Annotated in this window: 426 protein-coding genes, 1 other RNA gene, 1 pseudogene and 1 riboswitch (1 of these 429 only partly in view); of the genes and pseudogenes, 203 read left to right on the plus strand and 225 right to left on the minus strand. The window is 36.4% G+C overall.

Annotated elements, in window-relative coordinates:
• Nucleotides 1-427: 427 nt before the first annotated feature.
• Nucleotides 428-1,975, minus strand: coding sequence for a hypothetical protein (locus tag MP477_RS00005; RefSeq protein ID WP_257188656.1), 1,548 nt, complete (start codon nt 1,973-1,975; stop codon nt 428-430).
• Nucleotides 1,976-2,123: 148 nt separating this feature from the next.
• Here MP477_RS00005 and MP477_RS00010 point away from each other — a divergent pair, with 148 nt between their 5' ends.
• From MP477_RS00010 to leuB, 4 genes are read left to right on the plus strand one after another with little or no spacing between them, the layout of a single operon-like run.
• The gene (locus tag MP477_RS00010) at nt 2,124-3,287 is read left to right on the plus strand and encodes a 2-isopropylmalate synthase (RefSeq protein ID WP_257188657.1); all 1,164 of its coding nucleotides are present in this window, start codon (nt 2,124-2,126) and stop codon (nt 3,285-3,287) included.
• Nucleotides 3,288-3,316: 29 nt separating this feature from the next.
• Nucleotides 3,317-4,705, plus strand: a complete 1,389-nt coding sequence (gene leuC / locus MP477_RS00015) for a 3-isopropylmalate dehydratase large subunit (protein ID WP_257188658.1) — start codon at nt 3,317-3,319, stop codon at nt 4,703-4,705.
• Between the two features lie 16 nt (nt 4,706-4,721).
• On the plus strand, nt 4,722-5,330 hold the full coding sequence (leuD, locus tag MP477_RS00020) for a 3-isopropylmalate dehydratase small subunit (protein ID WP_230036457.1): 609 nt from the start codon (nt 4,722-4,724) through the stop codon (nt 5,328-5,330).
• Entirely contained in the window at nt 5,311-6,435 is a 1,125-nt protein-coding gene (leuB, locus tag MP477_RS00025; protein ID WP_257188659.1) for a 3-isopropylmalate dehydrogenase, read from the plus strand. The genes leuD and leuB overlap by 20 nt, the downstream gene beginning before the upstream one ends.
• Before the next feature lie 108 nt (nt 6,436-6,543).
• Here leuB and MP477_RS00030 read toward each other — a convergent pair whose 3' ends face one another.
• The 10 genes from MP477_RS00030 to MP477_RS00075 all read right to left on the minus strand — a co-directional run bounded on the left by MP477_RS00030 (nt 6,544) and on the right by MP477_RS00075 (nt 17,446).
• Complete coding sequence (locus tag MP477_RS00030; protein ID WP_257188660.1) at nt 6,544-6,729, minus strand: hypothetical protein; 186 nt, start codon at nt 6,727-6,729, stop codon at nt 6,544-6,546.
• An 11-nt stretch (nt 6,730-6,740) separates the two neighbouring features.
• Complete coding sequence (locus MP477_RS00035) at nt 6,741-7,346, minus strand: DUF4230 domain-containing protein (protein WP_230036451.1); 606 nt, start codon at nt 7,344-7,346, stop codon at nt 6,741-6,743.
• A 2-nt stretch (nt 7,347-7,348) separates the two neighbouring features.
• Nucleotides 7,349-7,912 (minus strand): thioredoxin family protein, encoded by a 564-nt coding sequence (locus MP477_RS00040; RefSeq protein ID WP_257188661.1) that lies wholly within the window; start codon nt 7,910-7,912, stop codon nt 7,349-7,351.
• Between the two features lie 3 nt (nt 7,913-7,915).
• Nucleotides 7,916-8,383 carry a nucleoside triphosphate pyrophosphohydrolase family protein gene (locus tag MP477_RS00045; RefSeq protein WP_230036447.1) on the minus strand — a complete coding sequence of 156 codons (468 nt, stop codon included), beginning with the start codon at nt 8,381-8,383 and terminating at the stop codon, nt 7,916-7,918.
• Between the two features lie 199 nt (nt 8,384-8,582).
• Nucleotides 8,583-9,002, minus strand: a complete 420-nt coding sequence (locus MP477_RS00050; RefSeq protein WP_257188662.1) for a hypothetical protein — start codon at nt 9,000-9,002, stop codon at nt 8,583-8,585.
• Nucleotides 9,003-9,015: 13 nt separating this feature from the next.
• Entirely contained in the window at nt 9,016-9,723 is a 708-nt protein-coding gene (locus tag MP477_RS00055; RefSeq protein WP_257188663.1) for a TNT domain-containing protein, read from the minus strand.
• A gap of 487 nt (nt 9,724-10,210) precedes the next feature.
• Nucleotides 10,211-12,451: a reprolysin-like metallopeptidase gene (locus tag MP477_RS00060; protein WP_257188664.1), complete on the minus strand. Its 2,241-nt coding sequence runs from the start codon at nt 12,449-12,451 to the stop codon at nt 10,211-10,213.
• 192 nt (nt 12,452-12,643) lie between these two features.
• Entirely contained in the window at nt 12,644-15,574 is a 2,931-nt protein-coding gene (locus MP477_RS00065; protein WP_257188665.1) for a reprolysin-like metallopeptidase, read from the minus strand.
• A 215-nt stretch (nt 15,575-15,789) separates the two neighbouring features.
• Nucleotides 15,790-16,287 (minus strand): DinB family protein, encoded by a 498-nt coding sequence (locus MP477_RS00070; RefSeq protein WP_230036438.1) that lies wholly within the window; start codon nt 16,285-16,287, stop codon nt 15,790-15,792.
• A 19-nt stretch (nt 16,288-16,306) separates the two neighbouring features.
• Nucleotides 16,307-17,446: an acyl-CoA dehydrogenase family protein gene (locus MP477_RS00075; protein WP_047492802.1), complete on the minus strand. Its 1,140-nt coding sequence runs from the start codon at nt 17,444-17,446 to the stop codon at nt 16,307-16,309.
• Nucleotides 17,447-17,636: 190 nt separating this feature from the next.
• Between MP477_RS00075 and MP477_RS00080 the strand changes: the two genes are divergently transcribed.
• From MP477_RS00080 to MP477_RS00105, 6 genes are all read left to right on the plus strand, one after another.
• Nucleotides 17,637-19,517 (plus strand): endonuclease, encoded by a 1,881-nt coding sequence (locus MP477_RS00080; RefSeq protein ID WP_257188666.1) that lies wholly within the window; start codon nt 17,637-17,639, stop codon nt 19,515-19,517.
• A 184-nt stretch (nt 19,518-19,701) separates the two neighbouring features.
• Nucleotides 19,702-20,307 carry a SatD family protein gene (locus MP477_RS00085; protein WP_257188667.1) on the plus strand — a complete coding sequence of 202 codons (606 nt, stop codon included), beginning with the start codon at nt 19,702-19,704 and terminating at the stop codon, nt 20,305-20,307.
• A 1-nt stretch (nt 20,308) separates the two neighbouring features.
• Nucleotides 20,309-21,004, plus strand: coding sequence for a DUF3307 domain-containing protein (locus MP477_RS00090; protein WP_257189046.1), 696 nt, complete (start codon nt 20,309-20,311; stop codon nt 21,002-21,004).
• Nucleotides 21,005-21,040: 36 nt separating this feature from the next.
• A complete protein-coding gene (purC, locus tag MP477_RS00095) occupies nt 21,041-21,763 on the plus strand; it encodes a phosphoribosylaminoimidazolesuccinocarboxamide synthase (RefSeq protein ID WP_230036430.1) in 723 nt (240 codons plus the stop codon).
• A gap of 345 nt (nt 21,764-22,108) precedes the next feature.
• Entirely contained in the window at nt 22,109-23,608 is a 1,500-nt protein-coding gene (gene purF, locus MP477_RS00100; RefSeq protein WP_257188668.1) for an amidophosphoribosyltransferase, read from the plus strand.
• Nucleotides 23,609-23,749: 141 nt separating this feature from the next.
• The gene (locus MP477_RS00105) at nt 23,750-24,697 is read left to right on the plus strand and encodes a glycerophosphodiester phosphodiesterase family protein (protein WP_257188669.1); all 948 of its coding nucleotides are present in this window, start codon (nt 23,750-23,752) and stop codon (nt 24,695-24,697) included.
• 106 nt (nt 24,698-24,803) lie between these two features.
• Here MP477_RS00105 and MP477_RS00110 read toward each other — a convergent pair whose 3' ends face one another.
• The 4 genes from MP477_RS00110 to aroB all read right to left on the minus strand — a co-directional run bounded on the left by MP477_RS00110 (nt 24,804) and on the right by aroB (nt 29,396).
• Complete coding sequence (locus MP477_RS00110) at nt 24,804-25,517, minus strand: porin family protein (protein ID WP_257188670.1); 714 nt, start codon at nt 25,515-25,517, stop codon at nt 24,804-24,806.
• Nucleotides 25,518-26,573: 1,056 nt separating this feature from the next.
• A complete protein-coding gene (locus MP477_RS00115) occupies nt 26,574-27,164 on the minus strand; it encodes a porin family protein (protein WP_257188671.1) in 591 nt (196 codons plus the stop codon).
• Nucleotides 27,165-27,423: 259 nt separating this feature from the next.
• Nucleotides 27,424-28,071, minus strand: coding sequence for a porin family protein (locus MP477_RS00120; protein ID WP_230036420.1), 648 nt, complete (start codon nt 28,069-28,071; stop codon nt 27,424-27,426).
• A 278-nt stretch (nt 28,072-28,349) separates the two neighbouring features.
• Complete coding sequence (gene aroB, locus MP477_RS00125) at nt 28,350-29,396, minus strand: 3-dehydroquinate synthase (protein ID WP_257188672.1); 1,047 nt, start codon at nt 29,394-29,396, stop codon at nt 28,350-28,352.
• A 101-nt stretch (nt 29,397-29,497) separates the two neighbouring features.
• Between aroB and MP477_RS00130 the strand changes: the two genes are divergently transcribed.
• Nucleotides 29,498-30,685 (plus strand): pseudouridine synthase, encoded by a 1,188-nt coding sequence (locus tag MP477_RS00130; RefSeq protein WP_257188673.1) that lies wholly within the window; start codon nt 29,498-29,500, stop codon nt 30,683-30,685.
• Nucleotides 30,686-30,862: 177 nt separating this feature from the next.
• Here the strand turns inward: MP477_RS00130 and pncA are convergent, their stop codons facing one another.
• On the minus strand, nt 30,863-31,468 hold the full coding sequence (pncA, locus tag MP477_RS00135; protein ID WP_230036414.1) for a bifunctional nicotinamidase/pyrazinamidase: 606 nt from the start codon (nt 31,466-31,468) through the stop codon (nt 30,863-30,865).
• A 214-nt stretch (nt 31,469-31,682) separates the two neighbouring features.
• Here pncA and MP477_RS00140 point away from each other — a divergent pair, with 214 nt between their 5' ends.
• The 5 genes from MP477_RS00140 (at nt 31,683) to MP477_RS00160 (ending at nt 34,952) form a co-directional block, all read left to right on the plus strand.
• Nucleotides 31,683-32,825: a DEAD/DEAH box helicase gene (locus tag MP477_RS00140; protein ID WP_257188674.1), complete on the plus strand. Its 1,143-nt coding sequence runs from the start codon at nt 31,683-31,685 to the stop codon at nt 32,823-32,825.
• Nucleotides 32,826-32,990: 165 nt separating this feature from the next.
• Complete coding sequence (locus MP477_RS00145) at nt 32,991-33,527, plus strand: YfiT family bacillithiol transferase (RefSeq protein WP_257188675.1); 537 nt, start codon at nt 32,991-32,993, stop codon at nt 33,525-33,527.
• A complete protein-coding gene (locus tag MP477_RS00150) occupies nt 33,524-33,982 on the plus strand; it encodes a DUF1569 domain-containing protein (RefSeq protein WP_257188676.1) in 459 nt (152 codons plus the stop codon). The genes MP477_RS00145 and MP477_RS00150 overlap by 4 nt, the downstream gene beginning before the upstream one ends.
• Nucleotides 33,979-34,356: a bacillithiol system redox-active protein YtxJ gene (ytxJ, locus tag MP477_RS00155; protein WP_230036406.1), complete on the plus strand. Its 378-nt coding sequence runs from the start codon at nt 33,979-33,981 to the stop codon at nt 34,354-34,356. Before MP477_RS00150 ends, ytxJ begins: the two co-directional genes overlap by 4 nt.
• Nucleotides 34,356-34,952 carry a Crp/Fnr family transcriptional regulator gene (locus MP477_RS00160; RefSeq protein WP_230036404.1) on the plus strand — a complete coding sequence of 199 codons (597 nt, stop codon included), beginning with the start codon at nt 34,356-34,358 and terminating at the stop codon, nt 34,950-34,952. The genes ytxJ and MP477_RS00160 overlap by 1 nt, the downstream gene beginning before the upstream one ends.
• A gap of 6 nt (nt 34,953-34,958) precedes the next feature.
• On the opposite strand, the gene MP477_RS00165 is transcribed toward MP477_RS00160, so the two are convergent.
• On the minus strand, nt 34,959-36,371 hold the full coding sequence (locus MP477_RS00165) for a PLP-dependent aminotransferase family protein (protein ID WP_257188677.1): 1,413 nt from the start codon (nt 36,369-36,371) through the stop codon (nt 34,959-34,961).
• 95 nt (nt 36,372-36,466) lie between these two features.
• Between MP477_RS00165 and MP477_RS00170 the strand changes: the two genes are divergently transcribed.
• The 12 genes from MP477_RS00170 (at nt 36,467) to MP477_RS00225 (ending at nt 46,958) form a co-directional block, all read left to right on the plus strand.
• Nucleotides 36,467-37,351, plus strand: a complete 885-nt coding sequence (locus MP477_RS00170) for a DMT family transporter (protein ID WP_257188678.1) — start codon at nt 36,467-36,469, stop codon at nt 37,349-37,351.
• Nucleotides 37,352-37,448: 97 nt separating this feature from the next.
• Complete coding sequence (locus tag MP477_RS00175; protein ID WP_257188679.1) at nt 37,449-37,652, plus strand: hypothetical protein; 204 nt, start codon at nt 37,449-37,451, stop codon at nt 37,650-37,652.
• A gap of 276 nt (nt 37,653-37,928) precedes the next feature.
• The gene (locus MP477_RS00180) at nt 37,929-38,525 is read left to right on the plus strand and encodes a Crp/Fnr family transcriptional regulator (RefSeq protein WP_230036396.1); all 597 of its coding nucleotides are present in this window, start codon (nt 37,929-37,931) and stop codon (nt 38,523-38,525) included.
• Between the two features lie 412 nt (nt 38,526-38,937).
• Complete coding sequence (locus MP477_RS00185; RefSeq protein WP_257188680.1) at nt 38,938-39,525, plus strand: ferritin-like domain-containing protein; 588 nt, start codon at nt 38,938-38,940, stop codon at nt 39,523-39,525.
• A 63-nt stretch (nt 39,526-39,588) separates the two neighbouring features.
• Complete coding sequence (locus MP477_RS00190; RefSeq protein ID WP_230036392.1) at nt 39,589-39,891, plus strand: hypothetical protein; 303 nt, start codon at nt 39,589-39,591, stop codon at nt 39,889-39,891.
• Nucleotides 39,892-39,904: 13 nt separating this feature from the next.
• Complete coding sequence (locus tag MP477_RS00195; RefSeq protein WP_257188681.1) at nt 39,905-40,285, plus strand: hypothetical protein; 381 nt, start codon at nt 39,905-39,907, stop codon at nt 40,283-40,285.
• Between the two features lie 55 nt (nt 40,286-40,340).
• On the plus strand, nt 40,341-42,482 hold the full coding sequence (locus MP477_RS00200) for a catalase (protein WP_257188682.1): 2,142 nt from the start codon (nt 40,341-40,343) through the stop codon (nt 42,480-42,482).
• A 96-nt stretch (nt 42,483-42,578) separates the two neighbouring features.
• On the plus strand, nt 42,579-43,079 hold the full coding sequence (locus MP477_RS00205) for a CinA family protein (RefSeq protein WP_230036386.1): 501 nt from the start codon (nt 42,579-42,581) through the stop codon (nt 43,077-43,079).
• A gap of 5 nt (nt 43,080-43,084) precedes the next feature.
• Nucleotides 43,085-43,882, plus strand: a complete 798-nt coding sequence (locus tag MP477_RS00210) for an SDR family oxidoreductase (protein ID WP_257188683.1) — start codon at nt 43,085-43,087, stop codon at nt 43,880-43,882.
• A gap of 10 nt (nt 43,883-43,892) precedes the next feature.
• Complete coding sequence (locus MP477_RS00215; RefSeq protein WP_257188684.1) at nt 43,893-44,639, plus strand: SDR family oxidoreductase; 747 nt, start codon at nt 43,893-43,895, stop codon at nt 44,637-44,639.
• Between the two features lie 101 nt (nt 44,640-44,740).
• On the plus strand, nt 44,741-46,264 hold the full coding sequence (locus MP477_RS00220) for an FAD-dependent oxidoreductase (protein ID WP_257188685.1): 1,524 nt from the start codon (nt 44,741-44,743) through the stop codon (nt 46,262-46,264).
• A gap of 37 nt (nt 46,265-46,301) precedes the next feature.
• A complete protein-coding gene (locus MP477_RS00225) occupies nt 46,302-46,958 on the plus strand; it encodes a DUF6766 family protein (protein WP_230036378.1) in 657 nt (218 codons plus the stop codon).
• Here the strand turns inward: MP477_RS00225 and MP477_RS00230 are convergent.
• Nucleotides 46,940-47,743 (minus strand): AraC family transcriptional regulator, encoded by an 804-nt coding sequence (locus MP477_RS00230; protein ID WP_257188686.1) that lies wholly within the window; start codon nt 47,741-47,743, stop codon nt 46,940-46,942. The genes MP477_RS00225 and MP477_RS00230 overlap by 19 nt on opposite strands.
• 84 nt (nt 47,744-47,827) lie before the next feature.
• Here MP477_RS00230 and MP477_RS00235 point away from each other — a divergent pair, with 84 nt between their 5' ends.
• A complete protein-coding gene (locus MP477_RS00235; protein ID WP_257188687.1) occupies nt 47,828-48,964 on the plus strand; it encodes an Atu1372/SO_1960 family protein in 1,137 nt (378 codons plus the stop codon).
• 211 nt (nt 48,965-49,175) lie between these two features.
• Nucleotides 49,176-49,949 carry a T9SS type A sorting domain-containing protein gene (locus MP477_RS00240; protein WP_257188688.1) on the plus strand — a complete coding sequence of 258 codons (774 nt, stop codon included), beginning with the start codon at nt 49,176-49,178 and terminating at the stop codon, nt 49,947-49,949.
• A 51-nt stretch (nt 49,950-50,000) separates the two neighbouring features.
• Here the strand turns inward: MP477_RS00240 and MP477_RS00245 are convergent, their stop codons facing one another.
• On the minus strand, nt 50,001-51,440 hold the full coding sequence (locus tag MP477_RS00245) for a PLP-dependent aminotransferase family protein (RefSeq protein WP_257188689.1): 1,440 nt from the start codon (nt 51,438-51,440) through the stop codon (nt 50,001-50,003).
• A gap of 101 nt (nt 51,441-51,541) precedes the next feature.
• On the opposite strand from MP477_RS00245, the gene MP477_RS00250 reads away from it, so the two are divergent.
• Nucleotides 51,542-51,997, plus strand: a complete 456-nt coding sequence (locus MP477_RS00250) for a cupin domain-containing protein (protein ID WP_257188690.1) — start codon at nt 51,542-51,544, stop codon at nt 51,995-51,997.
• Between the two features lie 39 nt (nt 51,998-52,036).
• On the plus strand, nt 52,037-52,927 hold the full coding sequence (locus MP477_RS00255) for a dihydrodipicolinate synthase family protein (protein WP_230036368.1): 891 nt from the start codon (nt 52,037-52,039) through the stop codon (nt 52,925-52,927).
• A gap of 170 nt (nt 52,928-53,097) precedes the next feature.
• On the opposite strand, the gene MP477_RS00260 is transcribed toward MP477_RS00255, so the two are convergent.
• Nucleotides 53,098-53,604, minus strand: a complete 507-nt coding sequence (locus MP477_RS00260) for a pyridoxamine 5'-phosphate oxidase family protein (protein ID WP_257188691.1) — start codon at nt 53,602-53,604, stop codon at nt 53,098-53,100.
• A 289-nt stretch (nt 53,605-53,893) separates the two neighbouring features.
• Here MP477_RS00260 and MP477_RS00265 point away from each other — a divergent pair, with 289 nt between their 5' ends.
• Both MP477_RS00265 and MP477_RS00270 read left to right on the plus strand, forming a co-directional pair.
• Nucleotides 53,894-54,691, plus strand: a complete 798-nt coding sequence (locus MP477_RS00265; protein WP_257188692.1) for an AraC family transcriptional regulator — start codon at nt 53,894-53,896, stop codon at nt 54,689-54,691.
• A gap of 64 nt (nt 54,692-54,755) precedes the next feature.
• Nucleotides 54,756-55,706: a nitrilase family protein gene (locus MP477_RS00270; RefSeq protein WP_257188693.1), complete on the plus strand. Its 951-nt coding sequence runs from the start codon at nt 54,756-54,758 to the stop codon at nt 55,704-55,706.
• Nucleotides 55,707-55,764: 58 nt separating this feature from the next.
• Here the strand turns inward: MP477_RS00270 and MP477_RS00275 are convergent, their stop codons facing one another.
• The 9 genes from MP477_RS00275 to MP477_RS00315 all read right to left on the minus strand — a co-directional run bounded on the left by MP477_RS00275 (nt 55,765) and on the right by MP477_RS00315 (nt 64,178).
• Nucleotides 55,765-56,121, minus strand: a complete 357-nt coding sequence (locus MP477_RS00275; protein WP_257188694.1) for a rhodanese-like domain-containing protein — start codon at nt 56,119-56,121, stop codon at nt 55,765-55,767.
• The gene (locus tag MP477_RS00280) at nt 56,118-56,420 is read right to left on the minus strand and encodes a DUF3817 domain-containing protein (RefSeq protein ID WP_230036343.1); all 303 of its coding nucleotides are present in this window, start codon (nt 56,418-56,420) and stop codon (nt 56,118-56,120) included. Before MP477_RS00280 ends, MP477_RS00275 begins: the two co-directional genes overlap by 4 nt.
• 2 nt (nt 56,421-56,422) lie before the next feature.
• Nucleotides 56,423-56,881 carry a hypothetical protein gene (locus MP477_RS00285; protein WP_230036341.1) on the minus strand — a complete coding sequence of 153 codons (459 nt, stop codon included), beginning with the start codon at nt 56,879-56,881 and terminating at the stop codon, nt 56,423-56,425.
• Nucleotides 56,882-56,952: 71 nt separating this feature from the next.
• Nucleotides 56,953-57,543, minus strand: coding sequence for a TetR/AcrR family transcriptional regulator (locus MP477_RS00290; RefSeq protein WP_257188695.1), 591 nt, complete (start codon nt 57,541-57,543; stop codon nt 56,953-56,955).
• Between the two features lie 90 nt (nt 57,544-57,633).
• The gene (gene pdeM, locus MP477_RS00295; RefSeq protein WP_257188696.1) at nt 57,634-58,278 is read right to left on the minus strand and encodes a ligase-associated DNA damage response endonuclease PdeM; all 645 of its coding nucleotides are present in this window, start codon (nt 58,276-58,278) and stop codon (nt 57,634-57,636) included.
• A 121-nt stretch (nt 58,279-58,399) separates the two neighbouring features.
• Nucleotides 58,400-59,002 carry a 2,3-diphosphoglycerate-dependent phosphoglycerate mutase gene (locus MP477_RS00300; protein WP_257188697.1) on the minus strand — a complete coding sequence of 201 codons (603 nt, stop codon included), beginning with the start codon at nt 59,000-59,002 and terminating at the stop codon, nt 58,400-58,402.
• A 142-nt stretch (nt 59,003-59,144) separates the two neighbouring features.
• Nucleotides 59,145-61,577: a ligase-associated DNA damage response DEXH box helicase gene (locus MP477_RS00305; RefSeq protein ID WP_257188698.1), complete on the minus strand. Its 2,433-nt coding sequence runs from the start codon at nt 61,575-61,577 to the stop codon at nt 59,145-59,147.
• Between the two features lies 1 nt (nt 61,578).
• Nucleotides 61,579-63,159, minus strand: coding sequence for an ATP-dependent DNA ligase (locus MP477_RS00310; RefSeq protein WP_257188699.1), 1,581 nt, complete (start codon nt 63,157-63,159; stop codon nt 61,579-61,581).
• A complete protein-coding gene (locus MP477_RS00315; RefSeq protein ID WP_257188700.1) occupies nt 63,156-64,178 on the minus strand; it encodes a ligase-associated DNA damage response exonuclease in 1,023 nt (340 codons plus the stop codon). The genes MP477_RS00310 and MP477_RS00315 overlap by 4 nt, the downstream gene beginning before the upstream one ends.
• A 201-nt stretch (nt 64,179-64,379) precedes the next feature.
• On the opposite strand from MP477_RS00315, the gene MP477_RS00320 reads away from it, so the two are divergent.
• Genes MP477_RS00320 through MP477_RS00330 form a run of 3 tightly spaced genes read left to right on the plus strand, consistent with a single transcriptional unit; the run spans nt 64,380 to nt 66,398 of the window.
• Nucleotides 64,380-65,171, plus strand: coding sequence for an SDR family oxidoreductase (locus MP477_RS00320; protein ID WP_257188701.1), 792 nt, complete (start codon nt 64,380-64,382; stop codon nt 65,169-65,171).
• A 4-nt stretch (nt 65,172-65,175) separates the two neighbouring features.
• Nucleotides 65,176-65,577, plus strand: a complete 402-nt coding sequence (locus MP477_RS00325; protein WP_257188702.1) for a heme-binding protein — start codon at nt 65,176-65,178, stop codon at nt 65,575-65,577.
• A gap of 17 nt (nt 65,578-65,594) precedes the next feature.
• Nucleotides 65,595-66,398 carry an AraC family transcriptional regulator gene (locus MP477_RS00330; protein WP_257188703.1) on the plus strand — a complete coding sequence of 268 codons (804 nt, stop codon included), beginning with the start codon at nt 65,595-65,597 and terminating at the stop codon, nt 66,396-66,398.
• Nucleotides 66,399-66,627: 229 nt separating this feature from the next.
• Here the strand turns inward: MP477_RS00330 and MP477_RS00335 are convergent, their stop codons facing one another.
• Nucleotides 66,628-67,083, minus strand: coding sequence for a PPC domain-containing DNA-binding protein (locus MP477_RS00335; protein ID WP_257188704.1), 456 nt, complete (start codon nt 67,081-67,083; stop codon nt 66,628-66,630).
• Between the two features lie 135 nt (nt 67,084-67,218).
• Here MP477_RS00335 and MP477_RS00340 point away from each other — a divergent pair, with 135 nt between their 5' ends.
• On the plus strand, nt 67,219-67,845 hold the full coding sequence (locus MP477_RS00340; RefSeq protein WP_230036319.1) for a chloramphenicol acetyltransferase: 627 nt from the start codon (nt 67,219-67,221) through the stop codon (nt 67,843-67,845).
• 70 nt (nt 67,846-67,915) lie between these two features.
• On the opposite strand, the gene MP477_RS00345 is transcribed toward MP477_RS00340, so the two are convergent.
• Complete coding sequence (locus tag MP477_RS00345) at nt 67,916-68,509, minus strand: Crp/Fnr family transcriptional regulator (protein WP_230036317.1); 594 nt, start codon at nt 68,507-68,509, stop codon at nt 67,916-67,918.
• A gap of 598 nt (nt 68,510-69,107) precedes the next feature.
• On the opposite strand from MP477_RS00345, the gene MP477_RS00350 reads away from it, so the two are divergent.
• Nucleotides 69,108-69,449, plus strand: a complete 342-nt coding sequence (locus MP477_RS00350) for a hypothetical protein (RefSeq protein WP_230036315.1) — start codon at nt 69,108-69,110, stop codon at nt 69,447-69,449.
• A gap of 16 nt (nt 69,450-69,465) precedes the next feature.
• Here the strand turns inward: MP477_RS00350 and MP477_RS00355 are convergent, their stop codons facing one another.
• Together MP477_RS00355 and MP477_RS00360 are read right to left on the minus strand one after the other, a co-directional pair.
• Entirely contained in the window at nt 69,466-70,197 is a 732-nt protein-coding gene (locus MP477_RS00355; protein ID WP_257188705.1) for an MBL fold metallo-hydrolase, read from the minus strand.
• An 83-nt stretch (nt 70,198-70,280) separates the two neighbouring features.
• A complete protein-coding gene (locus tag MP477_RS00360) occupies nt 70,281-71,039 on the minus strand; it encodes an NUDIX hydrolase (protein WP_257188706.1) in 759 nt (252 codons plus the stop codon).
• Between the two features lie 128 nt (nt 71,040-71,167).
• Between MP477_RS00360 and MP477_RS00365 the strand changes: the two genes are divergently transcribed.
• Nucleotides 71,168-72,454: an MFS transporter gene (locus tag MP477_RS00365; RefSeq protein ID WP_257188707.1), complete on the plus strand. Its 1,287-nt coding sequence runs from the start codon at nt 71,168-71,170 to the stop codon at nt 72,452-72,454.
• A gap of 102 nt (nt 72,455-72,556) precedes the next feature.
• Here MP477_RS00365 and MP477_RS00370 read toward each other — a convergent pair whose 3' ends face one another.
• The gene (locus tag MP477_RS00370) at nt 72,557-72,928 is read right to left on the minus strand and encodes a helix-turn-helix domain-containing protein (RefSeq protein ID WP_230036307.1); all 372 of its coding nucleotides are present in this window, start codon (nt 72,926-72,928) and stop codon (nt 72,557-72,559) included.
• A gap of 158 nt (nt 72,929-73,086) precedes the next feature.
• On the opposite strand from MP477_RS00370, the gene MP477_RS00375 reads away from it, so the two are divergent.
• The 11 genes from MP477_RS00375 (at nt 73,087) to MP477_RS00425 (ending at nt 81,633) form a co-directional block, all read left to right on the plus strand.
• A complete protein-coding gene (locus tag MP477_RS00375) occupies nt 73,087-74,028 on the plus strand; it encodes an alpha/beta hydrolase (RefSeq protein ID WP_257188708.1) in 942 nt (313 codons plus the stop codon).
• Nucleotides 74,025-75,191: an MFS transporter gene (locus MP477_RS00380; protein WP_257188709.1), complete on the plus strand. Its 1,167-nt coding sequence runs from the start codon at nt 74,025-74,027 to the stop codon at nt 75,189-75,191. Before MP477_RS00375 ends, MP477_RS00380 begins: the two co-directional genes overlap by 4 nt.
• A 71-nt stretch (nt 75,192-75,262) precedes the next feature.
• Nucleotides 75,263-75,964 carry a DsbA family oxidoreductase gene (locus tag MP477_RS00385; RefSeq protein ID WP_257188710.1) on the plus strand — a complete coding sequence of 234 codons (702 nt, stop codon included), beginning with the start codon at nt 75,263-75,265 and terminating at the stop codon, nt 75,962-75,964.
• Nucleotides 75,965-76,106: 142 nt separating this feature from the next.
• Nucleotides 76,107-76,571 (plus strand): hypothetical protein, encoded by a 465-nt coding sequence (locus tag MP477_RS00390; protein ID WP_257188711.1) that lies wholly within the window; start codon nt 76,107-76,109, stop codon nt 76,569-76,571.
• 10 nt (nt 76,572-76,581) lie between these two features.
• Entirely contained in the window at nt 76,582-76,956 is a 375-nt protein-coding gene (locus tag MP477_RS00395) for a hypothetical protein (RefSeq protein ID WP_257188712.1), read from the plus strand.
• 71 nt (nt 76,957-77,027) lie between these two features.
• Entirely contained in the window at nt 77,028-77,609 is a 582-nt protein-coding gene (locus tag MP477_RS00400) for a nucleosidase (protein WP_257188713.1), read from the plus strand.
• A 52-nt stretch (nt 77,610-77,661) separates the two neighbouring features.
• The gene (locus MP477_RS00405) at nt 77,662-78,456 is read left to right on the plus strand and encodes an AraC family transcriptional regulator (protein WP_257188714.1); all 795 of its coding nucleotides are present in this window, start codon (nt 77,662-77,664) and stop codon (nt 78,454-78,456) included.
• Nucleotides 78,457-78,524: 68 nt separating this feature from the next.
• Complete coding sequence (locus tag MP477_RS00410; RefSeq protein ID WP_257188715.1) at nt 78,525-79,535, plus strand: S41 family peptidase; 1,011 nt, start codon at nt 78,525-78,527, stop codon at nt 79,533-79,535.
• Between the two features lie 9 nt (nt 79,536-79,544).
• Nucleotides 79,545-80,066 carry a GNAT family N-acetyltransferase gene (locus MP477_RS00415; protein ID WP_257188716.1) on the plus strand — a complete coding sequence of 174 codons (522 nt, stop codon included), beginning with the start codon at nt 79,545-79,547 and terminating at the stop codon, nt 80,064-80,066.
• Between the two features lie 6 nt (nt 80,067-80,072).
• Nucleotides 80,073-80,648: a Crp/Fnr family transcriptional regulator gene (locus MP477_RS00420; protein WP_257188717.1), complete on the plus strand. Its 576-nt coding sequence runs from the start codon at nt 80,073-80,075 to the stop codon at nt 80,646-80,648.
• A 175-nt stretch (nt 80,649-80,823) separates the two neighbouring features.
• Complete coding sequence (locus tag MP477_RS00425; protein ID WP_257188718.1) at nt 80,824-81,633, plus strand: alpha/beta hydrolase family protein; 810 nt, start codon at nt 80,824-80,826, stop codon at nt 81,631-81,633.
• Between the two features lie 140 nt (nt 81,634-81,773).
• Here MP477_RS00425 and MP477_RS00430 read toward each other — a convergent pair whose 3' ends face one another.
• Nucleotides 81,774-82,871, minus strand: a complete 1,098-nt coding sequence (locus MP477_RS00430) for a TauD/TfdA family dioxygenase (protein ID WP_230036287.1) — start codon at nt 82,869-82,871, stop codon at nt 81,774-81,776.
• A 217-nt stretch (nt 82,872-83,088) separates the two neighbouring features.
• On the opposite strand from MP477_RS00430, the gene MP477_RS00435 reads away from it, so the two are divergent.
• Genes MP477_RS00435 through MP477_RS00475 form a run of 9 tightly spaced genes read left to right on the plus strand, consistent with a single transcriptional unit; the run spans nt 83,089 to nt 96,783 of the window.
• Nucleotides 83,089-84,615, plus strand: coding sequence for an aspartate aminotransferase family protein (locus MP477_RS00435; RefSeq protein ID WP_257188719.1), 1,527 nt, complete (start codon nt 83,089-83,091; stop codon nt 84,613-84,615).
• Nucleotides 84,587-86,995, plus strand: a complete 2,409-nt coding sequence (locus tag MP477_RS00440; RefSeq protein ID WP_257188720.1) for a GNAT family N-acetyltransferase — start codon at nt 84,587-84,589, stop codon at nt 86,993-86,995. Before MP477_RS00435 ends, MP477_RS00440 begins: the two co-directional genes overlap by 29 nt.
• Nucleotides 86,988-88,304 (plus strand): lysine N(6)-hydroxylase/L-ornithine N(5)-oxygenase family protein, encoded by a 1,317-nt coding sequence (locus MP477_RS00445; protein ID WP_257188721.1) that lies wholly within the window; start codon nt 86,988-86,990, stop codon nt 88,302-88,304. The genes MP477_RS00440 and MP477_RS00445 overlap by 8 nt, the downstream gene beginning before the upstream one ends.
• A 9-nt stretch (nt 88,305-88,313) precedes the next feature.
• Nucleotides 88,314-90,119: an IucA/IucC family siderophore biosynthesis protein gene (locus tag MP477_RS00450; protein ID WP_257188722.1), complete on the plus strand. Its 1,806-nt coding sequence runs from the start codon at nt 88,314-88,316 to the stop codon at nt 90,117-90,119.
• Nucleotides 90,116-91,522, plus strand: coding sequence for an MATE family efflux transporter (locus tag MP477_RS00455; RefSeq protein WP_257188723.1), 1,407 nt, complete (start codon nt 90,116-90,118; stop codon nt 91,520-91,522). Before MP477_RS00450 ends, MP477_RS00455 begins: the two co-directional genes overlap by 4 nt.
• Nucleotide 91,523: 1 nt before the next feature.
• A complete protein-coding gene (locus MP477_RS00460; RefSeq protein ID WP_084084248.1) occupies nt 91,524-91,769 on the plus strand; it encodes an acyl carrier protein in 246 nt (81 codons plus the stop codon).
• Nucleotides 91,770-91,773: 4 nt separating this feature from the next.
• A complete protein-coding gene (locus MP477_RS00465) occupies nt 91,774-93,162 on the plus strand; it encodes an AMP-binding protein (RefSeq protein ID WP_257188724.1) in 1,389 nt (462 codons plus the stop codon).
• Nucleotides 93,149-95,593 carry a TonB-dependent receptor gene (locus MP477_RS00470; protein ID WP_257188725.1) on the plus strand — a complete coding sequence of 815 codons (2,445 nt, stop codon included), beginning with the start codon at nt 93,149-93,151 and terminating at the stop codon, nt 95,591-95,593. Before MP477_RS00465 ends, MP477_RS00470 begins: the two co-directional genes overlap by 14 nt.
• Nucleotides 95,594-95,595: 2 nt before the next feature.
• Nucleotides 95,596-96,783: a PepSY domain-containing protein gene (locus MP477_RS00475; RefSeq protein ID WP_257188726.1), complete on the plus strand. Its 1,188-nt coding sequence runs from the start codon at nt 95,596-95,598 to the stop codon at nt 96,781-96,783.
• Nucleotides 96,784-97,042: 259 nt separating this feature from the next.
• On the opposite strand, the gene MP477_RS00480 is transcribed toward MP477_RS00475, so the two are convergent.
• A complete protein-coding gene (locus MP477_RS00480; RefSeq protein ID WP_257188727.1) occupies nt 97,043-98,530 on the minus strand; it encodes a PLP-dependent aminotransferase family protein in 1,488 nt (495 codons plus the stop codon).
• Between the two features lie 66 nt (nt 98,531-98,596).
• Here MP477_RS00480 and MP477_RS00485 point away from each other — a divergent pair, with 66 nt between their 5' ends.
• The 5 genes from MP477_RS00485 (at nt 98,597) to bioA (ending at nt 103,574) form a co-directional block, all read left to right on the plus strand.
• Nucleotides 98,597-99,220, plus strand: coding sequence for a hypothetical protein (locus tag MP477_RS00485; RefSeq protein ID WP_257188728.1), 624 nt, complete (start codon nt 98,597-98,599; stop codon nt 99,218-99,220).
• Nucleotides 99,213-100,322 (plus strand): aminotransferase class I/II-fold pyridoxal phosphate-dependent enzyme, encoded by a 1,110-nt coding sequence (locus tag MP477_RS00490; RefSeq protein WP_257188729.1) that lies wholly within the window; start codon nt 99,213-99,215, stop codon nt 100,320-100,322. Before MP477_RS00485 ends, MP477_RS00490 begins: the two co-directional genes overlap by 8 nt.
• A 113-nt stretch (nt 100,323-100,435) precedes the next feature.
• Complete coding sequence (gene bioD / locus MP477_RS00495; RefSeq protein WP_257188730.1) at nt 100,436-101,047, plus strand: dethiobiotin synthase; 612 nt, start codon at nt 100,436-100,438, stop codon at nt 101,045-101,047.
• Nucleotides 101,048-101,049: 2 nt separating this feature from the next.
• The gene (gene bioB / locus MP477_RS00500) at nt 101,050-102,033 is read left to right on the plus strand and encodes a biotin synthase BioB (RefSeq protein WP_257188731.1); all 984 of its coding nucleotides are present in this window, start codon (nt 101,050-101,052) and stop codon (nt 102,031-102,033) included.
• Nucleotides 102,034-102,284: 251 nt separating this feature from the next.
• Complete coding sequence (gene bioA / locus MP477_RS00505) at nt 102,285-103,574, plus strand: adenosylmethionine--8-amino-7-oxononanoate transaminase (RefSeq protein WP_257188732.1); 1,290 nt, start codon at nt 102,285-102,287, stop codon at nt 103,572-103,574.
• Between the two features lie 116 nt (nt 103,575-103,690).
• Here bioA and MP477_RS00510 read toward each other — a convergent pair whose 3' ends face one another.
• Both MP477_RS00510 and MP477_RS00515 read right to left on the minus strand, forming a co-directional pair.
• Nucleotides 103,691-105,142: a T9SS type A sorting domain-containing protein gene (locus tag MP477_RS00510; RefSeq protein ID WP_257188733.1), complete on the minus strand. Its 1,452-nt coding sequence runs from the start codon at nt 105,140-105,142 to the stop codon at nt 103,691-103,693.
• A gap of 391 nt (nt 105,143-105,533) precedes the next feature.
• Nucleotides 105,534-105,851 (minus strand): helix-turn-helix domain-containing protein, encoded by a 318-nt coding sequence (locus MP477_RS00515; protein ID WP_257188734.1) that lies wholly within the window; start codon nt 105,849-105,851, stop codon nt 105,534-105,536.
• Between the two features lie 93 nt (nt 105,852-105,944).
• Here MP477_RS00515 and MP477_RS00520 point away from each other — a divergent pair, with 93 nt between their 5' ends.
• Together MP477_RS00520 and MP477_RS00525 are read left to right on the plus strand one after the other, a co-directional pair.
• Entirely contained in the window at nt 105,945-106,721 is a 777-nt protein-coding gene (locus MP477_RS00520) for an MBL fold metallo-hydrolase (RefSeq protein WP_257188735.1), read from the plus strand.
• 48 nt (nt 106,722-106,769) lie between these two features.
• Nucleotides 106,770-107,477: a DUF421 domain-containing protein gene (locus MP477_RS00525; RefSeq protein ID WP_257188736.1), complete on the plus strand. Its 708-nt coding sequence runs from the start codon at nt 106,770-106,772 to the stop codon at nt 107,475-107,477.
• 23 nt (nt 107,478-107,500) lie between these two features.
• Here the strand turns inward: MP477_RS00525 and MP477_RS00530 are convergent, their stop codons facing one another.
• Complete coding sequence (locus MP477_RS00530; RefSeq protein ID WP_230041336.1) at nt 107,501-108,706, minus strand: MFS transporter; 1,206 nt, start codon at nt 108,704-108,706, stop codon at nt 107,501-107,503.
• A 70-nt stretch (nt 108,707-108,776) separates the two neighbouring features.
• Between MP477_RS00530 and MP477_RS00535 the strand changes: the two genes are divergently transcribed.
• From MP477_RS00535 to MP477_RS00560, 6 genes are all read left to right on the plus strand, one after another.
• On the plus strand, nt 108,777-109,559 hold the full coding sequence (locus tag MP477_RS00535) for an AraC family transcriptional regulator (protein ID WP_257188737.1): 783 nt from the start codon (nt 108,777-108,779) through the stop codon (nt 109,557-109,559).
• A gap of 599 nt (nt 109,560-110,158) precedes the next feature.
• Nucleotides 110,159-110,767: a hypothetical protein gene (locus tag MP477_RS00540; protein WP_257188738.1), complete on the plus strand. Its 609-nt coding sequence runs from the start codon at nt 110,159-110,161 to the stop codon at nt 110,765-110,767.
• 476 nt (nt 110,768-111,243) lie between these two features.
• Nucleotides 111,244-111,606, plus strand: coding sequence for a hypothetical protein (locus tag MP477_RS00545; protein WP_257188739.1), 363 nt, complete (start codon nt 111,244-111,246; stop codon nt 111,604-111,606).
• A gap of 224 nt (nt 111,607-111,830) precedes the next feature.
• Nucleotides 111,831-116,168, plus strand: a complete 4,338-nt coding sequence (locus tag MP477_RS00550) for a CusA/CzcA family heavy metal efflux RND transporter (RefSeq protein WP_257188740.1) — start codon at nt 111,831-111,833, stop codon at nt 116,166-116,168.
• Nucleotides 116,169-116,175: 7 nt separating this feature from the next.
• Entirely contained in the window at nt 116,176-117,327 is a 1,152-nt protein-coding gene (locus tag MP477_RS00555; protein ID WP_257188741.1) for an efflux RND transporter periplasmic adaptor subunit, read from the plus strand.
• 392 nt (nt 117,328-117,719) lie between these two features.
• Nucleotides 117,720-119,528, plus strand: a complete 1,809-nt coding sequence (locus MP477_RS00560) for a hypothetical protein (RefSeq protein WP_257188742.1) — start codon at nt 117,720-117,722, stop codon at nt 119,526-119,528.
• Between the two features lie 84 nt (nt 119,529-119,612).
• Here MP477_RS00560 and MP477_RS00565 read toward each other — a convergent pair whose 3' ends face one another.
• The 7 genes from MP477_RS00565 to MP477_RS00595 all read right to left on the minus strand — a co-directional run bounded on the left by MP477_RS00565 (nt 119,613) and on the right by MP477_RS00595 (nt 130,237).
• The gene (locus tag MP477_RS00565) at nt 119,613-121,799 is read right to left on the minus strand and encodes a T9SS type A sorting domain-containing protein (RefSeq protein WP_257188743.1); all 2,187 of its coding nucleotides are present in this window, start codon (nt 121,797-121,799) and stop codon (nt 119,613-119,615) included.
• A gap of 53 nt (nt 121,800-121,852) precedes the next feature.
• Nucleotides 121,853-122,989: a glycerophosphodiester phosphodiesterase family protein gene (locus tag MP477_RS00570; protein WP_257188744.1), complete on the minus strand. Its 1,137-nt coding sequence runs from the start codon at nt 122,987-122,989 to the stop codon at nt 121,853-121,855.
• A gap of 205 nt (nt 122,990-123,194) precedes the next feature.
• Nucleotides 123,195-124,091: a glycerophosphodiester phosphodiesterase family protein gene (locus MP477_RS00575; protein ID WP_257188745.1), complete on the minus strand. Its 897-nt coding sequence runs from the start codon at nt 124,089-124,091 to the stop codon at nt 123,195-123,197.
• An 11-nt stretch (nt 124,092-124,102) separates the two neighbouring features.
• Nucleotides 124,103-125,503 (minus strand): RagB/SusD family nutrient uptake outer membrane protein, encoded by a 1,401-nt coding sequence (locus MP477_RS00580; RefSeq protein WP_257188746.1) that lies wholly within the window; start codon nt 125,501-125,503, stop codon nt 124,103-124,105.
• A gap of 26 nt (nt 125,504-125,529) precedes the next feature.
• Nucleotides 125,530-128,742 (minus strand): TonB-dependent receptor, encoded by a 3,213-nt coding sequence (locus MP477_RS00585; RefSeq protein ID WP_257188747.1) that lies wholly within the window; start codon nt 128,740-128,742, stop codon nt 125,530-125,532.
• Nucleotides 128,743-128,827: 85 nt separating this feature from the next.
• Entirely contained in the window at nt 128,828-129,646 is an 819-nt protein-coding gene (locus MP477_RS00590) for a FecR family protein (RefSeq protein ID WP_257188748.1), read from the minus strand.
• Between the two features lie 117 nt (nt 129,647-129,763).
• The gene (locus MP477_RS00595; protein ID WP_257188749.1) at nt 129,764-130,237 is read right to left on the minus strand and encodes an RNA polymerase sigma factor; all 474 of its coding nucleotides are present in this window, start codon (nt 130,235-130,237) and stop codon (nt 129,764-129,766) included.
• A gap of 338 nt (nt 130,238-130,575) precedes the next feature.
• On the opposite strand from MP477_RS00595, the gene MP477_RS00600 reads away from it, so the two are divergent.
• The gene (locus tag MP477_RS00600; RefSeq protein ID WP_257188750.1) at nt 130,576-131,520 is read left to right on the plus strand and encodes an aldo/keto reductase; all 945 of its coding nucleotides are present in this window, start codon (nt 130,576-130,578) and stop codon (nt 131,518-131,520) included.
• A gap of 202 nt (nt 131,521-131,722) precedes the next feature.
• Here MP477_RS00600 and MP477_RS00605 read toward each other — a convergent pair whose 3' ends face one another.
• A complete protein-coding gene (locus MP477_RS00605) occupies nt 131,723-133,570 on the minus strand; it encodes a chloride channel protein (protein WP_230039227.1) in 1,848 nt (615 codons plus the stop codon).
• Between the two features lie 322 nt (nt 133,571-133,892).
• A complete protein-coding gene (locus MP477_RS00610; protein WP_257188751.1) occupies nt 133,893-135,260 on the minus strand; it encodes an endonuclease/exonuclease/phosphatase family protein in 1,368 nt (455 codons plus the stop codon).
• Nucleotides 135,261-135,448: 188 nt separating this feature from the next.
• Between MP477_RS00610 and MP477_RS00615 the strand changes: the two genes are divergently transcribed.
• Nucleotides 135,449-135,574: a hypothetical protein gene (locus MP477_RS00615; protein WP_373567392.1), complete on the plus strand. Its 126-nt coding sequence runs from the start codon at nt 135,449-135,451 to the stop codon at nt 135,572-135,574.
• Nucleotides 135,575-135,625: 51 nt separating this feature from the next.
• Here MP477_RS00615 and MP477_RS00620 read toward each other — a convergent pair whose 3' ends face one another.
• Together MP477_RS00620 and MP477_RS00625 are read right to left on the minus strand one after the other, a co-directional pair.
• On the minus strand, nt 135,626-136,615 hold the full coding sequence (locus MP477_RS00620) for an SDR family oxidoreductase (protein WP_257188752.1): 990 nt from the start codon (nt 136,613-136,615) through the stop codon (nt 135,626-135,628).
• Between the two features lie 48 nt (nt 136,616-136,663).
• The gene (locus MP477_RS00625) at nt 136,664-137,932 is read right to left on the minus strand and encodes an NAD(P)/FAD-dependent oxidoreductase (protein WP_230039221.1); all 1,269 of its coding nucleotides are present in this window, start codon (nt 137,930-137,932) and stop codon (nt 136,664-136,666) included.
• 173 nt (nt 137,933-138,105) lie between these two features.
• Here MP477_RS00625 and MP477_RS00630 point away from each other — a divergent pair, with 173 nt between their 5' ends.
• Nucleotides 138,106-139,101: an aldo/keto reductase gene (locus MP477_RS00630; protein ID WP_257188753.1), complete on the plus strand. Its 996-nt coding sequence runs from the start codon at nt 138,106-138,108 to the stop codon at nt 139,099-139,101.
• A gap of 187 nt (nt 139,102-139,288) precedes the next feature.
• Here the strand turns inward: MP477_RS00630 and MP477_RS00635 are convergent, their stop codons facing one another.
• On the minus strand, nt 139,289-140,092 hold the full coding sequence (locus MP477_RS00635; RefSeq protein ID WP_257189047.1) for an SDR family oxidoreductase: 804 nt from the start codon (nt 140,090-140,092) through the stop codon (nt 139,289-139,291).
• A 24-nt stretch (nt 140,093-140,116) separates the two neighbouring features.
• Nucleotides 140,117-141,778 (minus strand): FAD-binding dehydrogenase, encoded by a 1,662-nt coding sequence (locus tag MP477_RS00640; protein WP_257188754.1) that lies wholly within the window; start codon nt 141,776-141,778, stop codon nt 140,117-140,119.
• Nucleotides 141,779-142,042: 264 nt separating this feature from the next.
• Between MP477_RS00640 and MP477_RS00645 the strand changes: the two genes are divergently transcribed.
• From MP477_RS00645 to MP477_RS00665, 5 genes are all read left to right on the plus strand, one after another.
• Nucleotides 142,043-142,798, plus strand: a complete 756-nt coding sequence (locus MP477_RS00645) for a type 1 glutamine amidotransferase domain-containing protein (RefSeq protein WP_257188755.1) — start codon at nt 142,043-142,045, stop codon at nt 142,796-142,798.
• Between the two features lie 33 nt (nt 142,799-142,831).
• The gene (locus MP477_RS00650) at nt 142,832-144,205 is read left to right on the plus strand and encodes an aldehyde dehydrogenase family protein (protein ID WP_257188756.1); all 1,374 of its coding nucleotides are present in this window, start codon (nt 142,832-142,834) and stop codon (nt 144,203-144,205) included.
• Between the two features lie 564 nt (nt 144,206-144,769).
• On the plus strand, nt 144,770-144,919 hold the full coding sequence (locus MP477_RS00655) for a hypothetical protein (RefSeq protein ID WP_257188757.1): 150 nt from the start codon (nt 144,770-144,772) through the stop codon (nt 144,917-144,919).
• 171 nt (nt 144,920-145,090) lie between these two features.
• Nucleotides 145,091-145,495: a hypothetical protein gene (locus tag MP477_RS00660; protein WP_257188758.1), complete on the plus strand. Its 405-nt coding sequence runs from the start codon at nt 145,091-145,093 to the stop codon at nt 145,493-145,495.
• A gap of 666 nt (nt 145,496-146,161) precedes the next feature.
• Nucleotides 146,162-146,302: a hypothetical protein gene (locus MP477_RS00665; protein WP_257188759.1), complete on the plus strand. Its 141-nt coding sequence runs from the start codon at nt 146,162-146,164 to the stop codon at nt 146,300-146,302.
• A gap of 242 nt (nt 146,303-146,544) precedes the next feature.
• Here the strand turns inward: MP477_RS00665 and MP477_RS00670 are convergent, their stop codons facing one another.
• Nucleotides 146,545-146,733: a hypothetical protein gene (locus MP477_RS00670; protein ID WP_257188760.1), complete on the minus strand. Its 189-nt coding sequence runs from the start codon at nt 146,731-146,733 to the stop codon at nt 146,545-146,547.
• Between the two features lie 40 nt (nt 146,734-146,773).
• Between MP477_RS00670 and MP477_RS00675 the strand changes: the two genes are divergently transcribed.
• The 7 genes from MP477_RS00675 (at nt 146,774) to MP477_RS00705 (ending at nt 154,696) form a co-directional block, all read left to right on the plus strand.
• On the plus strand, nt 146,774-147,202 hold the full coding sequence (locus MP477_RS00675) for a rhodanese-like domain-containing protein (RefSeq protein WP_257188761.1): 429 nt from the start codon (nt 146,774-146,776) through the stop codon (nt 147,200-147,202).
• A 1-nt stretch (nt 147,203) separates the two neighbouring features.
• Nucleotides 147,204-147,704, plus strand: a complete 501-nt coding sequence (locus tag MP477_RS00680; protein ID WP_257188762.1) for a TlpA disulfide reductase family protein — start codon at nt 147,204-147,206, stop codon at nt 147,702-147,704.
• 136 nt (nt 147,705-147,840) lie between these two features.
• Complete coding sequence (locus MP477_RS00685; RefSeq protein ID WP_257188763.1) at nt 147,841-148,224, plus strand: DoxX family protein; 384 nt, start codon at nt 147,841-147,843, stop codon at nt 148,222-148,224.
• A 128-nt stretch (nt 148,225-148,352) separates the two neighbouring features.
• Nucleotides 148,353-149,426, plus strand: a complete 1,074-nt coding sequence (locus tag MP477_RS00690) for a sensor histidine kinase (RefSeq protein WP_257188764.1) — start codon at nt 148,353-148,355, stop codon at nt 149,424-149,426.
• Nucleotides 149,407-150,108, plus strand: a complete 702-nt coding sequence (locus tag MP477_RS00695; protein ID WP_230039177.1) for a LytTR family DNA-binding domain-containing protein — start codon at nt 149,407-149,409, stop codon at nt 150,106-150,108. The genes MP477_RS00690 and MP477_RS00695 overlap by 20 nt, the downstream gene beginning before the upstream one ends.
• 113 nt (nt 150,109-150,221) lie before the next feature.
• Entirely contained in the window at nt 150,222-153,245 is a 3,024-nt protein-coding gene (locus MP477_RS00700) for a SusC/RagA family TonB-linked outer membrane protein (protein ID WP_257188765.1), read from the plus strand.
• Nucleotides 153,246-153,256: 11 nt separating this feature from the next.
• Nucleotides 153,257-154,696 carry a SusD/RagB family nutrient-binding outer membrane lipoprotein gene (locus tag MP477_RS00705; RefSeq protein WP_257188766.1) on the plus strand — a complete coding sequence of 480 codons (1,440 nt, stop codon included), beginning with the start codon at nt 153,257-153,259 and terminating at the stop codon, nt 154,694-154,696.
• Nucleotides 154,697-155,238: 542 nt separating this feature from the next.
• On the opposite strand, the gene MP477_RS00710 is transcribed toward MP477_RS00705, so the two are convergent.
• A complete protein-coding gene (locus MP477_RS00710; protein ID WP_257188767.1) occupies nt 155,239-155,556 on the minus strand; it encodes a multidrug efflux SMR transporter in 318 nt (105 codons plus the stop codon).
• Nucleotides 155,557-155,862: 306 nt separating this feature from the next.
• On the opposite strand from MP477_RS00710, the gene mug reads away from it, so the two are divergent.
• Nucleotides 155,863-156,363 (plus strand): G/U mismatch-specific DNA glycosylase, encoded by a 501-nt coding sequence (gene mug / locus MP477_RS00715; protein WP_257188768.1) that lies wholly within the window; start codon nt 155,863-155,865, stop codon nt 156,361-156,363.
• 16 nt (nt 156,364-156,379) lie between these two features.
• Here mug and MP477_RS00720 read toward each other — a convergent pair whose 3' ends face one another.
• Nucleotides 156,380-156,985: a DNA-3-methyladenine glycosylase gene (locus MP477_RS00720; RefSeq protein WP_230039161.1), complete on the minus strand. Its 606-nt coding sequence runs from the start codon at nt 156,983-156,985 to the stop codon at nt 156,380-156,382.
• A gap of 122 nt (nt 156,986-157,107) precedes the next feature.
• Here MP477_RS00720 and MP477_RS00725 point away from each other — a divergent pair, with 122 nt between their 5' ends.
• A complete protein-coding gene (locus MP477_RS00725; RefSeq protein WP_230039159.1) occupies nt 157,108-157,533 on the plus strand; it encodes a hypothetical protein in 426 nt (141 codons plus the stop codon).
• A 23-nt stretch (nt 157,534-157,556) separates the two neighbouring features.
• Here MP477_RS00725 and MP477_RS00730 read toward each other — a convergent pair whose 3' ends face one another.
• Both MP477_RS00730 and MP477_RS00735 read right to left on the minus strand, forming a co-directional pair.
• The gene (locus MP477_RS00730; RefSeq protein WP_230039157.1) at nt 157,557-157,826 is read right to left on the minus strand and encodes a hypothetical protein; all 270 of its coding nucleotides are present in this window, start codon (nt 157,824-157,826) and stop codon (nt 157,557-157,559) included.
• An 86-nt stretch (nt 157,827-157,912) separates the two neighbouring features.
• Nucleotides 157,913-158,179 (minus strand): hypothetical protein, encoded by a 267-nt coding sequence (locus MP477_RS00735; RefSeq protein ID WP_257188769.1) that lies wholly within the window; start codon nt 158,177-158,179, stop codon nt 157,913-157,915.
• Between the two features lie 150 nt (nt 158,180-158,329).
• Between MP477_RS00735 and MP477_RS00740 the strand changes: the two genes are divergently transcribed.
• The gene (locus MP477_RS00740; protein WP_257188770.1) at nt 158,330-158,890 is read left to right on the plus strand and encodes a hypothetical protein; all 561 of its coding nucleotides are present in this window, start codon (nt 158,330-158,332) and stop codon (nt 158,888-158,890) included.
• 74 nt (nt 158,891-158,964) lie between these two features.
• Here the strand turns inward: MP477_RS00740 and MP477_RS00745 are convergent, their stop codons facing one another.
• Nucleotides 158,965-161,136, minus strand: coding sequence for a S9 family peptidase (locus MP477_RS00745; protein WP_257188771.1), 2,172 nt, complete (start codon nt 161,134-161,136; stop codon nt 158,965-158,967).
• 12 nt (nt 161,137-161,148) lie between these two features.
• Complete coding sequence (locus tag MP477_RS00750) at nt 161,149-162,543, minus strand: aminopeptidase P family protein (RefSeq protein ID WP_257188772.1); 1,395 nt, start codon at nt 162,541-162,543, stop codon at nt 161,149-161,151.
• A 187-nt stretch (nt 162,544-162,730) separates the two neighbouring features.
• Here MP477_RS00750 and MP477_RS00755 point away from each other — a divergent pair, with 187 nt between their 5' ends.
• The 19 genes from MP477_RS00755 to MP477_RS00845 all read left to right on the plus strand — a co-directional run bounded on the left by MP477_RS00755 (nt 162,731) and on the right by MP477_RS00845 (nt 187,482).
• The gene (locus MP477_RS00755; RefSeq protein WP_257188773.1) at nt 162,731-163,615 is read left to right on the plus strand and encodes an AraC family transcriptional regulator; all 885 of its coding nucleotides are present in this window, start codon (nt 162,731-162,733) and stop codon (nt 163,613-163,615) included.
• Between the two features lie 88 nt (nt 163,616-163,703).
• A complete protein-coding gene (locus MP477_RS00760; RefSeq protein WP_257188774.1) occupies nt 163,704-164,609 on the plus strand; it encodes a dihydrodipicolinate synthase family protein in 906 nt (301 codons plus the stop codon).
• 16 nt (nt 164,610-164,625) lie between these two features.
• Nucleotides 164,626-166,116 carry an aldehyde dehydrogenase (NADP(+)) gene (locus MP477_RS00765; protein ID WP_257188775.1) on the plus strand — a complete coding sequence of 497 codons (1,491 nt, stop codon included), beginning with the start codon at nt 164,626-164,628 and terminating at the stop codon, nt 166,114-166,116.
• On the plus strand, nt 166,113-167,111 hold the full coding sequence (locus MP477_RS00770; protein WP_257188776.1) for a 4-hydroxyproline epimerase: 999 nt from the start codon (nt 166,113-166,115) through the stop codon (nt 167,109-167,111). Before MP477_RS00765 ends, MP477_RS00770 begins: the two co-directional genes overlap by 4 nt.
• Nucleotides 167,112-167,119: 8 nt before the next feature.
• On the plus strand, nt 167,120-168,385 hold the full coding sequence (locus MP477_RS00775) for an FAD-binding oxidoreductase (protein WP_257188777.1): 1,266 nt from the start codon (nt 167,120-167,122) through the stop codon (nt 168,383-168,385).
• A gap of 174 nt (nt 168,386-168,559) precedes the next feature.
• Entirely contained in the window at nt 168,560-170,614 is a 2,055-nt protein-coding gene (locus MP477_RS00780) for a zinc-dependent metalloprotease (RefSeq protein ID WP_257188778.1), read from the plus strand.
• A gap of 320 nt (nt 170,615-170,934) precedes the next feature.
• A complete protein-coding gene (locus MP477_RS00785) occupies nt 170,935-171,429 on the plus strand; it encodes a GNAT family N-acetyltransferase (protein ID WP_230039130.1) in 495 nt (164 codons plus the stop codon).
• Nucleotides 171,430-171,820: 391 nt separating this feature from the next.
• Nucleotides 171,821-172,237, plus strand: coding sequence for an Rrf2 family transcriptional regulator (locus MP477_RS00790; RefSeq protein WP_257188779.1), 417 nt, complete (start codon nt 171,821-171,823; stop codon nt 172,235-172,237).
• An 82-nt stretch (nt 172,238-172,319) separates the two neighbouring features.
• Nucleotides 172,320-173,033 (plus strand): phosphoadenylyl-sulfate reductase, encoded by a 714-nt coding sequence (locus tag MP477_RS00795; RefSeq protein ID WP_257188780.1) that lies wholly within the window; start codon nt 172,320-172,322, stop codon nt 173,031-173,033.
• Nucleotides 173,034-173,043: 10 nt separating this feature from the next.
• On the plus strand, nt 173,044-173,952 hold the full coding sequence (gene cysD / locus MP477_RS00800) for a sulfate adenylyltransferase subunit CysD (protein ID WP_230039124.1): 909 nt from the start codon (nt 173,044-173,046) through the stop codon (nt 173,950-173,952).
• A 92-nt stretch (nt 173,953-174,044) separates the two neighbouring features.
• Complete coding sequence (locus MP477_RS00805; RefSeq protein WP_257188781.1) at nt 174,045-175,283, plus strand: sulfate adenylyltransferase subunit 1; 1,239 nt, start codon at nt 174,045-174,047, stop codon at nt 175,281-175,283.
• Between the two features lie 5 nt (nt 175,284-175,288).
• A complete protein-coding gene (epsC, locus tag MP477_RS00810) occupies nt 175,289-176,119 on the plus strand; it encodes a serine O-acetyltransferase EpsC (RefSeq protein ID WP_230039120.1) in 831 nt (276 codons plus the stop codon).
• A 27-nt stretch (nt 176,120-176,146) separates the two neighbouring features.
• Nucleotides 176,147-177,058, plus strand: a complete 912-nt coding sequence (cysK, locus tag MP477_RS00815) for a cysteine synthase A (protein ID WP_257188782.1) — start codon at nt 176,147-176,149, stop codon at nt 177,056-177,058.
• 24 nt (nt 177,059-177,082) lie between these two features.
• Nucleotides 177,083-177,928 carry a uroporphyrinogen-III C-methyltransferase gene (cobA, locus tag MP477_RS00820; protein WP_257188783.1) on the plus strand — a complete coding sequence of 282 codons (846 nt, stop codon included), beginning with the start codon at nt 177,083-177,085 and terminating at the stop codon, nt 177,926-177,928.
• Nucleotides 177,918-179,630, plus strand: coding sequence for a sulfite reductase flavoprotein subunit alpha (locus MP477_RS00825; RefSeq protein ID WP_257188784.1), 1,713 nt, complete (start codon nt 177,918-177,920; stop codon nt 179,628-179,630). Before cobA ends, MP477_RS00825 begins: the two co-directional genes overlap by 11 nt.
• Nucleotides 179,631-179,663: 33 nt before the next feature.
• On the plus strand, nt 179,664-181,337 hold the full coding sequence (cysI, locus tag MP477_RS00830; RefSeq protein WP_257188785.1) for an assimilatory sulfite reductase (NADPH) hemoprotein subunit: 1,674 nt from the start codon (nt 179,664-179,666) through the stop codon (nt 181,335-181,337).
• Between the two features lie 597 nt (nt 181,338-181,934).
• A complete protein-coding gene (locus tag MP477_RS00835) occupies nt 181,935-184,811 on the plus strand; it encodes a TonB-dependent receptor domain-containing protein (protein ID WP_257188786.1) in 2,877 nt (958 codons plus the stop codon).
• Between the two features lie 5 nt (nt 184,812-184,816).
• A complete protein-coding gene (locus MP477_RS00840; RefSeq protein ID WP_257188787.1) occupies nt 184,817-186,334 on the plus strand; it encodes a TSUP family transporter in 1,518 nt (505 codons plus the stop codon).
• Nucleotides 186,335-186,690: 356 nt separating this feature from the next.
• Entirely contained in the window at nt 186,691-187,482 is a 792-nt protein-coding gene (locus tag MP477_RS00845) for a hypothetical protein (protein ID WP_257188788.1), read from the plus strand.
• A 179-nt stretch (nt 187,483-187,661) separates the two neighbouring features.
• Here the strand turns inward: MP477_RS00845 and MP477_RS00850 are convergent, their stop codons facing one another.
• From MP477_RS00850 to MP477_RS00865, 4 genes are all read right to left on the minus strand, one after another.
• The gene (locus tag MP477_RS00850) at nt 187,662-188,570 is read right to left on the minus strand and encodes an AraC family transcriptional regulator (RefSeq protein WP_257188789.1); all 909 of its coding nucleotides are present in this window, start codon (nt 188,568-188,570) and stop codon (nt 187,662-187,664) included.
• A 168-nt stretch (nt 188,571-188,738) separates the two neighbouring features.
• Nucleotides 188,739-189,674 (minus strand): NAD-dependent epimerase/dehydratase family protein, encoded by a 936-nt coding sequence (locus tag MP477_RS00855; RefSeq protein ID WP_257188790.1) that lies wholly within the window; start codon nt 189,672-189,674, stop codon nt 188,739-188,741.
• 189 nt (nt 189,675-189,863) lie between these two features.
• Nucleotides 189,864-190,250, minus strand: coding sequence for a DoxX family protein (locus tag MP477_RS00860; protein ID WP_230039083.1), 387 nt, complete (start codon nt 190,248-190,250; stop codon nt 189,864-189,866).
• 56 nt (nt 190,251-190,306) lie between these two features.
• Nucleotides 190,307-191,290, minus strand: coding sequence for a polysaccharide deacetylase family protein (locus tag MP477_RS00865; RefSeq protein WP_257188791.1), 984 nt, complete (start codon nt 191,288-191,290; stop codon nt 190,307-190,309).
• A gap of 89 nt (nt 191,291-191,379) precedes the next feature.
• On the opposite strand from MP477_RS00865, the gene MP477_RS00870 reads away from it, so the two are divergent.
• Entirely contained in the window at nt 191,380-192,228 is an 849-nt protein-coding gene (locus MP477_RS00870; protein ID WP_257188792.1) for an AraC family transcriptional regulator, read from the plus strand.
• 65 nt (nt 192,229-192,293) lie between these two features.
• Here MP477_RS00870 and MP477_RS00875 read toward each other — a convergent pair whose 3' ends face one another.
• Entirely contained in the window at nt 192,294-192,791 is a 498-nt protein-coding gene (locus tag MP477_RS00875; RefSeq protein ID WP_230039070.1) for a hypothetical protein, read from the minus strand.
• 157 nt (nt 192,792-192,948) lie between these two features.
• Here MP477_RS00875 and MP477_RS00880 point away from each other — a divergent pair, with 157 nt between their 5' ends.
• Both MP477_RS00880 and MP477_RS00885 read left to right on the plus strand, forming a co-directional pair.
• Nucleotides 192,949-193,452 (plus strand): GNAT family N-acetyltransferase, encoded by a 504-nt coding sequence (locus MP477_RS00880; RefSeq protein WP_257188793.1) that lies wholly within the window; start codon nt 192,949-192,951, stop codon nt 193,450-193,452.
• A 297-nt stretch (nt 193,453-193,749) separates the two neighbouring features.
• A complete protein-coding gene (locus MP477_RS00885) occupies nt 193,750-194,238 on the plus strand; it encodes a hypothetical protein (protein WP_230039066.1) in 489 nt (162 codons plus the stop codon).
• A gap of 157 nt (nt 194,239-194,395) precedes the next feature.
• On the opposite strand, the gene MP477_RS00890 is transcribed toward MP477_RS00885, so the two are convergent.
• Nucleotides 194,396-194,857, minus strand: coding sequence for an Lrp/AsnC family transcriptional regulator (locus tag MP477_RS00890; protein ID WP_257188794.1), 462 nt, complete (start codon nt 194,855-194,857; stop codon nt 194,396-194,398).
• A 199-nt stretch (nt 194,858-195,056) separates the two neighbouring features.
• A riboswitch (cobalamin riboswitch) is annotated at nt 195,057-195,241 on the plus strand.
• A gap of 175 nt (nt 195,242-195,416) precedes the next feature.
• Between MP477_RS00890 and metE the strand changes: the two genes are divergently transcribed.
• Complete coding sequence (metE, locus tag MP477_RS00895) at nt 195,417-197,717, plus strand: 5-methyltetrahydropteroyltriglutamate--homocysteine S-methyltransferase (RefSeq protein WP_257188795.1); 2,301 nt, start codon at nt 195,417-195,419, stop codon at nt 197,715-197,717.
• Between the two features lie 58 nt (nt 197,718-197,775).
• On the opposite strand, the gene MP477_RS00900 is transcribed toward metE, so the two are convergent.
• Complete coding sequence (locus MP477_RS00900; protein ID WP_257188796.1) at nt 197,776-198,165, minus strand: Fur family transcriptional regulator; 390 nt, start codon at nt 198,163-198,165, stop codon at nt 197,776-197,778.
• Between the two features lie 88 nt (nt 198,166-198,253).
• On the opposite strand from MP477_RS00900, the gene MP477_RS00905 reads away from it, so the two are divergent.
• From MP477_RS00905 to MP477_RS00915, 3 genes are all read left to right on the plus strand, one after another.
• Complete coding sequence (locus MP477_RS00905) at nt 198,254-198,592, plus strand: MerC domain-containing protein (RefSeq protein WP_230039058.1); 339 nt, start codon at nt 198,254-198,256, stop codon at nt 198,590-198,592.
• Between the two features lie 3 nt (nt 198,593-198,595).
• The gene (locus tag MP477_RS00910) at nt 198,596-199,798 is read left to right on the plus strand and encodes a GTP-binding protein (protein ID WP_257188797.1); all 1,203 of its coding nucleotides are present in this window, start codon (nt 198,596-198,598) and stop codon (nt 199,796-199,798) included.
• Nucleotides 199,799-199,875: 77 nt separating this feature from the next.
• Entirely contained in the window at nt 199,876-201,270 is a 1,395-nt protein-coding gene (locus MP477_RS00915) for an alkaline phosphatase (RefSeq protein WP_257188798.1), read from the plus strand.
• A 292-nt stretch (nt 201,271-201,562) separates the two neighbouring features.
• Here MP477_RS00915 and MP477_RS00920 read toward each other — a convergent pair whose 3' ends face one another.
• A complete protein-coding gene (locus tag MP477_RS00920) occupies nt 201,563-202,387 on the minus strand; it encodes an anti-sigma factor (RefSeq protein ID WP_257188799.1) in 825 nt (274 codons plus the stop codon).
• Nucleotide 202,388: 1 nt separating this feature from the next.
• Nucleotides 202,389-202,958, minus strand: a complete 570-nt coding sequence (locus MP477_RS00925) for an RNA polymerase sigma factor (RefSeq protein WP_230039050.1) — start codon at nt 202,956-202,958, stop codon at nt 202,389-202,391.
• 314 nt (nt 202,959-203,272) lie between these two features.
• Between MP477_RS00925 and MP477_RS00930 the strand changes: the two genes are divergently transcribed.
• The 4 genes from MP477_RS00930 (at nt 203,273) to xth (ending at nt 206,520) form a co-directional block, all read left to right on the plus strand.
• Complete coding sequence (locus tag MP477_RS00930) at nt 203,273-203,842, plus strand: fasciclin domain-containing protein (protein ID WP_257188800.1); 570 nt, start codon at nt 203,273-203,275, stop codon at nt 203,840-203,842.
• Nucleotides 203,843-203,922: 80 nt separating this feature from the next.
• Complete coding sequence (locus MP477_RS00935) at nt 203,923-204,636, plus strand: ferritin-like domain-containing protein (RefSeq protein ID WP_257188801.1); 714 nt, start codon at nt 203,923-203,925, stop codon at nt 204,634-204,636.
• Between the two features lie 24 nt (nt 204,637-204,660).
• The gene (locus MP477_RS00940) at nt 204,661-205,476 is read left to right on the plus strand and encodes a ferritin-like domain-containing protein (protein ID WP_257188802.1); all 816 of its coding nucleotides are present in this window, start codon (nt 204,661-204,663) and stop codon (nt 205,474-205,476) included.
• Between the two features lie 267 nt (nt 205,477-205,743).
• A complete protein-coding gene (gene xth / locus MP477_RS00945; RefSeq protein ID WP_257188803.1) occupies nt 205,744-206,520 on the plus strand; it encodes an exodeoxyribonuclease III in 777 nt (258 codons plus the stop codon).
• Nucleotides 206,521-206,632: 112 nt separating this feature from the next.
• Here the strand turns inward: xth and MP477_RS00950 are convergent, their stop codons facing one another.
• Nucleotides 206,633-207,424 carry a LexA family transcriptional regulator gene (locus MP477_RS00950; protein ID WP_230039040.1) on the minus strand — a complete coding sequence of 264 codons (792 nt, stop codon included), beginning with the start codon at nt 207,422-207,424 and terminating at the stop codon, nt 206,633-206,635.
• A 442-nt stretch (nt 207,425-207,866) separates the two neighbouring features.
• Here MP477_RS00950 and MP477_RS00955 point away from each other — a divergent pair, with 442 nt between their 5' ends.
• Nucleotides 207,867-208,151 (plus strand): hypothetical protein, encoded by a 285-nt coding sequence (locus tag MP477_RS00955; RefSeq protein ID WP_179140018.1) that lies wholly within the window; start codon nt 207,867-207,869, stop codon nt 208,149-208,151.
• A gap of 205 nt (nt 208,152-208,356) precedes the next feature.
• Nucleotides 208,357-210,741: a TonB-dependent receptor gene (locus tag MP477_RS00960; protein ID WP_257188804.1), complete on the plus strand. Its 2,385-nt coding sequence runs from the start codon at nt 208,357-208,359 to the stop codon at nt 210,739-210,741.
• Between the two features lie 59 nt (nt 210,742-210,800).
• Here MP477_RS00960 and MP477_RS00965 read toward each other — a convergent pair whose 3' ends face one another.
• The gene (locus tag MP477_RS00965; RefSeq protein WP_257188805.1) at nt 210,801-211,406 is read right to left on the minus strand and encodes an alpha-ketoglutarate-dependent dioxygenase AlkB; all 606 of its coding nucleotides are present in this window, start codon (nt 211,404-211,406) and stop codon (nt 210,801-210,803) included.
• 295 nt (nt 211,407-211,701) lie between these two features.
• Between MP477_RS00965 and MP477_RS00970 the strand changes: the two genes are divergently transcribed.
• Together MP477_RS00970 and MP477_RS00975 are read left to right on the plus strand one after the other, a co-directional pair.
• Nucleotides 211,702-211,833 carry a hypothetical protein gene (locus MP477_RS00970; RefSeq protein WP_257188806.1) on the plus strand — a complete coding sequence of 44 codons (132 nt, stop codon included), beginning with the start codon at nt 211,702-211,704 and terminating at the stop codon, nt 211,831-211,833.
• Nucleotides 211,834-211,977: 144 nt separating this feature from the next.
• Complete coding sequence (locus MP477_RS00975) at nt 211,978-212,976, plus strand: phosphotransferase (RefSeq protein ID WP_257188807.1); 999 nt, start codon at nt 211,978-211,980, stop codon at nt 212,974-212,976.
• 415 nt (nt 212,977-213,391) lie between these two features.
• Here MP477_RS00975 and MP477_RS00980 read toward each other — a convergent pair whose 3' ends face one another.
• A complete protein-coding gene (locus tag MP477_RS00980) occupies nt 213,392-213,985 on the minus strand; it encodes a hypothetical protein (RefSeq protein WP_257188808.1) in 594 nt (197 codons plus the stop codon).
• Between the two features lie 207 nt (nt 213,986-214,192).
• Here MP477_RS00980 and MP477_RS00985 point away from each other — a divergent pair, with 207 nt between their 5' ends.
• Complete coding sequence (locus MP477_RS00985; RefSeq protein WP_257188809.1) at nt 214,193-214,588, plus strand: VOC family protein; 396 nt, start codon at nt 214,193-214,195, stop codon at nt 214,586-214,588.
• A gap of 355 nt (nt 214,589-214,943) precedes the next feature.
• Here MP477_RS00985 and MP477_RS00990 read toward each other — a convergent pair whose 3' ends face one another.
• Nucleotides 214,944-215,726 carry a YdcF family protein gene (locus MP477_RS00990; RefSeq protein WP_257188810.1) on the minus strand — a complete coding sequence of 261 codons (783 nt, stop codon included), beginning with the start codon at nt 215,724-215,726 and terminating at the stop codon, nt 214,944-214,946.
• A gap of 153 nt (nt 215,727-215,879) precedes the next feature.
• On the opposite strand from MP477_RS00990, the gene MP477_RS00995 reads away from it, so the two are divergent.
• A complete protein-coding gene (locus MP477_RS00995; RefSeq protein ID WP_257188811.1) occupies nt 215,880-216,692 on the plus strand; it encodes a helix-turn-helix domain-containing protein in 813 nt (270 codons plus the stop codon).
• A 65-nt stretch (nt 216,693-216,757) separates the two neighbouring features.
• Nucleotides 216,758-217,228 carry a DUF6265 family protein gene (locus MP477_RS01000; RefSeq protein WP_257188812.1) on the plus strand — a complete coding sequence of 157 codons (471 nt, stop codon included), beginning with the start codon at nt 216,758-216,760 and terminating at the stop codon, nt 217,226-217,228.
• A gap of 322 nt (nt 217,229-217,550) precedes the next feature.
• On the opposite strand, the gene MP477_RS01005 is transcribed toward MP477_RS01000, so the two are convergent.
• The gene (locus tag MP477_RS01005) at nt 217,551-217,745 is read right to left on the minus strand and encodes a type I toxin-antitoxin system SymE family toxin (protein ID WP_257188813.1); all 195 of its coding nucleotides are present in this window, start codon (nt 217,743-217,745) and stop codon (nt 217,551-217,553) included.
• A 185-nt stretch (nt 217,746-217,930) separates the two neighbouring features.
• Between MP477_RS01005 and MP477_RS01010 the strand changes: the two genes are divergently transcribed.
• The 7 genes from MP477_RS01010 (at nt 217,931) to MP477_RS01040 (ending at nt 223,347) form a co-directional block, all read left to right on the plus strand.
• Complete coding sequence (locus tag MP477_RS01010; RefSeq protein WP_257188814.1) at nt 217,931-218,350, plus strand: helix-turn-helix transcriptional regulator; 420 nt, start codon at nt 217,931-217,933, stop codon at nt 218,348-218,350.
• 32 nt (nt 218,351-218,382) lie between these two features.
• Nucleotides 218,383-219,678 carry a bacteriophage abortive infection AbiH family protein gene (locus tag MP477_RS01015; protein WP_257188815.1) on the plus strand — a complete coding sequence of 432 codons (1,296 nt, stop codon included), beginning with the start codon at nt 218,383-218,385 and terminating at the stop codon, nt 219,676-219,678.
• Between the two features lie 131 nt (nt 219,679-219,809).
• On the plus strand, nt 219,810-220,151 hold the full coding sequence (locus tag MP477_RS01020) for a helix-turn-helix transcriptional regulator (RefSeq protein WP_257188816.1): 342 nt from the start codon (nt 219,810-219,812) through the stop codon (nt 220,149-220,151).
• Nucleotides 220,152-220,343: 192 nt separating this feature from the next.
• Nucleotides 220,344-220,814, plus strand: a complete 471-nt coding sequence (locus tag MP477_RS01025; RefSeq protein WP_257188817.1) for an SRPBCC domain-containing protein — start codon at nt 220,344-220,346, stop codon at nt 220,812-220,814.
• Nucleotides 220,815-220,998: 184 nt separating this feature from the next.
• Complete coding sequence (locus MP477_RS01030; protein WP_257188818.1) at nt 220,999-221,577, plus strand: YdeI family protein; 579 nt, start codon at nt 220,999-221,001, stop codon at nt 221,575-221,577.
• An 18-nt stretch (nt 221,578-221,595) separates the two neighbouring features.
• On the plus strand, nt 221,596-221,997 hold the full coding sequence (locus MP477_RS01035; RefSeq protein ID WP_257188819.1) for a DoxX family protein: 402 nt from the start codon (nt 221,596-221,598) through the stop codon (nt 221,995-221,997).
• A gap of 792 nt (nt 221,998-222,789) precedes the next feature.
• Nucleotides 222,790-223,347, plus strand: a complete 558-nt coding sequence (locus MP477_RS01040) for a DUF4256 domain-containing protein (protein WP_257188820.1) — start codon at nt 222,790-222,792, stop codon at nt 223,345-223,347.
• Nucleotides 223,348-223,847: 500 nt separating this feature from the next.
• On the opposite strand, the gene MP477_RS01045 is transcribed toward MP477_RS01040, so the two are convergent.
• On the minus strand, nt 223,848-224,801 hold the full coding sequence (locus tag MP477_RS01045) for a hypothetical protein (RefSeq protein WP_257188821.1): 954 nt from the start codon (nt 224,799-224,801) through the stop codon (nt 223,848-223,850).
• A 168-nt stretch (nt 224,802-224,969) separates the two neighbouring features.
• On the opposite strand from MP477_RS01045, the gene MP477_RS01050 reads away from it, so the two are divergent.
• On the plus strand, nt 224,970-225,470 hold the full coding sequence (locus MP477_RS01050) for a hypothetical protein (RefSeq protein ID WP_257188822.1): 501 nt from the start codon (nt 224,970-224,972) through the stop codon (nt 225,468-225,470).
• A 54-nt stretch (nt 225,471-225,524) separates the two neighbouring features.
• On the opposite strand, the gene MP477_RS01055 is transcribed toward MP477_RS01050, so the two are convergent.
• The 3 genes from MP477_RS01055 to MP477_RS01065 all read right to left on the minus strand — a co-directional run bounded on the left by MP477_RS01055 (nt 225,525) and on the right by MP477_RS01065 (nt 230,184).
• Entirely contained in the window at nt 225,525-226,556 is a 1,032-nt protein-coding gene (locus MP477_RS01055; RefSeq protein ID WP_257188823.1) for a low specificity L-threonine aldolase, read from the minus strand.
• Nucleotides 226,557-226,653: 97 nt separating this feature from the next.
• Entirely contained in the window at nt 226,654-227,076 is a 423-nt protein-coding gene (locus MP477_RS01060) for a hypothetical protein (protein WP_257188824.1), read from the minus strand.
• A 96-nt stretch (nt 227,077-227,172) separates the two neighbouring features.
• The gene (locus MP477_RS01065; RefSeq protein WP_257188825.1) at nt 227,173-230,184 is read right to left on the minus strand and encodes a reprolysin-like metallopeptidase; all 3,012 of its coding nucleotides are present in this window, start codon (nt 230,182-230,184) and stop codon (nt 227,173-227,175) included.
• A gap of 240 nt (nt 230,185-230,424) precedes the next feature.
• Between MP477_RS01065 and MP477_RS01070 the strand changes: the two genes are divergently transcribed.
• The gene (locus MP477_RS01070; RefSeq protein WP_257188826.1) at nt 230,425-231,078 is read left to right on the plus strand and encodes a metal-dependent transcriptional regulator; all 654 of its coding nucleotides are present in this window, start codon (nt 230,425-230,427) and stop codon (nt 231,076-231,078) included.
• Nucleotides 231,079-231,267: 189 nt separating this feature from the next.
• Complete coding sequence (blaIND, locus tag MP477_RS01075) at nt 231,268-231,987, plus strand: IND family subclass B1 metallo-beta-lactamase (protein ID WP_230038960.1); 720 nt, start codon at nt 231,268-231,270, stop codon at nt 231,985-231,987.
• A 56-nt stretch (nt 231,988-232,043) separates the two neighbouring features.
• Here the strand turns inward: blaIND and MP477_RS01080 are convergent, their stop codons facing one another.
• From MP477_RS01080 to MP477_RS01095, 4 genes are all read right to left on the minus strand, one after another.
• On the minus strand, nt 232,044-233,210 hold the full coding sequence (locus MP477_RS01080; protein WP_257188827.1) for an aminotransferase class V-fold PLP-dependent enzyme: 1,167 nt from the start codon (nt 233,208-233,210) through the stop codon (nt 232,044-232,046).
• A gap of 118 nt (nt 233,211-233,328) precedes the next feature.
• Entirely contained in the window at nt 233,329-234,468 is a 1,140-nt protein-coding gene (locus MP477_RS01085) for a hypothetical protein (RefSeq protein ID WP_257188828.1), read from the minus strand.
• A 25-nt stretch (nt 234,469-234,493) separates the two neighbouring features.
• A complete protein-coding gene (locus tag MP477_RS01090) occupies nt 234,494-235,330 on the minus strand; it encodes a TssN family type VI secretion system protein (RefSeq protein WP_373567393.1) in 837 nt (278 codons plus the stop codon).
• A gap of 119 nt (nt 235,331-235,449) precedes the next feature.
• Nucleotides 235,450-236,367 (minus strand): type VI secretion system baseplate subunit TssG, encoded by a 918-nt coding sequence (locus MP477_RS01095; protein ID WP_257188830.1) that lies wholly within the window; start codon nt 236,365-236,367, stop codon nt 235,450-235,452.
• A gap of 412 nt (nt 236,368-236,779) precedes the next feature.
• Between MP477_RS01095 and MP477_RS01100 the strand changes: the two genes are divergently transcribed.
• The 5 genes from MP477_RS01100 to MP477_RS01120 all read left to right on the plus strand — a co-directional run bounded on the left by MP477_RS01100 (nt 236,780) and on the right by MP477_RS01120 (nt 241,529).
• Complete coding sequence (locus MP477_RS01100; protein ID WP_257188831.1) at nt 236,780-237,571, plus strand: S1/P1 nuclease; 792 nt, start codon at nt 236,780-236,782, stop codon at nt 237,569-237,571.
• A gap of 276 nt (nt 237,572-237,847) precedes the next feature.
• A complete protein-coding gene (locus MP477_RS01105; protein WP_002979276.1) occupies nt 237,848-238,714 on the plus strand; it encodes an RNA polymerase sigma factor RpoD/SigA in 867 nt (288 codons plus the stop codon).
• 506 nt (nt 238,715-239,220) lie between these two features.
• Entirely contained in the window at nt 239,221-239,817 is a 597-nt protein-coding gene (locus MP477_RS01110) for a hypothetical protein (protein WP_230038948.1), read from the plus strand.
• A gap of 11 nt (nt 239,818-239,828) precedes the next feature.
• The gene (locus tag MP477_RS01115) at nt 239,829-240,329 is read left to right on the plus strand and encodes a GNAT family N-acetyltransferase (protein ID WP_257188832.1); all 501 of its coding nucleotides are present in this window, start codon (nt 239,829-239,831) and stop codon (nt 240,327-240,329) included.
• 81 nt (nt 240,330-240,410) lie between these two features.
• The gene (locus MP477_RS01120; RefSeq protein ID WP_257188833.1) at nt 240,411-241,529 is read left to right on the plus strand and encodes an FAD-dependent monooxygenase; all 1,119 of its coding nucleotides are present in this window, start codon (nt 240,411-240,413) and stop codon (nt 241,527-241,529) included.
• 117 nt (nt 241,530-241,646) lie between these two features.
• Here the strand turns inward: MP477_RS01120 and MP477_RS01125 are convergent, their stop codons facing one another.
• The 9 genes from MP477_RS01125 to MP477_RS01165 all read right to left on the minus strand — a co-directional run bounded on the left by MP477_RS01125 (nt 241,647) and on the right by MP477_RS01165 (nt 251,571).
• Nucleotides 241,647-244,415 (minus strand): multicopper oxidase domain-containing protein, encoded by a 2,769-nt coding sequence (locus MP477_RS01125; RefSeq protein ID WP_257188834.1) that lies wholly within the window; start codon nt 244,413-244,415, stop codon nt 241,647-241,649.
• Between the two features lie 89 nt (nt 244,416-244,504).
• A complete protein-coding gene (locus MP477_RS01130; protein ID WP_257188835.1) occupies nt 244,505-244,978 on the minus strand; it encodes a DUF3347 domain-containing protein in 474 nt (157 codons plus the stop codon).
• 117 nt (nt 244,979-245,095) lie between these two features.
• Nucleotides 245,096-245,476 (minus strand): hypothetical protein, encoded by a 381-nt coding sequence (locus tag MP477_RS01135; RefSeq protein ID WP_257188836.1) that lies wholly within the window; start codon nt 245,474-245,476, stop codon nt 245,096-245,098.
• 171 nt (nt 245,477-245,647) lie between these two features.
• On the minus strand, nt 245,648-247,849 hold the full coding sequence (locus tag MP477_RS01140; protein WP_230038935.1) for a TonB-dependent siderophore receptor: 2,202 nt from the start codon (nt 247,847-247,849) through the stop codon (nt 245,648-245,650).
• Between the two features lie 44 nt (nt 247,850-247,893).
• Entirely contained in the window at nt 247,894-248,703 is an 810-nt protein-coding gene (gene kdsA / locus MP477_RS01145; protein ID WP_047495421.1) for a 3-deoxy-8-phosphooctulonate synthase, read from the minus strand.
• A gap of 105 nt (nt 248,704-248,808) precedes the next feature.
• Nucleotides 248,809-249,570, minus strand: a complete 762-nt coding sequence (locus MP477_RS01150) for a hypothetical protein (RefSeq protein WP_257188837.1) — start codon at nt 249,568-249,570, stop codon at nt 248,809-248,811.
• Complete coding sequence (locus tag MP477_RS01155; protein WP_257188838.1) at nt 249,567-249,995, minus strand: MarR family winged helix-turn-helix transcriptional regulator; 429 nt, start codon at nt 249,993-249,995, stop codon at nt 249,567-249,569. Before MP477_RS01155 ends, MP477_RS01150 begins: the two co-directional genes overlap by 4 nt.
• Nucleotides 249,996-250,706: 711 nt before the next feature.
• Nucleotides 250,707-251,027 carry a hypothetical protein gene (locus MP477_RS01160; RefSeq protein WP_257188839.1) on the minus strand — a complete coding sequence of 107 codons (321 nt, stop codon included), beginning with the start codon at nt 251,025-251,027 and terminating at the stop codon, nt 250,707-250,709.
• Nucleotides 251,017-251,571: a DNA-3-methyladenine glycosylase I gene (locus MP477_RS01165; RefSeq protein ID WP_257188840.1), complete on the minus strand. Its 555-nt coding sequence runs from the start codon at nt 251,569-251,571 to the stop codon at nt 251,017-251,019. The genes MP477_RS01160 and MP477_RS01165 overlap by 11 nt, the downstream gene beginning before the upstream one ends.
• 145 nt (nt 251,572-251,716) lie before the next feature.
• Between MP477_RS01165 and MP477_RS01170 the strand changes: the two genes are divergently transcribed.
• Complete coding sequence (locus tag MP477_RS01170; RefSeq protein WP_230038923.1) at nt 251,717-252,016, plus strand: hypothetical protein; 300 nt, start codon at nt 251,717-251,719, stop codon at nt 252,014-252,016.
• A 121-nt stretch (nt 252,017-252,137) separates the two neighbouring features.
• A complete protein-coding gene (locus MP477_RS01175; protein ID WP_047495453.1) occupies nt 252,138-252,947 on the plus strand; it encodes an enoyl-ACP reductase in 810 nt (269 codons plus the stop codon).
• Between the two features lie 85 nt (nt 252,948-253,032).
• Here the strand turns inward: MP477_RS01175 and MP477_RS01180 are convergent, their stop codons facing one another.
• The 6 genes from MP477_RS01180 to MP477_RS01205 form a co-directional block, all read right to left on the minus strand.
• Nucleotides 253,033-254,472, minus strand: coding sequence for a glycoside hydrolase family 30 beta sandwich domain-containing protein (locus tag MP477_RS01180; RefSeq protein WP_257188841.1), 1,440 nt, complete (start codon nt 254,470-254,472; stop codon nt 253,033-253,035).
• A gap of 38 nt (nt 254,473-254,510) precedes the next feature.
• Nucleotides 254,511-255,299: a glycoside hydrolase family 16 protein gene (locus MP477_RS01185; protein WP_257188842.1), complete on the minus strand. Its 789-nt coding sequence runs from the start codon at nt 255,297-255,299 to the stop codon at nt 254,511-254,513.
• Nucleotides 255,300-255,377: 78 nt separating this feature from the next.
• Entirely contained in the window at nt 255,378-257,600 is a 2,223-nt protein-coding gene (locus tag MP477_RS01190; protein ID WP_257188843.1) for a glycoside hydrolase family 3 N-terminal domain-containing protein, read from the minus strand.
• 11 nt (nt 257,601-257,611) lie between these two features.
• Nucleotides 257,612-259,036: a glycoside hydrolase family 30 beta sandwich domain-containing protein gene (locus MP477_RS01195; RefSeq protein ID WP_257188844.1), complete on the minus strand. Its 1,425-nt coding sequence runs from the start codon at nt 259,034-259,036 to the stop codon at nt 257,612-257,614.
• Between the two features lie 2 nt (nt 259,037-259,038).
• Nucleotides 259,039-260,568 (minus strand): RagB/SusD family nutrient uptake outer membrane protein, encoded by a 1,530-nt coding sequence (locus tag MP477_RS01200; protein WP_257188845.1) that lies wholly within the window; start codon nt 260,566-260,568, stop codon nt 259,039-259,041.
• A gap of 10 nt (nt 260,569-260,578) precedes the next feature.
• Complete coding sequence (locus tag MP477_RS01205; RefSeq protein WP_257188846.1) at nt 260,579-263,494, minus strand: TonB-dependent receptor; 2,916 nt, start codon at nt 263,492-263,494, stop codon at nt 260,579-260,581.
• 177 nt (nt 263,495-263,671) lie between these two features.
• Between MP477_RS01205 and MP477_RS01210 the strand changes: the two genes are divergently transcribed.
• The 4 genes from MP477_RS01210 (at nt 263,672) to MP477_RS01225 (ending at nt 269,095) form a co-directional block, all read left to right on the plus strand.
• Nucleotides 263,672-264,859 carry a sugar MFS transporter gene (locus tag MP477_RS01210; protein WP_257188847.1) on the plus strand — a complete coding sequence of 396 codons (1,188 nt, stop codon included), beginning with the start codon at nt 263,672-263,674 and terminating at the stop codon, nt 264,857-264,859.
• Nucleotides 264,860-264,882: 23 nt separating this feature from the next.
• Nucleotides 264,883-265,671: an NUDIX domain-containing protein gene (locus tag MP477_RS01215; protein WP_230035637.1), complete on the plus strand. Its 789-nt coding sequence runs from the start codon at nt 264,883-264,885 to the stop codon at nt 265,669-265,671.
• 129 nt (nt 265,672-265,800) lie between these two features.
• Nucleotides 265,801-266,979: an acyl-CoA dehydrogenase family protein gene (locus MP477_RS01220; RefSeq protein ID WP_230035635.1), complete on the plus strand. Its 1,179-nt coding sequence runs from the start codon at nt 265,801-265,803 to the stop codon at nt 266,977-266,979.
• Between the two features lie 160 nt (nt 266,980-267,139).
• Nucleotides 267,140-269,095: a T9SS type A sorting domain-containing protein gene (locus MP477_RS01225; RefSeq protein ID WP_257188848.1), complete on the plus strand. Its 1,956-nt coding sequence runs from the start codon at nt 267,140-267,142 to the stop codon at nt 269,093-269,095.
• Between the two features lie 85 nt (nt 269,096-269,180).
• On the opposite strand, the gene MP477_RS01230 is transcribed toward MP477_RS01225, so the two are convergent.
• From MP477_RS01230 to rsmG, 5 genes are all read right to left on the minus strand, one after another.
• A complete protein-coding gene (locus MP477_RS01230; protein WP_257188849.1) occupies nt 269,181-271,547 on the minus strand; it encodes a patatin-like phospholipase family protein in 2,367 nt (788 codons plus the stop codon).
• Nucleotides 271,548-271,719: 172 nt separating this feature from the next.
• Entirely contained in the window at nt 271,720-274,407 is a 2,688-nt protein-coding gene (locus MP477_RS01235; protein ID WP_257188850.1) for a PD-(D/E)XK nuclease family protein, read from the minus strand.
• Nucleotides 274,404-274,940 (minus strand): DUF922 domain-containing protein, encoded by a 537-nt coding sequence (locus MP477_RS01240; RefSeq protein WP_257188851.1) that lies wholly within the window; start codon nt 274,938-274,940, stop codon nt 274,404-274,406. Before MP477_RS01240 ends, MP477_RS01235 begins: the two co-directional genes overlap by 4 nt.
• A 2-nt stretch (nt 274,941-274,942) precedes the next feature.
• Complete coding sequence (locus tag MP477_RS01245; RefSeq protein WP_230035625.1) at nt 274,943-275,347, minus strand: hypothetical protein; 405 nt, start codon at nt 275,345-275,347, stop codon at nt 274,943-274,945.
• 62 nt (nt 275,348-275,409) lie between these two features.
• Nucleotides 275,410-276,045, minus strand: a complete 636-nt coding sequence (rsmG, locus tag MP477_RS01250) for a 16S rRNA (guanine(527)-N(7))-methyltransferase RsmG (protein ID WP_257188852.1) — start codon at nt 276,043-276,045, stop codon at nt 275,410-275,412.
• Nucleotides 276,046-276,277: 232 nt separating this feature from the next.
• Here rsmG and MP477_RS01255 point away from each other — a divergent pair, with 232 nt between their 5' ends.
• The 5 genes from MP477_RS01255 to MP477_RS01275 all read left to right on the plus strand — a co-directional run bounded on the left by MP477_RS01255 (nt 276,278) and on the right by MP477_RS01275 (nt 281,893).
• Complete coding sequence (locus tag MP477_RS01255) at nt 276,278-277,471, plus strand: pyridoxal phosphate-dependent aminotransferase (RefSeq protein ID WP_257188853.1); 1,194 nt, start codon at nt 276,278-276,280, stop codon at nt 277,469-277,471.
• Between the two features lie 22 nt (nt 277,472-277,493).
• A complete protein-coding gene (locus MP477_RS01260; protein WP_257188854.1) occupies nt 277,494-280,433 on the plus strand; it encodes a pitrilysin family protein in 2,940 nt (979 codons plus the stop codon).
• Nucleotides 280,434-280,576: 143 nt separating this feature from the next.
• Complete coding sequence (locus MP477_RS01265) at nt 280,577-281,209, plus strand: peroxiredoxin (RefSeq protein WP_047098363.1); 633 nt, start codon at nt 280,577-280,579, stop codon at nt 281,207-281,209.
• Between the two features lie 127 nt (nt 281,210-281,336).
• A complete protein-coding gene (locus tag MP477_RS01270; protein ID WP_257188855.1) occupies nt 281,337-281,645 on the plus strand; it encodes a thioredoxin family protein in 309 nt (102 codons plus the stop codon).
• Nucleotides 281,645-281,893, plus strand: coding sequence for a hypothetical protein (locus MP477_RS01275; RefSeq protein WP_047495508.1), 249 nt, complete (start codon nt 281,645-281,647; stop codon nt 281,891-281,893). The genes MP477_RS01270 and MP477_RS01275 overlap by 1 nt, the downstream gene beginning before the upstream one ends.
• A 714-nt stretch (nt 281,894-282,607) precedes the next feature.
• On the opposite strand, the gene MP477_RS01280 is transcribed toward MP477_RS01275, so the two are convergent.
• The 3 genes from MP477_RS01280 to MP477_RS01290 are packed head-to-tail and all read right to left on the minus strand — an operon-like array spanning nt 282,608 to nt 284,863.
• Entirely contained in the window at nt 282,608-283,297 is a 690-nt protein-coding gene (locus MP477_RS01280) for a Bax inhibitor-1 family protein (protein ID WP_257188856.1), read from the minus strand.
• 35 nt (nt 283,298-283,332) lie between these two features.
• A complete protein-coding gene (locus MP477_RS01285; RefSeq protein WP_257188857.1) occupies nt 283,333-283,779 on the minus strand; it encodes a peptidylprolyl isomerase in 447 nt (148 codons plus the stop codon).
• A 49-nt stretch (nt 283,780-283,828) separates the two neighbouring features.
• A complete protein-coding gene (locus tag MP477_RS01290; protein WP_257188858.1) occupies nt 283,829-284,863 on the minus strand; it encodes an acyl-CoA reductase in 1,035 nt (344 codons plus the stop codon).
• Between the two features lie 59 nt (nt 284,864-284,922).
• Between MP477_RS01290 and MP477_RS01295 the strand changes: the two genes are divergently transcribed.
• The 8 genes from MP477_RS01295 (at nt 284,923) to MP477_RS01330 (ending at nt 293,949) form a co-directional block, all read left to right on the plus strand.
• On the plus strand, nt 284,923-285,273 hold the full coding sequence (locus MP477_RS01295; protein WP_257188859.1) for a 4Fe-4S binding protein: 351 nt from the start codon (nt 284,923-284,925) through the stop codon (nt 285,271-285,273).
• A gap of 122 nt (nt 285,274-285,395) precedes the next feature.
• Complete coding sequence (serC, locus tag MP477_RS01300) at nt 285,396-286,460, plus strand: 3-phosphoserine/phosphohydroxythreonine transaminase (RefSeq protein WP_257188860.1); 1,065 nt, start codon at nt 285,396-285,398, stop codon at nt 286,458-286,460.
• Between the two features lie 112 nt (nt 286,461-286,572).
• Nucleotides 286,573-287,538 (plus strand): D-2-hydroxyacid dehydrogenase, encoded by a 966-nt coding sequence (locus MP477_RS01305; RefSeq protein ID WP_257188861.1) that lies wholly within the window; start codon nt 286,573-286,575, stop codon nt 287,536-287,538.
• A 2-nt stretch (nt 287,539-287,540) separates the two neighbouring features.
• On the plus strand, nt 287,541-288,785 hold the full coding sequence (locus tag MP477_RS01310; RefSeq protein WP_257188862.1) for a DUF1015 domain-containing protein: 1,245 nt from the start codon (nt 287,541-287,543) through the stop codon (nt 288,783-288,785).
• Nucleotides 288,786-288,840: 55 nt separating this feature from the next.
• Nucleotides 288,841-290,244: a M28 family peptidase gene (locus tag MP477_RS01315; RefSeq protein WP_257188863.1), complete on the plus strand. Its 1,404-nt coding sequence runs from the start codon at nt 288,841-288,843 to the stop codon at nt 290,242-290,244.
• 1 nt (nt 290,245) lies between these two features.
• On the plus strand, nt 290,246-291,607 hold the full coding sequence (locus MP477_RS01320) for a M28 family peptidase (protein WP_257188864.1): 1,362 nt from the start codon (nt 290,246-290,248) through the stop codon (nt 291,605-291,607).
• Between the two features lie 2 nt (nt 291,608-291,609).
• Nucleotides 291,610-292,968, plus strand: a complete 1,359-nt coding sequence (locus tag MP477_RS01325; RefSeq protein WP_257188865.1) for a M20/M25/M40 family metallo-hydrolase — start codon at nt 291,610-291,612, stop codon at nt 292,966-292,968.
• A gap of 735 nt (nt 292,969-293,703) precedes the next feature.
• Nucleotides 293,704-293,949: a hypothetical protein gene (locus tag MP477_RS01330; RefSeq protein WP_209799765.1), complete on the plus strand. Its 246-nt coding sequence runs from the start codon at nt 293,704-293,706 to the stop codon at nt 293,947-293,949.
• A gap of 68 nt (nt 293,950-294,017) precedes the next feature.
• Here the strand turns inward: MP477_RS01330 and MP477_RS01335 are convergent, their stop codons facing one another.
• The 4 genes from MP477_RS01335 to MP477_RS01350 form a co-directional block, all read right to left on the minus strand.
• Nucleotides 294,018-294,233 (minus strand): hypothetical protein, encoded by a 216-nt coding sequence (locus MP477_RS01335; RefSeq protein WP_257188866.1) that lies wholly within the window; start codon nt 294,231-294,233, stop codon nt 294,018-294,020.
• Nucleotides 294,234-294,442: 209 nt separating this feature from the next.
• Nucleotides 294,443-295,480, minus strand: coding sequence for a peptidylprolyl isomerase (locus MP477_RS01340; protein ID WP_257188867.1), 1,038 nt, complete (start codon nt 295,478-295,480; stop codon nt 294,443-294,445).
• Nucleotides 295,481-295,561: 81 nt separating this feature from the next.
• Nucleotides 295,562-296,074, minus strand: coding sequence for an FKBP-type peptidyl-prolyl cis-trans isomerase (locus tag MP477_RS01345; RefSeq protein ID WP_257188868.1), 513 nt, complete (start codon nt 296,072-296,074; stop codon nt 295,562-295,564).
• A gap of 275 nt (nt 296,075-296,349) precedes the next feature.
• Complete coding sequence (locus MP477_RS01350; protein WP_230035586.1) at nt 296,350-297,420, minus strand: branched-chain amino acid aminotransferase; 1,071 nt, start codon at nt 297,418-297,420, stop codon at nt 296,350-296,352.
• Nucleotides 297,421-297,505: 85 nt separating this feature from the next.
• Between MP477_RS01350 and mnmD the strand changes: the two genes are divergently transcribed.
• Nucleotides 297,506-298,180, plus strand: coding sequence for a tRNA (5-methylaminomethyl-2-thiouridine)(34)-methyltransferase MnmD (gene mnmD / locus MP477_RS01355; RefSeq protein ID WP_230035584.1), 675 nt, complete (start codon nt 297,506-297,508; stop codon nt 298,178-298,180).
• Nucleotides 298,181-298,279: 99 nt separating this feature from the next.
• The gene (locus MP477_RS01360; protein ID WP_257188869.1) at nt 298,280-298,696 is read left to right on the plus strand and encodes an NUDIX domain-containing protein; all 417 of its coding nucleotides are present in this window, start codon (nt 298,280-298,282) and stop codon (nt 298,694-298,696) included.
• 28 nt (nt 298,697-298,724) lie between these two features.
• Here the strand turns inward: MP477_RS01360 and MP477_RS01365 are convergent, their stop codons facing one another.
• Entirely contained in the window at nt 298,725-299,429 is a 705-nt protein-coding gene (locus tag MP477_RS01365) for a DUF4294 domain-containing protein (protein WP_230035580.1), read from the minus strand.
• A gap of 51 nt (nt 299,430-299,480) precedes the next feature.
• Here MP477_RS01365 and MP477_RS01370 point away from each other — a divergent pair, with 51 nt between their 5' ends.
• Nucleotides 299,481-300,554 (plus strand): M42 family peptidase, encoded by a 1,074-nt coding sequence (locus MP477_RS01370; RefSeq protein ID WP_230035578.1) that lies wholly within the window; start codon nt 299,481-299,483, stop codon nt 300,552-300,554.
• Between the two features lie 130 nt (nt 300,555-300,684).
• Complete coding sequence (rpe, locus tag MP477_RS01375) at nt 300,685-301,335, plus strand: ribulose-phosphate 3-epimerase (protein WP_047495569.1); 651 nt, start codon at nt 300,685-300,687, stop codon at nt 301,333-301,335.
• 212 nt (nt 301,336-301,547) lie between these two features.
• Here the strand turns inward: rpe and MP477_RS01380 are convergent, their stop codons facing one another.
• The 3 genes from MP477_RS01380 to MP477_RS01390 are packed head-to-tail and all read right to left on the minus strand — an operon-like array spanning nt 301,548 to nt 303,392.
• Nucleotides 301,548-302,033 carry a DUF1772 domain-containing protein gene (locus MP477_RS01380; RefSeq protein ID WP_257188870.1) on the minus strand — a complete coding sequence of 162 codons (486 nt, stop codon included), beginning with the start codon at nt 302,031-302,033 and terminating at the stop codon, nt 301,548-301,550.
• A gap of 39 nt (nt 302,034-302,072) precedes the next feature.
• The gene (locus MP477_RS01385) at nt 302,073-303,167 is read right to left on the minus strand and encodes a DUF692 domain-containing protein (RefSeq protein WP_257188871.1); all 1,095 of its coding nucleotides are present in this window, start codon (nt 303,165-303,167) and stop codon (nt 302,073-302,075) included.
• A gap of 3 nt (nt 303,168-303,170) precedes the next feature.
• The gene (locus MP477_RS01390; RefSeq protein ID WP_230035572.1) at nt 303,171-303,392 is read right to left on the minus strand and encodes a hypothetical protein; all 222 of its coding nucleotides are present in this window, start codon (nt 303,390-303,392) and stop codon (nt 303,171-303,173) included.
• Between the two features lie 180 nt (nt 303,393-303,572).
• On the opposite strand from MP477_RS01390, the gene MP477_RS01395 reads away from it, so the two are divergent.
• A complete protein-coding gene (locus MP477_RS01395; RefSeq protein ID WP_257188872.1) occupies nt 303,573-305,420 on the plus strand; it encodes an alpha-L-fucosidase in 1,848 nt (615 codons plus the stop codon).
• A gap of 86 nt (nt 305,421-305,506) precedes the next feature.
• On the opposite strand, the gene MP477_RS01400 is transcribed toward MP477_RS01395, so the two are convergent.
• The 9 genes from MP477_RS01400 to MP477_RS01440 all read right to left on the minus strand — a co-directional run bounded on the left by MP477_RS01400 (nt 305,507) and on the right by MP477_RS01440 (nt 314,426).
• Nucleotides 305,507-305,923: a nucleoside-diphosphate kinase gene (locus tag MP477_RS01400; protein WP_034687444.1), complete on the minus strand. Its 417-nt coding sequence runs from the start codon at nt 305,921-305,923 to the stop codon at nt 305,507-305,509.
• Nucleotides 305,924-306,527: 604 nt separating this feature from the next.
• Nucleotides 306,528-307,454, minus strand: a complete 927-nt coding sequence (gene rsgA, locus MP477_RS01405; RefSeq protein WP_257188873.1) for a ribosome small subunit-dependent GTPase A — start codon at nt 307,452-307,454, stop codon at nt 306,528-306,530.
• Between the two features lie 191 nt (nt 307,455-307,645).
• Nucleotides 307,646-308,728 carry a chorismate mutase gene (locus MP477_RS01410; RefSeq protein WP_047495586.1) on the minus strand — a complete coding sequence of 361 codons (1,083 nt, stop codon included), beginning with the start codon at nt 308,726-308,728 and terminating at the stop codon, nt 307,646-307,648.
• A 393-nt stretch (nt 308,729-309,121) separates the two neighbouring features.
• Nucleotides 309,122-309,508 carry a hypothetical protein gene (locus MP477_RS01415; RefSeq protein ID WP_230035566.1) on the minus strand — a complete coding sequence of 129 codons (387 nt, stop codon included), beginning with the start codon at nt 309,506-309,508 and terminating at the stop codon, nt 309,122-309,124.
• Nucleotides 309,509-309,735: 227 nt separating this feature from the next.
• On the minus strand, nt 309,736-310,821 hold the full coding sequence (dnaX, locus tag MP477_RS01420) for a DNA polymerase III subunit gamma/tau (RefSeq protein ID WP_230035564.1): 1,086 nt from the start codon (nt 310,819-310,821) through the stop codon (nt 309,736-309,738).
• A gap of 98 nt (nt 310,822-310,919) precedes the next feature.
• Nucleotides 310,920-311,552 carry a TetR/AcrR family transcriptional regulator gene (locus MP477_RS01425; RefSeq protein WP_257188874.1) on the minus strand — a complete coding sequence of 211 codons (633 nt, stop codon included), beginning with the start codon at nt 311,550-311,552 and terminating at the stop codon, nt 310,920-310,922.
• Nucleotides 311,553-311,558: 6 nt separating this feature from the next.
• The gene (locus MP477_RS01430) at nt 311,559-312,815 is read right to left on the minus strand and encodes an aminotransferase class I/II-fold pyridoxal phosphate-dependent enzyme (RefSeq protein ID WP_257188875.1); all 1,257 of its coding nucleotides are present in this window, start codon (nt 312,813-312,815) and stop codon (nt 311,559-311,561) included.
• Nucleotides 312,816-313,241: 426 nt separating this feature from the next.
• The gene (locus tag MP477_RS01435) at nt 313,242-313,601 is read right to left on the minus strand and encodes an AraC family transcriptional regulator (RefSeq protein WP_230035559.1); all 360 of its coding nucleotides are present in this window, start codon (nt 313,599-313,601) and stop codon (nt 313,242-313,244) included.
• An 87-nt stretch (nt 313,602-313,688) separates the two neighbouring features.
• A complete protein-coding gene (locus MP477_RS01440; protein WP_257188876.1) occupies nt 313,689-314,426 on the minus strand; it encodes a response regulator transcription factor in 738 nt (245 codons plus the stop codon).
• An 88-nt stretch (nt 314,427-314,514) separates the two neighbouring features.
• Between MP477_RS01440 and MP477_RS01445 the strand changes: the two genes are divergently transcribed.
• On the plus strand, nt 314,515-315,162 hold the full coding sequence (locus tag MP477_RS01445; RefSeq protein ID WP_230035555.1) for a DUF1349 domain-containing protein: 648 nt from the start codon (nt 314,515-314,517) through the stop codon (nt 315,160-315,162).
• Nucleotides 315,163-315,344: 182 nt separating this feature from the next.
• Here the strand turns inward: MP477_RS01445 and MP477_RS01450 are convergent, their stop codons facing one another.
• The 8 genes from MP477_RS01450 to pdhA all read right to left on the minus strand — a co-directional run bounded on the left by MP477_RS01450 (nt 315,345) and on the right by pdhA (nt 322,421).
• Nucleotides 315,345-315,956, minus strand: a complete 612-nt coding sequence (locus tag MP477_RS01450; protein WP_230035553.1) for an inorganic pyrophosphatase — start codon at nt 315,954-315,956, stop codon at nt 315,345-315,347.
• Between the two features lie 17 nt (nt 315,957-315,973).
• Nucleotides 315,974-316,486 (minus strand): hypothetical protein, encoded by a 513-nt coding sequence (locus tag MP477_RS01455; RefSeq protein WP_257188877.1) that lies wholly within the window; start codon nt 316,484-316,486, stop codon nt 315,974-315,976.
• 223 nt (nt 316,487-316,709) lie between these two features.
• The gene (locus MP477_RS01460) at nt 316,710-317,621 is read right to left on the minus strand and encodes a hypothetical protein (RefSeq protein ID WP_257188878.1); all 912 of its coding nucleotides are present in this window, start codon (nt 317,619-317,621) and stop codon (nt 316,710-316,712) included.
• A complete protein-coding gene (gene radC / locus MP477_RS01465; protein ID WP_230035547.1) occupies nt 317,618-318,295 on the minus strand; it encodes a DNA repair protein RadC in 678 nt (225 codons plus the stop codon). Before radC ends, MP477_RS01460 begins: the two co-directional genes overlap by 4 nt.
• A 40-nt stretch (nt 318,296-318,335) precedes the next feature.
• Nucleotides 318,336-318,911 (minus strand): murein L,D-transpeptidase catalytic domain family protein, encoded by a 576-nt coding sequence (locus MP477_RS01470; RefSeq protein WP_257188879.1) that lies wholly within the window; start codon nt 318,909-318,911, stop codon nt 318,336-318,338.
• Nucleotides 318,912-318,928: 17 nt separating this feature from the next.
• On the minus strand, nt 318,929-319,597 hold the full coding sequence (locus MP477_RS01475) for an ABC transporter ATP-binding protein (RefSeq protein ID WP_047495625.1): 669 nt from the start codon (nt 319,595-319,597) through the stop codon (nt 318,929-318,931).
• A 113-nt stretch (nt 319,598-319,710) separates the two neighbouring features.
• Nucleotides 319,711-321,321, minus strand: coding sequence for a 2-oxo acid dehydrogenase subunit E2 (locus tag MP477_RS01480; RefSeq protein ID WP_257188880.1), 1,611 nt, complete (start codon nt 321,319-321,321; stop codon nt 319,711-319,713).
• 98 nt (nt 321,322-321,419) lie between these two features.
• Nucleotides 321,420-322,421 (minus strand): pyruvate dehydrogenase (acetyl-transferring) E1 component subunit alpha, encoded by a 1,002-nt coding sequence (gene pdhA, locus MP477_RS01485; RefSeq protein ID WP_230035542.1) that lies wholly within the window; start codon nt 322,419-322,421, stop codon nt 321,420-321,422.
• Nucleotides 322,422-322,546: 125 nt separating this feature from the next.
• Here pdhA and MP477_RS01490 point away from each other — a divergent pair, with 125 nt between their 5' ends.
• From MP477_RS01490 to MP477_RS01500, 3 genes are read left to right on the plus strand one after another with little or no spacing between them, the layout of a single operon-like run.
• Nucleotides 322,547-323,149: a phosphatase PAP2 family protein gene (locus MP477_RS01490; protein WP_257188881.1), complete on the plus strand. Its 603-nt coding sequence runs from the start codon at nt 322,547-322,549 to the stop codon at nt 323,147-323,149.
• Nucleotides 323,150-323,157: 8 nt separating this feature from the next.
• Nucleotides 323,158-323,649 carry a BlaI/MecI/CopY family transcriptional regulator gene (locus tag MP477_RS01495; protein ID WP_230035538.1) on the plus strand — a complete coding sequence of 164 codons (492 nt, stop codon included), beginning with the start codon at nt 323,158-323,160 and terminating at the stop codon, nt 323,647-323,649.
• Nucleotides 323,650-323,661: 12 nt separating this feature from the next.
• A complete protein-coding gene (locus MP477_RS01500; protein ID WP_257188882.1) occupies nt 323,662-325,425 on the plus strand; it encodes a DUF4153 domain-containing protein in 1,764 nt (587 codons plus the stop codon).
• A gap of 39 nt (nt 325,426-325,464) precedes the next feature.
• On the opposite strand, the gene MP477_RS01505 is transcribed toward MP477_RS01500, so the two are convergent.
• Nucleotides 325,465-325,839 (minus strand): RNA-binding protein, encoded by a 375-nt coding sequence (locus MP477_RS01505; RefSeq protein ID WP_209799804.1) that lies wholly within the window; start codon nt 325,837-325,839, stop codon nt 325,465-325,467.
• A gap of 577 nt (nt 325,840-326,416) precedes the next feature.
• Here MP477_RS01505 and MP477_RS01510 point away from each other — a divergent pair.
• The 10 genes from MP477_RS01510 to MP477_RS01555 all read left to right on the plus strand — a co-directional run bounded on the left by MP477_RS01510 (nt 326,417) and on the right by MP477_RS01555 (nt 337,702).
• Nucleotides 326,417-326,812 carry an acyl-CoA thioesterase gene (locus tag MP477_RS01510; protein ID WP_230035534.1) on the plus strand — a complete coding sequence of 132 codons (396 nt, stop codon included), beginning with the start codon at nt 326,417-326,419 and terminating at the stop codon, nt 326,810-326,812.
• Complete coding sequence (locus tag MP477_RS01515; protein ID WP_257188883.1) at nt 326,809-327,369, plus strand: AraC family transcriptional regulator; 561 nt, start codon at nt 326,809-326,811, stop codon at nt 327,367-327,369. Before MP477_RS01510 ends, MP477_RS01515 begins: the two co-directional genes overlap by 4 nt.
• 269 nt (nt 327,370-327,638) lie before the next feature.
• On the plus strand, nt 327,639-330,491 hold the full coding sequence (locus tag MP477_RS01520; RefSeq protein WP_257188884.1) for a heavy metal translocating P-type ATPase: 2,853 nt from the start codon (nt 327,639-327,641) through the stop codon (nt 330,489-330,491).
• A gap of 4 nt (nt 330,492-330,495) precedes the next feature.
• A complete protein-coding gene (locus tag MP477_RS01525; RefSeq protein ID WP_257188885.1) occupies nt 330,496-331,221 on the plus strand; it encodes a DUF72 domain-containing protein in 726 nt (241 codons plus the stop codon).
• A 310-nt stretch (nt 331,222-331,531) separates the two neighbouring features.
• Nucleotides 331,532-332,392, plus strand: a complete 861-nt coding sequence (locus MP477_RS01530) for a polysaccharide deacetylase family protein (protein ID WP_257188886.1) — start codon at nt 331,532-331,534, stop codon at nt 332,390-332,392.
• Nucleotides 332,393-332,468: 76 nt separating this feature from the next.
• Complete coding sequence (locus MP477_RS01535; RefSeq protein ID WP_257188887.1) at nt 332,469-333,128, plus strand: YggS family pyridoxal phosphate-dependent enzyme; 660 nt, start codon at nt 332,469-332,471, stop codon at nt 333,126-333,128.
• 56 nt (nt 333,129-333,184) lie between these two features.
• Nucleotides 333,185-334,369: a sigma-54 dependent transcriptional regulator gene (locus MP477_RS01540; RefSeq protein ID WP_257188888.1), complete on the plus strand. Its 1,185-nt coding sequence runs from the start codon at nt 333,185-333,187 to the stop codon at nt 334,367-334,369.
• A 99-nt stretch (nt 334,370-334,468) separates the two neighbouring features.
• Nucleotides 334,469-335,830 carry an MATE family efflux transporter gene (locus MP477_RS01545; protein WP_230035521.1) on the plus strand — a complete coding sequence of 454 codons (1,362 nt, stop codon included), beginning with the start codon at nt 334,469-334,471 and terminating at the stop codon, nt 335,828-335,830.
• An 85-nt stretch (nt 335,831-335,915) separates the two neighbouring features.
• Nucleotides 335,916-336,743, plus strand: a complete 828-nt coding sequence (locus MP477_RS01550; RefSeq protein ID WP_230035519.1) for a GLPGLI family protein — start codon at nt 335,916-335,918, stop codon at nt 336,741-336,743.
• A gap of 140 nt (nt 336,744-336,883) precedes the next feature.
• Entirely contained in the window at nt 336,884-337,702 is an 819-nt protein-coding gene (locus MP477_RS01555; protein WP_257188889.1) for a DUF4393 domain-containing protein, read from the plus strand.
• 184 nt (nt 337,703-337,886) lie between these two features.
• On the opposite strand, the gene MP477_RS01560 is transcribed toward MP477_RS01555, so the two are convergent.
• Both MP477_RS01560 and MP477_RS01565 read right to left on the minus strand, forming a co-directional pair.
• Entirely contained in the window at nt 337,887-338,390 is a 504-nt protein-coding gene (locus tag MP477_RS01560; RefSeq protein ID WP_257188890.1) for a GNAT family N-acetyltransferase, read from the minus strand.
• 467 nt (nt 338,391-338,857) lie between these two features.
• Nucleotides 338,858-339,421, minus strand: coding sequence for a Crp/Fnr family transcriptional regulator (locus tag MP477_RS01565; RefSeq protein WP_257188891.1), 564 nt, complete (start codon nt 339,419-339,421; stop codon nt 338,858-338,860).
• 76 nt (nt 339,422-339,497) lie between these two features.
• Between MP477_RS01565 and MP477_RS01570 the strand changes: the two genes are divergently transcribed.
• Entirely contained in the window at nt 339,498-340,187 is a 690-nt protein-coding gene (locus MP477_RS01570) for an HAD family hydrolase (RefSeq protein ID WP_257188892.1), read from the plus strand.
• Between the two features lie 76 nt (nt 340,188-340,263).
• On the opposite strand, the gene MP477_RS01575 is transcribed toward MP477_RS01570, so the two are convergent.
• The 3 genes from MP477_RS01575 to era form a co-directional block, all read right to left on the minus strand.
• Nucleotides 340,264-342,666 carry a prolyl oligopeptidase family serine peptidase gene (locus MP477_RS01575; RefSeq protein ID WP_257188893.1) on the minus strand — a complete coding sequence of 801 codons (2,403 nt, stop codon included), beginning with the start codon at nt 342,664-342,666 and terminating at the stop codon, nt 340,264-340,266.
• Nucleotides 342,667-342,810: 144 nt separating this feature from the next.
• The gene (locus MP477_RS01580; protein ID WP_257188894.1) at nt 342,811-343,239 is read right to left on the minus strand and encodes a DoxX family protein; all 429 of its coding nucleotides are present in this window, start codon (nt 343,237-343,239) and stop codon (nt 342,811-342,813) included.
• 67 nt (nt 343,240-343,306) lie between these two features.
• Nucleotides 343,307-344,182 (minus strand): GTPase Era, encoded by an 876-nt coding sequence (era, locus tag MP477_RS01585; RefSeq protein WP_230035508.1) that lies wholly within the window; start codon nt 344,180-344,182, stop codon nt 343,307-343,309.
• 327 nt (nt 344,183-344,509) lie between these two features.
• Between era and MP477_RS01590 the strand changes: the two genes are divergently transcribed.
• Both MP477_RS01590 and MP477_RS01595 read left to right on the plus strand, forming a co-directional pair.
• On the plus strand, nt 344,510-345,073 hold the full coding sequence (locus MP477_RS01590) for a Crp/Fnr family transcriptional regulator (RefSeq protein ID WP_257188895.1): 564 nt from the start codon (nt 344,510-344,512) through the stop codon (nt 345,071-345,073).
• Nucleotides 345,074-345,181: 108 nt separating this feature from the next.
• Nucleotides 345,182-345,514, plus strand: a complete 333-nt coding sequence (locus MP477_RS01595; protein ID WP_027375222.1) for a multidrug efflux SMR transporter — start codon at nt 345,182-345,184, stop codon at nt 345,512-345,514.
• 166 nt (nt 345,515-345,680) lie between these two features.
• Here the strand turns inward: MP477_RS01595 and MP477_RS01600 are convergent, their stop codons facing one another.
• The 5 genes from MP477_RS01600 to gpmI form a co-directional block, all read right to left on the minus strand.
• Entirely contained in the window at nt 345,681-346,448 is a 768-nt protein-coding gene (locus tag MP477_RS01600) for a class I SAM-dependent methyltransferase (RefSeq protein ID WP_257188896.1), read from the minus strand.
• Nucleotides 346,448-347,257 (minus strand): type I methionyl aminopeptidase, encoded by an 810-nt coding sequence (map, locus tag MP477_RS01605; RefSeq protein ID WP_230035502.1) that lies wholly within the window; start codon nt 347,255-347,257, stop codon nt 346,448-346,450. The genes MP477_RS01600 and map overlap by 1 nt, the downstream gene beginning before the upstream one ends.
• 83 nt (nt 347,258-347,340) lie before the next feature.
• The gene (locus MP477_RS01610) at nt 347,341-347,772 is read right to left on the minus strand and encodes a BT0820 family HAD-type phosphatase (RefSeq protein ID WP_209799831.1); all 432 of its coding nucleotides are present in this window, start codon (nt 347,770-347,772) and stop codon (nt 347,341-347,343) included.
• 97 nt (nt 347,773-347,869) lie between these two features.
• Nucleotides 347,870-348,847, minus strand: coding sequence for an acyl-ACP desaturase (locus tag MP477_RS01615; protein ID WP_257188897.1), 978 nt, complete (start codon nt 348,845-348,847; stop codon nt 347,870-347,872).
• A gap of 149 nt (nt 348,848-348,996) precedes the next feature.
• A complete protein-coding gene (gene gpmI, locus MP477_RS01620; protein ID WP_257188898.1) occupies nt 348,997-350,538 on the minus strand; it encodes a 2,3-bisphosphoglycerate-independent phosphoglycerate mutase in 1,542 nt (513 codons plus the stop codon).
• Nucleotides 350,539-350,753: 215 nt separating this feature from the next.
• On the opposite strand from gpmI, the gene MP477_RS01625 reads away from it, so the two are divergent.
• Nucleotides 350,754-351,077, plus strand: a complete 324-nt coding sequence (locus tag MP477_RS01625) for a translation initiation factor (RefSeq protein ID WP_047495705.1) — start codon at nt 350,754-350,756, stop codon at nt 351,075-351,077.
• A 2-nt stretch (nt 351,078-351,079) separates the two neighbouring features.
• Here the strand turns inward: MP477_RS01625 and MP477_RS01630 are convergent, their stop codons facing one another.
• Both MP477_RS01630 and MP477_RS01635 read right to left on the minus strand, forming a co-directional pair.
• Nucleotides 351,080-351,979 (minus strand): leucine-rich repeat domain-containing protein, encoded by a 900-nt coding sequence (locus MP477_RS01630; RefSeq protein WP_257188899.1) that lies wholly within the window; start codon nt 351,977-351,979, stop codon nt 351,080-351,082.
• Between the two features lie 50 nt (nt 351,980-352,029).
• Nucleotides 352,030-354,183: an alkaline phosphatase PhoX gene (locus MP477_RS01635; protein ID WP_257188900.1), complete on the minus strand. Its 2,154-nt coding sequence runs from the start codon at nt 354,181-354,183 to the stop codon at nt 352,030-352,032.
• A gap of 382 nt (nt 354,184-354,565) precedes the next feature.
• Here MP477_RS01635 and MP477_RS01640 point away from each other — a divergent pair, with 382 nt between their 5' ends.
• The gene (locus MP477_RS01640; protein ID WP_257188901.1) at nt 354,566-356,917 is read left to right on the plus strand and encodes a PDZ domain-containing protein; all 2,352 of its coding nucleotides are present in this window, start codon (nt 354,566-354,568) and stop codon (nt 356,915-356,917) included.
• Between the two features lie 159 nt (nt 356,918-357,076).
• Here MP477_RS01640 and MP477_RS01645 read toward each other — a convergent pair whose 3' ends face one another.
• Complete coding sequence (locus MP477_RS01645) at nt 357,077-358,906, minus strand: cytochrome-c peroxidase (protein ID WP_257188902.1); 1,830 nt, start codon at nt 358,904-358,906, stop codon at nt 357,077-357,079.
• A gap of 232 nt (nt 358,907-359,138) precedes the next feature.
• On the opposite strand from MP477_RS01645, the gene MP477_RS01650 reads away from it, so the two are divergent.
• Complete coding sequence (locus tag MP477_RS01650; protein ID WP_257188903.1) at nt 359,139-359,600, plus strand: hypothetical protein; 462 nt, start codon at nt 359,139-359,141, stop codon at nt 359,598-359,600.
• A gap of 18 nt (nt 359,601-359,618) precedes the next feature.
• Entirely contained in the window at nt 359,619-360,473 is an 855-nt protein-coding gene (locus MP477_RS01655) for a nucleoside phosphorylase (RefSeq protein WP_257188904.1), read from the plus strand.
• 243 nt (nt 360,474-360,716) lie between these two features.
• Here MP477_RS01655 and MP477_RS01660 read toward each other — a convergent pair whose 3' ends face one another.
• The 3 genes from MP477_RS01660 to MP477_RS01670 all read right to left on the minus strand — a co-directional run bounded on the left by MP477_RS01660 (nt 360,717) and on the right by MP477_RS01670 (nt 366,411).
• On the minus strand, nt 360,717-361,244 hold the full coding sequence (locus MP477_RS01660; RefSeq protein ID WP_257188905.1) for a DUF1697 domain-containing protein: 528 nt from the start codon (nt 361,242-361,244) through the stop codon (nt 360,717-360,719).
• 98 nt (nt 361,245-361,342) lie between these two features.
• Nucleotides 361,343-362,836 carry a hypothetical protein gene (locus MP477_RS01665; protein WP_257188906.1) on the minus strand — a complete coding sequence of 498 codons (1,494 nt, stop codon included), beginning with the start codon at nt 362,834-362,836 and terminating at the stop codon, nt 361,343-361,345.
• A gap of 89 nt (nt 362,837-362,925) precedes the next feature.
• Nucleotides 362,926-366,411 carry a DUF2723 domain-containing protein gene (locus MP477_RS01670; RefSeq protein ID WP_257188907.1) on the minus strand — a complete coding sequence of 1,162 codons (3,486 nt, stop codon included), beginning with the start codon at nt 366,409-366,411 and terminating at the stop codon, nt 362,926-362,928.
• A gap of 221 nt (nt 366,412-366,632) precedes the next feature.
• Here MP477_RS01670 and MP477_RS01675 point away from each other — a divergent pair, with 221 nt between their 5' ends.
• From MP477_RS01675 to MP477_RS01695, 5 genes are all read left to right on the plus strand, one after another.
• Nucleotides 366,633-367,670, plus strand: coding sequence for a PLP-dependent cysteine synthase family protein (locus MP477_RS01675; RefSeq protein ID WP_257188908.1), 1,038 nt, complete (start codon nt 366,633-366,635; stop codon nt 367,668-367,670).
• An 81-nt stretch (nt 367,671-367,751) separates the two neighbouring features.
• Nucleotides 367,752-369,023, plus strand: a complete 1,272-nt coding sequence (locus tag MP477_RS01680; protein ID WP_257189048.1) for a pyridoxal phosphate-dependent aminotransferase family protein — start codon at nt 367,752-367,754, stop codon at nt 369,021-369,023.
• 73 nt (nt 369,024-369,096) lie between these two features.
• A complete protein-coding gene (locus tag MP477_RS01685) occupies nt 369,097-369,987 on the plus strand; it encodes a DMT family transporter (RefSeq protein WP_257188909.1) in 891 nt (296 codons plus the stop codon).
• A gap of 219 nt (nt 369,988-370,206) precedes the next feature.
• Nucleotides 370,207-370,899, plus strand: coding sequence for a hypothetical protein (locus MP477_RS01690; RefSeq protein ID WP_257188910.1), 693 nt, complete (start codon nt 370,207-370,209; stop codon nt 370,897-370,899).
• A gap of 96 nt (nt 370,900-370,995) precedes the next feature.
• Complete coding sequence (locus MP477_RS01695; RefSeq protein WP_257188911.1) at nt 370,996-373,185, plus strand: radical SAM protein; 2,190 nt, start codon at nt 370,996-370,998, stop codon at nt 373,183-373,185.
• A 1,640-nt stretch (nt 373,186-374,825) separates the two neighbouring features.
• Here MP477_RS01695 and MP477_RS01700 read toward each other — a convergent pair.
• The 3 genes from MP477_RS01700 to atpD all read right to left on the minus strand — a co-directional run bounded on the left by MP477_RS01700 (nt 374,826) and on the right by atpD (nt 377,614).
• A complete protein-coding gene (locus tag MP477_RS01700; RefSeq protein ID WP_230035471.1) occupies nt 374,826-375,644 on the minus strand; it encodes a hypothetical protein in 819 nt (272 codons plus the stop codon).
• Nucleotides 375,645-375,725: 81 nt separating this feature from the next.
• Entirely contained in the window at nt 375,726-376,007 is a 282-nt protein-coding gene (locus MP477_RS01705; protein ID WP_230035469.1) for a F0F1 ATP synthase subunit epsilon, read from the minus strand.
• 98 nt (nt 376,008-376,105) lie between these two features.
• The gene (gene atpD, locus MP477_RS01710; protein WP_230035467.1) at nt 376,106-377,614 is read right to left on the minus strand and encodes a F0F1 ATP synthase subunit beta; all 1,509 of its coding nucleotides are present in this window, start codon (nt 377,612-377,614) and stop codon (nt 376,106-376,108) included.
• 205 nt (nt 377,615-377,819) lie between these two features.
• Here atpD and MP477_RS01715 point away from each other — a divergent pair, with 205 nt between their 5' ends.
• Nucleotides 377,820-378,740: a bifunctional riboflavin kinase/FAD synthetase gene (locus MP477_RS01715; protein ID WP_257188912.1), complete on the plus strand. Its 921-nt coding sequence runs from the start codon at nt 377,820-377,822 to the stop codon at nt 378,738-378,740.
• Nucleotides 378,741-378,788: 48 nt separating this feature from the next.
• Here the strand turns inward: MP477_RS01715 and MP477_RS01720 are convergent, their stop codons facing one another.
• The gene (locus MP477_RS01720) at nt 378,789-379,292 is read right to left on the minus strand and encodes a YbaY family lipoprotein (protein WP_230035463.1); all 504 of its coding nucleotides are present in this window, start codon (nt 379,290-379,292) and stop codon (nt 378,789-378,791) included.
• 90 nt (nt 379,293-379,382) lie between these two features.
• The gene (locus tag MP477_RS01725) at nt 379,383-379,739 is read right to left on the minus strand and encodes an MmcQ/YjbR family DNA-binding protein (protein WP_230035461.1); all 357 of its coding nucleotides are present in this window, start codon (nt 379,737-379,739) and stop codon (nt 379,383-379,385) included.
• Nucleotides 379,740-379,894: 155 nt separating this feature from the next.
• On the opposite strand from MP477_RS01725, the gene MP477_RS01730 reads away from it, so the two are divergent.
• Nucleotides 379,895-380,554, plus strand: a complete 660-nt coding sequence (locus tag MP477_RS01730; RefSeq protein ID WP_230035459.1) for an NAD(P)H-binding protein — start codon at nt 379,895-379,897, stop codon at nt 380,552-380,554.
• Between the two features lie 155 nt (nt 380,555-380,709).
• On the opposite strand, the gene MP477_RS01735 is transcribed toward MP477_RS01730, so the two are convergent.
• The 18 genes and pseudogenes from MP477_RS01735 to MP477_RS01820 form a co-directional block, all read right to left on the minus strand.
• Nucleotides 380,710-381,285, minus strand: a complete 576-nt coding sequence (locus MP477_RS01735; RefSeq protein ID WP_230035457.1) for a glutathione peroxidase — start codon at nt 381,283-381,285, stop codon at nt 380,710-380,712.
• Between the two features lie 36 nt (nt 381,286-381,321).
• A complete protein-coding gene (locus MP477_RS01740; protein WP_257188913.1) occupies nt 381,322-381,984 on the minus strand; it encodes a histidine kinase in 663 nt (220 codons plus the stop codon).
• Nucleotides 381,985-382,130: 146 nt separating this feature from the next.
• Nucleotides 382,131-382,853: a 3-deoxy-manno-octulosonate cytidylyltransferase gene (gene kdsB, locus MP477_RS01745; RefSeq protein WP_257188914.1), complete on the minus strand. Its 723-nt coding sequence runs from the start codon at nt 382,851-382,853 to the stop codon at nt 382,131-382,133.
• A gap of 137 nt (nt 382,854-382,990) precedes the next feature.
• The gene (locus tag MP477_RS01750; RefSeq protein WP_257188915.1) at nt 382,991-384,055 is read right to left on the minus strand and encodes a phosphatase PAP2 family protein; all 1,065 of its coding nucleotides are present in this window, start codon (nt 384,053-384,055) and stop codon (nt 382,991-382,993) included.
• Between the two features lie 150 nt (nt 384,056-384,205).
• Entirely contained in the window at nt 384,206-384,562 is a 357-nt protein-coding gene (locus tag MP477_RS01755; protein ID WP_257188916.1) for a four helix bundle protein, read from the minus strand.
• A 25-nt stretch (nt 384,563-384,587) separates the two neighbouring features.
• The gene (locus tag MP477_RS01760) at nt 384,588-385,841 is read right to left on the minus strand and encodes an aminotransferase class I/II-fold pyridoxal phosphate-dependent enzyme (protein WP_257188917.1); all 1,254 of its coding nucleotides are present in this window, start codon (nt 385,839-385,841) and stop codon (nt 384,588-384,590) included.
• Nucleotides 385,842-385,868: 27 nt separating this feature from the next.
• Nucleotides 385,869-386,348, minus strand: coding sequence for a hypothetical protein (locus MP477_RS01765; protein WP_257188918.1), 480 nt, complete (start codon nt 386,346-386,348; stop codon nt 385,869-385,871).
• Complete coding sequence (locus tag MP477_RS01770; protein WP_257188919.1) at nt 386,287-386,736, minus strand: hypothetical protein; 450 nt, start codon at nt 386,734-386,736, stop codon at nt 386,287-386,289. Before MP477_RS01770 ends, MP477_RS01765 begins: the two co-directional genes overlap by 62 nt.
• 47 nt (nt 386,737-386,783) lie before the next feature.
• On the minus strand, nt 386,784-388,499 hold the full coding sequence (locus tag MP477_RS01775) for a phospho-sugar mutase (RefSeq protein ID WP_230035442.1): 1,716 nt from the start codon (nt 388,497-388,499) through the stop codon (nt 386,784-386,786).
• 182 nt (nt 388,500-388,681) lie between these two features.
• A complete protein-coding gene (locus MP477_RS01780) occupies nt 388,682-389,383 on the minus strand; it encodes a GIN domain-containing protein (RefSeq protein ID WP_230035438.1) in 702 nt (233 codons plus the stop codon).
• Nucleotides 389,384-390,047: 664 nt separating this feature from the next.
• Nucleotides 390,048-391,013, minus strand: a pseudogene (locus MP477_RS01785) (DUF2931 family protein); the annotation flags it as partial.
• A 75-nt stretch (nt 391,014-391,088) separates the two neighbouring features.
• Nucleotides 391,089-392,069 (minus strand): DUF2931 family protein, encoded by a 981-nt coding sequence (locus MP477_RS01790; protein WP_257188920.1) that lies wholly within the window; start codon nt 392,067-392,069, stop codon nt 391,089-391,091.
• A 145-nt stretch (nt 392,070-392,214) separates the two neighbouring features.
• Nucleotides 392,215-394,530 carry a DUF2235 domain-containing protein gene (locus MP477_RS01795; RefSeq protein ID WP_257188921.1) on the minus strand — a complete coding sequence of 772 codons (2,316 nt, stop codon included), beginning with the start codon at nt 394,528-394,530 and terminating at the stop codon, nt 392,215-392,217.
• Nucleotides 394,531-394,633: 103 nt separating this feature from the next.
• Entirely contained in the window at nt 394,634-395,329 is a 696-nt protein-coding gene (locus tag MP477_RS01800; RefSeq protein WP_230035430.1) for a hypothetical protein, read from the minus strand.
• Nucleotides 395,313-396,506 (minus strand): DUF4280 domain-containing protein, encoded by a 1,194-nt coding sequence (locus MP477_RS22720; protein ID WP_306552693.1) that lies wholly within the window; start codon nt 396,504-396,506, stop codon nt 395,313-395,315. The genes MP477_RS01800 and MP477_RS22720 overlap by 17 nt, the downstream gene beginning before the upstream one ends.
• A gap of 252 nt (nt 396,507-396,758) precedes the next feature.
• Nucleotides 396,759-397,730 (minus strand): hypothetical protein, encoded by a 972-nt coding sequence (locus MP477_RS01810; protein WP_257188922.1) that lies wholly within the window; start codon nt 397,728-397,730, stop codon nt 396,759-396,761.
• A gap of 126 nt (nt 397,731-397,856) precedes the next feature.
• Nucleotides 397,857-398,807, minus strand: a complete 951-nt coding sequence (locus tag MP477_RS01815) for a glycosyltransferase family 2 protein (protein WP_257188923.1) — start codon at nt 398,805-398,807, stop codon at nt 397,857-397,859.
• A 16-nt stretch (nt 398,808-398,823) separates the two neighbouring features.
• On the minus strand, nt 398,824-399,420 hold the full coding sequence (locus tag MP477_RS01820) for a DUF4199 domain-containing protein (protein WP_230035424.1): 597 nt from the start codon (nt 399,418-399,420) through the stop codon (nt 398,824-398,826).
• A 132-nt stretch (nt 399,421-399,552) separates the two neighbouring features.
• Here MP477_RS01820 and ffs point away from each other — a divergent pair.
• Nucleotides 399,553-399,650, plus strand: an RNA gene (gene ffs / locus MP477_RS01825) — signal recognition particle sRNA small type.
• Nucleotides 399,651-399,747: 97 nt separating this feature from the next.
• Here the strand turns inward: ffs and MP477_RS01830 are convergent.
• The 6 genes from MP477_RS01830 to gyrA form a co-directional block, all read right to left on the minus strand.
• The gene (locus MP477_RS01830; protein WP_084083939.1) at nt 399,748-400,434 is read right to left on the minus strand and encodes a metal-dependent hydrolase; all 687 of its coding nucleotides are present in this window, start codon (nt 400,432-400,434) and stop codon (nt 399,748-399,750) included.
• 154 nt (nt 400,435-400,588) lie between these two features.
• On the minus strand, nt 400,589-401,029 hold the full coding sequence (locus MP477_RS01835) for an SRPBCC family protein (protein WP_257188924.1): 441 nt from the start codon (nt 401,027-401,029) through the stop codon (nt 400,589-400,591).
• Nucleotides 401,030-401,047: 18 nt separating this feature from the next.
• Entirely contained in the window at nt 401,048-401,977 is a 930-nt protein-coding gene (menA, locus tag MP477_RS01840; protein WP_230035418.1) for a 1,4-dihydroxy-2-naphthoate octaprenyltransferase, read from the minus strand.
• Nucleotides 401,978-402,065: 88 nt separating this feature from the next.
• Complete coding sequence (locus MP477_RS01845; protein ID WP_047495817.1) at nt 402,066-402,902, minus strand: 1,4-dihydroxy-2-naphthoyl-CoA synthase; 837 nt, start codon at nt 402,900-402,902, stop codon at nt 402,066-402,068.
• 154 nt (nt 402,903-403,056) lie between these two features.
• Nucleotides 403,057-404,082, minus strand: coding sequence for a hypothetical protein (locus MP477_RS01850; protein ID WP_257188925.1), 1,026 nt, complete (start codon nt 404,080-404,082; stop codon nt 403,057-403,059).
• 28 nt (nt 404,083-404,110) lie between these two features.
• Nucleotides 404,111-406,696 (minus strand): DNA gyrase subunit A, encoded by a 2,586-nt coding sequence (gene gyrA, locus MP477_RS01855; RefSeq protein ID WP_257188926.1) that lies wholly within the window; start codon nt 406,694-406,696, stop codon nt 404,111-404,113.
• A gap of 148 nt (nt 406,697-406,844) precedes the next feature.
• Here gyrA and MP477_RS01860 point away from each other — a divergent pair, with 148 nt between their 5' ends.
• On the plus strand, nt 406,845-407,159 hold the full coding sequence (locus MP477_RS01860) for a DUF4286 family protein (RefSeq protein ID WP_230035412.1): 315 nt from the start codon (nt 406,845-406,847) through the stop codon (nt 407,157-407,159).
• 84 nt (nt 407,160-407,243) lie between these two features.
• On the opposite strand, the gene MP477_RS01865 is transcribed toward MP477_RS01860, so the two are convergent.
• The 4 genes from MP477_RS01865 to MP477_RS01880 all read right to left on the minus strand — a co-directional run bounded on the left by MP477_RS01865 (nt 407,244) and on the right by MP477_RS01880 (nt 409,105).
• The gene (locus MP477_RS01865) at nt 407,244-407,471 is read right to left on the minus strand and encodes a hypothetical protein (protein WP_257188927.1); all 228 of its coding nucleotides are present in this window, start codon (nt 407,469-407,471) and stop codon (nt 407,244-407,246) included.
• A 132-nt stretch (nt 407,472-407,603) separates the two neighbouring features.
• On the minus strand, nt 407,604-408,095 hold the full coding sequence (locus tag MP477_RS01870; protein WP_230035408.1) for a GNAT family N-acetyltransferase: 492 nt from the start codon (nt 408,093-408,095) through the stop codon (nt 407,604-407,606).
• Between the two features lie 5 nt (nt 408,096-408,100).
• The gene (locus tag MP477_RS01875) at nt 408,101-408,613 is read right to left on the minus strand and encodes a YetF domain-containing protein (RefSeq protein ID WP_257188928.1); all 513 of its coding nucleotides are present in this window, start codon (nt 408,611-408,613) and stop codon (nt 408,101-408,103) included.
• A 114-nt stretch (nt 408,614-408,727) separates the two neighbouring features.
• Nucleotides 408,728-409,105: a hypothetical protein gene (locus tag MP477_RS01880; RefSeq protein WP_257188929.1), complete on the minus strand. Its 378-nt coding sequence runs from the start codon at nt 409,103-409,105 to the stop codon at nt 408,728-408,730.
• On the opposite strand from MP477_RS01880, the gene MP477_RS22790 reads away from it, so the two are divergent.
• Both MP477_RS22790 and MP477_RS22795 read left to right on the plus strand, forming a co-directional pair.
• Entirely contained in the window at nt 409,054-409,170 is a 117-nt protein-coding gene (locus MP477_RS22790) for a winged helix-turn-helix transcriptional regulator (RefSeq protein WP_373567396.1), read from the plus strand. The genes MP477_RS01880 and MP477_RS22790 overlap by 52 nt on opposite strands.
• Before the next feature lie 37 nt (nt 409,171-409,207).
• Nucleotides 409,208-409,366 (plus strand): winged helix-turn-helix transcriptional regulator, encoded by a 159-nt coding sequence (locus MP477_RS22795; RefSeq protein ID WP_373567397.1) that lies wholly within the window; start codon nt 409,208-409,210, stop codon nt 409,364-409,366.
• An 82-nt stretch (nt 409,367-409,448) separates the two neighbouring features.
• Here the strand turns inward: MP477_RS22795 and MP477_RS01885 are convergent, their stop codons facing one another.
• The 7 genes from MP477_RS01885 to MP477_RS01915 form a co-directional block, all read right to left on the minus strand.
• Entirely contained in the window at nt 409,449-409,583 is a 135-nt protein-coding gene (locus MP477_RS01885) for a protein with bacteriocin-type signal sequence (protein ID WP_230035401.1), read from the minus strand.
• Nucleotides 409,584-409,733: 150 nt separating this feature from the next.
• Complete coding sequence (locus MP477_RS01890; protein WP_257188930.1) at nt 409,734-410,138, minus strand: hypothetical protein; 405 nt, start codon at nt 410,136-410,138, stop codon at nt 409,734-409,736.
• A gap of 314 nt (nt 410,139-410,452) precedes the next feature.
• The gene (gene uvrA, locus MP477_RS01895; RefSeq protein ID WP_257188931.1) at nt 410,453-413,284 is read right to left on the minus strand and encodes an excinuclease ABC subunit UvrA; all 2,832 of its coding nucleotides are present in this window, start codon (nt 413,282-413,284) and stop codon (nt 410,453-410,455) included.
• A 216-nt stretch (nt 413,285-413,500) separates the two neighbouring features.
• A complete protein-coding gene (locus MP477_RS01900; RefSeq protein WP_257188932.1) occupies nt 413,501-414,427 on the minus strand; it encodes a YiiG family protein in 927 nt (308 codons plus the stop codon).
• Nucleotides 414,428-414,448: 21 nt separating this feature from the next.
• Nucleotides 414,449-416,332 (minus strand): type VI secretion system baseplate subunit TssF, encoded by a 1,884-nt coding sequence (locus MP477_RS01905; protein ID WP_230035375.1) that lies wholly within the window; start codon nt 416,330-416,332, stop codon nt 414,449-414,451.
• A gap of 25 nt (nt 416,333-416,357) precedes the next feature.
• The gene (locus MP477_RS01910) at nt 416,358-416,798 is read right to left on the minus strand and encodes a GPW/gp25 family protein (protein WP_257188933.1); all 441 of its coding nucleotides are present in this window, start codon (nt 416,796-416,798) and stop codon (nt 416,358-416,360) included.
• Between the two features lie 163 nt (nt 416,799-416,961).
• Nucleotides 416,962-418,371, minus strand: a complete 1,410-nt coding sequence (locus MP477_RS01915; RefSeq protein ID WP_257188934.1) for an APC family permease — start codon at nt 418,369-418,371, stop codon at nt 416,962-416,964.
• A gap of 142 nt (nt 418,372-418,513) precedes the next feature.
• Between MP477_RS01915 and MP477_RS01920 the strand changes: the two genes are divergently transcribed.
• Nucleotides 418,514-419,014, plus strand: coding sequence for a DUF4920 domain-containing protein (locus MP477_RS01920; protein WP_257188935.1), 501 nt, complete (start codon nt 418,514-418,516; stop codon nt 419,012-419,014).
• A gap of 56 nt (nt 419,015-419,070) precedes the next feature.
• Here MP477_RS01920 and MP477_RS01925 read toward each other — a convergent pair whose 3' ends face one another.
• Nucleotides 419,071-420,180, minus strand: a complete 1,110-nt coding sequence (locus tag MP477_RS01925; RefSeq protein WP_257188936.1) for a M14 family zinc carboxypeptidase — start codon at nt 420,178-420,180, stop codon at nt 419,071-419,073.
• A gap of 970 nt (nt 420,181-421,150) precedes the next feature.
• Between MP477_RS01925 and MP477_RS01930 the strand changes: the two genes are divergently transcribed.
• The gene (locus MP477_RS01930; protein WP_257188937.1) at nt 421,151-421,696 is read left to right on the plus strand and encodes a helix-turn-helix domain-containing protein; all 546 of its coding nucleotides are present in this window, start codon (nt 421,151-421,153) and stop codon (nt 421,694-421,696) included.
• 442 nt (nt 421,697-422,138) lie between these two features.
• Here MP477_RS01930 and MP477_RS01935 read toward each other — a convergent pair whose 3' ends face one another.
• The 33 genes from MP477_RS01935 to atpB all read right to left on the minus strand — a co-directional run bounded on the left by MP477_RS01935 (nt 422,139) and on the right by atpB (nt 454,535).
• Nucleotides 422,139-423,305, minus strand: coding sequence for a proline dehydrogenase family protein (locus tag MP477_RS01935; protein WP_257188938.1), 1,167 nt, complete (start codon nt 423,303-423,305; stop codon nt 422,139-422,141).
• Nucleotides 423,306-423,369: 64 nt separating this feature from the next.
• A complete protein-coding gene (locus MP477_RS01940) occupies nt 423,370-424,299 on the minus strand; it encodes a UbiA family prenyltransferase (RefSeq protein WP_257188939.1) in 930 nt (309 codons plus the stop codon).
• Between the two features lie 10 nt (nt 424,300-424,309).
• Nucleotides 424,310-425,236 carry a mevalonate kinase gene (locus tag MP477_RS01945; protein WP_230035360.1) on the minus strand — a complete coding sequence of 309 codons (927 nt, stop codon included), beginning with the start codon at nt 425,234-425,236 and terminating at the stop codon, nt 424,310-424,312.
• Nucleotides 425,237-425,426: 190 nt separating this feature from the next.
• Nucleotides 425,427-427,607 carry a T9SS type A sorting domain-containing protein gene (locus MP477_RS01950; RefSeq protein WP_257188940.1) on the minus strand — a complete coding sequence of 727 codons (2,181 nt, stop codon included), beginning with the start codon at nt 427,605-427,607 and terminating at the stop codon, nt 425,427-425,429.
• A 152-nt stretch (nt 427,608-427,759) separates the two neighbouring features.
• Nucleotides 427,760-429,250, minus strand: a complete 1,491-nt coding sequence (locus tag MP477_RS01955) for an MFS transporter (RefSeq protein ID WP_230035338.1) — start codon at nt 429,248-429,250, stop codon at nt 427,760-427,762.
• Nucleotides 429,251-429,356: 106 nt separating this feature from the next.
• Nucleotides 429,357-430,535 carry a thiolase family protein gene (locus MP477_RS01960; RefSeq protein ID WP_257188941.1) on the minus strand — a complete coding sequence of 393 codons (1,179 nt, stop codon included), beginning with the start codon at nt 430,533-430,535 and terminating at the stop codon, nt 429,357-429,359.
• Nucleotides 430,536-430,545: 10 nt separating this feature from the next.
• The gene (locus MP477_RS01965; RefSeq protein WP_257188942.1) at nt 430,546-430,962 is read right to left on the minus strand and encodes a hypothetical protein; all 417 of its coding nucleotides are present in this window, start codon (nt 430,960-430,962) and stop codon (nt 430,546-430,548) included.
• The gene (locus MP477_RS01970; RefSeq protein WP_230035333.1) at nt 430,959-431,363 is read right to left on the minus strand and encodes a hypothetical protein; all 405 of its coding nucleotides are present in this window, start codon (nt 431,361-431,363) and stop codon (nt 430,959-430,961) included. The genes MP477_RS01965 and MP477_RS01970 overlap by 4 nt, the downstream gene beginning before the upstream one ends.
• Before the next feature lie 297 nt (nt 431,364-431,660).
• Nucleotides 431,661-433,043, minus strand: coding sequence for a nucleoside permease (locus tag MP477_RS01975; protein WP_230035331.1), 1,383 nt, complete (start codon nt 433,041-433,043; stop codon nt 431,661-431,663).
• 21 nt (nt 433,044-433,064) lie between these two features.
• Complete coding sequence (locus MP477_RS01980; protein WP_230035329.1) at nt 433,065-433,664, minus strand: bifunctional nuclease family protein; 600 nt, start codon at nt 433,662-433,664, stop codon at nt 433,065-433,067.
• A 180-nt stretch (nt 433,665-433,844) separates the two neighbouring features.
• Nucleotides 433,845-434,792 (minus strand): electron transfer flavoprotein subunit alpha/FixB family protein, encoded by a 948-nt coding sequence (locus MP477_RS01985; protein WP_230035327.1) that lies wholly within the window; start codon nt 434,790-434,792, stop codon nt 433,845-433,847.
• Between the two features lie 99 nt (nt 434,793-434,891).
• Entirely contained in the window at nt 434,892-435,638 is a 747-nt protein-coding gene (locus MP477_RS01990) for an electron transfer flavoprotein subunit beta/FixA family protein (RefSeq protein ID WP_047494853.1), read from the minus strand.
• A gap of 150 nt (nt 435,639-435,788) precedes the next feature.
• Nucleotides 435,789-436,496 (minus strand): SDR family oxidoreductase, encoded by a 708-nt coding sequence (locus MP477_RS01995; RefSeq protein ID WP_257188943.1) that lies wholly within the window; start codon nt 436,494-436,496, stop codon nt 435,789-435,791.
• Nucleotides 436,497-436,574: 78 nt separating this feature from the next.
• Nucleotides 436,575-437,387 (minus strand): T9SS-dependent choice-of-anchor J family protein, encoded by an 813-nt coding sequence (locus MP477_RS02000; protein ID WP_257188944.1) that lies wholly within the window; start codon nt 437,385-437,387, stop codon nt 436,575-436,577.
• Between the two features lie 266 nt (nt 437,388-437,653).
• Complete coding sequence (locus tag MP477_RS02005; protein WP_257188945.1) at nt 437,654-439,387, minus strand: T9SS type A sorting domain-containing protein; 1,734 nt, start codon at nt 439,385-439,387, stop codon at nt 437,654-437,656.
• Nucleotides 439,388-439,412: 25 nt separating this feature from the next.
• Nucleotides 439,413-440,174: a hypothetical protein gene (locus MP477_RS02010; RefSeq protein WP_230035320.1), complete on the minus strand. Its 762-nt coding sequence runs from the start codon at nt 440,172-440,174 to the stop codon at nt 439,413-439,415.
• A gap of 262 nt (nt 440,175-440,436) precedes the next feature.
• A complete protein-coding gene (locus MP477_RS02015) occupies nt 440,437-441,354 on the minus strand; it encodes a T9SS type A sorting domain-containing protein (protein ID WP_257188946.1) in 918 nt (305 codons plus the stop codon).
• Nucleotides 441,355-441,694: 340 nt separating this feature from the next.
• On the minus strand, nt 441,695-443,074 hold the full coding sequence (locus MP477_RS02020; RefSeq protein ID WP_230035316.1) for a dipeptidase: 1,380 nt from the start codon (nt 443,072-443,074) through the stop codon (nt 441,695-441,697).
• A 168-nt stretch (nt 443,075-443,242) separates the two neighbouring features.
• Entirely contained in the window at nt 443,243-443,524 is a 282-nt protein-coding gene (locus MP477_RS02025) for a hypothetical protein (protein ID WP_257188947.1), read from the minus strand.
• A 55-nt stretch (nt 443,525-443,579) separates the two neighbouring features.
• Nucleotides 443,580-444,728 (minus strand): class I SAM-dependent methyltransferase, encoded by a 1,149-nt coding sequence (locus tag MP477_RS02030; protein WP_257188948.1) that lies wholly within the window; start codon nt 444,726-444,728, stop codon nt 443,580-443,582.
• A gap of 27 nt (nt 444,729-444,755) precedes the next feature.
• Complete coding sequence (locus tag MP477_RS22725) at nt 444,756-444,866, minus strand: GxxExxY protein (RefSeq protein WP_306552694.1); 111 nt, start codon at nt 444,864-444,866, stop codon at nt 444,756-444,758.
• A 43-nt stretch (nt 444,867-444,909) separates the two neighbouring features.
• Nucleotides 444,910-445,065 carry a GxxExxY protein gene (locus MP477_RS22730; protein ID WP_306552695.1) on the minus strand — a complete coding sequence of 52 codons (156 nt, stop codon included), beginning with the start codon at nt 445,063-445,065 and terminating at the stop codon, nt 444,910-444,912.
• Between the two features lie 142 nt (nt 445,066-445,207).
• Nucleotides 445,208-446,368 carry a methylmalonyl-CoA mutase family protein gene (locus tag MP477_RS02040; protein WP_257188949.1) on the minus strand — a complete coding sequence of 387 codons (1,161 nt, stop codon included), beginning with the start codon at nt 446,366-446,368 and terminating at the stop codon, nt 445,208-445,210.
• Between the two features lie 118 nt (nt 446,369-446,486).
• The gene (locus MP477_RS02045) at nt 446,487-446,843 is read right to left on the minus strand and encodes a septum formation initiator family protein (protein ID WP_230035303.1); all 357 of its coding nucleotides are present in this window, start codon (nt 446,841-446,843) and stop codon (nt 446,487-446,489) included.
• 4 nt (nt 446,844-446,847) lie between these two features.
• On the minus strand, nt 446,848-447,462 hold the full coding sequence (gene udk / locus MP477_RS02050; RefSeq protein WP_047494887.1) for a uridine kinase: 615 nt from the start codon (nt 447,460-447,462) through the stop codon (nt 446,848-446,850).
• Between the two features lie 208 nt (nt 447,463-447,670).
• Nucleotides 447,671-447,976: an ATP-dependent Clp protease adaptor ClpS gene (locus MP477_RS02055; protein WP_084083893.1), complete on the minus strand. Its 306-nt coding sequence runs from the start codon at nt 447,974-447,976 to the stop codon at nt 447,671-447,673.
• A 14-nt stretch (nt 447,977-447,990) separates the two neighbouring features.
• The gene (locus MP477_RS02060) at nt 447,991-449,349 is read right to left on the minus strand and encodes a hemolysin family protein (protein ID WP_230035301.1); all 1,359 of its coding nucleotides are present in this window, start codon (nt 449,347-449,349) and stop codon (nt 447,991-447,993) included.
• 104 nt (nt 449,350-449,453) lie between these two features.
• On the minus strand, nt 449,454-450,317 hold the full coding sequence (atpG, locus tag MP477_RS02065; protein ID WP_257188950.1) for an ATP synthase F1 subunit gamma: 864 nt from the start codon (nt 450,315-450,317) through the stop codon (nt 449,454-449,456).
• 87 nt (nt 450,318-450,404) lie between these two features.
• Nucleotides 450,405-451,982, minus strand: coding sequence for a F0F1 ATP synthase subunit alpha (atpA, locus tag MP477_RS02070; protein WP_230035297.1), 1,578 nt, complete (start codon nt 451,980-451,982; stop codon nt 450,405-450,407).
• A 16-nt stretch (nt 451,983-451,998) separates the two neighbouring features.
• Nucleotides 451,999-452,538, minus strand: a complete 540-nt coding sequence (gene atpH, locus MP477_RS02075; RefSeq protein ID WP_230035295.1) for an ATP synthase F1 subunit delta — start codon at nt 452,536-452,538, stop codon at nt 451,999-452,001.
• 2 nt (nt 452,539-452,540) lie between these two features.
• Entirely contained in the window at nt 452,541-453,035 is a 495-nt protein-coding gene (locus MP477_RS02080; protein WP_257188951.1) for a F0F1 ATP synthase subunit B, read from the minus strand.
• 102 nt (nt 453,036-453,137) lie between these two features.
• On the minus strand, nt 453,138-453,356 hold the full coding sequence (locus tag MP477_RS02085; protein WP_007844726.1) for an ATP synthase F0 subunit C: 219 nt from the start codon (nt 453,354-453,356) through the stop codon (nt 453,138-453,140).
• Nucleotides 453,357-453,407: 51 nt separating this feature from the next.
• Entirely contained in the window at nt 453,408-454,535 is a 1,128-nt protein-coding gene (gene atpB, locus MP477_RS02090; RefSeq protein WP_306552696.1) for a F0F1 ATP synthase subunit A, read from the minus strand.
• Between the two features lie 647 nt (nt 454,536-455,182).
• Between atpB and ffh the strand changes: the two genes are divergently transcribed.
• Entirely contained in the window at nt 455,183-456,544 is a 1,362-nt protein-coding gene (gene ffh, locus MP477_RS02095) for a signal recognition particle protein (RefSeq protein WP_230035293.1), read from the plus strand.
• A 72-nt stretch (nt 456,545-456,616) separates the two neighbouring features.
• Here ffh and MP477_RS02100 read toward each other — a convergent pair whose 3' ends face one another.
• The 5 genes from MP477_RS02100 to MP477_RS02120 all read right to left on the minus strand — a co-directional run bounded on the left by MP477_RS02100 (nt 456,617) and on the right by MP477_RS02120 (nt 461,230).
• A complete protein-coding gene (locus MP477_RS02100; protein WP_257188953.1) occupies nt 456,617-457,270 on the minus strand; it encodes a porin family protein in 654 nt (217 codons plus the stop codon).
• Nucleotides 457,271-457,671: 401 nt separating this feature from the next.
• Entirely contained in the window at nt 457,672-458,322 is a 651-nt protein-coding gene (locus MP477_RS02105; RefSeq protein WP_230035287.1) for an outer membrane beta-barrel protein, read from the minus strand.
• Between the two features lie 517 nt (nt 458,323-458,839).
• The gene (locus MP477_RS02110; RefSeq protein ID WP_257188954.1) at nt 458,840-459,337 is read right to left on the minus strand and encodes a hypothetical protein; all 498 of its coding nucleotides are present in this window, start codon (nt 459,335-459,337) and stop codon (nt 458,840-458,842) included.
• A gap of 145 nt (nt 459,338-459,482) precedes the next feature.
• Nucleotides 459,483-460,154, minus strand: coding sequence for a porin family protein (locus MP477_RS02115; RefSeq protein WP_230035283.1), 672 nt, complete (start codon nt 460,152-460,154; stop codon nt 459,483-459,485).
• 116 nt (nt 460,155-460,270) lie between these two features.
• Nucleotides 460,271-461,230: a PhoH family protein gene (locus MP477_RS02120; protein ID WP_230035281.1), complete on the minus strand. Its 960-nt coding sequence runs from the start codon at nt 461,228-461,230 to the stop codon at nt 460,271-460,273.
• 131 nt (nt 461,231-461,361) lie between these two features.
• Between MP477_RS02120 and MP477_RS02125 the strand changes: the two genes are divergently transcribed.
• Nucleotides 461,362-461,373, plus strand: partial view of an S-adenosyl-l-methionine hydroxide adenosyltransferase family protein gene (locus tag MP477_RS02125; RefSeq protein ID WP_230035279.1) — the beginning only. Its footprint extends 816 nt past the window's final position; 12 of the gene's 828 nt are visible here — the first part of the coding sequence; its start codon is at nt 461,362-461,364; its stop codon lies off the right edge, out of view.

Consider the following 461,373-nt stretch of genomic DNA (forward strand, 5'->3'; position numbering starts at 1 on the left):
TTAGAAGAAAATCAAAGATTTTCATAAAACTCATGTGTACTTCTCAGCAGTTTGATATTAACTAAAAAAATCTTAGGTGTCTAAATCTTTTGTGACTTTGTGGTTATATTTCTTTCGCAGATTGGGCAGATTTTTATTATGCCTGGATTCCTGCGGAATGACAAGTATGTTGTTCTAAAGACTGCATATTTTTTAAGCACTTTAGCCCACTTAAGTAAGTACAAAAACTACTGAATACAAGTAAGTTCACTTTAGAATAAAATCAGAGATTTTCATAAAACTCATGTGTATTTCTCAGCAGTCTGATATTAACTAAAAAAAACTCTTAAGTGTCTAAATCTTTTGTGACTTTGTGGTTATATTTTTTCGCAGATTGGAATCCAAACTCTCAAAGATTGTCTTCATAAAGCTGTCTATACCATTTATTCTACTGGTTTTTCCTTTTGTATTTCACTTTTTGCTTAATAATCTCAATGACATCTACATGCTGAACTTTAGATTTTATCCATCCGTGGATATCGATATAAAATAATGACCTTCTGTAATATTCATTGTTGGAAAACTCTTCCAGTTTTTTATCAAAAGCTTTAAAAGCTTTTTGCTGTTGATCTAAAACCTGATTATTCAGATTCTTAAAAAATTCAATGCTTTCAAAATGGAAAACTTCAGGTTTCTTCATTTTTCTCGCAAATTTAGATGTAGAAGCAATAAATTCATCATAGTCTTCATCATTTCCTGATTCATGTTTGGCCATCAGTATTAGAATCCGGGTGTGGAATAATAAATCTTCCTGCACATTTCCTTTTGATTCTATTACCCTCATAGCGTAATCAATGGATTTTTTAAACATTTTACTTCCAAAAAACATCGCTGCCATCTTAAGATAAAGAATCATAAAGTGATGTTCATCAATTCTTTCTCTAAGTTTATCCATTTTTAATTCAATCTCAGGAATAAGTTTGGTCCCGGTGAAAAACTCGCCCTTTACAAAGTGAATATTCATCAGCGTATTATAGTGAGTCAGGAAAATAAGGGACTGAAGATTTTCGTTTTGGGCGAAGTTTTCAGCATTGACCATTCTGTTAAAGCTTTTAAAATGTTCTTCCAGGATGTCTATATTTCCATAGAGAAACAGAATTTTAAGCAGATACGTATTTCCTTTAATATACCAGACTGGATGGCTATAGATCATTTCAGGGGTTTTATGAAATAAATCTACCCATTGATAGGCATACTTCAAGGTGTATTTATAATCCTGTAAAAGCTGATTTTTCCAGACATGCGCTTTAAAGTACCAGAGTTTTTCAGTGAAATTCAGTTTTTCAAGGCTGATGTTTTTGATCTGGGAATTGAAAAATTCAAGAACCTCCTTCCTGTCCGTATCATTTTTTACATAGCCATGAGTAAGCATTTCACTGTACAGTTTCAGTGAAAGATTGGATAATTTTGTTGTATAACGATTCTGCCTGCTTATTTCTTGAGACTGCCGGATGAGCTCGTCGGCACGTCCTTCAATACTCCTTGTAATAAATTGAGATTCAATCACTTTTTCAAGGTCTATGATTTCTGAAGCTATGCTTTTTTCATCCAGTTCCAGGGCAGTTTGCTTCGTTTTGTCCAGTATTTTCAAGGCTTGTTTATAAAGCCCTTTCTGATAGAGAATATTGGCAAAATCAAGCTGTTCCCTGAGCTGAATTCTATAGTTCTGGTGACTGGGGTTCATGCGGAGACTCACGAGGATCTGTTTGTAAAGGTGAGCCTTCAGATTGGAAAGCTGCTGTTTCGTTGAAATTTTTTTCTCGATGATAATGCTTTCATCGTACTCTTTCATCTTATCCATTTCTGAAAATAAAAGAAGAAATTTGGCATCTACATTAATACCGAGACGGTTGACATACAACTTAAACTGACGTTTTTCGGAGGTGGTCAATGACTTTACCAAAACAAACAAGAAATCTTTCTGCAATTCTGCCATTGTAAATTTTTATAATTTAAAACTTTAATTATCAAATGCATACACTTGTTTATTTCATTATTGAGTATTGTAGTTTTTACAAAATATAAACGTCTGAAAATATTTCAAGCTGTAGTTTTGAACCAAAATTAAGTAAAAAACTTCATTTATGAATTCCGAAAAAATTGAAATTTTTGATACCACACTGAGAGATGGGGAGCAGGTTCCGGGGTGTAAACTGAATACGGAACAGAAACTGATTATTGCTGAAAGGCTTGATAAGCTAGGGATTGATATCATTGAAGCGGGGTTTCCAATTTCCAGTCCCGGAGATTTTGAATCTGTTTCAGAAATTTCAAAACTCGTAAAAAATGCTAAAGTATGTGGACTCACTAGAGCCAATAAAAAAGACATAGACGTAGCAGCTGAAGCACTGAAATTTGCTAAAAGACCGAGAATCCATACGGGAATCGGAACTTCCGAATCTCATATCAGATATAAATTCAACTCCACAAAAGATGATATTCTGGAACGTGCTGCTGAAGCGGTAAGATATGCTAAAACTTATGTGGAAGATGTTGAATTTTATGCAGAAGACGCCGGAAGAACTGATAACGAATATCTGGCGCAGGTATGTGAAGCCGTGATTAAGGCCGGGGCTACAGTTTTAAATATTCCTGATACAACAGGGTATTGTCTGCCTGAAGAATATGGTCAGAAAATAAAATATTTGCGTGAAAATGTAAAAGGAATCGAAAAGGCAGTATTGTCATGCCATTGTCACAATGACCTAGGATTGGCAACCGCTAATTCTATTGCCGGAGTAATGAACGGAGCACGTCAGATAGAATGTACAATCAACGGATTGGGAGAAAGAGCAGGAAATACGGCTTTGGAAGAAGTGGTGATGATTTTAAAACAGCATAAAGATCTGAATCTTCATACCGATGTCAACTCCAGAATGCTGAATGAGATGAGCCTGATGGTTTCGGACCTTATGGGCATGTCTGTACAGCCCAACAAAGCCATTGTGGGAGCTAATGCATTTGCCCACAGCTCAGGAATTCACCAGGACGGCGTGATCAAAAACAGAGAAACTTACGAAATCATTGATCCTGAGGAAGTAGGAGTGAGTACATCTTCTATTATTCTTACAGCAAGAAGCGGACGTTCGGCATTGGCTTACCGTTTTAAGCATATTGGCTTTGATGTCACTAAAAATGAACTCGATTATCTGTATCAGGAGTTTTTAAAAGTGGCAGATCTTAAAAAAGAGATTGGTAATGACGATTTAAGCCGGATTATAGAGACTTTCAACCGAAAAATAGGATAGGTTTGATGTAAAATCAAGATAAAATAAAAATGAAGAACGATAAAAAGACACTTTTTGATAAAGTTTGGGATGCCCACGTGGTGGAAACCATTCCGAACGGACCTCAGATTATTTATATTGACAAACACCTTATTCATGAAGTAACCAGCCCTCAGGCTTTTGCAGAACTGGAATCCAGAAATCTTGAAGTTTTCCGGCCGGAACAGATTGTAGCAACCGCGGACCACAACGTACCCACTCTTCATCAGGAAGAGCCGATACGGGATGAATTGTCCAGAAACCAGGTTCAGCAGCTTACCGAAAATTGTGAGAAAAATAATATAAAACTGTTCGGTCTTGGACATGAATACCAGGGAATTGTTCACATCATTGCCCCCGAATTGGGAATTACCCAGCCGGGGATGAGTATTGTTTGCGGAGACAGTCATACTTCCACGCATGGTGCTTTTGGCGCTATTGCTTTTGGAATAGGAACAAGCCAGGTTGCCCAGGTTTTTGCAAGTCAATGTCTGCTGCTTAACAAGCCCAAATCGATGAGAATTACCGTAAACGGCAGATTGAATGAAAATGTTCAGCCTAAAGATGTGATTCTTTATATTATTTCAAAAATAGGAACAGATGGGGGAACAGGATATTTCTGTGAATATGCCGGAAACGTATTTGAAGAAATGTCTATGGAGGGAAGAATGACTGTTTGCAATATGAGCATTGAAATGGGGGCCAGAGGAGGAATGATTGCCCCTGATGAAACTACCTTTGAGTATATAAAGGGAAAGGTTTTTGCTCCGGAAGGTGAAGAATGGCAAGAAAAAGTAGCGTATTGGAGAGGTTTAAAAACAGATGAAGAAGCTGTTTTTGATAAAGAACTGACATTTGAAGCTTCAGAAATCTATCCAATGATCACGTATGGAACGAATCCCGGAATGGGGATCTCAATCCGTGAGCTTATTCCTGTTCCTCAGAATGAGTCGGAAGAAAAAGCGTTACGCTATATGGGATTAAAGGCAGGGCAGGCTCCTTCCCATATTAAGGTCAGTTATGTATTCATCGGAAGCTGTACCAATGCAAGGATAGAGGATTTCCGTTCTGCAGCTCAATATATCAAAGGAAAAAGCAAATCTGAAACAGTACAGGCATTAATTGTTCCGGGTTCTCAGCAGGTGGTAAAACAGATCTATGAAGAAGGATTGGATAAAATTTTCAATGAGGCCGGATTTCAGATTCGTCAACCCGGATGTTCAGCTTGTCTGGCCATGAATGATGATAAGATTCCGGAAGGAGAATATTGTGTATCCACTTCAAACAGAAACTTTGAAGGCAGGCAGGGACAAGGTTCCAGAACCATTCTTGCAAGCCCGCTTACAGCAGCTAAAGCTGCCATAGAAGGCAGGATCTCTGCTTTTGAAAGTTTAAATTAAACAGATTAAAAAGTACATGCAAAAATTAGTTGTTTTAAAATCCCGCGCAGTACCATTGCCGGCAGAAAATATAGATACCGATCAGATTATTCCGGCCAGATTCCTAAAAAGTATAGACAGAAAAGGTTTTGGTGAAAATCTGTTCAGAGATTGGAGGTACAATATGCATTCAGGAGAACCTAATCCTGATTTTGTACTGAATAATCCAAAATTCGAAGGGGAAATTTTAGTGGCAGGAAATAATTTCGGATGCGGAAGCAGCAGGGAACACGCAGCCTGGTCTTTAACGGATTATGGTTTTAAAGTCATTGTTTCCAGCTATTTTGCTGATATTTTTAAAGGAAATGCTTTAAATAATGGACTTCTTCCGGTAAAAGTTTCCGAAGACTTTTTAAAAGAAATTTTAGAAGGAATCACTGAAAATCCAAATAATGAAATTGCTATTGATGTAGAACTGCAGTCCATCAGTTTCAAAGATACAACCGAAACTTTTGAGATTGATTCTTACAAAAAAATATGCCTGTTGAACGGCTATGATGATATTGATTTTTTAATCAGCAGAAAACAGGTGATACAAGAGTTTGAACTAAAAACACAAAAGAAAAATGAGCGACAAGTATTTTAAAATTGCGGTTCTTCCCGGAGACGGAATAGGACCTGAGATCATCAAAGAAAGTATAAAAATACTGGATGTCATAGCTGAAGTCTTTCAGTATGAATTTCAGTTCGAACACGGATTGATTGGTGCTGAAGCTATTTTTAAGACCGGAGACCCTTTACCCGAAGAAACGTTGAGGATTTGCAAAAATTCTGATGCCGTTCTTTTTGGAGCAATCGGTGATCCTGTTTTCGATAATAATCCTGAAGCAAAAGTAAGACCTGAACAGGGGCTTCTAAAACTTCGTAAGGAGCTGGGTTTATTTGCCAATATCAGGCCTTTGAAAACCTATTCTTCACTGATTGACAAAAGCCCGCTTAAAAGAGAAATCATTGAAGGGGCAGATATTCAGATCTTCAGAGAATTGGTAAGCGGAATCTATTTTGGTGAAAAGTTTACAGATCCTGAAGGAGCGTATGCCTATGACATATGCAAATATAGCCGTGAAGATATTCTTCCTATTGCCCATATGGCGTTTCAGGAAGCTCAGAAGAGAAATAAAAAACTGACGCTTATTGACAAAGCCAATGTATTGGATACGTCAAGATTATGGAGGAAGATCTGTCAGGAGATTTCTTCAGAATATCCGGACGTGCAGCTGGATTATATGTTTGTAGATAATGCAGCAATGCAGCTGATTCTTAACCCTAAACAGTTTGATGTTATTGTAACTGAAAATATGTTCGGGGATATTATTTCTGATGAAGCCAGTGTGATCGGAGGATCTATCGGATTGCTTCCGTCAGCTTCCATTGGTGAGAAAAATGCATTGTTCGAACCTATCCACGGTTCTTATCCGCAGGCAAAAGGTAAGGGTATTGCCAATCCTATTGCTTCTATTCTTAGCGTTGCCATGATGTTGGATCACCTTAATTTACAGACGGCTGCAGATAAACTGAGGCAATCTGTAGAGCATGCTATTGAAAATAAGTATGTTACCATCGATCTTAATACCAAACAGTATTATTCCACAAGTGAAGTAGGAAGCTTTATTGCAGATCATATAAAATATTCCGAAAAATCTTATTACAATTTTGAAAATGTAAAGATCGGAAAGTCCACCATCGTATAGGTACAAAAAGTTCATTTAGATAGTTAGAAGAAAGGTCCTGCCTCATTAGAGACGGGACCTTTCAATTGTATTCTGTAAAAGAAGTGATAAGACCTTAATGGTTTTACTTTACTCCTTTGTATTATCCGTTTTTCCTGATTTACCTTTAGACGATTTTTGAATATCCTCTTTATCAATCTCAGGTGGATTGCTCTTTTTCGATGATGCAGGAATGTTTTGGAAATCTTCATTCTGCTTTTTGGTTTCTGCGGTATTGGCAGGTTCTTTCTTATTGCTTTTTCCTTTTGAGTCCATAGCTTGAATTTTTAGAGTCCTAGAAGACCGATCTTTCCGGTTTTATCTTCTATGGTATAATTCAAAGCCTTTGCCAAAACAAAAACATTATTAAGATTTTCCATTAATTGTTTGCGTCCCTCACTTCTCAATTGATTTTCATCAATAGATTTCATCGCAGTTTGCTTAGCTTTTTCCGTTACATTCTTAATGTCTTTTTCCGTAATCCTATTAAAAAAGGAATCGTCCAAAGATTGGATTTCAACACTGGGAGTAATTCTTATGTCTGCATCCGGAAGTTCGGTGATCACCAGCTTTTTGTTGATGGAATCTACCTCAATCTTCATCTTATTAAGATCATAAGAAACCTGTGCCGTGGTTTTGGTATAGGTAATGATGCTGTTATTTGAAACCTCTTTTCCGAATACTTCATAACCCATTTTGGTCTTCTGCATACTGGACGTATTCTGCTCCATTACCACCATCTTATTCATCTTGGAAATCTGGTTGGTCAGAATATAATAATCCGACTTCTCAGTTTTATTAGTGAGAGTAAGACAGGACTTAAGCCCGAAAAACAGAAGCACCATGACCCCTGCGCCTGCTACAAATGATAAAATTGTTTTATAATTTCTCAAATCTATTTAAAAATTTCTTTAATTACAGATGTATCATTCTTTTTCAAAATCTCGGCTAAATCTCTTTCAATATATCCTGAAGTAGGCATTTCTACAATTCTTCCAATTTCTTTTCCATATTTTTTCAAAATAATGGTAGGCACTTTCTGGATATTGTAAAGACTTTCGTCTCCCGTAGGAGATTCTTTTTTACGGTTTACCGCAATAATGGTAAGCTTAGAGTCCGGATAACCTACTTCTTCCAATATTTTCATCAGCCTTGGGATATCTCTGTGGCTGTCTTCACACCATGTTCCCATGAAAACAATAATGTCACAAGAACCCAGTCTTTCTTTTTTAAGCTCACTGATGGCTTTTGCGTCAAGAGCATATTCATCATATTCCTTTACATACCAGTCGGCATAAGGAGCTTTCAGAAACTGTTCTTTCAGCTGATGTCCCAAAAGCATTTTACCGTCATTCTGAGTTTCAACCTCCCGGTTAACCACTACTTTTTGAGCGCTAAATTGCTGGACAGCTAAAAAGATGCTTGAAAAGGCAACAATATTCGTAATAAATTTTTTCATATGTTATTTCTCAATGATTGATTTTAAATCAGCAGGAGAGTAGTATTTGTTTTTTAATACTTTATGATCAGCCTGTCTGTAAACATTGAATTTTTCTCCAGATTTTTCATAAAAAGAGGCTACTTCCTTTTCTTTATAAAACTCAACCGTTTCCTTTGCCTGTTCTTCATTATCGCAAGCTTTAGACATATTGGAACGCTGAACTTCGTTGAATAGCTCTACAAATTTGTTGCCAAGTCCGAATTCAAGCACGGCACCACTTAAAACATACTGAAGATCACAAAGTGCATCTGCAATTTCTACAATGTCATTATCTGCAATCGCTTGTTTCAGCTCATTTAACTCTTCCTGAAGAAGCTCTACTCTAAGGTTGCATCTTTCCGGAGAAGGAATTTGTGGGGTATCTAAAATAGGGGCTTTGAAAGTAGTATGGAATTCTGCTACTTGGTTCAGACTATCAATTTTATCCATGAATTTTTTTATTTATGGCAAAGATAGAAAACGATTTGGAGATTGTAAAATGTACAGCGTAAAATGTATTAATGAAGGGGTAGGAAGAACAATATTCCTGATCATCCTTTTAAAAATATAATTTCCCAAACAAAACAGAAAAACCCACAATTTTAGTTGTGGATTTTGTTTTAAATTCATGGTCTGTATTCAGATGTGGTTATTTTAATTCTTCATATTTCCAGATTCCTGAGATACTTAAGATCGTTAATCCCGGCTGTTTTTCACCATAGCCAAATACACAGAGGTATTTTGAATAACATGTCTGGCAGCTGGTTCCAAAATATAGGGTTGGCAGATTGTTTACCGTTAAAGGACCGAAATGTGACATTCCGGGTAAAGTTTCCTGTACCATCCCGTTTTTTAATAATTCATTTCCGGATAGTATCTGCTCATCGTGATAAAGCTGAAGGATAGGGAATCCTGACTGGTAAGGAATAATTTCCACTGTATTTTCATGATTGCAGTTACAGCATATGAATTTTACAACAGCAGAAGGAACGGTTTCATTATTAGTGAAAACATCCTTTTGAATAAGAGCTTTTTTACCAATGTTTATTTTTTTTGATATTGAATACATCTGAATTTATTTATTACTGAATAACAGTACCTGCCAGGTTATTGTATTTCCCGCTTGGACTTTTTTTAATAGTTACTTTTATATATCCCTCTTCAGCTAATTTATTCCATGTTTTTGGATATCCTGTGGCAATATCAATGGGAATTTTCCACATGGTTTGTTTTCCATTGCCAGCCTGATTAAACCAGGGAATAATATCTGCCGTTTGGGATTTGAAAGATAGTAAATTATTCAAAACATCTATCTCATAATAGAAATCATATTTATTTTCAGGCTGGTTTAATGCTCTTTGCGTGAAAGTATATACATATCCATTGATAATAGGGCTTGTAAAGCTGCCTCCTAAAGTAGGAACTCCCGTTCCGTCATAATTGCCAACAGCTCCGCTGTATCGGTCGAATTTTTGTCCTGCCACAATAGGAACATCATCAACGATATTATAACCACCATTGGCAGGAGGCCATCCTCCGTTCAGACTATTAGCTTTAAACAGCGCTTCCAGTTCATTCCATTTACCCTGTTTGTACAGGTCAAATGCCTGGTTTCTTATCGTTTGGTTTACAGCTCCCGGAGCATCATAAGTTAATGCAAAATCATCAGCGTTTTTGTAGAATACAATTTTAACGGGATTAGTGTCTATTACTTCATCATTGTCTGAGCTACAGGCAACCGAAAAGAAAGTAAATGATAAAAGAAAGATGTACTTCAATAAATGTTTCATATAAATAATTTTAATTATGTAAAAATTTAATAAAGTATTATTGGGATTGTATCAATGCTTCTCTGGTAAAAAATGCCTGCTTGAATGTGTCGGTAAGATCAGTGTTTTTCTAAAGGATATTTTCATGAAAAGCATTTGCTGTTAGGCTGGCTTTTAAAGATATGACAATCAGTTCCCATCAAAGAAGTGGCATTAAAGAAGCAGTATGATGAATCGTTGAAACGATTTCTCAGCTCCCTCAAATACTGGCTGGACAAACGGTACAATAATAAACAGTATTGAGTGATAAATTTAAATTAAAAAACCTGAATATTAATTATTTTATTTAATAAAAATTAATTATATGTAAATTAAATACATTGATAAATGGATTATTGAAGGATGTTTTTATTCGAATAAGATTATGGATATGTACTTAAAGAATAAAAAAAAGGCTACTCCTGTGTAGAGTAGCCTTTTCCATCGCGTTATTTTAAAATTAAGGTGATTAATCCTTAATGAATCGTTTTGTTGTTTCTCCTATCTGAATCATATAGGCTCCTTTTATAAGGTTGCTTATATTGGCAGAACCTCTTTGAAGTTTTCCTGTATGTACTAATTTTCCAGACATATCGAAGATTTTATATTCTTCTGTATCCGTATTGGAAACCGCCAGAACATCTTTCACCGGATTAGGGTATAGTCTCATATCGGCTGATGTTTCTTTTGGTGCTTCAGTCACGGATTTTGCTGCCGTAGCAGTTACCGAAATATTGGCATTATTCACATCAAAGAAAATATGATTGGTTCCTTTTACCATAATTCTTCCTGAAGTAGTAGAAGCATTGGGAATCGTAACGGCCTGAGAACCGTCATTTGGAGTTCCTGCCAATAGGGTAGTCCAGGTATTTCCGCTGTTGGTTGACCAAAGGATATCTACATTAGCAGTGTTTACACCATTTGCGGTAGTTCCTGCCACATTCCAGGTGATGGTTTGTGTACTTCCTCCGGCATAAGAGGCTGCAGTATTCTGTGAAGTAATATTGAAAGGACCTGCAGTAGCATTAACGGTGATTTTTGCATCATCTGAATTATTCCCTGAACCTCCAGCTCTGTTATCACGAACGGTAAATCTGAAATTCAGGGTTCTTGCTACTGAAGAAAGTGCTTCGACAGTAATTTCCGAACTTGCGGTAGTGGTTGCTCCTGCTAATACGGAAGCCATTCTTGGAAAGTATCTTACCGGGGAGGCTGTAGGTGTCCATGATCTGAAATTAGGACCTGATGTTTTAGTAGCTTTGGCTGCAGAACTGGCTCCTGTCTGACTAGATGTAGCGCTATCCATCTGCTCCCAAATATAGGTAAGGATATCTCCGTTAGCATCAGTTCCTGTTCCTGTCAGCATAAACGGTGTGCTTTTAGGAATGGTATAATCTAATCCCGCGTTAGCTGTAGGAATTGTGTTTCCTGTAAGGGTATTTACAGAGCAGGTTTTAGTTTTAATATTATTGGTGATCTGTTGAATGCTTATGGCATGGAAAAAAGCATCAGAGTTCATTTGGACATCCTGGTCGGTAATTCCTGCGTATCCCATAATAGTCGAACCTGAGCCCGGTTCCATATTATTACCCGTTCTTTCACTATCATGAGACCAGGTATGGTTTCCACCAAACTGATGTCCCATTTCATGAGCTACATAATCGATATCAAAAGTATCACCTGATGGTACGCCATTCGAAGGGGAAGTATAACCGCTTCCTTTATACGCACTAGGATAGGTTGTTCCCAGGTACACATAAGTAGACATATCATTACTGCATATACAGCCGATGCAGCCTGCATTACCACCTCCGCCATCTCTTCCGAACAAATGGCCTACGTCAAAATTAGCATTACCAATAGTGGAACTTAAAGTATTCATTAATTGCAGATTCCAGTTATTCATTGCTGAAGAGGGAGAATAAGGATCTGTAGAAGCATTGGTATAAATAACTGCATCAGTATTGGCAATAAGGACCATTCTTGCTGCAAAATCTTTCTCGAAAACACCATTTACACGGGTCATGGTATTGTTCATTGCTGCTAAAGCCTGTGCTTTTGTTCCTCCAAAATAGGAAGTGTATTCTCCTGTGGTAGACAGCGCCAGTCTAAATGTTCGCAGTGTGGAGTCATTAGCATTTCTGGCAGCAATAGTTGAAGAAGTGCCTTTTTGAGCTGCATCTAATACAGTACATTCAAATTTATTTAAGTTGTCTTTTCTGTCAGACTTCTTATAGATCACATAGGAAGATAAATCTTTAGTATAGGGCTCTATAAAAGTAGCCGATTTATCCCCATAAATTTCCATAAAAGAAAGTCCTAAGGAAGAGATGCTAAAGTAAACTGTTGAAGCAGAATCATCTATGCCTTCTCCAATATAAGACTTGATGTCCGGATACTTTGCTGCCAGTTCAGGCTCAAAGTTTGGATTTTCTGTTACCTTAAACTTTTCCATCTTTCCTTCCGCATTGGGAAAAGAAATAATAATTTGAGATTTTTCACCGGCTGCCAATCTTTTAGGAGCGCTTGCCAGTGCATTTTTCAAACCATTGATATTTAATTGGTAAATTTTCGGACCATCTATATTCGTCATGTTTTCGAAAACTGGTGAGGCGTTTTTTTGAGATCCCTGAGTCCATAGACGATCTGTCTGTGCGAAGGAAAAACCTGATAATACAAGCATTCCCATCATCAATAATTGTTTTTTCATATAAAAGTGTAATTTTTTACGTTATGTCAAATCTAACGAAAAAACCTTTGTTAAAAATTTAATGTTATCATAGAATATCTCGATTATTGTTAATAGAAATTATAATTAAATGAAAATTATTAAATAAAATACTAAAAAAACTGAAGACTGTCCTATACAGAACAGTCTTCATATTAATTTAATTTTAAATTACTAATTCTTAACGAATTTTTTCGTGATCTCTCCGATCTGGATCATATAAGTACCCTTGATAAGGCCGCTTACATTTACAGCACCTCTTTGAAGTTTTCCGGAATCAACTATTTTTCCTCCCAGATCAAAGATCTTATAATCTTCAGATGCTGTATTTGAAACATACAGCATGTCTCTTACGGGGTTAGGATAAAGCTTGATATCGGTGATCAGGTCTTTTGTATTGGATAAGTCTCCTTTTCCGGAAGAAACAATATTCAATGTATAATCTTCAACCTGTCCATACGTGTAAGTTTCACAAGATGAAGTAGGAATAGAGCTGTATTTCATCATGACCCTCATTCTTGTTGATCCAAGACTGGCTGTAGCCGGAATAGTAATAGATCCGGTAACAGGAGTTGTTGTAGAGCCTGCTTTAGACCATGCTAATTCTCCGCTGTCTGTAAAGTCTCCATCACCGTTATAATCTATGTATACTGCATAGGCTTCGCTGTATTTCGTAGAAGTCCAAACCGGAGTTACAGAAATGGTATATGCACTTCCTCTTGTAACATTGGTAGAAACAGAAGTGAAGTTTTCATAACCGGCAGTTCCTGTTGATGTGTTGTTGATAGTTCCGAATTTCACATTTCCGATTCTCTCATCAGCAGTATTGGATGCAGAAGAGGAACAATAAGTAACCGTTCCGCCGCCTAATGTTGTAACACTTACCGTATTACTAGAAACAGAAGCATTTCCTGCTGCGTCTTTAGCTTTAACAGAGAAAGAATATGTTGTGGATGGTGTTAATCCTGTTACGGTGTAGGTAGTAGAAGCAGAAGAACCAATTAATGAAGCACCCTGATATACGTCATAACCTGTAACAGCTACATTGTCTGTAGCTCCGGACCATGAAAGGTTTGTAGTGGTAGAAGTAGTTCCAGAAGCCGCAAGGGTAGGTGCAGTAGGCGCTACAGTATCAGGAGTACCCGAACCTGCATTTACAGTGATGTTTGCATTATTTACATCAAAGAAAATATGATTGGAACCTTTTACCATAATTCTTCCTGTACTGGTAGAAGCATTAGGAATTGTTACAGCCCGAGAACCGTCATTAGGAGTTCCTGCCAGCAGAGTAGTCCAGGTACTTCCGCTGTTGGTTGACCAAAGGATATCTACATTGGCAGTGTTTACACCGTTTGCGGTAGTTCCTGCAACATCCCATGTTATTGTCTGGGAGCTGCCTCCTGTATAGGTAGTGGCTGAGTTTTGTGAAGTCACAGCAAATGGCCCTGCAGTACTGTTCACAGTAATTACAGCGTCGTCTGAATTGTTTCCTGAACCTCCGGCTCTGTTGTCACGGGCTGTAAATCTGAAGTTTAATGTTCTGGCGACTGATGAAAGGGCCTCAACCGTAATCTCTGAACCGGCTGTAGTCGTTGCTCCTGTTAAGACAGAGGCCATTCTAGGAAAATATCTCACAGGTGCCGTTGTAGGTGCCCATGATCTGAAATTAGGACCTGATGCCTTTGTGGCACTGGCTGCAGAGCTTGCTCCGGTTTGAGAAGAGGAAGCATTATCCATCTGTTCCCAGATATAAGTTAAAGCGTCTCCATCAGCATCAGTACTGGTACCTGTAAGTACAAAAGGTGTTCCTTTTGGAATGGTATAATCCAGTCCTGCATTGGCGGTAGGAATTGAATTTCCAGTACTTGTGTTTACAGAGCAGGTTTTAGCTTTAATATTATTGGTGATCTGCTGAATGCTTATGGCATGGAAGAAAGCATCGGAATGTGGCTGGATATCCTGGCTCGTAATTCCTGCATACCCCATAATGGTTGATCCCGATCCGGGTTCCATATTGGCTCCTGTTCCTTCATTGCTCATAGAGAAAGTGTGGTTTCCTCCGAACTGATGTCCCATTTCATGAGCTACATAATCAATATCGAAATTATCACCTGAGGGAATAGCATCTGCCGGAGAAGTATAACCGCTTCCTTTAGAACCGTTAACACAGATACAGCCGATACAGCCTGCATTTCCTCCACCTCCGGAAGCTCCGAACAAGTGTCCGATATCATAATTGGCTTCACCAATTACAGATGTTAAGGTGCTTTGTAGTTGAGAATTCCAGCTGCTCATTCCTGAGGCTGCAGAATATGGATCTGTAGAAGCGTTGGTGTATACTACGGCATCATTGTTGGCTATTAAAACCATTCTTGCAGCGAAATCTTTTTCAAAGACTCCGTTTACACGGGTCATTGTGTTGTTCATAGCTGCTATAGCCTGAGCTTTTGTTCCTCCGAAATAAGTGGTGTATTCACCCGTACACGATAATGCCAGCCTGAATGTTCTTAATTTGGCATCATCGGCATTAGGTCTTGCCGCAAGACCTGCACTGGCAGCGCCTTTTTGTGCAACATCAATTACTGAGCATTCGAACTTGCTGAGATCATCCTTTTTGTCAGATTTTCTATACACTACATAAGTGGAAAGATCTTTGGAGTACGGCTCAATGAATACCGCAGACTTGTCACCGTAAACTTCCATTGAGGATAATCCGAGTGGAGAGATGCTGAAGTATACTGTGGATGCAGAATCGCCAAGCCCTTCTCCCACATAAGATTTAATGTCCGGATATTTTGCAGCAAGCTCAGGTGCAAAATTGGAATTTTCCCTCACTTTAAAATTTTCCATTTTCCCTTCAGAATTTGGAAAAGAAATAATGAGTTCTGATTTTTCGCCGACAGCCAGCCTTTTGGGTGCTTTTGCAAGCGCGTTCTTTAATCCGTTAATATCCAGGCTGTATACCTTTGGGTTGCTGATGCTGGATTTGTTTTCAAAAATCTCAGATGGATTTTTTCTTGAATTTTCGGACCAAAGACGATCTGTCTGTGCGAAAGAAACACCCGTAATCAGGAGCATTCCAATCAGTGTTAATTGTTTTTTCATATTAAATATTAATTTTAATTGTGGAATATCAAAGCTAATAAAAATTATATTACGAAAAATAAAAATTTTTAAGAAAAATTTAGAATATCTGTTCAAAATATTATGCAATACATTAAATATGATTTAAAATTATTTGCCAATAGTGTATGAATAAAGAAAAATGACATGTACGATCGTACATGTCATTTTATTTATAAAGGTAAATTAAGTTTTACTTACATTTTATCATCAGCAGTAGGTCCGTACAGTCCGGGAACCTTATTACCGGTTGATCTTAAATAAACAACCAGTTCACCTCTGTGATGGTACAAATGATTATACAAAAAGCCTCTCACTACCTGGATTTTCGGTGAAGGAGGAAAGAGAACATTGCCGTTCATTTCCATTTTCCATTCGTTGAAATAGGTATTTTCATCAGAACCTTCCAATACTTTTTGCGCGTTAGCAACATTTTCTTCAAATTTAGCGAGAATATTTTCAGCTTTGGAAATATCCCCTTTATCATACTTATACTTGCCCATATCAAACGTATCCTGATTGAAAGTAGGGTGGTACCAGTTATAGACTTCCGCAATATGAGAGGCCAACTGACCGGTTGTCCAGTTTTTTTCAGACGGTTTCCAGTCTAAAGCGCTGTCAGGAATTGCTTTTAAAATTTTTCTAGTGTTTTCAGCTTCATGTAGAAACTCACCTAAAAGAGCCTGTTTAATCATTTGTATTGAGAGTTTAGGGTTATCTTGTAATATCTCTTCCGATAACCAGTCTCTGGATCTCAGAAGTACCTTCACCTATAGTACAAAGCTTTGAATCTCTGTAGAATTTTTCAACAGGGAAATCCTTGGTATATCCATATCCTCCAAAGATCTGCACAGCATTATTAGAAATTCTTACACAAGCTTCAGAAGCATAGAGTTTTGCCATAGCCCCTTCTTTAGTCATTTTTTGCTTGGCATTTTTAAGAGTAGATGCTCTCTGGATAAGAAGTTCAGCAGCATCAATTTCTGTAGCCATATCAGCAAGCATAAAGTTGACAGCCTGGAAATCTGAAATAGGTTTTCCGAACTGATGTCTTTCTTTAGCATATTTTAAAGCCGCCTTATAAGCTCCTCTTGCCGTACCTAAACTTAGCGCGGCAATAGAAATTCTACCACCATCCAAAATTTTCATAGCCTGTTTGAAACCTTCACCCACTTCGCCTAAACGGTGAGAATCCGGTACACGTACGTTATCAAAAATGAGCTCTGCCGTTTCAGAGGCACGCATTCCTAATTTATTTTCTTTTTTTCCGGAACTAAAGCCAGGCATGCCTTTTTCTAAAACAAAAGCTGTAGAATTGTTTTTAGCCCCTTTTTCACCTGTTCTTGTCATTACCACAGCAATATCTCCTGAAATAGCATGGGTAATAAAGTTTTTTGCTCCACTGATAATCCACTCATCGCCGTCTTTCACAGCAGTAGTAGACATACCTCCTGAGTCTGAACCTGTATTATGTTCTGTTAATCCCCAAGCTCCGATTACTTTTCCGGAAGCCAGCTGAGGAAGCCATTTGTGTCTTTGCTCTTCATTTCCAAATTCGTAAATATGGTTGGTACAAAGAGAGTTGTGCGCCGCTACAGAAAGACCAATCGATGGATCTACCTGGGAAATTTCGTCCAGAATAGTAACATACTCATGATAACCTAAACCGGAACCGCCATACTGCTCAGGAACTACAACCCCCATAAATCCCATTTCTCCAAGTTGGTGGAATAAGTCTTTAGGGAATGTCTGGCTTTCATCCCACTCCATAATATTCGGTCGGATATTCTTCTCTGCAAATTCTCTAGCTGTCTCCGCTATCATTTTGATGTTGTCAATAGTCTCTGTATTCATATAGATAATAGTTAGTTCCCAAAGATAAATAAATTGACGGAAAGCCAAAGAAATTATTTTAACCGTGCTGCTTTAACTTCAACCTTTTAATTTTCAAATTTTTATGAATTGAAAATTAATGTTTTCGTAATAAAATATCCCCTCTTTTACGTATTTTATTTTACTATTTTAGCTTCCCAATTTTTATGGTATGAAAAAACTTCTACTTCCTATTATTTTAATTTCCTCTTATATTTCGGCACAGGCTCCCGCCGGATATTACAATGGAACAACCGGATTAACGGGCTATGCTCTGAAATCTAAGCTTCATGATATAATTTCTGAAAAGAATATCAACTGGCATTATGGTGATCTTCCAGGATATTATAACCAGACTGATCTTGATACATATTATGACCATGATGCTACGAATACTACTTATTTATTGGATATTTACTCGGAAATTCCATCCGGTCCGGATGTCTATGAATATACATCTGGTCAGCTGATCGCATCGTCCAGCGCAGAAGGAATGGGGTATAATAGAGAACATATGATGCCTCAGAGTACATTTAACAGTAATTATCCAATGTATTCCGATTTGTTTTATGTAATTCCAACCGATGCGAAAATTAATCAGTTAAGAAGTAATTATCCTTATGGTATTTCTACCACAGTACCGGCTAATATACTTTATACATTCACGAATACTTCTAAAATCGGACGAAGTGCTATACCCAACCTACCTTATACAGGCTATGTATATGAACCTATTGACGAATTTAAAGGAGATGTGGCCAGATCTTTATTGTATTTTGCAGTAAGGTATGAAGGCAAGCTGGGAACTTTTAAATATAATACCAATGCTAATCCTGCTTCGGACGCTAATGCACTTGACGGTACGGAAGAGAGGGCATTCGAACCGGCTTATATGGCTATGCTTCTTCAATGGAATCAGCAGGATCCTGTATCGCCAAGAGAAATTGACAGGAATAATGCGGTATATGCTATTCAGAAAAACAGAAACCCGTTTATAGATAATCCTGGTTGGGCGAATGTAATCTGGAACCAAACGCCGGACACTGTAGTGCCTCAGGCTCCATCCAATTTAACAACTACACAAACGAGTGCCTATTTTGTAAATTTAAGCTGGTCACCTAGTCCTGATGCTGATGTACTCGGCTATAAAGTATATCAAAACGGTACTTTGGTGGCTGCCACAAAAGGAACATCGGTCATCATTGATCATCTTACACCTTCTACTGTTTATAACTATACGGTAAAAGCATATGATAGTGGTTATCTTATTTCTCCAGATACTAATGTTGTTTCTGTAACAACATTGGCTTCAGATTCTTATGCTAAAGATCTTTTTGTTTCAAAATATATTGAAGGATCAACGAATAGTAATAAAGCTCTTGAAATCACCAATAAAACCGGACATCCCGTGAATTTGAGTGATTACAGATTATCCATTCAGCTTCAGGGGAACAATAATAGCCTGTATTTTCCAGCTCCTTTTGAAATGGAAGGAACCGTTCAGGATAACGAAACATTTGTTGTTTTAAACCCTTCAGCTACTTTTTCCTGCTATACAAAAGAGCAGGCAAAACTTGTAACTGCTGCTCCCCAGCTGACTTTTTATGGATATAACTATATTGAGCTGAGATATAAGTTTTCCACAGTAGATGCATTGGGAGTTGTTGGACAGAATAACTCTTCAGTATTAAAAGATGTTTCTTTATATAGAAAAGCTCCCATCAATCAGCCAACAAATACATTTAATACCACTGAGTGGGATTCTTACCCAATTGATTACTGCCAGAATTTAGGTGGAACATTATCTGCCACAGAACTTATCACTGCAAATAAAGAATTTAAAATATATCCCAACCCGGTATATGATAATCTTTTTGTAAGCGGTGAAGCTGAGAAGGTGAAAACAGCTCAGATTATAGATCGTTCAGGAAAAGTGATTTACACTGAGAAAGATCCGTTCAGAAATAAGAAGAATATTTCCGTACAGACTCTTCCAACGGGTTCTTATTTCCTGAGACTTGATGATCAGGTGCATCAATTTATTAAAAAATAAAGTGCAAGAAAATTTTTATGTAAAAGGTTTTTTTCGTTTTTGTAATTTTTTAATAGGACTTAAAACGTTTAAAAGTCTTATGTTTACTATATAATTGATATAAGCAGATTCACTAATAATCAATATCTATAAGTGTTTCTGCTTATATTTTTTATTTATAAGTAATTATGCTTATATTTGCAGTATGATAGCGGTCATTACCGGAGATATTATAAATTCACAGCATGCGGATACCGAAGTTTGGATTACCAAGCTTAAGAATCTTCTCGACAATTGGGGAAGCGCTCCTCAAGTATGGGAAATCTACAGAGGTGATGAATTTCAATTCAAATGCAATATCGATGACGTTTTCTGGCATTTTCTAGCCATAAAATCTATTATTAAAAGTCAGGAAAATTTAGATGTAAGAATGGCCATAGGGATTGGTGAAGAGAGTTTCTCATCTGACAAAATCACCGAATCTAATGGCTCAGCTTATGTGAATTCCGGAAGACTGCTTAACGATCTGAAGAGTGACGGCCACACCGTTGCTATTAAAACTTCCAATGATTCTGTAGACAGAGACCTGAATATTCTGTTAAAATGGTCGTCAAAAGATTTTGATAACTGGACTATGGCTACCTCAGAGATCATCCACGAAATGATCATGAACCAGGATATTACCCAGGAAGATCTTGCCAGGAAGTTTGCTATTTCACAGTCTTCGGTGAGCCAGAGACTGAAACGAGCCAATTATGAGCTTATTGTTGAAACGAACCAGTATTTCAGAAAGAAAATCTCAGAACTATAGCATGATCTTTATAAAACTCATATTGGCACATCTACTCGGAGATTTTGTTCTTCAGCCAGATTCATGGGTTGCAGATAAGGAAAACTATAAACTGAAAAGTAAATTTTTATACTTCCATGTTCTGATTCACACTGTTATAAGCTTTGTTTTTCTTTGGGATTTACAACTTTGGTGGGTAGCCCTTCTAATTGGGGGATCTCATTTCGTAATTGATGCTGCAAAACTTAGCTTTCAAACAATTAAAACAAAGAAAACCTGGTTTTTCATAGACCAGCTGCTGCATATGATAGTGATTGCAGGAGCTTCTTTTTATTTCCGGGAATTTGATTTCAGCTTTTTAGGAAACCATGAGTTTTTAAAAATCATTATGGCGGCTCTGTTCTTAACAACCCCTGCTTCTATTTTTATCAAAATATTATTGTCATCATGGACTCCCGTTCCTGATGCACAGAATGCTATACAAACCGAATCTTTATCAAGTGCCGGAAAATATATCGGAATTTTAGAACGCCTGCTGGTTTTCACTTTTATTATGGTGAATCACTGGGAAGGTGTAGGTTTCATGGTTGCTGCCAAGTCTGTTTTCAGATTCAGTGACCTTGCACAGGCAAAACAGAGAAAACTTACAGAATATGTGCTTATAGGTACACTCCTAAGTTTTGGACTGGCTGTCTTAACAGGAATAATAATTAAATAAATCAATAAATCTAACTACAATTTAGAAAGTAAAATTATGAGTCAAAAGAAAGAAATGTTGTACGAGGGTAAAGCGAAACAAGTATTTGCTACTGATAATCCTGAAGAAGTAGTAGTACGTTTTAAAGACGATGCTACAGCATTTAACGCTCAAAAGAAAGGCCAGGTTGACCTGAAAGGGGAGATGAACAATGCTATCACAACCCTTATCTTTGAATATTTAAATGAAAAAGGGATTAAAACTCATTTCATCAAACAATTAGACGAAAGAGAGCAATTAGTAAGAAAAGTGTCTATTATTCCTTTGGAAATGGTGGTAAGAAACTACTCTGCAGGAAGTATGGCACAGAGATTAGGAGTGGAAGAAGGAATCAAGTCTCCGGTAACAATTTTTGATATCTGCTACAAAAAAGACGAATTGGGAGATCCGCTTATCAATGATCACCACGCAGTTTTCTTAGGTGCAGCTACTTACGAGGAACTTGACGAAATGTATGAACTTACTTCAGATATTAACGAAATCCTGATTGACCTGTTTGACAAAATAAATATCATCCTTGTTGATTTCAAAATCGAATTAGGTAAAACTTCAGACGGTGAAATTATCTTAGCTGACGAAATTTCTCCTGATACATGCAGACTTTGGGATAAAGACACGATGAAGAAACTGGATAAAGACAGATTCAGAAGAGACTTGGGAGAAGTTACTGAAGCTTATGTTGAGATCTACAACAGATTGAAAAATTTACTTAGTAAATAAGAGATGTTAGAAGTTAGATATTAGAAATTAGTATGAAATCACACAGGATAGAGGATCTAAAAGTTTGGAGTCTATGGCTCTGGTAAAAGAAGTTTATTTAATTTCTGCTGAATTACCCATAGAAGAAAAATTTGGATCTACTTATGACTATAAACTCAGCTCCAGTTATTAATTGATTTGAACTTTATTTCTGAAACAGGAATAGTTCCTTTAAAAGAACTTTTAGCAGAAATTCAAAAAATGATATATTCATTAAAGTCAAGTTTAAAATTATAATTTGAAGTTAACTTAGACTAGATTCTAACATCTAATATCTAACTTCTAAAATAATTAGAAAAAATAGAAATGAAAAGTTTAGACATTCATAAAAGTGAATATTTAAAACAGTTTAAAGACCAAACCTACGGTAGAAATCTTTTCAGAACACAGGAAGAAGAAAGACTGGATGCTCCAAATGAGGAGTGCGGTATCTTTGGAATGTATTCAGATACTGATCTGGATACGTTTTCTCTTTCACAGTTCGGGCTTTTTGCATTACAGCACAGAGGCCAGGAAGCTTGCGGTATTTCCGTTCTTAAAGATGGAAAAATTACCAATATGAAAGATGAAGGCTTGGTTTTGGACGTTTATAAAGACATTCAGGAACCAGAGACTTTTATGGGAAATTCTGCAATCGGGCATACCCGTTATACAACAGCAGGAGATAAAAAGAAATATAATTTTCAGCCATTTTTCGCAAAAAACGAATATGACCAGATTATACTTTCTATAGCACACAACGGGAACCTTACCAATGCCAGGGAATTGAAAAATGAACTGGAGGCTGAAGGGGTGGTTTTCAGAGCCACTTCAGATTCTGAGGTAATTTTAAGACTGATTCAGAAAAACCTTGATTTAGGACTTCGTGGAGCGATAAAAGCTACGATGGAAAAAATTAAAGGAGCCTATTCTGTGGTAGGGATGACCAGAAATAAATTCTTTGCCTTCAGAGATTTTAACGGTATCCGTCCATTGGTTTTAGGAGCTATTGACGAGAGATCCTATGTGGTGGCTTCAGAATCTGTAGCATTAGATGCAGTGGGAGCTCAATACGTACGTGATATTCTTCCGGGAGAAATTATCTATACTAATGAAAATGAACCTGGAAAACTTCATTCTTATATGATGGATGAGGCTAAAGGAAAACAAAGGATATGTTCTTTCGAATATATTTATTTTGCAAGACCCGATTCTACGTTAGAAAATATCAATGTTTACGAAATCAGAGAGAAATCCGGTGAGAAAATCTGGGGACAGGCTCCTGTAGATGCTGATATTGTAATTGGAGTTCCGGATTCCGGAGTTCCGGCTGCTATTGGATTCTCAAAAGCTTCAGGGATACCTTTCCGTCCTGTATTGATTAAAAACAGATACATTGGAAGAAGTTTTATCGTTCCTACCCAGGAAATGAGAGAAAGAGTAGTTAATCTGAAGCTAAACCCGATTATTTCTGAAATTAAGGATAAAAGGGTTGTTATTATTGATGACTCTATCGTTCGTGGAACAACCTCTAAAAGGTTGGTTAAAATTTTGAAAGATGCAGGCGTAAAAGAGATTCATTTCAGAAGTGTTTCTCCACCTATTATTGCCCCATGTTATTTAGGAATTGATACGCCTTCAAAGGATGATTTAATTTCAGCTAATATGACTACGGAAGAACTTAAAAATTATTTAGGAGTAGATTCTTTAGAATTTTTAAGTACCGAAAACCTGAAAGAAATTTTAGGATCTTCTAACCACTGCTTTGGATGTTTTACAGAAGAATATCCGGTAGGAAAAGGAGAGGAGGTAGAATTATTCAATTAATTTATTGACAATAAAAATAAAGGGTCAGGTATCACAATTACCTGGCCCTTTTTATTGATATAAATGTAGCAAAAGCTTAATATTCCCGTACCATATACTCTGTAAGCAAGTTTTAATTTTGTTGGATTAAAATTTGAAGATATGAAAAGCACCTTGTGTACGGTTTTTTTTCTTGTAATGGCCCAGCTGTCTTGCGCCCAGTCTTTTGATAAGCAGGCACACCGGGGAGGAAAATCACTGTTTCCGGAAAATACAATTCCGGCTATGAAAAATGCTTTACAAATGAATGTTACCACGCTGGAAATGGATTTGGCTATCACAAAGGATAAAAAAGTAATTCTTTCCCATGATGCTTTTCTTTCCCCAGAATTGGTAACAAAGCCTGATGGAACCTATATACCCAAAGACTCCGGCTTTTATTATAAAATCTATGAAATGCCTTATGCAAAGATTCAGACATTTGATGTAGGCCTGAAAACACTGAGCAATTATCCTGACCAGAAGAAAATGGCGGCTCAGAAACCTCTTTTCTCAGAGGTTATAGAGGCATGTGAAAGCTATGCCCGGGAATTGAAGAGACCTTTGCCTTTTTACAATATAGAAACTAAAACACGCCCTTTCTCAGATCATATCTTTCATCCGGAACCAAAAGAATTTGTAGCATTAATGATGAAAATTATTACAGAGAAAAAGATCGGGGACCGGGTTATTATTCAGTCTTTTGATCCCAGAACTCTGGAGATTATTCATAAAGAATATCCTAAAATAATGACTGCCTTACTGGTAGAAAGAGTAGATGACAAAAAGCTGGAACAACAAAGATATTATTTCAAAAATATACCTGTAGAAAAATTTAGACTCTATCCCGATCATTTGAGTGGTGTAGCTGGAGATATGAAGTTTTTAAGCTTTACCCCTACCATTTACAGCCCGGATCAGAGTCTTGTTACCGCTGAGTTGGTGAAAGAATGTCATGCACTCGGCATGAAGGTAATCCCATGGACTGTTAATACCAAAGAAAGACTGCAGGAACTAAAAAATATGGGAATAGATGGAGTGATCAGCGATGATCCCCGGATATTTGAATAAATACTTTTACTTTTAATTTTTCAATAGAAATGGCCGGAAAAATTCCGGCCATTTTTACAATGCAGAAAACTGCATCTGGGAGTTAAAAAATTGGTTTTTTTTAAAATTAAAATTTATAGTTCACACCTAACTGGAAAACTCTGTTGTTGTTTTCAGCTGCCGGTCTGCTTTTATCAATCTTAGTTAAGCTGTTTACGTATCTTGCATTGATACCGATATTAGAAGTAATATCATATCCCAGACCAAGACCTAACCCAAAGTTGAATTTGTTGATATAATCTTTATTTACATCTTCAGAGTGAGTTTCTGTTTTAGTGGTAGTAACACCTCCTGTAGTACTTGAAACTGTAGACTCTCCTTTGTTTTTTCCATTGATGAAATAACTGAATTCCGGTCCTGCTTCAATATAAAACTTATCAGTGGGTCTCATTTGAACCATTAATGGAACTGAAATATAATTCATTGTTAATTTATCCTGCCCCTTTGTCTTAATAGTAGTTGATCCTATAGTACTTTCTGTTGAATAAGCTACATCTCTTGCACCCATTTGGTTGTACAATACCTCCGGTTGGAAGCTGAATTGCTTAGAGATTGGAATATTAGCAAATACACCTGCATGAAAACCGATTTTTTGGCTATTGGCACCAAAACTTTGTTGGCTATAATACGCTGAGTTTCCACCTGCTTTAATACCAAACCTAATAGGTTGAACATCTGTTTTAAGTGGAGAGGTTGTGCTTGCAGTAGTTACAGGTTGTGTCTCTTGAGCAAAAGCCAATGTCCCGGCTGTTAACGCCAGTCCTAAAAATAACTTCTTCATAATTTTATTTTTTAATTTTACTATTTGCTTCATTATTTTGCAAAATGCTTGCCAAACTTATGAAACCCTGATTAACAAGCAGATGCATGATGTTTTCATACTTTAAAAATACCATTTATATCCTCTTTTATGTGAAATATTTTCATGTATATTTAATATTTGTGATAAATTTTAAGTTAAAATTCATACATACGTAAAATGATCCTTTACTATGAATAATATGTATGATTTGAAACAGGAAGCTGGATGTATGTCTATTTAATAAAGCTTTATGTGAATATACAAGTTTTTAGGCCGGAAGGTCAAAGTATGACGTTACAGGATGTTTATGCTGAATTTATGTGGATCGGGTTATAAACTTGGGGACCATTAAATCTAAAACCTCTAGTTTGGACATTCAGAAATCTATGCTGCATTAAATAAAGTATGTGATTTTATATTTGACTTAAAAATAGGATGGAAATAGCCTTATTTCAAAGGAATGATAATTCGGATGTTCTATGGTAAGAAAACAAAGAAAGACGGCTTTTGTCACTGAATACGCGATATAAAAAGTTAGTTTCATCAAAATAGATTTCTAATCGTTCATTCTTGACTCACTTAAAATTAAATAAAAATAGAACTTTGTGTCAATGAGAAACTGTATGACGTAAGTTTATAGTATCCCAACTTTTGCACCAGATCCTGTGATGTGCTGCTATGCGTGGTAAGGAGAAGAATTATAAAAGTGAAAAGGTCAGACTTAAAATAAAGTCCGACCTTTTCTATTGAAATCAAAATGTATTACTAATTATTGTATAGAAATGTATTTCCGAATATTCCTGACAATATTTGTTCAATATTGTTTTTTTTAAAGTTGATACTTAAATAATATTGGGATTTTTAGTTATCAGGTTGAAAATGTGTTTTCAAATGAAATAATTATAATTCAGAAATAGTATAATGGTACAAGTGTTAAGTCTATTTGCAAATTCCTTGCCAAAATAAAAAGTCAGGTTAAATAAATAACCTGACTTTTTATTGAATATAAAAATTTGTTAGCTATGCTGGTGCTTATTAGAATTTATAAGCTAATCCTACCTGGAATACTCCATTTTTAGAAGAGTCAGCACCGCTAGGTTTGTCTTTAAAGATATCAGATAAACCTGCAACATATCTTACATTAACTCCGATGTTAGGAGTGAAGTAATATCCTGCTCCAAGTCCAAGTCCAAAATCAAAAGTTTTAAAAGCGTCTTTAGCATCTACAGACTCAGACTTATATTTCAGCTTTGAATTAATAAGGAAACTGAACTGAGGACCTGCTTCTAAATATAGGTTAGGAAGTGCATTGTACTGGAACATTACCGGTACAGCAATATAATCTAAATTAATTTTCAAATCACTATTTCCGTCAGCTTTTGCACCCATTCCACTATATAATACTTCCGGCTGTACAGAAAAATCCTTAGCTACCGGAATATTTGCAAAAACACCACCATAAAATCCTGCTTTTGACTTCGTATCGTCGCCAGAAACACTAGAAATATTAAGACCTGCTTTCAAACCAAATCTAACTGGTGAAGAAGCTGAAGTATTAGTAGATGTTTTTTGTGCGAAAGTGAAAGTACCTGCTACAAGGGCTAGGCCTAAAAGAATCTTTTTCATAAGTATTTATTTAATAGTTTTTAAGTTTTGTTTAACATTTTGTTTATTATCAAATAGCGTGCCAAAGAATTCGAAATATTATCAGATTATTAATAATCGTTGATATAGAACCGATATTTCCCCTATTTTTTTCTCTTTGAAAAAGGAACAAATTATTTTTTTTAACAAAATTTTAGAATTTCAGATAAAAAAAGATCAGATTATAAGTAATCTGACCTTTTTTATTGATACAAAATTTGTTGAATGTGAAACTACCAGGTTATCTAAATTTATAAGCTAACCCTACCTGGAATACATTGTTTTTAACAGCATCACCAGAGTTATTTTTATAAATATCTGTAAGACCTGCTGTATACCTTGCTGTAAGTCCTAAGTTAGGTGTAAAATAATAACCTGCACCGATACCAATTCCAAAATTAAATGTCTGGAAGTCGTCTTTATCAAGCGTAGCTACCTGAGTGTTGGTATTATTATTTGTTGAATTTTTAAATTTATCCTTAGCACTTACTAAGAACCCGAATTCAGGACCTGCTTCAAGGAAAAATTCCGGAGTCGCATTATACTGGAACATTACAGGTACTGCAATATATCCTAAATTTCTTGAATACTCATTTTTGAAAGTATTTCCTCCTGCGGAAATTTCTCTTGTTACTTTTGAGCCCAAATCATTATATATAACCTCCGGCTGTACACTGAATGAACTTGCTAACGGAATATTAGCAAAAACACCTGCATTAAAACCAATTTTGGATTTTGAATCACTTAAGTCTGCTCCATTAGAAAGCGATGATACGTTCATCCCACCTTTTACCCCGAATGTTACCGGATTTGTGCTGGTAGAAGGTTGCTGTTGTGCGAACGCTAATGTACTTGCAGTTACTGCTAATCCTAAAACTAACTTTTTCATAACTTTAATTTTTTAATATTTACTCTTTCTTAATTTTAAATTTTACTACTGTCAACATTTTCAGTTGAACGCAGAGTATCTTCCAAATTGCTTGCCAAAAATAATTTTCACTTCAAAATACACATGAAAACCACCTGTTTTATAGGTGGTTTTAAAATCTATATATTTGATTTATAGTTGGTTGAAAAATTAAATAAACATTTGTTTGAATAGTCCGTTTTTATTGAAAAACTGACTCAAAATAAAAGTTTTTTTTGTAAAAATGGCTAAAGAATGGATCATGCATCGTTCAGTTTTCTATAAAAATCTAATGATTTAAGGATATTTTTCTGACTGCACTGATAGTCATAATTGCATGCTCCGATCTCGGAAAGCAGAGAAAAATTGATTTTACTGTCTGTATTCTTTTTGTCGTTCATTAGTAATGCAGTAATATCATCGTCTTTAAAATCACTGATATCTAAATAAGGATAGTATCTCTGGATATTTTCAATAATGGACTGGGAGTCTTCTTTAGAAATAAGATTTTCAAGATAAGCTAAATGGGATTCACAAATCATTCCCATAGCTACTGCTTCTCCATGAAGGATAGGGTTTTTCTGCTGCAGACACAGGCTTTCAACAGCATGACCTATAGTATGGCCGAAATTAAGGGTTTTCCTGATGTTTTTTTCATGAAAATCTTTCTCTACCACGTCCTGTTTAATATCCATTGAAGTCTGGATATATGGAATTACCGTTTCTACCTCAAGCTTATGAATCTGGATCAGTTGTTCCCAATGTGCTTTATCAGCAATCAACCCGTGTTTTAGCATTTCTGCAAATCCGCTTCTTAATTCTTTGAACGGTAATGTTTCTAAAAATTTTGGGAAGATAAAAATCTGTTCCGGGAAAGCAAAAGTTCCTACCATATTTTTATAATGCATCAGGTCAATTCCTGTTTTTCCTCCAATAGAAGCATCACACATCGATAAAAGGGTAGTAGGGATATTAATAAACTGTATCCCTCTTTTATAAGTAGAAGCCACAAATCCACCCATATCAGTGATTACACCACCACCAAGATTAATGACCAGTGCTTTTCTATCCGCCTGCATTTCCGTGAGAATTTCCCAAAGCTGGTTAGCCGTCTGAATATTTTTCATCTCTTCACCAGCCTCAATTTCCAGAATTTCAAATCCCAGATCTGTTTCCATATTTCCTAAGAGAATGGGAAGACAGTATTCATGGGTATTTTCATCTACTAAAATAAAAATTTTACTAAAAGATTTTTCATGCAGAAATTCGTTTAACTGAGAGAAATTATCATTTAATATTGTTATCATCTTCAAATTTTTGTAAGGTTAAAAAGTAAACTATATTGCAAAGTTATGATTCTTAATTTTTAACTCGTAACTAAATTACTATCTTTGCAGAAATTTTTAGAATGAGCAGAGATAACAATAATTCAGACAGACCAAAAAGACCAAGAGTTTCAACACGAAAAAGCTCTGATGATTCTCGTGCTTCTAGATCTGGAAATTCCTCAGGATCAAAACCTTTTAAGAAATCTTTCTCTAAAGACGGAGACAAGAGAGGTCCGGAACATAAAGGGTCCAATTCAAAATTTGATAAAAAACCTTTCAAAAAAAATACAGAAAGCTCTGAAGGCTCAGGTGATGAGAATAGCTCAAAATCCGAGAAAAGAGCTTACATTACTAATAAAAGCGAGAGCTTCGAAAGAAAATCTTTTGGAAAATCTGCCCCTAAAAGAGGAAGCAGAAGTTTTGATGCAAGAGATAAATATGAAAGAGGCAGTTTAAAGTATGGAAGAAGGCCATCTGGTGGTGATGAAAGAAATGAAGACCGAGCAAAATCTTTTGTACAGAAGAGAAGACTGAATAAAATTGAAAAAGACGTCCATAAAGACAGCATCCGCCTTAATAAATATATTGCTAATTCCGGAATATGCAGCAGGAGAGAGGCTGATGAACTGATCACTCAAGGATTGGTGGAAGTGAACGGAAAGGTAGTAACGGAAATGGGATATCAGGTAGAGAAAACCGACAGAGTAGTTTTTGACGGACAAAACATTACTCCTGAAAAACCTGTATATGTACTTTTGAATAAACCTAAAGGCTATATTTCTACTACGAAAGATGATAAAGCAAGAAAAACTGTAATGGATCTTGTAGCTAATGCATCGCCTTACAGAGTTTTTCCGGTGGGAAGATTGGACCGTTCAACAACCGGGGTTATTTTGTTGACTAATGACGGACACATGACTAAAAAATTGACGCATCCATCTTTTGATGCTAAAAAGATTTATCATGTAACACTTGATAAGAAATTAACAGGTGAAGATTTACGTCTTATTGCAGAAGGAATCCGTCTTGATGAAGGGATAGCCGTTGTGGACCAAATTTCATATATTGAAGGTAAGCCGAAAAATGAAATCGGAATTGAAATTCATATTGGATGGAACCGTGTGATCAGAAGAATATTCCAAAGGTTAGGATATGAAGTAGAGGCTCTGGACAGAGTAATGTTTGCAGGATTAACGAAAAAGAATATCAAGAGAGGACACTGGAGAATTCTTACAGAACTGGAAGTAAATAATCTTAAAATGCTTTAACAATGATAAATAATAAGCAGTGAGCTTTGGTTCATGCTTGAGATTTATTTATTAATTGTAATTTAAGTTTTACATAAAAAGCGCAGAATTTTTTCTGCGCTTTTCTTATTGAATAGGTAATGAATTCTACTATTTAATCATGCCTAAAACTCATAACCTATAAATCACAATTCCTCATTATCCCAATACGGTTACCCCTTTCTGGATCATTTCATAAATGGCGTCTTTACCGTTATCCGGTTTTACATTTACAGCACGGGTTCCGTTGAAGTGTAAGCAGGTAACATATCCATTGGCAACGGCATCCAGGCTGGTGAATTTCACACAATAGTCCATGGCCAGTCCAACGATTTCTACCAGTTGGATATCATGATATTTCAAGAAATCATCCAACCCGGTTTTCATAAAATGATTGTTATCCTGAAAGCCGCTGTAACTATCTATTTCAATATTTTTTCCTTTCTGTATGATATGGGTTACTTTGTCTCTGTTCAGATCTTTATGGAATTCTGCTCCGAAAGTTCCCTGGATACAGTGATCCGGCCACATAAACTGGGGAACACCATTTAAAATGATACTTTCTCCAACCTTTCTGTTATTGCTGCTTGCAAAACTTTTATGGCCTACAGGATGCCAATCCTGCGTCAAAACAATCTGGTCATATTCATTTTCCTCCATCAAAAGGTTGATATAAGGAATGATCTCTCCAGATCCAGGTACTGCAAGTGATCCGCCTTCACAAAAATCATTCTGTACATCGACTATTATTAGCGCTTTTTTCATATTTAGATTTCTCGAATTTTTGATAAATTTACAAAACTAAGAGGCAAAAATTTATCCAAAATAGAATTATCGGACAAATAGGCAAAATATTTTTTTATACTGATAGATTGGAGCGGTAAAAATTTGGAATCATTAAACTTTGTCTCCGGGGTATTCTGTTTGAAGGCGTAAACCAAATTTCAATAGCTTATCTTTGCAGTAAATAAGTATTTTTATGTCATTTGAGTCTTTAGGATTATCACACAATATTATTCGTTCTGTTAACAAACTGGGGTATTTAAAACCATTTCCCATTCAGGAGCAGGCTGTTCCTGTTATTTTGCAAGGTAAAGATCTGATGGGAATTGCACAGACAGGTTCCGGGAAAACAGCTTGTTTTGTAATGCCAATTTTAGAAAAATTGCAGAATGCAGAAGTAAAAAAAGACCGTAATGTTCAGGTTTTAATACTGGTTCCTACGCGTGAATTAGCTATTCAGATTGATGAAGTTTTCAGAGCTTTTACAGAAAACCTGAAACGGGAAATCCGTACAATGGCTGTGTATGGTGGTGTTTCTATCAATCCACAGATGAAAGGAATGTTTGGAGTGGAAGTCCTGATTGCAACTCCGGGACGTTTATTAGACTTAATTGATCATAATGCATTGAGTATTTCGGGTATTCAGCATTTGGTGATTGATGAAGCAGACAAAATGTTTCAGCTGGGTTTTGGAGAAGAAATGAATAAACTTTTCGCTCTGATGCCTGTCGTAAAGCAGACCATTTTGTTCTCAGCGACTTTAAATGACAAGGTTTCTGAAATGAAAGAACGTTTGTCAATTAATCCTATTCTAATTGAAATAAAAAAAGAGGAAGTTGAAATTGATCATATTGAGCAACTGGCCTATCATGTTTCTCCGGAAAATAAAGGTCCTTTTTTGCGGTATTTAATTAAAGAAAAGAAAGTGGAAAAAGCTTTGATCTTTGTTTCCTCTACAAGATCTGCTGATAATTTAGTTGAAAAGCTTAAAAAAAATAAAATTAAAGCGGTGGCTATTCACAGTCAGAAGTCACAAGGTGCCCGTAGGAATAATTTAGAAGAATTTAAAGTAAACGGTGCCCAGATTTTAGTGGCTACAGATTTAATTGGCCGTGGGATTCATATTGAGTCTCTGCCTTGTGTGATCAATTATGAGTTGCCGCGTTCGCCTTTAGACTACATTCATCGTATTGGTAGGACAGGCCGTGCCAATGAAAAAGGGACAGCTATTACTATTCTGACGGATGATGAGCTTCAGCATTTCAGAGTAATTCAAAAGAAAATGGGTAAAAAAGTAACCCTACAACGAACAGAAGGTATTGATCTGCATGGTTATTAGTACATCAATTAAATAAAGTGGGCTTCAATTTTAGAATTGAAGCTTTTTTATTCACTGGAAATATCCTCTATTTTTGATAAATTTACAAACCTAACAGATAGAAATTTGTCCAGAACCTAATAGTCAGACAAATAAGCAATATTTAAAAAATTAAAACTATGAATAATGAGTGATTTAGAGAATAAGAAATTTCCAATAGGGCAGTTTGAAGCTCCCGAAAACATTTGTGATACAACTTTGGATACTTATATCAAAGTGATTAAAGATTTTCCGGGCAGGCTGAAAAACCTTATCGAAGACTTTACAGATGATCAGTTGGATACTCCGTACAGAGAAGGAGGCTGGACGGTAAGACAGCTTGTAAATCATCTTTCAGACAGTCATATGAATAGTTTTATCCGGTTTAAACTGGCACTAACAGAAGATAATCCAACCATTAAACCTTATAATGAGGCTCAGTGGGCAGAGCTTCAGGACAGCTTTCATATGCCTGTAAAACCGGCAATGAGAATGTTGAAAGGAACTCATCAAAGATGGGTTGTTCTTCTTAAAAGTCTTACCAATAAACAGTTTGAGAGAACTTTTCATCATCCGGAACATCATAGAAATTATGACCTGAGAAGCAGCCTTGCCCTGTATGCCTGGCATTGTAATCATCATTTTGCTCATATAGAAAATCTGAAGAAAGAAAAAGGCTGGTGAAAAAAAGCTTTAATAATCCCCTTTATTTTGAGGAAATTATAGAAAGGATTTCCAAATTATCCGAAAATTCCCCTGCAAAATGGGGAAAAATGAATGTGTGTCAAATGTTCAGGCACTGTGATATGGTTCTTCAGGTGGCTTTAAAAACAGTTGAGCTTCCGCGCATTAATCCTTTTTTCAGGGTAATTGGGATCGTTACTAAAATAGAAATGTATGTTTTCAATAATGGAATTCCCAGAAACATGCCTACTTTTCAAAAACTAATCATTAATTTTGAGTGTGATTTTGATGAATCAAAAACCAATCTGCTGAAGACGCTGGAGGAATTCCGGAAAGCCTGTACAAATAAAGAGCTGCCGGACTATCACAGACTATTTGGGAACATGACTGAAAAAGACTGGAAATTTTTAGAATATAAACATCTTGATCATCATTTAAAACAATTTAATGTATGAGTTTTTTTGATAAAATATTCGGTGGAAAAAGCGAAACCCCTGATCAAAAATCTTTCTGGAAAAAGATAGAATCTGCAGAAGATCTGGCGAAAGCCATTGAGCGTTCTCACCACCATAAAATAGCTGTATTCAAACATTCAACAGGCTGCTTTATCAGCAGGACTGTTTTGAAGAATTTTGAAAAGGAAGTTGAAAATTCAGATCCGAAAGTAGACTTATACTACCTGGATCTGTTAGCTCACAGAGATCTTTCAAATAAAATTGCGAAAGATCTTGAGGTAAGACATGAAAGCCCACAGTTAATTGTTATAGAGAACGGAAAGTCCGTTAAAAGTGCTTCGCACGAGGATATTTCTTTAAGCCAGATTATATAATGAAGAATATTAATAATTATTTAGCCAAAGTGTTAAACGTTCCTCTTCAGAACGTAAACACCTGCAGTCTGCATTATGAAGCAAAGAAAATTCCTAAGAATCAGTTTCTCCTTCAGTATGGTGAAATATGCAGGCATATATTCTTTGTGGAAAAAGGACTTATTAAAATGTATTCTATTGATAAAAACGGAAAGGAACATATTATACAGTTCGCCCCTGAAAGTTGGCTGATCTCTGACCGGAGCAGTTTATATTTCAATGAAAAATCCAATTATTATATAGAAGCAGTGGAAGATTCGGAAATACTGTTTTTGCATCCTGATTTCTTCAATAAGCTGGTAGAGCAATTTCCGAACAGTATTGAAAGAAGTGATTTTTTATTACAGAAGCATATCCGAAGTTTACAGAACAGGATCAATTCTTTACTGGGTGAAACAGCAGAAGAAAGATACATGAAATTCATCAAAATGTATCCGGATTTACTGCTGAGAGTCCCTCAATGGATGATCGCTTCTTATCTGGGAATTACCCCTGAGAGTTTAAGCCGTGTAAGAAAAGAACTGGCGAGAAAAAATTTCGTTCCGGATAATAAATAACAGGTATTAAATTTTTTTTGCAAGATTTCCGACCTGCCTGAGTTTGGCCTGGGTTTCTTCTGACCATGGAAGACCTATACACAGTCTCATACAGTTTTCAAACTGCTCCTGAAAGGTAAACATCCTGCCGGGAGCAATACTTATGTTCTGTTTGATGGCGAGATCATACAGTTCTGTAGTGCGGATTTTCTTATCAAATTCTACCCATAGAGACAATCCTCCCTGCGGACGGCTTGTTTTTGTGCCTTCGGGAAAAAATTCTGCAATGGTCTGCACATAATTCTGGTAATTAGTCTGCAGTGTTTTGCGAAGCTGCTGAAGATGTTTCTCATACCTTCCGGATTTCAGGAAATTGGCTACGGCTTCATTGACAATAGAGATGGAAGAGGTAGAGTGCAGAAGTTTAAGTTTAAGTATTTTATCTTTATATCTTCCGGGAGCAATCCACCCCACACGATAGCCCGGAGCCAATGTTTTGGAAATAGAGCTGCAGTAGAGAACATTTCCGTCTTTATCAAAAGATTTACAGCATTTTGGTCGGGAAGCCCCAAAATAAAGATCTCCATACACGTCATCTTCAATGAGTGGAATATTGTTTTCTGACAGAATTCTTACGACTTCTTTTTTGTTTTCATCAGGCATACAGCTTCCCAGAGGAGAATTAAAGTTGGGAATTAACAGGCACAGATCAATTTTGGGAATGAGTTTTTTTAAGGCTTCAATTTCTATTCCTGTTGTAGGGTGAGTGGGAAGTTCCAGCACTTTTAACCCTAATCCGTTGGCTAATTGCAAAATCCCGGGATAACAAGGACTTTCAATGGCAATAGTATCCCCGGGTTTTCCCAAGGCCATGAGACAGAATGATAACGCATTCATTCCACCGTTTGTGGTAATAAGATCTTTTTCATTAAGGTTTCCGCCCCATTGTAAAGAGCGTATAGCAATCATCCTTCTGAGTTTAAGATTTCCCTGAAGTTCCTCGTATTCTGTTCCTCCGTCTTTTAATTCCCGTGTTGCATTAATGATTTCCTTTTTCAGTTTCGCCTGGGGAAGAAGTCCTCCGGATGGAATACCGATCGAAAAGAAGGTAAGATCTTTCCTTCCCATATTTTCATATACTTTACTGATCAGCTCATCCGGTTCATCATTATTAGCCATTAAAGAAGGGCGGCTTACTTCAGGTAAAGGGAGTTTTACAGATAGCAGCTGACTGACAAAATAACCGGATTGAGGCTTGGATTCAACCAGTGACTGTGATTCAAGTTCCAGGAAAACCCTTTTTGCAGTATTCATGCTTACCTGATGCTCACTGCATAGCATTCTTACGGAAGGAAGCTTGTCTCCAGCTTTTAAAACACCATTCCTGATTTGATTGGCTATACCGTCTGCAATTTCTGTATATAAAAATTCTCTGCTCATTTTTTTAAACTGTGTTCATGCAAATATACAAAACTGAGACTGTGTTTATTGAATTTACCTCTCTAATTTTGAACCATCAATTAAAACGTATTATAATGATGACAGATACAATTTCAAAAGACCAGGCAGTAAGTGGCTGGATCAATGGTTTTATAGGAGTTTTGCTTTTCAGTGGCTCTATGCCCGGAACCAAACTTGCAGTAATGGAGATGGATCCTATATTTGTAACTATTGCCCGTGCGGTTATTGCAGGAATTCTGGCTCTTTCGGTTCTGTTTATTTATAAAGAAAAACGCCCTGCTAAAAATCAGATCTTTTCCCTTGTACTGGTGGCTATTGGCTGTGTAATAGGATTTCCGCTGCTTTCTTCGTTGGCATTGCAATATCTTACTTCTGCACATTCTATTGTATTTTTAGGAATGCTGCCCATGGCTACGGCTATTTTTGGAGTATTTCGTGGTGGGGAAAGACCACATCCTATATTTTGGTTATTTTCGGTCATAGGAAGCTTCTTGGTAATCGGCTATGCTTTTTCTCAGGGCATTTCAGCTTCTCCAATTGGAGATATTCTAATGCTTCTGGCGGTTATTTTATGCGGAATGGGTTATGCTGAAGGAGCTAAACTTTCCAAAACCCTGGGCGGATGGCAGGTTATTTCATGGGCATTGGTATTATCCTTACCAATAATGATTCCTTTATTTTTCTTCTATTTACCAAATAATCTTGAAACGGTAAGTTTTAAAGGCTGGTTTGGATTGGGGTATATTTCTTTGTTCAGCATGTTTATCGGCTTTATATTTTGGTATAAAGGGCTGGCACAGGGAGGTATTACCTCTGTAGGGCAGCTTCAGCTACTTCAGCCTTTTTTTGGACTTGCTTTGGCAGCGTATCTTCTTCATGAGCAGGTGAGCATAGGAATGCTGGGAGTTACCGTTGGGGTCATTTTATGTGTAGTTGGGACTAAGAAATTTGCGAAATAATTAAAAATAAATCATTATGACCTAAATCATAAAAAATAATTTTATAATAATCTACTTTTGTAAATACACACCATCTAATACTATTATTATGAAATTTATGATGTCACTAATGCTCATCGGATTCCTCATGAGCTGCAAAAAAGAAACCCGGACAGAGACTACAGTTACAGATACTGTAAGTGTAGATACTACAACGAATATTGCACCGATGCCATCTGATACTGTACGTGCAGATACTGTTATTTCGCCAAATAATAAGGATACTGCTCAAACAATACAGAATAAAACTATAAAAAAATAGCAGTATTTACATACCCTAACAAAACCCGTTTCATCAATGGAACGGGTTCGTGAAATTTATCTCCATTTGTTAATTTTTAAAATAAATTGCTTCAAATTTTTATAAATCACACTAATTTATACAATATGAATTTAATAAAAATTAATATCATTTTAACGCAATTTAACAATTTCAACAAGTGATAAGGTTTAATATTTGTATCCATAAAGGTAACTTTCCAATGGATATTTTACTTTAGATAAATTTTAAAATTAACATTTTAAAAAAAAAAGTATTATGGTTATTGACGAAAATATTTTGTACTCAGCAGGTGCAGAAATCAAAAATTATAATCCTTCTGAAAATTTATTTATTCAGGGAGATATACCCAATTATTATTATCAGATTATTAAGGGTAAAGTAAAGCTTAATAATTATAATGAAGACGGGAAAGAGTTTATACAAAATCTCCTATATGAAGGACAAAGCTGCGGAGAATCCATACTTTTTATAAACAAACCTTACCCGATGAATGCTGAAGCCATTACAGAATGTAGTGTTTTAAAACTTCATAAATCAATATTTTTCAATTTATTGACCCAGTCTCCGGACTTATGTATGGAAGTGAATAATTTCCTTTCCCAGCGTCTGTATTATAAATTTATTATGATGCAGAATATTTCATCTCAAAATCCTTCTATAAGGCTTAAAGGGCTCATGGATTATCTTAAAAGCTCTCAAAATGATGAAAGGCCGTACTCATTTACCGTTCCATTAACGAGACAGCAGATGGCTAGTCTTACCGGTTTATGTGTAGAGACAGCTATAAGAACTATTAAACACATGGAAAGGGAAAAAATAGTTAAAATTCAAAACCGTAAAATTTTATATTAATATTTGCAACATGACTCAAGTCATAAAAAAGTGAGTTATTCAATTGTACATTTGAAATATAACGTTTCAGTACAATTCTCAAAACCCCAGGAACAAAGCATATGCTTTATGCTCAAGTAAAATTATCACGAGTCCGTTGCCGTCTGATACTAGTGAATGAAAGCAATGCATCACTTAATAGTAATTATATAAAATTCAGTTATGGACACTAGAAATGTAAGAAAAAATATAAGGTAAGGATCCTCATCTGAAAACCTTTTGCCAAAATAGGCAGACAGGCATCTCACGGAGGTGGAAGGTCTTAAAAAAAACGGGATTCGGAGGCAGACATAATTCATAATTCTTTTTCCAAGATTGCCTCTTTGATTTGATAAAGAGGCAATCTTTTCAACACTAAACACCACTTTATATCATGGCAAATAAAATATTAGAACCTACTCATCCTGAACCGATAGCAAAAAAGACTATCGTAAAAAATGGCAGTATAATAACTGAGGAGATGAAGAATGCACCCCTTCACCAATTTTTTGTAAATGCTCTTAAGGATATTTATTATGCTGAAAATGCCATCCTTGAAGCATTAGATAAAATGCAGGAAGCCGCTACAGCCGAAGAGCTTAAAGAAGCTTTTGAGGATCACCATCTTCAAACCCAAAAACATGTAAAACGTCTGGAAAAAGTATTTCAGCTTATTGGTGAAAAGCCTGAAAAGAAAGAATGTAAGGCTATAAAAGGGATTATTGAAGAAGGTGAAGAAGTAATCAAAACAACCGAAGAGGGTACTGCAACAAGAGATGCTGCATTAATTATTGCTGCACAAAAGGTAGAGCATTATGAAATTGCTACTTATGGAGGGCTTGCTCAGCTTGCCATTACTATGGGACATGATAAAGCCGCAGATCTGCTTGAAAGAACCCTTCAGGAAGAGGAAGATACTGATTATCAGCTTACAGAAATTGCAGAAACATCCATCAATTTTGATGCTGAACAAGAAGACTAAACTGCTATATAAGCCATATAGCTTGTTTTACAGGGCTTATTTTAACCACGAACACTTACCATTATGGACTGTCAGAAAATAATAAAAACGCTGAAGCACAAAGATTTTGTAAAAGTCACCAACAAAGGTAAATGGTTTGAGAATGGAGCAGCTGTCTACGCAAAAGAGATCAAAGAGAATATCTTTTTGTTATTTATAATCCTGAAAGATATAGATATTGAAAATATTCAGGCATTAATCGCCCATTTCGACTGTTTCAACAGTATAGGGCTGAAAGAACCGGAACAGATCATGTTTTATCTTTCCATTAAGGATAAGGATGACCTCCATTATTTTGAGCAATATTTAAAAGCTTCTAACAACTAATAACTCTTTACATATGATATTTGAAAATGATGTTTTAAAATATTCCGAACTGAATAATAAAAATAATGCCCTGGAAAATGAGTCATTATTTCCGGTTGTTATTAATTCCTACGGAGTCACCGCTTTTCTGATTAAGTCTTTGGAAAAGATTAAAAAAAATGCAAAATGTGAGATCCTGAAAAAAGTAATTGAAAATTATATACAGGAATATTTACTTCATATCCGTGAATTTCATAATCAAAGTACACTGGATACTTCAGCTCTGGATTCTGAGATCAGAATTGAAACCCCATCTTTCACTTTATATGCAAAAACAGCCTATTATAAAGTAGTAAAGGAAGAAGAGTATATCAACAGGATTCTCAATATGTTTGAGAGTGACAATACAGAATGATTGTACCAAAATAGCTATTAAAGTACCTTAAAACCTATCATCAACCATAAATCCTATGAATATGAATACCAATGAACAAAACAATAAAAAAGCAGAACAACTGGACGTACACAGTACTTCTAATGCAAACGAAAAGCTTACTACAAATCAGGGTTTAAAGATCAATAACAATCAGGATTCTTTAAAAGCGGGAGAAAGGGGACCTTCTTTATTGGAAGATTTTATTCTGAGAGAAAAAATTACCCATTTTGATCATGAAAGAATTCCCGAGAGAGTGGTTCATGCACGAGGTTCAGGAGCACATGGCGTTTTTAAACTTACTAAAAGCCTGGCAGCCTATACAAAGGCCGGTTTTTTATCTGAAGTAGGAAAGGAAACGCCAGTTTTTGTAAGGTTTTCAACGGTTGCCGGAAGCAAAGGCAGCACTGACCTGGCAAGAGATGTACGGGGTTTTGCGATAAAATTTTATACTGAAGAAGGTAATTATGATATGGTGTGCAATAACATGCCTGTATTCTTTATTCAGGATGCAATTAAGTTTCCGGATCTTATTCATGCTGTAAAACCTGAGCCAGACAATGAGATTCCTCAAGCGGCTTCTGCTCATGATACCTTCTGGGATTTTATTTCGCTGATGCCCGAAAGTATGCATATGATCATGTGGCTGATGAGTGACCGTGCTATTCCCAGAAGTCTTAGAATGATGGAAGGCTTTGGAGTACATTCTTTCAAATTCATCAATAATGAAGGGAAAGTACACTTTGTAAAGTTTCATTTTAAACCAAAACTGGGGGTACATTCCGTAGCCTGGGATGAAGCTCAGAAAATCTCCGGAGTTGATTCTGACTTTCATAAAAGAGACCTTTGGGAAGCTATTGAAAACGGAGACTATCCGGAGTGGGACCTGGGAGTACAGCTGATTCCTGAAGATAAAGAAGACCAGTTTGATTTTGACCTTCTGGATCCCACGAAAATTGTTCCTGAAGAAGAAGTTCCTGTAGAAATTGTAGGAACGCTGACACTGAACAGAAATCCGGAGAATTTTTTTGCGGAGACAGAGCAGGTGGCTTTCCATCCAGGCCATATTATTCCGGGAATAGATTTTAGTAACGACCCTCTTCTGCAGGGCAGGTTATTTTCATATACAGATACCCAATTATCCAGATTAGGATCTCCGAATTTTCATGAAATTCCGATTAACAGATCTGTGAATACTGTTCATAACAATCAGAGGGACGGACATATGAGACAGCAGATTGTTAAAGGAAAAAGTAGTTATGATCCCAATTCTATTGGCAGCGGATGCCCTTTCCAGGCTATGATGTCTGAAGGTGGTTTTACCTCTCACGGGGAAAGGATATCAGGTTCAAAAATCAGGGAAAGAAGTAAAAGTTTTGTAGATCATTATTCTCAGGCAAAATTATTCTATAACAGCCAGTCGAATCCTGAAAAAACTCACCTTCAAAATGCACTGATCTTTGAACTTTCAAAAGTAACAATTCCGGAAGTCAGGGAAAGACTGGTGGGGCAGCTTGCTTATATCGATATGTTTTTGGCACAGAAAGTAGCTGAAAAATTAGGTGTTGAGGTTAAAAAACTTGAATGGCCCAATCAAAGCCTACCTGCAGACAGCAATATTGTAGAGCTACAGAGTGAGGAAAAAGAACCGAGAACAAAAATATCGGAAGCACTTAGTATGGAAAATACGGTCAAAAATACTATTAAAAGCAGAAAAATAGGCTTTATACTGGCTAACGGTGCAGATAGTGAAGCAGTAGATAACCTTAAAACCCAACTAGAGGAAAAAGGAGCAAAAGTGGAGCTGATAGCACCAAGTTTGGCCAAAGTAATAACAAATGATGGGAAAGAACTGACTCCTAAACATTCTTTTACAAGCACTGCAAGTGTTTGTTTTGATGCTCTTTTTATCTGCTCCGGCGAGGATTCTGCAAAAGAACTGATGACAGCAGTAAACAAACATCTTGTCCTGCATTTCATCAATGAAGCCTATAAGCACTGTAAGGCAATTTATTTCGGATCAGGTACAGACCTGGTGTATCACAATTCTAATGTTGCTGCGAAGCAACACCAGGATCCGGGAATCATTACCGGAGAAGATGATTCTCCGGCAGAAAATTTCATAAATGCTATTGCCAAACACAGGGTCTGGGATCTGGAAATAGAGAGAAACTCTTAATCATAAAAACCTTTCACACCACACATCATCTATCTAAAGCTGCTGAATGTAAAGACAGCAGCTTTTTAAACCTTCAATCATTCAAAATATAATGCTATGGAATTTCAGAAAAGTCTTCTTGAATATATAAGCCAGTCTCTGATAACCACAGATGAAACTATTTCAATTGCGGAAAGTGTTACATCAGGATGTTTACAATTAGCTTTTTCGCAGATGCCGAATGCTTCTCTGTCTTACAAAGGAGGAATAACAGCCTATACCTTACCGGAGAAAGTAAGATTATTGAAAGTAAACAGACAGGAAGCTGAAGAATGTGACTGCGTTTCAGAAAATATTGCTGAAACAATGGCATTAAACGTTGCCAGCCTATTTGAATCCGACTGGTCTATTGCTACCACAGGTTATTGTACTCCGATCCGTAATTCTTCATATAAAATTTTTGCCTATTTCTCATTCTCATACAAAGGAGAGATCATTCTTACCAAAAAATTGGAACTGCATCCTAAAACACAAGCCCTCAATGCACAGCTGTATTACACGGAATTTATTCTGGGATGCTTTAAAAGTGAAATCAACAGGCTTTTAATTTTAAAATAGAACCAATGGAACACAAGAATCAATATGTACTGATCACGGGGGGTACCAGTGGAATAGGGTATGAACTGGCGAAGCAGTTTGCTAAAAATAAATATGACCTTGTTATTGTTGCCAGAAACCATGAAGAGCTCAAAAAAAGAGCAGATGAGTTTAAAGGGTGTGGAGTAAACGTCATTACGATATCAAAGAATTTATTTCTTCAGGAAGAAGTTTATTCTCTGTATTCAGAATTAAAATTAAACGGAATAAGCCCTGAAATTTTAATTAATAATGCAGGGCAAGGTGTTTATGGTAAATTTCAGGAAACCGATATCCATCGGGAAATTGACATTGTCAATTTAAATATTGTTTCCATTATCATATTAACCAAATTATTCTTAAAGGACCGGTTACCGCTGGGATCAGGAAAAATTTTGAATCTGGCTTCTGTAGCCAGTAAGGTGCCGGGTCCTTGGCACTCGGTATATCATGGTACCAAAGCATTTGTTTTATCATGGTCTGAAGCAATTCGTGAGGAACTTAAAGATTCGGGGATCACTGTAACAACACTTTTACCAGGTCCTACAAATACGGATTTCTTTAATAAAGCCGGAATGAATAGGAGTAAAATTGCTGAAGATAAAGATCATCTTGCTTCTCCTGAAGAAGTTGCGATTGACGGATATAATGCTTTGATGAATGGGGATGGTAAAATGGTATCAGGATTGAAAAATAAATTATCTTTAGCTATGGCCAATCTCTCTACAGACAGTATGGCTGCTCACAGAATGGCTGAAATGCAGAAACCTGCAGATAACAAATAAAAAGATAAAGATGGGAAAGCTAGAAAACAAATCCGTTCTGATCACTGGTGCTGATAGTGGTATAGGCAAAGCGGTGGCTCTTCTTTTTGCATCAGAAGGGGCAGATATTGCCATTATCTTTCATTCCAATGACAGAGATGCTGAAAATACTAAAAAGGAGATCAGAAACCTGGGCCGGAGATGCTCCATTTTTCAGGGGGATATCAATGATTATGATTTCTGTAAGGAAGTGACACAGAAAATAATTTCTACATTCGGTAAAATTGATATACTGATCAATAATGCAGGTGTGCAGTTTCCTTCTGACAATATTGAAGAACTGGAAGAAAAAAATATCAGAAAGACATTTGACTCCAATATCGTTGGAATGATTTTATTAACAAAAATTGTTTTTCCTTACCTGAAAGAAGGAAGCTGTATTATCAATACAACATCTGCTGCAGCCTATCAGGGACATCCTGAGCTATTGGATTATTCTGCAACCAAAGGTGCCATTGTTTCTTTTACACGATCTCTGGCCTTGCAGGCAAAGCCAAAAGGAATACGGATCAATGCTGTCGCTCCGGGACCTGTGGCTACACCGCTTACCAAGAAAACTTTTGATGAAAAAGAGGAGAATCCTGATCAGCCGCCTTTGGAAAGAAACGCTACTCCTGAAGAGGTAGCTACCAGCTTTCTTTTTTTAGCAAGTGACGATGCAGCACAGATTACAGGGCAGGTTCTTCACCCTAACGGAGGAATGATTGTTAATGGATAAATGTGATACAGTCAATTGATTATAAAAGAAATCAATCTGGATATTACACTATTTTCAAAACCTGATACCATGAAATATGTTTAACTTTAAATATTCTGATCATGTATAGAGACGGAGCAAGAAAAAGTATATGGCAGGAGGAAATCAGAAAATTTTCTACCGGAGCTGATCTTTACCAGCTATTTGATGTTGCCATCATAGGAGGAGGAATTACCGGGGTATCCACTGCTTTAAAATTACAGGAATCCGGAAAGAATTGTATTATTCTGGAAGCTGCTAATATCGGATTTGGAACAACAGGAGGAACAACAGCCCATTTAAATGATTTCTTTGATACAACCTTTGCTCAGGTTATTGAAGATTTTGGGCTGGATTATGCCCAACAGTATGCTGAATCCGGCAAAGATGCAATCAACATTATTGAGAATAACATTGAGAAGTATAGCATCAGTTGTGATTTTACCAGAAAGTCTGCCTATCTTTTTGCATTGGATGAAAAACAGGAGAAACAGCTGAGGACCATTGTAGAAGGTGCCGCTAAAGTAGGGCATGAAATGTCTTATGTGAATGAAATTCCTTTCCCCATACCATTTAAGGAAGCTGTACTAATTCCCGGACAGGGTCATTTTCATCCTGTAAAATATATCAAAGGGCTTTGTGATGCTTTTATAGAAATGGGAGGTTCAATTCAGGAGAACTGTGTTTGTGAAAGCCATGATGAGCAGGAAAATTATGTTATTTTAAAAACTTCAGAGGGAGAAATAAAAGCAAAAAATGTTATCTATGCCACACACATTCCGCCAGGAATCAATCTCCTTCATTTTACCAATGCTCCTTACCGAAGCTACGTAATGGCTTTTACCCTTAAGGATAATAAATATCCTTGGGAAATGGGTTATGATCTCAATGATCCATATCATTATTACAGAATTCAGGAAATTGATGGTGAAAATGTACTGATTGCCGGAGGTGAAGATCATAAGACAGGGCATGCTGAAGATACCGGAATATGTTTTTCAAATCTTGAGAACTATGTCCGTCAGTATTTTAATGTCGAAACAGTATTTTATAGCTGGTCCAGTCAGTATTATGAACCTGTTGACGGGCTGCCTTATATTGGAAAGCTTCCGGGCAGTAAAGAAAAGATATTTGTGGCTACCGGATTCAGGGGTAACGGAATGATCTTTGGAACACTTTCTTCACAGATTTTGCATGACTTAATTGTTATAGGAGCCAATAAATATCAGGATATATTCAATCCATTAAGAATAAAGCCAATTGCCGGATTTTCAGACTTTGTCAAAGAAAATGCAACGGTTGCATTTGATTTTATAAAAGATAAGATTTTCATAGAGAAAATTGATTCTTATTCAGAAATCAAAGAGGGAGAAGCAAAAGTGATCCGTTATGAATCTGAATCTTATGCACTTTACAAAGAAACCGGCGGCATATTACATCTTTTGAAAAGTACATGCCCGCATGCAGCGTGTGAAGTACGCTGGAACAGTGCAGAATTGAGTTGGGACTGCCCTTGTCATGGATCAAGATTTAATGTTAACGGAAAAATGCTGACGGGTCCCACTACAAAGAATCTGCAGAAAATATTTCCTTTTCAAAAACAGTAAAGAGTAGATCTTTTTTATCATTTTAAATTAAGAAAATATGTCTCGATCAAGTTTCTTTTATCGTAACAGCCTGAGTATTGTTTTGATAGCTTTAATGTTATGTTCTCTTCTCGGTCAGTTTTTTACGGGATGGAGCGTTGAAAATAAAGAATTGGCTGAAAATGGGCAAAAAGCTTTGACACTCACTCAATATATATACAGCGGTCATTTTATACAGGCAACTTTCGAAAACTGGGAAAGTGAATTTCTGCAGATGATGTTATATGTTTTGTTAACAATATCCTTGAGACAGAAAGGTTCCAGTGAATCAAAATCAATGGAGGGAAAGGAAGATGTGGACCGAGAGCCCATCGTACATCCCAAAGCTCCATGGCCTGTTAAAAAAGGAGGGATATGGCTGAAAATTTACAAACATTCTTTGTCATTGGCTTTTGGGATTTTGTTCCTTGCCAGCTTTATACTGCACTTCTATGGAAGCTTAAAAGATTTTAATAATGAGCAGATTATGAATGATAAACCTCCGGTAAGCACAAGCCAGTATCTCACAGAATCCCGGTTTTGGTTTGAATCTTTTCAAAACTGGCAAAGCGAATTTTTAGCTGTTGCCTCTTTAGTGATCCTGTCCATTTGGTTTCGTGAAAAAGGGTCTCCGGAATCTAAGCCTGTAGATATGCCCTATGATGAAACCCCCTGATTTTTATTCAGTTTAGGCTTTACTTTCATTACCGCAAAGTAAGAGGTGGTAAATGCAGAAAGACTTTGATAACCTACTTTATAGGCTACTTCACTCAACGTAAACTGTCTGGCATCTATAAGTTCAATACTTTTAAGAATCCTTGTCAGCTGAAGGTATTTCTGTAATGTTATTCCAGTTTCATTTTTAAAGATTCTCTGAAGGCTTCTTACTGACATCTGTGCTTTTTCTGCCAAAGCGTCAATATCCAGATTGTATTTAAAATGAGAATTGATTTCATTACAAACAGGAATAAGCCTGGTATCCATAGGAACGGGAATTTCCAACCCATTGCTTTCGCGGCAGAAGTTAGGTAGGCTTTTTAAAATAGCTTTGAAAAAAATGTCCTGTTCTTCATTCTCTACTAATGACTGGTTCCATTTGGAGGCATAAAGGAGCATTTCTTTGAGAACTGGAGGAACTGCAAATACCTGAACATGCTGGTAAAATTCATCCTCAAAAACAGATTTAAATAAAAACAGCATCAGGTTAACCGTCTTTGCTTCGGAAGTTATTTTGTGCGCTTTTCCGGAAGGAACCCATATCACATGGTACTGAGGAACAAGATAGATTTTCCGGTCAATATGAAAATACTGATAGCCTTCCTCTACAAAAGTAAGCTGGGCACGGCTATGTACATGTTCATACTCATCATGCTTCCAGTTTTTTTCACACCATACATAAGCTTCTTTTTCGATGGTATCTACAAACTGGCTTTCTGTTTTCTCAATCAGTCCACATTTCATATTGACGTTTTGTATATATTTTTTGGCAAATTTAATAAAAACGACAATACTAAATTTGTATCATAAACTTATATCTTATTCAGAATGAAAAAATTATGTTCTTTTTTTATTTTAATTTTACTATTTAACACCATCAACATCATGGCACAGAATAAAGCTAAAGTATTGGTTCTCATCCATTCGGATAATGGGGGAACTTACGAGCTGGCTAAGGAAATAGCTAAAGGAATTGAAAGTGAAAACAATGCAGTTCCCTATATTAAGCTGGTGAAAGCCTCTCAAAACCCGATTTTAAAAAATATACCGGTAGCAACAGTAGATGAGCTTAGTGCTTATGACGGAATTGCTTTTGGTTCTCCTGTTTATTTTGGAAACATAAGCACCGGAATGAGTGAGTTTTTATCTAAAACCGTTCAGCTCTGGACCAGCCATGCTTTGGAGGGAGTTCCAGCAACGGTTTTTATGTCCGCAGGAAGTGGTGCCGGAAAAGAGCTTGCCCTTCAGGCATTCTGGAACAGTCTTGCGGTACACGGAATGATTTTGGTCTCCAACGGAATCCGTGGCACCGAAGAGCTGAATAAGGCAATCCCACAGGGAAATACAGTATTAGGAGTGACCAGCATGGCTTCTTTAAAAGATGTAGAAAGACCTACGAAAGGGGAGCGTCACCTGGCAGAGCTGCAAGGGCTAAATTTTGCAAAAGTGGCCTTGGCGTTGAAAGATACCTATTCAAAAAAGGGTATGCCTGTTGTTGAAAACCATCAGGATTTTAATGAGATTTTAAAGCAAAAAAATATTGTTCTTCCTCAGGTTCCCAAACCTGCCGGAAATTATCAGCCATTCGTACGTTCCGGAAACCTTGTATTTATCAATCAGGTGGCTTTAAAAGACGGAAAAATAGTTAATCCTGGGAAACTGGGTGTTGAGGTGAACGAACAGCAGGTAAAAGAGGCTACCAAAGTTACCATGCTTAACGTACTGTCTGTCCTGAGAGAAGCTGTAGGAGGAGATTTAAGCAGGGTGAAGCAGTGTGTTCAGCTTACGGGAATTTTTAATACGAAAGATGATTATACCAAACATGCTGACCTGATGAATATTGCTTCGGATCTTAGTGTTGAGGTTTTTGGAGAAAAAGGAAAACATGCCAGAGGTACATTGGGAGCTTCCTCTATTCCTGTAAACTCTTCCGTTGAAATCCAGGCTATTTTTGAAGTGGAATAATCACCGGATTAGGAGACTTCATTCATCAGTATTTATCATTTGAAGTATATTGGTTTCGTATACATAAAATCCATTGGCCCAGGCGGTCGATGGATTTTTTATTTTAATCTCTGAATGCATAAATATCCTTAGAATTCTCCATCAATACGGATTTCCGTAAGGTAGTCCTCATTGCGGGGTATACCTTTGTGATGTTTAAAAATAAATACCTATGAAAAAGATTATTGTAACACTGGCAATGGCTGCCGGAAGTTTAATTTTTGGTCAGATAACACTTGGAAAAAACTTCAGTTCTGAAAATCTGCAGGTGTATACCAATACCAATGAGACATTTTATTATTCCACCGGATTTAATATCAGTCAGGTTAAGATCTACAAAGCTGATTATTCCCTATATAAACAGTTTACACCTTCCGTACCGGCAGGGTATTCTATGTTTATTGATCAGTATAAAAATAATTTTGTACTGTCTAAAAATGTTTTTAATACCGATAATAAACTGGAAATCATCATTACATTTGAAAAGTATAACAGCACGACATCTCAAAGAGAATACATCATCCGTATTTACAATGAGGAGGGAAATGTACTGCATGAATTTGGTCCCAATTATCAGTTTAGCGATGAGTATGATATAAATATCTATCATGATCATACGACCAATACAAATAAACTGAGATTATTCAATCAGGGCACCGGTTCAACTGAAATATATAATTTACCTACAACCTCACTTTCTGCCAAAGAGGTCCGGGCTAAAAATAAAATTTCAGCATTTCCTATACCGGCCCAGAAGACTCTGAACATTATGAATCCTTTAGACGGTTCCAAAGCAGTGGAAATTTATGATAGGTCCGGAAAGCTTGTGATGAACAAATCTTTCGGTTCTATGGAAAACCTCATTTCTATTGATGTTGAAAACCTTCCTAAAGGGACTTATTTTTATAAAATAGGGGAGCTCAATGCTAAATTTATTAAAGACTAACTCTAGAATCCCGCTCAAAGTGGGATTTTGTTTTCTATATCTGCATACCCATCATGGTTTTTGAGAAAGAAGGATAAAGATCCCGGAAATAATCTCTATACTTTGCTCCAATTGCTCTTCTGTAAGCGTACCATAGCTCAATCTAAAGCCATTGATATCATTGTGACTGTATTGCTTAGGATGAATAATTCTGATATTTCTTTTAAGCAGTAAAGTGGTTGCCAAATCCCAGTTCAACGTTATTTTAGGGACAATCCAAAATGCCAGGCCGCCTTCAGGCAATGTAAAATCGGCAACTTCAGTCATATATTTTTTTAAAATACTAAACGTAAAATCTCTCTTGTTTTTGTAATGAACAGTTGCTTTTTTAATGTGTTTTTTTACGGCTCCTTCTTTGATGAGCTGAAGAACTGCCTGTTCCATGATCACATCCCCATGAACGTCGATAATCTTTCTCAGACCGCCAATTTTTTGTAATAAATCCTGATTTTTAGTCGCCAGATAGCCAATCCTTAATGCCGGTGCTACGACCTTACTTAATGTTCCGATGTATACATAATGCCGGAGTTCCGGGAAGCTTGAAATAGGCAGGATGGGGCGGTATCCGAAATGAAATTCATTATCATAATCATCTTCAATGATCGTAATGTCATATTGATTAGAGAGTTCTATTAACCTTAGTCTTCTGGATAAACTTAAAGTAACTGTGGTGGGATATTGTCTGTGGGGCGTAATATAGATCGCTTTTATGCTGTCATGTTGTGCCAAGAGTTTCTCAATAGTTTCAACATTAATTCCTTCCTTATCTACAGATACGGGTAATAACGTGGCTCCGGCATATTCAAAAGCCTGCCGTGCTGGATTGTAACCAGGATCTTCTACAATCACATGATCACCTGAGGTAAAAAGACTCTGAGCCGTTAAAAACATGGCCATCTGACTGCCTCTGGTAATGGATATTTCATGGTCATGGATCTGCATTCCACGCTGATGGTTCAGCATTTTGGCAATCATATTCCGGAACTCTATATCTCCGTGTTCATCTCCATATCCCATCATCTGCCATTTGGCCTTTATACTGAATATCTGTCTGTATGCTCTGGCTAATTCCGTTACAGGAGCAATTTTACTGTCCGGATGACCGTCATCAAAATTAATAAGTATGCCTCCTGACTTCATGGGCTGATCCTGATTATCGGTGCTTTTATTTATCCTTTTATGATGTAAAGCAGGCAGTTGATCCGATACAAAAATTCCTTTTCTTTCTTTGGAAATAACCCATTCTTCATTAATCAGCACCTGATAAGCTTCTACCACAGTATTTCTGTTTATTTTTAAGGTTGTAGCCAAGTTCCTGCTGCCGGGAAGAGCATCTCCGGGTTTCAGCCGTCCTGAGCGTATATCAGTTATAATACTATCTGCAATCTGCAGATATACTGCTTTATCAAGCTTTCTGTCAATTTCAAACTCTAATTTCCAAGGTCGTAGCATCTGGACTATCTGTTTATGTAAAAACTGAATCATTTAAACAGTCCAAATATAGAATAATTTTGTCATGCAATAAAGCACAAAACCATTATAATTTTAAAATCATGAACAAAAAAGAATTCAGTTCTAAAGATTTTCACGAAACATTTGCAAGACCAAAATATGCAAAGCCAAGCCATTTAATCCATAAAAATGTAGAAAATACAGGTGAACACAATCAGTTTTCAACCGAAAGAAAACATCCTGTTTTTTTTGTTGATCTTCCCAGTAAGAATGTGAGTATGACTATTGGAGGGTTATTACCCGGTCAACAGACCAACAGACACCGTCATACTTACGAAACGGTATTGTATGTGATTGAAGGAAAGGGATGGACAGAAGTGGAAGATGAAAGAGTACATTGGGAGGCCGGAGATGCTGTTTATATTCCTTCATGGGCATGGCATAAACATCAGAATCTAAGCGACACAGAACCGGCTAAATATATTGCCTGTGAAAATGCACCCCAACTACAGAATTTAGGAGTTGCATTAAGAGAGGAAGAGGGTAGAGACCTGTAACTGTATCATCAACCATTATTAATTTTAAATAAAATAAATATGAAAAATGTTCCGTTTAAAGGGATCATCGCTTATCCGATTACTCCTTTTGATGACCATGAAAAAGTGAATGTTCCTCTTTTTAAGCACTTGGTAGAAAGACTGATTACATCCGGAAGCCACGGAGTTGCTCCTTTAGGAAGTACAGGTGTAATGCCTTATTTATCTGATGAGGAAAAGGAAGCAATTACGGAAGCTACTATAGAACAGGTAAAAGGAAGAGTTCCTACGCTGGTAGGAGTATCCAATCTTACTACAGAAAAAACAATTCACCATGCCCGGTTTGCAGAGAAGGCCGGAGCAGATGCGGTGATGATTATTCCCATGAGTTACTGGAAACTTACCGATGATGAAATTGTAGCTCATTATGATGCTGTAGCCAAGAAAATCTCTATTCCGATTATGGCTTATAATAATCCGGCAACCAGTGGAGTAGATATGTCTCCGGCTCTTTTGAAAAGATTGCTTGAAATTCCTAATGTGACCATGATCAAGGAAAGTTCAGGGGACATTCAGAGAATGCATTATTTAAGAAGGGAACTAGGGGAAGATGTAGCCTTTTACAATGGTTCAAATCCTTTGGCATTGGCTGCCTTTTCTGCGGGTGCCAGAGGTTGGTGTACTGCCGCGCCTAATCTTATTCCTGAATTGAATGTCAGTTTGTATAATGCTGTTGAAGAAGGAAATTTAGGAAAAGCTAAAGATATTTTCTATCAGCAGTTTGATCTTCTTAGATTTATTGTCAGTAAAGGCTTACCAAGAGCGGTTAAGGCCGGACTCAGTATTCTGGGTGAAGAAGGGGGCAATCTGAGAAGCCCTTTACAACCTTTAACAGAAAATGAGTCTGAAGAATTGAAAAAGATTCTTTCGGAGCTAAAAAATCAGAATTGATAGTTATTCATTCTTTTAATACCGGATAAACCGGGTTCAAATAATTTGTATCATTTGTAAGCCAATTCCCACAGATTCCACCGATTTTTCTGCTCTGTGAAATTCGTGAGATCTGTGGGAATTTTAATTTAAGATGCTTCGGACTTGAATTTTCCGGCTTTTATATACAATTATATAACTGCATTTCCTTCTACACCATCAGAATTATCTGTTTTGTTGCCTGTAATCGCTGAGCTTACAAATTTAAAAAGACTGACCAGTTTGCCTGCTTTTGTATCCCAATAATAAGTTTCCTTAGGCTCTACACGAATGATGGTAACGTTCGGGTCATTTTTTCCGTCAAACCATGCTTTTGCCAAAGGAGACCATTTGTCTTCAATGGTTGCCTTGTCTTTGTAAACAGAAGCCTCCCCGTAAACAGAAAGATATTGAGTATCGCTGTTATTCATGAAAAATAACTGTACTCTGCGGTCTTCTTTTATTTCAAAATTTTTATTACTGGTTCCACTGCTGATAAACCACAGATTACCGCTGTCATCCGTTTCCTGAAGTGTCATTGGCCGTGAATTGACAGGAATGGTATCCAATTCTGTACAGAACATACATATTTTTGCATTTTCCGACAGTTCCTTGATCTTTTTGATCGCTTCGAGATGGGTAAGATTTTGTGTTGACATCATATTATATTTTAGTGATTGGTTGATTGTTAAAAAGAAAATTCTTTTACAGAATTATCATGAATAATATTCAGTAAAACATTCAAATACCTGACCAAACCTAAATGAAATGTGGTATCGTAGGCTAAAAATATGTTTTTTTAGACAGCTATATTATTATTTTTTATAAATTTTGGCTAAAGCCAAAGTATAGAGACTTAAAAATGAACCGGGCTGAAAGCCCGTTTCTAATGAATATACGGATTTTAAGAATTTGAGGAGTTCAAAAGATTTTATGTACATTTGAAAGATGCAGATTTCGCCACCTACACATTTGGCGCCTTTCATCAGGCATTATATCTTTTTGGAGAATTCTGAAGAGGATAGTAAGAATGTAAGGCTATTTACCGATGGCAGTACAGGCCTTATCCTGTCGGGTGATATGAATTTGCATTCCAATAGTTCGGTCGAGCGGATGCCTCTTTCTTTTTTTTATGGAGCTTTACACAGCTACAGGGACTTTTATTCGAAAGGGAGCTTTTCTTTAATGGCTGTGGTGTTTCAGCCCTATTTTTTCAATATTCTTTTAAAGATTTCTGCAAAGGAGATCCGAAATCAGATTATTTCCGCAGAAGATATATTGCAACATCAGTTACATCCATTTCAGGAAAGGCTTTTCAATAAAACAGATCCTTTATCAGTAATCAGCAGCCTTAATATCTTTTTTACTGAATTTTTGTCTGCAGAAATAGGCCCTGACTATCATTTTATAAGAGGAGTACAGCACTATATTCTTCAGAATAGAGGTTCTGTCTCATCCAAAGAACTGGAAAAATTTACAGGATATTCAGAGCGCCATCTGGAAAGGAAATTTGAAAATTATATGGGAATATCTCCTAAAAAATACAGTGGCATTACCAGGCTTCATTATTTCTTAAGTCTTATCAATAAAGGAATTGGGGATGAGAATATGACAAGCCTATCTTATGATGCAGGATATGCAGATCAGTCTCACCTGATCCGGGATTTCAAGATGAATACAGGGCTCACTCCCAAACAGTATGTGAAGACAGAAAATAAAATGGCTGTTAATTTCATTGAGCTCTAAATCAAAATGTCGGTTTTATACAATTTTTCAGTTATGCTGTGATCTAGTTTTGCTGAAAAAAATAATGAATATTAAAATTTCTACCGCACAATTTGAAAATAAAAGTGGAGATAAGGAATACAATCTTTCCATTATAGAAAAATTAGCTGCTCAGGCCGCTGCCAAGGGATCACATGTAATTGCTTTCCATGAATGTTCTGTTACGGGATATACCTTTGCCCGGAAACTTTCCCGGGAACAGCTTCTTGATATTGCTGAATTCATTCCCAACGGTGAAAGTATTCAAAAGCTGCAGCATATTGCAGGTTTGTATAATATTACCATCCTGGCCGGCCTTTTTGAAAAGGACGAAAATAACAATCTTTTTAAAGCTTATGTCTGTGTTGATAAAACAGGATTAAAAGCCAAATACAGAAAGCTGCATCCTTTTATCAATCCTCACCTTACGCCAGGCAGTGAATATTGTGTATTTGATATATTAGGGTGGAAGTGCGGAATTCTAATCTGCTACGATAATAATATTATTGAAAATGTGAGAGCGACCAAACTTCTTGGTGCCGATATTATTTTCATGCCTCATGTTACCATGTGTACACCTTCTACAAGGCCAGGGGCAGGGTTTGTGGACCCTGAACTTTGGTATAACAAGGAAAATGACCCCACCTCATTACGGGTAGAATTTAATGGGATGAAAGGCAGAGACTGGCTGATGAAATGGCTTCCGGCAAGAGCCTACGATAACGGAGCTTATATTGTTTTCTCAAATCCTATTGGTATGGATGATGATCAGTTGAAAAACGGATGTTCAATGATTATAGATCCTTTTGGAGATGTCATTGCAGAATGCCATTCATCCGAAGATAGTTTTGAATCAGCTGTAATTACTCATGAAAAACTTACCCAGGCTGGAGGTTTCAGATATATGAAAGCCCGCAGGCCTGAGCTGTACAGAGATATTATAGGAATGGATCATGAATCTCAACAGAAAGTGGTCTGGCTGCCGGAAAAAGAATAGCTGAATACTACAAATCTCCCGCAGGTCAACGGGATCTGTGGAGATGATGTTTCCTTTTTTACTGTTGCATCATATGCTGGAGGTCACTCCAGGCACCGCCATTGTAAACATGTTTGAAACCCTTCTCTTTTAATATATTTTCTGCTTTTACACTTCGGAGACCATGAGAGCATACTGTAATATATGTTTTTTCGGGATTCAGCTCAATATAGCGCTCCCTGATGGTTCCCAAAGAAATATTGTCAGAGCCTGCTATATGGCCCATAGCATATTCTTTCTCCGTTCTCACATCAAGGATTACAGCTCCTTTTCTGATCAGCTGATTCAGATCTTTGTCCAGGGTCTGATATTGATAAACTCTGTAGATCACATATACTGTAAGAACGATTCCTCCTAATATCAGTAAGTTTCTCATAGTTTGCTTAAAATTTTTCTGTCAATATAAAAAGTTCCAAAGGGAATAAAACAGGCTAAGATAACTTTCCATGTTGTCTCCTTAAATTTCCAGCCCTGTTCTACACCCACACTCAATGTATTGAATAGAAAAAGTAGAAATAAAGTACCATGAACCGGCCCTAGCGTGCTTACAAGGAAAGGAGCATTCAATCCGTATTTAACAGGAACTGCAATGAAAATTAAACTTAATAAAGAAATACCTTCAAGGATGGCCAATATTCTCAGGCGTCCTATTTTAGTTTTGAATAAATGTATCATAATTATCTGAAATAAGGTCTGTTAACAAAAGGAGAGAAGGGCCAGGGAATGGCAATGAAAATCATGACCAATGCAGCTATAAACCATATCATCATTATTTTAAACTTTTCCCGGTCTTCCGGTTTTCTCTTAGCCAAAGCTGATCCAATAGTGATCAGGATAACAGCAGTAATCATCATTGTGATATGAATAAGTCCGAAGAACAACAGATCAAATGATTCTTTGGCTTCATAAAAATTTTTCCAGAAGTATCGGACAATGGGACTTTTAATATACAATATCATCCCAAGAACCAGTTGGATATGAGCTATGGTAGCAGTCCAGTGTCTTACAGAATTATCCGTCTTTGTAAACTGACCTGCAGAAAAATATCCCTTATAAGCCCGGAATATTGAATAAATAAGGCTTAATAGAACGAGCCATCGGAAGGTTGAATGCAGGAAAGTAAGTGTCTGATACATGCCTAGTTATTTTTGAACAGAGCAAAGGTATAATAAAAACATACTAATTAGTATGTTTTTGTTTAAAAAAATTATTGAAGAGTTTCAAAATAGGCTTTAAGTCCTTTTAAATAAATAAGATACACTGACTTGGAATTTTCGAGTTTTCCAAGATTTCTTACTCCCCAGTACCCAGACATCACAAAGACCGCAATTTCTTTTGCGTTAGCGGTTTGTTTAATGGTACCTGCTTCTTTACCATTATTTATGCTCTCTGTCATGGCATGTTCCCACTGTTCAGACAAATCATTCAGAGCTTTGGTGAAATTTATATTCCATGGTGCCATTTCCTGTGTGAAATTAGAGGCAGGACAGCCATATTCAACTTTTAGAAATTCATTATCCATCAATACTTCATGCATCAGCTTATAAATGCTATCCAATGGATTGTGGCTTTGCTGAAGAGGTTCTACAAAAGTTTTTTTAAAAGTAGGTTTAAGAAGTTCATTGATAATAGCAATCCCCATTTCATCTTTCGTTTTGAAGTGATAATAGAATGCTCCTTTTGTTACCTGTGTTGTAGCAATAATCTCATCAATACTGGTGGTTTGATATCCTTTTACATAAATGAGTTCAAAGGCTTTCTGAAGAATACTAAGGCGGGTTGCTTCTGATTTTTTCATTCAAGTACTGAGTGTATACTGCAAAGGAACAAATTTTTAATAAGAAACAAAACTATCATTATTCTACTTTAATAGAATTTAAGTTATTTTTTAAACCTCGTAAATTTCAGCGTCTGTAAAAGCGTAGAACTTACTTTTCTCAGGCAGATTTTTAGTATCCAATCCTGTAAACCTGCTAAAGGCCGGTAACAATAACTGGTTGCTGCTAAGGGCAAAACAGGGGAGTCTGATACTTGTTACAGCAGAATTCAAAATAATTCCCGGGTGAATATGCCCTGTAACCTGAAATCCTGATGTTGCTGCATCAAAATCGTGAATAAAGGAAATTCCATTCATAGTGAGTACCGGGGTTTTATAATGTAAGCAAAGTTTCTCCTCAAGAGATTTTGAAATCCGGTCATGATTTCCTTCAACAAGATAAAACTCTATATCAGGATATTGATTTCTCCAGGTACAGAATTCATCTACATCAGAATTATCTCCTGCATGAAGCAGGTCACCGACTACAATAAATTTTTCCGGCTGAAAGCATTCAATAAGTGCTGATAATCTTTCCAGATCGCTCTTCATGATATGGTTGGCCAGGGCAATCCCGTTTTTACGGAAATGAGCCGTCTTTCCTATATGAAGATCAGAAAGGACCAATGCTTTTTCCTTTCCCCAAAATGCTGCCCGTTGATTGGTTAAAGTAAAAGTCTCGTTTTGTATAAAAATATTTCTGGTAGCTATAAACACGGGTGATGAGTTATGAGTTAAGAGTTATGAGTTATGAGTTATGAGTTATGAGTTATGAGTTAAGAGCTAAGAGCTAAGAGTTTTAAAGTGTAATCTGCAGGGAGTTATAAGATCACAAATATCAGGTATCTTTTCTGCTTACATGAAAATATTCATCGAAAATATATGTGACGGGAATTCCTGTAGCAATTTCCCTTTCCAGAATTTCTTCCGGTGATAAATGTTCCAGGTACATAATAAGTGAACGGAGGCTGTTTCCATGAGCTACGATCAATACATTTTTCCCTTCTTTCAGCAAAGGGGCAATTTGGGTTTCAAAGTAAGGAATTACCCGGTTGTAGGTATCTTTAAGGCTTTCTCCGCCCGGAGGAATCACATCGTAAGATCTTCGCCAGGTGTGCACCTGCTCATCTCCATATTTCAATGCTGTTTCAGCTTTATTAAATCCTTCAAGATCTCCGTAGGAACGTTCATTAAGTGCTTTATCTTTTATAACCGGAATATTGGGTTTTCCTATTTCATCCAGAATGATGGTAAGGGTATGCTGTGCTCTGATCAGTACAGAGGTAAAAGCGATATCTATTTTTTCTTTTTTTAAGATAATAGCAGCCTTTTTAGCTTCTTCAATGCCTGTATCAGTAATATCTATATCTTGCCAGCCTGTAAATCTGTTTTCCAGATTCCAGAGTGACTGCCCGTGACGGACCAGGAACAATTTTGCCATTATTTATACAATATTTAATCTTCAAAGAAGGTACTCTAAGGTACGATGATTATTAAACGTATCAAAGATTTTTAACTATAAAAAGCATCACAGTTTCAGAGATGTTAGACTTGTAATAGGTTTTAGTGTAAAAACATCTCCGTTAAAGTTTCAGCATTCTTCTGATCCTTGCATCCAGCCCTTCACTGGAAAGCGTTTGCCTCAGGCTGTCTACTTTTATCGGAAAGCTTAGCGGGGTGAATGAACGGGAATGTTTTAAAATAATTTCAGATTTTTCAATTCTTTTGAATGCCTCTACAAGACGCTGTTCCTGAAGCTGCATATTAAAAACCTCAGTATAAGCCTGTTTGATAAGGAAATGATTGGGATCATAATCTTCAAGTACTTTAAAAATAAGACCTGCAGAACTTTGTAATGATTTGTTGGACCGTTGTTTACCTGCATAATTTTGAATAACCATTCCTGAGATCACTGCAATATCCCGGAATTTCCTTCTTGCCATTTCTGCGGAATTAATACTGGCAATCACATCATTCATAAGGTTATCCCTTGTTAAGATAGAGGGTAGATTTTCATCGTTAAGAGGGATTTCCTTATCGCTGAATAGCTCAAATCCATAATCATTCATGGCCATTGAAAAGGAAATAGGAGCCAGCTTGGAAATACGGTAAGCAATTAATGCTGCCATTACTTCATGAACCAGCCTTCCTTCAAACGGATACATAAACAGATGATATCCTTCACGATTCCTGATCATTTCCACCAAAAACTCATCTTCTTTGGGAATATGAGAGTTGGTTTCCTGGTTTACTAACAGCGGATGCAGGAATTTCAGTTCTTTTTCCGAAGCTTTAGGACTTAAAGCATGCGAAAGTTTCTCCCTCAAAAAATGTCCCAGATTGGAGCTTAAAGGTAATCTTCCACCCAGATAGCTTGGTACCAGGGCTTTTCCTTTTGCTGACCTTACATAGACAGTCATATCTTTTATCATAGCCACCTCCAGTGTACGGCCTGCTAAAATAAATTTCTCTTCTTTTTTCAGTTTTGAGATAAAATATTCCTCAATCATTCCCACATACCCACCGGAAATAAATTTTACCTTCAGCATGGCATCACTCACAATTACTCCCATATTCATCCGGTGAAGCATGGCTATTTTCCGTGAAGTTACTTTGTATAAACCGTCTTCCATAATGACGATTTTGTGAAATTCTTCGTAGTTTTTTAAAACCTGGCCGCCAATAGTAAGAAATTCAAGGATACCTTTCCATTCTTCGTCCATTATTTCCTGAAAAGCATATATTTTTTTGATCCTCTCATATAATTCATCAGGATAAAAGCCATCACCTACTGCCAGAGTCATCAGAAACTGAACCAGAACATCAAAACAAAGAACCTGAGGTTCTCTGGGTTCTACGACCTTCTGTTTTACAGCTTCTTTTAAAGCCGACACTTCAATCAGTTCTAAAGAATGCGTTGGGACACAATAGATTTTAGAAGTTTCAAAAGGGGAGTGTCCGCTTCGTCCGGCACGTTGTAAAAACCTTGCTACACCCTTTGCTGAGCCAATCTGAATGACGGTATCTACAGGTTTAAAATCTATTCCCAAATCTAAAGATGAAGTAGAAACTACGGCTTTTAATTTTCCTGAGCTTAAGTTTTCTTCAATCCAGATTCTGAGATGGGCATCAATAGAACTGTGATGAATGGCTATTTGTCCGGCAAAGTCAGGATAAGCGTCCAGCAGCAATTGGTACCACATCTCACTTTGGCTTCGGGTATTGGTAAAAACAATGGTTGATTTTGAATCGAGAATAATAGGGACTACTTTATCTGCCAATTTATTCCCCAGATGCCCGGCCCACGGTAATATTTCTATTTCATCCGGGAACACTGGAATGATGTCTATTTTTTTGTGTTCCTTGGCGGTAATTTTTACTTTTTTTATGTCATAGGGAATAAGAACTTCCATGGCTTCATCAAGGTTTCCAATGGTAGCCGTGATTCCCCATATTTTAATTTTGGGAACATACTTTCTAAGCTGTGAAATCCCCAGTTCTACCATTACACCTCGTTTTGAACCCAGAAGTTCGTGCCATTCATCAGTAACAACAGTTTTCAAATCCCGGAAAAAAGTTCCGTTATTTTTCTGTGCCAGCAGAAGATGCAGGCTTTCCGGAGTTACCACAAGAATTTCAGGCATTTTCTTTACCTGTTGTTGCCTTACTTTTGGATCTGTATCCCCATTTCTTACTCCAACAGCCCAATCAAGCCCAATTTCATCAATTGCTTCCTGCATAGCCTTAGCAATGTCTTTAGACAGAGATCGGAGAGGAGTAATCCATATCATCTGCAAGCCTTTTTTGTAATTTTCAGGGTGATTGAGGAAATCAGAAACCAGGGCTAAAAAAACAGAAAATGTTTTACCAAAACCGGTAGGAGCGACCACCATTCCGCTATATCCGCTTCCAAATTTCCGCCATGTATCCGTTTGGAACTTAAAAGGTGACCTATTTTTACCCTCCATCCATTGCTGAATGATTGTAAATCCGTCGGTATGTTCAAAAGCTGCCAAATTACTGTATTAATTTTTTTATTTCTTCCAAATTATCAATTTCATCCACCGTTTTATCTTTCCGCCATCTTACAATTCTGGGAAACCTTAAGGCTACACCACTTTTATGACGGTTACTGAACCCTATACCTTCAAAAGCGATTTCAAAAACAAGCTCTGCTTTTACGGTTCGCACCGGACCAAATTTTTCAATTGCATTTTTGTTTACAAACCGGCTGACTTCCATAATCTCTTTATCCGTAAGCCCGGAATAAGCTTTTGCTATGGTTACCAGAGTATCTCCATTTTTTACAGCAAAACTGTAGTCGGTATAGTAAGCACTTCTCCTGCCGCTGCCTTTTTGGGCATAGATTAAAACGGCATCAATGGTAAACGGATTAATCTTCCATTTCCACCAATCTCCTTTTTTCCGCCCGGAGTGATAGGGAGAGTTCATTTGCTTTAGCATTAATCCTTCACTGTTAATAGCCCTTGAATTTTCCCGTATAGCATTTAATTCTTCCCATTTCTCAAAATCAATATTTCTGGAAATGGTAATGTTTTCAGGATCTTCATTGAGTATTAACTCTTCCAGCATTGCCCTTCTTGAAGAAATAGGTTTCTCCCGCAGGTCATTATTTTCAAGCTCCAGGAGGTCATAAACGAATACTTCTACAGGGATTTCCGAAATCATTTTTTTAGTTAAATTCTTCCTGTTTAATCTTTTCTGTAATTCGTTAAAATTTAAAACCTTACCATCCTTTACCGCAAGTATTTCTCCATCTAAAACAAAGTTGCCTTTCATGGCTTTTACAGTATCTGCAATTTCCGGAAACTGTTCTGTGACAAGCTCTTCTCCTCTGGACCATATAAAGACTTCATCATTCCTGCGGATGATCTGCCCCCGTATTCCATCCCATTTATATTCCACCAGCCATTCATGAGGGTCTCCCAACTGGTCAGGTTCTTTTTCTAATGGATAGGCAAGGCAGAACGGATAGGGTTTTGAATTATCCGGGTTGATATTTTCAGCAGAAATTAATTCTTTAAAAGAAACTTCACCAGGCTTCCATTTTCCCATAAGGCTATGCATCAGTACACTGGATTCTTGTCCCGAGAATTTTGTCAGGGCATTGATTAATGTTTTATCCGAAACACCGATGCGGAAGCTTCCCCCTATTAATTTATTGAAGATCAGCCGTTCCGTATAGTCCAGACCGTTCCATGAGTTCAGAACAAATGCTTTCTTTTCTGCCTCTGTTTTATCTTTTAAATGAACAATTTCGTTCATCCACTGTGATAAAGTACGGTCAATTTTTTCCTGAGGCGGAGGAAGGATCAGTGAAATTGTTTCTCCAAGGTCTCCTACAGAAGAATAAGATTCCTGAAATAGCCAGAATGGAAGTTTCGTTATTTCCAAGACCCATTCTTTCATGTAATTGGTGTTAACATTTCTTTTGGGCCTTTTGCCTGTAAATAAAGCAATAAACCATAGCTTATCATCATCCGGAGAACGTTCCAGATAATCAAGGATAGCCTCAATCTTAGCATTGGTTTTATTGGTTGTTTCCAAAGCATTGATCAGATCTGCAAAATGTCTCATACTTCAGGGTTTTCAGGGTTTACCTTTTCTGTTTCTTCATCATCTTCACCAAAAAGAGTTTCCACCACATCGGCATGAATGCCAATTTCATTCAGATATTTTGAAAAAATTTCAGTCTGTCCATGGGTAACATGAACAATTTCGGCTTCTGTAGCTTTTACGGTCTGCAAAAGCCCCTTCCAGTCTGCATGGTCACTCATAGCAAATCCTGCATCTGCACTCCGCCATCTTCGGGCACCCCGCACCTGCATCCATCCTGAACATAGGGCCGTTGCCGGATCAGGAATTTTTTTAATGATATTGCTGTCCAGTAAAGCCGGCGGAACAATAACAATTTCGTGTTCCATCTCTTTTGGACGTTCTTTAAAATCTGCAATGGTATAATCGGGAAGCTTGATTCCGACAGTTTCAAAAGCCTCATTCAATTTTCCAATGGAGTAATGGACATATATTTCTCCCAATCCTTCCACAGCTTTCATAATCCGCTGGGCTTTTCCTAAAGAATATCCAATAAATACAGAGGTCTTACTGTTTTCTTTATTCTTCAGCACCCAGTTCTGAAGTTTTTTATTTAAATCCTGAACTTCCAGCCAATTGTAAATAGGCAGTCCAAAAGTACTCTCTGTAACAAATTCATTACATCTTACCAGTTCAAAAGGGGTACTCAGCCCATCATACTGAACTTTATAATCACCAGAAATAACCGTTACATATCCTTTATATTCAAGTCTGATCTGTGCAGAACCAATAATATGGCCCGCAGGATGAAGGGAAACCTGTACACCGTTCATATTAATTTTTTCTCCATATTCTACTCCCTGGCATTCAATATCCAATCCTATTCTTTGATACAGGATCGGTTTTGTAAAATGATGACAGAGGTATTTTTTCATTCCCCAACGGGCATGGTCAGCATGTCCATGGGTAATGACTGCAATATCTACAGGCCTCCAGGGATCTATATAAAATTTTCCCTGTGGACAGTAAATACCTTTTTTAGTAAATGTGATTAATTTCAATGGTGTGATTGGTTTTATAGAATGACCTTCAAAAACTTAACCAAATTACAATAAACCGTTTACTTTTACACCGCAATATGAAAAAATACCTTGTAGTCGCAATACATCAGATGAACTTTCCAGCAATAAAAAATTGAACTTTACAACAATAGTAACCTTTCGCAAATCTTTGAAATTTGTATCATCATAAAAAAGAATACAATGAGTAAAACAATTTTGATTACAGGTGCAGCAAGCGGATTTGGGAAGATTGCTGCTTTTGATTTGGCAAAGAAAGGACACAAAATAATTGCCACAGCTCAGGTTTATCCTCAGATGAGTGATTTAATCAGAGAAGCTAAAGAAAAGGGAATCGATCTTACAGTTGATAAGCTGGATGTCACCAATTCCCGTGATATCGCTTATATCCATCAAAAATATGATATCGATATTTTAATCAGCAATGCCGGGATTATGGAAGGTGGCCCTATTGCTGAACAGCCACTGGAATTGATCCGTTCTATGTTTGATGTGAATGTATTTGGTGGGCTGGAGCTGGCTCAGGGGTTCGTCAAAAAGTTCATTGAACAAAAGAAGCCGGGTAAAATCGTATTCACCACTTCTATGGGTGGGCTGTGGACTGTACCTTATGTTGCTGCATACTGTGCCTCAAAACATGCAATGGAATCTATTGCAGAAGGTTTAAAAACAGAACTGGCCCAGTTTAATATTAAAATTGCAACCTGCAATCCTGGAGTATTTGGAACAGGCTTTAATGACCGTGGGGTAGACTCTATTTTCCGATGGTATAATCCTGAGACCAACTTTACGCCTCCATCTGTCTTTGACGGTACTGCAGAGTCACTGGCTCATCAGTTAGATCCACAATCTATGGCAGACTGCATTGTGAATGTAGCTTTAGATGATCATTCCAATTTTAGAAATGTACATCCCAAAGAAACGGAGGATTTTGTAAAACAGCTTCAGGCTGAGGCATGGACGGCAAAAAGTTAATCATATGGGAATCAATTATGATCTGGCAGAAAAAGCATTAAAAGCAGCTGTCCGGAAAGCAAAAACGCTGAATATTCCTGTAAGCATTGCCGTGGTGGATACCGGGGGACATCTGGTTTCTTTTGCAAGGTTAGACAGTGTATATGGGGTGATTGATTTTGCAGTGAAAAAGGCAAAGACGGCTGTTATGTTTGGTGTTGACAGTGATATTATGGGCAGTATTATTGCCGGAGCTGACATGCATGGCTATGGAATGCTGATTTCTAATGGGGGACTGTTAACAATTGGCGGAGGAGTAGTTATTAAAAATACTCAGGGAGAAATTATCGGAGCAATCGGCTCTTCAGGCGGAAGTCCCGAGCAGGATAAAGAGATTGCAACGGCAGGCGCTTCCGGTATCGCTTAATTTCAGATATTTGTACAATGGAGAATACTTCTGAAATCATCTTTGATAAACTGGTTTATTCATGTGCTTTTGAAACGTACAGGGGGCATGAAGAATTTATTCCGGATCATTTTCTGGGATTTCAAATATCCGGAGAAACGCATGCTTTTCATGATCAGGGGAAAACTGTTGTTAAAGAAAATACCGTGGTGCTGGTCAGAAAAAATCAATTGATCAGAACTATTAAATATCCTTCAGAAAAAGAGAAGTATCAGTTTATATCAATTACCCTTGATCTTGAAACATTGCGGCAATATGCTACAGAAAATAAAATTGTTATGGATGCTCCGTTTGCGGGTAATCAAAGATTATTTTTTGAACCGGATGATTTTTTCAGAGGTTATTTTCAGTCTCTTCTTCCGTATGTTGATAAAACAAAAGAAGTGACGCTGAGACTTGCTATTTTAAAGATCAGGGAAGCTATAGAGCTTATTTTACAAAGCAATCCGGATTTTAAGAATTTGCTGTTTGATTTTTCAGAACCTCATAAGATCGACCTGAAAGAATTTATGAATAAAAATTTCATGTTCAACGTCTCTGTAGAGGCTTTTGCCAAGCTTACAGGGCGAAGTCTCTCAGGATTTAAGAGAGATTTTAATAAAACTTTCAGTAAAACACCCAAACAATGGCTCAAGGAAAAAAGACTGGAAGAAGCGTATTATCTGATCAGGTACAAACAAAAGAAGCCATCAGATATCTATCTGGATCTTGGTTTTGAAAATCTTTCCCATTTTTATTATTCTTTTAAAAAAAAATACGGGAAGACAACATCTGAAGTTTAGCTTAAAATAAAATGATGGTGAAATTCCATTGTTAAAAGACACAGCAATATAAAAAGGGAGCGGGAATAATCGCTCCTTTTTCTATATAAGGGATCCTTTTTCTGCTTTAAACATATCAGACATCGCCTCAAATTAAGATCGCCATGCCGTGCTGAAGATAATCTCAAGCAGAGCCTCAAACCTCAAATGAATATTTCATCAAATAATACTGTCAGCAACAACTGGCAACTTATTTCTCAAAATCATAGAGGTTAATCCCTATTTCTTGATTTCTAACTTTTACTACCCTGGTAGACAGCGGGTAAAAAATAAATTCTGCAGCCCCCTGAATAGTTGCTTCTAACAGATGGCCGGCAAGAGCCGTATAATCTTCTCTCCCCAGGGTAATATGGAGGTGAAGGGTGAGTTTTTCTTCTATTTCAGCAACATTTCCTGAAATATTGGTTACTTCCATTTGTTCTTTAAAAGTTGTATCAACATAATTTTTTGTTGAAGGATTAAAGAAACGAAGGGTAGCCTCACTTACAGCTCCTATTCCCGTAATTTCTCCTGCCTGAATATTCTGGTCCCGTACAAAATCTGTTAAAGTTTCAACAATTTTAGAATGGTTTTTAAGGCTTACAATATAAATATGATCAACTTTTCTGGCTGACCAATGAGTTCCTTTTACGTTGTGGATATCCATGATCTTATTTTTCTTATTCTGAAGCAAAAAATTAACCAACCAGGGAACTTTACCGAATAAGTTTTTATTATATTTTTCACAGGAAATTTTTAAAAACCGGGAAACTTTCTGAAATTTGCAGCAAATAAAAAATAAATGAAGATCGTCGATATTGAAAGTTGGAACAGAAAGGAGCATTTTGAATTTTTTTCAGGTATGGCAAGTCCGTACCTTGGCTTTACAACGGAGGTAGATTGCACAAAAGCCTATGAAACGGCTAAAGAAAACGGGTATTCTTTCTTCGCTTATTATTACCATAAATCTATGGTTGCTATCAATACAGTTGAAGAATTAAAGCTTAGAATAGTAGAGGGAGAGGTCATTCAGTTTGATACAGTTCATGCGGGAAGTACTATTGGGAGGCCTGACGGTACTTTTGGCTTTTCTTTTACTCATTTTTCGGAAGATTTTGAAATTTTCAATGCTGCCCTGCAGGAAGAAATAAAAGGAGTACATCAATCATCAGGGCTTCGGTTAAGCAATGAAAGGCTGGGAAAAGATCATGTAAGGCATACGACTATTCCATGGAATTCTTTCACCGCTATTTTACATCCTACAGATTTTAATACAACAGAATCGGTTCCGAAGGTTGCTTTTGGAAAATTTAATATCCGCGATGGAAAAAAATACATGCCGGTATCTGTTGAGGCACATCATGGGTTGGCAGACGGTATTCATCTTGCAAAATATATAGAGGAATTTCAGAGACAGCTTGACCTGTAAGAACAGTCTTTACACCCAGACTACTCAGCTGATTTAAGGGAAAGGAAGCTTCTTATAGATGTTTTCTTTCCTAATAATAGATTTTTCTTTTCTCAATCTTTACAATATTATCTTTTTCCATTTGCTTGATGGTACGTATAACAGTTTCTACACATAATCCGGTAAGCGAGGCAAGCTGTTGACGGGTAAGCGGTACCTGAAATGAATAGGCTGCTTTATCATCGTGATAACTTTTCAGGTAATCCAGCAGCAATTTTAATTTTGAAACGGGGCTTTGAAAAGAGAGATTGTAAAGCATAATATATTTATAATACATCCTTTCCGCAAGACATTGATAAATATTCAGCGAAATCTCAGGATTGCCCCTTATTAAACTTAAAAACTTTTCTCTGGACATTTTGAAGATAGAGGATTTTTCCATGGCTACGGCGTTCATAGGATAAGGACGGTCTACAAATAACAGTGACTCACCAAAACTGTGGCCGTCAGAAAATAGGTTCTGAATAAATTCTTTTCCGTCTTCAGTATAGTTGTTAAGCTTAATTTTTCCTTTTTCAATCTGATAATAATACATCGGATATTCCTGCTCACGGAAAATGAGATCTCCCGCTTTATAGTTTATTATTTCGGCTCCAAAAAAAGTTAATAAATCTTCATTGATCATATTCGTGACTATAGCTAATTAAACTTCAAAATATTCCTAAATACCTTTTTATAGATAACAGGAATGCTGCATTTAAAAAAAATAAAGAAACATCTATTTTATTTGTTTTTATCACCATGTGGTACCATATATCTACCACAAATATTCATTTTTATGAAATCAATAAATTGAAAGGTATTGATCAGGATCATAAAAAGTGAACAAAGAATCTGCTACTTTTACATTATGTTAAAATAAAGAGACATAAACAATGGTAAACCGCCTGATGAAAGCGGTTATGATATTTTGCTTAAAAACATAACGTGGTATGTATGTGGTACACTGTTTTAATAGAATTTTAATCATTTTTTCTTTCTTTGCTCTGTATAAAAATGATAGTAATCCTATATGTGTAATATTTTAACATGATAGCTCAATACTGGTAAAATATAATTGCTGTTATTGAATTGTATTTAGAAAAAAGAATAAAACTTTTAATACATAAAATTATTTAATTTCTGTACTGAATGGTAAAAACAGAAATTGATAAGAGAAAAAGATATTGTACTGATGCATACAATAATGCTGCATCAGACTTTAGTAGAGATGAGAACGTACTATGAAAAACAAAAAACCTGAATCCAATTTAGAGGATTTGAATCAGAAGATTCTTGTAGAAGACGAAATTATGGCACTTGCTAAAGCAAACTCTCCTCGTTTACTTAGTAAGTTCAGGTTAGTCTATCCTGATTTTTTCGAAAAATTGTCTGCTATACAGCCTGGCCTTAAAAATTCTGAAGCTATTTTTTGTATTTACCTGAAGCTTAATATGACGACAAAAGAAATAGCCACATGTATATTTGTTACTCCAAAAGCAATACAAAACAGGAAAAACAGGATCAGAAAGAAACTCAATATTCCTTCTGAGCTTGATATTTATAAATGGTTTAATGAAATTTAAACCATTTTTTTTGAACTTAAATTTCTATAATAGCTTTGTCCAGATCATGGTAAAGGAGTATTTTCCAACGGTTTTCTTTTGCTTCTTTTTCCCACATAAGCCTTAACTCCATTGCTTTTCTGCCATCGAAATCACTTTTATAAGCCAGGTGATATTTTAAATAGGAAGCCTGGGGCAGATCGTCAGCACCATAGAAAGCCGTTTCTCCATTTTCACGGATCCAGAAAACCTGCATAAAGGGGGTATGACCGCCAACCACTTCGTACGCTATCTCATCGGTAATCTGCCCTTTATCTTCATGCATCCATACAATATTAGGAAATTGGATCAGTTTTTCCAGGATCCCGAAATCGAAAGAAGGATTCCCTTTATTCTCCATAGCAAAATCCAGCTCACGCTTTTGAATGTAAATTTCAGCATTCGGAAAGGTAGGTTCAAAACCATAATCCGTAGCTCTTACAGCACCTTCTATATGGTCTTTATGGAGATGGGAGAGCAGTACTTTTGTAACCTGTTCCGGTTTGATATTTTCTCTATTCAGGATTTCAGAAACAACAGTGACTTCATTCTCATTTTTCCATCCAATACCAGTATCCAGAAGGATATAGTCATTTTCTGTGATAATCAGAAAAGGCTGTACAGACATTTTGATCCCTTTGGCCGTATCAAAATTTTCTGATGTTAAAAGACTGAAATCTTTTGTTTTGCTTGCTGAGAAATTACCTTCTTTGAGGGGAATGATTTTCATGATGCAAATTTCTTCAATATTTCTAAAAGTTCAAAGGTTTTTCATCAATCAGGATCATCAACAAAAGCAATCGTACAGATGATCTACCAATTATTCAAACCATTTTTCAAGGCTTTTGTATAGTTTTCCTGATCAAAAGAATAAAGATCAGGGGATTTATGGGCTCCTCCACGTCTTTGTTCTTCCAGTTTTCTTAATATGCCTAAATTTTTAATCTTTCTGTAAAAGTTTCCGCGATTAAGTGTTTTACCGAATATCGCTTCATAGAGTTTTTGCAGTTCGGGAAGGGTGAATTTTTCAGGAAGCAGATTATATCCGATAGGTTTATAGGAAATTTTTTCCCTGAGAGTCAGCAGTGCCTTTTCAATGATTTCCCGGTGATCCATAGCAAGCTCAATTTCCTGAAGCTGCCTTAAATAAACCCATTCACAGGTTTCACTCATTTCGTCAGCAACCGGATTGATTTCAGAAGAGTGGTACAGGGCATAATAGCCCACCGAAATAAACCGCTGTTTCTGGAAAAGACTGTCATCAAAATCTTCAAAATAAGACTCACTTCTGTTTTTCTTTCCGAAGACCCCGAATTCTTCAAGAAAAACATGGGTTATACCTGTCCGGGATTCCAGGATTCTGAGTACGGCTTCATCCAGATCTTCATCCTTACGTACATATCCTCCGGGAAGAAGCCATTGTTTTTTATAATTCATTTTTGCCAGCAAAACTTTCAGTTCATTCTGATCAAAACCAAAAATAACAGGATCGGCTGAAAGGTGAGGGAGGTAAATTTCTTTTGCTTCTGCAGAACGTTTTAGAATCTGCCCTTTAGAATCGATATCATTCATAAATAAGTGTGTATGGCAAATGTAAGATAAAAACATATTGATACTTCAAAAATACTTTATTAAAGACAGTTTTGAGAAAAATAATCTATTATACCGACAGATTAAATAGATGATTTCCTTGTATTAAAATGACTACCTTTGAACTCTTAAAAAAAGAATATATTTCTGACGGATCTGACAGGCTCCATCATTCGAAATCATTTTCTACCCACTCTAATTTTATTTGTAATATGCAGGAGAACGCTTCTAACGGTATTTCAAGGACTGTAATCTGGCTGATGGCCATTATTTCCGGGCTTGTGGTAGCTAATAATTACTATAACCAGCCTTTGCTGGCCCTTATTTCTGAAGATCTTAATGTTTCGGAAAGTGCAGCGAGCAGGATCTCGGTACTTACCCAGATTGGGTATGCGCTGGGATTATTGTTGCTTGTCCCATTGGGAGATAAATTTTACCGTAAAAAACTGATTTTAATTGATCTATTTCTTGTTTTTGGATCCCTGTTATGGATGACTTTTGCCACACAGTTATGGATGCTATACGCAGCCAGTCTACTGATCGGAGCAACATCTGTTATCCCGCAGCTATTTGTTCCCATTGCGGCAGAGCTATCATCAGATAAGGAGAAAGCTGGCAATATCGGGCTTGTAATGTCCGGTCTGTTATTAGGAATTCTACTTTCCCGTTTTGTGGGCGGAATTGTAGGGGAAGTCTGGGGATGGAGAGCTATGTTTGGAATTGCAGCAGGCTTAATGATTTTAGTTTGGGTGGCTGTTTATAAAATGCTTCCGGAACTTCATCCGAATTTCAAAGGCACTTATAAAGAACTGATGCGTTCTGTGGCTCATCTTGCCAAAACACAGCCTATTCTTCAGCTGGCGTCATTCCGGGGAGCAATGGCTTTCGGGTCTATGTGTGCTTTGTTTACTACTTTGGTTTTCCATATGGAAAAGCCGCCTTTTAATGCTGGCTCTTCAGTGGTAGGAAGTTTCGGACTGGCAGGAGCGGTAGGCGCATTGGCAGCTGCGAAAGTAGGAAAGCTGCAAAAATACCTGGATCTCAACCGGATTATACTGTATTCGTTATTGATTGTCATTGGAAGCTGGGGGTTTACCTATTTTGCCGGAGAAACCTATTGGGGACTGATTGCAGGAGTAATTCTTGTAGACCTAGGGGTACAGTCCAGCCATATTATGAACCAAACCAATTACTTTTTGATAAAATCCAATGCTGTCAACAGACTCAATACGGTGTATATGGTTTCTTATTTCATTGGAGGATCATTAGGTACCTGGCTGGCTTCTGTTGCATGGCAGAAAGCACAGTGGGCAGGGGTTTGTTTTGTAGGAACAACCTTTGGCGTTTTAGCACTGATTGCCCATATCCTCTTTTGTCAAAGAGTCAACAAAAACTGAGATCACACTCATACAATAATAAAAAATCTCTGATTAGTATTGATCAGAGATTTTGTTTTTATAAGAAGAAGTTCTATATTTTCCTGTGATATAAAGCTATTCCTAAACTTCTACCTGTTCCTGTAGCAATTCCCGATGTTTTCCTCCCCATTTACTTAGCTCGTTCCAGATAGGGATAAGCTCTCTGGCAATATCAGTGAGTTCGTAATCTACTCGGGGTGGTACCTCGGCATGAACTGTTCTTTTTAATAAGCCTTCTTTCTCCAGTTCTCTCAGCTGCAGGGTAAGCATTCTTTCTGTTATTCCTGAAATTGATTTCCGAAGTTCACTGAAACGCAGTTTTCCGTCTTTAAGCTTATCCAGAATCAGAAGTTTCCATCTTCCTCCAATCTTACAAACCGCATAGGTGAGATCACATTCATGAATATACTGCCTGTTGATATTATTGGTTGAGTTTTCTTTTATTTTTCCCATTACTTACAAATTTGTTAGTACCGTACAATTCACTGTATACAGTGCAAATGTAAGGCTTGAAATTTAATTTTGTACCATCAAAGAGAAAAACACAGCAATAAAGGAATGATAGCGCTACAGTTCCCTGCTGAAATAATGTAATTCAAAATTAAATAACAATGCAGTTTACACCACAAATCAATCGGATTTTAAATCAATTAGAAAAGATACAGTCATTTAATGCCCAGAGCCCATTAGATGATACCCGAAAATACCTTGAAACAATGACGCTTCAGCTTAGCGGGAAAAAGGAAATCGTGACTATGATTGAAGAATTGAATATTCCGAAGGAAAATTATCAGATTCCCATCCGTATTTATCGCCCTAAGGGAAAAACAGCTCAGAAATCATCCGCCATTATTTATGTACACGGGGGTTGGTTTATTGCCGGAGGATATGAAACTCACGATGCTGTTGCCCGTAAGCTAGCCAATAAAACCGGTTCTGTCATTATTTTTGTAGATTACCGTCTTGCTCCTGAGCATCCTTTTCCTGCGGGACTTAATGATACTATTGATGCTGTAAAATGGGTGGCAGACCATGCTGATTCTTTAGGAATCGATCAAAATCAAATTGGAATTATAGGCGACAGTGCCGGAGGGGCACTTGCAGCAGCTGTTTCAACGGAGGTAGGAGCGCTGCTGAAGTTTCAGGTATTAATTTACCCTGCTGCAGACAATACATTCACTTCCAATTCCTGGAAAGTGTACGAAAACGGTCCTGTTTTAAATAAAGAAGGAGGAATACAGGCGTGGAACTGGTATCTTCCTGAAGATCAGGCCAACAATCCTTTGGCAATCCCTGTTTTATTGGAAAATTTTAAAAAGACTCCACCCACACTGATTATTTTAGCAGAACACGATCCGTTGATTGATGATGGAAAGCAGCTTGCCGGCAACATGGAAAATGCAGGTATTGCTGTCAAAAAAAGCCTTTATAACGAAATGGTTCATGGATTTATGCATATGGGAGAAGTATTGGATGAAACACAATCCGCAATTAATGAAATCGCTGAATTTGCCCAGCAGAATTTTAAAACGATTAATGAAAATCAGCTATGAAAAAGTATGCTTATATAGGCTGTCTGGGATTTATTGCAGTCATCACAACGGAGTTTGGGGTCATTGGTATTCTTCCTCAGATTGCAGAACATTACAGTATCAGTATTGATAAAGCAGGCTATCTGTTGAGTGCTTTTGCCCTGGTAATTGCTCTTACGGGGCCCTTTATGACATTGCTTACCTCAGGGCTTGACCGGAAAAAAATAATGCTGGCTGCTATTTTTATGTTTTTGGTTACAGGATTTGTTTCTTCATTTTCACCGCCATTTTGGCTGCTGATGATTGTTAGAATTCTTCCTGCATTTCTACAGCCTGTGTATATTGCATCTGCTCTGTCTGTAGCCATATCTCAGGCCGAAGAACATAAAAAAAACGGGCTGATGAGCATTGTTTTCAATGGAGTTGCTATCGCTATGGTAACCACAGTTCCCTTTGCTACGTGGGTTTCCGGCCTTTGGTCATGGGAATATTCTTTTATGATTCAGACTGCAGTAAGTTTAATAGCACTTATTACGATTCAGTTTCTGTTACCGTCAATGCCGGTACAGGAGAAGAAATCTTTTGGAAGTCAGGTAAGTATACTTACTCAGCCTTCTTTTATCTTAAGTACATTGACTAATTTTTTTATGATTACAGCCTGGTTTTCTACGTACAGCTATTTTGCAGACTACCTGAACAAAGCAAAAGGGATGGACACTACAATGATAAGTTATATGCTGCTGGTTTTTGGAACGATTGGAATTTTCGCCAACTGGATTGCCGGGAAAATGCTTAATAAAAATGTAGCCGTAACAACGGCATTTTTCCTCTCCGGAACCATTTTAGTGCCCATCCTGCTATATGTTTCAGACGGAAATATGATAGCCACTATTCTGGTCATAGGGATTTGGGGATTTCTTTATTCCCCAAGCTTTTTGAATGCTTCTACTTATATGATATCAGCAGCTCCGGGTTCTTTAGAATTTGCCAATAGCCTGGCAACATCATTTGGAAATTTAGGGGTTACTTTAGGAACAACTATCGGAGGTTGGATTATTGTCACAAAAGGAGTCGTCTTTACACCCTGGATTGGAGTTATTTTTGGACTTCTTGCATTTTCCATGATGATCTTAAAAGGACTGTATGAAAAACGGAGCCAGTCTACAATACCCTGTAAAGAATAAACTGTAACAAATTTTATTACATTAAAATAAATTCGTATCTTTGCTGTAGTAAATTTCATAAAATACCTACAATGAAAATAGAAATATGGTCGGACGTGATGTGTCCGTTTTGTTATATCGGAAAAAATAATTTTGAACAAGCGCTGAACAAACTTCCTTTTAAAGATGAAGTAGAAGTAGAGTGGAAGAGTTTCCAACTGGATCCAAGTCTGGACCCAAAGCAAACTCAGAATACAATTGAATATTTTAGAGAAAAGAAAGGATTTCCTGAAGCGCAGGCTACCCAAATGATCAGCCAGGTTGCCCAGATGGGAAAAGGAGCAGGAATTGATTTTAATTTTGAAAAAGCTCTGATCACCAATACTTTCAGTGCCCACAAATTGCTTCATTTGTCTAAGAAGTACAACAAGTCTAATGAGATGGAAGAAGCTTTGTTCATCGCTCATTTTATCGATGGTAAGAATGTAGGGGACACGGAAGTTTTGGTTTCTCTTGCAGAAAACTTAGGAATTGATAAAGAAGAAGCAAGAAAGGCTGTCACTTCAGATCAGTTGGATTATGAAGTGAACCAGGATATTCTGGAAGCCAGAAATAACGGGGTTTCCAGCGTTCCGTTCTTTGTTCTGAATGGAAAGTATGCTGTTTCCGGAGCACAGCCGGTAGAAGCTTTTGAAGAAGCACTTCAGCAGACTTATAAAGAAACGGTAAGTCCTTTTAAAGATATTTCCGGAAGTAGTGGTGCTTCCTGCGATGCTGATGGATGCAGTATCTAATATTTATTTTAACCCCCAAAACATTTTGACTTTGTTTTGGGGGTTTTACATAAGATGTTTATTGGATTGTGAAAAATCTTTTGAAATATATTGGAATATTTTTATATTTGAAACTTATCTTTACTAAGATCATCTCCAATTAATGAAACATTTCTTAACTATTATTCCATTTATTTTATCAATAAGCTGTAAAAATAATAAAGAACCAATCATTGAATATATTCCTTCTATAGCATCGGATACTTTAAAGGAGCAAAATTATATTGCAATATTTGATGATGCTACTGAAAAGAAGGCAGATCTTACCCAATCTGAATTAAAGATCATAGATAAAAATGTAATCAAGGCTGTCAATGAGTACAATGATAAAATCGAGAATAAGAAATATAGATTAAACTTAAGGAATTACTTTAGACAATATTATGTTTCAACAGATTCTAATGGAGAAAAAATTGTTAGAGTGTTTTGCTTCTGTGAGCATATGGATAATAATGATTGGCGAACTGAAAAATTGATTGTACATGATGGAGGAAAATGTTATTTCAATGTTGTAATCAATATTACCAAACAGTATCATCATGATTTAAAAACTCATGGAATAGCTTAAAAAGTTGATTATGAAAATTAGTAGCAGTGTGAGAATAGTCTCCATTATTTCTTATTTACTGATCATTTTAGCAGGTGAAATGATTGGCCTGCCATTTATATGCTGGCTTTTGTTTACGGTCTTTGATGTTGGAAATACTGATCAGATATTTGCAATTCTGGGAATTTTAGGAATTGTACTGAATGTAACCGGTTGGCGAAACAGAATTCCAGTCACAATCCTGAGCTTTATTCTAATGCTCTCTCCCCTCATAAGCAGAATGATAGAGGTCCCTCTTGTAAAATTTAATTATTTATCATTTGAAATTCCTTTGTTTACTTTTATAATCAGTTATCTGATATTTATTATTCTTAATGTTCAAAGACAAAAGTTTCAGACTATATAATATTTACAAAATACAGAAAACTATTATATCTTTGTAAGACTCTATAAACAAGGTATACATCTCATTTCTCTATGATAAAAATTAATAACGAAGCTCATTATCCAATAGCGGATACTCTTTTTGTTTTTGCATTAGACTCAGAAGCAGGAACTGTATTTGACGGAAAAAATAAATTGGTAACAGGAATTGGAAAAGTCAATGCAGCGATAGAACTGACCAGAGAAATTCATCTTAGAAAACCAAAACTGATTGTCAATTTGGGTTCGGCAGGGAGTAAAGGGTTTCATAAAGGAGAAGTGGTATGCTGTACAAAATTTATCCAGCGGGATATGGATGTAAGAGGTCTTGGATTTCAACTCTATGAGACTCCGCTGTCAGGAGTACCTCCTGTATTGGAATATGGGCTTAAAATGGATACTTTAAAAGAAGGAATCTGTGGCAGTGGTGACAGTTTTGAAATGAACCATTCTGAGACAGATTATAATATTGTAGATATGGAGGCCTATCCGTTGGCGCTTATAGCTCAAAAAGAAAATATTCCGTTTCTATGTCTGAAATACATTTCTGATGATGCAGGAAGTGATGCCGCTGATGACTGGAGCGTACAGGTACATTTGGCTTCTGAAGCATTTAAGAAAATATTATTTTCGTAAGGAGCAGTCCGTAAGATTATTGTAAGATTCTTTTTTTAAGACCTCCGATTATATGAAAGTTACTTTTTACCAGCCGGTACATCCTGTTCTAAAAAAATATATTGAAGGGTATTATTTTATAGAAAAAGATGACGATCATCAGCCGGTCAGGTATCTTACATTTCCGGATAATTATTGTATTGTATCAGCTTGTCAGGATGTATCCGTTACTCAAGATAACGGACGGATGGAGCTAAGCCGATCTTTGTCAGAAAACATAGTGATTGATTTTGTTTTCAGATGTTCCGCTCCTACCGAGATTTTTTATAAACAATCTGTCAATGAAGTTACTCTTTACTTTAAACCCTTGGGAATCTATCATTTTTTTGATGCAGATGATCGTACATCTTTAGAGGAAAATATTCAACTTTCAGATTTTAAAGACATCAGCAATGCTGTTTTAAAAGAACCCAACAGAAAAAGTCAAATTGAAATGCTGGAAAATTACTGGCTTTCAATACTCTGCCAGAAAGATTTAAAATTGGCCTATACTATTTTGGCTGATTTTGAAACTGAACTGAGCATCGAAGAAATTGCCGTGAAAAATAAAATAACAAGACAATACGTCAATAAGATTTCCAAACGGTATCTGTTTAAGCCTGCCTCCGAATTCAGGAAAATTCAGCGATTTCGTAACGTGCTCATCTCAAATAAAAAATCCAGAAATCTTACAGAGCTTTCCTATGAACATCTTTTTTATGATCAGTCGCATCTTATTAAAGACTTTAAGGAGCTGACAAGAATAAGTCCCGGGAAATTCTTTGACAACGTAGATACTGAAAAGAATAATATCTGGTTTTTTATCTAAGTTTCCATTTTTACAATTTCTACGATTTTCATTGAGATACTTTTACTGAAATATTTAAACTTATTTCTATGAAAAAATTATTGGCAGGAATTTTCCTTTTCCATTCTTTATATTCTTATGCGCAGAAAGATGATATGACAGCAGTACTTTCTGATATTACAGAAAAAGTAAAGAGCTATTATATTGATAAAACAACTTATAAAAAGGTAGATTCCTTGTTTCAAAGTGACCTTAAAAAAGGAACTTATACTACCTTAAATAAAAAAGATTTTGCGGCACTCCTCACCCAAAAGTTGAGGAAAGATATCAAAGACGGACATTTTTTTGTTAAATATCTCGAAAACTATAGTCCTGAAAAACTGGTTGATGAAAAGGAAAAGGTGAGATTAAACAATTTTCATAACAGTCTTGAAAATTTTGGCTTTGAAAGTGTCCGGCGGCTGGATGGCAATATAGGCTACATTAATTTTAAAGGTTTCGCATCCCCTGAAGCCAGTGCAGCTACGTTGGCCGGAGCAATGAATTTTGTGGCCAATACCAATTCCCTGATTATTGATCTTAGAGAAAATGAAGGAGGGGACAATGGAATGCTTCTATTATTCTGCAGTTATTTTTTTGATAAAAAAACAGATCTTTATACCACCTATTTCAGACATGATGATAAGACTGTAATGAACAGTACTCAATCTAATGTTGCCGGGACAAAATATCTCCATAAAAAAATCTATATTCTTACCAGTGGAACTACTTTTTCTGCCGCAGAAGGCCTTGCCTACTTTTTGCAGCAACATAAATTAGCAGAAGTAATAGGTGAAAAAACGGGTGGTGCTGCCAATCCGGTAGATCATTTTATACTTCAAAATCAGTATTTACTCCTTGTTCCGGCGGGAAAAATAACCTCTTTAACCAGCCATACCAACTGGGAACATATCGGAGTACTACCTGACCAGGAAGTAAAAGCTGAAAACGCTTTAAAAACTGTCCATATCAGAATTTTAAAAAATATTGTAAAAACAGAAACAAAAACAGAACTCAGCATACCCGAAATAAAAAATCTTATTAATAAATTAGAGCAATAAATATATACTATGTCATCAATAACGATCCTTAAAGCCGGAATAGACGACCTGGAAACTATACAGAACCTGGGAATACAAACTTTTACTGAAACTTTTGCAGAAGATAATACTGATGAAGCTATGGAAAAGTACCTCGAAGAAAGTTTTAATACTCCCCAATTAACCTCTGAACTCAAAACTCAGGATTCTCTGTTCTATATTGCCTGGGAAGAAGACAACCCTGTGGGTTATCTTAAAATCAATTCAGGTGAAGCACAGACCGAATTAAAGGATGAAACCGGTCTTGAAATTGAGAGAATCTACGTCAAAAAAAGCCATCATGGTAAAAAAGTGGGGCAGCTTTTATATGATCAGGCATTGGAAACGGCTCAACAGTTAAGCAAATCCTACCTTTGGCTGGGAGTTTGGGAGGAGAATCTGAGAGCTTTGAACTTTTACAGAAAAAACGGATTTGTTGAATTTGACAAACATATTTTCAGACTTGGTGATGAGGAGCAGACCGATTTAATGATGAAGAAGATATTGGATTAAAAAACAATGAACAAATCAACATTCTTAGAGCAGATTAATCAGTATTATCCTTTATCCGGGGAAACAGCTGCTGCTTTGTTAGACATTTGTACTGAAAAGCAATATCATAAAAATGAGCTTCTTCTGGAATCCGGGAGCATGGCAAGATATTATTACTTTTTACAATCAGGATTGATAGGGTATTATACCATTGATGAACAGGGAGATTATATCTACAAAATCTTCTTTGAAGAAAACAGCTTTGTAGCATCTACTGCAGCCATTATTAAAAACGAACCCAGCGATTTTAATATCATTGCTCTTGAAGATTGTTCAGTGATACAGTATCCGGTCAAAGCCTATCGGGAATTACTGGAAAAATACCATGACCTTGCTCTCTTTCACTTGCATTATTTAGAGAAAAACTGGGTGGTAAAAAAAGAGCCTTTGGAAGTATCTTTAAAATATGAAACCGCGAAGAAACGTTATTTGCAGCTTCTTGAAAATAAGCCTCTTCATAACAGATTGAAACAGCATCATATAGCCTCTTATTTAGGCATTACACCCACTCAGCTCAGCAGGATCAAGAAAGAAATAAATTAATAAAGCTTCAACATATGTTGAGGCTTTTCTGTTTTTTCCGGCACAAATTTGTCCTGTCAAAAGATCAGAGATGCCAAAGTTTAAATAATGGATTATAATGTTTTGTTTAAAACTATAAGCGTCTTACATTTATACAGATACATTCTGATATTATTAATTAAATATTTTTTACAACATGAAAAAATTAATCAGCATTGTCATTGTGCTTACCGCTTTCGTACAGGGATCAGCACAAAAAATTATTCATCAGGAAGTTTTCAGTCCGAAAATGAATAAAAAGATCAAAACCATTATCATTACTCCCAATATTCAGCCGAATACAACCTATCCATCAGTGTATATTCTTCACGGTTTCAGTGGTAATCCCGAAAGAATCATCAAGCAGGATATCCCTGATTTGGTTCAGAAAGCTCAGGAATATAAAACAATTTATGTATTGCCGGATGGGAATTACAGCTCGTGGTATGTAGACAGTCCTATTGTTAAAGATTCACAATATCAAACTTTTATAGGAAAAGAATTAGTGGATTTCATCGACAAAAATTATCCCGTAAAAACTGAAAAAAAATACAGAGGAATTATGGGCTGGAGTATGGGAGGGTATGGAGCGACCAACATTGGGGTAACCTACCATAAAACGTTTGGTATTGTCGGAAGTTCTTGCGGTGCTTTAGATTTCAATTCGTTCGGTGAAGGCTACCAAAAATATATGGTCAATAAGGTATTGGGTTCTTTTGAATCCCTTAACCCTGCTTTCCTTACTGATACTAAAGTAAAGCTAATGGCAGGAGCCGGACAGCGATATATTTTTGATTGCGGTACCGAAGATGTTCAGATGATCGGGCAGAACAGAAAGTTTCATAATAAACTTACAGAACTTAAAATTGAACATTTATATATTGAATCTTTAGGCATCCATGATCCTGCCTATTGGAGCCAGTCATTATCCAATCAGTTAACTCTTTTTGATAAGTATTTTAAATAATAAAAGCTGCTTTATATGGATTGGCATATAAAGCAGTTTATCAATTAATTAAACAAAGTATCTCTATAAAAAATCCTTTTTAAGAACGGGTCTTAAAAAGGATTACTGTCAAGTCATAGTAAAAATGTTGTTGAAGCATTTTATAGGTTGGTGAAATTTTTACCGAGATGTTCTTCAATGACAAAAAACGGATCTTCCGTAAGGGTATGCGCTCTCATATCGATCAGGCTTACCTTACTCATCATGCGGAGCATAATTCTTCTTTCACATGGATATTCTACACCATCGATATTCCTCACCCCGGCACGGAAAGCAGACCTTCCATGAGCACACAAATGATTGTTAACCAGAATAACATCTCCTGCCTGGGGAGTAAAATCTGAATAGATAAGATGTCTTGCTTCCTCCCAGAATTCTTTCAGATACTGATGGGCATCTTCGGATTGCTTGATAGACGGGTTGAAGAGCTGTTCAGCTGCATCAAACCTCATAAAAGGAAGCTCAAAATTACCATACAAAACAGAATCCAGCGTATCTTCCTCGTTCGTTGCCGTTTCCAGATTGGCATCTTTAGGTATCTTATAAATACGCTCAAAAAGAGGCCTGTAGTTTTCACCTATAGATTCATGGGAACGGATAGAATATAGGGTAGAAGGGACCTGTTCTTCATTTCGTAAATACATAAAACTCAGAAAGTCGGCCTGATGTTTCAAAAAAGCATCTTCGGTATGCACATACAGGTCAGTGGAAGATCCCGATCCTGTTTGGGTTTCCCGCATTTTCTCATCGGGTATAATAGCATGAATTAATCCACCTCCTTTACGTTGGGAATAATACTGTACCGGCTTGGAAGGGAGAGCCCCATGGATTAATGCACAGGCAAAGCCATAAAGATCAAATTTAGAATAATCAGCAGACTGCCAGTTGGCCGGTGTTCTGCCAATACTTTCCTGGTCGACATCCATTAATCCCTTGAATACCAATGCACCATATTGATTTTTTGAAAAGTCACTCGCAAAATCAGCCGCTATATGTAAGATTCTCTCGGGTAAGAAATAGGAAGCCAGCTGGTGTACGTGTCTTATAAAGTCACGATTTTCATAGCTACCATATTTTCTTTGAAGATGCACCGCTGCATCATTAATCATTCTTCGTTCCTGAGATGTGAGCTCAATGACTGTAGGAAGCAGTTTTACCTGCGTCATACGGTCGTTATCTAAAATTTCTATAGAATTCATTAAAAAAAAATTTGGCGTTAAATAATAATTTTTATATTTGTTTTTAATTATTCTAAATAACAATAACAAGTTCAAATTTATGAATATTTAATGAATCACCAAATAAAAAAGTAAAAAAATGTAAAATTTAAAAACCTGACTGTCAGATATATAAATCTATATATCAAAAAACCACATACAACCTATTGATTTAAAAAATCACCTTACAAATACATATATGAGTAACAATTTTATGTCCCTGGAAGAGCCGGTAACCACCACTTCACATCACATTTCGGGGAATTTTGGAAATATTTTCCATCCTGACAATTACGATCATTATCGTAATGCTGTCAACAGCACCTTAGACCTTGTACAAGAATTTCTTTATAGAAACGACAAACCTTTCAGCGGCATAGAAGCTAAAGAAATGAAAGGAATGGTACAGCAGATTGATCTTAATCAAAAACTTTCCAATTACAAGGAACTTCTTAGTGAAGTAGATGATATTTATGTAAAGCATGCTACGGCTTTTCACCTGCCACAGTATGTAGCCCATTTGAATTGTCCGGTTGTTATTCCGGCTTTGGCTGGGGAAATCCTTGTGAGTGCCATCAATTCTTCTCAGGATACTTATGATCAGAGTGCCGGAGGTACATTTATGGAAAGGAAACTAATAGACTGGACTGCTGAGCAATTAGGCTATAAAACCAATGAAAGCGATGGTGTGTTCACTGCCGGAGGTTCACAAAGTAACCTAATGGGTTTGGTGATGATGCGCGATTGCTTTTCTCAAAAGAACTACAATCATAATATCAAATTAGATGGCCTGCCAAGAGAAGCCGCCCGTTTCAGAATTTTTGTTTCCGATAAATCGCATTTTAGCAATTTGAAGAATGCATCTATCATGGGGCTTGGTGAAAAAGCCATTATTAAAGTGCCTACAGATGAAAGATTCCGTATGGATATTGCTTTACTGAAAAAATATATCAAAAGAGAAGAACAGCTTGGAAATATCCCTATTGGTATTGTAGCCACTGCCGGAACTACAGATTTCGGAAATGTAGATCCATTGGAAGATATTGCCAATATTGCAGAACAGTATAATATCTGGATGCACGTAGATGCTGCTTACGGATGTGCTTTATTATTAAGTGATAAGTATCGCAATCTGTTAAACGGAATAGAAAGAGCCGATTCAGTAACAATAGATTATCATAAATCCTTTTTCCAGCCTATCAGCAGCAGTGCCTTCATTGTTAAAAATAAAAAAGAGCTTCTGATTCTTAAGCATCATGCTGATTACCTGAATCCTAAAGAAATGGATGAAGAGGAAATCCCTGCACAGATCAACAAATCCATTACACAAAGTACCCGCAGGTTTGATGCGTTGAAGCTTTGGTTTACTTTAAGAATGATGGGTAAGGAACAGCTTGCCGAATATACCGACACGGTAATAGATCTTACAAAAGATGTAGCCTCCATGATTACTGAAGATACAGATTTTGAACTTCTTTCCGATTCTGACCTTAGTGTGTTGGTATTCCGTTACATAAGACCTGAGGTTAAAGATCTTAATGCTTTGAACCAGTATATTAAGACGAAACTTTTCTACAGCGGGGAAATTCTCGTTGCCAGTACAAAAGTAGATGGACATTTCTATCTGAAATTTACTTTCCTGAATCCGATTACCACTACTGAAGATGTACATCAAATTCTCAATAAAATAAAAATGCATGGAAAAGACTTTGATACAGAAAAATAAAACAGGGGATAAAGCACAGGAAATTACTTTCCGTATCCTTCTTAACGGAATGCTCAGAGAACTTGGAAATGGTAAATTTTACCAGGGAGTTCCCCAATATGATCTTCTTACTGCAAAGGCACTTCAAAATACCAAGTATCCGTTGCATCTAAGATTTGAATTGAAGAAAAGCGGATTGTTTCTGTTTGCCCCGATTGTTTATCGTTCCGAAAGTGCTTTTCATGACTATGGATTTCCTGTATGGGCTGTAGATCATGAAAATCAGGATGTATTTGAAGTAGATATGGAAAAACTGATAGAGTTAATTTATACAGAATTTTCTGATACTTCAAATGAAGGAGGGCTTGCCCACTTTTCTGAGAGAATTCAAAGCAGCTTGAAAAATCTGGAATTAACCGCGGAAGCCTGTTTACAACAAGAGAAAGAATTGTCTTATTCCTTCTTAGAATCCGAACAGCGGCTGCCTGTAGGCCACAATCTACATCCTTTTACCAAATCTAGAATGGGATTTTCTGAGGAAGAACAGCTTTTGTATAGCCCGGAATTTGGAAAGGGATTTCAGCTTGATTATTTTCTGATTCATAAAAGCTGCATCACTGAAAAATCACTTCCCGGAATTTCAGCGAAAGAAATATTCGAGAAATTAGTTTCCATACCCGAAAGTTACGATTTTGAAAACATTAATGATTATTATATTGTTCCATGCCATCCCTGGGAAGCGCAATATCTTCTGTCAACGGAAGAATATCCGGAAATGCTTGGCTCCGGACAAATCATTCATATCGGACCATTAGGTGATGACTTTTATGCCACATCATCGATAAGAAGTCTTTACAATCCTGATTTCAGCTGGATGTTAAAATTTTCTTTACATGTTCTGATGACCGGATCTGTAAGGACAAACAGTTTAAAAGACCTCAACAGAGGATATGCTTCTGCGGTATGGTGGCAGCAAGAAAGGACTTCTTTTGAAAACAGCTTTCCCCATTTCAAACTTCTTCTGGAGCCTGCTACTTTAAGTGTTCAGTATGAAGGAAATACGATTGACAGTTTCAATATCCTGATCCGTGAAAATCCCTTTTTAGGGGAAGAAAAAGTTCTTTTACTGGCAAGATTATGTCAGGATGAGCCGGCAGGGAGTTTCAATTTTACCAGGCATTTTTTCAAAGAAGTAGCCGGTCAATTGGGAACTGATCCTGAACAGGCAGTGATCACCTGGTTTAAGAAATATATTCATCTTTTGCTTTCTCCTCTAAACAGGCTATTTAGCCAGTATGGAATGGCTCCGGAAATTCATCAGCAGAATTTGCTTATAGGACTGGATGACCAGCTTCTCCCGAAAACCATTTTTGTAAGGGACGGACAAGGCTATCTTTTAAGAGAAAGTCTCAAAGAAAAATATCAGGAGCTTATCAGGAACTGTCCTGAGATTGAAGAACTTTTCATCAGGGATGAACGCCTGATGAAAATTATTTCCCACCATCTTTTAGTGAGTAATCTGGGAGCTCTTATCAGCTCAATGGGTAAAACAGGATGGGTGAAAGAAAGACAGCTCATCAGCATTCTGTATCAGGAATTTGAAGATCTTCACAGAACAGAACCATCAGATCTGACAGGTTATGCTCTGGAAGAACAGTATTGGGCTGTAAAATCAAATCTACAGTCGGCAGTATTTGATGTAGATGGAGGTATAAATTCCTCAGCCGTTTCTTATGCAAAAGTACCCAACCTTCTTTATGAGCATTTCTTCTCAGAACAACTAATTCAGCCAAAGGGAAAAGACATATTCTTTAAACGTTATTTTGAAAAGGAAGATGTCACGATTACCATCAGACCTATAGATCTTGAAAATGACCTTGAAATGCTCCATGAGTGGTTTAATCGCGAGCATGCCGTAAAGATATGGCAGATGAACTGGCCGATTGACGAGCTTGAAACATACTATCGTGTGATGCTTCCGGGTAACGAAGCCCACAGCTATATTGTAATGAGCAACGGTGAGCCTTCCTGTAATATCGAAATTTATTGGGCCTGCAGAGACATTGTTGGGGATTATTACGAAGTATTGCCTACAGATTATGGTACCCATCAGTTTATAGCACCTATAGATCCCAAAAAGAAATATGTTTCCCCTTCTACACAATCTATGGTGGATTATGTCTTTGCACAGCCACAGGTAGGTAAAATGGTGGGAGAGGGTTCCGTAGATTCTCTTGCATCAATGATGAATAAGGCCCACGTCGGTTTCAAAGTAGATAAAGTAATTGAAATGCCTCATAAAAAAGCAAATCTCAATTTCTGCTACAGGGAATGGTATTGGGAAAAATTCCCTCAAAACAAAGACGTACAATTCACCACAAACATCACAGAACATGAATAATGACACTATTTATAATGTAATTGGCATAGGAATCGGCCCTTTTAATCTTGGGCTTGCCGCTTTATCCCATCCAATTACGGAACTGAAAACACTTTTCCTGGATCAGAGGGATGGTTTCGACTGGCATCCCGGCTTAATGATTGACCATGTAACCCTGCAGACCCCATTTTTATGTGATTGTGTCTCTATGGCAGATCCTACCAACCCATTAAGTCTGCTTAATTACCTCAAGGAAACAGGAAGGCTTTATAAGTTCTTTATCAGAGAAAGTTTCTTCATTCCAAGAAAGGAATATAACCGTTACTGCCAATGGGTGATTGAACAGCTGCCCCAATGTCGTTTTTCAACACAGGTAATGGATATAGACTATGAAGATGGTATTTACCTGGTAACAACAGTTCACACAAAAACGAAAGAAAAAGTAGTTTTTAAAACGGAGAGACTTATTCTTGGTACCGGAACACAGCCTCATATTCCTTCTTTTATCCCTAAAGAAGATTCCCGGATTATTCATACCAGTTCTTATCTCTACAGAAAAGAAGAGCTTTTAGCTGAAGGTAAGAAAATAGCCATTATAGGATCGGGGCAGAGTGCTGCTGAAGTTTTTTATGACCTCCTTCAAAGCAGAGATGAAAAAACCGAATTAGGATGGTATTCCCGCCCGGACAGATTCTTCCCGATGGAATATTCTAAACTGACTCTGGAGCTAACGTCTCCCGATTATGTAGAGTATTTTTATAACAGAACAGAGTCTGCAAGAAAAGATATTTTAAGCAAACAGCAAAGCCAGTTTAAAGGAATAAACTATGACCTCATCAATGATATTTATGATTTCATTTATGATCTGAATATTGACAACGCTGATCCTAACCTTAAAATCATTCCTAACAGCCAGCTGAACAGGATAGACACTACCAACCAGGAGGTTATCAATCTTGAATTTACGCAGCTGGAACAGGACGTTCCGTATGAGCAGGAAGCTGATTACCTGATTCTGGGAACCGGATACCGCTATCATGAACCTTCATTTCTGAAAAATATACAGTCCAGAATCAAAAGAGATTCAAGCGGACTGTTTGATGTCAACAGAAATTATTCTATAGATCACAACGGAGGCGAAATTTATGTCCTCCATGCTGAAGTACATACCCATAGCTATATTTCTACAGACCTTGGAATGGCTGCCTACCGTAACTCCTATATCATCAACGATATTCTTGGAAGAGAGCATTATAAAATTGAGAAAAAAATAGCTTTCCAGGATTTTGATGTAGAAAAATATGCTGATTTACCAACTGCCCAAATTTAATACTAAAAAATGAACACCAATTTAAATACTATAGTAAACCACGAATACTGGTTACAGGCCAATAAAAATCTTATGGCTAAAACCATTGCAGAATTAATGCACGAAGAACTGCTAAAGCCTGTTGTTTCTTTTCAGGCTGAAACAGGCTATACCGTTTTCAAACTGGAAACAGGATTCGACAATATTGAATACACCTTCCGCGGTCAGGAAAGAATGATGGACTATTGGCATATCGATACAGACAGTATCACCAAAACAGACCATTCTCAGGAAGTACCTGTAGATGTTGCAGCATTTTTCCTGGAGATGCAATCTGTATTTGATTTAGATCCCTATACACTGGCAAGGTATACGGAAGAGCTTTTACATACATTATACTGCGATGCGATGATTTTATCCAAAGGAGTGATGTCTTCAAAAGATCTTGCTTCATCAGATTATCAGACGGTAGAGCATCAAATGACCGGTCATCCATGGGTAATTGTTAACAAAAGCAGATTAGGATTTTCTCCCCGTGACCTGAAAGCATTTGCTCCGGAATCTGATCAAAATCTGAAACCTATCTGGCTGGCATCCCATACCAGCAGATCTGCATTTCAATCATTGGATCATATCGACAGAGAAGACTTCTACCGTTCCGAGATTGGCGATCAGCTCTATCATGATTTTCAGCAGAAACTGATAAATGAAAGAAAATCAGTGGAAGACTATCATTTTATTCCTGTTCATCCATGGCAGTGGGAAGAAAAGCTGAAGATTCATTTTGCCGGAGATATTGCATCCGGACTTCTTATTCTATTGGGAGAAGGAAACGATACTTACAGTCCACAGCAGAGTATCCGTACCTTATTCAACGTAGATCATCCTAAGAAAAGATATCTTAAAACAGCTGTTTCTATCTTGAGTACAGGAAATATCCGTGGATTGTCTCCAAAACAGATGAAAATAGCTCCTTCTATTACAGAGTGGGTAAAAAGCCTGATAAAGGATGATGCTTATCTTGATGCCAAAGGAACGATATTCCTGGGAGAAGAAGCTTCCATTGCTTACCTTCATCCACAATACGGAGCGATTACCAATGTTCCTTACCAGTATAATGAATTCCTGGGAGCCTTATGGCGTGAAAGTGCGGAAAACTATCTTAAGGAAGATGAGCAAATGGTCACCATGGCTTCCTTACTGTATGTAGACAATAACGGAATCCCTTTGGTACAGGCTTTTGCAGAAAAGGCAGGAATGAGTATCAGAGAATGGGTGGCAAGTTATCTTGATGCCTATCTTACACCGTTGCTTCATATCTATTACACCCATTCTTTATGTGTGACTCCCCATGGCGAAAACATTATGGTCGTGCTGAAAAATGGAGTGCCTCAAAGAATTGTAATTAAGGATTTTGTAGATGATATTGTCCTTACTACAGAAGCAAGAGAAAAGCTTCCGGCTCATCTTGCAGACGGATTGATACAGTCTTCCAACAAAGAAAATATTCCTTTGTTTATTCTTTTGGGAGTTTTTGATGCTTTTTTTAGATATATGTCTAATGTACTTCATACCTATTCAAACTGTAAAGAAGATGTATTCTGGACACTTGTGCATGACTGCATAGAAAGTTATAAAGCAGATAATACCCATCTACAGGAGAGATACGAAAAATATGACCTTTATGTTCCTACGTTCAAAAGGTTTTATATCAACAGCCTGCGTCTGAAAAATAATGGCTACAGTGAAAATAAAGCTTTTGCTATTCCAAGAAAGGATGGAGCATTGCCTAATCCTCTGTATCAGATCGCCAATAAAAATTCTGTAGCTGTATGATGAGGAAATTCCTGCATATACTAAAAGAAGGGACGGTTTTTGCTTACGGAGCCTTAGCCGGGAAAAAGGCCGAGCTGACTTCCGGTAGTATCAACCGTTCCATCTTTAGCTTGGCAATTCCCATGGTGATGGAGCTGGTGATGGAATCTGTTTTTGTGAGCGTCAATCTTTTGATTATTGCCAAACTGGGCGATAAAGTCCTTGGCCTTGTTGGGATTACCGATAATTATGTCAATTTCGCTTATGCTATCGCAGTAGGTCTTGGGATTGCTGCAGCAACGCTTACCGCAAGGAGAGCCGGCGAAAAAGATAAAGAAGGCATGGGTAAAACAGCTCATTATATTATTATGCTTGCCTTATTCTTTGCCTTACTGATTGGCGGGCTGTCATGCTATTTCGCTGGAGAGATTGTAGGTTTTCTTGGAATCAATGCAGGAATAGTGAATGATGGCCTTTCTTTTTCCCGACTGGTTTTTATCAGTATCGGGCTTGTCATCCTCCGTCTTTCTATTAATGGACTGTTCAGAGGAGCAGGGGATGCAGATCTTGCCATGAAATCACTTTGGCTCTGTCATATTTCAAATATTGTGTTTGCCGTAGTGCTTGTTTTCGGGGTAGGATTTATTCCTGCTTTCGGATTGCTGGGACTGGCCTATGCTACTATTTTGTCCAGGCTGTTGGCAGTTTTATACCAGTTTTTTATCCTGTTGACGGGTAAAACGAGCATTAATATCCTGATGAAATTTGACTTTGACAGGCCATTGCTCCAAAAGATTCTTAAAATAGCTTTTGGGGGCCTGGTTCAGTATATTATTCCTACATCCAGCTGGCTGATTATGGTGAAGATCATATCTACTTTTGGAACGACAGCGCTTGCGGGTTACATTATTGCACAGCGTATTGCTTCTGTTGCCACGATGCCTGCCTGGGGAATAGGAAATGCTGCCGGTGTTCTTACAGGACAGAATTTAGGAGCAGGAGATCCTGTCCGGGCAGAAAAAACAGTGTGGAGAGCAGGTACCATTAATATGAGCTACCTTATTGCAGTGGCCCTGTTCTGGCAGCTGGCCGCAGAGCATGTGGTGAAGTTTTTTACTGTAGAATCGGAGGTAGCAAGGTACGCCGTTCAGTATATCCATGTGGTATCTATGGCTTATCTCTTATTAGGTTTTACCATGGTGATCAGCCGTGCATTGAATGCAGCCGGTAACATCATGCAGGTAACCCTTCTCTATATCATCATGTTCTATATTATTCAGCTTCCTCTGGCTTATCTGCTGGGAGTAAGGCTTCAATGGGAACTAAAAGGAATATTTACAGCTATTGTTTCTTCAGAAATTGTACTGGCTGTACTTTTCTTAATGATTTTCAAAAACGGTAAATGGAAAACTATAAAAATTTAAAATGAACACAACAGAAGAGTTTTATGAAATAATTGCCTCTGCAATTGCTATAAAAAAAGAATTGGTAGATGAAAATCTTACCTATCAGGAAATTCCGGAATGGGATTCTATGTCCCACCTGCTTATTGTAGAAGCGCTGGAACAGTTTTATCAGATCAAGTTTGATTTTAATGATATCCTGGAGATGGGTAACGTCGGAAAGATCCGTGAAAAAATGAAAAAATACGATGTATTCGTAGAAAACTAAGTATATGAAAATTTTAGAAAATGTAATTGCCAACAAGAACCTGTTGTTTACAGATGCTTCCACCGGTACTACCATACCGGTTGGAACGCTGTATCGGTCTTTAGGCTTGAATCCTGTAGAAAAAGGATTGATCTTTTTGTACAATGACAATCAGCTCTCCAGTATTGAGGTTCTTCTCAATTTTTACGGAACAGCCCATACGATTGCTTTATTGGGACAGAAACTGCATTCGGAATTCAAAGACCGGATGGAGGCAGAATACCGTCCGAAATATATCTTTGACCCATCCAGAGATGAGGTAGAAGGATACAGTATCAGAGCATTCTCTGATACTGTAAAAATCTTTATGAAAGATGATTACAAAAGTGAGATTACGATCCATCCGGAAATTAAGCTTCTTTTAAGTACTTCAGGAACTACGGGAATTCCCAAACTCGTTAAGCTATCGGATGAAAACCTGTATCAGAATGCGGTAAGCATTCTTCAGTACATGCCTATCCTGGAATCTGATGTAGTGCCGTTAAATGTACCCATCAATTTTGTATATGGCTTTTCTATTTTTACCACCAACTGTATGCGTGCCGGAAGAATGGTATGTACTGATAAAGATATTATGCAAAAGGCATTCTGGGATGAAATGGAGGAATATGGATACAGTACTTTAGGAGGAGTTCCATTTTTATACGAGAATCTTAACAGGATAGGCTTCTTCAGAAAAGACAGCCAGAGTTTACGATACCTTACGCATACGGGAGGAGTAATCAATGGTGAGCTGAGAAAAACCATCTTTGCTTACTGTCTTGAATTTGAAAAACAATTCTTTGCACAGTATGGTCAGACGGAAGCTGGTGGAAGAATGGCTTATCTTACTACAGATGGACTTTTGGAAGAAGAAACTTCTATTGGTACTCCTGTATATGGAGGGAATTTCAGCATAGATCCTGATACCGATGAATTGCTGTTCTCACATGCCAGTATTTTTGGAGGCTACGCCCATACCCTTCAGGACCTCACTTCTTATGAACAGCCCGCAGTGCTGCGGACAGGAGATACAGCCAAAAAAGGACAAAACGGAATTTACTCTATCACAGGAAGAATAAAACGTATCATGAAGCTTTTCGGAATACGCCTTAATCTGGATGAGGTAGAATTTATTCTTAAAAATGAGCTGGAAGGAAATACGTTTATATGCCTGAATTCCAATGACAAAAAAATCATTGTGCTATATGACAATCAGGAGATTGATCCCCAGGTCATCACTGAAATTATTAAAAATAAACTGCGCATTAACCCTCAATACGTCCACACCGAACACATAGAGTCATTTCCATTATCACAAAACGGTAAAATAAACTATCCACTGTTACAAAACTTACAGCATGAAAACATTTAAAACCCCTATATTACTATTAGCTTTTGCCTTACTTCCTCATTTTATTGATGCTCAGCAAAATGAAAGGGTAAACGGCAAGGTCATGCTGTCTGAGAAAGTGCCGGTAAAAAATGCACTTTTAAGAATAGTCAATACTTCATATCAATCAAAAACAAACAATTTAGGAGAATATTATTTTGATAATGTGCCACCTGGGGAATATACTCTTCAGGTGGTTTTAAATGATATCGAACTGATGCGCGATACCATCCGCATTGAGAAAGATGTCTATGAGATTCCACCTATTTATACAACAACAGAAAACAATGTTATTGAAGGAATCACCGTGTATGCTTTCAGCAGAAACAAATTCCTGGATAAAGACAGTACTTCCGTTTCTAAAATGCCTTTAAGGAATTTAGAAAATCCGCAGGCTTATACGAGTATCAACCAGCAATTACTGAAGGAGCAGATTACTTATGATATTTCAGAAGTTTTAAAAAATGTGCAGGGGATGGTAAAAATGCAGGGGAGTCCGGGAAGAGGGTCCGGGGACGGAAGTTTCTACTACAGCCTTAGAGGATTCCCTACAAAAGTATCCATGGTAGACGGTCTTCCTGCAACTACTAATGGAGAGATTGATCCTGCTGATATTGAACGTTTAGAAGTTATTAAAGGACCGGCAGGAACTTTATATGGAGGTGCTGTAACCTCCTTTGGAGGACTCATAAATGCGGTAACGAAAAAACCTAAAGATTACTTTGGTGGAGAAGTATCCTACCTTATGGGAAGCTATAACCTGAACCGTATAACGGCTGATGTATACGGTCCCATTACTGACTCCAGGAAAACATTATTCCGTCTGAATGCGGCCTACCAGTATCAGAATGGTTTCAGAGATTCTGAATTCAGAAAATCATTTTTTGTGGCCCCTACCTTAAGCTATCAGGTAAATGACAGGCTGAAGTTCAGCTTAGGAGCCCAGATTTATAATTATGAGGGAACCAATACCCCTATTATTTTTCTTCCCAGAACGAGAGCATTTTTTGCCCATACACCTGATGAATTAGGATTCGACTGGAAAAGATCGTATTCCAACAATGATATGACCCTGAAAGCTCCGTCAATCAATGTAAAAGCTGAGGCTAATTATAAAATATCAGATAACTGGAGCTCACAAACGTCACTTTCCCGAAACTTCAGAAAAACGGAAGGACTCTATCAGTATCAGTTTATCAGAGGAACTACCAGTGATGCCATGCTGGAGCGTAATGTACAATGGCAAAACTCAGAAGCTTCTTCCACCAGTGTTCAGCAAAACTTTAATGGAGAATTCAATATTGGAAAAATCAAAAATAAGGTATTGATCGGATTAGATTATTTCAATCAGTCTATCAATAACAACCATTCACCGATTGTTGTATTTGATTATGTTGATGGGCAAAACTTAACAAGTGGTTACGGAAATATTTCCAAAGATCTGGCTCTTCAGAAAATACAGGCTGCTACCCAAGCTGCTATTGATGCTAAAAAAGCACCGTTGGTAAGGAATACATCTTCAGCTAATCTATATGGAGCCTATGTTTCCAATGTAACCTATATTACTGACCGCTTGATTACTTTACTAAGCTTACGTCTGGATCATTATGAAAGCAAAGGACAGCTTAACCTGAACAGCAATGTGCGTGCTGGTGAGTTTAAACAAACAGCGTGGTCTCCAAAAGTAGGATTAGTCTATCAGGTGGTGAAAGACCGTTTATCAGCTTATGCCAATTATATGAATGGTTTTAGTTATACCGCACCTGTAGTACAGCAATTACAGGACTATAGCGGAGATATGAAACCGCAGACTGCCAATCAGTGGGAAGTGGGAGTAAAAGGAAATCTTTGGAGAAACAAATTCAACTTTACCGTGGGATATTATGACATATTGGTGGATAATATACAGCGCGGAACCGGAGTTATCCGTGATGGAAAAGAATACGCTATTGTTGTTCAGGATGGACAGCAAAGAAGTAAAGGGATTGAAATAGAAACGATCATGAATCCTGTTCAGGGATTGAATATTATCGCAGGATATTCATACAACCACAGTAGAATGGAGAAAGCGGATGCTGCTGTAGAAGGACGCCGTCCGGAATCGGCAGGTCCTGCTAATGTATTTAATTCATGGATCAGTTATATCATTCCTATTAAAGGACTTCAGGGACTGGGAGTAGGTTTTGGGGTCAACCGTGTAGGTAAACAGATTACCGGAAACAAAACCACTACCGGACAGTTTGCATTCCCAGCATATACGCTGATTAATGCCTCTATTTCCCTTGAAAAAGAAAAATACAGAGTAGGATTTAAAATGAATAATTTAGGCAATGCGCAGTATTTTGCAGGGCAGGGAGTGGTAGTCGCTCAAATGCCCCGTAACTTTGTCGCTGAGGTAAGCCTTAAATTTTAATAATGAAGCTTAAATTTAGAAAAATCGCCTATCAGTTACATCTATGGCTCGGACTAACGTCCGGGCTTATAGTTGTCATAATGGCAGCTACGGGATGTATTCTCGCCTTCGAAAAAGAATTAAAACAATGGGTACATCCGGAAAGATATTTTGTTGAGGTTATAGGAAAGAAAAAACTACCTCTATCCGAGCTTTCCTCAAAAGCTGAAAAAGTCCTTCCGAAAGGGTTGAAAATTAAAAGAGTGATCATGTCTTCTGACCCTTCACAAACCTATGTTTTCCGTACCTTAAAAATGGATAATGATGCTTTAACGTATTGGGGAACCTATCTTTATTATTATCGGGTTTATATGGATCCTTACACTGGAAAAGTACAGGCCGTAGAAGATGCTAAAAAAGACTTTTTTGAAATTGTGCTGGACCTTCACCGAAGGCTTTTGTTGGGAGAGAAGATAGGAAAAACCATCACAGGATATTCCACTCTCATCATGACCATCATTTTATTCTCGGGATTAGTGATATGGTATCCGAGAAAGATGAGCAAGAGCATGTTGAAAGGGATGTTCTTTATTAAAACTTCCGCCAACTGGAAAAGAATCAATTATGACGTTCACAATGTATTGGGATTTTATGCTGTAATTCCTTTGTTGATCATTTCTTATTCTGCCATGATCTGGAGTTTTGAAGATGTAGATAAATGGATGAAAAAGACATTAAATGGAAGCGTACCTACGGAACAGAAGGCCAAAAGTAAAATACCGGCAGAAGAATTTTCGAATCAAAAAAATATTTTGGATAGGATTGGAAACAAAATGGAAAAAGGTCTTGTCGGTAAAGAATCAGCCCTTATTAATTTTCCAAGAACGGAAGAAGGAACTTATTATGCTGAGCTTACCTATGATAACAGACTGTACCGGAATGATCAGTATAATTTTGACCAGTATTCGGGTGAGATGGTAAAACAGCAATCGTATAAAGACAAAAATATTGGATATGGAACTTCATTAAGAGAAAGAAATTACGACCTGCATACCGGAAGTATCTTTGGAATGACCAGCAGAATTATTTATTTTTTAGCAGGAATTATTGCTGCATCACTACCTATTACAGGTTTTATCATCTATTTAAACAGGAAAAAGAAAAAACCAAAGCATAAAAAAAATAAGGTGGTATTTCCATCCCATCATTAAATTTTCAATAAAGCCTCTATATTTTAGAGGCTTTTGCTTTTTCTACCATAGATTTTAATCCTCTTCATCCGAGGTATTTCAATTAAAAATAACTGGGTGAATCACGCGGAACCTTAATCATATCAACCTGTTAAGTGCTACTTTGCTTACTTGAAACAAACCCAATCAGAAATCATTATTTGTGTCGGAAAATTAAGAATACGTTGTTTTTTCTCTCGCAGATTGGGGAGATCACGCAGATTTTTTAATTTTCCCTATATCAAATCAGCAGCTTTACTGTCTTAGAAAAAATTTCAACACTTTTTTCCATCTCTTCGGCATTGAGGTCTCCGAAGCCTAATCTCATTGCTGTAAGATATTTATTCTGATATAATAACGTTTTAGGAATAAACAGATCATTCTGAGCACAATTTCTGCTAAGCTGCATAAGATTGATAGGAATATTCCACTCCAGCCAGATAGCCAGCCCTCCCGAAGGCTTTTGGAAATGGATATATTCTTTTAGATGCTCATTCAATAAAACACTGAAATAATCCCGTCTTTCCTGATATACTTTCAAAGATTTTTTCAGATACCGGTTAATTTCCCCTTCTTCAATCATTTCTCCTAAAGCTCTTTCCATTAAAATATCACCCTGGCGGTCAATAATACCGAGATATTTACGCATTTCTATCATCAGATTTTCCGGAGCCACAATAAACCCGGTTCTGAATCCCGGAGCTAAAGACTTTCCAAATGAACCAATATAAATAACCATTCCATTCGTATCCGCACTGGCCAGGGGAAGGATAGGGCTTTTATCATAATGGAATTCATAATCATAGTCGTCTTCAAGAATAATGAAACCGTATTCATTGGCCAGCTCCAGGAGCTCAAGTCGGCGCTGTGCACTTAATGCCACCGTTGTAGGGTAGTGGTGATGCGGAGTAAGGTAAAGCATTCTTATTTTTTGCTTCTTACAGGCTTCTCTCACACTTTCAACAATAATTCCTTCCTCGTCTATGGGGATAGAAACCATTTGAACTCCGGCTTTCATAAAAATCATATTGACGGAGAAATAGCTTAAAGCACCCACTAACACCACATCTCCGGCAGAAAGAAGGATTTCGGAAACAATATAAATACTCATTTCCGTACTGCGGGTAATCAGGAGGTTATTTTTAGAAATAGGCAATCCACGAGATAAATTGAGATATCGGGATAGATGTTCTTTAAAAAACTCACTCCCATCCTGGTTATAATGTCCCTGGATTTTCTGATTAGACTTACGTTTGAGGATAGAGCTGTAAAACCGGGAATGCTGCCCAATCTGGGTCAGTCTGATATCAGGTACTCCATCATTAAAAACATAGTCACAATCCGAATGTTCAAAGGGATTATCTAAAATATTGGATGCTTTAAAAGAAAAGCCTGTTTTTTGTGGGTAATTCTGAAGATTATTGGATTTAAAATCATTCATTTTTACCGGTTTTTCCTGATCATTTCCAATAATAAAAGTTCCTTTATTGGGTAAACTTTCCGTCCAGCCCTGAGCAGACAATTCATCATAGACGGCCACAGCTGTATTTCTATGGATTTCCAGCATTTCACTGAAAGTTCTTGTTCCCGGTAGTTTAGTTCCAAAAGGTAAAAAGCCTCTTTGAATAGCATTGATCAGCTGATTAGCAATCTGTAAATAGATAGATGTTTCTGATTTTCTATCAATTTTTATAAAACTTTCATAAGGAATTCTAACCGGACTATCCATAATATCAAAACTGGCACCATATGACCATCCGGCAATATACTACTTTTGACATCAAAATAAAAATCAATGGAATTTCAGCACTTATTACAAAGGGTGGTACAGGATCATACCACTCATGCCAAATGGCTGAACACACTTTCCTTTATGGAGAATGCAGGAGCCAGAAAAATATCAAAATGTGAACATCCGGTTTCAGTAACGCTTATTCAGCTTAAGCATGCCGCTGAAGAACACCGTCACGCTTATTATCTCAAGAAACAAATCGGAAAGATTGATCCTGAATTATGCAAAACTTACGAAAATAAAGAACTTCTTGCTCCTACGGCAACCCGCCACTACCTTCATGCATTGGATATCAAAGCCTGCAGGTATCTTCAGCAGGTTTTTCAGCTTAGCCAGGAAGAGCTCAGGTTTGCAGCCTACCTCTTTGTAACCTATGCTATTGAAGTTCGGGCCGATGAACTGTACCCGGTGTACCAGGATATCCTTACCCAGGAATCTTCCCGGATCATGGTGAAATCTATTATTCTCGAAGAAGAAGGACACCTGGAAGAAATGATCAATCAGCTCAATGAATTTTCCGTTGACTGGAAAATGCATGCTGAGAATATCCTGGCCATTGAGAAAGAATTACATAATCAATGGATTAATGCGATTACAAAAGAAGTGGAAGAGTTAAATTATGCGTAACAGTATTCATCGTTTTCAGGAATCACTCAATACAAGAAAAGAAGAAGGAAGACTAAGAAGCCTAACGCTTAAGCCTGAGGGAATTGATTTTTATTCTAATGATTATCTGGGATTGGCAAGAAATACAGAATTTCAAAAAATACTGTTGCAAAATATCAATGATAATCCTCAGCTGCTTTCAGGAAGTACCGGCTCCAGATTAATCAGTGGTAATACCAGTATAGCAACATCTGTAGAACGTTGTATTGCAGAAAGACATCATTTTCCTGCAGCACTGCTTTTCCCATCTGGGTATAATGCTAATCTTGCCTTGTTTTCAACACTCCCCAGCCGTCATGATACGGTGATTGTAGATGAGCAGATCCATCGCTCTGTTCATGATGCCTGCAGAATGTCAAATGCCCGGAAAATAAAATTCAGGCACAACGACCTGGAGGATTTGGAAAGTATATTGAAGAAGCAGAAGACACATTGTTATATCGCTATAGAAAGCCTTTATTCTATGGAAGGAGATTGTGCTCCTATCCGGGAGATTGCCGCTCTTGCTAAGCAATATCATGCAGATTTACTGGTAGATGAAGCGCATGCTTTTGGCGTTTTTGGAAATGGATTGATTGAAAAGTATCAGTTACAAAATCAGGTACTGGCAGCTGTGGTAACGTATGGTAAAGCATTAGGGTTACACGGTGCCGCGATCCTCTGTAATGAAACAGTGAAATCTTACTTGGTCAATTTTGCATCTCCGTTTATGTATACCACTTCAGCGCAGGATTTTCAATGGATGAGTATAAAAGCCGGTTACGAGTTTTTAGAAAAGAAACAGGAATTTTCAAAAAAACTTCAGGAAAACATCAGAATTTTCAGAAATCAGGGACTGAAGACACCTTCTTCTGAAGTCAGCCCGATTCAGGCTATTGTAATTCCTGATAATCAAAAACTGAAAACAGTGCAAAATGCTTTATCTGATGAAGGATTCTTGACCTATGCCGTATACAGTCCAACGGTAAAAGAAGGAAGTGAGAGAATCAGAATATGTCTTCATAGCTTCAATACAGAAGCAGAAATATTACAACTTACAAGCATTATTAAAAAATTGAATTAAAAGCAAAAAGGGTAAAAAGAACAAAGTGACCTATAAAATAAAAGGAAAGTGAATTTCACCCGAACCCCGCATCACGAACCTCACATCACGTATCCCGAACCCCGAAAACTCATATGAAACTATTTATAACAGGAATAGGAACCGAAATAGGAAAAACCATCTGTTCAGCCGTTTTGGTTCAGTATTTTAAAGCAGATTACTGGAAACCCGTACAGTCCGGAGATCTCCATTATACAGACCGTCATAAAATTGAGGACTGGACAGACCAGACCATCTGTTATCCGGAAACACATCGCCTGCAACTGGCTGCATCTCCTCATCAGTCTGCACGGGAAGAAAACATACAGATTCAACTCGATGATTTTCAATTGCCGGACACTGAAAACTCATTGATTGTAGAAGGTGCCGGAGGATTGATGGTACCGCTTTCAGATCATATTTTCATGATTGATCTGATAGAGATACTGGAGCTGCCTACAGCGCTTGTTGTCAGAAACTATTTAGGATGTATCAATCACAGCTTGCTCTCCATAATGGCAATACAGCAAAGAAATATAAAGCTTGAATACCTGATCCTTAATGGAGCGTTTCCTGATGATACAGAAAGACTCATCTGCAGTTTTATCGAAAATGAAACAAAAATTATCAGGATTCCGGAGATTACCTACCCTGATAAAGAACATATTAAAATGGCTGCAAAACAATTAACAATAACAAAATTATGATAATGGATAAGAAAACAGAAATCAGACACAACTGGACCAAAGAAGAAATTGAAGAAATTTATCATTTACCCCTGATGGAGCTTATTTATAAAGCTGCCACAGTACATAGAGAGCGACACGACCCGTCTGAGGTACAGATCTCTACTTTATTGTCGATTAAAACCGGAGGATGTCCGGAAGACTGTTCTTACTGTGGGCAGGCAGCACGCTACCACACCAATATTAAGGTACAGGCATTACTTCCTACAGAAACAGTTATTGCCCATGCTCAAAAAGCAAAAAACTCCGGATCTTCAAGATTCTGTATGGCTGCGGCATGGCGTGAAGTCCGGAACAACCGTGATTTCGACAGAGTGATCGATATGGTGAAGGGAGTTAATGAATTAGGATTAGAAGTATGCTGTACATTAGGAATGCTTACCGAAGAACAGGCAATACGGCTTCAGGAAGCAGGTTTATATGCCTACAACCATAATCTTGATACTTCTGAACAGTATTACGAAGAAATTATTTCCACAAGGACATTCGACAACAGGATTAATACCATCAACAATGTAAGGAAGGCTGGAATCACAGTATGTTCAGGAGGAATTATCGGCCTTGGGGAAACACACAGAGACAGGATTTCAATGATTTTGACCTTAGCAACGATGCCTAAGCATCCGGAATCTGTACCCATCAATGCATTGGCAAGGGTAGAAGGAACGCCATTGGAAAATAACGAAAAAGTAGATACCTGGGAGATGGTAAGAATGATTGCGACCGCAAGGATTGTAATGCCCGCTTCTATGGTGCGACTGAGTGCTGGACGTATTGAAATGACAGAAACTGAACAGGCATGGTGTTTTATGGCAGGTGCCAATTCTATTTTCACAGGAGAAAGAGAAACCTTATTGGTAACTCCTAATCCGGGAGTATCTGAAGATATGCAGATGCTGGAAACACTGGGATTGAAACCTATGATGAAAAAAGAAACTTGTTGTTAAAAAATGACTATAGAGTTATGAGTTATGAGTTATGAGTTGTGAATTTTGAATTACAAATAATGAGTTATGAGCTTTTGGATTTTAATTATGACTATACTAAACTTCATTGCAGTACTTCTGTCAGATTTATTAGTAAGCTATATACTACTAACCTGTAGTGGATTGTAAACTTAAAAATCTGTCGGACAATATGTTAAAATTACTAAGATAGTTTTACAATTGGTACATATGCCATCATTAATATATTTTACATGAATACAATAATAAAGAAGAGTCTTCAGGAAAGAGATAAAGCAGTCAACTGGCATCCGTATACCCAGATGAAAACAGCTGCTGATGTAATACCGATTGTTAAAGGAGAAGGGGTTTACCTTTATGATCATGAAGGTAAAAAATATCTGGATGTAGTCTCTTCGTGGTGGGTAACTCTGCATGGCCATTCTCATCCTTATATTGCCCAGCGGGTATTCGAGCAGCTTACCACCCTCGAACAGGTTATTTTTGCCGGATTTACCCATGAACCGGCTGTACAGCTTTCAGAAAACTTATTGAATATTCTTCCTCACAATCAGAATAAAGTGTTTTATTCCGACAATGGTTCCACAGCGGTAGAAGTAGCGCTGAAGATGTGTATTCAGTATGCCCACAATCAGGGAAAGGAGAAAACTAAAATTTTAGCTTTTAAAAATGCCTATCACGGAGATACATTCGGAGCAATGGCTGTAAGTGGAAAAAGCTTTTGGACCAAACCTTTTGAAAGCAGGTTATTTGAAGTTGTTTTTATCGATACTCCTACAGCGGAGAATCTGGAAGATTTAAAAATACAGATTCGGCAGCTAGCAGATGAAGTGGCTTGTTTTATTTTTGAACCGCTGATACAGGGAGCCGCAGGAATGCTTATGTACAGTGCCGAAAATCTTAATAAATTGATGAAATATTGCAGGACGCAGGAAATTTTAATGATTCAGGATGAAGTGTTCACAGGTTTCGGAAGGACCGGAAAACTTTTTGCAACAGATTATCTTACAGAAAAACCGGATATCATGTGTTTTTCAAAAGGACTTACAGGCGGTACCATGCCTATGGGGATTACAACCTGCACCCATGAAATTTACAGTGCTTTTTTATCTGATGACCGCCATAAAACCTTATTTCACGGACATTCTTTTACAGCCAATCCTTTAGCGTGTACAGCCGCTCTGGCCAGTATGGAACTATTACTTAAAGAAGAAACCCAAATGAATATCAAACGTATTACCCATCAGCATTCGGAATTTATAAAAATAATTTCCTCGCATCCACAAGTTGAAAATGCACGTCAGATCGGAACTATTTTAGCTTTCGATTTTAAAACCGGGAATGGTACTTCTTATTTCAATGAAATAGGGAAGAAGCTTTATAATGAATTCTTACAGAGAGGGATGATTATGAGACCGCTGGGAAATGTAATATATCTGGTTCCGCCTTATTGTATTACCTCCGAAGAATTGGATTTTGTATATCAGAATATTATGGAAGTCCTGGATCAGTTTAAAGACTAAACGATTTCTACTTTTTTAACCTAAAGAATTCCCCGAGGCAAGCCTCGGGGAATTCTTAAAATAATGATTCTTTTTATTTTAAAAACTTCATTATAAGCTTTTAAAATATAAATTTTCTACTTCTTGATAAGTTTTTTTGTAGCAATTTTTCCGTTTTCAAAAATTGTTTTTACAAAATAAACTCCTTTAGAAAGTTCAGAAATATCAGAATTATTTTCTTTTACAGTTTTTAATAATTTTCCATCAACAGAATAGATCTCTATTTTGCCAATTTTTTCTTTTGAATGATACACTAAATCTTGTTTTACAGGGCTTTCAAAAGTAATTTCAGGATTGTTTTTTACCGTTCCTTTTGTAGCTAATGTTGCGGTACCGTTTACAAGATATTTCACAATATTTAACGTCTCTCCATCTGTGCTCACAATGATATTGTTATCAAAAACATTTATTGCATTAATGCTATGATAGAGTAAATTAGGATCATTTTCTATATATTCTCCAAATACAGGATCAACAGTTCCATTTTGATTAAGCTTAGAGAGATAATAATAAGTATATCCGTTATTATTGAGTTCAGCATAGCCTGCAATATAATAAGAACCATTTTTTTCATAGATATCCCGAAATTCCAGACCGGCAATACCATTATAATTGAATGTCGTATCTGGTGAGCCATCAGCATTAAGCCTTCCTAAGGTAGGTGGTGTCTGCCACATTAAGTCATTTTTTGCATACACAATTTTATCAGCAGAATCTACTTTTACAATACTTGCTTCTCCACTAAACAAAACTTCTCCATTATTACCAAAACCAGTCATAGGCTGTCCGTCAACAGTATATTTCTTTATGGTACCATTTCCGAAAAAAAGAAGATTAAACTGGTTATCTAAAATGATATGAGGAAGATAAGAACTCTGCAAAGGATTCTGCTGATAAGTCAATATTTCTCCGCTATTCCCAAAGCTGTTGTCTAATGTGCCATCAGAATTTAATCTCAAAGTATGAGTTTTCGAGTCAGTTTGTCCAAAAGAATCCATACTAATTCCTGAAACAAGAATTTTATTTCCCTGCTGTATAAGATTAGTTAATTCAAAAGAAACTGATAAATTGGCTAATGCCTTTATTCCTCCATTTCCAAAAGAAGGGTCTGATTGCCCATTCGAAAGTAATCGGACTACATCCAGATAATACGTATTGTTTGTAGAATCATATCGTTTGAGCAGTAAAGTTAATTTATCATCGGTATGTCTTATACATCCAACAAGAGAACCTTCATTGTAGTTCAGTACAATTTTACCATTTGTTCCAAAAGTCAAATCTAAAGGGCCGCTGTAACCTGTAGCTTTAGAAATAATTAATTGGTTGAGACTGGTGTCATAGGATTTATAAAATACTGAACTTGTTGCTGCAGTTAATTCTCCTGCATAACTGCTTCCCGTTCCTAAATATGAGTTTCCTGCCGGAAGAGTATAAATGCCGTTCGAAGCAAACGTAGGATCTTTGGAAATAATCTGCGCAAAGGAAGTTTGTGTTATAAGTATAAACACAAATAATAATTTTTTTTTCATTGTTTGTTTTTTTTAATAGGAAATTTTGAGGTTATATTTTGTAACCTACATCAACATATAATTTTGGGGTTGTGTTTCCAAATATATGATAAAGTTTTAGAAACGTAAAGAAATATCCGGATTTTGCCTTACAACAGATGTTTTACTAGAAAAAAATTAACTAAAGCTAATGAAATAGTGAATGTTGCGCTGAGAAATTCCTGCGGATGATTGGCATTATGGGTTCAGTTCGTTACCCCATTCATGCAGTGCATCAAGGATAGGACCTAATTTTCTGGCTCTGTCTGAAAGTTTGTAATATACTTCCGTTATACAACCTTATAGGTTTTTGAAACCTATAAGGTTTAAATCCAGATCTTCATCGCAAAAAATGTGTTGTTGTAAAATTATATTATGCCTTTAAATGATTTCCCCATTCATGGAGTTCAGAAAGAATAGGGCCCAACTTTTGTCCTTTTTCCGTTAACCTGTAATAAACTTCCGTAGGAAAATTGTACACTTCAATACGTTGAATAATATTATTTTCCTCCAGCTGTTTCAGCTGTTCTGCTAACACTTTCTTGGAAACTCTCGGCATTTTTCGCCAAAGTTCCACAAAACGTACCTGCTCTTCCTCAAAAAGTGAGGATAAGATCAGGGGTTTCCATTTTCCGGACAGGATATCCAGGCTGCGACGAAGTCCACACGTTTTAAATTCTTCAAAATTCATCAATTCCTTAATATAAATATGGTTAACCTTTTGGTAACCATCGATTATTTTTTCTTATTTAGCCGTTAGCTTTGCTGTACAAATTTAAACAAAATGAAACTACAATTATGGCGTAACGCCACATTGCTACTGAATATTGAGGGTACCACCATTTTAGTTGATCCCATGCTTGGAGAAAAAGGATCTTTAGGGAAGTTTCCTATGACCGATAATGAATTATTGAATCCTTTGGTAGAACTTCCTTTCAGCAGAGAACAGTTAATTGAAAAGCTGCAGACAATAGATGCCGTGGCAGTTACCCACCTCCATCCTGATCATTGGGATGAAGAGGCGATAAAACTTCTCAACAAAAATACACCTATACTTTGCCCGGAGATCATTGCTGATCAGATCGCTGAATATGGCTTTAAGAATATTATTTCCATTAATGAACACATCCGTTGGAAAGATATTGACATTTCTCTCACGAAAGGACAACACGGAACCGGAGAAATTGGAGAAAAAATGGGCGTGGTGAACGGATTTGTTTTTAAAACAGCCGATCAGTCCGTTTATATTGTTGGAGACAGTATCTGGTATAATGATATTGCAGATGAAATAGACAAACATCAGCCACAGCACATTATTGTGGCAGGTGGAGCAGCCACTTTTTTGGTAGGAGATCCTATCATTATGACGAGTGAAGATATTGTAAAAGTCTGCAGGCATGCTCCTGAAGCATCGGTATGGGTTACCCATCTGGAGGCAGTAAGCCATTGCAAAGAAGACAGGAACTTCATCAGGGAAAAAATAGCTAAGGAAGAACTTGGCGGGCAATGTATTATCCTCAAAGATGGGGAAGAGGTAAGTTTAAGCATTAGTTTACAGTAATAATAAGAATATGGCTTATTTTTTGAATTCTTGCTGATAAATAATTTTATGCTTTCAGTTTTTCTCTTAAATCTTGATTGGAAAGAATTATTATTGGGACATGAAGAATGGTCTTTTCTTTTAGAGATCATTCTTCGTACCATGATTATGTTCATGGCTATTATTATCGGGCTGAGGATTTTAGGAAAAAGAGGAGTTAAACAGCTCTCTATCTTCGAGCTGGTGGTTATTATCGGACTGGGTTCTGCTGCCGGAGATCCCATGTTTAATAAAGATGTCGGAATTATTTCTTCCCTTATCGTTTTTATTGTCATTATTCTCCTGTATACAATTGTTACTTTTTTTATTGGAAAAAGTAAGACTTTCGAAAAGCTGGTGGAAGGAAAATCCATCTGTCTGATAGAAAATGGTGAATTTTCCATTAAGAACTTTCAAAAAGAAAATTTGGGAAGTGATGAATTCTTTGCAGAACTTAGATTAAAAGGTGTTTCGCAACTTGGGCAGGTTGAAATGGCAATTGAAGAAATCTCCGGAGAGATCAGTGTATTTTTTTATGAAGACCAATCTGTAAAATATGGACTTCCCATTATGCCAGACTCCCTGGAAAACCCATTAAAATCTATTCATAATGAAGGATATTATTCCTGCACCTTCTGTGGTCATACAGAACATAAAACAGCAGGCAGTACAGAAAACTGCCCTAGCTGTTTAAAGGATGAATGGGTAGCGTCCAGTAACAAAAAACGCATATCCTAAGGTTAATTTTGTCAACATTTTCTTTAATCTTCCACATAATTATTCTTTGCCGCTTTCAGTCCAAAATACAGCATGATCAGTACGGCAATACTCAGGAAATAAAAAGAGGTGTTCCATGAGATATCCCAATCATGAAGTTTTCCAAAAACAGGAGGCCCGAATCCGGCAATAAGATATCCTACAGATTGTGCCATTCCTGAAATTTTCACTGCATTAATACTGCTTTTGGTTCTTGTGGAGAAAAACAGGATAGACAAACTGAAAGACAACCCATTGGAGAGTCCTATAATAACTGCATTTACATAAATCCATTGGGATTTTAGCAGGACAAACATCATAGTACTCGTAAACATTAAGGCGCAGATAAAAAGAATCATAATCCTTTGATCCTTCATTTTACTGGCTATAATCGGGCAGCAAAACGTCACCGGAATCATCGTAATCTGGATTACAAAAAGAACCCAGCCGGAGCTTTCTCCCTGCATATTATAATCTGCAAGGAATGAAGGTAGCCAGGCAACCATACAATAGTAGAACAGGGACTGAAGTCCCATAAAGATACTAATATTCCATGCCTGGGAAGATTTGAACATATTAATCCCAGAAGTACTTAGCGCCACTTTAGGTTGGTCAGAATTTTTTTTGTTGAAAACAAGTTCAAGAAGTAAAACAAGAAAACCCAATCCCGCAATAATCAGCCAGATTCCTAATGAACCCCGCCATCCAAAGCCTGTCCATTCTCCAATTCTTACACTAAAGCCAGAAGCCAGGGCAGCTGTAAGATTCATAGAAACAGCAAAAATACCGGTCATAAGCCCAATCTGTTTCGGAAAATTATTTTTAACATATCCGGGGGTTACCACATTCCCAATACAAATTCCCAACCCAATGAATATCGACCCTAGAAATAACATAGATAACGATCCGGAAATACGAAGAAAAAGCCCAAGGCTTAAAATAAGTAAGGAATACATCAACAGCTTACTGATTCCCAGCTTATTGGAAAATCTACTCACCAATACAGAACAGCCTGCAAACATAAAAAGAGGAATGGAGGTCAGTAAACTCACCTGAAAATTATCCAGCTTTAAAGCCTGTCTCACCTCATTTAATACAGGAGATACTGCAACGATTGGTGAACGGAGATTACTTGAGATCAGTATCACCACCAATACATTAATGACCAGTAAAGCATAAGATGCTTTTTTTCTTATTTCACTCTTCATCATAATAAAACTTTTGTGCAAAATTAACATAGTAATTTTGTTTAATTTTGCCAAAGTTTTAACCTGAAACGACATGAATGCAAATAACAGTATAGAAGTAGATGAGCTGCATAAACCCTATTTTGTCTGGTTTGAAGAAGACTGGATTCATGATGATGTGCTTCACCAGCATCAAAAAGGGCAGTTGGTGTATGTGGAAAGCGGGTTTCAGTATATTACTATTGAAGAAAGAATTTATCTTCTTCCGCAGAATCATGCCGTCTGGATTCCTCCCAATACCATCCATAAGACCAATTCCCATTCTGAAAAAATCAATCTGATGATCATGTTTGCGGAAGTGGATAAAAAAGACTCTTTTTATCATGAAGTCAATGTGTTTTCAGTTCCTCCGGTTTTAAAGGAAATGATAAGATATGTGGAAAAATGGTCTAAACTTCTATCAAAAGATGCTGATGAAACCATATTTTTAAAAGCATTATTCAATGAACTTCCTCATTTTGTAGAACATTCTCTGAAACTTCATATCTGCCTTCCAAAAGACAAACGCCTGACAAAAGTGATAAAACATCTGCATCATGATTATCATAAGGAAATCAGAATAGAAGATCTGGGAGAGACTGCATTATTGTCTACCCGTACTTTAGAACGTATTTTCAAAAAAGAAACTGGACTTACCCTAAGCAAATACCAGCAGATGCTAAGAATCATCAAGAGTCTTGAGCTTTTGAGTTCAGGAAATCTTACCATTTCCGAAACGGCCTATGAAGTAGGGTACAAGAGTGTGCAGGCTTACACCAGAAGCTTTCAGTCTGTCATGCAGTTCCGGCCTACCGATTTTATAAAAAATATTAAATAGCAGATAAGGTTCCAGCTTTTAGTCTTATTCCCAAGTATCATAAATGTTGAATAATATGTTTATGCTTTCGATCTTACTATAAAGCAATAAAAAGGGATTTATTAATTGTTATAAATTTATACGACGCCCTATAATAAAGTATTTTTTGTTTTCAAAATATGTAATATTTCACTATTTATTATATTTTCATATTAGCAGTAAATAATCAATTATAAGGTTAAGGGAAGCAAAAAGGTCCCCACGAATGGAGACCTTAAAAAAACACAAATGATGAAAAAAAATTATTTCGATTCACAAATATAAGTAAAATTAATATTATGCAAAACATTATATATGCATTTTTTTTAAAAATTATTGATTTTAATAGAAAATAACTATTCTCTAATTGATGTAAGATTTCTTTAGTATTGTGGAATTTTATGGATATGTAATTGTACCTCTTCAAAAATCTATTCTATTGACATCAGAAGATATATCATGAAAATCCATAATTCTGGATATTTAGAAAAAATGACGGCATATTGTTAGTATTTCTGATTGTGACTGCGCTCATAAAATAGGACACATTATTTTCATTAATTTGTTTTAAAACAGACAGTATGAAACCAAAGCAAATACAGGGAGTACCCCAACAAAAATCCGGCGGATTTCATGACACTGAAAGCAGAAAACAATTTGAACCGGCATTGATTCCATTGAAATTTGAAATAGTAAAAAAAAGATTTTTCTCCATCAACAAATGGAAAAGTTATTGTGGAGATGCTTTTGCAGCATTTAAACTTTACGATTCCAATGCCATTCCCATTGACAGAGAACCTTTAAAAGGTGATTTTATCAGAATCAATATTCCGGGGCCGGGAGAAGCCGAAGCAAAAGGTTATGATTGGGTAGAAATAACAGATATCTGTTATTATGAAGACAACTCCTCCGAAAGTATTATGGTTACCTGCAAACCATCAAAGGATCCTGAGAATAAAAAAAGCAGCCATATTGCCCACTTTTACAGCTCAAAAGCGACTTCTACATTTATGATCTATAGAGACTCAACCTATATAAAAACCGCAGTATACGGGAGAAACGAATCTCCCAATTTCAACGCAGCATTTTTTGATATCATCAGAAATATAATGGTGGCTGCCGGAGGAATGATGGGAATCGCCAAAATCCAGTGGAAGCAACTTACAGATGGTTTCCTGGATTTTGAGTAGAAATAGTATATCCCTTTTTTGATCTAAGTCAAAGTTCTTCAGCTACCGGATTTTTAATTTCGCGGCTTATACAAAGCCATGGTAGAATTGAAATAATAATCTGGATCTCAATTATTTTAATCATTATTATTTCGGTAAAGGAAAAGTTAAAACTTGCGCTTGTCAGAGCAATGAGGGAGATGTATTTCCAGATCTTGATCATAGCTTTCCTTTAAAAACCTGTATTATAAGTCCTATCCATCCTGAAATACTCCAGGAAAAAATTCTGGAACATTTTCCCAATGATACCCAAAATACCATCGTTTACCTCTTTGGTGATCCTTTAATATGCTCTTTCATTTGCAGTTATTTGAAAAACAGTCCTCTTTTTGATATCCGTACGATCAGCTTAAACGACCTCTGTTACGGATAAATTCTTAAAAAATTAATACTAATTGATTTAAAAAAAAAGATTTAAGCCTTATATTTGCAGGACAATGTTAAAATGGATTTCCATATTATGCTCGATGATGTATGTGATGGCTACCACCAATGCGGGGGAAGTACTCAAAGTACCTATGTTTGTAGAACATTATATGGAGTATCATGGTAATTTGTCAGAGTTTGTCATGGAGCACTATGACAATCATAAAAAAGATTCCGATTGGGATCTCGACCAAAAATTACCTTTTATCAATCCTCCTATTGTATTAACAGTGTATGCTCAGTTGCCTGAGCTTAGTTTTGAAATAAAAAAACCTATAGAAATTGCTATTCCACAGAAGAATAGCATTTATCAGGAAAAAGATTTCTCAAGCCTTTATCTTTCCAGAATTTTCCAGCCTCCACGGCTTTCTTAATTGATTTCAGATTAAAAATTAATGCTTTAGGTTTTTACACTTAAGGCTGCCAAGTTATTACCTATCAATTAACTCGCTGTGCATTCTAGCTGTGTTCACATCTTACCCTCAAAAACTTTTATTTAAAAGACTTCAGAACTTTAGATGAAAGTATATTTTATGGTTTAATATTGAAGTTTACCCTGCTTTCTAAAACATTGCGAGTTATCAATTAATAATTTTTTATGTTAAATAAAATTATTGAGTTTTCTGTAAAGAATAAACTCATCATTGCTCTGTTTACAGTGGGGCTCATTCTTTTTGGAGTCTATGAAACCACTAAACTTCCAATTGATGCTCAGCCTGACATCACCAATAATCAGGTTCAGATCATTACCAGTGCTCCTTCCTATGGTGCAGCAGATATAGAAAGGCTTGTCACATTTCCTATAGAACAGTCTACCAGCAATATCAGTGGAATTACTGAACTGCGTAGTCTTTCAAGATTCGGACTTTCTCTGGTGACGGTAGTTTTTGATGATAATACCGATGTATACTGGGCCCGTCAGCAGGTTCAGGAGCGTTTGCAGCTTGTTCAGGAAAATATTCCTGAGGGCATTGGAAAACCTGAGCTGGGCCCTATTTCTACCGGACTGGGAGAGATCTTTCAGTACGTGGTAAGAGCCAAAAAAGGTTATGAAAATGTGTATGACGAAACTGAGCTCAGAACCATTCAGGACTGGGTGGTGAGACGTCAGTTACTGGGGACTAAAGGAGTGGCTGATGTCAGCAGTTTTGGAGGAAAGCTGAAACAATACGAAATTGCCATTAATCCTAATCAGCTTCAGGCATTCAACATCAATATCAATGATGTTTTCACGGCGTTGGAAAAAAACAATCAGAATACCGGAGGTGCTTATATAGAGAAGAAAGAGACGGTTCTTTTTATCAGGAGTGAAGGTCTTTTGGGAAGTACCGAAGATATCGGAAGCATTCAGGTAGCGGAAACCAAAGGAGGAATTCCTATACATATCAAAGATGTGGCATCCGTTAAAATAGGTTATGCTACCCGATATGGAGCAATGACTTATAATGATACCGGCGAAGTATCCGGAGCTATTGTATTAATGCTTAAAGGAGAGAATGCCAATGTAGTGATTGGCAATATTAAACAAAGGCTGGAAAAGATCCAGGAATCTTTACCTGAAGGAGTGGTTATTGAACCGTTTCTTGACCGTGCCAAAATGGTAAACAATACGATCAGTACAGTAAAAACCAACCTGATGGAAGGAGCACTGATTGTTGTTTTTATTCTGGTATTATTTTTAGGAAACTTCAGAGCGGGATTATTAGTGGCTTCTGTAATTCCTTTGGCCATGCTTTTTGCCATCATTATGATGAATATCTTCGGTGTTGGAGGGAATCTGATGAGCCTTGGGGCTTTAGATTTTGGGCTTATAGTAGATGGTGCCGTTATTATAGTGGAAGCCGTTCTGCATCAGCTCGCTCACAAAAAATACTTTGGAAAAGACAATAGGCTCAGTAAAAAGGAAATGGACGAGCAGGTTTCGGATTCTGCTACAAAAATGGTAAGCAGTGCCGTTTTTGGACAAATTATTATCCTCATTGTTTATCTTCCGATTTTTACACTGCAGGGGATTGAAGGAAAGATGTTCAAGCCTATGGCACAAACGGTTGCATTTGCATTAGTAGGAGCATTTATCCTGTCCTTGACATATATCCCTATGATGAGCTCTTTAGTATTGAGCAGAAAGAAAAAGGAAAAAGATAATATTTCAGACAGGGTCATGGCAAAAGTGGAGGCAGGTCACCAGAATCTTCTGATGAAAGCTCTTAAATACAGAAAAACAATTCTGACAAGTGTATTTATTCTTTTTGCAGGAGCTGTTTTCATTTTATCCAAGATGGGTGGAGAATTTATTCCGTCTCTGGAAGAGGGAGACTTTGCTGTTGAGATGAGAATTCTTCAGGGGAGTAATATTAATGAAACCAAGAAAGTAACCACTCAGGCAGGTCATATTCTTCTAAAGCAGTTTCCTGAGGTTCAAAAGGTAGTTGCCAAGATTGGGAGCGCAGAAATTCCTACGGAGCCTATGCCCATGGATGCAGGAGATATGATTATTGTTCTGAAGCCTAAAAAGGAATGGACTTCTGCAACGACATTTCCGGAACTTTCTGATAAAATGAGTAAAGCTTTAAGCGTTATTCCGGGACTCACCACCAGTTTTCAGTTTCCTGTGCAGATGCGCTTTAATGAGCTGATGACCGGAGCCAGACAGGATGTTGTCTGCAAAATTTATGGAGAAGACCTGGACAGTCTCACCATCTATGCCAAAAAGCTGGGAAGCATTATCAATACTGTAAAAGGAGCACAGGATCTTTATATTGAGCCCGTTGTAGGTGCCCCACAGGTTGTTATTGATTATAATAGGCCAGAGCTGTCGCGTTACAATATTTCCGTTGCGGATATTAACAGAGTCATCAATATGGCATTTGCAGGACAGACCGCAGGAGCTTTATATGAAGGAGAGAAAAAGTTTGATATTGTTGTCCGAATGGATAATCAGCATAAAAAAGATATCACAAGTATTCAGAATTTATTGGTGCCAACGCCATCCGGAGAGCAGGTTCCATTATCTCAGTTTGCAAAAGTAGAACTTAAAAACAGCCCCAACCAGATCCAGAGGGAAGATACGAAAAGGAGAATCATTGTTGGCTTTAATGTAAGGGGAAGAGATGTGCAGACTATTGTAGAAGAGCTTCAGCAGAAAGCCGGGAAAAGCCTCAAATTTTCACCGGGATATACCATTTCTTATGGAGGCACTTTTGAAAATTTAAATGAAGCAAAGGCAAGATTAGGCATTGCTGTTCCCATTTCATTAGTGATGATTTTCCTGTTGCTGTTCTTTGCTTTTGGTTCTGTAAAGCATAGTTTACTCATCTATACTGCCATCCCTTTATCGGCAATTGGCGGAGTCTATTTTCTTGCTCTGAGAGGGATGCCGTTCAGCATCAGTGCAGGAGTGGGATTCATTGCTTTGTTTGGTGTAGCTGTACTTAATGGAATTGTTTTGATTTCGGAATTTAACAGGTTGAAAAACAAAGGAATGGGCAGCATGAGCAGAGTGGTTTTAACAGGAACAAGGATTAGGCTTCGTCCGGTTTTAATGACTGCATTTGTCGCTTCTTTAGGCTTTTTACCGATGGCGTTAAGCAACGGGGCAGGAGCTGAAGTACAGAGACCTCTGGCCACTGTGGTCATCGGAGGATTGATGCTTGCCACTCTATTAACCTTATTTGTACTTCCGATACTCTATGTTTTATTCGAAAATATTAATACCAATACAATGAAATTCCCTAAAAAAATAAATTCTAAAAAACTGTCCGTTTTCCTAGTAATGATATCTTTCGGAAGCTTCCGGGCTCAGGAAAATATTACTTACGATCAGGCTTTGGAAAAAGCTTTCCAACAGAACGGAACCCTCAAAAACTCAAAATTAATATCAGAATACCAGGAGAAACTAAAAGCGAGCTACCTGGATATTCCACAGCTGGAAGTTACAGGAGGTTTTGGTCAGATCCAGGGTGAAGAAACTGATAATTCGTTTGGAATATCTCAGAGATTCAGTTTTCCAACGGTTTATTCTAAAAGGAAACAGATGCTGGATGCAGAATGGGCAGCAAGTGTAATCAATCAAAACCTCACTAAAGCACAGCTTACCAAAGAAGTTACGGACGTTTTTTACAGAGTTTTAGTTCTTCAGGAAAAGAAAAAAGTATTGCTGTACATCAGTCAGCTGTATCATAATTTTGCAGAGAAGGCAGCGCTAAGGCTGAAAAAAGGGGAGGCTAATATTTTAGAAGAATCCACCGCTGAAATTCAGAACGAGCAAATGAATGTACAGCTGAACAGTCTTGAAAATGACCTGAATATGGCAAAACTTCAGCTTCAGTTACTTCTTCAGTCTGAGAATCCTTATCAGCCTGTTGCGGACCGACCTGTAATGGATGTTAGTCTTCAGTCTTCAGAAGAGGCAGTAAAACAACATCCCGAACTTCAGGCTCTCCAACAGCAGATCAAAGTAGGGGAAGCCGAGGTACAGCTTGAAAAAAGCAAACTGCTTCCTGAGCTTCTTATTGGATATACCAACCAAAGTATGAAAAACATCAACAGCAACCGGTTCAATTCTGTTCAGGTGGGTGTGGGAATTCCATTATTTACTAAAGGACAGAGAGCCTTGGCAAAGGCTGCACAGGCAAAAATAGAAATTTCTGAAAATCAGTTTCACAGAAAAGAAATTGAGCTTAAAAACAGGTTGAGACAACAGCTGAGCAACTATATAAATCAACAAAAAATCATTGAAAATTATGAACAGAAACAGCTTCTCAAATCTGAAATCATCCTAAAAGCAGCACAAAAACAAATGGAAGTTGGGGAAATTGATTATCTGAACTGGGTAATATTAGTTAATCAAGCCGTGAAAACAAAGGCAGATTACATTGATCAGCTGGAAAAACTTAACCAAATCGGAGCGGAACTTAATTTCTTAATCTCAAAATAACAGCGTCATGCATTTCAAAAAAATATCAATATACTACTTTGCTTCAGTACTTATTTTATCTTCTTGCTCAGGGAAAAAAGAAGAGGAAAAAACGGTTTACGAAAACACAAAATTTACTAAAGGCAATGAAAACACAGTTCATTTTACAGAAAAACAGGTTCAGTCTGTAGGAATAAGTACTACATCCATTCAGGATAGAAATATGGAAAAATTAGTAAAGCTGAACGGAAAAGCGGAGATCGCTCCTTCCCACATCAGTTCTGTTTCCAGTATTATGGGTGGACACATCAAATCCATCAATGTAATAAACGGCAGTCATTTCAGCAAAGGACAGGTACTGGCTGTGGTGGAAGATCCACAATTCATACAGCTTCAGCAGGATTATCTGGTAACAAAAGCTCAGCTGGAAGCAGCAAGACTGAACTTCAACCGCCAGAAAGACCTTAATACAAGCAAGGCCAGCAGTGATAAAACCATGCAAACTGCACAGGCAGATTATTCCACTTTACAGGCTACTTTAAAAGGTCTTGAAGAAAAACTCAGAATCATTGGAATCAGTGCCAAAGGATTACATACAGGCAATATCAGCAGCAGAATTAATATTTATGCACCGTTTAGCGGTTTTGTGAGTAAAATTTCAGTAAATAACGGACAGTATATCAACCCTGCGGACACTTTATTTGAACTCGTTAATCCTGCAGGATTACTTTTAGAATTAAAGGTTTTTGAAAATGATGTGAATGATGTAAAAGCGGGACAGGAAATTCTGGTGTATAACAACCAGAAACCTGACGTGAAATACAACGCTAAAATTATAAGTGTAGTTCCCAGTATTGAAAACGGAGGTTCTGCCACTGCTGTAGCCAAACTATCTGCCGTAAACCCTGAATTTGTAAAAGGAATGTATATCAATGCAGAGGTTAATATCAGCAACCGGAATACGCAGGGACTTCCCAATGAAGCGGTAGTTTCCTATGAGAATAAAAATTATGTTTTTGAAGATCTGGGAAAATCAAACTATAAGATGATCCCTGTAGTAACAGGAATTGCAGATGATCAGTTTACAGAGATTCTAAAAGCTGACTTTTTAAAAGATAAGAAAATTGTACAGAAAGGAGCTTACAGTTTGCTGATGCTGCTGAAGAATAAGGCAGAATAATACTTCCGAACCTATAAAAGTTAATATTTTTTAATCAAAGGTTTTGTTTACTGTAACGGTAAATGAAACCTTTGTTATTTAGCAACCAGCATTATATATCATTTGTAAAAGAAATAGTGACTACCAGTCAGTCACATAATAACGCAGAGTTCACAAGGTTTTATCTTTATTTTCAGTTCGCAGTGGCACTTCGTTTAGCAGAGAATGCTGAGTATACTTTATATTTCTCCTTCCCAGCTAAGGCATTCGTAAGATAAGATGATATTTGGCATCTTTTCCACATTATAAATATTATTTAATGCATAGTTAATTTTAAAATGATATATTTAGGCAGTGAATTAGTTTTTTAGAATTTTTAGTTGCATTAATGAGAGAACCTTTATTGAAATATAATGACAACTAAACCGTTACACAATTTTCATATTCCGGTAATGGGGCTGGCTTATACTATAGACAGTCCGATTCGTGTTGCCCAATATGGAATTTCTTCCGTCATTTCCATTATCGATGACGAAATTTTGGAAAAAATGAAAAACTTTTATAATCAGAAGTTTAATCTGGATTATTTAAAAATTTCATCCAAAACAGAAGATTACAGAGCAAAGAGAATTACCGCTTATCTGGATATGGTAGATGATATCGTGAATGAAAAATTTGAGTCTTTCAAACAGGAAATCAGCAAAAACAGAGAAGCCTTAAAAGATTTTATAGCGATGTTGCCTAATACATCAGAGCTGAAAGAAGGTCTTCAAAACCTTATGAGTCAAAAGGATAACTGGGGATCAGCTATTAAAAGCTTTATTGAGTCTAACTTAAAGCCGGGAAGCATTGATGTCAACATCATGACAAAAGTTGATAAAGACAACTATAAAAAAGACGAACAGCTTTCTGTAATCTACAATGATGCCCATGCGTCTTTACGTGGATTTGCAAAAAGTAAACTGTCTTCTTCGATGGTTCTTTCCGCAGGAATGAATCCTCGTTTATACAGTTATATGGAAGAATTTGAAGATTTTTTTCCGGATCAGAAAGGAGTTTTAAAAAAGAAAATCATTCTTAAAGTAAGTGATTTCCGCTCTGCAATGATTCAGGGGAATTTCCTGGCAAAAAAAGGGCTTTGGGTTTCAGAATACAGGATAGAATCCGGGTTGAACTGTGGTGGGCATGCATTTGCTACAGACGGACTGCTCCTGGGGCCTATTATGGAAGAATTTAAACAGAAAAAAAATGATCTGATTCAGTCGGCCCATGCCTTAATGATTTCCGCTTTAGAACAGAAAGGAAAACCTTGTGTTGACGGACCTTTAGAAATGAAAATTACCGTTCAGGGCGGAGTAGGAACTTCTGAAGAACATGATTTTCTGCTTGAAAATTATGATGTAGACAGTGTAGGATGGGGATCTCCGTTTTTATTGGTTCCGGAAGCCACTTCTGTAGATACAGAAACCAGAAATTTACTGGTACAATCTAAAGAAAAGGATTTTTACCTGAGCAATCTTTCACCATTGGGAGTCCCATTTAATACGGTAAGAGGAACATCCAATGATATATTAAAACAACAGAAAGAGTCTCATGGGAAATATGGAAGTTCATGTCCGAAAAAATTACTGGCTTTAAGCAAAGAGTTTTCTTCTAAAGGAACATGTACCGCTTCCAGGAAGTATCAGGATATTAAACTGAAAGAACTGTATTCCAGCCGGGAAACATATACGGCTGAAGAATTTAACAGAAGAAAGTCGGAGATTACAGATAAAGCTTGTCTTTGTGTAGGTCTTGTAAATGCTGCTTATATGGAACATAATATGGAAATAAAGGGTGAAAAACAAGGCGTTGTCATATGCCCGGGACCGAATATCGCTTTTTTTAACAAAGAGGTTTCCCTTTCTGAAATGGTAAAGCATATCTATGGAAACACAAATATTCTTCCGGATAACCAACGTCCGAATATGTTCATCAATGAATTAAAAATGTATGTGGATTATCTGAAAAAAGAAATTACAGAATCATCGGCTCAAATCACGCATCCCCAGTCAAAAAAATGGAATACGTTCAAAAAAAATATATTGGAAGGAATTGAATATTATCATCATCTGTTTAAAGAATCACCCTTCTTTAGAAACGGATTGGAAAACATAACCCTGCAACTGCAGGAATATAAACTGATGCTTGCAGCCATTGAGGTTCCTCAGGTTGAGAAGTAACAGTATTTTTTTTAATTGATAGAGTAAAACAGCCTTCATTCACATGAAGGCTGTTTACTTTAGGTTATATTGATGAAAAATAATTTATTGTACGATAATTTTTTTAGTTATTATCTTTTGTCCATCAGTTTGAAGTACACAGAAATATACTCCGGAAACCCAGCCGGATGTATCAAGAGATTCTTTATAGGTTCCTTTGTTTTGAGTATTCTCTTGTACTGTTTTTACTAATGCTCCGGTAGCGCTAGTAATATACACTTTGACAGGGCCGGATTTTGATAATGTATATTCTATTGTAGCATTTCCTTTTACAGGATTAGGATACACATTTAATGCCTGGGTCTCAGTAATATCAGGACGAGCCGCTTTTGTTGTTCTTGCCACTACAATATCACCATCCTCAATATAAATCATATTTAAAGACCACAGATAATTATCAGGATATGAAGGTCCGTCTTCTACAATAGAATTCTGGGTAATATACGTATATCCTCCTGTTTCATAATTTGGAATTAATATTCTGGCACCGTATCCATTGTTTATTCTTACAAGGTATAAAGGTTTTCCATTGGGATCGTCTTTCACATAAGACAGCTGAAAGTTAGCTCTATTAGCCTCGTCCAACCATAAATAATCTTGCTCAGTAGTACTTTTTATACCTCCTTTAAGTGCCAGACTAGAATTTTTTGCCATATTGCTAAATCTAAAATCTTCATATCCATATTTATAATTGGCCTCACTAAATCTAGGCGTCAGCCTTGCCAAAGAGAATGGTTCAAAAGTAGAAGAGCTTTGATATAAGTAATAATTAGATCCACTTGAATTATAAAGTGCCATACTTTGTTTTGTGCCATAATTTATCAGTCGAACGCCCAGTTCGCTGACAGAAGAAAATTTTTCTCTGACTGCCGTGCTAAAAGACCCCTGAATAGACCAGTTATCATCAGGCTTATTAGGATACTGCACATACAGTTCATCCCCTGAAAACCCCAGCTGATACATATCTGATCTGTATTCATTGATAAGGAATGTAAAAGTATTCTGCTTATAATCTGTCAGATTATTTGGATTTGTGATACGAAGAGCTTCAAAAAGCTGTCTTCCAGAATTATAATCACCATTTTCCTGGTAAAAATAATTTCCTGAATTGGCATTCCACCTTGCAATAGGCAGGTATGATTTAGCATTGAGAAAATTTATCAGCTTTTTTCCACCAGAAATTTCCCTGACCGGGAGCTGCCATCTTGCACCGCCATAAGTACCTTCATAAGGGTTAAAAACAGATATTGCCTTTATATATCCGCTCTCATACGTATTTCCTTCCGGAGCAATAGGCTTGTTCTGATAGTTTCTTACAATATAAGATCTTGATGGGTATATCGGAGACTGGACCAAAAAGTGGTTATTTGCTAATTCCGGGGTAAGCATTTCTTTATACACCATAATATCATCCACTGCGCTTAATATGGCCCCTTGTTGGTTGTTAACAGTACCAAAAGTAGCCGTATGGGTATTGGTAAGCACATCAGACAATCCAAACCAGAAATAGTTGGCATATAAACGTCCTCCCGGGCGGCTGAAATACAATCGGGTGGAATATTTATTAGAGCTCAGCATGAAATAGATATAGCCAGCTCCGTATTCATCAGGTCCCGGGTATATTTCATTTTGAGTGTTGTCACTGTAATAGCTTATTTTATATCGTGCCTGTCCCAATACCACTTTTTTTTGAGCAACTGTAGAATATTTTAATATCTGGAAATAGCCGTCTTTCATCCGTAACTGAATATCTTCTTTATTTCCATTAGCGGGGTTGGTAAAGCTTAAGATGCTGCAATCTTTTCCATTATCAGGAACTTTGATCCATGCGGAAACAGAAAATCCATTATTACTGCTTACAATATCTTTGATAGGTCCCGAAGGGATCGTAATGTTTTGATATTGATTGAAGTACAATGCCTGGGAAGGGTTTCCAAATCTATCAGCAGTCCCCGTATTAGCGTTTCCCTGTAATTTATAAGCAGTATTGGTGGAATGCTTAAAATCATTTTGCCAGGTGGATGAATTGCTGAGGGCCAGGTCATATAAATTAGCAATCTGTGTATTCGCAGAATACTCTCCCGTAGCAGTGTTGTCAAATACTTCCTGGGCAGAAAGCGGACAGATAGATGTTATGAGGGCGAGAAAGAGGAAATAAGCTGTAAAGGGTAAAGCAGGTTTTTTTTCTTTCAAAAAAGGATCTTTATATAAAGTATGGTTAGATGGTTTCATAAGAAAATATTTTTAGATTAGTAATTAGCCGGGTGTATATTGCTTTCATGGTATTACTGGATTACTCTGTTAGGAAAATATTCTAAAAAAGTTGTGACTTCATCTGTTATGATATAGCCGTTGATTCCTGCGTTTCTGTTATTGTTGGGAGCAAGGATAAAATCAAAATCTCCTCTCCGGTCATTTTCAGGGGTATTGGCACAGCATTGATTGATATTGACATTTCCGATATACCGTCCCCGATAATATTCCGGCTGTGCAGAAAAAGTACCGGTTCTTTTCCCTCCGGCTCTTATTTTCTCAGCCACCAGGAATAGGCCTGTATCCGCAGGGGTTTTAAATACCATCTCATATAATCCCGCAACTCCTGTATAGGTGGGGTTGCTTCTTCTCCAGCTTTCCCATTGTTCATAGAACTTCATAGGATCAGCAGTAGTAGTACCATCCGGTGTAGAATCTATTTTTACAAAAGGAGCAAAAATAATTTGCTTTTTCTGAGCCTCAGTCAACTGATTGAAAAAAGGAGTAAACTGATTGGGTGTTTTATTTCCTTTAAACATGACAATTGAAAATGCATTTGCAGCTTGTACAACCTTCATAGCTTCCTGAAAAGTCCTGTCATCATTGATATCAAGCTGGAGAAATACGCCTGCTCCAAGCGCAACAGTAATTGCTTCCTGCAAAAGCGGAATTTTTTCATTCGTATATGTTTTTTCTTCATTTTTCAATCTCAACCTGCTCAATTCGTCCCAAGAATATTCACTTGCTTTTCCATAATTATCTTTTCCTGTACCGTACTTATTGGGGTACAAATCCAGAAAATTGGTGGTACGCTGGAGGTAGTCATCATGCATCAGGTATACTTTTCCGTCTTTGCTCGTTTTGAGATCAATCTCAATCATGTCTACATTGCGATTATTGGCTGCTTTTGAGACTGCCAGAATCGAATTTTCAGGGGTCCCGTCAATCCATGCTGCTCTGTGAAGGGCAAGGAACACATATCCCGGATTTTTATTTCCGTTCAGTAGGGTAGCTCTTAAAAGATCCACACTGGGCCTGGCAGTCGTTGGGGGAGGTGTCGTGTTGTAGAAACCACCTTGTGCTTGAATGTGCTGGTTGGTTCCTAAATAAAGAATTAAAGCAACAGCGCTTTTTAAAATTCTTCTTCTGAAAAGTTTTAATGAATTCATATTGTTAAAAATTAGGGTTATGATTTGAATTCAAAGATAATAATTATCACTTTTAATTGAATTATTATTAATGAAAACATTTGTTAATTTTTATTAATAATAAACTGATTATCAGCGCAATATAGAAATGAAAAATACACTACTTTTTCAGAAAAAAGTAGCAAAAATAAACAACGATATAAAAATAATGATTATGATTAATAATTTAATTGACAGAAAAGTATAGATTTTTTCTTTTTAAAAATTCAATCAGCTCCTTTGGCCTGTCCGTCTGAATGATATTGATATTGTTATTGGGATACCATTCATAGACATTTGGACTTTCAAGTATCTGATCATCATTGTGACCGGCACTTAGATTAGGCCATAAAGAATTGACCCAGACTTTTACTCCTTTTTCCTGAACATCTTTAAAATTAATTAAATGGCTCTCGTCCGGCCCTAAAGTAAATTCAAAACCATACACCCTGTAATTTTTTAAATAATTATTGACCTTTGGCCAGCCCTCTCCGGAATCCAGCCTTACAATTGGCATATAATGAATCTCATTTTTTATTTTTCCATATTTTTGATTAAATTCATCATAGCCTGCTGTTCCTTTGAAAAGAACCTGATCAAACATATTTCTTTTCTTTAAAACCGGATAAACCAAATCAAAATAGTCAAATGCTTTATCCAGGTTAATGAAAATTTTACCATTCGTTACATCCAATACTTCACTAAGGGTAGGGACTCTCATCTTCGTGGGGACTCCTAATCCGTCTTTCAGATATAGTTTTTTAATTTCTTCTAATGTATAATCAGAGGGTTTTCCTTTTCCGGTGGTCGTCCGGTCAATAGTTTTGTCATGCATTAAAATCAAAACATTATCTTTTGTTAAGGACAAATCTATTTCTACCATATTCACCCCTTTCTCTATAGCTTTTTTTATAGCCATAATTGAATTTTCAGGAGCTTCACGCCAATCTGCCCGATGGGCTACTACCATGATCCTGTTATCAGGGAATTTGCTTAATGATAGTTGAGAATAGGTTGTAATAGAAGTGCATAGCAAAACTAACCCAAAAGAAAATTTACTGATATTTTCTATTATTTTTTTCATACAAGTATATTTTAATATCCTGGATTTTGTTGAATAGCAGGATCTGTATTAATCTGATTTTGGGGAACAGGCATAATTAAATTATGTGATTGGATGGTAGCCGTTCCGTATCCCGGGGTGTTCTGAAAATGTGCTGTCATCACCTGAAGTGCTTTTCCTGTTCTCACCAGATCAAACCATCTGTGCCCTTCACCTACCAGTTCTTTCCTTCTCTCCAGGGCTATTTCTTCTAATAACAGAGTCTGATCAATAATATTTACAGAAGGAAGACCGGCTCTGTTTTTAATTTTATTGAGATATAAATTTCCATTCACCAGATCATTGGATTTTGCATAACACTCTGCAATAAGTAGATAAACATCTGCCAAACGAAGTATTACAACATTACTTCCTCCATCTGCAGGAGCTGTAGCCGACTTTGTTAGTTTTTTTGAATAAGGAATTCCATTATTCGTTAAACCGATGTAAGCATCTCTTCTTTTGTCACCTGTCGTAAAAATATTATACATCTCTTTTGTAGGAAGATTATGACCTTTTGCCCCGGAAGAAAACCCTGATGGACTGAACATCTGATATGCCTGGCTTCCTTCTGAATTTCCATTTAATCCTGAAGCAAACTGTACATCGAAAATAACCTCTGCATTATTTTTATTTGTCACATCAAATATCTTAGTAACATCAGTCAGTAAACTATATCCTAGCCCCTCAACCTGCTTCAGAAAAGGTAAAGCCTCATTATATTTATTCCTTGTCATCAAAACTTTTCCCAGGATTCCCAAAGCCGCTCCTTTTGTCACCCTTCCTTTTTGGGAAGTAGTCTCAGGAAGTAATGAAATGGCATCTTTAAGCTCGGACTCAACAAAACCATAAACGATTTCTATTGGAGTTCTTCCTTGCCCAAAATAATCATTCACATTCACACTTTCCTTGGTAACCAAAGGGACATCCCCAAAAATTCTTACAAGGTTAAAATACATCAATGCCCTTAAAAATTTTATTTCACCTATTCTGATATTTTTCTGTGATGGATTCATAGGAACATTTCCAATTCTGTTTAAAACAATATTAGCCTGCTGAATTCCGATATAATTTTCTTTCCAGGTGCTTGCCAGCAAAGAATTATTAGGCTGAACTGTAAAAAAATCAAGCTCTCCATAGGTAAAATTATCGTTGGCAGGAACTTCATCATAAGTATTGTCTGATGGAATTTCTCCAATAGCCAGCATTGCCAGCTGATATTGCCCCACATATTGAAGTGAGCCATATACTGCATTCACACCTTGCTCCAACTGAGCTTCATCTTTGTAAAAATTATCTGTTTGCTTAATACTTTCAGGAGAGGTATTTAAAAGATCAGATGAACAGGATTGCAATAAGAATAAAGAAAGTAAGGGGATGTATAATTTTTTCATTTTTAAAATATTACGTTACATTCAAATTAAAATTTCATATTCATTCCAAAAGAATAGACTCTTGCTACCGGATAATAACCGTTGTCATAGCCTTGCGTGAGAATACTTTCTGAAGTTGCATCAAGATTTTGTCCTTTATAAGAAGTTATGGTGAAAAGATTGTTTCCTACAAAATACAGTTGAATTGATTTTACCTTTAAGGCAGAAACCAGATGTTGAGGAAGATTATAAGCAAGCCTTAAGGATCTTAATCTTACATAATCTCCATTTTTAAAGAAAATACTGGAAGTTCTGGCTTCTTTTCTGTTATTTGAGAAGTTCATATTGGGCATGGCATACATTCCATTGGGATTGGTAACCGGGTTATATCTGTTGTCAAAATAGCTCTGAGTCGCCATTCCAAAACCTTCCCCTGATTCTGTACTATTTACCTGATCTCCGTTATAGATTTTCCTGCTTAGCTCACTATATAATGTAAAGTTAAGGTCAAAATTTTTATATCGGAATGAATGCGTGAAGCCCATCACATATTTAGGAATTCCGGAGCCAAAACTTTTCTTATCATTGCCGTCAATCTTCCCGTCTTTATTGATATCTTCCATCATATAATCTCCTACTAATGTTCCCGGAATATGAGCTGAATTATCTATTTCCTGTTGGCTTTTATAAATCCCCAGAATAGTATAGCCATACATTTCAGCAATAGAACCACCAACTCTTGTTACTGCAAAATTATTTGCTCCGGTTACAATTTGTGACTGCCCATTCGCAAGAGCCAATACTTTATTGGTATTAGTAGAAAAGCTAAAATTACTTGAATATTCAAAGTCTTCTCCTATATGAATAGCTTTCAATGAAAGCTGTATTTCTAAACCTCTGTTTCTGATTTTTCCAATATTCTGAAGCAAAGTAGAGTATCCAGATTGCTGGGGAACCGGCACATCTAATAACAAGCCGTTTCTATTTAAAATATAATAGTCAGCAGATACATTTAAGTATTTATTAAACAACCCGAAATCAATTCCAAAATTCACAGATTTTGATTTTTCCCAGGAAAGGTCAAAGCTTGCTGCTGTGGAAGATCGATATCCGGGTACCAATATTCCTCCAAAAACATAGTTTTCTTTTTCCATGAGAGATAGTGAGCCAAAATTCGGAATCTGATTATTTCCGTTTGTTCCTAAACTAAACCTCAATTTCAAAGGATCCAACCACTTATTTTCCATAAAGAAACGTTCTTTACTTACGGTCCATCCTAATGATAAGGCATAAAAGTTTCCCCATTTGGAATGAGCCCCGAATCTTGATGATCCGTCTCTTCTATAAGATGCCATCAGGCTATATTTACTATTGTAGGTATAACTGAGTCTTGTAAAATAAGAAATAAGTGCCCATTTATACTGATTGATATCAATTTTAAATGATGTACCACCGGAAATATTTTCCAGACTGTTATCCGGAAAACCAGTAGCTAAAGTTGTAGTTTGATTTGAATTTTCATTTTGATAAGACTGTCCCAAAATGGCGTTGAAAGAATGGCGTTCAATCTTTTTATCATAAGTCAGTAAGTTTTCAATCAGATAATTCCTGGTAATATACTCTGTTCTGCTTGCTGTGGTAACGTCGGGAGCGGAAGTTCTGTAGCTTCCTACCGTTGATGGATCAAAAAAATTGTACTCATAATTTGTATAATCTCCACCTGCGGAAATTTTGTACTTAAAATCCCTTAAAAAATTCCATTCTCCAAAAATATTTCCAAATGTTTTAAATAAAGTATATTTCCTTTTTGTCATTTCTGCAATAGCAACAGGATTTTCAACCAAAGCGCCATCCGTAGGGCCATTTACTTTTATCTGTTGAGAAATAATAAGATTTCCATCGGTATCCTTTGGGGTAAAGAACGGATACATGGTAGTGGCCATTTGAAGAAGATTATAAGTTCTTCCTCCGTTTACCATATCAAAAAGACTTCCTTTTGAGAAAGAGGGAGTCATGGAAACTCCAAATTTCAGTTGATCTGTTATATTGGTAACCAGATTGATATTTCCGGAGTACTTCTCATAATCAGTTCCAATCAGAATTCCTTTTTGGTTCAGATAGCTTCCTGTAAATGAGTATTTTGTTGTTTCACTTCCTCCAAGAATATTCAGTGAAGTGTTGCTAATAGGAGCAGGTCTTAATACGACTGAATACCAGTCAGTATCTGTGAGCCCGGGTTGCTTATTCAAGTAAGGTGTTAAATAATCAGGAACAAGTTCTCTCAAGGTAGCTCCTTTAGAAATTCTTGTTGCTGTATCGTCCAAAGTACTTCTGTTGACGCCTTTTGAAAGATAATTATTATCCCTGGATTCTTTCATGAAAACGGCCATATCATAAGCATTAACGAACTTTTCATTATCACTTCTTGTCTGAATTCCATAATAGGAATCCAAAGTCACCTCAAGTTTTCCTTTTTTACCTTCTTTGGTCTGAATTAAAATCACGCCATTGGCTCCCCTTGATCCATAAATAGCCGTTGAGGCTGCATCTTTAAGAACATCTATCGAAGCAATAGAATTAGGATCTATTGAATTTAAATTGGTTCCTTCTGTAAGTGGAAAACCATCAACAACGATCAGGGGATTTGCCCCGGCTGTTAACGTCCCGATTCCCCGGATACGGATATTGGGTGAAGATCCGGGGCTTGCATTTGCTGAAGCAATCTGAATTCCGGTGGCCTTTCCGGCAATCATATCCCCAAAATTGCCTGAGGCTACACTTTTCAGGTCTTTTTCGCCAAGAGAAGCAATAGAACCTGATACATCTTTTTTATTTTGCTTTCCATAACCTACCAATACTACTTCATCGATCTTTTTTGCTTTTTCGGTAATGGTATCATTTTTAGAAATATGATTTATTTCAATATTGCTTTTCTTTTCAATCTTCCTTGATAATCTTCTTACGGTGACAATATTATTTTGAATACTAAATTCAATAGGATAATTTTTCTGTAAATAATCCAATGTAGGATGTAATAATCTGTAGTCAATATCCTGATCATCTATCAAAATATCTTCAAGGTCTGATACTGAATAAAAAAATTGTGTTTTAGTTATTTTACTCAACTTCTCCAACACTTTAGTTACAGGTGGAGCTGTCACATAAGCTGTATGCATATCAGTATAAATTTCTGAAGCGTGTAACCGCTGAGAAACATACAATATCCCAAGCATAGCAATACTAATTGCTGTTTTTTTCATAAATTTGCCATATTAATTTTTAAACTTTCTACAGGTTTTTAAGTTGATTAAATCTGCATCGATAACCCCCATTATCGATGCTTCTTTATTTTAATAGTATTTCTGTTTCATTTATTTTTTTCACTTTTAGATTAAACGGATAGCTGATTATTGAGAGAATATCATTAAGGTTTCCTGTAAATGAACCACTTACTGTTCGGCTTCTATATTGATCAGGATAAGATATTTTTACATTATAGATGTCTTCCAGTTGCTTAATTACCTCTGAATATGCTGAATCATTGAATGTGAAGTTCATTTGTTTCTCCGCTCTGTAATAATGGTAATCAGAATTCTTATTATTACTGATCCAGATTTCTTTGGACAGTAAATAAGTGATTTTCCCCAAGTGTTCTACTTTTACTTTTCCTTCAAATAATTCTACTTTCTTTTCTTTAGATTTTTGGTCTAAAAAGAAATGAGTTCCCAAAACCTGTATATGAAAATCTCCGGCATTAATTCTGAAAGGTTTTGTTTTATCTTTAGCAATACTAAAATCTCCTTTTCCTGTAAAGATGATTTCCCTGTCTTTATCTCCAAAATTTTTACTGAGAGTCAACTTGCTGTATGGCATCAGTTTGATGATACTTCCATCAGATAATCTGAGGATTTTTGAAGCTTCAAAACTTTCATAAACATACTTTTGTTTATGCTGTATGGCGGTTTGAAAATTCTCATCCATCATTAAAAAAATAAAAAAGGGGACAAGAATAGCTGCTGCCCAATACAGTTTTTTTATATTTCTTTTTTTCCTGAATTTTATATTGATACTTTCCCAGATTCTTTGGTCTGTAGTGGCATCTATTTTATTTTGTTCCTCGGAGACTGCTTTCCAGGTTTCTGCAAATTTTTTTTCTAAACTCATACAGCATGCATTATGATTTCATTCAAAGCATTTTTTAGTAAATACACAGAAATGCCAAATCGTTCACCCTAAAAATCAGGATTTAACAATTTGTTCATATTAAGTAATAATGGTAAATTAATGCAGATTGCCTCTCAGAAAGCTTAGAGCTTTATGTATTTGTTTGCTGACAGCCGTTTTTGACAGGTTATTTTCTCTAGCCAATTGAGAATAACTGATGTTTTTAATTGTATGTTGAATAAATAATTCCCGGGTTTTCTGAGGCAGTTTTTCTAAAAGGCGCTTAACCTTTGAAATCAGTTCTTCATGGCTGTTTTCATCGAGAGTTTCCTCTTCTTCTGTAATGATTTCTTTTTCAGAAAAAGTAAATAATAATTTATTCTTGCGATAAAAATTAGAAACCTCCTGTTTACAGGTCTTAAAAATGATAGCTTCCATAGGAATCTGGGCAGCTTTATCCATATGCTTCCAAACATGCATAAAAATTTCCTGGACAATATCTTCTATATCCTCTTCTTTTTGAACATATTTCTTAACAAAGAAATAAACTCTATGTTTATATTCAGAATATATTTTTTTGAATTGTTCCATTAGTGGGACAAATTTTTTGATGCACTTATATGGCCATAAAATTATCTAAAAATATTTTTAAACTGCTTAAAGGTATATTAATTTTTAAGCATATTCAATAAAATCAGGCAATTAGGTGCTTAATAAGAAAAATATACTAATCTATTTTGTAATTGAAGAAAATCACCATATTACATGGTGTAAAAAGTGAAATATTTATTAGAGACATCAATAATCTAAAGTGAATAATAATTCCTATTTATAATAACTATGGACTGTATGGTTATTTTGAATCCCTCTTTTTGCCTTTATTCCTTACCTTAGATGTCACTTAATACTTTGTAATAACAAATCATTTTATGGAAAAAAGAAAGATCAAAAATACCGATCTGGCAGTAGCACCTATCAATTTTGGTGGGAATGTTTTTGGATGGACACTGGACGAACAACAATCTTTTGATATATTAGACCGCTTTACGGAAGCAGGATTCAATTTTATAGATACGGCAGACACCTATTCCTGGTGGGTAAACGGCAGAGGAGGACAGTCTGAAGAGATCATCGGAAAGTGGATGAAAAGCCGTTCCAGCCGCAAGGATATTGTTCTGGCAACCAAAGTAGGTTCTGAAACAAAAGAACATGGTTTTGATATCAGCAAAAAACATATTTTACAATCAGTGGATGAATCTCTGCAAAGACTTCAGACTGACCACATAGACATTTATTATACGCATTTTGACGATAACATTACTCCGGTAGAAGAAACACTTTCTGCATATGACGAGATCATTAAGGCAGGAAAAGTACGTTATATTGCAGCCTCCAATCTTTCTCCGGAACGTTTAAAAGCTTCTTTTGAAGCTGCAGAAAAGCACAATCTTCCTAAATATGTTGCCTTACAGCCTCATTATAACCTGATGGAAAGGGAAGGTTTTGAAAAAAACTATGCACCTTTGGTAGAACAGTTTGAACTGAGTGTTTTTCCATACTGGTCTCTGGCCGCCGGTTTCTTAACAGGAAAATACCGTGATGAAGCTGATTTTGCAAAAAGTGCCAGAGGGGAAGGCGTACGAAAATACATGAATGCCAAAGGTCTTGAAGTTTTAAAAGCATTGGATCAGGTGGGCGAGAAGCATCATACTCCTCAAAGTACTGTGGCTCTGGCCTGGTTGCTGGCTAATCCATTGATTACAGCTCCTATTGTAAGTGCTACCAGTGCATCACAGCTTGAAACCCTGTTTAATGCTCCAAAACTTGTTTTAGATCAGGAAGATATAGACCTGCTTAACAAGGCTAGTAATTAGGTGTAATGATCATCATTCACTATAAAAAGCAATCCGTTCAGTTTTGAACGGATTGCTTTTTATAAATGGAAATTCTTTTTATAACCACCCCGTCAAATCTTTGATTTGCCACCCCTCCAGAGGAGGGGAATTCTCAGCCTTTCAATTGTAATATCAGTAGATAGTATAAGCAGCTGAAATTTGTAGTGTTAAATAGTATCTGTTAGTCAGAATATTCTTTTAATAATTGTCTGTAGCTCATCAGAATTGAAGATTTTGATATAAACCCGATAAAGTCATTATTCCCGCTGACTACCGGAAGATTCCATACTCCTGTATCATCAAAGATCTGAAGAATTTCCAGCGGCTTATTTTCACGGTGGAGTATAGCTGGCGGTGCTTTCATTACCTGGACAATCAGTTGGGAAGGATCAATTTCTTTGTTAAAAAGATAGGGTCTTATATCATCTAATGTAAGAATTCCTTTCAGTTTTCGCTGATCATCCACTACGGCAAAGATATTTTTATCTCCGTTTTTTACCAGTTCAAACAAATTTGTGATAGATGCATTTTCATTGATGGTCTGTGAGTATTTATCAATAAAATCATCTGTTTTCAATGCAAAAAGAAGGTTTTTATCATGCTTATTTGTGAATATTTTACCTTCATCGGCAAGAGATTTTAATTCCGGAGAAATAGGAGAAAACCATTTGGCAATAAGATAAGATATTACAGAAGCAATCATCAATGGAATAAACAGATCGTATCCAAAACTGGATTCTGCAATCAGAAATATAGCAGTAAGCGGAGCATATAATACACCACTCATAGCTCCTGCCATTCCTACAAGGACAAGGTTGGTTACCGGCACATCTGTAAATCCGATGTGCTGACAGACCAAGGCAAATAAATAACCTAAAGTACCCCCAGCAAAAAGGGATGGGGCAAAATTTCCACCATTCCCGCCACTGAAGATCGTAAAGGAGGTTGCAAAAGCTTTTAAAAGCAATACCAGAACCAGAAATATAATAATAGTCCACTCACCGATCTCAAAATATCTGAAAAAGCTGTTTTCAATAATAGAATACGTATTTCCATTGGTAAAAGCTTTTACCGTCTCATATCCCTCTCCAAACAGAGGAGGAAACAGCACACACAACAGTGAAAGGACAGCTCCTCCAAACATGGCCTTACGCATTCTTGAAAGCTGAAGACCTTTTATAAAATGTTCTACTTTTTGAGAAATAATTACAAAATAGCGGGCATATAATCCGGTTACAATTCCCAAAATAAAGTAATAAGGTACATTTTTATAGTTGAAAGGTTCTCTGGTATAAAATCTGAAAAGAACATCTTCCTGCAGTAAAATTCTTGATAAAAGGCTTCCACAGACTGCAGCAACAACCAGAGGGATAAAGTCTGTAAAAACTACACCGGTCAGAAGAATCTCAAAGGCAAACATGATTCCTGCAATAGGAGCATTGAATGCAGAGGCAATCCCCGCCGTAGCACCGGCAGCCAGCAATAAAGTACGCTCTTTATAGCTGAGTCTGTAGGTCTGGGCATAGTTGGAACCGATGGCGGCTCCAGTAACAGCTATAGGGCTCTCCAGTCCTGCAGAACCTCCCAGCCCAACAGTAATAGCACTCTGTATTACCTGTGAATACATTTTTACAGAGGCCACAATACTGGAGTTTTGGGCAATTTCATAAAGAATAGCGCCAATTCCTTTCCGGTCCTGCCCTTTAAACAAAGTAAGAACAATCATTGTCGTCAATACAATTCCTAAAAAAGGAAAGACTATATAAAATAATATCTGATATTCGAAATGAACTTTAGTGGTGATGAAATTATGGATATCGTGTACTAAAGTTTTCAGAATGACGCCTGCAAGACCGGCAGTACATCCTACAAGGATTCCGGAAAGTACAAGAAACTGATTCCTGCTCAATCTGTTGTTCAGCCAATGCAGAATAAGCTCATAACTGCGTGCCTTTTCTAATCCGTATTTTTGGAAATCTCTTTTAAATTTAAGGAAGCTTAAGTATTTTTTTTTGTTGTGAATTTTCACCTGGGAAGAATTTTAATACTGCTATCAATTTGATACAGAAATGTAAATTTATGAAATATCTTACAAAAACTACTAAGCTGATCTTCTTTTAAGTTACATAGTGTATCTAGACATTAAGAATCAATAGAAAGCTAAGAATGTTTAGAAAATAATAACAGGCTTAGGATTTACATATTTGATTTTTCCTTCTATGTGAATTTTATTATACACTATCTTTTTAAATTGACTGAAAAATCATATTAGGGAGGCTAAAATAAAAGCTTAAAATAAAAAAACTGATTCATCCTTGTTATTCATACGAAAATTTCAAATACATGAAGATTTAATTATTACTAGTAAAATAAACTCTTTGGGCAATTTCATTATATCCATTATCTTTAAAATAGGCTACAAAATAATTACCGGGAGTACTTAATTTAAAATTAAGTGTACCATTGGTCTGTCCATTTGTATATCCCCATTTAGTTGAGTAGTTGACACTTGGATTTTGTCCAGGAATTATTCCCTGTTTGTAAATACCAATCCAGGCCTTAGGATCTGTAGAACCATTGGTATAGGTAATATTAATATCTTCATTCAGTTTATAACTGGTGTTATTCAGGGTTATCTTAGGAAGAGCTGTATCTTTTATTTTTGCAGTAAAAACAGTCAATACTCCTTTGTGGTCTGTAGGCCAGGCTCCTACAGGTTCTGAAAATTTATCTTTTGAAGTCTCCGGAATAGAAATATTTTTAACAACTGTATTTTTCGGACCTACAATATAGCTGTCTTTCACTGTTGTTCTGGAATCATCATAATAGAAAATATAATCAATTCTGTCACGTTCATCAGAACTAGGAGTCCATGATGCCTGTGCTGGCCATGTAAATCCTGGATAATCTATTTCGTTTGGATATAATACTCTATAACTATCCTTAAAATTAGCTTTAGAAAGAGTAGAAGTTGTACTCCATGGTACAACTGCTCCTCGGTGGTCATATAAATTTTTAGCGGCATTTGTCCAATCGAGATAGGATGGCTCGTTAAAATCTCCTCCTAATATTACCGTTCTGCCACTTGCAATATCGTTTTTGGAAGTTGTTATAAAATCCTGTATTTCTCTGGGCCTATTAGATGCGTCATTTTCCTGTAAGATTGTAACAGGATCAGTAATGGGAGTAGATAATTTGGTGAAAGTATTAGGATCATATCCTCTTGGGTAGTAAGCTGCATAATTTTTATAATGTAAATGCCCGGAATAAACGGCTATTTCATTTCCAGCAATTATTTCGGTTACGATACGATCATATCTGCTAAACTTTGAATATTCCTTAATTGGGTATTTACTTAAAACAGTAGTATCATTACTATTGAATGAATAGTAGATTTTCCCTTTCTGTTTTAAAGAAGCCAGAATACGAGTATTAAAGTTAGTATTTGTACCAACTTCTGATAATGTGACAAAATCCGGTTCACGTGCAGCAATTTCATTAACAATTGCATCATAACCATTGGGTACTTTTGTTCCTTCAAGCCATATATTCAATTGCATAATGCTAAAAGAATATTCTCCAATAGATGTTTGTCTATTACTGGCATTTGAAGTATCTTCTGTATTTGAAGAAGAGGTAGAACCGAGCTCAGAATCTGTGCAGGAAGTGAAACAAAGCATCAGTATTGCATAGAATGCAGTACATAATTTATTTTTCATAATAAATGTTTTTTATTTTAGCAAAAATAATACATATTCATAATAAATCTATGAATAATATGTTAATTTATTATTATTTTTGACATATTTTCATTTAAAATATTATTTTCTATACAAAAATAAAATAAATTAATAATTTTACATACATGATAATTAATTAAATTAATTTTTAATGTAAATTATTTATTTTGAGTAAATTACATTCGTCTATGGATGGCGTTATTATCATTTCTGCCAAAAACGCACTGGATAATAAAATTGAAGGCTTGAAGGTGGGGGCTCATGATTATCTTACCAAACCTTTACATCTTTAAGAATCAAATAAGAAAGCCCAACTATTAAAAATTTCTAAAATTCTTTGAATATTATATTTTCCTTAGTTTTCCTGAAAACAATAATCCTGCGGCAACAATAATGACCGCCCCGGCTCCCATATAGGTTATCATTTTTGGAGAAACAGAAATCTGTTTTTTGCCATCTATTCCCGTATTTCCTTTGGAAGGTTCCAGTACATTTCCGCTTCCTTTCTCATCTTTATTGGCTTTCTTCATCACCGCGCGCATTCCCGCAGAAGAAATATACCTGATGAGCCCCGGAAATATTTCATACATATTTTTAAATACAACAGCAGACCAGTCCGGATATATAGCTTCCTGGGGATTCTTAGCTGCCTTTACAATGGAATCTGCAAGCTTACGCGGATCAAATGAAGGAGGAGGGGTACTCAGTTTTATTCCTGAATAATTGGCAGCATGATCTATTCCCGATGACTTCTGAAATCCCGGATATAAGGCACAGATATGAATATTGGGATAGTCTGACACTTCCCCCTGAAGGGTCTCCACCATACCGCGAACTCCGAATTTTGAAGCAGTATATGCTGTTCCATATGGAGCAGGCATCCATCCTCCGATTGAGATATTATTCAGTAAAACACCTCTTTTCTGGCGTTTAAAAACCGGAAGTACAGCATGTGCCGAATGCATATATCCCAACAAATTTGTTTTTACAATCTGATCCGTTACTTCCACAGGGATCTCCTCAAATTTACCGAAAGCCAAAACACCTGCATTATTCACCCAGTAATCAATCTTACCGCTAAATTCAAGAGCCTGATCTACCAGATGCTGCACTTCTTCAGCTATGGAAGTATCAGTGGGTACAGCAATAACCGTGGCTCCTAACTTCCTACATATTTCTGCTGTCTTGTTAAGGGCCTCTTCACCCCTTGCAGCTAAAACAAGATCTGCTCCCTGCTGAGCAAATGCCTCTGCAGCAGCCTTACCAACTCCGCTGGAGACCCCTGTAATAACAACCGTTTCACCAAAAAATGGAGGTTTTCTAGAATTTTTCATAATGATAGATTTAATTGTGATTTGAAATATACTTTATAAACTGTCCTGCTATCCGTTTCCTGTATTTCTTTTAGGAAAAAGTATAAGTCTGATAGACGGATTATTGGTAATAAATAAACGGAACCAGTCTAAGGCCAGCTGTATTTTACTTCTGAACCCTACAAGAGGGATGATATGGATAAAAAGCCAGGTAAGCCATGCTAAAAATCCGTTGAAAGAATTCTTCGGAAGATCCACTACAGCGTTATATTTTGAGATGATAGCCATACTGCCTTTATCATTGTAATAAAAAGGTTCAAGAACTTTACCATCTTCTATCCGTTTAAAATTAGCTGCCAGATTTTTCCCCTGCTGGATGGCTACCTGTGCAAGCTGAGGATGTCCTTTTGGAAATTTTTCTTCGGAAAGCATAAGACAAATATCGCCTATAGCATATATATTTTCTGTTTGTTCTACTTTATTGTAGGCATCTACCAGCAGGCGTCTGCCTTTTCCTACACTGGCTTCAGGCAGTCCGTCAATTTCCCGGCCTATCACCCCGGATGTCCAGATAAGGGTTTCCGTTGCAATGGATTTTCCGTCACTTAAAATAACCTGGGAATCTACATAATCTTTTACAGAAACGTTCAGAAGAATCTTCACGCCCAGTTCTGTCAGCTTTTCATAAGCTGTTTTTTGAGCCAGCTGGCTCATAGGAGAAAGAAGGGTAGGTAAAGCGTCAATCAGATAGATACTGGAAAGACTTATCTTGATTTCAGGGTATTCTTTTTGAGCAATATACCGGCCCATTTCTGCCAGCATTCCAGCGAGCTCTACCCCGGTAGGGCCTCCTCCTGCAATAACAATATTCTGCAGCTTTTCAGCCTGTTTTATATCCTTATTTCGGGCAGCCTCTTCCAGTGTCAGCAATATATGATTCCTAAGGTACAGCGCCTCTTCAATACTTTTCATCGGCAGTGCACATTTCTGTACATTTTCCATTCCGAAAAAATTAGATTCTGTTCCCAATGCCAGTACCAGATAATCATAGCTGAGATTTCCTGTTTCCGTTTCTATTGTTTTATTTTCAGGGTCTACTTTAATCAGGCTTCCCATGTGAAATTTTACATGCTTATTCTCTGAAAATAATTTTCTGAATGGGTAGCTGATATTGGATGCTTCTATAAATGAAGTAGCTACCTGATAGATCAATGGCGGAAAAAAATGATAATTATTCTTGTCTACCAGTGTAATTCTGAATCTTTTGTCATTTTTAAGAGATTTGATAAGATTGATGCCGGCAAATCCTCCTCCGACGATTAGAATATGCTTTTTCATAGTAAATGATATTGAAATGATGTTCTTTATTTCATTCAATAACAGGACCAAAGGAGCTTAGATAACAAACATTTAACATATAAAAAAAACAAAATCAACTTGATTTTTATCTTCTTCTTAAGGTCTGCACGATGTTTGTTGGTTATATAGCCAACACCCCAAAATATTGTAATATGAAAACAAATATTTTAACCGGAAAACACCGTCTGGGCTTAGGCGGGGTTGCTATAGGTACAGCTTTTGAAAATATCACGGATGAACAAGCTTACGAAATACTTCAGACTGCATGGAACACCGGGATCAGATATTATGATACTTCTCCATGGTATGGGCTCACCAAGAGCGAAAGACGGTTTGGAAGCTTCCTTAAGGATAAAGAAAGAAGTGATTTTATATTTTCAACAAAAGTGGGAAGGCTTTTTAATGAAGTTCCGGAATCGGAAGTTCCCCCAACCATGTGGAAGAATCCCCTGAACTATGATTTCAGACATGATTATACAGCTGATGCTATAAAAAGGTCTATTGCAGACAGTTTACAAAGAACAGGACTCAATCACATTGATATTGTTTATGTTCATGATTTGTCTGAAGACCAGGTAGGGGACCGTTATCCCTATTTTTTGGAACAGGCAAGAAAAGGAGCCTTTAAAGTTCTTTCTGAACTCCGGGACCAGGGAGTCATCAAAGCCTGGGGAATGGGGGTCAATACAATTGAACCTATCTTAGACTGTCTGGAATCTGCAGATCCCGATGTCTGCCTTTCCGCAACACAATATTCGATTTTAGAACATGAAGATGCGGTGGACAGACTTCTTCCTGCTGTTAGAAAATCCGGGGTAAAACTGGTTTCAGGAGCCGGCTATAACTCCGGTTATATTGCAGGAAGAAAACGGTATAATTATAAGGATCTGATTCCAAAAGGGATGAATGAAAAACGGGACCGAATGGAAGCTATAGCATCACAATACAATATAAGTCTTATAGATGCTGCCCTTCACTTTGTACTTGCTTCTGATGAATTTTCATCTATTATTCCCGGAGCCAGCAAACCTGAACAGGTAAAAGATAATGTGGAAGCGCTGCACACCCATATTCCTTTTGATTTCTGGCAAGAGCTAAAAAATGAAGGCTTAATTTATGAAAATGCACAGACTCCCGAACATGGATAAGGTTGGGCAGGACTTTATGCCGTTATGGTCATCCTGTGATTTTCATTAGCTCCTATATTATTAAACAAAGCACCACTCAATATAAATGGCGCTTTGTTTTTGTTATAAATTCTCCTGATAAAAAGGGATCAGTCAATTCAGAGCTATTTTCACAGGTGCTCGGGATTGGTTTTTAATAAAAAATCATCTATACTACCTTGGCATTACGCACGAACTTTGCCAGTAATGCAGGGAAAAACCTTTTCAGATAAACACCCAATACTTCTTTGCCTCCAATAGCTTTCTGATTTTTCTTTTTTTCTATAGCAGAGAGCATTTTTCTGGCAAAAATATCAGCAGGCATTCCTTTCTCAGTAGCATCATCCATGGTTCCCTGCAGGGAGCCGTCACCGGTAACCGCGTGAATGGAAATATTGGTTTGTATAAATCCGGGACAGATGATGGTAACAAGTATTTTTTGAGCATATAACTCTGCACGCAGGGCATCAAAAAAGCCATGAAGAGCATGTTTGGCAGCAGCATAGCCACTTCGCATCGGAGCTCCGAATACTCCCATGAGACTGGAAACTACAGCAATCTGGCCTCCACCGTTTTTAATCATATAAGGAACAACCGCTTTGGTAAGGGCAACGGTTCCTAGATAGTCAACTTCCATTAAGTGTTTATCAATCTCGATATCAGTTTCCATGGCCAATGAGCGCTGAGACAGCCCGGCATTGTTAATGAGAATATCAATCTTTCCAAATTTTTCTATTGCTTTTCCTGCAATATCAGGCATATCTTTATAATTGGCCAGATCCAGAGGAAGCACTGCATATCTGGAGTGGGGAAGTCCTGCATTTTCTGCTACAGCATATAATTGTTCCTCCTTCCTGGAAGAAAGAATAATCTTTGCATTCGTATTCTTGGTAAGCTCCTTAGTCAATGCTTCTCCAATTCCTGATGATGCTCCCGTGATCCAAATAACCTTATTGTCAAAATAAGTACTCATAATTAGTTCTGTATTCAAATGATTTTATTGTAATCCGGCGATATATTTCCCGGCTTTCATTCCCGAAAAAATACATCCCCCAAGGAATGTCCCCTCCAAAGCACGATAACCGTGCATTCCACCTCCGCCAAAACCTGCTACTTCTCCGGCAGCATAAAGTCCTTCAATAATGCTTTCATCCTGTCTTAAAACCTGTCCGTTAAGATTCGTTTTAATGCCACCCAATGTTTTACGGGTAAGAATATGAAGACGTACCGCAATTAAAGGTCCATTTTCAGGAGACAATATTTTATGTGGGGCTGCCACACGGCCAAGCTTATCACCCAGATAGTTACGGGTATTGCGAATATAATTGACCTGTGTATCTTTTGAAAATTTATTATCAAGCTCTCTGTCCCGGGCTTCAATCTGTGCTTTTATTTTTTCATACTTTAAAAGATGATTTCCGGCCAGCTGATTCATTTTAGAAACCAGGTCTTCCAGATTATCTGATACAATAAAGTCTTTTCCGTGTTCTTTGAATGCTTCAACAGGTCCAGGTGCCTTTTTGCCAAAAATTCTGCTCAAAAAGAGAGAGTAGTCTTTATTGGTAATATCCGGATTCTGTTCCGAGCCGGAAAGCGCAAATTCTTTCTTTATAATTTTTTGAGTGAGAATAAACCATGAATAAGAAAACCCTGTATCCTGGATATATTTTAAAGTTCCCAATGTATCAAATCCGGGCAGGAAAGGAGCGGGAAGGCGCTTTCCCTGTGCATCAAACCACAATGAGGAAGGTCCGGGTAATATTCTTATTCCGTGATTTGGCCAGATGGGATTCCAGTTTTGTATTCCTTCTGTATAATGCCACATTCTATCCTTATTGATAACATCAGCTCCTATATTTTCTGCAATACCAATCATTTTTCCGTCTACATAAGCAGGAACTCCGCACACCATATTCTCCGGAGCAGCCCCCAATCTTTCGGGCCAGTTCTTTCTTACCAGCTCATGATTGGCTCCAATACCTCCCGAAGCAATAATAATATGAGGAGAAGTATATTCAAATTGTGAGATGATATTTCTATTGGTGGCAATTCCTCTTTCCTGAGTATCGTTTTCCAGCATGTCACCTTTAAGTCCTTTTATTTTTCCATTTTCCAGGATCAATTCAGTGACTCTGTGTCTGAATTTCATTTGTAACAAACCTTTTTCTTTCGCCTGATATGCTTTTTCTACAAAAGGCTTTATTACCCCTGTGCCTGTTCCCCAACTGACATGGAAACGGGGTACAGAATTTCCGTGTCCTGCAGCAGATCCGTCACCACGCTCAGCCCAACCGATCATAAACATCAATTTGATTCCCAACCTGGAAATATATTTATATTTTTCACCTGCCGCAAATTTCAGATAGGCTTCTGCCCACTGACGGGGCCAATAATCTTCTTTACGGTCAAAACCTGCTGTCCCTTTCCAATCCTGTAAAGCCAGCTCATAAGAATCTTTAATTCCCATTCTGCGCTGTTGGGGGGAATTGATCAGGAAAAGGCCTCCAAAAGACCAGAATGCCTGTCCTCCTATATTCTCTTCAGTTTCCTGGTCCAATAAAAGGACTTTTTTTCCTGCATTGGTTATTTCCATAGCGGCAGTTAATCCCGCTAATCCGGTTCCTACAATAATAGCATCAGGCTGGAATGTCTCTGTCATTTTACTGGGGTATTTTTATTGAACAATACTTTATATAAATGTATAAAATATTACTCTTAGACTGATAAAATTATTTCAAGAGATGATTTTCAATTTTCGAATGTTTAATTTTTCAAGAAGGGGATTTTATAATTCCTATTAGCGGGAAAAAATAATTGAATTTTCTAAAGTTCCGAAAACCTCACCATATATAAGTTATTCATTTATATAACTTTGTTTAAAGAAAAACAAACGAAACACTTCAATAATCTAAAAAAAAATAATATGAATGAACACGACCATATAATCAGAAGACAACCAAAGCACATATATCCTAAAAAAAGGATTTTGTGCTTAGTTTCTAATGCCACCCATCTTCATGGTATTAGCGTCGGTTTTTTTGCAGAAGAAATGACACGTCCTTTTTTTGATTTTATACAGGCTGGTTATGATGTCGATCTATGTTCGCCAAAAGGAGGGGAAGTGAAATTTGATGCCCACTCGGATCCTGAAAATCCGGACGGCGCTTACCCTAATGACTTGATTAGCATTGGTTTTCGTCATCATCCTGTTTTTGGAAAATTATTACAAAATTCAAAAGCTATAGAGGAAATAGATATTAATAATTATGATGCCGTTTGTGTTGCGGGAGGAGGAGCACCCTTACTCACCTTTAAAGATGATAAAAAACTACACAAACTTATTGCAGACTTTTATGAGGCAGGAAAAATTACCTGTCTTATCTGCCATGGAACTTCTTTACTGTTGTGGACCACACTCAGTAACGGAAAACTTTTGGCAGATGGTAAAACATGGACAGGATTTGCAGACAGTGAAGAGGATATTATCAATACAATGTTCGGAATGACTGTCAATGATTATACGATTGAAACAGAAGCCAGAAAAAACCCAAATACCAAATTTGAAGTTGCCGGGCCTCTGGAACCATTTGCAGTGAGAGATGGAAGATTAATTACTGCACAACAGCAGCACAGCAGTTTTCTTGCATCACAATTGGTCATTGAAGCTTTATCAGAATAGCCTGTTTACTATAATAAAAAACACACAATACATATGAACAAATACCAAAACATTTTTGATACCCAAAAAGAATTTTTCTTCAGTGATCAGAGTAAAACATACGAATGGCGTATGGATCAGCTTAACAGGATGGAAAAATTTCTTACAGACAACCAGGACGTTTTTTGCAAAGCCCTGGAGCAGGACTTCGGTAAACCTCCTTTTGAGCAATTGTTTGAAATTACGGTACCATTGGGCGTGATAAAATATTACAAGGAAAACCTTAAACAATTGATGACACCTCAGAAGACTGAAATCCCTAAAGGTCTTGAAGAAACCGGAAACAGTGGAATTATTTATAAAGAACCTTATGGAGTAACATTAGTCATTGGTCCATTCAATGCACCGGTATTGTTATTGCTCGATCCCGCCATTGCAGCATTGGCAGCAGGGAATACAGTCATTTTAAAGCCAGCCAACACAACTCCTACTGTAGCCCAGCTATTTGCTGAGCTTATCCCTAAATATTTTGAGCCGGAAGCTGTAACAGCAGTGACAGGTGGCAGAGAAGAAATCACAGAATTATTACAATTACCTTTTGACTTTATTTTCTTTACAGGAAGTTCCAATGTTGCAAAAGTAGTAATGCGCGCTGCTGCAGAAAATCTGACTCCTATTATTTTAGAATTGGGAGGGCAAAATCCTACCGTCGTTGATGAAACAGCCAATTTGGACATCGCAGTAGACAGAATTGCATGGGGACATAATGCGATTTCGGGACAATGGTGTATTGCCCCGGGATATGTATATGTACACGAAAGTATTGCTGAAGAATTTATTGAAAAACTAAAGGCTTCCATCCGCAAAATGTACGGAGAGGATCCTCAGCAAAGCCCCGATTTCGCAAGAATGATCAGTGAACATGACACAGAACGTGTTGCGTCCTATATCATTCCCGAAAAGGTAGTTATTGGGGGACGTTTCAATGTGGCTCAGCGGTATGTAGAACCCACTGTCCTTTATCCGAGTACCTGGGAAGATCCTGCATTGCAACAGGAAGTTTTCGGACCTGTTTTGCCTGTAATGGTGTATTCAGATTTAAAAGAGATTGCCAATATTATTAAACGTAAGCCTAAATCATTGGCAGCCTATATTTTTAGTAAAAACCAGGATAATATTGATTATTTCCTTAATTCGGTTTCCTTTGGAGGTGGCTGCATCAATCAAACAAACTTACACTGCTGGATAGACAGTTTACCTTTCGGGGGCGTAGGATATTCAGGAATGGGCAAATATTATGGTAAAGCAGGATTTGATGCTTTAAGCAATACTAAAGCTATGCTTGTTGGAAATCCAGATCTTGAACTTGATGTTTTTCCTCCTTATGCAGGAAAAGATATTGCTAAAAACTTAAGTGTATTCAGCTGATTCATAATAGAATTTCACAATTATTTCAAGCCCGATCCGAATGCAGGATGGGGCTTCTTTATCTTTGTGAATAATACTAGTAAATACCAGGTATTTGCTGTCTCAAAAGATGGTAATCCCTGGTTCGAGTTCAGATGAAATCACTTTAAAAATCAAGAACTTTTTTTATTTTTTGACTACAACAATACAACAACTTTTTCAAGAGATATTTTATCACTTCACTTGGTTTATAGGAAGGAGGAGCAGAACAGTATATCTTGGCAATACAAATGTTAAGAATTGATATAAAATATTAAAATGAAGATTTCTATAAATAAATATTTTTTCTTCATTTGCAGCTTTATTTTTACATAAAACAAAATTTTTGGTGAAATTTCTATCACCTGGTTTCAAAATTTAGTTTTCTCTTTTAAGATCTAATCATAGTTTCTAAAATAAAATAATATTTTTTTTTGAAATTAACTAATCCCTTTCTATACAAGAATGGGATTTGTTGTATTAAATCCCATTCTATAGATTTTTTAATTTTATCTATTACCTTTCGATAAAATAAATGTAACAGAAATGAAAAAAACATTATCAATTCTTGGTCTGGCTATCTGTGGATCATTATTTTCTCAAAATATTGCGTTTGACAAGCTGTATGGTAACTCGGATCCTGCTAATTATTATTTAGGTCATTATCCTGTGTCGGGTTCTGATGGCTTGGATTGATTTCAATATTGGTAATTTTGATTTCAGTATTTCACCAATTATTGTTATTGGCATAGGATGAGGATTTGGGGGCAGTATTAGCGTTACTTTCCATGCAGGAAAATAGAATATTGATGCAAGTAGAATTCTAAATTAATGATAATGAATTATAAACATTTAAAAATATAAAAAATGAAACAAATTTTTCTTTTATCTATGATGTGTTTGACATCATTTACTTTTGCACAAAAAAAAGAATATGATCAGAAAATTATTGGGTGCTATAAAGGCTCTGAGCAAAATCAACAAGTTGATGGAACATCAAAATACTGGGTTTCCTGCCGTCTTGATAAAGGAAAAAGTGTTCTTCTATTTGTAGCTATAGATAAAGATGGTAAAGTGACCCAGACAACGGAGAATGGAAATTGGTGGACAAATAACGGGAAATATTATGAACTACATAATTATGACAATGTAACGGATATTTATAACTATCAGATTCTTGAAAATGGAGATGTAAAGTTCAAATCTATTGAGCTTATGGGAAAAGAAGACAGTACTTATGAATTTACGGATTCTAAAATAGAAGAAGATTAATCCCTTACGCTGGCGCGAACATCTTACTCGTGCCTATTTCCTTACTTGGATACAAGCAGACGCTTGCGCCAGCTTGGGAATATGATTGATCATCAAGCAGTATATTCAGCAGGGGGTTGTATTTAAAAATACCCAAAACACTTTTAACCATATCCAAACATAACTTGTAAAAATAAGAATCTATGAAAACCATAACTTATTTGTTTTGGAGTTTGTATAAGTATTTCATGAGGACTTGGAAGTGAGACTGGATTAGTTATTTGGTTTCCTATACTATTATTAATTCTTCTAATTATTAAGTCATTTGCGGAAAAATAGTAGATAGCATGAATCAGACCAAGAGTCTGGAATTTTGAAAGATGACCTAAATACTAATTATATGAGAAACAAAATATTTATAGTAATTACTTTTTTTATAATATTTTCTTGTAATATATCGGATACTTATGAGAAATTACCTTTTGGAGGGTATGAAATTGATTTTGAAGGAGGTAGTCAAAACAGGCTCCAAAATCTCAAAAATATGACATTTCCATTTTTAATAAATTAAATGAAGGGGAAAAGCAGTATGTCCTATTTTATCTGAAAAAAGGAGCTAAATTAAAAAACATAAATTCTATAGTAGTTTTAAAAGAACTAGATTATTCTGACAATTAATACTCCGGATTGAGTGAGAATCTTTTTACTGGTGTTAAAGCTGGTCAAGTCAGAAACTGGGCCAGTTTTTATGGCAAGAATGCTGTTTGGTTTGGAGGTGCAAGGGTAGGAGTAGGAAATCAACTCATCTATAATGGAACTCATAAATAATATTGAAGATGGATATACAGGAGAAAACAATAATGTTTTTTAAAAAATGTGGTATTTATAATGATAGATTAAAAAATAAAACAATTATTAATGATGTAAATGAAGATTTTATGGATTTAGAATCGTTATTTGAATCTTTTTTTAAAGAATTTAATATCAAGAATAGTATGCTTTTGATGTTACTAGATATTTTCATCAAATACCCTTTTTTAATAAAATTTTAATTGCATTTGGATTTAAAATTAAAACAGAAAATAAACCACCACTAACAATAAGCCATATGATAGAAGTAGCGAAGCGAAAAGAATGGTTTGACCCGGAATAAAATTATTTCCTGTTTCCATAAGGTGACAAAGCTTTGGAAGTGCTTTTATCAGGATTTTTAGAAAACCTACGTAAAAGCTGTATTCCGGATAGATTCCTCTTTCCACTGTCAACTTCTTATTTATCTTTGTAAAAAATAGAAAAGCTATGAAGTATTTGTTTGTTATGGTTTGTTTTGTCTGCTCGATGCTGAGCCAGGCACAGCAAAAACAAGATCCATGGAAAGATAGTCAGCTGATGGACCCTGCATTGTTGGCTTCCAGAATTGTAAAGAATAAGACAAAGGATATCGTAATTATTTCTGTAGGTCCGGAAGCCATTATTAAAGGTTCTGTAGACATAGGTCCCACGCATGAACCTGAGAATCTGGAGAAATTGAGAAACTATCTTAAGGATATTCCTAAAAACAAAGAAATTGTAATCTACTGTGGATGCTGTCCTTTTGTAAGATGTCCTAATATCCGTCCGGCATTTAATCTGCTGATGGAAATGGGCTTTAAAAATGCAAAGCTTCTGAACCTTCCGAAAAATATTAAAACAGATTGGTTAGATAAAGATTATCCTACAAATGATTAAGATGAAGATGTATTATACCGTATTATTTTGTGTCATTTTCTCTGGATTGATGATGGCTCAAAACCGCAATATTGAAATAGGCAAGAAAGCTCCGGAAATTACCCTGACTAAGGCAGACGGAAGTACATTTATCCTTTCTTCATTAAAAGGTAAAATGGTATTGATTGATTTTTGGGCAACCTGGTGTGCCCCCTGTGTAGAAGAGCAGCCGGAACTGAAAACCCTGTATACTACCTATGCAGGTCAGGAGGATAGCCACAAATTTGAAATTCTTGGCGTTTCTTTAGATAAAAATAAAGAAAGCTGGCAGAAAGCGATAGACCGGTTTGCTATTAACTGGATTCAGGTCAGTGATTTAAAGTTCTGGAAAAGTCCGGTAGCAAAATTGTATGAAGTAGATGAACTTCCTTTCAATATCATCATAGACGGAGAGGGTATGATCATCGCTAAAAACCTTCATGGTAAAGATTTGGAAGACTTTTTAAAGAAAAATTTAAATTAGAATTAGTATAAAAACAGCGGTAATTGATTTACTGCTGTTTTTGTATAGATAAGGTGGAAAATACTTTCATCTATTTTTAAAAGCTGTTGATATACAGTTGAGAATACATTTTCTTAGAGCTTCCTACTTTAGTTCTATGAAAAAAAGCATCTTCCTCCGTTTTGCACTCTCCGTGATTTTGTTAATGCATAGCCTGATTTCTATTTTCAGTGGCGATGTCAATAATTTTGGAATCCATTATCTGGATGCCATAGGGTTCAGTCCTGTAGGGCTTTATGTTGCCTGGACTGTTAAACTGATCCATCTATTTTCAGTCCCTTTAATCTGGGTTGACCGGTATACTAAACCGGTGGCAATCTGCAATATCCTGATTTTTGTTTTTGGAATTTATTATGTTCACTGGCAGAACGGCTGGTTTGTTGTGGGGGGCGGCACCAATGGTGTTGAATTTAATTTCCTGTTGATTTTTTCCTTTCTCAATCTAATGTTCCCAGAAATCCGTTTTAAAAAGACATCGTGATTATTGTTTATCAACCTATACAGCATAAAAAAACAAGTCGTTTATAGATGAGTACCATACTTTGGTAGACTTTATATTTTTATATTTGACTGAACAATATTACTTTGTACATTTAAATTATCATAATTTTGAAACCTATCGGAAAATCTAAGCTCCGTATTCATTTGCTCTTTTGGATACTTTATTATATCCTGGAAGTTTATCTTGATTTTTATTGGTCAAAATATCAGTTCCCGGATTTCAAATGGCAAATAAGACTTCAGAATACTTTTATGCTGGAGCTGGGTTATCTTATGATTAAAATCCCGCTTGCCTATTCCTTGTTATATGTATATGAAAAGATGCATATCAAAAGCATTTTTAAATATACTCTTTATATTGCTATTGTGATAATAGCCGTGTTGGGACATCGGTTTTTCACCCATTATGTAATGTACCCTTATATCTATGGGCTTGAAGAAACACAGGACGGCAAAGAGCTTTCAGGATATATTAACGGACTGGTAGCCTTCAATTCTTTTATGGATCTTATTTTTATGGTTGGGCTGGTTTTTGGAGTGGAAATCACCAGACAGAAAAACGTGTTGAAAGACCAGATTTCCCAATTGAAATCCGAAAAACTGGATCAGGAACTTACGATGCTGAAGGCGCAGATCAATCCGCACTTTCTTTTTAATACCCTCAATAATATTTATGGGATGGCTCTTAAAAAAGCGGATGAAACACCGGATGTTATCCTGCAGCTTTCTAAAATAATGAGATATAATATTTATGAAGCCGCGGAGAAAAATATCTCTATAAAAAAAGATATTGAAAACATCCAGGATTTTATCCAGATCCAAAAAATAAGACATCGCCATCTTAGCATTCATTTTAATGAAAATATCGATAATCCGTCACAGGAAATATCTCCGCTTATACTGATCCAGTTTGTTGAAAATGCTTTTAAGCATGGGGTGTCCGAAAGCTTGGGAAAGGCTTTTATTCATATTGATATTCAATTGAAAAATAGAGTTCTTGTTTATTGTATTGAAAATTCAAAAGAAGACAGATCTCATGAACATTCTACCAAACTGGGACTGAAAAATATCCGCAGACAGCTGGAGTTGCTTTATCCTAAGCATATACTTTCTGTTGAAGATAAAACTGACCGATATATTGTACAATTAACCATTGATTTCAATGATACACTCCACCACTAAAAAATACAGCTGCATTATTGTAGAAGACGAGCCCATAGCGGCAGAAATTCTGGAAAATTTTGTTTCCCGGGATGAAGAGCTGAATCTTGTGGGGAAATGTGCCGATGCCGTTTATGCCAGTAACCTTTTGAGTATTCATAATGTGGATCTGATGTTTTTGGACCTTCATCTTCCTGTAGTAAAAGGTTTTGACTTTCTAAGAAAATTAAAGAATCCTCCTTTTGTCATTGTAACCACTGCTTATCATCAATACGCTGTGGAAGGCTATGAACTGGATATTGCAGATTATCTGATGAAGCCTATCCCTTATGACCGTTTCGTTACAGCCGTTGAAAAATTCAAGCATTTGATGCAGGCCGAAGATGCTTTGCTGGAAGTGGCTGAGCGTGATTATATTTTTATCAGCAGTGGAAAAAAACAGATTAAAATTATACTGCAGGATATCTTTTACATCGAAAGTTTAAGAGAATACATCAATATTCATACAAAGACAGAAACCTTCACTTTTAAAATGCCGATCAGTAAGATTGAAGAAAGCCTGAACCCAAAAATGTTTCTCCGCATCCATAAATCTTATATTATTTCCCTTTCAAAAGTGGAAATAAAATCTGCTAACATCATTCAGGTTAACGGAAAAAAGCTTCCGGTTGGAAGGACTTATAAACCACTCGCAGGATTTTAAAGGCCCTATTTATTTTTAGTAGACGTTAATGAGCTGTTGATATATAGATTTGATTATAATTTTCACTAATTATTGAATTTTGAATAACAATCATGTTATAAAAATTAATAATTATGAAATACAGGTTAAAGCTTTTCAGTGTAGGTGTTGCTTTTTTTATCGGAAGTGAAACCTATTTCAGCCAGGGTAAGCAAGATACCCTCAAAGCACAGAACATAGAAGGGATTGTAGTTACGGCCTTAGGAATAAAAAGAGAGAAAAAATCTCTGGGCTATTCCACACAGGAGCTAAAAGGGGAAGAGATCAACAAAAATCCAACGACCAATTTTCTGAATAATCTTTCCGGAAAAGTAGCCGGTCTAGAGATCAGACAGTCTACCAATTTCGGGGGATCCATAGATGCTGTTTCCAGGGGATACAAATCTATTCTGGGAGATAACCAGGCTCTTTTTGTAGTAGATGGCGTTCCGATTATCAATAGAAATATCAATTCTACAGGGCAGCAAAATGGGGGCGGAGGCTATGATTATGGAAGCCCTGTATCAGATATCAATCCCAATGATATTGAGACATTAAATGTACTAAAAGGAGCTGCCGCAACCGCTTTATACGGATCAAGAGCTCAAAATGGCGCTATTATTATCACTACAAAAAAAGGAAAGAAAAATACGCAGGGAATTGGATTGGAATATAGCGGAAGTATTTCTGTTTCCACTGTTGATAAATCTACCTTTCCTGAATATCAGACGCAATATGGACAGGGCTATTTCGGGAATATTTTTGCGAACTATCAAAATAGCCCCATGGCCATCTTTTGGCATGATGCTTCTTATGGAGCGCCTTATGATCCTAATCTGATGGTATGGCAATATGATGCTTTTATTCCCGAATCACAGAATTTCGGAAAAAAAACGCCTTGGGTCATGGCTAAAAACGGGCCTATTACTTTTTTTGATAAAGCAATTAATCAAACCAATAATATTACTTTGAGCGGTGGAAATGACAGAGCAACATTCAGGTTAAGTTATTCCAATACCAATGCAACGGATATCATGCCGAACTCTTCTTTAATGAAGAATAACTTTGGTGGGAATGCCTCCTATAAGATTACAGATAACCTTACCGCTACTATTTTTGCCAATTATATTACACAAAATACAAAAGGAAGGAATTCTACAGGATATACCGATAATATTATGGGTAATTTCCGACAGTGGTGGCCCACGAATGTAGACATTCAGTACCAGAAATATCTTTTTGATACTTTTGATAAAAACTATACCTGGAATATTAAGTCTCCCGTTAATCTGTCGCCGGCTTATTGGGATAATCCCTATTTCACAAGATATAAAAATTACCAGAATGATAAAAGAGAACGGTTTGCAGGAAATTTCAGCCTGAGCTACGACCTGTCAAAAAATATCAATATACTGGGAAGAGTAGGGATCGACGGATATAGTATGATTACTGAGGAAAGGAGGGCCGTGGGTTCTATTCCTGCATTTTTCAGCTTTAATACGATTGAGCAGCCTTCAGGATATGCCGTGACGAATCTCCGTTTTACAGAAACCAATTATGATCTGATAGCCACTTACAAAAAGAATATTACTGAAGATCTGAGTATTCAGGGATTACTGGGGGGAAATATCAATGTTCAGACCAATTACTCCAATGCACAGACTACATCGGGAGGATTGTACATTCCGGATCTCTATACCATTTCCAATTCAGTGGCTACTCCTGCAAAACCTATTATTACAGATAATTCTAAATATATTTATGGGGCTTTTATCCAGGCATCTTTAGGATATAAAAACACCTATTATCTGGAAGGAACATTCAGAAGAGATCAGTCTACGGCTTTACCTAAAGGAAAAGGAGCTTACTATTATCCTTCTGTTTCGGCAAGTATAGTGTTTTCTAATCTCCTGAAACAAGACTGGCTAAGCTTCGGAAAACTAAGAGGAGCCTATGCGGAAGTGGGTTCGGATACTAATGCAGATCAATTGAGGAACAGATATCTTGCTCAGGCTTCTTTTGGAAATAATCCCGTTTATTCTTATAATACCACGTTAAGAAATGCAGATCTTCTTCCCCAAAAACTTAAAAATATTGAGATAGGAACCAATATGCAGTTCTTTAAAAACAGAATAGGATTTGATTTGGCATGGTTCAGAAATAAGGCATTTGATCAAATACTGCCACTTCCTATTTCCCTGGCAACAGGAAGTGGTGCTAAAATTCAGAACACAGGAGAACTGACGACAAAAGGGTTTGAAGTTTCCTTAAATATTACGCCATTAAAGTTCAATAATTTCACCTGGGATATGATGTTGAACTGGTCTAACCCTAAGACCAAAGTTACCGCGTTAAGAGAAGGTATTGAAAATATCACCATCGGTACGCTGCAGGGAGGCATTAGCATTAATGCACCTCTTAACGGAGAATATGGAAGCATCTGGGGCTCAGATTTCGTTTATGATCCCAATGGTAATAAAATTATAGGAACCAACGGAGCTTATCTTCATACAGATGACAGCAATCATAATTTAGGAAGCTTTCAGTCGGATTTTATCGCAGGACTGAATAATTCTTTTACATATAAAAATTTCAACCTTAGCTTCCAGATCGATTGGAAAAAAGGAGGTAAAATATTTTCTCTGGATCAGTATTATGGATATGGCACAGGTCTTTATCCTGATTCTGTAGGCCTGAATGACCTGGGAAATCCTGTCAGAAACACTTTGGCAAATGGGGGTGGACTTATTCTGCCGGGGGTAATGCAGGATCCTAATAATCCGGGACATTATATTCCCAATACAATACGTCTTGACCGTTCTATCTCCAGCCAGAATTTAGAAACAGATCCTCCTGTGGCCGCATTTGTGTATGATGCCAGTTTTATAAAGCTTCGCCAGGTATCCGTTTCTTACACCTTCAATAATACATTCTTAAAAAATGCAGGAATTCAAGGTCTTACGCTTGGACTCACGGGAAGTAACCTTTGGATCATCCATAAAAACCTTCCTTATGCCGATCCGGAATCGGGGCTTTCTTCAGGAAGTATACAGGGGTATCAGTCGGGGGTAATGCCTTCCACAAGGAACTTCTCATTTAATCTGAAAGTAAATTTTTAAAATCTATTACAATGAAAAACACTATTATACTTATATCCTTTCTGACCGTATTGTTGACAGGCTGTACATCAGATGATGTTAATAATGATCCTAATGTAGCTTACAATATGTCTCCGGAACCTCTAATTACCTATGCAGAAAAGGAGCTCAGCGATTATATGAATACGCCCAGTGTCAATGAAAATAACTTCAGGCTTACCATGCAGTATTGGCAGGAAGCTACCTATGTAAGCGAAAGCAACTACAATTTTACGGCAAGAAACGTTTCTAATAACATTTGGGGAGATAATTATGTGAATGTTCTCAATAATCTAAACAAAGCAAAAGAGCTTGTAGAACAGTATCAGCCGGCTGCTTCAGAGGTAAACTCCTGGCCTGCGAAAAAGCAGAACCAATTGGCTATTATTGATATCCTTTCGGTCTATACCTTTCAGACTTTGACTGATATATTTGGGGATATCCCTTACAGCCAAGCTCTTAACAATGAAAAATTTCCGCTTCCTGCCTATGATGATGATGCACAGATCTATGAAAAGCTTATCATCCGTTTAAAAACAGATATCAATAACCTGCAGGAAGGAGAAGGAACGTTTGGAGCTGGCGATATTCTTTATGGCGGAGATATAGGAAAGTGGAAAAAGTTTGGAAATTCCCTTCTTTTAAAACTGGGAATTGCTGTTTATGACATTAATCCGACGCTTGCCCAATCCAGCATTAATGTTGCAATCTCCGGTGGAGTTATCATGGATGAATCACAAAATGCTATTTTCAGATATCAGGCTGAAACACCAAACTTCAATCCTTTATTTGAAAACCTGGCGAACAGTGGAAGAGACGATTTCTTTGGCGGAAAACCTTTTGTCGATTTTCTAATCACAACTTCTGATTCGAGAATAACAAAATATTTTCAGGATGTAGATGGCGTTTACATCGGGCAGGAAATTGGTTTGCCGGGAGTTTTTTCAGATTTTTCAGCTCCGGGGATCTTTGCATATATTCCTGTAACACCCGGCACTCTGATCACCTATACTGAAGTAGCTTTTTACAGGGCTGAAGCAGCAGCCCGATTTGGAATCGGCGGCAGCCCGGAGGCCCTTTACAACACCGCTGTTCAGGCTTCATTCCAAGAATGGGGGCTTCCTTCTCAGGATGCCCAGAATTATCTCTCAGACCATCCTTACAATGCTTCCAACTGGAAAAAATCTATTGGAGAGCAGGCATGGGTTGCTATGTACAATCATCCGGTAGTTTCCTGGAATTTTTACCGCAGATTAGATTATCCTGCTTTACAGGCTCCCCCAACAGCTATTGCCAATGCCGAAGGAAAAGTTCCGGTAAGATTACAGTACCCAACTTTAGAAGCAACTACCAATGGTACTAATTATGCCAAAGCTGCTGCTGCAATAGGCGGAGATAAACTGACTACAAAAGTTTTCTGGGATATCCATTAAATAGAGTTTCTTATTTTTTTCATATCATTTATTTTGTAAATCTTTTGAAGCCTGTATTTCTTTATACAGGCTTTTTACTATCCTTTGGTAGATCACAAGTCTTTATTGGTAGCTTAATTTTCTTTATCACCGGCTATTTATTCAAATTTGATTCAGAAAAAAATGAATGATCATATAAATGTATAAAAAGCTTTTTAAACTTTTTCACTAAACTACAAATCAAAGATTCGACGCAGTCAAAAGACACAAAAGTTTTTATTTTTTAGACACTTCAGTACACTTTAGAAAGTTTGAAGGAATACCGCATAATTAAGTTCACATAAGATGAAAATCTTTGATTTTCAACAAAACTTTAGTGTATTTTTTATACACGAAGTATATAACTTAAATAGCTTAAGTGTTTAGAAATATTTTGTGACTTTTGTGGTCAAGTTTAAACAGACTTATAATGTGGTTGATTTATTATTCAAATATTGAATAATGTTTTGGCTTAATGATTAGTAATAATCTTAAGCCAATTTTATTTTCAGACCTATTTTTTATTAAAATACTTTGAGACCAACGATTCCGACCACAATGAGTAAGGCAGACAATAATCTGAAAATATGGGCAGAATCCTGAAAAAACAGAACACCCACTAATAAAGTTCCTACCGCACCAATTCCTGTCCATACTGCATAGGCTGTCCCCATAGGAATACTTTTCTGTGCATACCAGAGAAATCCGCCACTGACAGCCATACAGGCAATTGAAAATAGGATCCAACTCCATTTATTACTACCCGGCTGTTGAGATAATTTAAGTCCCAGTGGCCATCCGATTTCAAAAATTCCTGCAATAACTAATGCGATCCAATTCATACTTTTTATTTTAAGATTATTTAGGATTGAAATTCATCTATCCTGATGAACATGATTAAGCTTACAATTGATTTCTTATTATCTATCATCAGGTACTCATCTATGTTACGGCAGTAAAATTAGTACAACCTGTTTGCTTTCAGTCAGATGAATGATGTAACACTGCAAAAATCACAGGTAGAATGTAATATACTCACAATGAAACGTTATGTATTTTAAAATAAACTGTAAGTTAAATAGGGTATCTTTAAGCAGTAAAAACAGATAGAACAGATGTATTCTATCCTAATATGCTCCATTTCAACTATGCTAACAGATATAATTGCTACCAACCTCGATGTCATTTTTTGTGGGATCAATCCAGGGTTGAAATCAGCGGATGACGGCCATCATTTTTCAGGAAGAAGCAACCGGTTTTGGAAAGTGCTCCACCAGTCCGGTTTTACACCTTATGAGGTTCAGGCGGTCAATGATACTTCTATTCTGGATTTCGGATATGGCCTTACTACTGCTGTTGCAAGGGCTACTTCCCGTGCTGATGAACTTTCAAAAGAAGAATTTGACGAATCTCTTGAAGCTTTTAAAGTGAAAATGACAAAATTCCAGCCCAGATATGTTGCATTTCTGGGTAAGGCAGCATACCAAGCTTTTTCTAAAAAGAAAGAAATTCTTTGGGGACATCAGTCTGAAGATTTTTGTGGTGCAAAGGTTTGGGTTCTGCCAAATACCAGTGGTTTGAACCGTGGATTTTCTCTTGACGATCTTGTTGCATCTTACCATGAATTTTATGTGGCTATTCAGGAGTAGTCAGGAATACATAGACCTATATTTTGTTGGGCTTGCTTACATATTTATTATTTTTCACAAAAAAACGCCAGGGTAAAAGTGCATCTTCCTGTGCATAAGCAACTCCTATGCGAGGGCCGGCTATTATTTCATCAGGCTTGTACAGAATACCATGATCTTCAATCCAGATCTCATCTCCGGTCAGATCTTTTTTATTAAAAGACTGATTAATTCCTAATGCTTTTGCTGCAGATCCGGGGCCAGAGGAAATAGCAGCTTTGGAGAACGGCATATTTCGTCTGTACTCCATAATTTCTTTCCCTATCAATGGTTCCACAGCTCTGATCAGTACGGCATGAGGATCATCTTCTACAGAAGTTACCACATTGAAAAGATGATGAATTCCGTAGCACAAATACACATAAGAAATACCACCATGGCTGTACAACGGCTCAGTGCGGTTAGTACGCCTGCCTCCATAAGCATGGGAAGCTTTATCCTGTACCCCAAAGTAAGCTTCTGTTTCTACAATAATTCCGGCCGTAATATCATCACCAATTGCTGTAAAAAGAACTTTTCCTAAAAGGTTCTGAGCCAGGAAAAGGACATCTTGATTGGAATAATAGGAGAGTGGTAATTTCAAACCGATGATTTTATGAGTTGACAGATCAAAATTAATGATAAAAAACAAATTTCATAGACTTAAGCAGATTGTTACTACATTTGGAAATTAGTTATCTTCATTTTTCACACCAAAAATAAAATATGATGAAGCCCTTTAATCTGATCCTGTTTCTATTTACTTTTTGTTTGGCGGCACTGTCATTCAATATTCCTTATCAGCAATCGTATAAAAAAATGATTGTTGGAAAATGGCAACCGGTACTTTCAACAAGTGAAGGAATTGAAGCCAATGGAAACAAAACAGTAAAAAATTACAGACTAAGCAGCAAAGATCTCATGGAGTTTAATGCTGACGGATCTATTACTGATAGCGGGCAGCTTTATTTTTCATATGAATTAGATCCTGATGAAAAAATCTTATCCTTATTCGAAGGAGGCAATCATGAACGAAAATTTGAAATCCAGCAGCTGGATAAAACAACAATGAAGATTGTCATGAAAGATACTGACAAGTACAAAGGAGAACCCTTTCATATTATCTGGACCATTGTATTTAAAAGAAAATAAATTTATTGATTGGTCCGGAATTTTTACGGTAAATTAGAAAAGCTTTCCAGTTTACCTTCCAAAAGCAGCACTTCTCCATTATCATACTGATCTCTTCTATCCAGTAAGTATCCTAAATAGATTATAATTGAATCTATCTGCCTTCTGGAAATAAAAACATTTTCTTTTTGAATTTCGTCTTCTATTTCTTCGACATAGTCAATTTCATCTTCATCAGCTCTATCTTGTATTTCTTTTTCGTATTTGATTGCTGACAGTATTAATTTTTTTTCTTCAGTAGTAAATTCTAACATGGTTTTTTACTTTTTAATGAATATCATTTTGTATCACTATAAAAAATAGGTTTCAATGATTTTTAATCCTCGGAGAAGTTCTTTTTTTATTTAGGCAGAGTAATACGTCTCATATTTAAACTGTTAAAGATAAATATTTTCTTTTCCCTAGCCATTCGCATCAAGACTTCATTTCTGTCTTCAATGGACATATTGAGAATATGATCAAAAGCTCCAAAGGTAACGCCGTTATTACCTCCGTCTTTTTCATGCTGTACTCTAACAATCTCCAGTATCTGCTTCTCTATCTCTTCCTGATTTTCCATGGAGTAAAGATACAAAGTTTGTAACTGTTCCTGAAAGTGAAAATCCAAAATTTTTATAATTCTCTTTAATCATCATATAGAGTTGGATGCATTAAAAGCTGGTAGCAATGATGTTTTTAACCGTATTTTAAGTGAGCTCTAATTGTATTCTAATGCATTAAAGCTATTCTGTTGCATTATTAGTTTTAATTTTGCAGAATGAAAAAGAAATATTTTGCGGCTGTATGTAAAGCTTTTTACTTATTATTTTTAATGGTTGGCAGTAATTTGTTTAAATCACAAATGAAGGGAAGCTCCGAGATAAAAATAGCATATGGACTTGGTACGACCACTGATTTTGTTAATGCTTTCAGCTCTATTTTTACATTGGGTTATGGTCCTTATGAGAAAAGGAATTCCGGCGCCTTTATTCTTGGATATAACTATGCAATACAAGATAAATGGGTGATTGGAACAGACTTTTTATATCAGCAAATAACGAGAGAATACCCTGATCATGTATTACAAAAATCACACAATTATACTGTTGCGGTAAAAAGCGACTATAACTATATCTCAAATCCAAAATTTCGCATGTATTCCGGAGTGGGGCTAGGACTCACGATGGAAAAGAGCAGGAACCCTTCGGAAAGTATTTCACATGTTAATTTTCACCTCACGGGATTAGGAATTAGATTAGGAGGCAGGCTTGGCGTAAATGCTGAAGTAGGTTTTGGATATAAAGGAATAGGCAATGTAGGATTTGCTTACAGTTTATAATTAACAAGATCATATTCATTATCCCTATTTAAAAGAAAAATACCAGATGAATTGATATCTGGTATTTTTTTATATTATTTTCCTCCCGGTCGGCAATGTTCTTTTAGATATTTGGTAAACATGGTGGCCAGATGGAGTGATGTTCCTTCTCCTTCACTGATCGAATGCGTTCGGTTAGGGTAAGACATCAGCTGAAACTGTTTATTGTATTTTACCAGTTCATTAATGTATACTTCCGTATTTTGGTAATGCACATTATCATCTCCTGTTCCATGAACCAATAAAAGGTTTCCTTTCAGGTTTTTAGCATAGGCGAGTGGAGAACCGTTTACAAAATCTTCTCTGTTTTCCTGGGGAAGTCCCATATACCTTTCCTGATAGATATTGTCATAAAATAACTGATTGGCTACAGGAGCAATAGCAATTCCTGTCTGGTAAATTTCAGGATATTGTCCCAAAAGGTTTAATGTGGAAGAACCTCCACCGCTCCAGCCCCATACGGCAACCCTGGATGTATCCACATAGGGCCATTTTGCAAATAAAGCTTTTGCTCCCATTGCCTGATCACGGATATTAAGCTGACCTATTTTACGGTAAACAGATTTTCTCCATTCACGTCCTTTAGGTGCAGGTGTTCCACGGTTTTCAAGAGAAACATATAAATAACCGTCCTCAGCCATGTCACCAACGTATAAAAAATTCCTGCCTGTATAGAAGTTATCTGTTACCGTTTGCGATCCGGGCTCCCCATATACGGTAAAAACAATTGGATATTTTTTGTTAGGATCAAAATTTTTAGGTTTTACCACCCAGCCGTCCAGGGTTACCCCGTCCTGCGTTGTAATCTGGAAGAATTCCGCTTTAGATTTTGCAGGATCTGCCTTTGCTGATCTTTTTGCAGCCACAAGCTCTTTATGATCAGGAAGTGATACCACAGCTCCCACAGAATTTGCATTGACACTGCTGTTACTAAACATCGCAATCTTTCCGTTGGGGGATATCATGTAATTATTAGAACCCGAATAGGATTCAGGAGTTACCCTTTGTGCATGCCCTCCTTTCATGCTTACTTTATACAGGTACTTCTGAGTGGCATTCTTAGGAGAAGCTAAAAAGTAGATCTGTTTTTGGGGAACGTCAAAAAATTCCGGTTTTATAACATCAAAATTATCTTTTGTAATCAGTGTTTCTTTCCCGTTCAGGTCTATTTTATAAATATGTCGCCATCCGTCTTTTTCAGAAAGCCACAAAAACTCTTTACCGCTGTCTATCCAATCCCAGCCGCTTGGATCATTATCATTCCAACGGGATTTTATGTCAATCCACGCGGCATCTGCTTCCGTATAAATTGTTTTCCCATTTCCGGAGCCGGCATCGGCTACAATAATTTTACTTTGATTCTGTTTTCTGTTCAGCTGCTGCAGAATAACAGACTTAGAATCCAGTACCCATTCCATTCTTGGAATATAGTTTTGTACTTCATCTCCTGCAATATTGGCCTTCTTTGATGACTGGGAGGCCACATCATAAAACCAGATGCTGCAGCCTGAAGGGTTTTCTCCAACTTTCGGATATTCCACAGGAACCGTAAACGAATACAGGCTGTCTGTATTATTGATCATCAGGAAATTCTTGGTTCCCCTTGCATCCAGCTTCCAGTAGGCAATTTTACTTCCGTCCGGAGACCATCTGAAACCATCCTGAGTTCCGAACTCTTCTTCATATGCCCAGTCGAAAGTACCGTTAATGATTCCATCTGTGCCATCCTGGGTAATTTTACTGATCTGGTTGTTGGAAAGGTCTTCAATATAGATATTATGCTTAGACACATAAGCTACTTTTTTACCATCCGGGGAGAACTTGGCAAACATTAATGATGCTGTCGGCAACCCTTTTCCAAGCTGAGTAAGCTTTTTGGTGTTTTTATCAAAAATCCAATAATCTCCACGTGTATTGTCTCTCCATACTTTCTGAGTATTGGCAAAGACTAATAAGCTTTTCTCGTCCGGAGATACCTGAAAGCTTTGTACCTCTAAAGGGGCAGAGCTTCCGGAAGGAATTAATTCATTGCTGTTTAAAAAAGTCTGATCTTTTCCGGGATTCAGGACATTAACAACTTCAATTCCTTTTTTTGTAAATGAATAATAAGCATTGCCATCAGGAGTCCACTGTGTTTTTTGCGCAGCTAATGGCGAAAGGCACAGAAAATATAAAGCAATGACGGTTAGTTTTTTTATGTTCTTCATATGATATTTCAATTAATCTAAATGTTCAGCACGGTAGTTTTCAATGTCTGCAACCGTTTTAATCAGTCCGTTCCCCAGAAGCCTGTAGCTGCCATCTGTAATCAGGAAGTCATCTTCTACACGTATCCCTCCAAAATTCCGGTACTCATTTACTTTATCATAGTTAATAAAGTCTGCATTTTTATTTTCAGACTGCCAGATATCAATCAGCTCCGGAATCATATAAATACCGGGTTCAACTGTTACTACAAATCCTGATTCCAGTTCCTTTCCTAAACGTAAAGATTTAAGTCCAAATGTTTTGGTATCCTTCGGATCTTGTTCGGTATACCCAATATATTGCTCCCCAAGATCCTCCATATCATGAACGTCAAGTCCCATCATATGTCCTAATCCACATTGGAAAAATAGAGTATGAGCATGGTTTTTTACTGCTTCTTCAGGATTTCCTTTCATCAGCCCCAGGTCAATAAGACCTTCTACAAGGTGCTGGGATGCTTTCAGGTGAATATCTTTAAATCGAACTCCGGGTTTCAGAAGACGTTGGGCATTATCAAAAGTATTCAATACCACCTCATACATTTCCTTTTGCTTTGTGGTAAAAGTGCTGCTTACCGGGAATGTCCGGGTTAAATCACCGGCATATCCCATCGCCGTTTCAGCTCCTGAATCATTAAGAAAGAGGTCTCCTTCTTTCAGTGTATTGAGACGGTAATGATTATGAAGTATACCTCCGTTTATCGTTACAATAGGGGGATAAGACATCTGGCATTCTTTATTGACTGCAAGATATTGAATCGCATTTGCCACTTCATATTCTTTACGGCCAGGTCTGGCCATACGCATGGCTAACAGATGCATTTCATTAGATACATTGACCGCTTCTTCTATCTGTACTATTTCCTGGGCTTCTTTTATAGAACGCTGTTTTACAATAGCCTTAATCATCTCCACAGAAGGATGTAATTCTGCTATTTTTATACCTAGAAGATCCGCCACCAAAATTTTATTGGAAGACTGATAGGGAGGAAGGTAATGTACTTTTCTGCCGGAAGCCTGTGCTTTTAGAAGATACTGAGGAAGCTCAGCATAAGGCAAGGTTTCCTCTACACCTGCTTTCAGGCTTTTCTCTTTCAGTGTTTCCTGCCTTCCCATCCATACAATATCATCAATACTTAATTCATCTCCGAAAACAATCGTCTTATTTTCATCAATATCAATAATGGCAGCAATCCGTGGTTCCTGAATCCCGAAATAATATAAATAAGTACTGTCCTGACGGAAATAATAAGGATTGTGTTCAAAATTCACAGGATTTTCTATATTTCCTAAAAACAGTAAAATCCCATTAGCTACATTACTTTGTAATATGGCTCTTCTGTCTTGGTAAGTTTGTGCTGAAAACATATAGTATGAATACTTTTTTATTTAAAGGTTTAAAGTTACGATTTTGTACTATTTGTAGCGCTTTGTTCACTAAAATAAATAATAGGTAAAGTTTGGATTTTAATATGATATTCAATGTTCATATTTTGCTTAAATTCGGCAATATTTTAACACATGACACAATCTGTCCCCATAAAGTATTGATTTTATGAAAAGTCTCCAGTTTTCAGTGCCTGCCGACACCAACAAAAGCATCCGTATACAGGAAGATAGTATGCCTAATTTCTATCCTTACTTTCACCGCCATACGGAAACCCAGATCATGTGGATCCTCAAGGGGCATGGAACACTGGCTATAGAACAGAATCTCTTTACTTTTGAAGCAGGGGATATTTTTTATCTTGGAGCCAATCAATCACATGTCTTCAAAGGTGATTTTGATAAAAATGAAAAACAAAAGGTTCATTCAATCTCCATTTTTTTTGATCCCCGCAAAAAGATCTCCGCATTTTTCCACTTACCGGAATTTGAAGAGCTTAAAAATTTTATTGATACCTCAGAGGTAGGTTTCAAAGTGGCTTCAAAATTAAAAACAAGTGTAGGAGAAAGCATTGCAGCGTTACAAAAAACAAAAGGAGTAGATCAGATCATAGATTTCATAAGGATCTTAAACCATCTTATGCAAAACAGACATGTGCATATTCCCTTATCTTCAGAAAAGAATCTCCCTAATCATATTTCGGATAATGACCAGAGAATTATAGATGCTCAGAATTATATTAAGAAAAATTTCACCCAGCAGAAACTCACCCTTGATCTCATTGCAAAAGAAGCTTGTATGACTCCACAGGCATTTTGCAGATCTTTTAAAAAACGTACCAGAATTACCTATATTCAATATCTTAATGAATTACGAGTGCAGAGAGCCTGTAGATTATTAACCTCCAGCAACATGTACAACATTTCTTCCGTTGCTTTTAACAGCGGATTCACCAGTATTACCAACTTCAACCGGGTATTTAAATCCATCATGAAGTACTCTCCAAAAGAATATCTGAAGCATTATAAAGAGGCTACTACAGACCACGAATAATCACATGTTAAAATACGGTTAGAATACATTAAAATATTAACATTTACCGTTTTAAAATTCACCTAGTTTTGAATAAATATTATTTGATATGAGTACAAAACTAAACTGGGAAGGAATTTATCCTGCTGTATTAACTCCTTTTACAAAAGAAGGAAAGATTGATTTTGAAATGTTTGCAGTCAATACAGAAGCCCAGATTAAAGCCGGAGTGCATGGCATTATCCTGGCAGGGACATTAGGAGAGGCCAGTACTTTGGAAGCTGAAGAAAAATTTGAATTGCTGAAGTATGCTAAAAAAATGACAGAGGGAAGAATTCCCGTCATCCTAAACCTTGCTGAAAATACAACCAAAAATGCTATACATTTCGCTAAAAAAGCAAAAGAATCAGGGGCTGATGGACTTATGCTTCTTCCACCCATGCGTTATAAAGCGGATAGTCATGAAGTAGTAGAATATTTTAAAGCAGTAGCTACCGCTACAGATCTTCCTATCCTTATTTATAACAACCCGGTAGACTACGGAATTTATGTTACCCTTGAGATGTTTGATGAGCTTATTGAATACCCAACCATTCAGGCTGTCAAAGAATCTACAAGAGATCTTGCCAATGTAACGAGAATGATTAACCGTTTTGGAAAGAGAATCAAAATTCTTGGCGGTGTAGATACCATTTGTCTGGAAACACTGATGCTTGGAGCAGATGGCCTTGTTGCAGGCCTTGTGGATGCTTTTCCTAACGAAACAATGGCCATGTACAACTATGCTAAAGCAGGTGAATATGACAAAGCATTAGCCATCTACAGATGGTTTATGCCTTTGCTGGAACTCGATATTCATCCTAAACTCATTCAGTATATTAAACTGGCTGCCACAGCAGAAGGAATAAGCAATCCTTATGTAAGAGCACCACGCCTGGAACTGCAAGGTGAAGAGGCTGTAAAAATTAAAAAGATCATTGAAGAGGGCAGAAGCAACCGTCCGGCACTAGATTAACACCATACATAAAGCTATGATTCCAGAAACATCAAAAGAAAATATAGAGAAAAGGATTCAGATGGCTTCCGAAGCATATCAGTTCCTGAAGAATACTACCATAAAAGAACGGGCGGTATTTATGAATGCTGTTGCCGATCAGATTGAAGCTTTAGGAGAAGAACTCTTGACAACAGCTCACGCTGAAACTTCATTGCCTTTAGCAAGACTCACAGGTGAAAAAGCCAGAACAACAGGACAGTGGAGAACTTATGCAAAAGCAGTAGCCAGTGGAATATACACAGAACCACGAATTGATCTCGCACAAGCTGACAGACAAAAAGGAGACTTAAGAAAATATAATGTAGGCATCGGTCCTGTGGTTGTTTTTGGAGCCAGTAATTTCCCATTTGCATTTTCTACAGCTGGAGGCGATACGGCAAGTGCTATCGGAGCAGGTTGCCCTGTAATTGTAAAAGCCCATCCTGCACACCCTCAAACTTCTCAAATAATGGCTGATGCCATAACAGCTGTTGTAGAAAAATTTGGATGGCCGGAAGGAATCTTTAGCCATATAACGGGACCATCCCATGAGATCGGGGCTTATTTAATCCAACATACAGATATTCATGCCGTAGCATTTACAGGTTCATTCAGTGGGGGAAAAGCCTTATTTGATATCGCCAACCGTCGCGAAAATCCTATTCCGGTATTTGCAGAAATGGGAAGTATCAATCCGGTATTTGCCTTTGAGCATATATTGGAAAATAAAGCAGAAGATCTGGCAAAAGAATATGCATCCTCTTTAACACTGGGGGTAGGGCAGTTCTGTACCAACCCGGGAGTATTTGTTGCTCTGAAAGGAGAAAGCCTGACCAGATTTATTGCCACATTAAAAAATGAAATTCCGGGCATTGTTCCTGTCAATATGCTTCACAAAGGGATTTTTGAAGACTTCGAAAAATTGAAAAGTACGGCTGTTGCACAATCAGGGGTAAACGTACTTGCAGAAGTAAATACAGAAATCAATGAATGGCAGGGCCGGGCTATGGTTACAGAAACTACAGGTCAGCATTTTATTCAAAATAATATTTTAAGTGAAGAGGTTTTCGGACCATTTGGTATTATAGTAGCTTGTGAAACTCCTGAAGAAATATTGCAGATTGCCCAGGCGTTGAAAGGACAGTTAACCATAACCGTAGCGGCTACAGATGAAGATGTGCGTCTAAATATCAAGCTAATTGATATTCTGAAGGATAAATGTGGCCGGCTTTTATTCAACGGAATGCCTACAGGAGTAGAAGTGGTTTATGCTATGCAGCACGGAGGACCTTTTCCCTCTACTACAGATGCACGTTTTACATCCGTAGGACCGGATGCCGTCAGACGGTTTGTTCGCCCCATTTCTTTTCAAAACTGGCCGGATGAATTCTTACCGGAAGAACTGAAGGATGAAAATCCATTGCAAATCAGCAGAATGGTAGATGGAGAAGTGAACTCAGGATCATTAAAATTGCAAACAACATGAACAGAACATTTTTTTGTATAGATTCCCACACTTGTGGCTGCCCTGTGCGCCTTGTTGCAGGTGGCGGACCTATTTTAAAAGGAAACTCCATGATGGAGCGCCGGCTTCACTTTATGAAGGAATATGACTGGATCCGCAAAGGGCTCATGTTTGAACCCCGAGGACATGATATGATGAGTGGCAGTATTCTGTATCCTCCTATTGACGACAATAATGATATAGGGGTTTTATATATTGAAACCAGCGGATGCCTTCCTATGTGTGGACATGGTACTATCGGAACAGTAACCATAGCCATAGAAGAAGGGTTGGTAATTCCGAAAGTTCCCGGAAAATTACGCCTTGAAACCCCTGCAGGACTTATTCTCATTGATTACGTACAGGAAGGGAAAAAAGTAAAGTCTGTAAAACTGACCAATGTAAAGTCTTTTCTGTATGCTGAAAATCTGGAAGTTGAATGTCCGGATCTTGGATTGATACAGGCAGATGTAGCTTATGGCGGGAACTTTTATGCCATTATTGATCCTCAGGAAAATTTCAGGGATATATCAGATTTTACAGCCAGCCAGCTTATTCATTATGGGAAAATGATCCGAAAATTACTTAATGAGAAATATCAATTTATTCATCCTGAAAACGAACATATTACCGGATTAAGCCATATTCAATGGACAGGTCAGCCTACCGATCCCAAAGCCAGCGGACGTAATGCTGTTTTAGTGGGTGAAAATGCTTTAGACCGCTCACCTTGCGGTACCGGAACTTCTGCAAGAATGGCACAATGGTATGCCCAAGGAAAATTGAAAGAAGGAGAAGAATTTATCCATGAAAGCTATATCGGTTCCCAGTTTATCGGAAGAATTGAAGGAACGGCAACTGTTGAAGGAAAACCGGCTATTATTCCATCTGTTGAAGGCTGGGCACGGATTACAGGATATAATCAAATTATTATTGACGATGAAGATCCTTACTGGCAGGGATTTCAGGTTATGTAAACAAACGTATGACACAGAATAAAGGAAAAGCACTTATTATCGGTGCAGGTATCGCAGGATTGAGTTCAGCTTATTATCTCTTACAGAAAGGCTGGCAGGTAGAGATCCTGGAACAGAATGATCTGTCCAACAATTGTTCCTATGGCAATGCAGGGATGATTGTACCCAGTCATTTTACTCCATTGGCGGCTCCGGGAGTAGTTGCCCAGGGAATACGCTGGATGTTTGACAGTAAAAGTCCGTTTTATGTCAAACCTTCACTCAACTCCAAACTGATATCATGGGGGCTGAAATTTTTAAAATATTCTAACCAGCATCATGTAGACCGGTCGGCATCAGCAATCCGGGATCTTAATCTGGCCAGCAGTGTACTTTATAATGAAATTGCTAAAAAAGAGGAATTTGACTTTGAGCTTACCCAGAATGGCATTTTAATGCTCTATAAAACAGAGAAAGTAGCAGAAGAAGAAACAGAACTTGCCCATAAAGCCATGAATTTAGGATTAGCAGTTGATATTCTGGATCAAAAAGGGATCCAGGAACTGGAGCCCAACACAAAACTGGATGTTATTGGGGGAATCAATTACAAATGTGATGGGCATATGAACCCGATGGAACTGATGAAGCAAATGATCTCTTACCTTAAAACTAATGGTGTCGTTTTCCATACTCAGCATAGACTAACAGGGATTGAAACTTCCGGAAGCTATATTAAAGCAGTGATTGCCAATAATAGCCGATTCACCGCAGACCGGTTTGTAATGACAGGAGGGTCATTTTTACCTGAACTGGCCCAAAAAGCGGGTATTAAAATCCACTTAATGCCGGGGAAGGGCTATTCATTCATGCATAGTCCTGTAAACCCTGTCAATACAATGGAACATGCAGCCTTATTACTGGAGGCAAGAGTAGCGGTAACCCCTATGGGTGGGCAGATCCGCTTTGGTGGCACTATGGAACTGGCTTCCCATCAGGATAAAATTAATATGAAAAGAGTAGAAGGAATTGTTCGGTCTATTCCTCAATACCTGCCCGATTTTCAGGTAAAACTGCCCAAAGAATCTGACATTTGGTTTGGGTACAGGCCCTGTGCTCCGGATGGATTACCTTATCTGGGGCAGTCTTCAAAACTAAAGAATTTAATCGTTGCAGGCGGCGGGGGAATGATGGGACTAAGTCTGGGGCCCATTTTTGGAAAAACAGTTTCAGAACTTGCCAATGACCAAAAGCCAACGGTTGAGATAAAGATATTCAACCCTGAAAGATTTAGTTAAAAAACATCACATAACACACAAAATTAAGCCCAAAACAATTTGATTATTCAAATAATTTATTAACAAACAAATCCAAAATTTATGAAAAAATTTAAATTACTACTACTTGTTTCCCTATTTCCAATAATAGGTTTTGCTCAAGAAAATAGACCTCATGAGTGTAAAGCAGATGAAATGATGAAAAAACATTTTGAACTGCACCCTGAATCTAAGACTGAATATGAAAATTTTGAGAAATACACCAAAGATTTCATAAAAAAAATGGGATCAAACAAAAATTCATTGAATAATACGATCAACAATCCAACCTACATCATCCCTGTGGTTTTTCATGTGTATGGAGAATCTCAAAGTAATGTAAAAGTAAATTACCAAAAAGTAGTTGACTTACTGCAACAAATCAACTTAAATTTCAATGGAATCAACACTGATTCAAATGCTGTAGATCCTGATTTCCAATCCATTAGAAGAGCGTTAAGTATTGAATTTCGATTAGCTAAAATTGATCCAACTGGAAAAGCAACAAGCGGAGTGATTTTTCATCCTTTCAAAGGTGGATATGGCAATGGAGGTGGATATGATGCAGAAATTGGTGCAGATGCATGGGATAATACAAAGTATATGAATGTGTATATACAAAATGATCTATATTCAAATAAAGATTTATATCAATCAGGAGTTGCCTGGTATCCGGATTCATACATGACTTCAGTAAATACAGCCAGAGTTGTTTATAATGGACGTTATATATTTAATGCTTCAGGAACAGTGGCTTCAAACGAGTTTTCTGATACATTTACTCACGAATTTGGGCATTGGTTAAATCTTCAGCACACGTTTAATGTTCCATGTTCAACTGCAAACCCAACTAATGATGGCGATGGAGTTGCTGACACACCTGTAGAAAATACTTCTTCCGGATTAGGATGTACAGCTGGTAACAATTGTCTTGGACAAAAAGTGAACGTTGAAAACTATATGGGATACAATGGTTCTTCCGGTTGTTATAAAATGTTTACCAATGGACAAGTTGGCAGAATGCTAGCAGCATTAAACCATCCTTCGCGAATAAATTTATGGCAGCCTGCCAACTTAGCCGCAACCGGAGTTGCCAATACTCCACCTAGATTAACCCTTAGCAATAGTACATTTACAGAGAACTTAAACAATAATGGAGCCGTGTCATTAGATGGAACAGCAGCATCTGTCCCTACATCAACCATTACCCTAAACGGAGCAATATTTGCCGTACCAAATGGAACAACTCTTACTGCAGGAACACATTTCACTTCTTCATTACCATCAGGACTAACAGCAGCTATAGCAGTTACAAGCCCTACTACTGCTACACTTACCATAAATGGTACGGCAACCAGTCATCCTAAAAGTCAGGTCCTGAATTCATCAATTACGTTCCTAGATCGGGCTATAACAGGAGGCGTAACTTCATTAGGATCAACTACAGCTTTGGCATTAACTTTTTCTTACAAAGACCCTTATAAAATAGTTACAGGAACTCCTCTGGAAAGTTATGCCAATCCAACACCAACAACAGTAACAACCAACTCCGGAGCACCTTGGAAATATTTTATCATTAACCCGGAGCTTAGTGATGATGCAGGGTATGGCACTTGGTACTATGGAGCAAATCAATTAAAATTTGAAACCTATTGGAAAGGATTAGTATGTGGTGTGGGTACAAGAAATATTAGTTTAATTCCTGCTTGCACCACTATAACTAATGCAAATAATATAGGTTACCCAATTGGTACTCCCGGACAACTTGACGTGTACACCCCTACATACACTAACTGGTCTGGCCAAACCGCTTATGTTGGTTTTAGAAACCAATTCGAAGGCTACAATATTAACGGCTATTTCAAACTGATTGTTGGGACCAATGGTTCAGGTTATTCTGTAACTGAGTTTGGATACAATACACAACCATATGGCAGTATTACAACGCCTTGTGCATTATCATTATCCACTTCAGACGTTGATACAACAAACTCAGAAACTTCTATCTATCCAAATCCAGTTTCTGATGTATTGAATATTAAAACAAAAGGGAAAATTAAGTCAATTTCTGTTTATAATATGTTTGGAAGAAAAATGAATGCTAAAGTTATTGGTGATAAGGTTGATGTTAAACACTTCCTAAGCGGAACTTATTTAATTGATATTGAAACTTCTTTAGGGAAATCTTCCCAAAAATTCATTAAAAAATAGGATCAAACGCTATATCGATACAATATGATCGTTAGTACTAGGTTTTATTTTAACTATAAATTCGTCAAACATTCATAGTTTACCTGCATGTACTTTTGAGATCGTACAGGATTAAGATGAGCTCAATGAGCTCATCTTTCTTTTTTCTATACCACAATCTTCTTTCAAATTAAATAACAAAACACTTTTCTCAGAAATATGAATAATAGTTTAGTATTTATATACAGTTGATTGGGCTTCATTGTAAGCCCAATTTTTTTCCTATTTATGAGCAGTTCTTCATTTATTTACGTAATTTTATTCTTTGATAACAATATTCAGTGCATTATAAAAACGACACCATCATCATCCGCGAATTTACTCCCGAAGAATTCCCTTTATTTTCTACTCTTTTTGAAAATGAAAATGTTACCCGCTATCTGCCTTACAAAACTCCTGAAGAATATAAAGAAATGTTTGACAAAGCACTGGCAGATTATGAAACAGAACCATTCAGCAGATGGGGAATATTTAATACAAAGAATAATGATTTTGTGGGAATGTGCCTGGCCAGAATCTTCCTTGATAATCCTGACCAGCTGGAAATAGGATACACCTTAGGAGAAAATTACTGGGGAAAAGGTCTCGGAACGGAAGTCTGTAAAGCACTTGTTGACTATTGCTCTTCATTACATCTTAAGAAAGATATTGTAGCAGTAACCGATCTGGATAATATAGGATCTCAAAAAGTTCTTATAAAAAGCGGTTTTCAAAGAATAGAAAATCTGCAAAGAGAGGATAGGGAACTGGCTTATTTTGTATTGAATAAGAAGTAACCGGAGGAGAGTCGGGTACTGACATTGTAATTTTTTTGTGGAAACGACTGTAGAACCACCCCGTCAAATCTTTGATTTGACACCCCTCCGGAGGAGGGGAATATACAGTCCTTCAATAAAATATTTGTGAAAGTCTCTGATTTCCTTAGCTTAAGAACTTCTCAGCAGCCTGTTTGTACCTTACATTATACTAAGTGTTAAAAATACTTTTTCTGACTTTGCGGTTGACCTCTTAACGGTTTACATTGATTCAATATTGTATGGAGAAACACAAACCTTATAGGTTTCCAAAACCTATAAGGTTTAAACCTATATCTTTTATCAATTAATTACAAACCTGTCTCTGATTAGATTTCATTTATCAGATAATTTGTTATAACTTGCAGAAATTATGATGTCGAAACGTTGCAAATACGCACTGAAAGCAATGGTCAGATTAGCAAGAAATTACAATCAAGGCTTTCTGCCCACTTCCGTTATTGCACTGGATGAGAACATTCCCAAGAAATTTCTCGAACAAATTCTTCTTGAACTTAAAAGAGCCAAGCTTGTTAACAGTAAGCAGGGTAAAGTAGGAGGATATTATTTGCTTAAATCCCCTGATGAAGTTTCATTAGCAGACATTTACCGTATTTTTGACGGGCCTATCGCTCTTACTCCATGTGTATCCTTAAACTTCTACGAAGCATGCGATGACTGCGTAGATGAAGCTACCTGCTATCTGAGAAATGAACTTATTATCGTTCGTGAAAAAACCAGAAATAGCATGATAGAGGCCACTCTTACTAAGTTTATCAACAAAGATTAAATTTTTTTTCATTTAAATTCTACTAATTTGATAGGAGTTATAGAATTTTATATATATTTGCAATAATTAATTTCAATTGGATATGGAAAACAATCTGAAAAAAGAATTTGAACAACTTCTGGAAGGGGCCTCCGAGGCTTCTTTTCAAAATAACAGTCTTCAGGTTCTGGCAGAAAGATTCCCTGGTAAGGTTATTTTTTCGACCAGTTTTAGCTATGAAGATCAGGTAATTACCCATCTGATAAAAGATCTGGAAGTAGAAATCTTCACATTGGATACAGGAAGACTTTTTGAACAGACCTACGAAACATGGACGAATACAAGAGCTTTTTTCAAAAAAAATATCAAAGTCTATTATCCGGATACGGAAGAAATAAGAGCTTTTGTTTCAGAAAACGGGCCTGATTCGTTTTATCAATCCGTAGAGCAGAGGAAGATGTGCTGTACAATCCGTAAAGTGCATCCTTTGAAAAAAGCATTGAAAGGCTATAAAGTATGGATCACGGGACTTCGGTCAGAGCATTCTGCCAACAGACAGCATATGCCGCAACTGGAATGGGACCCGGATAATAAGATTATCAAATTTCACCCCCTCCTCAATTGGACGTCTGAACAGGTAACAGACTATGTGAAAACACATCATTTACCTTATAACTCCCTTCACAAAAAAGGATTTATCAGCATAGGATGCGCACCCTGTACCAGGGCTATTAAAGAAGGAGAGGATTTCAGAGCAGGCCGCTGGTGGTGGGAAGATGCCAATAAAAAAGAATGCGGCTTACATATTCATCAATAAAAAAGAAAAAATGTCAATACATCAATTAAACTACTTAGATCAATTAGAGGCTGAATCTATTTACATATTAAGAGAGGTCGCAGGACAGTTTGAACGCCCGGCACTACTATTCAGCGGAGGAAAAGACAGTATTGTACTGGCTCATTTGGCTAAAAAAGCATTTTTATACGGAAAGATTCCGTTCAAATTTGTACATGTTGATACCGGCCATAACTTTCCGGAGGTCTTAGAATTTCGGGATCAGCTAGTTAATCAGCTCAATGTCGATCTGGTTGCAAGAAAAGTGGAAGATACCATAAAAAGTAAAAAACTGACAGAAGCTAAAGGTAAATTTCCCAGCAGAAACTGGCTGCAGACCTATACTTTGCTGGATACTATTGAAGAATTTGAATTTGATGCCTGTATCGGAGGCGCAAGGAGAGATGAAGAAAAAGCCCGTGCTAAAGAAAGAATATTCTCTGTCCGTGATGAATTCGGGCAATGGGACCCTAAACTTCAGCGCCCTGAATTGTGGAATATCTTTAATGGAAAAATCCACAAAGGAGAAAATGTAAGGGTTTTCCCGATCAGTAACTGGACAGAACTCGACATCTGGAACTACATCCGAAGAGAAAAAATTGAACTGCCTTCTATTTATTTTTCGCATGAAAGGGAAGTGGTAGACTTTAACGGACAGTGGCTTGCCAACTCTTTACATGTCTTTTTAGAACCCGGAGATGTGGTAACAACAAAAAAGATCCGTTACAGAACCGTGGGAGACATGACGTGTACGGCTGCAGTGGAATCTAAAGCGGATACCATTGATGCCGTAATTGAAGAGATAGTGGCCACCAGGATTTCAGAACGTGGAGAAACCCGTATTGATGACAGGGTAACAGAAGCCGCCATGGAAGACCGCAAAAAAGGAGGCTATTTCTAGATAAGCAATCAGCAGTGAATACTATAATTGACAGCCATAACTTATCATACATTATTCATTGCCATTACTCATTATTTATAATTCAAAATCAGATGGATATATTAAGATTTATAACAGCAGGAAGCGTAGATGACGGTAAAAGTACCCTTATCGGAAGACTGCTTTACGATAGTAAAAGTATTTTACAGGATCAGCTGGAGGTACTTGAAAAACATTCTAAAAACAAAAATGAAGACGGGGTAGATCTTGCGCTTTTAACAGACGGGTTACGTGCAGAAAGAGAACAGGGAATCACTATTGATGTGGCTTACCGCTATTTTTCAACTCCAAAAAGAAAATTTATTATTGCCGATGCTCCCGGTCATGTACAATATACCCGGAATATGATTACAGGAGCATCAAACTCCGAACTGATGGTTATTCTTATCGATGCCCGTAAAGGAGTGATCGAACAGACAAGAAGACATTCTATCATAGCATCATTGCTGAAACTGAAAAAAGTAGCAGTAGCCATCAATAAAATGGATATGGTAGATTATTCAGAAGATGTTTTTGAAACCATTAGATCAGATTATTCTAAAATTGCAGAACATCTGGGACTTAATGAGGTTGCCTATTTTCCAATTTCAGCATTGAAAGGAGATAATATCGTTTCAAAATCCTCCAGGACAGGTTGGTACAAAGGAAGCTCACTTTTAGAATATCTGGAACAGGTAACCCTACATGAAGAACTGAATACCGGCAGCCGTTTTCAGGTTCAGTATGTAATCCGTCCGCAGACCGAAGAGCTTCATGACTACAGAGGATATGCAGGGCAGATATTGAGTGGACAGTTTAAAAAAGGAGACAAAATCCATATTCTTCCGGCAGGTTTAGCCACTGAGATTGCTAAAATTGAGATCAACGGATTTGAAAAAAATGAAGCTTTTGAAGGTCAGCCTGCGGTCATCCATACCATTCATGATCTGGATATCAGCAGAGGGGATATTTTTGCAACAGAGGAACAGCTTCCAACAGTAGAAAAAGATCTGGAAGTTCTTTTATGCTGGCTGGATCAAAAACCTCTGCAGCCTGGTAATAAATATCTGTTACAACAGAATAGCAGACTGGTAAAAGCTGTTGTCAAAGAGGTAGAATATAAGATCAATGTCAATACCCTTAGCCGCGAACAAATTGAAACTGGCATCAAACTTAATGAAATTGTGAAAGTTACGCTTCGAACGGCACAACCTTTGGTCTATGATAGTTTTATCAATAATAAAACAACAGGATCTGCAATTTTAGTAGATGAAACGTCTAATTCAACTGTTGCAGCCTGTATAATTCAATAGAAAAAATGGCAATTCCCAATAATTTAATTGAAAGAATTCATCAGACGAAACAAAGTAATATTCATGGATTCTTTGATAAGATCAAAACAAAGAAATGGGTTAAGGATTTGTATGAGACGCTTTTCCTTCCTCAGAATGACAATACTGAAGATCAGTTGAAAAGGAATTTTCAATCATTGGAAGAAACACTTTTTAGTCTGATTATTACGGTAACAGGAAATAAAGAGATCACTCAGGTTAATGTCAGTCAATTCTTTGAAGCCTTGCCTGAATTGTATGATCAGCTGGTTCTGGATGCAAAATCTATTTTGGAGTTTGATCCCGCTGCCCACTCTCCGGAAGAAATATACCTTGCCTATCCCGGATTTTTTGCTACTTATGTATATCGTATTTCACATCAGCTTTGGAATCAGGAAGTAAGAATATTACCCCGGGTCATTTCGGAATATGCCCACAGTAAAACGGGAATTGATATTCATCCAGGGGCTATCATTGGAAAATCATTCTTCATTGATCACGGAACCGGAATTGTCATCGGAGAAACTACGGTTATTGGAAACAACGTCAAAATATATCAGGGAGTAACCCTCGGAGCATTACATGTCTCCAAAGAAAAGGCTCATCAGAAAAGGCATCCCAATATTGAAGATGATGTTATTATTTATTCAGGAGCCACTATTTTAGGAGGAGACACCACCATTGGCAGAGAGAGTATTATCGGAGGAAATGTATGGATCACACAGGACGTTCCTGCCAACTCTCTGGTCTATCATAAAAGTGAAATCAAAATAAAGGATAACACATCCTTACCGGAATCCTTAACCTTTGTGATATAAAGAACAAAAAATAAAAATTATATTGATATGAAATTTCAGAATGCATTAGAAACGATTGGGAATACGCCCGTCGTAAAAATCAATAAATTATTCAATTCAGATCATGAAATCTGGATCAAGTTAGAAAAAAGCAATCCGGGAGGAAGCATTAAAGACAGAATTGCACTGGCTATGATTGAAGATGCAGAAGCTAAGGGATTATTAAACCAGGACAGCACCATTATAGAACCGACAAGTGGAAATACAGGAATCGGTCTTGCATTGGTTGCTGCAGTAAAAGGCTACAGACTTATTCTTGTAATGCCAGACAGCATGAGTGTTGAAAGACGTAAGATCATGGAAGCTTATGGTGCCAATTTTGTGCTTACTCCAAGGGAAAAAGGAATGAAAGGGGCCATTGAAAAAGCCAATGAACTGGCAGAAGAAACGCCTAATTCATGGATCCCGAGACAGTTTGACAATCCTGCGAATGTAAACATCCACACAGAAACCACCGCTCAGGAAATTTTAAAAGACTTCCCTGACGGCCTGGATTATATTATAACAGGAGTAGGAACCGGAGGGCATATTACCGGCATTGCAAAAGTGGTAAAAGAAGCTTATCCCCATGTAAAAGTAATTGCTGTAGAGCCGGAATTATCTCCTGTATTAAGTGGAGGAAGTCCTGCACCGCATCCATTACAAGGCCTAGGAGCCGGATTTGTACCTTCTATTTTGGATATCACCCTTCTGGACGGAGTCATTACAGTAGGTAAAGAAGAAGCCTACGAATATGCGGTTAACGCAGCAAAAAAAGAAGGTCTTTTCGTAGGCGTTTCTACAGGAGCCGCTTTAGCAGCAATCGCAAAACATTTACCACAAATACCACCTAACGCTAAAATCCTTACCATCAACTACGATACCGGAGAAAGGTATCTGTCTGTAGAAGGACTCTTCTAAATCCTCAACTAACACCTACTTTCAATGAAAACACTTATAAAATCACCAAAGGTTTACCTTATCGGTGCAGGGCCCGGCAACCCTGAACTGATCACCATAAAAGCCGGAAAAGCCATTGCCAAGGCAGATGTCATTTTATGTGACCGTCTTGTAAGTCCTGAGATCCTGGAAACTTACGTCAATGGAAATACAGAAGTCATCTATGTGGGTAAAGAATGCAGTAAAAATGCATCTACTCCTCAGGCTCATATCAACAGCCTGATGGTTGATTATGCCCTTCAGAATAAAACCGTTGTAAGGCTTAAAGGAGGAGATGTATCCATATTCTCCAATATCCTGGACGAGCTTCAGATTTTAAAACAACACCATATTCCTTATGAGATTATCCCTGGAATTACAGCAGCTTTAGGAGCAGCAGCATTTGCAGGGATGCCTCTGACAGCAAGGGGATATTCAACATCTGTCCGGTTTCTGACCTATTATAAATCTGAAATTCTTACTGAGGAATATTGGAAAGAATTGGCTGTTACCAATGATACCCTTGTCTTTTATATGTCTAAAGGAAACCTTACAGATCTTGTGGAGAAGCTGAAACAGCTTGAGATTTCCAAGGACAAAAAAATAGCGGTTGTCGAACAGGCTACTACACCTTATCAAAAAGTGTATACCTCTTCATTTGATGATTTTAATGAGACTTTTGGAGATAAAAACTTTGCTTCACCTTCATTGGTGATCATTGGTAAAATAGTACATCTACATGAAAAATTTTCATGGATGGAAAATGCAGAACAGGAAGGTTTATATTTTAAATCGGTGGAAAACGGAAGTCTTATATCAAAAACTCAAAATTTCTTTGAATATGCTGTCTGAAACTAAACTGAACGTCCTTAAAAAGATCTCCGGTGAATTCTCCAGAGACGAGGCCATCTGGGCAAGTGGCTATTTGGCAGGTATTGCAGGCGGAACTTCACTCACGGCTGTATTACCACCTTTACAAACTGAGGATATCCATCAAAATACAGTAAAAAAGATAACCTTAGCGTATGGTACGGAAACCGGAAACAGTAAAAAACTGGCTACAGGTTTGGCGGGAATTATCAAGAAAAAGGGAATTCAGGTTAAACTGACAGACCTTTCCCAGTATAAGCCAAAAGATCTGGATAAAGAAGAATTTTTCTTTGTTATCATCAGTACACAGGGAGAAGGAGAACCTCCTCTTCTTGCGAAGAAATTTTACGATTATATCCATGAGAATGAAGTCAATCTCACCGGTCTTAAATTTGGAATTTTAGCCCTTGGAGACAGCAGTTATCCTCAGTTTTGCAAGACTGGTGAAGATATAGATTACCGTTTTGAAATATTGGGAGCACAACGTATTATTCCGTTGAAAAGATGTGATATAGACTATGAACAGGAAGCCACCCATTGGATAGAACAGGTATTTGAAACAGTCAGTAAGACTTCTGATACAACACCAAAAAACAGTGCTGTTCCTAAAGTATCAGCGGGAAGAAAGAAATACAAGGGAACGGTTTCCTCCCTAATCAATCTGAATGATATTACTTCTGAAAAAGAAACCTATCACATTGAAATAGAAACAGATGAACCTCTCTTGTATCAGCCGGGGGCAGCACTGGGCATTATCCCTTTCAATTCAAAATCTGTCGTGGATGAGATCATTAATCTCACAGGAATTGATCCTAAAAAGAAAATTGAAACAGCAAAAGTAACGGACAGCGCAGAAGAACTGCTACATAAACATCTTAATATCAGTTATTTATTAAAAAATGTAGTCAGCCAATATGCAAAGATCACAGGACATTCTATTCCGGAAGTACGTTTAAGTCTTCTTGATCTCTTGAGAATTTATCCTGTAAAAACGGCTGAAGAATTTGAAGAAGTCATTCAGGTATTAACAGGTCAGGCACCCCGTCTGTATTCTATATCTTCTTCTCTGGAGGCTCATGGTGAAAATGAAATTCATATCACTGTTGCCAAATCGGAGTTCTTTGTTGACCATGAGAAACACAGTGGCTTGTGCAGTGGCTTTCTTAGCGGGTTCAGTGAAGGAGAGACCGTAGAGTTTTACATTCAGGATGCAGGACATTTCAGATTACCTGAAGCCGATAAAGATATTATTATGATTGGTCCCGGAACCGGTATCGCTCCTTTCAGATCATTCCTTTGGGAGCGGGATGCTTTAGGAGCAGAGGGGAAAAACTGGCTCTTTTTTGGAGACCGGAATTTTGTATCAGACTTCATCTATCAGTCTGAAATTCAGGATTTCCTGAAAACTGGCAGCCTTACTCATTTAGACCTTGCTTTCTCCCGGGATACCGCTGAAAAAATCTATGTACAGCATAAATTGGAGCAAAAAGCCCAGGAAGTTTTCTACTGGCTTGAAGGAGGCGCCTCGGTCTACGTATGCGGTGCTAAAGAACCTATGAGCCGTGATGTGGAAGAAACCCTCCTCAATATCATTCAGCGTCAGGGAAAACGAAATAAAGTTGAAGCTATTCATTATCTGGAAGACATGGAGCTGAGTGGCAGATATGCTAAAGATGTCTATTAACCCTACAAAAGTACCGTAACATAAAAAACAATTATGAGCAATAAAGATAACCTTTCACCGGTAGAAAGAATTAAAACCGGAAGTAACGGCCTCAGGGGAACATTAAAGGAAAGCCTTTCCGATGATTTCACAGGAGCCATCAGAGAAGATGATCAGACCCTGATCAAGTTTCATGGGATGTATCAGCAGGATGATAGAGACAGAAGGGAAGAGAGGGTTTCCAAAAAGCTGGAATGGCTGTATTCTTATATGATAAGATTAAGGCTTCCCGGAGGATTTTTAACCTCGGATCAATGGGTAGGCTTGAATGCAACAGCTGAAGATCATTCTACAGGAACTATAAAAATCACCACAAGACAGACCATTCAGCTGCATGGTATTTTAAAATCACATTTAAAACCAACCATTCAGAGTTTCAATCTGCAGCATCTTGATTCTATTGCAGCCTGTGGAGACGTCAACAGAAATGTAACCTGTACAGCCAATCCTTCTGAATCTCCATTGCACCGGGAGGCTTATGAACTGGCTGGCAAGATCAGTGAAATGTGTCTTCCGAAGACTCAGTCTTATTATGATATCTGGATTGATGATGAGCTTATTGTAGATCGAAAAGCTGAAGAAGATCCGCTGTATCAGGACAGGTATCTTCCCAGAAAACTGAAAATAGGAATTGCTGTTCCTCCGAATAATGATGTGGATGTATTCATCAATGATATAGCCTTGATTGCCATTATTGAGAACAATGAAATCGTTGGATATAATATTGCGGCCGGAGGTGGATTGGGGGCTACTCATGGAAATGAAGCTACCTATGCCCGTCTTGCATCCGTTCTTGGATTTGTAGATACTGAAGAAAAGGTTTTAAAAGCTGTTTATGAAATCATCACGGTACAGCGGGATTTTGGAAACAGAAGTGACAGAAAACTGTCCAGATTGAAATATACAATCGACAAACTTGGAATTGACCAGTACAGGACTGAGGTAGAAAAAAGAACAGGCTTTAGTTTTGAACCGGCAAGAACATTTAAGTTTGAACAGAGAAAAGACCGCTACGGATGGATACAGAACCATGAAGGGAAATGGTTCTATACTTTATTTGTAGAACATGGCCGCGTTTTAGATACCCAGGAATATCCTTTAAAGTCAGGATTATTAAAAATAGCCCAAACCGGGAAACTTAATTTCCGTTTCAGCTGTAACCAAAACCTTATTCTTGCTGACATCAATGAAGAGGATAAAACCGAAATTGAAAACCTTCTTAAAGAATATGGGATTTCAGATGATACCGATCAGGCAAGTGCCCTTCGTAAAAATTCTGTTGCCTGTGTGGCATTAAACACCTGTTCTCTTGCCTTAGCCGAAGCTCAGCGCTATCTGCCTTCTTTAGTCACAAAAATAGAGCCTATCCTTGAAAAATACGGTCTTTTACAGGAAGATATTACCATCCGTATGACGGGATGCCCCAATGGCTGTGGAAGATCTCCCAATGCGGAAATCGGATTTGTAGGGACTGCTTATGGTAAATATAATCTTCATATCGGAGGAGATAGATTGGGAATGCGCCTTAATACAAAATTTAAAGAGAATATTGGCGAAGAAGAGATTCTTGCGACACTGGATGAGCTTTTTGGAAGATATGTACAGGAAAGACATACGGAAGAAACATTTGGTGATTTTTCATACCGTTACTTACAAACTTTAGATTGAGATAACAGGTGTTTAAACTTTTTATTCTAAACCACAAAAGTCACAAAAGCTTTTATTTTAAACACTTTAGTTGGTATAAAAAGTTCACAGAAGCAGAAAATCTTTGATTTTCAGAAAACTGAAGTGTACTTACTATCCACAAAGCTTTTAACTTAAAAAATAACTAAAGTGTTGAAACTTTGTTCCTTTTGTGGTTAAAATACGTCCCTACATTAAAAAACTAAAATTGAAAATATGACTAGCCTTTTTTATGACCGGAAAAAAATAAACCAACACTATCTTCTCTTAGGCGAACGAATGTGTATCTGTTGTTGATTCTCAGATAACAATACCAATCAGGCTGTTTAACTTTTATAATGTAGTAAAACCACCCCGTCAAACCTTTGGTTTGCCACCCCTCCGGAGGAGGGGAATATACCGTACTTAAATTGAAATACTTAGGAAAATCAGAGATTTTCAAAAAACTTAATGTACTTCTTATACACGAAGATTTTCACTTGAAAAAAACTAAAGTGTTTAAGGTTTTGTGGTAGAAAATATGGTGTTTTATTAAAAAAGTTCAGACAGCTTCATTCTCAACCTAAAAAATGAAGAAAAATGAAAAACAAAAAAGAAGGAGCCTTTCTACCAAAAGCAGGCATTATTGCATTTACATTTCTATTTTTTAACCTGGCGGAAGCACAGCAGCAACTTATTGAATTAACAGGGAGCATCAGGAATACAGGTACCCGTAAAGGTCTTGATTCAGTAAAAGTACAGATTGAAAATACAGAAGATACAGCATTAACGGACCGACTTGGTCATTTTAAGATAAGAACCAGAGTTACCATTCCATTCAGATTGGTGATTAATAAAGAGGGGTTTTCGAACCAAACGGTTGAAGTTCTTTCATCTACCAACAAAATAACCATAGGACTCAATCCTCAAAATACCATTATTGACGCGGTTGTTATTTCAGCATCAAGAGCACCCGAAAAAATTTTGAGATCACCGGTTGCCATTGAGAAAATTGATATCAAAACGATCCGGGAAAGTCCTGCTGCTTCCTTTTATGAAACGCTGGAAAACGTGAAAGGGCTTCAATTGCTGACTTCAAGTCTCACCCTGAAGATCCCTAATTCCAGGGGCTTCAATTCACCTAATAATTTCCGGTTTATGCAGCTGGTGGATGGCGTAGATGTACAGTCTGCAACGCTGGGAGTACCATTGGGAAATGCAATAGGGCCTACCGAACTGGATATTCAGTCTATGGAAGTGACTCCGGGAGCGGCTTCTGCGCTGTATGGGATGAATGCCATTAACGGATTGGCAAGCCTCCAGACAAAAGATCCTTTTACCTCTCAGGGAGTAAGTGTTTACTTTCGGGGTGGGGTCAATCATGTGGACAATGTCAGTCATAAAATATCTTCTCTGGGAGAAAGTGCCATTCGGTTTGCAAAAGTTTTCAACAAAAACTGGGCTGTTAAAGTGAATGCTTCTTATTTCAGCGGAGTAGATTGGATTTCAGATCATCATACGGACCAAAATCCCAATTCACTGATCACCGCAAATCCTAACTTTTCTTTAGCAAATAATCCTGCTGAAGATCTCTGGAATAAATACGGTGACGAAAGGAATAACAGAGTAGCTGTAAAGGTTGATTATAACGGAAAACCTACTACTTTCAATGTTTCAAGAACAGGATACCTGGAAAAAGACCTGGTAAGTCCGGAGGTGAAAAATATAAAATTTGATGCAGGATTGTATTACCGTTTTGGAGATCAGTGGAGAGCTTCCTATGTTTACCGGTACGGATTACTGGATGGGACATTTCAAAGGGGAAATAAAATCAGGCTACAGAATGCTACCGTTCAAAACCATAAAATAGAACTTACAGGCAAAGAATTGACTTTCAGAGCCTATGTCTCCATTGAAAATACCGGAGATTCCTATAACCTGAAACCTTTAGCAGATAACCTGGATCTCACCAACCTTTCGAATACCAACTGGAAAAATATATTTCAAACAAGCCTTCAGAATAATCTCAATGCGGGGCAAAGTCTCAATAATGCTTTTATTCTGGCCCGTCTGGAAGCCGATAAAAATAGAGCAGTCCCGGGAACTACAGCTTTTGAACAGTTAAAAAATACCATTATCGGAATTAATAACTGGGATTCTGCCAATGCCGGAATTGCAGGAGCACCAGCAACTGGTGGCGCTAAGCTGGAGCAAAAATCGCGTTTTTATCAGGGCGAGCTTACCTATGATCTTACCCGCTTTGTAAAAATATTTAATCTTCTTGCCGGTATAGATTACCGTTTATACAGCATCACTCCTGACGGAAATAACTTCGTAGACTTCAACAGACCTGTGAGTGAGAGAAATATTCCTTTGGCCAACGGTACATTCGGGAAAGATGTTATCTATCAGAAGTATGGCCTATTTGCACAGATTACCAAACTTTTCTTTGATAATAAGTTAAAACTGAATGCAGCATTACGGGTTGACAGAAACCCGGAATTTGAATCCAAGCTTAACCCGAGAATAAGTATCGTCTATTCTCCTGTTACCCAACATAACTTCCGGGCTTCCTTTCAAAACGGATACCGTTTTCCTTCACTTTTTGAGGCTCTTTCCTTTGTCAATAACGGAAATGTACGAAGAGTGGGAGGCCTTTCCAAAGTAAATGAAGGATTAGGCTATCTGGAAAATTCTTATACGCTTGCTTCTATTGACAGATTTACTTCTGCTGTAAATGCGGATGTAGACGGAGGAAAAAGTCAAAGTCAGGCAGCACAGGACCGTCAACGGCTTTTAACGGTCGCCAATCTGCAAAAACTACAACCTGAAAAGATCAATTCATTTGAAGTAGGCTATAAATCTGTATTTTTCAATAATAAACTTGTACTGGACTGGGATTTTTATTACAATATCTACGAAGGGTTCCTCGGCCAGGTAGAAGTTGCCGTTCCTAAAAACAGCCAGGTAGGAAGCAATACGGCAGTGCTTGCCATGCTGGACCGTAGCAAACAGGACCGATACAGGGTCTATACAAACAGTAACACGACCTACAAAAGCTATGGAACTTCTTTAGGAGTCCGGTATAATGTTATTAAAAATTATAACATCAACACCAATATCTCTTATAATGATCTTGCTTCCAACAACAATTCGGATCTATTTATTACGGCATTCAATACTCCGAAATGGATGGTTAATATAAGTGTGGGCAACAGGGAAATTATTAAGAATATTGGATTTACGGTGGTCGCAAGGTGGCAAAACAGCTTTATGTGGGAAAGTCCTTTAGCTTCAGGAGAAATACCGGCTTATTATACCCTGGATGCCCAGGCAACATGGAAACTTCCTGAGATCCATGCGAATATAAAAGTAGGGGCCACCAATCTGCTTAACCGCCGTTATTTTCAGTACGCCGCCGGACCTGAAATCGGAGGGTTATACTATCTCGCTTTCACCTATGATTTAAAACTTTAATTAAGATGAATAACTCACTATATCCCATATTTTTAAAGCTTGAAAACTTATCATTACTAATCATTGGTGGTGGCAAGGTTTCTCTTGAAAAATTAGAATCAGTACTTGGAAATTCACCTGAAACCTCCATACAACTGGTGGCTAAAGACATCATTCCGGAAGTTAGGGTTTTACAAAACCAATACCCTAATATAACTTTGCATGAAAGACCTTACAACGAGAATGATTTTAAGAATATTGATCTGGCCATTGTAGCAGTAAATGATATTGCACTGGCAGCACAGATCAAAGAACAGGCCCATCAGAATAACGTATTGGTCAATATTGCAGATAAACCGGATCTGTGTGATTTTTATTTAGGATCTATTGTGAAAAAAGGAAGCCTTAAAATTGCCATTTCAACCAACGGAAAATCACCAACCATAGCCAAGAGGTTAAGAGAAACATTTACAGAAACCATTCCTGATGAAATGGAGCATATACTTGATAATATGCACAATATCCGAAACCAGTTAAAAGGAAACTTCAATTACAAAGTAAAAGAGCTCAATAAAATAACTACCCAATACTTATCTGAAGGAATGGCCTCTCCGGCAACATCAAATATAGAAATTGAAAAGTTAATCAATATTACCAAAATAGCCCAGAGAAAGGCGAATATTTATCTGGTGATTATCGGCGTTTTGCTGCTGTTTGGAATATTTGGGCTTGTTGTTTATCAGTTCAATCTTTCCGGGGATATTCAGAATTTCCTGAGTAAAGATGGTCATATTTTTTACTGGATGCTTTTTGCGGGTTTTATGGCAGAAATAGTTGCCGGATCTATGGGAATGGGATATGGTGTGATATGTACTACTATATTGCTTTTGCTCAATGTTCCGCCACCTGTAGTGAGCGCAAGTATCCATTCTGCAGAATCATTTACCACTGCAGCCGGAGGATTCAGCCATTACAAATTAGGAAATGTCAATAAGAAAATGGTGTGGGTATTGTTCCCGTTAGCCATCGTAGGTTCCATTATCGGAGCATTAACCCTATCTCATTATGGTGAACATTATGCCCACATCGTGAAGCCTATCATCGCCTGTTATACGTTATATCTGGGAGTCAATATCCTGAAAAATGCCTTTAAGAACAAAAAAACAGGCCGCATCAGAACAAAACGGAGAACGAATCTCAGAGTATTGGGACTGGTGGGTGGTTTTATAGACTCTTTTGCAGGCGGTGGCTGGGGACCTTTGGTTACCGGAACATTAATAAAAGAAGGAAGAATTCCAAGGTATGTGGTAGGCAGCTCAACCGTTGCTAAATTCCTGTTAACGGTCACCAGTGCCATCACTTTTATTTTCACCATTGGGATTCATCATTGGAATATTGTGCTGGGGCTTCTGTTGGGAGGTGTTTTTACGGCTCCGTTTTCAGCGATGCTTACTTCGAAACTACCCACTAATAAAATGTTTGCTGTAGTAGGCGTAGTTGTTATTGTCATGAGTCTTATCACCATCATAAAATCATTATTATAGTACAGGCATAAAAAAAGCTCCTTTGGGAGCTTTTTCGGTTGAAATAGGATTCATAACGGGAGCTTATTTTTTATCAATTCCCAATCCGGTACATCCCTGAAACAGGAAAAGGGACAGGAACAGTAAATACAGGGTCTGTGGAAGATAGAGAAAATAGCTTAGCCATGTAAAAGGATCCATTTCATAAATTCCGGTCTCTGCCTTAATGGAGATAGGCTCTTTAGGAATTGTATTCAGATCATGGGTGAATAATGCAATAAGTAATGAATAAAAATAGCTGAAATTGACTAATTAAATTCGCATTCTATTCAATAGCTTTGTAAAAAATAATTATTACAATAATAAAGAAGTAGAAAATGATGAAAAACAAATTATTCTTAACCATATTATCCTTCTCAGCATATATGTTATCAGCGCAGGAAGCAGATAATTCTTTACAAGGTTATTATAAGGCAAGTAATGATAAAACACTTTACAATAGTTTTAATTTCGATGGCAATGGAAAAGTATTGATAGCTGATATGGATTATGGGGATTATTTTACAAGAAATGACAGCCTGATCATTTATCCGGATAAAAGTATCTTCATTTTCAAGATCAAAAAAGGAAAACTTACAGGAATCTCAGATTGGGTTGAAAAAGGAGTTTGGATTCCCAAAAAAGACAGCTCAGAAATCAATAACAGACGTCATCCGGCAGATGCCCAAAAGAAAGCCCAGCTGTTAGCCGAATATTATGACAAAACAAAAAGTTCCACAGGGTCAGATCTTGATTTTGAAGCATTAGCCTCCGGTAAAACCTCAAAAATAAATGAAGACCTGTGTAATAAAGGCTTAGCAAAGGCTTGTATGAATCTTTTTGGGTTAAAAATGCTGCAATATACTCCTGGTCTTCTAACAGATCCTGTAAACATTGCGTCAAAAAAAATAAAACCTCATCCTGAACTACTCTCACTATCAAAGAAAATTATAGATCTTGGAGAACCTGAAGGATATACCGTATTGGGAACTTATTATTTTACATTGGGATTAAGAGAAAAAGCCTTTAAGACCTGGGAAGAAGGAGAAAAAAAAGGAAGTTTAAAATCCGGTACCACAAAAGCTTTAATTGAATTTCAGGAAGAATTGGATAAAGAAAAAAAGGACTAAGGGCACATCCCGTCATAATTTAAAAGTATAAAAGATGGAGTAGTACAGGGAATGATACAGCCCGGTCAATTATATTTACAAGAACAACAGACTCGTGGAAGTAACTGCTCCTTCAAAGGCCAAATAAGTAATATACTCATAGGACTTAAGGGTAAGTGTTTCTTTTTATAAAGCTATTTTTAGTTAAACGTCTGCCTGAATTCCAGCGGTGAAACTGCCGTCCTGTTTTTAAATAAACGGTGAAAAGACTGTGGATGCTCAAATCCTAAATAATAAGCAATCTCAGACACGGTCATCACTGTTGTAGACAGTAATTCCTTTGCCCTGTCAATCAGCCTGTTCTGAATGTGCTGCTGCGTAGTTTGGCCTGTATGGACTCTAAGCATATCACTTAAATAATTGGGACTGATATTCATTTCTGAGGCAATAAACTGTACAGTAGGGATTCCATCCATAATTAATCTGTCGTTTTTAAAATAATCATTCAGTAACCCTTCAAGCTGAATCAAAAGATCATGATTCATTTTCTTTCTGGTCAGAAACTGGCGGTTGTAAAAACGGTCACAGTATTTCAGCAGCAAATCAATATTGGAGACTAATAAATCCTGAGTGAAAACATCCATATTATTTTCGGTTTCCCTGCGGATGTTATCAATGATATCCGTAACAGACTTTTCTTCTCTTTCAGAAAGATGTAAAGCCTCATGGGCAGCATATGAAAAATAGCCATATTCCTTTACCGTGGATGCTACAGGATATCCCTGTAAAAAATCAGGATGAACAAGCAATACACTGCCCTTGACTTCGGAAAGTAAAATATCTTCAAACTGTACCACCTGATGGGGAGCAATAAAATACATGATACCATCCTGAAAATCATAATATTGCTGGCCATATTTAAATTTTCCTGCACAATCATTCTTAATGGCCACAACATAGAAATCTGTAGTTACAGCACTGCGAAGACTCTTAGGATCAGCAGAAACTTCAGTAAAGTCAAAAACACTGATCAAAGGATGGGAAGGTCTTCCCAGCTTTAAATAAAGATGCAGTGTCGTAATGGAGGTTATTTTTTCAGGTGCTTTCATTGGCTTTCTGCTTTTACCACTTTAAATGTATTGATAATTGAATGAAAAAGGTACAAAATTTTATTTTTGGAGATCTTCCCACCTAAGTGCTAAAATCTTTTGTGACTTTTACTGCATCGAATTTTCGAGTTGTGGTTTAAAATAGGGTGATTTATTCTAAGAATATATTTACTTTGCTGCCAGCTGTTCTTTTCGGATTTGCTCAATTCCCTGTCTGTAGGTCGTTACCTGAAAATCGGGAAATCTTTTTCTAAATTTAGAATCATCGAACAGATTATCATACCCATATCTTGGAAGCAGTTCCAGCAGTTCCTTTGCATTTTTATTGAAAAGGGCACCTATTCTGAAAGCTATTTTAGGAATGACAGAATACCGGAATTCTTCCCCATATACCTGAGAAACCAGTGTCATAAATTGTTTATAGGTCAGTTTATGATCATCTACAGGCAGGTGCCAGGTCTGACCGAAAGCATCGGGCGTATTTCCTATTAAAGCAGTAGCACTGCTGGCATCTGGGGTCCAGATCAGGCTTCGAAGTTGGTCATCCCTCAATGGAACTTTCAGTTTCTTATCTTCTTTAATGGCATTGAAAATAAGACTGTTGGTAATACTTTGTGTCTTTCCAGGTCCATAAAACTCAGGCGCTCTGCAGATCACCGCTTCTATAGTTCCGGCTGCCATTTCCTTTAGAAGCATGTCGGTCATCTCTTTTCTTACCATTCCTTTTCTTCCTACAGGGGCAAAAGCAGTCTGTTCCGTCAGGACCTTGTTATTTTGAGGGTACATATAGGTATTATCAAAAAATACCAACTTCGTTCCATTGATAATACAGGCATCTATTACATTTCTTAGAATCATTGAAAACTGTTTCTCCCATAAATCCGTATCCATAGGAAGTCCCAATGTAAAATAAGCAATTTCACTTCCTTTTACCGCTTCTATTGCTTTATTTCTGTCTGTGAGGTCTGCAGAGAATACAGTATCGGTATCATTTACTTTAACGGCTTTTCTGCTGACGATTCTGATATCGGAGGTATAGTTCCGTTTCAGTTCCTTTGCCAGTTCCTGCCCAATCTGCCCATTGGCTCCTAATATTGTTTGCATACTATTTTATTTTCAGAGTTTCTTATTAAAACTGATCATCAGTAAAATACCATTGATAACCATCTTTATTTCTGATACAAAATTCGGGCATCATCGGAAAAAATAGGTATCCCAATCATCGGAATTTGTAACACAATCTCTGAAAGACGGCTGAAGGTGAGAAAAGTTTTCTCACCTTCAGCCATGGTATCACTTCCTGTCCAATGCAAGACTATTATCCTCTATTCTGCTGATCAGGATATAAAATAATCCGGCATAGATCATTTGAATTCCCATGGCCTCCCAGTTTTCAACTGTACTGCACCCGAAAAGCAGCATCACAATGAGTGATGCTCCACTCATCGTGGCAATACGGGTTTTGAAACCTATCATAAGCAGCAGACCAATTGTAAACTCGAGAAAGGGTAGTGCTGTACTAAAAGCATGTACCAATACCTGTGGCAGCCAGCTTTTTTCAAAACCCGTTGTCATTCCGCCTGCAAAATCCTGTAATTTGGTGAGCCTCACAAGCCCGTGTCCAAAAAAATTGATTCCCATTGATATACGAAGGAAAAAGTATCCGGTTCTTTTATTCATTGTTGTTATTTTTATGTGTTATATTATTTTTGAGGATCTATACAGTACATGCTCTCTTACTTATTATACTTCTCTTCACTGTTATCCACAGGAGTCCTGGGATCATTCATCACCATTTTGGCAATATCATCTTTTCTCATAAAAACAACCCCCTGTTTTTTCTGAGTGTATTTGATAAACTCTTCCATGGCATGAATCATAGCAGGCGTTCCGCCAATCCGGTCATGAAAGCTTATGCTCATCATTCTCCTTTTAGAAGCCCCTTCCTCATAGAGACGGTCAAACTCAAATTTCAGCTGAGCCAGAAACTGATCAGGGCTCCAGTGTTTGCCTTCAATGTTCACAATATCGTTATTCCGGATAGTATAAGGTATTACCATGAAATTTTTCCCTTTAACTTTAGTAATGAAAGGCTCATCATGGCTTACATCATCTATATGGTACAAAAATCCGAGTTCCTGTAGTACTTTCAATGTATTCGGACTTCTCCTCAGCCAGTTGCTGTTATAGCCTACCGCTCTTTTTCCGGTTATTTTTTCAACAACGTCTACACCTTCTTTCACAAAATACAATTCATCAGTAAAGCTTTTATTCCACTGATTATCCCAGGTAAAACCATGGGCAGCTACTTCATGGCCTCCATTTGCAATGGCTTTGGCAACCTCCGGATATTTTTCGGCAGCAGTTCCCACCATATGGGATGTTACTTTAATATTATATTTTTTCCAAAGATCCAGCATACGGTAAATGCCTTCATTGCCCCCATAACGGTACCAGCTTTCCGCAGGAAGATCCGGCTGGCCCGTTGGAAGGGGAGTGCCGCTAAAAGGGCTTTCAGCACCTTCAGGCTGTCCACCGGTTTCAAACTGCATAGAGATGGAAATAACCAGTTGAGCACCATTGGGCCAATATCTTTTTCCTTTGACTTGTGTTTCCTTTGGGTTACTATTTTCCCCTTGGGTCCTGTCGTCATTACTGAAGCAGGAAACCAGGAATACGGTAGAGAAAAGCAACCATGCTGATTGTCTTATATAGTTCATTTCGAATATTTTTGTTCTGCAAAATTGCTTAGTATTCAATCATTATATATTGTAAAAATTAATGGTAAATTTGTAAAAATCCATTCTTTATGAAACGCATTGTTAATTTCAATTCCTTTAATGTTTTCAGTATTGAAAAAGAAGTATGGGATGTTGAGTATCATAATCATAACTTCTATGAATTGATTATCATTGAGAAAGGAAAAGGATTCCACCACCTGAACGGTATTGTATTTCCTTATAAAAAAGGCGATGTCTTTCTGCTCAGACCCAGTGACGGGCATGAGTTTTCTATAAAAAGTAAAACAAGGTTTATCTATATAAAATTTACAGAGCAATATATATGGGAAAACCTGTTGATGAATAAAAAGAATGAATTAAAAAAGGTCATTCAGCTTCTTATGGAAGATCGGTCTTTTGTCTATGAATCGGCCATCAACGATAAAGCTGACAGAGCTCACCTGTTACAGCTTGCCCACATTCTACTCTATGAATTCAGTCATCAAAGCAGATATAATAGAGAGATTCTAACAGATATCTTCTCAGCCATTATAACGGTTCTGATTAGAAATACCATGGAAACCACCACCCATAAAAAATGGATTTTTCAGCATGTAGGCAGGATTGAAAAGATCCTGTACTATATCAATGTCAATGTACTGGATACAGATAAAATGAAAATTGAGAACCTGGCTAAAGAATTTATGCTTTCTCCCAACTACATCAGTATTTATGTGAAAAAACAAACCGGGTTTTCAATACAGCAGCACATCATTCAATACAAAATAAAAACAGCAGAGAAGCTTCTCCTGCAAAGTCATTACAATATCAATGAAATTGCTGATAAACTGGGTTTTAATGATACCAGCCATTTTAATAAAATATTCAAAGCCTATCAACAGAAGTCTCCGTCTGAGTTTAGAAAAGAAAATAAATAGTCTTGAAAATACTTAAATTAAGTATAAACTGTATTAAAATCAGGATATTGCAGGTGATGTTTAGTTTATCGCTTATTTTTTATTCCGATCACTTTTAAAGCATCAGGTGTCAAATAAATATCATCAAAAACAGTAAGAGATTCCACATCATTGAAACCCAGAGGAATCATATCATTTTTATTAAAAGATAATTCTATGGAAGGATCATATGATGCTACGATTCTCACCTTTGAGTAGCCGTTATAATCCACTTTAAAACCTTCAAACATACATTTTTGTTCTGCTTGCTGATACTCTGCATACTCTTCAAATCCTACCACATCCGTTCTTTTTCCGTCATTATGCTCCAGGGACTTCCAGGAAGCATAATTTTTGGGCTCCTTCAGTACATTTCCTTGCTTATCTACAGGAACAAACATTCCAAGATAGAGTGGTTTTCTTAGAAAATTAGCATAATTATTCATCAAATTTAAAATTTGAAGATCGGCATACCCTTCATTAGAATAGTATTCAATTACAAAGGTTGTCATCGGAATCAGCTTGAGAGAAGCATCAGTCGGCATAATGTGTGTTTTCTTTATCGGACGATAAAAATAGTATTTTTATTTTCTTTTCCCAACGGAAGTCTGCAATAGAATGGAATTTATACCCATTCTGAATAACAATAATAAATATACATCTGTTTATTTTTTGGTATTTTTGAAGAACAATAACGTAATAATGATAGTGAACACCTTTCTACAGGATATTAATGAAGTTTTTGCTCTTTATAAAATGGCTTCTGATTTCAAGAAAACAGTATCCGGGGTACAATGGCCGGAATTTGACAGAAGCATGATAGAAACAGAAATTAAAGAAAACCGCCATTGGAAAATTATAGTAGACGGACAGATTGCCTGTGTCTGGAGCATCACATTTAATGATCCTCAGGTTTGGGAAGAAAGAAATGCAGATCCTGCCATTTATATTCACAGGATTGCTACCCATCCAAATTTCAGAGGACAGAAATTTGTGGAACAGATTGTTGAATGGTCGGCACAATTCGCAAAAGAAAGTGGGAAAAAATATGTAAGAATGGATACCACAGCAGGAAACCAAAGACTGGCTGATTATTATATACAATGCGGATTTACCCAATTAGGCGCTAAAAAAATAGCTGATACCGAAGGGCTTCCTGCCCATTATCATAATGCCACCATGGTCCTCTTCCAGTTGGAAGCTTGAGAAGCTTAGGCCTTTTTTATTGACAGACAGGTTTAACATCGTTTAATAAGGTAACTAAGGTTTTTCCGGGTTCCTCAATGGGGATCAGAAGGGCAGAATTTCAGACTATATTCTTTTTTTAAACAGAGCTTTTACACTTTTATGTTGCTTTCAGAATTATTTAAGTGTCTGTACTTACATTCTTATTAAAATTCTTAAAAATCCACTTTAAATTCGAATAAATTCCTTCAAAACAACAGTTCATTAGCATTAAATTTAAAAGAGCTATCTTTACAATAACCAAACAAAATTATTAATATGTCATTTGTAACCCCAGAAGGAGCAAGGAAAGCTCAGCTGTCTGTAACAGAAAGAGCACCCGTTGCTCATGCCGTTCTGTCAGGCGCAGAAAATATCTCAAAGTATAATACCGGCGTATGTCATGATGTAGTAGCTTATGCTTTATACATGCGAGGTGCCCGGATAAGCCCGAATCAGCTTGCTGAATCAGCAGGACAAAAATGGCTGACTGTATTCAGATATCCGGAAGGAGAAAAGTGGGATGGATACGCTCCCATACCGGCAGGAAAAGCAATCGGCTTCTACAGACTTATCGACAAAACATGGTTTCATTCAGCAATTACTACAGGAAATGGTAACGAAATCCGATCTGTAAACGGATTCTCATTAGGATCAGCATGGTCTGTTCCCGTAGATATGGACTGGGTTTTCTTAGGTAAAAGAAATTCAGACGGAACCTTTAATTATGACGGCACTAAAATAGAAGTGTACATTTCACCTTTATAAGGAGCCTAGACAGAAACAATTTTAATAAACTGTTTCTGTCTTATTTTTATTTCTTTTTCTCCTGAAACAACAGGAATTCACCCATTTATTCCTTTATTTTCTCCAAATACCTGTTACCCGCTAAAAACGATTGTACTCAAAATTGTACTCAAAAATATCAGATTGTTAAGCCATGGGTATTTTTTACTTCTGCCATTACAAACGTACTGTGCGTACTTCCGATAGAATCTACAGAACCCAGTGTATTGAATACAAAATCCTGATAATGTTTCATATCCCGGACCTGAACTTTCAGCAGGAAATCAAAATCTCCGGAAATATTATAACATTCTGCCACTTCTTCTATTTCCAGAATTTCATTAACGAAATCATAGCCTACAGAACGGTCATGAATTTTCAGCTTGATCTGGCAGAAAACGGTAAAACCCCGGTTAAGTTTATCCGGATCAAGAACCGCAGCATATTTTTTCACATAGCCTTCCTGTTCCAGACGTTTCACCCTTTCAAAAACAGGAGAAGGGGAAAGATTAATTTCTTTGGCAAGCTCCTTAACGGTAAGTTTTGCATTTTTCTGAAGCAGTCTCAGCAGCTGTATATCTTTGGTATCAAGATGTTCCACAGGATATTATTCTTTTTAGTATTAATTTTATTCAAAATTACAGAATTATATTCTTTTAAAATAAAATCATACAGATTTATTTACTTTATTTAAAACTAATTATTATTCGTTTATTCTGTATTTGTAAATTTACACAAAATTAAAATCTTTTATTAGCACAGATAGAAAATGTAATTGATAAGAATAGTTCTTTACAGATACTTCATCAAACAGGAGAGGTTTTACGTAAGGTAAATTAATAGGGAATCGTGTGCAAATCACGAGCTGTCGCGCAACTGTAAGTAACATACCAAAGGGTTCTGTCCTTGTGATCCACTGCCTAAGCGGGAAGGACGACAGAAACTGTTACAAGTCAGGAGACCTGCCTTTACTGAATTGACAATGCTTTCGCGGTCTGAAGCTTTGGGTCATACAGATGATATACTTTTTAGTACGTTTTTCCAAGAGTAAAACGGAACTGTCAGGTATGCATTATTTCCCAAAAAAATCTTACCGGCAAAAGCATTACGAAGCATTCAAAGAGCTTTTAAAAATAAGTTTAATTAAAAGTTTAAAAAAAATGCAAACGCACATTCTTGGCTATCCGCGAATTGGTAGCAAAAGAGAACTCAAAAAAGCCTGCGAGCAATATTGGTCAGGCAAAATCCTTTTGGAAGAACTTCTTACTACAGGAAGGAATATCTGCAATCACAATTGGAATATTCAGAAGGAGGCAGGGATAGACCTTATTCCATGTAATGATTTTTCCTATTATGATCAGGTACTGGATATGAGCTTAATTGTAGGTGCTATTCCGGTACGTTATCATGAAGTAGCCCTTAAAAAAAATAATTCAGAGCTGGATCTGTACTTTGCGATGGCCAGAGGATACCAGAAAGACGGGCTGGATATCACGGCCATGGAAATGACAAAATGGTTTGATACCAATTATCATTATATTGTTCCTGAATTTTATAAAAATCAGCAGTTTACACTGACTTCCGACAAAATATTCAACGAGTTTGCGGGAGCTAAACAAGCAGGAATTAATGCCAAGCCGGTACTCATCGGACTTGTTTCTTATCTTCTTTTAGGAAAGGAAAAAGAAGAGGGATTTGATAAACTGGATCTTGCCAAAAACCTTCTTCCGGTATACACTGAAATCTTAACAAAACTTCAGGATCAGGGTGCTCAATGGATTCAGTTTGATGAGCCGTTTTTAACTTTAGATATAACAGAGAAAGCAAAAGAAACCTACCAGTACGTTTACCGGGAACTTAGAAAACAATTCCCACTGCTAAAATTCATCGTTGCGACCTATTTCGATGGATTGAAAGACAATGCATCTCTTGCTGTGTCACTTCCTGCAGACGTTCTGCATATAGACCTGGTGAGAAATCCTGAGCAGCTGGCAGATATTTTACATGCTGTTCCTGAAAACCTAAGCCTGTCATTAGGAGTAGTAGACGGAAGAAATATCTGGAAAAATGAGTATGAAAAATCTTTGGCTTTCATTAAAAAAGCTATTGAAAAACTCGGTACAGAAAGAATTTTTGTGGCTCCGTCATGTTCATTGCTTCATTCACCTTGTGATCTGGATTTTGAAACGGCCCTTCAGCCTGAAATCAAAAACTGGCTGTCTTTTGCAAAACAAAAAGTGAAAGAAGTCGTAAGTCTTAAAGCTCTTGCTTCAGGAACTGAGGACGAAAGTATCCTTGCAGATTTTGAAGACAATAAAAAGGCTGTGGCCGGCAGAAAAACATCTTCTCTTATCCATAATGATAAAGTGAAACAAAGAGTAGCTGCCATTACTGAAGAAGATGCTCAGCGAAAGAACTCATTTAGAATCCGTAAAGAAAGGCAGCAGGAATCATTACAGCTTCCGCTATTCCCAACCACAACCATAGGCTCATTCCCGCAAACTACAGAAGTAAGAAGCTGGAGAGCCCAGTTTAAGAAAGGAGATCTTAGTGCAGAACAATACGATGCTTTATTGAAAGAGGAAACTCAGAGAACCATTCGCTGGCAGGAAGAAATAGGAATTGATGTGCTTGTTCACGGAGAATTTGAACGTAATGACATGGTTGAATACTTCGGGGAAAAGCTTGAAGGATTTATTTTTACTAAAAACGGCTGGGTACAGAGCTATGGAAGCCGCTGCGTAAAACCACCGGTTATTTTCGGGGATATTTCCCGCCCTGATCCAATGACTGTATACTGGTCTCAATATGCACAATCCCAAACCAATAAATGGGTAAAAGGAATGCTGACCGGTCCTGTTACCATATTACAATGGTCTTTTGTACGGGATGATCAGCCCCGTTCAGAAACCTGTAAGCAGATTGCTTTGGCCATCCGTGATGAAGTAGTGGATCTTGAAAAAGCAGGAATCCGAATCATCCAGATTGATGAACCTGCTATAAGAGAAGGTCTTCCATTGAGAAAAGCAGAATGGCAAAACTACCTGAAATGGGCCGTAGAAGCCTTCAGAATCTCAGCAAGTGGAGTAGACGATGCTACCCAGATCCATACCCATATGTGCTATTCTGAATTTAATGATATTATTAAAAATATTGCCGATATGGATGCAGATGTCATTACAATAGAATGTTCGAGATCCCAAATGGAACTTTTAAATGCTTTTGCAGACTTTAAATATCCAAACGAAATAGGTCCCGGAGTTTATGATATCCACTCTCCAAGAGTACCTTCTAAAGAAGAAATGATTGAACTTTTAAGAAAAGCTCAAAATGTAATTCCAGCCACCCAGTTATGGGTAAACCCTGACTGTGGCCTCAAAACAAGGCATTGGGAAGAAACTGAAAAAGCTTTAATTGCAATGGTAGCCGCTGCTAAAGAAGCTTCAGCAGCCTATGCATAATCATTGCTTGTTCCAATATCATCATGAAAAAGCATCTCCAGGGATGCTTTTTCCTTGTTTAAGCATGCGCACATCTCGGACAGATTCCGCTGATGATAAAGTTATACTCCTGAGCTATAAAATTCTCGGGTAAACTAATTTCGGGTATTGCATTTTCAATACAGGTAACAGAATGGCATTCTTTACAATTGAAATGAACGTGGTTATGAAAATGCTGTTCGTGAGTACATTTTCCACTACACTTTGCAAAATTAACGACCCCATCAATATTGACTATCTTGTGAATAGCACCTTCGTTTTCAAGCCTTTCCAAAACCCTGTAAATGGTAACCCTGTTACACAAGTCTCCTAATTTCTTCTGAATATCAGAATGGGTAAGAGCCACCTCAGAATCGTTGATAAGGTTCAGAATCTCAGTTTTGGCATGGGTATTTCTAACTTGTCTCATATTTTTAATGCAACAAAGTTGCGTTATTTGAAATTTTGTATTTACTTTGCAACAAAGTTACAATAACAAATTTAAATCAATCCTTTTTATGAAGTCAAAAATTCTTGATGCAGTAGGAATCTCAGCCGCCGTTTTATGTTTGATTCATTGCATAGTTTTCCCTTTACTGATGATCATCCCTTTGGGAATATCCCATAATCCTTATATTGATCTGGCTTTTCTTATCATTGGAACCCTCGTAGTTTTCAGAATAACGGCAAAAATAGCCAACCGCCGGCTCAAGTTTCTGTTCTGGATCTCTATTATTCTGATCGCCATTTCTGTACTGGCTGATTTTATATTTGAAGTTCATATTCCTCTTATTTATGTGGGAGCAGCAGGCTTAATTACAGGACATATTATCAATTTTAAAAATCATAAACATTAATACATGACAAAGAAACTTCCTGTAACTGTACTGAGTGGCTTTCTGGGAGCCGGGAAAACAACTTTACTGAATCATATTCTGCACAATAAACAGGGTTTAAAAGTAGCCGTTATTGTGAACGATATGAGTGAAGTGAATATTGATGCGCATTTTATCGGGAATCAGAATACACTTTCGAGAACGGAAGAAAAGCTTGTAGAAATGAGTAACGGATGCATTTGCTGTACACTCAGGGAAGATCTGATGATTGAAGTGGAGCGTTTAGCGCATGAAAAACGTTTTGATTACCTGCTGATCGAAAGTACAGGAATTAGTGAGCCTATCCCCGTTGCCCAAACATTTACCTATATGGATGAAGAAAGTGGCATAGACCTTTCCAGATTCAGCTATGTAGACACTATGGTGACCATAGTGGACAGCTTCAATTTTATGAAAGACTTTTCAACGAATGAATTACTGATGGACAGAGACCTTACAGATATGGAAGGGGATCGAAGAACCATCGTTAACCTTCTTACGGACCAGATTGAATTTGCCAATGTCATTGTCTTAAATAAAACAGACCTTATCGATTCCGAAACTCTTGGATTTTTAAAAGCAGCTATAGCTAAACTGAATCCTGAAGCCCGCATCATTCATTCAGAATTTGGAGTGGTTAATCCTCAGCATATTTTAAATACCCACCTCTTTGATTTTGATACCGCACAGTCTTCAGCCGGCTGGCAAAAAGAACTTCAGTCTGATCATCATAATCCGGAAACAGAGGAATACGGTATAAGCTCGCTAGTTTTCAGGAATCAGAGGCCATTTCATCCTGAAAGGTTATGGAACTACCTTAATGAAAGGTATCCTGAAGGTATTTTAAGAGCTAAAGGGCTTTTCTGGCTAGCTTCAAGACCGGATGATGCATTAAACTTCTCCCAGGCAGGAGGTTCATTCCGTTTAGAAAAAGCAGGAGTCTGGTGGTCCAGTATGCCCATGAATCAAAGACTACACTATAATTCATTTACAGAAAATCAGGAATTTATTGAAAGCAGATGGGATAAAAACTGGGGCGACAGAATCAATGAGCTTGTTTTTATAGGTCAGGATATAAACAAAGACCAAATGATACAGGATCTCCAAGACTGTCTTATTAATGATAAAGAAGAAGAATTATTAAGTCAAAAACAAAACTTCCGGGATCCGTTTCCTAGGAATATTTAAAATTAACTTTTAATTAATGCAACAAAGTATCAATAATATCATAAATAGAATACCTTTCAGCATTATTTTTACAGCATATGGACAGACGTAAATTTCTAAAAGGATCAGCATTACTATCAGGTCTCTTTACAATATCTCCGCTTGAACTTTGGAGTTCCCAAAGAAGTACTGAGCAAGTCCATTCCGGAAGTGCAAAGAACATCATATTTATGGTAAGCGACGGGATGAGTCTTGGAACACTTTCAATGGCCGACCTGTATTCCCGGAATATTTTGGGAAAGGGAAGTAATTGGCTTAATCTGTATCATGATCAAAAAGTTTCACGGGCATTGATGGATACGGCTTCAGCCAGTTCTATTGTCACAGATTCAGCTGCTGCAAGCTCAGCTTTCGGGGGTGGAATCCGAGTAAAGAACGGGGTTTTGAACATAGGACCTAATGGTGAAAAGCATCTTCCTATATGGCAAAAATTTAAAAAAGCAGGAAAAAAAGCAGGCTGCGTCACCACGGTAACGATTACCCATGCTACACCTGCAGGATTCTGTGTGAATTCTGCCCAACGAAATGCAGAACCTCAAATCGCTGAAATGTATGCCGAGCTGGAGTTAGATGTCCTGATGGGTGGTGGCGATGAGTTTTTTAATCCGGAAAAACGGGAAGATAAAAAAGACCTCTATGCTGTTTATCGGAAAAAGGGATACCAGGTGCTTAAAGAGCGTAATCATCTGAAAAACATTAAAAAAGGAGAAAAGATAATAGGAATATTCAGTACAGGAGCATTACCTTACAGTATTGACAAAGCCAGTCTTCCTGATTTCAAAAATACACCTACACTGGCTGATATGGCAAAGACCGCTATTGATCAGATGAAAGATCATCCGGGAGGTTTCGTACTTCAGGTGGAAGGAGGAAAAGTAGACTGGTCTGCTCATGCCAATGATGTAGCCGCATTAATTCATGATCAGCTTGCGTTTGATGAAGCCATAAAAACGGTGATGGACTTTGCAGAAAAAGACGGAAATACGCTGGTCATCATTACTACAGATCATGGAAATGCCAATCCCGGAACGATTTACGGAGCTGATGCAACTAAAAATTTCAACAGTATTTCAGATTACAAATACACTAATGAATATATTCTGAATAAGATCCATAAAGACTTTTCTGTAAAAGATATTAAAGACTGGATTTACGAAGGAAACAAACTGATTCTGAATGATGATGAAGCCAAACATCTATTAAGTTTCTATAATGGCCTTGAAAAAGAAGAGGGGCTTTACAATTATAAGAAACTCCCCTTTAAGCTCTATTCTGATATCCAGAAAAACCGTAATTCTGTGGGGTGGATCAGTATGGATCACTCCGGAGATTATGTAGAAGTGGCGGCTTATGGCCCGGGAAGTCAGCTTTTGCAGCCTTTCATTAAAAATACAGATCTGCATGATCTCATGCTCAAAGCTTCACCTCTATAAACTCATTCATATTTTCATATCATATTAATTTTTGGTGGTAACAGGGCGAATTGTATTCGCCTTGTTTTTATTTTATATACTATATCCATCTTCATCATTTTGAGTGAAAATACTCTTGTTCTGTTTTATATTTTTTGATCAAAACAACAAATAGCCTAAAATATTGATATAAAAATGTTTCGGTTCCTATTATGCAGAAGCCCTATAGAATGCTATCACAGTAATGGTAAGTGTGTTAAACAAAAAATGAGGAATTTTATAACCTCATTTTTTGTTTTATTATTGGAAAGGTTTATATTCCACCCATTACATACATGTTTTCCATAGTAGGAACCGGACTTCCGCCTTGTTTTTCAAGCGTGATGGCAAAGGCCTGTGCTTTTGAAATAGTCGCCAGTGGAACCTGACTGTCTTTATCTTCAGTATACATCCCAGCGCTTACCGGTTTTCCATCTTCAAGAGCCCAAAGCTGATACTGCATTCCTTCCGGAGTTTTTGGAAGATTTTCAGCATTCAGGTATACTTTTTTTGTTTTTTTGTCCCAGAAAACCATGGCCTTCGCGTCCTGATGTTTTTCAACCCCTTTCAACATCACCATTTGCATGTCCGGATTGGAAAACATATCCAGTTTCCGGTCCATTTTTTTCATAGCTTCGTCCTGAGATTGTTTTTCCGCTGCCAGTTTTGTCATTTCCTGTTTTGTTTCAGACTGGCTGTTCATCCAAAACAGATTTCCGGCCACACTTAACAGGAATAAAACAGACGCAGCAACAGCATAAGCTTTCCAGTTTGTTTTTCTCTGGATCTGTTCCTGAGTTTTAATTTTTCTGCTATCTTCTGCTTCCGGAGTATCTATAGAAAAGGAAGATGCTGTTTCTTCAACAGAAGACTGTTCCTGTTGAATTTTATTCCAGATTTTAGATTTCAGATCACTTGGAGGTGTTACAGCCTGGGCCGTAGCAAGATGTTCCAAAGTTTTTTGTGCTTCTTCAAAAGCTGCTTTTACTTCAGCATTATTCTTCATCACACACTCCAAAATCCCAGCTTCCTCAGGAGAAGCATGGCCTAGAATATAAGATTCTATAATTCCGGATGATATGTATTCTTTTGTGTTCAATTTATTGATAATCTTTTAGCAAATCTTTTAATTTCATCAATGCATTCCGCATTTTCGTTTTTACCGTTCCCAGGGGTATCTTCAGCTTTTCGGATATTTCATGTTGGGTATATCCCTGATAATAAGCCAGATTAATAAGTTCCTGCTTGTCTGCATCCAGTCCTTCCAGTACATTGCTAAATCCGATATAATCGGATGAATTGTTGGTCGTTGAAAGTTCTGTAGTATTATATACGAAATCCGGAAGTGGTTGGTTTTTAAGCTCATTCTGAAACCCTTTAGATTTTAAATAATCTATAGCTGTATTTCTGGCAATATTGATCATCCAGGTATAAAACCTTCCTTTGGATTCATCATATTGATGGATAGAATTCCATATTTTGACAAAAACATCCTGAATCACTTCTTCGGTATATTCTTTAGACTGAACAATACGAAGAATAATTCCGTACAGCGCACCGGAATAGTGGTCATACAGATAATGAAAACCATTTTCGTTTTTTTCTTTTAATAAAACGATAAGTTCCTCTTCAGAATAGGCTGTCTTAATAATTATTATTTTTCTTTCCAAATGTAGCAAAATAAAATACATTCCAAATAAAATCATTAAATCTTTTACTTCATATATGATTTTAAAGGTTTTATTTAAGATATATCAAACAGGAAAGCTTAATTCAAAAGCAATACTACCTGTGTATTCCATGATCAACCCTGCTCTTACTTGAAACCTACATAAAGTTTATTTTGATTTCATCCTTTATAAAAAATAAATATCTGATTATCAAGTATTTGTTGATTATTTCATTTTTTATCAATCTAAAACAAAACCAACCTCGTAAATGACACTAAGAACACAATCAACCTTAACAATAAAAAATCAGCACAATGAACACACAATCAAAAACCGCAGTTTTAGCAATGGTCGCTTTATCATTCGCTTTTAGTGGGAAGGTAACTGCACAAATGATGAAAGAAAAAACAGTAATGGTAGGAGGTGCTGCCATGTATCCGGCAAAGAATATTATTGAAAACGCCGTCAATTCTAAAGACCATAAAACACTGGTAGCGGCAGTAAAAGCTGCAGGTCTGGTAGAAACATTACAGGGAGCAGGTCCCTTTACCGTATTAGCACCTACAGATGCTGCTTTTACAAAACTCCCGAAAGGAACCGTAGAGAGCCTTGTAAAACCTGAAAATAAGGCTATGCTTACCAGCATATTGACGTATCACGTGCTATCCGGGAAATATAATGCTAAAGAAATATGGGCTGCAGTAAAAGCAGGAAACGGAAAAAGTATGATGAAAACTGCACAGGGTGAAGAACTTACATTCTGGACGAAAGGTAAAGATCTTTATGTAAAAGATGCGAAAGGAAACAGTGCAAAAGTGACCATCGCGGATGTAAACCAGTCTAATGGTGTCATTCATGTAATAGATACAGTTCTGATGCCATAAGAATTAATAAAGCTTTAAACAGCATATGCAGGTATGCTGTTTTCTTCAATTATCTAAACAAACACTTAAAAATTAATATTATGAAAAAAACGATTCATGTTTCTAATCAGGGAGCAACCCCTGATACAAGCAGAAGAAACTTTTTGAAACTGGGAGGTATAGGGTTAGCCATAGCTGGCCTCACACTGGTAGGTTGTGATGATAATGATGACTTTCAAATGATAGATGATGGTAAAATATTTGATCTGGGAACAGGAGATGTGGGTATATTAAACTACGCTTATGCCCTCGAACAGCTTGAAGCAGACTTTTATACTAAAGTAGTTAATAACTTTTACAGCGGAATCTCAAGTATTGAAAAAGAAGTTTTCACAGATCTTTATCACCATGAAGTCATTCACAGGGATTTTTTCAAAGCAGCCATTAGCGGAGCCACTCAGAATGTCCTTCCAAAACTTGAATTTCAGTATCCCAATGTGAACTTTAACAACCGAAGCTCTGTGCTTGCCACTGCCAAAGCATTAGAAGATACCGGAGTAGCAGCCTATAACGGAGCCGGAAAATACATTACCAATGCGGCTTATCTTGTTATTGCCGGGAAAATAGTTTCTGTAGAAGCAAGACATGCCTCTGCTATCAGAAACCTGATCAATCCGGGATCTGCAGATTTCTCAGGAGATGATGTAGTAGATGCTAACGGCCTGGACCTTGCCAAAGAGCCTAAGGATATTGTAATGGCTGCAGGTGGGTTTATAAAAACTCCTTTCTCCTGGAAAGAAAGAGGTATTAATTAATCATTCATCTTCAAATCTTGTATTATGAACATTCTTAAATTATTAGATAAGCTTTCTCATGATAATTTTTTTACTGCAGAAGCTTCAAGACTGGAAACAATTACGAATATGTCATTATTCGGAAAAAAAGCAGCAACAGCAGCCGCTCCTTTTGGATTAGGTGCCCTGGTGGTTAGTCCGGCAAAAGCGGAAACCCCAACAAAAGAATTTACAGGTGCTGCCTTAAAGAGTACATTAACCGATGCTTTACAATTGGCATTGGTATTAGAATATCTTGAAAATGAATATTATGCCTTAGGGCTGTCTACAGCAGGCCTGATTCCCAATTCTGACAGGCCGGTTTTTATGCAGATCTCAAAACACGAATCAGCCCACGTTAGTTTTCTGAAAAGTACTCTTACTTCTCTGGGAACAACACCGGGAGCGAAACCAACCTTTGATTTTACGGCTAATGGAAGTTTCTCTCCTTTTACAGATTACAATCAGTTTCTGGTCCTGGCGCAGGCTTTTGAAGATACAGGAGTAAGAGCTTATAAAGGACAGGCCGGAAATGTCATGTCCAATAAAGTTGTCCTTCAAGCTGCTTTACAGATTCATTCTGTGGAAGCAAGACATGCATCACAGGTAAGAAGAATGAGAGCCAATAAAGGCTGGATTGAACTTGCCAACGGCGGAAATATGCCTTCAGCAACAGATCCTGTATATGCAGGAGAGGACAATGTGAACCAGTCCGGATACAATACAGGATCCTTATTTGGGACAGCAGCAGGTTCAGCAGCTTATGACGAAGTGATGAGTGGCAGTGATGCCCAAACTATTGCCTCTTTATTTATAGTGTAATTGTGATTGGATGGCAGTGGAGTGATACGCTTTTTCCAGCATATCCGGAAAAGGGCCTCTATCCTCAAAAAATACGTATCGTTAGGCCTTAAAAAAACATATCATCAACAATTAGTTTTAACCATTCCTTTACTAAAGTACCATATATTATATAATGTATGGTACTTTTGTATGGTACATTAAAGGCTGTCTTAATACAGAATTCTTCTCATATGATGGAATAATTATTGCCTTATTCAATATGGTTCATTCTAATATTTTTCTATTATGAAAATAGCAACCTATAATGTCAACGGAATAAATGGCCGGCTACCTGTACTCTTGCAGTGGCTGAAAGAATCATCACCCGATATTGTATGCCTTCAGGAGCTCAAAGCTCCACAGGAACGGTTTCCTTTAAAAGAAATAAATGCAGCAGGCTATGAGGCTATATGGAAAGGGCAGAAAAGCTGGAATGGAGTAGCCATACTGGCAAAAAATATGGAGATCACCGAAGTACAGCGTTCTCTGCCTGGTGATCCTGAAGATCTTCAGAGCAGATATTTAGAAGCCATTATTGATCAAATGGTTATATGCTGCTTATACCTTCCCAATGGCAATCCATATCCGGGATCAAAATTTGAGTATAAACTTTCATGGATCAAACGCTTAAAAAGGAGAATGAACCAACTTATCAAAATGGAGCTTCCCGCAATCCTTATCGGGGATTTCAATATTATTCCCGAACCTATCGATGTTTATAAACCTGAGCGCTGGGAAAATGACGCATTATACAGAACTGAAGTAAGAAAAGCCTATAAAGAGCTGCAAAAGAAAGGCTGGCTGGATTCTATCCGTACTCTTTACCCTGAAGAAAAGATCTATACATTCTGGGATTATTTGTACAAAGCTTATGACCGCAATGCCGGAATACGGCTTGATCATATTTTATTAAGTCCTTATCTGAGTTCTCAGCTAGAATCGGGTGGAGTAGACCGTCATGTCCGGGGCTGGGAAAAGAGCAGTGACCATGCACCGGTATGGATTATATTAGACCGACACTGAAAGCCATGATGGCTGGTGACAAAGGCTTTAAGAAATAACAGACAGCCGGCTTCACAAAGAAAACCGGCTGTCTGTTATCTGTATTCTATAGAATCAAAGATCTATAGCAAATTTATGATGACAATTTACGCCGGCGGCCGGAAACCTTTCGGTCAAGATCTTTGATATCCTGTCTCAGCTCACGGAACATTTCTTTAAAGTTATAGCTTTCATAATCACCGGGTTCAAAGTCTTCCGGAAAAATTCCTGAAGCATATTGCCATATTTCCACCACTTCATCAAAAGGGATTTCGTAAGGCTCATAGAACGAATTATCTGCACTTACGCTGATGGAGCTTTCATTCTTTTCTTTAAAACGTTTGTAGGTAATTCCGTCATTTAAAGTAACAAAAACATAGGTTTTACCCGGTTTCAGGTCATTTATTCCTTCTACATATTTCCCTACAATATAGGACCCGTCTCTAAACGGAGGCATAGAGTCTCCATCTGCAGGGAAGGCCCTGTATTTTCCATTGGTAAGAAAGGGGAGTGCAATCCTTTGAAGGCTTTCAATATATTCTACATCACTATACCCCTCCAGATATCCCATTGATGCTTTCTGGGGAATAATTTCAATAGTATCATTCCCATGATGGTCTACAGCTACCGGAAGCACAATCCTGTTATCCGGAAGTTTCAGCATTTCATCCATAGGATATTTTTGGATATCTACAGATACCAGCAGATCAATACTCACATGGAAGTATTTTGAAATTTTTACCAGAAGCTCAATTGGCGGTTCAGATATTCCATTCTCATATTTAGAATATCTTACTCTGGAAATCGTTAATTCGTCAGCTACATTTTGTTGGGAAAGTTTTCTCTTAGCTCTTAAGAAGCGTATATTATTTGAAAAAATTGACATTGATAAAATAAAAGTATATCAGCAAAAATACAAAATTGATTTCGTTATCAGTGACCCGGAAGGTTGGTTTTACTGTACAAAGTAGAAAAATTCAGTTTTTCGCAGCTATTTTTATGGAATGGTTAGAAAAAACTGAACTCCTGAACTTCAGTTTTAATTTTTCTGTCCTCTATAGAAGCTTCTTATTTGTTTTGAAGAATATTCATTAAAAAACAATATTTACTTATAAATTAATAACTCTAAATTTTTGAATTTGAAATATGCTTTTTAACATTTACTAAATCAACCAGATACCACATTAAATGATATTCTCATTATTTTGCTTTTATATTAATGAAATATTAAATTATAAAAACATATTATTATTTTTTTCAGAAAAACTTATCAACTTATTATTATTCTTCTTATATTCGTAATGTAATAATCATATAAAATTATAGTTATGAAAAACTTAAAAAAATTAGACAGAAACGAGTTAAAAACAATTTCTGGTAACGGATTACTTGATCCAATCGGTGGATTACTAGGAGGATTAGGTGGTGTAGTTGGAGGTGTTGTAGGAGGTGTAGGCACTATCGTTGGTGGTGTTGTTACAGGTGTAGGTTCTACAGTTGGTGGTGTATTAGGCGGTGTGGGTACCCTTGTAGGTAACACATTATGCCAAACACAATGTGTAATCAATGGTGTAATTCACATCAGATTACTTGAGTGTGGATCTACTTGCTAAGAAAAAACAAGTAATAAAAACTATACCGCTCTTTTCAGAGCGGTTTTTTTGTGGGTATATTTATTATATATATTTTATTATAACACAATTTGTTATGCGTAAATAAACATTATATTCAGAAACGCGGTGCACTTCCTTTAATGCAACAAAGTTGCTTTAATAAAATTAATTATCTAGCTTTGCCGGATTATTAAAGCATACGCATATGAAAAAAGCCGTTATTTTTTTGATGGGAGGGTCTGTCATTTCTTATCATTCTGTGATGAAAGCTCAGAACCTGAGTACTGAAAAGACAGTCCAGGATATAGAATCAATACGGATACAGGGAAAAATGAACAGGGATGTGGTAAGTATACCAAAGAAAACACTGGATTTTATACAATCCAAAACCTTAGGAGAAACGCTGAGTAAAATTCCGGGTATCCAAAATTCAGGATATGGGCCCAATTCCGGGGCTCCTGTTATCCGAAGCCTGAGTGGAAATAGGGTAAAAGTTCTGGAAAACGGAACTTCAGTGAATGATCTTTCAGGAATAAGCCCTGATTTTAATCTGGATATTCAAATGGATAATGCTCAGAGCATTAATATTTATAAGAATTCAGCAGCAGTACTGTATGGTGGAAAAGCTATTGGAGGAGCCGTTGATATTGAAACGAACTATATCGTCCGTCAGCTTCCATCAAAAAAAATTAACCTTCAGGCACTTCTGGAAGGAGGAAGCAACAGTGGACAGAAACAGGCCTTTTCAGCAAAAGGTACCATCACCAAAAACTGGGTATGGACAATAGGAGGTTCCAACCAAAAACAGGAAATCGTCCGTATACCGGGGAAATCTAAAGACAACAGATGTTATGATCCAAACCTGGTAGGATTTAATAGCATTTTGCAATCCCTCTGCCAGTTGGATGTAAATTCAAGAAATGTTCTTAACATTAGTCTGTTCCCTTATATCAGCCAGTTTGCCAAGGATCATATGGTAGAATATGAACTTTCACAGGATGATCTTTATACATTCAGCCCCACTTATTACAATCCGTCGGATGGCCAATATCACCCCAATCCCAAAAACGATCAATACGTTCCGGGGCAGGATCCCACGAAAGACCGCTACAAAAGCGAAGTAAACAGTATTAAGGACTATGTGCCAACAAAAGACGGTGTCATTCCAAACAGTCATTCAGAAAGCAATTCATTCTATTTGGGGACCAGCTATATTGGCAAATCCTTTTATATAGGAGGAGCCTATCAAAATTCCTATTCCTATTTTGGTGTTCCCGGCTATGCCTTATCCAAAATCCCAAAACACTCCCATGGGAAACCCCAGCAGCCCCTAGAGTATTTACCTATTAATGTAAGAAGCCTATCCCATAAGGCTATGCTGGAAACGGCCTATGAATTCAGCCATTCTCCAATTGCCAGTATAAAGCTTAATTATATGGGAGTACTTTCCACAAATTCAGAACTTCTGGAACGCTATAAAGCCAATCAATTTCAAGTACAACAACATAATGGCCGTTTGGAAATAGTGCAACAGAAACTGAAATTTCTAACAGGAACTACAGGACTTGAAGTACAATACAGAGAAATGGAGGGTAGCGGAAGTCAAAGATATTTACCTAACAACATAAGCCGTGAAATTGGCATATTCACAATGCAGCACCTCAATTTTGATTTTCTTGAATTTGATTTGGGATACCGGAATGACCACGTCCAACGTAGAGCTGATGCTGATAAAAAATACATCAGAAGCCGTGGGCTTTCAGGAGGAAACCTCACAGGAAGGGATTTTACTCTTAATCAGTTTCATACAGCAGCCCAATGGAATATTTTTAAAAAGGCTTATCTGAAAATACAGTACAATCACTCTGAAAGAGCACCCGAAGTCAATGAGCTTTATGCTGGCAACAATCATTTTGCCATTCTCACAGAAGAAAACGGAGATGACAAGCTGGATAAAGAAACTGCAAAAACCTGGGAAATTGGTGGTGGACTTAATTTGAAAAATATACGCTTATCCGCCAATTGGTACCATACTTTCTATAAAAATTACATCTACCTTGCTCATACAGGGATTTCACGGGAAGTTTTCCTGGTAAAGGAATGGCGTTCTGATGATACCGAGATCACCGGAATAGAAGCGGAGGCTGCTTACAAAATGGACCTTCACAGATTGGGAAAATGGGAGTTAGGCTCTTATTATGACCTGGTAAGAAACATCAGTACAGCAGACAGTTCCATAAGAAAATGGAGTGATGGAGATTATATGCCTAATATGCCTACAAGCCGTTTTGGATTCAGCCTTACAGGAACGGTCCAAAAGCTGAATTTCAATATAGCATTAGACCATTATATGAAGCAAAAATATCTTGGTAAAAATATAAACCCGGAGCTTCCTATGCCTGCATTTTCACTTCTTAATGCCCGTATTTCTTATGAAGATACCCATTTAAAAACAGGAAGTATAGAATATTATATACTGGGAAACAACCTGTTAAATACAGAAGCAAGACTTCAAAATTCTCAACTGAAATTCCTTAGCCCTCTCGCCGGAATTAATATTTCAGTAGGGGTAAAAATCAAAATATCATAATATCTATAACCCGTCTGCTACTGTGTGAGCAATTGATAAAAGCAGGTAACAGACGGGTTTTATTTTATCAACCGAAAGGTCATATTGATCCTTGGTTTCATAGGCAGAGCAGATTTGGCAATGCGGTGTTCCCAATTTATCTGAAGATCTCCTTTCATGATTAACAGGGAACCATGCTGAAGGGGGAGGCTATATTTATTGGTATGATCGTCAACGTTTCTGAAATCAAAACTTCTTACCTGTCCAAGGCTTACAGAGGCAATAACAGGGTGGTCACCAAGTTTACTATCTTTATCCCGATGCCAGGCTACAGAGTCATTCTTATCACGGTATAAATTTAACAATACTGAGTTAAAAGCACATCCCGTGGCATTCTCTATACGCACTTTTACATCAAGCAGTTCCGGAAGCCATCGATTGGCTGTAAATTGTGTATCTCCCAATTGATAGGTCTTTTCTTCATCACCGTACCAAGCCGTCAAACGGGGAGTGAGAACCATTTTATCATACATTTTCTGGGTTCTCTGTTTCCATGGAGCAGTATTCATTAAGAGTTCTTCAAGCCCTGAGGCCTCATCTTCAGGTAAAAAATGCTCCGTATACTCCAAAAGCTCTTTAGGGAACCGATAATATTCTTCAGAATTAAATAAACTAAGCTGCGACATTTTAAAATTTAAGGTCTATAAATACATTAACTGAATTGTTATCATAAAAAAACGATAGTGATATAAATTATATCAACAAAAATACAAATTTTGTTCAAAAATGTAACTAATTTTATAATATAGACCAGGACAATATTTATAACATAAACACAAAATTCTGTTTAGACATATAAATAGATCATCTGCAAAATTATCAATAAAAGCTTGTAGGTATTTTAAAGGGCAGGGAAGTTATGCGCAGATTCACGAGAGTTCCGGCGGTGTAGCAATACCTACCATTCAAATTGCCAAGGTTATGGAAACCATTATGTTCACAACAGCAAGAAAAGTTCATGATCAATTTCTTACTAAATTAGGTGCAGATTATGTTATTGACTGCGAAAATGAGGAATACATTACTGTTATTGGAATAGAGATTAAAAAATAATCGTCATGTATCTTTGTAATTGCTAATAGAAGTTACACCGGAACTAAAAGTAATAAAAAATGGTAATCTAATTTTATTGACAAAAAAGAAAGAAATGTTAACGAAATTGCATATATTTTATAACCAACTGCGAACTAAGAATTAATGACAGAGAAATTTCCTACAATAAATAGTACACTTTCACCAAATGGACTTGGTAAACTTATTCAACGAAAATATGAACTAACCGACAAAACGGAATGCAACATATTTCGGCTTGCTATGAATCATTTATACATTGTTCATGATGACGAAAACAAATACGTTTTTAGAGTTTACACACATAATTGGCGGACTAAATTAGAAATTGAAGAAGAATTAAGACTTTTAATTCTTCTGAAAGAAGCAGACCGACAAGTTGCTTTTCCAATAGCTGATAAATCGAACAAATTCATTCAAGAAATTGAAGCTCCAGAAGGTACACGATTTGGCGTTTTATTTTCGTATGCTAAAGGCATTAAGACAGCTAAATTTTCACCCCAAACAAGCTTTCTAATTGGACAAGCATTAGCAAAAGTTCATCAATCCACAGAAAATATCGAACTGATGAGAATGTCTTACAATGCTCAAAACTTGCTCAAGAACCCTGTTTTAAGAACAAAAGAATTCTATAGTAAAAATAGAAGCGAAATTGAATTTTTAGAAAGCCTTTCTGCTTTTTTAACGCTAAAAATGGAAAATATTGACAACCAGAAAATGAGATATGGAACTGTTCATCTTGACGTTTGGTTTGACAATTTGCACATTGACGATGAAAAAGAAATAACATTTTTTGACTTTGATTTCTGTGGCAACGGTTATTTATGCTTTGACATTTCTTATTTCCTATTTCAGTTATTTGCAACCCATTTGAACGAAGAAGAATATCAAACAAAAGCAGAAAGCTTCATAAAAGGGTATGAGATAGTAACTAAAATTAGTAATGAAGAAAAAAAGTTTTTACCCTTCGCATGTTTAGCAATTATGACCTATTACATAAGTGTTCAGTGCGACAGATTTGAATATTGGACCAATATTTTCCTGAATGAAGATCATTTAAAAAGAATGGTTGGAAATCTCAAACGATGGATTGCTTACCACAAAATTGAGATTAATATAAACTGATATTGAAATCAAAATATGCTCACGTAATGACAGAAAGCTACATACAATACGCAAGCGGATATCAACGTGATTGAAGTACATAAAGATTTATCACTCTTCGTCATTTTCGAAGGACAGCAAACCAGATACCAGGCTACAGATTGGAACGAAGTCACAGAAATCTATAAACTATTATTGCTTGAAAAATTCGATGTAATAACCTCAAAAGTAAAATAAAGAAACCCTAGCACGGGTTTTCGTAATTGGGACTTAAGTATAGGATGGATCGATTAGTTGGAATGGAACTTTGGATTCTGATGTAAATTAAAAAATGTTATACTTTTTGAAAAGCTAAAATATATACAATTTAACATAATATAAATTATAGGAAAAAACAATTATCCTAAGAATAGAGGACTAATGACATCAAAATCCCTTATTCACCTAATTTTCCTTGCAGATATTCTTTAACGACTTCCCGGAACTCTTCTTTGGTAAGGAACCTGTCCAGAAACTCTTCCAGGCTTCCTTCGTTTTCAATTTCATTAAAATAAACTTCATGGTCCGTTCCGTATACCGCTGGGTTTGATTGATCAGGATCTTTTGTACACACAAAATAATGATCCGGATATCCATATGAATAAAATATACAGACAAAATCCATTTCTTTGCCTTTTACAGTTTTTCTTACGTCATCTTCCTCTACAAGCCCATCTAATTCTTCATAATCTTCCGAGCCTGGTTTAAACGGAGTAAACATCCAGTCTTTGAAAAAATAGTGGCCATATGTACAGTCATGTAAGGAAAAATAATGTTCAGTTAAGTCGCGGTAAAATTTTTCATTATTTTCTTTATACAGTTTTTGATGAATGCTGTAAAACTCGTCAATACCATACACATCCCAATCTTTGTCATATAAATAATTGTCGAATCTAATACTCTGCCAGTTTTCTACAAAATTTTTATCTGCATGTACAGCGTCAGTATTTCCTCCTAAAATTTTAATTTTATTAATAATCTGTTCGTTCATCTTATATATTATGTTAAATTAAATTGTAACAAATACAGCATAACTGATTAAAAAGCAATAGTTTAATTAATATCTATCTGAGAATTAATCAATTATTAGTAATATATTATTTTTAATGGCCTTTATAAAAATACAAAATCTTGCCACATGGCAACCCTTATCCTATTGAAAGGTGCTACCTTTATCCTAACCAAAAAATAAAATAGTATGAAACCAAAAATGATCTGGGCAAACCTTGCTGTGGCGGACCTTGAGCGAACACAGAAATTTTATACAGAACTGGGATTTAAGCCCAATAATCCACACAGTTCTAATGAATTGGTAAGTTTTTTTGTGGGAGACAATGAATTTATTATTCACTTCTTTCTAAAAAACATCATTGAGACCAATGTAAAAAATGTAAAATTTGGTGACTCTCACCATTCCAATGAAATTATATTTACCCTTTCTGCTGAAACCATAGATCAGGCTGATCAGTGGGCGGAAGAAGTTAAAAATGCAGGCGGAACCATTATCTCAGAACCTGAAAGCTTTGGAAACAACTATTATGGTTTTGTCTTTGCAGATCCTGATGGACATAAATTTAATGTCTTCAAAATGTAAATATTCTGAGATTTTGATTACAACTTATTTTGGTCTTAAATCTTCTTCATTTTCAACCAGATAGCATAGGTACAGGATGGAAAAACACAGCTTTTTTGAGCCTTCATTAGTTTTTCTGTATTTTAGGCTTTTAAAAGAAAAACAAGCCATAATTTCACTGAAGAAAACAGACTGATGATTTAATATGGCAATGTAAATTCAATAGAGATGGACTTTAGTCCATCTGATAAAACATTACAATCAATTTGGCTTTAGCCAAAACCTATTAAAAAAGTCTGAACAGTTTTAAAGCAAACCGGCCCCTTAAGTTAACTCAAGGGACCGGTTATTTATATGTACAATAGACTGCAGAATACTATTTATTCATTCCTAAACTGTTATATAACTGCACCTGCCATATTCCCACGACCTCTTTAAGCATAACAAATGTAAATGCAGCATTATAGCTGTTAGGAAATATTGTGAGTTCAGTATCTATAAAATCCGATGCTTTAGGAATAGGTTTTAATCCAAAGGTCTGAAACAAAGCCACAGATCTTTTCATATGAAACCCCGAAGTCACCAGATATACACTGGATGGCCCCATCTGATTTACTATCTGACTTGAATATTTTGCATTTTGATAGGTATTCATGCTTTGATCTTCCTTAATCATGTCAGAATCCGGCACCCCCATCTTTTTAAAATTCTCTCGGAATAATTCGGCTTCGCTTGTATGCCCTCTTCCTTTTCCAGAAATTAATATTTTACAAGATTGATTATTTTCCCTGTATTCATGATACAATTGATAGGCAGTAACCATTCTGGAATAAGACATGGTATGCAATTTCTCTGTATTGTCAATATCTACCACCCCGCCACCGAGCACTACAATAATGGGATTCTGAGCCGGTATATTCTTCATCCCTGAAGTACTGATATAACTTTTCTGCAGATATCCGGAGATTAGTTTACCCAGAAAACCGTTTCCTATAAGGATAATCATGACAACTGCTGATATAAAAATTCCTGTTCTCAGATTTTTACATTTATTCTTCCTTTTCAACAGAGCGATAATAACTACTGCAAGAAATACTAAAAAATAGGGTTCTGTAAAAAGCTGTACAATACGGAATAAAAAGTCCAGTAAAAATTTCATCTATGATACTATTGATTAATGCTAAGAAAATATTGGATTTTCAAAGATAAGGTTATTTCATAACTCCTGTTTTCCTCAATATATTTCAAAGGTCTCTTTGAATTGATTTCGCTTTTTATTTGATAATTTTATACCATCAGAATATGAAATACCATGGATTATCAAACATTCGAACCCGGGCCGGAGCTGGCTCCTTTTATCAAATGCTATTGGACACTGGACAGTCCAAAAGAAGACGTGCCACAATCACAGACTATCGTTCCGGACGGCTGTATGGAAATGATTTTCCATTATGGAGATCTCTACAAACAATATATCCACGGAGAAGCTATTGTACAGCCTAGAAGTTGTGTTTTCGGACAGTTAACCCAACCTTTAAGAATAAAACCTACCGGAATCACCGGCATTTTCTCTGTCCGTTTTCATCATGACGGTTTTTTGCCGTTTGCTGCTATTCCCATAAAAGAGATGGATGATAAAGCCATTCCGCTGGAAGATCTGTTTGGAGCTGCCGGAGCTGAATTGGGTGAAAAAGTATTCCATTCTAAAACAGTTCAGGAAAAAATAAGTCATGTAGAAAACTTTTTGCAGGAAAGACTTAATCCTGAAACCATCGACAGGATTGTACAATCTACCATTGATATACTCCTCAATCTAAATGGACAAATCTCTGTAAATGAATTATCCCAGCAAACCAATATCAACCGCAGACAGTTGGAACGCAGGTTCTCTTCAGCCATTGGCATGAGTCCTAAACAACTTTCCAAAACTATAAGACTTCAATCAATCCTGAAACAGCTTCTTCATAAAGAATACACCAGTCTTACGGCACTTGCTTACGATGCTGAATATTATGATCAGGCTCATTTTATCAAGGATTTTAAAGAGTTTACAGGCCTTAGTCCCAAAGAGTTTTATGGTGACCATCTTCAGATGTCCTCATTATTTTACAAAAAAGATTCGTGATGTCGCATTTTTACAATTGTAAAGATTTATTTATCATGAATTTTGATTGATATAAAATAAGCAACATGAAAACAAAACTAATTCCCGCTGTCATTGGACTCTTGATTATAGGCAGCTGGACTCAGCCCAGTGAAATCAAAAAACTGGAATGGCTGCTTGGTACCTGGGAAACCAAAACCACGAAAGGCAGTCTTTACGAAACCTGGACTCAGAAAAGCAGTACTGAACTTCAGGGAGAAAGCTATTATTTAAAGAATAAAGATACCATTCACTTCGAGTCTGTACGCCTTGTAGAAAAAGACAGAAAACTGCATTACATCGTATCTGTAAAAGGTCAACATGATGAACAGCCTGTCGATTTTATTTCAACTCCTGGCTCAAATCCCACTTCACTGGTATTTGAAAACCGACAGAATGACTTTCCACAAACGATCACTTATAAAAAAATCCGTAAAGATTCTTTATTTGCAGAAATCTCAGACCTTATGAATGGGAAAATGGCCAGACAGGCATTCCCCATGAAGAAAATAAAATAATTTCCTTTATCAGAATACAATCTATTGTGTACACCGGTATTGTTTTCAGAATAATAGTTTTCGGCGGCCTGCGGCCGCCGAAAACTTATCTATCCACTCACCTTCATCAGGCAAGTTCACCTCCCCACCCTTAGTTCACTAAAAATATACAGCACCATCATAAAACTTTGCGTTTAACCTAAAAAGATATAAATCTCCCGCAGATCACACAGATTTCGCAGATTTATCCTTTATTTATCTGTGCAATCTCCAAAATCTGCGAAAACTTATAAAAAAAGCTTCAGCAATATCAGCCAGAAACCTGCTTCAAAACCTGTTTTGGTTACACCTCTTCATAATTCATCTCCTTTTCTAAAATAATCTGATTTCTCCGAACCGTCACCAGAACTTTATCTCCCGGCTCAAAACCACACTCCAGCAGCCACTTCCCTGCTAATCGGATTTCCGGGAAGAAGACCACCCTTCTATACGCTCTTTCAAATGATTTATGGGAAACCGTAAGGTTCCGAATGGACACTATCTTATATTTGCCCCGAATAATTATTTCTCTCATATTGTTGTTTTTCATCAAAGCAAGAAATATATGATGGGCTGTACCAGTTATGAAAAGGATATTTTAGGCAAAAAAACAGCTATTTTAGAAGATAATTTATTTTAAAAATGTGCTTTATTTTTATCACTTAAAGCTTTATATTTGTTATTATGGATTACACAGATATGCAAAATAAAAAAATACACCAGGGCCGAAATATAAAACGTTTCCGTGAAATGTTAGGAATTAAACAAGAAGCTTTAGCATTTGAACTGGGTGATGACTGGAACCAGAAGAAAGTTTCCCTTTTAGAACAAAAAGAAACCGTAGAATCTGATATTCTGGCGCAGGTGGCGAAGATTCTGAAAGTGCCTGCAGAAGCAATTGAGAATTTTGATGAGGATTCTGCAATAAATATTATAGCCAATACAATCAACAATAATGATAATGCCACGATGACGAATCCGGCAGTATTCAATTACCAGCCATCCTTCAATCCTATTGATAAAATGGTAGAGCTTTATGAGCGTATGCTTGAGCAGCAGAAAGAAATGATTGAGAAATTGGAGAGGTTAATTGAGAAAAAATAATCAGAAAAATACTTTCAAAGAAACTAATAATAATGAATCGTATAATTTTAATTGGGAATGGTTTTGATCTTGCTCACGGGATGTCAACAAGTTATGGAGCCTTTATTAATGATTATTGGGGAAATAAACGAAAAGAGGTTTTAAATGGGAAATATAATGGTAAAAGATTTGAGGATGACAATATCACTATTGATCGGGTACCGCCAATTGTATATTCAGATGCTGCTAAAGGTGAGTCTGAATATAGCAACCTATTAACAGCTTTAAGATACAATGGCAGTAAAGTAAAATACAAAAATAAATTTCTCGAAATTTTAACAGAAAAGAATCATTCTCTTAATTGGGTTGATATTGAAAAAGAATATTATTCGTTATTAAAAAAAAGTTACAAAGATTTTTCATTACCTAGATACAAAATAACTGCACTGAATAAAGATTTTCAGTCTATTGAATCGCTATTAGAAGAATACCTTACAAAAATTCAAACAAAATTTACAAAAAGTTTTGCAAGTACTGCTGAAGAAATGAGTTTTAAAAAATCTGTTTATAATATAATATATTCAGATTTTAATTTCAAGGACTTTTCAGAGTCATCAATTAATCAACTAACTGAAATTGAATTCCAAAGGATTAACAATTATGTTAAAGATATTGAAGAAGAAAAGATATCTATTTCAGATTTAGAGTTATCCGATAGAGACATTCAACTTTATCAAGCTTTAATTGGTATTAAAGATAAGAGACAAAAAATTAAAAAAATATTAACATCCGATGTCGCACCGAATTATTTTCGTCATAGACCAGAAGATATATTATTCGTAAATTTTAATTATACATCAACTGAGACTCATTATGACAATCCCCCAACTGATAGTGAATTTGGAAATGATATATCTACAAATGTAACACACATTCATGGAATTTTAAATAATAAAACAGATAATAAGATCATTTTTGGTTTTGGAGACGAAATAGATAAAGATTACTTAGAAATTGAAGATCTTGATGACAACGAATATCTACAAAATATTAAGTCAATGAAATATCTTGAAAGTGATTCTTATAAAAAACTGTTAGAATTTATAAATTCAAATAATTATCAAGTTTTTATTTTTGGGCATTCTTGTGGAATTTCAGATAGAACTTTACTAAATACGCTATTTGAACATAAAAACTGTAGTTCTGTAAAGCCTTATTATCGTCAAAAAAATGATGGAACTGATAATTACAGTGAAATGATAAGAAATATCTCTAGAAACTTCACAGATAAGGCTTCCATGAGGGACAAAGTCGTAAATAAGAAATTTACAGAAGCATTATTTAGATAATGAAATGGAGAGCATTAAGTTCTCCATTTTTCTTTTAATAAGCGCACTTATAATTCATTAAAATAAAATTTTCTCCTAAAACTTGCGTAGCTAAATAACTACACATATATTTGTAGTCAAATAACTACACAATGAATTTAAGAAGAGATGTATTTCAGGCGATCGCAGATCCTACCAGAAGATCTATATTGATGTTGGTAGCGGCTCAATCGATGACAGCCGGAGCAATAGCGGCTAACTTTGATACGGCAAGGCCTACTGTTTCAAAGCATCTTCAGATCCTTACAGAATGTGAACTATTGAGATCTGAACAAAACGGCCGGGAAATTACGTATCACCTTAATCCAAATAAAATGAAAGAAATAGCCGATTTTATAGAACCCTTCCGCAAAATGTGGGACGAGAAATTCAATAAACTGGAAGATGTGATGAAGGCGTACCAGAAGAATGAGATAAGAGACAGGGAGATATGAGACGGGAGATTTGGGATATTTGATTATAAGATGTTAGATGTCAGATAACAGACTGTTGCAGTTGGAATAAACATCAAACTCTGAGCCTGATATTATCCCTTCCGAAATTCATACTCTAAAACCTAATACTCTCCCACTCTCTAATACTCTTAACTCTTAACTCTTAACTCTCAACTCTCAACTCTTAAAATCATGGAACTTAAAACAAAAATCCACGCAGAAGATGGCAAACAGGAAATCTTTATCATCAGAGAATTTGATCTTCCTGTAGAATTGCTCTTCAAAGCCTATACAGAAGCTGAACTTTTCGAACAATGGATGGGCACAAAAGTGACCAAGTTTGAAAACAGGCCACACGGAAGTTACCGCTTTGAAACCTTAAATCCTCAGGGAGATGTAGTGTTCAGCGCTAATGGAGCTATTCATGATATTGTTCAGAATGAGAAAATTACGAGAACTTTTCAGATGGAGAACACACCTTTCCCGGTTCAGATTGAATTTTTAGAATTTGAAAAATTAACCGATACTACCAGCAAAATCACCATCCAAACCATTTATAGATCCGTAGACTTCAGAGATCAGCACCTGAAAATGCCATTCGCTCAGGGAATTAATATGGCGCATAACCGTTTACAGGAAATATTTAGAGAGACAAAGAGATGAGAGAGATGAATACCATAGTTTACATTGTGAATGCCAATAGGGAATTTTGTTTTGCAAGTGAATCGTCAACGATGAGAGAAAGAACAACAACCTTGAACATTACACTTTAAACTTCACACGCTCTTACCCTCCCACTCTAATACTCTCAAACCCTAGAACTCCAGAACCCTCAAACCCAAAATACATGAATCCAAAAGTTAATTTTTTCTTTGAAAATGCCGGGCAATGGCAAAAAGAATTTGAGAAGCTAAGAACAATTGCCTTAAGTACCGAGCTTGTAGAAGATCTAAAATGGGGCTGTCCCTGTTATACCTATGAAGGAAAGAACATTTTCTTAATTCACGGTTTTAAAGAATATTGTGCCCTACTCTTCTTTAAAGGAGCCTTGATGAAAGATCCTGACCAGATTTTAATTCAGCAATCTGAAAATGTACAGGCGGCAAGGCAAATTCGTTTTACAGACCTTCAACAGATCAATGATCTTGAAAAAGAACTTCGGGCCTATATGTTTGAAGCTGTAGAAATTGAAGAATCCGGGGCAAAAGTTGAAATGAAGAAAACCAAGGACTTCGAAATGGTTGAGGAATTTCAACAAAGATTAGATGAAAATCTGGCATTAAAGGAGGCTTTCGAAGGATTGACACAAGGAAGACAACGGGCCTACCTACTCCACTTCTCCTCTGCCAAGCAATCCAAAACCAGGGAAGCAAGAATTGAGAAATGCATTCCTCAAATCCTAGACGGAAAAGGGCTTAACGACTAATCACAAAACTTAATCAATATGGAAATATCAAACCGATCAGAAAAAAGAACAAAAATCATCTATTGGATATTTACCCTTTGGATGGCTCTTGGAATGGTTTCTACAGCTATTGTCCAGCTTATGAAAAACAAAGATGAACTCGCCAACTTCACCAATTTGGGCTATCCCGCTTACCTGATGACCATCATAGGAGTCTGGAAAATTTTAGGCGTTATCACCATCCTTATTCCAAAGCGTTTATTACTGAAAGAATGGGCCTATGCCGGGTTTTTCTTTGTGATGTCAGGGGCAGTTATCTCCCATCTTATTGTAGGAGATCCCGCAGCCAGAACACTTCCGGCTGTACTATTATTAGTTTTAGTCCTTATTTCCTGGTATTTCAGACCTGCCAATAGAAAAATTGTTTTTACCAATCATTAATAAAACGATAAAGATGCCATACAATTATCCCATTATAACGGGTTGGATAATGGGTTGGAAAAACGCAAAGGCGCAAAGATTTAATACAACAAGAAAGTTTTTAAGACGCAAGAAAATCAAAAGATTTTCAGCAAGTTTTTATCAAATACAATAATGAAGCAGCATTCAATTTTATCATAGATAAAATCCTTGCGTCTTAAAGCAGTATTTTTTTATAATAATTTTGCGTCCTTGCGAGTAACCAACTATTTACTATTAGATGTTGGAAAAACGCAAAGACGCAAAGATTAATACAAAAATGCTATTATAAGACGCAAGAAAATCAACGATTTTCAGCAAATACAACCAAACACAATACTGTAGATTTAGATCAGCAGCATTCAATTTTATCATAGATAAAAATCTTTGCGTCTTAAAGCAGTATTTTTTATAATAATTTGCGGCTTTGCGAGTAACCAACTATTTACTATTAGATGTTGGAAAAACGCAAAGACGCAAAGATTAATACAAAAAGGCTATTATAAGACGCAAGAAAATCAACGATTTTCAGCAAATACAACCAAACACAATACTGTAGATTTAGATCAGCAGCATTCAATTTTATCGCAGATAAAATCCTTGCGTCTTAAAGCAGTATTTTTTATAATAATTTTGCGTCCTTGCGGTTAGCCAACAAAAAAATCCATCACAGAAAAAATTTTCACTTCTACACCCGTATTTTTATTACAATTGATATCTTTGAAATAGCCCAAAACAGTCTTCCCAATAAAGTATCCATAAACAAAATTTAACATGAAAAAGAAAACATTAACTCCCGAACAAAGCGAAACTCTTTTAAAAGCACTGAAAACCCGCTTTGAAAAAAACATGAATCGCCACAAAGACTTAAAATGGGAAAAAATCCAGTCAAAACTGGAAGCCAACCCTGAAAAACTTTGGTCACTGAACGAAATGGAAGCCACAGAAGGTGAACCTGATGTGGTAGATTATAACAAAAAAACAGACGAATATATCTTTTTCGACTGCTCCCCGGAAAGTCCAAAACGCCGAAGCCTCTGCTATGATTATCAAGCCTGGGATTCCCGAAAAGCTAACAAACCGGAAAGCAATGTCATTGATACAGCTGCTGGAATGGGGATTGAGCTCTTAACCGAAGAACAATACCGCCAACTTCAGGAACTCGGAAAATTTGATCAGAAAACTTCAAGCTGGGTAAAAACACCGGCTTCTATCAGAGAACTTGGAGGAGCTATTTTCTGTGACAGACGCTATAATACCGTTTTTATGTATCATAATGGTGCAGATTCCTATTATGCAGCGAGAGGGTTTAGGGGAATGGTGAAGGTGTAAGAGAGTTGGAGGGTTTGAGAGTTTGAGAGTTTGAGAGTGAAAAAATCAAAGATTTTTTCACAACTTTAGTGTACTTTATGTGCGCAAAGCTGGAAACTTTAATAACCTAAGTGTTTAAAAACTTTTGTGACTTTTGTGGTTACAACAAAGTCTCAACCTACTACGTTTGGATTCCTATGGAATGAAAAACAGAACATATCATACACCATTCTATATAAATCTCAACATTGCAAATATTTAAAACACTTTAGAGCACTTTAGCAAGTTTAAAATAATAGCGCATAAGTAAGATTACTTAAGATGAAAAATCAAAGATTTTCTTAAAACTTTAGTGTACTTTATATGCGCAAAGCTGGAAACTTTAATAACTTAAGTGTTTAAAAACTTTTGTGACTTTTGTGGTTACAAGAAAATCCTAACCTACTACGCTTGGATTCCTACGGAATGACAAAAAACGTTTAGTTTAATATAAATTACCGGTCTCTCTTTTCAAATAACATTCATGACCCTTTTAGCCATGGAGATTCTACACTCCAGAATATAATATGAACCCCCAGGAAATCCTGAGCATAGCTTACAAATTCTTCTTTGGTAAAAGGTTTCTTTGTTTTTGGGTTTTTATACGTTAAGGTGGGCTCCTGAACAGCCATGGCTACTAACGGTAACTTTCCTTTATACTGATGAAAGAATGGATAAGAATTTTTCATCTGGGCATTTTTATTGGGAACAATATCCGGACCGCCCAATCCTATATTATTTTTATTCGCAAAATCAAATAAGCGGGACATATACTGATGATCGTTTTCCCATTCACATGGAAAGAAATTGACATACTGTAAAACATAAGATTGTTTGAAAGCATTCCTTGCAAACTTTAGATTATCCAGCTCAGCCTGAAAATATTTGTCACAGCTGAAACCTGTTTTATCTTTTTTTATATCAATATCGATGGCTGTTTCCGGAAGGTTAATGCCCTGGATCTTTCCGTCAAACTTTTTGGCCAACGCTTCTATCAGTTTCTGATACCTCTCCCGAACTGCAGGGTTCCATTGCTGGGTGACCCAACCACTTCCTACAGGTTTATTCTCACCCGGATTGTCATATTGAGCAACCAGTCCACCGGTATATACCTTTTCATTTAAAATATAATCGGGAACATACCTTGCCTGAGGTTCAAAGAACCGATCCTGAAGCTGGATAAAAAGCTTTCTGTCTAAAGAAGTCAAATAGGCTAAGTCTTTTTCAATACGAGAAAAATCATAAACATCTTTTGATGTTTCCAGTGCTCTCCAGTTATAGACAATCTGCACTCCTCCAATATCTTTTCGCATAATCATTTTCTCGATGTTCTGCAGATCTCCCGACGAAGTATAAATATAGTTTTGGGGCGTTTGTCCCATTAAAAAATGTAATCCTAGCAATACTATTCCTAATCCCAGTATTCTTGTGGTCATTGTCATCATGATGAATTTAAAAATAATATACTATGAATCATTTTCCGTGCCCAAGTCAGTGATCTTTTTAAACTTTTGAAAAATATTCTTATTTATCTATAATATTCTTTAATATATAAATAGTATTACTAATTTAGCAGTTCAAATTTGATTTAAACAACTGAGGATATGAAGAAATTAATATTACTGAGTGCTGTTTCGGCATTTCTGATCAACTGTAATAAGAAAACTGAAGCTCCGGCTCTGAAAGCAGAAGCAGATACCATTGCGGTAGCTGAACCTGTAATAGACACCCTAGGTCCAAAATCTTTCTGCTATATTGGTGTAATAGGAAAAGACAGTGTTTTTGCTTCTATTGATGATAATTTAGGAACAATCATTGGGAAATTATCTTATAAAAACAGTGAAAAAGACAGTTCAAAAGGTGATGTAACCGGCTTTAAATCCGGGGATACATTGAAACTGACTTATGAATTTGCCTCTGAAGGCAAAAAAAGCAAAAGAGATATTTACTTCCTTCAGAAAGACAATACGCTAACAGAAGGAATTGGCGATCATAAAGAAGAAGCTGGACATTCAAAATATGCTGATGAAAAGAAAATCAGCTATCAGGACGGACAAAAACTGAATACTGCTGATTGTGAAACAGTGAATAAAGGCCTAAAGTAAACCTGGCCTCTGATATAAATAAAAACAGTCTAAAAAATAGACTGTTTTTTATGTTTATAATTCCCTGTTAATAATTTCTATGAAACTGTTGACGGCATCATCTCCTGTATTCCAGGAAGTAATAAGGCGGATTGCAGAGAACTTTTCGTCTACTTTTTTCCAGACAAAAAAATCAAAACTTTCAGACAGTACCTCTATAAGTTCGTTGCTTATAATAGGGAAAATCTGATTGGTATACGTATCTGCAAGGAAATGAACACCCTTGCTGCGGAAAGCATTTTTGATTTTCATCGCCTGCTGATTGGCGTGCTTTGCAAGATCAAAATATAAATCATCTTTCATCAGCTCTAAAAACTGGATTCCCAACAGTCTTCCTTTTGCCAGTAAAGCACCCTTCTGCTTGATATTAAATGCAAAATCTTCCTGAAGGCTTATCGTGTTAACCACAATAGCTTCACCTATCAATGCACCGTTTTTAGTGCCGCCAAGATAAAAGATATCCGTTAATTCCGCTACTCTTTCCAGGGTAAGGTCGCTGATTTCCGAAGTAAGTCCGTGTCCCAGCCTTGCACCATCCATAAACAGGTATAGGCGGTTCTGTCTGCAAAAATCTGAAAGCTCCTCTAATTCTTTGGCCTGGTAAATAGTTCCAAGCTCTGTAGAATTGGAAATGTATACCAGCTTGGGCATGACCTGATGGGGTATATTTTTATGGTTCTCCAACACCGGAATAATATCTGAAGGTCTTAGTTTGCCATTCTCCGTTTCAATGCTTAATATTTTGTGTCCTGTTGCTTCAATAGCACCGGTTTCATTATTTAAAATGTGTCCGCTGGATGCAGATATAGCACATTGATAAGGTTTTAGAATGGAAGAAATAACAATCAGATTAGCCTGCGTCCCACCGGAAACTAAATAAACTTCTGAATCTGCTTTTTTTATTTTTTCTTTTATAAGTTCTTTAGCTTTTAATGAGTACTCATCTTCTCCATAGCCAGCCTGCTGTTCAAGATTACACTGTAAAAGGGTCTGTAATATATTAGGATGACATCCCTCAGAGTAATCGTTTTTAAATGAAAATTTCATAGAGTAAAATTAAAAAAATGTAATAATATTATCTCTATGAAAAAGAGTTAAAATATCAGAATTATCAGGCTTCCAGAACGGCTTTCGATAGTATATTTTATTTTATAAAATCATTTGACTGACCCACCTGATAATCTCCATCAGGCTTTATATAAATTTTATATTTCTTTTTACATGTTTTATCCACGGGTTCAATAAAATAAGATTTTGCATTTTCCAGATAAGCACCACTCAGCTTGCCGGAAGCAATCGTCAGTGTAATGAGTTTTGTGCCGTCTTCAGACTTTCCTTTAAAGCTGTAAATTTTTGCTTTTCTCAGCAACTCGCTTGTGGTGTCTATGGTATTATATTTTGTCTCCTTTCCATTAATATCATATAAATTAAAAATAACATCCTTCTTACTCCCTTCAGTCAATCTATTTTCCTGTATAAATTTTTTAGGATTAAAAGTAAAAGTAAAACTCTGAGCCTGAGCATTACAGCATATCATAAAAACCAGGACTGTTAAAATACTTTTCATCTTTTGAGTATTGATAATTAATTGTTAAATACTAAGCAAATTCTGTACAAAAAAAGAGCTATAATCAGTATAGCTCTTTAATTTGTGTATTGTCAATTACTTTTTGATAATTTTTGATTGATGAATCAATGTTTTACCATTTAATAATTTTAACATATAAATTCCGGTTTGAAACTTAGAGAAGTTGATTTCAGAGTTGCTAACTGCATTATTCTCCATTAACCTACCTGAAGCATCATAAATTTCATAATGAGTGATTTTTTCATCACTGTGTATCTGAAGGTAATCTTTCACCGGGTTGGGCACCAGTCCGATTTGCTTTTTAACCATATCACGGGTTGCCAATGCTGTAGTAATGATTAAAGTAACACTGTTTGTACTTAGCTGGTAACACACTTTGGTCTGTGTAAGCTCACCAATGGTCTTATTAAGTAAAGCACTTTCGGTTCCGGTAAATGAAATTCCCTGTACTGTATAGGTTCCTACCGGTAATGACGTAAAGTCTGCAGTGGCATTGGTAGCTACTATAGTATTGGTCGTGGAATTGATAGCTGCATACGTATAGTTAACCCCGGCAGGGCTATCAATAATATTATAGAACTTCCCGGGACCTGTAGTACTAAGAACTACGCTGGATCCTGCAGGTGTATTGCTCAGATTTCTTGTGGTTGCAAGATATTCCACTCCTTTTTCCAAATTGGCACTGAATGATCTGTAATACGTAAAACCAGTACCTGTTCCGGAATAAACAGCATTAGAAGTCACGAAGTTGGCTGTTCCGGTCTGGTTTCCTTTATAAATGGTAACAGCTACTCCACTCGGAGAAGGATAGCTCAGCGTATAACTTCCGGTCTCTGTCACCTTAAATCTAAAAGGAAGCATGCTGGAACCTGACACAAGCAAATGAGGAGCTGTTTGGGTCTGATTGTAGATATACCAGTTTTCCGGGCCCATATTAGCTGCATCAAAAGTCAGTGTTTTAGCATTATAAATATCACTGGAGGGTGTTTGTGGCTGTAAATTAAGATGAGCCTGCGGACTTCCCTGCACGGCCGTTACCACTTTTGCATTTTCTACAATGATCGTATGGAAGGCATTACAGCTTGAATTGATGATAAAATTAGTATTAGACACATCAAAGAACTCAGCAAAATCATTAATCACTGCAGTTACTTTAACTCTCGCTTTATCGGTATACGGAACGAATGGCAAAGCTACAGCAGCCGTACCATTATTGGGCACATTAGAAGCAAGTGTGTAAGGGAAGGTTTCTCCTCCATCCGTAGAAAGAAGGATATTGACCGTACTTTTTAAAACATTGGTCTGGTTAACATCCCATGTTACATTGATATTGGAATCCGCATTTACGGATACATTTGAATTAGGATAAGTAACCGTTAAAGGTCCCTGGTTAGTCACTGTTACCACAACCTGATCAGAATCTGCTCCACCTGAAATGACACTGTTATCTCTTACTGTAAATCTCATCTTCATTGTTCTTGCTACCAGAGGCAGTGCTTCTGCTTCATTAGTAGGAGGCGTATTCTGATTGTCCAGGACAAATTTCATCTTAGGGAAATACCGTTCAGTGGTAAGGGTAGTCTGCTCAGATCTAAACAACGGAGCTGTAGTACTGTTCACCGCAGAATATCCGCCACTTCCATTAACTGTACTTCCAAATGCACCTTTGTCATTGGCAGTAGCCACATCTACCTGATCCCATGTGTATGATAAATTGGAATCTTCTGCATCACTTCCTATTCCTTTCAATTTAAAAGGTGTGTTTTTTGGAATACTGATGGCTGTATTTCCGGCATTGGCAGAAGGAGGTGTATTCGCTACCGCTACAGAGGTAAAACAGGTAGAGGATACGCTGAGTGTATTTAAAATCTGATCAATACTTTTGGCATGGAAGTAATTCAGTCCGTTATTGCCGGTATTTGTCTGATCATTAGGAGTCGTACAGTTGTTTTTATAGGCCATTATCGTTGATCCAGAACCAGGTTCTACAGCTGCTGCTGCATTCCATCCGGAAGTACAGAATGTAGGGCTTGAAGGGGTTCCTCCTACAGCGTTATATGTATGCCCTGCTCCAAACTGGTGTCCCATTTCATGAACAATCAGGTTGGCAGACAGTGATTTCGGCATAGAAAGTGTCCACTGGCTCCAGGCTCTAGCTTTGAGTGAGGCCGTACAAGGCCTTGGCCCTGCCTGTCCCTGAGCACTTCCGTTAGCTCCCGGCATAATGTTGAAAGTGTGCCCAATATCATAATCAGCATATGGAAGTGTTCCGTTGGTATTGAGAACATCAAATCCAGCTTGCGAATTAGCTGCTGAAGCAAAAGAAGGATCTACCGTAAAAGGATCTGTAGCTCCATTGGTAAAAATTAAGGTTTTATTGACCGTCTTATCAATCAAAGCAAAGGAAATAGATAATTCCGACTCATAAATCTGGTTAATAAGATTCATCATAGCCACCAATTCTCCAAGGGCAGCATCCTGATTTCCAAGAGCTGTGGTAAATTCCCCGGTGGTAGCCACAGCCATTCTAAATGTTTTCAAGGTATTTCCATAGGGGAAACCTGTTACTGATTTCTGAACATTCAACCCTTTGGCTACCGCCTCTAAGCTTTCTCTGAAATCGTTTTCATCAGCTCCACACTGAAATTTTTCACCAAACATTTCAAAAGAATTATAAATCCTGTATTCTCCTTTTTTAGTCTTATAAGGTTCAATAATATAGTATCCCTGGTTAGACTTGATCATTGCAGAAATTTCATTTCCTACTAATGTAAGCTTTATCTTATCCTGCCCGTCTTTTGAAAATCCATCAAAGGTTATAATGTTATCAAGCCTCTTATTGAGGAGGTTATTTTCAGACAGGATAAATTCTTTTTTAGTTCCGTCGATAAGAGTCAATACGATAGACTGATTATTAATTTTTTTGGAGTTTTTTCTGTTGGCATCAATATTTCTCTTGAAATTTTCTGTGTTTAAGGTAAAGGTAGTTCCGGGAAGATCATCACTACTTAAACCATAGGGGCTCAATACCTGTGCATTCATTAGAAAAGATGCACAAATAGAAATAAAAGTAATTTTTAGTTTCATTGTTGCTGTTTTTTTTAAACATTAAAGATAAATAATTAATCAATATATAGAGAATAAAATAATATGAAAAACTTATGTTTCATGATATATTTTTAATAAAAACAATAAATACTTATCATTTTAAATGATTTAGCAGAAAATAAGACCATTCCACTAAATTTTGAAATTTATAGACGGAACGGCTCCCTATATTTACTTTAATATTATTTTGTTAGATTTGTATTGAAAATCATCTAACATTTGAAAACAACACTCACCGAAGAAAATTATCTGAAAGCACTGTTTCATTTAGTTGACAATGAAGGAAAAGTAACGATTAATGAGCTTAGCAAATTTTTAAATGTAAAAATGCCGAGTGTCAATAATATGATGAAGAAGTTTGCAGAGAAGAAATGGGTCATTTACGAAACCTATAAACCTTTGATTGTTACAGAGAATGGAAGACGCGAAGCCGCTTTGGTAGTTCGTAAACACAGACTTACTGAAATGTTTTTGGTAAAAAAAATGAATTTCGGCTGGGAAAATGTTCATGAGATTGCAGAACAGCTGGAGCATGTACATTCTCAGATTTTCTTTGATAAAATGGATGAAATTCTGGATTATCCAAAATTTGATCCTCATGGAGAACCTATTCCTGATAAAAAAGGAAATATCATTGCTCAGGATCTTGAGAGATTGAGTAACTGTGAGGTGGGTGAAACCGTAATTTTTGCTTCAGTTACCCTCTCCGATGATGCTTTTTTAAGCTACCTAACTGAAAGAAAACTTCTTCTCAATACCAGAATCAAGATTCTTAAAATTGAAAGCTTCGACAAATCAGTTACCATAGAGATTGAAGGGAAAATCGAAGTACTCAGTAAAAAGGCTACTGAGAAAATACTGGTGAAAAAATAATTATTGTTATAAGACTAAACAGTTAACAAAGACTTCGCGTTCTATGCAGCCTTGTTGGAAATTGTTAAAAAACGGTTAAATACTTTTCCACAAAAACTTTGATGCTTTAATTTTATTAGGTTTGCAAAACTTTGTGCTTGCCTTTTCTTTCGTCAAGCAATAAAACATTAATTATTACCCTAAAAAATTATGAAAAAAAGCATTCAGTTTTTTATTATTTCCATGCTGTTAAGCCCATTTGCCAATGCTCAGGTAAGAGATTTTGTTATAGAGCCACCCATTAAGCCCAATTTGTATATTTATAAAACATTCGGTGTATTCGGGGGGAAAGAATATTCTACCAATGCAGTGTATCTTATTACTAAAAAAGGAGTTGTTTTATTTGATGTTCCATGGCAGAAGACCCAGTACCAAAGCCTGATGGATACTATACAGAAACGTCACAACTTACCGGTTATTGCCGTATTTGCAACCCATTCACATGAAGACAGAGCCGGAGACCTGAGTTTTTATAACAACAAAGGAATTAAAACCTATGCTACAGTAAAAACAAATGAACTCCTGAAAAAAGACGGAAAAGCAATATCAACTGAAATCATAAAAACAGGAAAACCTTACCGTATAGGCGGAGAAGAGTTTGTGGTAGATTTTCTTGGTGAAGGGCATACTGCCGACAATGTAGTAGTATGGTTTCCGAAATATAATATTTTAGATGGCGGATGCCTTGTAAAAAGCAGAAATGCTGTAGATTTAGGGTATACAGGAGAGGCTAATGTGAAACAATGGCCACAAACAATGGAAAAACTGAAAACTAAATATTCGAAAGCTGTTATGGTTATTCCGGGTCATGATGAATGGAAAGGAGGTGGACATGTAGAACACACCCTGGAACTTCTGAATAAAAAATAAAGTTCAGATTAATATTAAAGAGGCCTGGCAGTTTGCCAGGCCTCTTTAAATATCAGTTATTGCTTCAGAATTGCAGCTACTTTTTCAATTTCTTCCATGGTATTAAAATAATGCGGTGACAGACGAATAGCCTGATCTACATTTTTTAAAGTAAAGTCAATTAGTGCTCCATTCTTATTATTTACTTTAAAAATAATTTTATTCTCACTTAGTATTTTTTGAATGGAATCAATCTTTCCATTCTGTTCGCAGAAAGTAATGATACTGCCCAATCTATTTCCTTTATCCAAAATTTTGAACCCATTATTCAGAAGGCTGGCTCTCAACGTTTCCGACAGTTTCCTGTTGTAGTTTTCAATATTGACCATTCCTATCGCATTGGCATACTTTAAAGCTTCCGTAAGCCCGAGCAATGAAGCATTGCACCTTTCAAAAAATTCAAATCTTTTTGCAGTTTCACTGAGCTGGTAATCATCAAATGCAGTCCATTCGGCACCATTACTATCCAGAAATAAAGGGGCCATTTTCTGAGCTAATACATGATCCGAAACATATAAAAATCCTGTTCCTCTCGGTCCCCTTATAAATTTCCGGCCAGTTGCCGTTAAAAAGTCACAATTAATCTTTGTAACATCTACAACCAGCTGTCCTACCGACTGGCAGGCATCTACAAGATATAGGATATTATACTGCTTACAGAGCTTCCCTACTCCTTCCACATTTTGAATTAACCCTGAGCTGGTAGGAATATGGGTCACCGCAATTAATTTGGGGCGGTGCTTTTGGATTAACTCTTCAAAATACGCAAGGTCCAGCTCATTATCCGGCATATTGACCGCTCTGATAACTTTAATATGATACCTCTTCTGTAAAGAAATAAAAGCAATATGGTTTGATATATAATCATCATTGGTGGTAATGATACAGTCGCCATCTTTAAAAGATATACTTGACAATGCTTTTGCATACCCATCGGTGGCACTGTTTGTAAAAGCAATATTGGAAGGTTTAGCATTAATCAGCTTCGCAGCCTGTTCATAAAACACATTGATTGGCTCAATGTTTTTCTCTGCTGTGGTATGCCCTCCCAACTCCTGTTCTTCATATAAATAATCCACCATTCTTTCAACAACAGGCTTAGGCATCAGGGATGAGCCGGCACTGTTTAAGAATATCTTATTCAAGCACCCGGGAGTGTCCTGTCTTATTGCATCTAGATTCATTGTATAAACCGTTATAAATTTGAAAAATAATGAGTAGGCAAATAGCTTTAATTTCAATAATCAACATTAATAAAAAATCCCGAATTTTCATCCGGGATTGATATTATATTACATGAAGTTAATCTAAAACACTCCATCCTCTCTTCGGATTGGTGTTGGTAGAAACTTCCTGTTCGTTAACGATAATATTCTCTTTTCTCTGACCGATATAATCCAGTTCGCTTAATTTAGAGAAGATAGTCTCCAAACTTCTCAGCATCTGCTGGATATAAAGCAACGGTTCACCGCAATTGTGGTGGTCATAATTGGTTTCAGCTACAATTGAAAGCTGGTTCAATAAAGTATGTGGTGCAATTTCACTCCACTCCAAACTATAATTCAGCATTTCTTCCAGTTCTGCAGGAACCAGAAGCTGAGTCGCATTGTATAAATAAAGAGCCAGCTTGGCAAAAGACTCAATCAAAAATACAGGCGGCTGCCAAGGGGTAATATTTCTGAACTGAAAATACATATCTCCAAAAGTATTAACCATGGTACTGCATAAAAATTTAACATTCTGTGCCAATGCCGTATTCTGGTTTTTATGAGAGGTCTTTTGAATAATCTTAAATGCATACTGCTGAAGATTTCCAATAGACTTCGCAAAGCTGCCATAATAATCTACTAAAGCCGGATGACTCTGAACAGAAGTACATGGAGGGATAAAATTGGAATCTACCTGAGCAATATTTCCTTTCAAATCAACTTTACCAATGATCAGATAATTTCCTCCGGAATAGCTGCTGTTGAGCGATGTTACAGGAAGTAATTCCAGGTGGTGATTCGGCTGGGCATTAGGATGGCGTGGTGGAATTTCCTCAGGATCAATATCTCCGAAAGGAACTTTATCAAAAGGATTAACAGATATCAGAATATAATAATCTCCGTCTGCCTGCTCTTCATTCATCGTTTTTGCTAACGACTTTACACTTATTCTCCTGTCCGTCAATTCAATACGGTATCCAGCCATGGTAACAGCACTGCATCGTTTGATGACAAGCTGTACATCATTGGTTGCCGTGTTATGAACATCAAAAATAGTGCGGTCCGTGATCTCAGTAGAGATAGGTAAAAGTCCGTAATTATATGTAGTAATTCCAAGTGAATTGGAATCTCTGATGGTATCGATTAAGAAATTATCCTGATCATTAAGGTGTCTTTGGGAAACTTTCATCCCATCTACCCAATTGATTGCAAAATGTTTTATTGGCTGTATCATGTTAAATACTTTTTAGTTTTTGTGATTATGATTTTCTTAAAACTCCTTCCTCTTCATGCTGAATGACTCTTTTACAGATCACCACTTCATTCTCAGAAATGCTGTTTGTAGAAATATCCTGGTCAAAATCTATATATTTTCTAAAGCTGAAAAATGATTTCTTAGTATAGAAGATCCAATAATAAGGCTCCGCTTCCTGATCTGAAAGATGAATAACAGAACCTGGATTTTTGTGGTTGTAGTCATCTACCACTCTGTAAAACCAGTCTCCAAAAGTAACTCCTGTAGGAAGTGTTTTGGCTTTAATTCTAAATCTGTTTGTATCTTCTAAATTCTTACTTAATTCAACATTAAGGACCATTAATCTGTCAAAATCTGCTCCTTCAAAATCCGGCAGCTTCTGATCCGGAGAATATCTCCATGTTTTATAAATATCAAAAGGAATACTGATAAGCTGCATATAACAGTAATAGAATACCATTGGAACAACGAAGATCAGTATACTGGTAGCAGCCATTACCGCATATCCCGTACCTTTACTCATCCAGTTAAAGATCAGGGTAAACAGGAATCCCCCAAAAACAATACACGTTAATGAAAGTATAGATTCAAATAAAATACTCATGGCCAGAGAATCTATATGCTTTTTAAAATACTTATGCAGCAGATTAACGTGAATAATCCCCAAAATAAGGTAAATAACCTGTGCAATAAGATACCAATACGGATTAAATAAATTTCCGGCAAATCCAAAAACGCCCGGAATAGCCAGACATAAACTGCACAGAAGTACGTATACAATAATTACTTTAATTTTTATCGCAGGTTTGTTTCTCCTGATTATACCGAGTATAACCATCATAATAACTGCGATTAAAGGCATTAAAATATACCTAAAAAAAATACCCTTTACTGAAGAAATTTCCATTTGTTTCTTTTCGAATTTATACTTTGTTGGTAGTTGTAAATATATAAAATAATTTAGAGAAATGTAGAGTATCCAAGGCGATTGGCATTTCTATCATCATCTTCCAGACTGAATGAATATTCTAGCTTTTCTGTAATAAAATTCTCTTCTACATCTACGGTTACAGGCAGAAAATAATCATACAGAATCTGCAGCACCTGCCTGAACGGATTTCCTGGGATGTATTTTTTCATCTCCAGATAAGGAATAGGCCCTATATTGATTACCCAGTTCCGCTGCCCATCCATATGTCTTCCACTGGGAATATAGGTGACTCCCAATCTTGAATTCCCCAATAGCATGGAGTCATCATTTTTCTCTAATCCATCAATGATATTGGGAGAAAAAGTAACTTCTACCGGTACCTGCAGAAAAGCCGTCATACATCTTTCAAACCATTTCTTATCTCCTCTGATCTGATGAAAAAAGGGTAAAATATGCATGAATATATAAGCATTCTGTTTATCCAGCATATTGATCAGTGGCCAAAGCTCACTTACTGTTTCCAGTAAAGCATCCGTATTGCTCGTGATCTCAAATTCAGATTCTTTAAGCAATGCACTTATTTCCGTAAAAAATACCTCCAGCTCAAAAGGACGGAAAAACTTCCGTGCATCTTCCTCTACTCTTTTCTGTTTACGGATTTCCCGTACTACCGTATCAACGTTCTTTCTTGACGCTCCCAGAGACGGTGGATGGAAAAGTCCTTCCGGAAGGTAATCATAGATGCCTTCCCTATAACTTTCTATAGTAAATACCTCTTCATCAAATCCTAAATAGCTGCTCGAAATACTTTTAATATCTTTCAGATAGGCACGGTCATTTACCCCAATCCGCTCAATAAATATATTGCTTACAGCCCTGTGATATCTCAACAGATTAACTGCCACTGCTTCAGCCTTAAAGTCTGTCTGCAGTTTATTGTAATTCATGTCTACAATATTATTCTCATGCATAGTGTTTCCTGTGATTATGACTGGTAAAGATAATATATCTCATAAGTTTGAAAAAATATTTTGCTAATAATTTTATCCTAAAAATACTAATTTATTGACATTAAAAGGAATAATATTAAGTAAATTCCGTAAAAATACGGTAAACACTCACTTCACTCCCGTCTTAGATTTTCAAATTGACAGCTTATAATCAAATACTTAAAGCTTACATGATCGTTATTACAGGATTATTCCACGTAAAAGAAACAAAGTATCCTATGTTTGACATACCCACCTCTTTTTATTGCAATCCTATTTTATTAACAAATATTATAGAATAATTTTACTATTATTCCATGTTCATTCGGAAAGCGGCCGTATCTTTGCAGCCTGAAAATTGTTATTTAAAATGAAAAGTATTTATTCTAAAATTCTGATTTTAGCATTCATCTCTTCTTCACTTTATTCTTATGCGTGGGGATTGACGGGTCACAGAGTTATTGCAGACATCGCAGAAAACCATCTTTCGAGAAAAGCCAGAAGGGAAATCAAAAAAATAATGGGAAAAGAGCGTCTTGCTTATTGGGCAAACTGGCCAGACTTCATTAAATCTGATACTACAGGCACCTGGAAGCAAGCTTCATCATGGCATTATGTAAATATTGATCCACAGACTGATTTTAAGGCTTTTGATCAAAATTTAAAACTTCAGGCCGGCCCAAGTCTTTATACTCAGGTCAATACTTTATCCAGCCAGATCAAGGATAAAAACACATCTGAAAAAGACAGAAAGATTGCATTGATCTTTTTAATCCATATTATGGGCGACCTTTCTCAGCCGCTGCATGTAGGAAGAGCTGAAGATCTAGGTGGAAACAGAATCAATGTTACTTATTTCGGAGACAAAACCAATTTACACTCCGTTTGGGATGGTAAGCTGGTAGATTCACAAAAGTACAGCTATACGGAATATTCAAAACTTCTGGATATTAAATCTAAGGAAGAAGTGGCACAGATTCAGTCCGGAACACTGGAAGACTGGCTGTATGATTCTCATAAAATTGCCAACAAGATCTACGCACAGACGCCTAACGATTCGAAATTATCTTACGAATACCAGTACAAATTCAATGATACCCTGGAGAGACAGCTTCTGTACGGAGGGTTGAGACTGGCGAAGGTATTGAATGAACTTTTTTAAGGTAAGGAGTGAACCATAAATAATACTTATGATTCATCCTAATATAATAAAAGCGGAACTACGGTTTCGCTTTTTTTGTTTGAAATCATCGGAATTTTACAGCATGCAGTTCAAATAAAAAAAATGCAAAATGACCTTTTAAAGCCATGAGAGGTACAATTTACAACTATTTTCTGAATCTTAAATTAAATAAATAAAAAATAATTGAAACGGGTGTAACCTTTTTATATGTTGAAGCGTATTATATATAGTAACTCTTTTTTGAGGAAAAAATAGATGAGACAATTAAAAATCACCAAGCAGGTTACCAACAGGGAAACTGCTTCATTAGACAAGTACTTGCAGGAAATTGGTAAGGTAGAACTAATTACTGCGGACGAAGAAGTAGAATTGGCACAAAGAATACGTGCGGGCGACAGAGCAGCACTCGAGAAATTAATCAAAGCCAACCTTCGTTTCGTAGTTTCTGTATCTAAACAATACCAAAATCAAGGTCTTTCTTTACCCGATTTGATTAATGAAGGTAACTTAGGATTGATGAAAGCGGCAAAAAGATATGATGAAACCAGAGGTTTTAAATTTATTTCTTATGCAGTATGGTGGATCCGTCAATCAATTTTACAGGCGTTGGCTGAGCAGTCAAGAATTGTAAGACTACCGTTGAATAAAATTGGTTCCATCAATAAAATTAATAAAGCGTACGCTCATCTTGAGCAGGAAAATGAAAGACCCCCTTCTCCGGAAGAATTGGCTGAAGTTCTTGACATGAGCGAAGAGGATATTAAAGAATCTATGAAAAACTCCGGAAGACACCTGTCTATGGATGCGCCTTTAGTAGAAGGTGAAGATTCTAACCTTTATGATGTATTACGTTCCGGAGAATCTCCAAGCCCTGATAAAGATCTGATGCTTGAATCTCTTCAAATTGAAATTGAAAGAGCATTGAATACGCTGACTCCAAGAGAGGCTGACTTGGTAAGATTATACTTCGGACTGAACGGAAAACATCCAATGACTTTAGAAGAAATTGGAGAAACTTTCGATCTTACCAGAGAGAGAGTTCGTCAGATCAAAGAAAAAGCGATCAAAAGACTAAAACACAATACCAGAAGCAAGATTTTGAAATCTTATTTAGGTAAATAATTTTAGTAGTACAACATTATATAGCGGAGTCTGTTTTTCAGGCTCCGTTTTTTTATATTAAGTCTGTTTAAACTTGCTAAAGTGTTTTAAATATTGCCAATGTTGTGATTTATAGAGTGATGTATAATAGTGTTCTGTTTGTCATCCCGTAGGAATCCAACCCTAGTGTTTAAAAACTTTCTTGTAACCACAAAAGTTTTTAAACGCTTGAGTTATTAAAGTTTCCAGCTTTGCGCATATAAAGTACACTAAAGTTTTAAGAAAATCTTTGATTTACATCTTAAGTACACTTATTTATGCACTATTATTTTAAACTTGCTAAAGTGTCTAAAAAATAAAAACTTTGATTTGTATTCAATTATATCAACTGCGTAACAAATTTCAATTTGCTATCAACTAATTAAAATCATACGCAGTCATCTTCACAGAAAAGAATTAAATGTTTACTTTTAATTGTTGAGATACGGTGTAACAATTATGATACCTATCACTTAATAAAACCTACTATGAAAAAAATACTTTTCGCTTCTACCCTGGCTCTGTCCATACTTTCCTGTACAGAAAATAAGCAACAGAATCCACCTCTTGTAGAAAATGCTGTTGACAATGCCGAGTCATCCGTTTCAGGCTCTTTTAAAAGTTATCGTGAAATTGGCACAAGTGTAGACAAAATCTATTTCGAATTAATTAAGAATGATAAAAATCTTACAGCTCTCAATTCCAGAGTAGTGAAAACTTTTGAGGAAACAGAAAAAGCTTTAGCTGTATATAATAACATACTCAACACCTCTGAATCTTTTTATCAGGATGCCCATTATCAGACTAAGGCCATCACAGATTCACTGGTAAAACAGCAGATAGAAAAAGAAATTACCGCCAGCTCTGACCGGTATAAGCTTAAAGTAAAAAATATAACAGACCGTATCAGCCAAATCACTAAAAACAATGAAACACTGACCAGTACATATACTGCATTCAAAATCAGAAAAACACTTCCTGAGATTGAAAAATACCAAAAAGCCCATCCTTTAAAAACAGATAGTTTGGATCGCATCATTACTAAGCAGAATCAATTGCTGGAAGAATTAAAAAAATTAAAATAATACAATCTCTCATGGAATATACTACACAATGGCTTACTGATAAAGCCCGCGTCAAGGAGCTGGTAGATTTTTTTATTACCCATAAAACAGATTCTTACATTTCCCATGGTGAAATGATGTCCGGCAGAGCTGTAGATGCTTACCATTGGAATCCCGATCTTGAAGTGATTCTGACGGAACAATTGATCACTGATTTTAATTCCGATGGCAGTTCCAGGCTGAATATTCTGATTGCAGAAAATGAGAACGGGGAAATTGTCGGGATGATGGCTTTCAATGTGATCAACAGCCCTTTTAAAAAATATGCGATTTTAGAGGATATGCTTCTGGACCAGTTTGTGAGAGGTCAGTCTCTTGGAAGCAGACTCTTGGAGAAAGCCATCCATGAATCTAAAAACTGGAACATTAGCTTTATCCTATTGGAAAGCGGTATCAATAATCACGGAGCTCATAATTTTTTCAGTAAATATGGTTTCAAAAAAGTATCAGAGAGCTATATTTTAACATTATAAATTAAAATACATAGAGTCAGATTTTATCTTCCATAAGATCCTTGCCCCTTAAAAACGGTATAACAGGAAAAATAAATGTTTATGAATACTATTTCAATCATAGGAGCCGGCATTGGCGGTCTTACCCTTGGAAATGTACTGAAACAGCATCCCTATGATTTTACAATCTATGAATCTGCCCGGGAAATAAAACCTGTAGGAGCCGGCATTATGATGGCTGTGAATGCCATGCAGGTATTTGACCGGTTAGGTTTAAAGGAAAAAATTGAAAAAGCAGGAAACAAAATCCATAGGATCACCATCGCTAATGAATCCCTACAGCCTATTTCAAAAACGGAGATCCTGGGACTGGAAAAAAAGTATAATTCCTGTAATGTCGCTATCCACCGGGCAGCACTTCAAAGGATTCTTGTGGAAAATATAGGATCAGAACATATTCAGCTCGGATATTCCCTGCTGAAAATTGAAAAGAAAGAAAACTATGCGCTGACATTTAAAAACGGAACTCAGAAAGAAAGTAAGATCATCTTTGGAGCAGACGGTATAAAATCTCAAGTCAGGAGTCAGATCTTTACAGCCGGTACTATCCGGAATTCCGGGCAGAAATGCTGGCGTGGTCTGGTAGACTTTGAGCTTCCGGAAAAATACCACCAGGAGGCATTTGAAGTATGGGGGAAAGGGAAACGGTTTGGATTTGTGAAAATTTCAGAGAAAAAAGTCTATTGGTATGGCTGCATCAATGAGAAAAGTTTTGACCAACACATTATGCCCGCCGATATTTTCAGTGACTTTGATTCTTTAATTGTAAAGCTTATCGAAGCTACTGCAAAAGAAGACATTATCTGTAATACCATTACCGACCTCGCTCCTATTCCTCAATGGTATACAGACAACTTATGCATGATTGGTGATGCCGCCCATGCTACCACTCCGAATATGGGACAAGGTGCCTGTCAGGCCATTGAAGACGCTTATATTATCGGAAGGTTACTGGAAAAAAACAGTGATTTTAATGCCGTTTTTGAAGAATTTCAAAAGATCAGAAGAAAGAAAGTAGATTATATTGTCAATACAAGCCGAACTATCGGAAAAGTCTCTCAATGGGAACATGGAAATTCATTGCGCAATTTTTTAATGAGGTTAATCCCCGAAAGCACCAACCAAAAAATGGCAAAAAAAATTATAGAACTGGAAATGTAAAAACTTTATTTTCGTGCAGATTAAGAATAGGCAGTTCAAACAACAAGAGAACATCATCTTCAGATATTCTCTTTATTATAGTAAAAAGACTGGCTTAGTGAGCCAGTCTTTCTTTCATTAATAGGTTAAAGTAAGGCCGGCTCCCCAGCCCATTTCATTATCATAATTTCCGGAAAGGGATAACCATTTTTGTACGATATATCTTATTCCCGTTGAAAATTCTCCATCGGAATTAACACTGAAATTACCTCTGAATCTTCTGGAAAGTGGAATATCCTCCCTGCTCAGCTCCAATAATACTTTTCCATTATGGTCTACACTTGCATCTGCTGTAATCAACATTGGTAACACGTATTGCATCCCGACAATGAAGGCATATTTACTTTTTGAAGCCTTCTGTTGGCCAAACCAGGATTTCTTACCATGAAAATCCATTCCCATATCCTCGGCCATCTGTCTTTCCATAATCTCATGATTCTTCTGGATTCTCACTCCGGCATAAGGAAGTGCCCACTGGAACTTTCCTAAGAATCTTCCCACTTTTACATTGCCTTCAAAGTGATCAAAATTCCAGTTGGAATGAAACTCATTAAGATTGGCCCATCTTGGCCCGAACATCGTCATTGTTTCTGCATGCATCTTATTGCTGGCAACATCCAGCATAGCCATAGAACTGATCATTTTATTGTCCTGCAGGAAGTTTTTCCAGGCCAGCTTTCTATTAGGCAGCTGTGGATTGGGTTTTGAATTTTCATAACTGAATATTCTTCCCATCCCGGCCATCATATGATACAGGATATGACAGTGGAAAAACCAGTCTCCATCCTGATTGGCTGCAAATTCAATAGTAGTGGTTTCCATTGGCATAATATCCACTACATTCTTCAGTGGAGAGTATTCCCCTTTTGAGTTGATCAGCCTGAAGTCATGACCATGCAGATGCATAGGATGACGCATCATGGAGTTATTATACAGTTTGATTCTAAGGATTTCTCCTTTTTTAATCATAATCTTATCTGTTTCTGTAACTGTTTTATTATCTAAAGTCCACAGATAATGGCTCATATTCCCTTCCAGGGTAAACTTCATTTCACGAACACTGTCTGCCGGAAGAATTGTTTTTTCCGGAGACTTCAGGATATTGTAAGACAGCCTTTTGATGGTCTTTTCTTCCTTCATATCCATTCCTGCATGTTGAGAATGATCTTCTTTTTTATCCTCTTCTTTCGTTTTTACCCCCATCATCTCATTCATATGCTTCATGGTCATTTTCCTTTGACTTTCAGATAATTCCGGGTACATCACTTCATTCATATCCATCATTTGATTTCCCATCGTCATATTCATCGGCTTCATATTTCCGCTCATTTCCATCATTCCGTTCATCATCTTCATTCCTTCAAAAAGCATTAACCTTGGTAAATTGGGAGCTTCTTTTTTTTCACCGGAACCCAGCCAAAGGGAGGCATGCCCTATCCTGTCTTCTGAAGTGGCCCTGAACTCAAAGCTTTTATTTTCGGGAATGGTGACTTCAATATCATAGGTTTCGGAAACCCCGACAATCAGACGGTCTACTTCTACAGGAACTACATCATTACCGTCATTTGCTACTACTTTTATCTTGCCGCCTCCATAATTAAGCCAGAAATACGTGGATGAACCTCCATTGGCCACTCTTAATCTTACTTTATCCCCGGCTTTTAAATTGAAATACTCTGAGCTGGGAGTACCGTTAATCAGAAATTTATCATAGTATACATCACTCACATCCATAGCCTCCATCCTTTTCCATTCATTCAGGGCTTTCGTTCCAAAATTTCCGGACTTGATAGCTTCCCAATAACTCTGAACAGCATTTTTCTTTATGGCATACCAGTCTGTATTGGCCATATGCAGCCTTCTTGCAATCTGCATAGGATCATCATCACTCCAGTCTCCCAACAATACCGGTATTTCAGCATTGTATTCTGTCTTAGGTTCTCCTTCTCTCTTGTTAAATACCAGGATCCCATTCATTCCTATCTGCTCCTGAAGTGCCTCATGGGAATGATACCAATAGGTTCCATTCTGAGAAACCCTGAACTTGTACAGATGGGTTTCTCCAGGTTTCACAGGTTTTGTGGTAAGGTATGGAACTCCGTCATGTTCATTGGGTAAAATAACACCATGCCAGTGGAGCCCTGTATTTTCCTTAAGCATATTGTGGAGATAGATTTCGGCAGTATCCCCTTCAGTAAAATACAGTGTCGGAGACTGAAGCTTTCCGTTGATCGCAATAGCTCTCCGGTTTTTCCCGGTAAAATTGACGATGGTATCTTTTACATATAAATCATAACGAACTGTTTTCCCTCCAAAACTAAGTCTGCCATTTTCAGAATTTCTTTTTACAACAGGATTTTCATCTTTTGGGGTTTCTAAAGCAATGTGCTGATGTTCTTCTTTTTCCACCAGCTCCATTCCGCATTTAGGACATTTCCCCGGCTTATCTGAAATGATTTCAGGATGCATAGGACAAGTGAAAACAGATTGTTGTTTAGATACAATTTTATTTTGCGTTTTAGCCTTTATATCAGGCTTTATCACCTTCATTTTTTGAGCTTCATTCGCCTTATTTACTTTTTTGACATCAACCTTCTTTTTTATTTTAGCTTCTACCGGTTGAGATTTTGTCACTATTTTAGGTATTGATTTTTCCTGTGGTTTTGCTACGGCTTTAGGTTTTACGACAACCGTTTTCTTTACCAGAGTCATTTTACATTTCGGACAGTCTCCAGGTTTTGGAGAGACTACTTCCGGATGCATCGGACAGGTATAATAGGTTTTGGTTGTTTGCGCAAAAGTAAAGACAGAAAACAAAAGCAGCAGAAATATGATTAGTTTTTTCATAATTTTCCGAACTTTTAGAAGTTGCATAACTTAAATCAAATTATAACTTAAGCTATACAACTTATTATTTTAAAGTTAAATACAAAGTATTATTTAATTTCCGACTTTACACTTCCGCAAGAAAGCATAGCTTTACCATAGTAAGGATTGGCAATCTGTTTTTCATCGCTCAACCAGCTTCCGTCAGCCATTGGGCAGTATTGTACGTACACCGGTTTTTCTGAAAGTTTGAACTCTTTTGTCAGCGCAATCATATTGTCTGAAAGGTTCAGGAAAGTTTCTCTTTGAGCGGTAACGCTTCTGGCCTCGGAGATCGCTGAAGCATCTTTTCTAAGAATATTAAGATTTCCTTCTGATACTGCCTTATAATCTACAGTTGAAGCTGTTCTAATGAATTCTGTAGCCGCTTTTGAGGTTTTATCTGCATCATCGGAAGCCAGGGCCGATTTAATGGCAATATAGTTCTGATATAGTTTTGAAACCTGAGCGTCTTTTTTAGACTGTGCAGAAACTGAAAGGATTGAAAATAAAGATAGGGCTGCTGTAATGATATATTTTTTCATTGTTTTAAATTTTAGAATTAATTTTTAATAAAGGAATATTAAAGACACATCAGAAAATGCGTCAGAGCATGTCGTCTGTAACGATATGATCATCATACCGGAAACGACGGACTTATTCTAAATTCTAAAATTACAATGATGGATGTAAATAGGAACCGGATAGTATTCCGGAGGCCCATTGATCTGAATTTGAGTAAATTTTGAAGCTGAAAAAGATTTGTCAGCAAAGAAAAACTGGTGTGTAACAGGGGTTTCAGAAATTTGTCCTAAAAAGTTAATACTAATCAAATCTGATTTTTGAGAATCATCAACTTTTACAACTTTAATTTCTGTTTTACAACATCCCTTTTTCTCTTTAACACCACATTTTCTACAGATGTCACTTGTTTTCTGGCTTACAGAAACAAATTCCTGCATACAAAAATGAACACTAAATGCTGCTCCGGAAGAAAATCCGAAGTAGAAAATAGAGAATAATATGGCAAGAATCTTTTTCATTGACAGGACAAAGGTAAAAATATCCGCGAAACCGTTGTTATAAAATTCGGTATTGTTGTTATAAAATTCTGGTTTATTAAAAAAGCTCCGGAAAATATCCCGGAGCTTTTACTATTTTTTAGTATTTCATAGGATTGAGTATATCTACAAAATCCATTTAACGTCTAAGTTCTACAGTTTAAACTCTAACTTAACATTAAAGAAACGCCCTGTAAGACGTACGGGAACCGGATACATAACATTAGAGTTATAATCTGTTATCCACTGATTAGCTACCGTATTGTTTATATTAAATGCATTGAAAACCTGAACTCCCAGTGTTAGCTCCTCGAAGTTACCCCAGAATCCATATCTTTTCTTTTTATCCTTTGGATCAATAAAAACTTTCGATAATCCAAGATCCACTCTTTTATAAGCAGGCAATGTACTCTGATACTGATAAGGGTTTGTGAAAACAGGTGCTCCGTTTGGAAGCCCCATAGCATATACCAATGTAAGATTAACACGCATTGAAGGGAATCTCGGCATATAATCCTGATAGAACATAGCAAACCTGAAACGTTGGTCCGTAGGTCTTGGGATATTTCCCTGCCCGTCTATATTCTCAAATACCCTTGCATAACTTGCAGACAACCATGAGTCTACTCCGGGAACAAATTCTCCGAATAACCTGGTATCAATACCATAGGCATATCCGGTAGCATTATTCTGCCCTGAATAGCGGATTCTTACATTATCCATATAATAAGGAATCAGGTTATCCATTTTCTTATAATAGAGTTCTGTAGTAAGTTTAAACGGCCGGTCATACATCTGGAACTCGTAGTCGTTAGCAAGAATTAACTGTATCGAACGCTGAGACTTTATATTGCTGTTGAAATTCCCATCAAGGTCTTTGATTTCCTTATAAAAAGGAGCCTGATAATAAATCCCTCCTGAAACTTTAAATAACATATCAGATTCCCAGTCCGGTTTTATGGCAAACTGAAATCTTGGTGAGAATATTGTTTCTTTATTAAAACTCCAATTGGCTACCCTGGCTCCGGCATTGATGAATACTTTACTGGCTCCCCAATAAAATTTTTGTGAATACTGTGCGTAAGCGGATAATCTTGTAGGTTCAATATTATTGGCACCTGCAATATAATACGCCAGCTTAAGATCTCCGGTTGTTCCCCTTGGATCTACAATAGGCCTTGGAAGGCTATATCCTGCCGAATCTACAAGTTTCCATTCGTTGGTAAGATCTTTTAAATTTTCTTTTTCATATTTGAATCCAACTTCTATATCCGTATTGCTATTAGGAGAAAAACGGGCCCTGAACTGCGTTCCGTATGTTCTTACAAAAAGATCATTTCTGGCATGATCTATTTGTGCCCCTGCATCAAAGCTGGGAAGCGGATCTTTTGTAATAGGATCAAAAGTCTGCAGCTTATAGCCAGACTGTATGGAATAATACTCTTTTTCCCTGTTTTGGTAAGCAAAACTATCCAATGTAAGTCTCCATTTATCAGATGGTTTATAATTCATGGAAAAAGTTCCCATCATATTTTTATACTGGTCCTTTTCCTGCCCGTAATAATTGATGTATACATTGATAGGCTGCTGAAGTGTTCCAAAAGTAACATCTTTTGCTTTGGGAACCATTTCATAATCGTTCTTGGAATAATATCCGATGAATGACATGGAGAATTTATCATTCACATGATAATTGATATAAGACTGAAAATCCCAATACGTTGGGTTAAAGTCTGTATCTTCATTCAGTGTATTTAAAACAAGATTGGTATTTCTGTATCTTCCTGAAAATAAAGCCGTAAGTTTTTTATTTTTTGAAGCAAGCCCTGTTGTTAGCCTTCCTCCAATTAAACTTGCCTCCCCTGAAAGCTCAAACTTTTCAGGTTCTCGGTAATAGATATTTAATGCGGAAGACATTTTATCTCCATATTTAGGTTCAAATCCTCCTGCTGAGAAGTTGACTGTTGAAACCATATCCGGATTAATGATGCTCATCCCTTCCTGCTGAGAGTTTCTTACAAGGAAAGGTCTGTAAATCTCAATATCATTGATATAGATAAGGTTTTCATCATAGTTTCCACCACGCACCATATATTGGGAAGAGAGCTCAGTATTTGAGTTTACGGAAGGAAGGGTTTTAAGTAGCCCTTCAATTCCTCCACTTATAGAAGCTACTGCTTTAGCCTCTTTGGCTGAAATTTTTACGTTGGTAAGATCGTTTGTTCTTCCTGTTGTTTTTTTCTGGAATACAACTTCCTCAATATCGGTTACTTTAGTCACCGTATCCTTTTTTCTTTGTTGGGAGAAAATCAGTACGGGAACTATAAGGCTTAACGGTAAAACTAGTTTTTTCAAAAGAAATGTTTTAAGAATTTCTAAAATTAATGTTTTTTTAACAATTACAAAATTGATTCTCTAATTCTTGTTAATTTTTGCAGTAAATCTTCTAATAAATCCAGTCTTAGCATATTGGCCCCATCAGACAATGCTGTTTCAGGAGTAGGATGTGTTTCTATGAAAAGGCCATCTGCACCTACCGCTATTCCAGCTTTAGCCACTGTTTCAATAAGGTCTGGTCTTCCTCCTGTCACCCCTGAGCTTTGATTAGGCTGTTGTAATGAGTGGGTAACGTCTAAAATGACCGGAGCATATTCTCTCATCGTGGGAATACCTCTGTAATCTACGATCAGATCTGTATATCCGAAAGAATTTCCTCTTTCAATGATCGCTACTTTCTGATTATCAGAATCTGTAATTTTCTGAACGGCAAACTTCATCGCTTCCGGAGACAGAAACTGTCCTTTTTTCAGGGTAACACATTTCCCGGTTTTTGCTGCGGCTACCAAAAGGTCTGTCTGACGTACCAAAAATGCAGGGATCTGTAAAACATCCACGTACTGCGCTGCCAGTGCTGCATGCTCATTTTCATGAATATCCGTTGTTGTAGGAATATTGAATGTCTCCCCTACTTTTTTAAGGATTTCAAGAGATTTTTCTTCACCAATAGAGGTAAAAGAATCTACTCGACTTCTGTTGGCCTTTTTAAAACTTCCTTTGAAAATATAGGGAATATTGTACTTGTCTGTGATCTCAATTACTTTTTCTGCAATTCTTAGGGCCATATCTTCCCCCTCAATAATACAAGGTCCGGCAATAAGAAAAAAGTTTTTTGAATCTTTGTGTTGAATATTATCTAAATATTGAATCATTATTGTTGTAATTAAAAAGTTCAGTAAAAATACTTATAAAGTTTCAGACTTGGAAATTATTTGGAAAGAGAGTGGAGTTTAGAGGTTGGATAAGAACCTTGGAGCCTATAGATGAAAATACCTGGGATCAGGATACTGGAAAACAAAATCAAGTTCTGAAATTAACTTTGAAGACATAACTTTCTTTCCCTGTATTTCACCGGCTTCAGTATCCGGCAAATTCTTTTGGGCCTGAATTACCTGATTTTTTGACGGATGCATCGGAGCGGTCACATTATAAAGTTTTCCTTTTGTCCCTTTTTCTATCATTTCTGAGATCACTCTACAGCTATCAGCGTAGTGAATATGGTTAACTGCAAAATCCGGATTGGACACAGTATAGTTTTTAAGAAGCCTATCATCTCCCATCAGACCTCCCAGTCTTAGAATATTCACCTGCGGATATGTATTTCTTACCAATCTTTCTCCCGAAACCTTTTCTACAGGTACCTTTTCTTCGGTTACCTCTTCCGGAACATCCGGATAAACACCCGTAGAGCTCATGAGAAACATCTGCCCTTTGAAATCACCTATAAATAATGATAAATTCTGAATTCTGTTGTACAGCGAACTTACACAGCAGCTTCTTCCTGTAACCGGAATCGTAATAATTAAAACATCCAGATTTTGAATTTCTTCCCATTGCGGATAAGGTTCTGCCAGCTGATAATCCATAAAATGAGCCACTACTGCATGAAATCCTTTAGAATTCAGTTCATCAGCTTTATCCTGTGTAGTGGTGGTAGCATATATTCTATACCGATCAGACATAGCTGTTGCCATTCTTTCTCCCAGCCATCCGTAGCCTATAATTCCTATTTTTTTCATATATCTGATATTTTCTGAGAGGAAAGCATTTCATCCAATGCAGCCATTAAACCAGTTTTCGTTTCTTCATTGAGATGTATACATTTCTGAACAGCTTCCGGAATATGTTTTGCCTTTTCCTGAAGTATCTTTCCGTTTTCTGTGAGGTTTATAAGCACTACCCTTTCGTCCTCTGTACTTCTGGTTCTCGTTAGAAGGTGATGGGTTTCCATCCGCTTCAGTAAAGGAGTTAAAGTTCCGTTATCCAGATGAAGATGTTCTCCTATTTTACCAATATTCATTTCTCCATTCTCCCATAAAACAACCATGACCAGATATTGAGGATATGTCAGCGAAATTTCGTCCAGGTAAGGTTTATACAAACCTGTAATATACCTTGAAAGTGCATATATTTTAAAGCATAAATGTTCGGAAAGAGCCATCATAAATTTTTTATTAAGTAACAAAAATAACTTATTTATTTTGTGCACAATATTTTTGTTTACAATATTTTTCCTATGAGAAAAGAATAGCTGTTACAGAAGTACGACTACACTTTAGTGTAAAATTACTATGACCCGTTCATTTTTTCACCTTTTTCTTATTTATGACTTCACTTTATTGTTAAATTCGCAATAACTAAAACCTTTAAAACTAACATTAAGCATGAAAAACACTAAGCTATCCGGCTTGTCTATTGACGAGCTCACCAAAGAAGATAAAAAGCGGTCTGCTATATTTATTTCGTACTGCATTATTGTAGGAATCATGATTGTCGCTTCAATTTATGCAACGCTCAGGAACGGTTTCAGCATCATCAGTTCCCTCCCTATATTTTTCATTCCTATGTATCTCACCATATGGAATAGCCAGCGGGAAATACGTAAAGAGATCAAATCCCGAAAGTCCAATTAAAAACTTTTTACAAAATGCAGAATAGATGGTTAAACTGTACTTTTCAAGAGTCTTATGATTCCCTTTACTTTTATGCTCTTCGTAATGCTTATTGGGTATTTATCCGCTTTTATCGCTACAGTATTACCTTAATTTAAAAACTAAATCATAAAAAAGCCTTCCAAATTAGAAGCCTTTAACACCATATCAACTATAATAAATACATTATTATTCAAATACACTTCCTTTTCTCCCAGCTTAAATTATCCGTTTACATCCAGCTTAGCAGAAGTATTCGGAGCAACAGTGCCAATTCCTACATTCGCATTATTATTTCCCAAAACAATGGCATTGGCCTGTGAAGTGGTCGCTCCATATCCTACAGCTGTTGAATATTGTCCCAGAGCATTCGCTCCGGAGCCTACAGCCGTTGAATTTTCACTATTGGTAACAGCATTATACCCTACTGCCAATGACTGGAAACCTCCTGCAGAGGAGTTGTTTCCAATAGCTGTAGATTCATTTTTACTGGTTTGGGCATTGTATCCTATTGCTGTAAATTTAAACGTGTGTTCACCTAACAAAACAACTTTTGATATGATCATTTACCATTCCGGTCGCCTGCATATGAGCATATACAACGGTAGACCCCATAAATTTGAATCCTCTTTTCTTCAGATCTTTAGATATATTATCTGAAATTTCTGTGGTTGCAGGAACATCTGCCAAAGTCTCAGGTTGATGATCTATAGGTTTTCCGCCTACAAAATTCCATATATATTGAGAAAAGCTCCCGAATTCTTTTTGTACCTCCATAAATTTCTGCGCGTTGGTGACGGCAGCCAGTATTTTCAGCCTGTTTCTGATAATCCCGGAATCATTCATTAATTCTTCTATTTTATGCTCAGAATACACAGCCATTTTCTGATAATCAAAATAGTCAAAAGCTTTTCTGAAGTTTTCTCTTTTGCTGAGAATCGTATACCAGCTTAAGCCCGCCTGAAAGCTTTCAAGAATCAGAAATTCAAAAATAGTTTTGTCATCATATACAGGTCTTCCCCATTCCTTATCATGGTATGCTCTGTACAGATCATCTTTTTCACACCATCCACAACGAATTTTTTCCATAGATTAAAAATTTACAGGTTTAAAGTTAATATCCATTTTAGAAAAAATAAAAAAAGATTATGAAAAATTTAACAATATCACATCTTTTTAGGAATGGTTATTGTTTATTTACTAATACACAATTCAAATTACAAAATATAATATTATGAACAATTCAGAGTATAACAAAGCGGAAAATGCAGTGAACAATGTAGAGAACTCTTTACAGAATGCTTCAGATCAGGCCAAGTGGAAAATCAATGAATTGGCAGACAGAGCCAAAGATTATATTAATGAGAAGAGGAATAACGATCAGGAAGCTAATCAGGAAGACTGGTTAGACAGGGTAAAAGCTAATGTTTCAGATGCCTGGGAGGATATCAAAGATAAAGCAGATGAGGCCTGGGAAAAAACCAAAGATGCAGCAGAGGATGTAAAAGCAGAATGGAACAAGAAAACCAATTAATAATTTCAGTCATATAAATATTTTCAATAAAATGGAGTCTTAAATTGATAAGGCTCCATTTTTTATTATGTCATAACCACAATTATTGCTACATTTGTATTTCAATAAACATTAAAAAATTATGTCATACGGTTTACTTAAAGGCAAAAAGGGGATTATTTTTGGAGCCCTTAATGAACAATCTATCGCATGGAAAGTTGCTGAAAGATGTCATGAGGAAGGTGCGGAATTCATCTTATCTAACGCTCCTATCGCTTTGAGAATGGGAGAGCTTAATGGTTTAGCAGAAAAAACAGGTTCTGAAGTGATAGCTGCTGATGCTACTTCTATAGAAGATCTTGAGAAACTTTTTGATGCTGCAACCGCAAAATTCGGAAAAATAGATTTTATCCTTCACTCTATAGGCATGTCCGTAAATGTAAGAAAAGGAAAACATTATACTGAAATGAATTATGACTGGTTAGAAAAAGGTTGGGATATTTCAGCTGTTTCTTTCCATAAAGTAATGCGTGTAGCTTGGGAGAAAGACTGTATGAATGAGTGGGGAAGTATTTTGGCCCTAACTTATATTGCAGCTCAGAGGACTTTCCCTGATTACAATGATATGTCCGATAACAAGGCTTATCTTGAAAGTATTGCAAGAACTTTCGGAAATTACTGGGGGGCGAGAAAAGTACGTGTTAACACAGTTTCTCAGTCACCTACGCCTACTACGGCAGGTAGTGGTGTAAAAGGTTTCGGAGGTTTCCTTGGATATGCTGAAGATATGTCTCCGCTAGGAAATGCTACAGCTCTTGACTGTGCTAACTATTGTGTAACTTTATTCTCTGATCTTACTCAAAAAGTAACTATGCAGAATCTTTTCCATGATGGTGGTTTCAGCAGCTCAGGGGTTACCCAGAAAGTAATCAGCAAGTATGATGTTGAATAATTAAGAAGATATTTTTACTTATAAAATAAGAATCGGCGGCCTCAAAGAGGCCGCCGATTCTGTTAAAAATAATATTAATATGAAGTTATAAAATTACGGTCTGTATAGAATGGGCAGGCGCATTCAGCTTGGCAGCCATTCCTTCTATCCACAGATTTGTTTCGATATCGTTGTCCGAATCATTCATAATTACGGTTACCAGTTGTCCGTTTTGGTTCATGAAAGCAGTAGAAGTCAGGGCTGCTCTGTTAGAAGAACTTCCGATTCTCTGGGCATTTGGTTTAATAAATTTTGATACATGTCCTACGTAGTAATATTCATAGGTATAATGTACCTCTCCTGTTTTGGTATCTGCAATAATGGGGGCAAAACAGAAGTTCCCTTTATGATTGGGGCCTCCTGTTTCATCCAGCAGGATATTCCAATCAGTCCACAATGCATTTCCTTTATTGAAGTCGTTAAGCATATTTTTCCCGTACAGCTCACCTAAGCTTACATCATAGATCTGGTCCATTTTGAACTGTTCTTTACAGCCTTCTGTAAACGCCAGAAATTTATCTGGAAAAGCTCTGTGGGTTTCTGCTAAATTATCAAAAAGCTGGGTTTTATTATTCCATGTTTCATACCAGTGATATCCTATTCCATGGGCATATTTTGAAGTTTCAGGGTCACTCAGGGTGGTGGTTGCTCTTTGATAAATCAGGTCTCTGTTATGATCCCAGATCATTACTTTTTTATCTTTATATCCATTTTTCCAAAGTGTTGGCCCCAGATTGTTTTTCAGAAACTCACCTTCCTCCTCTGCGGTATAGATGCATGATTCCCAGCTTTGTGTTGCCATAGGCTCGTTCTGAACGGTTAATCCCCACACATTAATCCCTCTTTTCTCATATTCTCTGATGAATTGGATATAGTAATCTGCCCAGGTTTGGTAATACTGGTTTTCCAGCCTTCCGCCTTTGTATAAACTCTTATTAGACTTCATCCAGGCGGGTGGACTCCAGGGGGAAAAATAAAACGTAAAGTTATTTCCTATTGCATTTTTTGCTTCTTTAATCATAGGAATCTTATACTTTTCGTCGTGGGCGATATTGAAAGATTTCAGAGAAGTATCATTATCTGCCACATAGGTATAAGAGTCGCTGGAAAAGTCACAGGAGTTCATATTGGTACGAACCACGGTATACCCCAGCCCATCTTTACCAAAATAAGCGTCTAAAATTTCTTTCTGCTTATTTTTAGGCATTTTGTAGAAAGTTTCAGCCGAAGCATCGGTAATGGCCCCACCTATTCCTATTAATTTTTGGTATTTAAAGCCTGGAGCCACAAAAATACAGGCTTCTGTTTCCTTAGGCTGGCCAAATTTTTCAAACTTTACAGATCCTTTATCAGTCATTTTTTCATTGACCTTAGAATTGGTAAGAATTACTTTAGCTGTTTTTCCTTCATTTTTCTTCCAATAGTTTTGCGCATGAGCATTGAAAACAACACCTACAACAAAACAGCTTACAATTAGTTTTCTCATATTTTTTTCTGTTTTTGGACCTATCGTCCTCTTTTTCATTATTTATTTTGATAGACTCTTACATAGTCTATATAATACTTCTGTGGAAAAACAAGATCATCAATTCCCTCTTTTCCACCCCACATTCCTCCTACTGCAAGATTTAAAATGATGAAGTAAGGCTGGTCAAATGGCCATGCTCCATAGTTTTTTTCTTTATTCTCGTAGGTGAAAAATTTTTGTTCATCTATATAAACATCTATTTTTTCCGGCGTCCAGTATGCTTTATAGACATGGAAGGCATCGCTTACATCCTTCTGTGTTCCCTGAATATGGTTGTACTTTTTAGTGTGAACAGAAGCATGTACATACCCCTGATTAAAGCCCACGTGCTCCATGATATCCAGTTCGCCATCATCCGGCCATTTCTTCATATTTTCGCTCATCATCCAGATGGCAGGCCATGTTCCGCGGCCTTTGGGAAGTTTTGCCCTGACTTCTATTGTTCCATACTGAAAAGCAAATTTCCCTTTGGTTAAAAGTCTTGCAGAAGTATATTTATTGTTTTCCCAATTTTCTTTTTTAGCTTCAATGATGAGATTGCCTTTTTCCATTCTGGCATTCTCAAGTCTGTTTTTAGTATAAAACTGAGCTTCCTCATTTCCAAAACCGCCTCCTCCGGTATCGTAATTCCATTGTAATGAATCCGGAAGTCCTTTTCCATTAAATTCATCATTCCAAATGAGGTTTCTGCCAGAATCCGGTCTGTTTGAAGCACAATTGAGGACAGAAAGGAAGAAAGCTCCTCCTGCACATATTTTGATGATACTTTTAGCTTTGAGATTCATATGGATTAGGTTTGTTTCGGCTAAAGCCATTTTCTGACCTCTTAAACAGGTTAATGTTCACTTTTATTGAGTTGAACTTTATTTCACCCAATTAATTCTTTTTGTCTGAACATTTTGAGAACTGGTTCCGATCATGATATCAAATTCTCCACTTTCCCAGTCAAATTTCAGGTCTTCATCAAAAAACTTCAGCTCTTCGGGTGTCAGTTTAAAATCTACTTTTTTACTTTCTCCTTTTTTGATGAATATTTTTTGGAAGCCTTTCAGTTCCTTCACTGGCCTTACTACTTTTCCGAAAAGATCCCTGATGTAAAGCTGTACCACTTCTTCACCGTCATATTTCCCTGTATTGGAAACGGTAATGCTGATGTTCAGTGTCTGATTTCCTTTAAGACTTGTTGAACTTAAAGCCATATCAGAGTATTTAAAATCGGTATAGCTCAGGCCATATCCAAACGGATATTTTGGGTCATTATCAAGATCTATATAGGCGGAGACATAGTTTCTGTCTGTATTATTTTTTGCAGGTCTTCCCGTATTAAAATGATTATAGTACACAGGGATCTGCCCTTCTGTTCTCGGAAAGCTCATCGGAAGTTTTCCTCCAGGATTCACAGTGCCAAACAGAACGTCTGCAATAGAGTTTCCTGCTTCCGTTCCCAGCCACCATGTGTACATAATCGCTGGAATATTGTCTGATGCCCAGTTGAAAATCAGAGGTCTTCCGGCATTAATCATCAAGATGATAGGTTTTCCCGTTTTGGCAATTTCTTTCAATAGCTCTTCCTGAACGCCAGTAAACCCGATATTGCTTCTGCTTTTTGCTTCGCCGCTCATCGCATGGCCTTCCCCCAATGTCATAATCACAACATCAGATTTTTTTGCCGTTTCTACTGCTTCCGAAAACTGACTTTTATCCTGATCATCAACATTACAGCCTTTTGCATAGACTAAAGTGGAGTTTTTATCGAGTTGATTTTTAATTCCATCAAATTGTGAAACAATTCTTTGGTTATCATCTTTGAAAGCAATAGACCAAAATCCGTGATTGGCAACAGTCTCTTTAGCGAAAGGACCAATCAGAGCAACTGTTTTTACTGTTTTTGAAAGTGGAAGAATATTCCCCTGATTTTTAAGAAGAACAATACTCTTTGAACCAAATTCTCTTCCGAATTTTCTGTTCTCCTGATTATCGGTTTGTTCTTTCTGTCTCTTTTCATTGCTGAACCGGTAAGGATCATCGAAAAGGCCCATTTCAAATTTTTTAGTTAAAATTCTCCCTGTCGCATCATCTACCAGTTTTGGATCTACTTTTCCTTCTTTAACCAATTTTGGAAGTTCTGCCATGTATACACGGCTTTCCATATCCATATCACTTCCTCCCTGTATAGCTTTTTCTGCGGCTTCGTAAGCATCTCTGGCATAGCCGTGAGGAATCATCTCCCCGATACTTCCCCAATCTGAAACCATAAAACCTTTATAATTCCATTTTCCCTTTAAAAGGTCTCTCTGTATATATTTGTTAGCTGTAGCCGGAATTCCGTTAATGTCATTAAAGGAATTCATGAAAGTAGCTACTCCTGCTTCTGCAGCAGCTTTGAATGGTGGAAGATACGTTTCATTCAGCTGTCTGAGGCTCATATCTACGGAATTATAATCTCTCCCACCTACAGCTGCTCCGTATGCTGCGAAATGTTTTGCACAGGCCATCACTGCATCAAGACTTCCCAAACCTCTGCCCTGAAATCCTTTTATCCTTGCTAATCCTATTTTTGTCCCCAGGTAAGTATCTTCACCGGAACCTTCCATTACCCTTCCCCATCTCGGATCTCTGGCGATATCCACCATTGGCGCAAACGTCCAGTGAATACCATAAGCAGCCGCTTCCGTAGCAGCTATTCTTTCTGATTTTTCTATCATCCCCAGGTCCCAGCTTGCCGCCTGTCCCAGATTCACAGGAAAAGTGGTACGGTATCCATGGATAACGTCCTGCCCGAATAGTAAAGGAATTTTTAACCTTGACTGCATCGCCAGTTTCTGAAATGCCCGAGTTTCTTCCGATCCTGCCACATTCAGCATGGAACCGACTTTACCTTTTTTAATTTCCTCTAAAACAGCTGCAGAATTAGACTGCTGAGGTCCTGTAGCATATTCAAAACCACTATACTGAACCATCTGCCCCACTTTTTCTTCAAGGGTCATTTTAGACAGCAGCTCTGCTACTTTCTGATCAATTGTTTTCTGCCCGTAAGTGCTCATTCCCAATGTGGAAAATGCCAGTAAGAAATAAACTCTTTTCATGATATCAAAAATTAAAAAATAAAGGTTGCTGTAGAACGTCCTGAAATTGTTGCAGCAGCGGTTTTCCCGGCAAATTTAATATTAAAATTTTCATCTGCTTGGTTATCGTTCTGAACAATTAAAACTATTTTCCCAAATTGAGTCTTAAAAGCTACTGTGGAAAGTTGACCGGTCTGTGTGGAAGCGATACGCTGAGAACCTGCAGGAACAAATTTCGAAGCATGTGCAATAATATAGTAGGAAACATTTCTTGTAAAATTTTCACTGTCAGAAACGGTAATTGCTCCTTTACATTCTGTACATCCGCCATCTGTGTGGGGCTTATACTGAGGATCGTTTGCCAGATTCCATTCCAAAGCTATTTTACTCCAGTTTCTCATAGAACCGATGATTACATTTTTTGTGTGCCAGTTCAGGTCTTCATTAAAAGTTCCCTTTGCACCGGTCCACTGCTCGGTAAAATACAGGTTTTTTTCAGGAAAAGCATCGTGCACAGTACTTAAAGCAGAGATCTCGCCTTCATATAAATGAAAAGCAGACCCGTCAATATACTGATAAGCATCAGGATCTTTCAGAATATCAATGGCATACTCTGGTTTATTACAGTTGTGGTCGTAGACTACAATTTTAGTATGGATTTGATTGGTTTTAAATTCCGGACCTAAATGATTTTTGATAAAATGTCTTTGCTGTTCGGAAGGCATATATAAACTGGGATTATTTCCCGGATGCAGAGGTTCATTTTGAGGTGTAACCGCATCAATATAAATCCCCTCTTCCTTCATTTCCTGAATATATTTTACAAAATACCGGGCATAAACACCATAGAATTCAGGCTTTAAGCTTCCCCCTTTTGATTTTCCATTATCCTTCATCCAAACCGGTGGAGACCATGGCGCTGCAATAATCTTAATTTTAGGATTAATTGCTAAAATTTCTTTCAACATGGTAATCAGAGCTTTATCCTTTGCCAGACTGAATTTCGAAAGACTAGCATCTGTCTGCCCTTCCGGAAGGTCATCGTAAGAAAATACTTCTCCATCAAGATCTGAAGCCCCTATGCTTAACCTTAAATAGCTTACAGAAATTGAATTTTTACCGTTTCCAAAAAGCTCATTGAGTAGAGCTTTTCTTTTTGAAGGTGACAGCCGGTTGATTACTTCCACACTTCCCCCGGTTAATGTGTATCCAAATCCATCAACATATTGAAACTTTTGAGAACTATCAATTTCAATATTCTGATCTTTATTGGAACCATTTCCAAATTTGAGAGGAGTCTGCAGCTGTAATTTTACACTTTCATCACCTTTTGTGAGCCAATACTGGACCTCATCGCCTTTACCCCCAGCTACCGATGTGCATGATAAAGGAAAAAGTACCACACCACAAAGTAGTGCGGTACCTCTAAAGAAACTATATAAGTTGTGAAACTTCATGTTTAGTAACCTGGGTTTTGCTTAATCAATGTGTTAAGAAGCTCGTTATAAGGAATAGGTAAAAGCTCATTCCTGTTAGCCTTGAAACCTCTTGATGCTAATTTGGACGGCGCATCACCCCATCTTACAAGATCAAACCACCGGTGTCCTTCCCCGGCAAGTTCTCTTCTCCGTTCATCTTTAACAGCCTGCAGAGAAACCGGAACTGATGGGAGCCCAACTCTGGTTCTTACAGCATCCAGCAACGCCTGGGCTCTTGCTCCTGAACCATTGAGCGCTTCTGCTTCCATAAGATAAGTGTCTGCAAGTCTTATTACGATGTAATTTCTGCTGTAATTAAGCTCCGGTGCTCCCGGAAGGTTAGATACTTCGTCTCTTGTAGGAAGATATTTATTCAGAAAATACCCGGTGTCATTATGAGCCGGCGAATATTTGATTTCACCATTAGCTGTCAGCTGTTTGGCATTTAATATCGTGGATTTTAGCCTTGGATCACCAGCCATAAAGTTGTAAAGGTCTTCTGTGGCAGTGTTAAATGCCCAGCCGGAAACAATATCCGGTGCTGAAGTTTTCAGCCTGTCATAACCTCTTGGCCCAATCATAATACAGATAGAGTTTCCCTCATCTTTTCCCTGCCCCCAAAAAGGCCAGTCGGAATTCCCTTTATTGGTGTGCATGACTTCAAGAATTGATTCTGTGGTAAATTTATTCCCGGCCTTCCACAGATCATCGTAGTTGGCTACTAATTTATACCCATATTGACTGGCCTGTCCCGGTGTTCCGTTTACTTCTGCAAATTGAGCGGCGGCCTGTGCTTTTTTATTGTTATACAGATATATCTTACCTAAAATAGCCCGCGCTGTTCCCTGGCTGATTCTTCCCACCTCAGCTTTGTTGGTAGGGGCTATGGATAACGGAAGGTCATTAAGGGAAGCCTCAATATCGGATTCAATTTGGGTGTAAACAGCCTGAGGATCTGCCTGAGGAATATTATAAAAATCGTCTGTAGCTGTGATAGGTTTTAGAATCAAAGGTATATTTCCGAACATCTTCAGAAGTTCAAAATAATACAATGCTCTTAGTGTTTTAGCTTCAGCAATGAACCTGTTTCTGGTCTGATCATTCATTTTAGCATCAGGGATACGCTGAATCAAAAGATTGGCTCTGGCAATTCCCTGGTAAAAATCATTCCAGTAGGTTTTAGGAACCGAAATCTGATCAATGGAAAAATTAGAAAAACTTTGTATCCCGGCCCCATCTGTAGGACTTCCGCCTCCGGAGTAAAAATCATCAGAACCTGCATTAAAGAAGGTTACTGTATTTTCAAAACCTCCGGAATATTTTCTGAGAAGATCATATACCGATACTAAAGCACTGAAAGACTGCTCTTCGTTCTGGAAATAGTTATTGGAGTCAAAGGCTCCTTTATTCTGTACATCCTCGATGAATTCATCACCACATGAAACGGAGCTGAATCCGATCCCTGATGTAAGAACGACTAATAATATTGTTTTATAGAATCTGTTTTTCATGTTGTTTTTTTTAGAATTGAATATTGGCTCCAAATAAGAATGTTCTGGCTTGCGGATAGTAAGCTCTATCGATACCGTAAGAATCATTTACTGCAATCTCAGGGTCATATCCTGTATACTTTGTAAATGTGAACAGGTTTTCCCCTGTTACGTAAAATCTGATTTTATTGGCTCCGAAGCGTTTGGAAACATCTCCCGGTAAGGTATATCCCAACTGTACCAGCTTAATCCTCATAAATCCTCCATCCTGAAGATAATAATCAGACATTTTAGTATAGTTTTTATTATCATCGTTGGCATCCAGTCTTGCCACAGTATTCGAAGTACCAGGGCCTGTCCATCTGTCAAGAATTGTAGTCTGATAATTGCTGTAGAAAAGATCCAGTCTTCTTAATCCCTGGAAAATTTTATTTCCTCCCTGTCCCTGGGCAAATATCATCAGGTCAACATTTTTATAGTTAAGATTCACGGTAAGCCCATATGTAAATTTGGGTACGGAACTTCCTAAATATTCATAGTCTTCATCACTGATTTTACCATCACCATTCACATCCGTTCTTCTAAAATCACCAGGTTTAGCACCTGGCTGGATAAGATCTCCATTGGCATTTCTATAGGAATCAATCTCTGCCTGAGTCTGGAAGATACCTGCATTTTTGTATCCAAAGAAAGAACCGTACGGCGATCCCACCTGGAATCTTGTAACAGGACCCATAGACTGGAATGAAGCAAAGTTTTCATAAATTTTATCATCTTCAAGCCTGGTTACCTCATTCTTTAAATAGGAGAAATTCCCATTAACAGAAATTCCGAAATCATTCCAGTTCTTTTTATATCCTAAAGCGATCTCTACCCCGTTGTTATCCATATCTCCAACATTCCTCCATGGTCTGTCCGGAGCTCCTACATATCCAGGAATGTCTACCTGACGAAGAATATCTGTTGTTTTCTTTTTAAACCAGTCTACAGTTAAAGTAAAGTCCTGTAATAATTTCAGATCTGCAGCAATATTCAGCTGTGAAGTTTCTTCCCAGCGAAGATCCGGGTTTTCTAATGTTGTCGGAGCATATCCGATCACGATATTATTGTCGCCATAGGTATAGTTACTACCGGATTTAAGGAAGTTGGCAAATCTGAAGTTCTCAATAGCATCATTTCCTAAAACCCCATAGCCTCCTCTGAATTTTAACGTGTTTACGATTTTATTTTCAGGCCAGAAATTCTCATTAGAAACATTCCATCCTACTGAAAATGCAGGGAAATTTCCCCAATGCTGTCCTTTTGCAAATTTAGAAGAACCATCTCTACGGATTGTTCCCGTAAAAAGGTATTTGTCTTCGTAATCATAGATCACCCTTGCAAAATAAGATGCTTTATGCGTCTGAACTCCGTCATTGGCAACGGTAGAACGGTTCTCCTGAGGAACATCAAAGTTAAATGATGCATCTTCCCAGCTATTAACAGGAAGATTAATATAAGTCGTATTATTTCCTGAGCCTATATTATAATAATACGCCCCCTGTCCTATCAATACACTTAAGTTATGTGCTCCCCATTTATTCTGATAGGTCAAAGTATTTTCAGTATTCCACTCCAGCTTTCTGTTACTTTCTCTTAAAAAGCTGTTAAAAACAGTATTTCTGGAGTTTGTATTCAGATAGTATTTTGGGGTGAACTGTTCTTTGCCCCAATAGGAAAGCTTTCCGTTTAAAGTTGTTTTGAATGTAAAATGATCCAGAAACTTCAGTTCTGCAAACACATTGGCTACAAAATCATCCGACCAGTTGTACTTTCCTAACTGGGTTTGTTTGAAGGCCAGCGGGTTGGTCATTTCGTTTTCCACGATAGTAGATACACCGTATGGGTTTCCGAAAGCATCCCTGATCAGGTAAGGAGAAAGACTGGCATTGTTATATGGGCTTGTATTCAACAAAGCAGGATCTGTCACCACTACCGGCGTTATAGGATCCAGGTTGATTACGGAGCTCAAAGGACCTCCAAACTCATCATTGGCATTAACGCCTTTGGTCTTTTGATGGGTATAAGATAAAGTCTGCCCAATGGTAAGGAAATCGAAAACCTTATGGGTGGAATTTAACCTTACATTCATTCTTTTATAGTTGGAAATATCTCTCAGGACAATTCCATCCTGCTCATAATACCCAAATGAGGAATAAAAAGTTGATTTATCATTTCCTCCGCTGATACTGAATTCATGAGACATTCTTTCAGCTGTATTAAAGGCTACATCCTGCCAGTCTGTTCCTGTTCCAAAAGATTGGGGGTTGGTAAAACGTGGATCCTTTCCAGCATTCGTCAGGGCTTCGTTGATGATGGTTCCATATTGGCTGGCGTTCAGAAGATCAAGCTTCTTGGCCGCTGATCCTACCCCATAAAAACCATTATAACTTAAGTTCATCTTACCCTTTCTTCCTTTTTTAGTAGTTACCAGGATAACTCCTTTCGCCGCAGAAACTCCATAGATCGCAGAAGATGCTCCATCTTTCAGAATTTCTATATTCTCTATATCCGACTGGTTAAGCCATGCAATATTATCTACCACGATACCATCCACTACCCATAAAGGATCATTACTTCCGGCTCCAAAGCTGGTAACACCACGAACTCTTACCGTAGCAGCAGATCCCGGCTGTCCGGAATTGGTAACTACAGAAACCCCGGCTGCCCTTCCCTGAAGAACCTGTTCAGGCTTGCCCGAAGGAATATCTTCAATATCCTTGGCTCTAACACTGGATATGGCTCCTGTAACATTACTTTTCTTCTGGCTACCGTAACCAATCATTACGATCTCGTCTATTTTGTTTTCTTTAGAAAGCGTGTCCTTCACCTTAGTCTGGGCACTGAAGTTAGCCGTAAAATAGAGGACGGCAACCAATCCTAAGCTTCTTGATATTCTTACATTCATATACAGTTATTATTTTAATTCTCAAATTGAGACAATAAAAATATATTTTTTTTTAATTAATTAACATTACATTAATAAATATTTTAATTTTTCGTTTATTTTTAAGGGTTAGAAGCGTTATCTTCGCACTAATATTTCATAAAAAGCAATAAAAATCCAATAAAATCGGTCCCCAAAATGAACGTCAAGCTTTCCAATATTTCTCTTCCGTTAAAATTGACTTTTCTTATTTTTTCGATGGTATTGAACTGTATGGGGCTTATTATTCTTCAGCTTTCTGAGGCTAAAATTACCTATAGTGAACTGGGGCTTCTGGAGTCATTCAAGGACTTACCTATTGCATTTATTTCTCTGTTTGCTGTAAGTTTCATTAATAAAACAGGAACAAAAAAGGCGTTAATCCTGGCTTTGAGTATTGTAGGCGTATGTTCCTGCCTTCTTCCGTTCATTGAAGTATTCTGGTTTTATAAATTATGGTTTGCCATCATCGGGGCCTGTTTTGCCATTGGTAAAATTTGTGTTTTCGGAATTATCCGTAATAATATTTCTGATGAAAAATCACTGGCTAAAACCATGAATAATGTGGAGGCTTCTTTTATGATCGGAATATTTGTGGTCAATACAGGCTTTGGCTGGCTGATCTCAAGCTCCTATTCCCAATACTGGAAATTTGGTTTCTTACTTATAGCGTTAGCCTGTATCATCACCATTATTCTATTTGCAAAAGCCGATATTTCAGAAGCTAAGCAGCTGGAAAACAAAAGCATTGTCTCTGAGTTATCAGGGCTGGCTACACCACAGGTTCTGCTGTTTCTGGGAGTGGTCTTCTTTATTGTATTTGTGGAACAGGGATTCAACTCATGGCTTCCGTCATTTTACAAAAACCACCTAAAGGTCAATTCATTTTTTGCCCTTCAGGCCACCTCTTTCCTGGCTCTTTTCTCTTATGCCGGAAGAACGGTAACCGCCAATATCATCAGAAGGTTTTCATTACCCGGTTATTATATTTCATGTATATTTTTAATCCTTGCCATTCTTATAGCCATTGTAGCCATACAGTATTTTGATGCGGAAAATTCAAAGGTACTATTGTTTTTGTTTCCGGTTATCGGGTTATTTTTATCACCCCTCTACCCTGTTATCAATTCTAAAATGATAGCCCAGACTGATAAGGAAAAAGTAAATCTCTTTACTTCACTTATTGTCATATTCTCTTCTTTGGGTAGCTCCGTCAGTTCAATTATTATGGCTGTCCTGTTTGGAAAACAACTCTTAAGCTTCTATCCTTTATACATATTATGCTCTGTAATTGTGCTTTTTACAATTAGTTTGTTTTATTTTAAAGTATCTAAAAAGAAAATATAGAAAATAATTTTATTTTTACTGTCATGAAAATCAAAGACACAAAAAATAAAGAAACCCTGCGGGAACTTATTGACACAAAAGATTTTGTAGCTCATATATCAGTAGACTGTACCATATTCGGATTTCATAATAATATTCTGAAAGTACTGCTCCTGAAATATCATGATCTTGATTTGTGGTCACTGCCTGGTGGTTTTGTATTCAATGATGAAGATCTTAGGGAAGCTGCCGAAAGAGTACTGTATGAAAGAACGCATTTAAAAGGGCTGTTCTTAAAGCAGTTTCATACTTTTGGTAGAATTGACCGTACAGAAAATAATGTCCATCAGATCCTGCTTCGGAATAAAGGAATTGAAGTACCCAAAGACCACTGGATTTTTCAAAGGTTTATTACGGTAGGATATTGCAGTCTTATTGATTTTTCAGTCGCCAATACTTTTCCGGATGCATTTAATGAAAGTTGTGAATGGTTTGAAGTCAGTAAATTACCGAAAATGGCTTTCGATCACGACAGGGTGATAGAAACCGGATTGGAATACCTCCGAATGAATATCAATACAGAAGCTGCTGCAAGTAATCTCCTTCCCGAAAAATTTACCATGAAAGATCTTCAGGCGCTCTATGAGACTATTTTAGGTCAGAAATTCAGAAGAAATAATTTCCAGCGGAAGATTTTAAGCTTAAATATCCTTGACAGGCTGGAGAAACTTTATGATGGCTCTGCTAATAAGGCTCCGTACCTGTATAAATTCAAAAATGAAGTCCACAATTCTACCAATCAGTATCCTATATCTAATGATGAGGAGGAATAAAAAGGTAAAATTATTTTATAAAATCAAAAAAGTAACACTATATCACTGAAAATCAGCATTAATCTAAGTTTTTAAAAAAATTTTTTTAACCACCCGAAAAATGCTATTTTTAACAAAATCAAAAAAATCATGTCATATTATCCTCTTACAAGCATTCCTGATTACTATGGAATTGATGCTTTACTTACTGAAGAACATAAACTGATCCGCCAATCTGTAAGAGACTGGGTTGAGAGTTATGTAATGCCGCAGATTGACCAGGCAGCTCAAAACCATACAGATCTTCCCGGCCTTATGAGGGAATTGGGGAAAATTGGTGCTTTAGGTCCTTATATCCCTGTTGAGTATGGCGGTTCAGGATTAGATCAGATTTCTTATGGTCTTATTATGCAGGAATTGGAAAGAGGAGATTCAGCGGTACGTTCTGCTGCTTCAGTGCAGAGTTCTCTGGTGATGTTTCCAATAAACGAATTTGGTTCTGAGGAACAAAAAATGAAATATCTTCCAAAGCTTGCTTCCGGAGAAATGATAGGATCTTTCGGACTTACTGAGCCTAATCATGGTTCTGATCCAAGCTCTATGGAGACCTATTTTAAAGATATGGGAGACCACTACCTTTTAAATGGTGCTAAAATGTGGATCACCAATTCTCCTCTATGCGACATCGCAGTAGTATGGGGAAAAAATGAGGAAGGAAAAATACAGGGATTAATCGTTGAAAGAGGAATGGAAGGCTTCACGACTCCGGAGACTCATAATAAATGGAGCTTAAGGGCTTCAAAAACAGGTGAACTGGTATTTAATGATGTAAAAGTTCCGAAAGAAAACCTGCTTCCGGGAGTTACAGGATTAAAAGGACCTCTGTCTTGTCTTAATTCTGCAAGATATGGAATTTCATGGGGTGTCATTGGTGCTGCTATCGACTGTCACTGTACAGCAGTTCAGTATTCTAAAGAAAGAAAACAGTTTGGGAAACCCATTGGATCTTATCAGCTTCAACAGAAGAAATTAGCTGAATTCTTAACTGAGATTACAAAGGCACAGTTATTATGTCTTCAGTTAGGAAATCTTAAAAACGAACATAAAGCGACTCCTGCACAGATCTCTATGGCTAAACGTAACAACGTAAAAATGGCTATTGATATCGCAAGAGAATCAAGACAAATCCTTGGAGGTATGGGGATCATGGGTGAATTCCCGATGATGAGACACGCCGCCAATCTGGAATCTGTCATTACCTATGAAGGTACCCACGACGTTCATTTGTTAATCACCGGTTTAGATATTACGGGAATTAATGCTTTTTAAATAAAAGGTAAAATATAATCTGAGAGCCTGGCCAATTGGTCAGGCTCTTTGTATTACTCACTTTCAAGAGAAGTTATATTCGGTGAATAGTTATTGATGTCGTAATATTCTAATCGATTCTTTAAAAATATTACCTTAATACCCTAATAAATACATCAATATGAAAAAAATCACAACTCTTTTATTGGCGCTTACTGCTCCGTTTTATTTTGCTCAACAAGCTGGTGACCTTATCAGCTCCGAACAGAAACTGGATTTAACTCCACAAGGTGTTATCAACTTCATCGCCAATAATCTTGGTAACCAGAATGCTCCGGATTTTGTAAATTATCTCAATAGCTTTAATGTTGGTTTAAAAGGTTATAAAATCACCTATTACACTAGAAATGAAAACAATAATCTTGTAAAAGCTACCGGTTTACTGATGTATCCTAATGTAGGCTATAAGCTTTCAACGATAGTATCAGATCACGGCACAACAGACAGCAGGCAGAATGTTCCGTCTAATCTTAAAGGCACCATGGTGGCTGGTTTTGTCCTTGAGCTCTCCCATGCCCTCAATGGCTATATTTTAATGGCTCCGGACTATGTAGGGATGGGAGACGGAGATGGAGTTCATCCTTATGTAGACTATGCTACGGAAGCGGGGGCTACCATAGACTTCGTTACTGCTGCCAATAAAGTACTGGCACAATTAGGAGTAAAACGTTATGATGAATATTTCCTGGCAGGCTATTCTCAGGGAGCCCATGCAGCCATGTCTACCATTAAAAGACTAAGCATCTCTAACCCGGGCAACTTAAAATTTAAGTATGCCTATATGGGAGACGGTCCTTATGATTTTTCAGGAGTGACTTTACAAAAAGGGATTTTAGAGAAAGATATTTATCCGTTCACTGCATTCATAGCCAATGTTATCAACAGCTGCAATAATACAGGATTTAAAACCTATAATAATAATATTTCAGAAGTAATCTCAGCTGAATATCTGGACAGATATAATTACCATGTCGTTCAGGATAATGGAGGCTTATTGTGGGGGCCTCTGCTATGGAGAAAGCTCTTGACAGAAAGTTTTGTGAATGATGCTACCAATAACCCCAACCATGTCCTCAGACAGTGTCTAAAGCCTAAAGATGTCTATGACTGGTATAATAAAACTCCTATGACATTAGGTCATTCTACCGTAGATTTAGCCATTCCACCGGAAAATACATCAAAAACAATTGATGTGCAGCGTGGCTATTATCCATGGTGGGATTTGAATAAATACAAATTGGAATCCTTTTACTGGGGACCTTTAGGCCATGTAGGAGGAGCTCTGCCTTTCCTTTTGGCATCTAATGCAAAATTCAACACCTTGAGAAGCGGAGGGCTTTTGAATGAACGGGCGATAGCAGGTTCTATTTTCGGGAAACAGTCAGCCAATACGGCTTCAGAAGTTCATCCATTATTTTCTTCCCAGATAAAACCGGATCTTGGAAGTATGCAGCTGGTTGACATTACAGATTTCAATAAAGAAAAAGTAGCGCGCAGATCTGCTGTTGACAACAACCTATCCTCTTTAAAAGATGGCGTTTATCTGTTAAAAGTATCGGAAAATAATGAGAGTAAAATAATTCCGTTTGTCAAAAACACGCCTGCCGTAATTGCAGAGAACGAGATTGTAAAGTCAGAAAACAATGCTGTTTTACAATTAAAAGTTGATCAGGAAGAACTTTCTGTTATCAATATTTTTGATGACAAAAAAAATCTGATCAAAACAATTTCTCAGGAACAATATCGTGAGGAAGGTGGAATCAGTCTTCAGAACCTGGATCATCAAAACTATACCTTTGAAGTAGTAACTCCGTTTTATAATCTGCAGTTCAGCAAAGCAGTTGGAGAACGTCCATCAGAAAGCACTGCCGAGTTATTTACACAAAACCGCCAGATTATGGCAAGATCCCGGAACGACATTAAGATGATCAGCATATATTCTGTTTCCGGAGCATTAATTCTCCAGCAGGAAGTGAATAAGCCGCAGTTTGAATCGGCAAGTTTAGATCCGGGAATGTATGTAGTTCAACTCACTCTATCTAACGGAAAAATGATTAATAAAAAAATCAAATTATAACTCACTTTAATCTATTTTATATCATTTCAAGTTAATTTTGTGCACTTCATTTTACGATGGATGAAGTGCATTTTTTATTGATTCTCTAAAATTTAAATCCGATGCTAAAATAGATCCTTGAAAAATCAAGCTGATTATTTCGGGAAATATTAATATTAATGGGGCCTATAAGAGATTCATAACCTAAATTCAAAGCATATCCGAACATATCAAAGCTGTTAGTAAAAGGAGAAAGCTCATCACTGATCTTACCATAAGTAAAAGAAGGGGCAATATAAAACTTCTTCATCACTCTGTATTGTAGTGACAGTCCTCCTTTAACTACAGAGTTGGTAGGTAATTCTTTCTGCCGGAGTCCATTGAATTCAGGATTCATCAGCTCAGTGTTATATTCACTACCTCCCAAATTGTATTTTTCATTAAGAAAAAGATAAGGAACCTGTTCTTCTCTTACAGAACCCAGGCTTGCTCCAAGAAAAAAATTGGCTTTCAGCGCCAGTCTTCTTGTAATAGGATAAGCAAAATTTTCATTCAGAGTAAATGAAACAAAGTTCTTAGGTTTAAAATAATATTCTGCTTCAGGATTTAATATGGCATACAGTGTAGGCTGTACACTGCTTAAATCATATAGCTTATAGCTGTCTCCATAATATAATCGGGCACTTACCTGAAGATGATTTCCTCTGGTAAAATAATATTTCTTATTAAGATTATTCTGTTCGAATTTCAAAAAAGTATTGAAATTGCTGTGGTTGTACAGTTTTTTGTTATAATTATCCGTTTTTGTCTGATCTACTTTATCCAGTAACGTATACATTCTTTCCAGATTGAATTCCGTTCCTAAAGAAAGAAAAGCATTGGGAGACACATTATAATTCAGTGATATTTTCCCGGTGATATTTCTATACATATGGTTGGGAAAACTGGCATTGGCATCTTCATCAAACACATTAAGAAGTCTGAAGGTCAAGTCATTACTTTTAAGATGAACAATTTTTGCTTCGGCATCAAACCACCATCTGTCTTTCTTACCTAGAAACTGCTGATAAGCCAGTTTTGCTTTAAAACGTTCTGAAACATCTACCGTTGCCAAAAATCTCGATCTGTTCATCAGGATATTTCTATAGGTATAATTAACAATAATCCCCACTGACTGTTCATTATCGTAGTGAAGAGCCAGCTTGAAAGCTCCTTTTTTGGCTTTCTTTACAAAAATATTCATTACAAGGCCGTCACCTTCTTTGGTATAAGTGTAATAAACCTTCACGTATTGCCGCATTCCAAATACCCTGTCTATGGCTTCATTAACCGTTTTTACATCATAATACTTCCCTTCTTCCAGGTTCATTTGGTTTTTAATAACCTCAATTTCAGTGGCGTCTGTAAGTGGTGTTCCATCTTCCTCATTAAACGTGAATTTTGTAGTAGGAAGTTTTACTTCTTCAATCAGGGTATGTTCATATTTTATTCCAGCTTTTCGCTGAGCCTCGGCCAATGCTACAAACTCTGGAAGATGCTTTTTAGCTTCAATTTCACCAATCTTGATGATCCTTCTGAATTTGGCAAAATCTTTTGTGGTAATATCTCCTAAAGGATCCACAAAATCTACCAGGATATTGGATAATACTTTCTGATGTTTAAAATCTTCTACTGACCGGATTGCGTGGGTCTGATAAATCATCTTCATCGGATTCTCTATCTCTTTTTTGGTAAAGAGCCTGAATCCGGTATACCCTCCCATTACAAAATCAGCGCCCATCTCCCGAACTTCATTCGCAGGATAATTCCTGTCCAGGCCGCCATCCACTAAAAGCTTCCCATCAATATACACCGGTGCAAAAGCTGCAGGGATTGCCAACGTAGCACGGATTGCCAATGGCAGGGATCCCTTTTTCTGCATAACCAAACCTCCATTTTCTATGTCTGAAGAAGTAAGCTGTACAGGAATCTGTAATTGACTGAAATCATTGATATGCTTTGCATTGAATGTAAGCGTATTAAGAACTTCTCCCATATATTGTCCTTCGATATAGGAACTGGGTAACGTGGGAAATCCTTTTACAACAGGAAATTCAAGGATGTATTTATCATACTCATCCTTTTCACTGATATTCACTTTATGGTATGGAATTTTATTGCTGAGAATTCTGTTCCAGTCAACTCTGTGAACGGTAGACTTTAGCTGATCTGCATTATACCCCATTGCATACAAACCTCCTAAAATACCTCCCATACTGGTACCCGTGATATAATCCACCTTAATTCCCAGTGAATCTACCATTTTAAGAATCCCGATATGAGCAAATCCTTTAGCCCCGCCGCCACTAAGAGCCAAACCAAACTTAGTATCCTTGGTGATGTACTGTAGTGCAATACTCAGAGAGTCATTTTTTTGCTGGGACCTGGCTGTTAAGAAAAGAAATGTGCTTAAAAATATCAGGCTCTTTTTCATGTGTGCTCTTTATTTTTTCAGGTTAAATCAAATTAATCAGTTTATAAAAATATTTAGTTTAACCGAGCTGTAAATATACAATAAAAAAGCATTTTCCTTTATCTGTACCTGAGCAGTAAAGATTAATTTTACGAAAAAACAACTTGATTTACAATAAAAAGAAATAAAGATTCTAATAAGCCTTTATACTTTCCACAAAAGGAATTTCCGGATTTAGAATTTCAAGGATAAGGCTTTTAACAGATTTCATGGCATCATCAATATTCCCTTTCTCAAACTGTAAGGAAACAACCCCTTTTTTAGCTTCGGAAAAGCTCCATATTCCTGTTTCTATCGGGAAACCCCAGAACTCCGGTAAATGCTGCACTACATAATGATAAATACAAAGCTGTAAAGCCTGTTTTCTTTCACTGTTGTGAAAATAGCCCTCTACATTCTCGCCGTCAATTTTTACAATGAGATTTTTAATCTTGGCTGTTTTGTAATCGATGATTCTTAAAGTTCCATTCAGCTTATCTATCCGGTCAATGAATCCCAGAAAGGAAATTTTATCGTTTCCTTCGAGATAAAAATCTATGTTTTCAAACCTTCTTTCTATATCGATAATTTCCAGTTTATCCCCTTGTTTTACCAGCTCAAGATCATGCCTCAGAATATTTTCAATTACTTTTTTAGCAATTGCCTTATGAATATAATTCATTCCTTTTTCATAGAATTCCGGCTGATGTTTAAGCTTTTCAATAGCGATATCTATATATTTATCAATAGCTTTAATTGAATTTTCTAAATCACTTTCTTTTAACACCTTACCCTTTATCTCTTCATATATTTCCTGAAGTGAATAATGCACAAGATTTCCATAATTTTTCACAGACAGTTCTTCTTCAATCTCATCTGTTTCCGAAGTATTTAAAATCTTTGATAAGTAGAAATCTATAGGATTATAAAGGTAGCTGGTAAGATGGGAAGCGGATACTTTTTCCTTCCATTTCTGAAGCCTCTCCTGAACAATCTCAGTCTTAGGAATTTCTATAGGTTTGGTGAGGATAGGTTCTGAAGAGTTTTCAATAATCAGATGTTCAATATGATGGGAGCTCTCCATTTCTATCTGCGTAATAAACCTGCTTTTTTCACCAGTATTCACTCCTGAGCTCAACGCATTGTACAGCAGATGTACATTGGTAGAATCCTGAATCAAACGGTAAAAGTGATAGGCATAAATACTGTCATTTTCAAGGAACGTATGCAGGTCAAAGAATTTTCTTATATCAAAAGGAATATAAGTATTCTGCGAGTTTCCCAGGGGGAGTTTTCCTTCATTAACGGAAAGCATAATAACATTTTCAAAATTCAGGAGACGGGTCTCCAGCAGTCCCATAATCTGAAGCCCTCTTAAAGGTTCTCCCTGGAAATCGATACTTTCGGAGTTGATATACTGGTTGATCAGGATCTCCAGAGTATCCATTTTGATTGTAATATTATAGGGAGTCAGCTGATTTTTGATAATCCGGAAGGCATTTTCAAAATGAGAGACATTTTCATACTGAATATCATCAATTTCCAGCCATTTTACCTGCTGACAAAATGCAATAAGGATATCCAGGTATGTATTGGTATTCTCTGCCTTTTGAAGCAGTTCAAAATAAGAAAGCCCATTCAGAAGCTCCTGCAGGAGTTTTCTGGAAATATAAACAATATTCCTTTCTTCTATTTTTGCTTTAAAATCATTGATGACCTGCTCATCTTCTGCAGACTTTGGAAGCTCTTCCAAAATAGGAAAAACATCCCGGTAATAATATGAAGATTTATTTTTCTCCAATTGTTTCTGAAGATAGAAAAGGCGTTTCACAGCATTGGAAAAAGACAGGTTTTTCAATGGAAAACCCATGGTAATATTTAAAGTCTCTATCCCGTGCATGACATCAAGACTCGCCGGAAGAAGATTCTCATCAAGAAGTACTACAGCTGTATTGGAATAGGTTTTATTATTGATTTCCTTGAATATTTCCGGCAGTACTTTTGTTTGGGTAACATTTCCTGAAACTTCATATACTTTGATGTTTTTAGGCTGATTAAAGTCATCTTCAATCCACTGAAAAGCACGGTTGTCATCAAACTCTTTCCATGTTTTATGGTTTCTGAGAAATTTTCCGGCTTCCTGTCTTTCATCATCAAAATAATAGCGGTCGGCCTGAAAGAAACACTGGGCTTTATTCCATTGCAGCAAGCTCCTCACCAGTTTCTCCTCCACCGGTGTGAAGGCATTAAAGCCACAAAAGACAAAATGTTCCGAAGTATTTTTAGCAAAAGAAACAATTTCAGCTTTAGCTGTTTCATGAATCATCCCGGAAGTTGCCCAATTTCTTTCTTTAAGTCTTTCCTTTAATGCCGGGAGAAATATGTTCATATTCTGCCAGAAGTTCAGGAATTTCTTTCTTGGCACGTCATCATCTTCTCCAAGATTCTGAGCCCATTCTTTAATCCTTTCCTCATCAAACATATATTCCAATACAGCCTGATCACTATCTGAAAATTTCAAAACATCATCCCAGTCCTTCTGCAACGTAGGAAACCATTTTAAAAATTCTGAAAAATCATCATTCGGAATAAGGTTCAGACTTCTGTAGACATCAAATGAAAAAAGCCAGAGCGGTATTCCCTGGATAGGCTGCTTATCTGCAATGGTATTGATCAGCTCTTCCACTGTAAAGAAATTGGGAAGAAATCCTGAGTAATTGCGCTCTTCTAAGATCTGCCTGATAAATACAATGGGACGCTTTCCGGGCAGAATAATATTAAACGCCGAAAGGTCCGGGTTTTGTGCCAGCAGTTCGTGAATGATCTTATTGAGGAATTTCAAGGGGCTTTATAGCTTTTTAAATGTTCTAATTCTTCAGCAATGACAGTATTATATTCTGCCTGCTTTTCTTTATTCATCCCATGACTGGTATCTTTGTCATAGGAGATCTGAAAGTTTTTATAGTCGTTGGATATGCCTTTATAAATTGAAGCAAACCATTTGTCATAATCAGCAGAAGTATTGATTTTTTCAGCAACCATTTTTCGCATTCTTCTTACAAATAACTCTGCAATATCAAAATGTTTCTGCTCATGGACTAAGATATAATCATTAATCTTTTTCACATCCTTCCATGATTTATCTTCATTGAAAATCGTTTTAATCTCTATGGTAACAGGAGATTTAGGATTGGTAGATTTGATCACTGAATATTCCCAGCCACAATGGGTATAGGCGGCTACATCCGGATTATTTCTTCTGTTGGCTGTGCTTTTAAAATTATTCCAGTCCAGCTTTTGACCTTCCTTCCAGATGATCTTTTGTCCAAATGCAAGGTTTACAGCTAAAAAGAGGGATAAAACAATCAGCTTCATGCTTATTTCGCTACAATTGTTTTTGTAATCCAGTTCTTTCCGCCATTCCAGAATCTAAAAGTATAGGTTCCCTTTTGCTGTGGGCTAAATTTAATCTGATTGATTCCTACGTAAACGCTTTGTTCACAGGGGCCATTCGTCCTATATTTATAAGCAGTTACCGTTCTTTCCAGATCATCTTCATAAATATAATCATATCCGTAAAAACCATCACAATGAGAAGGGTAAGTAGAATACGTTTTTATATTCTGTATGCTAAATACATCCATTGTGTCTTTCATCACCTTTACACTGTCTATTTTGATCTTAGCAATAGATTCAACCGTCTGGTAATCATCATCATTACATGAGACTACAGCTAACCCCAGTAATAATGTCGAAAATCCAATGTTTAAAAACTTTTTCATAACCTTCAATTTCCTGATTATCAATAAATATTTAGCAAAAATTATTCCTTAATTATACAAATTTAGGAATTAAAGTTACCTTTTGATACATAAACTACTTTTTTTGTATCAAAAAATTCTTCATCAAAATAGTTTTTAAGATTATAGATCTCAGATTTAATCCCGGCAAGCTCCTCAGCGAGGTCGCCGCCCTTTAAATATAAAATTCCGTTATGCTTGGGATTTAACTGTTCTTTTTCAAATTTCCCTTTCAGCCATCTTAAAAATTCAGGCATCTGGGTTACCGCTCTGCTGACTACAAAATGGTATTTTTCTTTCAGCTTTTCCGCTCTTCCATGAATAGCCTTCACGTTTTTCAAATCAACACCTTCTGCCACAGCATTGACAACGCTGATTTTCTTTCCGATAGAATCTATTAAAGTAAACTCTGCTTCAGGAAACATAATAGCTAAAGGAATTCCCGGAAAACCACCTCCGGTTCCAATATCCAATACTCTTGTTCCCGGTGCAAATTCCATTACTTTAGCAATTCCCAGCGAATGAAGGATATGCTTTTCATACAGCGATTCCATATCTTTTCTGGAAATTACATTGATCTTTTCATTCCACTCATTATAAAGCTCCTCCAATTGGGCAAACTGTTTTAACTGTGTTTCTGTAAGATCCGGGAAATATTTTAATAGTAACGTTGTAGACATGTGAATTATTATAATCTGCAAAAATAAGGTTTTATTATTTTTATTCAAACTTTAGCAGCATCTATATCAAAAAATAAAACGGTATGAATATGCTAAAGGAATTACTCTGCGAAAAACATCAATTCAAAATAGTTTGAAGCTCCCAAAACCTGATAAAAATCTTTAAACTGGGCCTGTTTTTATTTCCCGACAAAACCTTTTTATTATATATTTGTTAAAATTGAAAAAAAATATGGATAAACTTTCAGATAGAGTAAAAAGACTAGGATACTCACAGACTTTTGTAATGTCTAACAAAGCCAGAGAAATGAAGGCAAGCGGAATTGATGTGATCAGCTTAACTCTTGGCGAGCCGGATTTCGATGTTCCGGACAATATAAAACAGGCTGCTTTTGATGCCATTAATGAGAACTACAGTCACTACTCTCCTGTTCCCGGATTCCTGGAATTACGTGAAGCAATTACATATAAATTAAAAAGGGATAATCATTTAGAATATAAACCTACTCAAATCTGTGTCTCCAATGGTGCCAAACAGGCCATCATCAATGTTTTGGCAGCTATTATCAATGATGGGGATGAAGTACTGCTTCCTGCTCCTTATTGGGTAAGCTATGATGAGATGGTAAAAATGATGGGTGGAAATTCCGTAATGCTTCCAACTTCTTATGTAACAGACTTTAAAATTACGGCAGAACAGCTGGAAGAAGCCATCACAGAAAAAACAAAAGCTGTACTTTTCAGCTCGCCATGTAACCCCTCAGGAGGATATTATACGTATGACGAACTGAAGTCATTAGCAAAAGTGATCGCCAAATATCCTCAGATCACGGTCATCTCGGATGAAATCTATGAATACATCAATTATGAGACAAAAACCACTTCTATAGCCCAGTTTTCTGAAATATATGAACAAACTGCTGTTATCAACGGAATGTCTAAAGCATTTGCAATGACAGGATGGAGAATAGGATATTCTGCATGTCCTGAATGGCTGGCAAAAGCTTGTGAAAAGGTTCAGGGTCAAATGACCAGTGGAGCAAATACAGTAGCTCAGAGGGCTTCCATTACGGCATTAAAGACGGCCCCATCCGAATACAGATATATGATCGATGCTTTCAAGCAGAGAAGAGATCTTATGTTTGATCTCATCAAGGAAATTCCAGGATTCAAAGTATTGCTGCCAAAAGCAGCATTCTATTTCTTCCCGGATATCTCGCATTATATCGGAAAAACATTAAACGGAACTGAAATTAAAAATTCAGATGATTTTGCCATGTTCCTTTTAGAAAATGCCCATGTAGGCTGTGTAGGTGGACTTTCTTTCGGAAGCCCGGAATGTATCAGATTTTCATACGCCGCTTCTGAAGAAGAACTTAGAGAAGCTATGAAGCGGATCAAGAATTTACTGGCTCCTTTCAATTAATAATCCAATTCCAATATATCAAATGAATCTGTTCAAAAAACTGACAATTGCCACAAGTATTGCTGCTGCAAGTTTCGCAGGCTACGCTTATGGGCAGGATTTCCAATGGAAAGAAGCAAAATCCAACGGCTACTCTTACAGGTATGTTACCAATGATCCTACTTCAGCAAGGTATTACACTTTGAAAAACGGCTTAACGGTCATTCTGAGTCCTACCCATAAAGATCCGAGGATTCAGACTTATATTGCCACGAAAGCAGGAAGTAAAACTGATCCTGCAGACCATACCGGACTGGCACACTATCTGGAGCATATGCTTTTCAAAGGAACTGATCAGTTTGGCTCTAAAGACTGGGCTAAAGAAAAACCTCTTTTGGATCAGATTGATGCTCTTTACGAGAAATACAACACTACAAAAGACGAAGCTAAAAGAAAAGAGATCTATAAAGAAATAGACAGGATTTCCGGAGAAGCCGCCAAATATGCCATTGCCAATGAATACGACAAAATGCTGGCTGGTATGGGAGCTGATGGAACGAATGCCTTTACTTCTTTTGAACAGACGGTGTACACTGAAGATATCCCGGCGAATGTTATTGATAAATTTCTGGCTGTACAGGCTGAAAGATTCAGGAAGCCGGTATTGAGGCTTTTTCATACAGAATTGGAAGCAGTTTACGAAGAGAAAAACAGATCGCTTGATGATGACGGAGACAAGGTTTTTGATACCATGTTTGCCCATCTTTTTCCTAATAACAATTATGGAAAGCAGACGACAATAGGAACTATTGAACATTTAAAAAACCCATCCCTTCAGGCCATCAGAGATTATTACAATAATTACTATGTTCCCAATAATATGGGGATTATCATGTCAGGAGACTTTAATCCGGATGAAGTCATTGCAAAAATAGACAAAGCCTTCTCCTACATGAAAACCAAAACAGTTCCTGAATATAAAATCGGACAGGAAAAACCAATTACAACCCCTGTTATCAAAGAAGTTGTGGGACCCAATCCTGAAAGCGTAATGCTTGGTTTCAGATTTCCGGGAGCTTCTACCAAAGATGCCAGATTACTGAACCTTGTAGGAAATATGCTTACCAATGGCCAGGCAGGATTAATTGATCTTAATCTGGTAAAGAAACAAAGATTACTGGGTGCAGATGCTTTTCCTTATGCCTTAAAAGATTATTCTGTTTTATTGATACAGGGAAAACCTACGGAAGGACAGTCTTTGGACGAAGTAAAAAACTTGTTGCTTCAGGAAATAGACAAATTAAAAAAGGGAGAATTCTCTGATGATTTAATTCAGTCTATTGTTAACAATGAAAAGAAAAACATCATCCAGAAAGATGAAAAATACTCGTCGAGAGCAGGGATCCTGATGGATGAATTCACCTCTGATGTAGATCATAAAGTTTCATTGGAATATGTAGATGAAATCTCCCATCTTACCAAAAAGGATATTATGGATTTCGCCTTCAAATATTTACAAAACAATAATTATGTAGCTGTTTACAAGAAAAAAGGTGAAGACAAAACTATTGTAAAGGTTGATAAACCAACCATTACTCCCGTGTCAGTAAACAGAGAAGATCAGTCTCCTTTCCTTAAAAAGATTGATGAGATGCCTGAAAATGCGATCTCTCCGGTATGGTTGAATTATGACAAAGATATCGCTAAAAATAAACTGGGAGCTATAGACGTTCTTTCTGTAAAAAATACAGATAACGCCCTTTTCAGGATGTATTATCATTTTGATTCCGGAAAATGGAACAACAAGATACTTCCCTTGGCAGCAGAATATCTTCAGTATTTAGGAACAAAAAATAAATCTTCTGAAGCCATCAGTAAAGAGTTTTATAAACTGGCATCGGGTTTTGAGGTAACTGCCGGAAATGAAGAAACCTCTGTATCTCTGGAAGGTTTAAATGAAAACTTTGATCAAACCATTGCTTTATTTGAAGACCTTATCAACAATAGCCAGGCTGACCAGGAGGCTTTAGATGCCTATAAAATAAGACTTAAAAAAGCAAGGGCTAATGCCAAACAGAATAAAGCCACTATTATGAGCGGGCTTAGAAGTTACGCCCAGTATGGTGCACAAAATCCTTTTAATAACGTTTTAACGGATGCAGAACTTGATGCCCTGAAGGCGGAAGACCTGATTAATGTACTTCACGATTTATTCAATTTTAAACATAAAGTACTTTATTACGGTCCAAAATCAGGGACCGAAGTGGTAGCATCTTTAACTCCTGTTCACAAACTTCCTGCAACACTTAAAGAACTTCCTACATCCAAAACTTTCGTTCAGATCCCTACAGATAAGAATAAGGTATTGTTTGCCCATTATGATATGGTTCAGGCTGAAGTTTTGTGGATCAGAAATTCCGATCAGTACAATCCAACCATTACTCCAACCGTAAGTTTATTCAACACCTACTTTGGAGGCGGAATGGGTTCCATTGTATTCCAGACCATCAGAGAATCCAAGGCATTGGCCTACTCTACTTATTCTTATTTTGCACTTCCGGGTAAGAAAACAGATAAAGATATGATTATGGCTTATGTGGGAACCCAGGCTGACAAATTCAATGATTCTACCACTGCAATGAATGAGCTGCTTACCACACTGCCAAAATCCGGGCAATTGTTTGAAACGGCTAAAAGCGGATTGAAAAAATCTATTGCATCAGAAAGAATTACACAGGATGGTATTATTTTTTCTTATTTAAAATCTCAAAAGCTTGGAAACAAATTTGATATGAGAAAAAATGTTTACGAACAGGCTCCAAAACTGTCTTTTACAGATATCAATGCCTTTCATGATAAGGAAATGAAAAATAAAAACTACACTTACTGTCTTGTCGCTTCTCAAGATAAAGTAAATGAAGCCGATATGCAGAAATTAGGTGAGGTAAAGAAGCTTAATTTAACTGAAATATTTGGATATTAAAATAAACAAAAGTCCTGTTTTCAGGGCTTTTTTATTTAGGATGAATCAAAAACAATTATAGATTTTATTTATCAATAATAACTTGTTCGATAGATGAATCTTTTATATCTTTGCCTAGAAATTAAATATAAAAACAGAAAATTATGTCTTTAGTAGGAAAAAAATTCCCAAATTTAACAATTGACGCAATGTCAGAAATGGGTGACGATCTTAGAATCAACATTCTTGATGAAGCAGTAAACAACCAACAAAAAGTTCTTTTATTCTGGTACCCGAAAGATTTCACTTTCGTTTGCCCTACAGAACTTCACGCTTTCCAGGAAGCTTTAGGTGAGTTCGAAAAAAGAAATACTAAAGTAATCGGAGCATCTTGTGATACTAACGAAGTACACTTCGCTTGGTTAAACACTCCAAAAGATAACGGAGGTATCGAAGGGGTTACTTACCCGCTTTTAGCTGATACTCACAGACAATTAGCAAACACGTTAGGAATCGTAGATCAGGATTTCGAATATAACGAAGAAGGAGAAGAAGTTTTCACAGGTTCTAACGTAACATACAGAGCAACTTACCTTATCGACGAAACTGGAAAAATTTTCCACGAAGCGGTAAACGACATGCCTCTGGGAAGAAACGTAAAAGAATTCTTAAGATTAATTGATGCTTATACTCACGTTCAAAAACATGGTGAAGTATGTCCTGCAAACTGGGAAGAAGGTAAAGATGCTATGAAAGCAGACAGAACTTCTACAGCAGAATACTTAGCAAAAAATTAATATCTTAATTTTAATATAACAATGTAACAGTCTAACGGTATAACGATTTTAAAAGTCATCTTTTTGAATGGTTAGATTGGTAAATTTTTAGATTGTTACATTGTTTCTTTTTTTTAAAAATAAACTTATGTACACAGAATTAACCGAAGATACATTACAGAATATAGTGAATGACAACGAAAAAGTAGTTGTTCAATATGGCGCAACATGGTGCGGAAACTGCAGAATCATGAAGCCGAAATTCAAAAAATTAGCTTCTGAAAACGACAGTATTCCTTTTCTATATGTAGATGCTGAAAAACTTCCTGAGAGCAGAAAATTAGCAAAAGTGGATAACTTACCTACTTTCGCCATCTTTAAAAACGGTGAGTTGGTAAACCAGGTACAGTCTAACCGGGCAGAAAGTTTAATTAACCTTTTTAACGAATTATCATAATGAAATTACCCGTAATCAGACAGTTTTATCAGAATCAGACTCCTGAAAACCTTGAAAAAACATTGGAAGTTCTGGAGAGTTTCTGTGAATTCAGAGGAACAAGTGAAGAAGATCTAAATGTTGCCGGAGAGCTTATTACAAACATCTGTGGAGCTTTAGAAGTTCACTCTAACGTACAGAATGGAATGAGCGAAAAAGATGCTTTAAATTCTTTTGCACAAAAGGTTTTAGGATCTATCGATAAATAGTTCTTTAATAATTAAAAATTATAAAGACACAATATATCTGGGGATTCCCATTACTATATTTTTTCCCTATTCTTTAATAGCTACTTTATTTTTACTGGAATAATACTTCAAAAGGCCATCTGGTCACTCTGAAGCCAGAAGTTATATCCGTATCTGTTAAAGAATATCCAATTAAAATCCCGATGAAATGTCATCAGGATTTTTTGGGTTCGCTGATTTAAATATTCATATTACTTGTAAATAAAACACTAACCTCACTCATATCTTTGCACTAATAGTACAAATACAAACTAAGTCAATAGTGTCACCCGTGAAAATATTTGTGTTATTTGTGGTGAAAAACGGCTAAATACATCCATTCTATGGTACAGTAAGAGTGGACTTTAGCTTGCTTTTTAGGTTGTATCCATTGGCTTTTAGCCAAAACCTATTTAAATTTTATCTTGCAGATTGTGCTGATTATGCAGATGTTTATATAACCGTTTACAATTCTCTTTGTCTTTAGATAGTAAAGTAATATTTTTTTATCGCAAAGAAAAAACTAGAAGCTTGATAAATAAGGTTGCAAAGGATTGATTAATTGAAATTAATCTGATAAAGCTGTATATCAGACTTTAAGCATGAAAACACTACGTTGACAGAAATAAAAAATCCTGATGAAAATATCACCAGGATTATATATAAATGATAAGCACAAAGCTTACCATTATTGAATTAGTTTCTTTTGCTCATTAAGATGCTTAAGATATACCAAAACAGAAGCATAATAGAAGCAAAAAGCTGTAATGCAGCTCCTACATACTGATTTGTTCCGTATGAATCTTTTAATTTACTGGTTTGGTATAAAATTGTTGCTGAGGCCAAAATAACCATTCCCACTGAGAACCATAATCCTAAGTTAAAACCGAATAGCATTCCGCCAACAATCAATCCGATTGAAATGAATCCTCCGATAACGATAATATTTCTTAAAAAAGAAAAATCTCTCTTAGAAGTAAATGCTACGGCAGAAATACCGGCAAACATGGCAATAGTTAAAGTAGCCGCCTGAAAGATTACATTGGCTCCACCTGCCATATTCGTAGCAATATAAAGCATAGGCATAAAGATTACCGCTTCCAGTAGGATATAAAACCCTAAACCGAGATATTGGGTAGACTTACTTTGTGAAAGTGACCATTTAGAAGCTAAAATTGAAGCCAGCCAAAAAACACCGATAATCAATAACCAGGCATATCTTTGTCCGAACATCATGGCAATAATTTCTATCGGCACCGTCTTCAACAAGATCGTTTCAACTCCAATAAACGCAAGAATTGATAAAGCAACATGCAAATAGGTTTTCTTGTAAAAACTCGCTTTCTCTACATCTGAGGAATGAGCGACTAAAACATCTGTCATCATAGTTAATATTTTTTTTAATTAATCGAAAATAATTTTTATTTATCTTTCTTTTCTGGCATAATTCCCAGAATTTTTCCATCCTCTTCAAATATGGCACTCACCACTTCTTTTGAAGATGAATCTCCTGCGTACTTGTATTTGATATTAGGATGATCAGCACCATCCATCGTTACATAATACCCTACTTTTAAGACTTCAAGTTTTTTGTTAGGGTCTATACCTTCTTTTACTTTTTTAAGAACATCGTCCGTCACAATTTCTTTTACTTTATCAGAAAGCAAGCCGTCAATAGTCTTATGATCAGAGGCTTGTAAAGCAGTCATAAACTTCACAAAGTTATCATTATAGAGATTTACTTTTTCCTTACTTATGGTAGCCGGCTGTTCTTTCTTTTGATTGTTCTCAACTTCCAGTCCTACAACTTTCTGTGCAAATACCAGTTGTCCTCCAATGATGGCAAGTCCTAAAAATATTTTTTTCATATGATCCGTTTTGTTATTTTGGTGAAATAAGTGATGGAAGATACGAAAATCAGACCATTTCCAAAAATTTCATTGTGTCTACATTATCCGCATACGTATCAAGACCCGGATTCTGGGCCTCTCCGAAATGAATAGAGTCTAATCCTAATTCATCTTTAGCTACTATACATTGAATATTCTCTTCATTTTCAGCTATAAAATTTTTAACATCCTCCAATGAACTGTATCTGCTGAAATTGATCACAGAAAGCGGGCTGAATAGTTTATCATCCTCTTTCAGCATCACAAAATTATTGTCCCAGAACTTATCCTGGTTCAGTAAGTATACAGCCCTGTTGTAATCATAATTATTGGCATATTTATGATGATTGATAATATCCTGAAACCCTATAAAGCTTTCAAATAATCTGTCGATTACAAAGTCCTTCGGGATAAAAATCCGGGTTACATTCCTGCATCCCAGACCAAAATACTGGAAAATATCATTGGCTAAAAGCTGTAATTCCTCTTCAGTTTCGTCACCTTTTAAAACAGCAACCGATGTTCTGTTTTTACGGATAATGCTCAAATGATTTTTAAAATAATACTCCAGGTATCTTGCGGTATTATTACTTCCGGTAGCAATTACGGCATCAAAATTCTCTAATCTTTCTACAAATTCAAACTGAATTTGGTCTCCGGAAAACTCTTTCCACTTTTTTAACAGGAACGGAATCATATACTTATCTTTTGAAGACAGCTTAATTACAGGAATATGATTGCTTAAAACCACAGAAACCACATCATGAAATCCTACTAAAGGAATATTTCCTGCTAAAATTAAGCCTACCCTCTTTGAAATTTTTGAAATAGAATAGTTTTTTAGCCAACCTCTGATGCTTTCTGCTGTAAGCAAATCTGCCCATTGCTGTAAAGCAAATTTCTGATTCTCAAGGGTAAACCACTGGTTCTCTATTTTTGTTTTCTGTAACAATAATTCAATATCTACATCATCCTGATTGTAGTTTTCCGTTTTTTTCGATAAAAACGTTTTTATATAATCACTTAATTTAATAAGTCCTAAAACTTGATTTTCGCTATTCATAATTACTGTAAAATTGGGGAATATTTTGTAATTTTGTGCAAATTTAAAAAAAATTAGCGATGGCTATTAAAATAACTGATGAATGCATTAACTGTGGGGCTTGTGAACCTGAATGCCCGAACAATGCAATATATGAAGGAGCTGTAGACTGGAAAGCTTCTGATGGTACTGCCCTGAACGGGACAATTACACTGCCATCAGGACTTACTGTAGATGCTGACGCGGCACAGGAACCTGTAAGTGATGATGTATATTTCATTGTAACAGATAAATGTACGGAATGTAAAGGCTTCCATGAAGAACCACAGTGTGCGGCTGTATGTCCGGTAGACTGTTGTGTTCCCGATGAAGATCATGTAGAATCTGAGGAAGCCCTTCTTACTAAAAAAGCATTTTTACACGGCGAATAAAAAATTCCGTCTCATCATCTGTGAGGCGGTTTTTTTAACCATAAATTCAAAATCTAGTAAAAAAGAAAAAAATAAATCGCAGGGAGCCAGCTCCCTGTTACAACCAAAAAGTAAAAAAAAATATGAACAAAAAGCACAACTTCAGCGCAGGACCATGCATTTTACCTCAGGAAGTATTTGAAAAATCAGCTCAGGCTATTTTAGATTTTAATGGTATCGGGTTATCACTTCTTGAAATTTCACACAGAAGCAAGGATTTCGTAGCCGTAATGGACGAAGCACGTGCGATTGTAAAAAGATTGATGAATCTTGGTGATGATTATGAAATACTTTATTTGGGTGGTGGTGCCAGCTTGCAGTTTGCAATGGTTCCTTATAACCTTATGAGAGTAGGTGGCAAAGCAGCATACCTGGATACGGGTACCTGGGCTGCCGGAGCAATCAAAGAAGCAAAGAAATTAGGAAATGTAGATGTTGTAGGCTCTTCAAAAGAAGAAAACTACGCTTTCATTCCTAAAAATTATACGGTAGGTTCAGATTACGATTATTTTCACTGTACTTCCAACAATACAATTTATGGAACTCAAATGAAATCTTTCCCTGAGGTAGACACGCTGATGGTATGTGATATGAGTTCTGATATTTTCTCAAGACAGCTTGATTTCTCAAAATTTGACTTAATCTATGCGGGAGCTCAGAAGAATATGGGACCTGCCGGAGTTACTTTAGTGGTTATAAAAAAAGAAATTCTTGGTAAAACAGGAAGAGAGAATATATTGTCTATACTGGATTATTCCCAGCATATCAGCAAAGAATCTATGTACAATACACCTCCGGTATTCCCTGTATATGCGTCTTTATTGACTCTTCAACACCTTGAAAATAATGGAGGAATTGCTGCTGCAGAGCAAAGAAACGAGGCCAAAGCTAAGCTTTTATATAATGAAATTGACAGCAATCCACTGTTCAAAACATTCTGTGTAGAAGAAGACCGCTCATTAATGAATGTTTCTTTTAACATTACAGACGAAAGCAAAAAAGAAGAATTTGATAACGCATGGAAAGCTGCCGGTATCAGTGGACTTAACGGACACAGAAGCTTAGGCGGATACAGAGCAAGCTTGTACAATGCTTTGACAATTGAAAGCGTGCAGGTTTTAGTGGATGTAATGAAGTCGATAAAATAGCTTATATTAGGCGACCGAAAATAAAAAAATAATAGATGACTGATTTCAGAGGTTAGACCCTAAAAATCTCACTTCTTATTTCTCAAATTTAACATCTATAATAAAATAACGCATGAAAGTTTTAGCAAACGATGGAATTTCAAAATCAGGAGAACAGGCTTTAAAAGAAGCCGGAATTGAGATCCTGGACAATAGAGTGGCTCAAGATCACGTTATTAAATTTATCAATGATAATAACGTGGATGTCCTTTTGGTAAGAAGTGCAACAAAAGTAAGACAAGAAATGATTGATGCATGCCCTGGTCTTCAGATTATAGGAAGAGGCGGAATTGGGATGGATAACATTGATGTTGACTATGCTAAAAGTAAAGGAATTAAAATTATCAATACTCCTACAGCATCTTCAAAGTCTGTAGCAGAACTGGTTTTCGGACACTTTTTTTCATTAGCGAGATTTCTTCATGAATCCAACAGGCTGATGCCTCTGGAAGGAGACACTCACTTTAATGCCATGAAAAAATCATTCAGTAATGCCTATGAACTTTCAGGAAAGACATTAGGAGTTATTGGCTTTGGAAGTATTGGCCAGGAAGTGGTAAAAATGGGAATTGCATTAGGAATGAAAGTTCAGGTTCTTACAAAAAACCCGAGAACCGAAGTTCTTACCCTGAATTTCTTTGATGGGCAGGCTGTTCATTTTGAAATCACGTCTACCAATGATATGGATGCATTTCTTAAAGATGCAGACTTTATCAGTATCAATACTCCAAAAACAAATAAGTATATTATAGATACCCCTCAATTTGAAAAAATGAAAGACGGTGTTTATATTGTAAATACAGCAAGGGGCGGCGTTATCAATGAAGTGACATTAATAGACTTCATTGAGTCAGGTAAAGTGGCGGGAGCGGCATTGGATGTTTTTGAAAATGAACCCAGCCCGGAACTGCCGTTATTAATGAATCCATCCTTATCCCTGTCTCCTCATGTAGGAGGTAATACAGTGGATGCGCAAGAGAAAATCGGAGTCGAACTTGCGGAACAAATTATTAAGTTACAAAAAGAAACTATAAGATAAATATGCCTGTTTTTAAACCTTTCCGTGGAATAAGACCTCATAAAGACTTGGAGAGTACTTTCCCTACACATCCACTGGATAATTTCACCCAGGAAGAGATTGCAGAGAAGGCTCAAGTTGAAAATACTTACATCAATATGATTAAACCTTATGTTGTAAGTAAATCCAAAGATATTGACCGGAACCTGAGGAAGATCCGTTCTACATTTGAAGAACTTCTGGAAGAAAAAAAATTAGTCCAGGACAGTTCAGCCTATTATCTTTATGAGCAGATCTATCCCAATAAACAGGTTTTCAGAGGACTTTTGGGACTGGCCAGCATTGAAGATTTCTGGAATGGAAAAATCAAAAGACATGAAAGCACCATTCCTCAGAAAAAAGAAAAACTGGCACACTATCTTGAAAAAGTAAGCCTGCAGGCCGAGCCTGTACTGCTCACCTACCCTGCCAACTCTAAAATTGAGCTGTTGATGAATCATGAGGAAAAAAATGTTCCTATTTTTAATCATACAGATAACCTGGGTATAAGACATAAAATCTGGAGAATAGATAACCGTCTGAAACTTCAGCAGTTCAAAGAAGTAATAGATCAGATTGATTCATTTTATATTGCCGACGGACACCATAGAATTGGCTCTACAGCCATCAATGCAAAACGTCACAAAGAGAAAAATAAAAGACATAACGGAACCGAGCTTTACAATTTTGTATACAGCTTTATTGTTTCCAACCAGTCAATTAAAATTCATGATTACAATAGAATTTTACATGATATGAATGGTCTTTCGAATGAACAGTTTTTAAAAGAACTTGAGACTTATTTTCTTATTCATGAAAAAGGAGAAGCCTCATATTTCCCGTCTCAGAAATTCCATATTTCAATGTATCTTGGTGGGAAGTTTTATTCCCTTCACGTAAAACACGACCTCCGTTCCAAAGAAATGTCTCTGGATAACCTTGACCACCATCTTTTAGATAAATATATTTTCAAAGATATCCTGAAAATTGAAGATCCTGACAGCTCAGATAAAATATCATATGTAAAAGGAACTTCTAATATTAACGGTATCAATATCTTAAAAGAAAAAATAGATAGTGGTGAAGGTGTAGTAGGCTTCGGAATCTACCCTGTAAGTTTTAACGATATGATTAAAATTTCAGACTTAAGATTAAGTATGCCTCCAAAATGTACATTCATTGAACCCAAATTGGTTACTGCTTTATTAATGTACGACATGAAATCTTAATAAATTCCCATTTTTTTCCTACTTTTAACATCGGAAAAGAAAGGTCAATAAAAAAATGAAAAAAATATTCATCATACTTCCACTCTTTTTGAGTGGATTTTTATTTTCTCAGAAAAAGCCGCAAAAACATCCGGCAAAAAAAGGCACCGTAGCCAAATTCAATTATCATGATGAATTTAAAAAGATATCAGACGAAATCTTAACCAATGGTGAAGCTTACTCTAATCTTGGAGAGCTTACAAAAGGCATCGGACCTCGCTTCAGTGCCACTCCGGGTTATGCAAAAGCATCGGACTGGGCTGAGAAAAAACTGAAAGACGCCGGTATACAAAATATATGGAAACAGGATGTAAAAGTTCCTGTTTGGATCAGGGGTAAAGAATATCTACAGATAAAATCAGGAAACGGAGAATGGAAAAACATCAGAATGCTCTCCTTTGGAAACTCTGAAGGAACAGACGGAAAAGATCTTACAGCAGAGCTTTTACTGGTAAATGACATGGCGGAACTGAACGCTTTAACCTCTGTACAATTAAAAGATAAAATAGTTTTCGTCAATTCTCCTTTAGACCAGAAAGTAGTCAATACCGTTGACGCTTATCTTATCACGGCCAAATCTAAGCTGCTCTCAGCCTCTGTCATTGGCAAAAGAGGCGCTAAAGGTTTAATTATACGGTCACTCACTACAGCTTCGGACGATACTCCTCATGCTAAAATGATTTATTATGAACCGGACGACAGGGTGAGGATTCCTGCAATAACCATCGGAGTAAAATCGGCTGATGAACTTGAAAAATTATTGAAAAAGCAAAAAGTAACTGCTAAACTGAACCTGTCTGCCGAAACTAAAGGAGAAGCTGTTAACCAGAATATTATCGGCGAAATTCCAGGAAATAAAGACGCAAAAGTGATTGTTCTAGGAGCACAGCTTGACTCATGGGACTTTGCAGAAGGAGCCCACGATGACGGTTCCGGAGTTGTACAGTGTATTGAGGTTCTAAGAACGCTTAAAGCACTTGGCTTTACCAATAATCATACAATAAGAGTTGTATTGTACGCCAATAGTGAAAATGGCGGCCAGGGACGGGATATGTATGCCTCGTATGTAAAAAAGAAAGATGAGAAACATATTTTCGCTTTAGGAACAGATTCCGGAGGCTATTCGCCAAGAGGATTTTCTTTAGATATGCCTCCTCAGAGAAGAAGACAGATTTTTGAATGGAAAAACTACTTCCTTCCCTATGGAATTTATGATTTTGACCAAACTTACGCAATACAGGATATTGCCCCCTTAAAAAAGCTGGATATCCCGCTGGCAGAACTGGTAGTAGACACCCAACGTTATTTTGACTACCATCATTCTGTAGAAGATACTTTCGACAAAGTAAATAAAAGAGAGCTTCTCCTGGGAGCTGTTGCTATGACTCAACTTATTTTCATGATTGATAAAAACTGGTAACATGAAAAAAATTATAAATCTATCATTACTCATTCTCGGCGTGGCTTTTTTATCTGCCCAGACCAAAGAGGATTCTATACAGTTCAACAGGATTTCCACTGAAATTCTCAATAACGGAAAAGGCTATAATGAATTGAGGGAACTCACCAAAAATATTGGCCATCGTTTAAGCGGTTCCGAAGCTTATGAAGAATCTGTAAAATGGGCGGCACAAAAACTTAAAGAGGCCGGAGCTGATAAAGTTTGGCTTCAGGAAGTAATAATTCCTGTCTGGGAAAGAGGTAAAGAATCATTACACATCAAAACTTCAAATGGCAGCTGGAAAAGCCTTAAAATGCTTTCTCTGGGTAACTCTGAGGGTACAGGAGGAAAAGATATTTCAGGAGAAATTATCATGGTAAAGTCATTGGAAGAATATGACAAACTACCGGCTGAAAAAGTGAAAGATAAAATTGTTTTCTTTAATTATCCCTTCAATCAGGGACATGTACAAACCTTTATTGCTTATCGCGAAGCAGGAGCTTACAGAAGGACAGCAGCCTCCTTAACCGCTAAAAAAGGCGGAAAATTTGCTGTTATACGTTCTCTTTCTTCAGCTTTTGATGATATTCCACACACCGGAAATATGCGTTATGATGATAGTATATCTAAAGTTCCTGCACTGACTATTGGAAATACCAGCGCAGACGAACTGGAAGCTTTATTAAAAAATCAAAAGGTAACAGCAAAACTTAACTCCAACTGTGGAATGAAAGGTGAGAGACTCTCCCACTCCGTTATTGGTGAAATTACAGGAAAAAAAGATAAAAACGTTATTGTTGTTGGCGGACACCTGGATTCATGGGATGTAGGAGAAGGAGCCCATGACGACGGAGCAGGAATTGTTCAGAGTATAGAAGTGTTAAGAACCTTCAAAAAATTAGGATTACAAAATAACCATACCATCAGAGCTGTTTGCTTCGCCAATGAAGAAAATGGGACAAAAGGAGGAAAACAATATGGAAAAAACGCTAAAGATCACAACGAAAAACACCTTTTCGCTATTGAATCTGATGCTGGGGGCTATTCTCCACGAGGTATTTCATTAGAAATGGACGATACCAAAAGAAACCAAGTCAAAAGCTGGGTAAATCTTTTCATGCCTTATGGAGTTTATAACTTTGAAGGAAAATATTCAGGTTCAGATATTGCTCCGCTTCATGAAATGGGCGTTCCTACTGCAGAATTAGTCCCTGATCCCCAACGTTATTTCGATATCCACCACACCTCGGAAGATACTTTTGAAAAAGTAAACCGCAGAGAACTTCTTCTCGGTTCCACGGTGATGACACAACTTATTTATATGATTGATAAAAATTGGTAACTATGAAAAAGATATTAGGTACAACATTATTAGTTTTGGGAGCAGCTGTTTTTGGCCAAACCAAAGAAGACTCCATACAGTTTAACAAGATCTCTACTGAAATCTTAAACCATGGAAAAGGTTATAACGAATTGAGGGAACTCACCAAAAATATTGGCCATCGTTTAAGCGGTTCCGAAGCTTATGAAAAGTCTGTAAAATGGGCAGCACAAAAACTTAAAGAGGCCGGAGCGGATAAAGTATGGCTTCAGGAAGTAATGATCCCTGTCTGGGAAAGAGGTAAAGAATCATTACAGATCAAAACTTCAAATGGCAACTGGAAAAATCTTAAAATGCTTTCTTTAGGAAATTCCGAGGGAACAGGAGGAAAAGATGTTTCAGGAGAAATCATCATGGTAAAATCCATTGAAGAATATAACAAACTGCCGGCCGAAAAAGTAAAGGATAAGATTGTTTTCTTCAACTATCCTTTCAGTCAGTCATTTATAGAAACATTCAAAGGATATAGTGATGCTGCCAAGTATAGGGTCACTGCTGCTGCATTAGCCGCTAAAAAAGGCGGAAAATTTGCTATTATACGTTCTCTTTCTTCAGCTTTCGATGATGTTCCCCATACGGGAGCAATGCGTTATGAAGATAATGTATCCAAAGTACCCGCTGTAGCTGTTGGAAACACAACGGCAGATGAGCTGGAAACTCTCCTGAAAAGCCAGAATATCACCGCTAAACTTAACTCCAACTGTGGAATGAAAGGTGAGAAACTCTCCCATTCCGTTATTGGTGAAATTACAGGGAAAAAAGACCAAAGCGTTATTGTCGTTGGCGGCCACCTGGATTCATGGGATGTAGGAGAAGGAGCTCATGATGACGGAGCAGGAATCGTTCAGAGTATAGAAGTGTTGAGGACCTTCAAAAAACTGGGAATACAAAACAATCATACCATCAGAGTAGTATGTTTTGCCAATGAAGAAAACGGAGTGAAAGGAGGTATCCAATATGGTAAAGCAGTAAAGGAAAACAATGAAAAACATCTTTTTGCTATTGAATCTGATGCCGGTGGTTTTGCCCCGAGAGGAATTGCCCTGGATATGGATGATGCCAGAAGAAATCAAATCAAAAGCTGGTCAAAACTCTTCCTTCCATACGGAGTCTATAACTTTAATGAAAGATTTTCCGGAACAGATTTATACCCTCTTCACGACATGGGAATCCCTGCTGCTGAGCTGATGCCTGATTCACAAAGATATTTCGATATCCATCATACAGAAGAAGATACTTTTGAAAAGGTGAACCGCAGAGAACTCCTGCTGGGAGCTACAGCAATGACACAGATGATCTACATGATCGATAGAAACTGGTAGTAAAAAAATTATAGCTAAACATAAAAGTTCATAGAAGCCTGAGAGATTAGGGCTTTTATGAACTTTTTTAATCTTTGACACACTTATTAGGATATTATATCCGTAATATTAAAATGTCGTGATAATTCCCGTTTATCTTATAAAATCCATCCCAAGGCTTCACATAATTTCTACAATTATTCTCATCACTTCCACTGAATTTGCAATCAGGGCAGCTTCATTTTTTATACTAAAAATTCTCAATTCAAAACAATTTCTCCTTGTTTAAGGAATTAAGCAGTGAAAATCACTGTAAAACAAACATATACAACCCTAAAAAATAAAATGTTGGTGACAAAATATTCACTTTGGCATGAAATTAGCATGTCTTACAACGAAAAAAACATAAAAACACTGGATGAAAAAAGGTCTTCTGTGGATATTCAGTTTTCCACCGATTCAAAATGTGACCCTTTTTTTTTCTGCGATGCCCTAAATGATATGGAAAATGTGATTGATTAACCTTGGTTCATTTTCACAACACTATAATTCATATCAGACTGGTATCATAACCCATGAATCATTAATGATTCAAAAATTTACTGATCAACCCTAAGCTATATGCTCCGGGCTCAGTCGTATAAATAAATGGCACGTCTTCATGAACCTTAGCCCAGTAAGAGAATGTATTCTTTTTACCATGTAAGACAGCTGCTTATCCATATAAATTAATGTATAACCCTTAAAATGGTAATAATGATGAGAGATTTTTTTGAAATGATTTTTAAGAGAAATGAAGATGCTGCAAAAATGCATATCTGGAGCTTGCTTTTGGTATTAAGTTTTGCCATCTTTTCTGTATTGGTATACACCTTAAAACCAAGCTTTAACAGCTTAATAATATATCTGACTGCATTCGCCGCTTATATCGGCTTTGGTCTTGTATTCATCAGTTCCCTGGCGGGGACAAGTATGAAAAAAAGATCGAGCAGAAACATATAATTTTTAATTCTTTTTTTTACTGAAAAACCGTCCTTTGGGACGGTTTTTGTTTTACAATCACTGATTAGTTATTCAATACCTTTCATCATCTCGGTAAGGATCTTTATTGTTTCTTCCTCAATCATTTTTTCAGATTTTGTAACCAGCTCTATCCTGAAAGGCTCACAACAGGCCTTTATTCCAAAGCCGTCATCTGTTTTCACAAATTCAGGATGCAAACCATGTTCTTTACACACTTCTGCTTCAATTTCTTTTCGGATTAAAGCATAATCTAGATTAATCATATCTTTTTATTTTGTTTCATTGGTGATGGATAAAGATAGGAATAAATTGCTTGTATAGAAATCCGGATTTCTACGGTACTTTTACAAAAAATCAACTGTGAAAAGCGGGGTGGTTTCTGTTTAAAATACTAACCCTTATTCGATTTAGCTAAATAATTACAAAAAGCCGCCCCTTGCGGAACGGCTTTCATATCTTAAAAATATTTCAATTATTTCACTTTTACAAGCTCTACATCGAAGACTAACCAAGCGTTTGGCGGAATAACCCCTCCTGCTCCTCTTTCTCCGTAAGCCATTGCCGGCGGGATCAATAAAGTAGCAGTTTCACCTTCTTTTAATAACAGGATACCTTCATCCCATCCTTTGATTACTCTTCCCATTCCAATTGGAATATCGATAGGCTCATTTCTTTTGAATGAAGAATCAAATTCTGTTTCGTCTACTAACTTTCCAGCATAGTGTACAGATACGTTATCACCAGATTTCGGAGCTTTACCGTCTGTTGTTTTTGTGATTTTGTAATAAAGACCAGATTCAGTTTTTTGCATACCTGCTTTCAGGTTTTCAATCATTTTCTCCTGGTTAGCTTTAAACTCTTCTTCCTTTTTCTTTCTTTCAGCTTCCTCCTTAGCGATAAAAGCTTTATTATTTTCTGCAATTTTAGCCTTCCCTTCGCTGAAAGTCTTAGCTGCATCGTAGTTTTTGTACTCATCACCTTTACCGAAAACAGAAACTTTTTCTAAAACGATATCTGTTTTAGGCTTATCCTGAGCTCCTTTTTCAACGTTAGCGATAGCATCAATTACGTCATTTCCTTTTACTACTTTACCGAAAATAGTATGTTTTCCGTCTAACCATGGTGTAGCCACTTCAGTAATGAAAAACTGAGAACCATTGGTATTAGGTCCTGAGTTTGCCATAGAAAGAATACCTTTCCCGGTATGTTTAAGGTCGTTTCTCTCATCCTCGAATTTATATCCAGGATCTCCCATTCCTGTTCCCTGAGGATCACCTCCCTGAATCATAAAATCTTTGATCACTCTGTGGAAAATTGTTCCATCATAATAAGGAACTCCTTTAGCCTTAGCCTTGTTGTCGATTTTCCCTTCTGCAAGACCTATAAAGTTGGCCACAGTTACTGGTGCTTTCTTGTCTTCAAACTTTACAATCAGATTCCCTTTTGTAGTTTGAATGTTTGCATAAAGTCCGTCATTAAGACCTTCGTAAGTTTCTTTGTCTACGTTCATTTTTTTATAAATTGGAGTACAACTCATCAGCGAAATACTTGCCGCTGCCAGAATTATATTTTTGTTAAACAATTTCATGTATTATAAAGCTTTTAATTTTATGATTAATGGGATGTCGTTATCTATTTTTTTTTCGTCTCCAAATGTTCCATAAGCCAGTGAAGATGGTACCAGAAGCGTTACCTCTTCTCCATCATGTATAAACCGTAAAGCATTTTCCACAGCTTTCAGCTCATCAAAATGCCCAAATTTAGCATCTCTTCTTTCAAAAGACTGATCATAAATCTTGGTCTCATCAAAATCATACAGATCATAGGAATAAGAGATCATGGTATTATCTGCTCTCCTTTTTCTCTGATCATACCCTTCCGCTGTTACCCAATAATTAAGCTGCGTAGGATAATATTTTACCGGCTGGCTATTGGCCCACTGCTGGATGTGTCCTCTTTCTATAGCATTCAGATTTTTCATCCTTTCTTTAGAAACATCCAGATCTTTTTGGCTTAAAACACCACCTACCGGAGGGTGCGCGGGCTGTGCATTCCTATTGCAGCTCAACAGACTGATTAATGATATGAAGACTAATTTTCTCATAAACTTTTGCGAAAATACACATTTCGGGAATCAATTACAAAACTTATATCAGATTTCCGGGAACAATTTAAGGAACATAAAATACAATATTTTACTGTAACAAAAAATTGTTTCAAACTACTGGTTTTTAAGAATACTGAGAAAAACTTTATTCAAGGCTCTTTTATATTAAAAGTGACTGAATTTTTCTTACTGGTTACAAGCATCCTGGGGCTGAAGTCAATAAAAAAAGCCGGAAATATTCCGGCTCCTATATATTTTATATTCAGTTTAGATTAAACTGTTTCTAAAGCGTGGTCCACCACAACTCTCCATCCGAATGGATCTTCAGAAAGGTTGTTCTGCAGATCTACCAAATCCTTCTTAAGAATAGCCGCAAAGCTTTCCTCATCAGATAATCTTGGAAGCTCAAGTTTTTCTCCCTGATATCCTAAAGCCTGGAATACTGTAGTTACTACAGCAGTTCCTACTCCCCATACTTCTTTTAAAGTACCGTTTTTCTGTGCTTCAACTACAGTTTTTACCGGAATTGGTTCAACTTTCACCTCAATACCTCTTTTCTTAGCCAATTGAAGGAAGCTGTCTCTTGTAACTCCGTCAAGAATTTTCTCTGAAGTCGGAGGCGTATAAATAGTATCGTTAATTCTTACAAACACATTCATAGTACCACTCTCTTCAAAATATTCGTGAGTAGCGTCATCCGTCCAGATGATTTGCTCATAGCCTTCTTCAATAGCCAGCTGAGTTGGGTAAAAAGAAGCGGCATAGTTTCCTGCTGCCTTCGCAGAACCCACACCACCGTTTGCTGCTCTTGAATAATGATCAGAGATCTTTACAGAAACAGGCTCTGAATAATAGCTCTTCGCTGGTGTTGCAACAATAGCGAACATATATTTGTTAGAAACTCTTGCTTTCAAAGCTTCTTCAGTAGCAAAAATCAACGGTCTGATATATAATGACATTCCCTCTCCTTGTGGAATCCATTCTCTATCGATATCTACCAATGCTTTTAAACCGTCTAAAAACATTTCCTCAGTCACTTCAGGCATAGCAAGACGCTTCGCTGACTTGTTGATACGTTCAAAATTCTTTTCTGGCCTGAAAAGGAAAACCTGCCCATCTTTGTCTTTATAAGCTTTCATACCTTCAAAACAAGCTTGCCCATAGTTTACTCCCATCATAGCAGGCGTAAATGGTATCGGACCGTAAGGAACTAATTTCACATCACCCCATTTTCCATCTTCATACTCACATATAATCATATGATCAATGAAAGTACCACCAAATGAAAAATTATTTGGGTCAAATGTAGAAATTCTAGAGTTTTCAGTTTTTTGAATTATCATTTTTAAAATTTTTTACGATGTTCTACAAATTTAATATAATTTTCTAAATATAAAAATTTTAGAGTAAATTTGACAAAAAAATAGCTTGAAAAGAGAAATAAAGACCACTAACGATGGAAGCAAAACATTGTTTATCAACGACTTAAATGAAAACTATCATTCTCATCATGGCGCGTTGCAAGAAGCAGAACATGTGTTTATCAAAAATGGACTAAATTTAGTTAATGATTGCGAAATTAATATTTTAGAACTCGGTTTTGGAACAGGTTTGAATGTTTTAGTTACAATTAATGAATATTTAAAAACTGACAAAAATCATGTCATTAATTATTTTTCGCTTGAAAAATACCCCGTAAATGAATCTGAAGTTAACGATTTGGCATATTTTGAGCTTTTTGATAATCCTGAGTTCAAAAATATTTACCAGAAAATTCATCTGGCAGATTGGGAAAAGTCAGTTGAAATCATTAGTGGTTTCAACTTAAAAAAGATAGAATGTGACTTTTTTGACCTCAAGGACATAGAATTGCCAAAAATTAACCTGGTCTACTTCGACTGTTTCGGAGCAAGAGTACAGCCTGATCTTTGGGAAAAACCGTTATTTGAAATGGTTTCTGACAAAATGGCCATTAATGGATTATTAACAACCTACTCTTCTAAAGGAAGTGTAAGAAGAATTCTTCAGGAACTGAACTTTAAAGTAGAAAAAAAACAAGGCCCTCCTGGAAAAAGGGAGATGATTAATGCCATAAAGCTTTAATAGTTTAAAAGACATAATACGCCTTTGCTTTTCCTGATTTCACCATTCCTTCATGAAAATTTCTTACATTAGCTTTACAAAATATTATACCTATTATATATGATAGACAAGATCAACATTAGAGTGTATGGCTGTGCAGTAAAAGACAAGAAAGTTTTGACCTTATTTGAAGAATATGCAGGAGAATCTTTAGTGAAATTTCCGGGAGGAGGATTGGAATACGGTGAAGGGGTACTGGAATGTCTGCACCGTGAATTTGATGAAGAGCTTAATGTAAAAATAGATATTACAGAACATTTCTATACACAGGAAAACTTCCTGGTTTCCCGCTTCAGAGAAAACGAACAGCTTCTTACCTTATATTATATTGTTAATATCATCAATGAGGAAGACTTCCTGATCATGGATCCATGCATCGAAAAAACAGAATGGATAGCTATCGACAGGCCCGACAATCCATTTCCACTTCCAATAGATAAAATTGTATTCGATAAATTAAAAGAAAAATTCCTGTAAGCTTTTACAGGAATTTACTTTTATATTGTTATTTTTTGACCTTAAACTGATTGGCTCCCGGATAAGGCTTTAAATAGCCGGAGTTCCAGTTGGACTGCAGTAATGACTCTATGAATTCATCACTCCTGTTTTTGTGAGGATCATACTGTTCTTTTAAATCAATATCAGCCATCTTTCCTTTTACATTCCACCAAAAGGCACTCCATCCTCCTCTAAGCTCTTTTATAATTTCATAAACATTTTTACCGGTAGCTCTGTTCATTAATTTTGCAAAAACCTGGCCTTCGGTTGTCGTAAGATCTCTTAATTGTTTTTCATATTGGTCAGCAAGCATATTCTGCCTTTCTCTTATAAATTTTCTTTTAGCCTTACTATCCATATTATCCATATCTGCCTGCATATCCCGATACTGTTGCAAAGCAGTCACAAATAACGGATATACCCTGTATAGCTTTTTATTTAGAAAATAATAGTAATTTTTATCGAGCTGATTGTTGAATCGGGGTTTGTTTACCAGAACAAGTTCGTCCATCACTACTACAGGCTCTCCATTAATCTCGTAGATTTTAACCTTTTGTTGCTCGTCGTAATAATACTTATTACCGAATTCATCCACTTTCAGAGATTCAGCAGGATATTGGTTAAGAGGTTTTGCCACAATAGAATCCGTCTGACCAAAAACACTGACTCCAAAAAAGAAAATAAAAAGGCAGATAATCTTCCTAAAATTCATTATTTTTACACTTATAAGAATAAAAATTAAACGCAAAAATCATTCCTTTTTATGAAATTTGAAAAGAAATCTTTAAAATTTTTAGAAAAATATTTAAATACTTCATCACCAACAGGTTATGAACACAAGGGACAGGAGGTCTGGATGGACTATATCAGACCGTATGTAGATAAAATTGAAGTGGATCATTATGGAACCTGCTATGGTATCATTAATCCTGAAGCTGATTTTAAAGTAGTAATTGAAGCCCACGCTGATGAGATTTCCTGGTACGTAAACTATATTACTGACGACGGATTGATCTACGTCATCCGAAACGGAGGCTCGGATCAGACTATTGCCCCTTCCAAAGTGGTTCATATCCACGGAGAAAACGGAATTGTAAAAGGAGTTTTCGGATGGCCGGCTATCCATACCAGAACTAATCAAAATGAACCTACGCCAAAAATTGAAAACATTTTCATCGATTGCGGAGCCACTTCCAAAAAAGAAGTGGAGGAAATGGGAATCTATGTAGGATGCATGATCACTTATCCGGATGAGTTCTTTGAAATGAATGACAGGTATTTTGTCTGCAGAGCTTTGGACAACAGAATCGGAGGTTTTATGATTGCTGAAGTGGCAAGGCTTTTAAAAGAGAATAAAAAATCAATTTCTTTTGGGCTGTATATCACCAATTCTGTTCAGGAAGAAGTAGGACTATACGGAGCTGATATGATTGCCGATACGATTAAGCCTAATATTGCGATTGTAACCGATGTTACCCATGATACAACCACTCCTATGATCGAAAAGAAAAAAGAAGGTGATCAGAAATGTGGTGACGGACCTGTAGTATTCTTCGCGCCAAGTGTTCACCATACGATCAGAGAATTAATTATTGATACGGCAAAAACAAAGAAAATACCTTTCCAGAGAGCTGCGGCAAGCAGAGCAACAGGAACAGATACAGATGCCTTTGCCCACTCTAACGGTGGGGTACCAAGTGCTTTAATTTCCCTACCTTTGCGTTATATGCATACCACGGTGGAAATGGTATCCAAAGAAGATGTAGGTAATGTAATCAAACTGATCTACGAAACCATTCTGAAGATTAAGCCGGAAATGAAACTAAAGTATCATTAATAGAATCAAGATGAAAGATACAAGATTCAAGACATTCAAAATATGAATAAAAAAGATATTCTCGTACACCTTAACCATTTATATCTCGACTCTTGATTCTTGACTCCAAATATCTAATTAAAAAGTAAAAATGAAAACGAAGCTTATTGCTCCTTCCCTTTTATCTGCAGACTTTGGGAATCTGCAAAGAGACATTGAAATGCTGAACGCCTCTCAGGCTGACTGGTTCCATATTGATGTCATGGATGGTAGATTTGTACCTAATATTTCATTCGGTTTTCCGGTAATGAAAACGGTTCAGCAGCATGCTAAAAAATTCGTGGATGTACATTTAATGATTGTAGAGCCCGAAAAGTATGTTGATGAATTTATCAATCATGGTGCTGATCTGGTTTCTGTGCATTACGAAGCGTGTACACACCTTCACAGAACGATTCATCATATTCAAAGTAAAGGGGCGAAAGCCGGGGTTGTTTTAAACCCTTCCACTCCTGTTCTAATGCTTGAAGATATTATTGCTGATGTAGATCTTGTTTTATTAATGAGTGTAAATCCCGGATTTGGAGGACAAAAATTCATTGAAAACACGTATAAAAAAATTGCAGAAACAAAAGATCTTATCTTAAGCAATAACTCTACTGCACTTATTGAAATAGACGGTGGCGTTAATCTTGATAATGCCTCTAAGCTTTTTGAAGCAGGAGCTGATGTGCTGGTAGCCGGAAATGCGGTATTCTCTGCGGAAAGCCCGGAAAGAACCATAGAGCTTTTAAAAATTTAAATTGTATTTTTAACCATACAGAAAAAGGCAGTTCTCAGGGACTGCCTTTCCTCATTTTTGGAACTTTGAGTAGATGTGGTTATTAGCTATTTTGAGTTTTTATCTTTACTTCTTCCTGATAACAACACAAATTTCTCAATAAAGATCCACACTTTCATCAGTAGAAATACTGAATTTTAACGTAAGCATTTCTACCTAATCCCATTGTTTTTTTACACTTCTTTATTCCAAATACACGCACAAACTACCAAAGCAATACTGATTACCGAGAAAACAGTTCTTACGTTATTTAAGAGATTCCATCTGTTCTCAAAACTTTCCCGCATTTGCTTAATGACACCGGTGGTAGCTCCCGAAATATCAAATTTATCAAGCATATCATTCATCGGAACATTTCCTGCTACTGTAACGCCAAAAACACCTATCAGATAAGCTAATGTTGCCAGCAAAAGGAAAATAAAAGCAGGCTGCTGCCCACGAAATACAAATGCAGATACAGGAAGAAGAACCGCTGTTCCCATAAAGCTCATAAAAAATACAGGATTAAGAATTTCCCGATTGATATTCTGCATTGCTTTCAGATATTCTCCATCAGATAATTTCCCCAGTCCCAATACTACAGAACAGGAATAGGCGTAGAAAAGTCCGGCAATTAAAGCCGTAAGCACAGCAGTAACAATTAATAATAGGGTTGCCATTTTCATATATTTTGATTTGTGGTTAGTAGTCGGTATATTTTAATAGGGATTCCATTTTTTAATAATATTCTGGGCAGTCAGAATCATTTCAGGGTCCCAGTTTTTCGTTTTAAAATAATGAAAATTCTGATTTTTAATTAACGTAGGATCAGCATGATCAAATAACAGCTTTGTAAGCCGGATCTGGTCCTCGTATATAATTAAATCTTCCACAGGTTCTGAAAGGAGTCTCTCTTTTTTTACCCACTTTTCGTTTTTCCTCTTCATTCCACCAGAATCATTAAGAATTTTTTTAACCCTCATAAAATCATTAAAAAAACACTGCTTCTCCTCTTCTGTATGAATGGTATGTCCAAGTCTTTCAATGATAACATATTCCAGGTTATGACATTGTGACAGCACTGAAGGAAGCAGCGCAAAGATCTCTTCCGGAATTACATCATCATGTGTATCTCTGCGGATCATTTTTTTTCCATAAACACTATCCTGCCAGCTTCCGCCTGAAAGATGAATCTCTTTGACCTTCTCCAAAGGATACAAACCCACAATATCCTGCATACTCACTTCAAAGTTGCAAGACTGACAATATATATTATGAAGATCAAGGATTAAAAAACCATCAATATCATCTATTAACTTATCAAGAAAAACACCCTGCTCTCTGACATCGTTAACGGAAAAAGAAAATGCCAGATTTTCTACTCCAATAGGAATATCTACAGCGTCCTGCAGTCTGTAAAGCCTGTCTTTTCCAATCTCAAGGGTTTTCGGATGCAAAGAAAGGGGCAATGGTACACCCTGATGATAATTTTCGGTGTTCATAAAACCAAAATGCTCTGTAATATGATTATAATTTCTCTTTTGAACTTCCTGCTTCAGTTTTTGAAGCCACATTTTCTGTCGCTCCGTCCACCTTGCATCGAATAAGGAGTAATAAACGCCATGCCCAAGCAAACGGTCATTTCCGGCGTAAAAGTCTAAAAGATCTTTAAGCCATGACGGCTCCTCAGCTTCAAAGAAGGTATCAAATGACCACTCAATCACATCCACAGCATTGTTCTGTAGCAAAGGTAAAATAGCAGAAACAAAATCTGCCTCTGCCATCATTGATAATCCTAATAGTGGTTTTTCCATATCCTATCCCATTCCACAGGCAGGACAACCATGAGGTAAACGAACCACAGTATCTTTCTTCGCAATAACTTTAGGTGTTCCCGGCTTTGGCTTTTCCGGAGTTTCTTTAATTACTGCTTTTTTAACTTTCTTTACAGGCTTTTTAGTGTTCGTAACAGACTTCGTTGTCTGTGCCGAAACTCCTACTGCTAATAAACTAGCCATTAATAGGGTTGGAATTTTCATTTTTTTTCTTTTTAAGGAAGTTTACAATAAGTGTTCCATTTATTTTGCTTTAAAAATACAACAATTTATCATTGAATATTTTATTTTTTTCAGACAGCATTTCTTCTATTAAACGAATATTTGAAATGAATATTTGAGAAATAGATATTCTTTATTTATATTTATCATTAAAAATAAAAAATGAGAAACACGCTTATAAAAGCTGTTTTCCTTGGATTGGCAGTATCAGCACACAGCATCAATGCACAAGTACAGTCCGTTGACAACAATAAGAAAATGGAATGGTTCAAGAATGCTAAACTGGGTGTTTTCATTCACTGGGGAGTTTATTCGGTTAACGGAATTTCTGAATCATGGTCATTCTTCAATAATTACATCAATTATGAGAATTATATGAAGCAGCTGGATGGGTTTTCAGCTTCAAAATACCAGCCGGAACAATGGGCTGAGCTTATCAAAGAATCGGGGGCAAAATATGCCGTGATTACGACAAAGCATCACGATGGAATAGCACTTTGGAATTCTAAGGCTGAAAAAGCGATCACTATTCCCGGTAATTCTTCAGCCCAAAAAGATGTTTTGAGCCCTTTCGTGGCCAGTCTTAAAAATTCAGGATTAAAAACAGGTCTTTATTTTTCACTTCCGGACTGGAGCCATCCGTATTATGACATCAATACCCGGATTAAAAAACGATATGATATAAAAAATGATCCTAAGCGCTGGCAGAACTTCACCAAGTATTATCAGACCCAGCTTACTGAGCTTTCTTCACAATATAAACCTGATCTTTTATGGTTTGACGGAGATTGGGAGCATACCTCTGAAGAATGGAAAGCTCCCCAGACACTCGGGATTCTGAAACAGTACAATCCGGATATCATCATCAATTCAAGGCTTAATAATCATGGCGATTATGACACTCCGGAACAGGGAATTCCTGTTATTGCTCCACAAAATCCTTATTGGGAACTCTGTTATACGATGAATGATTCCTGGGGATATCAGCCTTATGACAATAACTACAAAACCCCCAATATGATTGTCCGTACTCTGGCAGACGTCATCAGCATGGGAGGTAATCTATTGCTTGACATGGGCCCTAAAGCTGATGGAACAATCCCTGAGAAACAGGTGGAAATCTTAAAAAATCTTGGAAGATGGGTTTCTAAAAATAAAAAAGCCGTTTACGAAACCCAACGGGGAATTCCTTTTGAAAATTATAAAGGAAAATCTTCTCTGTCTACTTCTAAAAAGTCTTTATTCCTCTATCTGGAAGAAGATAAAAACATGACTAAGATTTATGGTTTGGCAACAAAGCCCGCTTCTGCAAAAATTATAGGAGATAGTAAGGCTGTAGTGGAAATGAGCTATGATGACAAAAACACAGTAAGCCTTCACTTTTCAAATATGAAATTTGATAAAGACATTAGCGTTGTAGAACTCGCTTTTGATAATCCTCCTGTATTTCTTAAAGACTTTAAGAAAGAAAAGCAACCGCTCTCCCAACTTATTGACCAAAAAGACACTCAGTCGGCTATTTATGATATCGCTGATGCTCTTCATGATGGTGATCATCTGTTCACCAATTCCGGACTGACCAATGACGGGCTTGATATGCAGCTTGGTCAAAACACTCATACAAACCCTGAAACACTTCAATGGATCAGTAAGCATGCAGAAGCTCTTTTCGACACTGAAAAAGGATTGCCGGAAGGTCATTATCCGGGCATGAGCAGCCTGTCTAAAGATAAACAGACCCTTTATCTTTTTGTAGAAGATAAGCCAACCGGCCCTATTGCTTTAAAAGGAATAAAAAACAACATTGCCAGAATCAGAATTGTTGGAGAAGGCACTTTACTTGATCACAGTATTTACAACAAGCTTTACTGGAGTGACAGACCAGGTATTGTATATATTGATATTCCAAAGGAAAGGCTTGATAAAAACATGACCGTCATTGCGGTTTTACTTGACAAACCTATTGAGCTCTACAGAGAAAAGATTGGAGCAATTGAAAATAATCTTTAACCTTAATTTCAAAAAATTGGAATAGATTAAAAAAACAAAATCCGGAGAAAAAATTCTCCGGATTTTTTATTTTGTAAGGTAGTTTCTTAGAAAATCTCTCTTCCTGAAAAATGGAATTGAGCTTCGATAAGAGCGTTCTCATCAGAATCTGATCCGTGAACAGCATTTTCACCAATGCTTCTTGCAAACATTTTTCTGATTGTACCTTCTGCAGCTTCTGCTGGATTTGTAGCTCCAATCAATGTTCTGAAGTCTTCAACAGCGTTGTCTTTTTCTAAAACTGCAGCCACGATAGGACCTGAACTCATGAATTCTACCAATTCTCCATAAAATGGCCTTTCAGCATGTACTTCGTAGAATTTTTTAGCATCAGCTACTGTAAGCTGAGTTAATTTTAAAGCTTTGATTTTAAAACCTCCTTCTGCAATCTTACCTAATATAGCACCGATATGTCCGTCAGCAACTGCATCAGGCTTAATCATAGTGAATGTAATGTTAGACATAAATGTATATTTTTTTAATGCCGCAAAATTACAAAAAATATCTTTGATTTTTATTTTAATTTTTTTTTAACATAAAAATAACTTTTATTAAGAAATCGTGAACTAAACTTTGGCACAGTAATTGTTTATTCTATTGCGATTCTCATGTTTAATTTGAGTTTTCATGGTTATTAGTTTTTACCCAGCTTCGGCTGGGTTTTTTATTTGTAAAAAATCAACACTTTTATTGCTAATTTGATAAAATTAAAAACCATATAAAATCATATTAATACGTTATTGCTTCTATTTCAATCAATGAAATAATGATTTTTTTTCATTTTTTTTAAAATGATTCATTTTGGTGGCACAAATATTTCAAAAATATGACATTACGCCGGACATTTTGAATGTCAAAAAGTGGAGTTATTGTAAAAGTATTTATTTCCAGGACGGAAAAAAATCGGCCGGATCATCTTTTTGGAAAAAATTTTAATCAAAAAAAGACACCCATACTATAAGATATTTTTTAATGTGATTCCCCGGTCTGTTTTTTCTATGTTCATAAAGTATTTGCAGATCAATTTATATTGATCCGATAGTATTGTAAAGAGGTGAAACCAGGTAATTATTTTTGAGAAGCTTCTTCTGCCTCATCCATAAGCTTAATGTAGGTAGAATAACGGGAATGTTGAATTTCTCCGGTCTCCAAAGCATCCAGAACCGCACATTTGGGCTCATTGATATGAAGGCAGTTATGGAATTTACATTCTTCTCTTTTCTTAAAGATTTCAGGAAAATAATGCTGTACTTCATCTTTTTCGATATCAATCATGGCAAACTCACGAACACCGGGTGTATCAATTACATTACCTCCAAAATCCCAAAAATGCATCTGGGCGAAGGTTGTCGTATGTTTTCCTTTGAGGTGAGTATCGGAAATTTCGGAAGTTTTCAAATTAAGCCCGGGCTGCAGTGCATTTACCAAAGTAGATTTTCCGCATCCTGAATGGCCGAAGAATACTGAGGTCTTATCTTTAAGGAGCTCCTGAAGCTGATCCAGGTTCAAACGGGAATAAGAAGAGATTTCTAATGTATCATACCCTATTTCCTGATAAAGAAATTCAATATCTTTTACAATTTCAATTTCCTCTTCATGCAGGACATCAATTTTATTGAATAAGAGTAAAGGGGTAATATTATAAGCTTCACAGCATGCTAAAAAACGATCCAGGAAACCAAGTGATGTTTCAGGGTGTTTCAAGGTAAAAATAAAACACGCCATATCAATATTGGAAGCGATGATATGAGCTTCTTTTGAAAGGTTTACTGATTTCCTGATCAGGTAATTTCTGCGGGGTTCTATTTTGGTAATCCACGCGATATCATCCTGCTCTAACTGAAATTCAACAAAATCTCCTACTGCAAGTGGATTGGTAAGCCTAGTTTTTATTAATTTAAACTTTCCCCGGATTCTGGCCTCGAAAATTTTATTTGTTTCCGGTTCCAAAACCTGGTACCAACTTCCTGTAGATTTAATGATTTTTCCTTTCATAGATAATGCTAGGTGCAAATATAAGAAATTAAGAAATAGAAAGTAGGGCTTAGAGTTTAGGAAATAGGTTAAAACAAATGTTTCTACAGCTATCCCTAAGCTCTAAGCCCTTTATTTATGATCGTCAGAACTTATTTCACAGAGTTTATGAACTTTTCAGTTCAAATTACTCCATCTTAAGTCTTGTTACCTTATGCTCTGTCAATCATGATATTATTCTGTACCTCAATAGATTCTTCATGAATGGCCTTGAATACCTTTTCAATAAATTCATTAGACATTCCTGTTTCTTTAGCTTTTTGATTAGCGTATTCAGTAATTACTTTCCAACGCTCAGGCTGGAAGATGGCAATATCATTTTCCTTTTTAAGTTTTCCGATTTTTTCTGAGATCTTCATTCTTTGAGAAAGAAGTTCTATTAACTGGAAGTCAAGATCAGAAATTAAAGTTCTGTGTCTTCCCATTTCACCTTCAAATCCTGCTAGATTTGAGCTTCTTACTTTTAAATTTCCGATAAGCTCTGCCAATACTTCAGGGGTAATCTGTTGCGCTGCATCACTCCATGCTTCATCAGGATTACAGTGGCTTTCAATGATAGCTCCCTGGTATCCTACGTTAAGTGCTTCCTGTGTGATATCAGCCAATCCTGTTCTGTTTCCACAGATATGAGAAGGGTCAATCAGCATTGGAATATCCGGGAACTGACTTTTGAAATCCAAAGCAATCTGCCAATTCGGATTATTTCTGTATTTTGTTTTCTGGTATGTGGAAAATCCTCTGTGAATTACTCCAAGATTTTTAATATCCTGGCCTAAAAGTCTTTCTAAAGCGCCAATCCATAAAGCTAAATCAGGATTCACCGGATTTTTAACGAATACAGGTTTGTCTGTACCTCTTAAGGCCATAGCAATTTCCTGCACGGTAAAAGGGTTTACTGTAGAGCGTGCCCCAATCCAAAGAACATCTACATCTGCTTCTAGAGCGGCAAACACGTGATGTGCATTGGCAACTTCCGTAGCAGTTTTAAAACCGTATTCTTCTTTTACTTTTTTTAGCCAGTTTAAACCAATTACTCCTACACCTTCAAAACCATTGGGTTTGGTACGGGGCTTCCAGATTCCTGCACGGAAAACAGATACCTGAGCATTTGATTCTTTAATTCTTTTAGCCGTTTCAAGCATTTGAGCTTCACTTTCTGCGCTACACGGTCCTGCAATCATTAGAGGCTGTGTAAGCCCACTGATCCACTCGCTTTTTAAATCTTTTAGGTTCATATTCTAAATTTATTGTTTTGTTATTTATTCTAAAGTTCACAGCACGGCCCTTTCATTATAAATTTACTTTATAATTCTTTTCAAAAAATGCCGTTCAAAATTTTTTTAAAGGAATCAGGAGAATAAAAGGCCTTCACTCCTCCTGTATTTTTTGGAAAGAAATTCAGTTAGTAGTACCAGTAAAATCGGTAATAGGTTCTGAAATTTCTATAATAAGAAGAAGAAAAGCTAAAATAACCGCTAAAATAATTAGCGGGTGTAAAATAAGACAGATATGTTGTCAATAAATTTTCCATTTTTGTTCTGGAAATGTCTTGTTTTAGCGTTTCTTGTTAGTATTTGCTTTTGTCAAAAAAATATTTTTCACAAAATTATTTCACAAATATATAAAAATTATGTCAAATCAAACTTCATTAAATCATCAAGATCTTTTAAAAGCGGATTTTTTTCTATAAATTTTTCAAATATTTTTCTTTTGGTGACCACCTCAATCTTCAGATTTTCAACGTCCCGCTGGTATTCTATGACAATAGAATGATTGTGAACTTTGCTTCTGAAATGATTGAAAAATTCTCCACTTATTTTATCAAATTCCACTTTAGCAGAATCTGAAGGGTATAAAACTTTGATTTTATTTTCTTCTTCCTTGACCAGTTTAAAGGTTTTTACGGCATTAAAGATAAAACCGTCTTTTCTCTGCAGCTGTTTGAGCATAAGGGTCCATTCTGCTTGCAGGTCTGTCTCGGTAAAATGATTTTGCGGAAGTTTTTCAGTTTTCACGATTACGGTTTCTTCCACCACTTCTTTCTCTTCTTTATTCAGAAAAGAATTGATACTGAAGCCTGAAGAACCTCCTGGTCTCGATAAAGGTTTATTGGTTTTCTGAATAACAGTTTCCTGAACAGCATCAGGTTGTGGAACTGCGGGCTGTACGGGTAATTCTTTTTTCTCAGGAACCTTTACGGGTATTTTTACGTCCTGCTTCTCACTGAGAAATGGTGCCAGTATTAAGAACTTTTTTTTTTAGTATCACCTAAATTAGCTGTCAGAGAAGCCAGCTGCATTAATGCAATTTCAACCGTAAGTCTTGGGTTTTTAGAATTTTTATAATTGATATCTGCGTGGTTACAAATCTCAACAGCGTCAATCAATTGCTGGGCGTTCCATTTCTGGCTCTGTTCTACAAACTTGATCTTGGTCTTCTCTCCTACTTCAATGAGTTCTAAAGTGGCCGTATTCTGGGCCATCATAAGATCTCTGAAATGGTTTCCTAAGCCTGCAATAAAAATATGAGGATCAAAACCTTTTTTTACTATCTCATTAAAGGCGAATAGCGCTTCCGGGATTTTATTCTCTTTGGCCAGATCCGCGATATTCAGATACTGGTCATAATCTAAGATATTGAGAACTTCAGCAGCCTTGGCCAATGTAATATTCTTCTGAGAGAATGTTGAGAGCCTGTCAAAAATAGATAATGCATCTCTTAAAGCACCATCGGCCTTCTGGGCAATCATATAAAGAGCATCTTCCTCATACTGGATATTTTCTTTCTGAGCAATATTTCTTAGATGATTCTGGATATCTTCAATAACAATTCTCTTGAAGTCATAAATCTGACACCGCGATAAAATGGTAGGAATTATCTTGTGCTTTTCGGTAGTTGCCAAAATAAAAATAGCATGCGCCGGCGGTTCTTCAAGTGTTTTAAGGAAAGCATTAAAAGCAGCAGAAGACAGCATGTGTACCTCGTCAATGATATACACTTTATATTTTCCTACCTGAGGGGCAAAACGTACCTGATCAATAAGTTCTCTGATATCATCTACAGAGTTGTTGGATGCAGCATCCAGCTCATAGATATTGTAGGCAAAGCCATCTTCTGAGACTGAGCCGTCTTTTTCATTGATCTTTCTCGCCAGAATTCTGGCACAAGTAGTTTTACCCACACCACGAGGTCCACAAAAAAGTAGAGCCTGGGCCAACTGGCTCTCTTCAATTGCATGTTCTAAAGTATCCGTAATATGAGATTGCCCAACAACTGTATCAAACTCTTGGGGGCGATATTTTCTTGCAGATACTATAAAATTTTCCATTGGTCAAAAATAAGGAATATAGTTTTAATTTGAAAATTAAAAGTTTTCAAATTATCTACAAAATTTTATTTCTGATCAAATTGGAAAACTTTTAGTCATCATTTTTTGATTTGGTAAAAATGATCGATAATCTCAACGATCACTTTTTCAACTTCTCCTCTTCCTTCTTCAGTCCTCATATCAATACCACAGAATTCGGTTCCGTTATAGGCAGGAAATAGGTTTAGGTAATAAACTCCTGCTACCACTAAAGCCAGCATTGCTCTTATGCTTGTTGCATTTTCTCCGAAATATGGGTCTGTTACATTTTCAAATAAATTAGCCCCTACTTCTTCTCTTTGCTTTAAGATATTTTTAAGGATAGGTTTACTTTCAGAAAGCTCCCAAAGAATAATCTTTTGAAGTTCCTTATTTTTCTTAAGGCTTTCAAACTGCGTAAGAATTCCCTGAGTTAAAGCTTCTTTACCTTTTCCAATCTGTACTTCTTCTTCTATATTCGGGCTAAACTTAGTCCAGTAATCCTGAGATTTTATATACTCGTCAATAAGCTTATCGGTACTTCCAAAGTACTCATAGATAAGTTTTTTATCAAATCCGGCTACTGCTGCAATTTTACTTACTTTCAGACCTGAATAGCCTTTTACTCTCAAAATTTTCCCAACTGCTGCAAGCAGTTTTTGTTTTGTTTTTTCTTTGTCCCTAATGGGGCCTTGCACTACTTTTCTAGGCATAATTTATTATTTTTTTGCAATATGCAATTTTTTATTAATATCATCAAAGACATTCAACGTTTTGTCAAGATGCTCTTTTTCGTGTCGCGCTGTTACAGTCATTCTGATACGGGCATCTTTTCTGGCTACAGCGGGGTACATAATAGGATTTGTATACACTCCTTCTTCAAGCAATATTCTGCCAATATCCCACATTTTACTCTGATCCCCTATTTTTACCGGAATAATGGCTGAGCAGGTGATTCCTGTATCCAATCCCAGATCATTAAGTCCATTTTTAAAATAATTAATGTTATCCCACAGTTTATCCTTCCAGAATGGTTCTTCATCAACTAAATCAATTGCTTTCAAAATTCCGAAGGAAGAAGGGGGTGCTGTTACGGAGAAAATGTGCTGACGAGACTGGAACTTAAGGAATGATGTTATTTTTTTATTTGCAATAACATATCCTCCCAGGTTACCAAAAGTTTTACTCGATGTTCCTGTTATAAAATCTACCTTATCCAATAAGTTATCATCTTCAAGGGCTCCTCTCCCGGTTTTTCCCATAACTCCAACACCATGTGCATCATCTACCATGAGATAGGCATTATATTTTTTTACAAGATCATATATTTCTTTAGCACGTGAGGTATCTCCTTCCTGAGAGTATACTCCATCCACTATAACAAGTTTTGTACGGTACGTATTTTCAGACATCTTCAAAATATGTTCCAAAGCTTCCAAATTATTGTGGGGAAATGTTTTTTTATTTGTAAAAACACATCCTTCATGCACACTAGCATGTACTCCCATATCTAGAATAGCAATATCTTCTTTCTGCATTAAAATCTGCAAAGTAGCGCTGTTAGCGGAATACCCTGTAGTAAACAATATCACTTCTTCTTCACTTCTTCCAAAAAATCCGGCAATTTTTTTTTCTATAGCATTATGATAATCGAAATGCCCACCGATAAGGGGGGATGCCCCTGTTCCTGTTCCATATTTATCAATTCCTTCAATAGCAGCCTGCTTTACTTTTGGATGCTGTGTAAATCCTAAATAATCACTGGAAACGAAACTTACATATTCCTTATTGTGGTCTGCAATATCAATATTTAATGTTGCATTGGTTCCTGAAGTATTTTTCAGTCTGTAGTTCATATGCCCTCTAGATGTCATATGATCCAGGAATTCGTAAAAATATTCCGCTCTTTGAGCAATATCATAATCCGGAATATTTTCAAAATCTTTAAAAGTTGCCGTTGTAAAATCAATACTCATCCTTAATGTTGTTTGTGTGTGTGTTTGTGACTTAAAGAAGCAAATATATAATTATATAAGATTCCACAGCTTCTGTATGGTATTAAAATATTATTAATACAGAGCGGTTTATTCTTATTTTCATAGAGGCAAAATTGCTTCTGTTCCTATGACATTTAGCATATTCTGTTCTAAATTAATTCAATAAATTTTTCTAATCTAAATTTAACAAAAAAAAGAGAACAATAAAGCAATATCAATAAATAAATAGCAAAAAAGATAGTTGTTATTTGCAACTATCTCATTTATACAACATTATTTTTTTATGTGATCTCCTGAGTATTTATTAAAAGGCTATTTGTTATATAATTCCAATATATTTAACTCACTTTATAGAGAAGTTAAAATACAAAAACACTTATAAAAAGGACCTTGTATCCAAACAAACTATTCTTTTTTATTAAATTCTCTAAAATTACCGGGAGTTTCACCTGTCATCTTTTTAAAGAATTTAGAAAAATTGGAGGGGTCATAAGTAAAGATGCGGGCAATCTCTGCGACAGACTTCTTTGAAGTAGTCAACATAAGCTTAGCCTCATCAATAATTTTTTCATCATAAAAATAGCATGGATGTTTCCCTGTTTCTTTTTTAAGGGTATCTGTAAGATGCGTATGTGAAATAGCAAGTTTCCCTGCAATTTTATTCAGCTCCATAAATTCAGGAACATTGCCGGAAATTACATCCCTGACATGTTTATCTAAAAAGTCAAAATACTGACTCGTAATCTCTTCGCTTCTTTTCATCATTTGTTATTTTAAATTAATTCAGATTATAAATTTAAAAATAAGAATTAAAACAATATGGTGAACTTTTCGGATTTTAAAAACATATATTTAATAAAAGCTGTCTTTAAAAGCCTGGGTAGAATTATTCACTTTTAGCTTTTCAAGGATATTCTGACGGTGTCTGCTGACGGTATTTACACTAATGAAAAGCAAATCCGCAATTTGTTTACTGCCATATCCTTCTCCCACATATCTTAAAACCTCAAGTTCCCTGTGAGTCAATATATTTTTATAATCCAGCTTATCTTTTACAAGAATTTCCCCTTTTACAGTATTAGCAATCAAAAATTCAGGAATTAAAGACTGTTTCAAAGCAATATTATAAAGGCAAAGTGCAAATCTCAGTTTCCCGTTTTCCGGTGAAAATATATAAAACATACGGTGTTTTACGGCTTTGTATTCTTCATTTTTATCTTTCATTCTGATGTTTGACAAAACAGCATAGTCCGAACGAAATCCGGGTTCTATTGAATCCAGAAAATTAAAAAACCGAAGCTCATGGATATACTTTTTAAGCCTGTCATCAGGATGTATCTTCTTCAGCATCTCATCTTCCCAAATGGAATCGATTTCCACAGAGTCCGTAGTAAAATTTATTCCCAGTTCTAAAGCGGCTTTTGATTTATAAATATAACTTTTATCAGCCTGCATATCGCTTAGCACTCCTATTGCGCCTTCCATCTGCGAATACATTTGTGTTCTTTGCTTATAGATCTCAATGTCCAGCAAACATTTCTTTGAGGTCTTATCCAGCAGCTTATCACTTAATTGTTCCCGGATCTTCATATGGTTATTTTTCAGTATTGATATGAAACTTCTTTACTTATACTTTTGCTAAAATAATAATTTACCCTTAGAACTTATCAAAAAGAAAATGAAGAGATTGATATTAGGTTTATGTGCGTTATTTCTGATCCAAAAGATTTCGGCTCAGACCTTAGAGAAAATGACCTGGTTTAATGAACCCGAAAAATGGGAGATCAAAAACAACAGCATATCTATGTTTGTTACGCCGCAAAGTGATTATTGGAGGGTTTCACATTATGGGTTTACAGTAGATGATGCTCCATTTTACTATAGCCTTTATGGAGGTGAATTTGAAGCCAAAGTAAAAATAACAGGTAATTATAAAGCAAGATTTGATCAAATGGGTCTTATGCTGCGGACCGATAAAGATCATTACATCAAAGCCGGTGTAGAGTTTGTGGACGGAAAATACAATCTAAGTACTGTTGTCACCCATGATAAAAGTGACTGGAGTGTCATTACTTTAGACAACATTCCTTCAGCAATTTGGATAAAAGCTGTAAGAAGACTGGATGCCGTTGAAATATTTTATTCTTTTGATGACAAAAACTATAGTATGATGCGGAATGCGCCACTTCAGGATAACACGCCTGTAATGGTAGGTTTAATGGCCGCCTGCCCCGATGGGGAGGGATTTACGGCTACATTTGAAAATTTCAGGGTCAAGCATCTGCCGGATCAACGGAGGCTGAAATGGCTTGAAAACAATAAATAAACGGTTGAATTACACTTCAATATACAGTCAATTTTTGCCTCCCATTTTTGGGGGGCTTTTTTAAGTTTATATTTATCTCTGATGATTGTATCCAATGATAAAAAATTTAAACATTTTATATACAATAAAAGGGATAAACAGAAAACTGTTTATCCCTTTAGACATATTTATCAAGAGAATTTTTATCCTCCGAATTTTTCTGCATAATCAGCCTGAGAAGCTTTGATTACTTTTCTTGCATGTTCAACACCATATACTTCCTGGATTCTGCATTTTGCAGGCTCATCCGGTAAGTTCTTATATGTTAAAAAGTAGTGCATCAATCTTTTAACTTCAGCTTCCGGTAATTCAGAAATGTCTCTGAAGTGTCCGAATGCATGGTCATTAATCATTACAGCGACAATTTTATCATCTGCTTCTCCTCCATCGATCATTTTGAAACCACCGATTGGAATAGCTTCCATCAATAAACCTCCTGCATGGATATTATGAGAACTTAATACACAAATATCAAGTGGATCATGATCTCCCATTGTTACATCATCAGCTCCTGCTTCAATAGCAAGTTTCATTACCTCATTGTGGCAGTATGTTCTTGGTACAAAACCATACAATGCCGGAATAATATTAGAAAACTTCTGTGGTCTGTCTACTTTCAGGTATCCTGTTTCTTTATCTACTTCATATTTAATTGTATCTGAAGGAACAATTTCCACAAATACATTAACAACATTAGGTGCATCCTCTCCTGCAGAAATTCCGTGCCATGGATGTGCTTTAAAATTTGGAATCATTATTTATCTCTTATTTTTTAAGTTATTATTAAAATTTCTTTTCTCAAGTCTTCTATTGTAGCTGCAATATAGTCATTGTCCTCCATATAGTTCATGATAAAAATAGTCTTGAACTCATCAAGATCAGCATTTCCGTTCAATCCTTCATATGTTTTATGAAGCAGCTCTATTACGGCATTTTTAGAATCTACAATATTCTTCCACGAATTTTTCGAAAGATACAGCTGCTGTGAAGAATTGTATTCAAACTCTTCATTGATCGTTTTCTCTGTAAGGAAAAGGAATTCGTGAACAGCAAGCTCTTTATCAAATTTCTGAATAAGGTTGGAAGGTTTCAGTCTTTCAAGAAATAAGGTCATCCTTTCATAAGAATGTGTTTTATTTTCTGTATTCGATTTCACCGAAAGCAACTTGATCTCCTGATTTTTAAGGGTAATATACGAATGTACAAACTGTCTGAGCAATACCAGGAAAGGAATCGCAATAATCAATGCAAATGCATACGGTAGATATTCTGAAAAATTAGCCATAATTTTAGGTGGCAAAATTACTAATATTTTCTGAAATTATAGCTCAAATAAAGCAGGCCTTTGTGTAACTTCATGATAACACACACTGTTTTCATCAAAAAAATGATAAACAAGGCTTTTTCTGGTTCTGTTTTTATCCAAATGAGGTTAGCCGTATAGCTTTTTTCTTATTTTGAAAGCAGTTTTAACTTTTAGGGAAAAATGTACTGTTTTTTCTATCCTATTAAAAGAGCTTACCGTTTAATAGAAAATACACAAATTTCTTCAAAAGGTCTTTTTTTGAATTTTCAATGATTGCGTAAGGTTTTAATTCCGGTCGGAACCCTCTGAAAAACTCTTCAATATTAGGTAATTCCCCGCCTTCAAAATCAAATATATGAGTTTCAATAGTTTCCCTGATTATGGTATCAATCAGCACTGAAGCCCCGGATATTTTTACATAATCTTTATCATTAAAAGTGCCTAAAAGTGCCACCATACTGCAATCAGAATACGTTGCGATCATATTGATTATTTTATGATGATAAAAAAAAGCTGAAAACTTCAGATAATTCAAATGATAGAAAGCTTCAAAAATCCTCATGAAATCCGGAAGATCATTTTCTTTACACAGCCCAATCATATTATTCTCTATAAAAAGCTTAGCCTCATCATAGCTAATTGTTTTTATTTCTGAATTCTTTACCACTTCATCATCCAATCTGAGTTTTCTTTTTCTTTTTGGGGAGTACCGTGCGTATACTTTTTCGTAAGAGTCCGGATAAAGTAAAAAATTCTTTCTCAATCTAAGCTTTCTTTGAATTTGATTGAAATCGTTCAACGGATATGCTCCTATTAAATAATTTTTCTCCAGATAATTCAAAAAAGCTTCGTTAAGCTGCTCATCATCTTTGGCAGAAAAAACACCTAGCTGCTGACAAAGCTTAGGGTTAAGAACAATTTTAATTCCATATTTTTTCACAAAAGGAACAGGCATTACTGCCTCATAGTCATTATAGACTAAGATTTCCCATTGTTTTTCCGACGTGGTATCTAAAAAATCTTTTGTCGCAGAGTACTTCTTCTGTTCAGAATTTTCTAAACATCGGGAATATTTTACAAAATCAATTTCATTGTATCTTAATCTTCTAATCATAATAATCCTGTGTCCGAAAAACTAAAATATGAATCCTGAGTAATGATAACATGATCTAAAAGCTGAATACTTAAAGTCTTTCCAGCCTCTTTTATTTTTTGTGTGATATTCATATCTTCCCTACTTGGTTTTAGACTTCCTGAGGGATGGTTGTGTGCTATAATAATACCTGTAGAAAAATGATCCAGCGCTTTTTTAAAAAGAATTCTTACATCTACAATAGACTGGCTGATTCCTCCCTGTGTCATCTGGGATATATGAAGTACTTTATTACTGTTGTTCAGGAAAATAGCCCAAAATTCTTCAGTTCTCAGATCGGATAACTGATTTTTAAGCAATAAATAAGCATCATTGCTATTTCCGATAGTTGATCTTTCCGGAATTTCCTGCCCGGCTCTTCTTCTTCCTATTTCTAATGCTGTTGCTATAGAAATGGCTTTAGCTTCTCCTATTCCTTTAAATTTCATTAAATCCTTAATGGAAAGCAGACTTAGCTGATGCCAGTTATTATCTACCGAAGCTAAAATTTTTCTTCCCAATTCTACAGCACTTTCTTCTTTATTTCCACTTCCCATTATGATTGCCAGTAACTCTGAATCAGAAAGTGAGTTTTTACCTTTATGTAAAAACTTTTCTCTCGGTCTGTCATCTTCAGCAAGAAATTTTATAGGCATGGGAGGTAATTTTTATAGGTTATGATTTATAAATGATACACTAGTAAAATGCATATAAAATAATGGGCTGTTTTGATTGGTCAATATATTTTGCACTTTCATTAAAAGCATTTACAGAAAGCATGGGACATCCCAGACTTAAACATGCCGGATTCTGAGATTCTCTATCCGGGACACATCCGTAAGAATGGAGTACAATTGCCCTTTGCATGGCATTATTATTGGTTGTATCCAAACCTTTTAAACGGTATGCTTTTCCAAATTTCCCGACATAGCTCTCCCGAATTTCATATTTTCCTAATGAAGACTGGTAAGATCCTTCGGTATTACTGAACTGTAAAGCGCTCGAATGGGAAATAGCAGAACCTGAACCATGCGATACAATAGCTTTTTGTACTACCTTATCTTTTTTTAAATCATAGACAAAGTAACGATATTTTCCGGAATGTATTTTAAAATTGATAAAAACAGCCAGTTCCTGATTATAATTTTTTCCTTTGAGATAGCTTTTAATCTCAGAAATTTTAGACTGAGGAACTCCGGATATATTCAACTGCTGCGATTCAGCTTTTGAACAGGAGATCAATAGTATAAAAAGAAATATAAAGTGTTTCATCATTTGGCTGGCATCTGCTATTCTATAATCATTCCGTCTTTCATAACAAGTTTACGGTCTGTTATTTCAGCAAGATTCGGGTTATGGGTTACAATAACAAATGTCTGGTTATATTTATCTCTCAAATCAAAAAACAGCCTATGAAGGTCATCTGCATTTTTTGAATCCAGGTTACCTGTTGGCTCATCTGCAAAAATAATTTTGGGTGAATTGATCAATGCTCTGGCCACAGCTACCCTTTGAGCTTCACCACCGGAAAGCTGATTGGGCTTGTGGTGCAGCCTCTGTTCTATCTTTAGGTCTTCAAATAAAGCATGCGCCTTATCAAGAGCTTCTTTTTCGTTAGCTCCGGCAATTTTGGTAGGAAGCAAAACATTTTCCAAAGCCGTAAACTCAGGAAGGAGCTGATGAAACTGAAATACAAAGCCAATATTCTGGTTTCTGAATTTAGAAAGCTGCTTATCATTCATATTGATAAATGATTCTCCTGCTATGGCAATTTCAGTATCATATTTAGATGAAGCAGTAGGATGATCCAACGTTCCTAAAATCTGCAACAATGTAGATTTACCGGCACCCGATTCCCCAACAATAGAGACTACTTCTCCCATTTTGATGTGAATATCAACTCCTTTCAACACTTCTAAATTCCCATAAGACTTATGGATATTTCTTGCTTTAATCATGATTCAAAAATAGTAACATATTGTTGATTTTACAACAAATTGTTACAACATTATTGGTAGTAAAACAAAAAAACCTCCCAAAGCGGGAGGTTTTTGTATATACAGTTTAGAAATTACAGTAACAATGTTAATGGATTTTCTAAATATGTTCTTAATGTCTGTAAGAATTGAGCACCTGTAGCCCCATCCACTACTCTGTGGTCACATGCCAATGATAGCTTCATTGTGTTTCCTACTACAATCTGACCGTCCTTAACAATTGGTTTTTCAATAATTGCGCCTACGGATAGAATGGCAGAGTTGGGTTGGTTGATAATACTTGTAAATGTTTCGATTCCGAACATTCCCAGGTTGGAAATAGAGAATGTAGATCCTTCCATTTCATTAGCTTTAAGACCTTTATTCTTAGCTCTTGAAGCCATATCTTTTACGGATGCAGAAATCTGAGTATAGCTCATCTGGTCTGTATTTTTCAATACAGGAACCACTAATCCGTCAGGAATCGCTACGGCTACTCCCACATTGATATTCCCCCTATGGATGATCTTATCCCCTGCCCAGCTAGAATTTACCTGAGGGTGTTTTCTTAAAGCAATCGCTGTTGCTTTAATGATCATATCATTGAATGAAATTTTAGTATCCGGTAAAGAATTGATCTCCTGTCTAGCTACAATAGCTTTATCCATATTGATCTCAACCATCAGATAATAATGAGGTGCAGAGAATTTACTTTCAGAAAGACGTTTCGCAATGATATTTCTTACCTGTGAGTTTGGAGTCTCCGTATCTTCTCCCTGAACGAAGTTTACTGCCACTTGAGCAGCAGCACTTGCAGCCGGAGCTGAAGCAGCTGGCTTCGCCTGAGATGGCTGATAGCTTTCAATATCTTTTTTAACGATTCTTCCATTTTCTCCAGAACCCTGAACGCTGTTGATATCAACACCTTTGTCCTGAGCCATTTTTTTAGCTAATGGAGAAATTGCAACTCTGTCGGAAGATGAAGAATCTGCAGCCGGAGCAGCTTTTTCTTCTGTTTTAGTTTCCGCTTTTTGTTCAGCAGGCTTTTCTGATGACTGAGCAGCAGCTTTTGGAGCTCCTACAGCTGAAACATCTGTTCCTGCAGGGCCAATCATTGCTAATACGGAATCTACCGGAGCGGCACCACCTTCTTCTACACCCTGCTTCAATAATACTCCATTGAATTCAGATTCGAAATCCTGAACCGCTTTATCTGTTTCAATTTCAGCAAGAAGATCTCCTTCTTTTACTGTATCTCCTACATTTTTGTGCCACTTAGCTACTTTACCTTCTGTCATAGTATCAGAAAGTCTTGGCATTGTAATAATCTCTACTCCTGCCGGAACTTCTGCCGCAGCAGGTTCAGCAGCAACCGGAGTTTCTGACTTAGGCTGTTCTTCTGATTTTTTTTCTTCAGATCCTGCACCGGAAGCAGCTGCACCACCTTTCAATCCTGAAATATCTTCTCCTTCATTACCGATGATCGCCAAAACAGAGTCTACAGCAGCAGCATCTCCTTCTTGTACACCCACGTATAAAAGAGTTCCTTCTATTTCAGATTCGAAATCCTGAACTGCTTTATCAGTTTCAATTTCAGCTAAAATATCGCCTTCTTTTACTTTGTCGCCTACTTTTTTATGCCATTTTGCCACTTTACCTTCCGTCATAGTATCAGAAAGGCGGGGCATCGTAATTACTTCTGCCATAATTTTTTTATAATTTGAAAATTTAGCAATCTGAAAATTTGATTGGAGCCCATGAGGATCTCTACTGTTTTCAAATCTTCAGATTAACCTATTATCTTTTAGTTTTCTAATTTATCTAAGAACGGGTAATTCTCCTGAGCATATACATACTCATAGATTTTGTCTGCATCAGGATATGGAGAGTTTTCCATGAACTCAATACATTCGTCCACAAAATCTCTTGATTTGTTATCCATCACTTCCAATTCTTCTTCCGTAGCCCATCCGTTTGATAAAATTCTGTGTTTTACCAATTCGATAGGGTCATCATTTTTGTGTACAGCCACTTCTTCTTTTGATCTGTAAGGCTCCGCATCAGACATAGAGTGTCCTCTGTAACGGTAAGTTCTTGCTTCAATGAATGTTGGTCCGTCTCCTCTTCTTGCTCTTTCAATTGCTTCATAAGCAGCTTCAGCTACTTTTTCAGGATCCATTGCATCTACAGCAAGACAAGGCATTTCATATCCTAATCCCAGCTTATAGATATCTTCGTGGTTAGCAGTTCTTTTTACAGAAGTTCCCATTGCATACTGGTTGTTTTCCACAACAAATACTACAGGAAGTTTCCAGTTCATTGCCATGTTAAATGTTTCATGTAATGAGCCTTGTCTTGCTGCTCCGTCTCCAAAGAAACAGATATTTACAGCTTTTCTGTCAAAATATTTATCTGCAAAAGCAATACCAGCTCCTAAAGGAATCTGTCCTCCTACAATACCATGACCTCCATAGAAACGGTGCTCTTTACTGAAAATGTGCATAGAACCACCCATACCTCCGGAAGTACCGGTTGCTTTACCGCAAAGTTCCGCCATGATTCTCTTAGGATCTACTCCCATCGCCATTGGATGGATATGGCATCTGTAAGCAGTAATCATACTGTCCTTCGTTAAGTCCATTGCATGCGTGAATCCGGCAGGGATTGCTTCCTGACCGTTGTACAAATGTAAAAAGCCTCTGATCTTTTGTTTTAGATAAAGAGAACGGCATTTGTCTTCAAACCTTCTCCACATTGTCATATCTTCATACCACTTCAGGTATACCTCTTTAGAAAATTCTTTCATGTGTTAGCTCTTGCTTTTTTATGATGAAATAGTTGAGCAAAATTATGAAAAAAACTTTGTTTTTATTGTATACATATCAATTGTTTTTTTGGTTATAGTGTTATATTTGACTTTTAAACTTAAACATGGAAGAAAAGAACTCTTCATTCACGCACAAAATTTCAAAGATCATCTCTGATTTTTTCAATCCTTTGGTCTCACTTTTTATCTTTTTCATTTATATGAGTGTACAGTCATATACACTAAAAGATTCCTTATTATACTTCGTGCCTATCTTATTGATGATTATGTTACCTGTCATTATCTGGCTGGTATGGAATGTAAAAACGGGAAGGTACACCAATATGGATGTTTCGAACCGGGTACAGAGAAAAACATTATATGTATTTATTGCTGTCTGCGTACTTGTCTATCTTCTTTTTAATTATCTCAGAAACGGATATATAGACCTTACCATGCTGTTTATCCTTATTCTTCTTATCGCTTTGCAGATCAGTAATCTTTATATTAAAAGTTCCATGCATACAGCCTTCAATGTATTTGTAGCAGCTTTATTTTTCTCATTAAACTGGAAGCTGGGGATTCTGTGGCTGGGGATTGCTGCTTTGGTGGGAATTACAAGAATCATTCTAAAAAGGCACACCATTAAAGAAGTATTTATGGGCGCAGGAATAGCATTTTTAATATCTTTTATCTATCTTTATTGCAATATACAATTTCAACATTAGAAGAATATATGAAAATAAATCATCTTACTGCCGCGGAGGAAAACTTTATGAAGCTGTTTTGGAAGTTGAATTCCTTTTATCTTAAGGATGTTATGGAACAGCATCCGGAACCCAAACCACACCAGAACACCGTCTCTACTTATTTAAAAATATTAGTTGAAAAAGGCTATTTGTCTACTGTAAAGGAAGGCAGGATTTTTAAATATTCAGTACTTGTTCCTTTTGAAGAATATAAAAAATTTCTGTTGAAAGAACTTTCCCATCACTTTTTTAATGATTCCGGAAAAGAGATTCTGGAATTTTTAATGAATGAAAAGCTAATCTCCCAGAATGATCTGAAAGGGTATTTCGATCTTAAAATTGAAATAAAACCTACCAAAGTAGAAGAGCCGAAATTTGAGGTCGCTGATGAAATTTTAAGTCCTAAAAAAGAGAAAAAAACAAAAGTAAAAGAAAAGGATAAAGAAAAAGACAAAAAGAAAAAGAAGAAAAAAATATAAATACTATGGCCTATGAAAACAAAATTTCTTGAGATAACAGGAAAAGCCAAAGAAGTTATATTGCGTTATCCGATGGTTCTCTTCATGGCTCTGTTAACTTCTGTTGGTGCTATTTATTTATATGAGACCACAAGGTCAAGAAATGATTCTTTCACATGCTATATGTTCACTATTTGTTCCGGTCTGGGAATATCATTGATGTTTGCATTGAAAATACTTTCCCAACGGATAGGAAAACGTTATCTACTAGAATTAGCAGGAGTTATTGGTCTGATAGGATTATTTTTTATACTACCTGGTAACAAGAAAGATTTTACTGAAGTCTATGGATACATCATTGCTGTAGCATTCATTCTTTCTCACCTGCTGGTTTCTTTTGTAGCCTTTTTAAATAAGGATAGGGAGCTTAATTTCTGGCAGTATAACAAAAACCTATTTGTTAATATCGTACTTACGGCTATATTCACAGGAGTCCTTACTGCCGGAGTAGAACTGGCTATTTTAGCCATTGACAAACTGTTTGACTTTCAGTTTAATGATAGAATTTACTTTGATGTATTCTTTTTTCTGGCTATTGCCGGAAGCTGCCTCATTTTTCTGATTTTTAATGAAAAAGGTTTACCCAACCTTGAAAAAGACAGCAAATATCCTGTTGTTTTAAAATTCTTCACTCAGTTTATTCTGATTCCGCTTCTTTGTATCTATGCCGTTATTCTTTACTTTTATTCACTTAAAATACTGATCAACTGGGAGCTTCCAAGAGGATGGGTTTCTTATCTGATTCTAGCTTACAGTATTGTAGGAATTCTTGCTTTACTGCTTGTACATCCATTAAAAGAAGATCATACAAGATCTTGGGTCAAAGTATTTTCAAGATTATTTTATTATACTGTTATTCCTCTGGTAATCCTACTTTTTGTTGCCATTTTCACCAGACTTTTAGAATATGGATATACAGAGCCAAGATATTTTGTTTTACTCCTTGCTGTATGGCTGACAAGTTTAATTGTTTATTTCATTTTTATCAAAAAACCGAGCATAAAATTTATTCCCGTAAGCTTATTTATATTTGGAGCCTTTTCACTGGTATTTCCTTATCTAAATGCTTTTAGCGTCGCCAAAAGAAGCCAGAAAAGTGAACTCATGAAGCTTTTAAAGGAAAATAACTTACTTACAAATAATAAAATAGATTTCAATAAAAAGATATCAGATGCTGCGATTAATAAAATGGCATCACAGTTTGAATTTTTGATTGTAAGAAAACAGGAAAGTTTTTTACTTAATCTTGTTGATCCTACAATGCGGGGCAAATTGTCAAAAGATTTCGAAGAACCCTATTACTGGGCAATCAATAACAGCCTGAGAAATTCTTTTACTTATGCTGATAAACATTCCGGAACACTTGCCTATGAACAACTGACACTTGAGTCAGAGACAGATGTAGTAAATATTGGAAACTATCAGTATTTAATTAAATTTCAAAGCTATAGCCAGGAATCAAAAAAAATTAACGGAGATCTGTTTCTTATCGACAACAAGACTGAAAAGATCAAAGTAATTCTGAATTCAAAAGAAGAAGTAGATTTTACTCCGGCTATTGATAAGCTATTTAAAAATAATATACGCACTGGCAGAACGGTAAAATTAAAAGAAGTTTCCGTAGAAAGTGATCTGGGTAAATATCACATTAAGATTATTTTCCCTTCCGTCACCAAACAAAAAGATTCCGGAAATATTTACTATAATGATGCTTTATTCCTGATCAAAGAAAAATAAAGACATAAAAAAAGCGGCTTAAAAGCCGCTTCATATTTTTTACCAACGTTTTCCACCGCCGTTTCCTCCGCGATCACCTCCGCCACGGTTATTTCCGTAGCTTCCGCTTCCACCACCTCTGTTGTTTCCATAACCACCACCTCTGTTGTTATCGAAACTTCTTCTTGGTTTCTCTTCTCTAGGTTTAGCTTCAGATACGTTAAGCTCTTTTCCGTTGAATTCTTTCTGATTAAGAGCTTCGATAGCCTGCTGTCCTTCTTCATCACCCATCTCTACAAAACCGAAACCTCTTGAACGACCAGTTTCTCTGTCTGTAACGATTTTAGCTGATGATACATCACCAAATTCTGCGAATAGATCATGCAACTCATACTCTTTAGTTGCGTAATTGATGTTTGAAACAAAAATGTTCATTTTAAATAAAATTAAAAAATTAATAAAAATTTGGTATATAAAAGAAAAGCAACATAAATTAATGAACAAATATTGATTCCAAATATAAACGAATGCAAGATACAATAAAAAATCTAAAATCAAAATATTTTTTACCTGTCTCCAACTTTTATTGGCCTTTTATAATTTATTTTAATTAATCAGCAATAAATAATTATCGTTTTACAATATTTATTTATAAAAATACAGATATAAGTTAAAATTAGTTAACATAATAATTGATGATAAAACATTGCTTTTTTCATGGAATTAACTTTCATTTTTACTTAAATAAAACTATCTTCTGTGGACAATGAGAGCAAAAATAATCAATCTGAACATAATAATAGTAAAAACTAAGAAGTCATAAACCCTATTTTCCAAGAAACAAAGTCTTTTATATGTTAAAAATTATGAAAAATAAAGACAATTAAGGATCTTCTCAGCCTCAAAGAGAAAACGATTGAGAAAATGAATGATATTCTTTCCATCAATAAATGCCATTCTTTTGAAAAGCCCGGTTTTAAACATTAAATTTGCAAAACAAATTATTAGAATTATGAACTACCATACCAGAAAATGGGTAAAACCTGAAGATTTGAATCCCAATCATTCTCTTTTCGGAGGAAGACTTTTACAGTGGATTGATGAAGAAGCTGCTTTATATGCAATTATTCAGTTGGAAAACACAAAAGTAGTCACAAAATTCATCTCCGAAATTAATTTTGTAAGCTCTGCAAAACAGGGAGATATCATAGAAATAGGCATAGAAGCTATCCACTTCGGTTCTTCTTCTGTCACTCTTAAATGTGATGTCCGAAACAAGATGACCCATCAAACGATTATTACGGTTGATAAAATTGTAATGGTGAATCTTGATCAGGATGGAAACCCTGCTCCTCACGGTAAAACTCAGATTGAATTTGTAAAAGACAGATTAAACAGCAGTTTATGACAATTTTCATAAAAAACATGGTCTGCAACAGATGTATTTCTGCGGTTGAAGATATCTTCAGCAAGGCTGATGTGAAAATAAGCTCCGTTATATTGGGCGAAGTGGAAACTGAAACTGAAATACCAGCTGACAAAATGAAGACCATTGAAAAAGAGCTGCTTGAAACCGGTTTTGAGAGAATTATGGATTCAGCTCATCAACTGATTGAAAAAATCAAAAATCTTATCATTGTAAAGGTCAGTGAACTTGACATTGCTGATAATTTTTTGCTTTCCGAATTTTTAAGTTCAAAGCTCCATAAAGATTACAGTGCTCTTTCCAAAACGTTTTCACAAAACGAAAACATTACCCTGGAGCAATTCTTTATTCTCCAAAAAATTGAAAAAGTAAAAGAACTCCTTTTATATAATGAATTCAATCTTACCGAGATTGCGGGAAAGCTGGGCTATAAAAGTGTCCAGCACCTTTCTACCCAATTTCGGAACAGTACTGGTTTTACCCCCACTGAATTCAAGAAACTGAAAGATCATCACAGAAAACCTCTGGATAATCTTTAAGTTTGAGTAAGAGTGCCGGAAGGTTTAGTATCATAAGAATATAAGCAGTATTCGAATAATTACATTTCATGCCTTAATATGGATAAAGTTTTTCCTATTTGTCTTCCTTATAAGAAAATATATACCCTCCCACCCTCTTACTCTAATACTCTCTCACCTTAATATTCTCCACTCTAAAACCTTTTAACCAAATTTTATAACTATTATCCTTAAATTTATAACAGCATTATTCTTCCTTTTTGGAAATTTGTAATATAAATTTAAGAATCATGGAACAACAGTATAAAATACTCGGAATGACCTGTTCAGGCTGCCAGAAAAAGATTTCCAATCAACTGAACAGCATAGAGGGTGTGAAAGCCGATGTAAACCTGGAGAACAATACAGCAACAATCTCCTCTGATCACAGCGTTGAACTGTCTGTTTTGAATAATGCTTTAGCCGAAATAGGAAAATATAAACTTGAAGATCCGAATAATCCGGACAAGGCTTTTGTAAAGCCCCAGGATCGCATATCTCCATCTTCAGTATATTATTGCCCGATGGAATGTGAAGGCGATAAAGTATATTTCAAACAGGGGGAAAGGTGTCCTGTATGCAAGATGTATTTAGTTCCTATTGAAGAAAAACTGGCAAAAGATCCCAATCACAAGCCAACCTATTCATCCACTCACCTTCCGGACAATTTCAAAACCAGCATTGGAAAACATTATTGTCCGATGTTCTGCGAAGGCGACAAAGTATATGATGAAAAAGGCGATTGTCCGGTATGCCATATGCATTTAGAAGAAATCACTGCGGATCTTGTAAAAAATGCAGATACCCACAGCCATCATCACTCCCACACTCATGATCACAGCGATCACCATGCAGCTCCTGCAGTGACGGATGAAATGGCAGGAAAATACTATTGCCCCATGTATTGTGAAGGTGATAAAACTTATGATTCTAACGTAGGTTGCCCTGTATGTGGAATGGATCTGGTAAAATATCCTGAGAAGAAAACAGCTAAATATACCTGTCCTATGCATCCTGAAATCATTCGTGATGAACCCGGAGACTGCCCTATTTGCGGAATGGACCTGGTAAGAATGCCAGACAGCGGAGATGATGAGGAAGATGAAACCTATACTCTGTTAAAAAGGAAATTTATTACTTCATTGGCTTTTACCATCCCTGTTTTCATCCTTTCAATGGGTGGAATGTTTATTAATTTTCCTTTTTCCCATCAGGTTCAGGGATTTATTGAACTGGCTTTGACACTTCCCGTTATGTTTTATTCCGGGTGGTTCTTGCTGAAAAGAGGCTGGGTTTCTTTCAAAACATGGAACCTCAATATGTTCAGTCTTATTGCACTGGGAGTGGCAGCAGCATTTATATTCAGTATTACAGCATTAGCTTTCCCGGATATTATCCCGCATGAAATCCGTGGACATAATCATGAAATCCCATTATATTTCGAAGCTGTCTGTGTCATTTTAACATTGGTTATTTTAGGACAGTTGATGGAAGCAGCAGCTCATAAGAAAACAGGAAATGCCATTAAAGAATTAATGAACCTGTCACCGGATGAAGCTAACCTTATCATCAATGGTGAAGAGAAAAAAGTCTTGCTTTCTCAGGTAAAAATCGGAGACTCGCTAAAAGTAAAACCCGGCGAAAAAATTCCGGTTGACGGAAAAATTACAGAAGGGAGCTCTATTGTAGATGAAAGCATGATTACGGGAGAGCCTGTTCCTGTGGAAAAAAGTGTTGATGATAAAGTTTCTTCGGGAACCATCAATGGAAATCAGGTATTCATTATGAAAGCTGAAAAAGTGGGTGACGAAACCCTTCTTTCACAAATCATTAAAATGGTAAATGAAGCCAGCAGAAGCAAAGCACCTATCCAGAAGCTTACTGATAAAGTTTCAAAAGTATTTGTTCCTGTAGTAATTCTTATTGCTGTACTTACCTTTTTTCTATGGCAGTTTTTTGGACCGGAAGGAAAAAGAAGTCTATTTGCTTTCGTAAATGCTGTGGCCGTTCTAATTGTAGCTTGTCCATGTGCTCTTGGACTGGCAACCCCTATGTCTCTGATGGTAGGAATCGGGAAAGGAGCTAAGAGTGGCATCCTGATCAAAAATGCAGAAGCACTGGAACAAATGAATAAGGTAAATGTTCTGATCACTGATAAAACAGGAACTTTAACGGAAGGAAAACCTTCTTTGGAACATATTGAGACCGTAAACAGCGAAGACAAAAATCAAATCTTACAGTTGGCATTTTCGCTCAACCAAAATTCTGAACACCCTTTATCCAATGCGGTTATAAAAAGGGCAAAAGAAGAAAATATTGCTGCTGAAAAAGTAGATCAGTTTGAAAATATTTCGGGAAAAGGAGTGAAAGGGAATATCAATGGGAAGACAGCTTACCTTGGAAACGAGAACCTTCTCGCTTCACACCAGATTATGATTCCTGATAGTTTAAAACAAAAAGCAATAGAAGTACAGTCAAAAGCACATACCATTTCTTATATTGCACAGGATCAAAAAGTATTGGGCTTTATAAGCTTTACAGATAAAATAAAACTAAGCTCCAAAAAAGCAGTTGAAAGACTGATGAGTGAAGGAATTGATGTTATGATGATAACCGGAGATAATGAGCACACAGCCAAGGCAGTGGCTGATGAGCTGGGAATCAAACATTTTAAGGCCAACTGTCTTCCTGAGGATAAGCTGAATGAAGTAAAAAAACTGCAGCAAGAAGGAAAAATCGTTGCCATGACCGGTGACGGAATTAATGACTCTCCTGCCCTTGCCCAATCCAATGTAGGAATTGCTATGGGAACAGGAACGGACGTCGCTATAGAAAGTGCAGAAATTACACTGCTCAAAGGAGACATCCTGGGCGTAGCAAAAGCTAAGCTGCTAAGCGAAAAGCTTCTTAAAAACATTAAAGAAAATTTATTCTTTGCATTTATCTATAATGTATTGGGAGTTCCGGTAGCGGCAGGATTATTGTATCCATTCTTTGGAATTCTGTTATCACCTATGATTGCAGCTGCGGCCATGAGTATAAGTTCCTTATCTGTGATTCTGAATTCATTGAGGCTAAACTCCGTAGATCTGGATATAAAATAATATCATGAAAAAAGAAAATCTTTACATTGGATGCTCAGGATTTTATAATAACGACTGGAAAGGGTCGCTGTATCCTGAAAATGCACCAAGTAAAGATTTTCTTTCTTTATATGCCGGGGCTTTTAATGCTGTAGAGATCAACTCCACATTTTATAGGATTCCAACGGCTAAAACTCTTTTAAAATGGTATGAGGACGCCCCTGATCTGTTTAGGTTCTTTATTAAAATCCCAAAAGCCATTACTCATCAAAAACGGCTTACAGAATCAAAAGAGGATATTGTAAACTTCTGTACTCATATTCAAAACAGCCTGAAGGATAAGCTCTCCGGTTTTTTGTATCAGTTTCCTCCTTCTTTTAAAAATACCCCGGAAAATCTCGACCTGATCGTTAATAATCTTGATTTTAATTTTTTAAATGTCATTGAGTTTCGTCACGAATCATGGTGGCAGAAAGAAATATTTGATTTCTTACAAAATATCAATATTGTATTTTCAGGAGTAAGCTTCCCCGGAAATCTTCCTGAAGAGGTCATCATTAATCATCCTGAAATAATCTACTACAGATTACACGGAAAACCTGTTCTTTATAAGTCTGAGTACAGCAATGATTTTCTTGATCATCTTGCTGCCAGACTTAAGACAGCAAAACAAACAGCCTTTATATTCTTCAACAATACCTGGGGAACTTCCGCTATTAAAAATGCAATATATTTAAAAGAGATTTTATAACAATACTTTTAATTTTTCAACAGTATAAACGATATCAATTTGTTAAAGTTAAATAATTCCCCACAACAGGAAATTTTTTTTAACTTCAATAAAAATAGAGAAACTCTATCGTTTTCGCATTTATAAATGTTAAAAAACAAATAAAACAAAATCATAAACTTGTAATCAATAGATTAATGGAAATATGCTTTAAAATAAAGTTCTTAAAATAACCTTAAAAAGAAAAAACGCCTTGAATAATGGCATATAATTTGTTAACTTTTCAGTGTTATTTTTAACGATTTTTAACAATTTAATTTCCATTACCTTTATGAGAAAAATTTTTGCGGGAAAGTCAAAAAACACGACTTTTCTCGGGATGCTTGCATTGATGAGTGCAACTTCGTTTTTATTGAACAGCTGTAACTTCAAGAATGATGTGAATGAAAAGCTCAATTCACAAGAACATCCTACCGCGGAAATAGTCCCCACAATAGACGATGAAGATGTAGATTCTGATAAAAGAATTATCTACCTTACCTTTGATGACGGCCCGAATCAGGGCACAGAAAACCTGTTAAAAATCCTGAATAAAAGAAATGTATGTGCTACAGCTTTTCTTGTAGGAAAACATGCCTATGGAAGTAAAAAGCAAAAGGACGATTTTGAACTTTTAAAGCAAAATCCTCTGGTAGAGCTTGCCAATCACAGCTTCAGCCATGCCCACAACAAATACACAGATTTTTACAAGAATACACAGGCAGTGGTACATGATTTCGATATCGTCAAGGACAGCCTTAAACTTCAGGATAAAATTGCCAGAACTCCCGGGAGGAATATCTGGAGACTCAACAATATTAACGTAACTGATATTAAAAGCTCTACTCTAGCTGCAAATGGGCTTAAAAATGCCGGCTATAAAGTTATCGGATGGGACCTGGAATGGAGACCTTCTCAAAAAATGACTTTAAAAGGGAGCCATGAAGCCATGCTAAAAAAAGTAGACAGCATCTTTCTTAATGATCTTGAAAAAACTTCAAGACACCTTGTTTTTCTTACTCACGATCAATACCTTAGAGATACTGATTCTATCAACGAACTAGATCTGTTTATTGAAAAACTGCAGAAAAGCAACAAATTCGTTTTCAGAAAGATTTCACAATATCCGAAGATCAATGAAGTATTGAATTAATGTTTTTTACAGAAAGTATCATCTAAAATTAATCTATAGGCAGCAACTGTCAAGTAAATTTCGGAAATTTGCATTTATGAGTATTCAAGAAAATTATCAGATTATAAAAGACCGGCTTCCGGAAGGTGTACAGCTGGTTGCTGTTTCCAAAACACATCCTGTTTCAGCCATACAGGATGTTTATGATTTGGGGCAAAAAGTATTTGGCGAAAATAAAGTTCAGGAACTGATGGAAAAATCCCCTTTACTTCCTGATGATATTCAGTGGCATCTGATTGGGCATTTACAGACCAATAAAGTAAAATATATCGCTTCTTTTATAGACACTATACAAAGCGTGGATTCTGAAAAATTATTAGCCGAAATTGATAAAGAAGCCAAAAAAAATAACAGAATAATCAAAATTTTGCTGCAGGTAAAAATTGCCGCTGAAGACAGCAAATTCGGACTTGAAATTCATGAGGCTGAAAACCTGTTTAAAAAGTATATTGATGGCCATTTTTCTCATATTGAAATTACCGGTTTAATGGGTATGGCGACTTTTACTGATGATGAACAACAGGTGAGAAAAGAATTTTTAACCCTAAAAGGCCTTTTTGATGAATTAAATAAACTAAAAACATTAAAAACCTTATCAATGGGTATGAGTGATGATTTCCCGGTAGCTATTGAATGTGGTGCCAATTCAGTGAGGGTTGGATCGGCTATTTTTGGGAGAAGAGATTATTCAAAATAGAATTTTTAGGTACAGTTTTTGCTAATAATTGAAACAAAAAATTTAAATTTGCAACTATGCAAAAAATCCTTATAGTAGAAGACGAAAAAGCAATCTCGGGAGTACTTCACAGTATTCTTTCTGATGAACTTACCGAATACGAATTTGTTATCGCTGAAGACGGCCTTGAAGGCTACAAGCAGGTAGAAAAAGAAGATTTCGCTTTAGTGATTTCTGATATTAAGATGCCTAAGCTTTCAGGAACCGAACTTTTGAAACAGAGTCTAGCCTTAAAGCCTGAAACTACTTTTATCATGATCTCAGGTCACGCAGATATTGATTCTGCTGTTTCCTGCCTTAGAGAGGGTGCATACGACTTCATTTCCAAACCTATTGACATCAACAGACTGATCACCAGTGTAAAAAATGCGTTGGTAAAGGAAACCCTGAAGAAAGAGAATAAAAATCTTCAGACGGAGAACAAGACATTAAAGAGAAAAGTAAATAAAAAGTATCAGATGATCGGAACCTCTCCTGCTTTGCAGAAGATTCAGGATATGATCGAAAAAGTAGCCGTTTCTGATGCCAGAGTACTTATTACCGGACCTAATGGTGCCGGAAAAGAACTGGTAGCCCATGCTATTCACAATCAAAGTGAGCGTGCAAGAGGCCCGATGATTGAGGTAAACTGTGCTGCTATTCCTTCTGAGCTTATTGAATCTGAACTTTTCGGACACGTAAAAGGATCTTTTACCGGTGCTATTAAGGATAAGCAGGGAAAATTTGAACAGGCTAACGGAGGTACTATCTTTTTGGATGAGATTGGTGATATGAGCCTTATTGCTCAGGCGAAAGTACTGAGAGCTCTTCAGGAAAGCAAAGTTTCTCCTGTAGGAAGTGATAAGGAAATAAAAGTTGACGTAAGAGTAATTGCGGCAACCAATAAAAACATGCAGAAAGAAATTGAGGAAGGAAAGTTCAGAGAAGACCTTTACCACAGACTTTCTGTTATTGAAATTTACGTTCCACCATTGGACGAAAGAAAAGAAGACATCAAATTATTAGTTGATCATTTCTCCGGTATGATTGCCGATGAACACGGTACTGCTGTGAAAAAATTTGATGACAAAGCTATTGAAGCGTTAAAAGCGCTTTCATGGACTGGAAATATCAGAGAGCTAAGGAATGTGGTGGAGAGGTTAATTATTCTTGGTGGAAACACTGTTTCTGAAAGTGACGTTGCAAGTTTTGTAAGGAAATAATAAATTATTATTTACAATATATAAAAATTTGCAGTATCAGTACTGCAAATTTTTTTTTTGACTTATTTTGAATATAAACTATATGAATCTTAAAATATTATGAATTTTTTAAACAAAAAATATACGAAAGAATGCCTGACTCTGGCTCTGCCTGTCATGCTGACCCAGGTAGGGCAAGTCTCAGTAAATTTATTTGACAATATCATTGTCGGACAACTTTTGGGAGCGGATGCACTAGCCTCTGTTTCATTAGGAAATGCCGTATTTTTCTCAATCTTTGTACTGGCACTTGGATTTTCATTTGCTATACCTCCATTGGTATCGGAAGCACATTCAAAACAGGATCATGCAACCATTAATTCTGTTTTCAGTCATGGATTTGTGATCAATATGTCTGTAGGAATTATCCTGATGGTGGTCTTACTTCTGGCAATGCCACTACTCTATCATTCCGGGCAGCCTGCAAAGATCATCCCAGATACTGTAGACTTCTTAAGTATTATGGTCATCAGTATGATCCCATTTATGGCTTTCCAGACTCTTCGTGAGGTTTCTGAAGGGCTATCCTATACAATTGGGGTTACCAAGGCTACCATCATTGCCAATATCATCAATATTGCTTTGAACTATGTATTTATCAAGGGACTTTGGGGGCTTCCTCCAATGGGCGTAAAAGGATCTGCTCTGGCAACACTGATTTCCAGAATCTTTATGGTTGTGTTTCTTTATTTTGTATTGGTTAAAGAAGAAAGAACCAGACGTTATATCAAAGATTTCTCTTTAAAAATACAGGATTTTTCAAAGAAAATGTTCGATAAAATGATAAAACTAGGCCTGCCAACTGCTTTACAGATGTTCTTTGAAGTAACGGCTTTTGCCGGGGCAGCTTTCATCTGTGGACTTATTTCTGCTCATGATATTGCTTCACACCAGATTGCACTCAGCATGGCTTCATTTACCTTCAACTTATGTGTAGGTTTCAGTGTTGCTTCTACGGTAATGATCGGGAGAAAACTTGGTGAACAGAACTTTGTGGAATTAAGAAAAGTGGGAATTAATAATTTGAAGATCGCCTTTATTTTTATGTGCATCTGCGGACTGGTCTTTATTTTAGGAAGAAATATACTGCCTACTTTCTTTACTAAAAAAGAAGAAGTGGAAGTGATTACCCTGGCCTCAAAGCTAATGATCATTGCCGCTTTATTCCAGCTTTCTGATGGAATACAGGTAACGGCACTGGGAATGCTGAGAGGGTTACAGGACGTTAAAATACCTTCTATTTACACCTTTATAGCGTATTGGGTCATTACTATTCCTTTAGGGTATTTCTTTTGTGTAACCTTAGAAATGGGAGCCTTCGGAATGTGGATCGCTCTGGGATTAGGCTTAACGGTATCTGCCGTCTTCCTAGTCAAACGATTTTTAAATATGTCTGCGAAAAGAGTTAAGCAGAATACCTAAATAAAACGTATTAATACATCAACGCAGGGCTTAAAGCTCTGCGTTTTTATTAGATTTTATTACATTTGCCTCCTAATTAATTATCATGAAAAAAATAGTATTCCTGCTTGCTTTATCCGCAGGATCTTTTTACCAGGGGCAAACCAATAGATTCACCTATGAACTTCAGTACCGGAAAGATGCTTCAGAAGAATACAGAAAAAATATGATGAATCTGGATATCAATCCAAAATCTGTTACATTTTATGATAAAACCTTTGCCGATTATGACTCTATAAATAAACAGGCTCATGAAGCCATTTCCCGCTACAGTACAAAAACCGACCAGGTCATCGAAAGAAAACCCGATTCTTTCAAAAACAAATGGTACAGAGACTTTTTTGATTATTTTGTTGTAGAAACAAATGATGAAATGAAATGGAAGCTGCTGCAGGAAACCCAGCAATACAACGGCTATACACTTCAGAAAGCTACCACAGATTTTGGAGGCAGAACCTGGAACGCCTGGTTCTCCAATGATGTGAATATCAAGGAGGGTCCTTATAAATTCCGTGGACTTCCGGGGTTGATCTTTATCCTGGAAGATACCGACAAAAATTTTGTATACAAGCTGATCAACAATAAGAAACTTGATACTGATTATGACACCAGAGAATTTGTGGAAACCCATTATGGAAAGCCTGCCATTCCTATAACGAACGAAAAATTCAATACATATATTGCAGATATTTACCAAAATCCTACGAGAATGTTTTCAGAAAATATAAAAAACGGTCAGAAAGCAACCTTTAAAAATGAAAGTATAGAATCTATTGAAGAACTTAATAAGAAAAAAGAGATGCTTCAGAAAGGCATCAAAGGACGATATATCTATATTGAAAAGGATAAGGAACCGGTATTCAAAAGTAAATAACATTTTTGAACACAATTTCTTCAAGAAAATATAAATATGAATTACTTCCATAGCATAAACTCAAAATAAAAATCAAAGCCATTTTAAAAATTTAATTTATTTTAGTAATTTATTTCTTTTTAAAATAGAAAATAATGAATATGAATGAAAATAATACTTCTCCAGAATCAAATATAAACTCAACAATTAATGCTATTACAGGGTTAGCAAAAGAAATTCCCGTTTATCAAGATGCAATACAACCTTCAGCACAGGAAATTGGAAAATCATTACATACAGTTACTAAAACCATAAATATAGCTTTGGCTCCTATCAAAATTTTAGTATGGGGATATGAAAAAATAGAAGATTACATTTCTAAAAGAGTCAGTGAAAAACTAGATAAAATTCCTACTGAAAATATTACAACTCCCGATCCTAAAATTGCAGTTCCTGCTATAGAGGCATTAAGATATACTGGATCTGATGAATATTTAAGAGAATTATATGCAAACCTTATAGCCAATTCAATGGATAAAGCAACTATGAGAAATGCCCATCCTGGATTTGTAGAAATTTTGAAAAACTTAACAAGTGATGAAGCCATTTTGTTAAAAGCTTTCATTTTAGATAAAACTCATCCTCTTATTGATATTAATGGAAAAGAACAACAAGATGAAGGGTTTATCCCATTAATAAAGAGCCAATCACATTTTCACAATAATTTAGATATTCAGAATCCAGATTTAATACCAGCCTATTTAGATAATTTGATACGTTTAGGTATACTTGAAATTCCACATGATTTAGTGCTAACACAAGAAAGTAGATATGAAGAATTAGAAAACAGCCCTATATTTACGGTTTTAAAAGAGAAAAATCAAAATTCTCTTGATCGGAAATTAGTACTTAAAAGAAAACTTGTTAGAACTACTTCCTTCGGAAATGAATTTATTCAAAGTGTCGTCGTAGATAAATAAAAAATTTATCAGTCAATGAGTCAAAAACAGTTGTTTCCTATCAGGAAACAATTGCTTTTAACTTATATGGTTAAGTTTATATTCTTGCGGATCTTGATTATATAACGTAAGTTCTTCTCAAACATCTGCTTAATTTGTAAAATAAGCGAGAAATCATTCAAAAAACACTCTGAAATATCAATATTTATCCAATCTTTTTCCCCAGGATCTTTAAACTTCTTTCAATTCCATCCAGAACGGCTACGTTGGGAAGGGTTCCCCAATCTTCAAATCCGAAGTGCCGGAATAGTTTTAAGCTAGGTTCATTATGAAGGAAAATAAGTGCCACCAGATTATGGACTCCGAATTTTCCGGCATTATCAATACAATACTGAAGGATTGTTTTACCATAGCCTTTTCCTCTGCAGCTTTCATCCAGATAAATGCTTACCTCTACCGTTCCGCTGTACGCAGCTCTTTCATGGAATGAACTGAAACTTACCCATCCTATGACCTGGTCTTCAGAATCTTCAACGATCCAAAATGGTCTTGTTTCAGGGTTATGCTCCTCAAACCATTCTTGCTTACTTTCTACGGATACTTCTTCCATATCTGCAGTTACCATTCTTGAAGCAATAGTTGAATTGTAGATGGCTACAATTTTATTTAAATCAGTCCTCTCAGCATTTCTGAACTTTAATTTTTCCATTGATAATGATTCAACTTTTTCAACACAAAAATAATAAATTTTAAAAACACCCCTTAACAAATAGAGCATATTTTATAAATTGCATGTTTAAACAGAACAAACCCCTACTATTTCAACATGGACCTCAAAATAATAAGCCTGTTTAAACTAATTAAAATTGAGTCACAAAAGCTGAGTGAAACGTTATAAACACTTTAGTTTATTTTAAGCTTAAACTGATTGAAAATTAAAAGTACACTTAAGCAAAAAATCTTTGATTTTTTTAAAACTTAGGTGAGCATTAATGATATTGTTTTCAAAACTTTATTAAACTTAAGTGTTCAAGAGACTTTGTAACTTTTGACTACGTCGAATCTTCGATTTGTGGTTAAAATAAAACGTGTAAACAAGTACAATATTTTGCAGTAGGAATCGTGAAAAAATCTAATATTTTCAGCCAGAATCTACCTATACAGCTTTAGGTTGTTTTATTTCAAATCCTTTAGAATCCTGTTTAAACTTCTCACCGTTATTCCCAGATAAGCTGCCGTGTCTTCTTTAGAAATTTGAATACCTTGTTTCTCCTGCATTTGCATGAGCTGGGTTAAAGTATGTTCTATCGTATACAGCTGCTGATAAGACGCTCTGCTGGAAGTATTAATAATCCGTTCTGCGAAGGATTCCAACAGTAGGTTATTCAGACGGAGATCATTTTTAATCAAGGACCTGAAAAAAGGAATACCCACTGCATAAACCTCTACTTCTGATAGGGCTTCAACACTGCATAAACAATTGTTATTTTTGATCACCTCTACTTCCCCGATAATTTCTCCGCTTCCCAAAAATTCAACAATATATTCTTTCCCGTTTTCTTCCATTAAAAAACACTTGGCAACTCCTTTTTTAATCAGGATAACGCTGGAGAGCGGCTCACCCTGTACCGTTATCTTTTTGCCTCTGGAAAAAGATTTTACGGCAATATGTTCCTTATTCTCCTGTTTTGTGTAAAGATCTTCGAGATAGTTTAAAAATGTATGATTCGTTCTTAACATGCTGGTCCGGGACAAATGTCCTTGGTTGATTTATTTTTTATGTTGAATTTTGTCGACAGAAAAATACAAAACTAAAATGAATAATCACATAACAACCATTGCCTTTGATGCCGATGATACCCTATGGATCAATGAACCTTATTTTCAGGAAGCAGAAAAAGAATTCTGTATACTTCTTGAGGACTATTTGCCGCAGCATTCCGTATCTCAGGAACTGTTTAAAACCGAAATGCAAAACCTGCATTTATATGGATATGGGGTAAAGGGATTTATGCTGTGTATGATTGAAACGATAGGCAGAGTTTCAAACAACACCGCTTCCCTGCAATTAATAAATAAGGCCATTGAGCTGGGTCAGGACCTTTTGCAAAAACCTATTGAACTTTTGGATGGAGTAACGGAAACTCTTGAAAGCTTAAAGGGAAAATACAGACTGGTTGTGGCTACAAAAGGAGATCTTTTGGATCAGGAGCGTAAACTGAAAAACTCAGGATTACAGGAGTTTTTTCATCATATTGAAATCATGAGTGACAAGAAAGAGAATGATTATAAAAAATTACTGAAGCACCTTGACTGCCAGCCGGAGAACTTTTTAATGCTTGGAAATTCTGTAAAATCAGATATTTTACCGGTACTTGAAATTGGAGGATCGGCAGCTCATATTCCTTACCATGTTACCTGGAGCCATGAACAGCATGATGTTAATTTAGAACATCCCAATTTTATGGAGTTGGAAAGTATTGACGAAATTCTGAAATACCTCTAGGATAAGGTAATAATTCATTTATTATAATCCTGTTATACATACAAGAAGGCTGTTTTTCAACAGCCTTCTTTTTTTATTATTTCTTCAAACACTTTTCAAGGAACTGATCCTGCTCCCATAAAAGATGTAGGATATTTTCTTTCGCCTGGTATCCATGCGATTCTTTTGGAAGAAGAACCATTTTCACCGGTGCTCCCAGATTTTTCAGAGCCTGGAAATATCTTTCTGTCTGTAATGTGAAAGTCCCCGGGTTATTGTCTGCGTCACCATGCACCAAAAGAAGGGGTGTTTTCATTTTATCTGCATTCATAAACGGAGACATGGTATTGTAGATCTCCGGAATATCCCAGTAATTTCTCTGCTCACTCTGGAATCCAAAAGGGGTCAGCGTTCTGTTATACGCTCCACTTCTGGCAATACCACAGGCAAAGAGATTGGAATGTGTCAAAAGGTTTGCCGTCATGAAAGCTCCATAAGAATGTCCTCCAACAGCCACTTTCTTTTTGTCGATATATCCCAACTGATCTACAGCATTGATGGCCGCATCGGCATTGGCTACCAGCTGAGAAATGAAGGTATCATTAGGCTCGGTTTTTCCTTCACCAATGATTGGAAAAGCAGCATCATCCAAAACAGCATATCCTTTTGTTGTCCAGTATACGAAAGAACCATAATACGGCAATGTAAATTCATTTGGATTCTGGGTATTTTGTCCTGCTGTATTTTTATCTTTATATTCTGTAGGGTAAGCCCAAATTAACAGAGGAAGCTTTTCTTTCTTCGCTTTTCTATCGTAGTTTGCCGGTAAATAAAGTGTTCCAGTCAGAGTAACGCCATCATTTCTTTTGTAGGTAATTACTTCTTTATAAACATCTTTAATACTCTCAAAAGGATTGGCAAAATGAGTTACGGTTTCTGTTTTATTGGACTTAATATTCTTTTTAAAATAGTTCGGATACAGACTTGGTGATTCCTGAGTGGTTAAAATCTCTCCTTTTGAAGGATTAAGAATATCAATAATACTCTCTTTCGCATTTTTAAGGTTGGAGGTATACAGTCTTTTTTTCTTCAGTGATTTCACATCCATTTCATCAATAAACGGATGTTGGCCATCTTTTGTAAATCCGTCGCCAATAAGATAAGCTTTACCTCCTTTCAGATCAATAACAGATTTTCCATATTGGTTTTTTACTCTATTAAATTTCCCCGGATCACTGTAGACATCCTGATAATTTCTGTCTTCAATTATTTTGGATTCGTTATTATTAAAATCAACAAGGAAAGATTTTGTATTTCTGGTATCATACCAGCCTTCAGAAACTACGGCATAATGATCATTGGTCCAGTCTACATCTTCATACCTCTGTTTTGTTTTGAAGAATGATTTCGGAGCGGCAGTAAACGGAGCCTCCCACATAAAGATTTCATCTCTGTATTCCGAAGCTTTAGATTGGTCTCCTCCATCAAGTGCTTCAGCAAATACCAATGTCGAAGGGGCATCGCTTCTCCATGACAGGTCTCTTTTTCCTGTTCTTACTGATGAAAAGCCTTTCGGCATAATCTCATTCAGGGGAACTTCATTTACCACTTTTACAGCGCCTCCTTTTATATCGTAAACCGTTGTCGTTATAGGAAATCTGCTTAAAGGAACAATATATGAGAATGGTTTCTTAAGAACTGTTGCCATTAAATAATTTCCATCGGGAGAAAAGCTTAAGCCGGTATACATATCCTGATCTTTTACTTTTTTAAGGCCTCCGTTCAGGTCAACACTGTATACTTCAGACGCTGTAAGAACCTCAAAATTCTTTTCATCCTGTGGATTCTTCAAAAGGTCCTGGTATGTTCTGTTCTGAGATACTTTTCCATCGGCTGTAGAAACAATAGGTCCTGTTGGAAGGTCTTTGCCTGAATCAATTAACACAGGCCTGTTTTGAGGAAGGGTTTTGATTAATAAGTTCTGTGAATCATTGTACCATACGTACGGTGATCCTAAGTTGGCATTCAAAATATCTCCGGTAATTTTCTTTGCAGTAGCCGTTTCCATGTCTACAATCCAAAGTTCCACTCCTTTAGCAGTTGTATTGGTAAAAGCCAGTTTTTTTTCATCCGGAGAGAATGAAGTATATGTAATTTTAGCATCTGCCGGTAAATTCTTTACCTGAACCTCATTCTTATCATTAATCTTCCTGATTTTAAGGTTATTCAGGTAATTGGCAGTGCTTGCAATATTGGTAACCGGATTAATCCTCAGTCCGCCCAGTTTCATTTCCTGCTGGCTAAGATCGCTTAGTGTCTTATACGTAGGACGGTACATAAAAACAACCCAGTCTTTTTTGCTGTTCATCAGAACACCGGGCGGCCTATCATAGTCTGCAAGCTTAAGAATTTCTGCAGAGGGTTTTTGATAGGTAATATTTTCCTGTGCATCATAAAAATTGAGAAATGCCAGAAGGCAAATAGTCAGTTTTATCTTCATAAAATCATTTTTTACGAATTTAGTGATTTTAAATAAATTTTTAAACACTAAGTCACAAGATCCTCCATAAATCCCATTATATCGGTACTGGAAATAAAAAAAGAGCATTAAACAATGCTCTTTTATATCTTTTTTGAAACCGGCTTACCAATCTGAAGCCCGTTTTCTTTTTTCTATCATATGATCTACTGAAAACTTTCCTGCACCAAATGCTGCTAACAGAAGATACACAGAAAGATAAACAAGACTCAGCTCTCTCTTTTCAAAAGGATCTGCGCCATGAATAAAAAAGCCAGCAACAGCCATTGTAAAGATTAGAAATCCTAAAGAGACTCTTGTGAAAAGCCCTAATATCAGTAATATTGAACAAACAAATTCCGCAAATACCGTAAGAATCAGAGAAATCTGAGGCCCTAATCCCATAAAATCAAAAAACTCAATTTTACCGCCTTCCAATAACATCTGAAGCTTTGGAAATCCATGAGAAAGCATTGCAAAACCTACAAAAACTCTCACTGCAAATAAAATAATATCTTTAAGTATTGAGCTGGAATTTGAATTAGTATAGTTCATTTACTAAAAAATTTAGACTAAGGTAATAAAAATCTTTTAATACAACGGGATTACAGCGTTTTTTAGTCTATCTGTAACCAAAGTTTTTTAAATCTCTGTCATTTTTTCGCCAATCTTTTTTCACTTTTACGAATAAATTAAGGTGAATTTTCTTAGAAAAGAATTTTTCAAGGTCTAATCTTGCTTCAGTCCCCACTTTTTTAATAGCCTCACCTTTATGCCCAATAATAATTCCTTTTTGGGTATCCCTTTCTACATAAATAATAGAATCTATAAAAATAATTCCTTCTTTTTCCTTAAACTGTTCTGTAACCACTTCTACAGAGTAAGGAATTTCTTTATCATAATTCAAAAGAATTTTCTCACGAATAGCCTCATTTACGAAAAACCTTTCCGGCTTATCCGTATACTGGTCTTTATCATAATAAGGCGGGTTTTCAGGTAGTAAAGACTTTAATTTAGGTAAAATAATCTCTGTATTGAAAGCATTCAGTGCAGAAATAGGCAGAATCTCCGCTTTCGGAATTTTATTGTGCCAGTCTTCTACTAATTTTTCAAGCCCTTCCTGTGTAGTCTGATCAACTTTATTCAGTAAAAGAAGGACAGGAACAGGAATTTTATTCAGTTTATCTATTAAAAACTCCGAAGGTTCTGCTTTATCGGTAACATCTACAATAAATAGGAAAACATCAGCATCCTGTAAAGAATCCTTTACAAAATCCATCATTTTTTCCTGAAGACCATATTTTGGATCCAATACTCCCGGAGTATCAGAAAATACAATCTGTAGATCCTCTTCATTATAAATCCCAAAAATTCGGTGACGCGTTGTCTGGGCTTTCTGCGTTACAATCGCTAACTTCTCCCCCATCAACTGGTTAAGAAGAGTCGATTTTCCGGCATTGGGCTTTCCAACTATATTTACAAATCCTGCTTTGTGCATAAAAATATTATTACGAACTGCAAAGTTAGTAAAAACAAAATTGGTCTTGGTGTGAATCTCTATATTTAAAAAGAAAAAAGAGAGTTATTGAGCGTTATACTGCATTACAAAAAAGAAATTTTAAAGGGAACCTGATAGGAAAGATTAAACGTTTATACTTACCTAAGTCTACGATCAATCATTAGAGCAGCCCATAGCATGTAATTCAAAGGATAATACATCAAGAATTTTATCAACTTTTATCTTCTTTAAACCTAAAAAAATTATAAGATTATTTTGCATTACATTACTTAAAACCGATACTTTTGAATATTAGAATTCATATGTATGAATATAGACCAGATTCTTGATCAGATTTATCTCCTTCCTGAAGCCTCAAAAAAAAGTTTAAAAGAACATATTAACGAAGTTTCTCATCCTAAAGGTTTTTGCCTGATGGAGGCTGATAAAGTAATCCCCTATCTTTATTTTATCCGCAAAGGTATTGCCCGTGCCTATGCCAGCACTTCAGAAAATGACATTACCTTTTGGTTTGGAAGTGAAGGCCAGTGTATTCTTTCCATGAAAAGTTATGTAGAGGATAAGCCCGGCTATGAGAGTATTGAACTGCTGGAAGACTGCGAATTGTACCGGCTGGAAACGGAAAGCCTAAAGAAACTGTTCAATGAGGACATTCATATTGCCAACTGGGGAAGAAAATTAGCGGAGGCCGAAATGATCAAATCTGAGGAACTGATCATCTCAAGACAGTTTAAAACATCTCTGGAACGTTATAAGGATCTTATGTTTTATCAGTCTGATTTACTGAAAAGAGTTCAGCTGGGCTATATTGCATCTTACCTCGGAATCACCCAAGTGAGCCTGAGCCGGATACGGGCAGAGATTAAGTAGTTTGAACCGGATTATATAATTCCTTCTATTCCCAATCGCATTTTTTAACAATTGTAAAATTTTGTCTGCTTTAAAATTCTGAAATTTGCAGTAGAAAAATTAACAAAAATGAATTGGATCATATTGGTTATCGCAGGATTATTTGAAGTTGCTTTCGCTTCATGTTTAGGAAAGGCAAAAGAAACATCAGGAACGGAAATGTACCTTTGGTATACCGGCTTTCTGATCACGATGACTATAAGCATGCTCTTGCTGATCAAAGCAACTCAGACACTGCCTATAGGGACAGCGTATGCCGTGTGGACAGGAATTGGCGCTGTAGGAACAGCTTTAATGGGAATTTTCTTCTTTAAAGATCCTGTAAGCTTCTGGAGAGTATTTTTTATTGTAACGCTTATCGGCTCTGTTGTAGGACTGAAAGCTGTTTCTTCTTCACACTAAGATTCGACCTTAAAAAAGCATATAAACTTCTATCTATATTTAAAATGGAACCGTCTTCTGTATGAGGGCGGTTTCGCTTTTCTTACCCAAATTTTTTCAGTATTTTCTGCTTTCATTTCTTTTGGTTTATCCTTAAAAAAACCTGCCAAAAATAGGCAGGTCTTATTTATTTTTTGAAAACCAGAGGTAAGATTTCGTTCTCTCTTAACCCGTATTTTTTGATTTCTTCCTGTGGAAATTTCTGAGAATAAAAATTCACTTCTGTTTCGAAACCTGCTTTTTTCAAACGGTCAAAATAATCCATCCCATACCAGCGGACATGGTCATATTGTCCAAAATGTTTCTGACGTTCTTTCGGATCTTTAATGCTAAAATCTTCATAGGTTTTTTCCAATGAGTTTTTCATCGGGACCTGAAATATTCCCCATCCCCCGGGTTTCATCACCCTGTACAGTTCACTCATTGCCTTGGCATCATCTTCAATATGTTCCAAAACATGATTACAGAAGATAATATCAAAACTTTCATCCTCAAAAGGTAAATCCAGGATATCTGCCTTTACATCTACAATCGGGGAATACAAATCTGCTGAGATATAATTCAGATTGCTCATCCTCTTAAATTTCCTCAGGAATTCCTGCTCAGGAGCAATATGCAGAACTTTATAGCTTTTAATAAAAAAATCAGTTTCATTCTGAAGATATAGCCACATCTGGCGGTGTCTTTCCAAACTCAGTGTTCCCGGAGAAAGGGCATTCTCTCTCTGCTTTCCATATCCGTAAGGAAGAAATTTCCGATAAGACCTTCCATCTATAGGATCAAAAAACTGATCTCCTTTAAAAAACTGATAAATAAGCGGCCTTGCCCAGATGCTCATTTTGATAAGCATCGGACGTGGAATTTTATTCAGTAAAAGTTTCGTTATTTTTTTCATTAAAAATCCAGCTGGAACTGCTTTTCTTCGTCGCTTTGAATTCCTAAAGCTTCGTAAATATATTGGAATGTAGAAAGCAACACAGGTTTACCGTTGATTACAGCCACATCATGTTCAAAGTGAGCAGATGGCAGATTATCTAAAGTAGTTACCGTCCATCCGTCATTATGGAATTTCACTTTTTCAGTTCCAAGGTTAATCATCGGCTCAATAGCAATAGCCAGTCCATCTTTAATCACTTTTCCGCTTCCCTGTCTTCCATAGTTTGGCACCTGTGGATCTTCATGCATTTTTCTCCCTAAACCATGCCCTACAAGCTCTTTTACCACTCCATATCCTTCTTTTTCACAATGGGCCTGGATAGCATGGGAAATATCACCGATTCTTTTTCCCCTTACACACTGTTCAATTCCTTTATAAAGAGATTCTTTACTCACCTGCAGTAGTTTTTTCACTTCAGGTTTTACTTCACCTATTTCAAAGGTATAAGCATGGTCTCCTACAAAACCGTTCAGGATTGCTCCACAGTCTACGGAAAGTACATCGCCTTCTTTTACAATATCCTTGTTGGGGAAACCGTGAACTACCTGATCATTCGGAGAAATACACAGTGAGTTCGGAAAGCCTCCATATCCTAAAAACGCAGGCTCTCCTCCATGATCCTTAATAAAATCATGAGCCAGTTTATCCAAATATAAAGTATTTATTCCGGGTTTAATTTCTTTAGCCAACATTCCCAATGTTTTAGAAACCAATCGGGCGCTCTCCTTCATAAGACGCAGTTCGTCTATCGTTTTTAATTGAATCATTGTATTAATTTACCAATGTATTAATGTATCAGTGTAACAATATTGATTGATAAAGGTACACTGTTAAATTGTTATATTTTATTTTACCAGAAAAGTCCTTTTTTCTTTTCTTTTTTAAGTTTTGAATAGGCAAGAACTTCTCTTCCTTCTACACGGAATTCTATTCTTTCCTGAATAATATTGTAAATTTCACCCCATCCAGGAAATCCCCCTAAATTCCGGTCATCAATAAACCAGTCTGCATCCAGTTTTCTGGATTGATTTTCAGAATCGAAAACTTCTCCTTCAAAGCTTGAATTTACGGCATAAAATTCTACGCCGTTTTTTTTGCAGAATTCTACTGCTTCATCTAATGTTTTTCCGTGTCTGTATGTCCAAAGGATAAGTCTGTATCCTTCTGCCTGAAGTTTTTTTAAGGTTTCAAAAGCAAAAATTTTTGCTTTTCCAATTGCCGGATATGCATCATCTACAATCGTTCCGTCAAAGTCAACGGCAATCTTTTTATTATTTAACATTTTGTTCTTTTTTTAGCTTGGCAAAGATAAGAAATAAAAAAGAGTGCCAAAAAGAAAGGCACTCAATACTTTTATAATTTAAAAAAATCTATACAGTTTAGCTCTTCACCCAGTTAAACTGGAACTGAAGATCCGGTGTAGAAACTCTGTCTGTGATCTTCTGAAGTCTTGCAGGAAGTTTCATTAAATATTCCTGAGCTTTTTCTGCTTTTTCTGTAAGCCCTTTTACGTGCTCAATTTTCCATTCATCCAACAGATCTTTCATGATATTGATATAATCATTACCTGTGTATACCATACATCTTTGTGCAGCATCTGAAAAATGTCCCCAAAGTTCTCCTGCTTTTTGCCCTGACTGTCTCATCAGGTGAGCTGGCATTACAATTTTCTTACGCATCATATCTTCAAAGGCAAGAATCATTTCTGAAGGGTCAATTTCAAGGATTTTAGCTACGAAATGTTTGTATGCTTTAGCGTGTCTTGCTTCATCTGCAGCAATTACACCACACATTTTAGCCAGTTTTCCGTTTCCGGATTGTTTAGCCAAAGTACCTACTCTTCTGTGAGAAATATTAGTTGCTGTTTCCTGAAAACTTGTATAAATGAAGTTTCTGTATGGATCCATACTCGTTCCTAAATCAAACCCGTCATTGATTAAATACTGAGTGGTAATTTCTACTTCTCTCATATTCACTCTGCCACACAGGTATAGATATTTATTCAGTAAATCGCCGTGTCTGTTTTCTTCTGCTGTCCAGGCTCTCACCCAGTTCGCCCAGCCCATTTTTTTTTCCTGGTCTACTCCATCTACACCCATTAACCAGGACTCATAAGAAGGAAGAGCCTCTTCCGTAATACAGTCTCCAATTAGAGTTACAAATAAGTCGTAAGGCATCTCACGGGCAAAAGTCTGAATTTCCTCTAAATCATGTTTAAAGTCATCGCTTGACGGATCTGGCAGGTAATCGGAAGGCTGCCAAATTTTTTCAATTGGCGTTAAAAATTTATCCAGAAAAGAACCTACTTCCTTTTCCAATATTCCCATTACTTCTTTCCTAACAAGCTTTTGATACATTTTACTATTCAGTTTTTAATTAACAAAGATATGATTTATTTATTATTTATGGCATAATAAAGTATGCAAGTCATACCTTATCTGATATATATCATAAAAAATGCCATTATATGATTATAACGGCATTTTTTTATGAATATTATTGAATTTTAACTAACTAAAATCTCTCCTGTCATAGCAGCCGGTATTTCTACGCCCATTACATTAAGGATGGTAGGCGCTACATCACCCAGTTTCCCGGGTTTTAAATTCCAGGTTTTATCTTTATCCATTACGATAAAAGGAACGAGGTTGGTTGAATGCTGTGTGTTTGGAGTTCCATCCGGATTAATCATTACATCTGAGTTTCCGTGGTCAGCCAGTATAAAAACAGCATATCCGTTTTCATAAGCAGCTGTAGCCACTTTTTCAATGCACTGATCTACTACCTCAGCCGCTTTTACAGCCGCTTCAAAAACCCCTGTATGACCTACCATATCTGTATTGGCAAAATTCAGACAAACAAAATCAGCCGTTCCATTTTCTAATTCCGGTACAATAGCACTGGTGATATCATAAGCTGACATCTCCGGCTTTAAATCATAGGTAGGAACATCTTTTGGGCTTGGACAAAGTAATCTTCTTTCTTCCTTAAATTCTTCCTCCCGTCCTCCCGAGAAGAAAAAGGTAACGTGAGGATATTTTTCCGTTTCGGCAATTCTGATTTGGGATTTTCCGTTTCTCTCAAGTATTTCCCCCATGGTTTCTGTTAACACATTTTCGTCAAAAACAACCTGAACATTCTGGAATGTTTTATCGTAATTCGTCAACGTAATATAATAAAGATTGAGTTTACGCATAGAAAAATCCGGGAAATCTTTTTGTGAAAGAACTTCTGTAATTTCTCTTCCCCTGTCTGTACGGAAGTTGAAACAGATCACTACATCATTATCTATAATCTTCGCTACCGGCACTACATTTCCTGTAGCGGTAGTATTCATCAGAATAATTGGTTTAAGGAACTCATCGGTTACATTATGATCATAAGAATCCTTAATAGCAGCCAGGGCATCTGTAGTCTGTAAGCCTATTCCTGCCACAAGAGCATCATACGCTAATTTTACACGCTCCCATCTCTTATCTCTATCCATGGCAAAGTATCTTCCTACTACCGTTGCCAATTTTCCTGTAGTAGCTTCCATATGCTTCTGAAGCTCATCTATAAATCCCAGCCCTGAATGTGGATCACAGTCTCTGCCGTCTGTAAAGGCATGAACAAAAACATTTTCGTTCAACCCGAATTCTTTGGCAGCAGATAATAATCCTTTTAAATGATTGATATGGGAGTGTACTCCTCCATTGGATACCAATCCCATAAAGTGTACTTTTTTATTTTCTCTTTTTGCATATTCAAAAGCATCCTGGATCACTTTTTCCTGTCCCAAGGTCCCGTTTTCAACGGCCATATTGAGTTTTACCAGGTTTTGATACACTACTCTTCCGGCACCCAGATTCATGTGGCCTACTTCAGAGTTTCCCATTTGTCCTGCAGGAAGTCCCACTGCTAAACCACTTGCTTCAAGTGTGGTGTGTGGAAATTTTTGGTAACAGCTGTCTATAAATGGTGTATTTGCTTTATCTATGGCAGAAACATTTGGGTTTGTTCCCAATCCCCATCCGTCAAGGATTGCCAGTATTGCTTTTTTCGACATTTCGTATAACTTTTGTACTACAAATTTACCTAATTTCCGATGAATAGAAGAATTTGAAGGCTCGAATTTTATTGATTATTGATCATCAGGATGATATCGCAGGTAATACGGAAATGATCAGATGAATTTCTATCGAATGAAAAAAGATCATTTTTATCATAAAATTTCAGCTTCAATTCCCTTCATAAATCAGTAAATCTTTTTAATTTTGCTTTATGGATTTACGAGATCAATTGAAGAACCTTTTTCCTGATCATGATGAGCAGGATTTTGAAATGCCTGAAGAACAGTTCAAGCAGAAAGAACCTTTGGTATGCAAATTTGAAAAAAAGGGAAGAAACGGAAAGCCTGTAACGATAGTTGAGGGTTGGGAAGGCAGCGAAGAAGACCTTAAGAAAATTTCAAAGAAAATAAAAACCACCTTAGGAATAGGCGGTTCTGAAAAGGATGGGACAATTATCATTCAGGGTGATAACCGTGATAAAATCATGAGTATCCTTAAAGATATGGGCTATAAAACCAAGCGTGTTGGCGGATAGGTTTAGAAATAAACCTGAGCTTCCGGCAATAAGGTTTTTAATTTTTCAATTTTAGATTTTTCAATAGGATTTCCTATAAGAATTAATGTTTTAAGATTTTTTAACTGTTGAATTTCTACAGGAATATCTTTCAGGTTATTGTTGGCCAGGTTCATGCTGACTATATTTTTTAATCCTTTTACTTTGGATGAAATTTCGGTAATATGATTATCACTTACATTCAGAAATTCGAGATTATGAGATTTATATAGATTTTCCGGTAGTTTTACAATGGCATTCTGCTGAAGTTCAAGGTATTTTATATTTTTAGGAAAAGACAGGTTTCCAAGATCATTGATCTGGTTGTCAGAAAGGTTTAAAAATTTCAGATTTTTAATCTGGTCCAAACGGTCTCTAATAAAACTAATCTGATTCCCCTGGAGATTGATTTCTTCTAAAGTCGGAATTTCCATCAATGCTTCGGGAAAAACATTCAGGTTATTGGCATCAAGATGAATGGCTTTTAACTTTTGAAGTTTGGCTACATTAGGATTAATGCTTGTCAGGCTATTCAAATTGATAGAAAATGTAGTAAGCTTTGTAAGCTTCCCTATTTCGTCCGGAATATATTTAATGCTGTTTTCATTAACATTTAAGATCTCCAGTTCTTTGAGCTCAAACAGCTCCTGATCCATTTTTTCAAATTTATTAGCCATCATATTCAGAAAAAATATGGAATCCAGCCTGGTAATCTGGGGAGGCAGATTAAATAAGCCTTTTTCTCTGAAGCTCATACTGTAAACAGTTTTTTTGCTGTTTAAAGCATCTTCAATATTCGTGAAGGTAGGATATTTAACGGGATCGATCTGGGCTTTTGCCAGAACGAGAGAGAAAATAGAAATAAACAGTATCGATTTTTTCATAGATAAAAATGTCCGCCGGCAATACTACCGGCAGACAAAAGTTTAATTATTTATTTCTTTAAAAGTTTTACTGTCTTCTGGAATCCTCCTTCTGCTTCAATATTTAAAATTAAAACACGGGATGCTTCCAGCTGTGATGTAAAGTCTAGGTCCAATACTTTGCTTAAACCGTTAAACTTCTTTGTATAAACAATTTTTCCGTCCATACTGTAAGCGGTCACAGCAATATCTTTCAATCCTTTTTCAGAGTTTATTTTAACAACTCCTGAAGTAGGGTTTGGAGCTACGTTTACTGTAGTTTCTGCAGTTTTATTCTCTATAGTTCCCAAAGACCCTTCTATTCCTAAGTTTTCTTTAAGTGCAATTACGATTGTTGCAGATTTTCCTTTATAGTTGATTGTATTTCCAGTCGCGTCAATATCTGTAGAAATAGTAGAATCCGGGTGCTGGATAGAGAAGAATCCAAATTTATGATCAGGAGTGAATGTAAGCCCTGTAGGTTCTGAACCAGACGGCATAGAAGCAAAGAGTTTTACTTTAGGATTAGCCTGCGTGTGGTCAGGAGCAATAACCCAGATATAATTTTTCCCACCATCCTGAAGAACCCAAAGGTTTCCAAGCTCATCAAAGGTAAGGTTATCATTTCCGTCTCCCCACGCTTCAGACATTGTTCCCTGAGCTGTAGTGAAAGAATATGACGTAGAAGCTCCTCCCACAAATGTTTCCACCTGGGAAGCGGTAGCTCCATTATCCTGTAAACGGTATACTTTGTCTAATCCTTTTGCTGTAAAGTAGATCTTACCGTCTAATGGGCTGATATCTACATCTTCCACTCCATTGAACTTTGTTCCTCCATATGTTTGGGCAAGACTATTGGTATTGTTCTGGTCAGCCTTAGCTTTGTTTGGGATCTGAACCCATGTTGCTGTAGTGCCCACCGGGTCTCCCGATGTACTAAGTCCCTGATCTAGTTTCAATACGTAAAGATTTCCTGAAGCCAGATTATTCGGAGTATCCATTACATATTTGTATACCATGTGCGTTCCTCCATCTTCTCCGTAATAAGCAACAGTTCCGGCGGTATTGATCACAACATTTTCATGGTTCATGATTCCCATCTGCCAAAGTTTACCTTTAGTTCCGTCCTGATTTTTAGAAATCACCTGAGCTGTGGCAGGATCAATTTCAACAAGCCATCCGTAATCTTTATATCCGTCATTGTTCACATCACTGGAAGTAACAGATTCTTCAGCTGTAATCACTGTTCCCCATGGAGTAATTCCTCCTGAGCAGTTCCTGATTGTCTGTACCAGGCTAGGATCTGAAAAACTTACAGCTCTGGATTTTGTCAGCTGCCAAAGTTTGGTAGAGGCATTATAGTTGATTTCAGCCATGGTAACTCCTCCCGGATTGGTTTCATGGTTTACTGAAAGATATCCGTTTGTGCTGCTTCCGGTTTTCGGGACATAGGCCGTAAAGTCGTTCTGCCCTCCTACGAATCCTCCTCCTTCTGTATAGTTATCTCCTTCTTTCAGGATAAGCTGGTACTTATGCGCTGTAGGAATAATAAGCTTGCTGGTCTGTGCCGTAGGAACGATAGAGGTAAAACAGCTGATATGGGCTCCGTTACAAGTGGTAGCGGCAGGTATTGTCTTTAAATAAGCATCAATTCTAAGATCGGAACTTCCAGTACTTCTATTGTGTAACTCAACAGAAATTCTGTTCACTCCGTTTACAAATTTCGACTTTGGAATAGAGAAAATATTGTATACACTTTCTGCGGCACCATCAACAGTTGTACTTGAAAGTGTATTAAAAGTGACAGCACCGGCAGGCATATTATCTCTTACGACTTCCTCACCATTAAGATATACTACAATCCCGTCATCTCTCATTATTCCCAACTCCATATTATCTGAAAGTGTAGATAAATCAACCGTGAAATCCTTTGCAAAATAGGCTGTAATAAGACCTGTAGCACCATTATGTATGGTAGTGGTTACAGGATCACCATATCCTAAAGGACCATTTCCTGTGGCCCATGAAGAAATATCATATGTTTTAGTTTTCCATGCATCCGGCTGAGCCTGATCAAGGTCTTTGTAATTCCATGACGAATTTTTATTAAAAATAAAAGTCTGCGCCTGAATAGAGGTACCGGCAAGTAAAGCCAAAGCTCCGAGTGTGAGTAATTTTCTCTTCATTTTAATTTGATTTATTAGACCTTGCAAAACTATTTTTTTAGAGCTATCCTTCTGTTAATAGGACTTTAAATATAGATCGGGAAATATTAATTAATTTAGAACCTAATGTTAAGGGGATTAAATTATTGTTAATACTTACAGCTTTACGGACAAACTATAAGGGCTTATAAAGCTTAAATAGGTTAGTTATGAACCTCTCATTGATTGGAATAAATATTTTATAAAGTATTTAAAATTCTTTCGTAATTTACTGATAAACTATTCACAATTAATTACTTATATTAAAATTAAATCAAAAAACTATGAAATAACAAAAAAAATAATTTATTGTAATTAATAACTTTCAAATAGTTTAAAATATTCACTAAAACAACAAAACACAATGGAAAAAAAAATTATATTATTTTTTGCTTTATTCTCAATTGCAATTCTTCATGCGCAAACTAAATTATATATTTCTGTTAATGGTAATGATACTTATTCCGGAACTTTAAAAAATCCATTCAGAACTCCTGAACGTGCCATACAAGAGGCTGAAAAAATGACAGGAAAAGAGGTTATCATTTATCTGAGAGGAGGTATTTATTATTTACAAAAATCCCTCGTTTTACAGGATGGAAATTTGAAAACAAAGTCACTTCTTATCACCTCATATCCTGGTGAGCAAGCTGTTATAAGTGCCGGAAAATTGATAAAACCTGATTGGAAACCCTATAAAGATAACATCTATGTTACCCAGATACCCCAAAACAATACTTTTGAACGGTTGTTTATCAATGGACAGCTTCAGGTACTGGCCCGTTATCCCGATTATGATAGCACAGCCAGGGTTTTCAACGGAACCTCAGCCGATGCCATAGCTCCTGAACATATCAGACAGTGGAAAAATCCGAGAGGAGGTTATGTTCACGGGCTCCATGCCGGAGAATGGGGAGGTTTCCACTATCAAATAACGGGAACTGATGAAAAAGGGGAACTTAAACTAGAAGGAGGCTGGCAGAATAATCGTCCATCTGCATTGCACAAACAATTTCGCTTTGTGGAAAATATTTTTGAAGAACTCAACAGTCCGGGAGAGTGGTTTTTCGACAAAGAAAGAAGCCTGCTTTATTACTTTCCGGCAAAAGGAATAGACCTATCCAAAGCACAGGTAGAAGTTTCTCACTTAAAAAACAGCATTGAAATAAAAGGCACTGCAGAAACTCCCTTATCCAACATAGAGATAAAAAACATAAGCTTTATGCATAATGAGCGAAGCTTTATGGATACCAAAGAACCTCTTTTAAGAAGTGACTGGACCATTTATAGAGGAGGAACTGTTCTTCTTGAAAATACACAGAAAATAAAAATAACAGATTGTACATTTACCGAGGTAGGAGGCAATGCCATTATGATAAGTGGGTACAATAAAAATAATCTTATCAGCGGAAACCTTATTTATGGTGCGGGAGCCAGTGGAATTGCGTTTGTAGGAAATTCCAGTGCGGTTCGCTCTCCCTCATTCAGATATGAAGATTATATTCCTTATGAACAACTGGATAAGACTCCCGGACCAAAATCAAATCTTTATCCTCAACAATGTATTGCTGAAAACAATCTCATCCATGACATAGGAAGGATTGAAAAACAGTCTGCAGGCATCCAGATAGATATCGCCTCCAATATTACGGTAAAACATAATACCATATACAATACACCAAGAGCTGGTATTAATATTGGTGATGGTGCTTTCGGAGGACATATTATAGAATTTAATGATGTATTCAATACCGTACTGGAGACTGGCGATCATGGGGCTTTCAATTCATGGGGAAGAGACCGGTATTGGAGTCCTTCCAGAAAATATATGGACAGCATTACCACCGCACACCCTGAATTAATCTTACTGGACGCTGAACAGACTACGATTATCAGAAACAACAGATTCCGTTGTGATCACGGATGGGATATTGATTTAGACGACGGCTCTTCCAATTACCACATCTATAATAATGTACTTTTGAATGGTGGACTTAAGCTACGTGAAGGATTCAAACGAAAAGCAGAAAATAACATTATGATCAACAATAGTTTTCATCCGCATGTATGGTTTAAAGATAGTGACGATACCTTCTCCCACAACATTGTAATGATTCCTTATGCTCCTATAGGGATTGATGACTGGGGCAACAACATTGACTATAATCTTTTTTTCAATTTTTCTGCCATGGCCGCCGCTCAAAAGAGAAATACAGACCAACACAGTATTGCCGGAAATGCAAATTTTATCAGTCCTCAAACCGGAGATTACAGAGTCAATAAAAATTCACCGGCATTGCATATAGGGTTTAAAAATTTTCCAATGGATGAATTTGGAGTGCAGCTTCCCAGACTCAAAAAAATTGCGGCTAAGCCACCATTCCCCATATTAACATACAATACTGATAACGAAAAAAATGTAGCATCAATCAACTTTCTGAATGCATTAATAAAATCAGTAGAAAGTAATGAAGAGCGATCAGCCTATGGACTGCCCGATGAAAATGGTGCTATTATTGTGAAACTTGAATCCAACAGCCCATTGAAAAAAGCCGGCCTGCAGGAAAAGGATGTCATCAGAACTATGGATGGTACAGAAATCAAAAAAGCAGCTGATCTGCTTAATATCTATCAGCTTTCCCAATGGAAAGGAGAAGTAAAAGTAGAGGCTATTCGCAATCAACAGCCTATACAGGTAAAATTGCTGCTAAAATAAAAAAGAATAACAAAATTTTCGAAAGTTATATTGTATTGAACCTGAATTCGGGATAATTTGTTTCGGAAAGACTTTTGTACATCGATCGTTTGTTAAACCTTATAGGTTTTAAAAACCTATAAGGTTGTAAAGTGGGGCTTATTTTTTCCAAAATCCATATTATTTCGCTTTACTCACGTCGGTAAGAGCATTCAGAAAAGCAATAATCTGCTTGATTTCTGTTGGGCTAAGATTCAGTTTATCGGGAGCCAATGTTTGATTTTTCATTTTTAATCCTAAGCCTTCTCCTCCACCTTCGTTATAAAAATCGAGAACTTCTTCCAGCGTACTGAAAGCTCCATTATGGAAATAAGGTTTGGTAAGGGCAATATTTCTTACTGTAACAGTTTTGAATGAGTAATCATAAATCCATGATTTTTCTTTTTTCACCGGGCTTTTTCCTCTTCCAAGATCGGAATCGAGTTCTACAGGAAGCTGACTGACTGGTTTTGTTGTGATTCCTAATACTTCAGATTCGTTTTCATTGAAAAACGGTGGTACTAAACCTGAAAAATGAGGGGCAAAATGGCAGGTAGCACAATTGGCTTTCCCCATAAATAAATTAAAACCCTTTTTAACATCTTCGGAAACCTCTTTTTCATTTCTCATAAAACGGTCAAAGTCACTGTCAAAAGAATACAACGAAACTACATAAGAGCTTAAGGCTTTTGAGAAGTTTTCCTTATTGATTTTACCATCTTTAAAAGCATTACGGAATTTATTTTTATATTCAGGATCTGTTTTTAATTTGCTGATGATATTTTCATAGCTGGTATTAAACTCTTCTTCACTATAAATGACATGTTCAGCCTGCTGTTCAAGATAAAAAGCCCGAAGATCGTAGAAAAATCTTTTCGCAAAAACAGCATTATAAAGAGACGGTGAATTTCTTAAGACTGTTTTTCCTTCTATATTGCTTGGAGATTTTGCTGTAAGGTCTGTAAAAGCGTTTTCCTGAAGATGGCAGGTGGCACAGCTCATTTTCCTGTTACCACTAAGATTCTGATCGTAGAAAATGGATTTTCCAAGGTTTCTAAGAGAAGGGCTGTCTTCTGAAGATTTTAATAAAGTATAGAAATATGGATCTAAGAAATCACTGCTGAAAAGGTTTTTGTTACCTACATTCCAGCCTGAGAATTCTTTCAAATCGTCAGGTCTGCCGTCCCATCTTCCCAATTCTTCATATAATGGCTGTATATATTTTTTATAAAATTCTATCCTGTCAAAAGTTTCAAAATCTTTATGGGAAGACAGATAGCTGATTCCTTCAGTCAGAATCTGATTGGCTTTTCCAATATTGTAGTTTTTAAAATAAAGATCGTCACTGATATATTTTTTTATTCCCAGAAATGCAGAACGGGCTTCTTCAGACGTATTCAGAGAACCCGGAGTATCAAATCCTGTCACTCCCAAGGTGTAAATTCTGATCAGCTCTATACGTAAAGGCAACGTTTTATTATTTCCTCTGCTTAGTCCATTTTTTACGGTGCTCAGATAGAAATTTGAATAGCTCTTATATAAAAAATCAGTAATGGTTTTAATCTTTTCTTTTTCATTCGTGGCATCTTCGGAGAATATAAGTTCATCCAAAACCTGCAACCCTTCCGGTGGAAGTGTATAAGCTGATGTTCCGGCTGCTTCTATATGGAATAAAGGAGCTGCATTAAGGTGAGTTTTTGTAAATTCAGGATAATGATAGGCAATATAAAATTCTATTTCCTTGAATGAATTTCTGGTACTGTTAAGGGATTTTTGCAGTTCTTCAAGGGAAATCTTATCTTCAGAAAACCGATAAACATCTGATTTCAGCTGTTCCAGCTTACCCTTAAAGTCTGTTAATCCTTTATTGATAAATGTATTTTCGTTTTCCTTTCCTTTGTAAACCGGATTAAAAGACATTACTGCAAATCCTATTAAAAGGATCACAACAAGCAATGGGTAAGATCTCATTAATTTTTAACAGCAAATCTATTAATCAAATATTATCTTAACTTTAATAGGAGATTAAAAAATGTTTATATTTATAGGTAACAGATTTTTTACTAATTTTAAACCCCGAAATCAAATTCATTATTCTAAGGAGAACGGTTCTTTCTAAAAAAACCGGTGAAAAATAATGGTGAAGGTTACTGGGAGAGGATTTTTTAATATAATTCAACAAATCAAAACTAAAAATAGTAATATGAAAACAAAGTTATTGTTTGCTTGCATGGCCAGCCTGCTTTCTCTTTCTTCTTTTTCGCAAAAGAAAAAACAACAGGAAATGGCTGTTTATGCAGAGAAGAAAGGTAACGACTATTATCTGGTCCGTTTAGAGCAGGGCAAAGATATTCCCAATGTCTATGTATACTCAAATGGAGTTACAAAGCCTTATAAAAATTATACTGAACTAAAAGATGTTGTAATGGAATTTCCCGGAATGATGGAAACCAACAACTCAACTAAGGAAGAGCTTGTTTCTGTTCTCAAAAAGGATAATCATTTCTATGAGATTACCTCACAACGGAAAGATCCTAAAAACTTTGAAAAAACAATTATTACGGTCTACGAAGTCGTTCAGGGACAAAAAAGAATCGTTGAAGAATACGATACGATCTTCGATCTTGCCGGATCTCCTTATAAAGACGCAATTTTCATTAATTAAAATACAAAAATATACATTATGCTCAATAAACTTGCTGCCTCAGAACTTGTTCTGAATGAAGACGGAAGTGTATACCACTTGAATCTTTTACCCGAAGATATCGCTGATAAAATTATCCTTGTGGGTGATCCTGACAGAGTGGCAAAGGTTTCAAAATATTTTGATACGGTAGAAATCAAAAAAAATAAAAGAGAATTTTATACGCATACAGGAACTCTTCGCGGAGAGAGGATCACAGTAATGTCCACAGGTATCGGAACTGAAAACATCGATATCGTAATGAACGAACTGGATGCTTTGGTGAACATCGATCTTAAAAATAAAGAGTTCAAAACTGAACATAAGGCTCTTGAATTATTCCGTATGGGAACTTGCGGAAGCGTAAACCCTGATGTACAGGTTGATAATATGCTGGTTACACAAAATGTAGTGGGACTAGACGGATTGATGCACTTTTACCAGGATTACAACTTTGAAAATGAGTTTTCAAAAAGCTTCCTGGAGAAATTCCCTTACGAAAAAATCAAACCGATGCTTTATTTCTCAGATTGGGCAGAAAAAATGGGAGACTATTATAAAGATGCCAAATACCACGGAAATACGGCTACATTCCCAGGGTTCTATGCTCCACAGGGAAGACAGCTTCGTTTAAAAGCAGTAGATGACAAATTCCTGGAAACTTTAAATGATCTTGGGATCACAAATTTCGAAATGGAAACTTCTGCTATCTATGCTCTTTCAAAATTATTAGGACATAAAGCCATTACTGTGAATAACGTAATTGCCAACAGAAGACGTGGAGAATTCTCTGCAGATCACCATGCTTCTGAGAAAAACCTGATTGAATGGGTATTGGAAAGAATCATTAAATAAGTAGTGCTTCCATTATAATAATTACATACAAAAAGCTATTCTCATTGAGGATAGCTTTTTTGTTTTTATCAGGTTTTGGCTAAAACCGATTGGGATTTATTGTTTTTTAAAAACCCATTTCTATTGAGTATACAGATACTCCTTATCTTAACATTAAGGCATTAAGAAAGTTTGTTTATTATGTACATTAGGAAATCAATAAATTTTTAATTAAGCAATGTTAAGTAGGGCTTCTAAAAAATCTTAGTTCATCTTTTTCAGGATTTTTTCAAAGGTGTTGGTATTCCTGCTCGTAAACCGGTCTTTAAGGCTTTTCTTCCCTAAAATTTTTCCAAATGTAGAATCTAAGGTATTTCCTTTTGGAACCTGCCAGTACAATATACTGTTGATAATTTCTGCATTTTCATTTTCCGCCTGGGAAGCTTTTTGAAATTCTTCCATCAAAATATCCTCAATTCCCGGAACTCCCACAAAGGCATAAATATGGAGGTCATCATTCTTTTCGAAAGGGATACTATTCCAGAATAATTCTACCTCCTCTTTGGATTTAACAAATAAAAAAGCTTCATAAGAAAAATGCCCGGACATTGCTTTTTCCAGAATTGTCTTTAATTCTCCAGCAGTTTTATCTGAAGAAAAAACGATATTTCCGGAAGCGAGTATGGAACTTACATCTTCCATTCCGGCCTCTTTAAAAACCTGGCATACGTCAGCCATTTTCATGTTTGTTCCTTTTACGTTGACACCACGGAGAAAAGCACAGTATTTCATAGGTTGGGTTTGAAGGTTTGAGAGTCGGAGGGTTTGAGAGTTTGAGAGTTTGAGAGTTTGAGTCCGTCTACCCTTTCAACTTCTTTATTCTTTATTCTTTATTCTATTTTAATGTATAGATTATAATCTGTTCCGGAAGGCTTCAGCTGATAGATTTTTTCCAGTATTTTGTGGTCGCTTTTCAGGTGATCTTTCACTCTGAATTCTTTCAGAAGCCTGTAATGAGTTCGATAATAAACAGCATTAGCATCATTGCCTTCATACAGATTTTTATAGGAAAGAAGATATTTTGGCTTTCTTGTTTTTACTGTATTGATCCAATAATTCGCTTTATCCTTTTTGATTTCTTCCTGAATCTGTTTATCTACCAGCCCTACTTCATCAATTGTTTTTAACCCCGAAAAGTAAGGAACATATCCCGCCGGTTCCAGCAAGATCCATTGATTTTTATCTTTTTCATATTGGTTTAAAAATACCCCTATTGTTCTGCGGTAATTCCATTCTCCATTTCCTGTCGCAATAGAATGAATAGTCTGAAAGGCAAGCATGGGAACAATATAAAATATAATCAATAAAGACAGCCACAAGTTTCTTTTCTCTTTCTGTTCTAAGATAAAAATAAGAACAGGCACGAAAAGCAGAAGCTGCGGAACCCAGTAATACCAATCAAATAAGCTTTTTTGAGAGATAAAAATAATCTGTTTTACCCATCCGAAAATAAAAATCATCCACAGGAAATAATTTCTGTTATTTCTCTGTCTGACCAGGTAAATGAAACACAGAAGCTCAAAAATCAATACAACAACTGTTACAGGATTAAAATTCCCAGGTACTTTCAGCATTCCCCAGAAATTTCCAAAACTTGCAAAGAAATAATTAATGTGCTGCTGCAGTGTAAAACTTTGCTCATACAGTAATTTCTTTGCTGTGATGGTATTATTGACAAGCTCACCAAAGTAAAACCAGTTGAAGGCTACGGTAAATAAAACACCCCAAATTCCCCCAAAGACATAAATCCATCTGATTTTTCTGTTCCAGAAAAGGTCAACCAGAAATACAATTCCCAGGAAGATCACTGTGTCTATTCTTGTGAACATGATCAGAACCGGAAGTAAGGCCAGCACCCATTTTTTTCCTTTGTAAAAGCCATAATACAGTAATGACATCTCCAGAAAAAATAACAGTCCGTATTCCATTCCAAGGATTGAAATTTTAATGGAAGGAGGAAGAATACCTATTAAAAAGATGAAAATAGCTTTATGCAAAGGATTTTTAAGAACCAAATGAGAAAGAAGCAATGTCCCTATTGTAAAAAGAAGAGAATTGAAAATCAAAAGAGGTTCAATAAAGTTTTCTTTTCCAAAAACAAAGTTGAAAATATAGGATACAAAAACATACAGATGAGTGGTAGAAGCCGAGATTTTAGTATCTCCATTGAAACCGATCACTCCATAATCCAGTAAGTTCTGAGCGACTCTCCAGGTAATAAATGCATCTTCCTGGATATAGTGCGTTAATAAAAAAAGGAGTTTAAAAAGTACTGTAAAAATTACAGCATAGATGGGGAACCTGCTATTCTTTGTTTCGGACATTCTGTATTTTTAGTTTCACAAATATAGCCTTAAAATTCAGGATTCCCAATAATAAAAAAACGGAACCGAAGTTCCGTTTTTAAAGTATTTTATTGTGTTACCTTGATAATTGCAGTAGTAATCTGATTTTCTTTTTCTTTTGAATACGTAGAATCAAAAGGTTCCATGATATCAAATAAATACTGATAGAATGGTGTGATCTGCTGAACATTTTCAGATTCCTTCATTGCTTTGTCTTTACCCATCTGCTGAAGTTCTTTTACAAAAACATTGAATTTCTTATCAATCGGTTCAATGGATTTTACCAGATAAGCATATGCTTTTTCTTTCTGACCTATTCTTGTATAAGCATCTGTAACTGCAGAAACAATAAGAGAATATTCCATAGGTTTTGTTCTCATCTGTCTTCTCAGATAGCTCTGATCTGCTTTAGAAAGGCTTAAATAATAATCATATTCTTCAAAGATTCCTTTCTTAAGCACTTCTGCCAGCTGAAGACCTTTCTGCTCCTGACCTGCAATAATGTATCCTGATACAATTGAACTTAGTGAACGGGGATCATTATATTTTTCTGCAGGGATTTCTTTGGCTGCAAGATCAAGAATTTCCAATGCTTTTGCTTTCTGATTATTCAATGCAAGTGCTGAAGCGGCCCTGCTTGCTGACATTCTGTAGCTGATAATATTGGATGTAGCTGTCTCGTCAAAGTGGGTATTTAAATTTTTGAAATTCCCCCATCTGAAGTTTTTCACTACATTATACAATGAGTTGGCATCTACTCTTCCCATATCTCCATCCGGAGTTTGAGGCGTATGAATTGGTATTAGCCTGTAGCTGAATCCGTCAAACTGAAGATATTCATTAAGGTAGAAAATATTTTCGCTGTCATAGATTCCTCCTGAGGAGAAATTGATCGGACGTTTCCAGTCGAAGTTTGCCAACAGGTCCAGCAGAATCAGGTTGTTCTTATAAAGCGTGTTTCCTTTGTAAGTGATCATAATCTGATTCGCTACATTCGGAAGATCTTCCGGGTTGATGATTCCTGCTTTCAAAGCATTTTCTTTATTGACAGGAAGGATAAATTTATTAACCGGAAGAATATTATATTTTTCATATTTTTCTTCTCCGAAATACATTTTTAAAAGCTGATCTTTTTCAGGAGACTTGAATTTAATGAACTCAATAGCCTGCTTCAATGTTAAAGAATCCTGAGTAAGATATTTTCTGAATGACTGGAATTCCGTTTCAGGGGCGCCCTGTTCTTTCAACATAGAGAAAACCCCTTCCCAATCTTCTTTCTTCATCATATAGATCTGGTCATTGACACCGTCTCTGTAATCATCATGTGTTAACTGACTTGGGATACCCATTGCATTATACGTTCTTCTTTTCACCTGATCTAAGTTCCATGGTGTTGAAGCAAGGGTAAAGTTAACTACTTTTACATCATCTCTGAATCTTTCAGTTTCCTGAATAGCCCAAACCGGGTAAGTATCATTATCTCCATATACGAACAGGATATCGTTCTTAGGCAGTGATTTTAATACAGAATAAGCATAGTCATACGCTGTATATCTGTTGCTTCTGTCATGAACATTATAGTTCTGGAAGCCCATCATAAATGGTACTCCCAATAAAACAACTCCTAAAGCAATATTAGCACCGTTAGATTTTATTTTGGATTGTAAGAACCAAAGAATAGCACCTGCTCCCAATCCTATCCAGATCGCGAAAGCATAGAATGAACCTACCATGGCATAATCTCTTTCTCTAGGCTCAAAAGGTTTTACTCCTGTATAGAAAACAATTCCTACACTGGTTAAAATAAATAAAGATAATAAGGCATAGAATCTTCCGAAATCACGGTTCAGTTGGAAAAAGAATCCAATCAAACCTAAAATCAATGGAAGGAAGAAAAATGCTACGGTACTTTCATTTTTAAACTTAGCAGGCATTTTATCCTGATTTCCTACCAATGCATTATCGATAAAAGGAATACCTGAAATCCAGTTTCCTTTTGTACTTTCCATGTTTCCTTCAAGATCATTCTGTCTTCCTACAAAGTTCCACATCAGGTATCTTACAAAGTAATATCCGTTCTGGAAAGAAATGAAATAATCCATATTCTGGAGTAATGAAGGCTTTTGAACATTGATCAGGTTATATGGTTTTACTTTCAGATAATCTGCCGCCGTAATTGATTTATCTTCATATTTCGTTCTCATCTCATCGAAGATCTGCTTAGCCTGTGGGTTATCTGCAACATCTTCATTGCCATAATTGAATGTAAAATCAGGAGCTCCGTACATGGCAATATAATTCGCCATTACATCTTTATCTTCACTGAACATTCTTGGCATTAAGCTTATCTGAGACTTATTGAATACATAATTGAAACGGTCTCCGGTTTTTCTATACGTTCCGGTTTTTTCATCTTTTTCGTAGATTTCCCCGGTTTTCGTTGTTTTAAAACTTCCGTCTTCATTTTTCTCGATTCCGTTAGCATCAAGAAATGCCGTATAGTTTTGTCCGTAGATCGTTGGCCAGTCACCATACTGTTCTCTGTTGTAATAATCCAACATACCAATAGCTGTATCAGGATCATTAAGGTTCATAGGTGGATTAGCATTTGCTCTGATTGGGATAACCATCCAGCAAGAAAATCCTATCATCATGAAAACCACAGATAAAGCTGCCGTCTGGTATACATTTTTCTTTGCTCTTCTGGCATATTTAATAATAAAATAGCAGATCGCTACCATTAGGATAAATGCAACAATAGTTCCTGAGTGGAAAGGAAGTCCCAGCCCGTTTACGAAGAAAATCTCCAGTCTTCCGAACATGGTCATAATCAAAGGGAAAATAATTTTGAAGACAATAATCAAAATTCCCAGGGTAATAAGGTTTGCCCAGATAAAGTTTTTCCAGGTAAACTTATAATTTCTTGCATAGTATACAAGGCATACTGCAGGGATAGCCAGCATACACATCATGTGTACCCCAACAGAAAGACCTAAAATAAAGAAAATAAGGATGATCCATCTCTCACTGTCAGCAGCTTTATACTCATTCTCCCATTTTGTGATCAACCAGACCAAAAGTGCGATAAACATGGAAGCCATTGAGTATACCTCTCCTTCTACTGCAGAAAACCAAAAGGTATCTGAGAACGTAAAGCAGAGTGCTCCTATTGCTCCAGCAAATAAAATAGAGATTTCCTGATGTTTGGTAATCTCTTCAAAGTCTTTGTTTAAGAGTCTTCTTACAAAATGTGTAATGGTCCAAAACAAAAATAAAATAGTCAGTGCACTGAACAATGCAGACATCGCATTAATTACGATAGAATAATTTTCGCCTTTTCCTAATGCAAAAATGGCTGCCACGGCACCCACAATCTGGAATAAAGCTGCTCCCGGAGCATGCGTTACTTCAAGTTTTACTGCTGAAGAAATGTACTCTCCACAATCCCAAAAACTGAAATTGGGTTCTATCGTGGACAAGTACGTAAAAAACGCAATGACGAAAATCACCCATCCTAAAGCGGTGTTCCATTGCCTAAAAGTCCAATTTTTCATAGTATTAAATCAATTATGCGAAAATAAGGCTTTTATATTATTTTATATTGTTTTTAACAAAATTTAAAAATTTGGCGTAGAATTTGCGATCATACACCTGCTAAAACTGTAAATGAGAAAATAAGTTTTCTAAAATTGACCTCTAGAAATCAAACAAAAGTTTAGTAATTATTTATTTTTTTGTATTTTTGCAGTCAGATTTTTATTGAAAATAACAAGTAATGAGTAATGTTTACGATAATATTCTTGGCCTGATAGGACATACTCCTATGGTGAAGCTAAATACCGTCACAAAAGATATTCCAGCAACCGTTTATGCCAAGTTAGAATCATATAATCCTGGACATTCCACCAAAGATAGAATTGCACTACATATTATAGAAAATGCAGAGCAGAGAGGTTTATTAAAAGAAGATTCTGTAGTTGTAGAAACTACTTCCGGAAATACCGGATTTTCTATTGCAATGGTATGTATCATCAAAGGATATAAATGTATTCTCGCAGTAAGCGACAAAACGAAACCTGAAAAGATTGCTTATCTAAAAGCATTAGGAGCAACTGTATATATATGTCCGGCTAATGTAGCAGCGGATGATCCGAGATCATACTATGAAGTAGCTAAGAGAATCGCTCAGGAAACCCCTAATTCTATTTATATCAATCAGTACTTTAATGAACTGAATATTGATGCCCACTATCAGACTACGGGTCCTGAAATTTGGGAACAGACAGAAGGTAAGGTCACTCACCTTTTTGCATGTACAGGAACAGGTGGTACCCTGTCAGGTTCCGCTAAATTTTTGAAAGAGAAGAATCCGGATATTAAAATTATTGGGGTGGATGCAGATGGATCTATATTAAAAAGCTATCATGAGACGGGAGAAATCCATAAGGAAGATGTTCATCCTTATCAAATTGAAGGTATGGGAAAAAATTTAATTCCTTCTGCCCTTCTTTTTGATAAAGTAGATGAGTTTGTAAGAGTAAATGATGAAATGGCTGCATACAGAACCCGCGAAATTGCTTTAAAAGAGGCCATCATGGGAGGTTATACTACCGGAGCCGTAACGCAGGGGTTAATACAATATGCCCAATCTCACGAACTAACGAAGGATGATATCATTGTCTTGATTTATCCTGATCACGGTTCAAGATATATTACAAAGGTGTACAGTGATAAATGGATGGCTGAGCAGGGATTTGTTAATAATTGTGTTCACAATTACGATGAAGTCTTCAAGACAGAGTTTATCAAATAATAATATATAATCACAATATAAATCAAGCCTTTTGCGTGTTCTACAACAAAGGCTTTTTTACTTAAAAATCACGATATAATGTTGGATATTTTTGAAAGAATAAAAGAAAATCCAGGACCTCTTGGACAATTTGCAGATTATGGTGAAGGCTATTTTATTTTCCCAAGATTGGAGGGCCCCATTGGTCCGAGAATGCAATTTCAGGGTAGAGAAGTAATTTTCTGGAGTGCCAATGACTATTTAGGTCTTTGTAACCATCCTGAAGTGAAGGAAGCGGATGCCAATGCAGCTGCAGAATATGGAATGTTTTACCCTATGGGAGCAAGGGCGATGTCCGGAGAGACAGAACAGCACCTTCAATTGGAAAGAGAATTGGCAGATTTTGTACAAAAAGAATCAGCATATTTATTAAACTTCGGTTACCAGGGAATGGTATCTACCATTGATGCTTTGGTAAGCAGAAATGATGTCATTGTTTATGATATGGATTCTCATGCGTGCATCGTGGATGGAGTAAGACTTCATTCAGGTAAAAGATTTACCTACAGACATAACGATATAGAGAGCCTTGAAAAAAACCTTCAAAGAGCTACCAAAGTTGCTGAAGAAACCGGAGGTGGTATTTTAGTAATTACTGAAGGAGTTTTCGGGATGAGAGGGCAGCAAGGAAAAATCAAAGAGATTTGTGATCTTAAATCAAAATATAAGTTCAGACTTTTAGTAGATGATGCCCACGGATTCGGAACGCTTGGTAAAACAGGTGCAGGAGTAGGCGAAGAGCAGGACTGTAATGATCAGATCGATGTATACTTCTCTACGTTCGCAAAATCAATGGCAGGTTTCGGAGCATTCCTTGCGGGTGATAAAGAAATCATCAGATATCTGAAATTTAACTTAAGGTCTCAAATTTTCGCTAAATCTCTTACCATGCCAATGGTAATCGGAGGCTTAAAAAGATTGGAACTATTGAGATCAAGACCCGAGATCAAAGCAAAACTTTGGGAGAATGTTGAAAAATTGCAGAGTGGTCTTAAAGAAAGAGGGTTTAATATCGGTGATACCAATACGTGTGTAACTCCGGTTATGATGCAGGGAACCCCGGTAGAAGCAACTCTATTGGTTAAAGATTTAAGAGAAAATTACGGTATTTTTACATCTGTTGTTGTATATCCTGTAATTCCAAAAGGAATGATTCTTTTAAGATTAATTCCTACAGCATCTCATACGGATGCAGAGATTAATGAAACTCTCGCAGCATTTGAAGCTATTCATGATAAATTAGTAAGTGGTTACTATAAAGAGCAGGAACAGCTCTTACTGCAGGAACAGGGATTAAGTTTTAAACCGATTTAATCATAAACACACAAAAACCACTGATTGATTCAGTGGTTTTTTATTTAAAAACTATAAAAGCTATACAAACGAAATGAAACTCAGAGGATATATGTTGGGAACGCTGTCTGCTGTTTCCTATGGATTGATTCCTATTTTTATTCTGCCCATCAAGCAGGCACATTTTTCAGTAGATGTAACCTTATTTTACAGGTTCTTCTTTTCTGCTTTACTGGTAGGTGGATATCTCCTCTATTCTAAAGAGAGTTTCAAAATCAATAAGAAAGAATTGTTGATATTAGCTGTTCTGGGAATCTGCTATGCTTTGTCTTCGGAGTTTTTATTTTTAGGCTACGACTTTCTCACCCCAGGTATCGCTTCTACTGTTTTATTTATTTATCCTGTTATTGTAGCTTTGATTATGTTCTTTTTCTATAAGGAAAAGCTCAACAGGCTGTCTATAGTATCATTGCTGTTTGCTTTTGCAGGCGTTATTGTTTTATGTTTAAAAGGAAACGGACTGGACATCAACTTTACAGGATTGGGAATTGTCATGCTGAGTTCTCTTTTTTATGCATTATATATGGTTATTGTCAATAAATCAGATCTCAAGGTTTCCGGATTTAAGCTGTCTTTTTATTCCATGCTTATCACATCTCTGTTTTTTATGACAAAGACAGGTTTGGAGGGAGGATCTTTAACGATACCTTCCCTATCTCTATTTTTTAATTTTCTCATTTTTGCTTTTCTGACTACCGTTATTTCCAGCTTATGCCTGGTATACGCCATTAAATACATAGGATCCACTCCCACGGCAATACTTGGCGCTTTGGAACCTGTAGTTGCCGTAATGGTAAGTGTACTGATATTTCATGAAAAGTTCACAACCAATCTGTTCATCGGTATTACGCTGATTCTTTTAGCAGTTACCCTTAATGTGATTGCCGGCAACAGGAAGTCGAAAATTAATCAATGCACGGCCTAAAGTGGCTTGCTGATAATTACTTATGTCATTACAAAAATTTTTATATTATATTTACTCAACAATTGATGGGTAATAACTATGCAAATTATTCAAAAGATCATTTTTTCTTTTATTACTAGAATATTCTTATGTTTAGTTTTATTGTTTTCGGAGCCGGTATCATTGCAGTTTAGTTTTCTATGTGTGATCATTTTCTGTATTCCCTGGATCAGGTTTTTTATGAATGACACAGATAGGAAAAATATCGATCAGTCAATTTATTATAAACTTCTATTTCTTACCACACCTGTTTTATATATTTTTATAGCCTGGAAAATCTTTGAACTGTATCATTTCAGTTTAATGACCCAGCTAGTTTTATTCTCTTTACCGGTAATAGCAGGGCTTTATATAAAATCGAAAAATAAAGATATGTCAAAGAACTCTCAAAGTATCTTACAGACTATGAGTTTCTATTCTATCCTCTTTTTCTTAGCACTTAATGTATCCTTTGACTTTTCCAAACCATTATCGAAAGGATACTTAATTACTGATAAAGCCATTTCTACAGAAGAAAAAACAGATTCGGATGGTTATTCTGAAATTACAAACTATCAGTTTATGACGATTCCGAAAGAAAAAATGAATCCAACAACTGATCATCATAATCCCACCAAAACATTCCTCACTATTCAAAATAAGAAATATGAAATTCTTACCAGAAAATCTAAAATTGTAAAATATAAAAATGATTATGAATATTTGCGTTCCTACTATCTAAAAGAATATACAAAACCTGATGTAATCAATGTAAGACGTAAAACTTATAATCAATTTGGAAAAGGAGATTATCTCGATATTGAAACATATCCCGGATTATTTGGTATAGGATGGACCTATTATCATTGGCAACATAATCATTACTATCAATAAGGCTTTTGAAAACACTTTTATAATTTTTCGTCAAATAATCAGTAAAAATCTTTGCTCTTTTAGATTTAAAACTTATAACTTTGCAAAAATTTTCTGTTGAAAGATCTGCTTCTTATCACCCCACCTTTTACCCAACTCAATACTCCTTATCCCGCAACAGCTTATATCAAAGGATTTTTGAACACCAAAAATATTTCCAGCTATCAGCTTGATCTGGGTATTGATGTTATTTTAGAATTGTTCTCTAGAGACGGGCTTCAAAAGGTTTTTGAGAAAAATATTGATCTTCAGATTTCTACTGAAAATACACAAAGAATATTTGCTTTAAGAGAAGAGTATTTAAAAACCATTGACCAGGTAATTTCTTTTTTACAGGGTAAAAATCCAACATTAGCCAGACAGATCTGCAGCATGAATTTTCTGCCTGAAGCTTCCCGTTTCAACCAACTGGATGATATGGATTTTGCTTTCGGAAACATGGGTTTACAGGATAAAGCCAAACATTTGGCCACCTTATACCTGGAAGATATTTCAGACTATATCATTGAAAATAATGATCCTGATTTCGGATTCAGCAGATATGCAGAACGCCTTGGGAAAAGTGCCAATTCTTTTGACGAGCTGTATTCAAAATTAGCCGGTCCACAAACATTTATTGATGATTTTACATTGAAAATTCTCCAGGATGAAATAGAAAATATACAGCCTAAACTGGTTTGTTTTTCAATCCCTTTTCCCGGAAATTTGTACTCGGCTTTTAAGTGTGCTCAGTTTATTAAAAAGAACTTTCCTCACATTAAAATAGCTATGGGAGGAGGTTTTCCCAATACAGAATTAAGAGAGGTTAAAGATCAGAGAGTTTTTGAATTCTTTGATTTTATCACCTTGGATGACGGTGAACTTCCTATTGAATTACTTTGTCAAAATGTATTGCATCCTGTAGAAGAATTTGAATATAAAAGAACTTTTTTAATTGAAAATCAGGAAGTTGCCTATAAAAACAATTCCAAAAGACACGATTATAAGCAGGCTGAAATTGGTACTCCGGACTATACAGATTTAAAATTAGACCAGTATATTTCCGTTATTGAAATTGCCAATCCCATGCACAGCTTATGGAGTGACGGCAGATGGAACAAACTGACCATGGCTCATGGATGTTATTGGGGTAAATGTACCTTCTGTGATATTTCCTTAGATTATATTAAAATCTATGAACCTATCTCTGCCAAAATTTTGGTAGACAGAATGGAAGAACTCATCAAAACAACCGGTGAAACAGGTTTTCATTTTGTAGATGAAGCAGCACCTCCAGCTTTGATGAGAGAAGTTGCACTGGAAATTCTCAGAAGAAATCTTGTCGTAACATGGTGGACCAATATCCGTTTTGAAAAAAGCTTTACCAGTGATTTATGCTATCTTTTAAAATTATCTGGATGCGTTGCCGTTTCAGGAGGTCTTGAGGTAGCCAGTGATCGGTTATTAAAATTAATTGATAAAGGAGTTTCTGTGGAGCAGGTGGCCAAAGTAACGAAAAATTTTACTGAAGCTGGAATTATGGTTCATGCCTATCTGATGTATGGCTACCCTACTCAAACTGTTCAGGAAACAATAGACTCGCTGGAAATGATTCGTCAAATGTTTGAAATGGGAATTCTTCAAAGTGGATTCTGGCATCAGTTTGCCATGACTGCCCATTCACCTGTAGGAATCAATCCCGAAGATTTCGGAGTTATTCCGGTAAAACAGGAAATTCTATTCGCAAATAATGACATCGACTTTAAAGATAAAACAGGAATCGATCATAATAAATTCAGCTTTGGATTAAAAAAATCCCTCTTCAATTATATGCATGGAATTAATTTTGAAATTCCTCTTCAGGAATGGTTCGATTTTAAAATTCCAAGAACAACCATTCATCCTGACCATATTCATGACTGTCTTTTAGAAGATAATTCATTCTCTTTTAAAGGAAACTCAAAAATCGTGTTTTTAACCAAAAATGTAATCGCTGAGAATCGCGTAAAAACAAAAAAGAAATATTCTGGTACGTACACATTAATTACTTTCCACTTAAAAACCAATATTGTGAAGATCGAGATGGAGCAAGAGAAAGCTGATTGGTTACTGAATGTATTGCAGGAGAACTCTATAGAAAGTTCGAAAAAGATTACAGCTCAACAACTTAAGAATCAGTTTGAAGAAAATTTTGAGGATTTTGAGCTTTTCTGGTTCTCAAAACCAATGCAGCAATTAAAAGAAAACGGGGTCATTTTGAGTTTATAAAATTTCAGTTTTTTCTCAGGGATTTTGAAAATTCCATAGATTTTTCAATTTAAGGTATAAAAATGATTTTTTTTTAAAGGTGAAAACGGTACGGAAAAGTCTGCACCATTCTTTTATGCATTTATAGAATACTTCTCTATATTAGGTTTTGGCTAAAGCCAATTAATTTTTGAAATTATTGATGAACGAATGGGCTAAAGCCCATTTCTATTGAATACAACTTTTGTAGATTTTGCCGATTTTTTTATTATATGATAAAAACATTTAGTTTGTCATTCCGGAGGAATCCAGATTGTATTTTTATATTAACAACGTTGAGATTCCTGCGGAATGACAAAGACTGTGGTAGATTTTGGATGAAGTTTAATTTATTGAAGACATATGCTTGCAGGCTTTGCTGATCAACCAAAGTTTTTTTATTATACGATAAAAGCGCTCAGTTTGTCATTCAGGAGGAATCCAGATTGTATTTCTATATTAATAACGTTGAGATTCCTGCGGAATGACAAAGACTGTGGTAGATTTTGGATGAAGTTTAATTTTTATTGAAGCTAATACGCTCACGGATTGCAAACCAAGCAAATCCTTTTTATTATACGATAAAAGCGCTCAGTTTGTCATTCCGGAGGAATCCAGATTGTATTTTTATATTAACAACGTTGAGATTCCTGCGGAATGACAAAGGTTGTGGTAGATTTTGGATGAAGTTTAATTTTTATTGAAGACAATACGCGCGCAGGCTTTGCGGATCAAGCAAATCCTTTATACGATAAAAGCGCTCAGTTTGTCATTCCGGAGGAATCCAGATTGTATTTTTATATTAACAACATTGAGATTCCTGCGGAATGACAAAGACTGTGGTAGATTTTGGATGAAGTTTAATTTTTATTGAAGACAATACGCGCGCAGGCTTTGCGGATCAAGCAAATCCTTATACGATAAAAGCGCTCAGTTTGTCATTCCGGAGGAATCCAGATTGTATTTCTATATTAACAACGTTGAGATTCCTGCGGAATGACAAAGGTTGTGGTAGATTTTGGATGAAGTTTAATTTTTATTGAAGACATATGCTCGCAGAGCTTTGCTGATCAACCAAAGCTTTTTTATTATATAAAAGCGCTCAGTTTGTCATTCCGGAGGAATCCAGATTGTATTTCTATATTAACAACGTTGAGATTCCTGCGGAATGACAAAGACTGTGGTAGATTTTGGATGAAGTTTAATTTTTATTGAAGACAATACGCGCAGGCTTTGCGGATCAAGCAAATCCTTTATACGATAAAAGCGCTCAGTTTGTCATTCCGGAGGAATCCAGATTGTATTTTTATATTAACAACGTTGAGATTCCTGCGGAATGACAATGATTGTGGTAGATTTTGGATGAAGTTTAATTTTTATTGAAGACAATACGCGCGCAGGCTTTGCGGATCAATCAAATCCTTTATACGATAAAAGCGCTCAGTTTGTCATTCCGGAGGAATCCAGATTGTATTTCTATATTAACAACGTTGAGATTCCTGCGGAATGACAAAGACTGTGGTAGATTTTGGATGAAGTTTAATTTTTATTGAAGGTAATACGCTCACGGATTTTGCAAACCAAGCCTATCTTACGATAAGAACCTTTTCCATTGAAAGTTTTTAATTAGCTGTATCTTTTACAACAGGGCCAACGGATACTTTTTCCTGAGTTTTAATAAAATTGGGATCCATAATAGCCATGCGTTCTGCAAGTGCCTTATAAGTTGGAAATTTTAAGATAGAAGCTCTGCCCGACATTTCCTTATAAATTGTAAAAGACTTACCGCCAGCACTTTTCAATTGTTTTGTGGTTGTAATATACCGTCCGATATATTTACTTTTGGCATCATAAATCTCAATATCTATAAAAGTTTTATCCATTATCGTATCGTCTGAACCAAAACTTACAGGTAAATTGGTAAAATATCCCACCGGAACACCATTGCTTAGGATTTCGCCTACTTTATTGACCTCAATATTCAGTTTATCAATCTTTTTCCTGATGGTATAAGCTTCTTTTGTTTTACTGTCCAGCTTTCTTTTAGGCATGTTCGAAAACAGTTCATCAAGATTTTTTACATTGATTCCTTTATTATCAATTATTTTAAGCCCCTTCACAGAGGTGTAGACGGCAGATTTTTCTTCCCCGGAAAATGCCGACGGTGAAATATAATCCAGTTCTATTACTTTATCCCTGTTATACACCCTATTAATTTCTATGTAGCTGTCTCTCACCGAGTCAACGATACTTTTATCAATAAATTTTATCGTATATAGCGGTGTTTCCTTTAAATCCATAAAGGTATAATTATTGGATTTATTGGAGAGTTTTGCTACCGGAATTCCGTCTAAGTTAATAATTCCTCTTTTGGTTTTAATATTCTGGGCATTGAGGAAAACTCCCAGAAGCGTAAAGAATATAATGATACTTTTCTTCATAGAACCAGCCTTTTACATAAAATAAAAAAAGTGTAACACAAAGTTACACTTTCTTGAAAATATATTTAGCTTTTCATTTAATTATTCACAAAGGATAATTCCTTTATTATGATTAAATTCTACAACACCGCTTTTGATAGAATAAGAAAAAACAGAGTCTTTCTCATTTTCTTTAGTAAAGTTTTTAGCAAAAGCTTCATCAATTGAATTAGCAAAAAGCTTCACTTTACCACCGATTAAAGAAGAAACAATTCCTGCGTGGTTTTGCATGATGTGAAATTCACCATTTTTTCCAGGCAACAATACTGAGTTTACTTCTCCTTCAAAAACTACGTATTCTGGTGTTAAAATTTTTATATTCATTTAATTTAGATTAAAAGATTAAAAGATTGAAGATTAAAAGATTTTTGACAAACATTATATGTCTCTCATCTCATGTCTAAAAATCTTATGTCTAATTATTAAGCGTTTTCAGCTAACATTTTTTGTCCTGCTTCGATAGCTTCTTCGATGGTTCCTTTCAAGTTGAAAGCAGCTTCTGGTAAGTGATCTAATTCACCATCCATAATCATGTTGAAACCTTTGATTGTATCTTTGATATCTACCAATGATCCAGGAATACCTGTAAACTGTTCTGCTACGTGGAAAGGCTGAGATAAGAATCTCTGAACTTTTCTTGCACGGTAAACTACAGATTTATCTTCTTCAGAAAGTTCTTCCATACCAAGGATAGCAATGATATCCTGAAGCGCTTTGTATCTTTGAAGAATTTCTTTTACTCTTTGAGCACAGTCATAATGTTCGTGACCAATAACTTCCGGAGAAAGGATTCTTGAAGTAGAAGCTAGAGGATCTACCGCCGGGTAAATACCTAATGAAGCAATCTTTCTGTCAAGTACCGTTGTTGCATCCAAGTGAGCAAACGTAGTTGCAGGAGCCGGGTCAGTTAAGTCATCCGCAGGTACGTATACCGCCTGTACTGAAGTAATTGAACCATTTTTAGTGGAAGTAATTCTTTCCTGCATCGCTCCCATTTCAGAAGCAAGAGTTGGTTGGTAACCTACCGCTGATGGCATACGACCAAGAAGTGCAGATACCTCAGAACCAGCTTGTGTAAAACGGAAGATGTTATCTACGAAGAAAAGTACATCTCTACCTTGTCCGCTTTCTCCACCATCTCTATAATACTCAGCCAATGTAAGACCAGAAAGTGCTACTCTAGCTCTTGCACCTGGTGGCTCGTTCATTTGTCCGAAAACGAATGCCGCTTTAGATTCTTTCATAGCTTCTAAGTCTACTTTAGAAAGATCCCAACCTCCATTTTCCATAGAGTGCATGAAATCATCACCATACTTGATAATTCCTGATTCCAGCATCTCTCTTAAAAGGTCATTTCCTTCTCTCGTTCTTTCACCTACTCCGGCAAAAACTGAAAGACCTCCGTGTCCTTTTGCAATATTGTTAATCAACTCCTGGATCAATACTGTTTTACCTACACCGGCACCACCGAACAAACCAATTTTACCTCCTTTTGCGTAAGGCTCCACTAAGTCGATTACTTTAATACCTGTAAATAAAACTTCTGCAGAAGTTGAAAGTTGATCAAATTTTGGAGCTTCTCTGTGAATTGGAAGTCCTCCCTCTTTAGAAATATTCTGAAGTCCGTCGATAGCATCACCAACAACGTTGAATAGTCTTCCGTTTACAGCCTCTCCGATTGGCATAGTAATAGGATTTCCGTATCCAATTACTTCTTGCCCTCTCTTAAGACCATCAGTAGCGTCCATTGCGATACATCTTACTGTATCTTCGCCAATATGTTGTTCTACCTCTAAAACTACTTTTTCACCGTTTTCTTTTGTAATTTCTAACGCGTCATAGATGCTAGGAACAGATTCCACATCTGTGAAGACAACGTCGATTACCGGACCAATAATTTGAGAAATTTTACCTTTAATTTGGTTTGCCATTGCTAAATTTTTTCTTGGTGCAAATATAGTGATTCTTCATAAACCCACAATTGGTAAAAAAAAGATTTTTATCATGCTTTTTCAGTAATGTAGGAAGATAATATTTTCCCAATGCAACAATATTTATCATTGAAATAATTGATACACTGTTATATTGATACATTGGCACATTATTTCTATATTTGCAGTCAAAATTTTTTCCGTTTTGAAAGTTTTCAAAAATTTTACAGATTATTCTTCTCAAAAGCCTTTAGCATTGTCTTTAGGTATGTTTGACGGGGTACATCTTGGGCATAAAAGCATTATTGATGAGTTGATAACAATAGGTACAGAAAACAATCTGGAGACAGCAATTCTTACTTTTTGGCCACATCCCAGGTTTATTTTTAACCCCAATGAAGATTTAAAACTTCTGAATACTTTGGAAGAAAAGAAGCAGCTTATTGAAAAATATGGTATTGCCCATTTATTTCTGAAAGAATTTGATGAAGAGTTCAGAAACCTAACAGGTGAAGAGTTTGTGCGTCAGATTTTAATTGATAAGCTCAATGTAAAGTACCTGATTATAGGATATGACCATTCTTTCGGGAAAAATAAAAGCGGAAATTTTGAATTGCTTCAAAAACTATCTAAAGAACTGGATTTTGAGGTTGAGCAAATGGAAGCGATCAATATTCACGAAAATAATATCAGTTCAACGAAAGTACGTAATGCTCTTTTAACCGGAAATATTAAAGAAGCCAATGAAATGCTGGGATACTCCTACTCTGTTTCCGGAACTGTAGTTCATGGGAAAAAGATCGGAAGAACCATTGGTTATCCAACAGCCAATATCGATACAGAATCAATTAAGCTATTACCTAAAAAAGGAGCTTATATTGTTGAAGTTGAAGTAAAAGGAAATCAATATAAAGGGATGTTGAGCATTGGAACCAATCCTACAGTAAACGGAGACAAACTAACCGTTGAAGTATACATTCTCAATTTTGATGATGATATTTATGATGAGAAAATTACCGTCAGATTCAGAGATTTCCTTCATGATGAGATCAAGTTTGAAGGACTGGAAAAACTGATTGAAAGACTGGATGAGGATAAAAGATTAACAGAAGAATTTAATTTTTAAATAAAAACTGTTTCATACATAATGTGTGAAACAGCTCGTCAATAGATTTTATTTTAGTATTTTTAAATAGACCTTTTGTAGTTCACCATTCAATTTTACATTAGGGAATTCTTTATCATGGTCTATATAGATGTCTCTTTTTTCACCTGCTTTACCGTTTCCGTCAGAATCCCATTCTATTGAGACATAATATTTCATACTTCCTGCAGCTTTGGGATCAATGCGGCTTGCAGCATCTTTAGGTACGGGCAGATCAATCGTAAAAGGAACTGATGTTTGCTCATATTCTTTTTCTGTAATTAATGTAGCCGGAGCATCAGCTAACAGCGGATCATGACCATATAAACTCACCTTCAATTTTGGGTTTTTAATAGTAAAATTATCCGTACCTGTAAATTCTAGTTTTAAATTTTCCTGATTATCAGATGGATTTGATTCTTCAGATTTTGCCTCAGTATTCTCAGAAAGAGGTTTTTTATCACTCTTATTACAACTGAATAGTGTAACGGATAATACTCCTGCAGTCATTAGTAATGTAAGATTTTTTCTCATTTAAATTTATTTTGTGAATTATTTTTAACTATAGGAAACAGGCAACAAAACGCATGCCTTAAAAGCGCATAAAACACCCTATTTTTCATCTCATAAAGACTCATTAATTACATTCTGAGCCTTCTTTGTTAAAGATTTAAATACCAGTTCATAAGACTGATCGATCAGTTTCAGTATAAGATCTCTCTTTAATCCATCTACTAAAACAGAATTCCAGTGAGTTTTATTCATATGATAAGCCCCTGTAATCTGAGGATATTGCTCACGAAGCTCTGCACTCCATTCAGGATCTGTTTTTACATTAATGGACAACGGCTGTCTTTCGAGGCCCATCAGCAGAAACATTTTAGTATCTACTTTTAGCACAAGGGTTTCGTTATCAAATGGAAAGCTTTCCGTAACAGCTTTTTTAGCAAGGCAATAATCTAAAATTTCGTTGGCATTCATGGGAGTTATAAGTATTGGATGTCGATGTCTAGCAAAGATCTTTTAATCTTTTAATCTTTTAATCTTTTAATCTTTTAATCTTTTAATCTTTTAATCTTTAATTCAAATTTAGTAAATTTAAGAAAGAAAATATCACTACATCAAACCCCATTGTTATGAAAGCTTTAGTAATCGGTGCTACAGGCGCTACAGGAAAGGATTTAGTCAATCAGTTACTTAATGATAAAGATTTTGAGGAAGTAGATATTTTTGTAAGAAAACCTGTTGATATTCAGAATGAGCGGCTAAAAGTTCATGTTGTTAACTTTGAAAAGCCTGAAGAGTGGCAGGATATGGTAAAAGGTGATGTAGCATTTTCCTGTCTGGGAACTACTTTAAAAGATGCCGGAAGCAAGGAAGCGCAGAAGAAAGTTGATTTTGATTATCAGTATAATTTTGCAAAAATAGCTAAAGCAAATGAAGTGGAAGATTATATTCTGGTTTCTGCTTATGGTGCCAGTCCAACATCTAAAATTTTCTATTCCAAAATGAAAGGTGAGCTTGAAGAAGCTGTAAAACAACTGCATTTCAATAAAATAACTATTTTTAAACCCGGTATGCTTGAAAGAAAAGATTCTGAAAGAACGGGAGAAGTTTTAGGAAGCCGTATTATCAAGTTCGCGAATAAACTTGGATTATTGGAAAGCCAGAAGCCCTTACCTACAAATATTTTAGCAAAAGCAATGATTAATTCTTCCAAAATAAAAAGCAACGGCTACTCCAGCATAAAGCTTGGGAATATTTTCTGCTTTGCAGAAAAGGTGGTAGAAAGTTAGCGGTTGATAACTGAGAGGTAAGGTTTATTTTAAAACATCCATTAAAAAAATTTGCCATACACCATCACAAGTTTGCAGGATCTGTTAGCTTATTATTAATAAATAAAAAAGTGGATCCCAACATCCACTTTTTTCAATATACAATTTATTTTTTTTTATTTCAGATACTTTGTAATAGCATCATCCGTAGGTTTTGTAGTACTTACAAAAGTGTCTATCAACTTTCCATTTTCATCAACTAAGAATTTTGTAAAGTTCCAAAGAATGCTTGTATTTTTCACTCCGTTTAATTCTTTCTCTGTTAAATATTTAAAGATAGGCGCTGTATCATCTCCTTTTACGGAAACTTTTGCTGCCAATGGGAAAGTTACTCCATAATTTTTCTGACAGAAAGCTCCTATTTCCGTATTAGTACCCGGCTCCTGACCTCCAAAATTATTGGCAGGAAAACCTACTATTACCAATTTATCTTTGTACTGCTCATATACTTTTTCCAGATCTGCATACTGTGGAGTAAAGCCACATTCTGAGGCTGTATTGACAATAAGGATTTTCTTGCCTTTAAAATCTGCAAAGTTGATTTCTTTGCCATCAAGGCTTTCTACTTTGAAGTCATATATTGTTTTTCCCATAAGTTCTTTGGTTTTAGCTTGAGACAGTTCGCTTTTTTGATTCGTGCAGCTTTGCAGAAATGCTATAAAAGAAAGCATTAGTAAAAAAATATTTTTCATTTTTTATAGATTTTTTTGCAGCTAAACTGCGTTAATTTAAAACTTAAAAATATTGGCAGGAAAGACTTTGTTGATATCAATTTTATTAAGTAACATCACATAATCTCCGTCTTTTTTAGAACTTGAAGATTCTATTCTGAATGGCATTGTAAGGTTTCCTACTTTTTTATAATCGGAATATACCATTGTTTCATCTTTCTTTACTTCTTTTAAAAGCATATAAGTTTTTGCATCAAAATAGTACATATTCTTATTGACATTCTTTGTAAGCTCAACTTTATGACAGTAGATCTCTCCTACTTTTTCTTTCCCCAGGTATTTAGCATCGAAACCTTTGCTTTCCCAATCAATGAAATCATTATCAAAACTTTCAGAAACATATTCAGGATATTCCTGAAGTTTATTGGTAGCATAGTTCATTGCATAACCTTTATTTCCGTCAAACCCTTCAATGGCAGTATCTTTTCCATTAATGGTAATCACTGTTTTGGTAAGGTTTGGGCGTTGTTGATAAATTTTTATCGCATATTCATCTTTAATTCCCAAAACTACTTTTCCCTGAAGCAACACTGAGTTTAAAAGTTTCCAATTGGTTAATCCTCCGGACAATTCAATGTTTTTATCTATAATTTCTTTTGCGGTCTGTGCAAAAGAAAAATGCGAGAATATCAGGGCAAATACAAAAAGTAATTTCTTCATTAATTTTATTTATAAATTCAAATATAAGGGGATTTGGCCGAAAAAACAAGAAGCCTAATAAAGCAGAGAAAGTGAATCAGCTCAGTGGTAATTCACTAACCTACCGGTTTTGTTTATTCATTTTCAAATGGCTCGATTCTCAAATTTTAAATTAATTTTCTCGCTTTTTCCAGATCTTCAGGAGTATCAATGCCTACTCCAATGAAGTTGGTTTCTATCATCTTGATCTTCATTCCGTATTCAAGATAACGGATACATTCAATTTTTTCTGATATTTCAAGAGGCTTCATCTCCAGTTTTGAAAACTGCAGCAACGCTTCTTTCCGAAATGCATACACTCCGATATGTTTAAAATAATCTACGTGATAAGAAATTTCTCTGTGAAAAGGAATTACAGAGCGGCTGAAATACAAAGCAAAACCCTTATTATCAGTAATTACTTTTACATTATTGGGATTTTCAATTTCCTCTTTTTCAAGTAATTTTATTTTTAAGGATGCTAATGAGATTTCATGTTGATTATCATTTTTAAAGACCTCGATCAATTGCTGTAAAGGTTCCAGTTTTAGGAAAGGTTCATCACCCTGGACATTGATTACAATATCGCAATCAATAGTCTGTACTGCTTCTGCAATACGGTCACTCCCTGTCTCATGTGGCCCTGTCATCACAGCTTTTCCTCCATTTGTTACAATTTCATCAAGGATAGTTTCAGAATCCGTAGCAACAAATACCTCATCAAACAGACCTGTCTCCACAACATTCTGATAGGTTGTTGTAATAACGGTTTTCTCTCCTAAATTCTGCATTAATTTTCCCGGAAAGCGGCTTGCTTCATATCGGGCAGGAATGACAGCGATTATTTTCATTAAGTAAACAATTAGTATTATTAAGAAGTTAATATCTCCTGTCTCAAGGAGGATGAATACTAGTTTATATTCTGATCAAAAATAATAAAAAACTTTCTTATGACACTATTTTTATTCAATAACTCAGCTTTATTGAATCAAAAAGAAACTTTCACTCCTACCATATTATATTCCCATTGGCGGGATGCAAGAAAATCGAGTTTATATCTGGTCTGTTTAGCATGAGGGTCTGAAACAGTGAACCTGCTTCTTGAAATCGTTTTTCCTATGAAATACCCCATCAATAAGGCTAAAGGATAGTCTGAAGCCCAGTGAACCTTACTCTGCATCATTTGAAAACATAATGCTCCTGCTAATGTATAACCTACAGGCTTTATCCATTTTGCATCGGGATAATTGTCCGCAATAACCGTTAACCCGGCCATAAATGTCGTTAAATGCCCGGATGGCATTGCATCATAGCTTGAAGTATTTTTTCCAAATGCTGAAAAGCTTGGAAATGGATTCCAGGCACCTCCTTTATTGCCATTTGCTTCTGCTATAAATGGGCTTTCTCTTCCGGTAACTCTTTTGATTGTTTGGGTAAACACTCCTGAGAGGATTAAACTTTCCATTAACCCGCTTGCCGTAGCCTGAGCCCGATAATCATTTTTGATTACACCATAGACTCCAAAACCAATCCCGGCTAATACTACCGTAGACCCATTTCCTATCAGGTATAAGGTAGATCCAATATCTTTAGGAATTTTAAAAACACCCCCTACTTTGCTGTAGGTATTATCTTCACTCATCCCCCATTTCCCGGCAATTTCTCTCGAATTATCCGTTAATTTCTGATCCACAGGTATCAGAATCAGGGTTGCTGCAAGTGCTCCCCCTAAATAATAGGCATGATCTTTTGCGACAAAGTCTTTATTGGTATTGATAAAGTTTCGGGGTAATTTGGTTACAAAATCCAGCAGTTTAGGCTTTGGATAGGTTCTGACAGAACCGTCTTTTAAAGTATACGTTTGAACTTTTAGCTGTTCTTCAGGTAATTCCTGAATTTTTAAAGTATCAACCTCTTGTGAGCACACCCATATTGACGCTGGTAATAGCAGAAATCTTAGTTTTTTCATCCTTGTTTTTTTCAGGCCTATTTTATTCTTATAAAGCCCCTCAAAGGTAATTCCAAGTTCATTCCATTCAACATGTTTATTCAATTTTTAATATTTATTTAATTTTTTTGCATAAAAATAATAATCGTTATTAGTTCATGTATTGAATCAAAAAAATAATTCCATACATCCAGAAGACATACGGAATTATTTTTTTGAGTTATGAGTTATGAGTTGCGAGTTATGAATGTGGAGTTATAAATTATTACTTTTTGTTGTCAATATAATGCTTCGTATTATTTTTAAAATTTCTGAAGCCTGATTTCTTAAATCTTCAAATTCATTTTTAGAAATATATTCTGTAGCAAATAAAAGTTCCAACCAATATATTGTTTCATCACATTCCTTTTGAGAAATGGAGAGTTTGTGAACAAAATCTCTTTTACTCTGACCATTCAAGGCCTCTCTGACATTTGCTCCGACAGAAGTTCCTGAGCGTAATATTTGTTTAGAAAGAACAAATTCTTTTTTATCCGCAACAAGCTTTTTATAAACTGTAATAATATTTACAGCCAGATCAAAGCTCTTTTTCCCAACAATACTTTCACTCATAACTCATAACTCATAACTTAAAAACTTATTTTAAAGCATTCAAAGCAGCCTCCAGTTTCGGAAGCATCACTTTAATTTCATCAATGGCAAGTCCTCCTACAGAAGCACGGAACCAAGGTTCAGATTTTTCTTCTCCGAAGGCTGAGAATGGCACCAAAGCAACTCCAGCATCATTGATTAAGTAGAATACAAGGTCAGAAGAGTTTTCAATAACTCCTCCATCCGGTTTTGTTTTTCCGATATAGTCTAATTTAATGGTAAGATAAAGTGCTCCCATCGGCTCAATACTGTCTACAGCCAGCCCTTTTCCTTTTAAATCCTGGATTCCTCCATGAAGAACTTTTAAGCTGTTTTCAAGCTTCCCTTTGAAATCTTCCACAAAAACATTTACATTTTCCGGGTTTTCATAGAATTTAGCGGTCGCTTCCTGTTCTGGTTTTGGTGCCCAGGCTCCCACGTGCGTAAGAAGCGCTTTCATTTTATCAATAATATGAGCTGGTCCGAATCCCCATCCCACACGTACTCCTGTTGCAGCCAGACATTTGGAGATACCATCAATATAGATTGTATATTCTTTCAATTCCGGGAAAAGAGAAACCGGATCTACGTGCTCAGCTCCAAAAGTAAGGTTAGAATAAATTTGGTCATACATCAGGTATAACGGTTTTTCATCGGCTCCTCTCTTTTTGTTTTCAGCAATCACCAATTCACAGATTTCTGAAAGCTGCTCTTTTGTAAACATCGTTCCTGTAGGGTTTAATGGCGAGCAAAGTGCCAGTAAAACGGCTCCATCCAAATGAGGTTTTAAATCCTCTGCAGTAGGCAGGAAATTGGTCTCAGGTTTTGTTTTTACTTCCACAGCATTGGCTGAAGTAAGGTATGCGTAATGGTTGTTGTTCCATGATGGAGTTGGATATACAATTTTATCACCTTCATCTACAATGGTTTTGTAAACAGCATAGATCAAAGGTCTTGAACCTGCTGTGATCAAAATATCATTGGGTGCATAATCCAGATTCCATCTTGTTTTTAAATCTTTGGATACTTCTTTTCTTAAAGATAAAAGTCCGTTTGCAGGTGGATAATTTGTCAGATTATTCTGATAGGCTTTCTGAATTTCTTCCTTCAGCAATGCTGGAATAGGATAGATATTAGAATTCAGGTCACCAATAGTAAGATTGGCAATTTCTGCTCCCTTTGCTTTTAGATCATTTACTTCGTTACCAATTTTTACAATTTCAGAACCGATCAGGTTCGCTGCTAATTTTGAAACTTTCACTTTATATTTATTTAAAATTTACTAATATTATCTTCTCAGATTAATTTTCTCTCCTATTTGATCCACAGGTATATGGGCATCAAAAGCGGCTATTAGTTCTTTAGTTTTTTTTGCGGTATTGGAATTTGGATATTTTTTGATAAGTGCATTATATGCTTCTCTTTTATCATCATAAATCTTTCCTTCCTCGCTATCATATATCCGGTCACTGTCCATTCCCAGAAGATAATCCAGCAAGTAGTTGTGATAATTATCTTTTGCTTTCTTTATCAGTGGGCTTTCGGAATATTTATTTATAAAATTCTCCCACTCGATCAATCGGCCTCCCAATTCTTCCCAGGTAATCAAAAGTCCACCGTTCACGGCATAATTTCCCTTATTATCTTTTGCTATCTGTGAGATGTAGGCGGCATAATCAGGTGTTACCTTATTCTTGAAAACAGACTCATAATATCCGGGGCAATGAATGAATTTCCGTAAGTCCTTCTCCCATTTCCCTAAATTCAAGGCCTACCTTACTAAATTCGGCAGCCATTTTCTTTATATTATCCGGCAGATTATAGGTATCCGGTCCTGTATGATAATCAATATACTTGTCGAGTATCTCAGTTTGAGAATCATTAAAACATTCCGTGTATTTGTCTCTGATTTTCACATAATCTTCATACACTTTATTGTTCTGCTCCGGACTGTTTCCTGCAATTTCTTTGTCTATTTTAGTACGATACCATTGCAAAGCTGTAATATAATCCTCAGTCTTATTTTCTGAAGAACATGCTGTATCAATTGGTTTATACTGATCTTCCGGGGTTTCTTTTTTTGCAATTGAATCGTTTACCGGCTTTATGTCAGAAACTGCAGTCTCTTTTTTACAGGAAACTACAGCTGCCGACACTAAGCAAACTGCTATAATTTTTCTTATCATTTGCTGTCAATGGGATATTAATCCAGTTTTAAATCTGTTTTAACAGCTCCAATTTTGGCTTCTAATGATGTTAATTTGTCTCTGAAATCTGCTTCAGAAGTAACAGAATCTTTTACTGAAACATAAAACTTGATCTTTGGTTCTGTACCTGAAGGTCTTACGCAGACTTTTGTTCCATCCTGTGTGTAATAGATCAGTACATTAGACTTCGGAATATCATTCATAACCGTTTTTTCGTTCTTTAAAACATTAAAACTGGTCTGCTCCTTAAAGTCTTTTACCTCTTCCACTAATGAACCTGCCAATTCTTTTGGAGGATTTTCACGGAAGTTTTTCATCATATTCTGAATCTCTTCAGCTCCTTCTTTTCCCTTTCTTACAATGTTTACCAACCCTTCATAGTACATTCCAAGATCCTGATAGATCTCAATCATATATTGGTACATTGTTTTTCCATTCGCTTTACACCATGCAGCAATTTCACAAGCCACAAGGATACTTCCGCAAGAGTCTTTATCACGTACAAAGTCTCCCGTCATAAAGCCAAAGCTTTCTTCCCCTCCGCATACAAATTTTTGTATTCCTTCAGCTTCACGGATCATTTTTCCAATCCATTTGAATCCTGTAAGGCCTGCTTTGCATTCTACACCAAACTTCTGAGCGATGTCAAAGAAGATATCTGAAGTCACAATGGTAGATCCAATGAACTCTTTTCCGGTAATTCTTCCCTGTTTTCTCCATTCATTTAAGATATAGTAAGTAAGGATCGTATTCGTTTGATTTCCGTTCAGTAACTGCATTTCACCGTCAAGGTTTCTAACGGCAATTCCAAGTCTGTCACCATCAGGGTCTGTTCCAATCACAATATCGGCATTGGTAATTCTTGCCAGATCCATCGCCATTTCCAACGCAGCCGGCTCTTCCGGGTTTGGAGAATCCACTGTTGGGAAATTGGGGCTTGGGATCATCTGCTCTTTAACAAGATCTATTTTTTTAAATCCTGCTTTTTCCAAAGCTTTAGGAACCGTTGTATAAGTTGTTCCGTGGATAGAAGTGAAAACAATATTTAAATTTTCTTTTCCCACGTTCTGATAGGTAGAGTTTTCAATACATGCATCAATATACACATCATCCTGCTCCTCTCCGATCCATTCGATCAGATCATCATTTCCGTTGAATTTAATCTCTTCAAATTTTACAGAGTATACTTCATTGATAATAGCTTCGTCATGTGGCGGAACAATCTGTGCTCCGTCATTCCAGTATACTTTATACCCATTATATTCTGGTGGGTTATGAGATGCTGTCAACACAATTCCCCCATTACATTTTTTATCACGAACAGTAAAAGATAATTCTGGAGTAGGCCTGTGGTCTTTAAAAAGCAGGACTTTAATTCCATTGGCAGTCAAAACATCAGCAACCAGTTTTCCGAACTCTTTTGAATTGTGACGAACATCATAAGCAATCGCCACTTTAATTTCCTCTCCCTTGAACTGCTTCAGCATATAGTTGGCAAGCCCTTGTGTAGCCTGTCCCAATGTATATTTATTTAAGCGGTTGGTTCCTACTCCCATGATGCCACGCATCCCTCCTGTTCCAAATTCCAGCTCTCTGTAAAAAGAATCTTCAAGATCAGGCGAATTGCCTTCAATCAGTAATTGTACCGCATCTCTTGTTTCTTTGTCGAACGTATCATTTAACCAAAGTTGTGCTTTTTCTACTGTTGTCATATTTATGTCTAATTTTTTTAAGCTAGAAGTAGGAAGTTATATTGTGCCTCGCTTCAAAATTCTGGCTTTGTTTTTATTTATTTTATTTTTTATGTCTGAAGGAAAAATTTTCAATTCGGAAAACAAGAAGTTAAAAAAAACATCATTACTCCCATCTTTCAGCTTCTGCCCTCCAGCTACAATTACTCTAATTTTTTATTCTCAACTTTCGTTGTCTTATCAATTTTAAAAGCTCTGATCGGATCATTGTAATAGACCAATTTTGCTGTATTCTGCACATGTCCTTTTAAAGAATCTTTTACATTTACTTCAGCATAATTTCCATTTTTAGAATCAATATTCAGATTGGTAATTTTCCAGTAAGGGGCAATTAAACTTGCTGTATCTGAAATCTTAATCACTGCTTCTTTGGTTAATCCTAAAAAGTTGGCTCTGCTTCTGTTATGCATTTCCACTTCAGCCCTTCTTGTATTAACAGATCCCATAAAGGAAGCATTGTTTTTCATGCTAAGTCTGAAATTATCCGTTTTTATTTCACTTGAAATATTCATTTCTACAGAGTCGGAAACAGCTACTTTTTCAAGATTATATTTTGAATAAATGGTTACATTATAAAAATCTACGCCTTTTGTTCCTCTTTTCTCTTTGATACTAAGTGTTTTGTCGTTTACATCCACATCAAGATTATTGGCCACATTGGGATAGGTTTCTATTTCCACAAAATTTTTCGGGCCTCTGGCATAAAACACCCTGAATTTTCCTTCCAAATCCAGATTTACAAATTCTGAAACTTCCACATCTTTCTTCTCAATATTTCCTTTTGGAGAAACTTTCCCACAGGAAACCACTGCTACCAGCATCAATGTGTACAATACTTTCTTCATATTTATTTTTAAAATATTCTATATATTAATGGTAATGATCAGGCACGATCATTCTTACTGAATTTCCTGAGGTTATTTCATACCGGTTCAGGAACTCGCAATAATATTATGTAACAAAAATAGGATTAAAATTTTTAAAAAACTTTGTCATTTGACAATAAAATACCTGATAATTTTCAATTTTTCCGACTTTTTTGGAGCCAACCTATTCTTTATACCTTTTTGTATTCAGTTTTTATAAAACCAGGTTTTAGGATTTTTAGTCATTGAGAACAAAAGCAGATAATCACGGCTTATATAAGTAATCTTCATCTGCACTGTATCTTTTAAGTCATTATATTTCATTTTCAATATATTATTCTCCTTTTGATAGATTCCGCTATCATCCATTGAAGAAAAAGACCTGTCTTTGTGAAAAGTAAGAACCGCTGTTTTGTATTGGGAAATTTTCCCTTTTTGAATCAATGTACTTATCTGTTGTTTTTCGCCATCATATACATCAGCAAATTACCATGAACCAATGAGTTGGTTAGACGAACAGGAAAATAGGAGAAAGAAAACGGAAAGAAGTCTCAACTTTGTCATGTGATTATTAATTTCTGCAAAAATAAAAATACCTCAGAAAATTTCTAAGGTATTGTTTTGTTTTATATTCAGATTATACTTAGTCTCCCCAGATTTCAACGATCTTCACTTTTTCCAGCTGAATCTTTTCACCATCACATTCCGCATAAAGCTTAATATCCTTATACATAAAGGTGGGTACCAATACAATATCTATAGGCTTACCTGGGTGTTTTTCTTTGAAATTTTCAAATATTGTCATCAGCTCTGTATCATCAAATCCAATTTCTGCACTATATTTCTGCATCATAAAAGTAACATTGTAAGGAATGGCATCTTTTTTATAAACTTCGGCTGCTTTTGCCCCTATTAAATATTCTGATTCGCCATTATAATTCAGGCGGTAAATCTGATCAAAAGTATCTTTTCCATCATATGGATGAAGCCTGAAACGGTAATTGTACTTCTCTCTGTATTTGTCCCATAATCCAAAAGGAATTCCGTTTTTTGCAATTGTAGTTTTTATACTGTCAGGGACATTTATTGAAAATTTTTTATCAAAAAATTGTTCCTGAGTTTCATCATATTGTGGATGGGGTCTAAACTTATTTTTATCTACAGTGATTTCCTTAGCCTGCAAACGACAGACCTCTCTGCGGTGATGGTTCCCTGACAGCCACACGATCACAACACCACCAGGAGCTGCCCCAATCGTAATTCCATCATAAGTACTCTCTTCCCAAGGAAAGTCACCATTGCTATCCGGATTTCCCTGTATCATGAAACCTTCCCTAAACAATTGAAGCATCTTCTCTTTGGGTAAATCAGCATCTATCCGCCAAAACTTTTTCTCTGCATAACTTACATAGGTAAGATCCATATGTGATGGAATTGTACTGCCTCCCTGACCACCACTCTTCCCATCATATACCCATTTGGTATCTACAACTCCTGCTTTAGGAACTCCACATATTAATTCTTTCCTATCATCCGTTAATGTTCCGATATGTACCTCCACAGGATATTCCTTCGGTGCGGTCATCGTTACCCTATAAGAAAACTTTTCTTGTTGGCTGTTTTTTGCACAGCTTTCCCAAGCTAATACACTAAAAAAATAAAAAGTAGTATTCTCATTGTATCTTTATCCTCCCCAGATTTCAACAATCTTCACTTTTTCCAGCTGAAGCTTTTCACCATCACATTCCGCATAGAGCTTAATATCCTTATACATAAAGGTGGGTACCAAGACAATATCTATAGGCTTACCTGGATGTTTTTCTTTGAAATTTTCAAATATTCTCATCAGCTCTGTATCATCAAATCCAATTTCTGCACTATATTTCTGCATCATAAAAGTAACATTGTAAGGAATGGCATCTTTTTTATAAACTTCGGCTGCTTTTGCCCCTATTAAATATTCTGATTCGCCATTATAATTCAGGCGGTAAATCTGATCAAAAGTATCTTTTCCATCATATGGATGAAGCCTGAAACGGTAATTGTACTTCTCTCTGTATTTGTCCCATAATCCAAAAGGAATTCCGTTTTTTGCAATTTCAGTTTTTATACTGTCAGAAATTGAGATTTTGTATAACTCATCAAAAAAACCTTGTTGAGTCCTATTATGTGGATTATCATAAAAGTCATTAACATCTACAGTTGTTTCCTTAGCCTGCAAACGACAGATCTCTCTGCGGTGATGGTTCCCTGACAGCCACACGATCACAACACCACCAGGAGCTGCCCCAATCGTAATTCCATCATAAGTACTCTCTTCCCAAGGAAAGTCACCATTGCCATCCGGATTTCCCTGTATCATAAAGCCTTCCCTAAACAATTGAAGCATCTTCTCTTTGGGTAAATCAGCATCTATCCGCCAAAACTTTTTCTCTGCATAACTTACATAGGTAAGATCTATATGGGATGGAATTGTACTGCCTCCCTGACCCGCTTCAGCCCCATCATACTGCCAGCTCCCTGTCGTAACTCCTGCTTTAGGAACTCCACAGATCAGCTCCTTTTTATCATCCGTTAATGTTCCGATATGTACCTCCACAGGATATTCCTTCGGGGCGGTCATCGTTACCATATAAGAAAACTTTTCTTGTTGCCTGTTTTTCATGTTTAGCATATCATTTTTTTTGCATGCCTGCAGTAGGAATATACTGCAAAACATACAGAGCATATATATTTTCATTTATTTAATTTTCTTCCATTTTTTTCTTAACCCTGGGCTTATCTGATCATTCCTGAAATAAGAAAATTCATTAATATACCGTCCGCTTTCGTTTGCCATTTACAATATTAGGATAATTTTTCTGGGTAACAAGATCAGATCCCGACTGCCCATAAGTAGCATTCCAATGAAGGTAATGATTTCTCAGGAACTTGATTTCCCTGTTCTTTTTATCCGCTTCCGCATCATTACGCTTTTGACCTTCCAGCTGGCGCTGCTGCCATTCCAGAACCGCTCTTCTGTCGCCTGTAGCATGTACAACCGGAGGCTCTTTATACGCTTCCGGCTCTATAAATACTAAGGGAGGCCCTCCGTTAAAGGTATAATTTTTCAGCTTCTCTTTAATCCCTTCTAAAAATGCAGTATTACCGGGAATCCAATTGTTTTTGAAGTTTTTAAATTCTAATAAGGTTGTTTTGTTAATAGGAAGCTTTTTCATTTCACAAAAGTCGGCCATAATATGCAGAGAAATAAAGCTGTACTGGTTGCTGAGCTTTCTCTCCCCTTCCAGCCTGTAATTGTTAACATTAAGCCTGTAAAAAGGATCTTTCTTAATACTGAGCTCCCCTGGCAGAAACCAGCCCTTCCTGATGAGTTCTTCAGAAAGGGGGTATAGCGAGTCCTTCACAATAGTAGCATCAATTCTCTTCGGATTATCTGTCCACCCTTCCACATAAGCACCCCCTACATCGCAATGCACTCCGGGATAATGCAGCTCAATTCCTCCTTTTTTACCGCTATCAGGTGGCGTTTTGGCTACAGAAGAAATATCTACCAGGCTGAAATTAGCCCGGTGCTCATCTGCCGCGACCATATGTACTACATAATCTGCCCTGTTGACATCATTCAGCCCAAGATCTCCGGAATCATTCGACTGGAATAATCCATGATGGGGTACCGTATCATAAATCCCTACAAACCGAATCTGTATTTTTGCCTGCTCATCCATCAATCCCGCTTCAGAAAGCAGCTGTCCCAGATACCCAAAGGCAGGCATCATTCTATTGGCGTAAGACTCTGCTACAGTGTATCCAAACCTATCCTTAACAATAAAGCCTTCCTTCCAGGCTGTGGTATGTGCTCCGTAGCTTCCCTGTGTCACTACATGTACAAAGTGCCTGGCTGCCGCAGCTCCCCGGCTAAAGCCAAAAACATCAAATGTCACAGTCCCTATCACCTGATTGTTTTTATTAATATTCTTTAAGATTGTTGTGGCAACGTCTCCGATCGATTTTCTTACCCGATCCATAATTCCGGCAGATCCCATTCCAAAAGCAGGTCCCATCATCAGGTCATCTCCTCTATAATCACCTATACCTAATACATCTCCATAGTGTTTAGGAGCTGTATTGGTTCCCATCCCTTCAGTATAAATTTTAAAAATGGTTTTTGAATCTATAATATAGTTCTTAAATATGATCGCAGGATTAGAAAGGTCATTTTCGAAACTGGTCTCTCCTTTGGATGGATCATCATCCACAGCTCCTCCTTTTTTCTTATAGATTTTTTTGGCTTCAATATCGCTTATTCCGGATGCTTCTGCTTTCTTTACTTCTTCCTCCGTTACCTTTTGCCTTAGCTCCGTATTGTACATATTATTCAATGTACCATCCAGAAAAACTCCAAATGTATAGTTAACAGCTCTTTTTTTAGTTTTTACTTTAACTTCATTTTTACCTACCACTACAGGATTATTCGTAGGTTTTGGCTGATCAATATGTGTTTTCAGTTCGTTTTCTACCACCAGCTGTGTTTTCTCTTCCGCCTGGTCTATATGGTTTTTATATTCTATTTTTATATAGTATTCATGTTCACTTTCGTTTACCCAATCAGAATCATTCAGCTTTTTCTGGTATAAACTCAGCTGGTTAAAATATAAATAGGCATATCCCCTTTCGTTTATGGCGCTGCTTGTATAAGTATCCATGGCGCGGTCTCCGGTAGAATCATCTTCATAAACAGAAATTTTGAGTGTATCCCTTTTAGGAATATTGGCTGTTTTTATGCTAAGTTTTATTTTATCCAGATAACCTACTTTCCGTTTTCCAATGGCTCTTCCATTAAAATCCTGCCATTCTACAGATACTATTTTAGGGCGGTCTGCAAGAATGGTAAGATCAATAGAATAGGCATTCGGCCTGCCATTTTGTATAGCTACCGCAGTAAGCTTTACAGTTTTTCCAGCCAGGCTGATATTGAACTTAAAAACTCCGTTGGTATTTGTTGCCAACACTTTGCCACCATATTCTATTCTCCACTCTTTTGCATTTATTTTCTTGCCTCCTGAAGATAGCGAATAGGAGCAGCCTGTACCGGCAATTGGACGTGTGTCTCCTGTAATAACCATAGTAATCCAGTTTTAATTAGTTTTCATCTTTGTATTTATTTCTTGTTGAATACAATATACGTAAACAATGAACTTGTTCATCATTTACCTCTATTCTATACAATTATTTTTGATTCCTCACAGAATAAGCATCTTCATAAGAATTCACGGAGGTATTATCTTTCACAGAAGTAATTATTTTTTTAATTTTTTTATTGTCGTAATAATAGTTTCTTTTATAATTAAAAGCAGCATCCTCATACTTCCCCTGTACTTCAATTTCTTCTAATCCGTCTTTGCCTTTTTTTATTTTGGCTGATGTTATTGTTGAGCTTTCAGGTAAATAGGGAAGTCCATTATTTTTTGGGAAAATAAAATCACAGCCACTATATCCTTCTTTTGTTGATTTGCAATTTTCTTTAATTATACTTTCAATTTCCAAGTCTTTCTTTGTAAAATTAAAATTACTTACAGGAACTTCATCCATTGATAACAGATTTCCTGATACAATAATATCTGAAAGACTCGTATAGTAATTAATGTATCTAATGCTTCCTCCAGCTACTCTTTTTTTCTGTTTTTCATCATAGTTAAATTCTTTTACAATCAAATCGTCTTTATTACGGTTAAATATTATGGAATCATTCTTAAAAGAACTACCATACACTCTTGCATATTCAATGTGATCAGGATGAAAATAATACGTTGACAGGATCTCATTATTGCTTAAATGAATTACTCTATAATCATGTTTTTGAGATTTACAGCCGAGGTAAAAAAAGAACACGATAAAAAAATACAGACTATTTCTTTTTTTCATTAGGTTTCTTTTTTCTGTTTTTTAATTCTTTCCAAAAAATAGTTCCTAAATACACTGCTCTTGATTCCAGAGCAATAGTATCCTCAGTAGCGTATTTATTATTAGGATTTTTGCCCGGAGTATATTTTTCCTTGGGGGCATTAAAGGTAGCGCCTAATCTTTCTACACCCGTTTGCCATTTGGTATGATGTTCATCTGAGATTATCCATCCCATTGTATTCATATGAATTTCAAATTTTCCTGTTGAATATCTATCATCATCTGCTGAAAAAGCAGCCTGTTCTGCACCATCCCACATCGTAGCCCCATTACTGGGATCTTCATTTGTTGTCAATGAGCGGATGATTGCTGCCACCGCCAGCTGCATTTTTGTTTCATTTCTTTTTTCAATTTTTGTATTTCTGAATAAAACAGCCTGCTTACTATTTATTCCATAAGCAACCTTATTGATTTTATGCACAGAGGCTATTGCAAGCATTTCTGAAGCAAGCTCATCTTCAATACCAATATTACCTCTGTATGCTGAACTTTCGCCATATATAGTGGATGCTTTCTCTACAAACTTTTCATTTGAAATAAATGTCTCTTTCTCTTTTAATAAATTGGTTCCAACATTAATTCCTGACCATTTTTTATCTGCCTCCACCTTATCATATTCCTTCTGAGTAGTTAAATATATTTTAGTACTCTTTTCTAATCCGCCCAGGTACAGCCCTTCTTTAGTATAATAGATATATTCCGTATTATCCTCTTCCAAAGGCAGCAGCTGCGCTGCCACTTCCGGTCGTACATTATCTACATTTTGCTGATTGGGTTCTGCAGTTTGTCCATGAAATATAATTTCTATGCTGGGAGTTCCACTTACAGCGCAGGTAGCTTTACTGTCCTCAAGGAGAGCTTTTCCGCCATTATCTTCTATTGTGATATTTTCATAGTAGCCATCCCATTTTGTAACAGAAGGGGTGCAGGGATTATTATTCATTTTGGCACAGCTTCCGAAAGTATTTTTCTCAAAAGTTGCTCCAATGTCTACGTGGGTGGCCATTAATTTATCACTGCCGTCTTTATCGTTGATATACCGTTTACTCTGGGTTTTTACCATAAGCTTATCCGGGGCTGTTCCGAACTGGCACTTACAGATTGCTCCCTGGCAAACCAAATGTTTTTCACTCATCATTTTTTGTGTTTTAATGTTTTTTGTTCTGCTGTCTCTTTAATGCAGGGAAATATTAGCTTTATGAGGGATTTTTCTACCTTAATTTCTTTCACTATACTGCAAAGAATTCATTTTCAAAAACGGATTATTTTCTGTAAAAGTAATGTCTGACCAGCCAGCTGATTCAGATTTATGGTAGAATAGATTAAGCCTGCCAAAGGCTTCAGGGGACGAAAAGTGCCTGCATATTAATATTTTTTATGAGTTGGTAAATCAAAGATAAGCTTCCTGACGATATATTTCAATATAAATTTTAATTTCTTGATTATCATAGAATGTTGATAATGTTCCCGTTACCGAAAACACATTCCGGGATTCTTTATCCAGTTGGTAGTCAAGCTCTATTTTTCCTTTATCTTCATCCAGACTTATTTCGTCATAGCATTGATCTCCTTTAACCTGAATAACAATTCTTCCGCTGTCTGAAAAAGTTCTTTGCAATGAAAAAACAGTATCATAATAAACCATCTCTCCAAAAGAAGGAAAATAAAAATTCAGACGTTCTTCTTTCTGATAATCAGGATATGAATCATAAAGAGAAATAAAGAATATGGGATAAAATACATTACGCTGTAAACTTCCCACCCCGTTCTCAATATTTTCGTAAAAATAGTCATATGTTGTAATAAGCCCTTCTGCTGTTTCCCCCACATAATACTGTTGAATTCTTGGACGGTATATTTCATTCCATCGGGTTTGTATATCTTCAGCATTTTCAATCCGATCTGGTTTTCCTTTCTTGTTCAAAGACATATGTATCGGGTATAATGCTTTTCCAGCAGTTTCCATGATTTTCTCAACCATCAGATCCACTTCGTTATTATTTACCTGTAATTTCTGCCGGAAAATGGAAACCTTACGATCGTCAAACCTTTGAATATCAATAAGATAATCTATATTTAATTCTTGTGATTGTTGTGTGATCAGAACGCCATATGTAAGCATTTCAGATGCCTCGGGAATATCAATACGGGAAACCGGAAGTTGTTTTTCCTTCCATTTCTTGTATTTTTCTTTGGGAATATAAATACTGTTAATGTACTTGGGAAGTCTTTCCGGAAGCAGCTCATGCAGTGCACAGTTCCGGTTGTGAAATGAGATCAGTTCATTTTTAGAAATATCATATTCTTTTGAGAGAGAGTCAATATCTACCAAGTCCCTGATCTCTATTTTAATGCCGTCCATTGTTTTTATAATTTTTTCATCATTACGAATATCAGAAAATAAATTAACGGAATCAAAAAAAATACTCCTGAAAAGCATATTGCTCTTCAGGAGTATTAATATATTGGTCGTTCTTATTGAAATATTTTAAATCACATCATCAATATTATAATTCTTATGCTCACGGTTGGTTCTGATAATCATTTCTCCTAAGAACCCTGCCACAAACAGCAATGTTCCCATAATCATCATCGTTAACGCAATATAGAACCACGGATTATTGGTAATTAAATGCCCATAAATTCCTCTGGCAACATCAATAAGTTTTGAAACTCCCAGCCACAATGCAGAAATAAAACCGAAAATGAACATTACTGTTCCAACGGCACCAAAGAAATGCATTGGCCTTCCTCCAAAACGGCTTACAAACCAAAGGGTTACCAGATCCAGGAAACCTCTGATAAATCTTTCTGTACCAAATTTGGAAGTTCCGTAAGGTCTTGCCTGATGTTTTACTTCTTTTTCTGTAATTCTCCGGAATCCTGCATTGGCAGCCAATACCGGAATATAACGGTGCATATCTCCATATACGTCGATAGATTTTACCACCTGTCTTTTGTAGGCTTTCAAACCACAATTGAAATCATGAAGTTCAACTCCGGAAACTTTTCTTGCTGCTGCATTAAACAGTTTCGATGGGATATTTTTTGTCATCACATTATCAAAACGCTTCTTCTTCCACCCGGAAACAATGTCATAATTATCATTAATTATCATATTGTAGAGTTCCGGAATTTCTTCGGGAAAGTCCTGTAAATCTGCATCCATGGTGATCACCACATCTCCGTTTGTTCTTTCAAAGGCAGCATGAAGCGCCTGTGATTTTCCGTAATTTCTGGAAAATTTAATAGCGTGGATCTGAGGATACTGTACTTTTAAATTCTCAATAATGCTCCACGATAAATCCGTACTTCCATCATCTACAAACCAGATCTCATAAGATAGATTACCGGTTGTGCAGACCTTATCAATTCTTGAAAAAAGCTCTTCCAGAGAGTCTTCTTCGTTCAGTAACGGAATAACTATAGATAAATTCATTTAATTTTTAATAAAATTAGGCTTGATTTGTTTCTTCTGGCTGAATTGTTTTTGTTCTGAAAAACGCCCCGAAAAACACCGACAAAACTACGTAAAATATAAGAATTGCTGCAAAATATCCTGAAAAATGACTTGCGGTAAGCATATCTTTTCCTTTTACAGCCTCCGGGGTGAAGCTTTGTGACCTCTCTTTGTATTTCTGATCCAGCTCATCAATGTCCTTTTGATGTTTTAAAATCTTTCTCGCAGAAGTATATTCTGTATCCAATTCTGATTTTTGTCTTTGAACATATTGGTAATTTAACAGCTTTTTAGCATCCGTATCTGCAAAATTTAAGAAAGCATAAATACTGAAAATAGAAAGAATTCCTCCGATAAACATCGGAACAAATGCTCTCTTAAAAGCTTCTCTAAAACCCAGTTTATGGTTGTTCCAGTATGATTTTACAGACCAGAATGCTGTAGCAGCATAGATAACAGGCAACACGAAAGCATTGACTTTCAGCGAAGTATCAAAATAATTGATGCCTGAGAAAAATGAATACACTACAAAGAAAATGATCATTGTAGCAATAAAAAGTATAATTCCTAATGTTGATGGACTTTTCGTCATATTTAATTTTTTAAGAAAAAAGTTGAAAAATTATTTCCCTACATGTCAGCTGTTTAGCGCTATCACTGCATTTTTTCAACAAATTTTCTTTGATAAAGTTTTGAAGTTTATAAATTATTCCTACCTTTGCAACGGCAAGTCCTAAACAACCAGCTCCTGAGAATCCTCCAGGGTGGGAACGCAGCAAAGGTAATTGGTCGTAGCGGTGTGATTTAGGTAGCTTGCCATTTTTTTTTGGTTTAAGTTGAGAGAGGTAATTTGATAATTATCTTTTTTTGTTTTTAATACCTTACGCATCATTTTCTAATTTCAGATTACCCTTATTTTTTAAAATTCGAACTCCTCTCCCAGTTTTGGTAAAACAAGTTCTACATTTCTGTCTGCAAAATGCTTTAATGCACTTTCATGATTAATTTCAATTGCAGGGAAAGTATCAAAGTGGCAACCGATTACTTTTGGTGTCTTTAATAATTCTGCTGCTGCAAAAGAAGCTTTTCTCGGACACATCGTGTAGTGGCTCCCAATAGGAAGGATAGAAAGATCAATATTTCCGTATAATCTTGGGAACAGCTCCATATCAGCCATTACTCCTGTATCACCAGCCAAATAAATGTTTTTACCTTCAGGAAGTCTGAAGATATATCCTACAGGCACGCCTCCATAGCTTCCATCCGGAAAAGAACTCGTATGATGAGCCGGAACCATGGAAATTTTAAGATCGTCGATTTTTGCCGACCCTCCTAAGTTGACATCGTCTGTATTTTTTGCTGATTTAAAATACCCACATACTTCAGGAACTCCAATTATGGTAGCTTCCGGATAATGCTGCAACACTTCACCCACATCAGCAATATGATCACCATGAGCATGCGTCAACAGAATATAGTCGATTTTTTGGGCGGTAATGTCAAATCCTGACTCCGCTTTTTTGTAATTGTAAAAAGGGTCACTCAAAATTGTCTTATCCTTATAGGTGAACAAGAAGCAATTTTGCCCTAAGAATTGTATTTTCATTTTCAATTTAATTTTTAATTATTATTAAACATAAATGACTCAAATGATTTCACAAATAACTAATATAAATTTAGTGACATTTGTGAAAAGCATTCGTGCCATCTGTGTTCTTTAAATGTAAGAGCGATCTTCTTTATAAGATTTTCGCTTATTTTTACGGAAATTTATCTTCAATCAGCCTCAAGTTGATTCCATGCTCCAGATAAGCTTTACAGCCATCTAAAACCGTTGTAAAACCACCTGTATTATCATTGATTATTTTTAAGAGATCTTCGCCGGTCTGGCTGAATCCATAACTTTTAATGACAACAAGGGTTCCTTTTTCCATTGCTCTGAATTCATAATCTACATGCGTTGAAGGCTCTCCCCACTCCGTTTTAATCAGTTGGTTGGGAATAATCTGATGAACTTTCACTTCGGATTTTACGCCGTACATTTCCCATTCCCAGGCTACGGTTTTACCTTCCTCTAATTTTCCGGTAGATTTTGTAAACCAAAAATGAGTGGTTACTTCAGGATTGATGAATGCTTCAAAAACATCTTCAATCGGCTTTCTGATAAGCATTTGTGCTTCAACAAAAATTGTAGAACTCATGATAATATATTTTTAGATTTAGTGAAATAAATTAAGTCCTGCTGCTGTAAGAATTGCCATAATAAACGTCATAATACCCACCTGCTTCAGATACTGATCTAATTCTTTAGGTTCTTTTACCGACATGATACTTCTCCTTAATTTCGCAAGTGGAAATAACAGGATCATTACAATAAATACGTAATAGTTCTGAGCCTGTATAAACCCGTTAACTCCTAAAAATATAAGAATCAATACTAAAGGAAGCTGTAACAGGACCATTTCATAGATCATTGCATTTTTAAACCCTATCCTTAAGGCAAAACTATTTTTCCCTGATAGCTTATCACTTTCAATATCCCTCATATTGTTAAGGTTCAAAACAGCCATGCTCATCATCCCTACTGCCGTTCCTGGCAACAGCATATCCCAGCTGAAGGTTTTGGTAAACAGAAAATAGCTTCCGCATACAGAAACCAGCCCAAAAAAGATGAATACGAAGATGTCTCCCAACCCCATGTATCCGTAAGGTTTTTTACCTACTGTATATCCAATGGCAGCTAAAATACTTGCAACTCCCAATCCTATGAAGATATAGAATTCATTCATATAGTCCGGGATGAAAGCTACATATAGCAAAGCGATTGTAGCAATGAAAGACAGTGCTGCAAAAAGAATGACCGCATTTTTCATCTGTTTGGCAGTAATTTTCCCTGATGCAACAGCTCTTGATTCCGCTTCATTGATTCTCCTGGCATCTGTTCCTTTTACTCCATCGCCATAATCATTGGCATAATTTGACAAAATCTGGTATAAAAGTGTTACCAAAAGTGCCAGTGCAAAAATTTTCCAGTCCCAGATTCCTCCTTCTCTGTAAAGCCTCCATTTTGCAATAAAAGCTCCCATAATAATTCCGCTTAAGGAAAGCGGTAGTGTTCTTAGCCTTGCGGCTTTTATCCAATCAGTCATAATTTGTATAATGTAAAATGTATGATGTACAAAGTAAAAGTCTAATGTGTTGAATCATTAATACATTTTACGTTGTACTTTTTACAGTTTATGATATCCATTGATCTTCTCCGAAGTTCGGTTTTCTTTTTTCAAGGAAGGCATTTCTTCCTTCTTTTGCTTCTTCCGTCATATAGGCAAGACGTGTAGCTTCACCGGCAAAAACCTGCTGCCCCACCATACCATCGTCCGTAAGGTTCATTGCAAATTTCAGCATTCTGATAGAGGTTGGAGATTTTTCTAATATTTCCTGTGCCCATTCATAGGCAGTATCTTCTAATTCCGCATGGGGAACCACTTTATTAACCATTCCCATTTCAAGAGCTTCCTGAGCAGAGTAATTTCTTCCTAAGAAGAAGATTTCACGGGCTTTCTTCTGTCCAACCATTTTAGCAAGATAAGCTGATCCGTACCCACCGTCAAAACTTGTTACGTCAGCATCTGTCTGCTTAAAAATAGCATGCTCCTCACTTGCTAAAGTCAGGTCACATACTACGTGAAGAGAGTGTCCTCCGCCAACAGCCCATCCCGGAACAACCGCGATAACTACTTTAGGCATAAAACGGATCAAACGCTGAACTTCAAGAATATTCAAACGGTGTCTTCCGTCTTCTCCCACATACCCCTGGTGCCCTCTTGCTTTTTGGTCTCCACCGCTACAAAAAGCCCAGCCTCCATCTTTCGGACTTGGCCCTTCTCCTGAAAGCAATACCACACCTATAGAAGGATCTTCATAGACATCATAAAAAGCATCGTATAACTCTGAAGTTGTTTTGGGTCTGAAAGCGTTACGTACTTCCGGTCTGTTAAAAGCAATCCTTGCTACTCCATTACATTTTTTATAGGTAATATCTTCGTATTCTTTGACGGTTTTCCACTCAATCATCTTGTAAAAATTTTTCCCAAAGATACGGAATTACAGAGAATTTTTGGAGTGAAATTTAGGGGTCTCTGCTACAAAAATAAGGATTCTTCAATCCCGGAAAAAAACAAAACCGGAACATTTCTGCTCCGGTTTTATTATTATTTTCTTAAAGCTATTATTTTGCTTTAGCACTAAGCTCAGTTTCTTTAGCTTTCATTTCTTTTACTTTATCTATATTTTTAGTTACAACATAGATTTCTTTAAGTGCAGAAACGGCATCCAGACTTTGAGGTGCAGCTTTGTACCATGCTTCAGCATAAGGTAAAGCTTTGGCAAATCTCTCTTTTCTTGCATCAATCAGTTTGGTAGCTTCATCCGGCTTGTCTTTTCTCAAAGCATTGATCTCTGTTACAATCTTAGAGTCGTCCCCAATAGTTGTATACACAAGATTTTGGTGTGCTTCTGCCATGGTAGGCTTAAGCTCTACTGCTTTTTTGAATGATTCAATAGCATCTGCTGTTGTAGCTGGATTTTTAGACTGCATTACTCCAAGGTTATACCAGTTTGTTGCATCAGTAGGGTTTTTAGCCAACTGTTCTTTTAGAGTTCCCATAAACTTTTCCGTGTTTCCAGACTGGAAATAAGCGGAGCTTTGAGATTCTTTAAGCTTAGCATTATTAGGGAATTTAGCCAATCCTTTTTCTATAATAACAAGAGCTTCATCAGTTTTCTTTGCATTAAGAAGCAATGAAGTTAAAGTTTCATACAGATCCGGTTCTATACTTTTAGACTGTTCAGTTTTAAAATCTGAATAATCAGTATTTTTTTTCATAAGCTCCCAGGTAGCCTTATCTAAATTAACAACCTGTCCGGATTTCTTATCTTTTGCAGTATAAGTAGTCTCCACTCCGGTAAATCCGGAATTGATAAGATCAGTATATATTTTAATTGCAGGATCAGTATTATTTGCCAATGCATGGCTAAGCCCTGCATAATACATATAGATCTTATTATCCTGACCATTAGCCTTCAATAAGTCATAAACTTCTACAAACTTAGGGGCTGCAACTGCATAATTTTTTGCATTATAGGCCTCCATAGCAGCTGTATTAGCCGCCTGAAGCTGAGCGTTTACATCTTTTTTCTGTCCAAAAGCAAAAGAAGATGCTACGATAGCTATACCTAAAATAAGTTTCTTCATAATAACTATTTTATATTAATTGTACAATTTATTCTTCAGAATCAGAATTCCCATTTTCCTCTGCCGGAGTTTCATTTTCAGCCTGAGGTACTTCATCATTTTCCTGGTTATCAGTTACAATTTCTACTCCTTCTGTTCCTTCTTCAATTTCTTCTTCTACATCTTTATCCATTTCTACTTTTGCAATTGCTGCAATTTCGTCATTCTTCTTAAGGTTAATTACTTTCACTCCCTGAGTATTTCTACCCATTATTCTCATTTCATCCATTCCCATTCTGATAGCAACTCCGGATTTATTGATGATCATCAATCCATCTTCATCTGTTACATTCTGAATAGCAATCAGGTGTCCTGTTTTTTCGGTAATGTTTAGGGTAATAACTCCTTTTCCTCCTCTGTTTGTAATTCTGTAGTCTTCTACTGCAGTTCTTTTTCCGTATCCTTTTTCAGATACTACAAGTACTGTTTCGTTCTCCACATCATTCACAACAATCATACCAATTGCCTCGTCTCCTTCTTCAAGAGCAATTCCTCTTACCCCAATGGATCCTCTACCTACTTCTCTTACTTTTTCTTCAGGGAAACGGATACACTTACCGTTTTTAGTAGCGATCATAATCTGGGAGGTACCATTTGTAAGGTAAGCTCCTAATAGCTGGTCATTATCTCTGATCTCAATAGCATTCACCCCATTTACCCTTGGTCTTGAATAGGCTTCAAGTGATGTTTTCTTAATGGTACCATTTTTAGTTACCATCACAACGCTCATTTGGTTTACATATTCAGAATCTTTAAGGTTATTGGTTCTGATATATGCTTTGATTTTATCATCCGGTTCAATGTTGATAAGGTTTTGTACCGCTCTTCCTTTTGAAGTTTTAGAACCTTCAGGAATTTCAAATACTCTTAACCAATAACATCTTCCTTTTTCTGTAAAGAATAGCATATACTGGTGGTTGGTAGCAGAAACAATATACTCCAGGAAGTCTTCATCCCTTGTAGTTGCCGCTCTGTTTCCTACACCTCCTCTACTTTGAATTTTATATTCTGAAAGTGAAGTTCTCTTAATATATCCTGCGTGAGAGATCGTAAGAACTACAGACTCATTTGGAATAATATCTTCAATAGACATTTCTCCTCCTGAATAATCAATCTCCGTTCTTCTTTCGTCACCATATTTTTCTTTGATTTCAAGCAATTCTTCTTTGATAATTTCGAATCTTCTTGGCTCATTCGCTAAGATATCTTCCAAATTCTGAATTTCTTTCATAATGGCATCATACTCATCACGGATTTTATCAAGCTCCATTCCTGTTAAACGGGCTAATCTAAGATCCAGAATTGCCTGAGCCTGAATTTCTGAAAGCTCAAATGCTTCGATCAGGCCTTCTTTTGCTCCCTGAGGATTGGCACTATGACGGATGATAGCAATTGCTCTGTCTAAGGAATCCTGAGTTCCTATCACCTTCATGAATCCTTCTAAGATATGAGCTCTTTCCTTCGCTTTTTTAAGCTCATACTGAGTTCTTCTTACAATTACTTCATGTCTGTGTTCCACAAAGTGATGGATGATATCTTTAAGATTCAGCTGTTCCGGTCTTCCGTGTACCAAGGCAATATTGTTAACACTGAAAGAAGTCTGAAGCGATGTATATTTATACAATAAGTTCAGGACAACATTTGGAATAGCATCATTTTTCAATTCATAAACAACACGAAGTCCGTTTCTGTCTGATTCATCTCTGATCTCGTAGATCCCAGGGATTTTATCATCTTTAACAAGTTCTGCAGTTCTGGCAATCATTTCCGCCTTGTTCACCTGATAAGGAATCTCAGTTACAATAATCGCATTTCTGTTTCCAATTTCATCAAAGCTTACTTTAGCTCTCAAAACAACTCTACCTCTTCCTGTATGGAAAGCATCTCTTACCCCGTCATAACCATAGATAATTCCACCTGTAGGAAAATCCGGAGCAATGATATGCTGCATCAGCTCATCAATTGTTATTTCTCTGTTATCAATATATGCACAGATGGCATCTATAGATTCTGATAAGTTATGAGGTGCCATATTGGTGGCCATACCTACCGCAATCCCTGAAGTTCCGTTTACCAAAAGATTAGGAACCTTAGTAGGCATTACTGTTGGTTCCTGTAGACTGTCGTCAAAATTATTCTGAAAATCAACTGTTTCTTTATCAAGATCTGAAAGAATCTCATCAGAGATCTTCTTTAATCTTGCCTCAGTATAACGCATTGCTGCCGGTGGATCACCATCCATTGAACCGAAGTTACCCTGCCCGTCCACTTGTGGATAACGCAAGCTCCAGTTCTGGGCCATTCTCACCATTGCATCATACACAGAGGAGTCTCCGTGTGGGTGATATTTACCTAAAACATCCCCAACAATTCTTGCAGATTTTAAATATTTTCTATTAGAAAAAACCCCTAATCCATACATACCGTAAAGTACTCTTCTATGAACGGGTTTCAAACCGTCTCTTACATCCGGTAACGCTCTTGAGACGATAACAGACATCGAATAATCGATATAAGACGATTTCATTTCATCAACGATGTTGATAGGAATCAGTCTTTCTCCTTCTTTTTGCATAAACAAATTTTATTATAATGATAGCCAGACCTTTAGCTGTATGTCTGAAAATTATTTATTTCGAATTTTTATTAACGGGCTAATTTACGAAAAAATTGCCGATTTTTGTGGTAGAATTTATCCAAAAAATCTTAAAAATTCATAAAATATGAGCATATTAAGTATAACTTTCCACTGTACGAAAAATAATCTCGAGGAATGGGAAAATTATATTGATGAAACACTGGTGGTAATGACTGAAAACTTGATGGATGTGAACAAATATATCCTTTCTGAAGTACACAGTGATTATATTGAAGACGGGAAAAATTACAACCTTCTTTTGATCTTTGATAATGATGAACTCCGAAATGATTTTATTGAAAGTGAATTAAAAAATATAGCTGAGCGCGTTGAAACAAAATTCGGTCAGGAAGTTATCATCTTCAATACTTTTTTAAATCCTAAAAAATCCAGATTTTAATATCAATAAATAGAAAAAGACTATACTTATTTCTATTCTGAACATAAAAAAAGAGGTTATTGTTTTAACCTCTTTTTTTCTTCATTATCTATGATGGCCATGACCGCGACCTTTATGATGGTGACCTCGACCTCTATCTTCATAAATATATACTTTTTTTACCTGGCCGGGAGCATAATATCTTGCACTTCCTCCATACACTTTTTTCGCCTGCCCTGGTGGAAGCCTTCTTCCGTGATGCTCATGAACCACACAAGATGTCAGCATCAGCATAACCACACCTGCTCCCATCACTTTAAACATACTTTTCATTATTTTCACTTTTTCAAACTTAGTTGCCAAAAGATAACAAGGTTAATGCCAAATTGTTCGAAATTCCAGATTCCGGATATAAAGTGTAAACCCTAAAATAGATAAAACGGTTTTATAGGTGCTCGTATTTCATTAAATTATTTCACTCCTTTTCTCAAACATGATCAAATCTTTCCATTCCCCGTTGAGCTTTCCTATTTTTTTACGAACCCCCACTATTCTGAAGCCATTTTTCTGATGGAATTTAATAGACATTTCATTTTCAGGGAAGATATTGGTCTGTAAAGTCCAGAATCCGTGATCCTCGCTATCCAAAATCATCTTTTTAAGCAGTACTGATCCCAATCCCTTCCCCTGATAGTCTGTATCGAAATAAATACTCACTTCTGCAACTCCTTTGTAACATTCTCTTTTACTCACCAGCTTCAAGGCACACCATCCTACTATTTCATTATTCTCATTTTCCAATACCCAGCGACAGGCATTAAAGTATTCCATATCCCAGGCTTCCACAGTAGGAATTGCTGTTTCAAAAGTGGCTATACCACTGTCAACTCCCTGTCTGAAAATCTCAAGTACCCGGGCCCCATCATTGGGAAGCATCTCTCTTAGTTCGTAATTCATTCTGTTTAATGGTATTTTCTTTTATTTTTTCTTTTGATTCTTGTATAATGAGTCTGCTTGCTTTTCTCATCTTCAGAAACCACACTTATGTTTCCGTCAACTTCCAAGACAGACAGTTTTACCTTTTTTATTTGGTCAATACCATGTTCCCTGATTGCTTCTTCCAGTTCACTTTCGGTAATTTTCACTCTATTCAAGGCTATCTGATCTACAATTCCATCCTTGATAAGTACTACCGGATCATCTTCCATAAATGTTTCAAAGGAGCGGTTGGAAAACATGAGTCTTTTTAGCAAAAAATTAGCCACAAACAAAACCAGCGCTGCAATAAGTCCACCCTGAAGTGAAGTATCCGGTCCCACCATTGCATTCTGAACGGCATTGGAGATCAGCAGCAATAAAACAATATCCCCTGCATTAAGCTGAGATAATTGATTTTTTCCAAATAAACGGATGGCGATCACCATGAAAAGGTAAACACAGAGAGAACGGACTACGACATTAAGAATAGGATCCACAGCTATTTTTTATCTATTCAAATGTATTAATTTTTATTATCCCTTATTATAATTGAATTGATTTTTTCTACCCTTAAAGAATAACAAACGGATTTCCTTTTTTTTAATGATGAACTATTTTAACCTATCTAAATGTTTTGATTCTAAAAAATAAGCCATTATAAGCAGTAAAAACATAGTACCATCTGATATGAACTGTACAGGCCACTGATCAGGATAAGAAAACTCCGGATCAAACAGGGCTGTTCCCGGAAATAAAATAGACATTGCCTGCGTTATCCAATAAAGACTGGCAAAGATGATTGACAGTCTGAAAACAGCCCATTTATCGTCTTTCTGAACCCAAATAAACCACAATGACAAGAGTCCAAGTACTGCAACTACAAAATCATGGAGTGATGAACAGTAAAAAAGAAACCCATAGGGATTGTGAAGCACGAATGCTTTATTTACAGGGTACATTGGAAGTAATCCATGGAAAATGGAAAACATTGGTTTTATTTTCTATCATGAATGGTAATAAACGTTTCAAAGAAATAAAAAAACAGCATTCCTAAAATCAGTGGGAAAGTTTTAGCAAAGGAACTAAGAGACCTGGAACAAAATAAACTTATTAACAGAACTATTCAGAATGATTTACTTACGATCATTGAGTACACTCCTACCCGGCATACCACTACATTAAGATCTGTATTTATATCGATGATCGATTGGGGGAAAATCCACAGAAAGAAAATTATTGAAGATTGGTAAGCTCTATTATTATCTTGCTGAGCAGCAATCTCAATCCATAAGATTAATAGAAAAACCGCTTATAAAAGCGGTTTTGATTTTTTTATGGACACTGAACGATTGGGATTTCACTGCAGAAAACTTTATCTGCCCATTCGCAATAGGTGCAATATTGTTTAGGTTCTCCTCCATACACTGATTTTAAATCTAATTTAGTCAGTTTCTTTAAATTTTTCATATCGTTTTAATTTTATGGTTAAACAAAATTAAACGAATCCTATTAATTATTATTATAATTTAATATTCAAAATTTTCATTATTTACACTATTTAGATAAAATCCGTATAAGGATCTACTTCGCTTTATTTACAATAATAGACTCTTAAGACTATCTGTTATTGATTTCTACGGTTACAGGCATCACATAGGTATAGGCAACCATATTGTCACTTATTTTTTTGCGGTCTACTCTATAATCAAGTTCGCTTAAAACATTCTCAATTTCTTTGCTTACGCTTTTGCAATCGCCACTGGAATGGACATTTACAATTTTTCCGTTTTTAGCAATATCAAATTTCACTACTGAATTGACGGTTCCCTGTCTGTATTCAGGCTTGGTAAGATCAAAATTGGCGATCAGTTGAGACCTGATGTCATTAAAAGTTTCACTTTTATTCAATTGAATTTCCTGGATTGTATTATGATCTGTAGTTTGTGCCTGAGCAATATTGGCTACCGCTGAAAATGCAACAACAAAAAGTAAAGCGGTCAATATTTGAATTTTATTTCTCATAACTATTTGGTTTTAAGATTATATTTGGGTTTATTCTCTATCTCTTACTCAAAGTTATTAAAAATAATTCATATTAATTTTACATTCAGTTAACATTGAGTTAACATTAAAACATAAGTATCTGATTAACAATTGTATAAATTTATAAAATACGTGAAAATTTAATATTGAAAGTTAGATTACAATACTAAATCTTTACTATTTCACCTGTTTTTTAATCCGATCGGGTGCTTCAACTTGAAAATACCTGTATTTAAATAAAAAAAAGAATCTGCTTTCGCAAATTCTTTCCTATACTTATATTGATGTTCTGATTATTCCAGTTCCCTTTTCAAAAATTTTCCTGTCAGACTTTTCTTAGATTTTACAATTTCTTCAGGAGTTCCCTGGGCTACGATCTGTCCTCCATACTTTCCTCCTTCAGGGCCTACATCAATAATATGGTCTGCCAATTTAATTACATCCATATTATGTTCGATGATGATAAATGAGTTTCCTAATTCCACTAATTTATTAATGGCTTCCATCAGGATTTTCACGTCTTCAAAATGCAGTCCGGTAGTAGGTTCATCCAGGATATAAAGGGTATTTCCAGTTTGTCTTTTTGCCAGTTCCGTTGCCAGCTTGATACGCTGTGCTTCTCCTCCGGAAAGGGTTGTTGACTGTTGTCCCAGAGTAATATATCCTAAACCTACATCCTGTAATGTTTTTACTTTTGCAAAAATCTTAGGAATAGGCTGGAAGAAATCTACCGCTTCATCAATCGTCATATCCAGTACATCGGAAATGGATTTTCCCTTGTAGCGGACTTCCAGCGTTTCCCTGTTGAAACGCTTTCCGTTACAGGTTTCACAGTGAACGTATACATCCGGAAGGAAGTTCATTTCAATGACTTTCAATCCTCCCCCCTGGCAGGTTTCACATCTTCCGCCTTTTACATTGAAAGAGAATCTTCCCGGCTTATATCCACGGATTTTACTCTCAGGTAATTCTGCAAAAAGATTTCTGATGTCTGTAAACATTCCTGTGTAGGTTGCAGGATTGGAACGTGGCGTTCTTCCAATGGGAGTCTGGTCTACATCCACAATTTTGTCAATATTATCCAGACCTTCAATTTTTTTATAAGGTAAAGGCTCCTGAACTGCTCTGTAGAAATGTTTATTAAGGATTGGGTATAATGTTCCGTTGATCAGTGAAGATTTTCCACTTCCTGAAATTCCGGTTACCACAACCAGTTTTCCCAGAGGAACATCCAGTGTTACATTTTTAAGATTGTTTCCTGTAGCTCCTTTTAATAATATATTTTTTCCGCTTCCTGCTCTTCTTTCCTCAGGAATGGCGATTTTTCTTTTTCCATTGATATACTGAGCGGTTATGGTATCCGCTTTCAATAAATCTTTCGGTTTTCCCTGCCAAAGGATCTCTCCTCCGAATTTTCCGGCTCTGGGACCAATATCCAGCACCTCATCGGCTTCAAGAATCATATCTTTATCATGCTCAACCACCAATACAGAGTTTCCGATATCTCTAAGGTTCTTTAATGAGTGAATAAGCCTTTCATTATCTCTCTGGTGAAGACCGATACTTGGCTCGTCCAGAATATACAACACATTAACCAATTGAGACCCAATCTGTGTTGCCAGACGTATTCTTTGAGATTCTCCTCCGGAAAGGGTTTTGGAACTTCTGCTCAAACTTAGATAATCCAAACCAACATCCAGCAGAAACTGAAGCCTGGTTTCAATTTCCTTTAAAATTTCGTGAGCGATAATTTTATTTTTTTCAGAGAATTTATCTTTAACGTCAATTAACCAATCTTTTAAATCAGCTAAGCTTAACCCATTGACCTCAGCAATATTTTTACCATCTATTTTAAAGCTTAAGCTTGAAGGCTGAAGGCGGCTTCCATTACATTCAGGACAGGTTTCTTCTGTGGTAAAATGCCTTTCCAGCAAGATAGCCTCATAAGATTCTCTTTCCTCAATAATTTCCTCCATAAAAGGAATAAGACCATCAAAACTGATCTTTATCTTTTTGGTAACTCCTGCGTATTTAAGATCTTTATTAAATTCTTTGTGACAGCCGTTATAAATGTAATTCAAAGCTTCTTCCGGAATATCCTGTAAAGGCGTTGTTAACCCCAGTCCGAAAATTTCAAGGATATTTTTAATCTGCGCCAGTATCCATTTGTTTGATTTGATATCTTCCAGAGGTAATAATGCACCCTGATTGATTGACAGTTTTGGATTTTCTGTAAAATAATCGGTGTTGATCTTTTTGATCATCCCAAGTCCTTTACAGTTTGGGCAGCTTCCTTTTGGGGAGTTGAATGAAAAAGTATTAGGCTCCGGCAATGCTAAGGAATGTCCTGTTTCAGCATCCATTAAATTTTTGGAAAAGTATTCAATAGCTGTACTTCCCAGCTTCTGGATTCCAATGATGCCCTCGCCCATTTCCATTGCGGTACGCAACGATTTTTCCATTCTGCTTTCTGAAGCACTTTCCCCGATGATCCAACGGTCGATAACGATATCAATATCATGGGTTTTATAACGGTCAAGTTTTAAATCATACTCAATATCCTGTAATTCTCCATCAATTCTAGCCTGTCCATAGCCCTTTTTTGCCATCTGTACGAAAAGTTCATGGTAATGTCCTTTTCTGGACCGTACTACGGGTGCCAGCAACATTATTTTCTCTCCTTTATAGTTTTCCTTGATGGTCTCAAGAATCTGATCTTCCGTATAGCTTACCAGCTTTTGCCCGGTAGACAAAGAGTAAGCATCAGAAACCCTTGCATATAAAAGACGTAGAAAATCGTACAGCTCTGTAACGGTTCCTACGGTAGAACGTGGGTTTTTATTGGTTGTTTTCTGCTCAATAGCAATGACAGGTGAAAGTCCTTCTATTTTATCTACATCAGGACGCTCCAGCCCGCCTAAAAACTGACGTGCATAGGCAGAGAATGTCTCAATATAGCGACGCTGGCCTTCTGCAAAGATGGTATCAAAAGCCAGTGAAGATTTTCCACTCCCCGAAAGACCGGTAATTACTACCAGTTCATTTCTAGGAATTTTAACGTTAATATTCTTTAGATTGTGCTCACGTGCTCCGTAAACTTCTATATATTCTGTTGATTTGCTCATAATTCAGAGTGACTTTGCCTGAAAATCACAACGTGCAAAATTACGGAATTTTATGGAAATTTATTAACCGTAAAAGGTATAAAAGTTTAATCTTTATTAAATTGAGTGATACAGAAGTACTCAGAGAAATCTATAAAAGGTTTTGCTGATTTTTCAGAAAAATAAAAAAGACCAATACAGATTATATTGGTCCTTTATTGTGTATAGGGTATATTATTATTTTACAAACGAATTGTATGAACTTAATACCGATTCATAAGATGAGTCGATCTGCTGAATGTTATTATCAGGAATTTTTCCGGCTTCCTTAGCATCCCTGATCAGTTTTCTGTAGGTATCTAAAAAGCTGGAAGCATTCTTGTTAAAAATTTCAAACTGAGATTTTTTATAAGCATACTGTGGATCTTTCACATCGAATACCAATTTTGAATTGGCTTCCACAGCTTTGGCGAATTCATTATACTTTTTCTGTGCCTCTGCTTCATTAAATTTTTCTGTATATTGTTTACCAAGCAGTTCCACCACAGAATCTAAAGAATTCATTACATTTTTGGAAGATAAGATATAGTTTTTCAACGGATGATCTTTAAGGATTACTTCTTCAGCGGCATCTGTTGCAGGCTTAATTTTCATTATAATATTCTCCCCAGCTAAATAGAGTGCATCGGCTTCAGTTTCAAGCTCTTTTCTTAAATTCTCCGCTTTGGCACCTTTATCATCTTTATAATCTTCAGAGTTCATATAAGATTTAAGCTCTTCAAATTTCTTCTCTATTTTTTCTTTTTTGGTTTTGTAAATATTAAAATCGGATTCAATTCCGGCTTTATCTTTTTCAAATCCGGAGGGAACCCCTTTGATTTTTGAAAAGCTGTAATCCATTGAACTTATTACAGGCATCATCATTACATTCCCGCCTTTTGATCTTACGACTGCTTCATCAGCATATTTTAAGATTCTCTCAATATGTTTCGAAGTGTTTTTATAAGAATCAATGAAATTATTGTTAAAATCAATAATAGTGTTTGCTTCCTGTTCTCCTCCCAAATTCAGAACTGCGTTCCCCAGTTTATCAGCTCTTTTTTTACAGCTTATATTCACTACTGCCAGGGACAAGGCCATAGCCATTATCATAATCTTTCTCATGTTTTTGGTATTGTTTTAATTTTACATATCCTGAAATTCAACATCTTCATTGGTTATTTTCACCAGATATTCAATACCGTCTATTGCTTTGGCAATAATCTGATTTCTAAGAATATTGGACATATTTTCCCAATACGCTCTTCCATAGAAGGAATAGTTTTGGGGAACAATCTCCACTTCTACCGTTCTTACAAAACCTTCTTTAGGTCTGTTGCTTACCATGGTTCCCCTTCTTACCCTTACATCTCTCATTTCATCTTTCAGTATCATCCTGCAGTAATTCTTAACGTCTTCAAGTGAAATGATCTTATCTCTTGTTGTTAATGCATATTTATAAGCCTGGATGCTGTCTGTTCCTTTTTGCTCCTCTGCTCCTCCCAGGGTTTCAGCAAGTAAAACGATGGTCTGGGATTTCAGCTGGTTAGACAGCTCTGTTCCCGGACGCATATGATTGGCTAAAGTACAGTGGGTAACCCAGAAAGAAGCATACGTATGGTCTGTTTTCTCTACAGGCTCCATAATGACATAATTCAGTTCCTGTCTGATATTTCTCTTGGCATTATTCACTTTCTGTACCATAGATTTCATTTTGTCAGACATTTCACTCAATACCCCTTTTACATTATCTCTGTTCAGAAGGGAAAAAGCAGCAATCTCATCCCGGGTCAGCTCCAGAACATTGGCAATCATATCCACAGCATTTCTACTGGTAAAACGCTCCATTCCTCCTTTCCTAACGGTATACAAACCTTTTTTAAGGTCATCAGCCGGTGTGAAAGGAATTTCTGTATATTTCCTTCCGTCTCCGTCCTGAACATCATCTACATATAGAAAATGTTCTCCTTCGTCAGTAACCAAAGGAATATTATTCCCCATGATATCTAAACTGTATTCTGTTTTCTTCCAACCTCTGTTGTAGATAGGAAATGCATTCAGCACAAATGAAAAGTTATCCAGGATTTCAGCAGAAAACTGGGGTGGAAATTCAAAAGTTAACCATAGGAACTTTTTATTGTCCATATATTTCACAATCTCCTCTTTTCCGTGAAGGAATTCAAGATTTTGCGGAAGTTTTCCCGGCTCTGAAAATAAACTGTTGGAAATTCCTGTTACCTCAATAAATTTATGACGGTAAATACTTTTAATATCTTCAATCACTTTATTCCGGATAGACTGCTCTCTGAACATCTGTTCGTAACCGTCCGGCTGGTTTTCTGTAAGGTAGCTTAATCCCTCTCTTACAAATAGTGGATTTCCATTACTGGTAACGGTAATATAAGGTAATAATTTATAGACAAAATCCAAATGCTCAAAAGCAGGATTGGAGCAAAAGATACTTAAATATTTAGGGAAATTTTCGTTTGTATATTTACTGACATCAACTCCTACTGTAATTTTTCTATAATCTTCGGGTTTTCCCGGAAACCTGGCAATAGGAATTTTATTGAACCGGTCATCTATACTGTAGCAAGTATTTCCTACAAACATGATGGAAGTATGAACTTTATTGATCCTTACATTTCCTACGGGAGTGAAAGGAATATTCAACTGTTTGTCGGACTCTGATTTTATGGTGGAAGTCATCTGCTTACGGAAGAAAAACTCCGTATGTTCCAATAAAACTTCGGAAGACTCATAAGGCTGTGTAAAAGCTACAGAGTGAGCGGGAATAGGATGGGTATAAATAGATGGCGTAAGAAGTTTTGCCAGTTTTTCTAAAATACGGGCATTGACCGTCTGAATTTCATTATTAGCCTTAAAGACTTCTGTACTGAATGCATCTATCAGTAGTTTTACAAAAGGATCTAAAGATTGCGGGCTCTTGAGTCCCCAAACTTTAGTGGCATTCTGAAGCATTCTGGCTTTTACAGATTCTTTGGAATATATATTCTGATCTAAATTCATAAATTTTTGGTGCTGTTAAAAAAAATTAATCAATAGACATCGGGCTTAGAAACAATTCTGTTGAAAAACTGAAACGTTCTCCCGTAGCTTCCATTTTTGCATTGATCGCAATTCTTACTTTCTTTTTGATTTCTGTGTGCTCTTTGGTATCGTAGCTGTGTTCTACAAACTGTATATTGGCATCAATCTGTGGCTGTACAATGCGGGGTTCGTATTCCTGAATCTGTCTTTTAAGACTTTTAACAAAAACATTTTCCCAGATCGCGCTGGTGACTCCGTTATCGAATTCCAGATTCCAAACGTCGTTGCCATAATTTTCATCATATCTGTTCTCCCCTTTTTTAGTGGTAATCAGTAACATGATATTGTGGGCAATACTTTCCCCCATATCGCAGGTATCAATGCTTCCGCCTTCAGTCATTAAAGTTGAAGGTACAAAAGGCATTCTGTAATTTGGTGTATCCATAATCAACTTCTTATTTTTTACTTCATGGTTAAGTTTACTTAAAAACGAAATACCAAAATACACATTTTCACTAAATAAATGTTTAATAAATTAAAATATTATTCAAAAACAAAGGCTTCCAAATTGAATTGAAAGCCTTGCTGCTATTATATCTTATATGATATCAGTGTGTTTTTTTGCGGTTAATAAAATAATAGACCGGAAGTCCCAGCACAACCATAATCAACCCAGGCCATGTATATTGCTGTTTGTAAATTAAAAGCAGTATACAGAAGCCTGTTCCAATCACTAAATAAACAATTGGAGTAATTGGATAAAGCCAGGTTTTATAAGGTCTTTCAAGGCCAGGCTGCTTGATTCTTAAATAGATCACCCCGAAAACGGTAATCATATAAAATAAAACGATGACAAAAGAGATCATATCCAACAGGTTTCCATACTGCCCGCTCAAACAAAGAAGTGAAGCCCAGACTCCCTGCATCCATAATGCATTTTCAGGAACTTCATTTTTATTATTTTTTTCTGCTGATGTAAAGAACATTCCATCTTTTGCCATAGTCTGAAAAACCCTTGCTCCGGCTAAGATTAATCCGTTATTACATCCAAATGTGGAAATCATAACCAGTAAAGCGATAATCACTGTTCCTGCACTTCCAAAAATATTCTGTGATGCTGCTACCGCTACCCTGTCATTGGTCGCAAATGCAATTCCATCTCTGTCTAATGCATTTAAATAGACAAAATTAACTGCAATATAGAGAAGCATCACCGCAGAAGTTCCATAAATCATAGATTTCACGACATTTCTCTTCGGGTTATCAATTTCTCCGGAAACAAATGTTACACTTTCCCAGGCTACAGAACTGAATACAGAACCTACCATAGCAGCAGCAATACCTCCCAATAACGTCATTCCACCAATAGGCTGCCAACCTTCTTTAAGGAAGTTGCCATTAAAGTCTTTCTTAAGATTGTTAAATGAATCCGTACCAAGGCTGAAGTTTTCAGCCATATGCGAAAAATCCACCAGTATAAAGCCTGCAGCAACCAAGCCCAGTAAAGCAATAATTTTAGAGCCTGTAAATATATTCTGAAGTACTTTTCCACTTTGCACCCCTCTTGTATTGATATAGGTAAGTAAGAGAATGACAGCAATAGCTAAAATCTGTATCCATGTAATTTTAAATTCGCCACTTTGAAAAATAGGTGCAGCATCATTAAGTGACGGAATAAGGTAGGCTGTAAATTTACCAAAAGCCATTGCCACCGCTGCAATAGTTCCGGTTTGTATTACCGTAAATAGTCCCCATCCATAAAGGAATCCCATCTTCTTTCCGAAAATCTCTTTCAGATAGGTGTATTGACCTCCAGCTTTTGGAAACAGAGCGGAAAGCTCTCCATAGCTTATTGCAGCGGCAACGGTCATCACTCCTGTTATAATCCAGACAACAACCAGCCAGTATCCGGATCCAAGGTTACGCATCATATCAGCGCTTACAATGAAGATCCCACTTCCGATCATTGAGCCCATTACCAGCATAATGGCATCCCATAATTTCAATTTTTTTTGCATAGTCAAGTATAGGCGTCAAATATAAACAAATCTGTCTTTTATTCTGAATTTTATTACAAATTCGATAATACACCTGTTTTATATCAACTTTTAATTGATTTTTGATTCAATATTAATTAGTACTTTTGAAAAAAATAATAAAATGAAATTCAAGACCATCATATTTGCAGCTGCAATAAGTGCTTCTTCATTGGCTTTCGCACAGGAAGTGGGACCTCCGGCAGGTAATGCTATAGTAGGTGATACGTATGGAGCAAGTGTAGCTTCCGGAACTGAATCTAAGGCCATCACCGTGGATCAACTGGGTAAACAGCTTAAAAAAGATAACAAAAAGCTGGAGAATGTAGCTATTAAGGGTAAAGTAACCGATGTATGCGATAAAAAAGGATGCTGGCTTACTATTCAGACTGAAGACAATTCTAAATTTTTTGTGAAAATGAAAGATTATGCATTCTTTGTACCTACAGCTTTAAAAGGTAAAAATGTTGTATTGGAAGGAAATGCAGAAAGAAAAGTAACTTCTGTAAATGAGCAGAAACATTATGCTGAAGATGCTAAAAAACCGCAGTCAGAAATTGATGCGATCACTCAGCCTAAAGAGGAGATCAGATTTGTAGCTAACGGAATTAAAGTCGTTAACTAAGATTCTGCTCCCGTCTATAAAAAATCAATACGGCAATCTCTTGATTGCCGTATTTTTTAATCTTCTATTGTAAAACCTGCTGCTGCATCCAGTTTGGGATATTTAGTTTCGGAAATAAATTTCTTTCCTGTACAGTCTATTTCCAGCCAGCCTTTTCGTTTTTTCACATCTCCTACTTCCATGACGAAAGGGATAAAAGAAATTTCATCTTTTCCATCCTCTTTTATTTCTCTGTACTGAACGGCAATGTCCAGGATACATTCATGCTCCGTATTCAGTCTTACGTTTCTGTAGACAATATCATAATGGGTTTCTTTATTTTCAGGAATTTCAAGATAAGCCTCCCATCCGGTAGTTTCAGAATTGAGTTCACTTATTGCTTTCAGAGCATAGTAAAGGGCCACTGTATAATACTTCCTTGTGCCTTTTCTGGTATAATCATCTATGAAATGTCCTCCTTCAAATAAAATAGTCGGCATCCCTGCTTTTATAAAATTATCACCGGTTGAAGTAGGATAAAACTCATCAGAATACCTTCCAATCTGATTAGGGATCATTTCCTTTAAATGATGATAAACATTTCCAATCACTGCCATACATTTTTTCCTGTTTTCAGTTACGGTACGTTCTACATTTTCAGAAGGCGCTAAAAAAGAAAGTGTAGCAGGATGAATACCGTCAGTAGTAAAAATCGTTCTCTGCTCATGAAGGTTCAAAGCATAGTCATATTTTTTTGAAGCTACAGCATTCTTAAGAAACTTAATCTCTCTACTGGCTTCATTGTGAAAATCCCTGTTCAGGTCAATATCTACAGCATTCAGCCTTGTCCACCTTTCTGAACCGTCGGGGTTAAGCATAAAAATAAAATCAAGTCTAATCTTACTGAACAAATCTTCTTTCATTTCAGGAGCCTTATCTAAACTTACCAAAAGATCCAGCATCGCATGGGTAGCATTAGATTCGTTTCCGTGCATTTGCGACCACGCTAAAATATGAATATCACCTGTTCCGATGCTCAATTGATATATAGGTTTATCTAAATATGATTTTCCGATCTCCAGAATATAATCGCCAAGATTCGTCTGTAGGTAAGAAAATAATTTTTCAGGGGAAATATACCGGTTAGGAAAATTAGGGTGTTGGAAATAGATCTGTTCAAAATTCATTGTTGGAATAATTTACAAAAATCAAATTTAACCATTTTAAGGCATAAAAACCAGATTAACATATGTAAACAATTATAAAAACAGTAAAAATTTTAAAATTTCCTTATCTGATCAATTTGTTTACATAAGTGAAACTATACAATTTAAAGAGATTCTAGTCAATTAACACCTGTAACATTGTTAAACAGCATGAAGAGCCATATTGTCTGTGGATAAAATTGTGGATTGCGAATAATTTAATCAGATACATTTAAATAACTAAAATTCAATGTTTTATAAAACTCATCTCAATGATATTTATAAAGTTACTTGAAGTGAATAAAAACCTGTTTTATAGCAAATAGGCATAATTTTATTAAACATGTCTAATGTGGATAAGTCCGTATTTTACATTACTATACATTTGTAAATTAACGAAACTTCAGGGAATTTTATCAGAAATGAAGTTCAATTTTTATTATTAAGAGTTTTATCTAATGAAATAAAATAGTTTTGGTGGACACGGAGATATTTAGCTCTAAAAAGTTTATAAAAGTGGTATTAATCCCCTATTTACATTATTAATTTACCATTGTATACAATAGAAAACATAGTTATAAAGCATTACAAGTCAGTATTTGCTCTATTATATATTCTTTGTAAGGATATAGTAGTTAACAATGTAAATAGTAGAAAATAGAAAATTATTTCCGATAAGTACTTCTGAAAAAGTCTCATAATTTACATTTATAATCAAGTTTTATCGGAAAAAACGGTTAAAAATAGGAAATATCATGGAGCTTATTGTACTCTGTAAGTAATAAAATTATTAGCTTAATACAATTGTAATTAAAATGTATATCATTGTTTTTCTTATAGTTATGTGTAGTTTACATTTGTATTGAATAAATTTTCATTGTAATTTACATTTGTAGTTTGTTTTTGTAAATTATATTATTTACATTTGTAACATAATTAAAAGCTTATTTTTATGAGTTTAAACGAGAGAATTTCACAAGTTATAGAGTATTCTAATTTTACGCCTTCCGAGTTTGCCGATGAGATTGATGTACAGCGATCATCCATTTCACATATTACTTCAGGCAGAAATAAACCCTCTCTGGAGTTTATCATAAAAATAAAATCGCGCTTCCCGGAACTTCTTTGGGATTGGCTGGTTACGGGTGAGGGCGAAATGCTGAAATCTGAACTTCCGGAAATAACAGTAGATGAAGAAGAGGCTCATGATGATGAAAAAGAAAAAGGAAGGCCAACACCTCTACCCGATCTTTTCACGATGATGAATACCGATGATGAATTTGGAGCTGACGAGATGGAAGCAGACGTTCCCGTAGAAGGTCCTGTAGAATCGGTTATATCGGCCCAAAGTAAAGCTCAGGAAAAAATATCGGATTCTCAGCGATTAGAAAACTCAGCGGATCAAATTATCAGCCAAGCTATTGGAAATCAAACGAATAAGATAAAACGTATTGTTTTGTTCTATGAAAATGGAAAATTCGAAAGTTTTGAGCCCTAAAAAACCTGACCAAAGAAAATTGGTCAGGCTAAAAAATATTTGAAGAAGAAAACTAAAGCTATTGCTTTATTTTATTTTTAAAACTTTATGAATCTGTAGTTGTAAATTTTCTATTGGTTGATCAGGAAGCTTCAGGAATAAAACCCCAAATACTATTTAAAAAAACGAATGAAGATAATCCTGACTGGAGTAATGAATGTCAATTTTTTCATGCATCAGTTTTTTATTGTTAATCAAATATAATAATTTAAAATTAAATCAGCAATAAAAATAAAATTATTTTACGATATATATAACACAAATGAGAATTAGACTTAATATCCCTAATATGCATTGTTTTTTTAACCTTAATAAATTGACTGTAAAGCTGTTATATTTATTGTATTCTTACCATAAAAAAAGCCCACATTTCTGTGAGCTTAATATGTACCGATAATAAGTGTTATTTTTTTCTTCTTTCCAGTTCACTTTTAATAAGTCCCAGTTCTCTTCCTGTCTGTCCGGCCACAGAAGTGTTCTCACGGGCTCTTCTTGTCAAATAGGGAACAACATCCTTTACAGGTCCGTATGGAAGATATTTAGCCACATTATAGCCCTTATCAGACAAATAGAAAGTGATATTATCACTCATCCCGTAAAGCTGCCCAAAATAAATGTGAGGATTGTCACTGCTTAAAGATTTGGCTTTCATCTTATCCATAATCAGTTCTGAAGAGATTTCGTTATGAGTTCCAAAGAAAGCAGAAACCTTATCCAGGTGATTCATTACAAAATCAATTCCTGCATTATAGTTTTTATCTGAAGCTTCCTTGGTAGGCTGAATAGGATCTGCATATCCTTTTTCTGCTGCTCTGGCTCTTTCTTTCTCCATATAAGCACCACGAACAATCTTGTAACCTATGAAATAGTTCTTTTCTTTTGCTCTCTGAAGGTTTGCTTCCATGTATTCCAGTCTTCCTGTTCTGTACATCTGGATGGTATTCCAAACGATCGGTTTTTCCTGATTATACTTTTCCATCATTTCTTCACAAAGGTGATCTGCAGCATCCTGCATCCAGGTTTCTTCAGCATCCACCATTACTTTTTTATCATTTTCATGGCAAAGGCTGCATACCTCATCAAATCTCCTTACTACTCTTTCCCATTCTTCTTTCTGGCTTGTGGTAAGCTCTGCACCTTTTCCAACAGCTTCATACAAGTCAATTCTTCCGAAAGCAGTAGGCTTGAATACGATAAAAGGAATGGCAGGATTTCCCACTGAGAATCTAACAATGTCCTTAATTTCTTTGCAAACCGCATCAAAAGTTTCTTCATCTTCCTTACCTTCAATAGAGTAATCGAAAATACTTCCAACTCCTCTTTTGAAAAGCTGCTTTACAACTTTCATACTTTCTTCACGGGTTTCACCTCCACAAAATTGTGCAAACAGAGTGTTTTTTACAATTCCTGTTACGAAAGGAAAATTATTGTGTACTGTAAAATTAAGGACAGATGTTCCAAGGCTGGTAAGTGCAGGCTGTTCAATCATTTTAAACATCCAGTAAGCCTTTCTCAGTTGTGCATCAGATTTATCTGCAAATGCAACTTTAGTATCATTAAAAATGGGCATTCCTATTTATTAAATTTAGTTTTACAAAGGTAATAATAACCTTAGTTTATTTAAAGAATTTTTTTTATAATTTACTTTCAATTCCGTTCAAAAGCATTGCAATAATTCCTACAAAAACCCAAAAACGTAATATATTAATTGTAAAGAAGTTACTTCTTCTTGAAGAATTTAAAAGCAGATAAATACAAATGATCATTACAAATAACCCGCTGGCAAAATAATAAGCCATAAAACCAGTTATCCCGGTTTTGGTAATAATCTTCATTGAAACAGCCATCGTGATCAGAAGCAGTGAGATAAGGATGGTTTTTGTATTTTTAGTCTTAAAATAGTTGGGAATTGTGACGTACCCGAATGCTTTGTCTACACTCCTGGTAAGGGTGTCTTTTACAATATCAATACAAAGAAGGATCAGGAAAAGAAACACAGCCATCAGAATTACTTTTCTGGAAAAAGTTGCATAATATACCATCATTCCAAAGAAAGGATATAAGGTAAGGCTTACAAAAGTGAGATTGTTGAGGATCAGTATTCTACTCAGTTTATGGCTGTAAAACCACATAAAAAACTGGTAAACAAGAAAAAAAAAGAAAACATTATGGGAAATCATCCAGGCTACTCCCAGGGAAATAATACTTAATACCAGATACGCGTATAAAAAGTACTTCTGCTTAATAAAACTCTGAATTCTGGTTCTGAAAGGTTTTACGATATGGTCTTTCTCCAGATCATAAAACTGGTTGATAATTCCACCGGCTAAAATGGTAAGGACCGTACAGAAAATAATGCCATGAACTTTAAAATCGAATACAAAATTTCTGAATGTTTCATCCTGATTGAAGAGAAAAAAAGTGGAAACATAGAGTGCAAATGTCAGCAGGGCAGCTACAAAAAAGCGAGCTCCGAGCATAAAGCCCACGAATTGTGAAAATCTATAAAATAAAGATTTAGAGATATAATTTTCAGATTGGAAAGTTTCTTTTTCAGAATTCATTCCAACCTGTTTAAAATCTGTAAATCACTTCTTTTTGGAAACCATCAAGCATTTTTTCTGCTTTCTCATAGTCTTTGGTAAATCCTAAAATATAACCACCGCCGCCGCTTCCGCAGAGTTTAAGGTAATAGGCATTAGAATCCAGCCCTTTTTTCCAGATATTAAAAATACTTTCAGGAATCATAGGACGGAAATGTTCGTATGCCCAATGAGAAAGTTTCTTTAAATTTCTAAAGAACGGATTCATATCTTTTTTAAGGAAAGATTCTATACAAGCGTTATTGTAACGGATAAACTCTTCTTTTAATGTTTTACGGAAACCTTCCGTTTTCATTTTTTCAAAGAAAATCTGGATCATGGGCCCGGTTTCACCTGTTATTCCGGAATCAATAAGGAAAATAGCTCCCTTACCTTCTTCTCCGTCCGGAATTGATACCCTATCTAAATTTTCTTTATTTTCAATCAGAATAGGCAGATTCATATAGCAGATCAACGGGTCCATTCCTGAACTTTTACCATGGAAATAGCTTTCCATTTCTCCGAAAACAGCTTTTAATTTTTTAAGATTATCTTTCGAGATGCTATCAGCATTCAGCTTACTGATTGAATATTTTTCAAAAATAGCTGCTACCAGAGCTCCTGAACTTCCCACTCCATATCCCTGAGGAATATTGGAATCAAAGAAAAGTCCGTTTAAAATATCAGTCTTAAAGCTTTCGATATCTAATTTAAAGTCATCAGAAAGATTAAGCACGGTAAGGTAATCAGCATATTTTTGCAGATGTCTGTTTGACTTAAGCTCAAATTCAGAGCTCAAATCTGAAAATTTTAAAGTTCCTTTATAGAAGCTGTAAGGTACTACAAGCCCCTGGGAATCTTCAATCATTCCATATTCTCCAAACAGGATTATTTTTGCATAAAATAGAGGGTTCGTCATTTTGACAATAAATCTTTTTGCAAAGTTAAAATTATTCTGCTGAATATAAGCAAAACTTGGACCGAATTCAAATTTATTTAAGGCTGAAGGCTGGCTTTCCGTTTTCCATCATTCTCATAAAGAAAAGATGTTGTTATAAACACAGCAAAAAAGCCTGATCAGATCAGGCTTTTGCATCATATTTTTAAGTTTATTGTTTTATCAGTTTCTTATTCACCGTTTGTTTTTCTGTTTCAATACTGATTACGTAGTTTCCTGTCTGCATGGAAGAAAGATTGACTTCCGTTCTATTGCCTTTTAGGGAGGAAGCTGAAGTTACTAACCTTCCTGCTTCATCAAAAATTTTGTAAGATTTTAATGTTTCATCAGATGAAATGGTCACCATATTTTTTGCAGGATTCGGATAGATGTTTATTGAATTATTCTTGGTGTTAAGGTCTTCCACGCCTAAAACATTACAGGAAAAATTCGCATTCCAGCCATTTGCGGTAACTCCTGCATCTGAAACAAATTTTACGGTTATAGCACCGGAAGGATCTGTTGATGTAAACGGACCGGGAACGATATTTCCTGTCAGATTATTTCCATTGGCAAATAATGGTGAAGTTGTAGAAGGTCCATTATATACATACATAAAATCATAATCCTCTTCAAGATCAAATGCTGTAAATGTCATCGTCATAGAAGAACCTGACGCAGGATAAAATGTCTTTATCAATTCTTCATTATTTTTATAACTTCCGGCAGAACCGCCTGTATCTGTAAACAGTACTCCTCCACACCAATCTGCATCTGTAAGAACCAGACCAGATTTTTGATAATAGGTTTCATTAGCACATGGACCCACAGCGTCAACTTTGTAGTATGTTCCCGGCTGTAGATTCGCAATACTGAACGAAGGAGAATTTGTATTTCCTGTAGTCACATTAGTTCCATCCAATTTAGAAACTTTATACTTCCATGATGAAGATATAGCATCCGTAATGAACATATTGGCAGAATTTTGTGTAGTAGAAGTGGGTGCTATAGAAGAAATACTTGGAACACATGATGTTGTACAATTGGTACCAAGACACGGCTTGGAGTCTATTGTACTTCTTATTAAAGCTGCCGGCTGAACACCAAAGCCATTACTGAAATTAATCCCAATATTTGACATCAGATGGCAATAGCTCATAATGGTACCTGATGGAGGCAGAACATTACTGGTACACGTAAGTCCTTCGCTGTTTATAATAGAAGGCATTGCTGTGGGGCCACACCAGTCAATGGGAGTATTATTTCCATTCCACGCGCAGGCATGAGTATGTGGAGATCCTAGGCCGTGTCCCATTTCATGAGTCATTGCCTGGATAGTCCATGAATATACCGGTACATTGTTATAGGTCTGGGAAATCCCGGAATAAGCATGTGCGTAGGTTTTACACAGGGAATTCAGGAAAGCAATACTTGTGGTACTTGGCGTATTGATTAAGTGGGCAAGATCACCGTTAAAAGTTTGCCTGGCCGCTGAAAATTTATTTAAATTACTGCTTGGGCTTCCTGTATAAGGATCCTGGGTAGTCCAGATATAAATCTCACTCAACGCTGTTTTTATGTCATCATTGGTATAAAGTGTAGCAATATTATTATGAATTGCCGTAAGCCAGTTCGTAACAGTTGTGGTGTTGGAACCATTATTCTGATAGGGCTTAAAACATACTTCATAATAGACTCTTACACAGTTTTGAGTTAATGTTGTATTTTTATTGGCGTTCGGATCGTATGATATTTTTTGGTCATTATTTTCTTTCAATTCATCAACACCACAGATAAAAGGATTTACTCCTGTCAATTTAGAGTCTGAATAACTTACAAAATCTTCAGAATTTTTAGCTTTTCCAACAACTATATTTCCCAATTCCGGTGTAGAAGCTACTCCTACAATATCATTATTAAAAAAACTAAAGGCTACAATGGAATTATTATTTCCTTTTACTATTCCCTGATAATAAACCCCCGGCGTATAACTGACTGTTTTCCCAGTATTGGTAACCACTTTGAAACTGTTGGTAAAAATCTGATTTTTATACATTTCTACGGTAATCTGCCGTCCTTCGGCAAAAGGAAATGTAATTTCAATAAATTCGGGTTTCTCATTAACGAGTCTTTTCAGCTCGGAAGATTTTAGGGAAATAACGCTAATGTCTGTTGCAGATTTTCTGTATTCTGCCAGCTTATCAGTGCTGTTATTAACTTCAAACAAGTCATACGTTTTAGACTCTATCCTACCATTATGATATTCCGAAATTTTCTGGGCAACCGGTTTTAATTTCTGGGAAAACCCCAAAACAAAACATTGCATAAAGCAAATCAATAGAAATTTTTTCATGATTTTGATAATTTTATTCACTCAGCAAATAAACAAAAAAATCAAAACATAGTGAAAAATAAATACTAATTTCTAATAATATTCTAAAATATAGTATGCAGTAAATTAAATTATATAGAAAAAAGACGTTAAAATTAACGTCTTTTATGTTTTTATAAAGTATCTCTGTCTGTTCGCATTTTAACCTTCAAGAATCGTATCAATACGAGTCCTGCTCCAAAAAAAACGGTCATTGATAGAGCAGCGATACGCATATTATTGAAATGCTCAATAAGAGTCGCAAAGATAAATGTACCGATAATAATCGCAATTTTCTCCAACACATCATAAAAGCTGAAATAAGTGGTATTCTCCATAGAGTCTACCGGAAGCAGTTTTGAGTAGGTAGATCTGGACATAGCCTGAAGACCACCCATTACCAATCCTACTACTGCGGCAACACCATAGAACTGATATTCCACTGTAGGATTTTCTTTATTTAGGAAATAGGCCCACAAACAGGCTACTATCCATAATACGATAGCAATGGAAATTACATTTTTATTACCAATTCTTTTGGATAGCCTTGAGAATATTACAGCTCCTATAATAGCTTCAATCTGAATCACCAACAGTGTACCGATCAATTTATCCTGTGCCAGGTTGATTTCACTTTTCCCAAATAAAGTTGCCATCAGGAAAATGGTCTGCATCCCTACGCTGTAAAAGAAGAAACTTGATAAAAAGAATTTAAGGTTTCTGTCTTTAAAAAGGACTCCCCCCACTTTAAACAATTCATGAAAACTTTCTTTGGCAATATCTTTATAAAAGCTCATATTGTCTTTTAATACCTCGAAAAAACCTCCCTGCTCTTCATGCTTTTTAAAGATATTTTTATAGTTTAACAAGACAAGGTCTTTAGGTAATTTATCTTTCACATCTCCAAATTGAGGAAGATGTTTGAACGTGTACTGAGAAAAACCAAACCACCATGCTCCGGTCAGCAAGAAGCTTATTCTAGTAAATAATAATTGTTGAGCTGCTCCTTTTGCAAAAACCTGGATCAGTATTAAACAAATTACCACCAAAACTACGGAACCAAGATACCCATACACATATCCTTTTGCAGAAAGGGCATCCTGTTTATCTTGTGTGGCAATATCCGGCAGAAATGAGTTATAGAAGACCAAACTTCCCCAGAACCCTATACTGGCGGTTATACTGAAAAGAAGGCCCAGAAATACGTTGTGCATTCCTGTAAACATAGCTAATCCCATACATGAGGTAGCCCCAAGATAGCAGAAGAACTGCAGGAATGATTTTTTATTTCCAATGGTATCTGCTAATGAAGATAAAAATGGAGAAAGCAATACCACTACAAAAAATGATATTGTTAAAGAGTATCCATACACGGCATCCGGTTGATATTCTTCTCCAAAAATTTTGATCATGTGCCTTACCGGAACATCAATCCATTTTTTTGTTTCCGTTACATATTCCTTCTTTTCATACGCAGTGGTAAGAATAGAATAATAGATAGGAAAAATAGTGGAGGTAATAACCAGAGAGTATACAGAATTGGCCCAGTCATATACTGCCCAGGCTTTCATAATCTTCGGATTATTTTTTATGTTTTTAGGCTGTCGATTCTCAGTTTCAGACATTTCAGTTAAATATTAGTAGCACAAAAATAGAAAAACCATTAAGAAATGAATAAGTTTTTAAAAAAATTATCCATTCCTTAATGGTAATGTATTATCAGACAGAATATTAGATATTCTCAATCACGATTGCAGAAGCACCACCACCACCATTACAGATAGCTGCGGCACCATATTTTGCATTATTTTGCTTCAATACGTTGATCAATGTAACGATAATTCTTGAACCAGAACTTCCCAGTGGGTGTCCCAGTGCAACAGCACCACCATTTACATTTACTTTAGAAGCATCTAGTCCTAAAATTTTATTGTTAGCCAGCCCTACTACAGAGAAAGCTTCATTAAATTCGAAAAAATCAATATCTGAAACTTCCAATCCTGCTTTCTTAAGAGCAATAGGTAATGCTTTTGAAGGAGCTGTTGTAAAATTTTCAGGCTCATGCGCTGCATCAGCATAAGAAACGATTTTTGCTAAAGGTGTAAGCCCCAATTCTTCCATTTTCTCTTTAGAAACAAGAATTAAAGCCGAAGCCCCATCATTAAGTGTAGAAGCATTCGCTGCTGTTACCGTCCCATCTTCTTTCTTGAATACAGTAGGAAGCGTTGAAATTCTGTCGAAGTTTACCGCTTTATATTCTTCATCTTCTGCAAAGATGACAGGTTCTCCTTTTCTCTGAGGAATAGAAACCGGTACGATTTCTTCATTGAATTTTCCTTCGCTCCAGGCTTTAGCTGATCTTTTATAAGATTCCACCGCAAAATTATCCTGTTCTTCTCTTGTAATATTATAGTCAGCAGCGCATTTTTCTGCACATACTCCCATGTGTACTTTATTGTATACGTCTGTAAGACCGTCCAGGACCATACCATCGAGCATTTTGATATCACCCAGTTTTGCAGCGACTCTTGCATTATAGTAATGAGGTACTAAGGACATATTCTCCATACCACCTGCAACAATTACCTCTGCATCACCTGCTTTAATAGCCTGTGCAGCCATTGTTACAGCTTTCATTCCTGAAGCACAAACTTTATTTACAGTAGTAGAAGGTGTATGTACTGAAAGACCTGCTCCAATAGCTACCTGACGAGCCGGTGCCTGACCTTCTCCTGCCTGCAGTACATTCCCCATATAGATTTCCTGAACATTATCAGGATCAAGACCAATTTTATCTAATGCCCCTTTTACGGCAGCGGCTCCCAGCTTTGTAGCCGGAACGGTTGATAAGCTTCCCATAAAACTCCCCATCGGAGTTCTTACTGCGGAAACAATGAATACTTCTTTCATGTGTATAATTTTATTTTGATTTTGCTTTTGCATATATCAGCTCTATCTGAGAGTTCCCGATACGTGTCTGTATTTGTAAATAGTTGTCCTGAGTCTTCGTAATGGTATTGCTGAAGACATCCCCCACCTTTATGCGATCATTTAGAGCTGTTTTCTCTATGACTATGGCTTTATAACTACAGTCATTCAAAAAAACAAGCGATGATTTTATATAGTCTTTTCCATTATTAAAATATTCCGTTTGAACATTATCTTTAATGGTCATATTCCAAATTCCGGCAGGATAATCTACGCGAACAAATCTTCCTTCTTTTATACTGGAACATTTGGCCGGGTTATCCGGTTTTTTCAGTTCAAACCTCTGAGCTTTAACCTGCGAAACACCCAGTAATACCATCATTACCGGAAAAAATTTTAAAAGTCTCATATCTGTGTTCTATTATTTACTTTTTTATTGCTTCCTCCGGCAATCATTAGTAAAGCTCCCAGAAACTCTACTACCCAGCCCCATTTCAGTTTTACTACTCCTGCAAAGGTTTCTCTCCATGATTTAAAAGGTAAAAAGCTGAAATAATCCAACGACTGCATTTTTACTGCTATCAATGTGAATATAAAAAATAGGATCAGCAGAATACCAAAAAATCTTACGATTTTCGTATTGTTATTTACGATTCCAAAGACAGCACATGCTGCCAAAAGCCAACATGTAATGGCTAAATAATGGTCAAGTTTCCAATAGTTCCAATTTCCGATAATAGGTACATGTACCAAAGGTAAAAAGCTTCCTATAACCACTAATAATAGTCCTAATAACTGAATGTTTTTCATATTTACTAAAGTGCCAAAATACGAAAAAAAACACATTTCCAAATGATGTATTTCAAAAACAGAACATTCATATAAAAATAATAATTAATAACAAATAATCCTTATCAAAAATATTGATTTCACAAATAAATAAGGCATATATTAACAAATACAAAAATTCAAATTATGATTTATCATCTGTTTTTTATGCCCCCATTTGCAATTTATGGAGACTAAACTTATTACCTAAAAGGTCCATAATAAAAAATTGCACTTTCATGACAAAAGCGCAATTTTTTATTTTTATGATTAATTGAATTAATGCTTTATTGAAGACAGATCTTCCGGATTGTGCTTATGTCTAAACAGAATGGCAAAGAACACAGCAAGAACCAGGGAATAAATAGCAAAAGAAAGCCATATCTGCTGCCAGTCTTTCACCATGACCACTGAAGAAAGAGTTCCATCAGCATTCACTACCGCATTAAAACTTGTTTTTAAAATCTCTAAGAAAGTAGGATTATCTGCTGTTGTATCTAAGTACGCAGAAAGATCTGTAGCAGTGGTAAACTTATGGGTAAAGAACTTATCTATAGCCCATCCTGCAATATAGCTTCCAAAAACAGCTCCAAAACCATTGGTCATCATCATAAATAATCCCTGAGCTGAAGATCGGATATTCTTATCTGTAGTAGTCTCCACAAAAAGAGATCCTGAAATATTAAAGAAGTCAAAAGCCATCCCGTATACAATACAGGAAAGAATGATTAACGATAATCCATAACCATCCGGAACACCGTATGCAAAGAATCCAAATCTTAATACCCATGCCAGCATAGACATCAACATTACTTTCTTAATTCCAAATTTTTTCAGAAAGAAAGGTATTGCCAAAATAAACAGGGTTTCTGAAACCTGGGAAATAGACATAATAATGGTAGACCTTTGTACTACAAATGAATCTGCATATTTTGGAAAGTGGGCAAATTCACTTAAAAAGACGTCCCCATATGCATTGGTCAGCTGAAGCGCTGCTCCCAAAAGCATTGAAAATAAAAAGAACAATGCCATTTTATAGTTTCCAAACAGCTTAAATGCATTAAGCCCTAATTGCTCAGATAACGGAGCTGTTTTGTCTATTAATTTTTGTGGGGGACATTTTGGTAACGTAAGGGCATAGATTCCTAAGACGATTGCTATTGCTCCCCCGATATAAAACTGTCCTTCGGTTGCTTTATTCCCGGTAAGGTTTGTAATCCACATAGCCACAATAAAACCAATAGTTCCCCATACACGGATTGGTGGAAAATCTTTTACTACATCCAAATTATTGTTTTTAAGGATAGTGTAGGAAATAGAGTTGGCAAGGGCAATGGTAGGCATATAAAAACACATTGCCACGAGCATCACCGAAAAGAAAGAATTAGGGTCAGCAGAATGTGGCAAAATGAAAAGAATAGCCCCGTAAAGGATATGCAAAACTGAGAAAATACGCTCGGCGTTTACCCAACGGTCAGCAATAATCCCAGTAATGGTAGGCATAAATATGGAAGCAATTCCCATTGTTCCGAAGACAGCTCCAAACTGTGTTCCTTCCCAATGTTTTGTGCCAAACCAGAAGTTAGCCATCGTAATCAGCCATGCTCCCCAGACAAAAAACTGGAGAAAGCTGAGGATGGTCAGTCGTAATTTTAAATTCATAGTTTATATAAAGTATCTCTTTTAATCAATTTTCTTTTTCCTCCTCTTAATTTCTTCCTGAATTTCAAGAGCAGTATCATAATCTTCTTCTCTAACGGCATCCTCCAATAATTTCTGAAGCTCCTCCATAGAAAGAGATGTTAAATTGTCTTCATTCTGCACAGTTTCTGAAAAGCCCTGCTCTTCTTTTGCTACATCTTCCAGTTCCAGTAAAATTCCGGCTTCATTTAAGACCTGTTGGGTCGTAAAAATAGGCGCATCAAATCTTACTGCCATTGCAACAGCATCAGAAGTTCTGGCATCGAGGATTAATTCTTCCTCGGTAGTTTTACTTTTAAAGTTGATGTTTGAAAAGAAAACACCGTCTACAATTTGATAAATAATAACAGAAACCAATTCATAATTGGCAGAAACTATAAATTTTGTGAATAAGTCATGGGTGAGAGGACGTGGCGGATGAATATCTTTCTCCAGTCCTAAAGAAATGGACTGGGCTTCGAAATTTCCTATAACAACAGGTAATTTTATGTGTGTTTCTTCATGCTCCAATAACAATGCGTAAGCCCCCGATTGGGTCTGACTATACGATATTCCGCGAATAATTAGCTGCTTATAATCCATAGCTACAAATATAGATTAATTTTTTATTGTGATTTTACTTTTTCACACAAAAATAAAAGCCCGGAAGCCGAGCTTTTATTGTATTGTGTATGACAATCAATGGTCAATAGTCAGGTTTACTTTGCAAGTGAATTATTAACATTAACAAGCAGAGCTCACTGGTTTATTTTCCATTCATTTTTATCCTTTTATTGCTTTGATTTTCTCTGTTAATGCAGGGATAATCTGGAAAGCGTCTCCTACTACTCCATAGTCTGCAGACTTGAAGAAAGGTGCTTCAGCATCACTGTTGATGACAACAATAGTTTTTGAAGAGTTTACTCCCGCCAGGTGCTGGATAGCTCCCGAAATCCCTACAGCAATGTAAAGATTAGGTGCAATAGCTTTACCTGTTTGTCCTACGTGCTCTGTGTGAGGTCTCCATCCGATATCAGAAACAGGCTTAGAACATGCTGTAGCAGCTCCTAAAACATTAGCCAGTTCTTCAATCATCCCCCAGTTCTCAGGTCCTTTCATACCTCTTCCCGCAGAAACTACAACTTCTGCTTCTTTAAGGTCTAATTTTCCTGAACTCTGCTCGTGAGAGATCACTTTAGTATCTTCATTAGCTACTGAAAGGTTCTTCACTTCTTCTGAACCGGATACTGCATTTTCTTTTACTCCGAAAGCGTTTTGGGAAACAGTAACAATAACTCCGTTTCCTTCAGCCTTTGCATGCATAAATCCTTTTCCTGAGAATGCTTTTCTTTTTACCTGGAAAGGTGAAAGGCTTTCAGGGGCTTCCAAAGCGTTAGTAAGTAAAGAATAGTTCTTCATTACTGCAAGCATTGGAGCAATTGAAGAAGCATCGGTAGTATGAGGGAAAACGATAATGTTTCCGTCTAATACTTCACTTACAGCCTGAGCATATGCTTTTGCTGAAAAGCTCTTAAGACCTTCGTCTTTGATATTGATTACATTAGATGCTCCATATTTGTATAATAAATCTGAAGAATCGGTAGGGTTCACGGTGATTGCTGTCACTGTATCGCCAGCTTTATCAGCAACAGCTTTAGCATAAGAAACTGCTTCAAAAGCTGCTTTTTTGTAAACTCCGTTTATATTTTCTGCGTATACGAATACTGCCATTTTTAAAATAATTTAAAGATTAAAAAATTAAAGGATTAAAAGATTGGATTCAGAGATAAGATTGGGTATCTTCTGCTTCTGATTTCCATATCCCAATTTTTAGATTACCTTAGCTTCTTCGTGAAGTAATCTTACCAATTCATCTAAATTGTCCGGAGAAACCATTTTTACAGCAGCTCTTGGAGGAACGCTATCATAAGATACTCCCTGAACTTTCACTTCAGAAGAAGTAGGTTCTACTACCTGTAAAGGTTTTGTTCTTGCAGACATGATTCCTCTCATATTTGGAATAATAAGGTCTTTTTCATCTACTAATCCTTTCTGACCTGCAATAATTGCCGGTAGTTTTACAGAAATAGTTTCTTTTCCACCTTCAATTTCTCTTATAGCAGTTGCTTCGCTTCCATTAACGTCTAATCCTACTGACGCGTTAACGAAAGGCTGGTTGAGCAATTGAGCAACCATTCCCGGAACTGAACCACCGTTATAGTCGATAGATTCTTTCCCGCAAAGGATAAGGTCATATCCTCCGTTTTGAGCTACAGCAGCGATTTCTTTCGCTGTAGAATAGCTGTCTTTAGGATCAAGGTTTACTCTTACAGCATCATTTGCACCAATCGCCAGAGCTTTTCTGATTACCGGTTCTGTAGCAGCGTCTCCTACGTTAATTACAGTTACAGTAGCTCCTTGAGATTCCTGAAGCTTAACCGCTTTTGTTAACGCAAATTCATCTAAAGGGTTAATTACCCACTGAATTCCGTTTTTGTCGAAAGCAGATTTATCTGCTGTAAAGTTAATCTTCGAAGTAGTATCCGGAACACTACTAATACAAACTAATATTTTCATGTGTACTATTTTATTTTTTCCCTTTTATGCACAAAACCAACAACGGTTTATGCAGAGATTTTGTTTGAATTAATTTTTGCTAATATAAATAAAAAATATATTATGCATGCATAATACTTACTAAATTATTATTCAATACATTAGAAGTATTTACTTTCCTGGTTTTGTTGCTCTAAACTCTATTTTACTAGGCAAAACCCTAGGATTCATCTTTAAAATATCCAATATAAGATTTCCCATATCTTCCGGCTGAATCTTCCAGCTGTCTTTTTCTGATGGTGTATTTCCGTTAAAATGAGTGGCCACTGATCCGGGCATAATGACGGTAGATTTAATATTATATTTTCTTAAATCAATCATTGCTGCCTGGGTAAATCCTACGACTCCAAATTTTGAAGCATTATAGCCTGTTCCATTCTCAAAAAAGTTAGCTCCCGCTAAACTTGAAATGGTAATATAATAACCTTCTGTCTTTTTAAGTTCTTCAACAGAAGCTTTTAGGGTATAGAAAACACCGGTGAGATTGGTTTCTATCATATCATTCCATTCTTGAGCAGTCAGCTCGTCTACAGGCTTAAAAATACCTAATCCGGCATTGGCAATAACAAAGTCCAGTCTTCCGAATTTTTCCAAAGTATATTGTATAGCTTCCTGTTCGCTTTCAAGGCTCCTTACATCAGAAACAATCCCTAACACATTTTCAGAATACTGCTTAAGCTCTTCTTCAGCTTTCAGAACATCATCTCTTTTTCTTCCTGAAAATGCCACCGAGATACCATTTTCCAGCAATATTTTCGCAATCCCAAAGCCTATTCCTTTAGTTCCTCCTGTTATATAAGCTGTTTTATTTTCTGACATAGCATAAAAAATTTAATGCTCTAAAATAACAAAAACGCTCCAATTGGAGCGTTCACTGATACTAAGATTTATCAGGTATTATTTTTTTATAAATTTCTCTGTCGTTTTGCCCTCTTTCGTTTCAATATTAATGATATAGCTTCCTGCATTCAGGTTTCTTACATTTACTTTATCTCCGTCTAGATCTGCAACTACTTTTCTTCCGCTGATATCATAAACTTCCACTTTGTTTACTTTTTCTTTAGATTTAATCGTAAGAACATCGGATACAGGATTAGGATATAGAGAGGTCTCAACCTTAGATATCTTATTTTCAGCAGTGCCTAGTGTTCCTGTTTGCGTAATTTTAATATTGTCTACTATCAAAAGGTTTTGATCATTAGTATTAAAATGTCTAACATAGAGTTTTACACTCTGGCCAGCCAGATTACTAGGAATCGTTGCCGTTTTAGCTATTGCTGTTCTACCCGCTGTTACAGTTCCTTCAATCAAAGGAGTTTCAGTACCTGTAAATGCTGTAGCACTACTTGGCAACACATAAGCTGCGTAATGTTCTGCAAAAGCCTGAGAATCAGAAGATCCTACTAGAAAACTCAATGATAAAGTCCCAGTTGCAGGAAGTGTTATTGCTGGTGAAATTAATAAATTATCAGGAGTCAATGCTCCCACAGGTGCTGGTAACCACGATGCTGAACCTGCAACATTCCCAGAAAATCCCCAACCATCAGAAGTTGCACTTCCTGTATAAAGTCCCCAGTTCCTTGTATCCCCGTCTCTATCAATTACGGTCCATCCAGCAGCGGTATCAAACGTTTCTTGAAACACGACTGTCTGTGCATTTAATAAAGTTAAACCTAGAAATGCACTCAATAGTAAAATTTTTCTCATCATAATTTTTATTTTACAACAAGTTTAAGTACACCTATATTCTATTCCAAATTTAAAATGAGAAAGTTTATAAAACAATCAATAAAAAACCAAAAATCATATCACTTACTTATTAAATTCCATAAAAAAGAATAAATTAATTAATAAATTCACTTATACCCTTTGAATAATTTGGTTTAATAAAAGAGTACTTTATACTTTTCATAATTGATTTTCAACAAAAAAACGCCCCAATTGGAGCGTTTACTGATAAGAAGGTTTATCAAATATTATTTTTTAATAAACTTCTGACTGGTTTTTCCTTCTTTTGTTTCTATGCTAAGAATATAATTTCCTGACGGCAAATTCTTTATATCAATCTTATTGCCGTCTAGCTTTACATTGATTACTTTTCCTGATATATCTAAAACAGAAACATTTTTAATATCCGAAGAAGTGATAATATTTAGAATATCCGAGGCAGGATTCGGGAATAACTTCACTTTTGTGATAAGCTCTTTCTTACCATCTGTTTTATCGGATTGTATATTCCTTAAATTCAGACGCATATTATCTTTTAGGTTTTGATTTTTTGCCTCAACCTCACCTCCCGAGCATCTGCAATCTTCTATTCCCGCTACATATTGAGCTCCGTTCTCTATATAAGTATTAGGAAGAAGATTAATACTATTCCCGGCCTTCATAGTAATATTCTGAGTTGAATTCACTTTATAATTGAGCTGTGTAGTAATGGTATTACTTGCATGATAGGTATAAGGTATATTATGCACCTCTGCAGTAGTTAAATCATATGACGTAACACAAGTACCCGTTCTTTTTGAAAGTGTAGGAAGTAATTGAGGAAAGCTGTTGGAAGCTCCCACATAAATCATACCACTAGGATAATTCAGGACATTAAGATTAATTGAGCTTTGCCCATAAACATCGGGATTTACTATTTGGCTCAGGCTGCGTCCTGCATTATAGCCAACCATATGAAAATAAATATCTCCTTTTGAGTTCCTTTGGATAGTACTGGGATAACCTAAACCATTTGTTCCCCACATTCCGTTATAAATTGGCGTGTATAACACATTGGAATTCGTAGAATTGAGCAGGTCTACAGCATAGAAGGTAGTAGTATTCCCAACTCCATAATAACCACTCACGTACAGTATATTAGCATATTGATTGAATTCGGCATTAAAAGCATCTATTCCGGCAATAGACAAATTGTAATCTGTAGTTAACAATCCTGAAAAATTATCAAAAGAGCGCACCATTCCTTCGTTTTCTTTTGTACCGGGATTGGAATTGTTTATACATATAAAGTGTGAATAATTACATGAAGTCTTTATCTCAGGAGAGGCCTTCATAGAAATTCCGTCATAACCGGTAAAAAAACCTGAAGTACCTAAATCATTCACCACAGGTGTTGTACTTAATCCTGAGCTGCTTAGGCGATAGGCGTATAATTTCTTCCCATTAGTTACTAAAACCCAATAAGAATTACCATCTGCGTGTGGAACAACTGTTACTGCTCTCGCATCATTAATTTCATTTCCCTGGCCATCTAAAACAGGAACTTTTATAAGATTTTGCACGACATCACCCAAAGGCTGCCCATTTGATCCTAAACCACCTAAAGACATATCGACTACTGAATACCGGATTATACCAGTATACATCCAGGTTGCTGCAAAAAGATAATATAAATTAGGATTTGTAGGATGCTTTACAGTAGCAAGCTGAGGCCCACTATGCTCAATAAGCCCGTTAGGCATCATCTGATGCTCCCTGTTCCAGACCTCATTCCCATCACTATAAAACAACAAATTTCCGCTACTATCGCTTACTGTCGCCGATGAATTTAAATTACTCATGGCACTGCCATTTACAAACTGAGGAGTACTCCCTGAAAAATTAATTCCTACATAATATCCAAAATACCAATTGTTATTTTCTCCTTGAGCATATGCCAAAAGTGACACTGCCAAAGACATTGATAAAAAGAGCTTTTTCATAAATAATATTTAAATAGTTGATCTATTATTTACGTGCATTCTTCTCCAACATTTCAATTCGTCTATTCTGCTCATCCATGTACTTTTGCTGCTTCTCCATTTGGTTCTGCTGTTGCAATGTATACAAGGTCAGTTCTTCTACTTTTTTAAGAAGAAGAATATTCATTTCTTTAAGTTCTATACCATTTTTGATAGCTTCTTCCGTAGTGGGCACTTCCGGCAGATGTCCTTTATGATCAATATAGGCCTGCAATTCTTTTAAAGGCATCAGTTTATAATCTTTAGCAAAGACATAATCTGCCCAGCCGTTGTTAGCTGCAATTTCAACTTTTAATTTCTCAGTTTTAATCCCATCTTTTACAAACAAGCGATAGCTATCACAGTCTACACAGGTCAAAGTATTGGTTCCCATCCCTATTTTAGAGGTAGAAGAAACAAAGAAAACCTTGCTTTCGGAAGGAACATCATTTATTGGGTTTAAACCGGAGTGAGATGGATATATATAAAGTCCATTAGCGTTAGAACCCGCTAGACTTCTAAAATTCTGTATAGTAAAATAAGAATCATGGTTCACTCCTGATGAAAAATAACCAAATTTAATAGCTCCATCTATCATTCTTAAATTTCCTTTACCTAAAGTAAATTTATCATAAGATTGAGCTGTCCCTACACTTACAGAACCTCCTCTGTAAATAGGATCCGTAGTCGTGTTATTACCTGTCCATTGTTGAGAAAATAAAGAATTGGCACACAAAAGTGCACATAAAATTGCGGTTGTTTTTTTCATGTTATTAATTTTTTTCTTTAATTATAAAAATATATAGAATATTTTTAACACGCAACTCATAAAAATAAAAAATTTCTTCATATTATATAATAAAAAATTGATATACTATGGAGTTATAATTTTCTCTATAAATGTGATAAAGCTTTAATTTCAGTGCATTCTCTACCATAAAACATGATTAAATTGTATAACAAAGGACAGTATAAGATATATCAAAAACACTCCAATTGGAGCGTTTACTGATTCAAAGATTTATCAGGTATTATTTTTTTATAAATTTCTCAGTAAAGGTTTTACCTCCTGACTGTATGCTCATAAAGTAAAGCCCTGGCGAAAGATGCTTTACATCTACTGTATTATTCTGTAATCCTATATTCATCTTTTTTCCGACAACATCGTAAACTTCCACTTTTTCTAATGTATTCACAGTGTTTATTTTTATAAAATCTGTTGCTGGATTAGGAGATAGTGATAATATACTATAATCCACTTTATTGTCATTGACCCCCAAAATGGTTTCAGAATTGATTTTAATCTGGTCAATATAAGCCGTTCCTAAAGCATTATCATGCACAAAACGCAGCTGATCTATATTCAGCGGACTTACGGCCAGCCCTGTATAAATTAAAGTATCATTGAGATAGTATCTGATATCTGAAGCCGTTCCTATAACTTTACATCTATACCAGGTGTTCGGAGACCAGGTTTCAGGAGTAGGAACAAGTTCCAAAGAGCCGGAAACCAGATTTAAAATCTTTATCACACCCGTTTTATCAAAATCAAGCCTCACCACTAATTGCTCTGCAATACTGTCAACACCCTGGAATCCAAAAACAGAGCCGTCAAGCTGAGAGATATTGATATCAAATGAAACCGAAAAATTGTTATAAGGAAGGGGTACCGGTAAATTATAAAAACCTCCTATGACAGGCTCCGATTGGGTCCCATAGGTATTTTCTCTGACAATTTTAAGGGCAGCATTTCCATGACTGGCATGATCCTGGCTGATAACCTGGTTCATAACATGGGCTGGATTTCCTCCTGTAGGAGTACTTATCCAATTATTCTGTCCATGGATATTTGTGGCTAAAAAACCTTCATTATCTTCAAAGGAAACAGACTCCTGAGCGAAAGAAAATATTGAAAGTAAGACACATGCGATTGAGTAGTATTTTTTCATAGTAAAGTTTAAGTTTCGGAATAAAAATAAAAACTTCAAAGAATTAAAAAAATACCATTAATCAACCAGAAATCCGATTATTGTCACTAATTTACAACCCCTAAAAATCATAGCAGGATAAGGTGTTTACTGCGAAAGCTGTCTACACTTTTTACAATAAATAAAAAATAGTTAACCGGAGCAAAAAACGTTTTTGTTCCGGTTTAATTGAGGATTGCCCTTCAGATCTGTATGGGGAATTTTCTAAATCTGAATCCTCTTTTTTCAAGAGCTTATTTAGATATAAAAAAATCAAGCGCTCCTGTAAAGAAGCGCTTGAGATACTGATATAATAAGTCTCTTATTTTGAATAGTTTTCAAAGAACAATGGGATACTTTCAATTCCTTTATAGAAATTAAAGAGTCCATAATGTTCATTCGGAGAGTGAATGGCGTCAGAATCCAGTCCAAAGCCCATTAATACAGACTTGGCTCCCAGAACTTTCTCGAACATCGCTGTAATAGGAATACTTCCTCCACTTCTGTAAGGCAGTACTTCTTTACCAAATGCTGTTTCCATAGCCTGTTTAGCTGCTAAAAACTCTTTGGTATCACTTTGTAATACATAAGGCATTCCTCCATGGTGAGGAGTCACCTTAACTTTTACAGTTTCCGGCGCTATTTTTTCAAAATATGTTGTGAATTTCTCCGTAATTTCTTCCGGTGTCTGATAAGGTACCAAACGCATTGAAATTTTAGCAAAAGCTTTTGAAGGAATTACTGTTTTAGCACCTTCTCCGGTATATCCTCCCCAGATTCCATTACAGTCTAATGTAGGACGAATGGAAGCTCTTTCAAGGGTTGTATACCCCTTTTCACCTTCCACTCCACTTAATCCTATTGATTTTTTAAATTCTTCCGGATTATCTTTCAGCTTGTTCATTTCAGCTCTGTCCTCATCAGATACTACTTCTACATTATCGTAGAATCCATCAATGGTAATATGACCATTTTCATCAATCAGATTAGCAATCATTCTGGAAAGCACGTGGATAGGATTAGGTACAGCACCACCGTAAAGCCCGGAGTGTAAGTCTCTGTTTGGCCCCTCCACTTCTACTTCTACATAGCTAAGCCCTCTCAATCCTGTGGTTACAGTTGGCTGTTCATTGCTGTAGATATGGGTATCTGAGATAAGGATACAGTCACACGTCAGTTTTTCCTTATTTTCATTAACGAAGTCTCCTAAGCTTACAGAACCTACTTCTTCTTCACCTTCTAAAATAAATTTAACGTTACATGGCAGAGTGTTTGTCTTCATCATAGCTTCAAAAGCTTTCAGATGCATAAAGAACTGTCCTTTATCGTCTGCAGCCCCTCTTGCGAAGATAGCTCCATCCGGGTGAAGTTCTGTTTTTTCAATATAAGGCTCGAAAGGTGGTTTTCTCCATAATTCCAACGGATCTGCCGGTTGTACATCGTAATGTCCGTAAACCAATACTGTTGGTAAATTTTTGTCTAGGATTTTTTCACCAAAAACAATAGGATATCCTTTTGTTTCACATATTTCAACGTTATCAGCTCCTGCATTTTTAAGGTGCATTGCACATACATCCGCACATTTCAATACATCATTTTTATAAGCCGGATCTGCAGAAATGGAAGGAATTCTCAGTAACTCAAATAATTCATCAACGAAACGTTGTTTGTTTTCGTTAATGTAATTTAATGTCTCTTGCATTGTAAAAATTTATTTTGTTAAAATTAAAAAAAATGCCTGTCAGAGCCAAGTAAAAGGAGATGATTTTCCCAACTAATTACTTATTGTCTGATAATTGAAGAGCCAGTCATTTATTTTAATAAAAAATGCCCTGCAGAAACAGGGCACTTGTACGTCTTATACTTATAATTAGTGTTCAGCTTTTGGAGCCTCAGCTGTTTTCGGAGCTTCAGCAGATTTTGCAGCAACGCTATCTGTTTTAGGAGCTTCAGGTTTTGCAGCAGCTTCTTCCTTGTGCCCTTCAGCAGCAGCCTCATGACCATGTCCGTGAGCTTCTCCACCTTGTGCATCATCAGAATATCTCTCTACCCCTTCTTCCAGTTTTAAAGTACCCTTATTGCCCCCAGCCTGGATTTTTTTACAGCTTACAGCTACAGTTGCAATCGCTAAACATATAACTAATTTTCTCATGCTTAAATTTTTGATTGCCCAAAATTAAGAAATCTTGCTTTTTTCGGCAACATTTTTAGAGTGATTTTAATATTATTTTCCCTTTTTTGGATTGTGTAAAAATAATATAGTGCTTTCCACCATCTTTTAAGCCATATTTCTTTTTAATTTCATCAGGCTTTAAAGGGTAGTTTTTTGAAATAATATTAAACTGCGATTTCTTTTTAACACTCTTAGATTCAACTACTTCCATTTCTAAAATCCTTCCTGGAAAATTTTCTTTTTTTTCAGCTGAAGTATAAATATGGGTATTAGGATGAAGCTTTTTAAGTCCAAATTTTTCTGAGATCAAATTAAAGATTCCTGCTTTTAAAATGGAATTATTGGGAATATAAATAAACTTTTCGGGTTCAGAATATTCTGAACGGGCATTTTCTTCTTCCCGAAACATAAAATTAAAAGGTGATTCTCCACTTTCAAGATTCACACAACAGCATATAATTTCGTTTACTTTTTTATTTGACAGAAATATGACAATTTCCTTTACGTCGTTTTTCACAGCAACAATATCAATCCTGAAAATATCCGGTACAACAGAAATAAGGTATTTCAGATCAATCAAAGGGGAAAGTTTAATGATCACCTGGTTAGAAATAGATAATAATTTCTCCTGAATTTCAAGGATATTGGGAGATAAATCCTCCAAAAGAAAAACTTTATTCTTTTGATGATCTCTTCTGGCCGGATCTAAATAAATGGTATCAAAATGCTCCTTACTCTCAATTAAGAAATCTTCCAGTTTCTGATTGACAAATTTTGCTTTTTTGCCTATAACATTCCAGTTATGCTCCACAATTTTCAGAAGCTCAGCATTTTGTTCCACTATGGTAATGTCATCAAAATTTTGAGACAAATAGTACGCGTCGATTCCAAAGCCGCTGGTAAGATCTATAAACTTTTTCCCTTTTATAATTTCCGATTTATAAAGGGCTGTTTTTTCGGATGATGACTGCTCTAAATTGAGCTGTGGCGGAAAAATAATGCCTTCTTTTAAGAGAAAAGGAAACTTTTTCTCTGCCACCTGTCTTCCTTTGATCTGCTGTACGATTTCCTGCATAGAAACCTCAGGAAATGGAGCTTTTTTTAACAGCAATGCATGTAGATCTGTATGCAGATTGGCATTAATGTACTTTTGAACTTCTTGATTTAATAATTTATTTCCCACAGATTCCACAAATTTCACAGATGATATCTAATTAATATTTCCGTTTATTTTTCGAATGATACTTTTATCAATATAATCAGTATTGAAGTTCACCAATATACCTAATTTCAATTTTGTTAGCTTTAAGTAGGCTAACAATTGCTTATGATGGACATTACTTATTTCCGGAATTGATTTTATCTCAATAATAACTTTTATTTTCTACGATTATATCTGCAATAAAGCTTGAATCAATAGAAATACCTTTAAATTCTATAGGGACAGGAACCTGGGTTTGAATATTCAAACCATTATTTCGCAAATCAAAAGCTAGCATCTTTTCATAAACTTTCTCCAATAAACCAGGTCCTAATTCATTGTATACAGAAAATATAGACTTTCTTATATAAAAGCTATTTCATTTTCATTCATTTGCTATAATTATTTTTTTTAACTCAGAATCTGTGATATCTGAGTAATCTGTGGGAACAGTTTAAAGTTTATTCAAACATTTCTGCCCAACGGACTGCCTTTATTTCTTTTTCACTGTATAGCTCCTCAATGGACTTTTTAACGTCTAATTTGGGATATAAATTAACGCCAATCAGTTTTATTTTTCCTTCTTCAACCCATTGCTGCTCTTTAACTGCATGGTCATAGATCTTCTTCTGAACCACTCCCTGTTTTAAAAGCTCCAGATAGCCTCCCGCATCCTCCATTTCAACAAAAAGATCCCAGGCTTTCTCTGCCAGTTGTCTGGTAATGTCTTCTATGTAATAACTTCCGTTGGAAGCATCTTCAAATACATTGATAATACTTTCATAGGCCAGAACGATTTGTTGTTTAAAAGAAATCTCTTCTGAATTTTCAGTGCTTTTTTCTACAAGGTAATTATTGGTAAAAACAGCATCTGCCCCACCAATCATCGCTGAAGCAAGCTCAAGCGTAGAACGGATCAGGTTATTTTCATTATCTGAAACGGCTTTATTTCTTAAAGAAGTCTCTGCAAAAATATAAGGAACTTCATCTAAGCCATATTCTTTGGAAAGTTGATTGAAAATAATTTTAAAAGCTCTCAGTTTAGCCATTTCAAAGAAGTAATTCCCTCCTACAGCCAATCTGAAAATCAGTTTCCCTACAATTTCAGGACCATAACTCTCAATAAGCTCTTTAGCCTTGGCCAAGGCAATACCAAGCTGTTGATAGATGGCTGCTCCGGCGTTCTGGTGTAGGGAGATATCAACACAGATGTTTCTTTTAAAATCTTTGGCCAACAGTTCTTTTGCCAGCTGATCATCAATAATTCCATCTTTTTCATTAAAAACATCAATCAGGGAAAAATATTGATCTTCTTCTTTTGGACTGATATGGCCGGCAAGTTCTTTATTATTAACAAAAATTGTTTTCTCTTCCAGATTTTCTACATTCCGGTCTAATAAAAATGCAAATACTTCGTCTTCCAGGCTTTCGTGGTAAGAAGCTACCAGATGGGTACTTTCTTCAACTTTTGGCAGGTTTACCAGAGGATTCTGAACTTCTGTATAAAAGGGCTTCACTTCTATCCCTTCCAGATTCTCCTTTTCTAAAACAGGGTAAATATCCTCTGTTTTAAGTTGCTTTTTTACCAGGTTTTCCCAGTTTGGAAGTATGTTATTTGACATTAGTTTTGTTTATTTGTGATGTGAACTGCCAATAGTGAACATTGCTTCGCTAGCGAATTTCAATTTAAAAATCGAAAAGCACAGCGAATTGAGTGTTGCCTTATCCTGTTCAACTTTATTATTTCTTGGCGACTTTTGTGCTATCAACAACCAAAATGAAGATCTCTTCATTCGGTTTTTTCATAAAATAATTTTCCCGTGCATATTTCTCCTTTTCCGACTTATTGTTCATCAGTTTTTTATAGAAAGCATCATTCTTTTCGTATTCTTTTTTATAATACTCCAGCTGATCTTCATATTTACTGATCTCACCATTCAGTTCGTTAATTACGAGAAATGAGGTTTTATCAAAGAAAACCATCCATACCAAAAACATACAGATTGTAATGGTATATTTATTCAGAATATACTTCTGGATCAGCTTCAATGTTTCTGATTTCGGCTGAATGTCTTTGATAAGGTTGTTTTCTTCCATTTTTTTAATGTTTTCTCAACGAGTTTTTAATAACAGTAGTTAAAAAATCAATCGCTACGGAATTCTGTTTCATATTTGGGATAATAAGATCGGCATCATTCTTAGATGGCTCGATGAATTCCTGATGCATTGGTTTCAGGGTAGTCTGATAACGGTGTAATACTTCACCAAGGTCTCTTCCCCTTTCCTGGGTATCTCTTCTGATCCTCCTGATTAATCTTTCATCAGAATCTGCATGAACAAATACCTTCAAATCAAATTCTTTCAACAATTCTTTGTTGGTAAGAACTAAAATTCCTTCTACTACCAATACGTTTTTAGGTTCTACAGTGACATGATCTCCTGTTCTGGAATGCGTTACAAAGCTATAAATGGGCTGTTCAATAGACTCATTATTTTTTAAAGCTTTAACATGTTTTATCAACAGTTCAAAATCGATGGACTTCGGATGGTCATAATTGAGAGCCTCTCTTTCTGTCAAGGTTAGATTTTGGTTATCATGATAATAATTATCCTGAGAGAGGATATTCATTCCCTCAATATCAAGCTGTTGAAGTATTTTATCAACAACTGTAGTTTTGCCGGATCCCGTACCACCGGCAATTCCTATTACAAGCATTCTTTTTTGTTTCTTTATAGTTGGTACAAATATACTGTTTTAGATAAAATGTAGCAATGTAAGAATATTGAGAAATTAAAAGATTAAAGGATAAAAAATTGAAAAATTTTCCGGGAAGCCCGTTATCCTTGCTATGTAACGTTTATTTCTGGGGTTTCATCTCCGGATTTAATAAAAAAACCGGTAAATTGATTACCGGTTTTTATTTTTATACTATTTCGCTTGTTAATTCTCTTGAAATTAATTTTTCATGCATAGGCTTCAAAACATCCATTGAGCCTGTTTTTACGGTGCATTTGCCCTTATAATGAACAAGCATTGTGCATTGCTCTGCCTGCTCCAGGGTATGCTTGCATACTTCAATAAGACTGTCTATCACATAATCAAATGTATGAATGTCATCATTATGCAGCACCAGTTTATACACATCGTCCGTATCATCCAGAACGAGAACTTCTTCTTCATATTGACGTTTTGGATTTTCATAGTCTTTTATGCTATTATAAAAATTCATTTTTAACCTATTTTTTAAACTTCTCCGATTTTATCTGCTAAATTATCTAAAGCATTGGGCTCCTGATATACCAACTCAACAAGTTCTACGCTCTTGTTATTCATTTTCAAAATTTTGAAATGGTAGTTTTCAAGGTCAAATTCCTGGTTCTCTTCGGGAATCTCTGCCAGTGCATTAAGAATAAATCCTGCTAATGAGTTATACTCGCTTTCTTCAGAAAGAGGAAGCTTTTTAGGAAGGAACTCATTGATTTCGTCTAAAGGCTGTGTAGCCTGTACCCAATAGGTATTATCTGCTATTTTATCAACAATTTTTTCTTCGTCATCTTCTTCATCCTGAATTTCCCCTACCAGCTCTTCCAAAATATCTTCAAGGGTAATAATCCCTTCTGTTCCTCCGAATTCATCGATAACAATGGCAAGGTGCTGTTTTTTCTGCTGGAAAATCTTCAACAAATCTGAAACTTTTTTACTTTCCACCACGAAAAATGCATCACGCATCAGATCCCTAAGGTCTTCATGGTCAAGATCTCCCTTTCTTTTAACAAATTCCCTGATAATTTCCTTGGTATAGAAAATTCCGATTACATTATCAATGGAGTCTATATATACAGGGATACGCGAATACCCACTATCCATGATCTTATTGATCATTTCATTAATATCTTCTTCAAAATCAATTGAAGTAATATTCTGTCTCGGAACCATGATCTGCTTGGCGGAATGATCTGTGAAATCAAAGGCGTTTTTAATGATCTCATAGTTTTCTTCTTCAATTTCTCCACTATCTGCACTTTGTTTTACCAAAAGCTGGAGTTCTTCTGTAGAGTGAATCTCCTGTTCAGAAGCAGGATGAATTTTTACGAGTCTTAAGAATGTATTCGACATAAGGTTCATCAACCAGATAAACGGTTTGAAAACCGTATAGAAAACTCTCAGTGGAACGGCTGTTGCCATTGTTGTAGCTTCTGATTTTCTGATTGCAATTGACTTGGGTATAAGCTCACCGAAAACAATATGCATAATGGTAATAAACACAAAACTGATTACCAATGCCACTGAAGTGATGGTGGCCTGGCTCATATTGATGCTGAGTGAGTGAAAAATATTTTCAATGATATGATGCAATGCGCTTTCCCCTACCCATCCTAAAGCCAGGGACGCCAATGTAATACCTAATTGTGTGGCAGAAAGATATTCATCCAGATGTTTGATGATATGTTCCGCCTGCTTTGCCATAGAATTACCTTCTGCGGCTTTTATTTGGATTTGTGAGTAACGAACTTTAACAATTGAAAATTCTGCGGCTACGAAAAAGCCATTTAGTAATACGAGAAATAAGGCCAGCAAAAGCCTGACTATGTCCGAGTCCATTTAGAAAGTGTATAAATTTAATTGACTACAAAGATATACAAAATATAAATAACAAAAAAAAGCATCGATCCTATCGATGCTTAATATTATGTTAAAATAATTCTTTATGAATTTTTCAAAGCTTCTGCTCCTGAAACGATCTCCAGGATTTCGTTTGTAATTGCAGCCTGTCTTGCTTTGTTGTAGAAGATCTTAAGATCATTTCTCAAAGCTTCGGCATTATCTGTAGCTTTGTGCATTGCTGTCATTCTCGCTCCGTGTTCTGAAGCTACTGAATCCAAGATTGCTTTAAAAATCTGAGTTTTAATAGATTTCGGAATCAAATTATCAAGAATTTCAGCTCTGTTAGGTTCAAAGATATAATCTGTTTCTACTTCTCCTTCTATACTTTCAGGCATTGAGATAGGAAGAACCTTTTCTGTAGTCACTTCCTGAGTAGCGGCATTAACGAATTTGTTGTAAATAACATAGACTTCGTCAAATTTCCCTTCTCTGAAGCTGCTCATTACTCCTTCTGTAACATTAGCAACCACATCAAAATTCAGATTATCATAAACAGAACTTGCATTAGTATATACTGAGCGGTTTCTTCTTACAGCATCATATGCTTTTTTACCTACAGGAAGAACTTCAATCTCATACTGAGAATTGTTCTGAAACTGAAGGTTAAGCTCCTTAACAATAGAAGAGTTGAAAGCTCCCGCAAGACCTCTGTTTGAAGTAACAGCGATGAAAAGTATTCTTTTAACCTCTCTTTTCTGAGCATATACAGAAATCTGGTCAGGATCAGAGCTAGAATTTACATTCTGGATAAGTTCCTGTAATTTTTCAGAATATGGTCTTAACATAACGATTGCGTCCTGTGCTTTTTTAAGTTTCGCTGCGGAAACCATCTTCATAGCACGGGTAATTTGCATCGTAGATGAAATTGACGTAATTCTGCCTCGTATTTCTTTTAAGTTTGCCATTAATTTGAGTTAGTTGTTGGTTGTCAGTTGTCGGTTGATAGTTTTAGAAAACTCTATAAACTATCAACCAACAACCATCAACTAATTTTAGTTATATTTAGAAGCTAAATCGTTAGCTGCCTGCTTAAGAACGTTTGTAATATCGTTATCAATTTTCCCAGCCTTAATTGCAGCCATTGTATCAGGGTGCTTAGATCTTAGGAATTCGATATATTCAATTTGGAATTCTTTTACTTTTCTGATAGGAACGTTTCTTAATAAGTTCTCAGTTCCAGCATAGATCATAGCCACCTGGCTATCTACCGGAAGTGGAGAGTTTACCGGCTGCTTAAGGATCTCAACGTTTCTTTCTCCTTTAGAGATAACTGCTAAAGTAGAAGCATCAAGGTCAGAACCGAATTTAGCAAACGCTTCTAATTCTTTATATTGAGCCTGGTCTAACTTCAATGTACCAGAAACTTTTTTCATTGATTTGATCTGAGCATTACCTCCTACTCTCGATACAGAGATCCCTACGTTGATTGCAGGACGAACCCCAGAGTTGAACAGATCAGACTCCAAGAAGATCTGTCCGTCTGTAATAGAGATTACATTGGTAGGAATATATGCAGAAACGTCACCCGCTTGAGTTTCAATGATTGGAAGGGCAGTTAATGAACCTCCACCTTTCACGATTGGTCTAAGAGATTCTGGCAAGTCGTTCATTTGCTTAGCGATGTTGTCATCAGCAATTACTTTTGCCGCTCTTTCCAATAGTCTTGAGTGAAGATAGAAAACGTCTCCAGGGTAAGCTTCACGGCCCGGTGGTCTTCTTAAAAGTAGAGAAAGCTCACGGTATGCAACAGCTTGTTTAGATAAATCATCATAAACGATCAATGCAGGTCTACCAGTGTCTCTGAAGAATTCACCGATAGCAGCACCTGCCATTGCAGAATATACCTGCATTGGAACCGGGTCTGATGCGTTGGCAGCAACTACTACAGTATAAGCTAAAGCTCCTTTATCAGCAAGAGTTTTAACGATTTGTGCTACTGTAGATGCTTTCTGACCGATAGCAACATATATACAATATACTGGATTACCAGCTTCAAAAAATTCTTTCTGGTTGATGATCGTATCGATTGCAACAGTAGTTTTACCCGTCTGTCTGTCACCAATGATAAGCTCTCTCTGACCTCTTCCTACAGGAATCATAGAGTCAATCGCAACGATACCTGTCTGTAAAGGCTCAGTTACCGGCTGTCTGAAGATAACTCCAGGAGCTTTTCTTTCTAATGGCATTTCGTATAATTCCCCAGAAATAGGACCTTTACCATCGATAGGGTTACCAAGAGTATCTACTACTCTACCTAACATTCCTTCTCCTACTTTGATAGAAGAGATTCTGTTTGTTCTTTTTACTGTATCACCTTCTTTTACTAATTTACTTTCACCTAGTAAAGCAACACCTACGTTGTCTTCTTCAAGGTTAAGTACAATACCTTCTACATCACTAGAAAATTTCACCAACTCTCCGTATTGTACGTTTTCTAACCCGTATACACGAGCAATACCATCACCGATGGTTAAAACTGTACCTACTTCCTCAACGTTGGATTGAGTATCGAAGTTGGCCAATTGCTGTTTTAAGATCGCAGATACTTCTGCCGGATTTATTTCTGCCATTGTATGGTTGTTTTTCTTAATTTAATTGAAAATCTTTTTTAACTTGGTTCAGTTTAGCCTTTACAGACGCGTCTACCTGCTGGTCACCTACTCTTAGAATATATCCCCCAAGAATTTCAGGTTTTACATGTAAGTTGATATCAAAATTTGAATCTGCTTTTACCAGGTTGGTAGATCTTAAAATCTGATCAAGGTTCTCTTTAGAAAGCTGTGTCGCTGTAGTAAGAGTGATTCTCTGTACTCCGTTGATATCTTCTACTTTATTGATGAACTCCTGAGCGATATTTCTCAGTTGGTTTTCACGTCCGTGTTTGATCACTAGTCTGATCAGGTTCAGTGAAGAAACTGAAAAATCTTTAAAAATCTGGTCTGCTACCTCTATTTTCTTTTTTGCATCAATGTAAGGGGTAAGGAAGAATTTGTTTAAATCCTGAGATTCAATCATGATCTTCACTACATCTTTCATTTCAGAAAATACAGTAGCCGTTTGGCCTGATTCATTGGTGAAGTCAAGCAAACCTTGTGCGTATCTTTTAGCTACTTTAGATGTAAGCATTATTAGTTAAGGTTAGATTTGTTTAAATAATTTTGAACTAATTCGTTTTGAGCTTCGCTGTTGTCTAATTTTTGTTTCAAGATAGACTCGGCAATGTTTACAGATAAAGTACCAATTTGATTTTTGATATCTGCCATAGCTGCGTTTTTCTCAGCGTTGATAGTTTGCTTAGCAGCTTCGATTAATTTATCTCCTTCAGATTTTGCAGCATCTTTAGCTTCTCCCACGATTCTGTCCTTAATCTCTCTAGCTTCTTTAAGGATAGCATCTCTTTCGATCTTAGCTTCACGAATGATTCTTTCGTTGTCAGCTTTTAGCTCTTCCATCTCTTTTTTTGCCAATTTAGCTTGGTTTAATGCATCAACGATAGAAGTTTCTCTTTCATTAACAGCATTTACAATTGGTTTCCAAGCGAATTTAGCAAGAAGAAACAATAGGATAACAAAAGTAAGCGTCATCCAAAATAAAAGTCCAATTCCAGGTTCTATAATTCCCATATCTGTAAATTCTTTTTTAAATGTTATTTTATGGATTGTTTTTTAAAAAATTCTTAGCAGCAGCCAACCGCTTTGCTGCTAAGAATGTTTTTTGAGGATAGATTACTTGATGAAAGCACCAAAGATGATCGCGATAAGACCAGCACCTTCAATAAGACCAGCAGCGATAAGCATTGCTCCTTGAATCTTACCAGCTTGTTCTGGTTGTCTAGCGATAGCATCCATTGCGTGACCACCGATTTTACCGATACCAAGACCTACTCCTAGTACTGCTAAACCGATACCTACGTAAATTAATCCTGCTCCTGTTGATAAATCCATAATAAATAAATTATATTAGTTAAAAATTATTTTAAAATTCTTTTCTTTTAATTAGTGAGCGTGCTCTTCGTGACCATGTTCATGCTCGTGTTCCGCAACTGCAATTCCGATAAATAAAGCAGATAATACAGTAAAGATATACGCCTGTAATGCTGCTACCAATAATTCCAATACTGAAACAAATAACGCCAATGGCACAGATGCAAATCCTAAGAATGGAGATTTGAAAATGAAGATCAATGAAACGATCGCTAAGATCATGATGTGTCCTGCTGTAACATTAGCAAAAAGTCGCATCATTAAAGCAAAAGGCTTTGTAAAGATTCCGATAATCTCAATTGGAACCATAATTGGATACAATAAGATTGGAACTGGTGGCATAAAGATATGTTTCCAATAATCTTTATTTGCACTGAACAATGTAATCAACAATGTAATAACAGCTAATACTGCTGTGATTGCAATGTTACCAGTAAGATTTGCTCCGAAAGGAAAGAAAGGAATCAATCCAAACAAGTTATTAATCCATATAAAGAAAAATGCAGTTAATAAATAAGGCATATATCTTTTATACTTAACAGATCCTATATTTGGAATAGCCACTTCATCTCTGATAAATACAATCACCGGCTCCATTAATCGTCCAATACCTTTTGGAAGTTGAGATTTCTTGTAATTTCTTGCCATTCCAATGAACACTATGGCCATAAAAATTACTGACAAGAACATTGAAGCTGCGTTTTTCGTTATTGAAAGATCAAAAAACACTTCGTTTGGTTTTTGCTTTCCACTAATGATCGAAAACAAAGTAGCTTTTTCAACACCTTTAGTAGAAACTACCTGTCCATGTTCTAAAGTATAACCATCATGCTCGTGCCCGTGTGCTATACTACTGGAAAGAAAAGTATGCCATCCTTCATTATCTTTAATGATAATAGGCAAAGGGATAGAAACGTGATGTTCTTCACCACTGTCGTCTTTTGTAGTCCATAAATGCCATTCATTAGAATCACCAATGTGCTCCATGATCATTGTGGTCGCATTGAAGCCTTCTTTCGCTTCTTTGTTCTCTACTTTTTCCGCTGATTTCTCTCCATCAGATTCGTGTTGAGCAGAAGCTAAACTGCTTATAAACACAAATAAAAATGCGAAAAATAATGAAGAAATTTTTCTGTTCATATCTCTTTTTTAATCGTGTGCAAATATATCGATTTTATTAAACTTTACCAATATTAAAAATTGATTTTTATCATCAAAAAAATCAAGACTTATTAATGAGTTTTATTATAGGTATATAAATAAGGAACGATGCAATAATAAAACAGATCACTATAAAGAGAAAATTAGTCTTTGTCTTATCTATTAATATTAAAGAAATGGTAAGCCAAATAATATCTTTACAAATATTAATAACAAGAAATTTCATTCCTGCATCCTCCTTACCATACAAATATTTTTTAAATATTATATATACTATTATATTAAGCAATGCTATTAATAATACAATAATAAAACAATCCAGAAAATTCATGCTGCAAAAATAAGATTATAATTTTTGAAACAAAACAATTCTTTATATAAGGTAGGGAGTTGGAAGATGGGAGTGCTATTGCATAGAGTTACAATTTTAATTTATTTCATTAAAAATGATCTTATAATTCTTAACTTAAAAAATATCTTATTAAAGAGTCTTATTTAGTTTTATCGGCTTCAAAAACTTTCTTCTCCTACCTCCAACTTCAATCAAATCCTTATAATATTAAGTCTATCATACTCAGGTTTCTTAAAAATTCCTTATTTTTGCAAACCTATAATTTACAATACATATGTTTAATAGTTTACAGGATAAATTAGACAAGGCATTACATAATATTTCCGGACGTGGAAAAATTACCGAAATCAATGTAGCGGAAACCGTAAAGGAAATCCGTAGAGCATTGGTGGATGCTGACGTTAACTATAAAGTAGCAAAAGATCTTACTAAGAGAGTTCAGGATAAGGCATTAGGAGAAAATGTACTTACTTCTCTTACTCCGGGACAGTTGATGACCAAAATTGTTCATGATGAATTGGTAGATCTTATGGGAGGTTCTCAGGAAGGAATCAATCTTTCAGGAAAACCTGCTGTAATTCTTATTGCCGGTCTTCAGGGTTCCGGTAAGACTACGTTCTCAGGAAAGCTGGCTAATTATTTACAGACAAAAAGAAATAAAAAACCTTTATTGGTAGCTTGTGACGTTTACCGTCCTGCTGCTATTGATCAGCTAAAAGTCTTAGGAGGACAGATTAATGTTCCGGTTTTCACTGAAGAAGGTTCTACCAACCCGTCTACGATTGCTGAGAATGCAATCAATTTTGCAAAAGCCAACAACCACGATGTGGTCATTGTGGATACTGCAGGTCGTTTAGCGATTGATGAGCAGATGATGAACGAGATCAAATCTGTACATTATTTCATTAAGCCGCAGGAAACGCTTTTCGTAGTAGACTCTATGACAGGTCAGGATGCTGTAAACACAGCAAAAGCATTCAACGAAGCTTTAAATTTTGACGGAGTTGTGCTTACCAAATTAGATGGTGATACAAGAGGGGGTGCTGCATTAACCATCCGTTCTGTAGTAGAGAAACCAATCAAATTTATTTCTACAGGAGAAAAAATGGAAGCTTTAGATCTTTTCTACCCTGAAAGGATGGCAGACAGAATCCTGGGAATGGGAGACGTTGTTTCCTTGGTAGAAAGAGCTCAGGAGCAGTTTGACGAAGAAGAAGCTAAGAAACTTCACAAAAAAATTGCTAAAAATGAGTTTGGTTTCGATGACTTCCTTAAACAAATCAACCAGATCAAGAAGATGGGTAATATGAAGGATTTGATGGGAATGATTCCTGGAGTTGGAAAAGCAATAAAAGATGTAGAAATCAGCGATGATGCCTTCAAGCATATTGAAGCTATCATCTATTCTATGACTCCTGACGAAAGAAGAAGACCTTCTATCATCAATACGCAAAGAAAGAGCAGAATTGCTAAAGGAGCAGGAAGAAAAATCGAAGATGTGAATCAGCTGATGAAACAATTCGATCAGATGGGCAAAATGATGAAGATGATGCAGGGCCCTCAAGGAAAGCAAATGATGCAGATGATGAGCAAAATGCCAAATATGCCGGGAATGGGTGGTATGCTTGGAAAGTAATTCAGACAACAACAATATTCATAAAAAACTCTCAGAATTTCTTCTGAGAGTTTTTGTTTTATCTAAATCTGATTATTTAAACTTATATCCTAATCCGATCTGGAAGAAATTCATCTTCAATTTTTCATCGTTAACAGGATTTTTAATCATATTAGTAAGTCCGAAACTATAACGTGCATCTACAAATAAACCTTTATAAACGTTATAATCTGCTCCAAAGAACAAACCGAAATCCGTAGACTTCAAATTATCATTAAAAGCCCTTTCAAGGAACTCCTCTCCTTCTCTGATGGCTCTTGGATCTGCCATAGCTCCACTTACTTCTATTTTGGCTGTCGTATTTGTTTTAAAGCTTACATACGGACCTGCATAGATTCCCAATTCTGGTGTTGCATAATATCTTGCGGATACAGGAATTAAAATCCTGTTAAAGTTAAGCTTTTCAGTCACTTTAATATTGGAAGGAAAACCTACTTCTGCTTTCCCACCCAAATTAGCATATTCAACCTCTCCCTGAACAGCAAATTTTCCGTTGAATTTATGCTCCACCAAAGCTCCCACATAAAATCCGGATTTAGACTTTAAGCTTCCACTTACTCCTTCAAATTCAGGATCTTCATTGGAATTTAATTTTGATAATGCATAACCGGCTTTTACCCCGAATTTTGTTTGTGCATTCAACCCTGCAACCAGTGCAAGCGCTGATACTAAAAGAATTTTTTTCATGATTATTATATTTAATTTTTATTTGAAATAAAGCTTTAAAAATAAACTTTTCCGGCTTTACTTATATTGTTTTGTTTTTATTTTGCAAAAACATATTTAACCCCAAAAGTCACGGAAGATAAATCCAGTCCGAATTTGTAATTATTCTTTCTTTCCGCTCCCTCATAGTCACCTTTGTACGTATTATATCCAAACTCTCCCAAAGTAGCTTCAATACTCCAGTTTTTGTTAGGAAATAATCTAAACCGGGCTTGATAGTAACCCCTATACGAGTGTAATTTCTGACAAACCGAAAAAAGCTACAGCTCCTGCCACTAATAGTTTTTTCATGATTATTATTTTTTAAGAGTAAAAAAAGCCCCAAGAAATTCTCAGGGCTTCATTGCTATATGCTTTGTTTATTATTTTGCAAATACATACTTAACTCCGAAAGTTACAGAAGATAAATTCAATCCGAATTTATAATCGTTTACTCTCTTAGCTCCGTCAACATCTACTTTAGAAGTATTGTATCCGAATTCACCGATAGTAGCTTCGATAGACCAGTTTTTGTTTAAGAAATAATCTAAACCTGGCTTAACGTTAACTCCGATAGAAGTGAAGTTGTTTTTAGTAGAAGTAGATGAAGAAGTAGTAGTTCCTCCAACTGTAGTTGTAGAAGTAGCCTCATCTTTGTTTTGACCGAATACCATTGGTACTTCTAATTGACCGAAGATATATAATTTTTCACCAACAGTCCAGTATTTTCTTACGAATGGAGCTACAACAAATCCAGAAACAGTTTCTTTTGCATCTACAGTAGTTGCACCAATTGTAGAAACAGTTTTTGTGTTATCATTTTGGTAACCTAAACCTAAACCTACTGCTAAGTTAGTATCTACGAAATAACCTACCGTTGGAAGAACTTTGTAGCTCTCAACTTTTGTATCTGTATTGTTATTTTCGTTTTGAGAATAACCTACTTGTCCTGATAAATATGCAGTTCCTTTAGCAATCTGAGCGTTTGATAAACCAAAAAGTGCAACAGCACCCGCTAATAATATTTTTTTCATTTTAAAAAATTTTAATACTTTCTGAGGGCAAATTTACAGTGACCTCCACGAATATTAAAATTTGTTAACGTGATTAATATCATTGTTAATTATTAACCTTTTGTAAACATAAATTATATCAGGTGAACAGCTTTGACTTTTTCACAATATTATGAATAAAAAAATTACAATTCTTCAATTAGAGTCCAGTATCTTTGTTCTTTTTAATTTGTTAATTTTGTCAAAAATACTACCCCTCTAAGAATTTTTGTTAAAATTAATAACGTAAAATATTAACATATAATTAATTAACTCTTAAAAATTAAACAATTGTTTATAAATCTTTATAAAAACTCAACCCTTCTTTTTGAAAATTAGATTAAAAAATTCACAATAACCATCAGAAAGTAAGTTTAATAGAACTTTAAGAATATCCTAAATTATCAGAGTCTTCCGGAACATTAGAAACTTGCTTGATGATCAGAAATAAGAAACTCCGGCTTTTGGCCAGAGTTTAGTATACTATTTTTAAACCTTCTTATTTCAAAAAGAAGTTATATCCAAGGTTAACAGCCCCTACATTCCAGCTATAAGAACCCCAGCCTACTTTTCTACTGTTGCTTATTGACTGATATCCCAGGTACAATTCTCCTTTAGACATCTGGTACCCGAATTTCGGCTGTACATAGAAACCTCCGTCCATACCGTCTTTTGTAGAAATACCATATCCAAGGTCTAACCCTACAAAAACAGGAGCACCGGAAAATTTATACTTACCGGATACAGCTACCGGAATAAATCCGAAGTCATCAAAATTGTCTTTTCCAAAGAAATGGGAATATCCTGTTGTAACTCCCAGGTCAAGGCCTTTTGTAATATTCCACATATAAGCAGCATCTACACCTAATGTAAATGACGAAATATCACTTGCATCGGATACAGGAACACCAATATGTCCACCTAGTTTAAAACCTTCCTGTGCCTGAACAGCACCTCCTAAAAGTGCAAAAGCACCAATTAATAATAGCTTTTTCATTTATTTGACTAGCGTTTGAATTATTGTGCAAAAATACTAATTATTTATGATAAAATTAAAATCTTAAGAATGATATCATTCAAATTAAAAAAGCAGAACAAATTTGTTCTGCTTTATATACTGATTAAGTTAAAATCTTAAATAATTAGTTTCCTCCGAATTTGAAGCCAACACCAACTTGTAAGAAGCTGTTCGTTAATTTTCCGTCTCCTGAATCTTTCGCCAGGTTAGAAACACCGTAGTTATATCTTGCATCAAAGAATAACCCGTTTTCCAAAGCATATTCTGCACCGATGAAAGGAGCGATATTCAAAGTATTTACCTGGTCTTTGATATCTACTTTATCTCCTAAACCAAATTCAGCAGCCAGTTCTCCTGGAATCTCCGCACCCCCTGTTACTTCATATTTTGCATTGGCAGTAAGGATAATACCAAAGCTGGCACCAGCAGAAACAGCTAAATTTTCAGTAATAAAATATTTAGCAGAAACAGGAATCAATAGAGTACCGAAGGTCGTTTTTGCTTTTACACGTACATTTCCGTCGAAATCTCCTTCGAATGCACCTGTCTCATCTACTTTACCTCCAAGCGGCGAGTACAAAACCTCCCCCTGAATACCGAATTTATCTCCGAATTTATGCTCAACCAAACCTCCTACATAGAATGTATGCATTGGATCTGAGCTCTCAGACTGACCATCAGCCTTCATTTTCAATGTTGATAAAGAATATCCGGCTTTAGCACCGAATTTTGTTTCCTGAGCGTTTACATTTGCTCCCATGACAGCTACTGCTGCAATAAGTAAAAGTTTTTTCATTTTAATTAGTCTTTAATTTTAAGGAATGCAAAACTAATTATTTTTTTCTATTAAACCAATTTTAAGAAATAAAATAAACGTTAATAGAAGGTTAATGGAAACTTTTTTACATGCAATTAGTCATTTCTTAGTCTTTTTTCCTCATCATTATATGCCAGGATAATTTTTCTTACCACAGGGTGTCTTACCACATCTTCTTCCGTAAGATGCACAAAACCAATTTCTTTTACCCCTTCCAAGATTCTCATTGCCTCTTTCAATCCGGACTGCTGATTTTTTGGAAGGTCAATCTGGCTTGGATCCCCGGTAATGATAAACTTAGCATTCATTCCCATTCTGGTAAGAAACATTTTCATCTGGGCATGAGTGGTATTCTGTGCTTCATCAAGGATAACAAAAGCTTCATCAAGGGTACGCCCTCTCATAAAAGCCAATGGAGCTACCTCAATTATTTTTTTCTCCATGAAACCTTCAAGCTTTTCATGGGGAATCATATCACGGAGTGCATCATATAAAGGCTGTAAATAAGGATCCAGCTTTTCTTTAAGATCTCCCGGCAAAAATCCAAGGCTCTCCCCTGCTTCTACGGCAGGTCTTGTAAGAACAATTCTTTTCACCTCTTTATCTCTTAAAGCTCTTGCAGCCAATGCCACACTGGTATATGTTTTTCCGGTTCCCGCAGGACCAATTGCAAAAACCATATCTTTTTTCTCGGTTTCCTTGACCAGTTTTTTAAGATTGGTGGTTTTTGCCTTTATTATTTTTCCATTGACTCCTTTTACAATAATATCCTGATCAAAAATCAGTTGTTTTTCATTTTCATCTTTAATATTGAGGATATTTTCAACATCTTTAAGCTCTATTGAATTGTTTTTAGAAATAAAACGGACGATATCATCCAGTTTTTGCTTCAATATGTCTAAAACCTCCTGATTTCCCATCGCAAAGATAAAATGATCTCTTCCAGTAATTTTAAGAGTGGGGAAGCTTGATTTTATTAAGTTGAAATATTGGTTACTAACTCCATAGAAGATTTTCACATCAGTATCTTCCAAATCATAGGTTAATTCAAACATGCAGTATTTTTATTTTAGATTTTAAAATTAAAGCTTTTTTTCAAATTTATATCAAATTCTTTTCAACAATCTTTCGGGCATTCTTTTTATTTTAAATAACTTTGCAATACTTCACTATTCTAAAATTGCTCATGTCAATTATT

It is taken from the genome of Chryseobacterium sp. WG23, assembly GCF_024586575.1.
Classification (GTDB): domain Bacteria; phylum Bacteroidota; class Bacteroidia; order Flavobacteriales; family Weeksellaceae; genus Chryseobacterium.

Bases quoted from the DNA above. Each gene is read 5' to 3' on its own strand.
- MP477_RS01795 (WP_257188921.1), bottom strand. From the start codon at position 394,530: ATGGTTATTACAGGAGACACACGTCCAATTGCCGGTACAGGCTGCTCC.
- MP477_RS01615 (WP_257188897.1), bottom strand. From the start codon at position 348,847: ATGTATCAAAAGCTTGTTAGGAAAGAAGTAATGGGAATATTGGAAAAG.
- MP477_RS01025 (WP_257188817.1), top strand. From the start codon at position 220,344: ATGGAACTTAAAACAAAAATCCACGCAGAAGATGGCAAACAGGAAATC.
- MP477_RS00455 (WP_257188723.1), top strand. From the start codon at position 90,116: ATGATGAGGAAATTCCTGCATATACTAAAAGAAGGGACGGTTTTTGCT.
- MP477_RS01940 (WP_257188939.1), bottom strand. From the start codon at position 424,299: ATGAATTCTGAAAAAGAAACTTTCCAATCTGAAAATTATATCTCTAAA.
- MP477_RS01315 (WP_257188863.1), top strand. From the start codon at position 288,841: ATGAAAAAAATATTCATCATACTTCCACTCTTTTTGAGTGGATTTTTA.
- MP477_RS01915 (WP_257188934.1), bottom strand. From the start codon at position 418,371: ATGCAAAAAAAATTGAAATTATGGGATGCCATTATGCTGGTAATGGGC.
- MP477_RS01925 (WP_257188936.1), bottom strand. From the start codon at position 420,180: ATGAATTTTGAACAGATCTATTTCCAACACCCTAATTTTCCTAACCGG.
- MP477_RS01350 (WP_230035586.1), bottom strand. From the start codon at position 297,420: ATGATAATTCAAAAAACTGAAAACTCTAGAATTTCTACATTTGACCCA.
- MP477_RS01015 (WP_257188815.1), top strand. From the start codon at position 218,383: ATGAATCGTATAATTTTAATTGGGAATGGTTTTGATCTTGCTCACGGG.
- MP477_RS00080 (WP_257188666.1), top strand. From the start codon at position 17,637: ATGAAAAAACTTCTACTTCCTATTATTTTAATTTCCTCTTATATTTCG.
- MP477_RS01960 (WP_257188941.1), bottom strand. From the start codon at position 430,535: ATGAAAGAAGTATTCATTGTTTCCGCAGTAAGAACTCCGATGGGGAGT.
- map (WP_230035502.1), bottom strand. From the start codon at position 347,257: ATGATTCAATTAAAAACGATAGACGAACTGCGTCTTATGAAGGAGAGC.
- MP477_RS01220 (WP_230035635.1), top strand. From the start codon at position 265,801: ATGTCATATTATCCTCTTACAAGCATTCCTGATTACTATGGAATTGAT.
- MP477_RS01335 (WP_257188866.1), bottom strand. From the start codon at position 294,233: ATGATTAATCTAGATTATGCTTTAATCCGAAAAGAAATTGAAGCAGAA.
- MP477_RS00290 (WP_257188695.1), bottom strand. From the start codon at position 57,543: ATGAAAAAATCAGAAGCAACCCGCCTTAGTATTCTTCAGAAAGCCTTT.
- MP477_RS02115 (WP_230035283.1), bottom strand. From the start codon at position 460,154: ATGAAAAAACTTTTACTTATTGCAGCAGTAGCTGTCATGGGAGCAAAT.
- MP477_RS01730 (WP_230035459.1), top strand. From the start codon at position 379,895: ATGAAAGCTTTAGTAATCGGTGCTACAGGCGCTACAGGAAAGGATTTA.
- MP477_RS01210 (WP_257188847.1), top strand. From the start codon at position 263,672: ATGAACGTCAAGCTTTCCAATATTTCTCTTCCGTTAAAATTGACTTTT.
- MP477_RS01100 (WP_257188831.1), top strand. From the start codon at position 236,780: ATGAAAAGTATTTATTCTAAAATTCTGATTTTAGCATTCATCTCTTCT.
- MP477_RS00370 (WP_230036307.1), bottom strand. From the start codon at position 72,928: ATGGGAAAAATAAAAGAAAACTCAACCAATAATATCAACAGGCAGTAT.
- MP477_RS01815 (WP_257188923.1), bottom strand. From the start codon at position 398,807: ATGAATTTATCTATAGTTATTCCGTTACTGAACGAAGAAGACTCTCTG.
- MP477_RS00740 (WP_257188770.1), top strand. From the start codon at position 158,330: ATGAAAAAGAAATATTTTGCGGCTGTATGTAAAGCTTTTTACTTATTA.
- MP477_RS01870 (WP_230035408.1), bottom strand. From the start codon at position 408,095: ATGAATTACGAACTAAGAGAGATGCTTCCCAATGATGGGGCCCGGGTA.
- MP477_RS01950 (WP_257188940.1), bottom strand. From the start codon at position 427,607: ATGAAAAAATTTCTATTGATTTGCTTTATGCAATGTTTTGTTTTGGGG.
- MP477_RS01050 (WP_257188822.1), top strand. From the start codon at position 224,970: ATGAAGAAATTAATATTACTGAGTGCTGTTTCGGCATTTCTGATCAAC.
- MP477_RS00480 (WP_257188727.1), bottom strand. From the start codon at position 98,530: ATGGATAGTCCGGTTAGAATTCCTTATGAAAGTTTTATAAAAATTGAT.
- MP477_RS02005 (WP_257188945.1), bottom strand. From the start codon at position 439,387: ATGAAAAAGCTCTTTTTATCAATGTCTTTGGCAGTGTCACTTTTGGCA.
- MP477_RS01385 (WP_257188871.1), bottom strand. From the start codon at position 303,167: ATGGAAAAACCACTATTAGGATTATCAATGATGGCAGAGGCAGATTTT.
- pdhA (WP_230035542.1), bottom strand. From the start codon at position 322,421: ATGAAAGAATTTTCTAAAGAGGTATACCTGAAGTGGTATGAAGATATG.
- MP477_RS01675 (WP_257188908.1), top strand. From the start codon at position 366,633: ATGAGTAATGTTTACGATAATATTCTTGGCCTGATAGGACATACTCCT.
- MP477_RS00590 (WP_257188748.1), bottom strand. From the start codon at position 129,646: ATGAGTTTAGAAAAAAAATTTGCAGAAACCTGGAAAGCAGTCTCCGAG.
- MP477_RS01810 (WP_257188922.1), bottom strand. From the start codon at position 397,730: ATGGACGGCATTAAAATAGAGATCAGGGACTTGGTAGATATTGACTCT.
- MP477_RS00825 (WP_257188784.1), top strand. From the start codon at position 177,918: ATGCTGTCTGAAACTAAACTGAACGTCCTTAAAAAGATCTCCGGTGAA.
- atpB (WP_306552696.1), bottom strand. From the start codon at position 454,535: ATGAACAGAAAAATTTCTTCATTATTTTTCGCATTTTTATTTGTGTTT.
- MP477_RS01055 (WP_257188823.1), bottom strand. From the start codon at position 226,556: ATGAAATTTTCATTTAAAAACGATTACTCTGAGGGATGTCATCCTAAT.
- atpG (WP_257188950.1), bottom strand. From the start codon at position 450,317: ATGGCAAACTTAAAAGAAATACGAGGCAGAATTACGTCAATTTCATCT.
- MP477_RS00995 (WP_257188811.1), top strand. From the start codon at position 215,880: ATGGATTATCAAACATTCGAACCCGGGCCGGAGCTGGCTCCTTTTATC.
- MP477_RS00520 (WP_257188735.1), top strand. From the start codon at position 105,945: ATGAAACTACAATTATGGCGTAACGCCACATTGCTACTGAATATTGAG.
- menA (WP_230035418.1), bottom strand. From the start codon at position 401,977: ATGACTGATTGGATAAAAGCCGCAAGGCTAAGAACACTACCGCTTTCC.
- MP477_RS01720 (WP_230035463.1), bottom strand. From the start codon at position 379,292: ATGAGAAAAAATCTTACATTACTAATGACTGCAGGAGTATTATCCGTT.
- MP477_RS01475 (WP_047495625.1), bottom strand. From the start codon at position 319,597: ATGATTAAAGCAAGAAATATCCATAAGTCTTATGGGAATTTAGAAGTG.
- MP477_RS00460 (WP_084084248.1), top strand. From the start codon at position 91,524: ATGAACACAACAGAAGAGTTTTATGAAATAATTGCCTCTGCAATTGCT.
- MP477_RS02000 (WP_257188944.1), bottom strand. From the start codon at position 437,387: ATGATGAGAAAAATTTTACTATTGAGTGCATTTCTAGGTTTAACTTTA.
- MP477_RS00205 (WP_230036386.1), top strand. From the start codon at position 42,579: ATGGAATTTCAGAAAAGTCTTCTTGAATATATAAGCCAGTCTCTGATA.
- MP477_RS00790 (WP_257188779.1), top strand. From the start codon at position 171,821: ATGATGTCGAAACGTTGCAAATACGCACTGAAAGCAATGGTCAGATTA.
- MP477_RS01190 (WP_257188843.1), bottom strand. From the start codon at position 257,600: ATGAAAAGAGTTTATTTCTTACTGGCATTTTCCACATTGGGAATGAGC.
- MP477_RS00550 (WP_257188740.1), top strand. From the start codon at position 111,831: ATGTTAAATAAAATTATTGAGTTTTCTGTAAAGAATAAACTCATCATT.
- MP477_RS00875 (WP_230039070.1), bottom strand. From the start codon at position 192,791: ATGCCGACTGATGCTTCTCTCAAGCTGATTCCGATGACAACCTTTGTA.
- MP477_RS00240 (WP_257188688.1), top strand. From the start codon at position 49,176: ATGAAAAAGATTATTGTAACACTGGCAATGGCTGCCGGAAGTTTAATT.
- MP477_RS00005 (WP_257188656.1), bottom strand. From the start codon at position 1,975: ATGGCAGAATTGCAGAAAGATTTCTTGTTTGTTTTGGTAAAGTCATTG.
- MP477_RS01905 (WP_230035375.1), bottom strand. From the start codon at position 416,332: ATGAATTTAGATCAGAATATATATTCCAAAGAATCTGTAAAAGCCAGA.
- MP477_RS00385 (WP_257188710.1), top strand. From the start codon at position 75,263: ATGAAAATAGAAATATGGTCGGACGTGATGTGTCCGTTTTGTTATATC.
- atpH (WP_230035295.1), bottom strand. From the start codon at position 452,538: ATGCTTACATCTAAAGTAGCTAAAAGATACGCACAAGGTTTGCTTGAC.
- MP477_RS00485 (WP_257188728.1), top strand. From the start codon at position 98,597: ATGGAATTTCAGCACTTATTACAAAGGGTGGTACAGGATCATACCACT.
- MP477_RS00440 (WP_257188720.1), top strand. From the start codon at position 84,587: ATGGAAAAGACTTTGATACAGAAAAATAAAACAGGGGATAAAGCACAG.
- MP477_RS01130 (WP_257188835.1), bottom strand. From the start codon at position 244,978: ATGAAAAAATATATCATTACAGCAGCCCTATCTTTATTTTCAATCCTT.
- MP477_RS01865 (WP_257188927.1), bottom strand. From the start codon at position 407,471: ATGAAAAGTATGTTTAAAGTGATGGGAGCAGGTGTGGTTATGCTGATG.
- MP477_RS01830 (WP_084083939.1), bottom strand. From the start codon at position 400,434: ATGAAAATACAATTCTTAGGGCAAAATTGCTTCTTGTTCACCTATAAG.
- MP477_RS01935 (WP_257188938.1), bottom strand. From the start codon at position 423,305: ATGCCCATTTTTAATGATACTAAAGTTGCATTTGCAGATAAATCTGAT.
- MP477_RS00320 (WP_257188701.1), top strand. From the start codon at position 64,380: ATGAGTAAAACAATTTTGATTACAGGTGCAGCAAGCGGATTTGGGAAG.
- MP477_RS00860 (WP_230039083.1), bottom strand. From the start codon at position 190,250: ATGAATAAAAGAACCGGATACTTTTTCCTTCGTATATCAATGGGAATC.
- MP477_RS00625 (WP_230039221.1), bottom strand. From the start codon at position 137,932: ATGAAAAAGCATATTCTAATCGTCGGAGGAGGATTTGCCGGCATCAAT.
- MP477_RS00930 (WP_257188800.1), top strand. From the start codon at position 203,273: ATGAACACACAATCAAAAACCGCAGTTTTAGCAATGGTCGCTTTATCA.
- MP477_RS01880 (WP_257188929.1), bottom strand. From the start codon at position 409,105: ATGTTTTCCATTTTCCATGGATTACTTCCAATGTACCCTGTAAATAAA.
- MP477_RS01320 (WP_257188864.1), top strand. From the start codon at position 290,246: ATGAAAAAAATTATAAATCTATCATTACTCATTCTCGGCGTGGCTTTT.
- MP477_RS00555 (WP_257188741.1), top strand. From the start codon at position 116,176: ATGCATTTCAAAAAAATATCAATATACTACTTTGCTTCAGTACTTATT.
- leuB (WP_257188659.1), top strand. From the start codon at position 5,311: ATGAGCGACAAGTATTTTAAAATTGCGGTTCTTCCCGGAGACGGAATA.
- MP477_RS00990 (WP_257188810.1), bottom strand. From the start codon at position 215,726: ATGAAATTTTTACTGGACTTTTTATTCCGTATTGTACAGCTTTTTACA.
- MP477_RS01535 (WP_257188887.1), top strand. From the start codon at position 332,469: ATGAGTATTCAAGAAAATTATCAGATTATAAAAGACCGGCTTCCGGAA.
- MP477_RS01175 (WP_047495453.1), top strand. From the start codon at position 252,138: ATGTCATACGGTTTACTTAAAGGCAAAAAGGGGATTATTTTTGGAGCC.
- MP477_RS01045 (WP_257188821.1), bottom strand. From the start codon at position 224,801: ATGACCACAAGAATACTGGGATTAGGAATAGTATTGCTAGGATTACAT.
- MP477_RS01900 (WP_257188932.1), bottom strand. From the start codon at position 414,427: ATGAGAAAGATTATGATAATGGCTATGGCCTTGTCCCTGGCAGTAGTG.
- MP477_RS00970 (WP_257188806.1), top strand. From the start codon at position 211,702: ATGGAAACCATTATGTTCACAACAGCAAGAAAAGTTCATGATCAATTT.
- MP477_RS00685 (WP_257188763.1), top strand. From the start codon at position 147,841: ATGAAAAAAAGCATCTTCCTCCGTTTTGCACTCTCCGTGATTTTGTTA.
- MP477_RS00855 (WP_257188790.1), bottom strand. From the start codon at position 189,674: ATGCAAACAATATTAGGAGCCAATGGGCAGATTGGGCAGGAACTGGCA.
- MP477_RS01635 (WP_257188900.1), bottom strand. From the start codon at position 354,183: ATGAAGAGAAAATTACTCACACTCGGAGCTTTGGCTTTACTTGCCGGT.
- MP477_RS01625 (WP_047495705.1), top strand. From the start codon at position 350,754: ATGGATTTACGAGATCAATTGAAGAACCTTTTTCCTGATCATGATGAG.
- MP477_RS01670 (WP_257188907.1), bottom strand. From the start codon at position 366,411: ATGAAAAATTGGACTTTTAGGCAATGGAACACCGCTTTAGGATGGGTG.
- MP477_RS01965 (WP_257188942.1), bottom strand. From the start codon at position 430,962: ATGAGACTTTTAAAATTTTTTCCGGTAATGATGGTATTACTGGGTGTT.
- MP477_RS01455 (WP_257188877.1), bottom strand. From the start codon at position 316,486: ATGGCTAATTTTTCAGAATATCTACCGTATGCATTTGCATTGATTATT.
- MP477_RS00225 (WP_230036378.1), top strand. From the start codon at position 46,302: ATGTCTCGATCAAGTTTCTTTTATCGTAACAGCCTGAGTATTGTTTTG.
- MP477_RS00635 (WP_257189047.1), bottom strand. From the start codon at position 140,092: ATGAGTACTTATTTTGACAATAAGGTTATTTGGATCACGGGAGCATCA.
- MP477_RS01495 (WP_230035538.1), top strand. From the start codon at position 323,158: ATGAAAATAAATCATCTTACTGCCGCGGAGGAAAACTTTATGAAGCTG.
- MP477_RS00055 (WP_257188663.1), bottom strand. From the start codon at position 9,723: ATGAAACATTTATTGAAGTACATCTTTCTTTTATCATTTACTTTCTTT.
- MP477_RS00355 (WP_257188705.1), bottom strand. From the start codon at position 70,197: ATGAAAATCATTCCCCTCAAAGAAGGTAATTTCTCAGCAAGCAAAACA.
- MP477_RS00470 (WP_257188725.1), top strand. From the start codon at position 93,149: ATGAAAACATTTAAAACCCCTATATTACTATTAGCTTTTGCCTTACTT.
- MP477_RS00270 (WP_257188693.1), top strand. From the start codon at position 54,756: ATGAATATTAAAATTTCTACCGCACAATTTGAAAATAAAAGTGGAGAT.
- MP477_RS01650 (WP_257188903.1), top strand. From the start codon at position 359,139: ATGAAAACAAAGTTATTGTTTGCTTGCATGGCCAGCCTGCTTTCTCTT.
- MP477_RS00285 (WP_230036341.1), bottom strand. From the start codon at position 56,881: ATGTATCAGACACTTACTTTCCTGCATTCAACCTTCCGATGGCTCGTT.
- MP477_RS00705 (WP_257188766.1), top strand. From the start codon at position 153,257: ATGAAAAACACTATTATACTTATATCCTTTCTGACCGTATTGTTGACA.
- MP477_RS01395 (WP_257188872.1), top strand. From the start codon at position 303,573: ATGAGAAACACGCTTATAAAAGCTGTTTTCCTTGGATTGGCAGTATCA.
- MP477_RS01255 (WP_257188853.1), top strand. From the start codon at position 276,278: ATGGATAAACTTTCAGATAGAGTAAAAAGACTAGGATACTCACAGACT.
- MP477_RS00330 (WP_257188703.1), top strand. From the start codon at position 65,595: ATGGAGAATACTTCTGAAATCATCTTTGATAAACTGGTTTATTCATGT.
- MP477_RS00435 (WP_257188719.1), top strand. From the start codon at position 83,089: ATGAGTAACAATTTTATGTCCCTGGAAGAGCCGGTAACCACCACTTCA.
- MP477_RS01280 (WP_257188856.1), bottom strand. From the start codon at position 283,297: ATGATGACAGATGTTTTAGTCGCTCATTCCTCAGATGTAGAGAAAGCG.
- MP477_RS01975 (WP_230035331.1), bottom strand. From the start codon at position 433,043: ATGAATTTAAAATTACGACTGACCATCCTCAGCTTTCTCCAGTTTTTT.
- MP477_RS00965 (WP_257188805.1), bottom strand. From the start codon at position 211,406: ATGTCGCAGCTTAGTTTATTTAATTCTGAAGAATATTATCGGTTCCCT.
- MP477_RS00610 (WP_257188751.1), bottom strand. From the start codon at position 135,260: ATGAAAAATAAATTATGTACTGCATTCTATGCAATACTGATGCTTTGT.
- MP477_RS00430 (WP_230036287.1), bottom strand. From the start codon at position 82,871: ATGAATTCTATAGAAATTTTAGATAACGACCGTATGACGCAGGTAAAA.
- MP477_RS00065 (WP_257188665.1), bottom strand. From the start codon at position 15,574: ATGAAAAAACAATTAACACTGATTGGAATGCTCCTGATTACGGGTGTT.
- MP477_RS01185 (WP_257188842.1), bottom strand. From the start codon at position 255,299: ATGAATCTCAAAGCTAAAAGTATCATCAAAATATGTGCAGGAGGAGCT.
- MP477_RS00475 (WP_257188726.1), top strand. From the start codon at position 95,596: ATGAAGCTTAAATTTAGAAAAATCGCCTATCAGTTACATCTATGGCTC.
- MP477_RS00340 (WP_230036319.1), top strand. From the start codon at position 67,219: ATGAAGATCGTCGATATTGAAAGTTGGAACAGAAAGGAGCATTTTGAA.
- MP477_RS00140 (WP_257188674.1), top strand. From the start codon at position 31,683: ATGTCATTTGAGTCTTTAGGATTATCACACAATATTATTCGTTCTGTT.
- MP477_RS01980 (WP_230035329.1), bottom strand. From the start codon at position 433,664: ATGGATTATAAGCAGCTAATTATTCGCGGAATATCGTATAGTCAGACC.
- MP477_RS00535 (WP_257188737.1), top strand. From the start codon at position 108,777: ATGAATGCAAATAACAGTATAGAAGTAGATGAGCTGCATAAACCCTAT.
- MP477_RS02020 (WP_230035316.1), bottom strand. From the start codon at position 443,074: ATGCAAGAGACATTAAATTACATTAACGAAAACAAACAACGTTTCGTT.
- MP477_RS00560 (WP_257188742.1), top strand. From the start codon at position 117,720: ATGACAACTAAACCGTTACACAATTTTCATATTCCGGTAATGGGGCTG.
- MP477_RS01345 (WP_257188868.1), bottom strand. From the start codon at position 296,074: ATGAGAAAATTAGTCTTCATATCATTAATCAGTCTGTTGAGCTGCAAT.
- MP477_RS01030 (WP_257188818.1), top strand. From the start codon at position 220,999: ATGAATCCAAAAGTTAATTTTTTCTTTGAAAATGCCGGGCAATGGCAA.
- MP477_RS00395 (WP_257188712.1), top strand. From the start codon at position 76,582: ATGAAAATTAGTAGCAGTGTGAGAATAGTCTCCATTATTTCTTATTTA.
- MP477_RS01645 (WP_257188902.1), bottom strand. From the start codon at position 358,906: ATGAGATCTTACCCATTGCTTGTTGTGATCCTTTTAATAGGATTTGCA.
- MP477_RS00910 (WP_257188797.1), top strand. From the start codon at position 198,596: ATGACAAAGAAACTTCCTGTAACTGTACTGAGTGGCTTTCTGGGAGCC.
- MP477_RS01565 (WP_257188891.1), bottom strand. From the start codon at position 339,421: ATGTTAAGAACGAATCATACATTTTTAAACTATCTCGAAGATCTTTAC.
- MP477_RS01400 (WP_034687444.1), bottom strand. From the start codon at position 305,923: ATGTCTAACATTACATTCACTATGATTAAGCCTGATGCAGTTGCTGAC.
- MP477_RS01800 (WP_230035430.1), bottom strand. From the start codon at position 395,329: ATGAAAAAAAGAAATAGTCTGTATTTTTTTATCGTGTTCTTTTTTTAC.
- MP477_RS01590 (WP_257188895.1), top strand. From the start codon at position 344,510: ATGAATATAGACCAGATTCTTGATCAGATTTATCTCCTTCCTGAAGCC.
- MP477_RS00425 (WP_257188718.1), top strand. From the start codon at position 80,824: ATGAAAAAATTAATCAGCATTGTCATTGTGCTTACCGCTTTCGTACAG.
- MP477_RS00660 (WP_257188758.1), top strand. From the start codon at position 145,091: ATGAAACAAATTTTTCTTTTATCTATGATGTGTTTGACATCATTTACT.
- MP477_RS01165 (WP_257188840.1), bottom strand. From the start codon at position 251,571: ATGGAAAAAATTCGTTGTGGATGGTGTGAAAAAGATGATCTGTACAGA.
- MP477_RS00210 (WP_257188683.1), top strand. From the start codon at position 43,085: ATGGAACACAAGAATCAATATGTACTGATCACGGGGGGTACCAGTGGA.
- MP477_RS00410 (WP_257188715.1), top strand. From the start codon at position 78,525: ATGAAAAAATTATTGGCAGGAATTTTCCTTTTCCATTCTTTATATTCT.
- MP477_RS01150 (WP_257188837.1), bottom strand. From the start codon at position 249,570: ATGAAAAAAATAGGAATTATAGGCTACGGATGGCTGGGAGAAAGAATG.
- MP477_RS01205 (WP_257188846.1), bottom strand. From the start codon at position 263,494: ATGAATGTAAGAATATCAAGAAGCTTAGGATTGGTTGCCGTCCTCTAT.
- xth (WP_257188803.1), top strand. From the start codon at position 205,744: ATGAAAATAGCAACCTATAATGTCAACGGAATAAATGGCCGGCTACCT.
- MP477_RS00805 (WP_257188781.1), top strand. From the start codon at position 174,045: ATGGATATATTAAGATTTATAACAGCAGGAAGCGTAGATGACGGTAAA.
- MP477_RS00115 (WP_257188671.1), bottom strand. From the start codon at position 27,164: ATGAAAAAGATTCTTTTAGGCCTAGCCCTTGTAGCAGGTACTTTCACT.
- MP477_RS00390 (WP_257188711.1), top strand. From the start codon at position 76,107: ATGAAACATTTCTTAACTATTATTCCATTTATTTTATCAATAAGCTGT.
- MP477_RS01515 (WP_257188883.1), top strand. From the start codon at position 326,809: ATGACAATTTTCATAAAAAACATGGTCTGCAACAGATGTATTTCTGCG.
- MP477_RS01260 (WP_257188854.1), top strand. From the start codon at position 277,494: ATGAATCTGTTCAAAAAACTGACAATTGCCACAAGTATTGCTGCTGCA.
- MP477_RS01705 (WP_230035469.1), bottom strand. From the start codon at position 376,007: ATGAATATAAAAATTTTAACACCAGAATACGTAGTTTTTGAAGGAGAA.
- MP477_RS00525 (WP_257188736.1), top strand. From the start codon at position 106,770: ATGCTTTCAGTTTTTCTCTTAAATCTTGATTGGAAAGAATTATTATTG.
- MP477_RS02015 (WP_257188946.1), bottom strand. From the start codon at position 441,354: ATGAAAAAATACTACTCAATCGCATGTGTCTTACTTTCAATATTTTCT.
- MP477_RS00045 (WP_230036447.1), bottom strand. From the start codon at position 8,383: ATGGATAAAATTGATAGTCTGAACCAAGTAGCAGAATTCCATACTACT.
- MP477_RS00725 (WP_230039159.1), top strand. From the start codon at position 157,108: ATGATGAAGCCCTTTAATCTGATCCTGTTTCTATTTACTTTTTGTTTG.
- atpD (WP_230035467.1), bottom strand. From the start codon at position 377,614: ATGGCAAACCAAATTAAAGGTAAAATTTCTCAAATTATTGGTCCGGTA.
- MP477_RS02080 (WP_257188951.1), bottom strand. From the start codon at position 453,035: ATGGGAATTATAGAACCTGGAATTGGACTTTTATTTTGGATGACGCTT.
- MP477_RS01125 (WP_257188834.1), bottom strand. From the start codon at position 244,415: ATGAAAAAACTAATCATATTTCTGCTGCTTTTGTTTTCTGTCTTTACT.
- MP477_RS01700 (WP_230035471.1), bottom strand. From the start codon at position 375,644: ATGAAGAAAAGTATCATTATATTCTTTACGCTTCTGGGAGTTTTCCTC.
- MP477_RS02120 (WP_230035281.1), bottom strand. From the start codon at position 461,230: ATGTTTGAATTAACCTATGATTTGGAAGATACTGATGTGAAAATCTTC.
- MP477_RS00680 (WP_257188762.1), top strand. From the start codon at position 147,204: ATGAAGATGTATTATACCGTATTATTTTGTGTCATTTTCTCTGGATTG.
- MP477_RS00220 (WP_257188685.1), top strand. From the start codon at position 44,741: ATGTATAGAGACGGAGCAAGAAAAAGTATATGGCAGGAGGAAATCAGA.
- MP477_RS00695 (WP_230039177.1), top strand. From the start codon at position 149,407: ATGATACACTCCACCACTAAAAAATACAGCTGCATTATTGTAGAAGAC.
- MP477_RS01115 (WP_257188832.1), top strand. From the start codon at position 239,829: ATGGAATATACTACACAATGGCTTACTGATAAAGCCCGCGTCAAGGAG.
- MP477_RS01010 (WP_257188814.1), top strand. From the start codon at position 217,931: ATGGATTACACAGATATGCAAAATAAAAAAATACACCAGGGCCGAAAT.
- uvrA (WP_257188931.1), bottom strand. From the start codon at position 413,284: ATGAGCAAATCAACAGAATATATAGAAGTTTACGGAGCACGTGAGCAC.
- MP477_RS01860 (WP_230035412.1), top strand. From the start codon at position 406,845: ATGAGCATATTAAGTATAACTTTCCACTGTACGAAAAATAATCTCGAG.
- MP477_RS01510 (WP_230035534.1), top strand. From the start codon at position 326,417: ATGAACTACCATACCAGAAAATGGGTAAAACCTGAAGATTTGAATCCC.
- MP477_RS01575 (WP_257188893.1), bottom strand. From the start codon at position 342,666: ATGAAGATAAAACTGACTATTTGCCTTCTGGCATTTCTCAATTTTTAT.
- MP477_RS00230 (WP_257188686.1), bottom strand. From the start codon at position 47,743: ATGAAATGTGGACTGATTGAGAAAACAGAAAGCCAGTTTGTAGATACC.
- MP477_RS00595 (WP_257188749.1), bottom strand. From the start codon at position 130,237: ATGGAACAATTCAAAAAAATATATTCTGAATATAAACATAGAGTTTAT.
- MP477_RS01655 (WP_257188904.1), top strand. From the start codon at position 359,619: ATGCTCAATAAACTTGCTGCCTCAGAACTTGTTCTGAATGAAGACGGA.
- MP477_RS00105 (WP_257188669.1), top strand. From the start codon at position 23,750: ATGAAAAGCACCTTGTGTACGGTTTTTTTTCTTGTAATGGCCCAGCTG.
- MP477_RS00905 (WP_230039058.1), top strand. From the start codon at position 198,254: ATGAAGTCAAAAATTCTTGATGCAGTAGGAATCTCAGCCGCCGTTTTA.
- MP477_RS01325 (WP_257188865.1), top strand. From the start codon at position 291,610: ATGAAAAAGATATTAGGTACAACATTATTAGTTTTGGGAGCAGCTGTT.
- MP477_RS01370 (WP_230035578.1), top strand. From the start codon at position 299,481: ATGAAATTTGAAAAGAAATCTTTAAAATTTTTAGAAAAATATTTAAAT.
- MP477_RS00175 (WP_257188679.1), top strand. From the start codon at position 37,449: ATGATGTCACTAATGCTCATCGGATTCCTCATGAGCTGCAAAAAAGAA.
- MP477_RS00010 (WP_257188657.1), top strand. From the start codon at position 2,124: ATGAATTCCGAAAAAATTGAAATTTTTGATACCACACTGAGAGATGGG.
- MP477_RS01330 (WP_209799765.1), top strand. From the start codon at position 293,704: ATGATGAGAGATTTTTTTGAAATGATTTTTAAGAGAAATGAAGATGCT.
- MP477_RS00260 (WP_257188691.1), bottom strand. From the start codon at position 53,604: ATGTCAACACAAAATCTTACCCATCTCGAAGCGATCAAAAAGATCAAG.
- purF (WP_257188668.1), top strand. From the start codon at position 22,109: ATGAAAAGTTTAGACATTCATAAAAGTGAATATTTAAAACAGTTTAAA.
- MP477_RS01290 (WP_257188858.1), bottom strand. From the start codon at position 284,863: ATGAATAGCGAAAATCAAGTTTTAGGACTTATTAAATTAAGTGATTAT.
- udk (WP_047494887.1), bottom strand. From the start codon at position 447,462: ATGCTTGTAATAGGAATTGCCGGTGGTACGGGATCCGGCAAAACTACA.
- MP477_RS01295 (WP_257188859.1), top strand. From the start codon at position 284,923: ATGGCTATTAAAATAACTGATGAATGCATTAACTGTGGGGCTTGTGAA.
- MP477_RS01270 (WP_257188855.1), top strand. From the start codon at position 281,337: ATGTACACAGAATTAACCGAAGATACATTACAGAATATAGTGAATGAC.
- atpA (WP_230035297.1), bottom strand. From the start codon at position 451,982: ATGGCAGAAATAAATCCGGCAGAAGTATCTGCGATCTTAAAACAGCAA.
- MP477_RS01480 (WP_257188880.1), bottom strand. From the start codon at position 321,321: ATGGCAGAAGTAATTACGATGCCCCGCCTTTCTGATACTATGACGGAA.
- MP477_RS00040 (WP_257188661.1), bottom strand. From the start codon at position 7,912: ATGAAAAAATTTATTACGAATATTGTTGCCTTTTCAAGCATCTTTTTA.
- MP477_RS00325 (WP_257188702.1), top strand. From the start codon at position 65,176: ATGGGAATCAATTATGATCTGGCAGAAAAAGCATTAAAAGCAGCTGTC.
- MP477_RS00750 (WP_257188772.1), bottom strand. From the start codon at position 162,543: ATGTTTTCAGCACAAACTTACCAAGACAGAAGAGCCATATTACAAAGT.
- MP477_RS00885 (WP_230039066.1), top strand. From the start codon at position 193,750: ATGTCATTTGTAACCCCAGAAGGAGCAAGGAAAGCTCAGCTGTCTGTA.
- MP477_RS00130 (WP_257188673.1), top strand. From the start codon at position 29,498: ATGAGCAGAGATAACAATAATTCAGACAGACCAAAAAGACCAAGAGTT.
- MP477_RS01440 (WP_257188876.1), bottom strand. From the start codon at position 314,426: ATGAAGATCCGGGAACAATTAAGTGATAAGCTGCTGGATAAGACCTCA.
- MP477_RS01850 (WP_257188925.1), bottom strand. From the start codon at position 404,082: ATGAAGAAACTTATTTTAGGTATAGCTATCGTAGCATCTTCTTTTGCT.
- MP477_RS02055 (WP_084083893.1), bottom strand. From the start codon at position 447,976: ATGAATTTTTATAATAGCATAAAAGACTATGAAAATCCAAAACGTCAA.
- MP477_RS01540 (WP_257188888.1), top strand. From the start codon at position 333,185: ATGCAAAAAATCCTTATAGTAGAAGACGAAAAAGCAATCTCGGGAGTA.
- MP477_RS00540 (WP_257188738.1), top strand. From the start codon at position 110,159: ATGAAACCAAAGCAAATACAGGGAGTACCCCAACAAAAATCCGGCGGA.
- MP477_RS01660 (WP_257188905.1), bottom strand. From the start codon at position 361,244: ATGAAATACTGTGCTTTTCTCCGTGGTGTCAACGTAAAAGGAACAAAC.
- MP477_RS00655 (WP_257188757.1), top strand. From the start codon at position 144,770: ATGAAAAAAACATTATCAATTCTTGGTCTGGCTATCTGTGGATCATTA.
- MP477_RS01740 (WP_257188913.1), bottom strand. From the start codon at position 381,984: ATGAAGAAATTACTTTTTGTATTTGCCCTGATATTCTCGCATTTTTCT.
- MP477_RS00960 (WP_257188804.1), top strand. From the start codon at position 208,357: ATGAAAAAAGCCGTTATTTTTTTGATGGGAGGGTCTGTCATTTCTTAT.
- MP477_RS02025 (WP_257188947.1), bottom strand. From the start codon at position 443,524: ATGAGAAAATTAGTTATATGTTTAGCGATTGCAACTGTAGCTGTAAGC.
- MP477_RS00300 (WP_257188697.1), bottom strand. From the start codon at position 59,002: ATGGCAAAATTGTTCCTGGTCCGTCACGGGCAGTCACTCTGGAATCTG.
- kdsB (WP_257188914.1), bottom strand. From the start codon at position 382,853: ATGAAAATAATCGCTGTCATTCCTGCCCGATATGAAGCAAGCCGCTTT.
- MP477_RS01500 (WP_257188882.1), top strand. From the start codon at position 323,662: ATGAAAACAAAATTTCTTGAGATAACAGGAAAAGCCAAAGAAGTTATA.
- era (WP_230035508.1), bottom strand. From the start codon at position 344,182: ATGCACAAAGCAGGATTTGTAAATATAGTTGGAAAGCCCAATGCCGGA.
- MP477_RS00085 (WP_257188667.1), top strand. From the start codon at position 19,702: ATGATAGCGGTCATTACCGGAGATATTATAAATTCACAGCATGCGGAT.
- MP477_RS01450 (WP_230035553.1), bottom strand. From the start codon at position 315,956: ATGATTCCAAATTTTAAAGCACATCCATGGCACGGAATTTCTGCAGGA.
- MP477_RS00490 (WP_257188729.1), top strand. From the start codon at position 99,213: ATGCGTAACAGTATTCATCGTTTTCAGGAATCACTCAATACAAGAAAA.
- MP477_RS22790 (WP_373567396.1), top strand. From the start codon at position 409,054: ATGCTTTATTTACAGGGTACATTGGAAGTAATCCATGGAAAATGGAAA.
- MP477_RS00450 (WP_257188722.1), top strand. From the start codon at position 88,314: ATGAACACCAATTTAAATACTATAGTAAACCACGAATACTGGTTACAG.
- MP477_RS00195 (WP_257188681.1), top strand. From the start codon at position 39,905: ATGATATTTGAAAATGATGTTTTAAAATATTCCGAACTGAATAATAAA.
- MP477_RS00170 (WP_257188678.1), top strand. From the start codon at position 36,467: ATGATGACAGATACAATTTCAAAAGACCAGGCAGTAAGTGGCTGGATC.
- MP477_RS01545 (WP_230035521.1), top strand. From the start codon at position 334,469: ATGAATTTTTTAAACAAAAAATATACGAAAGAATGCCTGACTCTGGCT.
- MP477_RS02105 (WP_230035287.1), bottom strand. From the start codon at position 458,322: ATGAAAAAAATATTATTAGCGGGTGCTGTTGCACTTTTTGGTTTATCA.
- MP477_RS00575 (WP_257188745.1), bottom strand. From the start codon at position 124,091: ATGAAAAAAATAATAGAAAATATCAGTAAATTTTCTTTTGGGTTAGTT.
- MP477_RS01445 (WP_230035555.1), top strand. From the start codon at position 314,515: ATGAAGAGATTGATATTAGGTTTATGTGCGTTATTTCTGATCCAAAAG.
- MP477_RS00415 (WP_257188716.1), top strand. From the start codon at position 79,545: ATGTCATCAATAACGATCCTTAAAGCCGGAATAGACGACCTGGAAACT.
- bioA (WP_257188732.1), top strand. From the start codon at position 102,285: ATGAATACAATAATAAAGAAGAGTCTTCAGGAAAGAGATAAAGCAGTC.
- gpmI (WP_257188898.1), bottom strand. From the start codon at position 350,538: ATGTCGAAAAAAGCAATACTGGCAATCCTTGACGGATGGGGATTGGGA.
- purC (WP_230036430.1), top strand. From the start codon at position 21,041: ATGAGTCAAAAGAAAGAAATGTTGTACGAGGGTAAAGCGAAACAAGTA.
- MP477_RS01910 (WP_257188933.1), bottom strand. From the start codon at position 416,798: ATGGATACACCAAATTACAGAATGCCTTTTGTACCTTCAACTTTAATG.
- MP477_RS01685 (WP_257188909.1), top strand. From the start codon at position 369,097: ATGAAACTCAGAGGATATATGTTGGGAACGCTGTCTGCTGTTTCCTAT.
- cysK (WP_257188782.1), top strand. From the start codon at position 176,147: ATGAAATTTCAGAATGCATTAGAAACGATTGGGAATACGCCCGTCGTA.
- MP477_RS01780 (WP_230035438.1), bottom strand. From the start codon at position 389,383: ATGAAGAAAGTATTGTACACATTGATGCTGGTAGCAGTGGTTTCCTGT.
- MP477_RS01305 (WP_257188861.1), top strand. From the start codon at position 286,573: ATGAAAGTTTTAGCAAACGATGGAATTTCAAAATCAGGAGAACAGGCT.
- MP477_RS00030 (WP_257188660.1), bottom strand. From the start codon at position 6,729: ATGGACTCAAAAGGAAAAAGCAATAAGAAAGAACCTGCCAATACCGCA.
- MP477_RS01690 (WP_257188910.1), top strand. From the start codon at position 370,207: ATGAATGACACAGATAGGAAAAATATCGATCAGTCAATTTATTATAAA.
- MP477_RS01790 (WP_257188920.1), bottom strand. From the start codon at position 392,069: ATGAAAAACAGGCAACAAGAAAAGTTTTCTTATATGGTAACGATGACC.
- MP477_RS00120 (WP_230036420.1), bottom strand. From the start codon at position 28,071: ATGAAAAAGTTAGTTTTAGGATTAGCAGTAACTGCAAGTACATTAGCG.
- MP477_RS01180 (WP_257188841.1), bottom strand. From the start codon at position 254,472: ATGAGAAAACTAATTGTAAGCTGTTTTGTTGTAGGTGTTGTTTTCAAT.
- MP477_RS01020 (WP_257188816.1), top strand. From the start codon at position 219,810: ATGAATTTAAGAAGAGATGTATTTCAGGCGATCGCAGATCCTACCAGA.
- MP477_RS00110 (WP_257188670.1), bottom strand. From the start codon at position 25,517: ATGAAGAAGTTATTTTTAGGACTGGCGTTAACAGCCGGGACATTGGCT.
- serC (WP_257188860.1), top strand. From the start codon at position 285,396: ATGAACAAAAAGCACAACTTCAGCGCAGGACCATGCATTTTACCTCAG.
- MP477_RS01890 (WP_257188930.1), bottom strand. From the start codon at position 410,138: ATGAGAAATAAAATTCAAATATTGACCGCTTTACTTTTTGTTGTTGCA.
- MP477_RS00515 (WP_257188734.1), bottom strand. From the start codon at position 105,851: ATGAATTTTGAAGAATTTAAAACGTGTGGACTTCGTCGCAGCCTGGAT.
- MP477_RS01955 (WP_230035338.1), bottom strand. From the start codon at position 429,250: ATGTCTGAAACTGAGAATCGACAGCCTAAAAACATAAAAAATAATCCG.
- MP477_RS00145 (WP_257188675.1), top strand. From the start codon at position 32,991: ATGAGTGATTTAGAGAATAAGAAATTTCCAATAGGGCAGTTTGAAGCT.
- MP477_RS01735 (WP_230035457.1), bottom strand. From the start codon at position 381,285: ATGAAAAATATTTTTTTACTAATGCTTTCTTTTATAGCATTTCTGCAA.
- MP477_RS01230 (WP_257188849.1), bottom strand. From the start codon at position 271,547: ATGAAAAAGAGCCTGATATTTTTAAGCACATTTCTTTTCTTAACAGCC.
- MP477_RS01945 (WP_230035360.1), bottom strand. From the start codon at position 425,236: ATGACGAACCCTCTATTTTATGCAAAAATAATCCTGTTTGGAGAATAT.
- MP477_RS00795 (WP_257188780.1), top strand. From the start codon at position 172,320: ATGGAAAACAATCTGAAAAAAGAATTTGAACAACTTCTGGAAGGGGCC.
- MP477_RS00585 (WP_257188747.1), bottom strand. From the start codon at position 128,742: ATGAAAAAAACAGCAATTAGTATTGCTATGCTTGGGATATTGTATGTT.
- MP477_RS00700 (WP_257188765.1), top strand. From the start codon at position 150,222: ATGAAATACAGGTTAAAGCTTTTCAGTGTAGGTGTTGCTTTTTTTATC.
- MP477_RS01460 (WP_257188878.1), bottom strand. From the start codon at position 317,621: ATGATTAGAAGATTAAGATACAATGAAATTGATTTTGTAAAATATTCC.
- MP477_RS00335 (WP_257188704.1), bottom strand. From the start codon at position 67,083: ATGGATATCCACAACGTAAAAGGAACTCATTGGTCAGCCAGAAAAGTT.
- MP477_RS00765 (WP_257188775.1), top strand. From the start codon at position 164,626: ATGATTCCAGAAACATCAAAAGAAAATATAGAGAAAAGGATTCAGATG.
- MP477_RS00050 (WP_257188662.1), bottom strand. From the start codon at position 9,002: ATGTATTCAATATCAAAAAAAATAAACATTGGTAAAAAAGCTCTTATT.
- MP477_RS00745 (WP_257188771.1), bottom strand. From the start codon at position 161,136: ATGAAGAACATAAAAAAACTAACCGTCATTGCTTTATATTTTCTGTGC.
- MP477_RS00465 (WP_257188724.1), top strand. From the start codon at position 91,774: ATGAAAATTTTAGAAAATGTAATTGCCAACAAGAACCTGTTGTTTACA.
- MP477_RS01080 (WP_257188827.1), bottom strand. From the start codon at position 233,210: ATGAATCTAGATGCAATAAGACAGGACACTCCCGGGTGCTTGAATAAG.
- metE (WP_257188795.1), top strand. From the start codon at position 195,417: ATGCAAACGCACATTCTTGGCTATCCGCGAATTGGTAGCAAAAGAGAA.
- MP477_RS01065 (WP_257188825.1), bottom strand. From the start codon at position 230,184: ATGAAACTAAAAATTACTTTTATTTCTATTTGTGCATCTTTTCTAATG.
- MP477_RS00200 (WP_257188682.1), top strand. From the start codon at position 40,341: ATGAATATGAATACCAATGAACAAAACAATAAAAAAGCAGAACAACTG.
- MP477_RS01595 (WP_027375222.1), top strand. From the start codon at position 345,182: ATGAATTGGATCATATTGGTTATCGCAGGATTATTTGAAGTTGCTTTC.
- MP477_RS01155 (WP_257188838.1), bottom strand. From the start codon at position 249,995: ATGATGGCTCTTTCCGAACATTTATGCTTTAAAATATATGCACTTTCA.
- MP477_RS01240 (WP_257188851.1), bottom strand. From the start codon at position 274,940: ATGAAGCTGATTGTTTTATCCCTCTTTTTAGCTGTAAACCTTGCATTT.
- MP477_RS01095 (WP_257188830.1), bottom strand. From the start codon at position 236,367: ATGAATTACAATAAACTGCAGACAGACTTTAAGGCTGAAGCAGTGGCA.
- MP477_RS01530 (WP_257188886.1), top strand. From the start codon at position 331,532: ATGAGAAAAATTTTTGCGGGAAAGTCAAAAAACACGACTTTTCTCGGG.
- bioB (WP_257188731.1), top strand. From the start codon at position 101,050: ATGGATAAGAAAACAGAAATCAGACACAACTGGACCAAAGAAGAAATT.
- ytxJ (WP_230036406.1), top strand. From the start codon at position 33,979: ATGAGTTTTTTTGATAAAATATTCGGTGGAAAAAGCGAAACCCCTGAT.
- MP477_RS01035 (WP_257188819.1), top strand. From the start codon at position 221,596: ATGGAAATATCAAACCGATCAGAAAAAAGAACAAAAATCATCTATTGG.
- MP477_RS01930 (WP_257188937.1), top strand. From the start codon at position 421,151: ATGAGTTTAAACGAGAGAATTTCACAAGTTATAGAGTATTCTAATTTT.
- MP477_RS01580 (WP_257188894.1), bottom strand. From the start codon at position 343,239: ATGAACTATACTAATTCAAATTCCAGCTCAATACTTAAAGATATTATT.
- radC (WP_230035547.1), bottom strand. From the start codon at position 318,295: ATGCCTATAAAATTTCTTGCTGAAGATGACAGACCGAGAGAAAAGTTT.
- MP477_RS00245 (WP_257188689.1), bottom strand. From the start codon at position 51,440: ATGCTACGACCTTGGAAATTAGAGTTTGAAATTGACAGAAAGCTTGAT.
- MP477_RS01120 (WP_257188833.1), top strand. From the start codon at position 240,411: ATGAATACTATTTCAATCATAGGAGCCGGCATTGGCGGTCTTACCCTT.
- cysD (WP_230039124.1), top strand. From the start codon at position 173,044: ATGTCAATACATCAATTAAACTACTTAGATCAATTAGAGGCTGAATCT.
- MP477_RS01725 (WP_230035461.1), bottom strand. From the start codon at position 379,739: ATGAATGCCAACGAAATTTTAGATTATTGCCTTGCTAAAAAAGCTGTT.
- MP477_RS00580 (WP_257188746.1), bottom strand. From the start codon at position 125,503: ATGAAAAAATTATACATCCCCTTACTTTCTTTATTCTTATTGCAATCC.
- MP477_RS01885 (WP_230035401.1), bottom strand. From the start codon at position 409,583: ATGAAAAATTTAAAGAAACTGACTAAATTAGATTTAAAATCAGTGTAT.
- MP477_RS01845 (WP_047495817.1), bottom strand. From the start codon at position 402,902: ATGATTGAGTGGAAAACCGTCAAAGAATACGAAGATATTACCTATAAA.
- rsgA (WP_257188873.1), bottom strand. From the start codon at position 307,454: ATGAAAGGAAAAATCATTAAATCTACAGGAAGTTGGTACCAGGTTTTG.
- MP477_RS00375 (WP_257188708.1), top strand. From the start codon at position 73,087: ATGCAGTTTACACCACAAATCAATCGGATTTTAAATCAATTAGAAAAG.
- dnaX (WP_230035564.1), bottom strand. From the start codon at position 310,821: ATGGAAAATTTTATAGTATCTGCAAGAAAATATCGCCCCCAAGAGTTT.
- MP477_RS01410 (WP_047495586.1), bottom strand. From the start codon at position 308,728: ATGAACCTAAAAGATTTAAAAAGCGAGTGGATCAGTGGGCTTACACAG.
- MP477_RS01215 (WP_230035637.1), top strand. From the start codon at position 264,883: ATGAAAATCAAAGACACAAAAAATAAAGAAACCCTGCGGGAACTTATT.
- MP477_RS02010 (WP_230035320.1), bottom strand. From the start codon at position 440,174: ATGAAAAAAACAACCGCAATTTTATGTGCACTTTTGTGTGCCAATTCT.
- MP477_RS00420 (WP_257188717.1), top strand. From the start codon at position 80,073: ATGAACAAATCAACATTCTTAGAGCAGATTAATCAGTATTATCCTTTA.
- MP477_RS01820 (WP_230035424.1), bottom strand. From the start codon at position 399,420: ATGACGAAAAGTCCATCAACATTAGGAATTATACTTTTTATTGCTACA.
- MP477_RS01490 (WP_257188881.1), top strand. From the start codon at position 322,547: ATGGAAGAAAAGAACTCTTCATTCACGCACAAAATTTCAAAGATCATC.
- MP477_RS00090 (WP_257189046.1), top strand. From the start codon at position 20,309: ATGATCTTTATAAAACTCATATTGGCACATCTACTCGGAGATTTTGTT.
- MP477_RS00900 (WP_257188796.1), bottom strand. From the start codon at position 198,165: ATGAGACAAGTTAGAAATACCCATGCCAAAACTGAGATTCTGAACCTT.
- MP477_RS00310 (WP_257188699.1), bottom strand. From the start codon at position 63,159: ATGAGACATTTTGCAGATCTGATCAATGCTTTGGAAACAACCAATAAA.
- MP477_RS00235 (WP_257188687.1), top strand. From the start codon at position 47,828: ATGAAAAAATTATGTTCTTTTTTTATTTTAATTTTACTATTTAACACC.
- MP477_RS01570 (WP_257188892.1), top strand. From the start codon at position 339,498: ATGAATAATCACATAACAACCATTGCCTTTGATGCCGATGATACCCTA.
- MP477_RS00675 (WP_257188761.1), top strand. From the start codon at position 146,774: ATGAAGTATTTGTTTGTTATGGTTTGTTTTGTCTGCTCGATGCTGAGC.
- MP477_RS00380 (WP_257188709.1), top strand. From the start codon at position 74,025: ATGAAAAAGTATGCTTATATAGGCTGTCTGGGATTTATTGCAGTCATC.
- MP477_RS00975 (WP_257188807.1), top strand. From the start codon at position 211,978: ATGACAGAGAAATTTCCTACAATAAATAGTACACTTTCACCAAATGGA.
- MP477_RS01995 (WP_257188943.1), bottom strand. From the start codon at position 436,496: ATGTCAGAAAATAAAACAGCTTATATAACAGGAGGAACTAAAGGAATA.
- blaIND (WP_230038960.1), top strand. From the start codon at position 231,268: ATGAAAAAAAGCATTCAGTTTTTTATTATTTCCATGCTGTTAAGCCCA.
- MP477_RS00780 (WP_257188778.1), top strand. From the start codon at position 168,560: ATGATGAAAAAACATTTTGAACTGCACCCTGAATCTAAGACTGAATAT.
- MP477_RS01380 (WP_257188870.1), bottom strand. From the start codon at position 302,033: ATGGCAACCCTATTATTAATTGTTACTGCTGTGCTTACGGCTTTAATT.
- MP477_RS22720 (WP_306552693.1), bottom strand. From the start codon at position 396,506: ATGATGAGTGAAAAACATTTGGTTTGCCAGGGAGCAATCTGTAAGTGC.
- MP477_RS02045 (WP_230035303.1), bottom strand. From the start codon at position 446,843: ATGGAAGAAAACAACCTTATCAAAGACATTCAGCCGAAATCAGAAACA.
- MP477_RS00190 (WP_230036392.1), top strand. From the start codon at position 39,589: ATGGACTGTCAGAAAATAATAAAAACGCTGAAGCACAAAGATTTTGTA.
- MP477_RS00775 (WP_257188777.1), top strand. From the start codon at position 167,120: ATGACACAGAATAAAGGAAAAGCACTTATTATCGGTGCAGGTATCGCA.
- MP477_RS00770 (WP_257188776.1), top strand. From the start codon at position 166,113: ATGAACAGAACATTTTTTTGTATAGATTCCCACACTTGTGGCTGCCCT.
- MP477_RS00275 (WP_257188694.1), bottom strand. From the start codon at position 56,121: ATGAGAAACTTACTGATATTAGGAGGAATCGTTCTTACAGTATATGTG.
- MP477_RS00365 (WP_257188707.1), top strand. From the start codon at position 71,168: ATGACTACCTTTGAACTCTTAAAAAAAGAATATATTTCTGACGGATCT.
- MP477_RS01665 (WP_257188906.1), bottom strand. From the start codon at position 362,836: ATGTCCGAAACAAAGAATAGCAGGTTCCCCATCTATGCTGTAATTTTT.
- MP477_RS00280 (WP_230036343.1), bottom strand. From the start codon at position 56,420: ATGATACATTTATTCAAAACTAAAATAGGACGCCTGAGAATATTGGCC.
- MP477_RS02060 (WP_230035301.1), bottom strand. From the start codon at position 449,349: ATGGACTCGGACATAGTCAGGCTTTTGCTGGCCTTATTTCTCGTATTA.
- MP477_RS00935 (WP_257188801.1), top strand. From the start codon at position 203,923: ATGAAAAAAACGATTCATGTTTCTAATCAGGGAGCAACCCCTGATACA.
- MP477_RS02110 (WP_257188954.1), bottom strand. From the start codon at position 459,337: ATGAAAAAGCTATTATTAATTGGTGCTTTTGCACTTTTAGGAGGTGCT.
- MP477_RS01105 (WP_002979276.1), top strand. From the start codon at position 237,848: ATGAGACAATTAAAAATCACCAAGCAGGTTACCAACAGGGAAACTGCT.
- ffh (WP_230035293.1), top strand. From the start codon at position 455,183: ATGTTTAATAGTTTACAGGATAAATTAGACAAGGCATTACATAATATT.
- aroB (WP_257188672.1), bottom strand. From the start codon at position 29,396: ATGATAACAATATTAAATGATAATTTCTCTCAGTTAAACGAATTTCTG.
- MP477_RS01170 (WP_230038923.1), top strand. From the start codon at position 251,717: ATGAACAATTCAGAGTATAACAAAGCGGAAAATGCAGTGAACAATGTA.
- MP477_RS01755 (WP_257188916.1), bottom strand. From the start codon at position 384,562: ATGAGTGAAAGTATTGTTGGGAAAAAGAGCTTTGATCTGGCTGTAAAT.
- MP477_RS01520 (WP_257188884.1), top strand. From the start codon at position 327,639: ATGGAACAACAGTATAAAATACTCGGAATGACCTGTTCAGGCTGCCAG.
- MP477_RS01435 (WP_230035559.1), bottom strand. From the start codon at position 313,601: ATGATGAAAAGAAGCGAAGAGATTACGAGTCAGTATTTTGACTTTTTA.
- MP477_RS00640 (WP_257188754.1), bottom strand. From the start codon at position 141,778: ATGACAGAGACATTCCAGCCTGATGCTATTATTGTAGGAACCGGATTA.
- MP477_RS00510 (WP_257188733.1), bottom strand. From the start codon at position 105,142: ATGAAAAAAAAATTATTATTTGTGTTTATACTTATAACACAAACTTCC.
- MP477_RS00400 (WP_257188713.1), top strand. From the start codon at position 77,028: ATGATAAAAATTAATAACGAAGCTCATTATCCAATAGCGGATACTCTT.
- MP477_RS00070 (WP_230036438.1), bottom strand. From the start codon at position 16,287: ATGATTAAACAGGCTCTTTTAGGTGAGTTTCTACATGAAGCTGAAAAC.
- leuC (WP_257188658.1), top strand. From the start codon at position 3,317: ATGAAGAACGATAAAAAGACACTTTTTGATAAAGTTTGGGATGCCCAC.
- MP477_RS00865 (WP_257188791.1), bottom strand. From the start codon at position 191,290: ATGAACTATATAAGACAATCAGCATGGTTGCTTTTCTCTACCGTATTC.
- MP477_RS00915 (WP_257188798.1), top strand. From the start codon at position 199,876: ATGGACAGACGTAAATTTCTAAAAGGATCAGCATTACTATCAGGTCTC.
- rpe (WP_047495569.1), top strand. From the start codon at position 300,685: ATGAAAACGAAGCTTATTGCTCCTTCCCTTTTATCTGCAGACTTTGGG.
- MP477_RS01600 (WP_257188896.1), bottom strand. From the start codon at position 346,448: ATGAAAAAAATAACGAAACTTTTACTGAATAAAATTCCACGTCCGATG.
- MP477_RS01835 (WP_257188924.1), bottom strand. From the start codon at position 401,029: ATGAGTTCTACAATTTTTGTTGAAGCACAAATGCTTATCAGAAAGCCG.
- MP477_RS01245 (WP_230035625.1), bottom strand. From the start codon at position 275,347: ATGAAAAAGTTTTTAAACATTGGATTTTCGACATTATTACTGGGGTTA.
- MP477_RS00755 (WP_257188773.1), top strand. From the start codon at position 162,731: ATGAAAAGTCTCCAGTTTTCAGTGCCTGCCGACACCAACAAAAGCATC.
- MP477_RS01285 (WP_257188857.1), bottom strand. From the start codon at position 283,779: ATGAAAAAAATATTTTTAGGACTTGCCATCATTGGAGGACAACTGGTA.
- MP477_RS01970 (WP_230035333.1), bottom strand. From the start codon at position 431,363: ATGAAAAACATTCAGTTATTAGGACTATTATTAGTGGTTATAGGAAGC.
- MP477_RS00565 (WP_257188743.1), bottom strand. From the start codon at position 121,799: ATGAAACCATCTAACCATACTTTATATAAAGATCCTTTTTTGAAAGAA.
- MP477_RS00265 (WP_257188692.1), top strand. From the start codon at position 53,894: ATGCAGATTTCGCCACCTACACATTTGGCGCCTTTCATCAGGCATTAT.
- pncA (WP_230036414.1), bottom strand. From the start codon at position 31,468: ATGAAAAAAGCGCTAATAATAGTCGATGTACAGAATGATTTTTGTGAA.
- MP477_RS00530 (WP_230041336.1), bottom strand. From the start codon at position 108,706: ATGATGAAGAGTGAAATAAGAAAAAAAGCATCTTATGCTTTACTGGTC.
- MP477_RS00360 (WP_257188706.1), bottom strand. From the start codon at position 71,039: ATGAATGATATCGATTCTAAAGGGCAGATTCTAAAACGTTCTGCAGAA.
- MP477_RS01085 (WP_257188828.1), bottom strand. From the start codon at position 234,468: ATGATACAGCCAATAAAACATTTTGCAATCAATTGGGTAGATGGGATG.
- MP477_RS00185 (WP_257188680.1), top strand. From the start codon at position 38,938: ATGGCAAATAAAATATTAGAACCTACTCATCCTGAACCGATAGCAAAA.
- MP477_RS01365 (WP_230035580.1), bottom strand. From the start codon at position 299,429: ATGAATTTTAGGAAGATTATCTGCCTTTTTATTTTCTTTTTTGGAGTC.
- bioD (WP_257188730.1), top strand. From the start codon at position 100,436: ATGAAACTATTTATAACAGGAATAGGAACCGAAATAGGAAAAACCATC.
- MP477_RS00405 (WP_257188714.1), top strand. From the start codon at position 77,662: ATGAAAGTTACTTTTTACCAGCCGGTACATCCTGTTCTAAAAAAATAT.
- MP477_RS01090 (WP_373567393.1), bottom strand. From the start codon at position 235,330: ATGATGGTTATACTCGGTATAATCAGGAGAAACAAACCTGCGATAAAA.
- MP477_RS01525 (WP_257188885.1), top strand. From the start codon at position 330,496: ATGAAAAAAGAAAATCTTTACATTGGATGCTCAGGATTTTATAATAAC.
- MP477_RS00215 (WP_257188684.1), top strand. From the start codon at position 43,893: ATGGGAAAGCTAGAAAACAAATCCGTTCTGATCACTGGTGCTGATAGT.
- cobA (WP_257188783.1), top strand. From the start codon at position 177,083: ATGAAAACACTTATAAAATCACCAAAGGTTTACCTTATCGGTGCAGGG.
- MP477_RS00880 (WP_257188793.1), top strand. From the start codon at position 192,949: ATGATAGTGAACACCTTTCTACAGGATATTAATGAAGTTTTTGCTCTT.
- MP477_RS00255 (WP_230036368.1), top strand. From the start codon at position 52,037: ATGAAAAATGTTCCGTTTAAAGGGATCATCGCTTATCCGATTACTCCT.
- MP477_RS00160 (WP_230036404.1), top strand. From the start codon at position 34,356: ATGAAGAATATTAATAATTATTTAGCCAAAGTGTTAAACGTTCCTCTT.
- MP477_RS01360 (WP_257188869.1), top strand. From the start codon at position 298,280: ATGATAGACAAGATCAACATTAGAGTGTATGGCTGTGCAGTAAAAGAC.
- rsmG (WP_257188852.1), bottom strand. From the start codon at position 276,045: ATGTCTACAACGTTACTATTAAAATATTTCCCGGATCTTACAGAAACA.
- MP477_RS00060 (WP_257188664.1), bottom strand. From the start codon at position 12,451: ATGAAAAAACAATTATTGATGATGGGAATGCTTGTATTATCAGGTTTT.
- MP477_RS01560 (WP_257188890.1), bottom strand. From the start codon at position 338,390: ATGGAAAAATTAAAGTTCAGAAATGCTGAGAGGACTGATTTAAATAAA.
- MP477_RS00840 (WP_257188787.1), top strand. From the start codon at position 184,817: ATGAATAACTCACTATATCCCATATTTTTAAAGCTTGAAAACTTATCA.
- MP477_RS01430 (WP_257188875.1), bottom strand. From the start codon at position 312,815: ATGAGTATTGATTTTACAACGGCAACTTTTAAAGATTTTGAAAATATT.
- MP477_RS01775 (WP_230035442.1), bottom strand. From the start codon at position 388,499: ATGACAACAGTAGAAAAAGCACAACTTTGGTTAAATGATACGTTCGAC.
- MP477_RS00350 (WP_230036315.1), top strand. From the start codon at position 69,108: ATGAAAAACAAAAAACCTGAATCCAATTTAGAGGATTTGAATCAGAAG.
- MP477_RS00955 (WP_179140018.1), top strand. From the start codon at position 207,867: ATGAAAAACTTAAAAAAATTAGACAGAAACGAGTTAAAAACAATTTCT.
- MP477_RS00950 (WP_230039040.1), bottom strand. From the start codon at position 207,424: ATGTCAATTTTTTCAAATAATATACGCTTCTTAAGAGCTAAGAGAAAA.
- MP477_RS00845 (WP_257188788.1), top strand. From the start codon at position 186,691: ATGATGAAAAACAAATTATTCTTAACCATATTATCCTTCTCAGCATAT.
- MP477_RS00980 (WP_257188808.1), bottom strand. From the start codon at position 213,985: ATGAACGAACAGATTATTAATAAAATTAAAATTTTAGGAGGAAATACT.
- leuD (WP_230036457.1), top strand. From the start codon at position 4,722: ATGCAAAAATTAGTTGTTTTAAAATCCCGCGCAGTACCATTGCCGGCA.
- MP477_RS00445 (WP_257188721.1), top strand. From the start codon at position 86,988: ATGAATAATGACACTATTTATAATGTAATTGGCATAGGAATCGGCCCT.
- MP477_RS01920 (WP_257188935.1), top strand. From the start codon at position 418,514: ATGAAATTCAAGACCATCATATTTGCAGCTGCAATAAGTGCTTCTTCA.
- MP477_RS01610 (WP_209799831.1), bottom strand. From the start codon at position 347,772: ATGTTAAATAATAAAAAGATTGCCGTTGACTTTGACGGAACGATTGTA.
- MP477_RS01340 (WP_257188867.1), bottom strand. From the start codon at position 295,480: ATGAACGTAGACAAAGAAACTTACGAAGGTCTTAATGACGGACTTTAT.
- MP477_RS01630 (WP_257188899.1), bottom strand. From the start codon at position 351,979: ATGAAAAAATCGATACTGTTTATTTCTATTTTCTCTCTCGTTCTGGCA.
- MP477_RS01195 (WP_257188844.1), bottom strand. From the start codon at position 259,036: ATGAAGTTTCACAACTTATATAGTTTCTTTAGAGGTACCGCACTACTT.
- MP477_RS02100 (WP_257188953.1), bottom strand. From the start codon at position 457,270: ATGAAAAAAATTCTTTTAGTATCAGCGCTTGCACTGGTTGCAGGGTTG.
- MP477_RS00940 (WP_257188802.1), top strand. From the start codon at position 204,661: ATGAACATTCTTAAATTATTAGATAAGCTTTCTCATGATAATTTTTTT.
- MP477_RS00620 (WP_257188752.1), bottom strand. From the start codon at position 136,615: ATGAAAAATTCTAGAAAACCTCCATTTTTTGGTGAAACGGTTGTTATT.
- epsC (WP_230039120.1), top strand. From the start codon at position 175,289: ATGGCAATTCCCAATAATTTAATTGAAAGAATTCATCAGACGAAACAA.
- MP477_RS02040 (WP_257188949.1), bottom strand. From the start codon at position 446,368: ATGTCAAATAACATACTTCCAAACTGGGAAAACCTGGTAAAAAAGCAA.
- MP477_RS01390 (WP_230035572.1), bottom strand. From the start codon at position 303,392: ATGAAAATTCCAACCCTATTAATGGCTAGTTTATTAGCAGTAGGAGTT.
- MP477_RS01060 (WP_257188824.1), bottom strand. From the start codon at position 227,076: ATGAAAAGTATTTTAACAGTCCTGGTTTTTATGATATGCTGTAATGCT.
- MP477_RS00165 (WP_257188677.1), bottom strand. From the start codon at position 36,371: ATGAGCAGAGAATTTTTATATACAGAAATTGCAGACGGTATAGCCAAT.
- MP477_RS01425 (WP_257188874.1), bottom strand. From the start codon at position 311,552: ATGCCTAGAAAAGTAGTGCAAGGCCCCATTAGGGACAAAGAAAAAACA.
- MP477_RS00850 (WP_257188789.1), bottom strand. From the start codon at position 188,570: ATGAAAGCACCTGAAAAAATAACCTCCATTACGACACTGCATCTTTAT.
- kdsA (WP_047495421.1), bottom strand. From the start codon at position 248,703: ATGATTCAATATTTAGATAATATTCAACACAAAGATTCAAAAAACTTT.
- MP477_RS00645 (WP_257188755.1), top strand. From the start codon at position 142,043: ATGAATGAACACGACCATATAATCAGAAGACAACCAAAGCACATATAT.
- MP477_RS01110 (WP_230038948.1), top strand. From the start codon at position 239,221: ATGAAAAAAATACTTTTCGCTTCTACCCTGGCTCTGTCCATACTTTCC.
- MP477_RS01505 (WP_209799804.1), bottom strand. From the start codon at position 325,839: ATGAACATTTTTGTTTCAAACATCAATTACGCAACTAAAGAGTATGAG.
- MP477_RS00570 (WP_257188744.1), bottom strand. From the start codon at position 122,989: ATGAATTCATTAAAACTTTTCAGAAGAAGAATTTTAAAAAGCGCTGTT.
- MP477_RS00760 (WP_257188774.1), top strand. From the start codon at position 163,704: ATGAGTACAAAACTAAACTGGGAAGGAATTTATCCTGCTGTATTAACT.
- MP477_RS00835 (WP_257188786.1), top strand. From the start codon at position 181,935: ATGAAAAACAAAAAAGAAGGAGCCTTTCTACCAAAAGCAGGCATTATT.
- MP477_RS00730 (WP_230039157.1), bottom strand. From the start codon at position 157,826: ATGTTAGAATTTACTACTGAAGAAAAAAAATTAATACTGTCAGCAATC.
- MP477_RS01990 (WP_047494853.1), bottom strand. From the start codon at position 435,638: ATGAAAATATTAGTTTGTATTAGTAGTGTTCCGGATACTACTTCGAAG.
- MP477_RS00180 (WP_230036396.1), top strand. From the start codon at position 37,929: ATGGTTATTGACGAAAATATTTTGTACTCAGCAGGTGCAGAAATCAAA.
- MP477_RS01640 (WP_257188901.1), top strand. From the start codon at position 354,566: ATGGAAAAAAAAATTATATTATTTTTTGCTTTATTCTCAATTGCAATT.
- MP477_RS01470 (WP_257188879.1), bottom strand. From the start codon at position 318,911: ATGAAACACTTTATATTTCTTTTTATACTATTGATCTCCTGTTCAAAA.
- MP477_RS01000 (WP_257188812.1), top strand. From the start codon at position 216,758: ATGAAAACAAAACTAATTCCCGCTGTCATTGGACTCTTGATTATAGGC.
- MP477_RS00985 (WP_257188809.1), top strand. From the start codon at position 214,193: ATGAAACCAAAAATGATCTGGGCAAACCTTGCTGTGGCGGACCTTGAG.
- gyrA (WP_257188926.1), bottom strand. From the start codon at position 406,696: ATGCAAAAAGAAGGAGAAAGACTGATTCCTATCAACATCGTTGATGAA.
- MP477_RS00630 (WP_257188753.1), top strand. From the start codon at position 138,106: ATGAAAACAAATATTTTAACCGGAAAACACCGTCTGGGCTTAGGCGGG.
- MP477_RS00075 (WP_047492802.1), bottom strand. From the start codon at position 17,446: ATGAATACAGAGACTATTGACAACATCAAAATGATAGCGGAGACAGCT.
- MP477_RS00710 (WP_257188767.1), bottom strand. From the start codon at position 155,556: ATGAATTGGATCGCATTAGTTATTGCAGGAATTTTTGAAATCGGATGG.
- MP477_RS00250 (WP_257188690.1), top strand. From the start codon at position 51,542: ATGAACAAAAAAGAATTCAGTTCTAAAGATTTTCACGAAACATTTGCA.
- MP477_RS01225 (WP_257188848.1), top strand. From the start codon at position 267,140: ATGAAAAAAATCACAACTCTTTTATTGGCGCTTACTGCTCCGTTTTAT.
- mug (WP_257188768.1), top strand. From the start codon at position 155,863: ATGCTAACAGATATAATTGCTACCAACCTCGATGTCATTTTTTGTGGG.
- cysI (WP_257188785.1), top strand. From the start codon at position 179,664: ATGAGCAATAAAGATAACCTTTCACCGGTAGAAAGAATTAAAACCGGA.
- MP477_RS00650 (WP_257188756.1), top strand. From the start codon at position 142,832: ATGAACAAATACCAAAACATTTTTGATACCCAAAAAGAATTTTTCTTC.
- MP477_RS00345 (WP_230036317.1), bottom strand. From the start codon at position 68,509: ATGATCAATGAAGATTTATTAACTTTTTTTGGAGCCGAAATAATAAAC.
- MP477_RS01275 (WP_047495508.1), top strand. From the start codon at position 281,645: ATGAAATTACCCGTAATCAGACAGTTTTATCAGAATCAGACTCCTGAA.
- MP477_RS01135 (WP_257188836.1), bottom strand. From the start codon at position 245,476: ATGAAAAAGATTCTTGCCATATTATTCTCTATTTTCTACTTCGGATTT.
- MP477_RS00870 (WP_257188792.1), top strand. From the start codon at position 191,380: ATGAAACGCATTGTTAATTTCAATTCCTTTAATGTTTTCAGTATTGAA.
- MP477_RS02085 (WP_007844726.1), bottom strand. From the start codon at position 453,356: ATGGATTTATCAACAGGAGCAGGATTAATTTACGTAGGTATCGGTTTA.
- MP477_RS01985 (WP_230035327.1), bottom strand. From the start codon at position 434,792: ATGGCAGTATTCGTATACGCAGAAAATATAAACGGAGTTTACAAAAAA.
- MP477_RS01550 (WP_230035519.1), top strand. From the start codon at position 335,916: ATGAAAAAAATAGTATTCCTGCTTGCTTTATCCGCAGGATCTTTTTAC.
- MP477_RS00545 (WP_257188739.1), top strand. From the start codon at position 111,244: ATGTTAAAATGGATTTCCATATTATGCTCGATGATGTATGTGATGGCT.
- MP477_RS01310 (WP_257188862.1), top strand. From the start codon at position 287,541: ATGCCTGTTTTTAAACCTTTCCGTGGAATAAGACCTCATAAAGACTTG.
- MP477_RS00600 (WP_257188750.1), top strand. From the start codon at position 130,576: ATGGAAAAAAGAAAGATCAAAAATACCGATCTGGCAGTAGCACCTATC.
- MP477_RS01555 (WP_257188889.1), top strand. From the start codon at position 336,884: ATGAATGAAAATAATACTTCTCCAGAATCAAATATAAACTCAACAATT.
- MP477_RS01200 (WP_257188845.1), bottom strand. From the start codon at position 260,568: ATGAAAAACAGATTCTATAAAACAATATTATTAGTCGTTCTTACATCA.
- MP477_RS01040 (WP_257188820.1), top strand. From the start codon at position 222,790: ATGAAAAAGAAAACATTAACTCCCGAACAAAGCGAAACTCTTTTAAAA.
- MP477_RS01265 (WP_047098363.1), top strand. From the start codon at position 280,577: ATGTCTTTAGTAGGAAAAAAATTCCCAAATTTAACAATTGACGCAATG.